Source organism: Methanooceanicella nereidis, assembly GCF_021023085.1.
Classification (GTDB): domain Archaea; phylum Halobacteriota; class Methanocellia; order Methanocellales; family Methanocellaceae; genus Methanooceanicella; species Methanooceanicella nereidis.
The window spans coordinates 1-428,936 of the sequence record NZ_PGCK01000001.1; the positions used below are offsets into that span (position 1 = coordinate 1).

Annotated in this window: 448 protein-coding genes, 8 tRNA genes and 1 other RNA gene; 236 read left to right on the plus strand and 221 right to left on the minus strand. The window is 45.9% G+C overall.

The features are described from left to right. Nucleotides 1–204: 204 nt before the first annotated feature. Nucleotides 205–1,053, minus strand: a complete 849-nt coding sequence (locus tag CUJ83_RS00005) for a hypothetical protein (protein ID WP_230739093.1) — start codon at nucleotides 1,051–1,053, stop codon at nucleotides 205–207. 200 nt (nucleotides 1,054–1,253) lie between these two features. Between CUJ83_RS00005 and CUJ83_RS00010 the strand changes: the two genes are divergently transcribed. From CUJ83_RS00010 to infB, 8 genes are all read left to right on the plus strand, one after another. Then, nucleotides 1,254–1,844, plus strand: coding sequence for a hypothetical protein (locus CUJ83_RS00010; RefSeq protein ID WP_230739096.1), 591 nt, complete (start codon nucleotides 1,254–1,256; stop codon nucleotides 1,842–1,844). A gap of 185 nt (nucleotides 1,845–2,029) precedes the next feature. Next, a complete protein-coding gene (locus CUJ83_RS00015; protein ID WP_230739098.1) occupies nucleotides 2,030–2,218 on the plus strand; it encodes a DUF2795 domain-containing protein in 189 nt (62 codons plus the stop codon). A 202-nt stretch (nucleotides 2,219–2,420) separates the two neighbouring features. After that, entirely contained in the window at nucleotides 2,421–2,618 is a 198-nt protein-coding gene (locus CUJ83_RS00020; protein ID WP_230739099.1) for a hypothetical protein, read from the plus strand. Between the two features lie 206 nt (nucleotides 2,619–2,824). Beyond that, entirely contained in the window at nucleotides 2,825–3,193 is a 369-nt protein-coding gene (gene rpl7ae / locus CUJ83_RS00025; RefSeq protein ID WP_230739101.1) for a 50S ribosomal protein L7Ae, read from the plus strand. Between the two features lie 33 nt (nucleotides 3,194–3,226). Then, nucleotides 3,227–3,439, plus strand: coding sequence for a 30S ribosomal protein S28e (locus CUJ83_RS00030; protein WP_230739103.1), 213 nt, complete (start codon nucleotides 3,227–3,229; stop codon nucleotides 3,437–3,439). 5 nt (nucleotides 3,440–3,444) lie between these two features. Continuing rightward, complete coding sequence (locus tag CUJ83_RS00035) at nucleotides 3,445–3,639, plus strand: 50S ribosomal protein L24e (RefSeq protein WP_230739105.1); 195 nt, start codon at nucleotides 3,445–3,447, stop codon at nucleotides 3,637–3,639. A gap of 15 nt (nucleotides 3,640–3,654) precedes the next feature. Continuing rightward, nucleotides 3,655–4,113 (plus strand): nucleoside-diphosphate kinase, encoded by a 459-nt coding sequence (gene ndk, locus CUJ83_RS00040; protein WP_230739106.1) that lies wholly within the window; start codon nucleotides 3,655–3,657, stop codon nucleotides 4,111–4,113. A gap of 26 nt (nucleotides 4,114–4,139) precedes the next feature. Further along, entirely contained in the window at nucleotides 4,140–5,924 is a 1,785-nt protein-coding gene (infB, locus tag CUJ83_RS00045) for a translation initiation factor IF-2 (protein ID WP_230739108.1), read from the plus strand. Nucleotides 5,925–6,112: 188 nt separating this feature from the next. On the opposite strand, the gene CUJ83_RS00050 is transcribed toward infB, so the two are convergent. Both CUJ83_RS00050 and CUJ83_RS00055 read right to left on the minus strand, forming a co-directional pair. Beyond that, a complete protein-coding gene (locus tag CUJ83_RS00050) occupies nucleotides 6,113–6,529 on the minus strand; it encodes a hypothetical protein (RefSeq protein ID WP_230739110.1) in 417 nt (138 codons plus the stop codon). Nucleotides 6,530–6,647: 118 nt separating this feature from the next. Beyond that, the gene (locus tag CUJ83_RS00055) at nucleotides 6,648–7,478 is read right to left on the minus strand and encodes a methanogenesis marker 8 protein (RefSeq protein ID WP_230739112.1); all 831 of its coding nucleotides are present in this window, start codon (nucleotides 7,476–7,478) and stop codon (nucleotides 6,648–6,650) included. 184 nt (nucleotides 7,479–7,662) lie between these two features. Between CUJ83_RS00055 and CUJ83_RS00060 the strand changes: the two genes are divergently transcribed. Further along, the gene (locus tag CUJ83_RS00060; RefSeq protein WP_230739114.1) at nucleotides 7,663–7,854 is read left to right on the plus strand and encodes a ferredoxin; all 192 of its coding nucleotides are present in this window, start codon (nucleotides 7,663–7,665) and stop codon (nucleotides 7,852–7,854) included. Nucleotides 7,855–8,287: 433 nt separating this feature from the next. Here the strand turns inward: CUJ83_RS00060 and fhcD are convergent, their stop codons facing one another. Together fhcD and CUJ83_RS00070 are read right to left on the minus strand one after the other, a co-directional pair. Beyond that, a complete protein-coding gene (gene fhcD, locus CUJ83_RS00065) occupies nucleotides 8,288–9,202 on the minus strand; it encodes a formylmethanofuran--tetrahydromethanopterin N-formyltransferase (protein WP_230739116.1) in 915 nt (304 codons plus the stop codon). Between the two features lie 161 nt (nucleotides 9,203–9,363). Next, nucleotides 9,364–9,699, minus strand: coding sequence for a hypothetical protein (locus tag CUJ83_RS00070; protein ID WP_230739124.1), 336 nt, complete (start codon nucleotides 9,697–9,699; stop codon nucleotides 9,364–9,366). A gap of 219 nt (nucleotides 9,700–9,918) precedes the next feature. Here CUJ83_RS00070 and CUJ83_RS00075 point away from each other — a divergent pair, with 219 nt between their 5' ends. From CUJ83_RS00075 to CUJ83_RS00105, 7 genes are all read left to right on the plus strand, one after another. After that, nucleotides 9,919–10,425: a hypothetical protein gene (locus CUJ83_RS00075; protein ID WP_230739126.1), complete on the plus strand. Its 507-nt coding sequence runs from the start codon at nucleotides 9,919–9,921 to the stop codon at nucleotides 10,423–10,425. Between the two features lie 91 nt (nucleotides 10,426–10,516). Then, nucleotides 10,517–10,795, plus strand: a complete 279-nt coding sequence (locus tag CUJ83_RS00080) for a hypothetical protein (RefSeq protein ID WP_230739127.1) — start codon at nucleotides 10,517–10,519, stop codon at nucleotides 10,793–10,795. 245 nt (nucleotides 10,796–11,040) lie between these two features. Further along, the gene (locus CUJ83_RS00085) at nucleotides 11,041–11,574 is read left to right on the plus strand and encodes a hypothetical protein (protein WP_230739129.1); all 534 of its coding nucleotides are present in this window, start codon (nucleotides 11,041–11,043) and stop codon (nucleotides 11,572–11,574) included. A gap of 221 nt (nucleotides 11,575–11,795) precedes the next feature. After that, the gene (locus CUJ83_RS00090; protein ID WP_230739131.1) at nucleotides 11,796–12,719 is read left to right on the plus strand and encodes an ABC transporter ATP-binding protein; all 924 of its coding nucleotides are present in this window, start codon (nucleotides 11,796–11,798) and stop codon (nucleotides 12,717–12,719) included. Continuing rightward, nucleotides 12,716–13,507, plus strand: a complete 792-nt coding sequence (locus CUJ83_RS00095) for an ABC transporter permease subunit (protein ID WP_230739133.1) — start codon at nucleotides 12,716–12,718, stop codon at nucleotides 13,505–13,507. Before CUJ83_RS00090 ends, CUJ83_RS00095 begins: the two co-directional genes overlap by 4 nt. Nucleotides 13,508–13,647: 140 nt before the next feature. Next, nucleotides 13,648–14,577 carry an ABC transporter ATP-binding protein gene (locus CUJ83_RS00100; protein WP_230740163.1) on the plus strand — a complete coding sequence of 310 codons (930 nt, stop codon included), beginning with the start codon at nucleotides 13,648–13,650 and terminating at the stop codon, nucleotides 14,575–14,577. Beyond that, nucleotides 14,567–15,355 (plus strand): ABC transporter permease subunit, encoded by a 789-nt coding sequence (locus CUJ83_RS00105; protein ID WP_230739135.1) that lies wholly within the window; start codon nucleotides 14,567–14,569, stop codon nucleotides 15,353–15,355. The genes CUJ83_RS00100 and CUJ83_RS00105 overlap by 11 nt, the downstream gene beginning before the upstream one ends. 18 nt (nucleotides 15,356–15,373) lie before the next feature. Here CUJ83_RS00105 and CUJ83_RS00110 read toward each other — a convergent pair whose 3' ends face one another. Together CUJ83_RS00110 and CUJ83_RS00115 are read right to left on the minus strand one after the other, a co-directional pair. Further along, nucleotides 15,374–16,336 carry a (Fe-S)-binding protein gene (locus CUJ83_RS00110; protein WP_230739137.1) on the minus strand — a complete coding sequence of 321 codons (963 nt, stop codon included), beginning with the start codon at nucleotides 16,334–16,336 and terminating at the stop codon, nucleotides 15,374–15,376. Then, on the minus strand, nucleotides 16,333–17,343 hold the full coding sequence (locus CUJ83_RS00115) for an FAD-dependent oxidoreductase (protein WP_230739139.1): 1,011 nt from the start codon (nucleotides 17,341–17,343) through the stop codon (nucleotides 16,333–16,335). Before CUJ83_RS00115 ends, CUJ83_RS00110 begins: the two co-directional genes overlap by 4 nt. A gap of 293 nt (nucleotides 17,344–17,636) precedes the next feature. Between CUJ83_RS00115 and CUJ83_RS00120 the strand changes: the two genes are divergently transcribed. Both CUJ83_RS00120 and CUJ83_RS00125 read left to right on the plus strand, forming a co-directional pair. Next, the gene (locus CUJ83_RS00120) at nucleotides 17,637–17,816 is read left to right on the plus strand and encodes a hypothetical protein (protein WP_230739141.1); all 180 of its coding nucleotides are present in this window, start codon (nucleotides 17,637–17,639) and stop codon (nucleotides 17,814–17,816) included. Nucleotides 17,817–18,179: 363 nt separating this feature from the next. Beyond that, a complete protein-coding gene (locus CUJ83_RS00125; protein WP_230740165.1) occupies nucleotides 18,180–19,007 on the plus strand; it encodes an apurinic/apyrimidinic endonuclease family protein in 828 nt (275 codons plus the stop codon). Nucleotides 19,008–19,030: 23 nt separating this feature from the next. Here CUJ83_RS00125 and CUJ83_RS00130 read toward each other — a convergent pair whose 3' ends face one another. Continuing rightward, nucleotides 19,031–20,143: a pyridoxal phosphate-dependent aminotransferase gene (locus tag CUJ83_RS00130; protein ID WP_230739143.1), complete on the minus strand. Its 1,113-nt coding sequence runs from the start codon at nucleotides 20,141–20,143 to the stop codon at nucleotides 19,031–19,033. A gap of 1,039 nt (nucleotides 20,144–21,182) precedes the next feature. On the opposite strand from CUJ83_RS00130, the gene CUJ83_RS00135 reads away from it, so the two are divergent. Continuing rightward, nucleotides 21,183–22,328 carry a DUF362 domain-containing protein gene (locus CUJ83_RS00135; protein WP_230739145.1) on the plus strand — a complete coding sequence of 382 codons (1,146 nt, stop codon included), beginning with the start codon at nucleotides 21,183–21,185 and terminating at the stop codon, nucleotides 22,326–22,328. Between the two features lie 4 nt (nucleotides 22,329–22,332). Here CUJ83_RS00135 and CUJ83_RS00140 read toward each other — a convergent pair whose 3' ends face one another. Next, complete coding sequence (locus CUJ83_RS00140; protein WP_230739147.1) at nucleotides 22,333–22,812, minus strand: flavodoxin domain-containing protein; 480 nt, start codon at nucleotides 22,810–22,812, stop codon at nucleotides 22,333–22,335. A gap of 272 nt (nucleotides 22,813–23,084) precedes the next feature. Here CUJ83_RS00140 and CUJ83_RS00145 point away from each other — a divergent pair, with 272 nt between their 5' ends. The 3 genes from CUJ83_RS00145 to CUJ83_RS00155 all read left to right on the plus strand — a co-directional run bounded on the left by CUJ83_RS00145 (nucleotide 23,085) and on the right by CUJ83_RS00155 (nucleotide 25,103). After that, entirely contained in the window at nucleotides 23,085–23,615 is a 531-nt protein-coding gene (locus tag CUJ83_RS00145) for a nucleoside-triphosphatase (protein WP_230739149.1), read from the plus strand. Nucleotides 23,616–23,959: 344 nt separating this feature from the next. Continuing rightward, nucleotides 23,960–24,433, plus strand: a complete 474-nt coding sequence (locus tag CUJ83_RS00150) for a thioredoxin family protein (protein WP_230739150.1) — start codon at nucleotides 23,960–23,962, stop codon at nucleotides 24,431–24,433. A gap of 4 nt (nucleotides 24,434–24,437) precedes the next feature. After that, nucleotides 24,438–25,103 carry a cytochrome c biogenesis CcdA family protein gene (locus CUJ83_RS00155; protein WP_230739153.1) on the plus strand — a complete coding sequence of 222 codons (666 nt, stop codon included), beginning with the start codon at nucleotides 24,438–24,440 and terminating at the stop codon, nucleotides 25,101–25,103. Here CUJ83_RS00155 and CUJ83_RS00160 read toward each other — a convergent pair. After that, the gene (locus tag CUJ83_RS00160; protein WP_230739155.1) at nucleotides 25,080–28,121 is read right to left on the minus strand and encodes a DEAD/DEAH box helicase; all 3,042 of its coding nucleotides are present in this window, start codon (nucleotides 28,119–28,121) and stop codon (nucleotides 25,080–25,082) included. The two genes, CUJ83_RS00155 and CUJ83_RS00160, sit on opposite strands and share 24 nt — an antisense overlap. Before the next feature lie 314 nt (nucleotides 28,122–28,435). Between CUJ83_RS00160 and CUJ83_RS00165 the strand changes: the two genes are divergently transcribed. Continuing rightward, nucleotides 28,436–28,630 (plus strand): hypothetical protein, encoded by a 195-nt coding sequence (locus tag CUJ83_RS00165; protein ID WP_230739157.1) that lies wholly within the window; start codon nucleotides 28,436–28,438, stop codon nucleotides 28,628–28,630. A gap of 782 nt (nucleotides 28,631–29,412) precedes the next feature. Here CUJ83_RS00165 and CUJ83_RS00170 read toward each other — a convergent pair. The 5 genes from CUJ83_RS00170 to CUJ83_RS00190 all read right to left on the minus strand — a co-directional run bounded on the left by CUJ83_RS00170 (nucleotide 29,413) and on the right by CUJ83_RS00190 (nucleotide 32,777). After that, nucleotides 29,413–29,985: a hypothetical protein gene (locus tag CUJ83_RS00170; RefSeq protein ID WP_230739160.1), complete on the minus strand. Its 573-nt coding sequence runs from the start codon at nucleotides 29,983–29,985 to the stop codon at nucleotides 29,413–29,415. Between the two features lie 169 nt (nucleotides 29,986–30,154). Beyond that, entirely contained in the window at nucleotides 30,155–30,658 is a 504-nt protein-coding gene (locus CUJ83_RS00175; protein WP_230739162.1) for a pyridoxamine 5'-phosphate oxidase family protein, read from the minus strand. Between the two features lie 146 nt (nucleotides 30,659–30,804). Beyond that, nucleotides 30,805–32,220 carry an amidophosphoribosyltransferase gene (gene purF, locus CUJ83_RS00180; protein WP_230739164.1) on the minus strand — a complete coding sequence of 472 codons (1,416 nt, stop codon included), beginning with the start codon at nucleotides 32,218–32,220 and terminating at the stop codon, nucleotides 30,805–30,807. Nucleotides 32,221–32,330: 110 nt separating this feature from the next. Further along, the gene (locus CUJ83_RS00185; protein ID WP_230739167.1) at nucleotides 32,331–32,510 is read right to left on the minus strand and encodes a 50S ribosomal protein L37e; all 180 of its coding nucleotides are present in this window, start codon (nucleotides 32,508–32,510) and stop codon (nucleotides 32,331–32,333) included. Between the two features lie 48 nt (nucleotides 32,511–32,558). Further along, a complete protein-coding gene (locus CUJ83_RS00190) occupies nucleotides 32,559–32,777 on the minus strand; it encodes an LSm family protein (RefSeq protein WP_230739170.1) in 219 nt (72 codons plus the stop codon). Between the two features lie 365 nt (nucleotides 32,778–33,142). Between CUJ83_RS00190 and CUJ83_RS00195 the strand changes: the two genes are divergently transcribed. From CUJ83_RS00195 to CUJ83_RS00205, 3 genes are all read left to right on the plus strand, one after another. Beyond that, a complete protein-coding gene (locus tag CUJ83_RS00195) occupies nucleotides 33,143–33,631 on the plus strand; it encodes an RNA-binding protein (protein ID WP_230739172.1) in 489 nt (162 codons plus the stop codon). Nucleotides 33,632–33,707: 76 nt separating this feature from the next. Then, entirely contained in the window at nucleotides 33,708–34,082 is a 375-nt protein-coding gene (locus CUJ83_RS00200; protein WP_230739174.1) for a cell division protein SepF, read from the plus strand. Between the two features lie 62 nt (nucleotides 34,083–34,144). Beyond that, nucleotides 34,145–34,708: a ZPR1 zinc finger domain-containing protein gene (locus tag CUJ83_RS00205; protein ID WP_230739177.1), complete on the plus strand. Its 564-nt coding sequence runs from the start codon at nucleotides 34,145–34,147 to the stop codon at nucleotides 34,706–34,708. Nucleotides 34,709–35,072: 364 nt separating this feature from the next. Here CUJ83_RS00205 and CUJ83_RS00210 read toward each other — a convergent pair whose 3' ends face one another. Next, nucleotides 35,073–37,136 carry a zinc-ribbon domain-containing protein gene (locus CUJ83_RS00210; protein ID WP_230739179.1) on the minus strand — a complete coding sequence of 688 codons (2,064 nt, stop codon included), beginning with the start codon at nucleotides 37,134–37,136 and terminating at the stop codon, nucleotides 35,073–35,075. 190 nt (nucleotides 37,137–37,326) lie between these two features. On the opposite strand from CUJ83_RS00210, the gene ruvC reads away from it, so the two are divergent. The 3 genes from ruvC to ruvB are packed head-to-tail and all read left to right on the plus strand — an operon-like array spanning nucleotide 37,327 to nucleotide 39,445. Beyond that, the gene (gene ruvC, locus CUJ83_RS00215; protein ID WP_230739183.1) at nucleotides 37,327–37,815 is read left to right on the plus strand and encodes a crossover junction endodeoxyribonuclease RuvC; all 489 of its coding nucleotides are present in this window, start codon (nucleotides 37,327–37,329) and stop codon (nucleotides 37,813–37,815) included. Then, complete coding sequence (gene ruvA, locus CUJ83_RS00220; RefSeq protein WP_230739185.1) at nucleotides 37,773–38,405, plus strand: Holliday junction branch migration protein RuvA; 633 nt, start codon at nucleotides 37,773–37,775, stop codon at nucleotides 38,403–38,405. Before ruvC ends, ruvA begins: the two co-directional genes overlap by 43 nt. Next, complete coding sequence (gene ruvB, locus CUJ83_RS00225) at nucleotides 38,402–39,445, plus strand: Holliday junction branch migration DNA helicase RuvB (RefSeq protein ID WP_230739194.1); 1,044 nt, start codon at nucleotides 38,402–38,404, stop codon at nucleotides 39,443–39,445. Before ruvA ends, ruvB begins: the two co-directional genes overlap by 4 nt. Nucleotides 39,446–39,900: 455 nt before the next feature. Here the strand turns inward: ruvB and CUJ83_RS00230 are convergent, their stop codons facing one another. Beyond that, nucleotides 39,901–40,437, minus strand: coding sequence for a hypothetical protein (locus CUJ83_RS00230; RefSeq protein WP_230739196.1), 537 nt, complete (start codon nucleotides 40,435–40,437; stop codon nucleotides 39,901–39,903). 153 nt (nucleotides 40,438–40,590) lie between these two features. Between CUJ83_RS00230 and CUJ83_RS00235 the strand changes: the two genes are divergently transcribed. After that, on the plus strand, nucleotides 40,591–41,730 hold the full coding sequence (locus CUJ83_RS00235) for a CBS domain-containing protein (protein ID WP_230739199.1): 1,140 nt from the start codon (nucleotides 40,591–40,593) through the stop codon (nucleotides 41,728–41,730). 27 nt (nucleotides 41,731–41,757) lie between these two features. Beyond that, nucleotides 41,758–42,153: a restriction endonuclease gene (locus CUJ83_RS00240; RefSeq protein WP_230739202.1), complete on the plus strand. Its 396-nt coding sequence runs from the start codon at nucleotides 41,758–41,760 to the stop codon at nucleotides 42,151–42,153. 517 nt (nucleotides 42,154–42,670) lie between these two features. Here CUJ83_RS00240 and CUJ83_RS00245 read toward each other — a convergent pair. Both CUJ83_RS00245 and thsA read right to left on the minus strand, forming a co-directional pair. Then, on the minus strand, nucleotides 42,671–43,126 hold the full coding sequence (locus CUJ83_RS00245; RefSeq protein ID WP_230739204.1) for a hypothetical protein: 456 nt from the start codon (nucleotides 43,124–43,126) through the stop codon (nucleotides 42,671–42,673). A 139-nt stretch (nucleotides 43,127–43,265) separates the two neighbouring features. Continuing rightward, nucleotides 43,266–44,873: a thermosome subunit alpha gene (thsA, locus tag CUJ83_RS00250; RefSeq protein ID WP_230739207.1), complete on the minus strand. Its 1,608-nt coding sequence runs from the start codon at nucleotides 44,871–44,873 to the stop codon at nucleotides 43,266–43,268. A gap of 306 nt (nucleotides 44,874–45,179) precedes the next feature. Between thsA and CUJ83_RS00255 the strand changes: the two genes are divergently transcribed. The 5 genes from CUJ83_RS00255 (at nucleotide 45,180) to CUJ83_RS00275 (ending at nucleotide 49,553) form a co-directional block, all read left to right on the plus strand. Continuing rightward, the gene (locus CUJ83_RS00255; RefSeq protein ID WP_230739209.1) at nucleotides 45,180–46,409 is read left to right on the plus strand and encodes an aconitase X; all 1,230 of its coding nucleotides are present in this window, start codon (nucleotides 45,180–45,182) and stop codon (nucleotides 46,407–46,409) included. Nucleotides 46,410–46,411: 2 nt separating this feature from the next. Further along, nucleotides 46,412–46,810, plus strand: a complete 399-nt coding sequence (locus CUJ83_RS00260) for a DUF126 domain-containing protein (RefSeq protein WP_230739212.1) — start codon at nucleotides 46,412–46,414, stop codon at nucleotides 46,808–46,810. Next, the gene (locus CUJ83_RS00265; protein WP_230739213.1) at nucleotides 46,807–47,871 is read left to right on the plus strand and encodes a site-2 protease family protein; all 1,065 of its coding nucleotides are present in this window, start codon (nucleotides 46,807–46,809) and stop codon (nucleotides 47,869–47,871) included. Before CUJ83_RS00260 ends, CUJ83_RS00265 begins: the two co-directional genes overlap by 4 nt. 189 nt (nucleotides 47,872–48,060) lie before the next feature. Continuing rightward, nucleotides 48,061–49,128, plus strand: coding sequence for a nicotinate mononucleotide-dependent phosphoribosyltransferase CobT (gene cobT, locus CUJ83_RS00270; RefSeq protein ID WP_230739215.1), 1,068 nt, complete (start codon nucleotides 48,061–48,063; stop codon nucleotides 49,126–49,128). Nucleotides 49,129–49,253: 125 nt separating this feature from the next. After that, complete coding sequence (locus CUJ83_RS00275; protein WP_230739217.1) at nucleotides 49,254–49,553, plus strand: hypothetical protein; 300 nt, start codon at nucleotides 49,254–49,256, stop codon at nucleotides 49,551–49,553. Here CUJ83_RS00275 and CUJ83_RS00280 read toward each other — a convergent pair. After that, nucleotides 49,547–50,446, minus strand: a complete 900-nt coding sequence (locus CUJ83_RS00280; RefSeq protein WP_230739219.1) for a carboxypeptidase-like regulatory domain-containing protein — start codon at nucleotides 50,444–50,446, stop codon at nucleotides 49,547–49,549. The two genes, CUJ83_RS00275 and CUJ83_RS00280, sit on opposite strands and share 7 nt — an antisense overlap. A gap of 450 nt (nucleotides 50,447–50,896) precedes the next feature. Between CUJ83_RS00280 and CUJ83_RS00285 the strand changes: the two genes are divergently transcribed. Further along, the gene (locus tag CUJ83_RS00285; protein WP_230739221.1) at nucleotides 50,897–51,280 is read left to right on the plus strand and encodes a class II SORL domain-containing protein; all 384 of its coding nucleotides are present in this window, start codon (nucleotides 50,897–50,899) and stop codon (nucleotides 51,278–51,280) included. 27 nt (nucleotides 51,281–51,307) lie between these two features. On the opposite strand, the gene CUJ83_RS00290 is transcribed toward CUJ83_RS00285, so the two are convergent. Next, entirely contained in the window at nucleotides 51,308–52,504 is a 1,197-nt protein-coding gene (locus tag CUJ83_RS00290; RefSeq protein WP_230739223.1) for a redox-regulated ATPase YchF, read from the minus strand. A gap of 694 nt (nucleotides 52,505–53,198) precedes the next feature. Here CUJ83_RS00290 and CUJ83_RS00295 point away from each other — a divergent pair. Together CUJ83_RS00295 and CUJ83_RS00300 are read left to right on the plus strand one after the other, a co-directional pair. Further along, nucleotides 53,199–54,419 carry a peptidase MA family metallohydrolase gene (locus CUJ83_RS00295; RefSeq protein WP_230739232.1) on the plus strand — a complete coding sequence of 407 codons (1,221 nt, stop codon included), beginning with the start codon at nucleotides 53,199–53,201 and terminating at the stop codon, nucleotides 54,417–54,419. A gap of 111 nt (nucleotides 54,420–54,530) precedes the next feature. Continuing rightward, nucleotides 54,531–54,613 (plus strand) — tRNA-Leu (locus CUJ83_RS00300). An 81-nt stretch (nucleotides 54,614–54,694) separates the two neighbouring features. Here CUJ83_RS00300 and CUJ83_RS00305 read toward each other — a convergent pair. Both CUJ83_RS00305 and CUJ83_RS00310 read right to left on the minus strand, forming a co-directional pair. Then, nucleotides 54,695–55,063, minus strand: a complete 369-nt coding sequence (locus CUJ83_RS00305; protein WP_230739234.1) for a hypothetical protein — start codon at nucleotides 55,061–55,063, stop codon at nucleotides 54,695–54,697. Between the two features lie 224 nt (nucleotides 55,064–55,287). After that, nucleotides 55,288–56,316, minus strand: coding sequence for a glycosyl hydrolase 53 family protein (locus CUJ83_RS00310; RefSeq protein WP_230739236.1), 1,029 nt, complete (start codon nucleotides 56,314–56,316; stop codon nucleotides 55,288–55,290). 259 nt (nucleotides 56,317–56,575) lie between these two features. On the opposite strand from CUJ83_RS00310, the gene CUJ83_RS00315 reads away from it, so the two are divergent. The 8 genes from CUJ83_RS00315 to CUJ83_RS00350 all read left to right on the plus strand — a co-directional run bounded on the left by CUJ83_RS00315 (nucleotide 56,576) and on the right by CUJ83_RS00350 (nucleotide 63,299). Then, the gene (locus CUJ83_RS00315; protein WP_230739238.1) at nucleotides 56,576–57,046 is read left to right on the plus strand and encodes a YeeE/YedE thiosulfate transporter family protein; all 471 of its coding nucleotides are present in this window, start codon (nucleotides 56,576–56,578) and stop codon (nucleotides 57,044–57,046) included. Further along, nucleotides 57,043–57,594 (plus strand): DUF6691 family protein, encoded by a 552-nt coding sequence (locus CUJ83_RS00320; RefSeq protein ID WP_230739240.1) that lies wholly within the window; start codon nucleotides 57,043–57,045, stop codon nucleotides 57,592–57,594. Before CUJ83_RS00315 ends, CUJ83_RS00320 begins: the two co-directional genes overlap by 4 nt. Before the next feature lie 244 nt (nucleotides 57,595–57,838). Beyond that, nucleotides 57,839–58,183, plus strand: coding sequence for a PadR family transcriptional regulator (locus CUJ83_RS00325; protein ID WP_230739242.1), 345 nt, complete (start codon nucleotides 57,839–57,841; stop codon nucleotides 58,181–58,183). A 2-nt stretch (nucleotides 58,184–58,185) separates the two neighbouring features. Continuing rightward, entirely contained in the window at nucleotides 58,186–58,992 is an 807-nt protein-coding gene (locus CUJ83_RS00330) for an RDD family protein (RefSeq protein WP_230739244.1), read from the plus strand. 254 nt (nucleotides 58,993–59,246) lie between these two features. Then, entirely contained in the window at nucleotides 59,247–59,561 is a 315-nt protein-coding gene (locus CUJ83_RS00335; protein ID WP_230739246.1) for a PadR family transcriptional regulator, read from the plus strand. Between the two features lie 240 nt (nucleotides 59,562–59,801). Continuing rightward, on the plus strand, nucleotides 59,802–60,713 hold the full coding sequence (locus tag CUJ83_RS00340) for an alpha/beta hydrolase (protein ID WP_230739247.1): 912 nt from the start codon (nucleotides 59,802–59,804) through the stop codon (nucleotides 60,711–60,713). 40 nt (nucleotides 60,714–60,753) lie between these two features. Then, nucleotides 60,754–61,635 carry an ABC transporter ATP-binding protein gene (locus tag CUJ83_RS00345; protein ID WP_230739249.1) on the plus strand — a complete coding sequence of 294 codons (882 nt, stop codon included), beginning with the start codon at nucleotides 60,754–60,756 and terminating at the stop codon, nucleotides 61,633–61,635. Further along, nucleotides 61,632–63,299, plus strand: a complete 1,668-nt coding sequence (locus CUJ83_RS00350; RefSeq protein WP_230739267.1) for a DMT family protein — start codon at nucleotides 61,632–61,634, stop codon at nucleotides 63,297–63,299. Before CUJ83_RS00345 ends, CUJ83_RS00350 begins: the two co-directional genes overlap by 4 nt. 26 nt (nucleotides 63,300–63,325) lie before the next feature. Here CUJ83_RS00350 and CUJ83_RS00355 read toward each other — a convergent pair whose 3' ends face one another. The 5 genes from CUJ83_RS00355 to CUJ83_RS00375 are packed head-to-tail and all read right to left on the minus strand — an operon-like array spanning nucleotide 63,326 to nucleotide 67,874. After that, nucleotides 63,326–64,171 (minus strand): energy-coupling factor transporter transmembrane component T family protein, encoded by an 846-nt coding sequence (locus tag CUJ83_RS00355; protein WP_230739269.1) that lies wholly within the window; start codon nucleotides 64,169–64,171, stop codon nucleotides 63,326–63,328. Beyond that, nucleotides 64,171–65,835: an ABC transporter ATP-binding protein gene (locus tag CUJ83_RS00360; RefSeq protein ID WP_230739271.1), complete on the minus strand. Its 1,665-nt coding sequence runs from the start codon at nucleotides 65,833–65,835 to the stop codon at nucleotides 64,171–64,173. The genes CUJ83_RS00355 and CUJ83_RS00360 overlap by 1 nt, the downstream gene beginning before the upstream one ends. Next, nucleotides 65,807–66,364: a hypothetical protein gene (locus tag CUJ83_RS00365; protein ID WP_230739273.1), complete on the minus strand. Its 558-nt coding sequence runs from the start codon at nucleotides 66,362–66,364 to the stop codon at nucleotides 65,807–65,809. Before CUJ83_RS00365 ends, CUJ83_RS00360 begins: the two co-directional genes overlap by 29 nt. Before the next feature lie 27 nt (nucleotides 66,365–66,391). After that, nucleotides 66,392–67,180 (minus strand): hypothetical protein, encoded by a 789-nt coding sequence (locus CUJ83_RS00370; RefSeq protein ID WP_230739275.1) that lies wholly within the window; start codon nucleotides 67,178–67,180, stop codon nucleotides 66,392–66,394. A gap of 1 nt (nucleotide 67,181) precedes the next feature. Beyond that, nucleotides 67,182–67,874, minus strand: a complete 693-nt coding sequence (locus CUJ83_RS00375; protein ID WP_439651943.1) for an ABC transporter substrate-binding protein — start codon at nucleotides 67,872–67,874, stop codon at nucleotides 67,182–67,184. Nucleotides 67,875–68,070: 196 nt separating this feature from the next. Here CUJ83_RS00375 and CUJ83_RS00380 point away from each other — a divergent pair, with 196 nt between their 5' ends. Then, nucleotides 68,071–69,255, plus strand: coding sequence for an MFS transporter (locus CUJ83_RS00380; RefSeq protein ID WP_230739278.1), 1,185 nt, complete (start codon nucleotides 68,071–68,073; stop codon nucleotides 69,253–69,255). Here CUJ83_RS00380 and CUJ83_RS00385 read toward each other — a convergent pair. The 3 genes from CUJ83_RS00385 to CUJ83_RS00395 all read right to left on the minus strand — a co-directional run bounded on the left by CUJ83_RS00385 (nucleotide 69,249) and on the right by CUJ83_RS00395 (nucleotide 70,481). Further along, the gene (locus CUJ83_RS00385; RefSeq protein ID WP_230739280.1) at nucleotides 69,249–69,560 is read right to left on the minus strand and encodes a hypothetical protein; all 312 of its coding nucleotides are present in this window, start codon (nucleotides 69,558–69,560) and stop codon (nucleotides 69,249–69,251) included. The genes CUJ83_RS00380 and CUJ83_RS00385 overlap by 7 nt on opposite strands. A 6-nt stretch (nucleotides 69,561–69,566) precedes the next feature. Beyond that, nucleotides 69,567–70,079, minus strand: coding sequence for a hypothetical protein (locus tag CUJ83_RS00390; RefSeq protein ID WP_230739283.1), 513 nt, complete (start codon nucleotides 70,077–70,079; stop codon nucleotides 69,567–69,569). 75 nt (nucleotides 70,080–70,154) lie between these two features. Continuing rightward, entirely contained in the window at nucleotides 70,155–70,481 is a 327-nt protein-coding gene (locus CUJ83_RS00395) for a hypothetical protein (RefSeq protein WP_230739285.1), read from the minus strand. 103 nt (nucleotides 70,482–70,584) lie between these two features. Between CUJ83_RS00395 and CUJ83_RS00400 the strand changes: the two genes are divergently transcribed. After that, nucleotides 70,585–71,637 carry a YkgJ family cysteine cluster protein gene (locus CUJ83_RS00400; RefSeq protein ID WP_230739287.1) on the plus strand — a complete coding sequence of 351 codons (1,053 nt, stop codon included), beginning with the start codon at nucleotides 70,585–70,587 and terminating at the stop codon, nucleotides 71,635–71,637. A 30-nt stretch (nucleotides 71,638–71,667) separates the two neighbouring features. After that, on the plus strand, nucleotides 71,668–71,934 hold the full coding sequence (locus tag CUJ83_RS00405; protein WP_230739289.1) for a hypothetical protein: 267 nt from the start codon (nucleotides 71,668–71,670) through the stop codon (nucleotides 71,932–71,934). 10 nt (nucleotides 71,935–71,944) lie between these two features. Here the strand turns inward: CUJ83_RS00405 and CUJ83_RS00410 are convergent, their stop codons facing one another. Then, nucleotides 71,945–72,865: a CPBP family intramembrane glutamic endopeptidase gene (locus CUJ83_RS00410; RefSeq protein WP_230739291.1), complete on the minus strand. Its 921-nt coding sequence runs from the start codon at nucleotides 72,863–72,865 to the stop codon at nucleotides 71,945–71,947. 108 nt (nucleotides 72,866–72,973) lie between these two features. Next, nucleotides 72,974–75,802, minus strand: coding sequence for a methyl-accepting chemotaxis protein (locus CUJ83_RS00415; protein WP_230739293.1), 2,829 nt, complete (start codon nucleotides 75,800–75,802; stop codon nucleotides 72,974–72,976). A 300-nt stretch (nucleotides 75,803–76,102) separates the two neighbouring features. On the opposite strand from CUJ83_RS00415, the gene CUJ83_RS00420 reads away from it, so the two are divergent. Next, the gene (locus tag CUJ83_RS00420) at nucleotides 76,103–76,729 is read left to right on the plus strand and encodes an HAD family hydrolase (RefSeq protein ID WP_230739295.1); all 627 of its coding nucleotides are present in this window, start codon (nucleotides 76,103–76,105) and stop codon (nucleotides 76,727–76,729) included. Nucleotides 76,730–77,131: 402 nt separating this feature from the next. Here CUJ83_RS00420 and ffs read toward each other — a convergent pair. Continuing rightward, nucleotides 77,132–77,444, minus strand: an RNA gene (ffs, locus tag CUJ83_RS00425) — signal recognition particle sRNA. A gap of 72 nt (nucleotides 77,445–77,516) precedes the next feature. Between ffs and CUJ83_RS00430 the strand changes: the two genes are divergently transcribed. The 5 genes from CUJ83_RS00430 to CUJ83_RS00450 all read left to right on the plus strand — a co-directional run bounded on the left by CUJ83_RS00430 (nucleotide 77,517) and on the right by CUJ83_RS00450 (nucleotide 82,916). Further along, the gene (locus CUJ83_RS00430) at nucleotides 77,517–77,762 is read left to right on the plus strand and encodes a winged helix-turn-helix domain-containing protein (protein WP_230739297.1); all 246 of its coding nucleotides are present in this window, start codon (nucleotides 77,517–77,519) and stop codon (nucleotides 77,760–77,762) included. Nucleotides 77,763–78,027: 265 nt separating this feature from the next. Continuing rightward, nucleotides 78,028–78,351 (plus strand): non-histone chromosomal MC1 family protein, encoded by a 324-nt coding sequence (locus tag CUJ83_RS00435; RefSeq protein WP_230739299.1) that lies wholly within the window; start codon nucleotides 78,028–78,030, stop codon nucleotides 78,349–78,351. 319 nt (nucleotides 78,352–78,670) lie between these two features. After that, on the plus strand, nucleotides 78,671–80,044 hold the full coding sequence (locus CUJ83_RS00440) for an MBL fold metallo-hydrolase (RefSeq protein ID WP_230739301.1): 1,374 nt from the start codon (nucleotides 78,671–78,673) through the stop codon (nucleotides 80,042–80,044). Between the two features lie 1,018 nt (nucleotides 80,045–81,062). Then, entirely contained in the window at nucleotides 81,063–82,193 is a 1,131-nt protein-coding gene (locus tag CUJ83_RS00445) for a chemotaxis protein CheW (protein WP_230739303.1), read from the plus strand. Nucleotides 82,194–82,241: 48 nt separating this feature from the next. Beyond that, nucleotides 82,242–82,916 carry a B3/B4 domain-containing protein gene (locus CUJ83_RS00450; protein WP_230739305.1) on the plus strand — a complete coding sequence of 225 codons (675 nt, stop codon included), beginning with the start codon at nucleotides 82,242–82,244 and terminating at the stop codon, nucleotides 82,914–82,916. A 110-nt stretch (nucleotides 82,917–83,026) separates the two neighbouring features. On the opposite strand, the gene CUJ83_RS00455 is transcribed toward CUJ83_RS00450, so the two are convergent. Next, on the minus strand, nucleotides 83,027–83,281 hold the full coding sequence (locus tag CUJ83_RS00455) for a glutaredoxin family protein (protein ID WP_230739307.1): 255 nt from the start codon (nucleotides 83,279–83,281) through the stop codon (nucleotides 83,027–83,029). A 422-nt stretch (nucleotides 83,282–83,703) separates the two neighbouring features. Here CUJ83_RS00455 and CUJ83_RS00460 point away from each other — a divergent pair, with 422 nt between their 5' ends. Beyond that, the gene (locus tag CUJ83_RS00460; protein ID WP_230739309.1) at nucleotides 83,704–84,594 is read left to right on the plus strand and encodes a tetratricopeptide repeat protein; all 891 of its coding nucleotides are present in this window, start codon (nucleotides 83,704–83,706) and stop codon (nucleotides 84,592–84,594) included. Between the two features lie 52 nt (nucleotides 84,595–84,646). On the opposite strand, the gene CUJ83_RS00465 is transcribed toward CUJ83_RS00460, so the two are convergent. From CUJ83_RS00465 to CUJ83_RS00490, 6 genes are all read right to left on the minus strand, one after another. Continuing rightward, nucleotides 84,647–84,913, minus strand: a complete 267-nt coding sequence (locus CUJ83_RS00465) for a hypothetical protein (protein WP_230739310.1) — start codon at nucleotides 84,911–84,913, stop codon at nucleotides 84,647–84,649. Nucleotides 84,914–85,333: 420 nt separating this feature from the next. Continuing rightward, nucleotides 85,334–85,777 carry a hypothetical protein gene (locus CUJ83_RS00470; protein ID WP_230739312.1) on the minus strand — a complete coding sequence of 148 codons (444 nt, stop codon included), beginning with the start codon at nucleotides 85,775–85,777 and terminating at the stop codon, nucleotides 85,334–85,336. Between the two features lie 627 nt (nucleotides 85,778–86,404). Continuing rightward, complete coding sequence (locus tag CUJ83_RS00475; RefSeq protein ID WP_255668267.1) at nucleotides 86,405–86,644, minus strand: DUF504 domain-containing protein; 240 nt, start codon at nucleotides 86,642–86,644, stop codon at nucleotides 86,405–86,407. 60 nt (nucleotides 86,645–86,704) lie between these two features. Then, nucleotides 86,705–87,079 (minus strand): carboxymuconolactone decarboxylase family protein, encoded by a 375-nt coding sequence (locus CUJ83_RS00480; RefSeq protein WP_230739315.1) that lies wholly within the window; start codon nucleotides 87,077–87,079, stop codon nucleotides 86,705–86,707. Between the two features lie 205 nt (nucleotides 87,080–87,284). Next, nucleotides 87,285–87,926 (minus strand): hypothetical protein, encoded by a 642-nt coding sequence (locus CUJ83_RS00485; RefSeq protein WP_230739316.1) that lies wholly within the window; start codon nucleotides 87,924–87,926, stop codon nucleotides 87,285–87,287. A gap of 113 nt (nucleotides 87,927–88,039) precedes the next feature. Beyond that, on the minus strand, nucleotides 88,040–88,258 hold the full coding sequence (locus CUJ83_RS00490) for a hypothetical protein (RefSeq protein WP_230739317.1): 219 nt from the start codon (nucleotides 88,256–88,258) through the stop codon (nucleotides 88,040–88,042). Nucleotides 88,259–88,333: 75 nt separating this feature from the next. Between CUJ83_RS00490 and CUJ83_RS00495 the strand changes: the two genes are divergently transcribed. Next, nucleotides 88,334–88,915 carry a nitroreductase gene (locus tag CUJ83_RS00495; protein ID WP_230739318.1) on the plus strand — a complete coding sequence of 194 codons (582 nt, stop codon included), beginning with the start codon at nucleotides 88,334–88,336 and terminating at the stop codon, nucleotides 88,913–88,915. A gap of 3 nt (nucleotides 88,916–88,918) precedes the next feature. Here CUJ83_RS00495 and CUJ83_RS00500 read toward each other — a convergent pair whose 3' ends face one another. Beyond that, the gene (locus tag CUJ83_RS00500) at nucleotides 88,919–89,191 is read right to left on the minus strand and encodes a hypothetical protein (protein ID WP_230739320.1); all 273 of its coding nucleotides are present in this window, start codon (nucleotides 89,189–89,191) and stop codon (nucleotides 88,919–88,921) included. A 308-nt stretch (nucleotides 89,192–89,499) separates the two neighbouring features. Between CUJ83_RS00500 and CUJ83_RS00505 the strand changes: the two genes are divergently transcribed. After that, entirely contained in the window at nucleotides 89,500–90,087 is a 588-nt protein-coding gene (locus tag CUJ83_RS00505) for a hypothetical protein (protein ID WP_230739322.1), read from the plus strand. A gap of 12 nt (nucleotides 90,088–90,099) precedes the next feature. On the opposite strand, the gene CUJ83_RS00510 is transcribed toward CUJ83_RS00505, so the two are convergent. The 6 genes from CUJ83_RS00510 to CUJ83_RS00535 all read right to left on the minus strand — a co-directional run bounded on the left by CUJ83_RS00510 (nucleotide 90,100) and on the right by CUJ83_RS00535 (nucleotide 94,235). Next, nucleotides 90,100–90,184: transfer RNA gene (locus CUJ83_RS00510), tRNA-Leu, on the minus strand. Nucleotides 90,185–90,381: 197 nt separating this feature from the next. Continuing rightward, nucleotides 90,382–91,050, minus strand: coding sequence for a hypothetical protein (locus tag CUJ83_RS00515; RefSeq protein WP_230739324.1), 669 nt, complete (start codon nucleotides 91,048–91,050; stop codon nucleotides 90,382–90,384). Between the two features lie 756 nt (nucleotides 91,051–91,806). Further along, nucleotides 91,807–92,595, minus strand: a complete 789-nt coding sequence (locus CUJ83_RS00520; protein ID WP_230739326.1) for a DNA-directed RNA polymerase subunit D — start codon at nucleotides 92,593–92,595, stop codon at nucleotides 91,807–91,809. Continuing rightward, a complete protein-coding gene (locus CUJ83_RS00525; protein ID WP_230739328.1) occupies nucleotides 92,596–92,988 on the minus strand; it encodes a 30S ribosomal protein S11 in 393 nt (130 codons plus the stop codon). It lies immediately after the preceding gene. Nucleotides 92,989–92,992: 4 nt separating this feature from the next. Next, nucleotides 92,993–93,592, minus strand: a complete 600-nt coding sequence (locus CUJ83_RS00530; protein ID WP_230739331.1) for a 30S ribosomal protein S4 — start codon at nucleotides 93,590–93,592, stop codon at nucleotides 92,993–92,995. 16 nt (nucleotides 93,593–93,608) lie between these two features. Continuing rightward, the gene (locus CUJ83_RS00535; RefSeq protein ID WP_230739333.1) at nucleotides 93,609–94,235 is read right to left on the minus strand and encodes a 30S ribosomal protein S13; all 627 of its coding nucleotides are present in this window, start codon (nucleotides 94,233–94,235) and stop codon (nucleotides 93,609–93,611) included. A 385-nt stretch (nucleotides 94,236–94,620) separates the two neighbouring features. Here CUJ83_RS00535 and CUJ83_RS00540 point away from each other — a divergent pair, with 385 nt between their 5' ends. From CUJ83_RS00540 to CUJ83_RS00550, 3 genes are all read left to right on the plus strand, one after another. After that, complete coding sequence (locus CUJ83_RS00540; protein ID WP_230739335.1) at nucleotides 94,621–95,157, plus strand: hypothetical protein; 537 nt, start codon at nucleotides 94,621–94,623, stop codon at nucleotides 95,155–95,157. A 75-nt stretch (nucleotides 95,158–95,232) separates the two neighbouring features. Continuing rightward, nucleotides 95,233–96,762 (plus strand): cryptochrome/photolyase family protein, encoded by a 1,530-nt coding sequence (locus CUJ83_RS00545; RefSeq protein ID WP_230739337.1) that lies wholly within the window; start codon nucleotides 95,233–95,235, stop codon nucleotides 96,760–96,762. Further along, a complete protein-coding gene (locus CUJ83_RS00550; RefSeq protein WP_230739344.1) occupies nucleotides 96,759–96,896 on the plus strand; it encodes a hypothetical protein in 138 nt (45 codons plus the stop codon). Before CUJ83_RS00545 ends, CUJ83_RS00550 begins: the two co-directional genes overlap by 4 nt. Nucleotides 96,897–97,201: 305 nt before the next feature. Here the strand turns inward: CUJ83_RS00550 and CUJ83_RS00555 are convergent. The 31 genes from CUJ83_RS00555 to CUJ83_RS00705 form a co-directional block, all read right to left on the minus strand. Further along, nucleotides 97,202–97,309, minus strand: a tRNA-Ser gene (locus tag CUJ83_RS00555). A gap of 27 nt (nucleotides 97,310–97,336) precedes the next feature. Beyond that, nucleotides 97,337–98,329 (minus strand): RNA-guided pseudouridylation complex pseudouridine synthase subunit Cbf5, encoded by a 993-nt coding sequence (locus tag CUJ83_RS00560; RefSeq protein WP_230739346.1) that lies wholly within the window; start codon nucleotides 98,327–98,329, stop codon nucleotides 97,337–97,339. Continuing rightward, nucleotides 98,326–98,853, minus strand: a complete 528-nt coding sequence (cmk, locus tag CUJ83_RS00565; protein ID WP_230739348.1) for a (d)CMP kinase — start codon at nucleotides 98,851–98,853, stop codon at nucleotides 98,326–98,328. Before cmk ends, CUJ83_RS00560 begins: the two co-directional genes overlap by 4 nt. Nucleotides 98,854–98,855: 2 nt before the next feature. Further along, nucleotides 98,856–99,485: a DUF106 domain-containing protein gene (locus CUJ83_RS00570; protein WP_230739358.1), complete on the minus strand. Its 630-nt coding sequence runs from the start codon at nucleotides 99,483–99,485 to the stop codon at nucleotides 98,856–98,858. Nucleotides 99,486–99,535: 50 nt separating this feature from the next. Beyond that, nucleotides 99,536–100,186 (minus strand): adenylate kinase, encoded by a 651-nt coding sequence (locus tag CUJ83_RS00575; protein WP_230739360.1) that lies wholly within the window; start codon nucleotides 100,184–100,186, stop codon nucleotides 99,536–99,538. Nucleotides 100,187–100,192: 6 nt separating this feature from the next. After that, nucleotides 100,193–101,722, minus strand: coding sequence for a preprotein translocase subunit SecY (gene secY, locus CUJ83_RS00580; RefSeq protein ID WP_230739362.1), 1,530 nt, complete (start codon nucleotides 101,720–101,722; stop codon nucleotides 100,193–100,195). Nucleotides 101,723–101,762: 40 nt separating this feature from the next. Further along, nucleotides 101,763–102,203 (minus strand): uL15m family ribosomal protein, encoded by a 441-nt coding sequence (locus tag CUJ83_RS00585; protein WP_230739371.1) that lies wholly within the window; start codon nucleotides 102,201–102,203, stop codon nucleotides 101,763–101,765. Between the two features lie 5 nt (nucleotides 102,204–102,208). Continuing rightward, complete coding sequence (locus CUJ83_RS00590; RefSeq protein ID WP_230739373.1) at nucleotides 102,209–102,670, minus strand: 50S ribosomal protein L30; 462 nt, start codon at nucleotides 102,668–102,670, stop codon at nucleotides 102,209–102,211. Nucleotide 102,671: 1 nt separating this feature from the next. Continuing rightward, nucleotides 102,672–103,295: a 30S ribosomal protein S5 gene (locus tag CUJ83_RS00595; protein ID WP_230739375.1), complete on the minus strand. Its 624-nt coding sequence runs from the start codon at nucleotides 103,293–103,295 to the stop codon at nucleotides 102,672–102,674. Between the two features lie 2 nt (nucleotides 103,296–103,297). Further along, on the minus strand, nucleotides 103,298–103,864 hold the full coding sequence (locus tag CUJ83_RS00600; RefSeq protein ID WP_230739377.1) for a 50S ribosomal protein L18: 567 nt from the start codon (nucleotides 103,862–103,864) through the stop codon (nucleotides 103,298–103,300). A 12-nt stretch (nucleotides 103,865–103,876) separates the two neighbouring features. Beyond that, a complete protein-coding gene (locus tag CUJ83_RS00605; protein WP_230739379.1) occupies nucleotides 103,877–104,329 on the minus strand; it encodes a 50S ribosomal protein L19e in 453 nt (150 codons plus the stop codon). Then, nucleotides 104,330–104,947 (minus strand): 50S ribosomal protein L32e, encoded by a 618-nt coding sequence (locus CUJ83_RS00610; RefSeq protein WP_230739382.1) that lies wholly within the window; start codon nucleotides 104,945–104,947, stop codon nucleotides 104,330–104,332. A gap of 5 nt (nucleotides 104,948–104,952) precedes the next feature. Then, nucleotides 104,953–105,489, minus strand: a complete 537-nt coding sequence (locus tag CUJ83_RS00615) for a 50S ribosomal protein L6 (protein WP_230739384.1) — start codon at nucleotides 105,487–105,489, stop codon at nucleotides 104,953–104,955. A 25-nt stretch (nucleotides 105,490–105,514) separates the two neighbouring features. Next, complete coding sequence (locus CUJ83_RS00620) at nucleotides 105,515–105,907, minus strand: 30S ribosomal protein S8 (RefSeq protein ID WP_230739386.1); 393 nt, start codon at nucleotides 105,905–105,907, stop codon at nucleotides 105,515–105,517. A 10-nt stretch (nucleotides 105,908–105,917) separates the two neighbouring features. Continuing rightward, nucleotides 105,918–106,070, minus strand: a complete 153-nt coding sequence (locus CUJ83_RS00625) for a 30S ribosomal protein S14 (RefSeq protein ID WP_230739388.1) — start codon at nucleotides 106,068–106,070, stop codon at nucleotides 105,918–105,920. Then, nucleotides 106,070–106,579: a 50S ribosomal protein L5 gene (locus tag CUJ83_RS00630; protein WP_369423853.1), complete on the minus strand. Its 510-nt coding sequence runs from the start codon at nucleotides 106,577–106,579 to the stop codon at nucleotides 106,070–106,072. Before CUJ83_RS00630 ends, CUJ83_RS00625 begins: the two co-directional genes overlap by 1 nt. Further along, nucleotides 106,579–107,286 carry a 30S ribosomal protein S4e gene (locus tag CUJ83_RS00635; protein ID WP_230739397.1) on the minus strand — a complete coding sequence of 236 codons (708 nt, stop codon included), beginning with the start codon at nucleotides 107,284–107,286 and terminating at the stop codon, nucleotides 106,579–106,581. The genes CUJ83_RS00630 and CUJ83_RS00635 overlap by 1 nt, the downstream gene beginning before the upstream one ends. Further along, nucleotides 107,287–107,643: a 50S ribosomal protein L24 gene (rplX, locus tag CUJ83_RS00640; protein ID WP_230739399.1), complete on the minus strand. Its 357-nt coding sequence runs from the start codon at nucleotides 107,641–107,643 to the stop codon at nucleotides 107,287–107,289. Between the two features lie 12 nt (nucleotides 107,644–107,655). Then, on the minus strand, nucleotides 107,656–108,054 hold the full coding sequence (locus tag CUJ83_RS00645) for a 50S ribosomal protein L14 (RefSeq protein ID WP_230739401.1): 399 nt from the start codon (nucleotides 108,052–108,054) through the stop codon (nucleotides 107,656–107,658). Next, a complete protein-coding gene (locus tag CUJ83_RS00650) occupies nucleotides 108,051–108,374 on the minus strand; it encodes a 30S ribosomal protein S17 (protein ID WP_230739403.1) in 324 nt (107 codons plus the stop codon). The genes CUJ83_RS00645 and CUJ83_RS00650 overlap by 4 nt, the downstream gene beginning before the upstream one ends. A 64-nt stretch (nucleotides 108,375–108,438) precedes the next feature. Continuing rightward, nucleotides 108,439–108,708 carry a ribonuclease P protein component 1 gene (locus tag CUJ83_RS00655; RefSeq protein ID WP_230739405.1) on the minus strand — a complete coding sequence of 90 codons (270 nt, stop codon included), beginning with the start codon at nucleotides 108,706–108,708 and terminating at the stop codon, nucleotides 108,439–108,441. Nucleotides 108,709–108,755: 47 nt separating this feature from the next. After that, the gene (gene yciH / locus CUJ83_RS00660; protein WP_230739406.1) at nucleotides 108,756–109,061 is read right to left on the minus strand and encodes a stress response translation initiation inhibitor YciH; all 306 of its coding nucleotides are present in this window, start codon (nucleotides 109,059–109,061) and stop codon (nucleotides 108,756–108,758) included. Nucleotide 109,062: 1 nt separating this feature from the next. After that, entirely contained in the window at nucleotides 109,063–109,266 is a 204-nt protein-coding gene (gene rpmC / locus CUJ83_RS00665) for a 50S ribosomal protein L29 (RefSeq protein WP_230739408.1), read from the minus strand. Further along, entirely contained in the window at nucleotides 109,266–110,066 is an 801-nt protein-coding gene (locus CUJ83_RS00670; RefSeq protein WP_230739410.1) for a 30S ribosomal protein S3, read from the minus strand. Before CUJ83_RS00670 ends, rpmC begins: the two co-directional genes overlap by 1 nt. Before the next feature lie 4 nt (nucleotides 110,067–110,070). Further along, nucleotides 110,071–110,526: a 50S ribosomal protein L22 gene (locus tag CUJ83_RS00675; protein WP_230739411.1), complete on the minus strand. Its 456-nt coding sequence runs from the start codon at nucleotides 110,524–110,526 to the stop codon at nucleotides 110,071–110,073. Nucleotides 110,527–110,541: 15 nt separating this feature from the next. Next, nucleotides 110,542–110,961 (minus strand): 30S ribosomal protein S19, encoded by a 420-nt coding sequence (locus CUJ83_RS00680; protein WP_230739413.1) that lies wholly within the window; start codon nucleotides 110,959–110,961, stop codon nucleotides 110,542–110,544. 14 nt (nucleotides 110,962–110,975) lie between these two features. Continuing rightward, on the minus strand, nucleotides 110,976–111,692 hold the full coding sequence (locus CUJ83_RS00685; protein ID WP_230739415.1) for a 50S ribosomal protein L2: 717 nt from the start codon (nucleotides 111,690–111,692) through the stop codon (nucleotides 110,976–110,978). A gap of 20 nt (nucleotides 111,693–111,712) precedes the next feature. Next, entirely contained in the window at nucleotides 111,713–111,961 is a 249-nt protein-coding gene (locus tag CUJ83_RS00690) for a 50S ribosomal protein L23 (RefSeq protein ID WP_230739417.1), read from the minus strand. A 1-nt stretch (nucleotide 111,962) separates the two neighbouring features. Then, nucleotides 111,963–112,718 (minus strand): 50S ribosomal protein L4, encoded by a 756-nt coding sequence (gene rpl4p / locus CUJ83_RS00695; protein ID WP_230739419.1) that lies wholly within the window; start codon nucleotides 112,716–112,718, stop codon nucleotides 111,963–111,965. A gap of 5 nt (nucleotides 112,719–112,723) precedes the next feature. Beyond that, complete coding sequence (locus tag CUJ83_RS00700; RefSeq protein ID WP_230739421.1) at nucleotides 112,724–113,749, minus strand: 50S ribosomal protein L3; 1,026 nt, start codon at nucleotides 113,747–113,749, stop codon at nucleotides 112,724–112,726. 83 nt (nucleotides 113,750–113,832) lie between these two features. Continuing rightward, nucleotides 113,833–114,675: a putative RNA uridine N3 methyltransferase gene (locus CUJ83_RS00705; RefSeq protein ID WP_230739423.1), complete on the minus strand. Its 843-nt coding sequence runs from the start codon at nucleotides 114,673–114,675 to the stop codon at nucleotides 113,833–113,835. A gap of 299 nt (nucleotides 114,676–114,974) precedes the next feature. On the opposite strand from CUJ83_RS00705, the gene CUJ83_RS00710 reads away from it, so the two are divergent. Genes CUJ83_RS00710 through CUJ83_RS00720 form a run of 3 tightly spaced genes read left to right on the plus strand, consistent with a single transcriptional unit; the run spans nucleotide 114,975 to nucleotide 117,289 of the window. Further along, on the plus strand, nucleotides 114,975–115,493 hold the full coding sequence (locus CUJ83_RS00710) for a hypothetical protein (protein ID WP_230739425.1): 519 nt from the start codon (nucleotides 114,975–114,977) through the stop codon (nucleotides 115,491–115,493). A gap of 4 nt (nucleotides 115,494–115,497) precedes the next feature. Further along, nucleotides 115,498–116,238 (plus strand): hypothetical protein, encoded by a 741-nt coding sequence (locus CUJ83_RS00715; RefSeq protein ID WP_230739427.1) that lies wholly within the window; start codon nucleotides 115,498–115,500, stop codon nucleotides 116,236–116,238. A gap of 58 nt (nucleotides 116,239–116,296) precedes the next feature. Beyond that, nucleotides 116,297–117,289 (plus strand): hypothetical protein, encoded by a 993-nt coding sequence (locus CUJ83_RS00720; protein WP_230739428.1) that lies wholly within the window; start codon nucleotides 116,297–116,299, stop codon nucleotides 117,287–117,289. 648 nt (nucleotides 117,290–117,937) lie between these two features. Here the strand turns inward: CUJ83_RS00720 and CUJ83_RS00725 are convergent. Then, nucleotides 117,938–118,759 (minus strand): hypothetical protein, encoded by an 822-nt coding sequence (locus CUJ83_RS00725; RefSeq protein ID WP_230739430.1) that lies wholly within the window; start codon nucleotides 118,757–118,759, stop codon nucleotides 117,938–117,940. Between the two features lie 154 nt (nucleotides 118,760–118,913). Here CUJ83_RS00725 and CUJ83_RS00730 point away from each other — a divergent pair, with 154 nt between their 5' ends. After that, the gene (locus CUJ83_RS00730; protein WP_230739432.1) at nucleotides 118,914–120,026 is read left to right on the plus strand and encodes a ScoMcrA-related endonuclease; all 1,113 of its coding nucleotides are present in this window, start codon (nucleotides 118,914–118,916) and stop codon (nucleotides 120,024–120,026) included. Between the two features lie 8 nt (nucleotides 120,027–120,034). Here the strand turns inward: CUJ83_RS00730 and CUJ83_RS00735 are convergent, their stop codons facing one another. The 3 genes from CUJ83_RS00735 to CUJ83_RS00745 form a co-directional block, all read right to left on the minus strand. Next, entirely contained in the window at nucleotides 120,035–122,170 is a 2,136-nt protein-coding gene (locus tag CUJ83_RS00735; RefSeq protein WP_230739434.1) for an ATP-binding protein, read from the minus strand. Next, nucleotides 122,167–123,327, minus strand: coding sequence for a hypothetical protein (locus CUJ83_RS00740; protein WP_230739436.1), 1,161 nt, complete (start codon nucleotides 123,325–123,327; stop codon nucleotides 122,167–122,169). The genes CUJ83_RS00735 and CUJ83_RS00740 overlap by 4 nt, the downstream gene beginning before the upstream one ends. A 316-nt stretch (nucleotides 123,328–123,643) precedes the next feature. Next, the gene (locus tag CUJ83_RS00745) at nucleotides 123,644–124,267 is read right to left on the minus strand and encodes an RNase H family protein (protein WP_230739438.1); all 624 of its coding nucleotides are present in this window, start codon (nucleotides 124,265–124,267) and stop codon (nucleotides 123,644–123,646) included. A 257-nt stretch (nucleotides 124,268–124,524) separates the two neighbouring features. Between CUJ83_RS00745 and CUJ83_RS00750 the strand changes: the two genes are divergently transcribed. Next, a complete protein-coding gene (locus CUJ83_RS00750) occupies nucleotides 124,525–124,977 on the plus strand; it encodes an HNH endonuclease (protein ID WP_230739440.1) in 453 nt (150 codons plus the stop codon). A 203-nt stretch (nucleotides 124,978–125,180) separates the two neighbouring features. On the opposite strand, the gene CUJ83_RS00755 is transcribed toward CUJ83_RS00750, so the two are convergent. Next, entirely contained in the window at nucleotides 125,181–127,214 is a 2,034-nt protein-coding gene (locus tag CUJ83_RS00755; protein ID WP_230739442.1) for an AAA family ATPase, read from the minus strand. A 221-nt stretch (nucleotides 127,215–127,435) separates the two neighbouring features. Here CUJ83_RS00755 and CUJ83_RS00760 point away from each other — a divergent pair, with 221 nt between their 5' ends. The 5 genes from CUJ83_RS00760 (at nucleotide 127,436) to CUJ83_RS00780 (ending at nucleotide 131,325) form a co-directional block, all read left to right on the plus strand. Next, complete coding sequence (locus CUJ83_RS00760) at nucleotides 127,436–127,867, plus strand: VOC family protein (RefSeq protein ID WP_230739444.1); 432 nt, start codon at nucleotides 127,436–127,438, stop codon at nucleotides 127,865–127,867. A gap of 159 nt (nucleotides 127,868–128,026) precedes the next feature. Then, on the plus strand, nucleotides 128,027–128,929 hold the full coding sequence (locus tag CUJ83_RS00765) for a winged helix-turn-helix transcriptional regulator (RefSeq protein WP_230739445.1): 903 nt from the start codon (nucleotides 128,027–128,029) through the stop codon (nucleotides 128,927–128,929). Nucleotides 128,930–129,664: 735 nt separating this feature from the next. Beyond that, on the plus strand, nucleotides 129,665–130,042 hold the full coding sequence (locus CUJ83_RS00770) for a hypothetical protein (protein WP_230739447.1): 378 nt from the start codon (nucleotides 129,665–129,667) through the stop codon (nucleotides 130,040–130,042). Nucleotides 130,043–130,068: 26 nt separating this feature from the next. Further along, complete coding sequence (locus CUJ83_RS00775) at nucleotides 130,069–130,689, plus strand: methyltransferase family protein (protein WP_230739455.1); 621 nt, start codon at nucleotides 130,069–130,071, stop codon at nucleotides 130,687–130,689. 12 nt (nucleotides 130,690–130,701) lie between these two features. Further along, on the plus strand, nucleotides 130,702–131,325 hold the full coding sequence (locus CUJ83_RS00780; RefSeq protein ID WP_230739457.1) for a DUF998 domain-containing protein: 624 nt from the start codon (nucleotides 130,702–130,704) through the stop codon (nucleotides 131,323–131,325). A gap of 115 nt (nucleotides 131,326–131,440) precedes the next feature. On the opposite strand, the gene CUJ83_RS00785 is transcribed toward CUJ83_RS00780, so the two are convergent. Then, complete coding sequence (locus CUJ83_RS00785; protein WP_230739459.1) at nucleotides 131,441–132,865, minus strand: hypothetical protein; 1,425 nt, start codon at nucleotides 132,863–132,865, stop codon at nucleotides 131,441–131,443. Nucleotides 132,866–133,078: 213 nt separating this feature from the next. Between CUJ83_RS00785 and CUJ83_RS00790 the strand changes: the two genes are divergently transcribed. The 4 genes from CUJ83_RS00790 (at nucleotide 133,079) to CUJ83_RS00805 (ending at nucleotide 137,914) form a co-directional block, all read left to right on the plus strand. Continuing rightward, on the plus strand, nucleotides 133,079–134,986 hold the full coding sequence (locus CUJ83_RS00790; protein ID WP_230739461.1) for an ATP-binding protein: 1,908 nt from the start codon (nucleotides 133,079–133,081) through the stop codon (nucleotides 134,984–134,986). A gap of 118 nt (nucleotides 134,987–135,104) precedes the next feature. Next, nucleotides 135,105–135,548 carry a flavodoxin family protein gene (locus tag CUJ83_RS00795; RefSeq protein WP_230739471.1) on the plus strand — a complete coding sequence of 148 codons (444 nt, stop codon included), beginning with the start codon at nucleotides 135,105–135,107 and terminating at the stop codon, nucleotides 135,546–135,548. Nucleotides 135,549–135,881: 333 nt separating this feature from the next. Continuing rightward, the gene (locus tag CUJ83_RS00800) at nucleotides 135,882–136,880 is read left to right on the plus strand and encodes a hypothetical protein (RefSeq protein ID WP_230739473.1); all 999 of its coding nucleotides are present in this window, start codon (nucleotides 135,882–135,884) and stop codon (nucleotides 136,878–136,880) included. 74 nt (nucleotides 136,881–136,954) lie between these two features. Further along, the gene (locus CUJ83_RS00805; protein WP_230739475.1) at nucleotides 136,955–137,914 is read left to right on the plus strand and encodes a YbgA family protein; all 960 of its coding nucleotides are present in this window, start codon (nucleotides 136,955–136,957) and stop codon (nucleotides 137,912–137,914) included. A gap of 138 nt (nucleotides 137,915–138,052) precedes the next feature. Here the strand turns inward: CUJ83_RS00805 and CUJ83_RS00810 are convergent, their stop codons facing one another. Then, nucleotides 138,053–139,558, minus strand: coding sequence for a phytoene desaturase family protein (locus CUJ83_RS00810; protein WP_369423854.1), 1,506 nt, complete (start codon nucleotides 139,556–139,558; stop codon nucleotides 138,053–138,055). 122 nt (nucleotides 139,559–139,680) lie between these two features. Here CUJ83_RS00810 and CUJ83_RS00815 point away from each other — a divergent pair, with 122 nt between their 5' ends. Next, nucleotides 139,681–140,328 carry a cyclase family protein gene (locus CUJ83_RS00815; protein WP_230739479.1) on the plus strand — a complete coding sequence of 216 codons (648 nt, stop codon included), beginning with the start codon at nucleotides 139,681–139,683 and terminating at the stop codon, nucleotides 140,326–140,328. Here CUJ83_RS00815 and CUJ83_RS00820 read toward each other — a convergent pair whose 3' ends face one another. Further along, nucleotides 140,329–142,089: a hypothetical protein gene (locus CUJ83_RS00820; protein WP_230739481.1), complete on the minus strand. Its 1,761-nt coding sequence runs from the start codon at nucleotides 142,087–142,089 to the stop codon at nucleotides 140,329–140,331. Between the two features lie 4 nt (nucleotides 142,090–142,093). Then, entirely contained in the window at nucleotides 142,094–142,750 is a 657-nt protein-coding gene (locus tag CUJ83_RS00825; RefSeq protein WP_230739483.1) for a hypothetical protein, read from the minus strand. Between the two features lie 164 nt (nucleotides 142,751–142,914). Here CUJ83_RS00825 and CUJ83_RS00830 point away from each other — a divergent pair, with 164 nt between their 5' ends. Then, nucleotides 142,915–143,559: a class I SAM-dependent methyltransferase gene (locus tag CUJ83_RS00830; protein ID WP_230739485.1), complete on the plus strand. Its 645-nt coding sequence runs from the start codon at nucleotides 142,915–142,917 to the stop codon at nucleotides 143,557–143,559. Nucleotides 143,560–143,600: 41 nt separating this feature from the next. Here CUJ83_RS00830 and CUJ83_RS00835 read toward each other — a convergent pair whose 3' ends face one another. Next, complete coding sequence (locus CUJ83_RS00835) at nucleotides 143,601–144,074, minus strand: hypothetical protein (RefSeq protein WP_230739487.1); 474 nt, start codon at nucleotides 144,072–144,074, stop codon at nucleotides 143,601–143,603. 425 nt (nucleotides 144,075–144,499) lie between these two features. Between CUJ83_RS00835 and CUJ83_RS00840 the strand changes: the two genes are divergently transcribed. Further along, complete coding sequence (locus tag CUJ83_RS00840; protein ID WP_230739488.1) at nucleotides 144,500–145,363, plus strand: class I SAM-dependent methyltransferase; 864 nt, start codon at nucleotides 144,500–144,502, stop codon at nucleotides 145,361–145,363. Nucleotides 145,364–146,314: 951 nt separating this feature from the next. Here CUJ83_RS00840 and CUJ83_RS00845 read toward each other — a convergent pair. Continuing rightward, nucleotides 146,315–148,213 (minus strand): sensor histidine kinase, encoded by a 1,899-nt coding sequence (locus tag CUJ83_RS00845; protein WP_230739490.1) that lies wholly within the window; start codon nucleotides 148,211–148,213, stop codon nucleotides 146,315–146,317. 295 nt (nucleotides 148,214–148,508) lie between these two features. On the opposite strand from CUJ83_RS00845, the gene CUJ83_RS00850 reads away from it, so the two are divergent. Continuing rightward, the gene (locus CUJ83_RS00850; protein WP_230739493.1) at nucleotides 148,509–149,114 is read left to right on the plus strand and encodes a class I SAM-dependent methyltransferase; all 606 of its coding nucleotides are present in this window, start codon (nucleotides 148,509–148,511) and stop codon (nucleotides 149,112–149,114) included. A gap of 41 nt (nucleotides 149,115–149,155) precedes the next feature. On the opposite strand, the gene CUJ83_RS00855 is transcribed toward CUJ83_RS00850, so the two are convergent. After that, nucleotides 149,156–150,358, minus strand: a complete 1,203-nt coding sequence (locus CUJ83_RS00855; protein WP_230739495.1) for a S8 family peptidase — start codon at nucleotides 150,356–150,358, stop codon at nucleotides 149,156–149,158. Nucleotides 150,359–150,678: 320 nt separating this feature from the next. Here CUJ83_RS00855 and CUJ83_RS00860 point away from each other — a divergent pair, with 320 nt between their 5' ends. Beyond that, nucleotides 150,679–151,446, plus strand: coding sequence for a class I SAM-dependent methyltransferase (locus tag CUJ83_RS00860; protein WP_230740168.1), 768 nt, complete (start codon nucleotides 150,679–150,681; stop codon nucleotides 151,444–151,446). 23 nt (nucleotides 151,447–151,469) lie between these two features. Here the strand turns inward: CUJ83_RS00860 and CUJ83_RS00865 are convergent, their stop codons facing one another. Then, nucleotides 151,470–152,432 carry a GAF domain-containing protein gene (locus CUJ83_RS00865; RefSeq protein ID WP_230739497.1) on the minus strand — a complete coding sequence of 321 codons (963 nt, stop codon included), beginning with the start codon at nucleotides 152,430–152,432 and terminating at the stop codon, nucleotides 151,470–151,472. 263 nt (nucleotides 152,433–152,695) lie between these two features. On the opposite strand from CUJ83_RS00865, the gene CUJ83_RS00870 reads away from it, so the two are divergent. Together CUJ83_RS00870 and CUJ83_RS00875 are read left to right on the plus strand one after the other, a co-directional pair. Further along, nucleotides 152,696–153,325: an HXXEE domain-containing protein gene (locus CUJ83_RS00870; protein WP_230739499.1), complete on the plus strand. Its 630-nt coding sequence runs from the start codon at nucleotides 152,696–152,698 to the stop codon at nucleotides 153,323–153,325. Nucleotides 153,326–153,399: 74 nt separating this feature from the next. After that, entirely contained in the window at nucleotides 153,400–153,735 is a 336-nt protein-coding gene (locus CUJ83_RS00875; protein WP_230739501.1) for a hypothetical protein, read from the plus strand. Between the two features lie 97 nt (nucleotides 153,736–153,832). On the opposite strand, the gene CUJ83_RS00880 is transcribed toward CUJ83_RS00875, so the two are convergent. The 6 genes from CUJ83_RS00880 to CUJ83_RS00905 all read right to left on the minus strand — a co-directional run bounded on the left by CUJ83_RS00880 (nucleotide 153,833) and on the right by CUJ83_RS00905 (nucleotide 157,053). Further along, nucleotides 153,833–154,663, minus strand: a complete 831-nt coding sequence (locus CUJ83_RS00880) for an endonuclease/exonuclease/phosphatase family protein (RefSeq protein WP_230739502.1) — start codon at nucleotides 154,661–154,663, stop codon at nucleotides 153,833–153,835. 145 nt (nucleotides 154,664–154,808) lie between these two features. Further along, nucleotides 154,809–155,195: a Rieske (2Fe-2S) protein gene (locus CUJ83_RS00885; protein WP_230739506.1), complete on the minus strand. Its 387-nt coding sequence runs from the start codon at nucleotides 155,193–155,195 to the stop codon at nucleotides 154,809–154,811. A gap of 1 nt (nucleotide 155,196) precedes the next feature. Continuing rightward, complete coding sequence (locus CUJ83_RS00890) at nucleotides 155,197–155,532, minus strand: ferredoxin-thioredoxin reductase catalytic domain-containing protein (RefSeq protein WP_230739508.1); 336 nt, start codon at nucleotides 155,530–155,532, stop codon at nucleotides 155,197–155,199. A gap of 1 nt (nucleotide 155,533) precedes the next feature. After that, on the minus strand, nucleotides 155,534–155,803 hold the full coding sequence (locus CUJ83_RS00895; protein WP_230739510.1) for a glutaredoxin family protein: 270 nt from the start codon (nucleotides 155,801–155,803) through the stop codon (nucleotides 155,534–155,536). Next, a complete protein-coding gene (locus tag CUJ83_RS00900; RefSeq protein ID WP_230739512.1) occupies nucleotides 155,800–156,096 on the minus strand; it encodes a Rieske (2Fe-2S) protein in 297 nt (98 codons plus the stop codon). The genes CUJ83_RS00895 and CUJ83_RS00900 overlap by 4 nt, the downstream gene beginning before the upstream one ends. 234 nt (nucleotides 156,097–156,330) lie before the next feature. After that, nucleotides 156,331–157,053, minus strand: coding sequence for a carboxypeptidase-like regulatory domain-containing protein (locus CUJ83_RS00905; protein ID WP_230739514.1), 723 nt, complete (start codon nucleotides 157,051–157,053; stop codon nucleotides 156,331–156,333). A 512-nt stretch (nucleotides 157,054–157,565) separates the two neighbouring features. Between CUJ83_RS00905 and CUJ83_RS00910 the strand changes: the two genes are divergently transcribed. Together CUJ83_RS00910 and CUJ83_RS00915 are read left to right on the plus strand one after the other, a co-directional pair. Beyond that, nucleotides 157,566–159,011, plus strand: coding sequence for a sensor histidine kinase (locus CUJ83_RS00910; protein WP_230739516.1), 1,446 nt, complete (start codon nucleotides 157,566–157,568; stop codon nucleotides 159,009–159,011). Between the two features lie 268 nt (nucleotides 159,012–159,279). Beyond that, nucleotides 159,280–160,164, plus strand: a complete 885-nt coding sequence (locus tag CUJ83_RS00915) for a DUF4097 family beta strand repeat-containing protein (RefSeq protein WP_230739518.1) — start codon at nucleotides 159,280–159,282, stop codon at nucleotides 160,162–160,164. Nucleotides 160,165–160,210: 46 nt separating this feature from the next. On the opposite strand, the gene CUJ83_RS00920 is transcribed toward CUJ83_RS00915, so the two are convergent. Together CUJ83_RS00920 and CUJ83_RS00925 are read right to left on the minus strand one after the other, a co-directional pair. Then, the gene (locus tag CUJ83_RS00920; protein WP_230739520.1) at nucleotides 160,211–161,167 is read right to left on the minus strand and encodes a DUF4435 domain-containing protein; all 957 of its coding nucleotides are present in this window, start codon (nucleotides 161,165–161,167) and stop codon (nucleotides 160,211–160,213) included. After that, nucleotides 161,154–162,536, minus strand: a complete 1,383-nt coding sequence (locus tag CUJ83_RS00925; RefSeq protein ID WP_230739523.1) for an AAA family ATPase — start codon at nucleotides 162,534–162,536, stop codon at nucleotides 161,154–161,156. The genes CUJ83_RS00920 and CUJ83_RS00925 overlap by 14 nt, the downstream gene beginning before the upstream one ends. A gap of 228 nt (nucleotides 162,537–162,764) precedes the next feature. Between CUJ83_RS00925 and CUJ83_RS00930 the strand changes: the two genes are divergently transcribed. The 3 genes from CUJ83_RS00930 to CUJ83_RS00940 all read left to right on the plus strand — a co-directional run bounded on the left by CUJ83_RS00930 (nucleotide 162,765) and on the right by CUJ83_RS00940 (nucleotide 165,120). Next, nucleotides 162,765–163,517, plus strand: a complete 753-nt coding sequence (locus CUJ83_RS00930; protein WP_230739528.1) for a carbonic anhydrase — start codon at nucleotides 162,765–162,767, stop codon at nucleotides 163,515–163,517. Nucleotides 163,518–163,773: 256 nt separating this feature from the next. Next, on the plus strand, nucleotides 163,774–164,619 hold the full coding sequence (locus tag CUJ83_RS00935; protein ID WP_230739530.1) for a DUF4097 family beta strand repeat-containing protein: 846 nt from the start codon (nucleotides 163,774–163,776) through the stop codon (nucleotides 164,617–164,619). Between the two features lie 87 nt (nucleotides 164,620–164,706). After that, nucleotides 164,707–165,120: a protease inhibitor I42 family protein gene (locus CUJ83_RS00940; protein ID WP_230739538.1), complete on the plus strand. Its 414-nt coding sequence runs from the start codon at nucleotides 164,707–164,709 to the stop codon at nucleotides 165,118–165,120. A gap of 34 nt (nucleotides 165,121–165,154) precedes the next feature. Here CUJ83_RS00940 and CUJ83_RS00945 read toward each other — a convergent pair whose 3' ends face one another. Both CUJ83_RS00945 and CUJ83_RS00950 read right to left on the minus strand, forming a co-directional pair. Continuing rightward, entirely contained in the window at nucleotides 165,155–165,748 is a 594-nt protein-coding gene (locus CUJ83_RS00945) for a hypothetical protein (RefSeq protein WP_230739540.1), read from the minus strand. Nucleotides 165,749–165,767: 19 nt separating this feature from the next. Continuing rightward, complete coding sequence (locus CUJ83_RS00950; RefSeq protein ID WP_230739542.1) at nucleotides 165,768–167,663, minus strand: sensor histidine kinase; 1,896 nt, start codon at nucleotides 167,661–167,663, stop codon at nucleotides 165,768–165,770. 316 nt (nucleotides 167,664–167,979) lie between these two features. Here CUJ83_RS00950 and CUJ83_RS00955 point away from each other — a divergent pair, with 316 nt between their 5' ends. Beyond that, on the plus strand, nucleotides 167,980–168,882 hold the full coding sequence (locus CUJ83_RS00955) for a UbiA family prenyltransferase (protein ID WP_230739544.1): 903 nt from the start codon (nucleotides 167,980–167,982) through the stop codon (nucleotides 168,880–168,882). A 295-nt stretch (nucleotides 168,883–169,177) separates the two neighbouring features. Next, nucleotides 169,178–170,104 carry a UbiA family prenyltransferase gene (locus CUJ83_RS00960; protein WP_230739546.1) on the plus strand — a complete coding sequence of 309 codons (927 nt, stop codon included), beginning with the start codon at nucleotides 169,178–169,180 and terminating at the stop codon, nucleotides 170,102–170,104. 70 nt (nucleotides 170,105–170,174) lie between these two features. On the opposite strand, the gene CUJ83_RS00965 is transcribed toward CUJ83_RS00960, so the two are convergent. Beyond that, nucleotides 170,175–170,576, minus strand: a complete 402-nt coding sequence (locus CUJ83_RS00965) for a YidH family protein (RefSeq protein WP_230739548.1) — start codon at nucleotides 170,574–170,576, stop codon at nucleotides 170,175–170,177. Between the two features lie 194 nt (nucleotides 170,577–170,770). Further along, complete coding sequence (locus CUJ83_RS00970; RefSeq protein ID WP_230739550.1) at nucleotides 170,771–171,031, minus strand: bacteriophage holin; 261 nt, start codon at nucleotides 171,029–171,031, stop codon at nucleotides 170,771–170,773. Between the two features lie 453 nt (nucleotides 171,032–171,484). On the opposite strand from CUJ83_RS00970, the gene CUJ83_RS00975 reads away from it, so the two are divergent. Genes CUJ83_RS00975 through CUJ83_RS00985 form a run of 3 tightly spaced genes read left to right on the plus strand, consistent with a single transcriptional unit; the run spans nucleotide 171,485 to nucleotide 175,376 of the window. Beyond that, the gene (locus CUJ83_RS00975) at nucleotides 171,485–172,942 is read left to right on the plus strand and encodes a glycoside hydrolase family 57 protein (RefSeq protein ID WP_230739552.1); all 1,458 of its coding nucleotides are present in this window, start codon (nucleotides 171,485–171,487) and stop codon (nucleotides 172,940–172,942) included. Beyond that, nucleotides 172,924–174,054 (plus strand): glycosyltransferase family 4 protein, encoded by a 1,131-nt coding sequence (locus tag CUJ83_RS00980; RefSeq protein ID WP_230739554.1) that lies wholly within the window; start codon nucleotides 172,924–172,926, stop codon nucleotides 174,052–174,054. Before CUJ83_RS00975 ends, CUJ83_RS00980 begins: the two co-directional genes overlap by 19 nt. Next, nucleotides 174,051–175,376 carry a glycosyltransferase family 4 protein gene (locus CUJ83_RS00985; protein ID WP_230739556.1) on the plus strand — a complete coding sequence of 442 codons (1,326 nt, stop codon included), beginning with the start codon at nucleotides 174,051–174,053 and terminating at the stop codon, nucleotides 175,374–175,376. Before CUJ83_RS00980 ends, CUJ83_RS00985 begins: the two co-directional genes overlap by 4 nt. 1,130 nt (nucleotides 175,377–176,506) lie before the next feature. On the opposite strand, the gene CUJ83_RS00990 is transcribed toward CUJ83_RS00985, so the two are convergent. The 3 genes from CUJ83_RS00990 to CUJ83_RS01000 form a co-directional block, all read right to left on the minus strand. Further along, the gene (locus CUJ83_RS00990; protein WP_230739566.1) at nucleotides 176,507–177,403 is read right to left on the minus strand and encodes a ribose-phosphate diphosphokinase; all 897 of its coding nucleotides are present in this window, start codon (nucleotides 177,401–177,403) and stop codon (nucleotides 176,507–176,509) included. 269 nt (nucleotides 177,404–177,672) lie between these two features. After that, the gene (locus CUJ83_RS00995) at nucleotides 177,673–178,851 is read right to left on the minus strand and encodes an NAD(P)/FAD-dependent oxidoreductase (RefSeq protein WP_230739568.1); all 1,179 of its coding nucleotides are present in this window, start codon (nucleotides 178,849–178,851) and stop codon (nucleotides 177,673–177,675) included. Continuing rightward, nucleotides 178,841–179,020, minus strand: a complete 180-nt coding sequence (locus CUJ83_RS01000) for a 4Fe-4S binding protein (protein ID WP_230739570.1) — start codon at nucleotides 179,018–179,020, stop codon at nucleotides 178,841–178,843. Before CUJ83_RS01000 ends, CUJ83_RS00995 begins: the two co-directional genes overlap by 11 nt. Nucleotides 179,021–179,289: 269 nt before the next feature. On the opposite strand from CUJ83_RS01000, the gene CUJ83_RS01005 reads away from it, so the two are divergent. The 3 genes from CUJ83_RS01005 (at nucleotide 179,290) to CUJ83_RS01015 (ending at nucleotide 184,252) form a co-directional block, all read left to right on the plus strand. Further along, nucleotides 179,290–179,565: a hypothetical protein gene (locus tag CUJ83_RS01005; protein ID WP_230739572.1), complete on the plus strand. Its 276-nt coding sequence runs from the start codon at nucleotides 179,290–179,292 to the stop codon at nucleotides 179,563–179,565. Nucleotides 179,566–179,941: 376 nt separating this feature from the next. Further along, nucleotides 179,942–181,078, plus strand: a complete 1,137-nt coding sequence (locus tag CUJ83_RS01010; RefSeq protein ID WP_230739574.1) for a hypothetical protein — start codon at nucleotides 179,942–179,944, stop codon at nucleotides 181,076–181,078. A 126-nt stretch (nucleotides 181,079–181,204) separates the two neighbouring features. Next, nucleotides 181,205–184,252 (plus strand): PAS domain-containing sensor histidine kinase, encoded by a 3,048-nt coding sequence (locus CUJ83_RS01015; RefSeq protein ID WP_230739576.1) that lies wholly within the window; start codon nucleotides 181,205–181,207, stop codon nucleotides 184,250–184,252. Between the two features lie 150 nt (nucleotides 184,253–184,402). Here CUJ83_RS01015 and CUJ83_RS01020 read toward each other — a convergent pair whose 3' ends face one another. The 4 genes from CUJ83_RS01020 to CUJ83_RS01035 all read right to left on the minus strand — a co-directional run bounded on the left by CUJ83_RS01020 (nucleotide 184,403) and on the right by CUJ83_RS01035 (nucleotide 188,457). Further along, on the minus strand, nucleotides 184,403–184,801 hold the full coding sequence (locus CUJ83_RS01020; protein WP_230739578.1) for a hypothetical protein: 399 nt from the start codon (nucleotides 184,799–184,801) through the stop codon (nucleotides 184,403–184,405). 180 nt (nucleotides 184,802–184,981) lie between these two features. Further along, entirely contained in the window at nucleotides 184,982–186,880 is a 1,899-nt protein-coding gene (locus CUJ83_RS01025) for a PAS domain-containing sensor histidine kinase (protein ID WP_230739580.1), read from the minus strand. Between the two features lie 243 nt (nucleotides 186,881–187,123). Beyond that, a complete protein-coding gene (locus CUJ83_RS01030) occupies nucleotides 187,124–187,366 on the minus strand; it encodes a hypothetical protein (RefSeq protein ID WP_230739582.1) in 243 nt (80 codons plus the stop codon). Between the two features lie 344 nt (nucleotides 187,367–187,710). Continuing rightward, complete coding sequence (locus CUJ83_RS01035) at nucleotides 187,711–188,457, minus strand: LIM domain-containing protein (protein ID WP_230740199.1); 747 nt, start codon at nucleotides 188,455–188,457, stop codon at nucleotides 187,711–187,713. A gap of 352 nt (nucleotides 188,458–188,809) precedes the next feature. Here CUJ83_RS01035 and ftsA point away from each other — a divergent pair, with 352 nt between their 5' ends. From ftsA to CUJ83_RS01050, 3 genes are all read left to right on the plus strand, one after another. Continuing rightward, entirely contained in the window at nucleotides 188,810–190,159 is a 1,350-nt protein-coding gene (gene ftsA / locus CUJ83_RS01040; RefSeq protein ID WP_230739584.1) for a coenzyme F390 synthetase, read from the plus strand. Between the two features lie 171 nt (nucleotides 190,160–190,330). After that, nucleotides 190,331–190,498 carry a hypothetical protein gene (locus CUJ83_RS01045; RefSeq protein WP_230739586.1) on the plus strand — a complete coding sequence of 56 codons (168 nt, stop codon included), beginning with the start codon at nucleotides 190,331–190,333 and terminating at the stop codon, nucleotides 190,496–190,498. 69 nt (nucleotides 190,499–190,567) lie between these two features. Continuing rightward, the gene (locus CUJ83_RS01050; protein WP_230739588.1) at nucleotides 190,568–190,756 is read left to right on the plus strand and encodes a hypothetical protein; all 189 of its coding nucleotides are present in this window, start codon (nucleotides 190,568–190,570) and stop codon (nucleotides 190,754–190,756) included. Nucleotides 190,757–191,929: 1,173 nt separating this feature from the next. On the opposite strand, the gene CUJ83_RS15595 is transcribed toward CUJ83_RS01050, so the two are convergent. Then, complete coding sequence (locus CUJ83_RS15595; RefSeq protein WP_255668273.1) at nucleotides 191,930–192,061, minus strand: hypothetical protein; 132 nt, start codon at nucleotides 192,059–192,061, stop codon at nucleotides 191,930–191,932. A gap of 103 nt (nucleotides 192,062–192,164) precedes the next feature. Here CUJ83_RS15595 and CUJ83_RS01055 point away from each other — a divergent pair, with 103 nt between their 5' ends. After that, on the plus strand, nucleotides 192,165–192,860 hold the full coding sequence (locus tag CUJ83_RS01055; protein ID WP_230739590.1) for an MBL fold metallo-hydrolase: 696 nt from the start codon (nucleotides 192,165–192,167) through the stop codon (nucleotides 192,858–192,860). Nucleotides 192,861–193,441: 581 nt separating this feature from the next. After that, entirely contained in the window at nucleotides 193,442–193,858 is a 417-nt protein-coding gene (locus CUJ83_RS01060; protein ID WP_230739592.1) for a hypothetical protein, read from the plus strand. A gap of 50 nt (nucleotides 193,859–193,908) precedes the next feature. Here the strand turns inward: CUJ83_RS01060 and albA are convergent, their stop codons facing one another. Beyond that, the gene (gene albA / locus CUJ83_RS01065) at nucleotides 193,909–194,184 is read right to left on the minus strand and encodes a DNA-binding protein Alba (protein WP_230739594.1); all 276 of its coding nucleotides are present in this window, start codon (nucleotides 194,182–194,184) and stop codon (nucleotides 193,909–193,911) included. Nucleotides 194,185–194,359: 175 nt separating this feature from the next. Continuing rightward, nucleotides 194,360–195,706 (minus strand): phenylacetate--CoA ligase family protein, encoded by a 1,347-nt coding sequence (locus tag CUJ83_RS15845; RefSeq protein ID WP_230739596.1) that lies wholly within the window; start codon nucleotides 195,704–195,706, stop codon nucleotides 194,360–194,362. A 410-nt stretch (nucleotides 195,707–196,116) separates the two neighbouring features. Between CUJ83_RS15845 and hisC the strand changes: the two genes are divergently transcribed. Genes hisC through CUJ83_RS01085 form a run of 3 tightly spaced genes read left to right on the plus strand, consistent with a single transcriptional unit; the run spans nucleotide 196,117 to nucleotide 198,349 of the window. After that, entirely contained in the window at nucleotides 196,117–197,208 is a 1,092-nt protein-coding gene (gene hisC / locus CUJ83_RS01075; protein WP_230739598.1) for a histidinol-phosphate transaminase, read from the plus strand. Further along, nucleotides 197,205–197,711: an adenylate kinase family protein gene (locus CUJ83_RS01080; protein WP_230739600.1), complete on the plus strand. Its 507-nt coding sequence runs from the start codon at nucleotides 197,205–197,207 to the stop codon at nucleotides 197,709–197,711. Before hisC ends, CUJ83_RS01080 begins: the two co-directional genes overlap by 4 nt. A 29-nt stretch (nucleotides 197,712–197,740) precedes the next feature. Then, complete coding sequence (locus CUJ83_RS01085) at nucleotides 197,741–198,349, plus strand: CDP-alcohol phosphatidyltransferase family protein (RefSeq protein ID WP_230739602.1); 609 nt, start codon at nucleotides 197,741–197,743, stop codon at nucleotides 198,347–198,349. A gap of 407 nt (nucleotides 198,350–198,756) precedes the next feature. On the opposite strand, the gene CUJ83_RS01090 is transcribed toward CUJ83_RS01085, so the two are convergent. Beyond that, on the minus strand, nucleotides 198,757–199,260 hold the full coding sequence (locus tag CUJ83_RS01090) for a multiprotein bridging factor aMBF1 (protein WP_230739604.1): 504 nt from the start codon (nucleotides 199,258–199,260) through the stop codon (nucleotides 198,757–198,759). A 101-nt stretch (nucleotides 199,261–199,361) separates the two neighbouring features. On the opposite strand from CUJ83_RS01090, the gene CUJ83_RS01095 reads away from it, so the two are divergent. Next, on the plus strand, nucleotides 199,362–200,603 hold the full coding sequence (locus CUJ83_RS01095; RefSeq protein ID WP_230739606.1) for a proteasome-activating nucleotidase: 1,242 nt from the start codon (nucleotides 199,362–199,364) through the stop codon (nucleotides 200,601–200,603). Between the two features lie 321 nt (nucleotides 200,604–200,924). On the opposite strand, the gene CUJ83_RS01100 is transcribed toward CUJ83_RS01095, so the two are convergent. After that, entirely contained in the window at nucleotides 200,925–201,290 is a 366-nt protein-coding gene (locus CUJ83_RS01100; RefSeq protein ID WP_230739608.1) for a DUF356 domain-containing protein, read from the minus strand. 167 nt (nucleotides 201,291–201,457) lie between these two features. Between CUJ83_RS01100 and CUJ83_RS01105 the strand changes: the two genes are divergently transcribed. Further along, on the plus strand, nucleotides 201,458–202,051 hold the full coding sequence (locus CUJ83_RS01105; RefSeq protein ID WP_230739610.1) for an L-threonylcarbamoyladenylate synthase: 594 nt from the start codon (nucleotides 201,458–201,460) through the stop codon (nucleotides 202,049–202,051). Between the two features lie 427 nt (nucleotides 202,052–202,478). Here the strand turns inward: CUJ83_RS01105 and CUJ83_RS01110 are convergent, their stop codons facing one another. Further along, nucleotides 202,479–202,817 (minus strand): P-II family nitrogen regulator, encoded by a 339-nt coding sequence (locus CUJ83_RS01110; protein ID WP_230739626.1) that lies wholly within the window; start codon nucleotides 202,815–202,817, stop codon nucleotides 202,479–202,481. Nucleotides 202,818–203,002: 185 nt separating this feature from the next. Here CUJ83_RS01110 and map point away from each other — a divergent pair, with 185 nt between their 5' ends. Genes map through CUJ83_RS01125 form a run of 3 tightly spaced genes read left to right on the plus strand, consistent with a single transcriptional unit; the run spans nucleotide 203,003 to nucleotide 205,654 of the window. Further along, complete coding sequence (gene map, locus CUJ83_RS01115) at nucleotides 203,003–203,893, plus strand: type II methionyl aminopeptidase (protein WP_230739628.1); 891 nt, start codon at nucleotides 203,003–203,005, stop codon at nucleotides 203,891–203,893. An 11-nt stretch (nucleotides 203,894–203,904) separates the two neighbouring features. Further along, nucleotides 203,905–204,825, plus strand: a complete 921-nt coding sequence (locus tag CUJ83_RS01120) for a DNA polymerase subunit beta (RefSeq protein WP_230739630.1) — start codon at nucleotides 203,905–203,907, stop codon at nucleotides 204,823–204,825. A gap of 40 nt (nucleotides 204,826–204,865) precedes the next feature. Continuing rightward, the gene (locus tag CUJ83_RS01125; protein WP_230739631.1) at nucleotides 204,866–205,654 is read left to right on the plus strand and encodes a CRISPR-associated protein Cas4; all 789 of its coding nucleotides are present in this window, start codon (nucleotides 204,866–204,868) and stop codon (nucleotides 205,652–205,654) included. Nucleotides 205,655–205,678: 24 nt separating this feature from the next. On the opposite strand, the gene CUJ83_RS01130 is transcribed toward CUJ83_RS01125, so the two are convergent. After that, on the minus strand, nucleotides 205,679–206,473 hold the full coding sequence (locus tag CUJ83_RS01130; protein WP_230739633.1) for a hypothetical protein: 795 nt from the start codon (nucleotides 206,471–206,473) through the stop codon (nucleotides 205,679–205,681). Nucleotides 206,474–206,716: 243 nt separating this feature from the next. Between CUJ83_RS01130 and CUJ83_RS01135 the strand changes: the two genes are divergently transcribed. The 8 genes from CUJ83_RS01135 (at nucleotide 206,717) to CUJ83_RS01170 (ending at nucleotide 211,605) form a co-directional block, all read left to right on the plus strand. Beyond that, nucleotides 206,717–207,154, plus strand: coding sequence for an NfeD family protein (locus CUJ83_RS01135; RefSeq protein WP_230739635.1), 438 nt, complete (start codon nucleotides 206,717–206,719; stop codon nucleotides 207,152–207,154). A gap of 2 nt (nucleotides 207,155–207,156) precedes the next feature. Further along, the gene (locus tag CUJ83_RS01140; RefSeq protein WP_230739637.1) at nucleotides 207,157–208,281 is read left to right on the plus strand and encodes an SPFH domain-containing protein; all 1,125 of its coding nucleotides are present in this window, start codon (nucleotides 207,157–207,159) and stop codon (nucleotides 208,279–208,281) included. Nucleotides 208,282–208,382: 101 nt separating this feature from the next. Further along, nucleotides 208,383–208,862, plus strand: coding sequence for a peroxiredoxin family protein (locus CUJ83_RS01145; RefSeq protein WP_230739639.1), 480 nt, complete (start codon nucleotides 208,383–208,385; stop codon nucleotides 208,860–208,862). A gap of 16 nt (nucleotides 208,863–208,878) precedes the next feature. Then, nucleotides 208,879–209,406: a peroxiredoxin family protein gene (locus tag CUJ83_RS01150; RefSeq protein WP_230739641.1), complete on the plus strand. Its 528-nt coding sequence runs from the start codon at nucleotides 208,879–208,881 to the stop codon at nucleotides 209,404–209,406. Nucleotides 209,407–209,487: 81 nt separating this feature from the next. Then, nucleotides 209,488–210,069, plus strand: coding sequence for a DUF531 domain-containing protein (locus CUJ83_RS01155; RefSeq protein WP_230739643.1), 582 nt, complete (start codon nucleotides 209,488–209,490; stop codon nucleotides 210,067–210,069). Nucleotides 210,070–210,337: 268 nt separating this feature from the next. Beyond that, nucleotides 210,338–210,874 (plus strand): hypothetical protein, encoded by a 537-nt coding sequence (locus tag CUJ83_RS01160; RefSeq protein WP_230739645.1) that lies wholly within the window; start codon nucleotides 210,338–210,340, stop codon nucleotides 210,872–210,874. A gap of 57 nt (nucleotides 210,875–210,931) precedes the next feature. Continuing rightward, a complete protein-coding gene (locus tag CUJ83_RS01165) occupies nucleotides 210,932–211,177 on the plus strand; it encodes a hypothetical protein (RefSeq protein ID WP_230739647.1) in 246 nt (81 codons plus the stop codon). After that, nucleotides 211,174–211,605, plus strand: coding sequence for a hypothetical protein (locus CUJ83_RS01170; protein WP_230739649.1), 432 nt, complete (start codon nucleotides 211,174–211,176; stop codon nucleotides 211,603–211,605). The genes CUJ83_RS01165 and CUJ83_RS01170 overlap by 4 nt, the downstream gene beginning before the upstream one ends. 4 nt (nucleotides 211,606–211,609) lie before the next feature. Here CUJ83_RS01170 and CUJ83_RS01175 read toward each other — a convergent pair whose 3' ends face one another. Then, entirely contained in the window at nucleotides 211,610–212,032 is a 423-nt protein-coding gene (locus tag CUJ83_RS01175; RefSeq protein WP_230739651.1) for a hypothetical protein, read from the minus strand. Nucleotides 212,033–212,041: 9 nt separating this feature from the next. After that, on the minus strand, nucleotides 212,042–212,497 hold the full coding sequence (locus CUJ83_RS01180) for a DUF371 domain-containing protein (protein ID WP_230739653.1): 456 nt from the start codon (nucleotides 212,495–212,497) through the stop codon (nucleotides 212,042–212,044). A 56-nt stretch (nucleotides 212,498–212,553) separates the two neighbouring features. Here CUJ83_RS01180 and CUJ83_RS01185 point away from each other — a divergent pair, with 56 nt between their 5' ends. The 9 genes from CUJ83_RS01185 (at nucleotide 212,554) to tmk (ending at nucleotide 219,437) form a co-directional block, all read left to right on the plus strand. Further along, entirely contained in the window at nucleotides 212,554–213,225 is a 672-nt protein-coding gene (locus tag CUJ83_RS01185) for an HVO_0476 family zinc finger protein (protein WP_230739655.1), read from the plus strand. Between the two features lie 11 nt (nucleotides 213,226–213,236). Continuing rightward, nucleotides 213,237–213,860 (plus strand): protein-L-isoaspartate O-methyltransferase, encoded by a 624-nt coding sequence (locus CUJ83_RS01190; RefSeq protein WP_369423856.1) that lies wholly within the window; start codon nucleotides 213,237–213,239, stop codon nucleotides 213,858–213,860. A 115-nt stretch (nucleotides 213,861–213,975) separates the two neighbouring features. After that, nucleotides 213,976–214,476: a peptidase gene (locus CUJ83_RS01195; protein ID WP_230739657.1), complete on the plus strand. Its 501-nt coding sequence runs from the start codon at nucleotides 213,976–213,978 to the stop codon at nucleotides 214,474–214,476. Nucleotides 214,477–214,491: 15 nt separating this feature from the next. Continuing rightward, complete coding sequence (locus tag CUJ83_RS01200) at nucleotides 214,492–214,893, plus strand: GIY-YIG nuclease family protein (RefSeq protein ID WP_230739659.1); 402 nt, start codon at nucleotides 214,492–214,494, stop codon at nucleotides 214,891–214,893. 166 nt (nucleotides 214,894–215,059) lie between these two features. Continuing rightward, nucleotides 215,060–215,455, plus strand: a complete 396-nt coding sequence (locus CUJ83_RS01205; protein ID WP_230739661.1) for a response regulator — start codon at nucleotides 215,060–215,062, stop codon at nucleotides 215,453–215,455. Nucleotides 215,456–215,672: 217 nt separating this feature from the next. Next, the gene (sixA, locus tag CUJ83_RS01210; protein ID WP_230739663.1) at nucleotides 215,673–216,167 is read left to right on the plus strand and encodes a phosphohistidine phosphatase SixA; all 495 of its coding nucleotides are present in this window, start codon (nucleotides 215,673–215,675) and stop codon (nucleotides 216,165–216,167) included. Nucleotides 216,168–216,342: 175 nt separating this feature from the next. Then, the gene (locus CUJ83_RS01215; RefSeq protein WP_230739665.1) at nucleotides 216,343–217,863 is read left to right on the plus strand and encodes a Ppx/GppA phosphatase family protein; all 1,521 of its coding nucleotides are present in this window, start codon (nucleotides 216,343–216,345) and stop codon (nucleotides 217,861–217,863) included. 91 nt (nucleotides 217,864–217,954) lie between these two features. Next, the gene (locus CUJ83_RS01220) at nucleotides 217,955–218,692 is read left to right on the plus strand and encodes a dTMP kinase (protein ID WP_230739667.1); all 738 of its coding nucleotides are present in this window, start codon (nucleotides 217,955–217,957) and stop codon (nucleotides 218,690–218,692) included. A 10-nt stretch (nucleotides 218,693–218,702) separates the two neighbouring features. After that, nucleotides 218,703–219,437, plus strand: coding sequence for a dTMP kinase (tmk, locus tag CUJ83_RS01225; protein ID WP_230739669.1), 735 nt, complete (start codon nucleotides 218,703–218,705; stop codon nucleotides 219,435–219,437). A 54-nt stretch (nucleotides 219,438–219,491) separates the two neighbouring features. Here tmk and CUJ83_RS01230 read toward each other — a convergent pair whose 3' ends face one another. After that, the gene (locus tag CUJ83_RS01230; protein ID WP_230739671.1) at nucleotides 219,492–220,205 is read right to left on the minus strand and encodes a hypothetical protein; all 714 of its coding nucleotides are present in this window, start codon (nucleotides 220,203–220,205) and stop codon (nucleotides 219,492–219,494) included. Between the two features lie 630 nt (nucleotides 220,206–220,835). Between CUJ83_RS01230 and CUJ83_RS01235 the strand changes: the two genes are divergently transcribed. Next, nucleotides 220,836–221,201, plus strand: a complete 366-nt coding sequence (locus CUJ83_RS01235; RefSeq protein WP_230739673.1) for a hypothetical protein — start codon at nucleotides 220,836–220,838, stop codon at nucleotides 221,199–221,201. A gap of 321 nt (nucleotides 221,202–221,522) precedes the next feature. Beyond that, on the plus strand, nucleotides 221,523–222,296 hold the full coding sequence (locus CUJ83_RS01240) for a hypothetical protein (protein ID WP_230739675.1): 774 nt from the start codon (nucleotides 221,523–221,525) through the stop codon (nucleotides 222,294–222,296). 147 nt (nucleotides 222,297–222,443) lie between these two features. On the opposite strand, the gene CUJ83_RS01245 is transcribed toward CUJ83_RS01240, so the two are convergent. From CUJ83_RS01245 to CUJ83_RS01255, 3 genes are read right to left on the minus strand one after another with little or no spacing between them, the layout of a single operon-like run. Continuing rightward, nucleotides 222,444–222,935, minus strand: coding sequence for a RipA family octameric membrane protein (locus tag CUJ83_RS01245; RefSeq protein ID WP_230739677.1), 492 nt, complete (start codon nucleotides 222,933–222,935; stop codon nucleotides 222,444–222,446). A 1-nt stretch (nucleotide 222,936) separates the two neighbouring features. Continuing rightward, complete coding sequence (locus CUJ83_RS01250; protein ID WP_230739679.1) at nucleotides 222,937–223,323, minus strand: TIR domain-containing protein; 387 nt, start codon at nucleotides 223,321–223,323, stop codon at nucleotides 222,937–222,939. 17 nt (nucleotides 223,324–223,340) lie between these two features. Continuing rightward, nucleotides 223,341–223,874 carry a hypothetical protein gene (locus CUJ83_RS01255; protein ID WP_230739681.1) on the minus strand — a complete coding sequence of 178 codons (534 nt, stop codon included), beginning with the start codon at nucleotides 223,872–223,874 and terminating at the stop codon, nucleotides 223,341–223,343. Between the two features lie 160 nt (nucleotides 223,875–224,034). Here CUJ83_RS01255 and CUJ83_RS01260 point away from each other — a divergent pair, with 160 nt between their 5' ends. Then, nucleotides 224,035–224,268, plus strand: coding sequence for a hypothetical protein (locus tag CUJ83_RS01260; protein WP_230739683.1), 234 nt, complete (start codon nucleotides 224,035–224,037; stop codon nucleotides 224,266–224,268). Between the two features lie 184 nt (nucleotides 224,269–224,452). Next, entirely contained in the window at nucleotides 224,453–225,262 is an 810-nt protein-coding gene (locus CUJ83_RS01265) for an HFX_2341 family transcriptional regulator domain-containing protein (RefSeq protein WP_230739685.1), read from the plus strand. A 1,007-nt stretch (nucleotides 225,263–226,269) separates the two neighbouring features. Here the strand turns inward: CUJ83_RS01265 and CUJ83_RS01270 are convergent. The 3 genes from CUJ83_RS01270 to CUJ83_RS01280 form a co-directional block, all read right to left on the minus strand. After that, nucleotides 226,270–226,342, minus strand: a tRNA-Phe gene (locus CUJ83_RS01270). Nucleotides 226,343–226,408: 66 nt separating this feature from the next. After that, nucleotides 226,409–226,483: transfer RNA gene (locus tag CUJ83_RS01275), tRNA-Ile, on the minus strand. Nucleotides 226,484–226,499: 16 nt separating this feature from the next. Then, nucleotides 226,500–226,572, minus strand: a tRNA-Asn gene (locus tag CUJ83_RS01280). 203 nt (nucleotides 226,573–226,775) lie between these two features. Between CUJ83_RS01280 and argF the strand changes: the two genes are divergently transcribed. The 3 genes from argF (at nucleotide 226,776) to CUJ83_RS01295 (ending at nucleotide 229,496) form a co-directional block, all read left to right on the plus strand. Next, nucleotides 226,776–227,699 carry an ornithine carbamoyltransferase gene (gene argF, locus CUJ83_RS01285; RefSeq protein WP_230739687.1) on the plus strand — a complete coding sequence of 308 codons (924 nt, stop codon included), beginning with the start codon at nucleotides 226,776–226,778 and terminating at the stop codon, nucleotides 227,697–227,699. A 587-nt stretch (nucleotides 227,700–228,286) separates the two neighbouring features. Beyond that, nucleotides 228,287–228,784, plus strand: coding sequence for an acyltransferase (locus tag CUJ83_RS01290; RefSeq protein ID WP_230739689.1), 498 nt, complete (start codon nucleotides 228,287–228,289; stop codon nucleotides 228,782–228,784). After that, nucleotides 228,777–229,496 carry a DUF1405 domain-containing protein gene (locus CUJ83_RS01295; RefSeq protein WP_230739691.1) on the plus strand — a complete coding sequence of 240 codons (720 nt, stop codon included), beginning with the start codon at nucleotides 228,777–228,779 and terminating at the stop codon, nucleotides 229,494–229,496. Before CUJ83_RS01290 ends, CUJ83_RS01295 begins: the two co-directional genes overlap by 8 nt. Here CUJ83_RS01295 and CUJ83_RS01300 read toward each other — a convergent pair. Then, nucleotides 229,493–229,714 (minus strand): hypothetical protein, encoded by a 222-nt coding sequence (locus tag CUJ83_RS01300; protein ID WP_230739693.1) that lies wholly within the window; start codon nucleotides 229,712–229,714, stop codon nucleotides 229,493–229,495. The genes CUJ83_RS01295 and CUJ83_RS01300 overlap by 4 nt on opposite strands. A gap of 222 nt (nucleotides 229,715–229,936) precedes the next feature. Between CUJ83_RS01300 and CUJ83_RS01305 the strand changes: the two genes are divergently transcribed. The 5 genes from CUJ83_RS01305 to CUJ83_RS01325 all read left to right on the plus strand — a co-directional run bounded on the left by CUJ83_RS01305 (nucleotide 229,937) and on the right by CUJ83_RS01325 (nucleotide 235,311). Next, nucleotides 229,937–230,752 carry a HAMP domain-containing protein gene (locus CUJ83_RS01305; RefSeq protein WP_230739695.1) on the plus strand — a complete coding sequence of 272 codons (816 nt, stop codon included), beginning with the start codon at nucleotides 229,937–229,939 and terminating at the stop codon, nucleotides 230,750–230,752. A gap of 12 nt (nucleotides 230,753–230,764) precedes the next feature. Beyond that, the gene (locus tag CUJ83_RS01310) at nucleotides 230,765–230,992 is read left to right on the plus strand and encodes a hypothetical protein (RefSeq protein ID WP_230739697.1); all 228 of its coding nucleotides are present in this window, start codon (nucleotides 230,765–230,767) and stop codon (nucleotides 230,990–230,992) included. Between the two features lie 178 nt (nucleotides 230,993–231,170). Beyond that, the gene (locus tag CUJ83_RS01315; protein ID WP_230739699.1) at nucleotides 231,171–233,405 is read left to right on the plus strand and encodes an ATP-binding cassette domain-containing protein; all 2,235 of its coding nucleotides are present in this window, start codon (nucleotides 231,171–231,173) and stop codon (nucleotides 233,403–233,405) included. A gap of 195 nt (nucleotides 233,406–233,600) precedes the next feature. After that, complete coding sequence (locus CUJ83_RS01320) at nucleotides 233,601–234,602, plus strand: hypothetical protein (protein WP_230739701.1); 1,002 nt, start codon at nucleotides 233,601–233,603, stop codon at nucleotides 234,600–234,602. 409 nt (nucleotides 234,603–235,011) lie between these two features. Continuing rightward, complete coding sequence (locus CUJ83_RS01325) at nucleotides 235,012–235,311, plus strand: hypothetical protein (RefSeq protein WP_230739703.1); 300 nt, start codon at nucleotides 235,012–235,014, stop codon at nucleotides 235,309–235,311. A 28-nt stretch (nucleotides 235,312–235,339) separates the two neighbouring features. Here CUJ83_RS01325 and CUJ83_RS01330 read toward each other — a convergent pair whose 3' ends face one another. Further along, nucleotides 235,340–235,828: a hypothetical protein gene (locus CUJ83_RS01330; RefSeq protein ID WP_230739705.1), complete on the minus strand. Its 489-nt coding sequence runs from the start codon at nucleotides 235,826–235,828 to the stop codon at nucleotides 235,340–235,342. A 536-nt stretch (nucleotides 235,829–236,364) separates the two neighbouring features. Between CUJ83_RS01330 and CUJ83_RS01335 the strand changes: the two genes are divergently transcribed. From CUJ83_RS01335 to CUJ83_RS01350, 4 genes are all read left to right on the plus strand, one after another. Then, nucleotides 236,365–236,449: transfer RNA gene (locus CUJ83_RS01335), tRNA-Leu, on the plus strand. Between the two features lie 236 nt (nucleotides 236,450–236,685). Continuing rightward, nucleotides 236,686–238,056: a PAS domain-containing protein gene (locus CUJ83_RS01340; RefSeq protein ID WP_230739707.1), complete on the plus strand. Its 1,371-nt coding sequence runs from the start codon at nucleotides 236,686–236,688 to the stop codon at nucleotides 238,054–238,056. A gap of 502 nt (nucleotides 238,057–238,558) precedes the next feature. Next, nucleotides 238,559–239,551 carry a TIGR03557 family F420-dependent LLM class oxidoreductase gene (locus CUJ83_RS01345; protein ID WP_230739710.1) on the plus strand — a complete coding sequence of 331 codons (993 nt, stop codon included), beginning with the start codon at nucleotides 238,559–238,561 and terminating at the stop codon, nucleotides 239,549–239,551. A 48-nt stretch (nucleotides 239,552–239,599) separates the two neighbouring features. After that, nucleotides 239,600–239,992: a cupin domain-containing protein gene (locus tag CUJ83_RS01350; protein WP_230739712.1), complete on the plus strand. Its 393-nt coding sequence runs from the start codon at nucleotides 239,600–239,602 to the stop codon at nucleotides 239,990–239,992. A gap of 588 nt (nucleotides 239,993–240,580) precedes the next feature. Here CUJ83_RS01350 and CUJ83_RS01355 read toward each other — a convergent pair. Beyond that, on the minus strand, nucleotides 240,581–240,814 hold the full coding sequence (locus tag CUJ83_RS01355; RefSeq protein ID WP_230739714.1) for a DUF2164 domain-containing protein: 234 nt from the start codon (nucleotides 240,812–240,814) through the stop codon (nucleotides 240,581–240,583). A gap of 214 nt (nucleotides 240,815–241,028) precedes the next feature. Here CUJ83_RS01355 and CUJ83_RS01360 point away from each other — a divergent pair, with 214 nt between their 5' ends. Continuing rightward, nucleotides 241,029–242,255 (plus strand): Loki-CTERM sorting domain-containing protein, encoded by a 1,227-nt coding sequence (locus tag CUJ83_RS01360; RefSeq protein WP_230739716.1) that lies wholly within the window; start codon nucleotides 241,029–241,031, stop codon nucleotides 242,253–242,255. A 164-nt stretch (nucleotides 242,256–242,419) separates the two neighbouring features. Here the strand turns inward: CUJ83_RS01360 and CUJ83_RS01365 are convergent, their stop codons facing one another. The 7 genes from CUJ83_RS01365 to CUJ83_RS01395 all read right to left on the minus strand — a co-directional run bounded on the left by CUJ83_RS01365 (nucleotide 242,420) and on the right by CUJ83_RS01395 (nucleotide 247,945). Further along, nucleotides 242,420–242,824: a ferritin-like domain-containing protein gene (locus CUJ83_RS01365; RefSeq protein WP_230739719.1), complete on the minus strand. Its 405-nt coding sequence runs from the start codon at nucleotides 242,822–242,824 to the stop codon at nucleotides 242,420–242,422. Between the two features lie 75 nt (nucleotides 242,825–242,899). Then, nucleotides 242,900–243,982: a sodium:calcium antiporter gene (locus CUJ83_RS01370; RefSeq protein WP_230739728.1), complete on the minus strand. Its 1,083-nt coding sequence runs from the start codon at nucleotides 243,980–243,982 to the stop codon at nucleotides 242,900–242,902. Between the two features lie 148 nt (nucleotides 243,983–244,130). Continuing rightward, nucleotides 244,131–244,766, minus strand: coding sequence for a class I SAM-dependent methyltransferase (locus CUJ83_RS01375; RefSeq protein WP_230739730.1), 636 nt, complete (start codon nucleotides 244,764–244,766; stop codon nucleotides 244,131–244,133). Nucleotides 244,767–244,876: 110 nt separating this feature from the next. Further along, on the minus strand, nucleotides 244,877–245,191 hold the full coding sequence (locus tag CUJ83_RS01380) for an AzlD domain-containing protein (RefSeq protein ID WP_230739732.1): 315 nt from the start codon (nucleotides 245,189–245,191) through the stop codon (nucleotides 244,877–244,879). Then, complete coding sequence (locus CUJ83_RS01385) at nucleotides 245,191–245,871, minus strand: AzlC family ABC transporter permease (protein WP_230739734.1); 681 nt, start codon at nucleotides 245,869–245,871, stop codon at nucleotides 245,191–245,193. Before CUJ83_RS01385 ends, CUJ83_RS01380 begins: the two co-directional genes overlap by 1 nt. Nucleotides 245,872–246,022: 151 nt before the next feature. Then, nucleotides 246,023–247,279, minus strand: a complete 1,257-nt coding sequence (locus CUJ83_RS01390) for an aldo/keto reductase (protein ID WP_230739736.1) — start codon at nucleotides 247,277–247,279, stop codon at nucleotides 246,023–246,025. Between the two features lie 87 nt (nucleotides 247,280–247,366). Further along, the gene (locus tag CUJ83_RS01395; RefSeq protein ID WP_230739738.1) at nucleotides 247,367–247,945 is read right to left on the minus strand and encodes a TetR/AcrR family transcriptional regulator; all 579 of its coding nucleotides are present in this window, start codon (nucleotides 247,943–247,945) and stop codon (nucleotides 247,367–247,369) included. 272 nt (nucleotides 247,946–248,217) lie between these two features. On the opposite strand from CUJ83_RS01395, the gene CUJ83_RS01400 reads away from it, so the two are divergent. Then, a complete protein-coding gene (locus tag CUJ83_RS01400; RefSeq protein ID WP_230739741.1) occupies nucleotides 248,218–250,917 on the plus strand; it encodes a PAS domain S-box protein in 2,700 nt (899 codons plus the stop codon). Between the two features lie 23 nt (nucleotides 250,918–250,940). Here the strand turns inward: CUJ83_RS01400 and CUJ83_RS01405 are convergent, their stop codons facing one another. Beyond that, nucleotides 250,941–251,960 carry a prenyltransferase/squalene oxidase repeat-containing protein gene (locus CUJ83_RS01405; protein WP_230739743.1) on the minus strand — a complete coding sequence of 340 codons (1,020 nt, stop codon included), beginning with the start codon at nucleotides 251,958–251,960 and terminating at the stop codon, nucleotides 250,941–250,943. A 21-nt stretch (nucleotides 251,961–251,981) separates the two neighbouring features. Beyond that, nucleotides 251,982–253,436 carry an ATP-binding protein gene (locus CUJ83_RS01410; protein ID WP_230739745.1) on the minus strand — a complete coding sequence of 485 codons (1,455 nt, stop codon included), beginning with the start codon at nucleotides 253,434–253,436 and terminating at the stop codon, nucleotides 251,982–251,984. Between the two features lie 212 nt (nucleotides 253,437–253,648). Here CUJ83_RS01410 and CUJ83_RS15605 point away from each other — a divergent pair, with 212 nt between their 5' ends. Beyond that, entirely contained in the window at nucleotides 253,649–253,780 is a 132-nt protein-coding gene (locus tag CUJ83_RS15605; RefSeq protein WP_255668277.1) for a hypothetical protein, read from the plus strand. A 78-nt stretch (nucleotides 253,781–253,858) separates the two neighbouring features. Then, on the plus strand, nucleotides 253,859–254,020 hold the full coding sequence (locus CUJ83_RS01415) for a hypothetical protein (protein ID WP_230739747.1): 162 nt from the start codon (nucleotides 253,859–253,861) through the stop codon (nucleotides 254,018–254,020). 13 nt (nucleotides 254,021–254,033) lie between these two features. On the opposite strand, the gene CUJ83_RS01420 is transcribed toward CUJ83_RS01415, so the two are convergent. The 3 genes from CUJ83_RS01420 to CUJ83_RS01430 all read right to left on the minus strand — a co-directional run bounded on the left by CUJ83_RS01420 (nucleotide 254,034) and on the right by CUJ83_RS01430 (nucleotide 257,903). Further along, on the minus strand, nucleotides 254,034–256,250 hold the full coding sequence (locus CUJ83_RS01420) for a TRAP transporter permease (RefSeq protein WP_230739749.1): 2,217 nt from the start codon (nucleotides 256,248–256,250) through the stop codon (nucleotides 254,034–254,036). 168 nt (nucleotides 256,251–256,418) lie between these two features. Next, the gene (locus CUJ83_RS01425) at nucleotides 256,419–256,883 is read right to left on the minus strand and encodes a DUF1850 domain-containing protein (RefSeq protein ID WP_230739757.1); all 465 of its coding nucleotides are present in this window, start codon (nucleotides 256,881–256,883) and stop codon (nucleotides 256,419–256,421) included. A 42-nt stretch (nucleotides 256,884–256,925) separates the two neighbouring features. Further along, nucleotides 256,926–257,903 (minus strand): TAXI family TRAP transporter solute-binding subunit, encoded by a 978-nt coding sequence (locus CUJ83_RS01430; RefSeq protein ID WP_230739759.1) that lies wholly within the window; start codon nucleotides 257,901–257,903, stop codon nucleotides 256,926–256,928. Between the two features lie 424 nt (nucleotides 257,904–258,327). Here CUJ83_RS01430 and CUJ83_RS01435 point away from each other — a divergent pair, with 424 nt between their 5' ends. Further along, the gene (locus tag CUJ83_RS01435; protein ID WP_230739761.1) at nucleotides 258,328–258,981 is read left to right on the plus strand and encodes a LysE family translocator; all 654 of its coding nucleotides are present in this window, start codon (nucleotides 258,328–258,330) and stop codon (nucleotides 258,979–258,981) included. Between the two features lie 202 nt (nucleotides 258,982–259,183). Beyond that, nucleotides 259,184–259,399 (plus strand): hypothetical protein, encoded by a 216-nt coding sequence (locus CUJ83_RS01440; protein ID WP_230739763.1) that lies wholly within the window; start codon nucleotides 259,184–259,186, stop codon nucleotides 259,397–259,399. A 58-nt stretch (nucleotides 259,400–259,457) separates the two neighbouring features. On the opposite strand, the gene CUJ83_RS01445 is transcribed toward CUJ83_RS01440, so the two are convergent. The 7 genes from CUJ83_RS01445 to CUJ83_RS01475 all read right to left on the minus strand — a co-directional run bounded on the left by CUJ83_RS01445 (nucleotide 259,458) and on the right by CUJ83_RS01475 (nucleotide 267,999). Then, nucleotides 259,458–260,225 carry an RAD55 family ATPase gene (locus tag CUJ83_RS01445; RefSeq protein WP_230739765.1) on the minus strand — a complete coding sequence of 256 codons (768 nt, stop codon included), beginning with the start codon at nucleotides 260,223–260,225 and terminating at the stop codon, nucleotides 259,458–259,460. Nucleotides 260,226–260,273: 48 nt separating this feature from the next. Then, entirely contained in the window at nucleotides 260,274–262,316 is a 2,043-nt protein-coding gene (locus CUJ83_RS01450) for a type II secretion system F family protein (protein ID WP_230739767.1), read from the minus strand. Nucleotides 262,317–262,320: 4 nt separating this feature from the next. After that, nucleotides 262,321–264,429, minus strand: coding sequence for a type II/IV secretion system ATPase subunit (locus CUJ83_RS01455; RefSeq protein ID WP_230739769.1), 2,109 nt, complete (start codon nucleotides 264,427–264,429; stop codon nucleotides 262,321–262,323). 241 nt (nucleotides 264,430–264,670) lie between these two features. Beyond that, nucleotides 264,671–265,672, minus strand: coding sequence for a hypothetical protein (locus CUJ83_RS01460; RefSeq protein WP_230739771.1), 1,002 nt, complete (start codon nucleotides 265,670–265,672; stop codon nucleotides 264,671–264,673). A 17-nt stretch (nucleotides 265,673–265,689) separates the two neighbouring features. Next, on the minus strand, nucleotides 265,690–266,664 hold the full coding sequence (locus CUJ83_RS01465) for a hydantoinase/oxoprolinase family protein (RefSeq protein WP_230739773.1): 975 nt from the start codon (nucleotides 266,662–266,664) through the stop codon (nucleotides 265,690–265,692). Beyond that, complete coding sequence (locus tag CUJ83_RS01470; RefSeq protein ID WP_230739774.1) at nucleotides 266,661–267,515, minus strand: ATP-grasp domain-containing protein; 855 nt, start codon at nucleotides 267,513–267,515, stop codon at nucleotides 266,661–266,663. Before CUJ83_RS01470 ends, CUJ83_RS01465 begins: the two co-directional genes overlap by 4 nt. A gap of 97 nt (nucleotides 267,516–267,612) precedes the next feature. Beyond that, nucleotides 267,613–267,999, minus strand: coding sequence for a hypothetical protein (locus tag CUJ83_RS01475; protein WP_230739776.1), 387 nt, complete (start codon nucleotides 267,997–267,999; stop codon nucleotides 267,613–267,615). A gap of 139 nt (nucleotides 268,000–268,138) precedes the next feature. On the opposite strand from CUJ83_RS01475, the gene surE reads away from it, so the two are divergent. Beyond that, nucleotides 268,139–268,942, plus strand: a complete 804-nt coding sequence (surE, locus tag CUJ83_RS01480) for a 5'/3'-nucleotidase SurE (RefSeq protein ID WP_230739778.1) — start codon at nucleotides 268,139–268,141, stop codon at nucleotides 268,940–268,942. Between the two features lie 448 nt (nucleotides 268,943–269,390). Here the strand turns inward: surE and truA are convergent, their stop codons facing one another. The 5 genes from truA to CUJ83_RS01505 all read right to left on the minus strand — a co-directional run bounded on the left by truA (nucleotide 269,391) and on the right by CUJ83_RS01505 (nucleotide 273,768). Continuing rightward, nucleotides 269,391–270,197: a tRNA pseudouridine(38-40) synthase TruA gene (gene truA / locus CUJ83_RS01485; RefSeq protein WP_230740173.1), complete on the minus strand. Its 807-nt coding sequence runs from the start codon at nucleotides 270,195–270,197 to the stop codon at nucleotides 269,391–269,393. Nucleotides 270,198–270,199: 2 nt separating this feature from the next. Further along, the gene (locus CUJ83_RS01490; protein ID WP_230739780.1) at nucleotides 270,200–270,637 is read right to left on the minus strand and encodes a phosphate-starvation-inducible PsiE family protein; all 438 of its coding nucleotides are present in this window, start codon (nucleotides 270,635–270,637) and stop codon (nucleotides 270,200–270,202) included. A 4-nt stretch (nucleotides 270,638–270,641) separates the two neighbouring features. Beyond that, nucleotides 270,642–271,070, minus strand: coding sequence for a phosphate-starvation-inducible PsiE family protein (locus CUJ83_RS01495; RefSeq protein WP_230739781.1), 429 nt, complete (start codon nucleotides 271,068–271,070; stop codon nucleotides 270,642–270,644). Nucleotides 271,071–271,150: 80 nt separating this feature from the next. Beyond that, nucleotides 271,151–272,854, minus strand: a complete 1,704-nt coding sequence (locus CUJ83_RS01500) for a potassium channel family protein (protein ID WP_230739789.1) — start codon at nucleotides 272,852–272,854, stop codon at nucleotides 271,151–271,153. An 89-nt stretch (nucleotides 272,855–272,943) separates the two neighbouring features. Further along, nucleotides 272,944–273,768 carry a F420-dependent methylenetetrahydromethanopterin dehydrogenase gene (locus tag CUJ83_RS01505; protein ID WP_230739799.1) on the minus strand — a complete coding sequence of 275 codons (825 nt, stop codon included), beginning with the start codon at nucleotides 273,766–273,768 and terminating at the stop codon, nucleotides 272,944–272,946. 350 nt (nucleotides 273,769–274,118) lie between these two features. On the opposite strand from CUJ83_RS01505, the gene CUJ83_RS01510 reads away from it, so the two are divergent. From CUJ83_RS01510 to CUJ83_RS01525, 4 genes are all read left to right on the plus strand, one after another. After that, complete coding sequence (locus tag CUJ83_RS01510) at nucleotides 274,119–274,433, plus strand: DUF4870 domain-containing protein (protein ID WP_230739800.1); 315 nt, start codon at nucleotides 274,119–274,121, stop codon at nucleotides 274,431–274,433. A gap of 112 nt (nucleotides 274,434–274,545) precedes the next feature. Then, nucleotides 274,546–275,517 carry a bifunctional N(6)-L-threonylcarbamoyladenine synthase/serine/threonine protein kinase gene (locus CUJ83_RS01515; RefSeq protein WP_230739801.1) on the plus strand — a complete coding sequence of 324 codons (972 nt, stop codon included), beginning with the start codon at nucleotides 274,546–274,548 and terminating at the stop codon, nucleotides 275,515–275,517. Then, nucleotides 275,508–276,098 (plus strand): Kae1-associated kinase Bud32, encoded by a 591-nt coding sequence (locus tag CUJ83_RS01520; protein WP_230739802.1) that lies wholly within the window; start codon nucleotides 275,508–275,510, stop codon nucleotides 276,096–276,098. The genes CUJ83_RS01515 and CUJ83_RS01520 overlap by 10 nt, the downstream gene beginning before the upstream one ends. A gap of 67 nt (nucleotides 276,099–276,165) precedes the next feature. Then, nucleotides 276,166–277,101, plus strand: coding sequence for a calcium/sodium antiporter (locus CUJ83_RS01525; RefSeq protein WP_230739803.1), 936 nt, complete (start codon nucleotides 276,166–276,168; stop codon nucleotides 277,099–277,101). Nucleotides 277,102–277,235: 134 nt separating this feature from the next. Here CUJ83_RS01525 and CUJ83_RS01530 read toward each other — a convergent pair whose 3' ends face one another. From CUJ83_RS01530 to CUJ83_RS01540, 3 genes are read right to left on the minus strand one after another with little or no spacing between them, the layout of a single operon-like run. Then, complete coding sequence (locus CUJ83_RS01530) at nucleotides 277,236–278,111, minus strand: carboxypeptidase-like regulatory domain-containing protein (protein WP_230739805.1); 876 nt, start codon at nucleotides 278,109–278,111, stop codon at nucleotides 277,236–277,238. Nucleotides 278,112–278,163: 52 nt separating this feature from the next. Continuing rightward, nucleotides 278,164–279,060: a carbohydrate kinase family protein gene (locus CUJ83_RS01535; RefSeq protein WP_230739807.1), complete on the minus strand. Its 897-nt coding sequence runs from the start codon at nucleotides 279,058–279,060 to the stop codon at nucleotides 278,164–278,166. A gap of 37 nt (nucleotides 279,061–279,097) precedes the next feature. Beyond that, the gene (locus CUJ83_RS01540) at nucleotides 279,098–279,922 is read right to left on the minus strand and encodes a TrmB family transcriptional regulator (protein ID WP_230739809.1); all 825 of its coding nucleotides are present in this window, start codon (nucleotides 279,920–279,922) and stop codon (nucleotides 279,098–279,100) included. Between the two features lie 197 nt (nucleotides 279,923–280,119). On the opposite strand from CUJ83_RS01540, the gene CUJ83_RS01545 reads away from it, so the two are divergent. Next, entirely contained in the window at nucleotides 280,120–281,007 is an 888-nt protein-coding gene (locus tag CUJ83_RS01545; protein ID WP_230739811.1) for an ABC transporter ATP-binding protein, read from the plus strand. A gap of 1 nt (nucleotide 281,008) precedes the next feature. Continuing rightward, on the plus strand, nucleotides 281,009–281,812 hold the full coding sequence (locus CUJ83_RS01550; RefSeq protein ID WP_230739813.1) for an ABC transporter permease: 804 nt from the start codon (nucleotides 281,009–281,011) through the stop codon (nucleotides 281,810–281,812). A 106-nt stretch (nucleotides 281,813–281,918) separates the two neighbouring features. Here the strand turns inward: CUJ83_RS01550 and CUJ83_RS01555 are convergent, their stop codons facing one another. Then, the gene (locus tag CUJ83_RS01555) at nucleotides 281,919–282,737 is read right to left on the minus strand and encodes a TrmB family transcriptional regulator (RefSeq protein ID WP_230739815.1); all 819 of its coding nucleotides are present in this window, start codon (nucleotides 282,735–282,737) and stop codon (nucleotides 281,919–281,921) included. A 200-nt stretch (nucleotides 282,738–282,937) separates the two neighbouring features. Between CUJ83_RS01555 and CUJ83_RS01560 the strand changes: the two genes are divergently transcribed. From CUJ83_RS01560 to CUJ83_RS01585, 6 genes are all read left to right on the plus strand, one after another. After that, nucleotides 282,938–283,825: an ABC transporter ATP-binding protein gene (locus CUJ83_RS01560; RefSeq protein WP_230739817.1), complete on the plus strand. Its 888-nt coding sequence runs from the start codon at nucleotides 282,938–282,940 to the stop codon at nucleotides 283,823–283,825. After that, a complete protein-coding gene (locus CUJ83_RS01565; protein WP_230739819.1) occupies nucleotides 283,826–284,626 on the plus strand; it encodes a DUF2705 family protein in 801 nt (266 codons plus the stop codon). A 117-nt stretch (nucleotides 284,627–284,743) separates the two neighbouring features. Next, nucleotides 284,744–286,831, plus strand: a complete 2,088-nt coding sequence (locus tag CUJ83_RS01570; RefSeq protein WP_369423857.1) for a minichromosome maintenance protein MCM — start codon at nucleotides 284,744–284,746, stop codon at nucleotides 286,829–286,831. Nucleotides 286,832–286,885: 54 nt separating this feature from the next. Beyond that, on the plus strand, nucleotides 286,886–287,287 hold the full coding sequence (locus tag CUJ83_RS01575) for a translation initiation factor IF-2 subunit beta (protein WP_230739823.1): 402 nt from the start codon (nucleotides 286,886–286,888) through the stop codon (nucleotides 287,285–287,287). Nucleotides 287,288–287,298: 11 nt separating this feature from the next. Further along, nucleotides 287,299–287,589: a DUF424 domain-containing protein gene (locus tag CUJ83_RS01580; RefSeq protein WP_230739825.1), complete on the plus strand. Its 291-nt coding sequence runs from the start codon at nucleotides 287,299–287,301 to the stop codon at nucleotides 287,587–287,589. 197 nt (nucleotides 287,590–287,786) lie between these two features. Beyond that, a complete protein-coding gene (locus tag CUJ83_RS01585) occupies nucleotides 287,787–288,368 on the plus strand; it encodes an Lrp/AsnC family transcriptional regulator (RefSeq protein ID WP_230739827.1) in 582 nt (193 codons plus the stop codon). 369 nt (nucleotides 288,369–288,737) lie between these two features. Here the strand turns inward: CUJ83_RS01585 and CUJ83_RS01590 are convergent, their stop codons facing one another. The 5 genes from CUJ83_RS01590 to CUJ83_RS01610 all read right to left on the minus strand — a co-directional run bounded on the left by CUJ83_RS01590 (nucleotide 288,738) and on the right by CUJ83_RS01610 (nucleotide 295,048). Next, on the minus strand, nucleotides 288,738–289,478 hold the full coding sequence (locus tag CUJ83_RS01590) for an MBL fold metallo-hydrolase (RefSeq protein ID WP_230739829.1): 741 nt from the start codon (nucleotides 289,476–289,478) through the stop codon (nucleotides 288,738–288,740). A 10-nt stretch (nucleotides 289,479–289,488) separates the two neighbouring features. Further along, nucleotides 289,489–290,775: an ATP-binding protein gene (locus CUJ83_RS01595; protein ID WP_230739830.1), complete on the minus strand. Its 1,287-nt coding sequence runs from the start codon at nucleotides 290,773–290,775 to the stop codon at nucleotides 289,489–289,491. Between the two features lie 132 nt (nucleotides 290,776–290,907). Beyond that, complete coding sequence (locus CUJ83_RS01600; RefSeq protein ID WP_230739832.1) at nucleotides 290,908–291,702, minus strand: A24 family peptidase C-terminal domain-containing protein; 795 nt, start codon at nucleotides 291,700–291,702, stop codon at nucleotides 290,908–290,910. Between the two features lie 87 nt (nucleotides 291,703–291,789). After that, nucleotides 291,790–292,875, minus strand: coding sequence for an actin-like salactin (locus tag CUJ83_RS01605; RefSeq protein WP_230739834.1), 1,086 nt, complete (start codon nucleotides 292,873–292,875; stop codon nucleotides 291,790–291,792). 70 nt (nucleotides 292,876–292,945) lie between these two features. Further along, on the minus strand, nucleotides 292,946–295,048 hold the full coding sequence (locus CUJ83_RS01610) for a carboxypeptidase regulatory-like domain-containing protein (protein ID WP_230739836.1): 2,103 nt from the start codon (nucleotides 295,046–295,048) through the stop codon (nucleotides 292,946–292,948). A gap of 313 nt (nucleotides 295,049–295,361) precedes the next feature. On the opposite strand from CUJ83_RS01610, the gene amrS reads away from it, so the two are divergent. Then, nucleotides 295,362–296,384 (plus strand): AmmeMemoRadiSam system radical SAM enzyme, encoded by a 1,023-nt coding sequence (amrS, locus tag CUJ83_RS01615; RefSeq protein WP_230739838.1) that lies wholly within the window; start codon nucleotides 295,362–295,364, stop codon nucleotides 296,382–296,384. Here the strand turns inward: amrS and CUJ83_RS01620 are convergent. The 6 genes from CUJ83_RS01620 to CUJ83_RS01645 form a co-directional block, all read right to left on the minus strand. Further along, complete coding sequence (locus tag CUJ83_RS01620; RefSeq protein WP_230739840.1) at nucleotides 296,381–297,493, minus strand: methionine adenosyltransferase; 1,113 nt, start codon at nucleotides 297,491–297,493, stop codon at nucleotides 296,381–296,383. The genes amrS and CUJ83_RS01620 overlap by 4 nt on opposite strands. 211 nt (nucleotides 297,494–297,704) lie before the next feature. Beyond that, the gene (scpB, locus tag CUJ83_RS01625) at nucleotides 297,705–298,310 is read right to left on the minus strand and encodes an SMC-Scp complex subunit ScpB (RefSeq protein WP_230739842.1); all 606 of its coding nucleotides are present in this window, start codon (nucleotides 298,308–298,310) and stop codon (nucleotides 297,705–297,707) included. Beyond that, entirely contained in the window at nucleotides 298,303–298,983 is a 681-nt protein-coding gene (locus tag CUJ83_RS01630; protein WP_230739844.1) for a segregation/condensation protein A, read from the minus strand. The genes scpB and CUJ83_RS01630 overlap by 8 nt, the downstream gene beginning before the upstream one ends. A 10-nt stretch (nucleotides 298,984–298,993) precedes the next feature. Next, a complete protein-coding gene (gene smc / locus CUJ83_RS01635; protein WP_230739846.1) occupies nucleotides 298,994–302,518 on the minus strand; it encodes a chromosome segregation protein SMC in 3,525 nt (1,174 codons plus the stop codon). 18 nt (nucleotides 302,519–302,536) lie between these two features. Continuing rightward, nucleotides 302,537–303,010 (minus strand): hypothetical protein, encoded by a 474-nt coding sequence (locus CUJ83_RS01640; RefSeq protein WP_230739848.1) that lies wholly within the window; start codon nucleotides 303,008–303,010, stop codon nucleotides 302,537–302,539. Between the two features lie 408 nt (nucleotides 303,011–303,418). Then, nucleotides 303,419–305,581 carry a DUF3160 domain-containing protein gene (locus CUJ83_RS01645; protein ID WP_230739850.1) on the minus strand — a complete coding sequence of 721 codons (2,163 nt, stop codon included), beginning with the start codon at nucleotides 305,579–305,581 and terminating at the stop codon, nucleotides 303,419–303,421. 145 nt (nucleotides 305,582–305,726) lie between these two features. Between CUJ83_RS01645 and CUJ83_RS01650 the strand changes: the two genes are divergently transcribed. The 3 genes from CUJ83_RS01650 to CUJ83_RS01660 all read left to right on the plus strand — a co-directional run bounded on the left by CUJ83_RS01650 (nucleotide 305,727) and on the right by CUJ83_RS01660 (nucleotide 308,692). After that, nucleotides 305,727–306,758: an S-methyl-5-thioribose-1-phosphate isomerase gene (locus CUJ83_RS01650; RefSeq protein WP_230739852.1), complete on the plus strand. Its 1,032-nt coding sequence runs from the start codon at nucleotides 305,727–305,729 to the stop codon at nucleotides 306,756–306,758. Between the two features lie 501 nt (nucleotides 306,759–307,259). After that, the gene (locus CUJ83_RS15975) at nucleotides 307,260–307,904 is read left to right on the plus strand and encodes a DUF5612 domain-containing protein (protein ID WP_439651945.1); all 645 of its coding nucleotides are present in this window, start codon (nucleotides 307,260–307,262) and stop codon (nucleotides 307,902–307,904) included. A 230-nt stretch (nucleotides 307,905–308,134) separates the two neighbouring features. Further along, on the plus strand, nucleotides 308,135–308,692 hold the full coding sequence (locus CUJ83_RS01660; RefSeq protein WP_230739856.1) for a hypothetical protein: 558 nt from the start codon (nucleotides 308,135–308,137) through the stop codon (nucleotides 308,690–308,692). A gap of 11 nt (nucleotides 308,693–308,703) precedes the next feature. On the opposite strand, the gene pscS is transcribed toward CUJ83_RS01660, so the two are convergent. Continuing rightward, complete coding sequence (pscS, locus tag CUJ83_RS01665) at nucleotides 308,704–309,858, minus strand: O-phospho-L-seryl-tRNA:Cys-tRNA synthase (protein WP_230739858.1); 1,155 nt, start codon at nucleotides 309,856–309,858, stop codon at nucleotides 308,704–308,706. Nucleotides 309,859–310,590: 732 nt separating this feature from the next. Between pscS and CUJ83_RS01670 the strand changes: the two genes are divergently transcribed. The 4 genes from CUJ83_RS01670 (at nucleotide 310,591) to nifU (ending at nucleotide 316,245) form a co-directional block, all read left to right on the plus strand. Further along, nucleotides 310,591–312,234: a HEAT repeat domain-containing protein gene (locus CUJ83_RS01670; protein WP_230739860.1), complete on the plus strand. Its 1,644-nt coding sequence runs from the start codon at nucleotides 310,591–310,593 to the stop codon at nucleotides 312,232–312,234. A gap of 2 nt (nucleotides 312,235–312,236) precedes the next feature. Beyond that, the gene (locus CUJ83_RS01675) at nucleotides 312,237–314,531 is read left to right on the plus strand and encodes a PAS domain S-box protein (protein ID WP_230739862.1); all 2,295 of its coding nucleotides are present in this window, start codon (nucleotides 312,237–312,239) and stop codon (nucleotides 314,529–314,531) included. A gap of 150 nt (nucleotides 314,532–314,681) precedes the next feature. Further along, a complete protein-coding gene (gene nifS / locus CUJ83_RS01680) occupies nucleotides 314,682–315,848 on the plus strand; it encodes a cysteine desulfurase NifS (protein WP_230739864.1) in 1,167 nt (388 codons plus the stop codon). 10 nt (nucleotides 315,849–315,858) lie between these two features. Next, nucleotides 315,859–316,245 carry a Fe-S cluster assembly scaffold protein NifU gene (nifU, locus tag CUJ83_RS01685; protein WP_230739866.1) on the plus strand — a complete coding sequence of 129 codons (387 nt, stop codon included), beginning with the start codon at nucleotides 315,859–315,861 and terminating at the stop codon, nucleotides 316,243–316,245. Between the two features lie 145 nt (nucleotides 316,246–316,390). On the opposite strand, the gene CUJ83_RS01690 is transcribed toward nifU, so the two are convergent. Further along, complete coding sequence (locus CUJ83_RS01690) at nucleotides 316,391–317,020, minus strand: 30S ribosomal protein S3ae (RefSeq protein WP_230739868.1); 630 nt, start codon at nucleotides 317,018–317,020, stop codon at nucleotides 316,391–316,393. Between the two features lie 627 nt (nucleotides 317,021–317,647). Here CUJ83_RS01690 and CUJ83_RS01695 point away from each other — a divergent pair. After that, a complete protein-coding gene (locus CUJ83_RS01695) occupies nucleotides 317,648–317,839 on the plus strand; it encodes a hypothetical protein (RefSeq protein WP_230739870.1) in 192 nt (63 codons plus the stop codon). A 6-nt stretch (nucleotides 317,840–317,845) separates the two neighbouring features. Here CUJ83_RS01695 and CUJ83_RS01700 read toward each other — a convergent pair whose 3' ends face one another. Then, entirely contained in the window at nucleotides 317,846–320,065 is a 2,220-nt protein-coding gene (locus CUJ83_RS01700; protein ID WP_230739872.1) for an ATP-dependent DNA helicase, read from the minus strand. Between the two features lie 169 nt (nucleotides 320,066–320,234). Between CUJ83_RS01700 and CUJ83_RS01705 the strand changes: the two genes are divergently transcribed. Next, a complete protein-coding gene (locus CUJ83_RS01705) occupies nucleotides 320,235–320,381 on the plus strand; it encodes a hypothetical protein (protein ID WP_230739873.1) in 147 nt (48 codons plus the stop codon). A 60-nt stretch (nucleotides 320,382–320,441) separates the two neighbouring features. Further along, on the plus strand, nucleotides 320,442–320,981 hold the full coding sequence (locus CUJ83_RS01710) for a YfcE family phosphodiesterase (RefSeq protein ID WP_230739875.1): 540 nt from the start codon (nucleotides 320,442–320,444) through the stop codon (nucleotides 320,979–320,981). Nucleotides 320,982–320,994: 13 nt separating this feature from the next. Here the strand turns inward: CUJ83_RS01710 and CUJ83_RS01715 are convergent, their stop codons facing one another. Then, a complete protein-coding gene (locus tag CUJ83_RS01715; RefSeq protein WP_230739877.1) occupies nucleotides 320,995–321,273 on the minus strand; it encodes a hypothetical protein in 279 nt (92 codons plus the stop codon). 280 nt (nucleotides 321,274–321,553) lie between these two features. Here CUJ83_RS01715 and CUJ83_RS01720 point away from each other — a divergent pair, with 280 nt between their 5' ends. The 3 genes from CUJ83_RS01720 to CUJ83_RS01730 are packed head-to-tail and all read left to right on the plus strand — an operon-like array spanning nucleotide 321,554 to nucleotide 322,997. After that, nucleotides 321,554–321,826 (plus strand): hypothetical protein, encoded by a 273-nt coding sequence (locus tag CUJ83_RS01720; protein ID WP_230739880.1) that lies wholly within the window; start codon nucleotides 321,554–321,556, stop codon nucleotides 321,824–321,826. Between the two features lie 57 nt (nucleotides 321,827–321,883). Next, nucleotides 321,884–322,390 carry an NOB1 family endonuclease gene (locus CUJ83_RS01725; RefSeq protein ID WP_230739882.1) on the plus strand — a complete coding sequence of 169 codons (507 nt, stop codon included), beginning with the start codon at nucleotides 321,884–321,886 and terminating at the stop codon, nucleotides 322,388–322,390. Continuing rightward, complete coding sequence (locus CUJ83_RS01730; RefSeq protein ID WP_230739884.1) at nucleotides 322,377–322,997, plus strand: orotate phosphoribosyltransferase-like protein; 621 nt, start codon at nucleotides 322,377–322,379, stop codon at nucleotides 322,995–322,997. Before CUJ83_RS01725 ends, CUJ83_RS01730 begins: the two co-directional genes overlap by 14 nt. Before the next feature lie 100 nt (nucleotides 322,998–323,097). Here the strand turns inward: CUJ83_RS01730 and CUJ83_RS01735 are convergent, their stop codons facing one another. After that, nucleotides 323,098–325,194 carry a hypothetical protein gene (locus tag CUJ83_RS01735; RefSeq protein ID WP_230739886.1) on the minus strand — a complete coding sequence of 699 codons (2,097 nt, stop codon included), beginning with the start codon at nucleotides 325,192–325,194 and terminating at the stop codon, nucleotides 323,098–323,100. Between the two features lie 11 nt (nucleotides 325,195–325,205). Next, nucleotides 325,206–326,216 (minus strand): glycosyltransferase family 4 protein, encoded by a 1,011-nt coding sequence (locus CUJ83_RS01740; RefSeq protein ID WP_230739888.1) that lies wholly within the window; start codon nucleotides 326,214–326,216, stop codon nucleotides 325,206–325,208. Nucleotides 326,217–326,337: 121 nt separating this feature from the next. Between CUJ83_RS01740 and CUJ83_RS01745 the strand changes: the two genes are divergently transcribed. Next, nucleotides 326,338–328,596 (plus strand): DUF2206 domain-containing protein, encoded by a 2,259-nt coding sequence (locus CUJ83_RS01745; protein ID WP_230739890.1) that lies wholly within the window; start codon nucleotides 326,338–326,340, stop codon nucleotides 328,594–328,596. Between the two features lie 338 nt (nucleotides 328,597–328,934). Here CUJ83_RS01745 and CUJ83_RS01750 read toward each other — a convergent pair whose 3' ends face one another. Further along, nucleotides 328,935–330,527 (minus strand): flippase, encoded by a 1,593-nt coding sequence (locus tag CUJ83_RS01750; protein WP_230739891.1) that lies wholly within the window; start codon nucleotides 330,525–330,527, stop codon nucleotides 328,935–328,937. 168 nt (nucleotides 330,528–330,695) lie between these two features. Here CUJ83_RS01750 and CUJ83_RS01755 point away from each other — a divergent pair, with 168 nt between their 5' ends. The 3 genes from CUJ83_RS01755 to CUJ83_RS01765 all read left to right on the plus strand — a co-directional run bounded on the left by CUJ83_RS01755 (nucleotide 330,696) and on the right by CUJ83_RS01765 (nucleotide 332,944). Then, nucleotides 330,696–331,850: a glycosyltransferase family 4 protein gene (locus CUJ83_RS01755; RefSeq protein WP_230739893.1), complete on the plus strand. Its 1,155-nt coding sequence runs from the start codon at nucleotides 330,696–330,698 to the stop codon at nucleotides 331,848–331,850. After that, nucleotides 331,850–332,689 carry a glycosyltransferase family 2 protein gene (locus tag CUJ83_RS01760; protein WP_230739895.1) on the plus strand — a complete coding sequence of 280 codons (840 nt, stop codon included), beginning with the start codon at nucleotides 331,850–331,852 and terminating at the stop codon, nucleotides 332,687–332,689. Before CUJ83_RS01755 ends, CUJ83_RS01760 begins: the two co-directional genes overlap by 1 nt. Nucleotides 332,690–332,776: 87 nt before the next feature. After that, a complete protein-coding gene (locus tag CUJ83_RS01765; protein WP_230739897.1) occupies nucleotides 332,777–332,944 on the plus strand; it encodes a hypothetical protein in 168 nt (55 codons plus the stop codon). A 34-nt stretch (nucleotides 332,945–332,978) separates the two neighbouring features. Here CUJ83_RS01765 and CUJ83_RS01770 read toward each other — a convergent pair whose 3' ends face one another. Further along, a complete protein-coding gene (locus CUJ83_RS01770; RefSeq protein ID WP_230739905.1) occupies nucleotides 332,979–333,494 on the minus strand; it encodes a GNAT family N-acetyltransferase in 516 nt (171 codons plus the stop codon). A 196-nt stretch (nucleotides 333,495–333,690) separates the two neighbouring features. Then, nucleotides 333,691–334,227: a nicotinamide-nucleotide adenylyltransferase gene (locus CUJ83_RS01775; RefSeq protein WP_230739907.1), complete on the minus strand. Its 537-nt coding sequence runs from the start codon at nucleotides 334,225–334,227 to the stop codon at nucleotides 333,691–333,693. 114 nt (nucleotides 334,228–334,341) lie between these two features. On the opposite strand from CUJ83_RS01775, the gene CUJ83_RS01780 reads away from it, so the two are divergent. The 5 genes from CUJ83_RS01780 to CUJ83_RS01800 all read left to right on the plus strand — a co-directional run bounded on the left by CUJ83_RS01780 (nucleotide 334,342) and on the right by CUJ83_RS01800 (nucleotide 337,471). Next, nucleotides 334,342–334,944: a CDP-alcohol phosphatidyltransferase family protein gene (locus tag CUJ83_RS01780; RefSeq protein ID WP_230739909.1), complete on the plus strand. Its 603-nt coding sequence runs from the start codon at nucleotides 334,342–334,344 to the stop codon at nucleotides 334,942–334,944. A gap of 100 nt (nucleotides 334,945–335,044) precedes the next feature. Beyond that, nucleotides 335,045–335,686, plus strand: a complete 642-nt coding sequence (locus CUJ83_RS01785; protein WP_230739911.1) for a PHP domain-containing protein — start codon at nucleotides 335,045–335,047, stop codon at nucleotides 335,684–335,686. Nucleotides 335,687–335,917: 231 nt separating this feature from the next. Beyond that, on the plus strand, nucleotides 335,918–336,322 hold the full coding sequence (locus CUJ83_RS01790) for an NUDIX domain-containing protein (protein WP_230739913.1): 405 nt from the start codon (nucleotides 335,918–335,920) through the stop codon (nucleotides 336,320–336,322). Between the two features lies 1 nt (nucleotide 336,323). Then, nucleotides 336,324–336,641 (plus strand): transcription factor S, encoded by a 318-nt coding sequence (locus CUJ83_RS01795; RefSeq protein ID WP_230739915.1) that lies wholly within the window; start codon nucleotides 336,324–336,326, stop codon nucleotides 336,639–336,641. An 89-nt stretch (nucleotides 336,642–336,730) separates the two neighbouring features. Continuing rightward, nucleotides 336,731–337,471, plus strand: a complete 741-nt coding sequence (locus CUJ83_RS01800; RefSeq protein ID WP_230739917.1) for a DNA polymerase sliding clamp — start codon at nucleotides 336,731–336,733, stop codon at nucleotides 337,469–337,471. A gap of 53 nt (nucleotides 337,472–337,524) precedes the next feature. Here CUJ83_RS01800 and CUJ83_RS01805 read toward each other — a convergent pair whose 3' ends face one another. Further along, on the minus strand, nucleotides 337,525–337,722 hold the full coding sequence (locus CUJ83_RS01805) for an Em GEA1 (EM1) (protein WP_230739919.1): 198 nt from the start codon (nucleotides 337,720–337,722) through the stop codon (nucleotides 337,525–337,527). A 188-nt stretch (nucleotides 337,723–337,910) separates the two neighbouring features. On the opposite strand from CUJ83_RS01805, the gene priL reads away from it, so the two are divergent. Further along, complete coding sequence (gene priL / locus CUJ83_RS01810; protein ID WP_230739921.1) at nucleotides 337,911–339,005, plus strand: DNA primase regulatory subunit PriL; 1,095 nt, start codon at nucleotides 337,911–337,913, stop codon at nucleotides 339,003–339,005. Nucleotides 339,006–339,013: 8 nt separating this feature from the next. On the opposite strand, the gene CUJ83_RS01815 is transcribed toward priL, so the two are convergent. The 3 genes from CUJ83_RS01815 to CUJ83_RS01825 form a co-directional block, all read right to left on the minus strand. After that, nucleotides 339,014–339,460 (minus strand): flavodoxin family protein, encoded by a 447-nt coding sequence (locus tag CUJ83_RS01815; protein ID WP_230739923.1) that lies wholly within the window; start codon nucleotides 339,458–339,460, stop codon nucleotides 339,014–339,016. A 2-nt stretch (nucleotides 339,461–339,462) separates the two neighbouring features. Beyond that, the gene (locus tag CUJ83_RS01820) at nucleotides 339,463–340,119 is read right to left on the minus strand and encodes a TetR/AcrR family transcriptional regulator (RefSeq protein ID WP_230739925.1); all 657 of its coding nucleotides are present in this window, start codon (nucleotides 340,117–340,119) and stop codon (nucleotides 339,463–339,465) included. A gap of 1,109 nt (nucleotides 340,120–341,228) precedes the next feature. Next, on the minus strand, nucleotides 341,229–343,337 hold the full coding sequence (locus tag CUJ83_RS01825; protein WP_230739927.1) for a DHH family phosphoesterase: 2,109 nt from the start codon (nucleotides 343,335–343,337) through the stop codon (nucleotides 341,229–341,231). A 223-nt stretch (nucleotides 343,338–343,560) separates the two neighbouring features. Between CUJ83_RS01825 and CUJ83_RS01830 the strand changes: the two genes are divergently transcribed. From CUJ83_RS01830 to CUJ83_RS01840, 3 genes are all read left to right on the plus strand, one after another. After that, nucleotides 343,561–343,836: a hypothetical protein gene (locus CUJ83_RS01830; RefSeq protein WP_230739929.1), complete on the plus strand. Its 276-nt coding sequence runs from the start codon at nucleotides 343,561–343,563 to the stop codon at nucleotides 343,834–343,836. A gap of 142 nt (nucleotides 343,837–343,978) precedes the next feature. Next, nucleotides 343,979–344,052: transfer RNA gene (locus CUJ83_RS01835), tRNA-Val, on the plus strand. 251 nt (nucleotides 344,053–344,303) lie between these two features. After that, nucleotides 344,304–344,579 carry a hypothetical protein gene (locus tag CUJ83_RS01840; RefSeq protein WP_230739931.1) on the plus strand — a complete coding sequence of 92 codons (276 nt, stop codon included), beginning with the start codon at nucleotides 344,304–344,306 and terminating at the stop codon, nucleotides 344,577–344,579. A gap of 135 nt (nucleotides 344,580–344,714) precedes the next feature. On the opposite strand, the gene CUJ83_RS01845 is transcribed toward CUJ83_RS01840, so the two are convergent. Then, nucleotides 344,715–345,665, minus strand: coding sequence for a cation diffusion facilitator family transporter (locus CUJ83_RS01845; RefSeq protein ID WP_230739933.1), 951 nt, complete (start codon nucleotides 345,663–345,665; stop codon nucleotides 344,715–344,717). Nucleotides 345,666–345,894: 229 nt separating this feature from the next. Here CUJ83_RS01845 and CUJ83_RS01850 point away from each other — a divergent pair, with 229 nt between their 5' ends. Further along, nucleotides 345,895–346,398 carry a hypothetical protein gene (locus CUJ83_RS01850; RefSeq protein WP_230739935.1) on the plus strand — a complete coding sequence of 168 codons (504 nt, stop codon included), beginning with the start codon at nucleotides 345,895–345,897 and terminating at the stop codon, nucleotides 346,396–346,398. A 107-nt stretch (nucleotides 346,399–346,505) separates the two neighbouring features. Beyond that, a complete protein-coding gene (locus tag CUJ83_RS01855; protein WP_230739937.1) occupies nucleotides 346,506–346,763 on the plus strand; it encodes a SemiSWEET family sugar transporter in 258 nt (85 codons plus the stop codon). 60 nt (nucleotides 346,764–346,823) lie between these two features. On the opposite strand, the gene CUJ83_RS01860 is transcribed toward CUJ83_RS01855, so the two are convergent. Both CUJ83_RS01860 and CUJ83_RS01865 read right to left on the minus strand, forming a co-directional pair. Beyond that, the gene (locus tag CUJ83_RS01860; RefSeq protein WP_230739939.1) at nucleotides 346,824–348,578 is read right to left on the minus strand and encodes a sensor histidine kinase; all 1,755 of its coding nucleotides are present in this window, start codon (nucleotides 348,576–348,578) and stop codon (nucleotides 346,824–346,826) included. Between the two features lie 113 nt (nucleotides 348,579–348,691). Continuing rightward, complete coding sequence (locus CUJ83_RS01865) at nucleotides 348,692–349,573, minus strand: metal-dependent hydrolase (RefSeq protein ID WP_230739941.1); 882 nt, start codon at nucleotides 349,571–349,573, stop codon at nucleotides 348,692–348,694. 94 nt (nucleotides 349,574–349,667) lie between these two features. On the opposite strand from CUJ83_RS01865, the gene CUJ83_RS01870 reads away from it, so the two are divergent. The 5 genes from CUJ83_RS01870 (at nucleotide 349,668) to CUJ83_RS01890 (ending at nucleotide 355,386) form a co-directional block, all read left to right on the plus strand. Next, a complete protein-coding gene (locus tag CUJ83_RS01870; protein WP_230739950.1) occupies nucleotides 349,668–351,725 on the plus strand; it encodes a DNA topoisomerase I in 2,058 nt (685 codons plus the stop codon). 443 nt (nucleotides 351,726–352,168) lie between these two features. Continuing rightward, a complete protein-coding gene (locus CUJ83_RS01875) occupies nucleotides 352,169–352,696 on the plus strand; it encodes a PadR family transcriptional regulator (RefSeq protein WP_230739952.1) in 528 nt (175 codons plus the stop codon). A gap of 16 nt (nucleotides 352,697–352,712) precedes the next feature. Beyond that, nucleotides 352,713–353,840, plus strand: coding sequence for an ABC transporter permease (locus CUJ83_RS01880; protein ID WP_230739954.1), 1,128 nt, complete (start codon nucleotides 352,713–352,715; stop codon nucleotides 353,838–353,840). Then, on the plus strand, nucleotides 353,833–354,504 hold the full coding sequence (locus tag CUJ83_RS01885) for an ABC transporter ATP-binding protein (RefSeq protein ID WP_255668279.1): 672 nt from the start codon (nucleotides 353,833–353,835) through the stop codon (nucleotides 354,502–354,504). The genes CUJ83_RS01880 and CUJ83_RS01885 overlap by 8 nt, the downstream gene beginning before the upstream one ends. A 72-nt stretch (nucleotides 354,505–354,576) precedes the next feature. Next, on the plus strand, nucleotides 354,577–355,386 hold the full coding sequence (locus CUJ83_RS01890) for a ribonuclease H family protein (RefSeq protein ID WP_230739955.1): 810 nt from the start codon (nucleotides 354,577–354,579) through the stop codon (nucleotides 355,384–355,386). Nucleotides 355,387–355,441: 55 nt separating this feature from the next. On the opposite strand, the gene CUJ83_RS01895 is transcribed toward CUJ83_RS01890, so the two are convergent. Further along, nucleotides 355,442–355,606, minus strand: coding sequence for a rubredoxin (locus CUJ83_RS01895; RefSeq protein WP_230739957.1), 165 nt, complete (start codon nucleotides 355,604–355,606; stop codon nucleotides 355,442–355,444). A 6-nt stretch (nucleotides 355,607–355,612) separates the two neighbouring features. Next, nucleotides 355,613–355,777: a rubredoxin gene (gene rd, locus CUJ83_RS01900; protein ID WP_230739959.1), complete on the minus strand. Its 165-nt coding sequence runs from the start codon at nucleotides 355,775–355,777 to the stop codon at nucleotides 355,613–355,615. A 134-nt stretch (nucleotides 355,778–355,911) separates the two neighbouring features. Between rd and CUJ83_RS15610 the strand changes: the two genes are divergently transcribed. Together CUJ83_RS15610 and CUJ83_RS01905 are read left to right on the plus strand one after the other, a co-directional pair. Beyond that, entirely contained in the window at nucleotides 355,912–356,037 is a 126-nt protein-coding gene (locus CUJ83_RS15610; protein WP_255668280.1) for a hypothetical protein, read from the plus strand. Between the two features lie 89 nt (nucleotides 356,038–356,126). Further along, nucleotides 356,127–356,483: a hypothetical protein gene (locus tag CUJ83_RS01905; protein WP_230739961.1), complete on the plus strand. Its 357-nt coding sequence runs from the start codon at nucleotides 356,127–356,129 to the stop codon at nucleotides 356,481–356,483. A gap of 67 nt (nucleotides 356,484–356,550) precedes the next feature. Here the strand turns inward: CUJ83_RS01905 and CUJ83_RS01910 are convergent, their stop codons facing one another. Continuing rightward, nucleotides 356,551–356,868 (minus strand): hypothetical protein, encoded by a 318-nt coding sequence (locus CUJ83_RS01910; protein WP_230739962.1) that lies wholly within the window; start codon nucleotides 356,866–356,868, stop codon nucleotides 356,551–356,553. Nucleotides 356,869–357,235: 367 nt separating this feature from the next. Here CUJ83_RS01910 and CUJ83_RS01915 point away from each other — a divergent pair, with 367 nt between their 5' ends. Beyond that, a complete protein-coding gene (locus tag CUJ83_RS01915) occupies nucleotides 357,236–358,132 on the plus strand; it encodes a hypothetical protein (protein ID WP_230739964.1) in 897 nt (298 codons plus the stop codon). A gap of 154 nt (nucleotides 358,133–358,286) precedes the next feature. After that, the gene (locus CUJ83_RS01920) at nucleotides 358,287–359,231 is read left to right on the plus strand and encodes a hypothetical protein (RefSeq protein ID WP_230739965.1); all 945 of its coding nucleotides are present in this window, start codon (nucleotides 358,287–358,289) and stop codon (nucleotides 359,229–359,231) included. A gap of 294 nt (nucleotides 359,232–359,525) precedes the next feature. On the opposite strand, the gene CUJ83_RS01925 is transcribed toward CUJ83_RS01920, so the two are convergent. From CUJ83_RS01925 to CUJ83_RS01935, 3 genes are all read right to left on the minus strand, one after another. Further along, entirely contained in the window at nucleotides 359,526–360,128 is a 603-nt protein-coding gene (locus CUJ83_RS01925) for a hypothetical protein (RefSeq protein WP_230739967.1), read from the minus strand. A gap of 206 nt (nucleotides 360,129–360,334) precedes the next feature. Next, on the minus strand, nucleotides 360,335–360,916 hold the full coding sequence (locus CUJ83_RS01930; RefSeq protein WP_230739969.1) for a tetratricopeptide repeat protein: 582 nt from the start codon (nucleotides 360,914–360,916) through the stop codon (nucleotides 360,335–360,337). Nucleotides 360,917–360,971: 55 nt separating this feature from the next. After that, nucleotides 360,972–361,943 (minus strand): MBL fold metallo-hydrolase RNA specificity domain-containing protein, encoded by a 972-nt coding sequence (locus CUJ83_RS01935; RefSeq protein ID WP_230739972.1) that lies wholly within the window; start codon nucleotides 361,941–361,943, stop codon nucleotides 360,972–360,974. A gap of 252 nt (nucleotides 361,944–362,195) precedes the next feature. On the opposite strand from CUJ83_RS01935, the gene CUJ83_RS01940 reads away from it, so the two are divergent. Continuing rightward, on the plus strand, nucleotides 362,196–362,405 hold the full coding sequence (locus CUJ83_RS01940; RefSeq protein ID WP_230739974.1) for a histone family protein: 210 nt from the start codon (nucleotides 362,196–362,198) through the stop codon (nucleotides 362,403–362,405). A gap of 455 nt (nucleotides 362,406–362,860) precedes the next feature. Here the strand turns inward: CUJ83_RS01940 and CUJ83_RS01945 are convergent, their stop codons facing one another. The 5 genes from CUJ83_RS01945 to thiI all read right to left on the minus strand — a co-directional run bounded on the left by CUJ83_RS01945 (nucleotide 362,861) and on the right by thiI (nucleotide 367,245). After that, entirely contained in the window at nucleotides 362,861–363,754 is an 894-nt protein-coding gene (locus CUJ83_RS01945) for a ketopantoate reductase family protein (RefSeq protein WP_230739975.1), read from the minus strand. 92 nt (nucleotides 363,755–363,846) lie between these two features. Continuing rightward, a complete protein-coding gene (locus tag CUJ83_RS01950; protein ID WP_230739977.1) occupies nucleotides 363,847–364,215 on the minus strand; it encodes a transcriptional regulator TbsP domain-containing protein in 369 nt (122 codons plus the stop codon). A gap of 204 nt (nucleotides 364,216–364,419) precedes the next feature. Further along, on the minus strand, nucleotides 364,420–365,679 hold the full coding sequence (gene hflX, locus CUJ83_RS01955; protein WP_369423859.1) for a GTPase HflX: 1,260 nt from the start codon (nucleotides 365,677–365,679) through the stop codon (nucleotides 364,420–364,422). A 2-nt stretch (nucleotides 365,680–365,681) separates the two neighbouring features. Continuing rightward, nucleotides 365,682–366,053 carry a DUF2209 family protein gene (locus CUJ83_RS01960; protein ID WP_230739989.1) on the minus strand — a complete coding sequence of 124 codons (372 nt, stop codon included), beginning with the start codon at nucleotides 366,051–366,053 and terminating at the stop codon, nucleotides 365,682–365,684. Between the two features lie 13 nt (nucleotides 366,054–366,066). Beyond that, nucleotides 366,067–367,245: a tRNA uracil 4-sulfurtransferase ThiI gene (gene thiI, locus CUJ83_RS01965; protein ID WP_230739998.1), complete on the minus strand. Its 1,179-nt coding sequence runs from the start codon at nucleotides 367,243–367,245 to the stop codon at nucleotides 366,067–366,069. A 205-nt stretch (nucleotides 367,246–367,450) separates the two neighbouring features. Between thiI and CUJ83_RS01970 the strand changes: the two genes are divergently transcribed. The 3 genes from CUJ83_RS01970 to CUJ83_RS01980 are packed head-to-tail and all read left to right on the plus strand — an operon-like array spanning nucleotide 367,451 to nucleotide 370,936. Beyond that, a complete protein-coding gene (locus CUJ83_RS01970) occupies nucleotides 367,451–368,602 on the plus strand; it encodes a PKD domain-containing protein (RefSeq protein ID WP_230740000.1) in 1,152 nt (383 codons plus the stop codon). Nucleotides 368,603–368,618: 16 nt separating this feature from the next. Further along, nucleotides 368,619–369,728 (plus strand): polysaccharide deacetylase family protein, encoded by a 1,110-nt coding sequence (locus tag CUJ83_RS01975; protein WP_230740002.1) that lies wholly within the window; start codon nucleotides 368,619–368,621, stop codon nucleotides 369,726–369,728. Next, nucleotides 369,725–370,936, plus strand: coding sequence for a glycoside hydrolase family 57 protein (locus tag CUJ83_RS01980; RefSeq protein ID WP_230740004.1), 1,212 nt, complete (start codon nucleotides 369,725–369,727; stop codon nucleotides 370,934–370,936). Before CUJ83_RS01975 ends, CUJ83_RS01980 begins: the two co-directional genes overlap by 4 nt. Here CUJ83_RS01980 and CUJ83_RS01985 read toward each other — a convergent pair. The 4 genes from CUJ83_RS01985 to CUJ83_RS01995 form a co-directional block, all read right to left on the minus strand. Further along, nucleotides 370,905–371,420, minus strand: a complete 516-nt coding sequence (locus CUJ83_RS01985; RefSeq protein ID WP_230740006.1) for a nitroreductase family protein — start codon at nucleotides 371,418–371,420, stop codon at nucleotides 370,905–370,907. The genes CUJ83_RS01980 and CUJ83_RS01985 overlap by 32 nt on opposite strands. Nucleotides 371,421–372,466: 1,046 nt before the next feature. Further along, a complete protein-coding gene (locus tag CUJ83_RS01990) occupies nucleotides 372,467–374,815 on the minus strand; it encodes a heavy metal translocating P-type ATPase (RefSeq protein WP_230740008.1) in 2,349 nt (782 codons plus the stop codon). 257 nt (nucleotides 374,816–375,072) lie between these two features. Continuing rightward, the gene (locus CUJ83_RS15615) at nucleotides 375,073–375,204 is read right to left on the minus strand and encodes a hypothetical protein (RefSeq protein ID WP_255668281.1); all 132 of its coding nucleotides are present in this window, start codon (nucleotides 375,202–375,204) and stop codon (nucleotides 375,073–375,075) included. Nucleotides 375,205–375,302: 98 nt separating this feature from the next. Beyond that, a complete protein-coding gene (locus CUJ83_RS01995) occupies nucleotides 375,303–375,890 on the minus strand; it encodes a hypothetical protein (protein ID WP_230740010.1) in 588 nt (195 codons plus the stop codon). Nucleotides 375,891–376,097: 207 nt separating this feature from the next. Between CUJ83_RS01995 and CUJ83_RS02000 the strand changes: the two genes are divergently transcribed. Both CUJ83_RS02000 and trmY read left to right on the plus strand, forming a co-directional pair. After that, the gene (locus CUJ83_RS02000) at nucleotides 376,098–377,423 is read left to right on the plus strand and encodes a signal recognition particle protein Srp54 (RefSeq protein ID WP_230740012.1); all 1,326 of its coding nucleotides are present in this window, start codon (nucleotides 376,098–376,100) and stop codon (nucleotides 377,421–377,423) included. A 29-nt stretch (nucleotides 377,424–377,452) separates the two neighbouring features. Then, the gene (gene trmY / locus CUJ83_RS02005) at nucleotides 377,453–378,037 is read left to right on the plus strand and encodes a tRNA (pseudouridine(54)-N(1))-methyltransferase TrmY (protein ID WP_230740014.1); all 585 of its coding nucleotides are present in this window, start codon (nucleotides 377,453–377,455) and stop codon (nucleotides 378,035–378,037) included. Nucleotides 378,038–378,040: 3 nt separating this feature from the next. On the opposite strand, the gene CUJ83_RS02010 is transcribed toward trmY, so the two are convergent. From CUJ83_RS02010 to hgcA, 3 genes are read right to left on the minus strand one after another with little or no spacing between them, the layout of a single operon-like run. Then, nucleotides 378,041–378,535 (minus strand): DUF5788 family protein, encoded by a 495-nt coding sequence (locus CUJ83_RS02010; protein ID WP_230740016.1) that lies wholly within the window; start codon nucleotides 378,533–378,535, stop codon nucleotides 378,041–378,043. Nucleotides 378,536–378,575: 40 nt separating this feature from the next. Next, nucleotides 378,576–378,896 carry a mercury methylation ferredoxin HgcB gene (hgcB, locus tag CUJ83_RS02015; RefSeq protein ID WP_230740017.1) on the minus strand — a complete coding sequence of 107 codons (321 nt, stop codon included), beginning with the start codon at nucleotides 378,894–378,896 and terminating at the stop codon, nucleotides 378,576–378,578. Then, nucleotides 378,896–379,879, minus strand: coding sequence for a mercury methylation corrinoid protein HgcA (gene hgcA / locus CUJ83_RS02020; RefSeq protein WP_369423860.1), 984 nt, complete (start codon nucleotides 379,877–379,879; stop codon nucleotides 378,896–378,898). Before hgcA ends, hgcB begins: the two co-directional genes overlap by 1 nt. A 120-nt stretch (nucleotides 379,880–379,999) precedes the next feature. On the opposite strand from hgcA, the gene CUJ83_RS02025 reads away from it, so the two are divergent. From CUJ83_RS02025 to CUJ83_RS02065, 9 genes are all read left to right on the plus strand, one after another. Continuing rightward, nucleotides 380,000–381,364 carry a tRNA pseudouridine(54/55) synthase Pus10 gene (locus CUJ83_RS02025; RefSeq protein ID WP_230740052.1) on the plus strand — a complete coding sequence of 455 codons (1,365 nt, stop codon included), beginning with the start codon at nucleotides 380,000–380,002 and terminating at the stop codon, nucleotides 381,362–381,364. Then, on the plus strand, nucleotides 381,307–381,603 hold the full coding sequence (locus CUJ83_RS02030; RefSeq protein WP_230740060.1) for a 50S ribosomal protein L21e: 297 nt from the start codon (nucleotides 381,307–381,309) through the stop codon (nucleotides 381,601–381,603). The genes CUJ83_RS02025 and CUJ83_RS02030 overlap by 58 nt, the downstream gene beginning before the upstream one ends. A gap of 23 nt (nucleotides 381,604–381,626) precedes the next feature. Then, a complete protein-coding gene (locus CUJ83_RS02035; RefSeq protein WP_230740061.1) occupies nucleotides 381,627–381,977 on the plus strand; it encodes an RNA polymerase Rpb4 family protein in 351 nt (116 codons plus the stop codon). A 58-nt stretch (nucleotides 381,978–382,035) separates the two neighbouring features. Further along, the gene (locus CUJ83_RS02040) at nucleotides 382,036–382,602 is read left to right on the plus strand and encodes a DUF655 domain-containing protein (RefSeq protein WP_230740182.1); all 567 of its coding nucleotides are present in this window, start codon (nucleotides 382,036–382,038) and stop codon (nucleotides 382,600–382,602) included. Then, nucleotides 382,602–383,420, plus strand: a complete 819-nt coding sequence (rsmA, locus tag CUJ83_RS02045; RefSeq protein WP_230740063.1) for a 16S rRNA (adenine(1518)-N(6)/adenine(1519)-N(6))-dimethyltransferase RsmA — start codon at nucleotides 382,602–382,604, stop codon at nucleotides 383,418–383,420. The genes CUJ83_RS02040 and rsmA overlap by 1 nt, the downstream gene beginning before the upstream one ends. Further along, on the plus strand, nucleotides 383,395–383,973 hold the full coding sequence (locus CUJ83_RS02050) for a HemK2/MTQ2 family protein methyltransferase (protein ID WP_230740065.1): 579 nt from the start codon (nucleotides 383,395–383,397) through the stop codon (nucleotides 383,971–383,973). The genes rsmA and CUJ83_RS02050 overlap by 26 nt, the downstream gene beginning before the upstream one ends. Nucleotides 383,974–384,069: 96 nt before the next feature. Beyond that, on the plus strand, nucleotides 384,070–385,518 hold the full coding sequence (locus CUJ83_RS02055; RefSeq protein WP_230740067.1) for an NAD(P)H-hydrate dehydratase: 1,449 nt from the start codon (nucleotides 384,070–384,072) through the stop codon (nucleotides 385,516–385,518). A 147-nt stretch (nucleotides 385,519–385,665) separates the two neighbouring features. Then, nucleotides 385,666–386,154, plus strand: a complete 489-nt coding sequence (moaC, locus tag CUJ83_RS02060) for a cyclic pyranopterin monophosphate synthase MoaC (RefSeq protein WP_230740069.1) — start codon at nucleotides 385,666–385,668, stop codon at nucleotides 386,152–386,154. Further along, entirely contained in the window at nucleotides 386,151–386,903 is a 753-nt protein-coding gene (locus CUJ83_RS02065) for an RNA methyltransferase (protein WP_230740073.1), read from the plus strand. The genes moaC and CUJ83_RS02065 overlap by 4 nt, the downstream gene beginning before the upstream one ends. 90 nt (nucleotides 386,904–386,993) lie before the next feature. On the opposite strand, the gene CUJ83_RS02070 is transcribed toward CUJ83_RS02065, so the two are convergent. Then, nucleotides 386,994–387,377: a V4R domain-containing protein gene (locus CUJ83_RS02070; protein WP_230740074.1), complete on the minus strand. Its 384-nt coding sequence runs from the start codon at nucleotides 387,375–387,377 to the stop codon at nucleotides 386,994–386,996. A gap of 201 nt (nucleotides 387,378–387,578) precedes the next feature. Between CUJ83_RS02070 and CUJ83_RS02075 the strand changes: the two genes are divergently transcribed. The 3 genes from CUJ83_RS02075 (at nucleotide 387,579) to CUJ83_RS02085 (ending at nucleotide 391,243) form a co-directional block, all read left to right on the plus strand. After that, complete coding sequence (locus CUJ83_RS02075) at nucleotides 387,579–388,208, plus strand: metallophosphoesterase family protein (RefSeq protein WP_230740076.1); 630 nt, start codon at nucleotides 387,579–387,581, stop codon at nucleotides 388,206–388,208. Between the two features lie 431 nt (nucleotides 388,209–388,639). Then, nucleotides 388,640–389,263 carry an archaeal proteasome endopeptidase complex subunit beta gene (gene psmB, locus CUJ83_RS02080; protein WP_230740078.1) on the plus strand — a complete coding sequence of 208 codons (624 nt, stop codon included), beginning with the start codon at nucleotides 388,640–388,642 and terminating at the stop codon, nucleotides 389,261–389,263. A gap of 69 nt (nucleotides 389,264–389,332) precedes the next feature. Next, the gene (locus tag CUJ83_RS02085) at nucleotides 389,333–391,243 is read left to right on the plus strand and encodes a beta-CASP ribonuclease aCPSF1 (RefSeq protein ID WP_230740080.1); all 1,911 of its coding nucleotides are present in this window, start codon (nucleotides 389,333–389,335) and stop codon (nucleotides 391,241–391,243) included. Between the two features lie 311 nt (nucleotides 391,244–391,554). Here CUJ83_RS02085 and mtnP read toward each other — a convergent pair whose 3' ends face one another. The 6 genes from mtnP to CUJ83_RS02115 all read right to left on the minus strand — a co-directional run bounded on the left by mtnP (nucleotide 391,555) and on the right by CUJ83_RS02115 (nucleotide 398,345). Continuing rightward, nucleotides 391,555–392,334 (minus strand): S-methyl-5'-thioadenosine phosphorylase, encoded by a 780-nt coding sequence (gene mtnP / locus CUJ83_RS02090; protein ID WP_230740082.1) that lies wholly within the window; start codon nucleotides 392,332–392,334, stop codon nucleotides 391,555–391,557. A gap of 64 nt (nucleotides 392,335–392,398) precedes the next feature. Then, nucleotides 392,399–393,205, minus strand: coding sequence for an SAM-dependent methyltransferase (locus CUJ83_RS02095; RefSeq protein ID WP_230740084.1), 807 nt, complete (start codon nucleotides 393,203–393,205; stop codon nucleotides 392,399–392,401). A 102-nt stretch (nucleotides 393,206–393,307) separates the two neighbouring features. Then, nucleotides 393,308–394,078, minus strand: a complete 771-nt coding sequence (locus tag CUJ83_RS02100; protein ID WP_230740086.1) for a carbonic anhydrase — start codon at nucleotides 394,076–394,078, stop codon at nucleotides 393,308–393,310. A 41-nt stretch (nucleotides 394,079–394,119) separates the two neighbouring features. Beyond that, nucleotides 394,120–395,223, minus strand: coding sequence for a Coenzyme F420 hydrogenase/dehydrogenase, beta subunit C-terminal domain (locus tag CUJ83_RS02105; RefSeq protein ID WP_230740088.1), 1,104 nt, complete (start codon nucleotides 395,221–395,223; stop codon nucleotides 394,120–394,122). 1 nt (nucleotide 395,224) lies between these two features. Further along, nucleotides 395,225–397,336 carry a formate dehydrogenase subunit alpha gene (gene fdhF / locus CUJ83_RS02110; RefSeq protein WP_230740090.1) on the minus strand — a complete coding sequence of 704 codons (2,112 nt, stop codon included), beginning with the start codon at nucleotides 397,334–397,336 and terminating at the stop codon, nucleotides 395,225–395,227. Between the two features lie 97 nt (nucleotides 397,337–397,433). Further along, nucleotides 397,434–398,345 carry a formate/nitrite transporter family protein gene (locus tag CUJ83_RS02115; RefSeq protein ID WP_230740093.1) on the minus strand — a complete coding sequence of 304 codons (912 nt, stop codon included), beginning with the start codon at nucleotides 398,343–398,345 and terminating at the stop codon, nucleotides 397,434–397,436. A 629-nt stretch (nucleotides 398,346–398,974) separates the two neighbouring features. On the opposite strand from CUJ83_RS02115, the gene frhA reads away from it, so the two are divergent. From frhA to frhB, 4 genes are read left to right on the plus strand one after another with little or no spacing between them, the layout of a single operon-like run. Further along, a complete protein-coding gene (gene frhA / locus CUJ83_RS02120) occupies nucleotides 398,975–400,225 on the plus strand; it encodes a coenzyme F420 hydrogenase subunit alpha (RefSeq protein WP_230740096.1) in 1,251 nt (416 codons plus the stop codon). Then, a complete protein-coding gene (gene frhD / locus CUJ83_RS02125; protein WP_230740098.1) occupies nucleotides 400,222–400,731 on the plus strand; it encodes a coenzyme F420-reducing hydrogenase, FrhD protein in 510 nt (169 codons plus the stop codon). Before frhA ends, frhD begins: the two co-directional genes overlap by 4 nt. Further along, nucleotides 400,682–401,524: a coenzyme F420 hydrogenase subunit gamma gene (frhG, locus tag CUJ83_RS02130; protein ID WP_255668282.1), complete on the plus strand. Its 843-nt coding sequence runs from the start codon at nucleotides 400,682–400,684 to the stop codon at nucleotides 401,522–401,524. Before frhD ends, frhG begins: the two co-directional genes overlap by 50 nt. 12 nt (nucleotides 401,525–401,536) lie before the next feature. Next, nucleotides 401,537–402,391, plus strand: coding sequence for a coenzyme F420 hydrogenase subunit beta (gene frhB / locus CUJ83_RS02135; RefSeq protein WP_230740100.1), 855 nt, complete (start codon nucleotides 401,537–401,539; stop codon nucleotides 402,389–402,391). 124 nt (nucleotides 402,392–402,515) lie between these two features. Here the strand turns inward: frhB and CUJ83_RS02140 are convergent, their stop codons facing one another. After that, nucleotides 402,516–402,872: a NifB/NifX family molybdenum-iron cluster-binding protein gene (locus CUJ83_RS02140; protein ID WP_230740103.1), complete on the minus strand. Its 357-nt coding sequence runs from the start codon at nucleotides 402,870–402,872 to the stop codon at nucleotides 402,516–402,518. 96 nt (nucleotides 402,873–402,968) lie between these two features. Continuing rightward, nucleotides 402,969–403,343, minus strand: coding sequence for a NifB/NifX family molybdenum-iron cluster-binding protein (locus tag CUJ83_RS02145; protein WP_230740105.1), 375 nt, complete (start codon nucleotides 403,341–403,343; stop codon nucleotides 402,969–402,971). A 160-nt stretch (nucleotides 403,344–403,503) separates the two neighbouring features. On the opposite strand from CUJ83_RS02145, the gene CUJ83_RS02150 reads away from it, so the two are divergent. The 3 genes from CUJ83_RS02150 to CUJ83_RS02160 all read left to right on the plus strand — a co-directional run bounded on the left by CUJ83_RS02150 (nucleotide 403,504) and on the right by CUJ83_RS02160 (nucleotide 405,675). Next, nucleotides 403,504–404,793 carry a UDP-glucose dehydrogenase family protein gene (locus CUJ83_RS02150; protein ID WP_230740106.1) on the plus strand — a complete coding sequence of 430 codons (1,290 nt, stop codon included), beginning with the start codon at nucleotides 403,504–403,506 and terminating at the stop codon, nucleotides 404,791–404,793. 52 nt (nucleotides 404,794–404,845) lie between these two features. Then, nucleotides 404,846–404,983 carry a hypothetical protein gene (locus CUJ83_RS02155; protein ID WP_230740109.1) on the plus strand — a complete coding sequence of 46 codons (138 nt, stop codon included), beginning with the start codon at nucleotides 404,846–404,848 and terminating at the stop codon, nucleotides 404,981–404,983. Between the two features lie 83 nt (nucleotides 404,984–405,066). Then, nucleotides 405,067–405,675 carry a LysE family transporter gene (locus CUJ83_RS02160; RefSeq protein ID WP_230740112.1) on the plus strand — a complete coding sequence of 203 codons (609 nt, stop codon included), beginning with the start codon at nucleotides 405,067–405,069 and terminating at the stop codon, nucleotides 405,673–405,675. Between the two features lie 24 nt (nucleotides 405,676–405,699). On the opposite strand, the gene CUJ83_RS02165 is transcribed toward CUJ83_RS02160, so the two are convergent. Then, complete coding sequence (locus tag CUJ83_RS02165) at nucleotides 405,700–406,566, minus strand: winged helix-turn-helix transcriptional regulator (RefSeq protein WP_230740114.1); 867 nt, start codon at nucleotides 406,564–406,566, stop codon at nucleotides 405,700–405,702. Between the two features lie 440 nt (nucleotides 406,567–407,006). Between CUJ83_RS02165 and CUJ83_RS02170 the strand changes: the two genes are divergently transcribed. Together CUJ83_RS02170 and CUJ83_RS02175 are read left to right on the plus strand one after the other, a co-directional pair. Then, nucleotides 407,007–407,870, plus strand: coding sequence for a hypothetical protein (locus tag CUJ83_RS02170; RefSeq protein WP_230740116.1), 864 nt, complete (start codon nucleotides 407,007–407,009; stop codon nucleotides 407,868–407,870). 17 nt (nucleotides 407,871–407,887) lie between these two features. Next, nucleotides 407,888–408,442, plus strand: coding sequence for a hypothetical protein (locus CUJ83_RS02175; RefSeq protein ID WP_230740120.1), 555 nt, complete (start codon nucleotides 407,888–407,890; stop codon nucleotides 408,440–408,442). Nucleotides 408,443–408,446: 4 nt separating this feature from the next. On the opposite strand, the gene CUJ83_RS02180 is transcribed toward CUJ83_RS02175, so the two are convergent. From CUJ83_RS02180 to CUJ83_RS02210, 7 genes are all read right to left on the minus strand, one after another. Next, entirely contained in the window at nucleotides 408,447–410,516 is a 2,070-nt protein-coding gene (locus tag CUJ83_RS02180; RefSeq protein ID WP_230740122.1) for a heavy metal translocating P-type ATPase, read from the minus strand. Nucleotides 410,517–410,688: 172 nt separating this feature from the next. Continuing rightward, the gene (locus tag CUJ83_RS02185) at nucleotides 410,689–410,826 is read right to left on the minus strand and encodes a hypothetical protein (RefSeq protein ID WP_230740124.1); all 138 of its coding nucleotides are present in this window, start codon (nucleotides 410,824–410,826) and stop codon (nucleotides 410,689–410,691) included. A 128-nt stretch (nucleotides 410,827–410,954) separates the two neighbouring features. After that, nucleotides 410,955–411,809 (minus strand): ribose-phosphate diphosphokinase, encoded by an 855-nt coding sequence (locus CUJ83_RS02190; RefSeq protein WP_230740126.1) that lies wholly within the window; start codon nucleotides 411,807–411,809, stop codon nucleotides 410,955–410,957. 581 nt (nucleotides 411,810–412,390) lie between these two features. Beyond that, nucleotides 412,391–413,725: a phosphoglucosamine mutase gene (gene glmM / locus CUJ83_RS02195; RefSeq protein WP_230740129.1), complete on the minus strand. Its 1,335-nt coding sequence runs from the start codon at nucleotides 413,723–413,725 to the stop codon at nucleotides 412,391–412,393. A 29-nt stretch (nucleotides 413,726–413,754) separates the two neighbouring features. Next, nucleotides 413,755–414,570: a molybdopterin synthase gene (locus CUJ83_RS02200; protein ID WP_230740131.1), complete on the minus strand. Its 816-nt coding sequence runs from the start codon at nucleotides 414,568–414,570 to the stop codon at nucleotides 413,755–413,757. Nucleotides 414,571–414,745: 175 nt separating this feature from the next. After that, a complete protein-coding gene (eif1A, locus tag CUJ83_RS02205; protein ID WP_230740188.1) occupies nucleotides 414,746–415,072 on the minus strand; it encodes a translation initiation factor eIF-1A in 327 nt (108 codons plus the stop codon). Nucleotides 415,073–415,110: 38 nt separating this feature from the next. Beyond that, complete coding sequence (locus tag CUJ83_RS02210; protein ID WP_230740134.1) at nucleotides 415,111–416,061, minus strand: tyrosine--tRNA ligase; 951 nt, start codon at nucleotides 416,059–416,061, stop codon at nucleotides 415,111–415,113. Nucleotides 416,062–416,217: 156 nt separating this feature from the next. On the opposite strand from CUJ83_RS02210, the gene CUJ83_RS02215 reads away from it, so the two are divergent. From CUJ83_RS02215 to CUJ83_RS02235, 5 genes are all read left to right on the plus strand, one after another. Further along, nucleotides 416,218–416,841: a hypothetical protein gene (locus tag CUJ83_RS02215; RefSeq protein WP_230740136.1), complete on the plus strand. Its 624-nt coding sequence runs from the start codon at nucleotides 416,218–416,220 to the stop codon at nucleotides 416,839–416,841. A 137-nt stretch (nucleotides 416,842–416,978) separates the two neighbouring features. Beyond that, nucleotides 416,979–417,614: a hypothetical protein gene (locus CUJ83_RS02220; RefSeq protein WP_230740139.1), complete on the plus strand. Its 636-nt coding sequence runs from the start codon at nucleotides 416,979–416,981 to the stop codon at nucleotides 417,612–417,614. 82 nt (nucleotides 417,615–417,696) lie between these two features. Then, the gene (locus CUJ83_RS02225; protein ID WP_230740142.1) at nucleotides 417,697–418,401 is read left to right on the plus strand and encodes a glycerophosphodiester phosphodiesterase; all 705 of its coding nucleotides are present in this window, start codon (nucleotides 417,697–417,699) and stop codon (nucleotides 418,399–418,401) included. A gap of 107 nt (nucleotides 418,402–418,508) precedes the next feature. Beyond that, entirely contained in the window at nucleotides 418,509–419,855 is a 1,347-nt protein-coding gene (gene purB / locus CUJ83_RS02230; protein WP_230740145.1) for an adenylosuccinate lyase, read from the plus strand. A gap of 67 nt (nucleotides 419,856–419,922) precedes the next feature. Beyond that, nucleotides 419,923–420,633 (plus strand): glycosyltransferase family 2 protein, encoded by a 711-nt coding sequence (locus CUJ83_RS02235; RefSeq protein WP_230740147.1) that lies wholly within the window; start codon nucleotides 419,923–419,925, stop codon nucleotides 420,631–420,633. 509 nt (nucleotides 420,634–421,142) lie between these two features. Here the strand turns inward: CUJ83_RS02235 and CUJ83_RS02240 are convergent. Then, a complete protein-coding gene (locus CUJ83_RS02240; protein WP_230740150.1) occupies nucleotides 421,143–421,838 on the minus strand; it encodes a class I SAM-dependent methyltransferase in 696 nt (231 codons plus the stop codon). Nucleotides 421,839–421,932: 94 nt separating this feature from the next. Here CUJ83_RS02240 and CUJ83_RS02245 point away from each other — a divergent pair, with 94 nt between their 5' ends. The 5 genes from CUJ83_RS02245 to CUJ83_RS02265 are packed head-to-tail and all read left to right on the plus strand — an operon-like array spanning nucleotide 421,933 to nucleotide 428,553. Next, nucleotides 421,933–423,306: an asparagine synthetase B family protein gene (locus CUJ83_RS02245; protein WP_230740153.1), complete on the plus strand. Its 1,374-nt coding sequence runs from the start codon at nucleotides 421,933–421,935 to the stop codon at nucleotides 423,304–423,306. 1 nt (nucleotide 423,307) lies between these two features. Then, nucleotides 423,308–423,592 carry an Asp-tRNA(Asn)/Glu-tRNA(Gln) amidotransferase subunit GatC gene (gatC, locus tag CUJ83_RS02250; protein WP_230740156.1) on the plus strand — a complete coding sequence of 95 codons (285 nt, stop codon included), beginning with the start codon at nucleotides 423,308–423,310 and terminating at the stop codon, nucleotides 423,590–423,592. A gap of 3 nt (nucleotides 423,593–423,595) precedes the next feature. After that, nucleotides 423,596–424,987: an Asp-tRNA(Asn)/Glu-tRNA(Gln) amidotransferase subunit GatA gene (gene gatA, locus CUJ83_RS02255; RefSeq protein ID WP_230740158.1), complete on the plus strand. Its 1,392-nt coding sequence runs from the start codon at nucleotides 423,596–423,598 to the stop codon at nucleotides 424,985–424,987. Next, a complete protein-coding gene (gene gatB, locus CUJ83_RS02260; protein WP_230740159.1) occupies nucleotides 424,988–426,406 on the plus strand; it encodes an Asp-tRNA(Asn)/Glu-tRNA(Gln) amidotransferase subunit GatB in 1,419 nt (472 codons plus the stop codon). Further along, entirely contained in the window at nucleotides 426,394–428,553 is a 2,160-nt protein-coding gene (locus CUJ83_RS02265) for a DNA topoisomerase I (protein ID WP_230740161.1), read from the plus strand. The genes gatB and CUJ83_RS02265 overlap by 13 nt, the downstream gene beginning before the upstream one ends. The last annotated feature ends 383 nt before the right edge of the window (nucleotides 428,554–428,936 follow it).

A 428,936-nucleotide genomic window follows, 5' to 3' on the forward strand; every position in this document is an offset into this window, starting at 1 on the left:
AACGTTTTAGTTTTCACACACAAAAAACAACCGATAAACTGATAACTCCTCCCATACTAACCAACCAAAAACACCACAAAAACAAACAACAACACCACAACCAACTAAACACCATCACAACTACTGGTTGCCTTTGTGATGCGCTTGAGTTAATAAAGGCCGATAAAAGAACTTAAGGAACACAGTGCTCGTTCTGTGATCCGGTCATATGGATATTGGCGTTACAGGATAATTTTTATAAAGCTCCGATCTTCTCGCCTCATAAACAAGGTCCGGCATACCCATGAACTCCGCAGCCGTCATCACATCAGTGCCGCTTGCCCTTGCATATGCGATCAATGTCCTCATCCGCTCCCGCCACCTGATATCCCGCAGCAGATGATGGTCGAGTACGATCTTTTGCACTCTTGTGCTCTCGATCATGCGGATAAGATTACCTATGGAAAGATCGAGATTCTTTTGAGGATAACGAAAGCCCAGCATGTAAGTCATCGGCCCGTCACAGTACAATACGTCCGGGTCCGACTCTATGATGAAGTCGGCCTGTTCGGGAAGGCTCGGGCCCTCCACGTCAGACGTATAAACAAATCTTTCCCCGTCGTCTATGCAGACTTCCGTCACATACCCGAGCTTAGAGTTAATGCCGTGCGGCACGGCTTTTGAGAAATCGGCCCGGGTACCTCCGAAAGTAAAGCTGTCCCCGTCGGAATAGAATATTTCGGATGGGATATCCTTGATACTGTCGAAAAAATACGCCGCTCTTTTGGTCTGGCTTTTATTGATATTTTCGGACGGATGTTTGGTCAGAAGTATCTTATTTTTGAACAGGTCGGCATATTCCGGGTTATGGTGGTCGTAATGATAGTGGGTGATAATGATCACGTCTGCTGAAAAAGCATATTTTCTTATCTTATCCCACATCTCGCTCATCGCCCGGATCTCGATAGGGTGGGGCGGCTTATTATAGCGCCGGGGGCCTAAAGCGACGGAAGGGTCTATGATCATTGACACATCATGTGTCCTGACATAGGTGCACATGCTGCGGGCGCCCATGCTATCCGCAGCGATGAACGTTATCTCCAGTCACATCCCCGAATTTATTTACGCATACGATATATTTTTAGCATTGTCAGCACGATCAGCGCTTTTTATCGATGCGCTATGGATTATGCAGATATTCTCAATATTTTTGGCCCCGACAGGGGAGAAGAATGTTTATTAACATTCACTATTCACTGAATAACGGTGATACGATGAGAAAAAATGTATCTTTCATACTCATGATATTGCTAATGTCAGCTATGCTGGCAGGGTGTACAGGCCCTGGCACGGACAATGGCGCCACAGTGACGCCGGATGCCGCAACTCCGACGCCGGCACCGACACAGAATCCCGTGCCCACACCGACGCCCGCCCCCACGCTTACTCCGTATGATACGGATAAGCCTCAAAAACAATACCTTTCAAATGGCGTACTTTTATCGCACCCGAAGACATGGAGAGGCGAGGACTGGATGATGCCCGTCGCGATGCCGGGCGAAAACCCCGCCCACCACGGAGTAGTCCAGGAACTCGTATTTGAGAATCCGACAGACTCGAATAAAACTGTGTCAAGCTGGAACCTGAAAAGCATGTTTAACTATAAGTTAGACTATAAGACATACTTCTTGATATCCTATGATATCTTCTACGATGAGAAGAAAGGATTCTACAGTGACCTGAGACTTGCCCCCGGAGAGCAGAAAAGGGTCTTTATGTACTCCTATATCGTAGGCGACAGGGAATATGATAAGTATAGCGGCTTTATAAACGAGCAGGTGAACATCAGCCCTAACCCGGCTTGAGCGTACCTGAGCAGGGCTTAAACCTGTACATTTTTCAATTTTTTTAGAATAGTAATAGGGTTTTTTAAAAATGACGACATCGTGATGTTTTCTAGATATTTTCGGGTTATATCCCCATATCATGGTCATTAACGTAAAAAGCTAAATGCTCTCAACACCCCCAAATATGATATTACGGTGTAAACATGGTCTCGACTGCAAAAATATCCCGGTATCTTAAAGGCATCACTTTTCCCGCGAATAAAGAGGAATGCATCGATCGCGCGAAAAGGCAGGACGCTCCAGGAGACGTAATGAATGCCCTTAACCATATGTCGGATGGTATCTATACCAATATGGGGAACATCTGGTACGCAGTGAAGAAACAACAATAACAGGTCAGCGTTATTCAAAATTCGAGGGTCATGTTAAGTAGCCTATTGTAAATTATTGATTTTAGTTTAAATATATTGAATGATACCAAAATTATCTTACGTGTTGCTATAAGAGCACTGGAAAGTCTTAAAATAAGGGCTTGAATAGCAATCATTTTATATTATTAAGCGCTACTCTAATTAATCACACGTGTTGATGCCTATGGAGAAGAGTTACTTAGTAAGGCTGCTCGGAATATTCCTGGGTTTTTTCGGCGTAATAGCGCTCCTTTTCTGGTTCCTGACCGGTGAAAAATTTTGGGGTGCCACTGGCTTCATGGGATGTATAATCGGTGCTACCATGATATATTATTCCTGGCAGGTATCTCAAAGAGTAAGCAAGGAAGAGGAACAAAGTTAAGCATATCCAGAGCCGGCCATAAGATAAAAAACCATTTTTAAGTTATAATCATCGGTTTTGTGAAGCAAAAACTTTAAAATGTATCCCGATATTATAGGGACACGCTTGTAGGCCCTATCGACGGATATCCTATAAGTGTCAATTTGATCTTTAGGTAAAAACCTGATGATTGATGAAGGGCGAAAGCCCGGAAGGAGGAAATTATTATGGCAAAACCATCATTCGTAAAATTCGAAGTTCCGCAGGAATTACAGGACAAAGCACTTGAATCGCTCGAGCTCGCAAGGGACACAGGAAAGATAAGGAAGGGCACAAACGAAGTGACGAAAGCCATTGAGAGAGGCATCGCACAGCTCGTGCTCGTAGGCGAGGACGTCAGCCCCGAAGAGATAGTAGCACACATCCCGGCGCTGTCCGATGAAAAGAAAGTGCCGTACATATTCATTAAGAAACAGGAAGAGCTTGGCGCCGCATGCGGTCTTGAAGTTGGATGCGCGACCGCAGCAGTAGTGGACGCAGGCAAGGCAAAGGCGCTTGTTGAAGAGATCGCGCAGAAGTTCGCTGCATTAAAGTAAAGAATTCTGAACAAAAACCAAAAGGTGGTATAAATGGCAGAAGAGACAGGCGTTCCGGCAGAAGTCATCGAGATAATCGGCGGCACTGGCATGCATGGTGAGGCCACGCAGGTCAAGTGCAAGATCCTCGAAGGCTCTAACAAGGGAAGGATCATAACCCGCAACACAGTGGGTCCAATCAGGCTCGGCGACATCGTCATATTGATGGAGACCGCAAGAGAGGCAAAGAAGCTTTCATCCAGGTGATCTAAATGGTAGACATTAGAAAGTGCTCATTCTGCGGTTCGGAACTCGAGCCGGGAACGGGCAAGATGCTCGTAAAGAAGGACGGTGCAGTCCAGTATTTCTGTTCTTCCAAATGTCAGAACAACATGAAACTGGGCCGTATCCCGAGACTCACAGAGTGGGTCCCGAAGCCCCCAAAGCAGGAAAAGAAGAAGAAATAAGGCCCGGTGGATCATATGGCTGAACTTGAGAGAACATTCGTAATGGTAAAGCCGGATGGCGTACAGCGTGGCCTCGTGGGAGAGATAATCTCCCGCTTCGAGCGCCGCGGTTTAAAGATAGCAGCCATGAAGATGCTCGTCGTCAGCGACGAGCTTGCGAAGCAGCACTATGCGGAGCACGCTTCAAAGCCGTTCTTCCCGGGACTCGTAGGCTTTATAAAGTCCGGTCCGGTAGTAGCGATGGTCGTCGAAGGTAAAAATGTCGTGCCCCTTGTAAGAAGCATGCTTGGCGCGACGAATCCGGCGAACTCTAACCCGGGAACGATCAGGGGAGACTTTGCCCTTGATACGGGAAGGAACGTCATACACGCATCAGATTCGCCAGAATCGGCAAAAAGAGAGATTTCCCTGTACTTTAATACATCAGAAATAGCCACGTACTCGAGAATAGACGAGCAGTGGTTATACGAGTAAGTTAAAGTCATAAAGGGGTATATGTTATGGCAGCAGTCGCCGAGCAAGCGAAGAATCTTAGGACACCTATTGTGTGTGTCATGGGACACGTAGACCATGGAAAGACCTCATTACTTGATAAGATAAGAGGGACGGCCGTGGTAGATAAGGAGGCTGGAGCCATAACCCAGCATATCGGGGCTACCGAGGTGCCGCTCTCCACCATACAGACGCTCTGTAAGGGGATCATGGGCGGTAACGTCGTAGTACCCGGACTTTTATTCATAGATACTCCCGGCCATCACGCGTTCACGACGCTGAGAAGCAGGGGAGGGGCGCTCGCTGACCTTGCGGTAGTGGTAGTCGACATCAACGAGGGATTCCAGCCGCAGACCATCGAGGCTATCAATATTTTAAAGCAGTTCAAGACCCCGTTCCTGGTCGCAGCTAATAAGATCGACCGTATACAGGGATGGACCCCTACAAAAAATATGCCTTTTATCAAATCATTTGCGAACCAGCCGGAATTCGTGAAGAACGTTATCGAAACAAGGACGTATGAGCTGGTAGGAAAGCTATCGGACCTCGGCTTTAGCTCGGACAGGTATGACAGGATAAGGGACTTCACACGGAACGTAGGCATAATCCCGTTAAGCGCAAAGACCGGAGAAGGCGTACCCGACTTATTAATGATGCTTATAGGCCTTGCGCAAAAGTTCCTTGAGGATGGGCTTAAGCTCCATGTTACAGGACCGGGACTTGGAACTGTCCTGGAACTAAAGGAAGAGCGCGGGCTTGGTTACACGATAGATACAATATTCTATGACGGCGAGGTCCGGACCGGTGACACGATCGTCATAGGCGGTAAGAACAAACCGATAGTCACCAAGGTAAGGGCGCTTTTAAAGCCCAAGCCGAACCGCGAGATAAGGATCGAAGAAAAGTTTGACCGGGTGAATAAGCTCACGGCCGCCGCCGGTGTAAAGATACTGGCACCGAACCTTGAAGAGGCTATGGCAGGCTCTCCGGTGCGCGTCACTAAAGAGGCGAACCTGGAATCCGCGATAAATGAAATAGAAGCGGAGATGGAACGCGCAAGGATCGAGTGTGACGAGCTGGGTATCATGGTGAAGGCAGACACTCTTGGCAGCCTTGAAGCGATCGTCAACGAGCTAAGGGCCGCGGACATTAAGATCGGCATGGCAGAGGTCGGGGACATTTCCAAGAAGGACATCATCAATGCGGAAACGATCAATGACCCGCTATATCGTGTCGTTCTCGGTTTTAACGTGAACATGCTGCCGGACGCAAAAGACTATCTGTCCAACACGGACATCAAGGTATTCAATAAGGACGTTATCTATCATCTTATAGACAGCTATAAAGAATGGGAGAGAGTCCAGAGAGAGCTGGCCGAAAAGAAGAAATTCGAAGAGATCATAAGGCCCGGGAAGATTAAGTACCTCCCCAACTGCACGTTCAGGCAGAGCAAGCCTGCCGTTATCGGAGTCCAGGTCATGGGTGGATTCATTAAGCCGGGCAACACGCTCATCAAGCCCGACGGCTCAAAGATCGGCGTCGTCAAGCAGATACAGGAGCGTAACGAGAATATCAGTATCGCCACCCAGGGCAAAGAAGTCGCTGTATCCATAGATGGGCCGACAGCAGGAAGACAGATAAACGAGGGAGAAGTCTACTACGTCGATATTCCCGAAGGCCACAGTAAAGTGCTAGAGTTCCAGCTTAAGGATACGATAAAGCAGGATGAGCTTGAGACGCTGTTTGAATTCCTGGCGATAAAAAGAAGAGACAATCCATTCTGGGGCAAGTAAGGATCAAAATTTTTTAGGCTAAAAAAAATTCGTGCATGAAACCAATAGCAGGGGAAAGCACAAATTTATTTTCATTTTTGTCACCATACCGATCAAAGGCTATAGCCGATTTCATTTTCTTAAATATAGAGCTTCATTTGTGCATTCCCGTTCCATTAGTACTACTTAGTTATACTCACATTTCCGGATCAGTACCACCACGGCCTCCATGCATAGCTGAAAGGATAAGCCAGGTCATAGTTGATCAGCGTAGCATATTCAGGATTCCCGTAGAATGTTCCTGCCTCAGGGACCCCGTTCGGGAATAATGCGGGGCATTCCCAGCACATGCCTGATGGCACACCGTAGTTATGGTCAATATAATATGGCCTTCCCGCCCCGTAAGCGAATGAATAAGGCAGGTCATATCCCCATACCTGTCCGCAACTGTAATCTCCTTTAATGTCGGGCTGCCTGCAATATCCTGCCCCGTCACCATATCCTGAATAAGTCACCGCACCGCATGGAACGTACTGCGGATAGGCGTAAGAATCACTTGCATCACATACCATACTGCATGAAAAAATAAGCATAGCTATTGCTGCGATTAGATATTTACACCTCATATTACCCTCCTCAGTAATTTTTTTCGGCGCCGGACAGATATGAGTTAGTTAGAGAAAAATTGCATATTTTGATAATAAGAAGTAAAAAATTTAAAAAAAGGGGGCTTATGCCGGACATTTATACAAGTCTATCCGGCTGCTTAGCGTCCGGGTTAGGTTTTATGGGCTTTCCCATGAACTTTATCCTTTCTTCTATGAGGTGACGGCCCCTTTCGGTGATACCGAACATCGGTATAGAGTCGCCAACCTTGAAAACGCCCTTCTCGACGCCTTTTTCGCGGATATATTTAGAAGCGCATCCTGTTGCGACATCCGCATACTTGTATATTTCTTCGGCGTCTTTCTCCGACAGCCCGGTCGTATGCACGACGAAAGTGTAGATGTTCACGCCGTACTTTTTCTCCATACTGCGCATCTTACGGGCGTCAGAACCCGAGACGATGGACACTGCAATATCGTTATATCCCATCGCTATCGCTTTTTTAACACCTTCGACCTGATCTACGGCCGCGTTCTCAGGGTCCAGCACATTCTCCTCGCCTATGCGGCTGATGAGCCCCGGTATAGGAGTCGTGCTTACCAGCCCTGACACCCTTCCGCCGATTCCCTGAACCATTTCAGGATCGGTCACGATCACTGTACCGCAGCCTTCACAAACAAGCACTGCGGCTTCGACAAGTTTTAATGTCATCGCCGTACAGATGATCTCTGAAACGCCGAACGACAGGAAATCTTTCATCTTTAATGCGCGGTCGGCTTTACACATGCCGAAATCGTCTATCCTGAACTGTATGTTCTTACCGATGGCCTCTTTTGTGAGTTCCTTTATTCCACGGTGTTTATCGAACAGAGGGCAATAGCCGATCACCGGTTCCCCTACCTCCACGACTTTTCCATCCCTGACAACGACGCGGGCCTTACCTAATGCCTCTATTACATGTTCATCCATGAATATCCCTCTATAATACGATAATTGATATATCCCTCTAATTTGTGCCCATATATGATATACTTAATAGTGAAGCTTTAAAGAAAAAGTCAGGATTTTTGGGCCGGAGATTTTAATATAATATCACAAAATTAATTAATAGAGTATAAATACAGGGAAGTACAGCTTTTTTAAGGGAAATAATATGGTAACTCCGGTAGTAGACAAGGAACTTTGCATATCATGCGGTAACTGTGTAGATCTGTGTCCTGAAGTGTTTGCCTACGACGATGAGGGTAAGGCTGAAGTCATCGATAAAGAAGGATGCGGCACAAAATGTGATTGCGAAGAGGCGGCGGCATCTTGCCCCACTGATGCTATAACATTAGAAGAATAGATTTGATGTTAAGCTAGAAACTTTTTATTTTTGAGCTTATCACCCGTCATGCACAAAGGGCTCCAAGACCACTATTTTTACCACAAAGCGCACAAAGGCGAACAAGGAACACCAAACTGCTAACCACAAAGCGCACAAAGGCGAACAAGGAACACCAAACTGCTAACCACAAAGCGCACAAAGGCAAACAAGGAACACAAAGAACTTTTTTAGAAGATAATCATATTAATAAAAAAAATTTTGTGTACCTTAATCGCCTTCGTGCGCTTAGTGGTTAACAAATTAGTGGACCTTAATCGCCTTCGTGCGCTTAGTGGTTAACAAATTAGTGGACCTTCGAGCCATTAGTGGTGAAATACCATAGATAGTGCCCTGTAAAGGCTAAAAATAAAAACAAGTATAGCGGACAAGTTGTCCGCAATTTATTCTAGATTTACTGTAACAGTTTCTGGAGCTCGAACTTGAAGGGACCGAGCTTGCCGCCGTAGTTGCCCGCGGATATCTTCACGATGCCCGGGATGGTGCATGCGGCCTTTATGCCTGCGGTCATTGCCTTCGCGATGGTCTCCTCGTCGACACCGTCGATGACGATCTCGTATGCGGCGTTGACGTTCGCCGGCATCTCAGTGTCAGCTACCTTGCCCTTAAGGGTCGGGGCCATCTTGTGGTTGGTCGAGGCCTTCATGAACTTGCTGTACTTGAGCGAGCCGACCTTGGAGCCGGACGCGACTATGCCGCCCGGGAACGGGCAGATGCAGCCCTCTACGAGGCTGATGGCGTCTACTGCTGCCTGGGCTGCCATTAATGCGGAGCCCTGGGTCTCGCCCATTATGAAGAAGTTGCCGCCTGCGACACCCTTCTTGTAGCCGTACTCTTCCTCACAGATGAAATCGCCTTCCATGATGGGTATAGCCCATACGGTCCTGTCGCCCATGGTCTTCTTTGACTCGAAGCCGTCGCCGAAGAAGTGGAGCTTGACGTCGAGCCTCTTCTCCTGGGTCTTGTCCTCAAGCTTCTCGTAGGGGAGCCAGTTGAAGACCGCTGTCGTCGGAGCTGTCAGGATACACTCGCCTATCCTCTCGATGAGCTGGTGCTTGAGCTCGTCCTTCTTGGGGTGGCAGATCATTATTACATAGCCGGGCCTGCCGTCAGGGGTCTTGTCACCCGGGACGAAGCAGTCGATGCCTGCTTCCGCAGGACAGCCGATGACGGAGGTACCGAAACCGGTGGCCTCAGTGGCCGCTATTTTTGCATAATACTCTGTCGCTGCAGTGATCAGGACTCTGGAAACCGTGATCGGGAACGCCTCTGCATAGGTGTCTTCGATCTCAACATTGTTTATTTTCATTGCATAACCTCCCATTAGTAAAAACTTATAAAGTAATAGCTTTGACCTTATATTTAGATTTCCCACCTATAAAAAGATAAGTATCAGGCAGGGGTTTTATACTTATAGTCTTTAAAAATGTTAAGATCGAGACTTCAATTGCTCAATATATCTTTTTTAATTCACACGAGCGTATCCGTGTAGAAATAGCATCTCTGGAAAATAGCGCTTTCATCGCTGGATTGAATCAAGTTGAACGCAGGAAGCTTATTATGGCATATATGGTATAACGGCTTCGTCGGGTAGAGAATGAGATCATCGTTATTTGTCAATATTGTAGATGATTGGTTTATTTTCAAAAGTGCTCCGTCCCAGCAAGTATACGGGACTATGAACCCCGCCCCGTCACATATGGCTACGAAGGGTGCGCCCAGTTGCACGGCAGCGTTTGCGGCAGGCAGGCTCGCCAATAACGCGATGATCAATACTAAGATAACACCTACCGCTGTTTTTTTCATACCCTCCCTCCGGTATTACATACTTACGATGAACATGCATAAATAAAAGTTTAATTTGAGGTATCTGCATTTATTCTATTACTATTACTGCATAAATTCGATTATTTAATAATTTTAACAATATATTTGGTATTTCGATTAGATATTTCTAATAAAGCTTTATATCCGCTATAATTAACGTATAGACATTATGGGATTAAAGACAGATATCAAAGCATTATGGAGTATTCTGGGTACTGGGACAAAGTTTTCAGGGTCATGATAACGATATTACTTTTGATGTCCGTATTGACCCTCACATTCGTCAGTATCGACGGGATCGCGACATTCATGGAATGGCCGAAATATCCCCAAATGGGAAGCGTTGCGCCTGAAGCTGCCAGCTTCGGCGAGAGCCTTAGCCAGAATTATGTGGCCCCTTCTGAGAGACTGATCAATGACTGGAACCGTACGGGAGGCTTCGGCAACGTGGGAATAGGTAACGGAAGCGTCGAGGCTGTCAGAACCCCTTCGGGACAGGCTCCAAAGTCGAATTTTACGACTGATATGTGCATGGCATCCTATATTAATAGTTTTAACAGGCCATTGAATATCCGGTACCGCCGTCCCTGCGAAGGGCTATGCGAAGAGTGTGTGGACTCGTTCGACGGCACGCTGTTCATGAAAATGCTCGGCCCTGAGCTGATAAACAGGAACTTAAGCATCGTAACAAGAGTGAAAAAATAAAAAAGCCTTTGATCAAAAGGTATCCGTGAAGTAGTAACACTTATTCCCGATCAATGAGGACTGGCGATCCTGTATAAAATTTCCCATAGCTATGGGAGATCCGCAAGCTTCTGCCCCGGTATCCTGCGAGAATGACAGATTTAAGTTCTCAACGTCTGATGTCATAATGTTCACACTGTTAAACGTTTGCGCGGTGGCATCCCAGTATGCGATAGGCGTGAAATATGTAGTGAACACCGGCCCCGACGAAACGAACGGCATCGACATCCAGAAGTTCGCTGATGCAGGACAGGCGAATGATATTGAAGCGATAAATACTATCATCCCATACACTAGCACTCTTTTCATATCCTTCCTCCTGTATTACTGAACAATACTCAGCCCTTATAATTATAAAAACATCATTAAAGGACACGGCATTTAATCCATTATGAAACGTTCTTAATTGCGCTTGCCGGATTTAATCACGCATAAATTCCATGTTTCAGACATATAGGCTGGCGTTAGTGCTTTTTCCGCTGTTTGTTATGTGCCGGGATTATTCGTAAGGAGGATGAACATTGACCCGGGGTAAAGATGCGCGGACAAATGAATGGATTTGGGAAGGTTCTTTTAATGATCATGGCAAACATTTTCATGGCCATGCTCATATTGATGCCGTACATGACCTTTGTAACGGCAGACGCTAGCATTAATTACCGGTCTTTGCCGGGGTGGATGAACGGGGTGCCTGATATAAGTAACGTCAGCAAGTCGCCGGAAGACAGGGACAGGACCGTTCAGGAATGGATGGACTGGAGGCAAAAGATCAGTGATTCAGGCCCGGGTTCTCAAAGAGTAAAATCGGATTCAGAGAATTTCATTAACAAATGGAACAGGACAAGAGGGTATGGCAATGCTGGCATAGAAAATGGCAGCCTGGAGTGTGTTTGCTGTAGCCCGGACGATCCGTCCTCGAATTTCGGAGATGACCGCCTCGCATTTGAATTAATAGGCGGAGATGGGGGCAGGCAGATGTCGTATGGTAAGCCTTGTGAAGGATTATGTGGAGAAAAACCGCGCACGTGTGAGAGCACGGGTTTCCTGAAGATGACAGGATTCAATATGAGCGGCGAAGAAATGACCATGGCCATACGAAGTAAAAAATGATAATACCCTGATTTTTTATTTTATATTATTCAATAGACCATTAGAAGGCGATAACTTTTTATACTATACATATGTACCTAATTACCATAGGTACATAGGAAGGTTAGGTAGAGCATAAAGGCTATAATATAATTTATAAAAATTATGTAATTCCATATAGCAGGCCTTTTGAGCACTGAAATCGACCTTGAGTGATATTCACACTGATCGGAGGGAAAATATTGATAGAGATTAAGGACCTTTGCCGGTCCTTCGGAAAGAACAATGTGGTGGACAACCTGAACCTCACCATTAAGACGGGTGAGGTCTTTGGCTTCCTGGGGCCGAACGGCGCGGGAAAAACCACTACAGTAAGGATGCTGTCATGCCTGATAAAACCGACATCAGGGACGGCATACCATGACGGGCTTGACATTTGTAAGGAAAACGACGCCATGCAGATCCGTAAGCAGATAGGCATACTCACAGAGACGCCGGGGCTTTATGATTCCATGAGCGCGTATAAGAACCTTGACTTTTATGGAAAGCTTTACGAGGTAGATGAAAACTTACGCAAAGAGCGTATTGAGCATTATCTTAAAATGCTCGGGCTCTGGGAGAAGAAGGATAAATCCGTAGGCGGTTTCTCCAAGGGTATGAAGCAGAAAATGGCGATAGCCAGATGCCTGATACATGACCCCAAAGTGCTTTTCCTGGACGAGCCGACGTCCGGTCTCGACCCGGAAGCTTCGCGTATCGTGAGAGACTTCATATTAGAGCTAAAGAAAGAAGGCCACACCATTTTCATATGCACGCATAACCTGGACGAGGCGGACAGGCTTTGCGACAGGATAGGAATATTCAGGGGTACGCTCCTCGGTGTCGACGAGCCTTCAAGGCTGAAGAGTTCGCTATATGGCAGGACTGTCAAGGTACAGCTCAAGAACGTCACGCCTTCGATAATAGACGCGGTAAGATCGCTCAATTTTATCAATAATGTAGAGACTAACGGCAGCAGCCTGACGCTTGGTATGAGTTCGCCCGAAACCGAGAACCCGGAGCTCATAAGAACCCTTGTAAAGGCCGGGGCCGACATTCAGTTTGTATCCGAGGACAGAAAAACGCTCGAAGAGGTATACTTCAAGGTACTGGGGGTATCGAGATGAATAAGATCAAGATAATAATGGAAAAAGAGTTTGATGAGTTCTTAAAAAATAAGCTCCTGCTAGGAAGTACCATCCTGATACCGCTGCTGTTCGTCGTCATCGCGTCGGGATTATTACTTGGTGTGACATATTTCCCGGACTTGAACAATCAGGATGATCTTCAAATGTACCTGAAGCTATTGCCTAATGCTTCGGAGATGTCGGCACAGGAAGTCATGTTAATGATATTTTCGAAAGGATTGTTGACCTTTTTCATGATGATCCCGGCAATAATACCCATGATGATATCGTCATACAGCATCATAGGTGAAAAGAAGAACCGAACACTGGAGCCTTTACTTGCTGCGCCAATATCAGTTTACGATATACTGATAGGTAAAACGCTGGCTTCCATCATACCGGCGCTCATTATGACGTATGTTGCTGCGACATTGTTCATCATCGTTGTGACAGTGGGCACATATTCTATAGTGAACAAGTTCCTGTTCCTCGACCCGATGTGGTTCATCGGACTCTTTGTGCTGGCCCCGCTGCTCGCCTTTATGGGCGTGCTCCTCACGATAATAATATCGTCCAGGGTGAACGACCCGAGATCTGCGCAGCAGATAAGCGTCGTGATAATACTGCCCATCATGGGGCTTTTCATAAGCCAGATGACCGGGCTCTTCTTGCTTGACATCAAGATAATCGCGATAGTGACCGCAGTCGCGCTGCTGGCAGACATCGGCATACTGGTGCTGGGTAAAGAGCTTTTCGACCGCGAAGAGATCCTTACACGCTGGACGTGATCCGTCCGGCACTTTTTTTAATTTTTTATTTCAACAATAGTTCTTAAGTTTTTTATATAATATAAAATTAAAAAAATCAATACATTTTTATATAATAATTTATATAACTAATGCTTGTAGCTTTAAAACGGTTGGTACTAATGATAGAAGCCTCGGGATTGACCAGGAACTTCGGTAATTTTACAGCTGTGGACCATATCGACCTTAACGTTAAGAAAGGCGAAGTATTTGGTTTTTTGGGGCCTAACGGAGCCGGCAAGACCACCACGGTCAGATTATTATCCTGTCTTATAAGGCCGAGCTCAGGGGATGCGCAGATATGCGGCCATGACATCATGGACCCGAACGAAGCTAAGGAGATCAGGAATAAAGTGGGCATCCTGACTGAGAACTCAGGGTTCTATGACTGCCTCAGCGTCAGAAAGAACCTCTTGTTTTACGCGGACCTTTACAGGGTAGACCGCCGAATGGCTGAAAAGAACATTGAGTATTATCTCAAACTATTTGGACTGTGGGAACTGCGAAACTCGAACATAGGAGGCTTTTCAAAAGGCATGAGGCAAAAGCTTGCCCTGACCAGATGCCTTGTCCATGAGCCGAGCGTACTTTTTTTGGACGAGCCGACATCCGGACTGGACCCCGAATCTGCAAGGATAGTGAGAGAATCGATATTAACCCTGAAAAATGAGGGAAAAACGGTATTTTTATGCACACACAACCTGGACGAGGCGGAAAGACTGTGCGACCGCATAGGGATAATGAACAGGCGGCTGTTAGATGTGAACAGCCCCGAAAAACTAAAGAACATGGCTTACGGCAGAAAGGTCGTCGTCAGGCTGGAGCGGATGCTGGATCCGGTATATGACGCGATATCCGGCATGAACACGGTAAAGGGCTTCGAAGCGCATGAGAATAACCTCGTCATAGAAGTCGAGGACCCCGAGATAGACAACGCCGACATCATTAACAGGATAGTGCTTGCTGGAGGCAGGATCCAGTTTGTCAGCGAACTCAGGCACTCGCTGGAGGACGTATACATCAAGCTCGTAGGTGATAGCTGTGAGCATTGACACTTTTGTCATAATGCGGAAAGAGTTCGAGGAGGTAATAAAGAACAAATATATACTCTCGACGATGGCCAGTTTTCCGCTCGTGTTCTCGATAGCGATACCGATGATATATCTATTGACCATCCCCTCTAACATATCTGAAGCAGACGTGGCCATGTTCGAAGGACTGATCCCGAACTTTGATTCGATGACACCGCAGCAGTCGCTTATATACTATATTGTCCAGAGCAACCTTCCGTTTTACCTGATGATGCCCAGCGTTATCCCTACCCTGATATCATCATATAGTATCGTAGGGGAAAAGAAAGGAGGAACTCTCGAACCGCTGCTCGCTACGCCGGTATCCTCCAGGGACATCCTCCTGGGTAAAAGCCTGGCAGCTGTGATACCGTCCGTATTGATAACATGGTTCTCGTTCCTGATATATATGACACTGGTCGACGCGATGACGTTTAAGATATTCAATTACCCGATATTGCCAAACACATTATGGTTCGTGTCCATCTTCATAACAGCGCCCCTGCTGACATTGATGTCGGTGTACCTTTCCATACTTGTATCATCAAAAGTGAATGATATACGGGCGGCGCAGCAGATAAGCGCGGTCTTCGTCGTACCCATCATGGGAGTGTTCGTCCTGCAGCTATTCGGCTACGTATCAATTGACATTAGCACCATGATCTTTTTCAGCCTTATCATTTTTATCATGGACATCATACTTGTAAGAGCCGGGACAAAAATATTCCGAAGAGAAGAGATACTGACAAAATGGGCATGAAATAAATAACTGGGCACTTCACCCGTCATATCCCAGATTTCTTGCGACGAGCACGCAAACGTCGATCACGCCGGATATGTCTTCCGATAGGTGGAAGTTACATTGCGGGCATGCAGTAGCCACTATATCGGGCTTTAACGAACGAATTTCGCCGACCTTTTTAGCCCTCAGGTTTCTTGAAAGCCCGAGGTCGTTCCTGCGGACGCCGCCGCCCGCGCCGCAACAGCTTTCAGGGGATGATACCCGTACGTATTCATACATCCTGTCGAGAAGCTTTTCAGCTATGACCATGGTGTAAGGTGAGACATTGCGATAAAGATGGCAAGGATACTGTAAAGTCGCCACAATGTCAGACTTTTTAAGACCGTTATAAATATCATACTCATCATAAAGGTCCAGGTAGTGAACGACCTCAAACTCATCCTGATATTCCAGGAAAGTGGATGTGCATCCGGGACATGACGTTATGACTGTCTCTACACCCCATTTTCTCAGCTCTTTAAGATTCTTTTCCAGAGTATTCCTTGCAAGATCAAAGCGGCCTATACGGTTTAGAGGTGAGCCGCAGCACACTTCGGGTATTCTCGTGAAATCAATGCCCATATGCCCCATCGTATAGCATACCGCGTCCGCTATCTGCCTCTGCCTGTAAGTCGTAAGACAGCCTGCATAGTATGCGACCTTAGACTTGTGAGGCTTGACCTCGGGAATGGACGACGGTACTATCGAGCATTCATAAGTTGAAATATAGTCCAGCGTTTCCTGATATCCTTTAGTTATTATATTCTTACGGACATTTTCGATGGCCTTTGTTATCGCCACACCTCTCGGGCATAAGGATACGCACAGGTTACAGGTTGTACAGTTAAGCACTTCACGGGAGATCATCTTAGAACGGTCAAGATCGAGCGCCCTGAGTGAGCTTAGACATGAAGGACAAACAGTCTCGCATATGCCGCATTTAACACACTGGTCGCTCATAGGTCGTCACCCGCATGGTATCCGGAGATCAACGCGCCATACAGCCCGAAACCCTGTGCTACAGCCCCGATGGCCCTCGCATTGTCAAAACCGTATTTCATGCCCGGATAGGCCCCTATTCCTTTTCTCATTATTTTATGCTCCGACAGGAACGCGTCGTTCAGGTCGGCCTCGATGTCATGGGATATTACCATACCGGTGAGAGGCTCGTACACAGTATCGCCATCGATACAAAGGCCGGTAAGCGGACCCCCTGTCGCGATAAAAAGATTTGATGCGGTTACATGGAACTCTCTTTTTGCCTTTGTGCCGGTACGACCCATGACACGCCCCTCTACTATGCGGTCGGCTTTGGAAAGGTCAAGTATCATGACGTTTTTTTGAGACATGGCTTTTTTTCTTAAGGCCTGTATAAGTCGCATGCCGTGGACGGATGGCGATGATATGTACTCATATACGCTCGCGCCAAGCTCCTTCTGTAGCCTCTCCCTGATGTCGTGCGAGGATGCAATGCCCAGCACAGGCGGGATCAAAAGAGACCCGGCATCAATGCCGGAAAGCTCCTGCGAAAACGACCGAAGTACATCCGGATCGGTCTCAATAAGCTTAGCGATCTCCTGATATGACTTCCCCTCTAAAAATCTAATGCCCCTGACATTAAAGCCCGGTGAAGGCGGTATTTGCCCGTTGAGAGATATGATGGCCGGGTCGTCCGAGAACGCCATGATATCCTGGACCAGCCCCTCACGGTGAACCAGCATATCTGTGAGGGCATTACCGCAGGAATAGCCGCAGCCCGTATCCTTCATCGATCCCAGGAACCATTCTTCCGCAGGAAGGTCGCGACGGGCATTAAACGAGAGCACGCCGCTGGATATGGCAGTGGCTCCGAAGCCCCGGGAAAGGACTATCGTATTGCCCTTCAGCCGTAAAGCCGCCGTAAGTCCCGCCAGGCCGGAGCCTATTATAACGTTATCACAATCAAGCTCGAGTTTTTTTACTAACATCAGGATGCCCGGTCCGTTTGCTTAAATTTTAACGATAGTGAATTTCTTTATCTTCAGGATATATCTACACATTCAAACATATAAAAAGCTGGTTCTTACGACCCTGTGATCAATTCACAATATAAATATTCAAAATAATAAGTTTATAAAAATAAATTTATCATATCTATTGCTAAATAAGCATTTAAAGAGATAATATTCGATTAATATACAATTACATTTTTATTTATCGTTTAATCCTTTGGTAAGGGTTATGTCAATGAATAAAAGATTAGTTTTTAGAGGCATATTACATGGCAGAACTAAAGGATCCGGGAAGAGTAGAGGGAGGCAGAAAGGCGGCAAGGACAGCAAAAGAAAGATATGGAGATAATTTCCACAAGGAGATAGGTTCTAAAGGCGGTAGAAGCACAGCAACGAGACATGGCGGGGAATTTTACGAAACTATAGGAAGAAAAGGAGGGAGAAGCTAGAATTACTTTCCCCGGATATCTTTCCCGGGGAATTCTCTCCCGATCGACCTATTTTTGAAAAGCCCGTTAAAAATCCATCATCCGCTATAATTTCGGCTATTATCCATTTTTTTACGATTATTAATTACTCAATTCTAAATCAAGTAGCGAATAATAAGCTTTGACAAGCATATGATAACTAACAACACTAAATACACACATTCACACCGACCGTCACGCGAACATCAATATGAAGCTCAATTGAGACCGGAATGCCTCAACTGCATGTTCTGGTACAGATGCAGGACCGGGAATATTGATTGCGACATATTAAAAGGTTAAAAATTAAAGAAAAGCCAAGAAATCCATTTTTAGGTCTTGACCATGAGGATAGGATATGCGGCAATACCTTATGAGAAAAAGCTTCTTCCGGTGACAAGTAAAAAGAGCGCTTCGATAACAATAGAACGCCTTGCAAAAGTCGCCGGGTATACTCATGAACTCGGCATCGACCTATACCGCATACCGGCTAACATCTCCCCGCATGAGAATATCGAAAGCATCGAAAAAGCAAAGGACGATATAAAATGCCTGGGAGAGCTTTTTAGAAGGCTAGACATCAGGACATGCTTCCATGTGACCTATTATTGTATAATGAACTCCCCGAATCCAAAAGTCATTGAGAATTCTATCAACGAGCTAAACTGTATGTACCTTTATGATAAATACGCCGGAGGCGGAAATCATATCGAATTACACGCAGGCGGCGCATACGGCGACAGGCAAAGTTCTATACGGCGTTTTATAGATAATGTCCTGAAGCTTGAAGAGCCGATATTCAAGATGATCCGCCTCGAGAACGAGGAACATGAGGGGAAGATCGGCACCATAGAGGAGCTGTTCTTAATCAACCGCGAGACTGGTATACCGCTCATATTCGATGTCGCTCATTATCGTGTCAACCCCCTTGAGAGAAAAAAGCCTGTGCGGGAGATAGTGAAGGCGTTCTTAGACACATGGGCAGAAGCCACCACATTTCCCATGCTTCATTATTCCACCACGCCTCCCGGCTCCGGTACGCATCTGCCCGTAGATCCTGTTGACTTCTGGGAATATGTGGACGGACTAAAAGGCCTGAGCTTTGACATCATGCTGGAGACAAAAGAAAAAGAAAGAGACGTCTTAAAAGTAAAGGCTTACAAGACCCGATAAAAGAAAAAGGGAAGTAGCGTTTTTCAGCACAATACCCTTTTCATTATGCCGGTCGCCTTTTTAATATTTTCAAGAGATGTCGCATAAGAGAAACGGACATAACCCTTGCCGCACTGTCCGAACGCGGTTCCGGGCGTGGATATCACGCCGTTCTTCAAGAGTTCTGTAACGGCCTTGTTATCATCCCCGATATACGGGAAGGCATAAAAAGCACCCTGAGGCGTTACGCAATCTATTCCCATCGCGTGGAGCTCTCCGAGGAGATAATCGCGTCTTTTCCTGAACTCCTCTCGCATTTCGGCGACACATTCCTGCGGGCCGGTAACGGCAGCCAGTGCCGCCCTCTGCGATATCGAGCAGGCCGCTGCCTGGACATACTGGTGCACCTTTAGTATCTGCTCTATGTATTCCGGCCTTGCCGCAAGGTAACCGAGCCTCCACCCGGTCATAGAGTAGGTCTTGGATGCCGCGTTGATAGTTACGACGTTGTCCGAATATTTAGCAGGGCTCACATGCTTGCCTTCATATATGAAATGCTCATATACCTCGTCCGAAATTATAGTCACGTTCCTGTCCGACGCGATATCCGCTATTGCCTTGATCTCTTCTTCGGACTGGACCATTCCCGTCGGGTTCGAAGGGGAATTGAGCACGATAACTTTAGTATTGCGTGTTATGTGATCCTTGAGCTTTTCCGGGTCATACTTTAGCTTAGATCCAAGCGGGACGGGCACTACAGAAGCCCCTGAAAGCCTGGAAAGCGCGGAATATGAAACAAAGCCCGGGTCGGGGACTATGACCTCGTCGCCGGTGTTGCATAACGCCTGTAGCGCGATGTATATCCCTTCACTGGCCCCTGAAGTGACCATTATCTCGGAAGGCGAGTAGTCGAGGCCGTTCTCGGCCTTGAATTTCTTTGAGAGCGCTTCCCTTAGCTCGGGCATGCCCATATTGGAAGTATACCCGGTGAAGCCTTCGTTGATCGCCTTTATGGCTTCATCTTTGATGTGCTGCGGAGTGTCAAAGTCCGGCTGCCCTATGCCCAGGTTTATGGAACCCGGTCCCGCAGCTTCGAATATCTTTCTTATCCCGGAGATATTCATCTCCTTTACCCTGTCGTTAAAATCGATGGCCATGATAATGCCTCATATATGAGCGTTATTGTACAAACTATAGTTCTTTACGCAATATACCTTTCGATGACACGAAGGCACAACAAGCCTCTGAGCATTAAAAAATACACAAAATACGGTCAGGCCATATATCAAATATACCATCTTAAGAATATCTTCTTTCTCACCACAAAATCTTTGATGAGCGGGTTCTTGCTCAGGTTTTTATGATGAAAGAACATGTTTTACTCAATTGTCTTTGAGATGAAGTTTTTATGGTTATGCCTGTCTGATGGCAGGTAGACACGTAACCTCACAAAAACACAGAACCACAAAATTTTTTATATGATTTTTTAAGGGCACGAAAACCCTAAGAGTTTACTCACAAAAACACGAAGGGCTCTAGTATCACTGTCAACGCACTAACACCTCTAACGCCCGGCTCAACGCACCAACCTCTCTAAGTCACCAACGCTAAAACAAGGCCCGAACATTCTCCAAATCACTAAAGTTTAATATCCCGGTCTGTGTTCCCCTTGACCTATAACAGGGATATTGATCGTGTAAGCGTCAACCGTGCAGTTAAAATTTCGTGTTTTTGGGAATATTCGGGTCTTGTTTTAGCGTTGGTGACTTAGAGCACTTCGAGCATTAAGCCGTGCATTAGAGACTTTAGTGCGTTGACGGTGATACTAGAGCCATTTGTGGTTTGGTGAGTGAACCTTTGGGTTTTCGTGACCTTAAATTCTAAAAAAATTTTGTGGTTCTGTGTTTCTGTGAGGTTACGTGCCTGCCTGCCATCCGACAGACACAACCTAAAAAACCATATCGCAAAGACACGATGAAGTACTATACTTTCATACGTTTTTTCAACTTTAAAACCTGAGCAAGAACACCCTCATCAAAGATTTCGTGGTAAAAGACCAGTATTTTAGTTACCTGAATGCCCGTCAGTAGATCTTTTAGCCCTTTGAACAGGTAATTCGATTAGCTCTTCAGCATCATTTCATTATCAAGAAAGAATTTATCGGATACCACCCATAAGTTAATCAAAGTGGATACCATGCCTTTTGAAGTCTCGGTCATAAAATGCGACACATACGAAGAAGAAAAGCTTACGGCAGCGGTGAAGGATAGTCTTGCCCCATTAGGCGGCCTTGAAAGCGTAGTCAAGAAGGGTGACAGGGTCCTCATTAAATTGAACCTGCTGTCATCAAAAGAGCCCGGAAAGGCAGTCACCACCAACCCTGCACTTGTAAAGACAGTTGTAAAGATGGTCCAGCAGTTGGGGGCTGTCCCGATAGTTGGCGATTCTCCGGGAGGCAGGAACACGGGCTCATCATATGAGACGCTTCTCGAAAGAACGGGTATCAGGCAGATCGCCGATGATACGGGCTGCGAGGTCGTAAATTTTGACGAAGAAAAGCTTGACGTGGTGTCGGATAAGTCGAGGGTGTTTAAAAAGCTCACTGTGGCAAAGATCGTCACGGACGTCGATGCGGTCATATGCCTGCCCAAGCTCAAGACACACCAGTTCATATACTATACTGGCGCCGTCAAGCTCCTGTACGGCTATGTCCCCGGCATGCTGAAGACAGAGTATCACCTGCATACAGGAAAGGACGTCAACGTTTTTGCCGACCTTCTTCTTGATATATATGAGAGTTTTACGCCGCAGATCAACATAATGGACGCGATCGTAGGAATGGAGGGCCCGGGACCGCAGAGCGGCATACCGCGCAATGTGGGATTGATAATTTCAAGTAAAAGCGGCCCTGCCCTGGATCTTGTAGCGACTTCTGTCATAGGCTTTGACCCGATGATAGTGCCCACCATAAAAAAGGCATATGAAAGGGGTATCGGACCGTCGGGTACGGGTGAGATAAAGATATTCGGGGAACCCCTGGAAAATGTCATGGTAGAGGATTTTAAAAAGCCGGAGACGCTGATGATGGCCATGGTGCCGCCTGTGTTCATGAACTTGGCGAGCAGGCTTCTTGGAACACGGCCGGTGATAGACGCATCCATGTGTGTCATGTGCGGCAAATGCGCGAGAGACTGCCCTCCGAAAGCTATCAGTTTTAAAAAAGGAGCCGTACCTGCGATCAATTATAATGCTTGCCTGAGATGCTATTGCTGCCAGGAGCTCTGTCCGGAAGGAGCCGTTAAAGTAACCCTGCCGTTAATAAGAAAATTATTGAAGACCTGAACGCTCAGATCACGCTAAGAGGTGTCTGTGTCGGCCTTCTAGGTCCTGCGAGCTCTTTTCCGAAGTCAAAGCATATAGCCCTGTTGAGCTTTCTCCACGGCCCCATAGCAGCATCGAAAGAGGTCTCATAAATTATGTTACCCGCGCATGATCCCTTTAGTTCGTCAAGATACTTGCGGACCATGAAGTTCCTCATGCCAAATACACCGGCGAAGCATACGACGAAAAGTGCAATTTTCTTTCCCCGAAGGTTTTCCTGCGCCATGAAGTCGCTTATGCTGCCCATCGGCTCTTCATTATAAATAGGCGAACCTATGACTATCAGGTCGTAATCAAGAGTATCGACGTTTTTAGGCGTCCTCGCCTCAACATAAGCGCCGGCTGACATAGCACCATCCATTATCCAGCCTACGACCTCGTTTGTCGTACCACCCCGGGTATCGTAAACTATGAGGATACGCTTATTTCTACCCACTAACTCCATGTAACCCATCTCACTGTGATATGTATTCTTCCCATATTTATGAACTTTCTAGATAAAATCACCCAATATATTTATATTATATAAAAATATGAACGTTTATTAGGGAAAGTAAAATATGCGGAACTATTATTGGGCACTGATATTCTATCTCCTGACATATTTTTGATCTTTCAGTATATCAGGAATTTATTCTTATCTTATAATAATAAATATCTTCCCGTTAATTACGTATAAACCAAATAATTTATATTCATACAGGTGAACTTAAGTCTATGAGCCGCGTAAAAAATTTTCTATTGACAGGAAGACCGGGAATCGGAAAAACCACTGCTATAATATCCGCCATAAGATCATTGGATACGGATCCTGGAGGATTCTATACTGAGGAGATGCGCACAGGCAGAGAAAGGAAAGGGTTCGAGATAGTATCGCTTTCGAATGAGAGGAAAGTCCTCGCATTAAAAGGCTTAAAGAGCGGCCACAGGGTTGGACCGTACGGCCTGGATATGGGAGTAATGGACACGTTCGCCGTCGACCTCATCAAGGACGCAATGAAAAATAAAACGCTAATAATGATTGATGAGATAGGCAGGATGGAGCTTATGTCGGAAAATTTCAAAGACATTGTGATAAAGGCACTGGACTCCGATAAGCCTGTGATGGGCGTCATAATGAAGAAGGATAATGAATTTTCGAAGGAGATCAAGAACAGGGAGGACACCATTATCATTGAGGTGACAGAAGCTAACAGGGATAAAATACCGGACACACTAAAAACTCTCGTAAGCGGTGTTTTAACTTAGGCACACATGATACATGGAAACAATATGCCGGGCATTTTCTATAGAATAACATTCATGCCGAACCATTTGTGGACTGGATATCTGGAAACTATCAAATCCTTATAGATGATCATATGATCGGTCTAACTGCAAATTTTTTATGACTTTGATTTTAAAAGGATATGAAGACTAAAGCGCAAATCGGGTAATCGATCTATCTTTAAGATCAATCCATCATTTGAATGAAAATAAGCATATTACGATACGATCTTCAAAAAATGACGATGATATACTACAATTTTTTCAACTATAATCCAATATTTCTATTACAAAAAGATTATAAAATAAAAACCTACAAATCTTTGATGATAAAAACAAAAACTACAATACTGGCCGTATCAGTCGTAATTTGTATGATGGCCTTTGCCGGCATCGTTTCGTCACAGTCTATGCAACAGCCCGTGTTAAAGTCGAAGGTAACGATGGCCGACATCGATGAGGCTTTGAAGTCCGGGCCGGTATTCCTCGAGTTCGAGACCCAGGAGTGCGGGTACTGTAAACAGCAGCGCCCCATGACAGAAGAGCTTGCGGGGGAATATTCCGGAAAAGTGACCTTCATGTTCATCGATGCGAACCAAAACAGGGATATTGCGAGAACATTTCTTGTGTCCGGCGTGCCGCAGATGAACATCATAGCAAAGAAGGAGAACGGAGAATACACCTACGTCGGAAAGGACGGTAAGGCTTCCGGGAACATCAACGATTCAAGGTTCAGAGGACTGACACAAAAAGATACATTAAAGACGGCTCTCGATGCGGCGGTAAACATGAGAGGATAGTAGATTGGAAACTGTAGATTTCGTGTGGGCATTTATAGCCGGCGTGGTGAGCATAACGTCTCCGTGTGTGCTTCCCCTGTTACCGGGAGTACTGGCATATTCGACACATAACAATAAGCTTACTCCGCTGGCTATAGTTTTTGGACTGACTTTGACTTTTACGACTTTGGGAATAGTATCAGCGGTTTTTGGCTCGATATTCATATACTATATTGATTATATCAAGTTCTTATCGGGCATCTTCATACTGATCATGGGCTTATATCTTTTATTGGAGCCTGTCGAGAACCTTATACTCCGCATGTGGCAAAAAGTGCCTTTTTCAAGGGTATCGCTATCATCGGCGGAGGAAGCGGGCCTGATCGGAGGCGTACTTCTGGGCATAAGCCTCGGGATAGTATGGATGCCATGCATCGGCCCCATACTGGCATCGATCCTGGTCATAGTGGCACAGCAGGGAGAGACACTTTACGGAGCATCCCTGCTTATGGTATATTCGGCAGGCCTCGGAGTCCCGATGCTGGGCATCGCCTACATGTCGAACATACTATCGGGAAGGGTGAGGGCCGCTTCAAAATACTCCATGATCGTCAGAAGGCTGGCAGGCATAGTGCTGGTATTACTCGGCCTTTATTATATATCGGAGCTAAGGTACCTTTTCGGGATCTAACGCGGAAAGTATAGCGTCCCCGAACTTGTCCACCCTTGACTGGCCGATACCATATATGCCTAAAAGCTCCTCTTTATTTTTAGGCTTTTTAGCGATAAGGTCGTAGATGGTCCTATCGTTAAATATCGTATACGGAGGCGAGTTCATCTCCTTTGAAAGCGAGGTCCGGAGAGCCCTTAAAGCTTTCTCGATATCTACATCGATCCCCGATAGCTCCGGCTTAATCGCCGGTCCCGCCCTTTTTGATGCGGGACTTTTGACGCTCTCTTTTGGCTTGCTTTTATCTCCGGGACCATTTTCCGAAAATTTAGCATTACCGTCCTCAAACGGTGTATTGATAAGCGCTACCTGCCTGAATGATATTGATAGCTTCTCTTCGCCATTTTCCGCGACTATCCTCACGTTATTGGCGGGGTTAAAGCTGAACTGGCTGATCCTGGCCTGTCCCATATAGTTCCGCGGTTTAACGCCGGAATCTCCATGGACCACGACCGTTGAGTCCGGCTTTATCAGCACTATGGCATTTCCTTCGTACAGGTCTTCGGTCTTACCGGTATACTCGACGCAGGCCTCTCCTGCGATAACATAATATGTGTTCTGACGCATGTTAACAACACCTTCCATGTCTACCGTTTTGTTCGGAGCCTTATCGGTGGCGGCTCCCAATGTCGTTTTCCATTCGTCTACCGGCAACATGGCGTCGGTGTAATCGACAGATACCTTGATATGCACCGGGCCGTCCCCCGCAGGTAATCTGACCGGTACTTTCTTATTGTCTCCCGCGCCGATGTACATTTTTTCTTCGCATATCGTCATACCTTCGGCTTTGACCGACACTCCGATAGTGCCTGCGCCTCCGGAATTTATCAGAGATAGTTCAGACTCCCTGTTTCCCTGCGCGAAATTCCGGGATATGCCCGAAAAGTCGACCGAGATCCCTGGTAGTTTCCTTGCCGTCTCGACGATGTCGATGGCAAGGCTTCCCCTTATGCCCATCCTTATTAAGTCCTCTGGCTTTTTTTCTGCGGCATCCCTGAGCGAGCCTATTCCGCCCTTGAATAAAATGTCCAGGCTGCGATCGCCGACGCCGGGAACGGATGCTAGCGATACTGCCTCTTCAGTGACTCCCTTGTCTATCTGGACTGACACCATCTTCACTTTACGTGAAAGCACAGGGCTGGAATATTCTTCGCAGAACCGTGCGAACGCGCTTAACAGCCTGGAGGCGTTCTGCTTGATAGCCCATGCGTCCGACTTTAATTCGTCGGGCACGTCCCTGTTTATATACCCGTTCAGGATAGCGCGCACTTTAGCGATGCCTCCCGGGCCGAGATCCATGCCTGCCAGAGACTTGACTGAGCCTGATTCGCCGGGCCTGGTGGCAACGTCGCTGAACTCTGCCGCCCTTGAGATGATATCCAGCACCTCGTCTGTGGATAGCCTTTCCCTGCGTGCGCATTCCTTAAACAGGAGAGATGTCTCCAGCCTGAGATAAAAGTCGGAGGTCATTACACCAAGAGGCGTAGCGGAAAGGACGCCATCGTCCTCGTTCACAAAGCCGTTCCTGACAAGGTAATCTATTTTCGTCGAGATCATACGGTCTATGTCTGTAATACCATACGTCACTGGATCGGTCTTTGACCTGACGTATAAAAAGGTCGTCTTCAGCCAATCCGCCGCCTCGATCACGTTCTTGACCATGCCCACGGCGATCTCGGCGTTCAGGTGCTCGGCCAGATTATACTTTAAGACGGACTCTATGGACTTTCCGCTTTTAAGGAGATCCCTGTACGCGCCTAACCGGGAATAAGGCACGATAACAAGGCCTTTACCCCGTGTATCGTATCCGGGGCGGCCTGCTCTCCCGAGCATCTGCAGAAGATCGATAGGGCTGATGTCCTTCGTTCCCGCTATCGGGTCATACATCTCGGTATCCCTGATCACGACAACTCGGGCAGGAAGGTTGACACCCCATGCCAGCGTAGAAGTCGAAACAAGTATCTTGATGCACCCTTCGCGAAAAGCGTTCTCAACAGCGGTCTTATCTTCGGACGGCAGGCCTGCGTGGTGGAAAGCAGTCCCGCACGATATGCATTTTTTTAAAGAAGGGTTGCTGACCCTGGACTTTATTTCCTGCAGCCTTCTCATCTCAGGCGGGATCAAAAAATACGGGGCGCTATTCTTACGCATGATCTCGCAAAGCTTCTCTGTCGCCTGATAGGTATCCTGCCTCGTCGATACGAATATCAAAGCCTGATGCCCGGCCGCAAGTTCATCTTTGATAAGGTCGTAGGCTTTGTACAGCCGGATATACTTATTAAGGAACTCGTTATCTTTCGGGCTATAGGGGATGACTGACGTGTCCAGTTCGACTGGCCTGTAAGAATTATCAAAAGTAAGTGTATTCTCTTCCGAAGCCCCAACCCACTTTGCGACATCGCCGATGTTAGGCATAGTGGCGCTCAATGCGACTATACGCAAAGGCTGTTTCATGAACGAGCTGATACGTTTCATCCTGCTTATCACGGCTTCAAGGGCCCCTCCCCTGCTGTCTGAATCGAGCAGATGCACCTCGTCTATGATGACCAAAGCGACGTCCTTGACGAAAGAATAGCGCTCCTGCCGGTATTTTCTGGTGGCGGAATCCCATTTTTCAGGCGTGGTGATGATCACGTCCGCAGACTTTGCCTCAAAAGGCGAAAGCTCTCTTTCACCTGTAACGACGTATACCTTAAATCCAAGGCTTCCGAGCACATGCTTCCATTCTGATTCCTTTTCGTTCGTAAGCGCCCTGAGAGGAGCTATAAAAAGCACTTTACCCTTATCGGCTTTGCCAAGCTCTTTTACCATAGCTGCTTCTGCCAGGACGGTCTTACCGCTCGCGGTCGGTGCCGATACGACGACGTTACCGTCGGAATTCAATATGACAGGCACGGCTCTCGATTGCATGCGATTAAAGTCTTTGAACGGGAACATCGGAACGAATCTTTTATCGATGATGTCCGTAACGGATAGCAAGCCTATTTCTGCCAGGATGATCCCCCTTTAGTATGCACTTTTAATGTACATGCCGGTAGATATATGATTCTATTCAAGGGCTGGCAATATAATAATTTTGGTTGTTTTCTTTTTTATGAAAAATAGTTTAGAGATATCAAATCATAAGCCAAATCTAATTAGAAAATTGAAACAAAACTTATAAATAGACTAAAACTAAATTTAGGGTTAATATACGGTATTTTAGCAATGAATTGTGGGGTTTGCTTAAAAGCCATTCAGAATAGGAATGACATCGATATACCGTAAAAATATCCTGCCGAGAGGAGTTAAACATGGAATATGAAATGTTGCTTTTATTCATAAGCTTTGGATGGTTCATGAGCGTAACCGTCATATTTCTCATGTACGTGAGGATGAGGCAGCTCTCCGAAGAGCTAAGGAAGGTTAAGGACGAGATAGAGCTGTCAGATGACGAATTTCACGGACTTGAAAGAGGTATAACGGATTTCAAGAAGATAGAGATATAGATCACTGGCATTTATAAAATCGGCAATACCCCAAAAACATTACATTATAGTCACGGCATGATGCCTGGCAGGCAGGGAGATGCCTTAAAGCAAATGTCTTGCGGCAGACATCAATAAACCCGCAGCTCCGACCCGGGAGCCATAAACCGGGCACCAGGGAGATGGTATAAAGCCGGGTCAACGCGGCGGACCTCATAAACGCCACCCTTTCATGAGGAAGGATAAACCCCATACTCGGAAGTCGAGTTTAAACTGCTTCGGTGAGGGCGATCACCCGTAAAAAGCAAAGTCCGTGCAGGACTCTAAAGCGCATACGTGGGGAGACACGTCTAAAAAGCAAACGCGGATCGCAGGCGTCTAAAATGGCTTAAAGTAGGGAGCTACTATAAAGCAAAGTCTCCGGACTCTAAACAAATAAGGCCTATATCGACGTTGATAGGGGCATATCGGGCGGGATAACCGGAACCCTGCCCGATAGCCCCGTAAACGTTGTTTTTCATAAAGTTTAAGATCCTGACCTGCTATAATTAAAAGGCCGACTTATTGCTGTGTGCCGGTTGTTGTTGATATAAATGTCCTTTTTTAAGTATTGAAATAGTGATCTTTAATGCTGTATGCGGACATAAGAGCGGGGATCGTCGACAGCAAGGGGATCTACCGGTGAGCTAATACAAAAGGCGCTTATAAAAAATCACCGCAGAATTATTTATGACACACGTTATGGTATTTTAAAAATCGTACATATAAAAAAAGATGGCCGACCGTTATGGCCGGTGATCCGCTTAACTGAGGATACCCTCAAAGCGCTCGTCTATGAAATCGGCATATGTAGGTATTTCCGAGAGAGCGGGATTGCCTCTCCTTTTAATGTAAAGGCGGTGTTCATATTCCAGTTTGGTCTTTTCCTTTGCGATCTCTTCCGCGAATTTATCCAGCCTCTCCTTGAACTCATATATTGACAGAAGCATGAACCTCTCGAAATCCTCCTCATTCTTGCAGGACTTTGATAGCCCGGGATTGTTTTCAAGAACGCGGAAGAACAGCGCCACGAACGCGTTATACTGGTCAGTCGTCCTGAAAGTGATCCTCTTAGCCTGCGTGATGCCGCCGACTTTCTTAAGTACGCTGACGTTGTTATTTTGTTCCAGCTCTTCTGCGATGTCAGTAACGCTCTTTTGCATCAGCGGATAAGCCACCGTCGATAATTTATATACCAGGACCTCGGAAAGCAGCCCGGACTCTGCAAAAGCGTTGACATCCTCTTTTATCAAAGACTGAAGAAAATGATCGGCAATTTGTACAAGTATGACCTTATCGTTTGCATTTTCCTTTTTTTCAGATTTTTTTGCGCCCATTATATTCCTCCCAATACAACATAAATTCACTATCAAAACATTAACTGATAATACAGGGTGTAATGTAGATATAATATTGCTTCGGGTTAAAAAGAGTTTTGAAAGTGATCAGGAATTGAATGATAAAATTAAAAAAAGATGATGATAAGGATCGGAGCTCTGACCCTGATCATGGCGACTTTAATGCTATGTAGTCCCGGACGTCAAGCCTTAAGAGTAAGGATTCTTTAGATGACAGCGTCTTTTTATCCATACATTCAAAGCCGTGGCGTGCAGCAACTTTTTCTTTCCCTCCCCGGGAACCTATCGAAGCCAGAAGAGCTTCAGACGCTTCCTCTTTTTCCTTAGTGTCCCTGACGAGTGACAGCCTGCCCATCAACGTGACGCTCTTATAGTCGGTGATGTCTTCATTATATTTGTCTATCTCCACGCAGACATTGGGGTTTTTATTGAACAGGTCCACTTTCCTGCCATAGTTGGCAAAGTGGAAATATATCTTATCGTTAATGAAAACATAATCAAGAGGAATGATATATGGCTGCGGATCATCATTCAGCGCCATCCTGCATATCCTGCAGGACCTTAACATCTCCTTTACCTCTTCTTCGGACATCTTAGGCAATTTAAATACTTCTTCTCCTGGTTCGCATGCTTCCTGTACGGTCGGTACCATAGTATACACCTCGTCATATTTTTATAAAAAATTTTATTAATAATTTTTATAATTTAATATAAAAATATAAATTAACAGGTAATTAAAGTTAAAGAGAGAAGAAGACGTATAATAAAGGAAAAAATAAGATAATTAGCGCCAGTACCTCATTCATTAATGAAATTGGTCAGCCTCGTCTGTTTATCCTCGCACGCTTCGCCAGGTATTTCCACCGGGTAAACGCCCGTCAAGCATCCTGTGCAAAGATCCTCTTTATTGATGCCTATGGCCTTTACAAGGCCGTCCAGCGAAATGTAGTATAATGAATCTGCACCTATCATGAACTCAACGCCCTTGACGGATTTATACGCGGCGATGAGCTCTTCCCTTGTCGCCATATCGATGCCGAGGTAGCAGGGTGATATGATCGGCGGGCTTCCTATCCTGGCATGGACCTCTTTTGCGCCGCCCCTCCTGATAAGGTCGATGATACGGCGCGACGTCGTGCCGCGGACGATACTGTCATCGATGAGAATGATACTTTTACCCTCAATGTTGGACCTGACGGTGTTGAGCTTTAAACGTACGGCAGTTTCCCTTAATTCCTGGCTTGGCATGATGAACGTCCTGCCTACGTACCTGTTCTTTATCAGGCACTCGGAATAATTTACGCTGGAAGCGTTCGAATAGCCTATTGCGGACGTGATACCCGAGTCAGGGACAGGGGATACTATATCCGCCTTTGTCGGGCATTCCTCTGCCAGGACCTCGCCTATACGATGCCTGACATTATACACGAGCCTGCCGTCAAGTATAGAGTCCGGCCTTGCGAAATACACGAACTCGAACATGCAATGGGCGTGGTTCTTTGCCCTGCACAGCCGGTAGCTTTCTATTCGATCGTTAAGTATGACCATTTCCCCGGGCGCGACATCCCTGATGAGTTCCCCGTTGAGCGTGTCAATTGCCGCGCTCTCGGACGCCAGAACATAGCCGTTGTCTATATGGCCGATGCATAAAGGCTTAAATCCAAGCGGGTCGCGGACGCCTATGACCTTGCCGTCCACGAGTATGACCAGAGAATAAGACCCCACGAGCTTTTTCATGGTCTCCCGGACAGCGGTCTCAAGATCATTTTTTAGCAATTGCTTTACAAGCAGATGGGCGATGACCTCGGTATCGGAATCGGAGATGAATATCCGTCCGTCAGCTTCAAGTTCCTTTTTAAGCTCGCGATAGTTCACCAGATTGCCGTTATGGGCAATGGCAAGCGTGCCGTTCTTATAGCTTACCATAAAAGGCTGACAGTTCTCCGCGCGGGAGCCCCCTGTCGTAGAATATCGCACGTGGCCTATGCCTGCATATCCTGCAAGCTTCTGTAAACGATCCCTGTTAAAATAGTCTGTGACAAGGCCCATACCCTTATCCGAGAGTATGCTGGTACCGTTCGATACGGCAATGCCGGACGACTCCTGGCCACGATGTTGAAGGGCTTGAAGTGCATAATAGATGTAAATGGCAGCAGCATCCCTGTTCTTGTTTTCATCGAACCAGACACCGACTACGCCACACTTGTCTTTCACAAGTACACCTTTGTGTTTTTAGATATAGCCTTTTCGGCTGTCACTTATTTTTGGACAGCATTGTTATCGTGGTGAAAGTCTGAGACTTTCACTCCCGATCATTAGACCATTTACCAGGTCTGTCTTGCCAGATGGCTGTGCCAGCCCCACTTGTTGAGTTTTGACGACCTGCCAAAACCGCAAGCTGCGCAGACTTTCTTGTTAAAGTTAAATGATACTTTACCGCACCTTCTGCACACTGTGTGCACTCTCTTCTGGCGCTTACCCTGTGATGGAGTTCCTTTTGTCATTGTGATTCACCTTTTCGCGTGTATACTGCATGTCATTGTTTATAGATATTACGGTGAAACGTAAACCACCGTATCGCCGCGCACTATGATAGTACCAAGCTTCTTCGATGCTTCATTTTCCCTGAGTTCCTCTGCATTGTCGAGAACCAGGTTCATGTGCATGTCATATCCCTGTAATTCTCCCCTGAACTCTCTTCCACCCTTTAATCTTACGATTACAGGGGAATTTAAAGCTTCATTTAAAACATCTAGGGGTCTCTGGCTCATAAATTTCCTCCAATAAATACCTATCAAGTAAAGAATATTACTGTGTTTAAATCTCACAAAGCATATTTATACTTATCGCCAAGGACGGCTCGTCGCCGCTACAATTAATCTACTATCTGATAATAGATAAAATTATTTCGAAATAACATCGCTTTATGCTGAATGTATTTATACAAGAATTTGAAATATGCGAATTTGGTAAATAATGATTTGCCGTAGTAACGTCAATGGACCAGATAACCCATAGTCTTAAAAGATACTTTAGCTTAAAAGATACGTTTTTTAGTATAGAATCAGCAAAAGTATTATAAATAAAAGCAATATACAGATTGAGAACTCTAAATAAAGTTAGTGAGGAAAGGTCATTGAGGATCAAGGGTAGACATCATTTGAGAGAGGATGCCGTAAAAAAAATCCTTGAAAATTTAAGAGCGAATTTTGGCGAGAGCGCCGATGCTGTTTTCGCTGGAAAAACGTTCGAGATAGCGGAAACGGATGAGGAGCAGGATTTCATACTGGTCAATGGAGAACCATTGCTTTTTTCAGTATCGGAAATGGTATTCCCGACTGTAAGAGGGGCGCTCAGGATGAAGCCAAAAAAGAAGCGTGTCGTCGTGGATATGGGAGCCGTTAAGTTCGTGGCTAAAGGCGCGGACGTGATGAGCCCCGGGATCGTGGATGTCGATACGTCAATACGTAGAGGCGACCTCGTGATAATCTGTGATGAAGTGCATGGGAAACCTATCGCTGTAGGCAGGGCTCTGGTAAACGCGGATGCCATGATGGGCAATAGAGGAAAAGCTGTCAAGTCTGTGCATTATGTCGGGGACAGGATATGGAACCTTGAAGTATAGCACCTTTAGTCACAAGGTACCGATAAACTAATTATCACGGAAAGTTATTACATATCAGGTATCTAGAGGTATCAAGATGGGTAGCAAGGGATTTATGGATAAAATATTCGGTAACAAACCGGCAGCGGAAGCAGAAGAGTACACCGAGATCGACCTTTCAGAATATGAACAGGCGATAGGCGAGGGCCCGGCAGAGACATATGTCAGAGTGGCTGAACTTACCAGCCTGGCCCAGATACCGGAGTTAAAGAGAGAGATTTACAACGGCAACATCGTTATAGTCGACATCACCCCTATCAAGGGCGACAGCCTGACGAGGGACCGTGCGCTCAAGGACCTGAAACAGGTAGCCATAGACGTTAACGGCGACATCGCCGGACTCGGTGAGAACCAGATCATCGTCACGCCAATGTCCATCAAGATCGACAGGACAAAGTTTACAGCGAAGTAAATATAATTTAATCCAGGATAAAAATGAATAACGTTGGATCAGATAATACAGATACATCAAACATGGTCAATATAACGGGGGCATCAAATTGCCCGATTTGCAATAATCCCCTGGAAATGCGCTGGAACCAGGATAATATCCCATATTTTGGTGATGTGATCGAGATAAGCAGCGTATGCAGCTGCGGGTTCAAGTATGCCGATACTCTGATATTAAGCCAGAGAGAGCCGCTCAGACATATAAAACGTGTCAACAATGAAAGGGACATGTATGTCAGGGTCATCAGATCCACTTCAGGCACTATCAGGATCCCCGAATGGGGGGTTAACATCGAGCCGGGACCGGCATCTGAAGCGTACATCTCGAACATTGAAGGTGTCATTGACCGCCTTGAGACTGTCGTCAGCATGGCATTAAAATGGGCTGAAACCTCAGAAGAGTGCGAACGCGCCGAGAATTTCCTGAACACATTAAAGGACGCAAAAGAAGGTCATGCGGAATTCACTTTGATAATGGAGGACCCTCTTGGCAACAGTGCCATCATAAGCGATGATGTCGAGGTCACTAAGCTCTCCGATGAGGAAGCCGGTTCATTGCACACAGGAATGTTCATAATTCAAAAATAAAACTGCAGTCCTGGATATGCATCAAATTTGCATGAACAGATTTGATGCCCTGTTTTAATTTTACTTATCTACGTCAGGGGATAGCTCATAACTTAATAGTGTTTCCTGCGGGCCCATAGTTTTATTTATGAACTGGATATTGTATCATTTTTATCTTAACTACAAAAAGCCTATGCCTGAAAAGATAATTCGATGAGCGTCAGCTTTCCTTTGAAAAGGGAGAGTTGAAGTCTATGAGAGATCCATTAAGGTATTGAGATGAAAATGCATATCCGGAAAGGATGATAAAAACCGATTTATTTAAAAAATAGCTCCAAGTGCCTTAACCGACCAGGAGTCTTCCGGACCATTATAAAAAGTGAGATCAAATGTCGTAATGCCCCTTTATTAGATTATCCGTTTTGAAAGCGCTGCCGCAGTTCATGCAGAACCTTGCGTGAGGCATATTAGGCGTCCCGCAATTTTCACATTTGATCCTTTGCTTTTCTTTTACCCTTGTGCCGCAGGATATACAGAATTGCGCTCCCGAGGGTAACACGGTATTGCATGTCGGACAGTATATCATATCGCTGTCAAGACTTTCTTCTTTCTTATCGCCGTTTTCAGGAGACTTTAACATGTCTGCAGCCGGAAACTTAACATCATCATTAGACGGGAGCGGATCTTTTACGATAGTTTTTTCGATAACTGGCGATGCCATTGATCCGTCGAGCCCGGTCTTGCCGGCGTCTATTTTTTCGACTTCGGGAATTTCTTTCTTTTTTACTTTTAACGGAGCAATGATCGGTTTTATGGGATGATTAACGCTTTTAATGCCTGCCGACTTCGACGTATAATTAACAGGCAGCACTATAGAAGAGCGTTTATCCTTCGCAGGGACCGGAGCATTTGCCTGGACCGTATTCAATGCGTTGGCAGGCATATTTTCCGGAGAGCCTGCTGATATCTCTGTGAAGATCGGGCCGATCGCATTAAGGCTATCAAGACCCGTAGCAGGAGTTTCGCCGGGTTTCTTAAGTTCCTCCGGCAGATCTCCATCTGCAGGGTTATATTTCATCCTGGCCAAAATGCTTGACGGAGTCGTTTCGACTTCCTTTTCATCGGTTTTTTCTTCGGCCGCCGTAACCTGCGGGACAGTGTCTTTATCGGGCTTCTCCGCCGTCTTCTCGGGCGGTTTGAACCAGAACTTATTGACAGGAGATGCCGTGCTGTCGGCATTATTTTCCGTTATCGCAGGATTTTCCGGGGGGAAATTGCACTTTATGTCCGTAGTGATCTTTTCAGGCTCTTTGATCTCTTCCTTAACCGGGATTTCCTGCGAGGGGAACAATTCAGAGGGTATATCCATCGCATCCAGGAACTTTTCCGGGTTTTCATTAACTGCAAAGCAATTTTTCTCCATGATCTCTTTCATCGTGCTTCCGGACATATGGCCCATGCCTATTGAATCCAGAATGCTCTCCGCGTTTAATGAAAAATCATCTTTTACTTTTTCCATTAGCTCTTTAAGCTCGAGGTCGATGTCATTTATTTCCGTGTCGATGCCCAGCAATGACGCCGACTGTTTATCCACAGTGATACCGGGTATACCGCCATAGCTTTTATTCGGCTCATTGATATTACTTTTAACATTAGATGGTGATGGAGTCTCAGGGATATTGACGGTCTCGGAACCTTTCCGCCTCAATAGATCCGCCAGGCCTACGCCGGCGGAATCAGACTGCATATTTGCCTTGGACCGCTCTTTTGGCCATGCCTTTTCTTCAGCCTCATTAAGCTTTAAAGAAAGCGTCTGGTACGCTTCCGATGCAATTCGCTTTACATGGGAGTCCGGGTAAAAGTTGGACAGATATTCCAGTGTCGGCAAGGCTTTTTCAACATATTCCGGGTGAGTCCTTGCGATTATCCCGACCAGCCTTGCTGTCTCCGCCCTGGTCGATTTGTTAATGCTGCCAAGAAGCTTTATCAGGGCGCCTGAGTAATACTCAAAATATTCCGGCTTTTTTGCGGCTATGATCTTTAAAGCGTCATATGCGTTAGTTCCTATGGTGCCATACCTGTCGTCAAGGCAGGAGATCAATTCGGGCATCATGAACCGGGCATTATCCACCTTTGAGACGATCATGTATAAAAGGAACTTAGTTATAGCGTCCTGCAGCATTTTATGTGAGCTGTTCAGCTGTACCTTTAAAATGGATACTAGCTGCGTTATGACGATCTCCTCTTTTTCAGGAGGTAAAGGAAGCAGGAACATCAGCGATTTTATGGAATATGTGAGAACGAGGATGTTATTTGACTCTTCGATATTCTTTAAAAAAATTTCCGACAGCCGCTCGATCTCATTGCGATCGTGAGTGTCATCGATGATCTGCTTTAGCTCCGTCAGAGAAAGATCATCACATCTCCCGGTGTTAATCCTGTCGATCAAAACATCTACCCTTTTGCGAGGAGCCCGGGGATTAGGGAATATCATAAGCCATCACATTTATTTATAATAATGTTTAATTTCTCTACGATTCGCCCCACAATATATTCATAGTCTATACTTCTAATATTACTAATAAATTTGCTGGTCTAATATAGATAAGTATTCAAAGGGTTGCGAAGCAGGAGAAAAAATGAGGATATTAGGGATCGACCCGGGCATAGCGCTGACAGGATTTGGCATTGTGGAAAGTGACAAGAACGGCATACGTGCCGGAAGTTACGGCCACATATCGACTGAAAGCGGCACCCCTATGCCGTCCCGCCTAAAGATTTTATACGATGACCTCATAAAGGTAATCGACGAATATCAGCCTGATATTGTTGCGGTGGAAGAATTATTTTTTAATAAGAACGCAAAGACAGCCATCATAGCCAGTCATGCGAGAGGGGTCATAGTCCTGGCCGCCGTAAATTCAGGCCTTGATGTCGCCGAATATACACCGTTACAGGTAAAACAGTCAGTCGCAGGTTACGGAAGGGCGAGCAAGCAACAGGTCCAGGCGATGGTGACCAGCCTTTTACGATTAAAGGAGATACCGAAACCTGACGATACCGCGGACGCGCTGGCCGTGGCCATATGCCATGCGAACTCCGCGGAGATGTTAAAGAGGCAAATATGATAGCGCATATCGAAGGCATACTGGACAGCAGGTCTGACGAGAGCATCGTGATCGATGTGAACGGCGTAGGATACGAGATATTTATCCCGTCCCACCTGTTCGAACAGCTTCCGGAAGAAGGCAGCAGGTGCAAGATCTTCGTCCACACACATTTCAGGGAAGAGGACGGCTTTACGCTTTATGGCTTCACCGCTCTTGAGGACAAGGAATTTTTCCAGCTGTTGATAAAGACGGTATCCGGCATAGGCCCGAAGGTAGCCCTGAGCATAATGTCGAGCATCTCTGTCCCGGACCTGGCGGAAGCGATCGTGTCCGAGGACCTGAAGACGCTGACCCGCGTGAACGGCATAGGTAAAAAGACCGCACAAAGGCTCATAGTCGAGCTAAAGGATAAAGTAGCGGAGATGTGCCTGCTTAAGCATGAGAAGAGACTTAAGGCTGATGACGTATCTGATGATGCGATCGATGCACTGATAGCGCTCGGGTACAGCAGGCAGGTAGCGACATCGGCAGTGTTGAAGGGGAGAGAGACCTTCGCAGCAATGCCAAAAGTTGAAGACCTAATAAAAGTATCATTAAGGTATCTATGATCAACGTAACAGATAAGGAAAATGCAAAAAAGGCGGAGAAAGAGAAGCGGCTCATATCCCCGGAAATCACTGAGGATGACCACGGGGAGATGATAGTCGAGGGCATTCGCCCGAGGACACTGGATGATTTCATAGGGCAGCAAAAGATCAAGGAGAATTTAAAGGTATTCATCGAGGCCGCGAAGAATAGAGGAGAGAATCTGGACCACGTGTTACTATACGGTCCGCCGGGGCTGGGAAAGACAACCCTTGCCCATATCATCGCAAGAGAGATGGGGGCCAACATACGTTTGACATCAGGCCCGGCCATTGAAAGGCCCGGAGACCTTGCCGCCATATTGACCAATCTAAAGGAAGGGGACGTCATATTCATCGACGAGATCCACAGGCTCAGCCACGTCATTGAAGAAGTGCTGTACCCGGCGATGGAAGATTTCGAGATAGACATCATTATCGGAAAAGGCCCCAGTGCGCGCTCCATAAGGCTCGAACTGCCTAAGTTCACGCTCGTCGGCGCGACGACCAGGGCGGGCTTGTTGACATCTCCGTTAAGGGACAGGTTCGGAGTGTCGCTAAGGTTCGACTTTTACGAGCCCCGGGACATTAAGACCATAATCGATAGGTCGGCAAAGATCCTTGGAGTGGAGATGACCGAAGACGGTGCCATGGAGATCGCCAAACGCTCTCGAGGTACCCCGCGTATAGCTAACAGGCTTATGAGAAGGGTGCGGGACTTCGCGAACGTCGACAATAAGAAAGTCATAGATAAAGAGACAGCCAATGACGCGCTTAACCGGCTTGATGTGGACAGGCTTGGCCTGGATAATATGGATAGAAGGATACTGAAGACCATTATAAAGGACTACAGCGGCGGACCGGTCGGTGTCGAGGCGCTGGCAGTGACGGTCAGCGAGGAATCCAACACTATCGAGGATGTCTACGAGCCTTTCCTTATACAGATAGGCTTCGTAAACAGGACGCCCAGGGGAAGAGTCGCGACACAGGCCGCATACGAGCATATGAAAGGTTTATTAGAATAGTATCAAAGATCCAAGATCTTTGTAGCTATTGGTTTTTTGACTTTCTACACATTCAGCCTGCATTCTTGTTGCGAGCGCATATTGACCACAAAGCGAACAAAGGCGACTGGGGACACGGTTTCCAACCACGAAGCGCACTAAGGGACACAAGGGTGCACAAAGGACTTTTTTAGAAGGCTATCATATACTTAAAAAAATTTGTGGACCTTATTCGCCTTTGTGCGCTTTGTGGTGGAAACTGGTGGTCCTTAGTTGCCTTTGTGGTTAGCTTGATCGATGAAAAATTTCCGGGCTTCGCAATCAGAACACTATCAGTTTACAATAAACATGCGAAGAAATCAAAACACTACGAAAAATATCGCTGACGGATAAACATACGTCGATATGCATAAAATGATAAAGTATTTTTTTAGCAGGCAATCACCTGAAAATAAGCCCTATTTTTCATCCGTGGCTTATATGTTAAGGGTATAATCCAGGAAATGCCTTTCCTCGACCTTGCCGTCGACGAACTCGACGCGCACCTTGTTCGTGGTGAATATTATCTTACTCACTTTAGGATTATCAGGGTCGATGATCAATGTATGCTCGACATTCGGAGTGCGGTTATAGAGGATAAAATCCTTTAGTTTTTTATTTTCCGACTCAAGATACTCTATCTGCAACATGGTCATGTTGTAATTTGTCCCGTTTTCCAAAAAGAGCTTATCGTTCTCTTTTTTAAGCTGGTCGTTCTGAACGAACAATGCCATAACTGCGATGAGACAAACTATACATACCGCTATCAGGAGTATGATGAACTTTGAGACAAGATCGTTGTATCTCCTGAGTCTTTCCTCTCTTTTTCGCTCCTGGTTCTCCTTCAGTTTTTTTAGCCAGCTTTTCATCTCAAGCTCGCCTGAACCCGGGTTTGTCCTGTCAGCCATGTTATTGTCCTGCCAGATATTACTTGCACGCTTCTCGCTAATATATTTTCTTGATTTGACTGCCAATCGTATCCTGAGCGCTCAAAAAATATAGATATTAAATGTATGTACCTCAAATTAAAAAAACCTTCTCATATCAGCCGAACCCGAAATGATTATGAACATTCATTTACATATAGACGAACGTGAAGTCCGGATGGACTTCAAGGGGTAAGACATATGAACGTCTCAGAAATTACCACGAATAAGTTCGAGTGTATCGACATAAAGGCAACACTCCAGGAAGTATTGCCACTATTCACGAATACGAACCACCCATCGGTGTTAGTGTTCGACGGCAAGGAATATGCGGGGATGTTAACCGAGAAGTCGATCGTTCGCTCTATAAAGAACTTAAAGACAGGAATACACGGGCTCGTTAAAAAGACACCGAAAATTACCCCGGAGACCACCATTTACGAAGCGGCCAGATTAATGGTCGAGAACCAGCTAAAGCAATTGCCTGTGTTCGATAAAAAGATCGTAGGCGTGGTCACGAACGAAAGCTTATTGTCTCTCGCGACAGAGGGCGACTTTGGCAAAAAACCGGTCTCAAGCATTATGAGCGGAGACGTAATAACGCTCGATGTTGAAGATAATGTCGGAAAGCTTATAAACGTGTTCAGGGAGGAGGGCATCTCAAGAGTGCCCGTAATATCGAACGGCAAGCTGGCAGGCATAGTCACCATGCATGACATGCTGCATCTCATCAAGCCTAATAAGACTGACTTTAGCGAAGGCTGCATAGGTGTTGAGACCTTACCGACAAGAAAGATCCTGATCAAGGATATGATGACAGAAAGCGTCATCACAGTAAAGCCGGACGCGACCATAAAAGAGGCAGTGGATGTCATGCTTAAGAAGGACATCCAGGGTCTTGTGATATATGACGGCAAGATAAAAGGTATCGTAACAAGGACGGACGTATTGCTGGCACTTGCGACACTCGCGAAGACCGAGATACCGAACTTCACGGTGCAGATGACCAGCAGCAACATTGTCGACTATGATCAGCAATACATGGCAACATCGCTTGGAAGCTTTGTAAAGAAATTCGAGAAGTTCCTTGGCCACGGAAATATAAACGTATACTTTAAGCAGTATAAGGAAACCTTCCGCGGAACGCCTCTTGTGATCTGTAAGCTCAGGCTGAAGACTGACAAGCACTTCTACAGCGCACGCGGCGAGTCGTGGGGAGCTGACGGCGCGTTCCACATAGCGATGACAACGCTGGAGCGCCAGGTAGTTGACGATAAGGAGATCTACGAGGATAAAAGATATACGACGGCAAGCCTTGCCGAAAAACTTGACATCCTGTAAGAACCTGTAGGACCAATGGAAAAAGATATGGACGAACTCTCGTGGCAAGAGTTCGAGGAGTATATAAGGGATGTATTATCCCACCACGACTTCGTTGTGAAGTTCCGTAAGGTGTTCAAGACGCCGGAAAGGGGCTATCAGATCGACGTCGTCGGTCTCAGGAATGACCTGTGCCTGTGTATAGACTGTAAAAAATACGGAAGGGGCAGGCACAGGTCCTCTTCCCTGAAGACCGAGGCAAAAAAGCATTACGATAGATGCGTCGCACATGAGGAAGCGTTCGACGTCAGGTCCATACCCATCATAGTGACATGGCTTGACGATAATCTCATGATCGAGAACGGATGCGTCTTCGTACCGTCACATATGCTGAACGACTTTTTACTGAACCTTGACAGCTATCTTGATATGATAGGATATTGACGACTTTAAAATATTAGAGTAGTTAGTAACATAAATTCATAGAATTATGCTTTTATATCTGTCCCAAGGATAGGCTAAAGACATGATATTTTCACCACGAAATCTTTGATGAGCGGTGTTTTGCTCAGGTTTTAAGGATGAAAAGATCATTTTGTGGTCAATAGCCTATATTGTGTTTTGTGGCCGGTTTTAATCGAAACTTTCAAAAAGTTTTTTCATAGAAGCACACGAAGGCGAACAAGGACCACCAGTTTCCACCACGAAGGACGCTAAGGGCTTGAGGGTTCACAAAGGACTTTTTTGAAGATTAGCATATACATTCATAAAATTGTGGACCTTTTTCGCCTTTGCGCGCTTCGTGGTGAAAAATAGTGGATAATAATGTAGCTTTTCTGAATTGAAAATCAGCCTTATGTAAAGAGGGACCTGTGCAATATTCTACTCAGCATTAGAATATTTTACATTAGTTAAAAAGAAGAAAAATAACAATTTTGCTATACGGATAAAAATAAAAAAATTAATAATTGCCGTATAGCTTCCAGCCGTCGCTCGTGTTGACCACGACGAACTGCGATATACCGGACGAAACATGTCCGCTATATGCTACGGTCGCATTAACCGTCACCGATCTTGCCTCGGTGAAGTTACCTTCGAAAGTATTTTCAGGCAGCGTATAATTCCCGACAACTGTGAAGTTGAATATCTTTAAGTTGCTGCCGTTCTCTCCCCACCATGCCTCGTGTTCATCGATCCAAGACTGTTCGTCCATGCCTTCGACCTGGTGATATATGAGAGTGTATGCGTCCTTATAATCACCCGTGTCAAGGGCATTCCAGAAGTTCGTGACCACTTCTTGCGGCAATAGTTTCTCTTTTTCTACAGGCTGCTCTTCGATCTTAGTGCAGCCGCATAATGAAGATACTAAAGCAATACAGATTAAAGTGGCCAGTATTAACTTCAAATTTTTTAGCATATTATGCGCTCCTGTTTAAGGTTCGACCTGTAATAATGTGTAAGTTCTTACTAATATAGGTATAGGTTAATGGCATAAAGAGCTCAAATGTTGAAAAATAAAATTTTAAGGGTGTTGCAATGAACACCCGTCAAATGGATCACTGCGGCGATCCGGGTGGCTTTACCTGGGTCGCGGCCAGTATATCGTCGATCCTCAGGATCATGGTCGCTGCCTCGGTGGAACTGATGATCGCCTGTGTCTTGACCTTCATCGGCTCGATCACGCCCATCTTGATCATATCCACAGCCTCTCCGGAGAAGACGTTAAGGCCATAGTTCTTGCCATTTTTACCCTCGTGCTTGCTCTTAAGGGCTATTATCATGTCGATGGGGTTTAATCCTGCGTTAGACGCAAGGGCCTTCGGTATGACCTCAAGCGAGGTAGCGAAAGCTTCAATGGCAAGCTGTTCCTTGCCGCTGACCTTCGCAGAGTACTGCTTTAAGCGAAGCGACAGTTCGATCTCCGGTGCGGCTCCGCCCGGGACCACAAGCCCCTCTTTTAATGCGGTCTGGACAGCCCTGAGCCCGTCGTCAATGCCTCTCTCATACTCGTCAAGTATGTGGGATGAAGATCCCCTGAGGATCACGGAGGTGATCTTTTTATCCTTGCATTTAGTGATAAAGACCATCTCGTCGTCGCCCACGATCTTTTCTTCTATGAGGCCTGCGACACCCAGGTCCTTCGGGCTGATGTCCTCGAGGCTGGTCACGACGTTTCCGCCCGTAGCCTTCGCCACACGCCTGACGTCAGACTCCTTAAGCCTCCTTAAGCCAATTATGCCATACTTTGCCATGTAATGCTGTGCAAGGTCATCGATGGCCTTGGTGGTGAACACGGCCTTAACGCCGAGCTTTGCTATGACATCGACCTGGTCCTTGATCTGTTTGTCTTCCGCGTCGGCGAACATCTTGAACTGCCCCGGCGTCTTGATCCTGAACTCCGCGTCGAACTCTGTGTCCTTTGCCTCTATCCCTATATCTAGCGCAAGGACTTTGACGTTCTCGAGCCTTTCGGGCATCTGGAAGTTTACCCTTCCCTTATCGATAAGGACGCCTTCGATGATCTCGGACTCGGTAACATCTCCGCCGGTCTTCTTTTCCATGACGAGGTTATTTCTCTCGACATAGTATTTGCCGCTGGCATCCTTCTCAAGGGTCGACCCTACGGACTTTACGACAAGATCTGCAAGGAACTCCCTGGCATTCTCGGTATCTTTACCGGTCATGGCCGTCTCCGCTATCTTGAGGAGCATGTCCTTGTCCTTGTCCGAAATTTTAATGGCCATTGTCTTAAGCAGCTCAAGCGACTTTTCCGCCGCCATATTATATCCCTTTATAATGCTGCTCTGATGGATACCCTGCTCTCCGAGCAAGCCTGCCTGCCTTAAAAGCTCTCCCGCGATAACTACTGCCGTCGTGGTGCCGTCGCCCACCTCGGAATCCTGCGTCTTGGCTACCTCGACCATCATCTTTGCTGCCGGGTGCTCGATGTCCATCTTTCTAAGGATGGTAACGCCGTCGTTGGTCACGACTATGTCGCCCGTCGAGTCGACGAGCATCTTGTCCATGCCTTTCGGGCCTAATGTGGTGACCACTGAGCCTGCGACAGCCATCGCCGCTAAAATATTGTAGGACTGCGCTTCATTGCCACGAGTCAACTGGCTTCCTTCGCGCATTACATAAACCGGTCCTGCTTGCTGTGCCATTAAATATCCTCCTGTGAAAGTAACTGCTGGTTTTATGTGTTTGTAGTTCGATATAAAGATTTCTGTATTATTAAATAAACAAAAATCGTTTTCAGCCATCATCGGTGGGATAAAGTTTACAGGCGTTTCCTGACCTATCCCTTCCCGGCAGATAACTTAATATTATGAATAAGTACAAAAAGTTTATTAAAAGTACCCGGACACCATAAAAGGATATATTACCGGCATATGAAAAAATTAACCGTAAATGGTTTATTTCAGGCGCATATCATAGAAGTATCATAAAACAGGAAGGCTGTCATTATCATGTATCTTACAAAAGATGAAGAAAAGATCTATAACGGCGAACAGGGGCCCACGCTACAAAAAATGATGGAAATACTGGTGGCGCTGGGCGATATTTTCGAGGCAGACAGGCTCATCCCTATCAAAAGCGCCCAGATAGCCGGAGTGTCATATAAGACCATCGGAGATGCAGGCCTTGAATGGATAAGCGACCTTGAAGGCAAGGTAAAGGTGCCAGCAGTGCTGAACCCGATGGGCATGGACATGGAACTCTATGAACAGATGGGCATAGATATTAAGTTCGCCAGAAAACAGGAAGAGATCATAAAGGCTTATGAGAAACTTGGCATTGCGGCCGAATGCACATGTACGCCTTATTATCTTAAAAGGCCGAATTTTGGAGATCACCTTGCGTGGTCCGAATCATCGGCAGTTTGCTTTGCGAATTCCGTGCTGGGCGCCAGGACGAACCGTGAGGGAGGGCCTTCCGCGCTTGCTGCCGCGCTTATCGGGAAGACGCCTAATTACGGGCTTCACATCAAAGAGAACCGTTATCCCACGGTCACGATAAAAGTTGAGGAACCCCTTTACGGTGCTGAGTACGGTGCGCTTGGATACGTCGTTGGCTCAAAGGTCGGCGACGGGATACCTATGTTCAAGCTAAAGTCGACCCCGACCGAGGACGAGCTTAAACACCTCGGGGCCGCGCTCGCTGCGTCGGGGGCTGTGGCCTTGTTCCATGTTTTACATGTCACCCCGGAACAATACGTCTTGCCGCCTGAAAAAATGTCGATAGACAGGCAGATGCTTTCAAGAGAAGATGACTGGCAGGTGCCGGAGAGATATTTCCTGCCGAGGGAGAAGATAGAGGTAGATGTCGGCCATATAAAAGAGCTTGTAAAACAGCATGTCAGGCCGGACATTATCGCCATGGGCTGCCCGCATGCGTCGAAGGGGGAGCTGGAAGAGATACTCAGGCTGCTCGACGGCAGGACAGTTAAAAAAGAAGTCTGGGTATGTGCGGCACGTTCGGTGGGGGCGAAAAACCCGGAGCTTATTGAAAAGCTAAGAGAGCACGGTATAAAAGTGCTATATGATACATGTATGGTCGTATCGCCCGCGGCGAACCAGTTCAAGAAAATGATGGTGAACTCGGGTAAGGCGTTAAAATACGTACCCTCGATGTGCGGCGTGGATGCGGCGATCGGGTCTACGAAGGACTGTATCGAAGAAGCATGCAGGGGTGACTGAACATGAAGATAAGCGGCCATAAGATCTGCAGGGGGACGGCAACGGGCCCTGCGCTTGTTTCTAAGGATGCGATATCATTTTTAGGCGGAGTGGACCCAAAGACAGGAATAGTCATAGAGAAGGGCCATGCGCTGTACGGCAAGAACGTAAAGGACACGGTGCTGATATTCCCCGGAGGCAAGGGCTCCACGGTCGGCTCGTACGTAATATACCAGCTAAAAAAGAACGGGGTCGCGCCGGCGGCTATGATAAACATAAGGGCTGAGCCCATCGTCGCAGTGGGCGCCATAATATCCGGCATACCGATGGTGGATAAGCTGGAAAAGGATCCCGTCGAGACTATCAATGACGGGGACATGGTGACCGTCGACGGCACTGACGGCACCATAGAGGTAACATGATACAAAAAGAGGACATAGAGGTCATAAGGCCGGTCTTTAACATATACGAGATCTCGGATAAGGAAAGAACGTCAATACTCTACGGAGAGCCGCTAGCGGACAGCAATGTCATATACGGCGCCTTATACGGGCATTTCTCAAAGAAGAATAAAGCCATAGCTCTTGACTATCGCCTCGGCGAGTTCGTTCTCGTCATAGCGGACAAAAAGAAGGATAACATCTGGATAAACGTAGCACTGGCGATAGCCACGGTCATAACGACCATGGTCGTGGGAGCGCTGATGTACGGAGTGGACATATTCTCGACTCCGTGGCTAGTCTACAAAGGGCTTCCGTTCTCGATAGCCATAATGACTGTCCTGGGCTCGCATGAGCTGGGGCATTACTTCGTGTCAAAGAAGAACGGCATAGACTCCACACTCCCCTATTTTATCCCGTTCCCTGTGCCGCCTATAGGCACCATGGGCGCGATCATAAGACAGAAGGGACCTGTGCCGAACAGGAAGGCTCTCTTCGACGTGGGCATATCCGGCCCGCTTGTAGGACTCGCCGTATCGGTCATCATAACGGCAATAGGATTAATGCTGCCCCCTGTGGCGCCGGCGCAGGTAGCCGAGGATGTCATGTATATGCAGCTTCAGACGCCGATAATGTTCGACCTTATAGCAAGCGTGGTAAATCCGGGGGCGCAGATCGAGAGCATACACCCGATAGCTTTTGCGGGATGGGTCGGCATGCTTGTCACCGTCCTTAATATGATACCCGTCGGCCAGTTAGACGGAGGCCACGTGATACGGGCGATCCTGGGCGAAAGATCCGACAGGATATCAAAGCTCGTACCCCTGGTGATAATGTCCTTCGGCCTTTACTCGACGTTCGTCATGAACCAGCAGGGACAGATATGGATATTCTGGGGCCTGCTGACGGCATTGATGGGAAGCGGAATGCACCCGAAGCCCATAGACGACGATAATCCGATAGGCATCAGCAGAACTGTAATAGCAGTGATCGGGTTCGTTCTGACGATAATGTGCTTTACTCCGTTCCCGATAACGGTTTGAAAAGCCATTATCATAAATGGACAAGACGAACCTCTTTATCTTTTTTGTATTTTGTTAAAACTGAACATTCGCAGTTTTTGTTCGCAACAGGCTAATATAGCCCGTTAAGCCTTTAGCCGGGAGACGATAAAAAGGCTTATTTCCTAGTAAAGCGTTACTTGAGTTAAATCAAAAAAAATGGTGTAGAAAATGGAAAATGATGGACTTATCTATTACAATGGTGCTGAGGATTTTGCAAAAAAGATCAATGGGCCGGGCTCTTTCGTCCTTGTCATGGGGAACACGAAAACAGCCGCAATACCGGGAATAACTGCGGCAGGAGCAAGCGCGGAGCTTAACGTTTACACCCCTCCGCTCGACGCGGAACTTGTACACACGGGACGGATAATAACACTTGATGAAATACCTTTTACACCTCCTTTCATACCAACGCCGGGACTTATCACAAGGGCGGTCATCTCAATGTCGGACTTCAGGGAGTTCTATGTTGATGCCGGGATAGATGTTGCCCCTGTAGTCCCCCATTACAGGGTAGGCTTCGGGTCCGGAGGGGACATACGGACCGGAAAAGCCGTTTCCCGCGTAAAAGAGATCATAGAGAACGCGAAGAAAGTGGGAGCAGAAATAGCAAGCAAGTCCGAGTATATTGTAATAGGGGAGACCATCCCGGCAGGCACAACGACCGCGCTCGGAGTCCTTCTTGCGCTCGGGCTCGATATGAACGGGTACACGAGCAGCAGCATGAACACGAACCCGCACCAGCTGAAGACCTCAGTGGTCATGGAAGGCCTGAAGAACGCAGGCATAAACGGCTCATGTGATGCGATAAAGGCCATCGAGAGCATGGGCGACCCCATGATGGCAGCCACAATAGGCCTTTGCATCGGGGCGAAGGACGTGCCCATCATACTTGCCGGCGGAACGCAGATGGCAGCCGTGGCAGTACTGCTCTCAAAGATATACGACATCAGCAAGCTCAACATAGCGCTTTCCACGACGAGATGGGTCGCGCAGGATAAGACATCGAACCTGTTCGGTATCTTAAAACAGGCAGGCGTCGAGATCCCGGTCCTTATAGCCAGCCTATCCTTCGCAGGCACACAGTTCGAAGGATTAAAGGCCTATGAACAGGGCTATGTGAAGGAAGGCGTCGGTGCAGGCGGAATATCTGCCATAGCAATGGTCAAGGGTATCAAGAAGACCGATATAGAGCAAGCCGTAGAGAACATGTACGGCATGATGGTCGGCGGCAAGTAAAGGCTTATTTTAAGCCTTTTACACTTTTTTAGTATTTTTAAAGAATTATGTGTTTTACCATTTTTTATCGGACGTTTATCCCCGATTCTTTAAATTAATTATATAAAATTATATTTATATAGTATTTGACAGGTGAAGAGGAGGACGCAGCGGTGTTGGATACCTTTCTATTGTATGTGCTCGAATTTTTCGCGATCCTGATAGGCGTCATGCTGTTCAGAAAGTACATATACAGGAGGAAAACGCCTTTCGACCAAAAAGCCATATATAAAAGTGTGATGGCCGCAATATACATATGGACCATCTGGACCTGCATGGGGATTTTCGGCGTCGACCTCGGATTTGTCCTCGGGCTTATAGCGGGTGCGATCGCCGTGTATCTGCTCGAAGGGACTATCGGCTTTTTAAACAATGCCGGCTACTGATATCTTTTTAACAGGACTATGACCGCACCTATCGATAAAATCCATAATACCATCCCAAAGCCGGGGGTCTCTGCAGGCGTCGGTTCGGGAGTTGCCGTAGCGGATGGTTCCGCGGTTGCCGCGGGCGTGGGCATTAACGGGGCCGGAACAACATATACATAGTCAGGTATTGCGACGTTCGCCGTATAGGTTCCTTTCTCTACGTCCACCATGGCAAAATACATGTGCCCGTCTTTCTCTGCTGTCACATTATACTGTCCCTGAGGCACAAATGTGTACGTGTACGTGCCTATTGCCGCGGTTTTGCCATCATTCGAAAGCTGAGGGTTATCAGGTGACTTCAGGATCGCATTGTTGGCCGTACCGTTCCAGTGCCATAAAGTCACTACGGCGTCGGGCACACCGTTCCTGTTCTTATCTGTGACCATGCCGGATACTGTCCCCCATCCCACCACTCTCACAGTACAGGTATCGCTGATATCATGCTGGTACATAATGTGAGACGTGGCGGTTATGTTAACCGTGCCTACCGTGTTATTCGCGATGAGCAGGATCTTTGCCTGGCCGTTCTCATCGCTCGGCCTCGTCCGGTTGTAAGGCTCCAGTACGGCGACGGAGTCATTATCCGATGAGAAGACGACAGGTATGTTCGCCATCTTATAAGGCTTGCCGTTCAAGTATAGCTGGGCCGTTATGACCGATACGTGCATATTCTGTCCCGCGAATTCTTCGTAGGCAGTATAATTCACTGCATCCTCTACCGTAAAAGTACCTCCGCCATTGACCAGGATCACGGGAGAGTCATACTGCTGCGCCGCTGCCGGGATGATCCCCGCCATGATCAGCGCCGTGGCGAAAATAGCCATTATAAATGCCTTGTAATTCGGGGACATACTATGCAATTGATACTATATCCATGCCTAAATATTTTCCTCTGTCATATACGAATATGAAAGGATACATAGTCATTAGATCATGACTGCCGGAACAATTGATAATTTTTTATAGGATAACCCCAGTATCCTTCTTAATGATACATCATGTCGTAGCGGCGATGACTTCCATAGAGACGGCAAAAAGGCTGGAAAAAAATAAAAAAAAGCAGGTCAGGAAGTTGCCGAAAAAAGGCTCAAAAGGTAAAGAATAAAGAGTTATATACATGTCCCCTGCGGACCTATGAGATACCCGGGCCGAAAAGTGCCTTTTAACCCACCTTTTTTATGATAAATCGCCATTCTTTGAAATATTCTTGGATACTATATTTATATCTGGTATATTATACATACTATAAAATTGCTGGATATTCAGCTGGAGCATATGCTCCAGGACAACAGGTGATAGAGATGATGAGAATGGAAGCTTTTAAAACTGACGAACTTTTTCAAAAGATAAACACTCCGAAAGACGTCAAGAATATGTCTGACCTTGAGAAAAAGCACTGGCCCAGGATAGAATGCCCGGATGTTGTCGATGCAGGACAGCCGTTCGACGTTGTCGTAAATATCGGATCAGGCATCGACCATCCAAGTGAACAGGCTCACTTTATCCAGTGGATAGAGGTCGCCAGGGGAAGCTGTGACATCAGCCGCGTATACCTGGAGCCGGTATTCTCGCTGCCCCGTGTCACGTTCAGGATGAGGCTCAACAAGGATACGAGTCTCGTAGTGAGAGAAAGCTGCAACTTACACGGCATCTGGGAAAACAGAAAAGAGATAAAAGTAAAATAAAATTAATGTACGAACCATACATTAATTTTATTTTGTAGATACGATCTTTATAATATCGTTGTTCTCAAGCTCGTGCTTTTCCCCGAGCCTCATTTTCGTCCTCGCATTAACGCCGAACAGGAATGAGTCGCCGATCTGCGTATGTACTTTATACGCCAGGTCTTTGGCGTTCGAGCCTTTCTTTATCAGGAAAGCATCCGGGAGCACGTTGCCGCTCTTATCGGAGAATTTGCTTTCATCCTCGACAGGATAAGCGACTATATAGTCCAGAAGGTCGAAAACCACTGTATTAAGACATTTTTGTATACCTGTACCGCCGTTCTTAACGATGAAGTCCCTCATCTTATCCAGCGCGGCCTTCTGCGCAGCGTTCAGCTTTTCAGGGTTTAGTATCTTAAAGTCAGTATCTCCCGGGAGGTAGTCTATGAAGTTATTCTTAGCGGCCATCCTAAGCGCCAGCTCTATGCCTCCGCTGCACGGCACTACCTTATAGCCGTCCTTTTCAAGCCCCATGAGCTTCTTGATGTTCTCGGGCGGCGCTATGTCTGCCTTGTTCGCCGCGATCACCAGCGGCTTGCTGACATGCCTTAACATGTCAGAAAGGTCGATCATGTCCTGCTCGGTCCAGTTCACCACGGACTTGCTGTCAAGCCCAAGCTCGTGCAAGGCCTGCCTCGCCATGATGTCCGTAATGCCCAGTCCTGCGAACTGTTCGGCCACCACGTCCTCGATCCTGCCGCCGCCTGCTGATGTTGTCTTCCTCGATATTTTCACCCAGTTCTTGTTCAGGATGCCGTACATCCACATCGTGATCTCGTTCTCGAGGAACTTAATATCGTTAAGCGGGTCATAAGAGCCGACGGGTACAGGGTTGCCTTCGATGTCAGTGCTGCCCGATGCGTCTACGACATGTATGATAGCCTGGGCCTGCCTCATATCGTCCAGGAAAGCGTTACCAAGGCCCTTACCCTTGTGAGCTTCGGGGACGAGTCCGGCGACATCCAGCAGCTCGACCGCAATAAAGCGTTCTCCGTCAGTGCATTTCTGGCAGTCCGTCTTTAGCTCTTTACACGGACACCTGGTCCTTACATATGAGACGCCAAGGTTCGGCTTGATCGTCGTGAAAGGGTAGTTCGCGATCTCGACATCTGCGAGCGTCGCCGCCTTAAAGAATGTGGATTTTCCGGCATTAGGCTTACCGGCCAGAGCAATCATTATCGCCATAGTAAAACATCTTCTCTTAATTTAATCAATAACGTATTAATGTCGCATGAGTATTAATTACCATTTTGGTTGAACACAAAGACACGGAAAAAGTCTCAATATTTTCGAAGTCGATTAAGTCATAAGGTGTCAACAAGGCAAAAAGAATATATGACTAAGGCCTTGGTGCTTTGTCTCGTATTTTTTATTGTATATGTCATTTCATCTTCGAATAGGTCTACCACAAAGGTGAACAATGAACACTAAGGACTTTTTTAGAAGGTTAGCAAATACTTAAAAAAAATTTTGTGTACCTTACTTGCCTTCGTGCGCTTCGTGGTTAACAGTCAGTGTTCCTTGTTCGCCTTCGGGCCCTTGGTGGTTGAAAATTAGTGAACCTTTGAGCCCTTTCTAGTGAAAGAGAAGATATAATAAAAACAAGGAAGTAATGGGACACACTATCCAAAACATTGTTAAAATTCAAATTACCTGAAGATCTTTATGTTTTCGGGGAGATTATCCTTCAAACAAGAATTAATAAAGCTAAAAACGTAGAAAATAAGAGATCATGCTCATGCATGCCTATTCGCTTATACATATATCGATCTTTAGTTAAGTGATGATGACATAAACATTTTATATTTCTATGCTGATTTTATCGATGGCGTTCCAGTTGAAAAATTATCACGTTTTCAGTTATTTCCGAAAGATTGCATTGATAACTATCATATTATTGATCATTTTACCGGCCCTGGCCGGCGCAAGGAACACACCGTACCTGCCGGAATGCCCGGACTCGTTTAACACTTTAAGGTCAAGCGTTTTTGATGTTAAGTACGATCCTGACAAGGTCGATAATATAGGGTATATACTTGACCTGGCAGGACTGTCATACGACCAGGTCGCATGTTTCTTCGGAGGATACCCGTACAGGACCACCCTGGAGATAGCTTCAAGCCATGAGGAATATGAAGCCCTTTTAGGCATCGGCAACCTGTCCGTGTCGAGCATGGGCAGCGGATGGGGCGACGGGGACAACGGCATAATTGTGATAAAATCGCCGGACCAGGTCCCGGATTTTTTGACAGTGCTCACGCATGAGCTGGCGCATATCGCGCTGAGGAGCAATACGCCGGATTATAAGTATGCGATGCCCCAGTGGTTCGAAGAAGGCATAGCGGTATACGTCTCGAACGATATTTCAGAAGATAAGAGAAGAGCTTTTGAGAACATATGCAGGGAGGGAAGGTATATCCATATAGGCGAGCTTGAAAATATTCACAAGGGCTCCTACAAGCCTGACTCTAACCTCAACGACATCGGCATAGCGTACACCCAGTCAGGCATGGTCATCGAGTATATAAATGACACATATGGCAGGGATAGCATATATGAGATCATATACGACCTGGGATACTCCCGCGATGTTGACCTGTCTTTCAAAAAAGTGATCGGGAGGTCTGCGGAAGAGGTCAACTACGATATGTGGAGATCGGTAAAGGACGAGATGGACAGGCAGGACGGTAAGCTGCTGGAACAGAAGATCTATGGCTATGTGATCGACCATAACGGGAATACCATACCGAACCAGACAGTGTCATTCACGTCGGAAAGAGAAGGTTCCCCTGTCAAAGGAACGGTTTACACTGTCATGGCTGATGGCTCAGGATACTATGAGGTCGATGTCACCTACGGGCCTATCAAAGCATTTGCAGAAAAACAGGGATACGAGAGTGCGAACAAGGAAGTCATGCTGGACAGGGGTGAATCGCTGCTATTTAATATTACCCTTGACGGCTCGGCTGCCGAGGCCCGGGAACTGGCGAGGCTGAGAGCGGAAGAGGAAAAAAGAAATATCATACTGGTGAGCGCTGGAGCCTTAAGCCTTATAGTGATCTCCTCTGTGCTTGTTGTATGGAAAAGGTCTAATAAATAAGCAGTAATAGTACGGCCATCATAAATTAAAAAAGTTTAAATAGTTTGTATAGCGTATTAGTGTCGGCAATAGGCGAGACCGCATTATTTGCCGTGAACTTTTTATCGGGAAGCAGGGGTTGCCGAGTGGTCAAAGGCGCTAGATTCAGGGTCTAGTCGTGAAGGCGTTCGAGGGTTCGAATCCCTTCCCCTGCACTTAAAACATATAAGTTTTCAAAAGAGATAACTATTGTTTCTGCAAACAGGCTATACATACAGGCCTTTTCAGGAACTGTCTTAATACCGGTCATTCTCATTTAAGCTTCTATACGCCTTATCCTCAACGATGTAAATACGAGACCCGGTGAAAGGAAACATCTTTTTACCTGTGGAAAATGGCCTTTTCATGAATGACCTTAATCCTTTTCCGGAGTTATCCAGTATAGTATCTATCCTGTATATCCGATCATCATTTTCTCCCAGTATCACTAAAGATAACCTTACGAAAGAATAGGCAAGGAATATACAGGCAAGGCCGGAGATCAACAGGAATGCATTATTCAGGTCAATACTGGTGTCCTTTAAAATGATGAACAGGCATACAAGTGCAGAGAATGAGATGAACGTATAAATGGAGTACCTGAACTTACGTAGGAATCTACTCATACTACCCCCCTTCCTTATACAAACCATTATTTTATCTAACCAAGCAATTTTAGATATGCTGGTTAGTTTTTTATAGTGATCTAAAAAAATTAACGAGTTTTAGTAGAAAATTGTAAAGAATGTTAATATTGACCGTTACCGTTAAAATGTTAAACAGGAAAGCGGCTTGGTACAGTACCGGATGGCGACCCCCGATACTGTCGCCTTTACTGAACTGTTTTCGTTCATCGCACTAACTTAATTGATCTCAAGCCCGCCCAGACATCATAGATTTTCTTTTTACTTCCGTCCGCATTTTTTAAAGATATTGTCATGGTCTCAGGCTGGCTTGCGATAGCGGCCAGACCTTCTGCCGGCATTTCATGCAGGAACAGCCAGTTCACCATTTCGAGTTCATTATCTTTAGTCAGCTCTAAGAACTTGATTAAAAATCGCGCCTGCTCCTCTTCAGAGCTTTCCTTATTTTGTGACGAGACCCAGCCGATCTCCGTAAACGCCAGAGGCCTGTCTGTGTATTTAATTAACCTTGAATAATAATCCTCGGGGATATTGCCGGGATCGTCAAAATGCTGCCAGGGATAAGTGGTAAGACCTACAATGTCCGACCTATCGCTGAATCTGGTGAGCATCCAGTACTGGTCGTTATCTATCATATGGTTGTATGAGAATACGACAAAAACCTTTGTATTCGGAGACACCTCTTTTATGGCAGAGTAAGCCTCGTCATAAAGCGAAAGATAACTGTCAAGATCTTCCGGGTGCAGGTAAAAGTAGTCGTTTACCTCATTGCCGAGCGAAAAATACTCGGGCTTAAAATCCCTGGCGATATTTCTCGCTTCATTCACCCACATGCTTCTGAACACGGGGTCGGAAAGATCGGCTTTTACGCCTTCGGGAGCGTCGACGACATACTGCAAGCCTTTTCCGGGCATAGGTTCAATTGCGGCAAAGCTCAGTGTCACTACGGGCTTAAGGCCGTATACCCTCATTGCAGTTATGACTTTATTGTTTTTTAGCCTATCATATTCTCCTATGCCTGAAGGGTCCACCCAAACCATCGAGACTTCCGCCAGTTCCCCCGTTTCCCGGTAAGCGTCGTTCATATCCTCAAATGTCGTGGCCGGAACGTTCTTTGGTGTCGGCACGACGCCCAGATAAAAATCTCTCTCAGACAGGGGAAGCGAATATCCGCCATAAGTGGCTGGCGTAGCTGTTACTGATGCTCCATCATTTTGCGTACATCCGCTTAACATTAATATGGCAATTAATACCCCAAAAATTAAAAATGACTTAAATCTCATGCTTATAGACCATATTAAAATGTGATCAAGAGTATTTTATTCTAGCGATAAGTTGAGGATCCATTTACAGGATTTTGACCGGATAGCTGTGTTAAAAATTGTCCCCCTTAGTTTCCCCGGCCAATATAATCGATAATTGTCCCGGGTATTTCAACGAAAACTGTCAAAATATTATAAATAAAAATTAATAATACTACTATTAGGGCATAAGATGGTCAGATATCTAAACTGGTTCATTGCCGGGTTACTATTAGGATTATTGAACATTTTTTCCTATGCGGTAAAAAAACCGCTGGGAGTGTCCACATCATTCGTGACAGCGACCGGCGTCCTGATAAAAGCCGTGGATAGATCGCTTCTTGAAAAAAGCGAATACTTAAAGGACCATTCCACTATCGACTATCAGCTTATCCTTGTGGTTTTCATGGCCATAGGAGGTTATTTATCTTCATTGTTTTTCGGGAGAGGCTCCGGAAATGAGCGGAGGATTCGCTCTCCGGGCGGTATCCTGAGGCAGCTTTTAGGCGGTTGTTTAATGCTGTTCGGGGCCAGGATCGCGAAAGGATGTACAAGCGGGAATATACTCAGCGGCGTTGCGCAAATGGACGTTAGTAGCCTATGGTTTTCTGTAATGACGTTTCTAGCAGGGATATTGACTTTACGCTTTCTGGGGGATAGATGAGCATGAAAGACGCCGATACTAAATTACTGGCTGCCGTCACAGGATCACTGTTCGGAATAATACTTCAAAGGGCCGGCGCATCGAATTATGATAAATTAACGGGCATGCTCGGATTTTCAGACACCCATCTCCTGAAGATGATGATAACCGCTATAGGTACCGCCTCTGTCGGCATTTACGCATTAAGCCTTAAAGGTATTGAGCATTTTACCATTAAGCCTTTCAAGATATTGATGATGACCGTCGGAGGGCTGTTGTTCGGCACAGGGTTTGCTTTGAACGGATATTGCCCCGGAACAGGCATTGTTGCGGCTGTCGAAGGTAAAAAAGATGCGCTTATCGCCATGATCGGGGGAATTTTGGGCTCAATTGTTTATGTATTCCTTAAGCCATCGATAGATAAACAATTAAGTAAGCCCGATTACGGCAAGATCACTGTAGACGGTATCATTAAGCAGGATAAGATGATAACTGCATTAATATTCGGGGCGTCAATGATCCTGCTGGCATATTTCATCGATCTGGCGGAAAGATCGATAAAAAAATAAACAATATTAAGCCGTATCCGGGTCTTTACTGAGTGTGAAGAGGAATGCCTCAGGGTGACAGGGTAGTTATAGTATCTGTTTATAAGTATTCGGCCGGTTATTTTTTATCATCCATAATTTAGACAGCATTTATTCTAAGCATACAACAGTCTTGCAAAAATTTATTGGTCATAAATCATATGTTCTATATATAGAAACTAACGATAGGTACATATCTATTATATGCATACGGCTTAGAGGTAACATGCAGGAAGACATCGATAAGTGGCTAAAGGAGCTTAAAAAAGGCAGCACAAAGCTGGCAATTTTATCACTATTAAAATCCGGCGACAAATACGGGTACGAGATCATCCACCAGCTTGAAGTACTCACAAATAAGGTGGTGGTCATAAAGGAAAGTAACGCATATCCGGCATTGCACTCCATGGAAAGCGACGGGCTCGTGGAGAGTTACTGGAAGGATACTGAAGCGGGATTGCCCCCAAGAAAGTATTACAGGATAACGGAGAAAGGAGAATTACTGCTGAACGAAATGATCAAGGAATGGAATAGGTACGTCCAGGCCATGGATAATGTATGGGGGACATAATTATGCAAATAGACGAGGAAGCTAAAAAGATACTTGAAAAACGGATCTCAAAAGCTATCGACAGCATTGATATCCATAGCAATGAAAAACAAGAGATTGAGAATGAGTTACGCTCACACTTTTATGATGCCTCATTATCAAAAGCGCAGAAAAGAGGCTCGAACATTATTGAAAAGGTAGATGTTGATGCAGCTCTGGAAGAGTCAGACGACCCCGAGGATATCGCGGCAGAATATGTTAAATTACATGCGGATACCCTGGAAAGGGCGGGACTGCTCTCAAGGACAGCCGCGTTTTTTATAGACTTAATTATCGTAGTCGCCTGTGTCAGCATACTCATAGCCCCGATAGCAATTCCTTTAGGGATACTATCTTTTACTCCCGGGACTGGTTCCACAAGTATTATTGCGGTCACGCTATGGAAAGGATTGGGCATAGGCCTATACTTTAACGAGATACCCGGACTGACATATACGATAATATCGTTCATACTGGGTGCCGGCGCCCTGATAGTGTTCGTAACATATTTTGTCGTCATCGAGGGACGATACGGCTATACCCCCGGTAAAAGGCTGCTGAGGCTCAAGGTGCTGAAAGAGGACGGTACCAGGATAGGATATAAAGAGTCTATCCTGAGGAACCTGCCCAAGTTCTTCAATAACCTTATCCTGCTCGACGCCCTTATAATGTTGATCGTTTTCAGAAAAACGAAGCAGAGGGCATTCGATAAGATCGCCGGGACCATCGTCGTCCATGCAGGAAAGCCCTCCGATAAAAATATCGGGCTCTTTGAAGTCTGGAAACGCTAGACATCTATCCTGCAATCCATTTTTTATCTTTTTATTTCTGTATAATGTACAATATCGCTTTATTGCGAGCGTTTTTATTACTGGTTTCATTACCGCTTTTTTCAATGACCATCAGCCAATCAAAAGGTTTATATATACATAATCATACTATATACCTATGTAGCATATGTACATATAATGAATATGTGTACTGTGTTAGTGATAAAACGAGTAAACACGTAGATAACTGGATCCGCCAGTTAAAAAAAGGTAGTATGAAGCTCAGCATATTGTCGCTATTAAATGGCGGCGATATGTATGGATATGAACTGATCCGGGAGATGAAGACGAAGACGGAAGGATGCATATCATACAATGAGAGCAACACATACCCGGCGCTACATTCGGTGGAAGAGGAAGGGCTTGTCACCTGCTATATGAAAACGAACAGGGAAGGCCTGCCTCCGAGAAAATATTATCAAATAACTGAAAAAGGCAATCGGATCCTCAGAAATATGCTACATGAGTGGCGGAAGTATGTCATCGCTATCGACGGCATACTCGACATAAAAAACGAAAAACGGCCATAATGTCCATACAGGCCCGGAACCGATTCCGACATCAAATCCTCCTATAACCTCCCACAAAATAAAAAATACGGGCCTGTGTCGGACAAAATTTTAACGGGGCTATAAAATGATAAGCCAGACTATTATACTTTCAGGAAAGATCATCTTAATGATAGGCTTTTTTGCCTTTCTATACCTTATATTGAGAAAAATGGAAAGAGAAATGAGCGATATATGACCCGGGAAAAGGGGCGGCACAAGATGAGAACAGGATCACAATGTTTACTTAACATGGTACAGAGACCCGAAATTTATGAAGAGACGCTGATAGGATCGCAGGGTGTGCCCATAGCGCTTTCCATATGGAAAGGAAAGGAAGGATGGCCCTGTATCGTATTTTTACCCGCGACCATGACACACCCGCTATTCTATGAAGAATTACTGGATGGCATCTCAAGGGAAGGTTTCAACGTGATCGGCGTCCATTTCCAGTGTCATGGAAAAAGCCCGAGGGTAAGCAAGCTATATTCTTTCGACGACCTCGTCCAGAACGGAAAGGACGCGATCACATACGCTATCGACAGGTTCGGCAGCGACATTATTGTCATGGGCTCAAGCCAGGGCGGCATAGTCTCCATGGCACTGGCAGCATCGGACGATCGTATCAAGGCGGTCTTCCCGCATAATATCCTCAACCCGGAAATGCCCGAATCGATAAAGGTGACGATATTCCCGGAATGGCTTATGCCGGGTTACAGATATGTAACGATATGTATGGACATAGCGGCAAAATTCCTGCCGTATTTAAAAGTGCCCATGACATTTTACTTAAAGAATGACAGGGTCTTCAGGACCGAAGAAAAATTACGACAGTTCTATGAAGACCCGCTGGGATTGACATCTTATCCATTGTATTTTATGGCAAGCCTGTTCAAGGCGGACATGAGCGGCATGAGAACCGGTAAAATCAAATGTCCTGTTATAGTAGTGGCCTCGACAGGAGATACGCTTTTCCCGTTCGATTATACACAAAAGGTTTATGATATTATCAATGCTCCATATAAAGAAATGCTCGTTTTTGACTTGAGCCATCACCTCATATATAACGAATGCCTTGACGAGGTAATGCCTGCATTCATGTCAAAATTAAAAGAGATCACAGGTAGGGCCTAAAGCAAAGAATATAGCTAGGTAAACCGGTCCTGGTGTTAACATGAAATTATCGATAAAAAATGTAAGTAAACGCTATAAAGGTAACGTATGGGGATTAAAAGATTTTAGCCTTGAGCTAGGCCCTGGAGTCCTCGGGCTGCTTGGCCCTAACGGCGCGGGAAAATCCACCCTGATGCGTATCCTTGCGACTATCACTCAGCCTACCGAAGGAAATATCACCTGGGATGGCGTCGACATCTCAGGCTCTCCGGACACTATCAGGTCAGTGCTGGGATATCTTCCGCAGGATTTCGGGGTGTACCCAAACCTTAACGCTGTCGAGTTCCTTGAATATATGGCGGCCATAAAAGGCATTGATTCAAAAGCCGCGAAAAGCCGCATAGATGAGCTGCTGGACGTCGTGAACCTGGCTGACGCGAAAAAACGCCCGCTTGGAGGCTATTCCGGCGGCATGAAGCAGCGCATCGGCATTGCACAGGCTTTGCTCAACGACCCTAAACTTTTGATAGTCGACGAACCCACAGTCGGGCTTGATCCCGAAGAACGTGTCAGGTTCAGGAACCTTTTATCGGACCTCTCGGGAGACCGCATAGTCATCCTTTCCACCCACATAGTCTCTGACGTTGAGGCTACAGCTACCGGTATCGCGGTAATAAACAAAGGCTCCATGCTCGCGAACTATTCTCCGGAAAGCATGTTAAGCTCTATCGAAGGAAAAGTATGGGAGACAGCCATACCCAGCTCGGAGCTTAACGCCCTCAAGCAAAAATACCTGATAAGCAGCACGATACGTCGCAGCGACGGAGTGCGTGTCCGCGTAGTATCTGATGATAAGCCGGGCATCGACGCGATAGAAGCCCAGCCGACGATGGAGGACGCTTACCTTTATTTGCTCTCGACCAGCCGGGGCGGTAAAGAATGAGTGCATTAAAAGAGATATACCATATCGCAAGGGCGGATTTTTTAGACCGTGTCAGAAGCTACGGCTTCATCATAGTCTTACTTATCACGATAATGGGTGCGTACGTCTTTATACCGCCTACCGACGCGAACTATATTACGCTTGTGATAAGTGACACCGGCGCATCGGACCTTTTAAATGGCGGCAGTGATGACAGCAAGCCGCACGATTATTATCGGGGCATCTATAATTCCGCCTGGATAGGCACGAATGTGGCGATCCTGACGATCATACTTCTTTCGCTTTTCGGGTTTTACCTGGTAAAGAACGCGGTGGATAGAGACCGGCGTACAGGCGTGGGGCAGATCATAGCCGCATCGCCCGTTACTAAAACGAGGTATATCCTTGGAAAAGCATTGAGTAATTTCTCAGTGTTCTCGGTAATTACTTTCATAATGTTCTTAGGAGCCATAGGCATGCAGCTATTAAGAGGCGAAAGCAATGTCATCGACCTCTGGGCTCTTGCGTCTCCTTTCCTGTTATTATTGTTGCCGGGAATGGCTTTAATAGCGTCAGTGGCCGTGTTTTTTGAGTCCGTACCCATACTCAGGGGAGGACTGGGGAACATAATATATTTCTTTATCTGGATCGCCCTTATCTCCACTTTGCCGGTGACTGTAATGCTGACCGAGCAGTCAAGCAATGAAATATTGATGTTCGGCGACATTTTCGGGTGGAGCATACCGCTGGCGAGCATGAACCAGGCCATAGCTGCCATGTATCCGGGCTTTGGCTCCGGGTCGGTCTCCGCGGGTTTCCAGATCTTTGAGCCGCCCATATACACTTTTCAATGGTCGGGAACGGAATGGTCTCCGCTTCTACTGCTGACAAGAGTGTTCTGGCTCCTGGTGGCGGGCCTTGTCGCCATAGCGGCATCCGTCTTCTTCGACCGTTTCGATACGGCAGCCATTTTAAAGAGCAAAAAGAACAAAAAGGGCACCGTCGAAATTGAAGAGCCAAAAGAGCATGTAAAGAACGTGAAGGAACTGCGTTTGAATACTCTTCTTCTGGAGAATATCAGGTTTGGTTTTTTGACGATACTGGCCGCGGAGCTAAGGCTGATGTTAAAAGGCCAGCGCTGGTGGTGGTATACGGTATCGGCGCTTTTGATCGTCACAGGCCTGTTCCTGCCGCTTGACGTATCGTTAAAGTTCATATTACCGGTCGCGTGGGTATGGCCGATACTGATATGGTCATCGATGGGGACCAGAGAGAATATCCATAATACCTCCCAGCTAGTATTCTCAGCTCCGAACCCGGTCAGAAACCAATTACCAGCGACCCTGCTTTCAGGCATTATCGTAGCCATGGTACTGGGAAGCGGCGTCCTGTTACACCTGATAGCCGCAGGAAGCTGGATGAACGTTCTTGCCGTTCTCGCAGGGGCCGTATTTGCACCTTCTATGGCGCTTGCCATGGGCGTCTGGACCGGCAATAACAGGCTTTTCGAGATAATTTACCTGCTGGTATGGTATACAGGCCCGGTGAACGGTGTTAAATACTTTGATTTCCTGGGGACGACCGCAAGAAGCGTCGCCATGGGAATACCGGTATATTTCCTCGCCTTCACAGCCATACTCATGATACTTGCCGTGATTGGACGGAAAAGACAGGTCGGGATGTGACCGGTAAATATTTTTTCCGACAATGATCACAGGATCAATAATATGGCGGTAAAGAGCACCGTCAGTATAATGAATATTTGATCCTCTTTTTTTAACGAGATCTCCCGGAATATAGTGGGCTTTTTCGTATACCCGAAACCTCTCGACAGCATGGCTTCCGAGATATTTTCGGAACGATTTAGAAGACATACCACGGTAGGTATGAACAACGCCAGCAGCTTTTCATAATTCTTAAAAATATTACCTTTATCGAACTCAAGACACCTGGAACGCTGGGCATCCATGATGTTTCTGACATCACTGCCCATATAGGTCATGGACCTGAGAGCAAGCCCCAGCGAGAAAGAAACGGTATATGGGACATGTAGTTTCCTGAGCCCTTTTACGAAATCTTCATACCTTGTGCTCATTATGAAGAGCATCGACACGCCGACGAAGTTTAGAAGCCTGAATCCCATGGCAGTGCTGAATAAAAGGCCCCCATACGTGACCTCCGGATGTAAGAACAGGATGTCGCCGGAAAATATTACCGGGCCGTATGACACCCTCGGAAATAACGAGTCCAGGACCAGGACAAGCACCAGGAAAATGGCGAATTTCCTTAACATTTTTAGCCAGTATCTCAACACTCCGGAAAACGCCGCGACCAGTACCAGCGACACAAATAACAGTGCCATTGGAAGAAGATCGATGGTAAGGAGCGAGATACAGGTGATCAGCAGAACAGTAAAAAATTTTGTGCGAGGGTCCAGCCTGTGTATGAACGTGTCTGCCTCGACATAACTAAGGACCGGCCGGCGTTTTTTCATGCCGCCAAAAGGGTTTTTATTTTGACCCGGTTTTGTAGAACGATCTGTGTTAAGCCCGAACATTATAATGCCCTCGTGAACTCTTCCACATTAAGTATACGTTCCATGCCCATCCTTATGCCGATCTCCGTCGCCTGAGGCAAATGAAGAGATGCCTTACTAATCAATTCCCGGGAGGTAAGTATGTCCCTGGTGTGACCGTCAGCGATCACATAACCCCCTGACATCAGTATGACCCTTTCGGCATTTGCCGCCGCGAATTCCACATCATGCGTTATGACGATTATGGACTTACCCTTACCCTTCAAAGCTCTTACCATTGCAGCCAGGTCATCCTTATGACCTTTATCAAGCCCTAGAGTTGGCTCGTCCATGACGATGATATCAGGCTCAAGCGTCAGAATGCTTCCGATGGTCACACGCTGCTTTTCTCCGCCGGATAAAAGATGAGGCGAGGAAGACATGCCGAGCATATCCAGTCCAAGAGCTCCGGCCACATCGTTCACCCTGCGATTAATATCGATCTCCGGCAGCCCGACATTTTTAGGAGCGAAAGCCAATTCGCCATAAATGGTCTCCTCAAATATCTGGTAGCTTGCGTTCTGGAAAACAAGACCGATCTTTTTTGAGATCTCCGCTATCGTCTTATTTTTTATATTATCCCCTTTGACAGTAACTTCGCCGCTATCAGGCCTTAAAAGCCCGTTCATATGTTTCACGAGAGTGGTCTTCCCGGACCCGTTACCGCCCATGATCATGGCGATCTCGCCTGGATAAAAGTCTAAAGACACACCATTTATCGCATTATGCTTTCTCCCGTGATATTTAAAATACAGGTCTTTTACCGATACGACTGGCAAGGGCCTGTTTATCTCCCTGTCCTGCGTATACGACCCGGATATGCCATTTAAGTTGATGCCGGACACGGATGTATCAAGTGAAAGGCCGAATCTCTTTGAAAACCTCACAAGAGGCGGCTCCCCGATACCCATGCTTAAAAGGTCGTTCGTGAATACATCTTTAGGATGGCCATCAAATATTATACGGCCTTCGTTCATGACTATCAGCCGCTTCATGACATCGAGAAGCCTCTCTATCCGGTGTTCCACCAGTATGACGGTGATGCCGTGGATCTCGTTAAGGTCCTTCAATGTCTTTATAAGACTAAAAGCGCCGGCAGGGTCGATCTCGGAGGTGGGCTCGTCCATGACGAGGATCTGCGGCCTCATCGCCATAGCCGAAGCTATAGCGACTCTCTGTTTTTCTCCTCCGGACAGGTCATCGACGGGACGGTCCCTGAGATGTTCGATGCTGACCGCTGACAATGCGCTCCGGACTCTTCGCTCGATCTCATCGCGGTCCAGGCCGAGGTTTTCAGGCCCGAAAGCCAGCTCGGACTCCACATTATTAGAAAAAAGCTGATTGTCGGGGTTTTGAAATACCATGCAGACGTAGGGCGCGAACTCATACACCGGGTGTTCGACCGTATCCATACCGCATACATTTACGGTTCCTTCGAATATCCCCTTCGAGGCCTGAGGAATGAGGCCGTTCAGACACTTACAGAGGGTTGATTTTCCGCAGCCGCTTGTCCCGGTTATGACTACAAAATCGCCCTTTTCGATGTTTAAAGAAATATTATCAAGGGCTTTTTTGCGGCCGTTTTTTGGCGCCTGTTCATAGAGGAAAGATAGGCCGCTAACTTCTATCAGGCGTTCTCTGTTCATTTTTCCTGATCACACCAGCCCTGTATAGCCTGTTCAAAAGTATCGATGCTATCAGGCCGCCGAGTCCCCCGAAAATAAAGTGGGAGACCGATGCAAGGCCTATACCCATCAGGATAAATGAGGCGGGTACGCCCAGCATAACGTCCACATAGTAGTTGACGACCATTTTTGAGAGATTCCCGGCTGCGCCTAACATGATCCCTACAATTGGGTTTGTAAGATGACCTTTGAATACCTGCCCGAGCACGTCTATGGTGATCCCCATGGTGAGATATTTAAAAAAGTCAAATATCCCTGAGTCGCCCATGCCCAGGAAAGCTGCGAGCACGCCTGATATGAAGCCGATATACGTACCCGAGCCGGGGCGGGATACGATCGCTACCCCAAGGATTATAGGTATGACCCAGAATAGCCCGCTCTTACCCGGAATGTGCATCGGCACCCTGAGGTATACGCGCAATATGAACACGAGCGCGCCCAACAGCGACAGTATCGTGAGCTCATAAAGGGAAAAATATGTTTTTCTCATGGTGCCACGGTCGGATCATCCTGTATCTTATATTGCCCCTGCCTTGAGCTTTATCTGGAATCCGTCGGGTATCGTACCATTCACGGCCACAAGGAGAATAATGTCGTCAAGACCCCGGTCGCCCGAGTATGTTATATAGAAAGTTCCCGAAAGGTCACCGGTACTGGTTACCTGTCCGCCGAATACCTCGGCGTCGTTCGTGACATGAAGGTTGTTAAGTCCGCCGCCCGGCTTCTGGAACTTAATGAAGTAAGTATCGTTACCCTGATCGTCGTATCGGGCACCTTCGTCGTTAACGACCTTTACGTACACATTATTATTTTCTTCCAGCGATTTAGCGGCCGCCTGAGTTCCGCTGCCTGAGACGGTACCGCTTACCAGAAGACAGCTGCTGTCCACATTGTTGGTCCATGATATCCCGCCTGAAGAATAGCCGTATGCATGGAACGCCGCGGTCCCTGCAAGGTCTTTTATGCCATAGTCGACCCTTATAGTCCTTGACTCGGAAGATATGCCTGCGGAAGTGTTCAGGTCAACGAACATTAAATAAAAATCACCGCCGCCGTCAACATTCTGTCCCGGGACTATGGGCAGTTTTGTGTTATAGGGTTTCCATGCCTGAGGACCGTATATAAGGTCATTCTTATCGAAAGACTGGTCCAGCGTCCAGTTTACATTCGCTACGTCGGCGACCTGGCCATCATCCGATGCCTGACCCCCGCTATTGTTCGAGGTAAAATACTGTAAAGCCACCATCGCAGCCAAAAATATGATTATTATTAATACGCCTGCAATAAGTTTATTTTTGATATCCATCTTAATCCCTCTTTAAAGCGACCAGCCTGCCGTCACACTCATCGACGAACAGGACCGCTTTACCCTGCACAAATGAAGGGGTTTTCGACTTCCCGACGTCAATGTTGCCATCTGTCAACACCCTGCCGTCAAGTGTCATAATGTGGTCGATACCTGCACAGAGGATATCCCGGACGTTCAGGACGCCGGTAAGATCTCTGTTCCCCCCTTTTAGCAGGAATCTTCCGTCATTCTTAATTGCCGCAAGTCCGATGCCTGCGACGGCCCCTATGACCCCGCCTTCGGTGCCTCCAAGCCCTTCCAGCCTGATACCGGCGTTTTTAGCGACTTTTCTTGCCCGGTCCTGGTTCAGTACGATCTTCTTCGCATCGATACCGAATGCAGTTACCCCATATGTGACCTGGTGACTTGAGGCGATAGCGATACCGGGATCGCTCCCTTCGACAAAGTCAGACAGCATCAGGTCTTTTGCCGTGTCGAAAATATCATCCATCTCTGCCTGATGGCGATCCTCGACGTGAATAACGGCACAGCTGTTATGGGATGTGAACGGTATGCTCTCATGCACGTAGAGCTGATGCCGCGTTACTCCGAATATGCCGTATCTTTTTGAAAGCTCTCCGGCAATCTCCCTGGCCAGCCTCCCGGTTCCCCGGGATTCAAGATTATCCGTATCATCTATTGCAAGATATATCGTAGTACATCACACCCATGTCAATCGTTTTTGATTACATTTTACTGGTATTGTAAAATAACATATCTACTTAATCAGTATAAATATAGTTTGCTGTTTAACCTGTCACCATACGGATAAATTACAAAATATTGAAAGACCGAAATAGTATTATATAAAAAACCAGGGTATAGAAAAATACATCCTGAGTGAGATCATGCTCGATAAAAAGACCATAATATTTTCATTAGTATCATTTGCCCTGTTCATGGACATGATGGTATACGGGCTCATCATCCCGGTAGTTCCATCATACTCACTGTCACTTGGAGCGGACGAGCTGATCATCGGGATAATATTCGGGGCGTATTCAGCCGCATTACTGATCGCAGGCATCCCGTTCGGCTTTTTAGCAGACAGGATCGGAAGACGGCCTTTATTGATATCAGGTATGCTCCTGCTGGCACTGTCAACTGCCATATTCGGACTGGCGAGCGACATCAACATTTTGATAATCGCGAGAATAGTCCAGGGCATCTCGGCGGCCGCCACCTGGACTGCAGGGCTGGCTTTGCTGGCAGACACGTTTGACAGGTCGGAGCGCGGCCAAAAACTCGGGCTGGCGATGTCGATGAACGTTCTGGGAGCACTGACGGGGCCGGTCATCGGAGGATTGATATTTGATAATCTTGGCTATACGCCAACTTTCCTGATACCGTCTGTCATGGCCGCTGTAGCGGGAGTATTGTTCTTTGCCATACCACATGAAAGCAGGAAGAATCCATCCTTCAGTCCTTTCGAGATTTTACGCAGGCCGAATGATAAAGCACTGCTGCTCGTACTGGCAGCCATCAGCATCGCAGGAGCCGCGACATTCGGCATAATCGAGCCATATATGCCCGTATATTTTTATGAGAAGTTCTCGGCCACGCCTACAGTGATAGGCCTCATGTTCGGATTAATGGCATTCCTGAGCATGATAGCCCAGCCATTAGCCGGAAAGATATATGATCGCAGGGGCGGCGGGATGATGATACCGGCCGGAATGATGCTTACGGCAGCGATCATAACAGCTTCGACTTTAATGCCCTCTATCCTGCTTACCGGATGCATATTTTCACTGCTCGGAGTGACCACGGCAATCGCACTGATGCCTATGCTGCCGTTAATATCGGATCTCTACGGAGGAAATGAAAAGGATAATTCATACGGCCTTATCTACGGTGCATACAACACGTTGTTCTCGATCGGCCTGGCGGCCGGGCCGTTCATAGGAGGGATATCCATATCATTTTTAGGTTTTCCCCATACCTTGTACGGATTTTCGCTGGTGCTGGTGATCGCGGGTGTTATCGGATCCATATATTTTAAAAAGCCAAAAATGAAAAAAACAGGTCAATAAACCTGCACATATTTGCCCTTTATCTCTGATATAACTAAAAAATCACAGGCATCTTCCGAGGACAATATATCGCTGCTCAGGTATTCCGGCCATGCGGCGCTCACTGTCGAGCAATTAAGGCCTTTCCTGACGGCGAGCTCCCGGATAGTGTCAACATCCTCATCCATTCCATCATAAACCGGGATGACTATAATATCTCTGTCCCGTAAAAAATACGTCCGCATATCGCCATACCTGTGCCTGATATAATTGAACATCTGTACGGCGCTCATCGGGCCGTCCGGCAGACAGGCATCGCATACCATGAAGCATCACTTTTTATCGGCACTCTTGAGCTCAAGAGTATATAAGAATTCGTCGGACCGCAGGTATTTGATCGCTATGGTAATAGGATTCTTACCCCTGCCCTCCCCATACTCGTAGGCGGGAAAAATATTCCCGTCCTCGATCCTGAACATTCCGGAACCCAGCATCTCCTCGAGAGCGCCGCCCTCAAGACATGACCTGTGAAAGCCCCAGTTCACGAAAGGATAGTATCTCTCGCGATAGAAAGGGACAAGCTCGTCTCTCTTGACCGTACCGTCACAAATTAGACAACGAACCCTGGGAAGGTACGTATCGCTGTTTAAAAAGACACTATCCCCGGATATGGAAACAGCCCCCTCTTCGCTGATCTCTTTTAGGTTACTGATAGCATCCTCTTTTGTGAGCGACATTGACTCCAGGAAACCTGTCACTTCTTCAATATCAGCTATGTGGCCTTTCTTAGAATGTAAGAACTCTATGACTTTTTCTTTAATATCGCCGACGGATCCGGAACTCAAATTGCCATCACAATAAGTCAGATTGACAGCTTATTATTTAAAATCAATGTAAAAGGAAAAATAAAAAAGATAGGATCAGTCGCCTGAACACTCGTCACAACCGCATTCTATCTCGCCCAGCTCGACGTCGAACACGGCTATTCCGGCATCCCTCAGTATGACCTCTATCTCGTCCCTCACGTCCCTGGCATCTTCCTCATCGATGCAGGTGATGGTGGCCTCGATCACTTGCTTCCTTGTCGGGATGTCATAAGAGAGGTCATCGATCTCAAGCTCTATATCACCGATCGTGATATGTAAGTCTTCGGAGACCGCGGGCATGTCCGTAGTAAATCCCATAGGGTATCCCAATACTTCTTCTGTACCCTCTATCTCGAATAACAGTATTACATCAGTAAGCATGTATATAACCGGTTAAACTCTGTATGCAAAGTATTAAAGGATAATGGTATCACGTCACCGACCTAAATTATTTGAACTATCAAGGATAATCTGATGTGACCGGATGAACGGAAAAAGGAAAGGGTGCCAGATGACAGGGAATGTACTTTCTTATCAGGATTTTAAATGCCGCATGTGCGGCTTATGCTGCAAAAGACAAAAAGTTGTGCTGCTGACGGTCTATGATATATTTCGCTTATCAGGACATCTGGGCATTAAGCCTGAAGAGTTCTTTAAAAAATATTGCATCAAGTCGGATAAGTTTAACGAGGAAGGAAGGCTGAGGATCTTTTTAAGGTCTCAAGGCGGATGCCCGTTCCTGAAGGATAATATGTGCTCTATCCATAGCGTCAAGCCCATGGTCTGCTCTCAAAACCCGTTCTATTATCTGGAGTCGTCGCTTGCCGTTTATAAAGTATTCAGTATCACCCAGGACGAATGCATCATAAGCGAATTGCCATACGATACTATGACGAAGGGAGATACGGAACGCCTTATAGATCTCGAGATCCTGGTCAACATAACTGACGAATATATGGAAAGGCATAAAAAGTTCAGCGAAGCCACAGCACGGGAATATTTTGAAAGGTCCCGGGACGCCATAGCCGATGAAGCCCGGCGAAGCATCACATATGCCACATTGCTGGACCAGTCTATAAGAAGGGAGGACATGTGCAGGAACGACCCGTATTACAAGGGCTCTACCGGCATGTACCTTAGCGGCTTCTATAAAATGCACCTTGAAGATGCAGGGAAAGAAAAAGCCGGAAGCGATAAGGTATTTGCGTTCCAGCCATCTGCGCTCGGGACCGTTGACGGCCTCGCCACCCTTGTCCTTTTTGACGATGACTATAAGAGCGTCAAAAGGATGTTATCAGGCGGAGATAACGGCGATATTAGCGTAAAAACCCTTATGCATGAGGATACGGAATACGTGACAATGACGATAAGACCGGCGACAAATGATATTACCATCGTTACTTATTATTATATTGATAAGAAAGAAAAGCCGCATATTCAATCGCCACCGGGAGAGATATTGCTTAACATCAGGAACGGTAAAGGGAAAAGTTTCATCTACCGGGGCAGAGATAAGGATGGCTGGCTGAAAAAATAACAGCATCAATAGATCAGCAGGTAATACGGGATGAAAATAAGATATACGAACCTTGTAGGGCTATTATCGCTACTGGGTACGATTATAGGCCTGATATTAGCGGGAACGCTACATGAGAGCAGTTCTTTGTTAGCCGCGCCTTTTGTACTACTGGCGATCGCTTCTTTCTTTATTTTCTTGAAATTCCTGTACCACTTTTTAAAATACAGCCCCCTGGGAGACATACCAGACGAAGAGGCGAGAGAGGCGTACATGGATCATGATGACTTTCCGCCAGAACAGGATAAAAATAAGTAATGGTCTTTTCTTATGCGATAGTGCCGGCTAAGACCGGTAATACTATCAGCGTATAAAAACCCGTATGGAACAGGATAGGGCCGATAATGCTGTCATTCTTCACTGTGACCCTGCCCCAGTAGTATCCCAGGCCGGCTGCTGCGACCAGTGCAAAAATCGTTATGATCATATCCTGCGTCAGCGTGAAAGCTATAAGCGCCTCAAACACGGCAAAAACCCCTGCCTGGATCACGATGGCCGCATCTTTTTCGACGACATCTAATAGTCTTGACAACAATAATCCCCTAAACCATATCTCCGCGGATATAGCTCCTGCAGCGCTCAATAATAAGACAGCTATCGCAGTATCCGGGCTTGCCGAAAGGAAGGATAGCCCCCCGCCATAAAGGAAAAGCTGTGCCGCGATGAATATGACGCCGCATATTAAAAGTCCTGCGACGCCGACCTTAATGCTTTCCAGCATATTTCCTGCTTTTATGAAGATGTCCGACATGCGGTCCTTTTCAAAAAATAACAACATGGCTATGAGCATCGCCGAAAGCACAAGATATGCAAGATTATAATACATTATTCCCGTTATGCCTTCGAAAGCTGCCGGGCTTAATATTCCGGCCATCTTACCCAGGCTGATGACCAAAGGAGCTGTGGACAGGATAAGGAAAGCGTCGATCACCTTCGTAAAAGGCTCCATGCGCTTCAATGAAGTGCGTACGGCATATGCCAGTATAGCGAACATTATGAATGAGAATATTTCCAGTATGAGCGAGTCATCGCCGCCCCCGATAGCGCCGCCGATAAGAAAAAGCAGGTATAGGGAGACCAGCATCGAAGTTATGATCATCTCCGAAGGAACAAAATGGCCTGCTATATTCATCCCATAGAAGTCGTCCGGACTTTTTGATTTTCTCCTGCCTTTTACGTAGCCGCTCATATTTCTTCATGAATGCTATGCCTTATAAAAAGCTTTACGGATGAAAAGTGGCAAGGAGCCCGGAATGGATTAAAATCAAAATATAATAAAAAAGAAAGGTGGATGTTATTAATCCACCTTGAGCTTGCTAACCTCTGCCTTAAGCTCGTCAGCGATCTTGCTGAGCTGCTGGGACATGTTAGCGATCTCTTCCATCGTCGCCGTGCTCTCTTCAGCAGATGCGGACACTTCCTCGGTAGATGAGGCGCTCTCTTCTACGACAGCGCTTATCTGCTCTATGGACTTGACTACCTCTAACGTGTCGCGTACCTGCTTCTCAGTGGCTGTGGATACGCCGTGCGCAATGGTCGCGGTCTCATTTATGAGATAGGATATCTCTTCAATGGACTTCAAGGCCTTGGCGACCACGTCGCTTCCGGAGGACACTTCATCAGTGCCGCGATCCATCGATTCTACAGCCATGTCCGTCCTTTCCTTGATCTGGTTGACAAGATCGGATATCTGTTCGGTCGACTTTGCGGCCTCTTCGGCCAGTTTCCTGACCTCCTCTGCAACTACGGCGAAGCCTCTTCCGGCCTCTCCTGCCCTGGCTGCCTCAATGGCCGCGTTCAGTGCGAGCAGATTAGTCTGGCTTGCTATCGATGTGATGACATCCACTATCTTTCCGATCTGCTTGGACTTCTCGCCAAGGTCCTTGACGATCTCTGCAGAGCCGTTCACTGACTTCTGGATATCGGACATCTTCGAGATAGCCACGTTAGCGGCTTCTCCGCCGGCACGGCTGGTCTCGGACGCTGCCTGAAGAGCTTCTGAAGCCTTTTTAGACGAGTCTGACATATTAGACGATTCAGTGGATATGCCCCTGATCAGGCGACTGATCTCATCCACCTGCTGCGCCTGGCTCTGGCTTCCGCTTGCTATCTGCTGTATGCTTTCGGATATCTGCCTGGAGGACGTCATCGCCTGGTTCGTCGAGGAAGACACCTGCTGTGAAGCTTTTGCGACACGGTCAGCTATCTCGTTAGCCTTTACGATTATGGCGTTAAGGTTAGCCTGAGCATCTTTCTCCTTTGTGATGTCGCGGGCGATAATGCTGAGACCGGTAGTGTTGCCGTTGGCATCCTTAATGATCGTGCCGTTAATGAGCACTGGCAGGTATTTGCCGTTCCTTAGCGATATTGAGTCATCAAGGCCGAGAATGTCCATGCCGGTCCTGAGAGCGTCAATTAGCTTGCCGCCATTCTTCTCCAGCTTTGTAATATCGGTCAACCGCTTTCCGGCCATTTCGGAAGCCGAGTAACCTATATAGTTCTGGGCAGGCTCGTTGGTATATGTTATATTGCCATCTTTGCTGATCACAACATGTATGTCCTTGATGCTCTTGAGAATAGCCTCGCTGTAGGTGGCTTTCTCCCTTGCCTCTTTCTCTGCCTTTTCGATCTTGACCTTGGCGAGCTTTGACTCGGTGATGTCCTGAAGCAGCTCCATTCCACCCACGGTCTTACCATGCTGGTCCTTTACAGCTGTCGCATCGCATGAGAAGTCGATGACCTTTCCGCCCCTTAGAGTTATATTACCCTCGGCTCCCTTCAGGTCGCCCTCGCGCCATGCACGTTTCAGCATACACTGCTCTGTATGGCACACAGGCGTGTTGAATACGTCCTTACATTGCTTGCCGATAACATCTTCGCGGCTGAATCCGGTCATCTCGCTGCAGGCATCGTTAAAGTACGTGATCTTGCGGTCCATGTCCGTGACGAACATCGGCGTCCTGATACCTTTCAGGATAGATTCGTTAAAGGCGATCTTTTCCTTGATGTTGGCTACCATCTTCTTTACAGCATCGGTAAGTTCGCCTACTTCGCCGCCTTTTGCCCCTGTCTCGACAGGAGTATCGAGATTGCCTTCCGCGACACTGTTCGCTACTACGACAAGCTTATTGATCGGCCTGGTGACACGGTTCACTATCAAGAACCCGACAAGGACTGCGATAATGGATATTACAGCGCCTATCATAAGCGACTGCATGGTCATGTTGTTCAGCTGTGCAAGGCCGGGGCCGATGTCGTAGCCGACGAAGAGCATTCCCACGGTCTTGCCATCCGCGTTCTTTAAAGGCTCGTAGTGGACATAAAGCTGCAAGCCGTTTACGGTGATTATGTCCTCGAACTTTTGGCCGTTAGTTATAACGGTGGACACGACCTGTTCGCTTGCCTTTGTACCGATGATCCTCTCCCCTTTATCATTCTTTAGAGTGGTCGATACGCGGGTGTCTCCCTGGAAAACAGTACAGTATGAACCGCTGTGGCCCGAGACGTAGTCTACTACCGAGAACTCGTTGTTTAATATCTGCGCCGTGTAGACCGAACCGATGATAATGCCGTTTTCATCCTTTACCGGCAGGCAATTGATCATCGCAAGACCGTCCGAGGTCTTAGTCGCTGATATCATGTTCTCCAGATTGTTCGCCCTGATCGATTCGGCAGGGATCAGGTCAGTCACTGCGTACTCTTTACCGCTAAGTGCCCCGAGTATATGAGAGTTTGAAGTGACGTCACCGTGATTGGTTGACGCTGACCTTGCCATTACTACTGCTTTTTCATCCGTTATAGTGATAACATGCATGTATGAGTTCTTTTTAGAATACTCGTCTATCAATTGCTTTAATGTCGTCGCATCATCATTCTTTAAAGCATTGACTATTCTCGGATCGTTCCCGATCTTTACGGAGGAAATAGTGGCGCGGTCCAGCTGGGACTTATAGGCCTGTTCGGCCATGACGTATGCGTCGTCCGTCTTATCCTTAAAGTTCGCATACTTATCCGCGCTGATCGTACTGTTCGTGTTATAGCTTAATACTATTACAGGTACTATAGCTACAATCAATACAAGTGCTAATAATTGTATAGAGATACTTCTGAAGTCCAGTTTTTTCAACGAGGAAACCCTCCTAGAGTAACCGTTATAATACGAAAAAATAGAAATGAGATTAAATATAATTTTTGTACATATTATGAAAATTAATAATTGAAGTTAAAAATTCGTAATGACAGATTGATAAGTGGTTAATATATCAGTATAAAGTCATTCGCATATCGTGAAATCATTAAAGAATATCACATATCACGATCGAAACTTGCTTAAAAACTGGTAAAATGACTTTTACAACACTATCGTATCATTCATGATAAAAAACCGAAAAGTATATTGAAAGAGTTATTGAATATTTTAAAAATCATGTCACGCATTAAAGGCCTCATTTTCGATCTTGACGGCACCATTATCGATAATGACGAAAGGTACATGGAGCTTATGCTGTCCCGCGTCGGCAAGGAGCTGGGCCGCAGCCTGACTCTTGACCATGCAAGGCAGCTATGGTACTCCATGAACGCCGTATCAAGGGACGAGGTAATATCAAGATGGGGCCTTGACCCTGACGAGTTCTGGGCGATCTTTAACACATTTGAAAACTTGCAGGAAAAGCTGAACAGTACCTATCTTCATAAGGACGCCCCTTTTCTTAAAAGTATAGACTTGCCTAAGAGCATAGTCACTCACACCACATATGATCACACGGATAATCTTTTAAAGCTCGTAGGCATGAGGGACCTTTTCAACCCGATAATCTCCTGTACCGAAGACCTGGGATTTAAGCCGTCCCCGCTCCCCCTTATACATTGTGTCGTAAACATGAAGCTAACCGTTGACGAGGTCATATTCGTCGGCGACACCATCTCCGATATGCTCGCTGCCAAAGACGCAGGTATAAAAAGCGTTTACATAAACCGATTCAAAAGGCCGATAGACTACAAGCCAGACTATGAGATAGATAGCCTGGAAAAGATAGCGGAAATAATAAAATAGCGCTATTTACAGATCAAGACTTTTTTCAATTGAATTTATTAATAATCTTTATAGCTTCAGCCGCGTTCGGCGAGATGTTTAGGGTTTGCCCGCAGCGAGCGAACGAAGTGAGCGAGCGAAGGGATGCGTAGATGGCAGGGTAATGAGCGCGGCGTCAGTCCGCGCTGCTTAGGGCTTGCGAGCAGAACTCGGCGAAGCCGGAGTTCTGCGGGGTGCAAGCCCGGCCCTGACATCGAAGCACCCTAAACACCGAGTAGCGAGGCCAAAAGGCCGAGCGTCGAACCGCGTGAAAAAATAAAGAAGGGACTACTAGATATAACTAGCAGGGAACAACCAAAAACAAAAACAACAAAATAATCAAGATCCAGAGCATGAAAACAAAATCAAGAATATAATATCAAGCGGCGAACACACCATCGGTCGACGCTCTACCACATGGAAGTTATCTTACTCCTGTCCTCCAATCCGCTACCCCACAAGCGTTAGTTGTTCACGGTAAGCATGCTCCCTTCCGGGCCTGTGCCGGTTTCCGCAATTAAGCCAGGCCACATGCTCTCCAGCATGAGGACTTGACACCGCCAACCCAGCAGGACGGATCTTCACAGTCGAGAAATAAGGCCTCCATACAATAGAAACGCCTTCTTCAGGCTTCGTCCCTCGCATACCGACGATTTCGAGTTACAGGTAACGCCGAGTCACCCAGACTAGTTCGCCAAAATGATTAATTAATTATCCATGTGCAATAAACTTTTTGGACAATGACACGAATATTAGTACTGGTGATATCATGATAGAAGAACTGGTAGGGTACGTCAGCAGCAACATAAAAAGGAAACAGATAATCGACGTACTGGAAAAGAACGGAAGCGATACGGCCGACCATCTCGCCAAGGTAACCAGGATACCGAGGATCTCGCTGGAGAAGATGCTGGACGAGATGATCGAGAGGGACATGATCAAAAAGGACAATGAAAAATATTCCTTGACCGAGACGGGAGACCAGGTCGTTAACGTTACCAGGTCCCTAAAATAAATTTTTTTAATTACCGGATTATGAATATTAAGGCCATACAGGCTGGATAATGATATTATCCCATATTTTTCGTTTTATACTCAGACGCAGATTTTAGCAGGAAAGTTAATTCGTCCGAAAATTTATTTATATGGCCTTGATGTACGTGCATGGATATAAAAAATGCCCTGCCATAATCCATTCGTTCTTCACAAGTTTTATATACATTGATTTTGTATCTAACCCAGTACGTTGTACATCCAAGTACTACAGGGAGGTAAAAATAATGGTGACAAGAGAAAAGAAGAACTATGGCCTGTTAAATGAGAAGGGTGAGGAGATCGGTACCTTTACAGGAGCGCAGCCAAGGGACGCAGCATTAAAGGTCGCCGGAAGAGGCGTCAAGAAGATCATTCTCAGGGAAAAGGGCACCAAGAAGCTCCATTTCTTCATCGGAGAGAGAAAGAATGTCCCAAGACCGGCAAATTCACCTTCATGGTTACCTGAAAAGATCTGGAAATCAAATGTCAAGAAAGTCGGGATAAAGCACATGGAGTACAATGAGCTCGCAAGGAACGAAAAAGAAATTTTCAAGTTCCCCAAAGAGTAAGTCGTTTTTATAAGGTATGAGCTCTGTCAGAGGAACAAAACCTGTTATGTGTTCTCTGGCCGATCAATTTTTATTCTTTTTGAAAAATGTCCTACTATCATACTAAATTTATGTCTGATGGCCTGTTATCGATATTAAAAGATCATCCGGCGATCACGGTTGACTTATCAAATGATAGATCCTGCCGGTAACATTAGAAGACCATTTTATATAAATAAATGATTCAATATAACAATATTGACATCGACAGGTAGTCTTATAACCATCCGGAAAACGGAAGAAGTCCTCAGAAATAAAATATCTTAAAGGTGAAAGAGTAATGTTCCTAAAACAATTTTTTGTGGAAGGGCTCGGACAATCATCATATATGCTCGGCACGGACGGCATATGCGCGATCATCGACCCGGAGCGCGATATAGACGAGTATCTCCGGGCGGCAAAGACGAACGGATTTAAGATAGCCCACATTTTCGAGACACACCTGCACGCTGATTTTGTTTCCGGGCACATAGACCTTTCAAGAAAGACGGGAGCAAAGATATATGCGCCGGCATCGGCAAACGTCAAGTATGATCATGTTCCGCTGAAAGAAGGAGACGTTGTGAGTATGGGGGCGCTGGACATCAAAGTAATAGAATCCCCGGGACACACCCCGGAGATGATAAACCTGATCGTAAGCGACAAAGAGCGCTCGGACGATCCCTATATAGTTTTCACCGGAGATACCCTGTTCGTCGGCGATGTGGGAAGGCCTGACCTGTTCGGCGAAGAAATGGCGAATAAGCTGACATGGTCGCTTTATGACAGCCTTTACAATAAGCTGGGAAAATTGCCGGACTGGGCGGAGATATATCCCGCCCACGGTGCCGGCTCGCTATGCGGTAAGAATATCGGCTCGAAGCGATGGTCAACGATAGGCTATGAAAAACGCAATAATCCGGCGATGATGCATGGATCATTTGAAGAGTTCAAGCATTTTATCCTCGAAGACATGCCGGAGGCACCATCATATTTCTTCAGGACTTCCGAGGTGAATAGAGAAGGGCCTAAACCGCTGGACACCCTGCCCGGAAAGAAGCCTCTCAGCCCGGGGGAAGTGGAAGAGCTGATAGCCGCAGGCGCCGTCGTTCTAGACACGAGAAGTATCGACGCCTTCGCCGGAAGCCACATTAAAGGAGCAATAAATATAGGCATAGCGCCCGCATTCTCAACATGGGCAGGTAATTTCATCCCTTATGATAAGCCCGTAGTGCTGGTCTTAGAACAAAAAGAGGAGCTTGATAAGGTCGTAAAAATGCTGATCCGCGTGGGGCTGGACAATATTGCAGGCTATCTTGGCGGAGGCATGACAGCATGGCATGATAAAGGTATGGAAGAGTCACGTTTTGATCTGCTGACGGTCGACATGCTTAAGACGGAACTTATGGAGAAAGGAGGGCTCAAGGTCGTCGACGTGAGAACTCCCGCCGAGTGGGACTCAGGCCATATCAAAGATGCCATACACCTGCAGATCATGAGCATCGAGAAGAACCTCGATAAGCTGGATAAGGACGAGAACTATGCAGTAGTATGCGGAAGCGGATACAGGGGGAGCATAGCTGCCAGCATACTGGCCGGGAAAGGCTTCGGGAAAATGAGTAATGTTGCCGGAGGAATGAGAGCCTGGAAAGCGAAAGGATATCCCACAGTGTAAGATATAAAACATATTTTAGATCACAAGTATACACTGGCGGCCGATGACCATCACTACAAAGGAACACTAAACTGCTTACCACGAAATCCTTGATGAGCGGGGTCTTGCTCAAGTTTTAAGAATTAAAAATGTCTCTTACTAAATGGTCTTTGAGATGAAGTTTTTATGGTTGTTCCTGTCGGATGGCAGGTAGACACGTAACCTCACAAAAACACGGAAACACAAAATTTTTTTTATGATTTTTTAAGGGCGCAAAAAGCACTAAGAATTTACTCACCAAACCACAAAGGGCTCAAGTATCACCGTCAACGCTCTAACACCTCTAACGCTCGGCTCAACGCACCAACCTGCTCTAAGTCACCAACGCTAAAACAAGACACGAACATTCCCCAAACCACAAAAGTTCAATATCCCGGTTTGTGTTCCCCTTGACCTATAGCAGGGATATATTTGTCGTGTAAGCGTCAACCGTGCAGTTAAAATTTAGTGTTTTTGGAGAATGTTCGGGGTCTTGTTTTAGCGTTAGTGAATTAGAGCACTTCGAGCATTAAGCCGTGCATTTGAGACTTTAGCGCGTTGACGGTGATACTGGAGCATTTGTGGTTTGGTGAGTGAACCTTTGGGTTTTCGTGACCTTAAAAAATCATATAAAAAAATTTGTGTTTCTGTGTTTCTGTGAGGTTACGTGCCTGCCTGCCATCCGACAGGCACAACGGCAGAACATCGATCCCATAATGAATGTTACATGCAAGTCTTTACAGAGACCATTAAAAAGTTTTTCATGGTAGCGCACAACGGCGAATAAGGACCACAAAGGACTTTTTTATTGATGGGCATATCCTTATAAAATTGACCGATATGGTTTTTTGAGATGACAGTTAAAGTCCTCGACACTTAACATTTAGTAATTAGGATTTTTGTTCAAAAAGGCTTAGTATAAGCCCTCACGACATATTTCATTAGTTACGTGATGTCTCCCGGCTGAGGGATGACCACAGGCATATGACGAGGATAACGTATGAAAGATAAAAATAACACCGGCGTGAGGCAGTTTGTAGTCTTTAAGATAGACGACGAAGAGTTCGGGGCGGAGATCAACCAGGTAAGGGAGATCATTAAGATAGACAATATCGCGAGAATACCCGAATCCCCGGAATACGTTGAGGGCGTTATAAACCTGAGAGGAAAGATCACACCCGTAGTGAGCCTGAGGGCACTTATAGGTGCCTCCCCGCGGGAGATAGATGAGGATATGAGAGTCATGGTCACGGATACCGGTGCCGGTTCTTTTGGGATCGCGGTGGATTCCGTGACAGAGGTAAAATATATACAGGAAAGCATGATAGAGCCGCTTCCGAAGATACTGAGCTCATCGTATGATAACGCATTTGTGAAAGGCGTGGGGAAGCTTCCTGACAGGATATTGATACTACTGGACTTGAAGGAGATGCTAAGAGAGATCGATCTGGGTGAACCAATGAGCAGTGAAGATGAGAGCATAATGACAAAAAACGATGCGCAGGACGAGAACGGTATATCGGAATTCTATCTGGACGCGTTAAGAGAATTGGGCAACATAGGAGCGTCCCACTCTGCGACGTCGCTCTCGCAGCTCATAGGAAAGCCGATAAACATGTCCGTGCCGCATATCGAGGTCGACAGGATAGAGAACGTCCCCCACATCATGTCGGATAACCAGCGGGTAGCAGGACTCCTATTCGAATTGAAGAACGACGAGATGACGTCTAACTATGTGTATCTCCTGTTTGACGAGGACAGCGCGTTTAACATAGCGGATATTTTACTGGGACAGCCGGCCGGCACCACCAAAGAGCTGGATGATCTGAGCAAGTCGGCGATAATGGAAGTGGGCAATATTCTCGCGTCATCCTTCTGTGATGCGATAGCGGAATTTTTAGGCTTGATAGTGCTGCCTTCGCCGCCTAACTTCGTCATCGACATGGCCGACTCAATAATAGACCCTGCGCTCATACAGATAAGCATGGTGGCCGATGACGTCATATTGTTCAAGACGGTACTTTCGGATGACAGTAACCATATAAACGGCTTCCTGATATTATTCCCGAACCCTGAGACGCTGCAGAGCATACTCAACATACTTGAAAACAAAGCTGCTCCGCAGCAATAAAAGCTATATTTTTTTACCCCGTTATTTTTTGATGTCTTAGGTGTCATCATGAGATTTACCAGGGAGATCACGGATAAGTTTCCCGGCCTTCATGTCATGGTCGGGAGGATGTCGGGAGTCAACGTCAGGGAAAGCAAAGACGCCGACCTTGAGGCGTTTAAACAGGAAGTCAGTGGTATCATAAGGTCAAAGCATACGATCGAGGACGTAAAGAACGACCCGGATTTCAGAGCGTACAGGGATTTTTTCTGGAGTATCGGGGTCGACCCGACCAAGACCAGGCCGGCATCCGAGGCGCTCGTAAGAAGGATACTTTCGGGAGGAAAACTACCCGCGATAAATACGGCCGTCGACGCCTATAATATGGCGTCGGCATCGAGCAGCGTGCCCATAGCGGCGTTCGACGATGACATGATAGAAGGCGAGTTGTTGATGAGATTCGCCCTGGAAGGCGAAAAATTCCGGGGCATCGGAATGAAGGACCCGATAGACCTAAAGCCAAACCAGATAATCATTACCGATTCAAAGAAGATCATAGCAGTATACCCCTACAGGGATTCTGACGATACAAAAGTGACAGCGGACACGAAGAGCATGCGGGTCATAGTATGCGGAGTGCCCGGAATAAGTAACGATAAGCTAGAAAAGGCATATGAGACATGCGCTGAAAACCTTGGTAAGTATGCCGGAGCGACAGCGTCAGAAGGAAAGCTGTTCCCGTGACGCATCATTAGAATGATACGGACAGGTATTTACCGGGCCGGCTAAACCTATACCATCCGGTACGGTAAACCGGTATTTTCCGGCATATGGAGGAATAAGGCGGTAACGGCCTATTGCTGGGCAGGGGCCATTTCGCTGCTGAGCATTTTTTTAAGCTCATCGACGTTAAAGCCAACTATTGTCTTATCCCCGTAGACGATCAGAGGCGTTGCCCTTACCTTATATTTATTTACAAGCTCATCCCACGCGGTACGGTCCTTGGTGATGTCCCTTTCCTCATACTTGATATTGTTCTTGTTAAGGTATTCTTTCAGGTCGTTACAGTAGCCGCATGTAGGCTGAGTATAGATCTTTAGCGTCGGCATGATGAAACACAATATCTGCCTCGAGCTTTGAGGTAAAAAAATATAGTACAATATTTAACGCCATAAGGTGGTATCCGCCAAGATATCCATGTGGTAAGGACATTCACGCACAGATTTTTTCATGATCTGTTTTTTAATGACCTGTTACTACAAGGGTTAGAGGAGCGATAAGCAGCCTTGATGAGCGAAAACATCCTGGATCGGTACATTTTTACAGCATTATATCTGACAGGTGCTTAACCCGGGACTTTCAGTGCCGATATTGTAAAACGGTCATTGATCAATATCGAAGATGATTACAGCAGCAAGACACAAGAATAGGAGCCATCAAAAAGGCCTGTGCGCCATAATCGAACAAAAGAGCCCGTAATTCGAATAAATAAGGAATCATATTTATAATATTAATAAAATAATCATTTTTTATGAGCCGCCTGAAAGAGATGATGGATGAGATAGAATTGCAGCGCAGGCTGGGGAACTTTAAGGGCGCCGAGAACATTGCCAGGCTCGAGCTAAAACGTGCGGAGATGGACGGCAACGAGCCGTATTATCACTTCTACAAGGGTTTGTTATGGTATCTTTACAACTATCCTAAAGAGGCGATGAACAATTTTAATAATTCACTTCTCACGGAAAATCTCGATATATACTACGTATACAAGTTCAAGGGCATAATATGCCTGGAAACAGGTGAGCTGGACCGCGCTGAGAACTTCTTTAAAAGAGCCATGAGCAAAGCGAAACACACCAGGCACAAAGACTGGAAGATGTCCATCGAGACGTGCTTTGGTAACCTTTATAGCAGGATGGGTAAATTCGATAATGCGCTCGAGTGCTACCAGAGAGCGCTCAAGACAGCTCTGGAACTTGGATCCGAAGAGTGGATAGAGACAGGTTTTTGTAACGTGGGTGTAGCCCACAGCAATCTGGGAGATCATAAAAATGCGGCAAGGTTCCTGGAAGATGCATATGAGGTCGCTACAAGGATCAATGACAAATACGGAAAAAGAGTATGCCTGAACAACCTGGCCAGCGTATATAACAATATGGGCAGGCACGAAGAAGCACTGGAGCTCTTTAAGGAAGCACTAAAATACGCCGCGGAGATACCGGATAAATTCGGCATGCGCATTCTCTATAACAATATGGGATACACATACAGGAAGATGGGCGACCTTAAAAATGCCATAGCACAATATGAAAAAGCGCTGTTGACCGCCGAGGAGATCGGAGATAAGAAAGGAGCGGCGTTAGCAAAATACTGGATACTTCAGCTTGACAGCGAACTACAAAGAAGTCTCGCAATGCATTGAAAGATGGATGTTCAGTTCACGACCGGATCTAAACAAAAGTGATTAAAAAACATCACGCAGATATGTGATTTGCCAGACGGCCGTTCAATGCGGCTATTAACCTCTTTTGCTCGGCAGAGTCTCCGCATAACTTACCGTATGTGCCCAGAAGGCATATTGCCAGTTTTGTGCCCCTGTCAGTTAATTCATAACTATCGGAGATATTACATATAAGTCCCGAGCTCGACAGTTCCCCGAGGACCTTTTGTAACAAGTCCGATGACATTATACATCTATTTGATAACTGATCCAGCTCTGTCGGACCATAACTCAATGACATTAAAATATTGAGGGTTTGTGAATATACCGTTGTTCTTATAGCATCCATCTGACATCCCGGCCCTTACTCTAAATTCTAATTACAAATGCACACTTATAGTATATAAATATTACTATAATAGCTAAAATATTTTTAAAAAAACATAACTAAAAGGAAAAAATATTTCGTAGAGGTTTCAACTTAGGGTGCAGCATATTATAGTGTGGGGGGTATATAGCTAGATTATCCAGCACCCTAAGTTTACCGCTCAACCATATAGTATACTCATGAGTATATAAATTAGTACAACATGATTGTATGTACAAAATGTACAGCTTTAAAAAACAGCTTATGCAGTTAAAACTAATAGTGCTTTTATAGGATAAAAACATTAGGCAGCCGGGGTTTAACCCCGGATACTATCCTTCAGCCTCCCTCAGCTCAGAAGAAACTGAGAGAGAACGCCGGTATCTGCCCGGCGAAGGAACTGCCTATAAGACCGGGTACCACCGGTACTCCGGCATTAGTAAAGCTTGTAGCGAAAACGTTGTCGCAAAGCGCGGATGTGCCGCATCCGGTATTTGCCGCGTTAGAAAACCCGGCAGGGCCGAACGGCGCGCCACAGAACGGTAATCCCCACGGTCCGTAGCCATACGGCGAATATGCGTTAACGGCCGCGTCAGCAGCAAAACCTGAGTCGACCACGTTAGTGCTGCGCACTAGCGTGTCAAACGTCGTAGGCCCCGGAGCTGACCACATCCCGGGCCCCCCTATGAACGTCCCTATGGGAAAACTGAATGCAAAAGCTGCAGTCGTAGTCATGATCATTGTTTGCACCACTATCGCGGCAAGAACCAGTACAAATGCCTTACTCACCTTACTCATACAACACCCCCTCAATGTCATGAGTAACTAAAACAATTAATAATAAATATATTATTATTGATTCTAACGAAAACAACTTTATTAATCATTTATTAACGCATTAATTTGATAAGAAGGGTTTAATCGCAAAAATAACAATAAAATGGCTGTTTTTATAAATGCTGTTCCCATAGATCGTACGGTCTTTAGATTTGCCGCCATGAAGCTAATAATATTGTACCATAAGGTTGAGATACACAATGTACAAAACAGGATTTATGTGCCCTTAAATGATATCAGAAAAGAACAGGTGATCCATACTTGTACAGCAATAATCGTTTAAATTGATTATTGAGTCATTAATGACTAAAATTATTAAAAAAGACAAGATTGACATATACCACCAAGGCATACCAATTTTTCACCACAAAGCGCACAAAGGCGAAAAAGGAACATAAATGACTTTTTTAGAAGGTTAGCAAACATTTAAAAAATTTTTGTGTACCTTATTCGCCTTAGTGCGCTTAGTGGGTAACAAAATTAGTATACCTTCGAGCCCTTAGAGCCCTTCGTGATAGAAAAACCATGTACGATCGTTAGCCTTTGAAATTGAAGAATTATGTCCCAGGATATAGAAAGACTAACATATCACTTATATCGCTCGAAGATCGGTTTTCCCCTGTATATGATCTTGTATACTCTGTGGTAAGGGATACATGAGCCGGTATCAAGCTCAAAACAAAATTTTTCCAGAGAGACGATCTCACTGCCCGACACTGTCTTCGAGTCGCCGGGAGCGCCCCTGTGGACATAATATATCTCAGCGTCCCTGATATCTTCCCCCTCCTTCCACTTAAGCATGTTAAGTATTTCTCTGGGGAAGACCATCGGATCACAATAAAAAATTGGATTTCGAACCCTTTAAGTTTTCCAGGGTTCGAAACGGTCTTACTCGCCTGCAAATTCCAGCGGGTCCATTTCGCCGCGCAGGAACCTTATTGTATTCTTTGCGGACGCGATGCTCGGCGCACCTGCCGTAAGCAGCGATACGAATAAAGCCTCCATTATCTCTTCTTTCGTGGCGCCAAGATATAATGCCGCCCTTGCATGAGTATCGACGCACTTATCACACTGCAGCGCGGCTGTGATCGCCATCGCTATGAGACGCTTGTTCTTGGCCGAGATAGCTCCTTCTTTCAGGATGTGATCGTCCATTTGGGATATTACCTCGAACATCTCAGGGTCTGTATCCTTAACAAGTTCCAGGAGCTGAGGTACGAAGCCCATCCTTTTATGAAATTTCTCGAATTCTTTGTATACCATAGTAACTCCTCATAGTGCAGGAATAATGCACTCTTAATTAAGTATTTATGTGATAATCGTTTAAATGGTTGCTGGTATATAATTATATAAAAAATGAAAAATAGCATAGCTTTGACCTTATTGTTAAATTATTGATTTGTATAAAGTAAGATTTTTTATAAAATAATGAAATATAACAATAAAAATTAAAATTTTATTATTTGATTCATTTTCCGCCTGCCATTTGCTGGCTGTGGTCGACACCGCCTGAGCGTATCTTTAATATGGCCGATATCACGCCGGGAATGTCGTCGATCCCAAAAACTTCTTTTTCACCCACGGCAAGAACATAATCCCCGCGATCATTACCCTTATCAAAAACCACTATATAATATCGGCCTGCGGCGGATAAACTCGTGTATTTTTTAGGGCCGCGATAATAAGTAGTCGCTGTAAAAGGCTCATAAAAGATGTCTCTTTCAGCGGACGTATCATCTATGACCAGGGCACCCATGCCATCAGGTATACTAAACGGCAGTCCTTCGGGCCTTGAACTTATGCCCGGACCAACTACAGCATAACTGGGGCGGAAGTTTACATAAACGTCATTTTTCGGAACGAGCAGGTTAGTGTAAAGCTTGAACCCATCTTCTGCGTCAAAATAATAATAGTCGACGTCACCTGAATGATCTAAAAAACCGTATATGGCCCAGGATATTTCGGGATCCGGTATTCTTATGGCGTCACCATAGCCAGTCGTATCTTTTTCCTCGAATATCGGCTTATGTGCCGAAACTGTAAAAGATATAGCGGCAATACCAAGGGTCATTATAAATAATACCAATAGCGCATCGAATAATACCGACATCGTATCCTTCCCCAAAAAATTATCTTGTTATAATTATATAAAAAATTGAAGGTTGCTACGCCATCGGTATGCGGATAATGTGCCGGTATGATACTCTACCTATAACAGGCGCATCAATCGACGCCCTTCATACGGAGCTGCTCCTCTGTCTCCTCGCCGCGAGGCCGGGAACCCTCCATGGCGGTACATATCTCTTCTACATCTCCGTCCGGCGTCTTCTGTATACAACGCCTCTTTTTCTTCGGCGTGACTAACATGCATAAGAGATAATTATACAGGATAAAAGCGGTTTGTCTTATCTTTAACGGAAATAGCGCAAATGCCCCGTCCACCGCGATCGATGACCGTTATTCCGCCTTCCTCGTTACCAAACTTAAATACGACAGAGGCATAATCATAAATGAGGGATGTTCTTGAATGACGTGTTTTTAAACATCTACATGAGAAGATCGGTCAGAGAGTATAAGGAGAGGGATATCCCTGACGACATCATAAAAGGGCTGATAAAAGTGGCCACATACGCACCCAGCGGTATGAACAGGCAGCCGTGGAGGTTCGCGGTCATAAAGAACAAGGCGCTCATAAAAAAATATTCGGCCATAGCAAAGAACAGATGGCTTGAAAACGTAAAAGCCCCATCATTGCCCGAAGAGATGGAGCTTGCCCGAAAAATGAAAGACCCCGGATTTGACATTTTTTATAATGCTCCTGTGCTGGTACTGGTCTTTGCCGATCCCGGATCATATACCCCGGAATACGATTGCGCCCTTGCCGCGGAGAACATGATGCTGGCCGCCAGGTCTCTGGACATAGGGAGTTGCTGGATCGGCCTCGCCTCATTCTTAGATAAAGACATGGAAGTGAGGAATGAATTAGGCATCGCTGAGGGGTACCGCCTGATAGCGCCGCTCATCTTTGGCTATCCGGTCGAGAATGAAAAGAAAGCGCCTCCCAGAAAAGAGGACGTAATAATAAAATGGATAGACTGAAGATCAGCCGTCTTTTAGCCCGAGAGTGTACATTATCTCGTTTTTCTCAAGCGAACTGACCTTGAAGTTAGATTCGAGCTGCCTGATAAGAAAGTTGAGTTCCTGTGGCGACTTTAGCTCCATCATGTGAGCTACATGGGACGGATCGAACTTAAATCCCAGCGCTTTTATAGGCTGCAGGAACTTCTCATGAAAACTGCGGTTATCCATACGGTCATTTAACTTAACGTAAAGCTTGAACGTGTCGATATCAAGCCATATCCTTATGCTTGTCATATTATCAAAGTTTAATAACGGCCATATAAATCGATAAAGTAAAACCTGTTTGAAAGTAAATATTTCCCGGCGTGAAATTGCTGATCTTATAATTGTCAAAGGCATGAGATAATGCCCGAAATTATATTGACGCGAACAGATACTTTATGATAAGGCCATTATAAACGGCACATGCTGGATTTATAAGACCACATATTTTAAACTTATACTGTGATATTCTATTGATATAATAAAAGATACTTACGTGTCGATCGATACGGGCAATTCAAGCACATCATCGGCATATTGCATTTATCGGATGTTTTAGGATGAGAAAGCTGTTCCTGGTCAAGGTCATTCACACACTGGTGGATATGGGCTCGCTGAAAGATAGCATAATCAAGGAGGAGGTGGCAAAGGTCGGTGTGGAAAAATGGGAAGAACACCAGAGAAGGATAGAGATCTTCTGGGAAGAGAAAGAAAAGGAGATCGATAATTTAGACCTGGACCACGAGAAGACCAAAATATACCAGGACGGCCTTCCATGCGGAGGGGACATCGGAATAGAAGTTGTCAACGATCTTGCCAAAAAAGGCAGTAGAAACTACATGATAGTAAAAAATTTAATGGACAAAGGAGCCACTGTCATGGCTACCGAAAATATCCAGCTCCTAAGGGAAGAGTATCAAAAGATAAAAGAGGTCCTGATGGCCCCGACCCCGGAAAAGAAATTTGAGGCCCTGGAAAGCTATGAAAAAATAAAGAGCAGACTGATGATAGGAAGGGATGAGCATATAGCGAACACTATAAACAGTACGTTAAAAGAAGGGGAAACAGGCATACTTTTTATCGGGGCTGCCCACGACATAGTATCCGGGCTGGATAAAGACATTGAAGTTAAAATCATTGGATGCTAGATTTTTAGTAAGTGCGGGGGAAGGGATTCGAACCCTTGAACTCCTTCGAGACGGGATCTTAAGTCCCGCACCTTTGGCCTGGCTTGATTACCCCCGCATTTGAAAAGCGGTTTCCAGGCGTCGTGCATCGCTTAGAAGCACGGTGAGCGGAGATAATAATGACATTCATGGTTTATAAAGTTATTTGTCGAATACTGTTTGAAATGTCTATTATTGGTTTGAGATATTGCCCGATATACGTGCATATCAGGATAAATTACCATAGGACAATCTAAGGATAAATAAAATAAAAGATCAATCTCCCGGCTTTCCATATTTTTCTATTAATTCATCCGTCGACATTTTGCGTTTTTCAAGTTCCGGAAGGATGATCTCGTTATACTGGCTGCCATAGACCTCCTTGCCAGTCATGCGCTGGAATGCGGCTATGACCTTGTATTTGTATCTCTCGTCAACAGGCTTTTCTTCCAGCTTGCCGATAGGCTTTGCAGATATGGTGGCCAGGGTATTTTCGGGCTTATAATACCTGACTTTTTCTTCGGGACCGTAGACGCTGTATACTTTATAGATATACGGGTCCCACTTGCCCGGTATACCGGTAGTTATGATCTTGCCGCCATGCTCTACGAAGGCGTCGGAATCGTCGATGAACACAGCATGCTCTTTTTCGTTAAACCATACGTTAGCCGGATCATCCTGAGAATGCTCGAACATTATACCATGCCTGTAAGACCTTAACGGCGCAGGGACAGTCACTTGAGCGGCTTTAAGCGATTCTCCTGCTTTGGCTTCTTTCTTCTTAGCCTCTTCAGGCTCAACCTTCCCCTTTTCCATAAAGCCCTTGACTGCTTTTTCTATAGCTGACGGCTCTTCTTTCTTTTCAGCCATTTTTTTCTGAGGCTCTTCAGGCTCGACTTTTCCCTTTTCAAGGAACTTATTTACCACGTCTTCCACGAAACCCATAAAGCGATCACATTAATAAAAAATAAGCTAATTAATATAAATTTATACAAAGGAATGATGGAAAACTACACAAAAGACAAGCATTGATAGTGAAGAAATAAGCGGGATAAAAATAGAGGGTCTTCGGCTTTTTTATGAGGATGTTTTTAGAGTTGTTCCTTTCGGATGGCAGGTAAACACAAATTTCAAGAAAACACAGAAACACAAATTTTTTGATCTTAAGGGCACGAAAGCCCTAAGGGTTTACTCGCCAAATCACTAAGGTTCTACCATCACCGTCAACGCTCAAACGGACCAAACGCTCGACTTAACGCACTATAATCGCTAATTCACTAACGCTAAAAGAAGACCCGAACCCTTCCAAGCCACTAAAGTTTAATAGCGCGGTTGACGTATAGATCGACTGAAAAATACCGATATAATGATGATCAACAAGGTGCAACACAAACCGTGGTTTAAACTTTCGTGCTTTAGGGAGGTTCGAACATTGTTTTAGAGTTAGTTGTTCTGTGCACTTTGAGCATTGAATTGAGCGTTTGAGATGTTTGAGCGTTTACAGTGCTGCTAGAGCATTAGTGGTTTCGTGAGTATATTTTTGTGTCTTAGAGACATTAAATCCTAAAAAATTGTGGTTTTGTGTTTCTGTGAAGTTAGTGTATACATGCCATACGAAAGGCATAATAAAAAACTTCCAAAAATCGAAGCAGAACTAAAAAAGATTTGTTGGCGCCTTTCAGCGCCATACATAAATTGAATTTAGAAGTATTCGAGGAACTCGCCGAGCTTATCAGACCGGTCCTTGATCGATTGTGCTGCCCTGAGGATCATGTCCTTTGCAGTGAAAGAGCCGTCCGTCTCCACAGTATATATGAACGATGTGTTATCGGTCGACACGTCTATTGCACCGGTATCGCAAGCTTCGACACAAAGCTTACAAAGGGAGCACTTGTACATGTCTCCGACCACTAGCTTATTCTTCTCCATACTGTAGATCTCTCTCGGGCATGCATCGACGCATGTTCCGCACAGGTCGCACCTGTCCGAGACAGAGATTATTGGGACGTTCTTATATCCTGCAGCGCAGACAGGCTGGAACTTGGCGTGTTCATCGCCATATCCAAGCCTTGCAACTGCCGTAAGGACTATCTTCTGGCCCTCTTTTAGTTCCACGATAGGTATGTTATCGTCCGCGGGCACAGTTTCCGGGTCTGATGATTTCATGTCACCGGAGTGTACCATGCAGGGGCCCTCAGCAGATAATGTGAAAGAGACCTGGCAAAGGGCACACCCTTCGCCTTTGCATTCACATTCTTCCTTGAGCACGTATTGATCGAGGTTAGTCTTAAGTGGAATGAGTCCGAGCCTGAGTGCCAGCATCTCGTCGAACAACACTGACGTATGGTCATAGATGTCCACGTAGTCGACGGCCATCTTTGGCACATCTGATACCATGGCGCGCCTTAAGCCATTCGCAAATGCCGGTGTGACACCGGTAATCACGAATTTGGCTTTGCGTTCTCCGAGCTCTATGATATCCACTTTCATTTATACGCGCCTACCTCTCTTTCCGCCCGGGGCTCTGGTGCCGTCGTGCGGAATGGGGGTTACATCCTCTATCCTGCCTATTCTTAATCCTGCACGTGCGAGTGACCTGATCGCGGCCTGGGCTCCCGGACCCGGGCTCCTCTGGAGGTTTCCTCCGGGTGCCCTTACCTTGATGTGTACGCCCTGAATGCCCTTCGCCTTGATCTGCTCGGCAACATTTGCGGCCATCTGCATGGCAGCATATGGCGAGCTCTCGTTACGGTCCTGCTTAACTACCATCCCACCGGACGTCTTTGCCAGCGTCTCGGCGCCGGTAAGGTCAGTAACGGTTATGATGGTGTTGTTAAAAGATGAGAAAATGTGAGCTACTGCCCATTTCATCTGCTCTGCCATCTAATTATTCCCCCTTGGGTGCTTCTTCGGCCCCGGCCTTTACCGGTGCCTTGCCAGGCTTGGCCGCTACCGGTGCCGGCTTCTTTGCGATGGATTCCCTGGTTACCGGGGAACCGATGTAGTATCCGATGCTCTCTTCCTCGGTCTTAAGGACCATGTAGCTCGGAACGTTGATCTTTCTTCCGTTGACAGCGATGTGACCGTGTACAATGAACTGCCTTGCCTGCTTCATGGAGTTGGCTAAGCCCTTCCTGTAAACAAGGGTCTGAAGTCTTCTCTCGAGTAAGTCGTCTATCCTGAGTGCAAGAATGTCTTCAAGCTTTGCGTCATCCTTTAATATGCCGTAGCTCTGAAGCTTACCGAGAATCTGCTTTGCTTCGCGCGCATAGTGCGATTCCTCGCCTGCCATGCCCGTGCTCATTACACCAAGAAGTGACCTTGCGTTTGACCTGTACTTCCTGAGCTCTGACTGGAATTTCCAAACACCCTTCTTATTCCTGAGGCCGTATTTCTTGACAATCTCGGTCTCTTCGTCGATCCTTGCCTTCTGCCACGGGTGGTTTGGCGTATCAAATAATTTCTTAGCTTTACCTGGGTATCCCATTCGACTCACCTACCGCCTATTTCTTTGCTGCTTCTTTCTTCCTTACGACTCCAACGATCGCGCCGGTCCTTCCGGTGGACTTGGTCCTCTGGCCGCGCACCTTCTGGCCGCGTTCGTGCCTTAATCCCTTGTAGGACCTCATCTTCTTCATGAGGTTGATGTCTTCCTTGATACCCATTGTCAGGTCTATGCCTGTAAGGTGTTTGTCCTCACCGGTGTATACGTCCCTGCGCCTGTTGAGCATCCATAAAGGTATGTTAGCCTCGAAGTTCTCTACGACGTTCTTGAGCCTCTCGACCTGTTCGGGCGGTAAGTATCCCATAATAGCGTTGGGGTCTACCTCAGCCTTTCTTGATAATATCTTGGAACACCTGATTCCGATACCGTGTATGCCGGTAAGTGCGTACTGTACCGTGCTGGTACCGTCGAGGTCGGCGTTAGCGATACGAACGATGTACTTGATCTCGTCTTTGGGCTTTTCTTCGACTGCCGCCTTCTTGCCCTTTGCGCCGCCCTTCTTTGCCTGGGCGGTCTCTTCTGCCGGTGCCTCTACAGGCTTGGCTGCCTTCTTGCCACCCTTCTTGGGAGCGGCTTCGGCTGCCGGTTCGGCTGCTTTGACTTTCTTTTCTACTTTTTCTGCCATTTGTTTCAACTCCTTTGTTCTCTCTCATCGTTGTGCGTCTTCAGATACCGCGTGCGGTAGTGTCGGTCTTGAAACAAGCCGGCACAGCACAGACTGTCTATCTAAAACACCGATAGAATGAACAAACGACAAATATCCTCACGCATTAAGATATATAAACCTTTGTATCGACCTTAGCATAAAACAGGTTTATAAATCATGCTTGCCAGCCAGTAAATAGGTATTGGACCGGCACACATTTTATAAGGCTTAAGCATTAAAAACTTAATGTATTTTAAAATTATAATTACTCTTTATTAATTATACGATTCATTAACCGATAAGGATATACGTTAAAGGATAATAATATGAATTATTTGGGGGGTAAGCTATCAGAGAGGGTTGAATGTTCGGCTTACCAAATATTTTCAGGGTCCGAAAAGGACACGAAGGACCTCAAAAACTCGATATTACTATCCAGCAACAATGTGTGACAGATCAATATACCTTTTCTGACGATTACTTCGAGTTCGAGAAAGAGGTCTATGAAGTAAAGTTCGCAATAATCGAGGCTTTAACTAAATTCGATAGTGAAAATTCTATTATGTATCTAAAGAAACTGTCCGGTCTCTCTGCAAAAGCGATATACAGGCGTAACCTGCGAGAGATAATGGTGATAGACGATACGACCACGGATATTAAAGAAACGCTGGAAACGATGCTGTCAGAATTAAAAGAGCCAAGGAACCTAACGGAAAACATTGAGGAGACAAAACAATATATGTTCATCCGCCTGAGCCTTATCCCGGTATGTTCCATGATCAGCACAATGAGGTCCCACACGACGGCAGCTATAGGCGAAGCAAACTATGAGATAGACGATAAGATCCAGGCAGTCCAGAAGTTCCTGATGGACTATGAGACTAACGTGGCCAGAATATAAATAAAAAAGCCTTCTAATTTTTAACAAATTTTCATTTAATGTTTTTATACATATTTTACAACGATTAATACGCCTATGGAAAATGAAAGATATAGCGTATTAGTCCTCGGGGATCAGCTTAAACCTGACATCTCGTCCATCGCATCATCCGGAACAAAAAACATACTGATGGTTGAATCCGTAAAGAAATGCACGTCAGGAAAATGGCATAAAAGGCGCTTAGCCTTCGTGATCTCTGCTATGAGGCATTTCCGGGACGTTCTTAAGGATGAAGGCTTTAACGTAGACTATCATGAATGGGCGGATGACTTCACTTCTGCGATCAATGAACATATCGAAGAAAATGACATAGAAAAGCTGTTCGTGATGAAGCCAGTTAACCGTGAAGGTGCCGGATTCGTTAATTCTTTGAGTAACATAAATAGTATAGACGTCGAAGTCACTGAAAATGACATGTTCATATGCCCGGAAAATGAGTTCGTTGATTGGCTAAACAAACAAAGATCACCGCTGATGGAAAACTTTTACCGCACGATGAGAAAGACGAGAAAAGTACTGATGGACGGTAAAGATCCGGCCGGCGGTAAATGGAACTTTGATAAAGAGAACAGGGAAAAACCAAAAAAGGAGTTAAGCTATCAGGAACCTCCCGGATTTAAGGATGACAAAACAACAAAAAAGGTCATAGATGACATCAATGATAAATTCCCCGACAATTTCGGTAAGCTTAACTCGCTTGAAGTCCCCGTGGACAGAAAAGGCGCGCTAAGATACATAAAAGACTTCATCGATAATAAACTTGAAAAGTTCGGGCCTTACGAGGACGCGATGGTGTCCGGAAACATGGTGATGTACCATTCAAGGGCATCGATATTAATGAACGTAGGACTGCTGCACCCGGAAGAATGCGTCAGGATGGCTGAAAAAGCATACAACGATAAAAAAGTCCCGATAAACTCCGCAGAAGGCTATGTCAGGCAGATAATGGGATGGCGCGAGTACATGGCAGGAATGTATATTGCGACATCCTCGAAAATACTGAGCTACAACTTCTTAAATTGTAAAAGAAGCCTCCCGTCATTTTACTGGGATGAAAACCTCACAGACATGAACTGTCTTTACAACGCGGTAAGATCCGTCAGAGAAACGGGCTATACTCACCACATAGTCAGGCTCATGGTACTGGGTAATTTTGCACTTATCGCAGGTATAATGCCAAAAGAGGTCTCGGACTGGTTCCTGGAAACCTATGAAGATGCATACGAGTGGGTAGTCACCCCCAACGTTATCTGCATGTCCCAGTTCGCCGACGGTGGCATCATAGCAACAAAACCCTACGCATCCTCTGCCAATTACATCAACAAGATGAGCGACTACTGCAAAGACTGTAAATATTCCCCCCACGAAAAGCTAAAGGAAAATGCCTGCCCGTTCAATTACCTGTACTGGGATTTTCTAAAAAGAAATAGAAAGCGGCTTGAAAGAACAGGCAGAATGGGCCTTGCATATAATCTGTTAGATAAACAAGATCCGGATATGATAAAAGCCTGCATAAAAAAATCGAAAGAGTTTTTAGAATCGCTCAAGACCGGAAGACAATATTGAACACATTTTATACTGCATATCGTCTCTATTTTAAAGGTGCCGCGTTCGGCAGAGGTTTTTCAGGTCTGCCCGAGCAAAGCGAGGGGTGCGTAGATGGCAGGGTAATGGACGCCGCCTCAGTCGGCGTCGCTTAGGGCTTGCGAGCATAACAGAGCGAAGCGAATGTTATGCGGTATGCAAGCCCGGCCCTGCCATCGAAGCACCTGAAAAACCGGAGTAGCGGGGAAGCGAACGAAGAGAGCGAACGAGCGTCGAACCGCGTGAAAGAATAAATTAAAGATAAACAAAAAGAACGAGAGTCGAACAACGAAAAAGAATAACTATTAGACGCAGGAAAACTTTTTTCAAAAAGTTTTCCGCTGGCCTTTCAAAAACTTTTAACGGTAGCAACTCCTGCGGAGTTGCAAAATGATTTCTAAAAGAATAATAAAATAGAAAGCGCCGGGGAAGGGACTCGAACCCTTGCGAGAGTTGCCCCTCACAAGCTCACTGGTCATCCTCATAAAGGAATTTCCAGGCTTGCGCCTTACCACTAGACTACCCCGGCATGTTGCACTCTTAATAAACACTTCTATCATTTAAATTTTTTCTTCCATTGCGATGGGTATATACCGGGCTGAATTATCACGCTATCAGTATCAACTGCCTGGCCTTCAGCGTTTTTCATTAATTCTTCGGTCGACATGCGGGAATTCCCGATGGAGACGACCTCACCCATATGTGTGAATATTGCCACCGTATCACCGGGTTGTATACCCGTTGAGACCTGACTTATGCCCTGCACGTGAAGCTGCGCGCCGCGCGCGAGCGCATCAACTGCAGAATCCTTTACGATGATCTTAGGAAGATGCCTTAACCCGAACTCCATAGGGTACAGGTATTTTTTTAGGAGCTTATCATCGCCGCTTTCCTCATAGATGACGTAAGCGTCCTTAAGCGTATGTAGATTCACTAAGGTCTCATCCTCTGAGAACGGGCCGGATTTCGTCCTTCTGAGCTCGTACATATGCGCACCGGGACCCAGCGCTTCGCCTATGTCGTGGCACAGTTTTCTAATGTATGTGCCGGCCTCGCAGCCGACCCTGAACAAAACGTCCCTTCCGTCTATCTCTAACAGTTCCAGATAATAAATAGTGCGTTTTCTAACCTGCCTTTTTACTGCGCTGACAAGCGGCGGGCGCTGATAAATGACGCCCTCGAACTCGCCCATTACGGACTTAAGTTTTGACGGGGGTATATCGGCATGAAGCCTCATGACGCACACATATTCTTTACCCGATAATAATAACGTTGAGACAAGCCGCGTCGCATCGCCCAGCATCATAGGCAGCACTCCGGTGACGTGCGGATCGAGCGTGCCGCTATGGCCTGCTCTTTTGATGTGCAGTATATCCTTGACCCAGGCTGCCACCTCATGGCTCGTGGGCCCCGGAGGCTTATCTAGATTAATAACGCCTTTTTCGAGAAGTTCCTTCACGGTACGGGAATACGGGTCCTTTCCGTAGCCCTGGGCCTTATCGTCGCTCCGTACCAGCATTTCTCGTTTAGTCTCACCGGGTAGTTTCATTTTGATTTCAGCTCTTCGATAGCTTTGGCGATTATTTTCGTGACACCTTTTGCGTCCCATTTCTTGGTGTCTATGATCAGGTCATAGTGCGTAAGGTCAGTGAGGTCGATCTCATAATAATTCCTATAGCGAGTGAGTTCGCAGATCTCCCTTACACGGGTCTCATCATATGCCTGGTCGTAAGAGATGTTCTCCCGTTTAGCTATTCGCTCCGAACGTATCTCAAGGGGAGTCTTGAGCCATATCTTCAGGTCTGCGTTGATAGTGCGTCCGGCAAGCCTTCCTTCGACAAGTGTATCGGGATATTTGACAGACAGCTCTTTTTGCCTCTGGTCGATCGCGAGGTCTATGGAAGGGTCCTTTTCAGCCAGCGCGCCGAACTCCTCGAGGCTCATGCCTTTCTCCTGGGCCAGTTTCCTGAACTGTTCACCGGCAGATATGATCACAAATCCGTACTTTGAGGAGATCTCCTTAGCTACAGAGGTCTTTCCTGAACCGGGCTGTCCGCCTAGCGTGATGATCATTTCTATACACCGACATTGAACGCCTTACGGATAACCTGGCTAACAGCTAGCGAACACATAATTGACCATACTATCCAGTACTGGAATACGAAGAAAGCAGTGGTGGTAAAGAGTTGCTCTCCCCAGAACGGAAATGTCATTGACATTCCCGCATGCTGCGGCTGGGAAAGGTACCAGAATGCCCATATGAACAACGGGATAGATATGAGCGTGATATATGCAAGAGGCTTCATCTGCTGTTTGGACATTGACGTCTGATCCTCCAGCATGGACATGCGCTCCTCTTCCAGTTTCTTTAGCTTATGCTTGTTCCCTGAAAGCTGTGCCTCACGGAACTCCTTCTGGAACACCTTATTTTTCTCAGTGACCCTCCTCATCAATTCCCAGTTCATAGTATATTTCTGGATAAAAGACGAGCATGTAGCCACTATTATAGCGATGACCATTATCACTATGTAAAATGGCATGGTCGTAATGATCGGTTCCACCAGCTTATCGACACCACCGGCGACTACGTCCCTGAATGTCGGACCCAGTACGAACGATGCGATAAGCACACCAAAACCGAGGATCAAAATTATACGTTCAATGTTAGCCATCAGGCTTGATTTTTCCTTCCCCTTGTCGCTCATTTATACTCACCAATACATAATTAATAAAATAAATATAAAAATATAAAACATTATTGGAACTTTACAAGAGCAGCCCTTATCTCCGATGTGACATCTTCGATCTCTTTTTCGCCGTCGACATCTATCAGCAGGTCCTGCCCCTTATAATAGTCCAATACTGGCTCTGTCTGATTCTTATAAACTTCAAGCCTGTTCTTTATAGCGGCCTCTTTGTCATCATCCCTCTGATAAAGTTCACCGCCACAGAGATCGCAGAGATCCTTGGTCTTTGACGGATTGAACATCAGGTGATACGATGCGCCGCACTTCTTGCAGATCCTTCTTCCGGATAATCTTCTTACCAGCTCGTTAGTGCCCACGTCGATGTTGATGACCGCATCGAGTTTCTTGTTGATCTCATCCAGTATCACGTCCAGGGCTTTTGCCTGGGGTATAGTCCTTGGGAAACCATCAAGAAGGAACCCTTTGCGAGTGTCTGGCCTTTCAAGCCTTTCCTTTATAAGATCGATAAGTAATTTGTCCGGGACAAGCTCTCCCTTATCCATATAAGTCTTAGCTTTCTTGCCCAGCTCGGTACCATTTTTAACGTTCTCCCTCAGGATATCTCCGGTGGAGATATGGGGGATGTTGTACTCCTCTGATAAAAATTTAGCCTGGGTGCCTTTACCGGCACCAGGCGGACCGAATAGAACGATCTGCATCTAAACCTACTCCTCACCGAGGAATTTACGCATGAGCGGGTGCATCTCCATGAGCTGTTCGCTAGCGAACTTTTCGTAGAGCTGATAGATGATGCTCACAGCAAGAAGCATACCGGTACCTCCGATGCCACCCAATAGACCGAACATGCTCGCGATAAGCGTAAGAACGCCTATGAAAGCACCGCCTATGACCGTGACCTTCGGGATATAACGGGATACCACCTTTTCGATGACCTGCTCATTTCTTCTGAAGCCCGGTATCTGCATACCGCTTCTCTGGATCTGCTTCGCGACACGGGAAGCGCCCATGCCGGTCGTCTCGACCCAGAATATAGCGAACAGTATACCGCCTGCGATCAGGATGAACGCGTCTACGAGGAAGTGTAAACCGATCTGCCATAGCTGTATACCGGGATATGCCTGGGCAGCCAGCGACGGGATCCAATCCTGCGGACCCCTTATCGGGTTCAGGTAGAACACAAGGCCTGATACAGGTGTACCATACTGGTCATACTGCCCGAGCCATGTGAAATTATACCTGTTATATAACAAGCTGCCGATCAATTGAACGTTCGCCTGCAGTGCCCTGACAAGGATCATCGGTAAGACCGACGCGTAAATTAATTTTACGGGGAACTTACCGCGTGCACCCCTTACCGAAGAGTGTGCAAGAGGGATCTCTATCCTGGTGGATTCAACGTACACGACAAGCAGGAAGATGATGACCGTTGCGAATAACGCAAGTATCTCACCGCGGGTCAGCATGAGCAATAGACCGTTAGAGGTCAGCAGATAGTTAAGGCCGATGCTGGGATCGGTCAGTAAATACTGCCATTTGAACAGGAAACCAATGGGAAGGTTATCCCTGCCGCCTAACTCGGCTATGTTCAAGCCTATAGGCTTGCCGATGAACGGCGGGTTCCAGTTGAATATGCCGCTGATGAGAGCCTGTGCCACACCTGCAACGATGAATAAGCTTACACCGCTCCCGATACCCCATTTGGACACAATTTCGTCCATATAAAGGATCAGGACGCCGCCTATGAATATCTGAATGAATATAATAAAGGCGAGGAGGCCGGTGTCTATACCCAGCGTCGATGCGATACCTGCATCGGGCTGGAGGAAGCCTCCGAATATCTGGGGAAGGGTCTCAAGGACTATCATCACAAAAACCAAAAGCTTTTGGAGTCCCTGAAAGATCGCTTGATCCTTCGGTTGAGAAACATCGAGCGGTAGTATTTCAGCACCTACCAGAAGCTGCAGCACTATCGAAGCCGTGACTATAGGCCCGATACCAAGCAGGATGATTGAACCGGACGCACCTGCGAATATCGCACGATATGATTCAAGTACGTCCTGAGAATCCTTGCTTAGCCCGAATACTGCAATATTCGATAGTATGAAGTACAATACTAATATCCCTACAGTCCACATGAATTTCTTCTTGAAGTGGACATGTTTTTCCGGCCGTTTTACGGCCGGAAGCTTCCTGAGGAAGGGTTCAATTCGATCTTTTATACCCGTTTCTCCCATTATGACACCTTTCTTTTTGTATGTCCGTACAACGCGTGTCTCACGCGGTCTCTGTCTCGGTTATAATTTGTCCGCCAAGCTCTTCAATCTTTGCCTTAGCCGATGCGGACGCGTTGCTTACTGTGATCACGTATTTCTTGCTTACGTTGCCATTGCCAAGTAATTTGTCAATGCCAAGGTCGTCAAGATTTATCGCGATCGCGCCGTCTTTTTCCTGAGCAAGTCCGGTCTCAATAAGGTTATCGGCGATCTCGTCGATCTCGCCGATGTTAATGAAGGAGACTACGGTCTGTGTCACAAGAGGCCTCTTGAAGCCGTGTTTACCGTACATCCAGCCTTCCCTCATTGCCCGGAAGGTGTGGTGCTTGCAGGCGCCAGCGTGTCCTCTGCCACCGCGGCTTCCACCGTTACGGCGGTTCTTGTGGGTTCCTCCCCCACAAGTTCTGGAGCCCCTGTATGACTTATTCTTTTGTTTTACCATGATGATCACCTCATGCGCTCGATGAGATCTGAGATCTCCTCACCGTAGTTGCCCAGAGCACCGCCCTGCTGGTATGTCCTCTTAAGGCCTGAGTGGCCTTTCCTTGGCGGGTGCATCCTGAATACGGGCTTTAAGTTTGGCATATCATCGAGCTTTGCTTTTCCGTCCACCACTGCAGCCGCGAATTCCGCGATGTTCTTGTACCCGGAGTTCTGTGCGACGTACTCGTCGGTCAGCTTAACGCCGCCTTCAAGCTTGCCACGGTTCTCGAGTATGGTGACGAGCGCCTCGGAGTTTATCGGTCCGAACGCTACAAAGTCCTTTACGACCTGGATCATGCCCTTGTAGTTCGGCGTCTCGGGGACGACGACACAGTGGTTGATCTGGTTCAGGCGGAGCATCTTTAATGTATCCTTGATCTCCGGCCTGGTATTTACTGTACCCCTGAGCCTTATGATAGCATACATTTTACTCTGCCTCCTTCTTGGTCCTGATGGTATTGGTCTTCTCAAGAGCCCTGTAGGTAGCCAGTGCGTAGTTGATCGTGGTCCTGGTCTCACCCTCGGTCCTTGACCAGACATCCTTGTATCCGGCCATCTCGAGCACCTTCTTTGCAGGTCCGCCTGCAGCGATGCCGAGACCTCTTGGCGCCGGTATGAGGGTGACCGTTAATGAGCCTGCCTTGCCCTCTACCTTGCTCGGTACGGTGTGCGATAAGCCGCAGCCGCATTCCCATGAGCCGCAGCCGCGCTTTACGTTGATTATGTTAAGCTTGGCCATCTCTATGGCTTTCCTTATTGCGGGGCCGACCTGTACGTCCTTACCCTCAGCAAGACCCACGTAGCCGTTACCGTTGCCGATGACGACGGTGGTCCTGAATTTTACTCTCCTGCCCGAGTCAGTCATTCTCTGGACCATCTTAATGTCCAGAACCTCATCTACCAGGTCCGGTATGAGCGCGTCGACGATCTCCGGCTCTTTAATTGGCAGCCCGGTGTCAAAAGCCTCTTCGATGGTCTTTATCTTACCCTCGGCCACCAGCTTACCTAGTCTGGTCTTTGGGACCCATGCTACTTCCTGTTCGTAGACCATGTTTATTCTCCCTCAAATTCGCTGGTTATCTTGTTCTTCACTTCATCGAAGTGTGCCGGAAGGTCCGACGCTTTCAAGCCTCTCTTCTCGTACTCGGAGAAGCTGCTCTCGGAGTTACCTGCGACGTGCTCTCCCCTGATCCTCTCATCGGAGGGGAAGATCTCCTCATCACACGGTATCTCAAGTCCTGCGTCTATTGCGCCCTTAAGCGCGGCGTAGACCCTGGAACCTTTCCTGTTGGTCGCGAGACCTGCATCGAGAACTGCCTCTTCGACACCTGCCTCCAGTGCCCTGAAGCCTGCGAGCATACCTGTAAGGTACGCTGCAGAGGTGTTCTTTGTCGCACCCTTGTAGTCAAAGTCCTTTGTAAGATCCTTAGAGGTCGCGGAAGCCAGAACATAGTCGCCGTCCGGCTTTGCGATTATTACCTGGGCGATGATCTGGTTCAGCGTCTTTCTTACTACAAGCCTTGGTTTCTTTGAAACGATAAGCTTAAGCCTCTGGTGGTAATCGGTCTTACCTTCCCTTCTTCTCCTGAAGGCTACCTTATATCTTGGTCCTGTTGCCATTCTTAGCACCTCTTATTTCTTATGCGCTGAATATGCTATGTACGACTTCAGGTGCGCAACGTTCCTGAACTCTCCACCTTTCGCTTTTCTGTACAGCTTGCGATACTGGCCCGGAGCGAGACTCTTTTCGTCGTCCCTCATCTCCTTCAGAAGTTTTCTCTGAGCCCTTATCTTCCTCATCCACAGCTCTTTCTTCGGAGTGCGGGCACCCTTTGCGCCTCTGCGGCTTCCGTGTCCCTTGCGGTGTCCCTTCTCGCGCTTTATGTCGCGAGCGCGGGCCCTGCCACGGCTAATGCCTACAGCTGCGGTCCTCTTTATGATGCCCTGCTCTATAAGGCCCCTGATGTCTTCCCTGGTGATCGCGGTCGCAATGTCCTCTCCTCTTTCCGGGTCCATCCATACTCTTGTCTGGCCTACCTTGAGCAGTGCTGCTGCAAGTCTCTTCTGGTTTGAAAGGTCAGTCATTTACTGTACCTCCTCAAAGGTGTTTAACGGGTTCAGGACCTTGATGTTCAGCTCTTTTGCTAACTTCTCGATCTCGATCTTTTTCTTCTTGCCGACGGTACCTGCTATCCTGATAGCCTGTAGCCTGGTCACGCTCCTGACATCTTCGGGCTTGCTTACGTAAACTTCCTCGTAGCCGGACGGGTGGTATCCGTTGATGACTGCCGGGGAACCGTATCCTGCCTTGACACGTGCGCCCTTTGCCTTGCGGTTCCTTCTCAGCTGTGAGTGGTGACCCCTTGGCCTTCTCCAGTTAGGTGCGAGCTTGTCCTTTTTGTGAGCGTCAATCCTTCTGAATTCCGGGTGTGATGCCTTGTTGGTCTTTCTCGCTCCAAGAAGCCTCTTCGTCTCTTCGTCGAGCTCCAGCGAGGATTTCTCGACCGGTCTCGGGAGAGGCCTTGCCTTTACCTGAGGCGCTGCTGCTTTTGCGGACTCTTTGCGGACTCCCTTGACTGCTTTGGCTTCTGCCTTTGCAGCGGTCTTGGTCTCGGCGGCCTTGACCTCGATGGACTCTTCCTTTAATTTCTTAGCTTCTGCCTTGGAGCCCTTTGATTCCTTGGTTGATTTTTTAGCTGCCATTAAGATCACGCCTTCTTGGTTATGTAAATTCCATCCTGGAATACTCTCGGGTCTCTCTTCCTGATACGGCAAGCCTGCTCGATGTTAGCCGCAGTCTGGCCGACATGCTCCTTGTTGATACCGGTCAAGACCAGCCTGTCACCCTGGAGGTCGACCTTAGTGTCGCCCATGATGGTCGCTGACCTTGGCTTTCTCTCTCCGAGGAAATTCCCGATCGATACTTTGCTGTCCTTACCCTCGACCTTCACCTGTATAGGGAAGTGGGTATAGACGATCTTCATGTTGTACTCGAATCCCTCGGATACACCCGTGATCATGTTATTGATATGAGATGCGTAGGTTCCGACGGTGGCCTTGGACTGTTTTTCGTCCCTTACGGTCTCGACTAAGACCTTTTCACCGTCTACCTTGACCGATATTCCCGGATACTTGAAGTCGCGGGATATCTGTCCCTTTTGACCCTTTGCGGTCAAAGTTGCACCGTTTACAGATACGGTTACACCCTGGGGGATCTCTACCTCTCTGATTTTTTCTGCTGCCATTTGAGCATCCCTCAAAATATTTTAATTAATATACGTAAGCGAGAATCTCTCCGCCTATACCCTTCTTCGCAGCGTCATAATGTGACATGACACCCTGCGAGGTTGTGAGTATAAGGAAACCGAAGTTCCTTGCGGGTAAGAATCTCTTTTCCCATTTCTCCATATCGGCTTTGCCTACGGCAAACCTTGGCTTTACGACACCACACTTGTTTATCCTTCCGACGAGGCTGACCTTAAGCATGCCTGCCTTGCCGTTATCGATGAACTCGTACTCGCCAACGTAGCCCTCGTCCTGCATGACTTTCAGGACGTTGCCGATGATCTTGGATGCTGGGTTTAATACGCACTCCTGCTTTCCGGTCGCCTCAGCGTTCTTTATGACAGAGAGCGCATTTGCCAATGGATCTAATAATACCATGATATCGACCTCACTCGTACTTTTGGAAACCCATGTCCTGGGCTATTTCCCTGAAGCACTGGCGGCATACATAGACGCCATATTTCCTTATAAGCCCCTGCTTGCGTCCGCATCTGCGGCAAACGTTGGCGCCCAGTCCGAATTTTTTGCCAGATCTTTCCATTATTTTACCTCCACGCCATAGTTCTTAGAGATATACTCGATCGAGTCATCCTTTGTAAGCTTGTGGTTCGTGGGTACTACCTTCTTCTGAACCTTTCTGCGCTTTATCCTGTATCCCGGCCTCTCGACCGATACGATAACGTCCATTCCATAGATACCTATCTCGGGATTGTATTCCATTCCCGGAAAGTCCGTGTGTTCCTCGATACCGAATGAGAAATTGCCATTGTTGTCAAAGTTACTCGGACTGAGGGTGTTCTCTCTTATCGCAAAAGCGGTCTTCAGGAACTTATCAGCGAGTTCGCCGCGCAGCGTGACTTTGCAGCCGATAGGCTCATTCTTCTTGATGTTGAAGCTCGGAAGGGTCTTCTTCGCGACTGTTCTGACGGGTGTCTGGCCTGTGATGGTCTTCATGATCATCTCGGCGTTGGAAAGTTTCTTACCGGACTCGCCCACGCTCATGTGGACTGTGACCTTCTCTACCCTGGGGATCACCATGTCATTAGCCATCATGCCTTAACCCCCAGTTCCAGTACTGGTGAATCCTTTCCGACTACGAATATATAATCTTCAATAGTGTCGAACTGTCCGTCCTTGCCCTCGATGGTCACGGTGTTTGCCGATGAGCTCTTTACGACGTTTATGTTCTTTACGGTGCCGAGCGTACCTGCATGCTTACCGTCGACGACCATTACAAAGCTGCCTACGTTATACGGTAAGTGCTCTGTGATCTTCTTCTCGGGGACGCTTAAGAGTACGCTGTCCTTGGTGTGGAAGTCGTTCGATGCGAGCATCGTCGTGCCGTCGTGGAAGTTCAGCTGGATCTTGCCGCCCTTTACTGCGGTCTTGTTGACGATCTTGCAAAGCTTGGTGCCTGCGTCGGTTACCTTGACCAGCTTTAACTTTCCGTTCCCGCCGATCATGACCCTGTAGCTTAACTCAAGGGCCGGTATGGTGATAACGTCGAACATGCCTACGATAAAGCGGTGGTCTTTCCTGACCTTGCCGTCTACCAGAACTTTACCTTCGTGAAGGATCTGCTTGATCTCCTTGCTCTTGTCAGCGAGACCGAGTATGTCCCTTAATACTATTAAGAGAGGCATTCCGTTCTCTTCGGAGTGCGCGCCTGGCGTTGGCTTTGCTACCCACGTTGAAGTCTTCCTGGTAATGGGCCACTTGCGCGGTGCTGCGACTCTCTTTAAATGTTTGCCTGCCATCTATTTCCTCTCCAGTGATGCAACTCTCTTCTCGTCCTCGAGGTTGAGCTTGGTTATCATAAGGTTCGACGGGTGGATGGGCCTTGCCTCTTCCTTTCCGTCTGCCTTCGCAACGGATACTCCCTCTACTGTTACGTGCTCCCTCTTGACGTCTACTTCGCGCACCTTGCCCTCTGTCCCGGCATGGTCGCCCCTCATTATCTTTACTACGTCGCCTACTATTACGCGGGCGCTCCTCTTGCTGTACTTCTTCTTGAGGTCTTCGCTGAGGTTAGCGGTCATGAACTTGGACTTGATGTGAAGCGGTGCGTTGTACCTGTACTTTCTCTGCTTTCTTGGCTGTGATGAAGTTACCATACAATCCACCTCTTACACGATTATCGTCGCAGTAGAGCCGATCTTTGCGTAACGCTCGGCTACTTCCCTTGCGACCGGGCCCTTGATCTCGGTACCCTTCGGGTCATTGTTATCGTCAACTACGACGCACGCGTTGTCCTCAAAAGATACGCGCATGCCGTTCGGCCTTCTGAACTCTTTCTTCTGGCGGACGATGACACACCTGACGATCTGCTTTCTCATCTCAGGGGTGCCCTTCTTGACGGATGCGATAAGGATATCGCCAAGGCCTGCACGCGGCATCCTGTTCTTGCGTCCCCTGTACTTAAGGACTGATATGACCTCTACGACCCTTGCGCCGGAGTTATCCGCGACATCGAGACGTGTCGCTGTGTGGACGGACCTTGGGACTTTTGCCTTGATCGCCTTCACTTCGATACCTCCACAATGACGAAGGTCTTAGTCTTGGAGAGAGGCCTGCACTCCGCTATGGTGACCTTGTCCCCTTCCTTTGCATCAATGCAGGGAGGGTTGTGGGCGTGGATCTTTGACCTCCTCTTCTCATACCTGTCATACTTAATGTTGCGCTTTAAGTACTCGCGCTGCACCACGACGGTCTTATCCATCTTGCTGGAGACCACGACGCCCTCGAGTAACTGTCCTCTGACACTTAAAGTGCCATGGAATGGACAGTTGGGGTCGGCGCACTCCTCCTGTGGCGCGGTTACGTTCAAACCAATGTCTTTTGCCATTTATATTCCTCTTCTCTACTTTACGAGGGTTAGCCGGTAGACCGACCACTTCCCCTTCAAGTGTTCATCTTCTTTTCTTTTTTGGAATCCTGTTTTCAGGTTGTGATAGTAATAGAGTCCCCAGGACTTTCACGCGTCTCCCGTCAGGGAGGGTGAATATGAACGAACAGCACGACTTTGGGACTTTTTTGTCGTGCTTTTCGGTCTTCAGGACGAGCATGTTTCGGGACTCGTCGATGACTGTCCCTTTAAGATCAGGATAGGCCGGGGAAACGACCTCGACCTCCAGACCTATCAGCTCGTGATAGACGATATTCTCCGGCGTGATGTCCATAAGACTACCCTTGCCTTCTTATACTTTTCCTATAGAGCAAGAGTTTTTTACTTTACGTCTATAGACTCGGATGAATAGCCGATGTTCTCCAGGATCTCTCTGACCTTTTCTTTGTGGTCGCCCTGGAGCTCTATCGTCCTATCCTTTATTGTCCCGCCGCAAGCACATTTCGCCTTAAGGAGGCTTGATAGCTCCTTAAGGTCTATGTCCTTGTCATCTATACCATCAACGATCGTTGCAACCTTGCCGAAGCGTCTTTTGTCAGTTGTTATCCTAACTCGCTGGGACTCCTTGGAGATCTCTTCGCATACGCAAAGGTCCTCCGGGAGTCCGCACTTGTCACATACGGCCAAGTTAACGCTTCTCCTCCTCGTGCTGGATCGTAAGTATCCTTGCAATGGTCCTTCTGAGCTCGCGTATCTTACCCGGGTTCTCGGGTGCACCGCCAGTCGCCGTTATGGCGCGCTGCTTGAGGAGCTCGTTCCTGAGGTCCTTGAGCTGCTTTGTGCGCTGGTCCCCGGACATATCGCGTATCTCTTTTGATCTGAGTATAGCCATTACTCTTCCCTCTTAGGTTTCTTAGAGGCCTTCTTTGGCTTGTCTTCAGCCGCGGCCCCTGCTTCAGCCTCTTCGACGGATTCGGCGATGATCTTCTCAACGGTTTCGGTAGTGGTCGCCTCGGTGACTGCCTCGGTTATGTCTGCCTTCGGGGCTGCCTCTGCCGCCCTGGCTGCCGGCTTCTCTACGGGAGCTGGCTCGACATCGATCTTGAGGATCTCGACCTGGTCCGGAAGCACCGCTCCGGGCGGCATTATCCTGACCTTTACGCCGATGATGCCTAATTTCTTCTTTGCGCGCGCGTATCCGACGTCGACGAGCTGTTCGATCGGCTTTCCGCAGTGGCCTATGTAGCCAGCTATGAACTTCTCGCGGCGCTTACGGGCACCGGTGAGCTTTCCGGCTATGACGATCTCACAGCCCATGGCCCCGGCGTCCATGATCCTCTGAAGCGTGGACTGTCCTGCCTTACGGAAGTACCATCCTCTCTCCAGCGCGTTCGCGAGCCTGGTCGCCATCATCTGGGCGTTAAGCTCGGGCTTCTTGACTTCCTGCACGTCGATCTGCGGGTTGTCCATCTTGAAGCGGGTGTCGAGGTCCCTTGTGTATTTCCTTATCATCTTACCGGCTTTACCGATGATCATTCCCGGCTTTTCGGCCTTGATGGTTATCTGGGTACCCATGGGGGTCCTGTTGATCTCCATTCCGCCGTATCCCGCACGGTCGAGCCTCTCGATGAAGAACTCATCTATCATGGCCTTCTTGAAGCCCTCGTTTACGAATTTCTTCTCTATCGCCAACTGCTCACTCTCCAATCACTACTTCGACCGTCACGGTCTCCTTGTTCCAGGCGGTGGCTCTTCCCATTGCTCTCGGCATGATGCCCTGGATGGTCCTGCCCTTCTTTGAGACTGCATGAACGATCTTCATGTTCTCGGGCTCGAGACCCTTATACTCGGCATTTGCCTCTGCGTGCTTGAGAAGCTTTAAGATCTCCTTGCTTGCCTTGACCGGGTACCTGCCTGCGTCCCAGCCGGTCTGGTGCCTCTTGTGTCCGACGTTCCTTGCGAACCTCTTGAAAGGTATGGACTGTTTCTTCTCTATGACGTTCTCGAGGTAAGTCTTGGCGACAGATACTTTCTTGCCCTTGATGAAGTTCAGTATCTCGATACAGTGCTTCGGCGAGACGTCGATCTCGTATGCCATAGCCTTGGCCGTTACGGCCGGGTCATATTCTGCTGAATAACCTACTTTAGACATCCTGATCAACCTCGCTTACTTCAGCGGCACGTACTTGCTGCCTCTCGTTGCACCGATACCTGCGGAACCGTGAGTAACGTATTTCCTGGTGGGTGCGAACTCCCCGATGTAGTGTCCTACCATCTCGGGGATGACTTCAACTGCTTTCCATTCCTTACCGGTGTGTATCTCAAAGGTGATACCTATCATGTCCGGAAGTATGATCATGTCCCTTAAGTGGGTCTTGATCTTGGTCTCTCCGGCCTTGACCTGGTTTATGAGCTTAATGTGCTCCTCACCGAACTCTCTCTTTATTTTCCTTCTCTGGCGGGAGGGTAACATCTCCGCGATCTGGTTGAGGTCCATCTTTTTCATGTCCGCGACCGAGAACCCGCGGTAGGTGAACTCTTCCTTCCTCTTCGGGATCCTGCCAGCCTGTTTTGCTTGTCTAGCCATTATTACAACTCCGTTTAGTGCCCTATGCCTGTTCTTCTCGCGGCTATGCTTCCGACCTTCCTACCGGGTGAAGTGTGCCTTCCTACGGTCTTCGGCCTGCCCGGGTGCTGCCTGCCGCCGCCACCGAACGGGTGGTCTACGGCGTTCATTGCGACACCTCTGACGACCGGCCACTTGCCAGCCTTGTTCTGCATCTTGTAGAACTTGTTACCTGCCTTCACGAAGGGCTTCTCAAGCCTGCCTCCGCCTGCGACTACGCCGATGGTGGCCCTGCACTTGGGGTTGAGCCATTTCATCTCGCCCGACGGTAACTGTACTACTGAGCGGTTCGCCTCGTGCGCTACAAGTATCGCGTATACTCCGGTCGACCTTGCGAACGATCCGCCGTCGCCCGGCTGCGATTCGATATTGCATATCGGGCAGCCTTCCGGTATCTCGCTGAGCGGGAGGGTGTTTCCGACCTTGATCTCTGCGGATACGCCGTACTTGATCGTGTCCCCGAGACCTAAGCCTTCCGGAGCAAGTATGAGCTTCTCTTCACCGTTGCCGAACTTTACGCGGACGATGGGTGCGTTCCTTGCGGGGTCGTGTAAAACCTCGGTGATAACGCCTTCAATGGTCTCGTCACCATAGGTCTTGATGTGCTGAAGGTCAGCCTTGAACCTGCTAGAGGTAGCCCTGTATGTCGGGGTTCCCTTACCTCTATTCTGTGACATTAATCGCTTTCCCATAATCAATCCCCCTTACCGGGTTAGAACACTCCTAAGCGGCTTGCGATCTCTTCAGCCGAGTTCTCCGGGCTTAGAGTCACTATAGCCTTCTTTTCTCCACGCGGGGTGAGCTGGGTGGTTACCTTGATCACCTTAACGTTGTACATTTCCTCTACGGCGTCCTTTATCTGGGTCTTGTTCGCCTGGCGGTCTACCATGAACTGAAGGGTGTTGTTCTTGTCTAATGATAAGGTCGCCTTTTCTGTTATGAACGGATACTTTATGATCATTTTACTCAACCTCACCCGATAGCATCTTTAACGCGCCTTCGCCCCAGACTGTAAGGCGGCCTGCGTGGGTTCCCGGTGCGAGTATCTCGACGTTAAGCTGGTCGAGCGTGACTACGTCCACTCCGGGCAAGTTCCTTGCTGCAATGCCAATGCCCTTGTCCTCTGCGATGACGATGAGAACGCCTTTCTTCTTCTTGTACTGCCTTCCCCTCATCTTTCCGCGGCCTGCGCGTACTTTCTTCTCCTTTGCCCTCTCGAGGTCTGCCTCTAAGCCCATTGCGGTAAGCAGATCAACTACTTCCTTGGTCTTAGTGAGCGCCTCTATCTCATCGGATACTATAAGGGGGAGCTCTCCCTCGTATATGTAGCCGCGAGACTTTACGAGCTCGGGGTTCATCGTTGCTGCCACAGCGGAGCGGATGGCCTTGACTTTCTCCATCTTGTTGATCTTCTCGCTGTAGTCGCGGTTCGGGTTCGGTCCGTGGGCTGAGCGTCCGCCTCTTGCCTGCGGGACGACCATTGCCTTGGAGCCGTTTTTCATCCTCGGCACCTGTGCTGCGCCTCTGCCGCTACCCCAGGAGTGAGCGGAGCTTAACGTTCCTGCTGTCCTGTCCGGGCCGTACGGCTGGAGCCTGTTCGCCTGTGCCGCGAGCACTGCCTTCTTGATGATGTCGGGCCTGTACGGCTCGCTGAACACTGCCGGCACTGCTATCTCTGAAGCCTTCTTACCCTTGCTGTCAAAAACTTTCGCGTTCATCTATCTCATCTCCTGCAGCCCTGCTTCGAAAGCTTGCTCGTGTACAATATCTCAGGTGCCTGCTTCGGCGAGTCCTTTGGCCTTACTGCGGGCCTGATCCTGATCATTCTCTTGACCGGGCCGGGTATGGAACCCTTGAGCAGTATGTACTCGTTCCTTACTACTCCGTAGTTGCTGAAGCCGCCTGCCGGAGTGATGTCCTGTCCGATGTCGCCGAACTTTATGATCCTCTTGTTGTATTCGGTCCTCTGGTGGAAACCAGTCTGACCGAGCTGCGGTACCTGCCACCTGACCCTGTGCGGGTTCCATGGACCGAGGTTACCGATGTGCCTCTTCTTACCGGTCCTGGCGTGCTTCCTCTTCTGCATCGCTACGCCCCATCTTGTGACCGGGCCCTTTGTACCCTTACCCTTGGTTATAGCGGATACATCGACTAACTCGCCAGGTGCGAATACGTCCTTGATGCCTACCTGCTTGCCCAGGAGTGACTTTGCGAACTCGAACCTCTTGGCCATGTCGCCGCCGCCGATCCTGTTCTCCATTAACTCGGGTACCTTCTTCGGTATACCAGTGACACCGTCAGTCTCGGTAAAGACCATTACGCGGAGGTCTGCGACCACGCCGCTCTTGATGAACTCTTCCATCTTGGCGAGCTCGTCCTCGGTCTTGTAGCCGTTCTTCGGTGCCTTGATAAGCTTGGATAACTGCTTGTTGAAGTCGTTAGTCCAGGCCTCAGCGATGACCTTCTTGCCGTACGGGCTGTCATTGTATACCCTGATACCGGCTACCTTCATCACGGGGGTCTCTACTATTGTTACGGGTACGGATATCTCCATACCTTCGGTGTTGCTCTTAGGCCTGTCATCGATCATTATGATGTGTGACATTCCTGCCTTAAATCCGACAAATCCTTGTATTCTTGGCTGGTCGCCCAACTCTGCCCAGGATCTGTATTTGGGCTTCTGGCTCCTTGCCCTGACACGGGGGCTGAACCCGAGCGAACCACGCCTTGGTGCATGTGCATGTCCCATTGACAATCCTCCAATGTGTTTCGGGATTAGGCTCTGGCTTTGTCAATCGCCAGGTATCTTTGTAGATACTTACGCTGTAATTCTTACCAGACAAGATTGAAGAGACCCAGTGTAATATATACTGCCTCTTCCGTACGCACCGTGGCTGCGCCCTGATCTGGTATGGAATTCACCACGTAATCGGAACTGTCCTTAATATTGTGTCCTTCGTCGTGTAAAACAGACTCTACTCCCTTGCTGGGGCTTCCGAATATAAAGTGTACCTTATCCCTCGTTTTATTTTTGATCTCGGATAGCGTCGCCTGGTCGAGCATTTGGCCAAACCGGGAGGTGGCTATCCTTAAGCCATCGGCATCCTTTAATTCTTCATGTAGCGTATTTGCTATACGCACATTATAACCCCAGTACAGCGGGATATCTCTTTTATCCACGAGCTGAACCGTTATTGGTCTTCGCGAAAAGATCCTGACCGATATGCGCTCTCCTGTATGTAGTTGCCTGCCGTGTGGCGGCTTCAGGAGGACCGGGCTGTCGAGACCGACATCGACCCAAACGCTCTGGTCAGATCCTACCTTGGTCACAATACCTTCTCGGTATTCCTCTTCGTTTTTGAGTAAGTCGCTGACAGCATGATGGGGTGTCCTTAACGGTGGAATTACCCCGCAAAAACGCAGGTTGTCTTGCATAGGGAATAGCTTTTTCCGCAGATATGGCGGACATTCCGCATAGCGCAAGACGGTACTTATAAACTTGCTGTCATCAAGTCCTTTGGTCTTGTATATTACAATCTCATCGACCCGGAATATGGAAGCGGCCCTCGCGATCTGGCCGACTTTATATGTCCTTATTCTTGGATCAGGACTTTCCTCGGTTAAAGAGGATGGGATGAGTAGGTTTATAAGTGTCTTTCCACGGTTGACACTCATACTGTCCTCATACTTGGGGTATTGGAATGCAATAATAGTATATAAATGTTACGTGGAAATTATTAGCAAGAAATCTGTTTTTTAATCTAATTTACGACTAAGCAACATATAAGAGATATAATATCGATTCGTTAATGATATATTATAATGCAAGATTGAAATATTTTCACATACCACAATGAATAGATTAATAATCGTATGAAATATTATTAATATTAGATGTAGTTACTATATGTACTAAATATTATTAATTAATTTAAAATTTAAAATATTCAGAGAAGATTCAAAAAGGGAAGTCGATGAATTATTGCTCAGTAGATATTAAGGAGTCTAGCAAGAATAGCTATTATCAAATTATTGTTATAGATGACTTAGATTATAATAAAATTAATGATAAACTATTAAAATATAATTTAACAATTAATAAAATAGATTTAAAAAGTAGAAAAAATAGTTACTTAATAGAATCAACAGAAATGTTAGGTAGATATTTAAGAGAATTTAAAAATTATAGTTACTATATATTTAACAATTCAGAATTTATTGAATTAATAGTGAAAATGAATAATAATGAATATATTTTAGAATATATAGATTATCTAGGATTAGATAATGAAGAAGAAATTAATGAAATAGATGAATTGTTAAGATTTAATAATATAATTAAATTAGTAGAAATATTAAAAACATATAATGTCCAAATAAATTCTCAAGATTACATAAAAAGATATGAAAAAATATCTATTTTCAAATCTGGGCTTATTTATACAAATGTAAATCTTACATTATTAATTAAATTATTAGAAAAAATTATGTGATATTATGCCAATAAGCCCTGTTGATTTATATGAAATATGTAAAAAAGCATATCCAATAATAAAAAAGATAACACTCAAGAGAGTAGGGGCCATTTTAACTACATTATCAATCTTATTTTATATAGAACCATTCAGAAATACTGTTATTCCGTCATTTAACGAGATATGTACAGAATATAATAGTTTATTATTTATGTTTGGATTATTCGTATTTAGCATAGGATTTTTGAGGACATCCACAAATGTTGAATATAATTATTGCAACTTATTTTCATCATCAAAAAGAGGTAATTCAAAGCGTTCCCAAATAATATTTAAAAATATAACATCAATTGATGTAAATGGAAGAGAGGGTACAATCCCCTTAGAGATAATAATAAATAATAATTTCATTTTTAAAAAATATATTGTTGATACAATAAAAAGAAATTTAAATATATATTTAGATGTAAAATACAATAGTATTATTATAGACATAACAAGCAGTAATAAATTTGATACAATTATAGATGACTGTAATAATGGTGATGCACGATTTATACTTACTAATGATATTAATATAAAGCCAATAAAGCGCCAACTAATGGTTATATTAAAACAAGATGCAGATGAATATGAGCTTGAAGCAAACATTATAACAGAATATAAAATTAAATCTTTAAAGAATAAATTATTGTTATTAATATGCAAATATATTCTCTTTTATAATAAAAGAAATTTTCAAATTCGTCGGCCATATAGTTAAAAATTTATTATATCATAAATAAGCAAAGATTTATATCTATAGTATGCAATTTATAAATATGCCCCAGATTAGTGGTAAAAATACATATTATACTTATAAAGTTAGCATTAGAACAGACATTAATTTAAGTGAAAAAATTACCGATTTTGAAAAGCTTATAAAAATAATAAGCTCCAATAGATTAATAGATTTTGAAGATCCAAGTAAAAAAGGATTTGTCGCATACCAATTTGATAATGATGGACCAATAGAAAATAGTACTCCAATTGAAAAAAGTACAGTACAAAACATGTTAGTAGTAAAACATATTGAAAAAAAAGTAATTAAAAATAAGCCATTACCTCAAGAGATAATTGATTTAAAAAAGGAAAAAGATATTCCAGAAAATGCTAGAAATTTATTAGAAAAATTCATAAAAAGAGAGTATATAAGAACAATTCCTCAAGACTTTATATTTATTCCAGGGGATAGTGTTACATTAATATTTCCATCAAATAATTGTGAAAATACATTAACTTATCAATTAGTACCTTACCTTGGAGACATATTTGATATCGTTCCGGATATAAATACTAGAAGGATTAACCATGATTTACTTGAATGGTTAACTTGGAAAGTAAAAAGAACTAATAATGGTGCATTAGGCGATATATATATTAGCGAAATTCAAACATATGATTCGAATGCAAGAGGAAATGATGGAGATTTAAATATTAAAATTCCACACATAGAACAAAATATGTATGCTATGTTATCAATGGGTTTATGCCAAGGATGTAAAGGAGTTGATGTTACTTTATCATATAATAAGGGAGTTTATAGATTTATTTTACGCCCAGAAGGAAGTTATACCCCCATATGGACAGCAACGCAAGCATATGATACAGATAATTCCAAAGTAAATAAAATATTAACGATAAGAGATATTAGTTTAAAAATAATTCCATATCTATATAAAAAATATGTAGAAGATAAACATAACTGGGATAATGAGAAAGGATCCATCCAAGATAATCTTCTAGAGCAGGTAAGGAAAAAAATTGAAGTTTAATAGTTAAAAAACATATTTTTATTTTACAGTAAATATTACACTTAATTTTAAAATCTTATTCTTAAAAAAAATTGTAATATTTAATATATCTGTAGTATAAACATACTATTGTTGAGATTTTACAACAGTAAAATATTTAATGATAGTATAAAATAAAATTATATTTAAGAAATAAAGGGTAAGCTTCTTAATACTAGTTTTTTTACATTACTTTTGTGAGTTAATACAAAAACGCGAAGTAAACAAAAAATATTAAGTTTCATTTTATACCCCTTGAGCATTTATACGTTGTATCTTATAGATTTAGTTGCCTACGGGGGTTATCTGCTGCCTTCTTAACGTTTGACCTTGATTGTTTTGCGTCCTGGTTTTTGACATTTTAATGATTACATACCTAGATATATTAGAACTAAAAAATTTAATAAAAGATTTATTGGAAGTCTTAATAGGCTATTAGTATGTTATTATATCCACATAGGCGATTCACTACTTAAAAAGTGAGTATCATATTTCATTCTGAAATAGATAAAAGTATTTTGGTTTTGCCATAGGCCTTTTTGTGCCAAGTATAGAGGTTATTATAGGCTCATAGGAGCCCAAAATACTTATATCTAATTATGCCATAGCCTCATAAGTAGAAAGATAGGTTTATTCAAAACTTGTAATATTTAAGAATTGGTATCTGGGAGATTTTTTATTTTCTGAATAATAAGCCCCTATTAGGTCATTTTCCATTTCAAGGAGTTGATGTTGAGGAATCGGATTTTCAAATTTATAGTAAGAAAAAGCCATTCTCGATTCATCTATTAACTTTTGACTGTGAGTATAAAGACGCGCATTGAAGTACCGTGATTGTCCGATATAGACAACATCTTCAATATCTGTATCAATTAATTTATAAAGTCCATAAGAAGCTGGAACTTTCCTAGCATTCTCTGATGATAATTGTTCCATATCACTCCATTCTAGCCTCATCCAATCTTTATCAATAGGTTTACTATGTATTATCAATGGTGGATGGCTTGGCCCGCTGGATGGATTGACATTATTACCTTGTATTCTTCCGCCACGCCTGTTTGATGATCTATTGCCGGATTTTATGTAATTAGGATGAAATCGACCATGGTTTAGTAATGTAGATTCGCCAGTTTCAAGCCGGTATTGCCATAATAAATAACATTCCAATCCCCTTTGGTCAGCTCTATTCATATATGGATTAGGAACATATGAGCATTCAAATTCCATATTTTCAGCATCTTTCCATGCCCAGTGACCAGGCGCGGCTGTATGCGGATCGTTAAAAGGCATCTCAGGTTCAAGTATTTTTAAACATAACGTTCTTAACCGTGTTTTTAGCTCAGTAGTTTCACCAATATATGATAAAATATTCCTATCTACTGGTTTAATATGATAGAGTCCTTGACGGTCAGGTATTCGCTTGAAATTACGGTTTGAGCTTTCAAACTTCACCCATCTACTCCAGTTTAGACCACACCAGTCATAATCTAAAAAGCCCATAATACATCTCAACTGTAATCATCAAATTATAAAAACATATTCATAAAGAAAATATTTAAGTTTAGTTTGTTAAAATCAATTGAATATTTTTGACTAGTGACAGATCATGATACCTAAGAACATTATTAAGGAAAACATTTTGGAATCTATCAAAACGATTGATAAAAATGGCATACCAGATGATAGAAGATCAAAAAGATATGATTTGCTTTTTAAAGGGAAAAAGTATCCTCCGAAATATATCATTTCACTCGCTAATGTATTTGCTAATGGTAAAGAATTAGATAGTTGTGAATTTAATGGTGGGAAAGAATCAAATAGATTTTTAATCAAGCTTGGTTTTAATATTGTTCATAAAGAAAGGGAATATTGTGAAATATCCATTGATGGAGACTTAAAGAAAAATTATGTAGTTACGATAATTCTAAAAGATAATGATAATAAAGACAGTAAAAACCTCATAAATAAAAAAAGACTTAAGGCTGCTACTCAAATCCTAAATTGTATTGATAAAGAAGTAAATGAGGATACAATAGTATTGTTCCCTGCAGGATGGGTGAACACTGGTAGAAAATCTGCTGATATAATATATGATACTGTTGAAAAATATTTTACCAGGATATTACAGAAAAATAAGAATAATATTGTAGCTGTCGTAGGAATTGATGGTAAAATTAACTCAGATAACATTCAAAGAGACCAGATAGCTTTAGCGATCAATAAAAATGGAATAATAGCAATAGGTAGAAAATTTTATCCTACAAAAGATGAGAATGGTGTAATTTCTATAGCAAAAAGTTTTAATTGTCTAGAGTGTGGAAAAAACAGATATTTTGAGTTTAATGGTTTGAAATATTTTTTATGCATATGTTATGATAGTTTTGGATTGAAAAAATTAAAAATTAATAATCCAGGAATGGATGTCATATTAAATCTGGTACATAGATTTCACCCGGCAGGAGAAGGTAATTCAGGAGATGTATATTTTGCGAGACATGGTTTCGCTGGAGTATCAAAACAATGGAAATGCAAAGTATATGGATCTGCTATTTATTTCAACAGAGATATACAAGAGACTTGGCCGACAGGGGTATACTGGAATAAAGGAGAAATGAGTACGAGCAAATGGAAATACCAATATAATACAATAGGAAGCAAGAAAAAAATATTAATGGATACAATAGCAGGAAAAGTATTATTAAAAATTTATGAAAATTAAATTTTTATCTATTCATCACCATATTTTACAATAATCCATGTCGTATAACCAGATCCACTCTTTCTGGGCCTTCTTTCCGTATCCCACTTACCTTCTCCAAATATCTCATTTAATGCTCTACTTACACGTGTAAAAGCTAATCTTTCTCTTTCTTCATTTTCAATAATGTCTGGTAATGCATCCTTGATACGAACCTGAATACCTTTCCAAGGAATACCAAATTTTCGTATATTATCAATTAGTTCTTTATCAGCTTTTAAAGTATCAATTGCTGCTAAAAAGTAAGATTCCATTATATCAATAGAGCTTTTTATACCATCACCGTTATTTTCTATTTCAATATCTTCATCTACATTATCAGAAGACTGAGTATCTTTTGACAATTCAGTTTTCGGTATCGCTTTATTAAATTTTTCTTTTAATGTACGGGTAAATGTTATTGATTCATCGAGACAGAAATCAGGGTCTCGGACATTATACATATTTTCAAACGACAATACTCTTATCGGAATTGGATAAGTTTGATTATCATTTGAGCTACTCCAATAAACACCATGACCTCTAATCGGCTCATTGAGAAGTGAGCTTAAAATATCATCACTAAAATGAGCGTTTGCTTTCTTTAAAACCTGTAGATCGTATCCTGATAATAAATGGAAAACGAACCAATTATCACCCTGACTTAATATCTCACCAGAAATACTACCGGGCTGTTGGGTGATCATTATCATACCTAGATCATATTTCCTGCCTTCTTTAACCCAGGAAATATATGGTCCTTCACCTGAACTTCCAGCAGAATTTCCTAAGACGGTCTGAGCTTCTTCGACTACGGCTATTGTCGGTATTGTTTCTGGTTTTGCTTTTGTGAACTCTTGCTGATTGATTTCAAATATTTTTTGAAGAATAAGACTCGATAAAACTAATCCCTGTGAACCGCGCATCTGTGATAAGTCCACTATACATATTTTACCATTTTTCAGGGAATACAAGATCATGTCCAACATTTGACTGCTCGGATCATGTAACATTTTAACTAACGCAGTCATATTACTTCTTGCTGCTACCATTTCAGCTTCATTCGTATCCTCAAGTTTAAGAATTCTTCTTATAAGAGCTGCATCAGCACCATTACCATTTTCAAATATCTCATCTACTAATTCTTGCCACTCGCTATCGTTAAGGCTTTTTAATTTTCTAATGTTTTGTTGCTCCTGCTTTTCTGGAGGCAGTGCTATGGCTAATACTTCCGCAGGCCTTAAACGTCTTATATCAATTTTAATATCACTTGCAACGAATGATTGATAAAATCGACTGGGAGCTTTTCTTTTTGTGAAAATGACGATTTTATCTTCAAGTTCTTTTACATCACATAATCCAGGACGACTTTTATCATCAGGCCAGAAATATTCACCATCAGGATCAAAAATTATTGTGCCTACAGGAACTTTATCCCGTCCTCTTTTTTTAGTGGTCGGTGTCTCTTTATATAAATTACTAAATAGTAGCTTATTTAAGTTTGATTTTCCAAATCCTGCACGCGCAAATACAAATGTCCTACGTGATACTATATTATTAATATCAAATTTTGGTATTATTGCTGGATTTTTTAACTGCATCCATGGTAGAATGGATAACCTACTATCAGTTCCGCTATAGATATATTCACCTAATGCGAAGAATCCTAACTCTGCACCTTTAATATTATGACCTGCTACTTCTTTTAATATCTCTTCAGATAAGAAAGCCACCTTGCTGCCCACGTGAGGTAATCTTCTATGAGAAGCTATAAAGATAAGTTTATCATCAATGATCCTTACAACACCCAAAACCCGTAGATTTATACGATATTTAAGATATTGTTCTCTAATATCATCAGGAATGTCCCTACCAGCCGATATTGCCCTTATGTTAAAATCCTCACCTGCACTTGAAGCTAATCTTCCCTCGGAAGAAATCGATGTTATTCTACCTAATACACCCTCATGGTCATTTCCTAATTGTACAAGTAGGAATTGACCATGCATAGGCATATTTTGATAATCAGCTCGATATGGCAATACTAGATCTGCATGGAATTCAAATCCACCTTCACTAAATCCCCTAAATACACCAATAATTTGATCCTGTGGAAAAAGCTTCATTCATATCTCCTGTTCGCGACATCATATTTTAATTGAAGTGCATCCATCACACCACGTTTATTATGGGCAATTGTGTCCCTTATTGAATTGAAAATTTGATCTTGAAGAATATCATAGTCAAACTGTACAATTTGAGCATGTTCATGTGCTTGCTGGAGGCATCTTGGATAATACGGGATGGGAAAACCATTTATCGCATCAGATAACAGATAACCAAAAATTTCCGATGCTTGAGGAGATTGTTTTGAGAATAGATCCACAGCCCATACAGGATCATTACTCATCGGGCCGAATCTAACCAGATACATATCTCCTGCCACGAATCTAGGAACTTTACCAGTATCTTCTATTTCTGCACCTTGGGCATATTCTTCCCACTGATATGATTTAGCCTCAAGTTCTCTAGGCACACGAACAAATCGCGCTTCACCGGCTGGCATTATTTCTTCCAGAGCTAAAGCTAATTGATAACGCGTATAGACTTTACTATGCTTTGCGATACCTACTAAAAACACTTTTTTTCGATCTTTCTTGAGTATCCGATCAATAGCTTCTTCTACATTTTTTCTCCATTTTTGTGTATACTTATCCCGGAATATCAGACTTCTCAACAAACCATCTCTTACTAGTAAAGTATTTGTAGCAAATTCTTGAAAACATATTTTTTCATATAAAACAGCCCATTCACAAAGATCACGATAAACCCTTACCCATGAAGGAGAAATTTGTTCAGGATTTTCACGAATCTTACGTCCAGGAGGGATCATATAACTTAATTCACTTAAAAGTAAAGGTTCAACACCTAGATCAATCATCATTCTTCCGAGAGCAGTTCTCGGAGTCCCATCAGAATTGAATTGTTCTTCGCTTAATTTATCAGTATCAGTTGTATGGGAAATAACATCTAAACATAACTGTTTTCCATATGAATCAACAACTCTGACAAGCTGAACATAAAAAGGATCAAAAACAAGCTGATTATTACCACCATCGCTTGCTACTAATGAAATTGATGTGGCAGTCCTTGGCCTAATTATTTGAACATCACTTACTAAAGGACGGACCTCATTACGTAAATCCTCAAGTAACTTTTTATCGGCAAATATCCTTTTACTTATTGATTCCCTCAGATTCGGAATTTCATCAGTATCGAACATTTATCGACTCCTTTTAGACTATTCATGACTAAGACTAAGTTATATCAATAATATTTTTGATATATGATAGTCATTGATTCAACATCCATGATCTAACATTTATTTTCAGATAATTTCGCTAAGAATATTATTGAATTAATTGGTATTCATACATCAATAATTAATCTTTTGTTGATATTTAATAGGAAAAATGTAATTTAATGGAGAATATATTAAAAATAGATAGTTTATTTATCTGGAAAAATTATATACTAAATCAGTCATTAGTGAACCAGAATACAAAAAAAGCAATGACATAATAAATAACTGTTTTATATTATCTAAGAAGAATTTTTAATTCTACAAGTTCTTCCCTAAGCTTGATGTTTTCTTCTTTTAACTTTATATTCTCTTCCTTTAGTTGATTTATTTCAGTTTTAAGAGTAAGTATATGATCATTCTGTAAGTCATTATTAAGGGGATTCAATTCTGCTTTTTCAGGCCCAGTTTCATCAAAAATATCTAAAGATTCCCTAACTTTAGGCAAACTATTAATTTGTGGATTATAATTTTTGTAAAGATACTTTCTTAATGCGTTATCTGCACGATTTTGTTCTCTAGGTATCCATCTAAAAATTATATCTAAATTTTTTTTATTTATGATACTTTGTATCTTGAATTTCTTTTCTTTTAGACGGTCTTCTTTGCATCTATATTGACCATTCAATTGTTTTACGACAAGCTCACTATCAGATAGGATTAAAGCTTTTGAATTAGCTGGTAAATGATCTAATGCTAGAATTACTGCATTATATTCGGCATCATTATTAGAAGCTCTATCTTGATATGTAAAGTATGATTCATCATCAGAAAAATATACTGCACTATAACCTGTGCCGCTTCCATCCACCATTATAGTAATTCTTTTATTATCTAACATTGATACACCTATAGCATTCATATATAAACTAAGATAGTATTCAAAATTAATTATTTACTGTTTAAACCTCAACAATGAACTATACACCAATCGTATATATACATATTATATAAAGCAAATACATTAAAAAAGTCAACATAAATAAATAGTTATGATTTAATTGGATACTATTTTTTAAAAAGATTAGATAATTACATTACTAAGGTAAAATTAGAATATTTTAGTTATGTAACAAAAAATTTAACTATGATGAATACGAACGCTTAGTATGATAATGTATGTTCAACTTCAATCCCTTTGGCTCAGATGATGATAAAAGAGATAAACGGAGAGCTTTTACACAATCTCAGAAAAAAGAAATCTTGCACCAGCAGAACTACAAATGCGCTAAATGTCATAAACAATTAGACCTAAGAACAGTGGAATTTGATCATATTAAAGCATGGTCAGATAATGGTAAGACCACTATTAAAAATGGCGCAGCCCTATGTGCAAATTGCCACAAACTCAAGACTCATAAAAATACACTCAAAAAGGTCGAATCTAAGACGACAAAGAAGAAAGAAAGCAACCCATTATCATCTGCTTTGGGTATAAAACCAAAATCATCTTCGAGGAAGAAAGCCAAGGACCCCCTTGGATTAGATTTTAATATTGGTTTAGGATCGGCACCTAAGAAGAAAAAGAAAGGTGGCAAGAAAGATTCGTTTGGGTTTGGAGGCATTTTCTAATTTTCATATCTATTAGAGGTGACTGCAGGAGGTGAGACTATAGCTAATGAAAGAATTAACAATCCGAAGACACATGCTGATTACAGAATAAGACAAAGGACTACAAAGAACGGAAAGAAAGGGCAGATAATGGGCAGATATAAAAAAGATTAATAATAAGCTCAATAAACAAACTGAAATAGAAAAAACCAATTAAATTTATTTTAATTGGTTTTTTCTGCAAATACATTGTTTACTTCATTAAAGATATTAGAAAAATTCTTAAATGTTTCTTCCGATAGTGTATTCTTTTCATCGTTAATTCGGTTAATTACCAATCTTGCAATATACCATTTTTCAAATTTATCATATCCCAATCTTTCAAAGGCTTTAGATAATCTCTTCGTAATATTTTTAATTTTCTTTTCATCCTCAGTAAAAGATATATCGAATTTATAGTGCTCTTTTACTAGATCCATATAGAAATCTTCTGGGAACAAATCCTCTAATTCTGCTTCGGAATTATCAATGGAATCGCCTACAAATAGACATCTTCTACCGTTACCAGTAAATAATCGATCTTGGAATTCCTTTCCCTTACTACGACCTGCTTTATCACCATCTAAAAGTGCCATTATTTTAATACCATGCCCCATCAACATTGAAGCTAATGGAATTAAAATGCTAGTACCGCCCGCAGGGATTATAATTATATCATCAAATAAATGAGTAAGACCTTTTTCTTTTAATTTTTCATTAATTGACCAAAGAATTGTATAATCTGTTATACCCTCCACAATTAATTGCTTTTCAGAATAGAACAATGTTTGTGCTATTGAATAGCCAAGTGCAGCTTGTAAAGGAAATAGAGCGTCTTTATCTTTTGGCCATACATCTTCCGAAACTTTTGTTGTACCATCATCTGATTCATAAACAACTCTTACTCGTTCGAGATGCTTACCATCGATCATAAATGGAGAATGTGTAGAGTACAATGTTTGATTATTTTCAGATAACTTTTCAAAAAAATTTACTAATTTACCCTGTGCAGAACCATGCATATATAAACCAGGTTCATCTAATAACAATATTGCGTTTTGATGCGCTCCAGAAGCCTCTACTAAAAATATTGTATAGAACGAAAAGAAATATTGAAGTCCTCTACTTCTTTGATCTAATTCGATTTCACTGGGGTCGAAATCGTCGGATACCCATATTCTAAAAAATTGCCCATCAAGTTGATACCTAAATTTATGCCGTCTCTGTTCCCACCAATCAGAAAACATATCAGTCATTGTAGCTGATGCAGAAGACATTTGAACAGCGCGCTCATCAGCCATTTTTCTTAATATGCTTTGTTGTTTTTCTATGGAACTGGGGTCCAATTTCGCAATTTCATTTAAATTTATTCCTACTTGATCAAAAAGACATTTATTTGAACGGATACGGGCATTATTTGGATCATCCCGTATTGTATTTATCAAAGAAGGTATATGAATAGCACTATCTATTGCGTTATAGCTATCAAAATAAATAAATTTGGGGATGTTATTTTCAACCCATTGTTTAGCATTATCTACCTGTGATTGAACATCAATTAAATTTTTAAAGTCCCTTAATTTTATTATTATATGATAAAAAATATCTTTTTGCCATTGTTCATTAATAATACTTGATATCTTAGTTATTAAATCATTGATTTCTTGTTGACTAACGTTGACATCTAATTTTTGTTTAGATAAATTGATTTGTTGATTTATGAAATTTATAATTTTTTCTTTTATTGTTTTAAATTGATCTCCCTTACCATCTGGTGCAACTAAATCTTGAACCTCATTCAATATTTTTGTTAGTATATCTAATAATACAGAATTTTTAATATTAGGCAATATGGGAGTTGGTACAAATTCAATGTCCATATTCCATGAATAATATCTAGTGCATATTATATACTCTAAATTTTTTAATAGAGGCAAACTTTTACTTAATTCGCTTTTTTCTGAATCTAATAAAACAAATTTTACACTTGATACTGGCCAATCTTGTTTTTTAAATTCACTAGTATACATTTTTCTTGGAAATTCTTTTAATCCATCATACTTTTCACCATCAGAGGGATTTAATTTTGACAAACCTCGAAAAAGAGCGGATTTTCCAGCCTCATTTTTTCCTACAAATGCAGTTAAATTTTCACATGATATCCAGTCTGTATCCCGAATTTTCTTATAATTTTGCACCCTAAACCCAATCATCTTCATTGTATTCGCCCACTATGATTTCAATATTTTGAAATATTATAATAGTATAACTAAATTACAACTTGTTTTAATTAAATTAATAAATTATTAATTTTTCCCCAATGAACAAAATACAAATCAGAACTAAATAACTTAGTAAAAGAAATTATGATATTCTTCAATCAAGCTATGACAATAAATTTGTTATAATATCGATATGGTCTGATTCTATCACTTAAAAAGTGAGCATCATATTTCATCTTGCCTTCGTAATAACATTTGAAGGTATCCATATGCAGGTCTCTTCTACCGAAGAAAAAGTCAAATCCACTGGTATCGCTCACATCGGCATCCTGGTACAAGACCTGGAAAGGTCCATTAAATTCTACACAGGATTACTCGATATGGAAGTCGTCAGGCGCGATGATGATAAAGTCTTTCTACATACAAAGGGAACGCAGGACAGTCTAACACTTTTCAAAACCGACATTCCCATAATACCTGGTGGGCTGACTCATTTCGGAGTCTTTGTGGATGAAGACAACTTCCAAAAAGCAATGCATTACATCCGCAAGAATAACATAAAGATACTGCCCAACCCACACAGAAGGAAGCCGGGGATGTATGTGTACATAGAGGATCCGGACGGGTACAAAGTAGAGATATCAACATAGTACCCCAATAAAACATTTTAATTATTTTAGACAACAAAGCCAATATTCTTTAAAGAGATTAACCCCATACTTTTTGACCAGTTACATATCTTTTAAATTGACAATAGTAAACTAATTATACATTGCACATTTTAAAAACGGGTGTAAAAGAGGCATCATATGGACGAGATCGATGTTAAAATGTTAAAAGAGCTCTGGTCAAACTCCCGTATCCCGTATCGCGACCTGGCCGACAAAATGGAGCTCTCCGTCAACTCGATCCATAAAAGAGTCCAGTCAATGATAGATATGGGCGTCATAAAAAGGTTCATCGCTTACCCCTCTTCAAAAGCCTTACCATCGGTCATGATAGGAATAGCCGGCTGGTCCGATGCGCCTGACATCGAAGAAGCCGCCCGCGTCATTGGCAACGACCCTTGTACGCAAAGGCTCGGGCTATGCAGCGGCAATTTTATGCTGATCGTAGGGTTATTACAGGACATATCCGAAATGAGCCGCTACATCACCTTCGTGACAAACGAAGGAAAGCTCACCGGCATGAACGTGGCAATAACTGGCCTGAACGAGATACAAAAGACAGTGGACAATGCTTTAACAAATCTCGACTACAGGATACTTGCTGCGCTACAATACGATTCAAGAAAACAGATCGTAGACATCGCTGAAGAACTGGGCGTATCCGCTAAGACGATTAGAAGGCGCCTGGACAGGATGGAAGAGAACGGGCTGATACATTACAGCGTTTATGTGGATGTCGAATCATCCGGCTATATACACGCGACTTTCGAGGTAAAGACAAAAACTGGCGCTGACGTCACCGGTCTGTTCAATAAGCTTAGAAAAGAGTACGAGCATTACTTTATTGTTATCTGGCCGTTTTATACTACGCCGGACCTTTTCAATATCAGTATAATTTCTAGATCGTTGTCTGAACAAAACGCTTTTCTTAACAGGCTAAAAAATGAGGGAGTATTTGAAAAAGTCACCTCCCACATGATATACAAATACACATTTTATGATACATGGCGCGAAGAGTTGATTAAGAAAAGAGCTTCTGAGTAGAGTGTTCCGTAAATTTATAGGATGCCATCTCTTTCACCACAAAGTACACAAGGGCAACTAAGGTGCACTAGCTTAACCACAAAGGACACAAAGGCAACCAAGTAACACAATAAATTTTTTTAAAAGAATATCATAGGAATGATCATTATTTGTAAATAAATTCATAAAACTCCCTTAAAGCACATGTTTGGATTAAAATATAGTTAAATTAGGGGAAAAACCTCCCCCATCATCTAAAAAAATTTTTTGTGTGCCTTTGTTGCCCTTGTGTACTTTGTGGTTAAGCTAGTGCACCTTAGTTGCCCTCGTGTACTTTGTGGTTAAGCTAGTGAACCTTAGTTACCCTCGTGTACTTTGTGGTTAAGCTAGTGAACCTTAGTTACCCTCGTGTACTTTGTGGTTAAGCTAGTGAACCTTAGTTGCCCTCGTGTACTTTGTGGTTAAGCTAGTGAACCTTAGTTGCCCTTGTGAGGTATTTGATCATAAACAGAAATGAGCATGCATCAACAATTTTTTAAAATATGATCATTATGCGATGTCCTATTTTTCAGCCTATCTTATTAAAAACCGGACATTTTGATGTCCCATTTTGGTCCTGATTTATTACCGCCCTAAAACATGGAAATATATCCCTTCCGTGGCCTAGTACATCTCGAGGCAAGTTGAGTGCTTCACTAAAAAGCCTACCTAAAAAGCCAACAACAGGTCCCGGCAAAAGATCAGGATGTAAGAAAAATGAGACAGAACGAAAACTTGGACATTGAAATAGAATACACAGGCCATATCTGCGAGGATAACGCCGAGTCTTACCGGATTATACATAACAGTCCGCACTACCGCATAGGTTACGGAACGACCACTGTAGGTGAAAACCTGTTCTCGTTTTTCGTCGAGGTCACGCTGACACTGTTCAATGAGAGACCGAGAGTGAACATCCAGACTCTTGAAAAGGACCTGATGATAATAAAAGAGCTTCACAGGCGCGGCTATACGCTCAACTGCCATGACGATGCCTGCATATCCGCGGAACTCATCGTATCCCCTCAAAAAATAAAGTCGGAATACGAGGATGTCAAGACACTGATCGAGGATATACTGGCAAAAAACTACTGAATCAAGATCACAAGGATTGATTAAAAATGGTATTAGGAGAAGACATTTGGAGCCATTTCGGAATGTGGTGGGCTGTATTAATATGGATAGCAATATACGCCGTATTCCTGTTATTCGTACCGTTCTACAAAAAGAGCCAGGTAAAGCCCGCGGGAGTCTACCTGGCGTTCGTAGTGGCATTTGCAATTGAAATGTTCGGCATACCTTTCAGCATGTTCGCGATAGGATGGCTGTTCGGCTATACGCTGCCTGAAGGAATACTATGGGGGCACACCCTTGGAGACTACATAGGCTTCTGGGGCATGTACATAGGAATTGCAATATCGTTAACAGGAGCTTTACTCGTGCTCATGGGCTGGAACCAGATACACAAGAATTACTGGAGCAAGGAGACCGGGCAGGGCAAGCTCGTCACTTCCGGCATCTACAAGTACATACGCCACCCTCAGTACACCGGGTTCTTCCTCATCACGTTCGGAATGATGGCCGAGTGGGCGACGCTGCCGTTAATAATTCTGTACGTGCTGCTCCTAGCCCTGTATTATGGCCTGGCGAAGAGGGAAGAGAAAGACATGGAAAAAGAGTTCGGCAGCGATTATAATGAATATAAAAAGAGTACGAAGATGTTTATACCATTTATAATATAAATGAGTGATAATATGAAAGATAACAAAGCAGACTCCCGAAAAATAGGCCTGACAATAGCAGGCCTCCTGTTTTTCCTCGCGGGCTCGATAGCCCTGATGGGTATAATAACGGCAGAGATATTCTATCCTGAAGTTTACACGACATCAAATAATATGATCAGCGACCTTGGCGCTACAGAGCCGCCCAACAGCAAGATATACCAGCCGTCTGCCACAATTTTTAACATGACCATGATACTGGCAGGCATTATGGTACTTACCGGCACATACTTCTTGTCGAGAGAGTATAAAGACTGGGTCGCAATACTACCAATAGGGCTTTTCGGCCTCGGAGTTCTGGGTGTCGGGATATTTCCGGGAAATGTAAATCCGCAGCACCCGCTTTTCGCGATGGCGGCATTCATTGGCGGAGGACTGTCGGCAATATGCTCTTACAGGATCATAAAGTCCCCGTTCAAGTTCGCGGCTGTATTATTCGGGCTGATAACTCTTGTCTTCCTGTTCACCACGGGTATCACCATGCCTGTGCTGGGAGGAGGCGGAACGGAGAGATGGGTGGCGTACCCCGTAATTCTATGGCTCATCGGCTTTGGAGGATATCTGCTGGGAGCCGCGGAGCAGAGAAAAGCTGCCTGAGATGGCCTGAACATTATTTCTTTTTTTAATTATCCGATCATTTCAATTCATTATTCTTTAAAAATTGTAAATAGTATTAACCTGACACTTTTTAATTAAGAAAATATTGTAAGTCCTATTTTTTATTTACTCTCCATAGGTAAACAAATACGACGATAACGACGACCCATAATATCAAACCGGGGACCAGCAGACATACCATATAGCTCATACAAAGCAGCATTGAAAATCCATCGATGATCTCGTCAGCCCCGTTATCAGGATAGTATGATACGGGACGATCTGCCAGCGGCATCGACATATTATACCTATATACCTCAGGGGCCGTGTGGTTTTCAAGCTTTTCGAAGTCCGGCTTTATGATCTTTGTTATTACAAGATCGCTCTCAAACGTAGCCCTATCAAAATTTGTACCGGCTACAATGTACCCGCCATCAGAGGTCTGCTCTATAAAGACACCTTGATCGCTTTTTAGCCAGTGATGGCTTTCCGAATAAGTACCGTTCAGAGGAAGCATTTTCTTCCATAACAATTCACCGTTGCCGTCAGTCTGCATAAAATAAATATTCCTGACATTCGGATCCGGGTAAGCATATTTCCACGTAAACCCGGTAAGCATGTACCCGTCACTGTTTTTAACTGCCAGCCTCCCCTGCTGCCAGTCGGGGTGATCTGAAGTCACATTCCAGATCTCGTTCCCTTCCGGGTCCGTCTTAATAAGACATGCTTCATTGTCAATGGTACACGGTATTAAAAATCCGCCATCAGACAGTTCAACGATTCTTAACCCCTGGTCTTCTGAAGAATAGCCATAAACACGGTCCCATTGCCTGATACCATTAGCATCGGTCTTGAGCACGCTCAATCTTCCATGAAGCGATGAGCCGATGACGATAAAACCGCCATCGCCAGTCTGAGTCACATAATTACCGTATCCGCTGCCATTTGTAGAATAGGTATAATTCCACAGAAGGTTGCCGTTTGTGCCGAGTTTTGCGAGATATACCGGTCCGGTATAAGACCTGGACAACCCTGACACTATGTAGCCGCTGTCACCGTTCTGACATATACACAGGCCATAGTCATCCCTGTCACCTCCGAAAGTGGTTTCCCATTGTTTATTCCCTGAAGCATCAGTCTTAATAATGTAAATATCGGGATAGGTCGTTCCGGGACTATCGGAATGCTGGGCAGTGCCCGATATAATGAATCCCCCGTCGCCGGTCTGCGCTACGCTGTATCCAAAATCCGTGTTCGCATGGTCGAATACCTGCTTCCACAGGACATTACCATTTTTATCAAGCCTTACCAGTAAGATGTCAGACGTGTATTGGATAGGACTGGTATATGCAAGAAGGATAAAACCCCCGTCAGCCGTTTGTTCCACATCTTCACAATATTGGGTGCCGGGCAAAGGATAGATCGTTTCCCACTCAATATAGGGATTGATCGGGCTTTCGCTAAAGGATGGCTGAGGGATAAGAAAGAGTGACGCTAATATTATAATGGTCAATGAGACGGTAAGATTTCTTACTTCCATGATAGCCTTCCTGATATTAAACTTATGATAATAATAAAGAAATTTAAATCTTTCTATAATTTGAGGCCGGTAATGAACCTGGAAACTATGATAAGAAAATTTGAATCTGGTACATATCTAATATTTTAAAAATTTTTATCAAAATAGAATTAATCGTAGGAAAGTAAACTTTTAATCAATAAATTTATTTTAAGTTCGCCCATCTATTAAGAGATGCCCGGTAAAAACTACTCGAACAACATCATAAAATTCCTGCTCATCGCGACAACAGCCACCATATTAATAAACGCAATATTACTGCTGCTACCCACATCAATATCCATATTCTACGAAACTATCCAGTTCCTCTGGCCGGTCCTCTGCATAATACTTTTAGCGAACATCTATCATTCCAGCCAGGATAAAAACATCAGACATCTGTCATTATTATACGCTATAGCCCTCATACCATGGACTCTCACGATATTATTATGGGAAGTATTGCTGCCCATATTTTTCTATAACGACCTTGCATACTATATAACCGGATTCGGGTTTTTAGTATCCTACGCCATTATCGCATACGGCCTTTACCGGCTGAAGAATTCAAAACAGTGGTACATCCAGTCATCGCCGAACCACCTGATCAATTTTATCGCAATAATATTAGCAATAAGCGCGATCATATTCGTCCTCGTAAACTTGAGCCTGGATGACCCCCGGCTGATAGACATCATCACTTTACTGACCTATATCATGGGGGATATTGTCATCCTGTCATTATGCTCCAAGCTGATAGTGATGAACCTCAAGGCCGACCTGAAATATATTATCATTTTTATCGCCGGGTTCGTTTTCATCAATTCGATAGCTGATACCCTTTTCCTGATGAGATGGATACTGCCCATGAAATACATATTCTCATTCAAGGTATCACTGCTAACAGACGTGATCTATACCGTGTCATTAATATTTTTGACAGTGGCCCTGCTTGTGTATAACACGGACCTGAAGAACAGGGCGCTGGCGGAGATCCGTAAAAAGCTTGACGATAACAAAATATTCATAGACAACATGATAGCACATTCTCCCGACCCCATGTGCGTATGGGACAGGTCCGGCAACATCATGCTGATAAACGATCCGTTCCTGAAGATATTTGACACAAAAAGAGCGGACATCATAGGAAAGTTTAACTTATTCGAACATGCGTACAGTATGGATAAGGAGCTATCGGACAAGATCAAAAATGTTGCGAATGGAAACAGCCTGTTCATCCCGAAGATGAAGATCTGCTTAAGTAAAAACAACGGCCATGACAGACATGTTTCGCTCAAGATCTTTCCGATATACGATTCATATGGTGAGATAACCAGCTATGTTTCAAATTTAGATGATATCACTGAAAGGCTAAGGACCGAAGAGGAACTTCTCGATTCAAAATTGCAGAATGAGTTCTATCTGGACCTGATGACACACGACATCAACAATATGAACCAGATAGGCATGGGTTTCCTTGAGCTGGCCGACGACATAATTGAAAGAGAAGGAAGCCTGGGAAAAGATAACAGTATACTGATCGGGAGGCCGATGGAAGCATTCAGGAACAGCTCAAGGCTCATAGAGAACGTAAGAAAGATACAAAAGGTAAAAAATAAAGACCTGGCTTTCGAAAAGTTTGATATCAATAATGTTTTGGAAGAAGTCAAAAATGACCATAAAGACATACAGGGCAGGGATATAACGATAAACCTGTACCCTGAAAACGGGCATACGGCCATAGCGAATCAGTTCATCAAAGACGTATTCACGAACCTTATCGGCAACTCGATAAAACATTCGCAGAATAGCGGGCCTGTGGTCATTGACGTTAAAACAGAAAGAACGATTGTGGATAATAAAGAGTATTGTAAAGTGAACATCGAGGACAATGGCCCAGGCATACCTGACCCGAGAAAAGATGAGGTCTTTGGCCGCTTTGCTACGGGCTCGGCAAAAACAAGAGGCCTGGGGCTTGGATTGTATCTGGTAAAGGTGCTGGTCGAAAGCTTTAACGGTAAAGTATGGGTGGAAGACAAGGTGGCCGGCGATCATACAAAAGGCTGCAGGTTCGTCGTGCTGTTGCCAATGGCAGAACAATGATCAAATAAGATGCGGGCATACCTGAATATTGTAATAATATCCATAATGGCCTATTGAAGATCAGTGTAAATGAGTCGTTAGACCATTATAGGTCAATGTCTTTAATGGCGGTATTTTCATGAAGAGCTTGATGATAGTAGAATCCATACATCACGGTAACACCAGGAAGATCGCCGATGCTATGGCGCCCATATTGAACGCTGAGATAGTAAAACCATCCGAAGTCGATGCGAGCAGGCTTTCAGAGTACGACATCATCGGCTTTGGCTCCGGGATATATTTTGGAAAACACCATAGGAACCTGTTAGATCTGGCAGATAAGCTGCCGTCGATGGATAAAAATGCGTTCATATTCTCAACATGCGGAAACAAGAGGCTGGCGAGCCATAGATTTTTAAGGGAAAAGCTCGAGTCAAAAAACCTGAAGATCGTCGGGGAATTCTCATGCAAGGCATGGGACACGTATTCCATACTGGGGCTTATAGGAGGCATAAATAAGGGCAGGCCTGATGAGAATGATCTTGAGGAAGCCCGAAAGTTCGCAAAGTCCATTATTAAATGAGTAAGAAAATGGATAATACGATCGAGACTGCCAGCCATTAGTTAAAAAAGCTGAAAAAAGAAAATAGGATCGATCAGCTTACAACAGCCCGGATCCTATCTTAGTGATCATTTGCGATATTTTCTATTCTCATTTCTCAGCTAATCCAGGTCCGACATTAAGCCCGTTTAGCATTAACGATTTATAGAATGCTTATACTTTAAACTGTGATATTAGACAATAGCCCAGTATTTTTAAATTATAATTTTTACTATAATATATAATTTTATCTGGAAATCTTTAATAATAAAGATGGATTTTAAAATGTTTAGGGGTAAGTAATGGAGGGTTGTGGTGAATAAGTATTTCGCTATCTTTATGGCGCTTGTTATGGTCGCCGTTTTAATTGTCGTAGGAGCTAATCTCCTGATGGAAAAAAGAGCGGAGCCGGTTGAGTCTTCGAATATTATACAAGATCTCGGAAGAACCATATTATCGCCGATATTCACGCTTTTTGGATCGGATATGCCTGATAATATGACGTCGATATCCGCCACACCTGCAGCCACGCCCGGTATCACGGACCCTGCTCAGGGTAACGATACAGGAAATTCCGATAATGGCCTTATTAACGTGACAGTGACGCCGTCCCCCACCCCGGTAGCTGGGAATGAGAAAATAGCGCCCGTCGTCACGTTCGAAAATCCGGGTGAAACCCGTAATTTAACCGATAGCCTGCTCAAGTCGAATGAATGGGATAGAACGATCGACCTGAACTTATACAGGTATTTTAACCAGAGCGGGGATCTTACGGCCAATATCACATCTACAGGGATACTCGGCCGCGGTTTCGGCTATACAATATCCAGCCATGTGATAACCTTCGATGACAACGAGACAGTAAAGCCGGTCCGGATCATGATAGACCCTGAGTCCATAATTGACGATAAGATAATCCTGCAGTTTTCTATCAATGAGTCCGGTGAGTACGTGACCGGAGATCACAGGACCTGTAACCTGACCATAAATATCGAACGGTCCACACCCACAATAACACCGCTGCCCACATGGCCGCCGGAAACGACTTATGAGACAGTCGTGATCTATGTGTTCAAAAATATGAGCGGAAATGTGACAGGTGTCGCGGAGGTGCCGGTTTACGTTAAAGACTATAAAAACGATGCGGTCGTCGACGCAGGCCATACCAACGCGACTGGATACTTCGTCTCTAAGAGATTGCCGTGTAAGGAGTATCTGCTGGAAGGCGGTGTAGGCTGGACGGAGTTCGGGCCGCAGGCGATACCTGTACAAACCGGAGAAGCGTATCGCGAATTCCAGGTGACGCCGCCATAGGCGTCAAACTTTATTTTTATCGTTATTTTCCGTCAGGAAAGCCAATATACAATATAAAATATTGTAAAAATATTATGAGAACCTTCCCGCGTCCCCGTGTCGTCGTCAGCGCCTGCCTTGAGTTCGAGCACGTCCGCTATGACGGGCAGATGATACCATGCAGGACAGTCAGAGAACTGATGGATTTTGTCGATTTTATCAAGGTATGCCCGGAATACGAGATAGGGCTGGGCGTACCCAGGGAGCCGATCCGGATAGTAAGATCCGGCGACGAATACAGGCTTATCCAGCCTAAGACCGAAAGAGACGTCACGAAAGAGATGGACGAGTTCACGGACAATTTTATGGCCTCGCTACCGGATGTAGACGGTTTCATCTTCAAGTCAAAATCCCCGACCATCGGCCTGAAAAACATCAAGGTCTACAGGGGCGCCCATGACCCCAACGTCGTCGAAAGAAGAAGCGGCTTCTTTGCGCAGAAGATCCTGGATAGATATCACGGCTATCCGATAGAGGAAGACCAGAGGCTGAATAACAATAAGATAAAGCACAACTTCCTCACGGCGCTTTACGCCTTTGCGGATTTTAGGCAGGTAAGAGAATCAGGCTCTATGGAGGCGCTTCATGATTTCCATAACAGGAACAGGTATCTTTTCATGGCTTATAGCCCGGCGCTTTACATGAAAATGAATGGGGCTTTTAAAGATGAGAAGCCGATCGAAAAGTATTTTGAGCTCCTTCGAGAGCTTTTTGCGGACATGCCTTCACATGTCGAGTACATAGACGTCGCCAGCACGATATTCAACAGGTACGATACGAGAGCTACGGATAAGGAAAAAAGCTGGTTCTATGAAGCTATGGAAAAATATGAAAAGAACAAGATAAGCCTGAACGGGCTGCTTGAAAGCCTGTTATTGTTCGCGGAAAAATTCGACGATGTGGAGATATTGAAGCAGACGCTGTTCGAGCCGTATCCGCTGGAGCTAATGCCGGACGTAGATACGGAAAGAGACAGGGAATATGCTATAATGTAGATATTTAGCGAGTTTTAACGGAAAGATAATTCACATTAGTGAGATAGACAATAAACATTCCATTGATATTTTCTTTTCAATATTCTTAAAAGTAAAAAGTCATTATCAAGCAATACGCTTGAAAATAGTTGGATCAATTTACCCATGTGTCGTCAAGAACTTCTTCCCATCTTCCTTGCACATTATCTCTACAGCTCCGCGAGCGGTCATAGCCGCCGTCGGCACGCCTCCTCCGACCATCGTCCACATTCCGCACATATAGAAATTTTTCAACCCCGGAAGCCTTGAGCCGAGTATCTTCCTCTGGCCGCTGTTCATCCACCCCATGTAAGATCCCTGCCAGTTCCCCGTATATCTTTCATATGTCGTAGGCGATGCGACATCTATAGCCTCGATCTGCTGCCTGACGCCGGGATAATGCTTTTCAAGCTCCGAGATAACAAGCTCTGCGACATTCTCTTTCTCCGCCTCGTATTTAGCGCGATCTCCGCCTAGCTTCTTCCAGTAAGCATGGTCGGCAGTTATGAATGAAGCCACTACAGACTTTCCTTTAGGCGCTATCGTAGGGTCTTTACAATAATGTTTGAATAATAGCTTATCGACAGGTACGCCTGTGATATTAACGGTCCCGTCAAGCTTGAAAACCTGCGAGTGTGGCTCATCCGAAAAGTCCCTTGCGATGCCCAGCGACACCTGCATGCCCGAAGGGAATAGCGGATACGAATCGTAAAAAGTCTTTAGTTTCTCTGTAAGATACTTGCCTTCAAGCATATCGTACAAAGTCTCATGGCCGTCGCAAGCGGATATCACGACATCGGCCCTGTGCTCGGTCCCGTCTTCCATCCTGACGCCGACAGCGGCGCCATTCTCGACGATGATATTCCGGACTTTAGACCTGTAGCTGACCTTTCCGCCCAGGTCTTTATACCTCTTCTCTATCGCTTTGGAGAACTCTAAAGACCCGCCTTCCGGAAAGCCCTGCCATCCGTTATCGAACCATGCCTGAGTTATAAGGAAAGCCGTGAAAGGAAAGCCCGGGAAATCGAAAATATCGTTGAACGCCTCCCTCAGGAACGGATCGGTGAACTTTTCCGAGAATTGCATGTGCGTCATCTTCGAATACTTATTCATCGCGCCCATCACAGGCCACATAGAAATGATCATTTTTAGGATGTCCATCTTGGTGTAAAGCTCGCCCGGCTTCAAGGTCGGGATCTCCATCCTTTTGAATTTTTTTAGAGCGGCGATAAGCTCATTTATCGTTTTGGAGTCCGCGGGAGATAGCTCCTTCATATGCTTTTCCAGCCGGTCGATATTATTGTAGACGATGAACCTCTTACCGCCTTTACCGACTATCTGCATGAAATCTTCGTCGTAGATTATCCTTCTATTCTGGATAGCTCCCAGTTCCCGCCACATATCGTAGAACTTCGGGCCCCCGGTAGTGCCGACGAGCCAGTGCAGGCATCCGTCGAATACATAGCCCTTTCTCTTCCAGGATGTGCAAAGTCCTCCGGGTATGTTGTGCATCTCGAAAATATGAGTGTCGTAGCCATTCATTCTTGCATAGCAGCCCGCAGACAGGCCGGCGATCCCGCCGCCGATGATGATGACCGATTTACGCGTTATAAGAGTCCCCCGAATATGATTTCACTAAGATCGTTCAACGTATAATAGGTTTTGTATATTAAATATGTAAAAATTTGAGCGTAAGTATAATAGGATTTCATTATACTAAAATTACAAAAATCTTAAAAGGTCATATCATGAGGATCGTCGACTTAACTCATACGATACACCCGGAAATGCCGGTATTTCCAGGAACGGAACAGCCAGTCATAACAAAGACGAATACGCTGGAAAAAGACGGTTTTTGTGAAGTGATCATCTCGATGTATTCGCATACGGGCACCCATATCGACGCCCCTGCACATATACTTGAGAATGGGCCAACTTTAGATAAACTGGACGTAGGGCATTTCATAGGTAGTGCCACGATACTTGATCTTTCAAACCTGGAAACAAAAACGATAAGCGTCGATGATCTAAAAAATTATGAAGGGCGGATAGGCAGATCGGATTTTATCATCATTAAAACAGGCTGGGGAAAACACTGGGGAGACAAAAAATACTTTGACGTATTCCCATCGCTAAGCGTCGAAGCCGCGGAGTGGCTTGCGAAGTTCGACCTGAAAGGGATCGGCATCGATGCGATCTCTATCGATGACATCAACTCTACGACTTTTTCAGTGCACAAGACATTCTTTAGAAAGAATATGGTGGTCATAGAGAATTTGACGAACCTGGATTCGATCAAAAAAGAATTTTTTACCCTCAGCATCCTGCCTTTAAAGACCAAAGACGCCGATGGCTCCCCTGTAAGGGCAATCGCTATGGTGGATGAACAGCGCTGATCATAATATGTTTTCATCTTTTGTCGCGCTGAAATATATCTTGGTCGTTGGCGTGATCTTCTTGCTGCTGGTCCTGATCAGGTTATCTTCCTTTAGCTCGTAGATCGCATTGACGATCTCTTTTTTAGTGATCTCCGGGTGATTCTTCTTAAACTCATTTTCCAGTATCCGGAACATCTTCCAGTTTTTATAATCGCGCAACAGGATCTGTTTGATATGCTCCGTCCTATCGCCGTTATTATCTATCACGTCAAAGTCATCCGTATCTTCATTGATGTCGTCCATATATATGGTGTTCTGGAACTCTATCAGGTCGATAGAGTAGTTTTCCAGAGGGTGATGGACGATGCCCGCCTTCTTCAACATGTCCCTGGCATTGTCGGTCACGCTCGGTGAGATGAAAATGGCCGTATCGGAACTATCGTCAAATGCGCCCGCTTCCCTTAAGTTATTGATCCGGCCGATGAACCTGTTCGCCTTCTCCGGGTTCGCCTCGCTCATAGTGAACTCCGCATACGCACGCCTGACAGGCGTTCCATTGTTTAGCAGCTCTCCGTACCCGTCAAACTCTTGCCCGTGTATGACGGCCTTTCTGCCGCATTTAAACTCCGGGTCGTTCCGCTTTATGACCTTTTCAAATTCATTGAACGCTATCTTCTCATATTCATCGGAAATGTTCGAAATGAGGTCAAAGTTGATGTCGTAATAGTCCAGGTACCTGTTTATGTAGTACTTTGTAAAGTTGCCCGGCGTGGTCTTGTTATTTACGCTCGTCCGTATCTCTTTTATCAGGTCGACGAATTCCTCTTCCGGGAGCTGTTTGATCTTCAGGCGGTTGCCGAACAGCGGCCTTATTATCTTATTAAGGATGTTATCCGCCAGTATCCTGAGCTCGACGTCGTTGAACTCCTTCATCATGATCTCGTGAGTGTCCGCGACCCTCTGGAAGTTCTGGCAGTTAAGGCGGATATACTCGTACATCTCTTTCTCGCTGGTGAAAGCGACGTATATCGGGCGGGCGTCGATGCCCGGATCGGTCAGGTCGCGTAAAAAGGCGTAAGTGAACACATCGATAGTCGACGGGTGTGTCTCCCTGTTCGACCTTACGAACATCTCGACTTCGTCGAATAAAAGCACAAGAAGCCTGTTGCTCTTTTTGAACAGTTCCATCAGGAAGTCCTTCGCGCCGTTTATCTGGAAATAGTAATGGTCATGGGAGTCGGTCTGTATCTCGCCGATCAGTTTCTGGAACGCCTCTTCCCTGACGCGCTCGTCGATAGATGCCAGGTCCCTCAGTATACAGGGATTTATGTATGACAGGTAAAAATTCTTGCCGAGGTCATTCAAGATCTCGGATAAGTACGGCTTCAGCTCTATGAAGATCTGCCTGAACACGTATTTTTTCAGGTTAGCCTCGTCTATCCCGGTATATGAGCTCATGTTTATTTTGATCACGATAGCTCTGCTGCCGTATTCCTTTCTCGCGATGTTCTCGATCTGTATCAGTAAAGTGCTCTTGCCTCCGCCGTAAGAGCTTATTATAGGCCTTAGCTGCGGGGACTTGTTCCGGTAAACGTAATTGAGGTCGGATTTGATCAGGTCGGAAAACTTACCGTTCTTCAGATAGCTGTAATGCATGTTCTTTATCACTACGTTCTCGGAGGACAGCTGCCTGTCCACCAGTATCTCGGAGATATCCGGCGGTATAAGGCCTCTGCCAAGCAGCATTATATCCTGAAGGTAAGCGTTCGAGCCCGACATATTATCATTCCTTTATCTCTATCCAGGTCTTTTCTCTTCCCTGGGACAACACGATCATGCCGATCTTCGACCTGATCAGCGATTGAAGCATCTCGTCATACTCATAGTCCTGATACCTGTAGCGTTCCATGATTATCTTTTTCAGCTCCTGGTGCCAGACTGATCCGTCGCCCAAAAAGTCTCTCTCTTTAAGCTTTTTATATTCTTCCTTAAGTGCGGCTTCAAACATCATAAGGTCACTGTTCGGCTTATTGGGTATGCTCTTTACTTCGATCGTTCTGCCCGGCGATGTGTTTAAAATGGCGAATAGCTCATCGAGCTTTTTCTCGATGATATCAAGTCTCTGTAGTATGAGATCGTTCCCTGCAGCCTTTTTTGGTTTTGGCGCCTTAGATGCTCTTGAAGATAGTTTGGTTAGCAGTTCATTTCTGTTATTGGTATAATATTCTTTACCGTTCTCTGTGATCTTATAAAATGTAGCCCTGCCTTCTTTTGACTCCGAGATGAGCCCCAGGTCCAGAAGTTTTTTCAGGTGTTTATCTTTATTTTTTATTGTTAGACCGGACTTCTTAATGCCGTTAACGTCATCCTTGTTATCGAATATCTTATTCAATATGCTGATCTCTTCAATGACAAGATCGAAGTTTTTGTCGAAAGCCATGAATATCAATTATTTTAGATATTAGCATTTACTTAAAGGTTATGTATATTAGAACTGTAGCACGGCATTTTTTATTTTATATGCGTTTTTTCTTCCATAAACCATAAAAATTATAAATAGTGAAAATCTTATGACCGCCAGTAAAGAGTAAATGGTGTATTTTCTTGAAACAGTCTGACCGCATCACCTTACACGAATATTATGATAGTAAGCTGAAAACATATGGCTACGACACGCGAAGCCTGGGCTGGATCCCCGGCGCGAGAAATGTAAGGTTAGGGGCCCTGACATCAATAGGCGACCTTGATAATTCTTCAGTCCTCGACGTCGGATGCGGCTTTGGCGACCTTTACGGGTACATGGTCAAGAAAGGTATGACGGTCAGTTATACGGGCGTGGATATTAATCCGGATTTTATTGAGATAGCAAAACAGGTCTATCCCGATGCACGGTTCATGGCCGCGGATTTTGAAGAGGAGGACATCGGCGGGAATTTTGACTGGATATTCGCCGCGGGAATATTCACCATTAAGATATCGGATAACGAGGCGTTCATCAGGAACATGCTTAAAAAGATGTTCGACGTATGCGATAAGGGATTTGCCGCTGATTTCTTAAGCCCCATCGGATATGGTACAGAAGATAAATACTGGAGATGCGAGCCGGAGAGTATATTAGCGTTCTGCAGGAAGCTTTCCAGAAGAGTCACGCTAAGATGCGATTATATGGCCGGCGAGTTTTGCGTTTATGTGTACAAGAACGATATTACCGATGAGAGGAATGTGTTCGAGGGATATGACGAAAGGTAGAAATTGACCGGGCAAATATTATACAGGCCATATGCCTGTGCCTATTTCTTTTCTATCCTGAACATCATGTAGCAGGCGCATAATGATCCTGCCAGTGTCACCAAACACCCTACGACAAACAACATCATATTTCCGTTCTTGACTTTTTGGCCTGCATCATCGGGATCGATCATAGCTGCGTTCGGAGCATAAGGCACATTATCGCATGAGGTCATCGATACCTCTTTCCCGTCCCGGTCGATCACGATCAGATAGGCGTAGCGAGAGCTACCGCCTGATGAGACACCGGTTAGCAGGTATCCGCCGTCACAGGTCTGGATAGCTGATGTATGCCCGGGACCTCCAGCGCATGCTACGGTCATATCCGGTCCGGCTTCCATAGCTTTAGCTTCGGGATCATAGATTACCACACCGGTAAAACAGATACACAGGAGAATAACGGTCAATAGAGAAAATACATACCTTAACAAGCCTGCCATATTAAGCACTAAGATATACCACCCTTCGCCCCCCATAGTTAATTACACATAAAAGTATAAAAATATTGTTAATGGTATAATAAGATTATTAGAAATTGCAATTAATGATGATTTTCTTTGCTGTTAAAAAAGAGTCCATGAATAGAAAGCACATAGATGTTCTTTTAAATTCCGTATAAAAAATTATTTTGTGAGCGATTTTTTATAGAACGGCCCATAAAATTCATCCGGGTATCTGTTGCGTGTGATCTCACACGAAAAGGGCGGACTTTTAGCCTATCGATCATAAGCCTATAAAAAATGGTCCCTTTTACTAAAGGAGTAATAAAGCAAATATCTATACTATACCCAAATAAAAACTATTTCAAAGCGATTTTATCTATCATTTTTCGGTCAATGGTTATTAACCTGAAGATCAATGTTCTAATCGGGTATTGAGGGTAGTTGAGGTATTATGAAAAATGACATCGGAGGGTATTGGAAGAAATAATAGATTACTTGACTTTTGGGGATCAGTCGGTATTACCAAGCATGTAGGGGGGATAGCCGCAACTAAACAGTTAGCGGGATTATGCGGTATCGGCCCCAGCCAGCTCGTTCTGGACATAGGCTGCGGTACCGGTTACACGGCATGCTTTCTGGCTAAAGAGTATGACGTAAAGGTCATCGCCATAGATATTAATCCTAAGATCTTAAGGCATGCAAAAAAGCGGATCGAGCGGGAGAACGTGAGCGATAAAGTGATAACCATTAATGCTGACGCCAACAACCTGCCGTTCCCGGATAACATGTTCGATGCCGCCATCTCCGAATCGGTCCTGACGTTCTGCGATAAGAAGAGAGCTCCTTCGGAGATATACCGGGTCCTGAAGCCTGACGGGTATTTCGGAGGCAATGAGGGAGTATACTTAAAGCCGCCTCCGCATAGAATATCACACCGGATGGATACGGAGTTCAGCATTCAGATGCTTGACGAGATGGAATGGCATGAGGTCTTCGAGAGTGCCGGGTTCGCTTATCAGTTTTCCAGAGTGTTCGACAAGAACCTCATAGAGGATATCGGCGGGCTTCTCAAAATATATGGCGTAGGAAAATTCTGCTCTGCTTTCATGAAAACGATCCTTAACCCGTCCGCAAGGAAAATGTTCTCTGACCGGGACGCGCTCAAGATAGGTATGATGAATTCAACCTCCCTGGGCTACGGTCTATACGTATACAGGAAATTGAATAGTTCCGGCTTATTTAGCAGGCCTGCTGCGCCTATGGCAGTATTAGAGGCAAAGCCATTATTCAGGACGAAGACAGGGCAGAGGAAAGCGCTTTAAGGGCGCTGGATACGCGTTCTTTTTTTATAATAGATAAACTGTGGCGGTATTACTGGATCATACTGTATATGATGACTAACGCAAAAGATGAAGTTTTTATGGTTATGCCTGTCGGATGGAAGGTAGACACATAACCTCACAGAAACACAGAACCACAAAAATTTTTTTATATGATTTTTTAAGGGCTCAAAAGCACTAAGAATTTACTCACCAAACCACAAATGCTCTAGTATCACCGTCAACGCACTAACACCTCTAACGCCCGGCTCAACGCTCAAAAAACATGAAGTCACCAACGCTAAAACAAGACCCGAACATTCTCCAAGGCACTAAATATTAATATCCCGGTTTGTGTTCGCCTGACCTATAACAGATATAATAGTCTTTTAAACGTCAACCGTGCAGTTAAGATTTCGTGTTTTTGGAGAATGTTCGGGTCTTGTTTTAGAGTTGGTGACTTAGAGAGGTTAGTGCGTTGAGCCGGGCGTTAGAGGTGTTAGTGCGTTGACGGTGATACTAGAGCATTTGTGATTTAGTGAGTGAATTTTTGAGATTTCGTGACCTTAAATTCTAAAAAAAAAAAAATTGTGGTTCTGTGTTTCTGTGAGGTTATGTGTCTACCTGCCATCCGACAGGCACAACGACAGAACATCAATCCCCTGATGGAAGTTATATGCACGTCCTTACAGAGACCATCAAGAAGTTTTTCATGGGAGGACACAAAGGCGAACAAGGTACACCAGTTTCCACCACAAAGCGCACAAAGGAACACAAGTGTACACAAAGGACTTTTTAGAAGATTTCATATTTTTAAAAAAATTAGTGTACCTTACTCGCCTTCGTGGGCTTAGTGGTTAACAAAAACGGTGCCCCTGGTAACCTTTATCTTAAGCTTGATTAATAATGAATTGACAGTTGTATAAAGAGCTTAAGGGACAGAGCACTTAGTGGTTAAAACCGCCCATCACAGGCCCCTATCGCTGGCATCATGACCACGAACCTGCTTCCCATCGTGCGGTCTCCGGGAACTCTGTCCTCGACCTTGATAGTGCCATCAAATTTTTCCAGGAGCGTCTTCACCAGGTACAATCCAAGCCCGCCGCCCCCTGTCCTGGACCTGCTCCGGTAAAGCCGGTCGAAAATGACGGGCTTCATTTCATCCGATACGCCCGGGCCGTTATCCTCCACAGTTATGCGATAGTACTTTTTGCCATCTATAAAAAATTCATCAGAACCCACGGATATCTTAACCGAGCCATATGAATGCTTTACAGCATTATTGATCAGGTTGGTGAATACATCCTTTATGAGGGGGTTGGCCAGGACATAACTGCCTTCCTCGATATTATACTCTATGTTAACTTCCCTTTCTGGAAAATCTTTACAATCGATAAGGACTTCGTTAAGCACCTTGCCCAGATCTATAGGCTCGAGGAACATGTTGTTTTCATTCACGGAACGGACCTTCTTCACGTTATCGATGAGCTTAGTGCTATTTATCATGGATTCGTAGGATCTTTCCAGCAATATCCGTTTTTCATTATCGCTGATCGAATCCATTGCCATTTCAAGGTATCCCAGGCCGATCTGGTTCATGTTGTTAATATCGTGGCTCATAAGATCGATATATAGCTCGGCCTGTGATTTTGCCTGTACCAGCTCATCTTCATACCGCTTTAATTCGGTGAGATCCTGCACTATCGTAATATAGCTCGAGATCTTTTTATCGGACGTAAATACAGGGAATATTTTAATCGTATTAAATGTAAAACGGTCCTTATCCTTCATGGAAAATAATTTTACTCCGTGCAATACTACAGTTTCCCCGTTCATGACCCGCATGATCTTCTGTTTAATGTTGTCGCCAAGATTTTCACTATTTTTAAAAAGATTGAAAGATCTTTCAAGATAGGGGCCGGATACGTCGAATATTTTTATGAACATATTATTCATCAGGACGATATCCCCGTTCGTATTAAATATGCATGTGGCGTCCGGCGACTGCATGATCAGGTCGTACATCAGCTGGCGTGTGTCGCTTAGTTTCTTGTTGACCTCTTCTACGGTCGTTATCTTGATATTACATAAGGAGTAGACGAGCAATCCCGCAGATATGGATATAAGCATCAGGTCATAGAAAAGCTGGGCATGTCCTGTCGTATCAAATAATCCCAGGTATCCGACGAGGCTAAGAGAGTCCCCTAAGAAGCTAAAGAATTCGAATATGAATATTATGGAAAATAAATAGCGAAGCTGGTTGGGCATGTAAGCTAAAACCAGAATGGAAGTCATGGTAAGAAGAACGATGTCAATTATCATGGATCCGGCATAGATGGAAACATCGAACAGATTATTAATGTCGAAGTAGATCGCTGTAAAGAACAGTATCCATACAGCCAGCGTAAAATTAATGAAAAATATAAGGATCTGAAGCCAGGGTTCTATCTTGAAGTCTCGGGCCTTATAGACATTGTAGAGGGATATTGTTATTGGCGCATAGCTTATTATTGTCAGGAGTTTCGCAGCCTGCTCGAGCCATGGAAGATCAAGGACCAGAGGCAGGATATACCATATGACGCCGGAGATGGTAAGCAGTGCAAAAGTCATTGACAGCCCTAAAAATATCTTTTGTAATATCTCATCCTTGCTCGACCGGTATAGCAGCAATGATAACGGCAGACAAAAAAGGTTCAAAAGAACAGCCGATATTACCGTTATTATGGATAACAGATCGCCGACGATCGAAAATACCAGCATTGCGACAAGTACCATGGATATACATAACTGAGCGGCGATGAGCAGAATAGAGAATTTGTTAACACCCTTGGCCTGCAATATATTGATATCCATACTATCGTATTAAAACACTTATAATTTGTATTATATATACCTGTTGAATACAAGTACTAATATCAATATTCGGAAATAAATATTGCCAGTAGAAAATTATCGGGATACGTAGAGGCGGTAAAATTTATTGATATGGTTTTTAAGATAGAATTACTTTGTGAACTACACAACGATAAAAAGATCGGGACCTGACTCCATTATGATGCCCATAAAAATACATTAATATTACAGGTTCTGCCAGAATATCAGAGAATATATTTTATCATTATGTCATTCTGTATACCTTACTCAGGGGATGATATTGAAACTCTATGACAGGGCTACACTGTCCGGTTTTTATAATGAGCATCTGGACATGTTCGGATATGATGAGAGAAGCCTTGGGTGGATAGAGGGAACCCAGGAAGCGAGGTTTGAAGCCCTGACAGCCATAGCCGACCTGAATGATAGCTCTGTACTGGACGTAGGATGCGGTTTCGGAGACCTTTACGGATATCTTCTTAAAAAAGGGATAAAGGTGAACTATACGGGTGTCGACATAAACCCCGGCTTTATCAGGATAGCAGAGAGCTTGCACCCGGATGCCTGTTTTATAATATGCGACTTTGAGGATGAGCCCATAGAAGGCGATTTTGACTGGGCGTTCGAATCGGGGATGTTCAACCTGAAAATTTCCGACAACGACGCATTCATAAAAAACTCATTGAGAAAGATGTACCGCCTGTGCAACAAAGGCCTAGCAGCCGATTTCCTTAATCTTAGCGCCTACAACATATTCGGACATATGCATCTTCAAGACCCAGTCAGGCTGTATGATTTTTGTAGGACGCTATCAGGAAACGTAAGGATCAGGCAGGATTATAAGCCGACTGAGTTTTGCGTTTACATCTATAAAGACTGAACAAAAATTAAAAAAATATGTAGGGGGTAAAACCCCCGACATTAGCCGGCATTTGCCACAGCTGCGTCAGCGTTTACCAGGCCGTACCCGTAATATGGATCGGGGCCGGATAAGCCAAGGTCTTCTGCGGTTGATCGAAGCGCAATCCTTACATCTTCAGGGCTTGTGATCCCGTCGGCGATCAGTAATGCCGCCGCTCCCGCGACATGAGGCGTTGACATGCTCGTGCCGCTCATTATGGCATAAGTCCCGCTCTTATAGGTAGAGTATATGCTCACTCCCGGCGCTGCCAGTTCGGCCTCGGGGCCTGCATTGCTGAATGAGGCGGCCGCGTCGTACTGGTCGGTCGCCGTCACTGCGATAACAGTATCATAGGCTGCCGGGTAGTTTATAGGCCCGCCGTAGTCGTTACCCGCCGCGGCTATTACGACAATACCGTTCGCGTAAGCGTTGTCTACAGCGTCATGCAGCGCCTGGACCTCATATGCGGAACCCAGGCTCATGGTTATTACCTGCATCCCGTTAGCGACTGACCAGTCTATGCCCTCTATGACATCGCTTGTGTAGCCGGAGCCTTTCTTATTTAACGCTTTAACTCCGTAGAGCCATGCATCCGGGGCCACTCCGACTACGCCGATGTCATTGTTCCTGGCGGCGACTATTCCGGCGACGTGTGTGCCGTGACCGTTATCGTCTTTATAGTCGCCAGTATACGATACACAGCTATATCCGCCTTGTACGTTCCCGGAAAGGTCCGGGTGGTCATAGTCGATACCGGTATCGATAACAGCGACCTTAACGCCTGCGCCGGTGCTGGCAGTCCAGGCCACTGTTGAGCCGATCCGGTTTATGCCCCATGGCAAGGATTGAGGCACAGGTGTTGGCGTAGGCCTCACTTTTGATGGCTTGCCCGTTGCATACACTTCCTGATCTATCTCTATGTAGCTTATTTTATCAAATATCGGATTGCTCGAAGGTTTCTTAGAATTTTTACCTGTAGAGACAATATTATCATAAGCCTGCTGAGGAAGCTCGAGCGCTATCCCGTTGATTATGCCGTACTTATATTTTATTGACCCGCCATTGCCTTTTAAGTAGTTAATGTCATCATCGGATGGCACATCATTGAACACAATTATTGCCTTGACCTTTTTTTCTGGGATCGTCGAAGCTGTGACCGTCCCTGCAGCCAGGATCGAGATCACGATAATACAGATTAAAGAAGCTGTAAATATTTTTTTCATATTGATTATACCCCCTATTATATAATCGATTTTGTAACAGGGTAAATTAAAGCTTTCCATTAAATTGCAGACTATTAGCCTTGATTGAATATTTTTGGAAACAATTAATGTTAAAAATTAAAAATATGCCTTCTTCACTACTAAAATAAAAAACAGGTTATCGAAAATTAAAAGCCGGTAAAAAGAAGCGATTTATCATAAAATTTTCAATAAAGGAAGGATTTTTCCCGCCCCCTGGTTCAACGTATTCCAGCACTTTTTAATTAATTCACGATAAGGGATTATTAATATGGAGATTAATTTTTTATCGGGACTTGAGGATGTTTTTAGCCGGCATCAATGAAAAAATAATAGATCCTTGCAGGATATGGGAACTCACGGGCATCACCAAACATCTGGGCGGTATAGGCGCTACAAAACGCCTTGCGGAGCTATGTGATATTAAGCCGGGGCAGCGTGTGCTGGAGATAGGATGCGGCACAGGATATACGTCCTGCATGCTGGCAAAAAAATATCAGGCTAACATAGTCGCCATTGACATCAGCTCAAAGCTATTATGCCTTGCTAAAAAAAGGGCTGTTCGTGAGAACGTGGACGATAGAGTGATCTTTATTAATGCCGACGCCCGGACTTTGCCTCTGAAGGACTGCTCTTTCGACGTGGCTATAGCTGAATCGGTACTGACGCTCTGTGATAAAGAAAAAGTCCCGTCTGAGATATATCGTGTCTTGAAAGAGAACGGCCATTTTGGCCAGAATGAAGCGCTATACCTGAAACCTCCTTCCGGGGATCTTTCCGGCATAATTGATTCGTTCGGCATCCGTATCCTGAATGAGAGTGAGTGGAAAGAGATATTCAAAAACGCCGGATTTACATGCCAGTTTTCAAAAGTAAATGAGATCGACCTGCTGGAAGACTTTAAAAGTATCATCAAAGAATATGGTATCATAAAATATTTTTATGCAATTGTTAAAAGTTTTTTAGACCCCGAGATAGGGAGATTATTTTTCAATAAGAGATACCTGAACATCAGCATCAAGAATCTTTCTTCTTTTGGCTACGGGCTTTTTGTTTACAAAAAAACATAATATTAGAGCCTTTAAAAAAAGATCTAGTCAATCCTGGTATTTCCGACCATTGTAGCAGCCTCGTCAGCCAGTCTGGACATGGTATTAATATCCTGTTCGGTAAATGTATGAGCAAACCGGGCGTATCCAAAGGATAGTGTGCCGACGAACCGGTCTTCGAAGATCATCGGCAATACGGCTATCGACCTGATCTGTAATTTATTTATTATCTCCCTGTCGGTTCCAGACATCGGGAAATTATGGGTCTCTTCGATCATTATCGGCTTTCCAGTCTCCATCACCTTTTGCGCGAACATTTTCCTCCTATCGTCCCGGTAGAGCTTTAGCTCAAGCCCTTTTAATGCGGATTCCTCTGTGCCGGCTGCCGATAACAGCTTAAACATTTTAGAATCCTCGTCGTATAGTATTATCATAGAGACATCCGCGCCCATCATGTATGGGTAGGTATCGGATATGGCCCTTGCAAGCTCATGAAGTTCCTTTGATACGACCTTTTTCAGCCCTTTAGCTTTTTTCTCGATCGGTGTGACGGCAGCCGTAATGTCCCGGATCAGCACCATGCTCGAGATCATAACGCCTTTTTCATCGAGCACCGGAGAGCCGCTATAGCTGCCGGTAAACCCTGCGTCCGAATAGTGCCTGCTCACGCGCAGCACCTGATTGGAGAATGTCTCTCCCCTCATTGCCCGGGACGAGGGCCAGTCTTCAAAAGGCACGGGGCTGCCGTCAGGATAATTCACGTCAAAAAGGTTCCTGTAGTCTTTCAATGCCCGCCTCGACTCTTCCATTGACTTGAAGCCGTGCATCCTTAATGCTGCCGGGTTCATAAATATGATATTACCTGCAAGGTCAGTCACACATAGGCCGTCGACCATGTTCCGGATGATAGCTTCATATTTTTTCTCCGATACCTCGCATTCCCGTAATTTTTTCTCCAGGTCATTTTCTCCGGTCTTTTTTTCTTTTTTTAAAAACTCATACCTCATATAGCAGCCCCCGTGTAGAAATAAGGTCTATTAACTGTTGTTTTTTCCACATTTATTTAAATTTGACCGATTTTTTACTTGTCGACCTTAATAATGTAAAATTTAAAAAACAAACATGCCAACGGGAGATCGGCCATATCCTATAAAATGGACATTAGAGACATATAGCCATACAAAAAAGATCGGAGAATGATAATGCTCATATTACCCGGGTTAAATTATATTAGATATGAGCATCCATACCTTTGCTCACAAATATCTGGATGCATGATAGAATTCCCGGACCTTTAAAAAATGATCGGACTGAGATAGAAGATGCGGCGATAAGAGGCGTATCGTCTAAAGAAAAAATATTACCGGGCTTGAAACATGTCAGGGATTATCTGGACGGGCTGTCTTTCAGGCAGGTATTATGGCTGATACCGGTACTTTTCATAATTCACGATATTGAAGAGACACCCACTATTGCCTCATATTCTCAGGCCTTGAGTGAAAGGCTCGGCTTTTTAAACATTCAGCCATTCACGAATGAGCAGGCCATATTCGCCATGGTTTTACTGATCGCCATAGTGCTGGCCCTCACCTATATGTTTGCCGGTAGTCCGAAAAACGGCATAGGAATGATCATACTGTTATCCATTCAATGCCTGATTTTTGTAAACGCCATCACACACATATTGTCCGCGATATATTTGATGGATTATACTTCAGGACTTGTCACCGCGATCATGATAAACATACCGTTCTCGATATATCTTTTTAACAGAGCGCTGAAGGAAGGGCGGATCGATGGGAAAAGATTTGCATGTTCCTTTATCATTGGATCGGTCATGTACCTGCCATCGGTCGTTATCGGCATTAAGGCCGGAGAGATAATTGCTAGCCTGGTATGATCTACCATAAGGACACAATACGAAACTTTATATTCCTGACCATCGACTAAATGTCAGTTTCAGGAGGCGATCAATTGGAAGGGATGATAGATATGCACGGCGAGGAGCTTAACCAGCGTTTAGACAGGCTCATCATTAAGCTCGAGAAAGTGAGCATATTACTGGAAGAGGCAAAGGTCGACCCGAATATTTTGATGGAGCTGGACCCCGGATCAAATAACGAGTTATCAGTGTGCCTGTCCGAGTACGACGAGTTCCTGGAACATTTAAAAGAGCTTACTGAAGAGACGGTAGACGAGATGTTCTATCTTATTTCGGGAGAAAGCGAAAATATATGCTGCTGTGAAGGCGAGGATGATGACGCCGATATCGATCGTGAAGAAGATGACATAGATGATGAAGACTGGTAGCTGCCGTTATTGTGCCCGTGTTAATTAATCCGTTCCGGATCGTTGTCTTTATCCGCCGTACCCGTCCTTACGTTTGAGCCGTTGAGACGAAATATCGTCATTTGGACATTTTTGGGTCGAAAACTGCTTCTATAGGCGAATGTTCGCTCAGGCCCGCTTTTCTCAGATCATGGAGGTACCTGCATTCCAGCGGGTTCAAGGACTTCGATGCCAGCACATGGTCATATCGTCTGCCTATGCGCCTGCCGTTCAGCTTTTCATAAAAGCTGAAATCATTTTTATCATAACCGTTCACATGTCGGAAGACGTCATGAAGGTCAAACTTCGCGAGGCCTTCCAGAATATTACGTTCGGCGCTATCCCATCTCTGGCCTCGATATTTTTCCAGTACGACCTCGCCGTCGCGTTTCCGCTTCTGTCCCCATGTCACGATGGTACCGTCGGACAGCTCTTCCTGCGGAGTGTTAAAGTCGCCGCACAATATCCTCGGATACTTTGACTCGGCGGCAAGCCCCTTATAGATGCCTTCAAGGGTCTGGTACTTTTTCCATTCGCTGTTTTTTACCGGGGGAATATGCGCAGTGTGTACGAGTATGTCGCCCCAGGGCCCTATAAAAAAGCACGATAGCACCTTTTCTGGCCATGGAACGTCAAAATATTCCGGATAGCTGATAAGCGGCCATTTGCTGGCAAGTATCTCGCCGATACTTCTGCTCATAAGCCTCGTGCGGTACTTTACGAACTGAAAGCTGTCAATGATGCTAAAATAGCCGTGGTGTTCAAGCTCTGCCCTGTATTTTGGGGCCGATCCTGCGGTGACGTCCTGAAACGCGATGATATCCGGGGCCCTTCCGCAAATGGCCTCGACCTGAGAGGATGCGCGGTCGCCTATGCCGCTCATGACGTTCCAGGATATTAATCGCATCATTAGCCTCCGCTTAAAGTGTATGGTCTTGATATATGAGACTTTATCGCCTATAAAGTTATAGACTATGATATATAAGCGATATGATACTAAAAAAGGTTTTTTAATCTCATAAAGTCGAAGATATCAGGCCTTTACCGGCATCCGATCATACGTCGACCTGGATACTGTCCCCATTTATCCTGACCGCATAAGTCTTTAAGCCATATACCTTGATATGCGACATCAGGCTCTCTATCCATTTCCGGTAATTACGCTCGTTCTCGGGAAGCTCCTCCGCCACATAATAAAAGGGTATAGGTCCGCTCAGCGCCTCGCCGGACTTAATGTCAAACTGGGAACTATGCATGGGGCATGTCAGGATATAACCCCTGAGAGAGCCTTTTTCGAGAGGCGCGTTCATGTGCCCGCATCGTCTTTCGACTGCGTATATGGTCCCTTCATAATTGCACAATACGATCTCTTTCCCGTTCACTTCGACATATTTCATGCCGCCGGGTGCGATGTCATTTACCTTTGCCACATCCACGAACATGTCAATCACGCTTCAATTCGCTCAACGGGATCTGCCTGAGCCTGTCCGGGTCGGTAACGTCCTTATGCACGTATAGCCCGCACCAGCACCGCTTCATGGCGTCAAAGTGTTCCCTGTGGAACGGAATGCATGGACAGACTATCTTCATATTGTACTCCCTGCTTTTTTTCAGTCCCTGACAGGGACAGTACGGTATTCCGTGCTTTTTTTCCAGCTTTACTTCCTGCTCGAGTAAGAAATCTACAAGCTCCTCGTCCGGGCTGAATTTATATCCAAGAGGGTCTATTATCTTTTCAAAAAGATACCTGAGAGCCTTTTTTCTTGAGTCGACGTTCATGTCATTTCCTTACGCCCGCTTTTAATCCCAGCAGTTCCTCATATTTCTCAGGGTCGTAACCGACGACCACATCCCCGTTTATCTTTACCAGAGGGAAGTTCGCATCACTGCTTAGCTCTGACATTTCCCTGTCAAGCCGTTCCTGCTCGTCCTCCCCGGCAAGGTCATAATCGACGAAATCGAAAGGGATGCTATGCTCGCTAAAAAATTTTTTTGTTTTCCTGCACCACGGGCAGGTGCTCAGCGTATACATGAAAACTTTCTTCATCATCCACCTCCATCGATCCGGATGAATATTTTTCCTTCCGATATTTTTAGCGGATAGGTATGTACCCTGATCTCCTTCGCACTCAAGAATTCCCCGGTCCTGATGTCGTACTTCCAGTTATGGCAGGGGCATATTAATGTAAAGCCGTCTATTTCCCCTCCGGCGAGTGTGCATCCCATATGAGCGCATCTATTTGATATCGCATACACTTTCCCGGCCTTTTTGATCAGAAGGACAGGCATACCTTTTGGAAATACGGCTTCTACGCTGCTCTCGGCCAGCCCGCCTTCTTCCATAGTAAATATCCATGAAGATTCAGGGATTTCAAGACCTCCGGAACATAAACTGGGACATAAGATCTTATACAGTATTAATATTTATAAAATTAATTAAATTTAAATTACATATATGGACGTTAACTGTTTAATATCCGTGATCTCGAGCGGCATGGCCCAGGCCGGGAAAGATATCAGGGTCCCGATCTACAGTTTAAGCCACTGTCGGAAAATAAAAAATCAAGGACGTTCACCTCAAAGGATGAACGGGTTCGAGTAAGTATATCCCTCGATCACTATGTTGCTTGACGACAGGGGAGAATTAAGGTCGACGATAGTCACGCTATTATATCCTTTGATCTCGGCCCTGACCGTATATCTCCCGAACGGGACTTTTTCAAAGTAATATTTTCCGATAAGTAAAGTCCTGCCATCGCTGGATAGCTGAGGATTGTCCGGCAGCGAGATCAATTTGCCATCCTGCCACAGAGTAACGTTCGCATTGGGGACTTCCTTGCCCCTTGAATCGTAAACTGTCCCCATGATAGAGCCGATGCTATTCGGGTCCATAAGATAAGGCGGCAGAGGAGTGGGTGTCCCGGTAGACATAAAGTTAATGCCTTGAAGTGAAAAGAAACCGAGTAAAGCATATCCTAACAGAGCGGTGATCGCGATGATCAGCAGCACCATTCCTATGATCAGCAGGCTTCTATCTACCAGGCGGTAAAACTTTTTTTCCCGTGTATCTATCTCTGGTTCAAAGCGTATCCTGTGCAGGTCGCTAAGGTCACTGATATTGCTTGTCTTGCTTATTACCGAGTCTATGGTCGGTTTCTTGGTCGCGACCGCTTTTTTGACACATGACCGGCATATGAGCCTATCGTTGAATTTTATCGAACATGATGAACATACAGGTTTGCCGCACCTTGAGCAGGTGCCCGCTGCATCATCTTCAGGATGAATATAGCATTTGGTCAACACCATTACCCCCACTGATCCCGGTGTTAAGGATCAACAATTAAGTTGGTAGAATTTGAAGGTATATTAAGTTATGTTTGATGAACTAGTAAATATTCAAAAGGTCGTTCAGCAGTTATTTAGTGGTAAATTGGTTAATATGTTAAATTTTTACAGAAATAAATATATTGAGACATAAATTGTCAATAAAAATATCTTATCGGTCGGGGATATTAATAAGCGGGTAGATCTATCCATTATTGTAACGGCACATTTTTTATAATGCCTGGTCGGCACATATTTGAAAAAGCCATAATAAGGCAGATAATGGTGAGAAACGTCAGTGACGCCTTAAAAAGTAGATCAACGTAGTATAAACGGCAATATACCGATAAAAAGCTTCGACTATGCTTATCTAGTAATTAATATACTATCATTATTATCATACATAAAAATTTATAATAGATACTGTCTAATAAGAATTCTAATTTAGAAGGGAAGTGTACTAGATCATAAAAGATAGAATTATCACCTTGTTCTCGAGCATACTGGTCATATGCGGATTTTTCATGTTAAGCGATTATAACTACGTAATGTTCCACATGACTGTAGAATTGATCATTGTGATCGTGGCATCAATGATCTTCGTGATCACCTGGTATTCTCGAAAATTCATCAACAACGATTATTTTTTGATCATAGGCATTGCGTTTTTATTTGCCGGCATACTGGATTTCATACATTTGCTTACATATAAGGGAATGAACATTCTGATCGGGTATGGCACGAACCTTCCTACACAGTTATGGGTCGCGGGAAGGTACCTTGAGAGCCTCTCGTTCATATTCGCGGCGTTCATGATCAATAGAAAGCTTAACGGCAAGACTATCTTTTTTGGCTATTCACTTATAACCATCTTCCTGCTATTAAGCATATTTTACTGGGGGATATTCCCGCAATGCTATATAGAAGGGGAAGGCCTGACGAGATTTAAGATATACAGCGAATATGTGATAATAACGTTACTTGGCGCTTCAATGGCCCTATTATATGCGAACAGGAAGAGCTTTGACGATAGCATGGTAAAGCTCATGATGCTTGCGCTATTTGCGAGCATTGTAGGAGAGCTGTTTTTTACTGTATATAGAGGGCCATACGATATTGAGAATTTTTTGGGACATATTTTTAGGCTTATATCGTTTGGGCTTATCTTCAACGCTATCATCGTGACAGCTCTCGAAAAACCGTACAATATCATATTCAGGGACCTAAAAAAGAGCGAACGGGACTTAAAGGATGCGAAGGCTCAGGCCGAGCTATATACTGACCTGATGTCGCATGATATCAATAACGTTAACCAGGAGCTCATCGGATACCTGGAATTGTCGCTTCAATCAGATAAGATCGGAGGAGAGGAGAGAGAATATGTCAAAAGGTCGCTTGATTCCGTTAAAAAAAGCACGTTGCTCATAGATAACGTAAATAAGATAAGGAAGGTTAAAACAAGCAAGCATGAGAGCATCCCTGTGGATTTGGACGCTGCTGTTCGCGATGTCATATCAAGGTACTCGCACATGCAGGGGAATAGTGTCACTATAAATTATACGCCTGTTCCGGGAGCGATGGTAATGGCAGGCGATCTGATCATGGATGCCATATCCAACATTGTGGAAAACTCGATAAAGCATAATAACGGCCGCGTGACAATATGGATAGGCGTCAAAAAGACTAAAACGTCAAAAAAGGATTGTTATGAGATCGCCATCGAGGATGACGGCCGCGGGATACCCGATGATACGAAAGACAAGATTTTTAACAGGTCATGGAGAGGGGAGACCCGTGCGAAAGGCAGCGGGCTCGGATTATATCTGGTAAAAACGCTCGTCGATAGCTATAACGGAAAAATATCGGTGGAGGATAGGATCAAAGGAGACCATACGAAAGGGGTCAGGTTCATAATAAGATTACCAGCGGCTTAGCAGCGATTATTTCCGATAGTCTAAGTGTCGATCAAAGATTTTTTGTCGGACTATATTTTCAGGCATTTTTTAAAATTATGGTATTGTCTGGCGTTTTTTCTGAACGGTATTTTTCATTTTATCCCTAAAAGTAGAAATTTTTACTGCCCGAAGTAAGCGATAGAAACCTTTAAATACATATATAATATATGTACCTATGCTTATGATGTACATATCATGATTAAGTGTATATGTAAGATATATGTATAAGCTATAGGGGTAAAAGAAAATGAGATCAAATGAAGGATCGCTTCTGGCATTAGGCGCAATAGCGCTATTCGTGATAATCGTATTATTGATAGGTTCGGTATTCCTGTGTGCGGCCATAACGCATATCCCGAAAATAGGGAATTACGTTGACAGTCACCCGGCATATTATGAAATGGACAATTCCGGGCTTATCCAGCGTGACTATTACTACAACGGATCACTTGCCGGATTCGACACCATAGAACTGGACGTCCATAATATGAACGGCAACGTGATCGTGAAAGAAGGCGACGCGGATGAATATGAGATAGAGGTGCATGCGAAGGGAACAGAGAAAGATTTCGCAAACAAGTATGTGGAATTTGTGGAGAGCGGCGCAGCAGGCACTAAGACGTTAAAAGTTGCGGTAAAGGATCACAGATGGGATGACGGGAGAAACTTTGACAGGTTTTACTCGGACATTATCATCACCTTGCCGAAAAACAAGCATTACGGGGACATGCAGTTGAACACTGTCAACGGTAATGTCGATGTGTGCGATCTATCGGGAGACCATCTTCTGATGACCGCTGTAAACGGAAAGCTGACATCTTCGTTCAATGCGGACAATTCAGAGCTCGTTAACGTTAACGGCAATATCTATGTGACCACTTCAAAGACCACAGGTAAGATAACCGCGACGACCGTGAACGGCAACATTAACATGAACGTGCCGGAAAACTCGGAATTTAAGATCGAGGCCCATTCAGCGTCCCCGGTCGATAAAATAAGCGTAAGCGTGCCGGTAAAGACCAGCAAGAATAACGGGTTCACGTTCATCGGTGAGACCGAGAATTATAACGGGAACGGCATCGTGATGAATTTCAACCTGGTGAACGGAAATATAGAGATCGATAGTATATAAAGTAAGGAAAACTCCTTACTTTTAAATTCTCTTTTAAATTAATATTTCAGTTATTTTCTTTGACCGGCTCGGGATTATATTCGGCCTTGCCATTCATTTCAATATCCTCAAAAGAGAAGACCCTATATTGCGGGTTATTTCTCTCCCATTCTCTTAGTGAAGCATACAGTGAAGTGCTCACGAGATGTATAACGCCGAAGGACAGCCTGAGGTTTCTTTCGACGTCCTCCCTGCTATTGACAAGGTCCTTTGCGCCGTCATAGCCGAATATTCTCTTTATGCCGATCAGCAGTATCTCGACGAGATCGTGGCCGCGGCATACCTGCCACAGGTCGTCTTCACCGCCCTTAGACCTTATCATCTTGAAAAGGCTGTTCTCGACCTCATCAATATAATACCTTCGTTTTCCGTTACAGCGGGATACAACGTGCTCGACCATCCTGTTGCTGTCGATGCGCAGAGTTTCCGCATCGACGAACCGGCCATAGTCAATGTCGCTAAAATCAAAGTTCCATCCTTTTCTCTGGTTCAGCCATACAAAATAGCCGAGGTATTTGCCGCTGTTGACCAGTATATGCCTTATGTCCGGCTCCTGCTGTGATGTCCGGTCATAGCGGACGACAAAACTGTTGAGCTTAGTATAGCTCGCATACTGGATCAGGAACTTATTAAGTGCCTGTGACCTTATTATTAATGTCTCCAGATCATGTGTGTCGGTCATGAATAGGTTCGGCATCTCGAGGCTTTCCCCGTCAAGCCTTGAATAATCAGAGTCGACGATGCCTATGACCCTTTTTTCATCATCCCCGTCGATCTTCCTCAGCGCCTCGATGACATGGTATTTTCCTCCCGCGACAAGTATCTTGCAGTCCTTTTCATCCACGAACTGCCTGAAGAAAAGAGCGTCAGATGTGCCCTCGACAATGAGAAAACACCCCTGAAAGTAATTACGCTGCATCCTGATCTTATTCAGTATATGGGACGCCTTTTCATACTCTAACATCAGGAGCACCCTTCAACTCTGCCGTCAGGTCCCAGAAATCATCTATTATATGCGGTGAATGCGTCGCTATGAGTATATCGATGTCCGCCAGCCCCGATATCTCTTTCAGGTCCCTTATGAACTGCTGCTGCCACATAATATGCAGGGATATCTCCGGCTCGTCTATCAGTATGAACGAGCCCGGGCTCGAATTGAATAAAAGATCATAATTCAGGATAAGCTCGTTCTGTTCCCCCGAGGATAACCGGTCCGGTTTTAGATAGCTGCCGTCGGGGAGCGTAAAGATGAATCCTTTCTCTTTACTGACGACCATTTTCTTATACAGGAACTGTTTGTTGATTATCTTTTTCAACAGCTCGATCTTTTTCTCAAGATCGTCGAACACTGAAAGCTTTTCTTTCATATCCCGTACGTACATTGTAAGGACGATGCGGGCGTTATCCTGCATGCCCTCGCTGATGTCGACATGGTCAGATTCGCCGTTTTCGAGAAGGCCGGCCTCGATCAGCCTTGACCTTCTGACTTCCAGCTCTTTAAGCTCGCAGTTGATCGATGCCGTGTCCAGGATGTCCCCATCCTTCAGCTCGTTCTTTATCAGCATTTCCATATTTTTTGAAAGCCTGGCAGGGAATGCCCTGTCCAGCCTGTGAGAAACGTCAGCGTAAAGGGATATCTTCGCCGCCATGACATCCATGATCCCTTCTGAGTACACATTTACTATGGGCTCCGGCCCGTTCGTTTTATCGCGAGCGGAATAGTTCCCCGGGGCATTATACAGCCTCGAGGACTCGATAAAAATGATATCTATACAATCCCTCATTCCTGCCAGCCATTCGGGCTGGTCGTCGGATCCGCTTATCAGGTTCGAGAACATGTTACTGTAGACGTTCACTACCTCGTCAAGCTCAAGGTCCTTAATTGCGTCGGGATCTTTAAAAGCCGCATCGCCATTATTTGCCTTAGGCGATATCAGCTGGGATATAAAGCTCCTGAGCTTTTCCCGGTTAAACCTGGGGATATATTCAAGAACTTCCCCGTCAGCCTTTGTGTAAGTGTATTTCAATATCTCCTTAAAGTTGAGGTCTTTCAGCAGCCCTCCGCTTTTTTTCTGAGGATAGTCGTTCTTTATCTTTTCGACCTGTATGTTGGAGCCGTCCTCAAAGTCAAGCCGGAACCGCTTAAAGTCAGTCATGAGAATATCGATGTCATGCCCTTTACACAGCGAATAAATGAGCTTGAGGATAGTCGTTTTCCCGTACCCGTTGGGTGCATGTATTATGGTTATCCTATCTTCCGTGAATAGAGGGACGACGTGGTCAAACAGCCCGAAAAGCCCGTAAACAGAGATCTTTTTTATTCTCATGATCATCCTACTTCCGACATATTAATGGCGGCTCTCATGCTCTCGCATCTTAAAATATCTCGAGCGCATTTGCCTGTTTTATACGATCATAATATCTTATAAGCGATTACATAATAACTTTATGATTCTAATTGCGGTAATTTTAAACTAACAGGACAATTAGAAAACAGGAAAACATTAAAACTCATAGACACCGCATTTTTTAAATATATCATCATTAGATGGGAGTTTAGCATGGCCAAAAAAGGTATCAACATACTACTGGATAAGCTGGAGCATAACGATGTGTATGCCCAAAAGGCGACAGTATCCGGAAAATACGATGAGATGATGGAAAGCCAGAAGCCGGACGTCACTCTCGTGACCTGTTCTGACTCCCGGGTGCATGAAAGGGCTCTGGATGAAAAGATAGGGAAGATATTCTCGGTCAAGAACATCGGCAACAGGGTAGAGCCGAACCTTGGCAGTATCCTGTACGGGGCATGCCAGCTCCATACCCCGTTATTGATGATACTGGGCCATACGGGCTGCGGCGCGATACATTCCTCGATAAGGGATATGGCGGATAAGCACCACCGTGTGAGAAAATCGCTTGCGTTCTTCAAGCCTGCCGTAGATGATGTCGACTCCATCCTGGATAAAAAAGGCGGTATCACGAAATATATCCGGGATCATAATATCACGACAGCAAAGTCTGTAAGCGACATAACGTTTTTTGAGACCCTGCTTACTGAGGCGAACGTCGACAGGCAGATCGACACGCTTCTTGATGAGGGACATATTAGAAAGCTTATCAGTTCGGAAAAGCTGATGGTCATTGGAGCGATTTATGACTTCAAGGATATATATTCGACGAACAGAGGGTCGATATTTATAACGAACGTTAATGGCAAGTCCGATGTCGCCGATATATGTAAAATGGACATCTTAGGGGAGTACAAAGATTTCGTTTCCGGTAGAGTGAAAAGGTTTTTATTCTACAAATAAAACTCCTGCGTTATCTTTTTCCTTTGAACCTTGACTACTCTTCCCCGAAGTATGGGACTCCCGGCTCCCCACTCTGCGCTCCCCGGTTAAAATCGTATAAATAATATACTTATACGATATAGGATAATTAGAAAGATCATCAGTACATAAAAATTGATGATCTAAAAGGGAGATAAACGGCTGAAAAATATTACCATTTAACAAATGACTGGATCGTTCCAGGTAATTGTCAATAAACTATTGAGGTAAGAATAATATGAAGACTGATAGGTTTTTACTCCTGACCGGAGGAATACTTGCATTTATAATAATCCTGATATTGCTTTATAGTGCCGCGTTCCTGTGCGCTATCGTGACCAATATCCCATCGACTGATAGCTCTAAGATGATGGAAAAAGATTTTGTGTACACAGGGAACCTGACCGGATTTGATTATGCGGAGCTAAACGTTTCAAACATCAACGGGAAGATAACGTTGATCCCGGGCGAGGACGACGATTATACGTTCGAGATACATGCGCGGGGGACTGAAAAAGAGTTTGAAAGGCTGGTCGTCGATTACCGGGAGTCGGACGCTTTGGGCGTAAAAACGCTGAGCCTTCTGATAAGGGATAAAATGGATGATGACCTGAGGTTCAATGACAGGCTTGTATCGGACATAACCATCACCCTGCCGGCAAACAAGACTTATAATATGCTCGTATTTGACGTGAACGGCAATATAAACATCGGTGAGTTCGATTGTAACAGGGTCATATCGAGCACTGTGAACGGCAGGCTCACATCTGAAGCCAGCGCCGGGTACGCCGAGCTTATAACTGTGAATGGAGATGTTGAAGTAACGACAGAGAGTACATCGGGCAGCATCCTTGTGACCACTGTGAACGGCGACATACTCATCTACATCCCTAAAAATTCTGAATTCTACGTTGATGCCAATACCGCAGTGCCAAAACGGGAGCCGATAAGCATTAACGTGCCGGTCGAGACCGTTACGTCGAATATGTTCACACTGGTCGGTAACTCGCCGGGATATGACGGCACGGGATTAAAGATCTACGCCAACGCAGTTAATGGCGACATAAGGATAAGGGGCATATAAGGCTAATATTTTTGCCCCTTTTTATTTTTATTATTAAAAAATATTGAACGTAATTTTATTATAACTTACAATAATAATCTTACTATTATGAACCAGAGAAAATATTTCCTGCTGACAATGATAACGATCATTTTGTTTTTCGTCCTGATCTCAGGATGCACTGAGGAGAAAGCTGTGATCAAGACTTTTAACGAGTCGAATAGCGGCGAGACCGTGAATATTGAAAATGGCGAAATATTCCATATACAGCTATTTGAAAACCCGTCGACGGGGTACAGCTGGAATATGACGTATACCGAAGGCCTTGAGCTGATGAGCGATGAATATACCCAGAGCAATACCACCGAGCAGATCGTCGGCGCAGGCGGCACCCACGACTGGGAGTTTAAAGCTATTAAGACCGGAGAGCAGCAGATAAAAGGTATATATCATCGTCCATGGGAAGGGATCAACGAAAGCATAAATTACACTACTTTCGAATTAATCGTAAAAGTGGCCTGAACAGGATATTCAGGCCTTTATTACTGATCTCCCATCATTTTCGATGGTTTATTATTTTTGTTTTTTCCAGAATCCCGTGATTAACGATGGTATCGGTCCGGGTTAGATTGACTATAGCATAATTATCGGCAAGATCGAACTTCCTGACCCCGGATGTGATATTTTCCCATTTTTCGCCTGATCTTAAGATGATCGTCTCATTATTATACTCCATTGTCACCGTGCCGCTGCTATCCATGGACACTATTTTCATCGCATCCTTCTCGTAAGGAAGCCCGTAAACACCTTGCAGGACAGTGCCTGCGCCACCTCCTGCGGCACCGCTTAGACTTCTGCCATCCCCGTAGATCATTTTCAGCGTGTCGTTAACTTCAAAATAAAACAACCCTGACAGTGTTTTTGTTTCCTCGTCATAACTGTACGTCGGAAAATCGATCATCGGCCCCATATATTCTCCCTGCACCATACTTCCGTTTATGTGTACGTGATGGTCGATAAAAATAAATTTATCATGGTCGGTGAAATTATCGTGATCAGTTTTATCGTTCAGGCACATGCTGGTGAATATAAAGACGAGGACCAGGCATACAATAATAATGTATTTTATAGCGCGATCTTTTTGCTGCATGTTCAAGCACCGGATATGATCAGTTCAAACTGACGTTTTCTGCGGCCGGAAGCATTACGATGAACCTTGTGCCTTTTGTCCGGTCTCCGGAGACCCGGTCCTCCACATTGATCGTCCCGTTGAACGTCTCGACGAGCATATTTACAAGGTACAGGCCCAATCCATTTCCGCCCGTCCTTGTCTTACTCCGGTGCATACGGTCAAACACGATAGGTTTCATATCATCGGGTATTCCGGGGCCGTCATCCTCCACTTCGATCCTGTAATACTTTTTATCGCCCTCTAATATCTCGACTGATCTGACTTTAACAATGATCGGGCCGTTTGAATGTTTTACCGAGTTGTTTAAGAGATTAGTGAATATGTCTTTGACGAGAGGGTTGGCAAGTACGCATCCTTTGAGGCCGTCGTACTCGATCGAGATGTCTCTCCCCGGAATGTCACTGTATTCCTGAATGGCTTCCAGCAGGACTTCTTCGAGGTCTACAGGCTCAAAACTGAAGTTATCGGTTTTCAGCTTACGTATTTTCCTGACGTTTTGTATCAGGTTCGAGCTGTTTTCCAGAGCTTCTAACGGCTTTACTAAAAATGTTTTATTATCATCATTAAGATTGAAAGTGTCCAGGGCCATTTCCAGATAGCCTATGCCTATCTGGTTCATATTATTGATGTCGTGCCCCATAAGGTCTATATAAAGCTCGACCTGCATTTTTTCCTGTAACAGCTCTTCTTCGGCCCGTTTACGCTCGGTGATGTCCTCTGACAGGACAATATAGCTCGATATTTTATTTTCGGATGAATATGTCGGGAAAACCTTCATTGAAACGTATTTATCCTGCATGCTGTCGTGGTCATTCAGTTTAAGCCCCGACAATACCACTATACTGCCTTTTTTAACCCTGAGTATCTTGTCCTTGAACTCTTCGCTCAGTTTATCCCCCTGATTAAAAATGCTAAAACCAGCGATATTTTGATCGTTAAGGTCGAACATTCTTTTAAAGGACTTATTGGAAAGGATTATCCCCCCGTTAATGTCGCAAATGCATATGCCGTCGGGAGATTGCATTATCAGGTCATGCATAAGATGTTTCGTATCGTATAGCTCCTTATTTACCTCTTCTATTGTCGTAGGCCGGATACCGCTTAACGAGTAAATGACCAGCGCAACCGCGACCACTATCAGCATGAGGTCATAAAAGAACTGCGAATATCCGAACGTATCGTACATGCCCAGGTAAGCCACCAGGTTCAAAGAGTCGCCTATTATGCTGAGAAGAAAATCTGCGAGGATTATAGAAAAGGCGTATCGGTATTTAGTTGGCATATAGATGATTAGAAGTATCGAAGCCTGCGTAAGAATGCCAATATCGATCAGGACACATGACCCGTATACCAGTATATCAAACGCATTACTGCTTCCTTCAAAAATGTTGACCGCCATGAAATAGACTATCAGAAAAGCTGACGCTGCATTCACAAAAATGATAAAATGCCTGATCTGCTGTTTGATCTGATCATAATGCACTCTCACGATCATGAACAGGGTCACCAGAACGGCCGAACACGCCATGATCATGATCATCTTTCCTGCGGGCACAAGCCATGGAAGATCAAACGTCACCGGCATCAGGTACCATAGTATTCCCGAGATCGAAAGAAGAAAATAGTTGGCTGCCAAACCGAGAAATATTATTTTCAGATTTTTATCAGTACTGGACCAGTAAAGTTGTATGGACAGAGGCAGGCATATCATGAGTAAAAGCACGGCAGATATGACTGTGATCATGGTCAGGAACTCGTTGACATATGAGTAGATCAAAATCGTTACCAGGGACATGGAAATAGCGCACTGGAAAGATATCAATATGAAAAGAAATATATTGAACATTTTTACTTTTTTGACCTCGTCATACATGTTATCGATTAACTACTTTATTATTCTATTAATAAATAATTATTGAACGTTAAATTTAAAAAAAGTGTAAATTAAATTTACACAGGTCAAAGATATTATCAGGATCATACTTCATAAAAATAAGATAACACAGGGATTTCTTACATTAAACTTAAAATTTTTTTATAAAAATTGGTTTTTCCGAGATTTTTTTTCAATTAAATGTTAAATTAATTTTATATAAATATAAATAATTATAAATTTTTTTAAATAATAAATAAAAAATTTGAATAATATAAATTATAAAATTTATTTGATATAATTGAGGTATACAGGTATGTATGAGATCTCTTTTAAAAAGAACAGGATATCGAATATTTTCACACGCCTTTCGAACGAGTTTATTTATGGCGGGCACCTCGTGTCTTTACATGCTCCATCGCATGTCCTGACAATTGCGATACTTTTAAGCATGGGTGTTGAATTTTCCATACTATTGATCGCCTACATAATTCCGCTGATAGTCTACGCATATAATTACTACGGCGAGCTGGAAAAGGATATTCTCACAAATCCCGAAAGAGCGGCATACCTGGATAAAAAGATAAGATCATTCCCATACGTACTGGGATTTTACATCGTGTCCCTTTTTGCATTAATGCTCATTTTTGCGAACATGTACCTTATCTATTTCATCCTTGCATTAATAATCGGAGGAGTATTATTTACGGTCTTTTTTAAAGACCTTACAAAAATAGTACCATGCTTTAAAAACATATACACATCGTTCACATGGGCGATAGCCGGAGCTTTTTTCCTGCTTATAAATTATTCGCTTGAATTCAGGCCATTCTTCGTGCTGCTTTTCTTATTTATATTCATGAGGTCCATTCTAAACGTGTTCTTTTTCGATCTTAAAGATCTTGAGGGCGACAGACAAAGGGGTTTATTGACGATACCGGTCATGGTCGGTAAAGAAAAAACATTGAAATTCTTACACGCGCTGAACTTATTCTCGTTTTCGCCGATCATCATAGGGATATTTATCGGAGAGATCCCCGCACTGGCGTCATTCCTGCTTCTTACAGGCATTTATGCCTTTTATTACCTGAAGAGAGCGGAAACTACTGAAGAAAGAGAACTTCGGCAAATATCCTATATGATAGTGGATTCGGAATTTATTTTCTGGCCTGTTTTGCTTTTGATCGGAAAAATCCTACTTAATGTAAGCGTCTTTTAAAAAAATAAAATAAATAACGAGATTTTTTAAATCCAAAATTTTTAATTTAAAAATTTAAAAAATTATTATTTAATTTTTATCGATAAAATATGGCTTTGAAATAAAAATCATTCATGTGAAAACTTTATATCATAAAACCGTTAAAAAACTATAATATTCGTAATTACAAAATTGAAATTATGATTTAGAAAAAATAGAATCGATATTAATGTAAAATTATGTAAATATAAATAATAAAATTAATAGCTTAATAACAAATCAATAAATAAAATCCACTTTAAAAGTAGGAAAAAGTATGACCGAGAATGTAAATGCGAACACAACAATGGAAAAATGGATAGCAGATGTTAAATATTCCAGGCTATTCTCCGAGATGCAGAACGAGCTTATATACGGGGGACATCTTGCATCAATGGTATCCCCGGCTTTTGTACTGTCAGTGGCAGCGATCCTGAACACTGCAGTTGATCTGCCCATATTGTTAATATCATATCTCATACCCCTGATAGTATACAGCTACAATTATTATGGTGAGCTGGAAAAAGATATGCTTACAAACCCGGAAAGGGCTTCTTTCGTAGAAAAGAAGGTCAAATCGTATCCGGTCAGGATAGTTGCCTATATACTGATCTTAGGGTTGCTGCTATTATTTTTCGCGAACTATTACCTCATAGGGTTCATTTTCGCCCTGGTGTTCGGCGGAATTTTGTTCACGGTCTTCCTAAAGGACTTAACAAAAAAGATAGTCTGTTTTAAGAATGTGTACACAGCCCTGATGTGGGCGTCATCGGGCGCGTTTCTTTTCCTCTTCTATTATTCGCTGGACTTGAACCTCGCATTCGTCCTTATATTCATATTCATATTCCTGAAGGTCATATTGAACGTCATATTCTTTGATCTTAAGGACATCGAAGGGGACGGGGAGAGAGGATTAAAGACCCTGCCCGTGCTACTGGGCAAGAATGGTACGCTCAAGTTCTTACATGGCCTGAGCATTTTCGCATTCGTACCGTTATTCATAGGGATCTACCTGGGAGTGATACCGCTTTTTGCCCTATCGCTATTATCATTATGCATATACAATTACTATTACCTTAAAAAAGCGGAGACTATCGACAACAGGAATCTTCGTATCCTGTCATACACCATGGCGGATGCGGAATTTCTCATCTGGCCGATACTGCTTCTGGTTGGAAAGACGATCTTCTTAAGCGTTGCGTAACAAGGCAAGTATCAAACCGGTCATCGATAAGGTCATTCCGGCCTTATCTTTCCTATTTTTAATTTTATTGTCATTGTTCCTGGAATAGCAATAAAAGAGCCAGAACGTTACATAATAACAGCGCCAGTATCACGATCTTCAGGACCCAGGTCGGCGTGCTCTCGACCCCTTCCTCTGTCAGTTTTCTATTTATGGCCGAGTAGCTCCGGTAAGCGATCACGAATACCACCGTTGCGGTCGTAATGAAAACAACGCCTATTATCCGTAGAGCCCATAACCAATGGCTGAGCTCTAAAAGCCTTGGAAGCGCCAGTGCCACGGCTACCAGAGACAGCCCGGTCCGTATCCATGCGCTAAGGGTACGCTCGTTGGCAAGAAGATTTCTCTCCTTTGCCAGAAAGGTCCTTTCATGCGCGAGCTTAATCTGATCTTTCACTTCTTCTTCGCTATGCTCCGGTCCGACATCAGCCACTTTCAGGTACACCGCCCGTAAATAGAAATGAGAACATTTTAAAGCCCTGATGAGGCGTTAAAATACATTACTTTAATAAAATGTTAAAAAATTAAAATTTAAAATAGTTTATAATGGAAAACTCGAAAAAATATAAGAGCGTTACAGGATTTAACTTTTTAGATCAATTTTATAGTTCCTGCCTGCCATGGATTTTATGCCATAGATTTCGTCAGAACGTTATAGATATACGCTATCAGAAAACCGGCTATAAAACCGTCCACGATGGCCCATATAAGGCCGATGATACTCCCGATCACCGATAGTTCATAGCCGAGATAAACGGAACCGATCGTTGATACTGCCTGCACGCCCCATCCGAGAAAAGTGGCCATAAGCCCGAGCATTAAAACACCAAAGCCCCAGATGATGCCCAGGGCTAATCCGAATTGAACTGGTTTGATCTCTTTGACCATCCTCCCACCATAAAGAGTTCTGACGTTACGAATAAATCTGTTGTCGATAATATTAACGCAAAATCATTTTGTTACGGTTAAAAAATACATAACCTTTATTTATCGAATGCCCAATTTTGCCCTGTACAGGTATCGGTCATAGATAGATGATAATTAATACAGGATCCCTTATATCCGATATAGTAATTAAATAAAGACACAATAATAAATAACCTGGTAAATGAATATTTAGTACATTAATAGTTTTTTATGACATGCTCATAAATCTTAATTTTATAATGAGCTTATATATAGCATATATAGTTTGTATTAAACATATATAAGTAAAACATAATTAGTAATAATTACATAAAGATAATATTGATATAGTATATTTAACTAAATAAATTAAATATAAAAATTAGTTAATAAAAAATAGTATGGAGCCATGAGAGTATAAAGGGAGGTGCGAGGGTGAGTAAACTTTGTATCGGGTTTGAGGTCCATCAACCTTATAGATTAAACTCCCGGTTTGATCATAAAAATGGAGTAAAGATAAAAGATCTGGAGAAAGAATACTTTAGCAGTAAAAATAAGGAAATACTGGAAAAGGTCGCAGGCAAATGTTACATACCGGCAACTGAGATCGTACTTGAAGGGCTTGATAATGGTTTTAAGTGCGCCTTCAGCATCTCGGGAACCCTGATAGAGCAGCTGGAAAAGTGGAACACAGATGCGTTAGACCTATTTAAGCAGGCAGCAAGGCATAAGAACACAGAGCTGATAGCTCAGACTTACTATCACAGCATCGCAAGCCTTTTTGACGACCTTGAGGAATTCGAGCTACAGGTAAAGCTGCATAAGAAGCTATTGAAAGATGTATTCGGTGTAGTCCCCCGTGTCATGGAAAACACGGAGTTCCTGTTCAATAATTCCATAGCGAGATCCGCAAAAAAGATGGGGTTCGAAGCGATTTATTCGGAAGGCGTCGAGCGGATACTTGACTGGAGAAGCCCCAATTATGTCTATACTTGCCAGGGCATAAAAGTTTTAATGAGGAACTATAAGCTTTCCGACGATATCGCGTTCAGGTTCAACAACAGGGAGTGGGAGCAGTATCCCCTGACAGCGGATAAGTTCGCGGACTGGATAGCCAGCGTTCCGGGAGATTATATTAACATATTCGTAGATTATGAGACGTTCGGCGAGCACCACTGGGACGAGACCGGTATCCTCGACTTCCTGAGATGGCTGCCTAAAGAATGCCTTGGCAGGGGCATAGAGTTCGAAACGCCGTCCGCGATATCAAAGCTTGAGCCTCGCGAGGAGCTTGACGTCGATGAGACGATCTCATGGGCGGATATAGAGAAGGATGCGTCGGCATGGGCAGGTAACACAATTCAGAAAAACGCTTTAAAGGCGGTCCAGAGAGCAAAGATATACGCGAAGAACAAGAAATTATGGCGCTACCTTCAAACGAGCGACCACTTCTACTATATGGCGTCGAAGTTCGGCTCATGCGGCGACGTGCACAACTATTTTAGCCCGGAGGCCTGCAGCACGTTCAGCGCTTTCGAGCAGTATATGAACATACTCTCACATTACGAGCAAAAATTCTCACACAGGACAGGATCGAAAAAGACGGCGATGATACTGAGGAGCGTCAGCCCCGATAAAGCCTTCAACTTTTGGAATTCGCAGAATTATACAGGATTTTCCGCATACAGCCTGGACGATCTTGCCGAGATGCTGAACCATGTGCCTGAAGATTCGGTCGAATACCACATACAGAGGAATGATTTTTCCAGATGGATAGGAGAGGCGCTTGGAGATAAAAAACTTGCATCTGTGGTCGAGAACTGTAAGAACAGGATAGATCTTACAGAGGCTATCGACCGGGAGAGAGACCTTCTATGGAAACGCTTAAAATAGCATTCTTTTGCTGGGAGTCAATATATTCGGAAAAGATAGGGGGCCTGTCCCCCGGGGCCACATACCTGGCCGAGACGCTGGCAAAGGAGCACGAAGTCCATTTCTTTACGAGGGGAAAAGAAGATAAGGTCATCAAGGGCGTTCATTACCATTATTGCCAGCCGGTGGCCGGCAATATAGTAGATTTTTGTCGCGACATGAGCGATCAGATGGTCAGGCGGTTCAGAGAGTTCGATACGCCGCCTTTCGACATTTTACATTTCCATGACTGGCATGTGGTCGATGCCATGCATCAACTGCGCGACAGAAATACAGTTTATACTTATCACTCCACAGAGTACGGCAGGATAGGGAATAAGTTCGGCGACTGGTGGGAATCGAAAGAGATCTCCGGCAAGGAATGGTATGCCGGGCTCATTGCAAAAAGAATAACGACTGTATCTAACACGCTTAAGAACGAGGTCATGTGGCTGTACAACATACCGGACGAGAAGACAGACATTGTCAACAACGGCGTATTCCCGGAAAAATATGATGCGATGATAGATCAGGGCGAGGTCAAGATGTCATACGGCATACATCCCCTCGCTCCTCTCGTGTTCTTTATAGGGAGGATGGAATACCAGAAAGGACCGGACATCCTTGTGGAGGCGATACCGCAAGTGCTTTCAACCTACTGGGGAGCGCATTTCATCATGGCGGGTGAAGGCAGCATGAAAAGCAGGCTGCAGGAAATGACGTGGGACCTTCCCGTGCATTTTCTTGGATATATACCTGACTCCGAGTACATCCGCCTTCTTTATGCAAGCGACGTGGTCGTTATACCAAGCAGGAACGAGCCTTTCGGGCTTGTGTTGCTCGAGGCCTGGAGCGCAAAAAGGCCGGTAGTTGTAAGTGACGTAGGAGGGCTTTCGGAGAACGTCGATAATTTCTATGACGGGGTCAAGGTATACCTTAACCCGGATTCTCTCGCCTGGGGCATCAATTACGTCCTTAATGATCATATTAAGAGCAACCTGATGGGTAAGAACGGACGGAGAAAGGTAGATAAATTATTCAGATGGGACAGGGTGGCGGAAAAAATGGTCGATGTGTACAGTAAGGTGATATGATGAGGATGGCATATTTTGTGGACGAGTTCCCGCCGTTCTTTAGAGGTGGGCTCGGGACATACGCTATGGAGATAACCAAAGAGTATGTCCGAAGAGGCTATAATATCACGGTCTTTTCCAGAAACACGGGAAACGACCCCACTAATGACATCTGGGAAGGCGTAAAGGTCCACAGGCCGCTCCTGTTGAACGTCGCGGACGTCCTTCCGATAGTAAGCCCGGGCGATGTGATGAACTGGGATACGGGCGGACAGGAATTTTTCATGGAGACGATATTTTATAACTTCCTTTCGGCATCCAAACTTGTTAACGGCCTTGCGGGAAAGGAAGGTAAAACGTTCGATATCGTGGTCGCGCATGACTGGCTTTCATTCATAGCGGGCATCATATCGAAGAGAAGTATGAAACTTCCGCTGGTCGTTCATTTTCATTCCGCGGAACAGGGGAGGACCGGGAACGGTTCCGCCACGGTTAAGAATATCGAAAGGCTCGCGGCAGTGAAAGCGGACATGATAGTGACCGTAAGCTATGCTATGCGCGACGAGCTTATGAAATACGGGTACCCGGAGAGTAAGATCAGGGTAGTGTATAACGGCATAGACGTTAATAAGTACAGGCCGGGCATCTTTTCTGATGAAGAGATAAGAAAGTTTAAGGAAGAGATAGGCGTTGGCGACTCCCCGATGATATTCTTCGTCGGAAGATTGACATGGGTGAAGGGCGCCGATACGCTCGTCATGGCGATGGCGAATATAGTAAAAGAGGTACCCGACGCAAAACTGGTGATAGTGGGCAAGGGTGAGCAGGAAAGCATGCTGAGGCAGATGGTGGCCTCCCATGGCCTGGAGAACAATGTCATCCTTAAATATGAATATATCCCGGAGCATGAGCGCATCAAGTATTATGCCGCGTGCGACATAGCCGTTTTCCCGTCAAAATATGAGCCTTTCGGGATTGTATGCCTGGAGGCGATGGCTATGGGTAAGCCTGTGATCGTAGGGGCAAGCGGAACGTCAGGGTTCAGGGAGCAGGTGATACCGTTTGGTGAGAACATTAGCGGGTTTCACATAAATCCTCAGGACCCGGATGACATTGCAAAATTTACTGTGATACTGCTAAAAGACCCGGACCTGAGAAAGACCATGGGTATAAATGCCCGGAAAAGAGCCGTAGAAAAATTCTCATGGGAGATAGCCGCTGATAATACGGTAAGGGTGTATGAGGAGGCCATATTGCTGCATGAGGAGAATAGAAAAGCTCTCTATGAGGCAGTATGCGAATGTAAGATACCCGATGTCAATCCGACAGAAAAAAGCTCATGACCGATTTTATATTTTGACAGTGTCCTTTTTATTTACCAGTCCCTAAATCTACGTATCTTAATGCCTTAGTGTTCGGTCCTGTTAATACAGAATCCGATTTTCACCACAAAGGCAACCAAGGAACATGAAGGACTTTTTAGAAAAACAGTGTTATTTTTTTGTAATTTAAGAATCCATATATGAGCGTTATAATCATTATATTAAATTTAAAGAAAGAAAATTGTGGACCTTTGTTGCCCTTGTGCGCTCCCATGAAAAACTTTTTGAAGGTCTCTGTAAAAACGTGCATGTAACATTCATTATGGGATCGATGTTCTGCCGTTGTGCCTGTCGGATGGCAGGCAGGCACGTAACCTCACAGAAACACAGAACCACAAAAATTTTTTTATATGATTTTTAAGGGCTCAAAAGCACTAAGAATTTACTCACTAAATCTCTAAGGGCGCTAGTATCACCGTCAATGCACTAAAGTCTCTAATGCACGGCTTAATGCTCGAAGCGCTCTAAGCCACCAACGCTAAAACAAGGCCCGAACATTCTCCAAGGGCACGAAATTTTAACATCTCGGTTGACGTTTAAATGATCTATATTTCCCTGCTATAGGTCAGGCGAACACAGACCGGGATATTAGACTTTAGTGTTTTTGAGAATGTTCGGGCCTTGTTTTAGCGTTGGTGACTTAGAGAGGTTAGTGCGTTGAGCCGGGCGTTAGGGATATTAGAGCGTTGACGGTGATACTGGAGCATTTGTGGTTTGGTGAGTGAACCTTTGGGTTTTCGTGACCTTAAATTATAAAAAAAATTTTGTGTTTCTGTGTTTCTGTGAGGTTACGTGCCTGCCTGCCATCCGACAGGCACAACCATAAAAACTTCATCTCAAAGACCAATAGGTAAGACACGTTATTTCATTCTTAAAACCTGAGCAAGACCCCGCTCATCAAAGATTTCGTGGTGAAAAAATAGAACTCATTAATATCCGGGATCAAGACATGTTAAAGAATCTTGGACAAGAAGAACATACTACTTAATTAATTGAGCTAAGAAAATAACCGACCTTTATGGCACGCGGAAAAATATTCAAAGGGACTCGACATCAGAGCCCCGTTGAAAATGTTAAAATCAGGTTTAGGGCTATAGTATCTCTTTTAGTTTTCTCGATAATTCATATGAAAGGTCCAGCGTGCCAAACTCGTTGTTGATGCTGTTCGTCGATATCAGCTCGTTCACGCCAGCCCTGAACAGTCCCGTCAGCGTATCTATGTCGCTTAACACCGCATGAGTGAATGCTGCAGTGATCTTATTAGCTCCCTGCGACCTGAGAGAGCCTATCACTTCCATCATCGTTCCGCCCGTGCTCACTATGTCATCTATGATCAGAACGTCCCTGTTCTTGACGTTCAGTCTTTTCGGCTTTATCTCGATCTCCTTAGCCGACAGCCTGTGTTTTTCCATGACATCGTAATCAGTTTCTAAAATATCTGCGGCTCTCTTTGCCCATCTCTCGGATTCCGAATCGGGACCGATGACCACCGGCTTTAAAAGGCGTTTGCCGGCTTCGCTGGCCAGCAGGTCTATTGCGCTAACTTCATGTAGCTTTACTTTACTGAACCCTAAAAGGTCATCCATGCTTAGCCTGTGCAGATGAAGGTCTACGCTAACGATGTCATTTACGCCGCAGGATTCCAGTGTCTTCAGAACTGATCGGATCCCGATCGCCTCGCCTTCGACGTGCCTGGTGTCCTGCCTGGTATATCCCAGATAAGGTATTACGGCTATCACCCTTCTTGTGCCCAGTTCTTTTAACAGGTCCACTGTGAGAAGAGTCTCCACAAGCATGTCATTGGGCCTTGGATGCATCGTCTGGACATACACTACGGTCTCCTTCGGTTTAAAATCGCCTTCTATAACGTGTATCTCACCGTCAGGGAACTTTTCTATAAAGGGAAAATGTGCTTTCATACCCATATTTTTCGCGATACATTGCGCCAGTCTGGGAACGCTTGAGCCAGATACGATGTCTATGTCCATGCTACGATCACCATTATGATTTTTAATGCCCGGGATAGTTTTTGTTTAATTTATATATTTATCACATACATCGATATTTAATATTTTACTTTATATGATGACGAACATCCCTGATGATACGGTCATGAAAAGATCAAAGATGAATGAACATCTTCGCCGGGTAAAATAGCATTTAACATAAGAAAGGAGAAGGCATATAGTTCCAGTACACGTGCAGGGACAGCAGGGAATGGCTTTGATAACAGCCCATAACTTAAACGACACCACTTCTAAAATATCTTAGACAGGATTTTGAACAGGGGCATTCCCGGATTGAATATGGTATCGGATACAAACGAAAGAGGGACTTTTTCCATGCCTCTTGACTTTAGTGTCCCGAAAAAAATATTCAATGAGCTATCGTTCATCCTGGATACGACCATTGCAAGCTTATAGTTCCTGCTTATCATGCGTCCGATCGTATCAAATATCTCGCGATCATACGCGGCGAGCGAAGATGCAGAAACATCGCCGGATCTGATCGCATCCGCTGCTACATTACCCGATATTCTCCCGCTGGCCATCGCACTTATGATACCTGCTCCCGTAAGCGGGTCGCTTAGTCTTGCCGCATCGCCTGTCAGCATCATCCCGCCTGTGGAAATGCATGGCAGAGTATCCTGCACCGGCACGATCCCGGCCACCGACTCGAGAATGCTGCTTCCGGGGAATCTGGCGTTCACGAATTCGGTAAGGTATTGTATAGGATGCGACCTGTCAGTCATGCTGGCGAGCATGCCTAAGCCTACATTAGCCTCATCCTTACCTTTTGGAAATACCCATGCATAGCACCCCGGCGCCACGCTGCTGCCGAAGTAAAAATCGCAGCATGACGGGTCTATATCGATGCCGGTAAGATGGAACTGGGCGCATGTGGCGGCATGCTTGAGCTTGAGAGTAGTGTCTATCCCGGCCCATCTGCCTATTTTTGACTCTACGCCATCAGCCCCTATCACAACAGGGGCCGCTATCTCAAAACATTCCCCGCGGCTGATACCTCTGATACCGCAAACCTGGCCCTTATCCATTAAAAGGGATGTTGCCTGTGTCTTTACCATCACTTCCGCGCCTGCATTCGCAGCAGACCTTGCCATGTCCCGGTCGAATATTTTTCTGTCGAGCACATACCCGAGCTCTGTATCCGAGTTTTTCTCCCTGAGCTCAAACTTATTCCCGTCAGGCGAAAAGAGCCTGGCGCCGGATATTTTCGAACATACCCATTTTGGATCTATATCCGTGAATTTAAGCAAGGCGTTCCTGGGCACTCCTTCTCCGCAACGCACGGGCTCCCCGATCTCCTGGCGCTTTTCTATCAGCAAGACTTCAAGTCCTTTCTCGGCTGCCGTCCTTGCGGCTATCGATCCCGAAGGCCCTGCGCCGACGACGATGACGTCATATTTATCTTTCATAGGATATTTTCTCCATAGCGCCCATCGGGCATGCTTTCAAGCATTTTCCGCAATCTATGCATTCCTCGTCGATGCTGATAAAAGTCTCTACCAGTGTGATCGCATTTTTTGGACAAACGGCTACGCATCCGCCACAATACCCACACTTGAACCGGTTGACGGCTATCACAGATTTTACCCCCGAATTAGCCAGCTATCTAACAGGATAATTATTAACTTAAATTAATTAATAGTTATTAACTAAAAATATATTAAATGATACACTGATGGATCGCCATATGTTCTTTGAGCAAAAATATTTTATATGGTTGAAGAAATCCAGTGTTGAATTATAATAGCGCGATCTACGATTTATAGTCCGATAGAGCATTAGAGGTAAAAGAAAAACGATAGATAGTTCTATATTGATAATTTAAAAATAAATAAAACGTGGTATATATGGACTCGGAAGATATAAACAATTGTAAAAATAATATTGTTAACGAAATTGAAAATATAATAGAATATGTAAAAAATTTTGAAGTCCATTCTGTTAAAGATGAAAAAGCCCTTGATGAGCTATATGACATCGTAAGCAATATGACTAAAAGGGTCAATGAGATCGAAGAGGCTCACAGACGCCGCATAGAGCTTACGAATGAATTGATGAGGACTCTGGGCGAACTGGAGAACAGCCATAAAAAATTCGCAGAGAAATTTTCTAAGAACGAATAGGAGGATGCGGCGATTTATGCCTCGCCGCTGGCCGTTTTTTCTCCCGGTAAGTCGGTCTGCGCGTTCGCCGGCCGATCATTAGTTTATAGCATGTCGTCGCCGTTATAGACGGTAGTATATTTTAAGGTGTAAATTTGGGAGGTCCAATGAATATGTCGACCGGTTGATATATATTATTTTTCTATAAATAAAATAATTACAAATCTAAGAATAACGGATAAAAAATACTGGAATGATAGTCCATAAGATCGAAAATAATTATATTGCAGCTACCTTATTTTTCCCATATCAACCCAAAATTATATCTAACATGGTCAATAATGGCTTATAGAGGAAGATTTACCTGTTAAGTAAAAAGCGCCTTGCCATGCTTTGTATGATCATCGCATCTATCGCGGTAAGCGGTTGTATCCTTTATCAGGCAGATAGCAGTAAGGATATTTTTAATGGTATGCCGGATCAGACACCGACACCTGATGCCACAGTGAGCCCTTTGCCGGAGAATGAGAAAATTTCTGCTCCCAACCCTGGGGCCACCCTATCTCCTTCAATTATCCCGCCGGCAGTAGAACCGCAGGCCATGATGACTGCGGTCGAGCCGTATCATTGTGTGTTTAAGTGGACATATGAAAAGATCAGGTGGACCTTTAACGCGGAAATATCAAAAGAAGCCCTTGACCTTTACAGAAACAAGCCCCATAACAGGACGACGAACTACGCGAATTATGCCCTGTCGGAAGAGGACAGGGGATTCCTGAACGAGATGATCGGCAGCATATGTGAATCCGGAAAAAACAACGGCTACGGCGAATATGATAATTTGATGAACATCGTCACGTTCGTACAATCTTTACCTTATGCTTCGGATAAAGTGACCACAGGCTACGAAGAATATCCGAGGTATCCCGTAGAGACGCTGGCAGACAATGGCGGCGACTGTGAAGATACCTGTATACTGGCCGCGGCATTATTACATGAGATGGGATACGACGTAGTGTTCATAAAGCTCCCCGACCATATGGCAATTGGGATCAGGTTACAGGAAGACCGCGAAGGGACGCGCTTTGAATACGAAGGTTCCTATTATTACTATCTTGAAACGACGGGAGAGAACTGGGGGATAGGGCAGGTCCCGGATGAGTATAAAGGTGTTCGGGCAGAGATATATCCGCTTGTCAAAAGCCCGGATGTCGGGATGAGCTTCATCGCCGAAAGATCCGGTTCGGACTCTGATTTTGTTTACTTTACAGTACGTTGTAGCATTAAAAATGCCGGACCCGGTGACGCTAATGGTTTAAAGGTCCATGTGATGGCCATGGCAGTGAATAAAGGCGATAATTATATCTGGCCCCCTGATCAGGAGATATACCCGGGCAATGTCCCTGAAGGATCATCCGTTGAAGTTGAAGCTGAGATAAAGGTGCCAAAAAATGAGGCTTCGATGATAAAATGCGTACTATCCGGAGAAAATATTGAAAATAAAGAAATGACGACGGAAATTTTCACCGTGTAAACTTTTAAAATTTTAAAAATATTTTTAATATATTTGATTTCATTTTTACATAAATATTTACATACGAAAATATGATGTACCTGGAATTCCTATATAGTATAATTAGCCCCTATCAAGGAGTTTATTATGGAGAATAATGTGAGGGGGAGTGACGAGAGGCATAGCCATGGGGAAAAGAGGGTAAACGACCTAGGATCATCACATAGCTTATTTTTTGAAGATATATTAGAAGACATACCCTTACCAGTAGCCATAATCGACCCGGATGATAAAGATGTCAGAAGTAATCAGGCATTTTACGCAATGACAGGATACAGCCATGAAGAGTTGATCCGGGAGCTTAATTTACAGGCTTTTTTTACGCACACAGGATATTCCGAATATAATGAGCGGACTGTATCCAGTAAAAAAAATATTTCCATATCCAAGTTATCGATCAAATGTAAAAACGGAACATGTATCCCTTTAAATATCATAGATAGAGAGCCCTTGGACGTGAACGGCGATAAGCGGGCGCATAAAGTTGTCATATTTGCCGATACCCCCGAAGGGAGTAAAATTCCTTTTAATATTAACGAAAAGCGATATCAGGTCCTGGTAGAAGTGCAGAATGACCTGATAGTATGTTTCGATAAGTTCGGTATCATAACTTTTGCAAACGAAGCCATATGCAAATATGCGGGGATCGGAAAGGAAGAGATGATCGGCAACATGGTCGATCGGATAGTATCGCAGGAGCTCAGGGAGGCTTTACTTAAAGAGATCGGGTCCATGAGCATGGACTATCACGTTTTAATAAAAGAATGTCAATTCAAGAAACATGACGGCTCCGTGCGATGGATAGAATGGATCAACCATTGCATGTTCGACGACCGGGGAAATTTCATCGAATGCCAGTCAATAGGTAAAGACATTACTTCCCGGAAGACGATCGATGAGGAAATAAAAAATAATGAACAGATGTTCAATAAGCTTTTCAATCAGATCAATGACATCGTTTTTACCATGGACCGGTACAGTCGCCTTTTAAGCGTATCCGGAAAATGGTTTGAAAAATACGGGATAAAGGAAGACCTATTGCGGGGAAGATCCCCGTGGGAAGTTTTAGAGACAAAAGACCCAAATGCAATAATAGATGTTCTTGAACGTGCTTTTTCAGGTGAAGAGACATCATACGAATGGTCAGGATCATATCAAGGCCGGATATTTTATTTTCAGATATCATTATCCCCCATCCGGGACCGGAAAGGCGATATAATTGGGGTTTTGGGGATAGGCCGTGAGATCACGGATAGCAAGTGCATGGAAAAGGAACTGCAGGATAAGGAAGCCTGGTTATGCCGTATTACCGATAACATGAGAGATATTGTCATGGAGATCGATAATAAAAGCGTTATCACTTATGTCACCCCATCCGTCAAGACAGTGCTGGGCTATGGCACGGAAGAGATCATTGGCAGGAGTGTCTTTGATTTTTCCCACCCTGAGGATATTGAAAAAATCGTAAAGATGACGATCCAGGCCCTGAAGACGGGCAAAGGCGGCAAGATGGAGCACAGGATCAGGGATATTAACGGAAAATATCTCTGGTTCGAGACGATAGATAATCCTGTCACGGACAGCTCCGGGAATGTGACAAAGGCGGTCATAGGGATACGAGATATTACCGACCGGAAAAAGATCGAGGACGAATTAATAAAAAGCGAAAGAAGCTACAGGATCCTTGCGGAAGGCGCAAAGGACATCATTTTCATAATAAGCAAAGACCTGACCATTGATTATATCAACAATTTCGTATCCGGGTTGTTTAACGTTCGCAGGGAAGATGTGGTAGGCAGAAATATTACAGAATTACTGGAGGGAAAGATCTTCCATAGGATCATGTTTGATAATATAAAGGAAAAGTTACGGATGATCTTCACTTCAGGTTCGCCGATGACAAGCGAGGATCTCCTGACCATTAATGGTAAAGATATCTGGCTGAACACTCATTTGATCCCTATAGACGGTACTGAAGGGGAAATAATTTCCGTAATGGGCATCTCGCGCGATGTCACCGACTATAAAAAAGCGGAGAAAGCTTTACGTGAAAGCGAGCAGTTGCTGGCGAAAGCGCAGCAGATAGCCCATCTCGGCAGCTGGAACTGGGACTTTGTAAATGATTCGGTCATATGTTCCGACGAGGCTTACAGGATACTGGGAATATACCCGGTGGAACGGGAAACTGACACGGACATACTATCGAGTAACATCGACCCGCTGGACAAGCATATTATCGAAGATCACATAAATGAGGCTAAAAGAGATAAAAGGTCATTTCAGAGCATCGACGTCCGTATAGTCCAGCCCGACGGCTCGAAGCGTATAGCGCATGTGGAAGGGGAAATGATCTTTAACGACGCTGGCAGTGCTGTTCGCATGTATGGCACCATACAGGATGTGACTGAAAGAAAGAAAGTGGAGCTCGCCCTGATGGAGGCCAAGCTGCAGGCTGAGCTATATGTGGACCTGATGAGCCATGACATAAGCAATATTAACCAGATCATAATGGGCTATCTTGAACTGGCCAGGGACATGTCCGGGATGGAAGATGAAAGCAGGCGGTTCATAGAGAAATCTTTTGAAGCGCTGAAAAATAGCTCCAATTTGATAAATAATGTCAGAAAGATCCAGATGACCAGGTCCGGGGAACTAAAATACGAGGGTATCGACCTTGGAAAGATCCTATCTGAGATATGTTCCGAATATACTAACATTCCGGGCACTGATGTAGAAATAAACATAAAAGACTATAATGATCGGTTCGTGAGAGCAAATGAGCTGTTAAAAGATGTCTTTGTGAACATCGTAGGGAATTCGATAAAACACTCCGGCGGACTTGTGATCATAGATATTTATCTTACGAGGGCGTTTGAGAGCGGCAAAGAATATTATAAGGTCATAATAGACGATAATGGTCCGGGCATACCTGATGAGATAAAATGCAAGATATTCGACAGGTCATGGCGCGGGGAGACTAAAACAAAAGGCCGGGGGCTGGGGCTGTTCCTGGTAAAGACCCTTGTCGATAGCTTTCAGGGAAGGGTATGGGTGGAAGATAAGGTGCCTGGAGAAACGGGCAAAGGAAGCAGGTTTATAGTGATGTTGCCTTCATTTAAGAGCACAATGAATTGATCTTCTGGTTCATGGGCCGTTTTATCATTTTCGGCTGGCGTCCAATATGGCCTGCAGGCCAGATTGACAGTGAACTAAAATGTAAAACATGATCCAAAAGTAAAAATGTCGAGATACTAAAAGAAAAAATGTGCCGCATATTGCGGCTATCTATGCGATCTTTTCAAACATGACGGGCGTATCGTCCAGATAGATCTGTTTTCTGACCTCATTATAAGTGACCAGGCTTTCTATGTAATCTCCCGTAGTATTGTCATAATAAGTTACGAGGTAGCGATTAGTTTCGATCTTTTCCCATGTGCCGTCATAGACATGGGTTTGCGCGTCCCAGATGAAACTGCCATCGGCACGGAATACCATCATTGTCGAAGCCAGTCCGCCTTTATCGCGCCATGTGCCGATTATCGGGTCGCCTGTCCGGTCATCATATCCCTGAGTGGGCTCCGGCGTCGGCGTCAGGACAGGGTATTCGGTAGGCTCGGGGATCACTGTCGGCTCCGGAGTAGGCTCGGGCTTCAAAGCAGGGAGCGATACAGGTAAATTTGACATATCAGTACAACAACAGCAACCGCAGGTTAATATAGATGATATTAAGATCCCGGTCATAATTAATACATTAAGCCTCATTCTCTTCCACCATGATCTGTTTTAAAGTTAGATATTATAACCAGATACTTAAATCATTTGTTATCAGTATCTATAATGACATTGATTCCTGCCGGAATTCCGTCATTCCGTGACATCACCGATACCGGCAGGGAGCGTAAAGAAGAATGTCGAGCCCTGTCCGGGTTTACTCTCCACCCATATCCTGCCGCCGAGCAATTCGACATATGCCTTGACCTGTGCCAGCCCCAGGCCGGTGTTTTCCTGTTCTGCATAATCGTCACTTTCCGCCATGTAGAACCGCTCGAAGATCTTATTAAATAGCTTTTCGTCTATCCCGGCGCCTTCATCCTTTACCGAGAAAAGGCAGGAATCCCCGCCATTCTTTACTTTTATTTCAATTCTGGTGCCTGGATCACTATATTTTACCGCGTTTGACAGAAGGTTATCCACGACATAGTTGAATTTTTGAGGGTCGGAAAATAATTTGAGCCCCGCGGGTGAATCATAAAAAATGTTCCTGTCGAAAGCCCTGTAGTTATCTATGAGTTCTTTTAGCATTTCCTCTACAGAAAAAATATCTTTTTCTGCTTTTATCTTACCGGAGTCCAGCCTTGACTGTTCCAGCATACGGTTCACGATATTGTTCTGTCTTTTTGCGTTCCGTTCTATGACATCGAGATATTTTTTCAACCTTTCGTCTTCCACTTCCAGCTTCAGTATCTCTGCGTAGCCAATTATCGGCGTCAGCGGTGTCCTTAGCTCATGGGCTGCTATGTTCATGAAGTCAACTCTTCTATCGTATTCCTCCATGAGGCTCCGGTAAACGTTCTGAAGGTCGTTTTCGAGCTTGATCTTACCGGATATGTCTTCCGCCACCATGACGAAGCTGGATATCTGGTCGTCTGATGAGAATGTAGGGAATATTTTTATCGACAGGTGAAGGTCGCACCCGGTAATTATATCAGAATTGATTATTATGTAAGGCATGACGAAGGCCTCCCCTCTTTTTAGCCGCTCCAGATGTTCCGTTCCGTGGTCGCTTTTTTTAATGATGTGATCAAAAAGGTTGAACTTGCCGATAATTTCTTCTTTCTTTATGTGGAATAGTCTTTCCAGAGGCTCGTTCATCAATATGACATTACCTTCGACGTCCGATATGCACATGGCGTCCGGGGACTGCATTATCAGGTCATCCATGAATACCCTGGTATCCTTGAGCTTTTTATTGATCTTTTTCAGGGCCTTTATCTTCATGTCCTCAGTGGTGTAAACGATCAACGAGGCCGTCATGAATAGCATCGCCGTGGTATATATCAGGTCGGTAAAGCCGCCTGCCTTGTAGGAAAATAAGTATTTTGCCTCGAACAGGATATCCCCGCAAATGTTGATCATAAAGAACACTAATATGGTGAAGAACAGGTATTTGATCTCGTTCTTAACGTCCGACATGATCAGCTTCGAGGAAAGGCATATGATGATTATGTCCGCGATAATGTAAAGCATCAGTATGAAGACGTCGAGCAGGCGCGTGCTATCCTCAATGTTCAGCAGGATGATAGAAACGACGCCTATCCCCATGACAAAGCCGAATAACGTGAAGTAGAAATCATTTGACGGCTTGATATACCACTGTCCCGATCTTTTTATACGGTATAATCCTAACGCGATGAGGCAGTAGCTTCCGAACCAGCCGAATCCCCCCAGGAGATATGCCCAGTCATGCTTATACAAAAACGGCAGTAGTTCCCACATTATGTTCGAGAAAGTCCAGAAAGATAATGCTATCGAGAGCGTAAGCCCTATGAATTTGATATTTTTATCCATGCTGGAGAATAATATCTTCAATGTAAGCAGCAGGCAGAGCGTCGGTAAAAGCACTTGCAGCATGCCGTATATGATATTCTTGTACGATGTCGGCATGAATAAAGTAACGATGGCTGCCAGTACAACTAACTGAATGACTATCAATAGAAATCGTAAAAGGTTTATTCCAACATCGTTTACCCGCTCATCGCCCATAATGATCAGCAATTAACACGCTTTTATCTACTTTCAGTACTAACCTACCAGATGTATTTCAATCAGTTAAGATAAAAGGCATGTTCCAGAATAAACTTTTTGGGGTATATTAAAATATACAATTAATACCAGGTCTTTGGCCTGAAGCCGATGAGCCTCAAGAAATGATCATCAGGAAGGAATAAAGAGAAGTAGCTGATCCAGCCCCTATATCTATACGGATAGGCTGTATTGATAGTTTATTCAAGTACGCTCATGGCGACTTCGTGCTTTCAGTATTTTTTCCACCTGCTCGTTGACAGGCTCGAACCTGATGCCTTGATCGCCGGGATATGGTCCCTGGTGGTCATTATCGCCAAGCCAGATCTCCTCCGGAATGCCATCCGGAAAAGCCTTGCATATCCTGTGATAAAAGTCCGGGATCCAGTGTTTACAATAGCTGCATACAGGGCTGAACACTATATCGTCTTCACATATGTCTTGCATCTGACATCCTCTTAATATGAGTTATGCAATTAATAAATATAAACTTTTATATTAATCATATAATATAAAATAGCTTATTCGCATCTATTAATTCCCGGCCATTTGCGCCGGACTAAATGTGATGCGCCTTATATACGCTGTTTTATGATGCAGATGGCTTATTGTCCTGTTTTTTAACTCTGATCAGATAAACCGGCATACTAAAGACATACAGCACTAAATAGCCTGTTCGTATATCATCTGATAGATTCTAGCCCATATTAATGCAAACCGCACAAATACAACAAAGGCTCATATTATTCGCAACAATGGGCACCGGTGTTTCGGTTAAAAAAGAAAAATATTTAGGAGAACCAGTCTGAGACCGGCTCGCCTTTGTTTAATTTTTCAGCGGTGGTGTATGCTTCGTATGCACTGTATAAGATCACTATAAGCGCGAATATGAACGGGAAGCAACAGCAAACCTGACTGATCCCGCCGAGAATTATCGGGACGACACCCGCCCATACTGCCATATAGATTATCAACAGTACAAGCCCTTTCTTAACATGAGAGTTATATATCTGACCCAATCCCGGGAGGATAAGCGATAATATCAGCGACAGTAACGGCTCCTTTTTCTTAGGCGCAGGTGTCGGCGCAGATACCGGCGCAGGTGCCGGAGATGGCGGAGGTGTCGGTTTTACTTCCGCTTTGGGCGGTATTATAGGCTCGGGCGCTGGAGATGGCTTTACAGGAGCCTCTGCAACAGGTTTTTCTGCCGGCTTTTCCGGAGGTTTTTCTGCCGGCGGGGCCTCTGGCTTTTTAACCTCTTCCACAGGCTTTTGGACAGGAGCGGGAGCGGCTTTTTCTACAGGTTCCTTAACTGGCTCAGGTGCCGGGGCCTTTATCGTAGTTTCTTCAGGTTTCACCGCCTTTTCCGGTTCGGGCACTGGAGCGGCTTCTGGTGCCTTTTTGATCGTGAGTTCAGCCGCGCATGGCCTGCAAAGTACTTTTCCCTCCACTTCCATCTTACATATGGAACAGAGGCTTTTTCCGCAACTGGTACAGGTAGCAACTGCGCCTAGGCCGGGATGATAAAAACAATTCATATATTTTCACCTCAACCGCTGACTTTTATAGGGATTTAGGAGTCAACGATAGTATTTAGTAAATATGTTAGCATACTATTAAATAAATTACGTTAATTTTAGTTTAATAGATGAAACAAATATAAATAAATACACGAAATTTGGTAAAAATAGTTTAAACTGGAAATTTTTCCAATATTATAGTTAAAATTGAGAATACATTATGTAAATCCCTTTTTTAAAAAACACGGTCATTAAAAATTTATCAAAACAGAATAAAGCTGATATTTACAGAATGGACAGAAATTCAAAATAAAGCACTATTTTTCCCGAATCATTATCATTATATGTTATAAAATATATAATTACAAATATGAACAGGTTCTTCAACGAAAGCATCGAGACGATGGACAGGCCGGAACTCGACAGGCTTATCGATGAACGGATAAGATATACTGTGAAATATGCGGGAGAACATTCCCCTTTTTATAAAAAATGGTTCCGTGAGCAGGGTATCGATCCGGACGATGTTCACACACATGAAGACCTGCTGAAACTACCGGTAATATCGGGCAAGACCATCAGGGAGAACCAGCCGCCTGAATCTTCTGATTTTAATTTTAGGAGCGTAAGCTGGAATGAGGTATACACGATACATGAGACCAGCGGCACGAGCGGAGTGCCTAAATCGTTCTTCCTCACATGGAAAGACTGGGAAAGATATGCAGAAAAATATTCAAGGGCGTTGACCGCGCAAGGGTTCGGGCCGGGCGACAGGGTCATCGTATGCTCCTCGTACGGGATGAACATAGGCGCGAATACGATGACACTGGCTGCGAAAGACATCGGGATGACCATGATCCCCGAAGGAAAATGCACTTTCCCCCTCAGGATAATCCGGAACTACAGGCCAACGGCGATAATCGGAAGCGTTTTTAAGCTATTAGGCCTTGCAAGGCGCATGGAAATGGAAAAAATATCGCCTAAAGACTCAAGCGTCGAGCGCCTTATCATTGGCGGCGAAAGCTTTGCAGCAGAATCCAGGGACTATATTGAAGAGATATGGGGCTGTGACGCATACAATATATACGGGAGCACCGAAGGCACTATGTGCGGAGAGTGCTCGCAAAAGGCAGGGCTTCATGTACCTGAAGACCTTGTCCACCTCGATGTTTACGATCCCGATATGGGCGGGTTCGTAAAAGACGGGGAATGCGGGCGAATAGTGCTTACCACACTGATCCCGCCCGGGGAAAAATGCGGCACGCTATTGATCAACTATGATACGGAGGACACGACAGTTGTTCTCTCCAGAGAAAAATGCCAGTGTGGCAGGACCCATATGAAAATATTATACCCGCAAAGGGAATCGGAGACGTTCTGGGTGGAAGGGACGCCGTTCAACAGGGTGGATGTCGAACGAGGAGTGTTCCAGCGGGGAAATATGGCTTACCTCACAGGGGAGTATGAAGCTTTCTTATACGGCGGCGATGATGAAGGAGAGACCGCCATGAGATTAAGCCTGGAATGTAAAGACCCGGATAGATGTGATAAAAAAATGATCGAGGAAAATTTCCTGGGATCGTTCTTTAAGTATAAGCCACACCTTTCTGAAGCGTACAGTATCGGCACTTTCAAGGTGATATTCAATTTTATTGGACAGGGCGGCTTAGAGCTGTATCGTCTCAAAGGCAGGCCAAAGCGCATTGTCGACAGGAGATAGTCAATGCATGAAATATCCCGGCTTATGTATCGCATAATGTGACAGCGATGCTCTATACTCCGCAAATCGATTTCAAGTAAAATACGCCTAAATGTGTCCAAATCAAAATCAAAAGAAGAATATCATTATAAAGAGACCGCCCTTATCATCAATTAGGAACGGAGGTAGGGAATGACTCATCATATGCCGAGATACCGCTATTACGGAGAGGAAGGTTGCTGCTATCCTGAAGCAAAACAAAAGATGATCATTGCGATGCTATTTTTTATCATGATCGCTTTCATCAACATGATCATAGCCGGAATGATCCATTTAAAGCTGCACATGTGCGAAAGATAAACGTATGCGGCGCTCTGAATCATGCGAAAGAGATATTAGATAATACTATAGGTAGATAAGAGAAGGATAATGGATATAAAATTCAGCTGGTGGAGCGCCGTTATAGGCTTAATGCTTTTATTAATGATACTGTCAGTGATAGGTATCGTTCAGGTCAATACCATGGACATATTCTGGATAGTTGTGACCGTGGCATGTATCTGGGCGATAATGAGGCTATTCTTCCCGAAGGACAGGCCGCAAAAGCCGGGGAAATGATCCTAAGAATTTTTAGCGGTATGCTTCATAAGTTCCCGGGGCCATAGATCGTTATCTGATAGGATGAACTCACATACAGCCTGTAGTGTATAATGAACTGCAGCAAGAAAAATATCATTAAAACCTTATCCGACAATAATCGTATGAACCGTCGAATTTACGTGACAGGTACTTTGTGCTATGTTTCGTAATTTCTTTAGTGTATAGGTAATTAACTATGATCAAATCCACCACAAAGGCAACCATGGCGCACTATTTTTCACCACGAAATCTTTGATGAGCGGGGTCTTGCTCAGGTTTTAAGAATGAAAGTACGTGTCTTGCCTATTGGTCTTTGAGATGAAGTTTTTATGGTTATGCCTGTCGGATGGCAGGCAGACACGTAACCTCACAAAAACATGGAAACACAAAAATTTTTTATATGATTTTTTAAGGGCACAAAAAGCACTAAGAATTTACTCACCAAATCACCAAGGGCTCCAGTATCACAGTCAACGCACAAACAGCCCTAACGCTCGGCTCAACGCACTAACCTCTCCAAGTCACCAACGCTAAAACAAGACCCGAACATTCCCCAAACCACTAAAGTCTAATATCCCGGTCTGTGTTCGCCTGACCTATAGCAGGGAAATATAGATCATTTAAACGTCAACCGAGATGTTAAAATTTCGTGTTTTTGGAGAATGTTCGGGTCTTGTTTTAGCGTTGGTGAATTAGAGCACTTCGAGCATTAAGCCGTGCATTAGAGACTTTAGTGCGTTGACGGTGATACTAGAGCCCTTTGTGGTTTGGTGAGTGAACCTTAGGGTTTTCGTGACCTTATAATTCTAAAAAAAATTTGTGGTTCTGTGTTTCTGTGAGGTTACGTGTCTACCTGCCATCCGACAGGCACAATGGCAGAACATCGATCCCATAATGAATGTTACATGCACGTTTTTACAGAGACCTTCAAAAAGTTTTTCATGGGAGCGCACAAAGGCGAACAAGGAACACTAAATTTTTTCATATATATGCTAATCTTCAAAAAAGTCCTTTGTGTCCCTTGTTCGCCTTTGTGCGCTTTGTGGTGAAAGCTAGTGGTCCCTTGTGTTCCTTTGTGCTCTAAGTGGTTAAAGATAAGATAAAATTAAAACTATGAATTAATGGGACACACCACTAAGCTGTCCGCATCGATCATCTGCGGAAAGCATTCCTTATAGATGCATTTATCCGGTCTCTTACTCCGGTGAACTGGAACTCTATTAGAAAATAGATCACGCCGATAATTGCAGATATGACGGATATGACAGGTACAAGGTCTTCCATAACAGGCATGTGTATCGACAGGGTATCATAAATATTTTCCGCAGGGCAACTTTATTTTAAAAGATTTTAAATATCTATCAAGCCAACATTGATTGGTCATAATATGGTAGAACTGATACCTGATGTCCATCTTGTCGACGGCTCGGTAGGCTGTAATACGTATTTTCTTGTAGATGAGGACGGTATTACCCTGATCGATACAGGGTTACGGGGGAACGTGGCGAAAATATATGCGAGCCTTAGCAGGATAGGCTACGGCCCGGAGAGCATTAAAAGGATAATCGTTACACATGCGCACCTCGACCATATCAATTGCCTTGCCAGGCTTCGGGAAGATTCGAACGCCAGGATAATGGTAAGCGAGAAAGATGCCGGTATCGTATCAGGCAAAGAGCCGCTCAAGACGCCGAATGGTATAGTGGGGATGATGTTCGGCGTGATCAAGACATATTACAAATACAAGCCTGTTCCGGTTGATGTCGTATTAAAGGACGGGGACGAACTGAACATCCTGGGAGGACTGCAGGTCATTCTTCTGGAGGGACATGAGCCGGGTAACATTGGGCTATACTGCCCCTCGCGAAAGCTTCTCGTTTCCAGCGATAGCATCCGCGTCTCAGAGGATAAGCTTATGGGACCTCATCCCGGATTCACTCCGGACATGAAGGCGGCTATCGATTCAATAAGAAAGATATCCTTACTGGAATTCGATATAATGCTTCCCGGGCACGGCCCCCCTGTACTGTCAAACGCCTCAAAAAAGGTAAGGGAGCTTTGCAGGGAGTTAAAGTGTAAATAGATGATCCAAGGTGTGAATTCTTACTAAGAAAATGGTATCCGCCCCATAAAATTTTTGATCATATCAATATTTACAGACGAGAACGGGAACTTATATCAGATGAAATATTGGCCATAAAATTACCAGTAAGATACCTGTTAAAAGGATATTTTGCCAAATGACCTGCTACATATGAACTATCAAGCTAATGCACCCCTAAAGGATTGGTTTGGATAGGATTCGCTAAAAATAGTGTTTTATTTCTTAAAATCATTCTTTATGCGCTATGAAAACAACTATTATGGTCTTAATCAGCAAAGTATTTATTATACCAGATTACATAATAACTGTTTGAGCGGGTGAATTGCCGTTTTTATAACTGCACAATCCAATCCATCCCCTACCAACCCGCTCACCCTTTAATAATCATCGCGCAGTACAAATAAAATTTTTAAAATCATCATGATCATAATTCATACTTGATCGATTTCTTATCAGGGCAATACACCATAAGACAATAGAAATACCGGAAATATTATGTATAGTCATATGAGCGCCTGCATGATATTGCCATAGATCAACGACCGATGGAAGGAGTGAAGATGAAAGCCAGTGATGATTCCATGACCATAGAGGAGTTCAAGAAATACTACAGGAATAAGCGGGGCATCATATCTTCAGTGAGCGCCTATGACGCTTCCGGTAACAGATGGGTCAAGGCAGAAGAGCTTTTTAAGGGGTCCGGGGCGTATACGCTGATAGTCGTGAAGTTTAAGAATAAGACATTTTTACGCATCACTGTAAAGCCGTCATTAAAGGTCAAGTATAGCCAGTCAAAGCACGGTAGCGTCGGAACATGGAAGTCCATGGGTTTGAACCTGACATATGAGGAAAAAGAATTTTTGACCAAACTCGGAGACAGGGACCTCTCAATAGAAGAGATCGTGAATATCGTCGAAAGCTCATCTTTTGAAGGAAAAGAGGCACTGGCCGGGAAACTTAAAAAAGCCCGCCTCTGACTTAGATAGAAATGAATGACAGGATCAATGTGATTTTTGCCTGTGAATCTTTACTCCCTCTTTAGGAATATTTCAATCGATGAGACCTTTATATTTTCCCCTTTCTCGCTTTTAAGCTCTTCTGTGCCTATTTCGATCTTATCGACAACAACATCCACGAGGAACCTGTTCTTTACGACCTCGGCAGTATCGACTGCCCTGGATATGGCCCTGCCCCTGGCTTTTATAGTGACCTCTTTGGCTCCCTCGTTAAACTGTGTTACAGCTGCAAGCACGTAGTTCATTACTGGCTTGTTTCCGACATAAATCACGTTGTCTTCTGACATTGGGTGTATCCTCCGGATGGAAACTTTGTTTTGCCTTATAGTAATAATGTCTAACTCTAATATAGCATTTTCCCTATACTTTTCTTTTTATATTGTTAGCTTAATTTGGGACACTGAATCAAACACTGATAAAGCTGGCGCAGTACCATAAAAACTCGATCATCATGGCCGGCGATCAAAGATATTTTTCCAGCCTTATTGCCGGCGAATATTTTGATCCGCATGATTTTATGATATTCTCTTTTACTTTTTCATCCGTTATTGTCCCGTCAGGCATTGCCTTTATCAGGATACGGGAAGTATCTCCGGCCATCTTTGTGGCGAAGGCACAGTATACACCTTCTACGTCAAGGAGTTTCCGGGATATCATACGAATGTCAGGAATGATATCTGTGCCGGCGGCTTTTTTAATAGGGCCGATTATACGGGGCACGGTCCTTCCGCAAATATTACAGGTGTCATATACTATGCCGCCCCCTGCAACATCTCCCGTCCTATACCTCAAGAACGTCAATCCTCTGCCGTCGATACAAGTGAAGACCAGCTCACCGCGCTCTCCCGGCCCAACTACCTCGCCGGTCTTTTCATCAACACATTCCCATACGAGCACATCCGGATATGAGTGAAAGCCTGAGCCCTCCGCGCATTCCGGTAACGGGTGTTTGCACTCGGTAAGGGAATACATCTCAAGCATTTCCGGGTTCGCGCCGGCTTCGGAAAAATATCCCCTTATCTTTTCCTTTAGGTCGCTATCAATAGCGTATCCCGACAGGATTATCTTGCGGATACTACCGATCTCCGCCTTTGATCTCGCAGCCTCCCTGGCAAAATAGTAAACATTGAACGGGCTGCCGGCTACGACTGTTGTCTTGAAACGCCTTGCTGCCTCAAGTTCGGCTACAGGGTCCTGCTGGCCCGTAGACATAGAGCATACTCTCATGGATATTGACGTGGAATAATATGCCTGCCAAAAATCCAGGTATTGCCCGTAAGGATATGTGTTCTGATACCGGTCATTCTGAGTCAGCCCGGCACACATCGCCCCTCTTCCGCAAAGCTCTTTAAAGATGTCCACGTCATAGCCTGTGAGATAGATATAATACGGTGAAGTCATCGTCCCCCTGGTCTCGAACATCATTATGGGATGATATTCATCGATCATTTTCCTGGTCACCCGGGGGTTGTCGAGCATGGTATCATAAAAGAAATATTGCATCCTCGAAGTAAGTGACCCGGAGCCTTTTGTCTGGCTTTCCGATGGCGTAAGGACGAATGAGGACGGGTCCTTTGCCACGTCATCCTGGGTCGTGAACGGCAGGAGATGCAGATCTTCGACTCCTGCGATGTCACTTACGTCGATGCCCTGATCCTCGAGCATTCCCCGGTAATGCGCGTGATGAGCTGAGATCTGCACCCTCATCATCGCCCTCAGCTTACGGTTCTGCAGCTCTACGATGCTTTTTTGATCGAGCTTTTCCATATCAGGGTTCCAGTAACGCACCATCAGGACATCCTCATGCACTCTTAGGCTTTAACATAAGAAGTCAATATATGTTTTTATCTAGATACAATAGGCTGGAATAGATAAAAAGAAAGCGGTTAAAATAGTGCCGGTATCATTGCCATAATAGTAGTATATGGGGGTATGTGATAGCAGTACACGGACATGATGCATTTTCATCCCAAAGGCTCAGCGTTTTTTTAAAAATCTTTGAGATCTTTGAGTTATGCTTTGAGCCTTTGGGATGAAAACACATCTGCCCGGTACAGCATTCCTGATCAACGTTATCACCATCGTATCCGGTAATAAAACCGGACGAATTTTGGATATAATGCATAAAGCTTTTCAGCCCATATTTTGCCCGATAATAGTAAATTCTTTAAATAAAGAAGTCTTTTCGGATATTGCCCTAAAATACGCTAAATATACTGGTGAGACACTTGATAAAGGTAAAACAGTCCATAATGGAGATGAAAGAGTACGTTGCTGGAAAAAGCATAGAGGAAGCAGCCAGGTCCTACGGCCTGGACCCAAACAGCATCATTAAACTGGCATCTAACGAAAACTGTATGGGGCCGAGCCCTAAGGCGGTCGATGCGATAAAGGAAGCAGCAGCGAACGTACATATCTATCCCAGCGTGGACGGCGTCGAGCTAAGGGAAGAGATCTCCCGGCGCTATAATATGCCGATAAAGAATGTCGTCGTAGGGGCAGGCATGGACGGCGTTATAGAGACGCTGCTGAGGACGTTCCTGGATAAGGATGACGAGTCGGTCATACCGCTGCCGACGTTCAGCTATTATGAGAACGTCACCAGGTTCTGCAGTGCCGTGCCCGTATACTCAAAGCGGAAGCATGACTACAGCATCGACACTGACGACATCATCGCAAAGGCCGGAGAGCGTACAAGGTTCATATTCATAACTTCGCCCAATAATCCCACAGGCAATATCACGCCAATAGAGGATATAAAAAAGATCGCAGAATCGGTCGACAGCCTTGTGTTCGTCGATGAGGCATATATCGACTTCGCGGGCTCAAGCGCCATAGACCTTGTCAGGAAATACGATAATGTCATCGTCGGGCACACGATGTCCAAGGCATGGGGGCTTGCGGGGCTCAGGATAGGCTATGCGTTCATACCGGAATGGATCTTCAGCCAGTACATGAAGGTCGCGACGCCTTTCAACCTGAGCAACATTTCAATATCCGCGGCTATCGCCGCATTAAATGACGGCGAGCACTATAGAAAGTCAGTAGAGACGATCATTCGCGGCAGAGAACAACTGATGAAAGACCTGCCGTTCAAGGCGCTGCCTTCGGAGGCTAACTTCATACTCATCGACACATCCCCCCTGAAGTCAGGATACGTCGTGGACGAATGCATGAAAAGAGGCATAATCTTAAGGGACTGTGCATCCTTCCGCGGGCTGGGCGATACGTTCGTCCGTATCACTGTCGGCACAAAGGAAGAGAACGAGCGCGTCATCGCAGCATTGAGAGAGATCCGTGATAAAGCATGAAAATAGCCATAACAGGTACGCCAGGCACGGGAAAATCTACAGTATCCGGCTCTGTGGATGATTATCAGGTCATCCGTATCAACGACCTGATAAAAGCCGGATATAACCTTGGCGCGGACGAAGAGAGGGGAGGTGCCCTTATCGCCGACGTGGACAGGCTGTCAGAATACGTAGACGGCTTGAAAGGGGACATCATTCTGGAGGGGCATATATCCCACCTCCTTCCGGTTGATATGGTGATCGTTCTAAGGGCTTCACCGAAGGCTCTTAAAAAGAGGCTTGCGGAGCGAGGCTGGACAGAGGCCAAGATAAGGGAGAACATAGAGGCCGAAGCCCTCGACGTGATCCTGGTGGAAGCTTTATCCTTAAATGAAAAAGTTTATGAAATCGATACGACCAATATGACACCGATGGATGTCAGGGAAGCAGTGCTTGAGATAATCAGGGGCACTGATAAATATAAGGTTGGCAGTGTTGATTTCAGTGAGGAGGCATTCTTCTGACGCTCGATTCCCTCAGGCCGATACTGGTGATGGTTACCGACCCCTTCGTGAACGTTTTTAACGACCATAAGGTGTCGCCCAATACATTATCGTTACTATCTTTGGTATTCGCATTGTTTGCCGGTATATCCTATTACTTTTCAGTAACGAACATAGTTATCCTTTTAGCGGCCCTGGTGTTCGTTCTGCTGAACTCGTTCCTTGACGGCATAGACGGGGCCCTTGCAAGAAGGATGGGATGTGCGTCGAAGTACGGCGATTTTCTCGACCACGTCATCGACAGGTATGCGGATGTATTTATCATCAGCGGGATATTTTTCGGGGGATATGTATCGGAAGGCATCGGAGCCATCGTGATCATCGGCGTACTGCTGGCCAGTTATCTCGGTACGCAGGCACAGGCGGTCGGTATAGGTCGTGTCTATGGAGGGCTCATGGGAAGAGCCGACAGGATGGTCATTATTATGCTGGCTACCTGCATCCAGATCGCCTATCCGCTGCAGATCGGGGCCGGCGGCATCAGTTATTCGGCCCTTGGATGGGCGCTTATTGTGATCGGCATAGCAAGCCACTTCACGGCTATCCAGAGGATCTGGTATACAGGAAGATCCCTTAATGAAAGCCCGAAAAATAAGTGAGCATACATAAAGGTTCTTCTGATCTCTTGATCTTTTAGTTTATTTTTAATGATGCAGGTAGACACGGATTTCACGGATTTCACAGAATCACAAAATTTTGAGAGTCTCTTTATCATATTTGTCAGGCCATAATCGCTACCTGACCAAAATTAGCACGATATACTTATTTTTATAATAAACGTAAAATAAAAAACCCTTTGTTCCGGCAAAATCTCGTTTATAAAGCTTTTCCGTTCCAATAGCGGACATTATTAACCTGAAAAGCCGGAAAAGGATTCATAGATACCTCTTTCGACGTCATCTACGACCATGACAGAGTAATGACCGGCAGGAGATAAATCCAGAACACTATTGGCTTATACAGCGTTCCCCGGGCATAAATTAATAGTAAACAGGCGTGACCCTGTTTACTTATTTTTCTTTATCTTTATGAGATCTCCGAGCGTAAGGGTCTTGCTGTCCGCCCTCCTCTGAGAAGGTTCCGAATCTTCGACGCCCTCGGTAAGCTTGATATCAAGAGCGGCCTCAAGCTTCTTGATCAAAGCGTCCTCCGGCATGAGTTCGCCCCTCTCAAGTTTCCTGATGATGTTCACCTTTTCCTGGATCTTGCTTGCAAGCTCTTCCTGTGACATGTGCCTGGATTCCCTCGCATCTTTGATCACATCCGGATAATCCTCTACCAGTTCGTCTTTCATCTTGTCAAAAATATCTCGTCTTGCCCTGCGGGTTATGGGCTGAGTGCTGGATTCAGAAGGAGCGGTTGCGCCCCTGCGCAGAGATGTCGGAGGCACGCGCCTCTCCACCTCTTTCCCGAAACTCTTACATTTTTCACAGACCTCAAGTTCCGCTCTATCCACGAGTATACGGTGGGATCTCCCGGAAATTTGTGCTCCGCATATTTCACATTGCATACGTATCTGTGTATTAGTGACATGTTTTTATGGATAAATTTTCCGATAAGTCCATAAGATAAGCATATATACCAAGAAAAATAACTAATTAATTGATTCATATGGCAGACGGCTCGGGCGTAGAAATATCCGGAGATGTACCCATAAGCGACTTTTCAAAGTATCTACTTGACAGGGTAAAACAACTCGAAGAACGTAACGTTCGCCTGAAAGAGGAGTTCAGGAAGATCGAGCTTGAAAAAAAGTCAGTAGAGAATAAGAAAGTACAGTATGAGCGTGAGATCCGAAAGCTTACTTCTGAGCTCGACCGGCTCAAAACGCCGCCATTGATAGTCGGCACTGTACTGGACGTCATGGGTAATGGCAAGATGATAATAAAGTCCTCGACTGGGCCGAAGTTCGTTGTCAACTCTTCCCAGTTCATAAACTCAAAAGATGTTTATCCGGGGGCTAAGGTCGCATTGAACCAGCAGTCTCTTGCAGTGATAGAAGTGTTGCCTACGGTCAAGGATCCGACCGTACTGGGAATGGAGGTCATTGACGCCCCGGATGTCGACTATGGCAGCATCGGAGGGCTGGAAGAACAGATAAACGAGCTTAAGGAGACAGTGGAGCTGCCTCTGTTAAAACCCGACCTGTTCGAGAAAATCGGTATCGACCCGCCAAAGGGCGTACTGCTCTACGGGCCTCCCGGCACGGGTAAGACTCTCCTGGCCAAGGCCGTGGCAAACCGCACAAAAGCCTCTTTCATACGCATAATAGGCTCCGAGCTTGTACAGAAATATATCGGCGAAGGCGCACGTATGGTAAGGGAACTCTTTGAGATGGCGAAGGAAAAGTCCCCGTCGATCATATTCATAGATGAGATAGACTCCATCGGAGCAAAGAGGCTGGATAGTATCACTTCCGGGGATAGAGAGGTCCAGCGCACACTGGTCCAGTTGCTTGCGGAGATGGACGGTTTCGACCCGAGAGGCAACGTGAGGATACTTGCGGCCACCAACAGGCCCGACATACTAGACCCGGCGTTAATGAGGCCCGGAAGGTTTGACCGTATGATAAAGGTGCCCATGCCTAACGCGGATGCAAGGCTGGAGATCCTGAAGATCCATACGAGAAAGATGAACCTTGCGGAGGATGTCGACCTAAGGCGCATCGCCATGATCGCCGAGAATTCGAGCGGGGCGGACCTGTCGGCAGTAGTCATGGAAGCAGGCATGTTCGCTATCAGGGCTGAAAGGGATATCGTCAATTCGACTGACTTTAATTCTGCTGTTGCAAAAGTACTTGGAGAGCGGCAGAAGGCAGAAGGCGAGACGGGCGGCGCGGTCATGTTCGCATGATCGCAGCCTGAAATATTTTTCCTTCTTTTTTACAAATTTTTATTATTTGGTCCCATGCTTTTTAAGATGATGCTCTTTGTGTTGCTCCATCAGGATGGCAGGTAGACAAAAAACATCACCCCAAAAAAGCCGAAGAACAAAATGAATTTATCCTGCGCCGGTCTGAAGGATATAATATGCCGGGTTTTTCTAGATCATCCAGAAGGTTTTCATGGGAGCACACAAAAGCAATAAAAGAACCAAAAATAAGAGTATTAAATTATAAGGATAGCATTTGCTCTAAATGTCATTAAGGTTTATACCCGGCAGACAATTATTTTATCAGGCTCTTTTTTGGATCACTGGAGCCATATAATCCTTAATTTCCGGCAGACCCTGGAGACACTCGTTTATCTTAGCATATATGTCGTGTCTCGAGCTAACGATGATGACATGCGCCGGCGGATGGATCCTGCCAAGTACGTCTATAGCGACGCCCGGATCATCGCTTAAAGCTACGATAGCCGCAGCTTTGCATTGTTTTTTAAGAGGTACCTTCATGACATTCATCAATATCCTATCCGCTGAATCCGGTCTCAACTCTTTTGGGGATGAGGTGAATGTCAGTCCGCCGTGCCTCTGTAGATCCGATAGCGCAGTGTTTAACTTCGCCGGGTCATCAGCCCTAATAACAGCAAATGATTCCATTTTTATCCCTTGCTCTAAAAGCATAAATTGTATAGTAATAGGACATAATAAACATATCTATTGACAGGGTAAATATCGTATACGGATTTATTGCCCGCAATGTATGTTGTAGCGATCTTTACCGGATAACGCATCTTTATTTATCTGCAGGATACAATTATAAATGTATGAATACCGGAAAAGACATCGAACTTGCTGCTACGATAATCAAAAAGGGAGGCGTAATAGCTTATCCGACCGAGACGGTGTATGGCATAGGAGCACTGGCGACCGATGAAAATGCCATTAAAAAGGTTTTTGAGATCAAGAAAAGACCGTTATCACAGCCCCTGTCTATTGCGGTATCAAGCATAGACATGTTAGACAGTGTCGCGCGCATTGAATGTAAAGACTTTATAGAAAAGTTCCTTCCGGGCCCTGTGACAGTCATACTTAAAAAAAGAGATGTGCTTCCGGACATACTGACCTCCGGCTCCGGATATGTCGGAATAAGATTCCCGGACCATCCGGTGGCAATTGACCTGATAAGAAGGACCGGCCCGATAGTCTCTACAAGCGCCAACATCCATGGTGAAAAAGACACGGTCTCAGCAGACGAGATAACCGTCGATGTTGATTATATCCTGGACGGCGGAAGATCAAAGTATAGCGGCCCTTCCACTATCGTGGATCTGCATGAGTACAGGATCGTGAGAAAGGGAGTCCAGTATGAGGAAGTCCGCAGGTATATGTATGGCTGCGGATGTGCGACAGAGGAGTAGACCCCAAAAATAAAATTTATTTTTATAAGCAGAGATAAGAGGAAAATTTAAAATACCCAAATTTTTTCTAATAAATAAGTTTGTGCTGTCCCATGAAAAACTTTTTGACGGTCATGAAATATCCGGGCAGATAATATCCCTTCAAAAAAGCAGACCATAAATACATTTGTTCTTCGGCTTTTTTGAGATGATGTCTTTTGTGTTGTTCTTTTCGGATGGCAGGTAGACAACTAACCTCACAAAAACACGGAAACATAAAAATTTTTAAATGATCGGGGTAGTACCATACGTTTTCTCATCCTTAAAACCCGAATAAGAACCCGCTCATAAAAGATTTCGTGATCCTTTTGTATATTAATATCCATAGGGTCACGGAAGCCTTTAAAGTACAAATTTCACGAAAAATGGACAGGTAAAAAAGATAGACCTAGATAGCTATATCGCCTCGTTCTCCGGTCCTGATGCGGATGGATTCCTCTACGGGTATGACAAATATCTTTCCATCCCCAACATTACCGGTGTGTGCCGATTCCAGTATCACGGAAATTACCTTTTCAACTTCATCGTCTTTAACTACAAGCTCGATCTTTATTTTCGGAAGCATGTCAACCCTGTACTCGCTCCCTCTCCACTGTTGCGTTACCCCTTTCTGTCTTCCCCTTCCCTTGATGTCAGTAACAGTCATTCCCAGGAAATTTTCGCTTTCAAGGGCCATTTTAACACGCTCGAACACCCCTGGCCGGATTATAGCTTCGATCTTTTTCATTGCAATCATTCTCGGATACTTATTTGAAATGATGATAAAATCCCTTTATACAGACGATCATTTCATGTCCCTAAGGATACAAAGGTTTTTCACGATAGTATATAATCATAACGTTTTATTGATGAAGCCGATTTCCGCTACTATTTATATTACCTGAATACAATATTTATTCCCGGCCTGATAAGATGCACGTAAACCTGCCAGAAGAAGCCCTTCGGTCTTACGAAGAGGCGGGCAATATCCTTAAAGATATTAAAAGAAAGCTTTACGGCCAGATCAAGGATGGCGTAAAGCTGCTTGACATAGCGGAGCTGGTCGAGGGCGAGATCAGGGCATGCGGAGGGACCCCGGCCTTTCCCTGCAATATTTCCATAAACGAGATCGCATCACATTACACTCCATCAAATAGCGATAAATGGAAATTTTCTCGAGGAGATATTGTGAAGATAGACATTGGCGCATATGTCGACGGGTATATAGCCGACTCGGCGTTTACCATGGAGGTAGAAACCGATGAAAACTCCGATTTCATCCGCGTAGTAGAAAAAACGCTTGATGAAGCTCTGAAGTCGATAAAGCCGGGCGTTTATACATGCGACATAGGGCGTATCATACATGATACGGCGGCATCGGAAGGGTACAACGTATTAAAGGAGCTTTTCGGCCATAACCTGACACGATATGCCCTTCACGGCGGAGTGACAATACCTAACTATGATGATAATAAGAAGGGAAAGGTACGTGAAGGCGATGTTTTAGCGATAGAGCCTTTCATAACGGCCGGTACGGGAAAAATAGTCCGGAAGGCAGGCGGCAATATCTATCAGATGATAAGGGAAAATCCGATATATCCTGCGACAGAGGAAGAAAGAGAACTGTTAAAAGAGATCTCAAAAAAATTCGGTAGCCTGCCATTCGCAGAACGCTGGCTGTCGAACGTATCCGGGCTGGAAGGGTTAGTGAGGTCGGCATCGGTACGAAGTTACCCGGTACTTATTTCCTCCGACCGAAAGATAGTCGCACAGTCAGAACATACAGTGATCGTTGAAAGCGAGGGATGCAGAGTAATAACATAAAGGGTGTTATCATGTTTAGTGTCAGACTGAGAGATTTTATTGAGACACGAGAACACTGGTTATTTTCAGTAGTCGATTATTATGATGAAGAAGGTATCAGGTGCCTGTTGAGATATGTGCCGTCCCCTGACGGAGAGCGGGAGAAGGATGGCATCAGGTATAAAAAGATGGGTTTTGATGAGGCCTACGAATTCATGAAAAGGGAAAAGCCTGAGTATGTGAAGGGAGTGATGGTAGTCCCGCACGAGGATGTCACGACCCACTACAAGCCACATGATGGCCTTATGAACATCATTAAGACCGACGAGAGAGTTAAAAAGATGGTAAACGCTTTACCGGGGATCGAACTTTGCGATATGGGGATAACAGGCTCTAAGCTCGTGGGGCTGGGAGCGGATACTTCCGACGTTGATTTCCTTGTCTACGGAAAAAGCTGGTTCAAAGCCAGGGATCTTCTAAAAAAGGCCATAGATGAAGGCCGGATCGAAGGCATAGACGCGGAAGGATGGAAAAAGATCTATAATAAGAGAAAGCCGGAATTGAGCTTTGACGAGTTTTATGTCCACGAGAAACGCAAAGGCAACAGGTGCCTGTTAAACGGTGCCCTGACAGACCTTTTATTCGTAAGGGACTGGGATCAGATCGGACCAAGGATACCCATAGGAAACGACCTTGGCACCGCCACGATCACCGCCACCGTGACAAACTCGGATTTCGCATTTGATAGCCCGGCGATATACGAGATAGACAATCCGGAGATCTCCAGGGTACTGTCCTTTACGCATACATATGCCGGACAGGCACTCGCGGGGGAAATGATCGAGGCAAGAGGCCGCGTAGAAGAGAGCTCGGATGGTAAAGTACTGGTCGTCGGCACGTCCAGAGAACCAAAAGGCGAATGGATAAAGTCTCTTACTCTTCTGGGGCAATAAGCCCCGATACCTTTTTTAAACTTAACGCATATCATATAATATGCAAAAAATTGAAAATAAGTATGTGCGAATATCTGACATAACAGGACTGCTATATTGCCCTCGAGCCCTGTATTTCAGGCTCAGAAGGGTCTCGGATCCGGGTATAAAACCCGCAGAGATCCGCGCAGAGATGTTCAGGCTCATATCATCCCATTTACCGGACGTATTACAAACGACCGATATTGAGAACGTAAGAAATGCGATAGATTCTGCATGTGATGATGCCTCTGTCATCTATGACAGATACCCGGATATTATAAGCAATGTGCGTACTGAAGCATATGAAAGGATAGAGGATATAGCGTCCGGCCTAAAAAACGAGTGCGAGAAAAACGGGCGAGAAAGTGTAATGAGTATACTGATACCCCGCTTTGAAAGGATCATGGTATTTTCTGACAGGCTTTCTATTTCAGGCGTCATAGATAAGGTATCGAATATCGATGGAAAGTTGATACCGGTAGTCGTAAGCGCATCATCCCCTCCGGATAATGGCATATATGGCCCGGACAGAGTCAGGCTGGCAGCTTATGCGTTACTATTATCCGAAAGATGCGGCGAGGAAATAGGACAGGGCGCGGTTGAATATGTCCGGGGATGGACGATAAGGTACACGGATATTAAAAATAACGATATAAGAGCTGTAATATCTGCAAGGAACAAGGTCAAAAAGATAAGGGAAGGGCATATGCCTTCTGAGAATACGGGAAAAAAATGTGCGAATTGCGAATATAGCTCTTCCTGCAAGGTAAAAGTATCGTTCCTTGACAGCCTTTTTAAAAATTTGTGAAAATATTAAAGATTAAATTGATGTCTAACCCTGATCGGAGACATTTGGCTGCAAATACTCCAGGGTGGAGTATTTTCTAAGCAGGTTCAGCTTGACCGACAGGTTATAATCGGATAAGTTCGCCAGGGTGACGTTAAGCTTATCATCCTTCTTATCAGGCTTGACCTTATCGGCTTTATCTTTGTCTTTTTCTTCCTTGTCCTTATCAAGTTTTACGATTATCTTGTCATTGGCCGATTTCGACAGGTTTTGGGCGAAAGACGCGGTACCCTCGAGATTTAAGAGTATTGGCGTAAGGTCCGGTATGGTCAGGTTCTTATTCTTATCCATCAGGCTCTTAACGTTCTCTTTAAGCTTATTCGAGGACTGGGAGATCTTGAAAATGCTCTTATTGGTCTCCTGTAACATCAGGGTGAACTGTTCGCCTGAAATGCTGCCATTATTGTTTTCCTGAACAAGAGCGTTTATGAGTCCCTCTTTTTTCTTTGCGCTCTCCTTTAACTCATTTGCCCTTTCGTTGATCAGCCCCGCCTGTTTTTGTGAGTCTGATCTGGCTTTTTCCATCTTATACTCGAAGATCCTGTCCTTAAGGTCTTCTTCATGGGAAGACATAGTATCCTGGATCACGAGCAGGACCGGTAAAAACGCCGGCTGCCCTGTGCCGGACATGTTGCCGTCAGCAGATATGTCAGGGATCACAGGTATGCCCTGCATACAAGAGGCCTGGCCCGAGGTCACGGTGAGCATAATAGTTATAGCTAACAGTAAAAATGAGTAGCCAAACAACTTTTTACCGAAGATTATATATGATTGCGACATATGCTGACTTACCCTTAGTCTTTAATCATTATCTTATAACATTATAAAGGCTTTGAAAATTATGGTATATTTAAACTTATAATTATCGGCTATTACTGTTTATTAAGGTTTATCTACGTATAGTTTTGTTAATAATAAATGATGTGGAAATTATTAGGAAAATAAAGGGCTATAAGAGTGCTGATATGTAGCATAAGGAATTAATAAATAATCATAGCCACATATTATAATGGGTAGATAGTTATGGAATTAGGCCTATTGATAATAGTGATCGGTGCGCTGATGCTTATAGCTGAAGCGCTCATGCCAGGCTACTTTATTGTTGTGCCGGGCACCATACTGGTCATAATCGGAGGTTTGTTGATAATATCCCCCGGATTAGTGACAAGCCCTCTGGGTATCATACTGTTAATACTTATAACAGTATTTGTAAGCGGTATTACGATCTCGTTCTATAAGCGGCTCGCGCCGGGACAGATACCCTCCACGACAAGCATGGACACCCTGGTAGGCAAAAAAGGCAAAGTGATCAGGGACGTCGAGCCTAATACGATAGACGGAAAAGTGAAGATAGACGAGCAGATATGGAGCGCCACTTCGGATTACAAAATATCCTCAGGAGAAAATGTGGTCGTGACAAAGACATCCGGCGTACATGTGTTCGTCAGCAAGGAGAGATGATCATGGCATTATTTGATACATTTTTAATAGTGATGGCAATATTCCTGATGGCCGTTATTATAATAATATTGATATCGGGCATCAGGATCATACAGCCATACCAGCAGGGCCTGTGGATATTGCTCGGACAGTATAGAGGCAGGTTAAACCCGGGTTTCAACTGGGTCCTTCCGCTGGTCAGTAACGTAATAAAGATGGACCTCAGGACACAGGTGCTGGACATCCCGAAACAGGAGGTCATCACCAAGGATAACTCGCCGACCAACGTCGATGCGATAGTATATATCAAGGTAGTGGACCCGGAAAAAGCGTTCTTCGAGGTCACAAACTACCATATAGCGACCATAGCCCTTGCCCAGACGACCCTCAGGAGTATCATCGGTGACATGGAGCTCGATGAGATACTATACAACAGGGAAGTAATTAATAACAAGCTAAGGGACATCCTTGACAAGGCCACAGACGGATGGGGAGTGAAAGTAGAGGCAGTCGAGATAAGAGAGGTGGACCCGGTCGGTACTGTTAAGGCGGCAATGGAGGAGCAGACCTCTGCCGAAAGACGCAGGCGTGCGGCAATATTGCTCGCAGACGGTAACAAGCGTTCTGCGATCCTTGAAGCGGAGGGCGCGAAACAATCCATGATCCTGAAGGCCGAAGGTACCAGGCAATCAAAGATACTTGAGGCAGAAGGTTCGAGAGTCTCAAAGATCCTGGAGATGCAGGGACAGTCTCAGGCATTAAGGCTTCTTTCATTAGGCGCAGTGCCGCTGGACAAAAAGGCTCTTACAGTGCTCTCCCTGGATACTCTCGCCAAGATGTCAAACGGGCAGGCAACGAAGATCATATTCCCCTTCGAGATATCCAAGCTTGTCGAACAGTCCGCAAAGTACCTGGGAGCTTCCGAGGAATTTGTGTCTGAGATAGGTAAAGAGACAGATATTGAGAAGCTTGTCGGAAAGCCGGACGATGTCCTCGGCAGGATACCCAACCCGGATGAGCTGAGATCAGAGGTCCAGAGCATCGAGTCACAGCTGAAAAAAGACCTCATAGAGACGACCAAAACGGCAAAAGATGTTAGGAAGATGCCGAAGGTCGAAGGAATTAACGAGATCGAAGATCTTAAATAACCTGAAGATACGAGCAGAGCAATTCTCTGCTCTGGCTTTTTTATTTTTTGCACGGATTATTATTTTTAAGTCATACTGTGTAGTCTCTATGGTGGACTGAAATGTATCGTATGGGATCCCGGCCGCAAGTCGGAGAAAAAGCGCCTGGCTTTATCCTGAGAGATTGCCTCGGAGAGGACATCGGATTATCGGAATATAAGGGAAAAAGGAATGTCATTCTTGCATTTTACAGAGGGCAGTCGGATAAGTATAGTATGGAGTGGTTATCGCAGCTAAGGGACGATTACATCGCCTTCAGGGGCATGGATACGGAAGTCCTGGCAGTCGGCCCGGACAATATTGAGAACACGCTCAACATCGGCGGGAGATACGACATACCGTTCAAGCTTCTGTGCGATCCCGGGCTCGAGGTCGTAAGACAGTACGGGGTCTATGACGACATTATGGATAATGCGATGACGTCCGCATTCCTGATCGACATGGAAGGGATCATAAGATATATGTATGTCGGCAAGGTGCCGCAGGATGTTCCTTCAAACGTCGAGCTGATAAAACATCTTCGCGATGTTATTTCCGAATAGTAGCGGAGAATCATATATGTATAAGAAGGATATTCCGGAAGAAACGGCCGGCATGGAAGGCTACAGGGCAAATATAGGCTACAGGGCGCCCGACTTTAAGCTAAAAAATGAAAATGGCAGCCAGGTATCGTTTCATGACTGGAGAGAGGACATGCAGGCAGTCCTTGTATTCATAAAAGCGGTCGATGACAGGCATACGAGAGAACTTTTAATATACCTGAAAGATGACGCGGAAAGGATCGAGAGCCGGGAGGGGCGCATAATCGCAGTATCTTACGGCAACGTGAGATTCAACAAGAGGCTTGTTAAGGAACTGGACCTGCCGTTCCATATCCTCAGCGACGAGGGCTGCGACGTCATAAAGACGTACGGGATATTTAACGAGTATGATAAGCTCGTTGGTCCTGCAATATTCGTCATCAACAAAGGCGGTATCATACGGTATATCTATACGGCAAGCAACCCGGAGGACGTGCCTGAGGATACTGATATACTTGCGGCGCTTCAGGGAATAGTATCGCCGATAATGACAGAGCACGTTTAAAGGCTGAAGGCCCTTTTGTCCGGGAAAGAAAGAGTTTTATATTTTATGTGACTGCATCAATACTGTAAGCCGGGTGAGTCGATGTTAACGTTAGGCCTTTACAATACATATGATAAGATCAAAGTTCTGGATATACATTACAGGGGAATAGCTAGAGGGGCCCCGATAGCTTATGCGTTCGGGTTCAACCTGGCTTTAGTGGGATTCCCGTATGATTTTGAAAAGCAGGAACTGGTCGATTTTGTAAAGGACAACACGACAATAGGCGAGTCAGGCGCTTACCTTCAAAAGCTGCAGGATGAAAAAAGGCTCTACGTATTCGATATACCGAAAAAGGGCTTTCCGGCACAGTTCGGCTCGCTCGTGGTCACATCATCGCATCCCGACAGGAAAAAAGCAGTGTCATCTGATGAGATCGCGGATATGATGATAAAGAACAGGTCATTGTTTATCCTGATAGGGCTCGGCCGCAAAGGATTGCCTAAAGAATATTTTGAGATGGCCCCTTATCATCTTGACATCACTGACGGCAAAGCAATATCCCTTGAGACCTGTACTGCCATAGGAGCCGTGACATCAAGGCTCTATACCATTGCAGAATATAAAAAGAAAGCTATGAGGACGGGTAATCAATATTATAGTGATCATAGCGACAGGAAATGATACAAAAGAAAATATTTTTTTAAAGTGAATATTTTACACGTTGATATATATTCTAATTATTTTTAATGAAATTAATCTTAAATGACATTTTATGTTATTATATACTTATTTTTATTAATAATTCAATATTATTACAAAATTGTAACAAAACATATAAATTAGTATAAATTAATCTTTCAGGTAAATCTGGGGGGGTACGGGAGGAGGTATATTTACGGATTATCCACCAGATAATTATGGCCTTGAGCGGTCTGCCGATATCGGGTCATTGGCTATAAAATTCTTTATCGTGATATTTGCGCTCTGGCTGTCAAATATCCTGTTCGTATCCATACATGAGATGGGGCACGGGATCATGACGGCAGCGTTCGGAGGGAAGATCTGTAACATATATGTTAACCCTCTGGGCCTGGACGGCAGCATCACGCATACGGTCATACCCGATGCGCTTGGCGCAAATATCGTCCTGTCCGCAGGGCTCGGGATAACCACTCTGGCACTGATGGTCTTCTATTATCTTAAGCTGGACCTTTTCGTGTATGTTATGGCCATAAGGACCATAGAATGCGCGATCAACCTTAATCCCGGTTCCGACATGTATACACTTATGAACAGCATAGGCTCGAACGCTTTTGTCATAATGGCACTGATCGTAGTGATAAACGCATATTTTGCAGGGCAGGCATTCTATAACCGCTGTAATACCATTGAAAGGGATATTTTTGACGACAGGGCGAAGGACATGGTCAAACCGGCTTTATTCCTCTCCATATTCCTGACACCGCTGATAAGCATAAAGCGCTGACAAGTATATTGCTTCGATAGTTTTATCTGGAACCACTGCAATATACTAGCGACCATTATGTCAGCGTTCACCAGGTTTATGGCAGTTATCATAGGGATAATAATATTAACCATACTGGCAGTCGATTATCTTGCTTTCCACGGCGATTACCTGTTAAGCCCCGCTACAGGCGGCGTTGCGGTATCGCTCCTGGATTCGGCGGCCACGTTATTTGAAGGAGAAGGCGCGCTATACTTCACGTTCTTAATTGTATGCATGTTCATCGGCGTCATGGCGATAATGTATAAGTTCGTGAAAGGTTGACGGAGGAATTTACACTGTTTAGCCTTAATGACAGGTCCGGCGTTCAGAATCAGCTTGCGAGAGCGTTCCTTACATCGTTCGCCATGTCATTGACCATGATGCTGATGGCTTTTGGCTTCATGTACCTTTTTGATCCGAACAGTGCTCATGAGCTGCCGGTATCTACAGCGATCATCCTGGTCGTGTTCGCACTCTCGTTCATAGCTTCGGCCGTGCTTCTGGAAAGGTCGGGCATGGCTCAGGCACCTGCCCTTATAGGAGGGGCCGCGATAGCTATGGGTCTGACCATGTTCCTCGTATCGATCATGTGCGGCGTCTTTTACCTGTATGACGGTATGCTTGAACTGGAAACGGACACTCTTATCACAGGGTTCGCAGTTTGCCTTATATTGAGCGTCGTAATAGACAGGCTCGTATTGAAATTTTAACAGGTCATTTTTTTGATATCGTTATCAGGCCGGCGCCGAGCAATATAAGCACCGCCACAAGTATCAGCAGCAATATCTCCCCTATTGCGGGTAAAGATAAGCCGGTCAAAAACCCGTTCGCATTCTCCACGATGTCAAAGCCGTACATTATACCCAGTATGTAACCCGATAGTATCAGTGAAAGAGAGGCAAATATCACGTTCAAGATCGAAAGCGACGATGCCTTTTGAAGGCCGGTGTCAGGCTTTACATAGCCCTTTGTATTACGGGCTTTTTCCGATCTTATCTCTTCCAGCTCTCTCCTCATGCGCTCTTTTTTAATGTCTTCAAGCTCGCGCCTCATCTTTTCCGCTTTGATCTCTTCAAGCTCTTTTTTCATCGATCCCAAATCTTGCGTACCATTTATCGCCGTGTTATCTTTGTCCATGCATATCCCCTAGAACAATATATCCATTGATGGCTTCGGACGTTCCCTTTTCTCCACCGTGAGCTCTATAGTGACCTCGTTACCAGCCGAAAGCGACGATACGAGACCCCGGTCGAGCCTCGAAGCAGGCTTATCCGCATATATCATGATCGTCCTGGGGCATACGAAATCACTGACACGAAAAACTGCGCTATGAGTATCGCTCAGCGTCATGTCCTTTGATCCCCAACCCGTAACGGTATCGGAATGGTCTCCGGAAGTTATGACCGCCGTGATAAAAGCGTCATCGCATGCCAGCAGTGATCTGAAACCATCGCTGAGCCCTGATACGGACCTGTCAGCACTCACCGCTATAATACAATCCGCGGACGGCGATATTTCCTCGTCCTTCGTGATCTCGAAAGTCGAACGATGTGTCGCGGTCACATTTTTATGCCCTCGCGCACGGATAACTTCTTTAAGCATACACAGGCTATATGTACTCTGGTGGCTCATAAAAGAAACGGAGAGATTTAAAAGATATGGAAAAGATGGAGATAATAGAGGCAGAATGCCCTTCATGCAGTCCGGACGAGCCGGTTGCTCACCTTGTTTTGAAGGAAAGCGAAGGCAGGGTAAGATGCGAAGAATGCGGCCTCGTACACGTAATACCGGTAAAAAAGCAGAGATTTGTTAAGCTAAAGGTCATCGTTAGCAGACAGGATAAATCATCGGTACAGGAGACAGAGGTCGACGCGGATGAATACCTGCATGCAGGCGACGAGTTTGTCGTGGACACGGGCGAGGAGATCAGCGGCGTACGTATCCAGTCCCTGGAACTAAAAACCAGTAAGAGAGTGGAAAAAGCGAAGCCCGAAGAGGTGCTCACCATTTGGGCCAGGGCCATAGACGAGGTCATTGTAAAAATTGCCGTACAGAAGCACGAAATAACCGAGTCGCTCGATTATAAGGTTAACGGGGATTACGAGTTCACGATAGGCGATACGATAAAAGTGAAGGGATATGAGGTCAAGATATCCTACATAAAGATAAGGGATGGCGCCCTGATGAAGAGGGAAGGCGCTACAGCCAAGGCAAAGGATATTAAAAGAATATATTCAAAGATAGTATCGGAAAGCAAGTTCGGCTCGAGAAAAGGAGTAAGAGGAGGAAGAAAGATATCGGGCTCAATGAGATCGTCGCGCGAGACCTGAGAAAAGACCTAATATCGAGATTAGGCTTCGAAGGCATTAGCAGCAGGGTACTCGATGCCATCGAAGCTGTCCCCAGGCACAAGTTCGTGCCGGAGGATGAGGAAGAACTAGCTTATTATGATACGCCCCTGTCGATCGGTGACGGACAGACGATATCGGCTCCCAGCATGGTCGCTGTGATGTGCGACGTACTGGACATACGCGAAGGCATGAAAGTCCTGGAAGTGGGAACAGGCCTGGGGTACCATTCCGCCGTGATGTCATTGCTGGCGAAGCCGGGGAAGATATACACCGTCGAAAGATTTGCTGACCTTGCCGAAAGAGCCAGGTCGATACTCGGCGAACTGGGCTATGATAACGTTGAAGTTTTCGTATCGGACGGGAGCGAAGGGCTCGCGCAATTCGCCCCTTATGACAGGATAAGCGTGGCATGTGCCGCGCCGAAGGTCCCCGAGCCGCTTATAGAACAGTTAAAAGAAAATGGAAAAATGGTCATACCCGTAGGCAAATACACCCAGGAGCTCGTGCTTGTCGAAAAGATAGAGGGCAAAGTGCGCATGCATGACAGGGGCGGGGTGGCTTTTGTGCCAATGGTGGGTAAATACGGTTTTAAGGAAAGGGGAAGATACATTTAGCCCCGTCCGCAGATAGGGTTTAACTGGCATTGGCAAGCCAAATAATCCCAAAACTAATTAGATAAATTATTTCTTAATCAACTGACATAACTTCAATTATTAACTCGTGGTGACGATGGAGTTAGATCTTTTCTACACGGCCGGAAGCGAACAATTTAAAAATATCGTAACGGATAAGCTTCGCAGGGTTTTCAAGGGCCTTAATGTAAAAGATAAGGGAAAGCTTGAGGTGTTCGATAAGGCGTGGGAGCCGGACAGAAGGCAATTCGATGCGTATACGCTGCTGGACTACACCATAAGATGCATGACTTCAGACTATGCGCTCTGGGTCGTCGATGAGGATATTTATTGCGAGAACGTAAATTTTGTGTTCGGCCTGGCGATGTATAATATCGCGGGTGTCGTCTCGATCTTCAGGCTGGACTCGCCGGAGATGGTGGCAAAAGAGGCCATACATGAAGTCGGACATATATTAGGCCTCAGGCATTGTAAAAACAGATGCGTGATGCAATTTTCCAACACCCTTGAAGAGGCGCGTAAAAAGCCGGATACATTATGCTCAAAGTGCCATTCTATTTTGAACCGTAAGATAATTGAGACAGGTCAGATAATGTAAGACCGGGTATTTACTGTGGAAGGCCGTGGCACGTATACGCTAATCATGCATTTGAAGAAAGGCCAAAAGCTTAAGGTGGGCGCTATAGGCGACATCTACTTTGACGAAGGCTATTATGCATATACAGGGTCTGCCCTTGGCAGGTCTGGATATGCGAGGGTGCGAAGGCACCTGAACGTGGCATCCGGCAAGAACGCCACAAGAAGATGGCACATTGACTATTTATTACCATACGTCGAGGTTATCGACATAATAACTTCGCCAAGGCCGGAATGTAGCGTGGCGGAAAGCATTGACGGAGTGCTTTCAAGGATATCCGGTTTCGGCTGCAGCGATTGTAAATGTCTTTCCCACCTGCATTTTTCCAATGACATGGATGTAATGATGAGAGTCGTCAGGGAATCTCATCGCATATAAGAAGGATAATTAAATTATTTTTTTATTATAAAATTTATTTAGTTTAGCTATTGCTTAATAAAATATTATTTATTTGAAAGATAAAATATGAAATATTCTATTAACAATTAAAGAAAAATTTATATAGATATAATTCCTTGTATATTCATGTCAGCGATTTTCAGTCATGCGACAAAGGGGCAAGGTCATGGAATCCAAAGGCAACATAGCGATCATTGAGGACAATATTGAGCTACAATTCCTGTACAAAATGGTGCTAGAATCAGAAGGTTATACAGTCGCATATACAGCAAGGAACGGGGAAAAAGCGCTGGAAGAATATAAGAGATGCGCCCACAGGCCGGATCTTTTTATCATCGACAACAGGCTTTATAACTCGTCCGGAATGGACACTGCGAAAGACATTCAGAAAATTGACCCTAAAGCCAGGTTTTTATTTGCTACGGTGGACAGGAACCTTGACGGTAGAATGGAAGGCGTTAATGCCATCGGAGTGCTTTATAAGCCATTCTCTATGCGTAAATTGACCAACACGATACACAGTGCAATGGAAACCAGGTAAATAGATAGCAAGCGATCAATATCATTAACCATCCATGGGCCGTATCAAGCGGATATTACATAATTTATTTTTTATTTTTTTCAACGGGCTTTATTATCAATACCACATCATTAAGGAAAATTTCTAAGATCATCGATTTGTAGAATGACACGAATACATTTATATTAAATATTAATTAAATTAATAAATATACGCTTGATATGCGGGTGTAGCGATCATGAATGAGCTCTACGTAATTAGACATGGCATAGCAGAGATGATATCCCCGGCAGGCGGCGGCGATGAATCCAGAGAGCTGACAAAAAAAGGCAGGGAAAAGGTCAGGCTCATATCAAAGACACTTAAGGACCGGGAGATATTTTTTGACAGGATAGTCTCCAGCCCCCTGACGCGGGCCGTTCAGACGGCAGAGATCGTGAGCCGGTATTGCTCGGACCGGGAGGAGATAGCTTTGACAGATTACTTAAAGCCGGGAAGCAGTTATGAGGACCTGATCGAATACCTGAACAGGACCGAAGGCGCGGAAAAAGTAGCCATAGTCGGGCATGAGCCGTTCCTCAGCGGTTTCATATCGTATTGCCTTTCCAGGAGCAAGAGCTCTTTCGTGGAGATGAAAAAGAGCGGTGTCGCATTGCTTGAGATCGATGGAATGATCATACCGGGAAAGGCTAAATTGTTATGGCTTATGGGCCCGAAACAGTTCATGGACTGAAAATGATAAAGCTACTTAAAAGCCTTAACGGAAATGCTATTTTAAATATAGTCATTGTATGATATGCAGGCATTATCTAAAATAGATGGCAGATAACACATAATACCATAAACAATAATATTTATTATCACATTCTTGTAGAAGCCTATAGCCTGAACTTTTATCATCAACGCCCATGACAGAAAAACAAGCCATCATCGACCTGGGGTCGAATACGACCCGCATGCTCATTGTTGAAGTGCTGGATAGCGGCGCTTATCGCCTGGTGGAAGAATCAAAGGAGAATATCAGGCTCGCCGAGAACCTGATGCCGGACGGGATCATTAAGCCGGCAGCCATTAACAGAGCGGTAAAAGCCGTGAAGATCTTCAAGAACATTTGCGAATACCAGAACGTTGACAGGATCATAGCGATGGCGACGGCGGCGGTAAGAGAGTCGAATAACCAGAGCTATGTGCTGGATATGATCAAGGCAGAAACAGGCATCGAATTCAAGGTCCTATCTCGCCAGGAAGAATCGTATATGGGCTACCTGGGCGTGATCAATACGATCGACATCAAAAACGGCATCATACTTGACCTTGGCGGGGGCAGCATGGAGATCACAGCCATCAGGGATAGGAGGCCGGTAGAATTCACGAGCCTTCCTTTCGGTGCTTTAACGCTGACGGAAAGGTTCCTTGACATTAATAAGCCGTCTGACTCCCAGTTTAACGACCTTTCGAGCTTTCTTATGAATAACTTCAGGCATGTACCATGGTTAAACTCGTATACGGGATACGAGCTTGTGGGAGTCGGAGGGACCGTAAGGACGATAGCAAAGATCCACCAGCGGGCCATAGATTACCCGTTCGACGACCTTCATAACTATGTCATATCGCCTCAGGAAATATCAGTGATCTTTACCAGGCTTAAAAAGACGGGTTTAAACGAGAGGATGGACGTTCCGGGGCTTTCAAGGGACAGAGCGGACATCATAATGGGCGGCATATGTGCGATAAACACTTTGATAAGGTATCTGAAGGTCTCCAGTGTACGCGTATCATCTCACGGGCTCAGGGATGGCATATTTTTCAACCATTTCCTGAAAGAGCCTGTCGTAAATGATGTGACAGAGTTCAGCGTAGATAACCTCTCAAAGCTCTACGGGCTTGATCGCGCTCATTCCCAAAGAGTGTACGGGCTTTCGAAAAGCGTCTTTGAAAATCTAAAACCCGTACATGACCTTCCGGAAAGCTGCCTGAAGATCCTGTGGGCAGCGTCGATGCTGCATGCATCCGGGTACTATTATGATTTTCAGAACCGCTTCAACAATACGTTCTATAATATTCGCAACAGCAGGATATTCGGGTTCAGCCATATGGATACGTACAAGACAGCCCTTGTAGCCGCATACTATGGTGCCGGAGGGGTAAAGAACCGTTCAGCCGTGCTTGATATGATATTGAACAAGGACGAGAACAAAGCGCTAAAGAAGCTTGGCGTGATCCTGGCCCTTTCGGACAGCCTTGACAGAAGTAAAAGAGGCAGGGTCACTGGCGTCAATTTTGAGACATCAAGGAATAAAGTAACGATGGAGCCGATATTCAGCGGAGATATCTCTGTGGAGCTTGATACGGCTTCGAATGTTATCCCCTACTTTAAGAAAGCATTCGAATGTGAGCTTATAATAAAAGGCTGTAACAACAGCCCATAATATATAGAGAGATATATGCGGCGAAATGATTTTTAAATGACACCGTAAGCAAGTTTTTATACGAATATCAATCCAATATTAAGTGATCTTAATGAAGAAAGTTCGTGGACTTGGACTTAAAAAAAGTTATCCTGGCAAATTATTTATCGTCGAGGGCTGTGACGGCTCGGGTAAAAGCACACAGCTGTACCTATTAAAAAAATGGCTTGAAAGCGAAGGCTATTATGTCTTCTTTTCGGAATGGAACTCATCGGACCTTTTAAAGAAATATACGAAGAAAGCAAAGCGTAAGAACCTTCTTACGCCCACTACGTTCAGTCTCATTCATGCATGCGATTTTGCCGACAGGTATGAAAAACTTATACTCCCGCATCTTCGCGCCGGCCACATCGTGCTTGCGGACAGGTATGTGTATACGGCATATGCCCGTGACATAGCACGCGGATGCGACCCCGAATGGTGCAGGAACCTTTATGATTTTGCGTTAAAGCCGACGATAGGGTTTTACTTTAAAGCCCCTCTGGACGTATCGTTAAGCCGCATACTCACAGGCAGGACCGAGCTAAAATATCACGAGGCAGGTATGGACCTGGGATTATCGAGCGACCCCGTCGAGAGCTTCAAATTATTCCAGGGCATCATCAAGCAGCAATATGATAATATGGCCGGTAGAGAAGGTTTCACTGTAATGGACGCGACAAAGACCATCGAAGAGCAGCAGCAGGAGATGCGTAAGATCGTGAAAAGATCGCTTGTAGGATATAAGTCGCCTATAAGCTGTGCACAGGGGCTTAGTTCAAGGCTTGTCACCCCGGTGACGGATTATTAGGAGCGGTGAGATGACGGATAATCTATTTTACGGCACAGGCCTGCCATACCTGAAGCTTAACAAAAAGCATCTGAGCGGAAAGCTCATAGTCATTGAGGGCGCGGACTGTTCGGGCAGATCGACACAGATCGCCCTGCTAAAAGAGTACCTGGAAGCCAGCGGGCACGGCGTACTGGATACAGGACTGCGGCGCTCAGGCCTTGTAGGCGAAGCCATAGAAGAGGCAAAAGGCGGCAATACGCTGGGCAAGACTACGCTCAGCCTGATGTATGCGACTGATTTCGCCGACCAGCTGGAAAACAAGATCATACCTGCTTTAAAAGCAGGGTTCATAGTGCTGGCGGACAGGTATATATTTACGCTGATGGTCAGAGACCTGGTAAGAGGGGCGGACAAAGAGTGGCTGCAGGAGCTTTTCAGCTTTGCCCTTGTACCGGATAAGATATTCTATATGAATGTCGACCCCGAGACCCTCCTTCATCGCGCGCTGCTAAAATACGGCCAGCTGGACTACTGGGAATCAGGCATGGACGTTTGCCTGTCGAGCGACATGTTCGAGAGCTTCACCAAGTACCAGTCGCAGCTAAAGGACGAGTATGCGACGCTGTCGCTTGAGTACGGCTTCGATGTGATCGATGGCTCAAGGACCGTTGATGAGATCCAGAAGTACATCCGGGATAGAGTGGATGAACTGCTGGAGAGTAAAAAAGCGGCCCCTAAGGCGAAGGCAAAAAAAGCTAACTGAATAAATAAATGAATTCCCGGAACATTGATTTCCGGGTTCTCTGTTTTTATTGCTTTAACCGTAGATCCCGAACATATCCGTCATCGGAGCTGGCCACGACCTTTCAGCTACCACGCAAGACCCGTCCATGATGCCGTGATTGACTATACGGTCATCTATGCATTGTTTGACTGTCATGCCTCCTGCGCCATTCAACGGATCGTCATATGTCTTTGTATCCGTCCATTCTTCGCCAGGCCTCAGTGTGATATATTTACCGTTATACTCGATATATGCCGTACCGTCCGCGCCGATATTCTCGACTTTGATCCCTTTACAACTGCAGGGCAGATCGTAAACGTATTCCAGATTGCCGGTATGCGAACTTCTTGTCTGTCCGGGATATACGGCATAGATGTCATCCTGTTTCTCGCCAAGGATGACTTTCAGGTTCCCTGTGGCCCCTGTCGAGAATGGCACTTTTAACATATTTGCCGCCCTATCGTAGGAATATTCCGCCATAATGGGCGTTCTTTCTATTTTACCGTCATATCCTGAGCTATCGGAACATTTTCGGGACATTATCGTATGTTCGAGAAATATGAATTTTCCCGGCTCTAATGTAGATATTGCAGGCTTGATATTACCGGTCGAAGGATCTGACATTCCGATGCCGGTTTTTTCATTTATGGACTGCTTTATGTCCTGGCCGATACAACATGAAGAAAGCAGGATGCCAGCAGTGATGAGCGAAACAAGCAAAAGCCGGTGCATTGATACATCCTTCATTGATTCCCCCTGCTAAGATATGTCTTATCATTTAATATTATTATTTTAATAATTTAACAAATAAACGGATAAAAAATGAATATTATGCATATTTTGAGGTATCGTCCATTGCCCGGACCCCGATACTGAATTAAATATCGCTTGAATAAGATCAGACGGGCTTTGGCCATTATGGGCCTGGACCTGTAGTGTATGAGTATATGGGATATACTACGCTAAATGCAAATTATGAAAAATATCAGCATTCGATGCCACGCATGTTACATAGTCTTTTGAGCCCCCCGACATAAAGACTATGTAACATAAAATATTGTTATATTTTCTTGTATATACGTTTATTGGTCTTTTTGAAATTTTGCATATAAAAGTATTAATCAGTTTAATATCGTCAAATAAAATGATATATTACCAACCTGTTAATGTACAATGGTATAGGATCCAATAGATAATATCCGGTCCGTTTTAAGCTATCGATCGGCCAAACTGCCCTGAAGAGAATTAGCAAAAAAGAGCGTTGATAAGCGGCTTCTTTATGTCTTTAATCGATTTTAAATGTCCCTCTTTCGTTATATTTTCCGATAATACATAAATCGACAAGTCACATTTATTAAATCATAGGGGGGATGGAGTATGTTTAAGGTTAGAAGACGCTGGATAGCTTTAGCGCTTATCATGGCCGTTATAGCCATGGCCCTGCCGGCAGGAGCCTATATGACACCGATACAGTACGGCTTCCCGAACGTTTTTCAGGACTCTGAGTCCACATATTTCTGCAGGGACACCGCAGAAGCCAACGAGTTTGAGTTCGTGGACATCAACTGGGGTGGAGGAGCGCCGTTTTATGGAGGGCGCGGGTTCTCGTTCCCGTCCATAACTCAGGTCAGCAGCAGATCACAGGTAATGACTCATACCGAGTTCGCGCATACCCGTGAGACCACTGCCATAGGTTATCCGTTCTTAGGGATAGGAGGATGCCCGATACCCGGGCTATATTAGATAACCGCGATATAGGCGGAGAGAACCAGAGATAGGGGGGACACCACCCCCTCTATCCATAGTATTAATGTTCTTTCAAAAAACCGTTTTAAGTTCGAGACCGGATAAGTAGTTTTGAGAACTATCGAATTTTAAAAAATTTGAGCAACATGGCAATCACTGATCAAACTATCCGAATGCCATGTCGGTCGCTTTAAGATTTCCGGTCCTACTGTAAAGCGATTTTCTGCACATTATCATTTCTGCCATGTAAAATGATTTTATAGCTTATAGACATATACTGATACTAATCTAGTAACCATTTAAGGCGGACTGAACATAATGAATTACTACATCGGCATATACCCGGGACGGCTTGACCGTAGAGGCGCTTTGTGCCTGATAAAAAGAGAGCACCAAAAGTACTCGTCGACTTTCATCAATTCCCAATTTTCCGGAAACCCTGACCTGGAACGAGCACTGGCCTTTGAAGGAAAGCTGAACCCCGTACCAGCATATAAGATCTATCACCTGGAACACCTTGAGCCGAAGACAAGGCTCCCCGAATACGTCAATGCTTTAAAAAGGGCACTGGAGACCTATTCGAAAAATAATACGGATTCTTCGCCCATCGAAATAATCATCGATCAGACTGATGTCGGCAGTTCGTTCAGGTCCATGCTGATGGACGCCCTGTATAATGACCCAATAAAGTCGCTTTTAAACATGCCTTCTTCGATAAAGGATGCAGGTAAAGAATTGTCTTTTATTGAGATCTGCGTTAAGGACCAGGACACGATAAAGAAGACAAATGAGCTGATATTCATATCGAAGAAAGACCTATTCACTAACCTTGCAATACTCGAGCAAACCGGAAAGCTGGATGCGAACGACACCGGGACAAGAGAGTGGTATAATAAGGGGATATCCAGGTTCATCGATAAATTGCCCGCCCTGCTGGGATACCTCGGGGAAGCGGATGATGAAGGACAAATGTACCCGGACGTCGCGGATTATAGCCGGTTCAGGAGCATTGCAGTGGCATGCTGGAAAGCCGAGCATGACAGGAATAGTTTCCCGGCGACGATGATCGATTTCAGGTATAATTACGTTTAGATGATATTAAAACTTTAAATATTTTTTACATTCAGTTGATCCAAAATAAAACGCGGTCGGCGAGACATTTAAGGTCTGCCCGGAGCGAACGAACGAAGTGAGAGAGCGAAGGGATGCGTAGATATCAATATTATCACGGTCTTGCGCCTATACTAATCCGACTAACTGTAAAATTTGCAATATGATGATTACGGAGTATATTATCCCTATCAAAAAGGGAGCGCTACATTCAATCTTTGTGAATGGGATATGACGTAATTTTTTGTATACCGCTTCTTCCTGACTGAACATTTGTACGGGTAGCTCCCTTTCCATCTCGTGTATCACCTGGAACTTAGCGTGATTCAGGTTTCTGTACGAGGCAATGTTCATGAACCAGAATGTGCACACGACCATGCCCGTTATTGATATTAGTATGACACCATATTGTGGAAGGTTCTTAATCAGGCCCATTGCGGCAATGAGAAATGTGTTCACCGCAACGTAGAAGCTATTAGTGGTCTGCCTATTCTTCGTTACTTCACTTGTGGTTGCCACCATGATTTTGTACTGCTCGAATAGTGTTGGGTTTACCGTCTTTGATGCATCAATTATTGTTTCACCCCCAGTTTCCAGCATCTGTGTTTCTTTATCTGCCATGTTATCCCTGTTCCTCCAGCCAAACTTGAAGTTTTGCGGTGTTCCAAGGTATGACTCTAGCACCATGATCCTTCAGGGGCTGGGGTACCCGGTGGTTTTCGTCCCGGTATATCCTCACACCTATCACGGGTTTTCCCAGTTCATACGCCTTGTTAATCTCCCATAGGACCGCCTCACGCGACGCGGTCTCCTGCCCTATCATGACCACTAGGGCTGAACTCTGTCTAATCCGCTCCGTGCACTGTGTCTTCCATTTCTCATCGAATGGTTCCTTAACAGAGTAGTCGGTGAACTCTACTGGGAACCTTGGGTCCTTTGCCTGGCTCCTCAGGAGATCCACTTGTGCCTCATCCTCGACGTGGAAACTGATGAAGACCCTGGGCTTCATGGTCTTCCCGTAGCTAGTTATTGTCCGATTTGCGGTACTGCTACCGCCATCTTGTGAGTATCTTGTCGCATGGGACTCTCTGTCCCGTCTGAAACCTCCACCCATTTCTTTAATCCTCCGTTATTTTTTATTTGCCTGGCCTTCAGGTCAATCCTTACCAAATTTTTCATTATCAGGCTGATGTCGCCCTTGTCGTGTTGGACCCATTTACCGTTCTTGTATTCCTTTCCGTAGAAAGCGCTGACATAGTGGCTTTGAGTGATGAAGCCATCCGCATTTGAAAACTTTACAAAATTACTCGGGCCTATGCCATAGAGCAATAGATTGTAACCTCTCTGCTTTATCTCTCTGACATAATGCCTTGCCCTCCGGACCTCCTCAAGGGTGCTTCTGTGGAGAAAGTCTCCCGTGTGGAAGACCATACAGCACACGCCCATATTAGCCAGGATGTCCGCGTGTCCCGTAATTTGATGTGTATTAGAGCCTTTGACAAGACCCAACGGAGTGCTGTCTCTACATCGCTTTATGATCTCGCCGGTCCACCGGAGCATCCTTTCAATCTCCATGGCGCTCCGCCGCATCTCACCCTCATAGGTTTCGCCGTCCGGCGTCATATAGAAGTCTGGGCCGAGTGCCTTGACTGCCTCGACATAAGTGTCGACGGTACTTCTGGCTATGAGTTTATCGCGCATAACCGAGGACAAAACTATCTTGACACTGCTGGGACAATCCAGGTACTCCCGTATGTTACCAGTCCTGATGATGTCGTGGAAAATGCGGTTGAACTCCCTCCCATTTTCCCGAAGCAAGTCCTGTAAACGTACAGCGATGGCAGTGCATGGGATGTACTTCCAGGGCAGGTACGTCGCTGTTTCCCCGAGCTTCACGACTGGTGTTACCGCTAAGAACGAGGGATATTCCGATGATATAGCATGCGGGCAATGAAGGATGTTATTGAATTCAGGATTCGGGATAGCACCTAAAGTCTTCTTGATCAAATTAATTGGAAGGGTTACGTTTTCTTGCACGACAACCATGTTGACAGCCGATAGCTTAAAGATTATTGACTTAATATAGTCATTAAAGTGTATAACGTTAATGTTTTTAAAATACTACATGAGGTGTAAACGTGGAAGAGATCGTACACATTGTACCTTTGGGGTTCGAAATCGACCGTGTTATAAAACCGTTTGAAAAGCTTAGGGCAAACCGAGTATACCTGTTATACAGGGGAAATGCTCTGCCCACAAAGAAAGGCGATGCCCGTGCGAAGGACCCAGGCCACTTCCTCAGCACTGTTAAAGTGCAGTTGGAGGACATGGGCATCAGCGTTGTACTCGTTGAAACCGAGATATTCGATGTCCTCGAACTGTTAAAGGCTGTAAGTGGCATTATACTGAAGGAAAAGCTGGAGAAAAATATCGTCTACGTGAACATGTGCGCCGCCGGCAGGCTATCATCAGTCGCTTCAACATTGGCGGCCATGTACCACGACGTAAAGGTCTATTATGTTAAAGCCGATGATTATCCGACAGAGGGCAAAGCGATCATTGAGCACGGTCTTTCAATTGTCGAGAAGCCCAACTACTCTATCCTCACGAACTTTACTATCGACATCCCCACAGGTGCCAAGGGGATATTCCTTGCAGAACTCTACCGTAAGGGTGAGATGACGACGAACGATATAATAAAAATGATTGAAGAGAGGAAGCTGCCAGGTTTCGATGACTTGAACGAGGCAATCAAGGGCAAGGAGCGAACGCTCAATAATAAACTTGTCAGAATCAATATGGGACTGCTTAGGGACCTAGAGCATAACAACTACATCGAAGTCGAGAAGAGGGGTAGGAAGAAGATTATCAAGATAACAGATAAGGGAAGTTACGCCGCATGTTTAATCGGCGAATACACAGAAAATTTTCCGTCATTATCATCATAATGGTCATCAATACGTCCTTACCATTATGAAAATATTATAAAATAATAAAATATTAGTTATAAAATGTATATATTATGCTTGCTTATTAAATTATATCTTAAAAATGTAAATTCTAGGGTAAATGAGGGGTCATAAAATAGGTTAAGGTGCTAACGATCTTCAATAGGTTATGATAATCGACCAACAAAAACATTGCGTATTGGTGATGAGCAAATAGTAAATTAGTATAGTAATTGTTATTGTCGGCTTCCTAACTTGTACTCCATGTAAAGCCATATTACAAGTTTGCATTTCATTTGTGAAATTAATTGATCCTACCCTATTATTAATTGTACCCTGTTTTATTAGTAAACCTTTATCATGAAATAATAACCAATTATCTTCACTTTATACAATTACATTATAAAAGCCAAAAGGCATATTTTTAAACGTAAACATCCCTATAGCTGCATTTAACCCATCATTAGAATATTGAGGATTATTAGATAAGTCAGCTATTTTTTAATCTTCATGTTTTCGAGTAGCTGCATTATACCTTACCCCTCATAATGTAACTTTATAATCTGGTTATACTATTAAAATTGGAATCAATTGACATTCCGCTTATCACATCACTTGTGACGGGTGTAGATACGGGAATTATAATTGGTGTATCGGTAGAATCAGAGTCACAGAAGGTGTAACTACAGTTGATCCTGTACATCCACAGAGAAGAGTTACTAGTAATATAATTGTTATAAGGACTAGAAGGTTATATCCAATATTCATAACACACACTAATAAAAACTAAAATAAATAGTACTATAGACTATTATGCTTGATAAGGGATAAAGAAAAAACAAAAAAGTACAAGTTTAGAAATTAAATTTAGATTTCACAGGAAAACTTTTTGAAAAAAGTTTTCCGTTAGCCTTTCAAAAACTTTTATCTATAGCAACTCCTTCGGAGTTACAAATATTTTTTATTAAAAAGCAGAGTAAAGATAATTCAGAAATATTAATAGAAAATGCCCTGTGCCGGACTTGAACCAGCGACATCCAGATCTTCAGTCTGGCGCTCTCCCAACTGAGCTAACAGGGCCTATATATACAACAAATATACAAGCACAGATATTTCAAACTATCCCCCAAAAAAAAGGATAGTTAATGGGGCTGAGGGGATTCGAACCCATGGCCGCCCGGTTATGAGCCGGGCGCTCTGACCTGGCTAAGCTACAGCCCCTTATGTGTGATTGAAGCGCCGCCAACAGGACTCGAACCTGTGACATGCTGGTTAACAGCCAGCCACTCTACCAACTGAGTTATGGCGGCAATACGGGATTGCAAGAACCTATACTACCCTGTATCGTATATATAATTAACGGTCACCGATATTAATACAAATACATATTTATTTGCCGCTCAAATCATTATCCCCGAATACACAACAATCAACAATAATGCACATAAAAGATAGGTTTATTAGGAGTAGGGCTAAAGTAAAAACATAAAAAATATAGGAAATCAGTGGTAGGATGCACGTAATATCGATAGCAGATCTGACATACGGGGATATAATGGATGTCCTCGACAAAGCGGATGACCTTAAAAAGAAGCGCAAAGAAGGGGTCATAACCGACTACCTGAGAAATAAAAGCCTCGCCATGATATTCGAAAAGTCATCGACAAGGACAAGAGTATCGTTTGAGGTGGGTATGACAGACCTTGGAGGTCATGCGTTATACCTGGACCCGTCCTCGATGCAGTTAGGCAGAGGCGAGACACTGGAAGATACTGCCAGAATATTATCGAGTTACGCACACGGCATAATGATAAGGGCCAACAGCCACGAGTCAGTGATAAAGCTTGCACATCACGCAAGAGTGCCGGTCATAAACGGCCTTACCGACTTTGAGCACCCATGCCAGGCACTGGCCGACCTGATGACGATAAGGGAGAAAAAAGGCGACTTTAAGGACCTAAAGTTCGTATGGGTAGGCGACGGCAACAATGTCTGCAACTCACTCATACTCGCAGCGGCTATCACAGGCATGGAAATGGTAGTGGCATGCCCGGAGGGCTACGAGCCTGATGAAGGCGTTGTAAACAGGGCCAGGGCCATGGAAGGGAACATAAAGATCGTCAGGGACCCAAAAGAGGCTGTCAGGAACGCGGATGTCCTGTATACGGACGTATGGGTATCCATGGGATGCGAATCCGAAAGAGAGAAGCGCATGGACGATCTAAGGAGCTACCAGATCAATATGGATCTCATAAGGCTGGCAAAAGAAGACTGCATAGTGCTGCATTGCCTGCCTGCACATCGCGGCGAAGAGATAACCGACGAAGCGATAAGAAGCAAAAACTCGGCCATTTTCGAACAGGCAGAGAACAGGCTGCATTCGCAAAAAGCGCTGATACTAAAGCTCTTAGTTTCCAAAGACATTAAAACTGATTAAGTCGGGTATTTTCATACCCACAATTTTTTCCGGGGATACCATAGTATTTTTATAAGCCCTTTATCTGCCCATATTCTGCTTATCTGGATTTATTATTATAAAAGACATCATAAATCATTTCTCTTCACCACAAAGCGCACAAAGGCGAACAAGGAACACCAAACTGCTAACCACAAAGCGCACAAAGGCAAACAAGGAACACAAAACTGCTAACCACAAAGCGCACAAAGGCAAACAAGGAACACAAAACTGCTAACCACAAAGCGCACAAAGGCAAACAAGGAACACAAAACTGCTAACCACAAAGCGCACAAAGGCGAACAAGGAACACAAAGGACCTTTTTTAAAAGATTATCATATACTTAAAAAAATTAGTGTACCTTGTTCGCCTTAGTGCGCTTCGTGGTTAACAGTTTAGTGGACCTTTGTCGCCTTCGTGCGCTTAGTGGTGAAAAACAACCTGGATTATACTTTTTTTATAATACAAGCCCTTATCTAAATATTTGATCTCACAAATTTTTAGCATTTGTATACATTCAAGCTAAAGTTTTATGTTCAATGTCCGCTTTTAGACTATCTGGATTTGGATGTCAGGACGCAGGTTAACCGAGTATCCAGCCACCGGCGGTGTGAACCCGCTATGGCGATGGACAAAGACATGTGACCCGGTCAAGGTCATATTCAACTTTTTCATGCTTCTGGTCATAAGATACAGCCCGATAATCGAGTTGAAAGTGGACTGCATGAGGTTCATGGGAATTAAAGCAGGGAACCATGTCTCGATGGCATTAGAGGCAACTGTGGACGTTTTCTTCCCGGAGCTTATCGAGATAGGGGATAATTCGGTAATAGGATATAATGCGACGATACTTGCCCATGAGTACATGATAGACAGGTATCGTACAGGAAATGTCGTCATAGGTAAAAATGTCCTTATAGGAGCGAATTCTACTATCCTGCCAGGAATCATTATAGGAGACGGCGCGATAGTGTCAGCAGGCTCGCTCGTTAACAAGGATGTGCCAGCAGGGGCGTTCGTCGGAGGAGTGCCCGCACGCATCATAGAGAGGAAAGAACTTGATTAATATCGTCAGGTCAATAGTCGACGCCATATACAGGGACAGGCGTTTACTGGCAGCTATCATAGTAATAAATATTGCAGGGTCTCTGTTCGGGGCTTATTATTACTGGGAACAGTTAATGATGACCCCGGTCTATCTCTGGATATTCGTCCCGGATTGTCCGTTATATACCCTGTTCATGATCTTTGCGCTGTTATTGATAATAATGGGCAAGCCGTCGGATACGTTCAACGCGATCACATCAGTGGGACTTTCCATGTACGGCACCTGGACGGTCCTGGTGCTGCTATACTTCTCGGAGATATATTTCAGGCCCGCCAACAGCCTTTTATCTTCGGCGATGCTGATCTCGCACATCGGCATGGCGCTTGAGTGCGTCCTGCTGCTGCCATACCTTAAGAACGTTAAAACCGTATCCTGGGTAGTAGCCGGAGCATGGTTTTTAGTTCAGACCATTGTCGATTATTTCTTATGGTTCATACGAGACGGAGATCTGATGAGGACACATCCGCTCGCAATAATGGAATATTATACAAGAGGACATTACGTTATAGATAAGCTGGCTGTGAAGCTGGACACTATGATGTATGTCACATTCGCAATGGTAGTGGTGTTCCTGGCCCTGAACTATATCCTGGCAAAGACCTGGCCGGCGAACGATCCGCGGCTCTTAAAAACTGAGGCCATTGCAGTAAAAAATGAAAGCGGGAATTAAAAGCTTATCGTGACCTCGATCCAGATGCTTTTATTGCTTCCGTTTTCAGTCTCCTTCGGGTCAGCTATCCTCATGTAAGTCAGATTTTTTATCATGACACGCTTAAAGGAGGATTCGTCTAGTTTCGTCAGAAGGTTGCCCTCCCTTAAGTTGCGATGAAGCTCGTTTATTATGTCTTTTCCCGGATCAAGGATTATTGCATGTGTTTCTATTGCCATCGGATCATCGACCGTTATCAATTCGATTCAAAGCTTATTCTGTCAAATAAATTATATACTTACCGCTTATCCCGGATAATTCTATTTAAAAAGTAAATTTTTTAATAGATTCCTGTTGTGGTAATACAAATTTGGAATTTAATTCTAATAATAAAAGGTTAAAATAGTTATAAATTGTATTATTTGGTAAATTTTTAAAAAAATAAAAAAGGTGACTTTGTTATGGTAAAGTTTTTAAATAGCCTTCAAACGAAGCTTACCATCAGCTTCATAATACTGATATTAGTTATTTCAAGCCTGACGTTTTTCTATACTTTTAACGAGACTAAAAGCGCTTTAAAAGAGACAATGAGAGACGAGTTGAAAGCGGTGGCAGCAGCAACCGCCACACAGATGGACGGCGATAAGGTCGCGATGCTTAAGGCGGGTGACGAGGGGACGCCTGAATTTTTGTCCATCAGGGACCAGCTATGGGCCGTACAAAACTCTAACCCGGACATAAAATACGTGTATATCATGGCCTTGAACGGGGATGAAGTACAGTTCGTCGTAGACGGTAGCTATGGAAAGGAAGACGACGCCGCAATGATAGGTGACGTTTATGATGAAGCTCCCGAAGACCTGATAAACGGTTTCACTGCACCGTCGGCGGACAGGGAATTTACGACCGATGAATGGGGAACATACCTCTCCGGATATGCGCCGGTATATGATTCAAAGGGCAATTCAGTAGGCCTCGTGGGCGTAGACATGAGCAGCGACCGCGTAATAGAGAAACAAAACTTCATCGGATACACGATATACATCATCGTAGGCCTTGCGATATTGATAGCAGGAGCAATGATAGCGTTCTTCTCAAAGACGATCATTCAGGACATAAAAAAGCTTAATGAGAACGCCAACAAGATCAGCATGGGCGACACGAACGTCATGGTAGACGTTAAGAGGAACGACGAGATAGGTGAACTGGCAGACTCTTTCGGAAGGATGGTGGCAAGCCTCAAAATAATGATGGACACAAGCTACAATGAAAAATAAAGGGGCCTGCATATGAGCATTTTATCTGAAAGGATACTGCAGGTGTCTACGGTATACCTGGGCCCGGCTGCAAAGACGTTCCTGGATAGACAGACCAAACACCACATGAATGGGCTGGTATTCGACAATATAGAGAAGCAGCATCTTCCTGAGCTATGTAAATGGATCAATGTTTCAGCAGGGCTTATCATCGGCAAGGATAAATCCAGGGAATTTGCCGATAAGGTCGCTAAGCTATAGATAATCTCTATAGCTTTTACTTTTTTATATCGTTCAATTACTTTCGGACTGGTAGGATAATCTATTATTATAGGTCCGGACAACATAAAAGAGCATCATCTGTCACCGGAGGATGCCATATCTAAACGTTTTTTAGGGTGAGCCTGTCGAAAACACAGAAGGTTCTAAAGTTGATCATATGGAAGACTGTATTAAGCTAACAGGTGCCAGAGAGCACAACCTGAAGAACATCGAACTAAAAATACCAAAGAACAAGGTCGTAGTGTTTACGGGAGTATCCGGTTCCGGCAAATCCTCCCTTGTATTCGATACGATCTACGCGGAGGCACAGCGCCAGTTCATGGAGACGTTCAGCGCGTTCTCCCGAAGGTATTTGCCTAAGATCCCGAAGCCGAACGTCGATCGTATCTTCAATCTCTCGCCGGCGATTCGAATAGACCAGAAACGTATGGGCGAGAACCGAAGGTCAACGGTAGGTACGGCCACTGAGATATCGACATATCTTCGCCTGTTATTCTCCAGATGCGGTACGCCGTTCATCGGCCCGTCGTTTTACTTCTCGTTCAATAACCCCGAGGGCATGTGCCCGGTATGCAGCGGGGTGGGCAGTGAGATCGATGTGGACCTGGAGCGGTTATTAGATATGGAAAGATCTCTGGCCGAAGGAGGGATACGGCACCAGTTTTACCAGCCGGGCAACATCTACTACAAACTATACCGGGCCAGCGGTTATTTTGATGTTAACAAGCCCCTGAAAGAGTATACCAAAGAGGAAATGGACAGGCTTCTCTACAGCGGTCCTGAAAAGATGGGTGAGGAACGCCTTGGCGGTGTGATCAACGCCACAATGGAGGGTGTCGTTACAGGGCTGAAGCGCAGGCAGTTCGGCAAAGAGGACCTGAACGAGCGCGAGGCTAAATTTTTCAAGGTCACGACATGTAAAGCGTGCAACGGCACAAGGATCAACGACAGGGCGCGCTCTGTTACCATCAACGGAAAAAATATTGCGGAACTGGCCGCGATGGAGCTCATAGACCTTCGTGAATTCGTCGATAGTATAGAGGGACCTGTATCAGCCCCGATACTGGCACCGATCCGGTGGAGACTGGACCAGCTTATAGATATCGGCGTGGGGTACCTGTCGCTTGACCGGCCGGTAGCCACGCTCTCCGGAGGAGAGTCACAGAGGGTCAAGATGGCCAAGCAGCTTAGCTGTGACCTGGTCAACCTTGTATATGTGCTGGATGAGCCGAGCATAGGGCTTCACCCCAGGGACAACTCGAACCTTATTAAAATGCTCAAAAAGCTGAGAGATAACGATAACAGCGTCCTCGTCGTGGAGCATGATCCTGAAATAATCGAAAGCGCGGATTACGTCATAGACATCGGGCCGGGAGCGGGTACCCATGGAGGGAACGTGATGTTCTGCGGAACTGTGGAGGAATTGAAGAGATCGTCCACAGTCACGGGAAGATATCTTGAGCAGAGACACGGGAACGGGTATAAGAGGAGAGCTCCGACAGGATACATGGAGATCAAGGATGCCACGCTTCATAACCTGAAGAACGTCTCGGTAAAGATACCGGCCGGGGTCTTCGTCTGCGTTACAGGCGTCGCAGGTTCCGGTAAAAGCACCCTCATAAACGACATCTTTACTTATGAGCATCCGGACGCGGTCATCATCGATCAGTCTGCCCTTGGAAGGTCGAGCAGGTCGAACCCGGCTACTTATACAGGTATGTTCGACGATATACGGTCGATCTTCGCAGTGACTAACGATACTAAGCCGAACCTGTTCAGCTTTAACTCAGAAGGGGCATGCCCCAAGTGTAAAGGTTCCGGGTTCATCGAGGTCGAGATGCACTTCCTGGATAGCGTAAAGATCACGTGCAGCGAATGTAAAGGGAAAAGATATACTGCTGAAGTCCTTGAATACAAGTATAAAGGAAAGGACATCTCGGAAGTGCTTGAGATGACGGTCGATGATGCCTCTGAGTTCTTTGAGGAAAAGAAGATCTTGAGTAAACTTAAGGTACTGCAGGAAGTTGGCCTGGGATACATTACTCTAGGCCAGTCCCTTAGTTCGCTCTCGGGGGGAGAAGCACAGCGTATTAAGCTGGCGAGCGAACTGCACAAGAAAGGAAATATCTATGTCATGGACGAGCCGACGACAGGGCTCCATATGTCGGACATCGACAGGCTGCTAAAGATCATCAAGAAGCTCGTGGATAAAGGTAATACGGTCATCGTCATTGAGCACAATCTAGAAGTGATGAGGCATGCCGACTGGATAATAGACATGGGTCCCGAGGGAGGAAAAAGAGGCGGGGAGATAGTTGCAGAAGGTACGCCTGAAGATATCATTAAAGTGGAGAGTTCTTACACCGGGCAGTACCTGAAAAATGTTTTATAAAATATTTTCTTTTTTCCGTTTCTTTTTATTTTTAAATATTTGATAGAATAAACATCATTAACGGTTAATGTTGGCTTAGTAAACTTATTATTTTTATAAATATCTGATAATTATTGGCTCAAAAATAATATATACTATTAATCTTTAGCTTAATTTACTCTAATTTTGGGGGGTATATAAATAGATAGAAAACTAATGATAGGTGGGGCGTTAGTCGTCGCCCTGATAATAATCCTTATAGGAGCTTTTGCATTAAACGGTAATGTCGATGACGGCCAGACAGCCTCGCCGTCTGCCACTGTATCAGTGACTCCCGAGCCGACAGTTGAGCCGACCCCGGTACCGACCCCGGCGGCTACTCCGACACCTGAGCCGACAATAACGCCGACCCCGACCGCAAGCCCGACACCATTACCAATTCCGGGCATGCTTGGCGAGATAAGGCCGACTGACTTCGGATATGTGATAACCTGGCCGCCATCGGAAGGCTCTGAGGTTCACTGGACAACACCTGAACAGGTACAGGATGGTAAGTTCAACATAACAGTATTACTTCCGGAACTTGCAGATCAATATGAGACATCCCTGGTGGGAAGGCCTGCTATAAACTATCCTGTAGAGGGATGCCATGTAGTCATATCCAAAGATAATGGTATGGTTGACGAGGGATATACCGATGAGAACGGTAACTTTGTTTCGGATACCCTGTCTTATGGCACTTACCACATCGCATTGACATATGAGTGGGAGGAGACAAATATGTATGGCACAAGGTCGCCACCCGTATTTGTCTGTTATGATACTACGGAACTGAATGAGCCGGTAGAAAACAGGACATATGTACTGCATGAGCGCCCGATAGTAGAGTTTGAAGAAATCGACGAATATACCTGGTACATGCAAGAAGATGGGATCTCGTTAGAGATATTGTTAGTGCGCTATGGAAGCACCGACGGTGAATTGACCGTAGATATTAATTACTACACTGAAGACTTTACTCTCGGAGAGGACTTTACCTTTACTGACAGGGTAACTTTTGATAGTGGAGAGTTATTTGCCAGTTTAATGGTCGATATTGATCCGTATGAATATGAGGACGGCCAGAGGACCATTGAGTTCTATATCGTAGAATCGAATGATTATACAATAGGCTTTTATGACATGTTCACGGCTAATATCAAGAACCAACCTGTATAGGCCTGATCGACGATAAATGTATAAAAGAGTTATAAAATCTTTTATACATTTTATTTTTAAATATCAGGATATGTATGCATTTTTCTATAATATGTTAAATAAGCGGTTTTGTAAAATTTTATAATATAAAATCGAAAAGGCACATACATCATATTTGATAATCAATAGGCGCATAATAGGGATCTCTATTTTTTATTGCTGATCCTTAACCAATTTGGCTTATCAATTTTTAGCGATCCTTATATAACAAAGACCGATATTGATCAAGAGTGAATATGAAACTAAACGGCTAAACCATAGACAAATAATCTAATAAGTTAAGTTAAATTAATAATATTTATTTATATATCACGCACCATATTATTATGGGTAGAGTAGTATGAGGCGTATAGTGGTGATTTTAGTTTTAATGTTAATGGCATTTAGCCTTTGCACAACTCATGCATCGGCTTTAACATTCGAAAAAGCCCCATTCATAACGTTTGGATGCACGGGATTTATGGCACCATGCGCTTACACTGACCTGCTTGTCATAGAGTTCAATAATGATCTGATTTTACATGAATACAATGCAGGAACAGCCATATCATTCTCCGAAATAGAGACAAACAGCCCTTGTAACATACTGGTCATGCCTACGATAATCCAGGGCACCAGCGAGAATCTTGTCGGCACACATTCATATTTCTATTCCGACGTGTTCGTATAGCCCTGATACACATATCACTTGTTCAAGGCTAATATTCATAGCCGAAAGCCCGTACACCCATATTGATATTATTCCCGGCGATCTGCAACCCCACCAGCCTCATATACACCGTAGTCGACACGGCATCAGGAGGCTCGTAGATAAGGTCTGGCAAACGGTTCAGAGACCAGAGATACGGGGCATTGTTCGCGGTTATGTCCGCAGCCAGGAAATTCCTTTGAGTATATTGTACGTCGTCAGCCTTCAGGCCGGTATCGAGAGCAGCAATGCTTCCGTTGCCTATTCCCAGGTTCCCGATAACTTTAGTGCCGTTCCAGTTCACGATAGCATAACTGGCAGTGCCCGGTATCTTTGAATCGGCAGGAGCGAACTCCGACGCGTTCGTGTTGAGTATTTTCCAGATGTCTGCCCTTGCATTCGCATTTATTATAGCGGGGGATAAAGGTATACAGAGCACTGAGAAAACGATAAAATTGACTAAAAGTATATTGAACGCTATTTTCAATATATCTTTCATATTAGGTAGATTTGTCTGGCATTGTTTTATATTTAAATATAATAAATAGCACCTTGAATACCTATTTTCCATATAATCATTATTTAAGTTTGAGCGGTTTTTCCCCTGGCATTGACCTATTTAGACTTTAGATATATAGTTATTTTTTAAAAATATAATAAATAACAACAGTGTTACTTCGGGGAATGTATGACAGACCGATCAGGATATAAAACGGAATACAGTATTAGCGAGTGAATTGTCAGTACTATGGCTTATTTTCGACCATATTTGTTTTTAAGATAGTATAATACTGCAATGAACCCCAGAAAAATCGCAAATAACAGGATAGCGGTCAGATTCGTCCCGACGTCGAATGTAATGGCTTCCATCATCTTTAATTAGACCCCCATAAATTACTTATTAAAAACTTAATGTTCCAACCATTATAATAATAATGTTCAAGAAGAATTCAATATACGGATATTTCATAGTATTATTCAATAAGAAGATTTATTAAGGTCAAAGGCTACTATACAAAACACCTCAGTCTAAATGCGGGGATTGCCAAGCCAGGTCAAAGGCGTAGGGCTTAGGACCCTATCTCGAAGGAGTTCGTGCGTTCGAATCGCACTCCCCGCACTTCAAACCCAAATACTAAGACCTTATTTTATACCAAAATCTGCTTTTTTAATAGTTCAGTATACAAACTTTTTAATCAATACCCCTCTCAAGCCATTCAAAGCTGATAACCCAATGATCTTTGTTATCAATAGAAATCAAATACACCTATTTTACCATTTTTCAGAGTTCGAAATATTCTTCAAGATACCATTAGCAAAAAGATTATCTTGCCAAAATATTATAAATTCTTTCTTATGGAAGAATACGTGGATAAGCTTTTCCAGATCAAAGAGTTTCTCCAGAATAAGCATCCTGCGCGCTTGTCCATATCGGCCATATCAAGAGAAATGGGCATGAGAAGAAGCTCGGTCTCTAAATATCTGGACATACTCCAGCTGACCGGTGACGTGACAATGGTGCCTTTCGGGAAGTCTAAATTATTCACCATATCCCAGAGAGTCCCGTATAACGCGATTTTTGACATATCTCCGAGCGATATTATCATTCTGAACTCTCGAGGACACGTCGAGATGGTCAACAAAAAATTTGCCGCAGACTTCGAGATCGACCATGTGAATAAGATAATCGGACATAACATATGCGAACTCGGGCTAAAAGTCTTTTCGGACCCTGTGATACAAAAAAACATTCGCCGGCTTATCAGCGGAGAACTGTACATCAAGGAAATGCAGTATATAGAGGAAAAAACGAACCAGGTCTATTACTTAAAGTTCTTGCAGACCGTATCGAACCAGGGCGGCCAGCACGTGCTTATCAACGTGGATAATATCACTTCCCAGATACTAAAAGACGAGGCTTTCACGATCCTCGATAAAAGGCTGCGGACCATATTCGATGAGGTTCCCAGCGGGATCATGTTTTTCCGGGCGGATGGTACGATCTTGAACGCCAATCCCGCTTCCATGAGCCTTTTCGGTATAAAGAGGATCCAGGACCTGATCAGCATCAACATCTTTGATTTCATATGCACGAAGGACAAGATCATGGGACTGATCAAAGCAGGCAAGGTCGCTGAGATCGACATAGGATGTGACTTCGATGTATTGAAAAGTGTTAAAAAGATCCCGACGATCAAATCTGGTGTGTCTTATTTTGACGTCGTGTTCACTCCGATCACCACTCATGATAATGATCGCGACCAGAAAGAGTACGTGATCATGTTCAAGGACATCACGGCGGAAAAGATGGTCGAAAAGGAGCTGAGGTTCAAAGAGTCGCGGTACAGGTCGTTCTTCGACAATACCTGTAACGGCATGTTGATCATACAGCCGATCGAAAGAGGAGAGGACTATATAGTAAAGGACATCAATCATGCGACCGAGACCATTTTACGGATAAAAAAAGAGGATATCATTGGCAAAAGGATTTTCCGGGAATGGCCGGACCTGCTTGATTTCGGAGTGCGCGAGTCGTTGAAGCGTATAAATTTCACTGAACAGCCTGAGGTCTTATCCCCCCTGAAATATGTTATCGGGGAGAATGAGCCATGGTGCTCTCATTATGTCTTTAAGCTACCTTCGGGGGAGATCGCATCTTTCATGATCGACGTTACTGACGAGATGAAAGCGGAGTCGATATCAATAACGAAGGCATGCAATATATGACTGGAATTATAGATCTATTGAACGCCAATGAGACCCGGCCACATATTGTTACTTATATTGGCGTTCAATAGAAACGGAGTACTGAAAAGCCACTGATGAATTGCATAATCTTATGCTCATATCTATTTTCCTGCCGATAATCTAAACTGCCGCCAAATACTACGATTTTTCATATAAGCTTATAATTATTCCCTGTGGTATCCTTGATTAGCCATGGATATTTAATTCTTTGGCGTTCAATAATCCAAACGATTATATAAACACCATACATAAGCTATAAACAGGCAATAGCCTAAAGGTACGCGATAAAACACATTTAAAAGCGGGAAGATCAACAGTAATTCGATCCCGACAAACCGCCTCAATGCTGTAGAGAAAGAATGACGGTTGATACGATCCCAATGATGTTATTCGATACCTAATAGTAATAGATTTTGGTTATCGAATGATATCCGTCCACGAACAATGTAGCTTTATCGTGTTCATACGGAGGAAAAATTCTATGAAGACGAAAATCGGCTATTTCGCATCTGTGGAACAGTACAAGCCAATGGATGCGCTTAAACAATCGGTAAGAGCGGAGAACGTGGGTTTTGATTCTATATGGGTGGACGATCATTTCCATCCATGGTACCACACGGGCGCGGAAACAGCACATGCATGGACATGGATGGCCTCAACGCTGCAGGCAACGAAGAAGGTATTCATCTCTACATGCATCACCTGCCCCATCATCCGTTACAACCCTGCAATCGTAGCGCAGGCGTTCGCCACGATGAGGCAAATGTACCCTGGCAGGGTAGGAGTGGCAGTGGGTGCAGGCGAGGCTATGAACGAAGTCCCCGTAACTGGAGTATGGCCGTCTGTTCCTGAGAGGCAGGAAATGACCGTCGAAGCGATTGAGGTCATGCGAAAATTATGGGAGAGCAAAGAGCCCGTATCGTTCAAAGGGAAGTACTATAAGCTCGACAAGGCGTTCATGTACACCAAGCCTACGGATGAAGTACCCCTTTACTTTAGCGGAATGGGCCCGAAAGGCGCCAGGCTCGCCGGTAAATACGGCGACCACCTCATGACTGTCGCTGCCGACCCCAAGACACTAAAGAACGTGACAGTACCGAATTTCGTTGCAGGCGCGAAGGAAGCGGGTAAAGACCCGAGCAAGATGGAACGTGCGATGCTCCTCTGGTACTCGGTCGATCCGGACTATGAGAAGGCGATCGAAGGTCTGCGTTTCTGGGCAGGATGCCTGGTCCCGTCGATGTTCAAGTATCCGGTCTATGACTCAAAGGAAGTCGAGCTGCACGCGAACCTAGTCGGCCATGACATGATCAAGAACAACTACGTAGTTGCGACCGATGCCGAAGAACTGATCAAGCAGATAAATAAATTCAAGGATGCTGGAATCACGCACTTCTGCCTTGGGAACAGTAGCCCGAATGTAGATGCAGGGATAGACATATTCAAAGAAGTCATCCCGGCAGTAACAGAGTGAATAAGATCTTATTCACTCTTTTTTATTTTTATGTAATGAGGTGTGATAATGGGTCAGAAAAATGCCATAGAGTTATTTTCTAGCGGGAGTATTATCTTTCCGGGTAAATATGTAGATGCTGCAAAGTTGCCATGGTATGAACATCCGGCGTTCATGGGAGTTTTTTTAAAGGACCTTGTAACGGCGGCAGATACCAGAGGTGCTTTTAGCTGCCATATCGTAAAGATCAAAAAAGGATTTGACGTCGGAGAGCATTCCCATAATGCCGAATGGGAGTTCAACGAAACTCTCGAGGGCACCGGGTTCTTTGTCATCAACGGTAAAAAATATGCGTGCACGCCAGGCTTTTCATATGCAACTCCGCCAGGGATGACACATATCGTATCCGCACCCAATGAGGACGTCTATTTATTGGCAAAGTTTATCCCGGCGCTTAAATGAGCTTATAGATAATGCCAGGATATTCTCCTTATTTTTTAATAGGTAGTTTAATCGAGATATTTTTCATATAATAGGACCTATGGTTTCCTGCAGGATTTGCGACTAGTGCTCAATATTATCCGATTAATACCCGGTACTGTCATGTGCAGCGATTTCAGGAATTTGCATATCGCAGATCTAACAATATTAATATCGATCAGTAAATATCTTATTTTATCATCATAGAGCAAGACGACTGTAAAGAATTTAGGTTCATGTTCCAGCAGAAAAGTAAAAAACAACAATCAAATAATAATAATCGGTTCGTTTTGTTATTATATAAACCCATAAAAAGGAAGTTTTTTATCTATGAAGAAAGAGGGGATACCGGATTATGCAAAGTCGGGTGCGGAACCGCCCATGACCTGCCATAAGGAATTTAATTTATAGCAGCCAGGATACTCATAATTAATACCATGTTATCGAGGACTAAAAGCCGATCAGGTAGTATCAGGCCAGGTCAAAGGCGTAGGGCTTAGGACCCTGTCTCGAAGGAGTTCGTGCGTTCGAATCGCACTCCCCGCACCATACCAGAGCAGTTCAAAGCCATCATTTTTGAATTGACAATAAGTCTTCGATATTGTTTTCCATAAATTTATAAGAATCATAAACACCTTGATTATAAAATTCTGGTGCTAATTTTTCTATTATGAACTCTAAGATCAGACCTGCTGCCAGATCACCTATTTTTTCGTCTCTTTCCTTTAAAAAATAGTCCTTTATTACAGAGATCATATCGTCCCTTTTCTCTTTAGTTAATTCAATATTATTGTTATGTCTCATACAATACCTCCATTTTAAAAAATTGCATTTGCAATATTCAATGCATGAAGATGTTTAAATTTTACTTTACTAGCTGTACTTTAGGCGGACTTGCCGGCTAATTTTAAAATATTAATGCTTGTACCCCGCACTAAAATCCATTTTTTCGATAACTTTTTAATTTATTAGTATTAACAACTTGTAGAATTAATGATTGTAGAGCAGGGCAGACCATATGAACAATCAAAAAAAGCAGATCTTGATCATATTATTTTCAATCATAGTGACAGTCACATTATCATATACGCCGTTAATCGCTACTGGCGCTATCAGCACAGGAAATGAAAATGATCCACAAAATATTCTGCAAATAGACATCGATGATTTTTATGTTCTTGCTCTCTTTGAACTGCCTTCAATAACGCCTTCAACAATACCCGTACCGACAAATATCCCCGTACCAACTGCCTTACCGACCGAAATACCGGATGACTTTACGCTTCCGGAGGATATACCGTCTTTTGACAATGCCAGCATCGATATGACCATATCAGAGGACGGCCAGGGTCCCGTTAACATCACTGTCAATGGCATTTCTCTCAGCACCAACGGCAGCTTCTTAAAAGCCCCGCCGGGCGTGAACATCCAGGACCTGTTAAAAGAAGATATTTCGATGCCAATAAACTCCGCTAAAGGGAACACTGCAGGCAATATCTATATCGAGGCAGTGCCGCTGGATAACAATACGGCCAGTATCGTCTCGATAAGGCTGGAGGCTAACAGCACTGAAATGCTGGAAGGCCTGGAATACACGGCTCAAATAAACGCATTCCTTGACGACATACCTGCTAACGGTACTTTCGACATCGATTTCAACGAGCTTAACGGGCTTGAAGATATTTACCTCAATAACATAGCAAATCTGTTATACTTATTGCAACTGATGGGGATCGATCCTGATAATTTGACCATGTCGAGTATCGATACGGCACACTTTGATCCGGACCTGACGCCGGAAACATATAACAATGAGCTGCCGACGGACGATATTTTCTTAATGATGGACATATATGGCGATTATTTACTATCGCTTTATGGCGACACGATCCTTGAAGTGATCGCAGACGGCTATCCGGGCATATCGATGGCCAATATTACCCTTGAGCTCCCGAAGGACGGGAACTTTGACCCGCATAACACGTTTGCCGGCCTAAGGGTCCATGGAGATACCTACGAGGTATTAAGCGCATCCGTCGAAGGAGATATGGGCGATAAACTGAAGTTCAATATAAACTCGCCGAATGGCTTCTCAGAATTCGCCATAATTTCCATGAAGGAAAACATGGCTCATACGGCTTCAAATGAAAATATGAATATACCGCAAAGCATACCTGGTTTCGATGTTTTTATTTTCCTGGCGGCCATGATAACTACGGCTTATATCACATTAAGAAAAAGATGAGATATACACCATTTCTAATAAAAAAGTACAGTACTATAAAAAAGGAAAAACAGGTCATCTAGATTAATTTACTTCTTTGATTACCGCTTTACACGTATGGTTTTATACCCTGTTATTAACCCGCTCACAGCTCCGGCCAATTCCACAAGTTTACTTGTGTCGGCCTATAGATCCTTTAGCCTCTGCCTGAACTCCATCCTGTGCCTCTTTTCCTCGTCCAGGATGTGCTTTAATACGCCCACTACCTCAGCGTCATCGATGGCCGCTATCATGCCCTTGTACATCTCTATGGCCTCGGTCTCAAGGACGACCTGCCTCTCCAGCATCTCTTTCAGGCTGTCACCGCCGAATTCAAGCTCTTTATGGTCCATGCACGGCTTTCCGCCCCTCTTCACGATAAGGTCGGCCAGCCACCACATATGCCTCATCTCGTCCACTGATATGGACTCTGTCACTCTGCTGGGATCGCATTCCCTTATCACGAACGAGTTTCTCACGTAAACCATCGAGTTATATATCTCATGCATGAAAGCTTCGTTAAGCAAGCCTATAATACCCTCGTTGTCCATTTCCCAAAAACTCCCTAGTATAGGTATAATATGGGATAATGTATTAATTTTACCGGACTATAAATTTAAAAGATATTAAATATTAGTGAATACTATGGCGAAAAATATCAGATATAGTAACCCGCCGATAAACAGGACAGGTATATTTACCTCATTCCTGTAAGACTGCACATATAGCAGCACGGCGGAAAATATCGCGAACAATATACCGATCCCTTGAAATATCTGTTCGCTGGTCGAAAGATCAATATGCCACGATGTCAGCATAATACCGATCGTCACGACCACACAGCTCTGAAACACCATAGCTCCGAGAATATTTCCCAGCGCGAACGTATCTTTCCTTTCTCTTATCCATATCATGCTATTGAACATTTCGGGCAATTCCGTGGCCATCGGGCTGATCACTATTGCCATGACCAGCGGGGCGATGCCGAAATACTCAGAAATATCTTTTATATGATTTACAAAAAGATCTGCCGCTACTATGATAATACATAAAGATACTGCCACCTGGAAAAGAATTCCAGGCAAAGAGGGCTTTTCTGTCGGCATATCCGCTTTTACTTCAGGGTTCCTTTGTGAACGACCCCTCGCGGACAATTTTTTAAAGGCTTCGGCGATCCTAATGAAATACAATTCTTCTATTTCCTCCCCCTTTCCGGTGTTTTTCTCCCTTAACGCATATATGGAATATATGACATATGCCGATAATAACGAGATCGCGATAAATGGTTTTAGGCCGCTAAGCCCTAATGGCATCAATGCGGTCATGGCTGCGATAGAGTATGCGATTATGAAAAATTTGAGGCTGTGCCTTAAAGTACTTCCATTAATGTTTAACGAAAATGTGCCCCTCTTTTTATAGAATACGATCATGGACACTGCACATAAAAATAACGCCAGTGTCGATAGCGTGAAAGGGGATCCCAGGATCGCTCCTGTGCCTATCTCCTCGCCCAGATCGCCGCCTAAAAATAATATGGCGACCAGCGGTATCAATGTCTCGGGCAGGGACGTGCCGATGGCTGCCAGCACGCTGCCTATGGCGTCATCCGAGAGCCTAAAATGTTTACCGAGCCATTCAATACCGTTCGTGAAAAGCTCGCAACCGACGATGATGGCTATAAAGTTCAGGACGAAGATTGCCGCGTTCATCTAGTATTACAATTGGTATTGAATATTTAATAGTTTATTAGCTGATACTAAAATGTATAATATGAAGCAGTTATCATTAGTTTTTATTCCATCATGATCATATGAAACTATTTTTATTATGACACATCGATATGAAAGTTTTCTATGATCATATCGTCTTTTTTCCCTTTAGATATACAGCCTTAAACTTTTCACCCACTAATTCCAGCACTTCAACCCTGAACCCTGCCTCTTCAGCCATCTTCAAAACTTCTTCCGGGTCCAGCATCCTCTGGTAAGGCGGTTTACCTTTAAATTTCTTTATCATTTTTGTCCAGAACTGGAACTTTTCGAACACGCTCAGGCCATAATGAGTGTAGAACAGGATTATGAGCGCGCCGCCCGGCCGCAAGATACGATAGCTTTCATGTAAGGCTTTTTTAGGGTCGTGCACTATCTGCAGGATATTAGCCATCAGCACTGTATCAAAAGTGTTATCAGGAAAAGGTATGTTCTCACAATCCATTTTACGGAACTCTACGTTCTTTAGGTCCCATAAGTTCTCCTTCGCCCTTTCCAGCATATCGTCCGAGATATCGGTCGCGACCACATGCCCTGCGTTCTTCGCTATCGCCCTTGTGAAAAAGCCTGTTCCGCATCCAAGTTCAATAACGTTGCCGGGTTCTTCAAGCTCCAGCATCTTATTGAACATGTACATACGGGATCTCTGTCCTATGATGTCGTCTATCCCGGATTCGTAGTCATCCGCGATCCTGCTCCAGAAATCAACGCTCTTATCCTGCATCGGTACACCGGCCATAATCATATTTAGATATGAAGAGAAGAAATTGAGCGATAAATTTGGCGTGCCTATAATAAAATAATAAATGGTATAAACAGATGAAAAAGAAGGGTTTATATTGCCGATATTATCCAGAGGACAGCCATCCCCGCCATAATGGTCATGAACGCGTCACGGGTCTTCCATGCAACCACGATGGCAGTAAGACCTGCTATCATCCTTGCATTGTCAAGCGAAACGGACATCTCCCCGCTCATGATGAATAGTGAAGGGAACACTATAGCGGCGATAACGGCAGGCGGGACGTACTTTAAGCCTCTCTTGAACCATGCAGGCACGTTCAGCCGGTCCGAAAGCATGATAAAGGACATTCTCTCGGCCAGGGTAAAAAGCGCGACACATATGATTATTATCCATATATTGTCCATCACTCTTCCCTCCCGAATATTATCCCGAACACAACACCGCCGATAGCTCCGGCTACCAGTCCGAGGTTATAGGGAAGGCCGAATGCTGCGACCGCAATGATCCCTGCTGCCAGCGCCGCGCCGAGCGACATCTTATCACCGATAGAGGTGACAAGGAGCGCGATAAATACAAGAGGGATCGCAAAATCCAGCTGCAGGCCCGCCGGTATTATCGGCCCTGCAAAAATGCCTGCTATGCTGCATATCTGCCATGTGGCCCATAGCGTGAGCCCTGCTCCGAAAAAATACCAGTGCTTATACTGTGCTTCAGGATTTTTTGTATAGTGAGTGATAGATAAGGCATAAGGCTCGTCTGTGGTCAGGTATGACAGCAAGGATCTCCATGACCTCGAAAGTCCCTGAAAATATGGGGCCAGCGATGCGCTGTAGATCACGAAACGGAGGTTTACGATAACGGCCGTAGCTATGACGATTATCGCAGGAGTGTTCTGGCTGATAAGCTGCACGGCTACCATCTGTGACGCGCCCGCGAAAAAGAACAGGGACATGGCGATACTTTCAATGGGGTCTAATCCTGCCTCGGAGGCTGAGATGCCGTATATCAGCCCGAAAGGTATCACTCCCAGAATAATGGGAGAGAAGGCTTTTGCCCCGGATAAAAATGCTCGTTTTCGCGCCATTAAATTACTCCTGCCGTAGGTAGATGATAATATCAGTTTAGTCCCGGATCTATACAGCAAGTGCCATATCAATTAAGTCTAACTGAGTGGTCATAAAAAGGATAAATAAAATAAATAATTTTCGATTTCTTCGGGACTAAAAAAGAGGGGCTTAAGTTTTTTTGCCCGCTCTTCTCATCGTCCTCCATCTCTCTAATGCCATGAAGGGCTTTATGATCTTCGTCAGCAATTTTAGCGTCGGCTTCTCGAACTCTTTCGAAACATCGTTCAGGTACTGTGGTATCGGCAGATGCTGCGGACACGCCTTTACGCATTTTCCGCAATTTTTACATTGCGAAGCATACGCAGGCTTTTTCCCTTCCAGGATACCTCCAGCCTGCATAAGATAAATGAAATCCGGGTTCCCCATACTGAGCATACCCCGTTTTTCAGCCCCGTCCATCAGGTATTTATTATTGTACATCTCGAAGCATACCGGGATGTTCACGCCTGCCGGGCATGGCATACAATACCTGCAGCCGGTGCACCCTACCTTCATCAATTTTCTATAGGTATCCTCGACCTTCTTGACCAGGCCAAGTTCTTCAGGCGTCAGCGAGTTCGGATATGCCTCGCCCGCTATACGTATATTCTCCCGGATATGCTCCTCCTCGTTCATGCCCGAAAGCACGACAGTGACCTCGGGATGGTCCCATATCCAGCGAAGAGCCCATTCTGCTGGAGTCTTTTTTATACCGGCCTCGTTCCACACGGACTGTACAGCAGAGGGTATATTCTTGGCCAGCATGCCTCCCCTGAGAGGTTCCATTATGATCACGCCGAGCCCTTTTGAAGCGGCATATTTTAGCCCTTCGGTTCCGGCCTGGTTCTTTATGTCTAAAAAGTTATACTGTATCTGGCAGAAAGCCCAGTCGTACCCATCCACTATATTAATGAACTCGTCTTTCGAGCAGTGGGATGAAAATCCTGCGTTGATTATTCTGCCGTCTGCTTTTGCCTTATCAAGAAAATCTATAATACCGAGTTCACAAAGCTTTTTCCAGCTCGACCCTGCCACATTATGGATGAGATAGTAGTCGATATGGTCTGTCTTTAAATTGCTAAGCTGGACATCCAGGATCTTGTCCATGTCCTCCCGGGTCCTGACTATCCAGTGAGGCAGCTTCGTTGCGACCTTCACTTTTTCGCGATATCCGTCAGCAAGGGCCTTTCCGAGTAATGGCTCGCTGGCGCCCATGTGATACTGGAAGGCAGTATCAAGATAGTTAACACCGTTATCGACCGCGAACCTTATCTGTGCTATAGCCCTCTCCTCATCGATCTTCCCGCTCTTCTCCGGAAGCCTCATACATCCGAAGCCCAGAGCTGAAAGCTCGTCCCCCGTTTTCTTCATTTTACGGTACTGCATACATATTCCTCCATTAAACCGTCACGTTCCGATAAATCCTTTAGTATTGTGAAAAATTGACTGATCAGTCATAAACACATCAAAACATCATTTTTTTGAAATACCACCCCATATTAGCTCAAAAGACTCGTCGACCAGTTTATCGGCGTCCGCAGAGCCTGAAGAATCGAGTATAAGCCTTATCACGGATTTTCCCGCATGTGCGAGCATATTGACAGTCATTCTCATGTCAAGGTCTTTCAATATTCCGTTTTTCGTACCTTCCTGAAATATCTCAAAAAGGAAAAGATAATTCTTCATCGCCTCTTCCTGAGTGATCTTAGTGATATATGGCGATGAGCTGAACTGTTCGATAAAAAGGAACTCATCGGGACAACTTATCCCCCATCTTATCGAGTTTGCCCATGCCCGCTGAATCTTTTCCTTAATGGTATCCTCCCGGTTTATGCCTTCTGAGATGCTTTTTCCCCATTTCTCTTTGACATCGAAGTAGATATTGTTGATAAGCTCTTCTTTCGTAGGAAAGTATCTAAAAAGTGTCCCGGTGGCCACTCCTGCTTGCTCTGATATCATCGACGTGGGCGTACCGTGGAATCCCCTCTCGGTAAATAGCTTCAGAGCGGTCTTCATTATCACTTCTCGTTTCCCGGCTACGTCCCTGGTCATATAGATACCTTTTGGAGTGATTAATCAGTCACTTTTTACTTTATTTATACCACATATATTTATAGGTAATCGAACTCCCAGATAAGGGTTGACCGGATGACTTCATATGCAGCATAATGATAATTTATAATAAAATATGGATAATTCATAAGTATAAAATTAAAATATTCCATATATATCGACATAATAACAAAAATTTTAATAGGAAAAGCGTCATTCATAATTTAACATTTTGACCATATCAGCCGGATAATTAAAAAACGAGGAGTGCAATGCAGTACAAGTTTTCAGACCTCATTGACGTCCACAGGCTAAAAGAGTTACTAAATAAATTATATAATATCACAGGCATTCCGGCAGGGATAATTGATAACAACGGCAATGTTATCGTGGAGACTGAATGGCCGGACATCTGTGCAAAGTTCCATAGAGCGAATCCCCTGACTGCGGATCGCTGCCTTCAAAGCGACCTCGACATTATTTCAAATTTGATACAAGGAGAGTCCAGGGAACATAAATGTAAGAACGGGCTATGGGACATAGCGATACCGATAACCATATCAGGTGAGCGGATAGCCACGCTGTTCATCGGGCAATTTTTCTACGACGATGAGCCTATCGACTTAGACCGTTTCAGGTCCCAGGCGACCGAATCGGGATTTAATATCAATGAGTACATAGAGGCCATTCATAAAGCTCCCGTCCACTCCAGGAAAAAGATCGGGGAAGCCATCGAGTATTATGTCAGCCTTGTCAGCTTCATATGCGAGACCGGCTTAAGTAATCTCAAACATGTGGAGGCCGAGAAAAATATCAGGGATACCAATGAACGGTTTAAGATACTCCTGGAAAACTCATTAGAATGCATCGTTGTTGTCGATAAAACAGGGATAATGAGAGACATATCCCCATCGTTTGAAAGAGTCATGGGCTATGATAAAAATGAGCTCCGGGGAGAATCATGTTTTAAGTTTTTCAAGCCTGATGAATTATCACGCAATATTGAGCTCTTTAAAAAGCTTATGGAAACCCCCGGATGTGATGTAAGGTTAGAAACGAGTTTTAGGCATAATGATGGTACCTATCGTATTTTTGAGACAGTGGCCAGGAACTTAATAGACGTGTCTATGATAAACGGTATCGTTATAAATGCATATGATATTACAAATATAAAAAAGACAGAAGAAGCTCTTAAAATGACGGAGGAGACTTTCAGGGTCATTACGGAGAACATGAGAGACGTTATCAGCCTCCGGGACCGCGATGGAAAATACATCTACATAAGTCCCTCGGTAAAGACATTACTTGGATATGATCCTGAAGAGCTTATCGGCAAAGACCCGCATTATTTTGTGCATCCGGACGACATGGGGAGTGTTCCAAAGAATCATGTCGAGCATTTATTTAGCACAGGAAAAGAATTCACCATAACCTACAGGACCAGGAAAAAGTCCGGTGAATATGTGTGGTTTGAGACCATAATGCAGCCCATAATGGATGATAAGGGTGACATGGTCGGTTTACAAACTTCCTCGAGAGACATATCAGATAGAAAAAAAGCAGAGGAAGAGATAAAAAGGTCAAAACAGATCATGGAAAAGATCATTTCGAGCCTGAATGAAGGAATATTCATCATAGACCCGGAGAACAGGAAAATATTAGATGTAAATAAAAAAGGCGAAGATATATTCGGCTATTCCAGGGATGATCTCGTAGGTAATAATCTCCTGTTTTTAAATATGGATCATAAAAAGTATGAGCAACACAAGAAAAATTTCTTTGGAAGTAAAGATTTAATTGATTTTGAGACGCTGATGCAAAGAAAGAACGGGGAAATATTTCCTGCCGAGCATCTAATAAGGCCATTATACAACGATGAAGGAAAAATGGAGAGCGCGATAGTAGTTATCCGGGATATTACGGAGCGTAAAAAAGCTGAGGAATCCATAATTGAGAGCAAGGAAAAATTCAGGAACATATTTGCCTCGTCTCCGATAGGCATCGCGCTTTACAACGAGAACGGTGAGCTTATAGAGTGTAACGATGCCGGTAAAAAAATATTTGGCATAACGGATGTATCACAATTAGGCGGGCTCAGATCATTGTACGATGCGTTTACACCTGATGATTGTAAGAACAGGATATTTAGCGGACATATGGTGAAATATCAGGTGGACGTCGATATCAATAAGTTAAAATATCAAAATCCGGAGAATATCCCGGGAGCCAAAAACATAAAGATCGAAGTCACTGTCAAGCCTTTATTTATAAAGACCAGATCCATTCCCGACTATTATCTCGTCCTCGTCGAAGATATCACTCAAAGGATAATGGCCGAGGAAAAGATAAAGTCCTCATTACAGGAAAAAGAGCTACTTTTAAAAGAGGTCCATCACAGGGTCAAAAACAACATGCAGGTCATTTCGAGTATGCTCAATCTTCAGGCCAACTCGATCAATGATCCTGTGATAGATGAAATGTTCAAGGATAGCTGTAATCGTATAAGGTCGATGGCGCTCATCCATGAAAAACTATACATGTCCAGTAATTTGGCGCAGATAGACATGGCCGACTATCTTAGAAGCCTTACGACACACCTGATAAGGTCATCGGGTAAGGACCGTATCGACTTAACGATAAATACCGATAAGATATTCCTTGACATTGATACTGCCATACCATGTGGCCTGATCGTCAATGAGCTTATATCGAACTCCTTAAAACATGCGTTTACCGGTAATACGGGAGGGGCTATTAAAATCGACTTTTATAGATCAGGGGATAAGTCGATGGTCTTGTCCATTGAAGACAATGGAGCTGGCATTCCGGAAAGCATCGATTTCCGGAACACGATAACACTGGGACTGCAGCTTGTTAATTCCCTGGCAGAGCAACTGAGAGGCACTATTGAGCTTATCAAAAACCCCGGGACCAGGTTTATCATAAGGTTTGACGTGAAAGCCGAAAAATGAGGCTAGTGACATATCCACATGGCCTAATTAAATGATAATCCGTAAAATGCTTTCAATACCCTGATAGCATTTAATGTGACCCATTTACCGGGCTTGTTTTTCCTTTCTATGTTTACCAGGAAACGTCCGTTAAAAGTGTTTTCTAAAGACCATCTTCCATGCTCATCCTGCTTTGAGACGATAAGGTCTATCGCCTCTTGCATCCTTTCATCCTTATAGCCGAGCCCGGCCAGAATGCCGGATATTTCCAGGACGTCGGTATTCCACATTAGCGGGAACCCGAACCTGAGCCAGTCAGGCTTTGATATTTCTTTTATGTCGTGGCTTTTCTTAAAGATGTGATGCATCAATAGATATTCGGCAGCATTTTCAATAGTCTTATTTGCCGCCTTCGTCCTTTTATCTTCAGGGATCTCCGATAATGCCTTAAGAGATTTTATAACGCCCATATGGCAGGTATGCTTACCCCAGCAGATCTCGAACCGGTCATAAGGCCATCCCTCAGGGGGCCTGTTCTCGCCATCATCGAATCTCTGGTATTTAGTTATCCAGCCTATGCCACGCTTCACCCTGGAGTCGGACAGGTATCCGAAACGAATAAGCCCCCATACCATATTCCCTGTCAGGCAAGGCAGTATCCTGTCCCTGTCGCCTGCTCCGCTCTTACCGCTAATATATGAGAAGCCGCCGCTTTCCGGGTCCTGTGACCTGCTTAGAATGAACTCGCAAGCGTTTTTAATGCGCTCATCTTTGCCGTCAGCGCCCAATCCCGCTAAAACAATGAACTGCCATACGGTACCCTTATATTTTGACCGCATGTAAAAATCGCCGGGTACTCCCCAGTAGCCGCCTTTTTCTTGCTTTGATAGTATTTTGGGAATAACGCCGGTATCCATTATCCTTGCTTTTGCATCCCTGACTTCGGCATCCTTCTCCGGCCGGTCCAGGATGTCCCTGAGAGTAAAATATCTTACTGAAGGGTCATCCGCCTCAAGAAGCCACTCGACAGGGCTCTCGTTCAGGACTGCGCTCCAATGGCTCATCGATGACCGCCCCCTCAAATCTCAGCCCTTTACCGGGCCGGCCATGAAAGTTATCACGGCACGGGCTCCCCTGGACGGATTCCCCGGGATTCGGTCCTCGATCCAGATCCTTCCGCCTTCTTTGTTCACTATCCTTTTCACAAGATAAAGGCCTATGCCAGCACCCTTGTTCCTGAGAGAGTCTTTTCCGCGGCGGAATACTTCGGATTTAAGCTCGTCAGGTATGCCCGGGCCGTTATCGGCTATCTCAAGCCTCCTTGTCCCGGTCCGGTCTTTCAATATACGGATGTCTATGTCCACGGAAGGTAGTTTAGAGTGTTTTATACTATTATTAAGGACGTTGTAGATAGCTTCTTTGAATAGCGGGCTTACCATGACCTTAAGGTCTTCGTGAGGCGTGATCTTAAAACTGACCTTTTTATTGACCGAGATCGCAAAGTCCTCAGCCTCAGGTATGGCCTTCCTGATCGCTTCGTCAAGAGAAATCTTTTTGGCGCCTTCCGCCTGGGACATTATGTCCTTAATATTTTCTATCATCTCATTGTTTCTCTTTACTATGCGTAGTGCTTCCCGGATATAGCCCCTTGAGACGTCCATGCTCGCAGTGCCGGTCATTTCAAGGTATTTGCTTATCATCATATTATTATCAAGTGTCTTTAGCCCTATGATGTCCGCATACAGTCCGGCCTCATCCGCTGCTGTGGCCAGTTCATCTTCCTTCAGCCGAACGTTTAGAGATACGGCTACCTGATTACAAAGTGTCTGTAGCACTTCAAGGTCATCGGCCAAAAGCTCCCTGTTATGGAATACAGTGAGAGTGCCTACGAGCTTGTCATGGTCCAGCAAGGGCGTGACAACGATGAACTCTCCGCCAATTCTCTCGATGGCTTTTTTAGCGGTCGGTAAATATGCATAGTCCTGGATGGTCGTGACCATCTGTTTACGATGATAGGCGCTCCGTCCGGCCATTCCAAGAGAATCGGGTGCTATCGGCTGTACTCCTATCATGGATTTCAGCTTTTCTGTCCAGCCTTTGCTGGATACGACTTCCAGCTCGTCGCCCCGCGCGACGAAGCCCGCGATACCCATATATGCGTAAGTATCCTTAATAAGCCAGAGAACTTTCTCAAAAAATTCTTTTGTCGTTTTGGTCTGCGTGGAATATTTTGATATCTCGACCAGTGTCCTCATCAGGGTTACGTTCTGTAGAACGACAATATCGCCTATTTTTTCGCCCCGGATATTGTTCGTCGAAAAGCACTCCGCCTTAAAGTGCCTTCTTCTGCCCAGCTTATCCCGGTCCTCAAATACTGCTCCCGGCCTGCATAAAAGGTCCGGGCCGGGAAAAAGCTCAGTGAACGTAGAGCCGAGCACGGGTGATCTGTGGGAAAAGTAATCGATAAAAACAGAGTTAGCCCATATTATCGTTCCCGTTTGATCCAGTATGCACGTGCCCTCTCCAGGTGTTATTTCCATACATATAGACAGGTCATGTTATCCATATTAAATTTTTATATCGGCAGCATAGAAATTATAAAAATTTCAATGTTCAAAATGATCGGCCAGTTTAGATTTTCCGGGTCCGATTGAATATTTTTTATGATTATAAAAAGATCCACCTACAGGAAAATTTAAGATAACATGGCGCTTACACAATAATTACGATCAATTTTGGGGGATGGGGAGATATGGATATATTAAGCATATTAGGCACGGAAAGAGCTCGAAAAGTCCTTGGAGAGAGCCTGGTGCCGATAGCGGTCATAGTGCTTCTGGGACTATGGTCTTTTATCGTCATCCTGAGTACAGGCTTCCAGTGATATTAAGAGACTATATAATCAGGAGTTTTGCCTGAAAAGTATTTTAACTTAGTTAGCCCACAGTCTGATCGAGCCCATATGGAACGATTTTTTACGATACTTAGATATACGCCAGTAGCATTCGCATTGCTCGGCTTTTCACTCATGCTGGCAGAACGCTTCACAGAAGGAGCGCTCTCACTTATACTATCCGGAGTGCTGGGCGTGGCTATCATGAAGTCATATAAAAAGGAAAAATAGAGATCAGCCACGACTATTTGTTGAAAACGGTCATGCTGGACATCATCTTCTTGATACCGTCCATTGTGCTGCCTTCAGGGCCCGAAAGTATCCTTGCCTTATGCAGGATGGCCACTGTTATCAGCACTGTCACTCCGAAGACAGCTCCCGGGATGTTGGGGAATATCAGCGAAAGTGCCGCAACGAACAGGATAATTCGTTCTATCGTCTTCGTATGGGTGAACAGGTATCCGGATAATGCTGCCTGCAGACAGATTATACCAACGAACACGGTGGCAATATCGAACAGTGCTGAGCCTATCGACCACGGGTCGTTCCAGTCGATGCCGAGCAGCAGTATCGCCGGCGAGTATATGAACGCGAACGGCACGAAGAATTTATTCAGCGATATCTTAAAAGCCTCGATACCGGTCCAGAACTGGTTGGAGTTAGATATTCCGGACGCAGCGTAAGCAGCCAGTGCGACGGGCGGAGTGATATCCGCGACCACACCATAGTAAAGGACGAACATGTGGACTGCCAGCACAGGTATGATAGACCCGTCAGGAAGGCTCATACCAAGTATGGCCGGGGCTGCCATCGTGACCAGGACGATATAGGTCGCGGTCGTCGGAAGGCCCATTCCAAGTATGATGCATGCGATAACCGTAAGGATAAGGGCTATGAAAAGCACTCCGCCGGAGATCGAACCTACCAGGGCCGCTATTTTAAGGCCGAGCCCGGTCAGCGTAGCGATGCCCGATATGATCCCCGCGCTGCCGCATGCGAGTGCGACGCCTAAAGAGCTCTTTGTACCGTCTTCAAGCGCACCTTTGAAATCTTTCAGGTACATGCCTTCGACGATGAGGTCTTTACGTACGAAGTTAACCGCAAGGACAAAAAGTATTGTCACCAGGGAGCCATAGAATATGGCATCCATGTTCGAGGCGTTTATGGCCGCCCTTGATAGTAAGTATACGACAGGGAACGGTATTATAAATGCGGACACATCAATGTAGCGCCTCTCTTTTAACAGCCTCCACAGGTCAGGGATATAGCTGCATAATATAACAGCGAGCAGGCTGAAGAAGGCTGAATACATTATTGTGAGCTTAACGAAGAGTAATAGGACCAATAGTAATATGACAGGGATGCACATGTATCCCCTGGTCCTCATGAGTTCCCGGACGTCAGGAAGCTCGGACTTAGGCACTGACTTCAGCCCGGCTTTGCCTGCCTCAAGGTGGGCCATGATCCAGAGCCCGAAGAAGAACGCGAATGCTGGTATCGCGGCTGAAACGATAATATTGTTATATCCTATCCCGGTGAACTCGACCATTATGAAAGCCGCGGCCCCCATGACTGGAGGCATGATCTGGCCTCCGGTCGAGGATGCTGCTTCCATTCCCCCGGCAAATTCTTTCCTGTAACCGGCCTTTTTCATCAAAGGTATCGTAAATACTCCGGTGGTTACTGTATTGGCTATCGAGCTGCCGTTTATCATGCCTAAAAATCCTGATGCCAGGATGGCGGTCTTGGCAGGGCCTCCTTTCCGGTAGCCGGTAAGGCCGTATGCAAGATTTATGAAAAACTCTCCTGCACCGGAGTGTTTCAAGAACGCTCCGAACAGTATGAAAACTATGACATAAGTCGCTGATATGTAGAGCGGTACGCCGAACACGCCCTGGTCGGTATACCATATGTGAGAGATGATCCTTTCAAAGCTATATCCCCTATGGGCGAAAATACCTGGAAGGTAAGGACCTACGTACGCGTATAGAAGGAAAAGGCCCGATAATATGCTCAGTGCTACGCCCACGGTACGCCTCGTGGCCTCAAGGACGAGCAATATGCCTATCGCTCCGACAAGCAGGTCCAGGTCGGTCTCGATGCCGGCCCTCATGATGATGTTATCGTAGTCATAGATCCAGTAAAGACATACAAATGCGCTCAGGGCAGCGAACGCCAGGTCATATACAGGGATCCGGTCCATTGACCGTTTTCCGCTGAGGACTTTCTTCGATATCGGGTAAATAGAGAACGCGAGCACGAGCATGAACATCAGGTGCATCGAAAGATGAAGCTGATATTTTGGCATATGCCACGCCGCGTATAAATGATAAAGAGAAGATATTATCGCGAAAGCAGAAACTACCAGTAAAGCCCATTCTCCAAGGCTACGGAAATTAGAGTATTTCGCTTCCAGCTCGTCTATCTCCGAATAATCCAGCTTGGCTTCTTGATCGCTCATATTATCTAAAAACCCCTGTAACTTGTAGGATCAGCCAGATATACATCATTGTTATGCTATATCATATCAATTGAAGTTGTATACGGGCAAACGATGGAAATTATTAGTAAAAAGTAACCAATAGCATATAAATCTTTTGTAAAACGAAAATAGCCGCTAATAATCAAATCAAATGCTTGAAAGCAAGGATTTAAGAGCGTAATTTTGCTCAATAGTTAAAATAAATTGTTTTCCTTCCGGAATAAGTGAATATATGGGATATTTATTTTCATGAATAATAATATAATGCTTTGGTATATCGCCAGTCATATAGCTGATACTGTCAAACGTTTTATTGATATTGTCTATTAAAAAATAGCCGTTCCCATCATACGTGACATTGAACGTATCGTCGGAAGGTAATCCCGCCCCCATCGAGCCATATATTGTCCGGGTCAAGAGTAACTTACGATCCCGCCCAACCTCAAAGTACTCGATATCAGGCACCTTTTCTACCGAATGAGTAAACCCGACCAGGATGACATCGCCGGGCTTTACAGGCTCGTAAAGGATAACGCTACCATCTTTTTCTTTTACGACCGCGACCATGCCGGTAGGCAGGAAAGAAACAAGTAAAGCTGATAGCACCAGCATTAAAAAAATATGTTTTTTAAACATAAAAAAGAGGAAAAGGCATTATGCCTTTATCCCTTTCTCATCAAAGTACTTCTGTGCTCCCGGGTGGAGTGGTATGGACATTCCCTTGAGTGCCGTCTCGGTCGTGATCTTTGAAGCCATCGCATGGGCGTTCTTTAACGGCGCGTTCGGGTCGTACATAGCCTTCAGCAGGTTGTATACGTCATCAGCGGGTATATCCTTGTTCGCGATGAGCATTGCCATAACGCTTACGGTCTCGATGTCCTCGTTAAGGTTGTTGTAAGTGCCTGCTTTGAGGGTCTCGGTCGCGTAGAACGGGGACTCTGCCATAAGCTTGTCCCTTGCTTCGCCGCTTATTGGTACGATGTATATGTCATGGGTGGTCGCAAGCTCGGATATGGCTGCCGTCGGGGCACCGCCAGTCCAGAATGCTGCGTCTGCCTGTCCGTTCTTTAAGAGCTCGGCTGCCTGTGAAAGCTTGGAGTTGTCCACGACTATGTCATCCTTTGTAAGGCCGTATGCAGCGAGGATCTCCAGCGCGTTGAACTCGGAGCCGCTTCCCTTGTCACCAACGACGACTCTCTTACCTTTCAGGTCACCTATGCTCTTTATGCCGGAGTCCTTGAGGACTATGACCTGGATGGTCTCCGGGTACAGACATGCGACACCCTGGAGATTCTCGAGCTTGCCGGCGGCAAAGTCTCTCTGCCCATTGATAGCAGAGTATGCGACATCGTTCTGCACTGTGGCAAAGTCAGCTTCCTTGTCATTGACGAGCCTGCAGTTCGCGACTGAAGCACCGGTAGATTCCACACTCAGGATGAAACCGAGGCTTGCGTTGTTAACGGTCTGTGCGATACCTCCGCCTATGGGGTAGTATGTTCCCGCAGTTCCGCCGGTGGCAATGGTGTATTGCTTCGTTTCCGTTTCCGGCTGGGTGCAGCCTAAAGCGCACATCGACACTAACAGCATCGATATGACTAATAAAATCTTCATAGATCTATCGATCTTAAACATTGTAACCCTCCCTGAACGATCTTACAAGCTATTTAATAAGTGCTTGAAATGATGTTCGTTGATGTACAACGTATGTACTTACTTGATATAAAATTTTGTATACGATGTTATATGGTAGCACTCGTCAGAAGAAAACACGACAATACAGCCCTTTAAAATAACGGGCGGATGGATATACGAATGAATATTTTATATGGCAATATACAAAATTTGAATAAAAGGTTAAAATCATCGGCTTATTTTTCATGCAGGGCCGTCATACTGACATACAAGGCCCTTGTATACCTAAAGACTATAATGTAAAAAAAGTTTTTTTGCTAAGACAGTATGTGTCGTACTGACACGGAAATGAAAATATTCTTTTCTACCACCTATGGTCTTCCGAATAAAGTTTTATATAACTTGAGAATATCTTGAAATCCGTATGTTCGAGTTATTGGCGGCAGGCTTTATTATCGGGCTGACACATGCTGTACCTCCCGGCCCTATAACCTTCGAGGTGTTAAGGCGGGGTGTCATAGAAGGGTTCTTTTCATCATTAAAAGCGAACATGGGAGCTGTCGCCGCAGACGCAATATACTTCACCCTTATAGTCATCGGCATAGTACAGCTGATAAATAACCCGACTGGAAAGCTCTTTATGTGGGTTTCGGGCTGTGCTTTACTGCTATTCCTGGGTATCAGGGGAATATACAGAGTCCTGGCTGGAAAAGGCAACTATAAGGTCGAGATCAGGAATGGCAACGGAAAAGGGAAAGGCAACGGAGAGATGTCCTCGTTCATATCGGGGTTCTCGATATGTATAACAAGCCCGTTCGCGCTGATATGGTGGACAGGAGTATTTGCCAGTTCTCTTGCCGCTGATCTTTTTAGTACAGGACTTCTAGAGCTTATATCGATGTTCACAGGAATAGCCGGAGCATGCCTGATATGGTATGCGATTGTCGGCATGGTCGGCTCCGCGAGCAGGAAGTTCATGGATGAAAAGGCTATGAAGATCATGTCACTGCTTTGTGCGCTGATGATGATAGTATTCGCTGCGCTGCTATTCTACCGCGGATATGGCACGTTCATATAAGACCGGAACAGTAGCGGGGCATAAGGCAATTAATTCTTTTTTAGGCGCAATTTATCATATTGTGCATGCCGATAAGTACCGGCATGTCATTATTGATTCGCCAAAAGGAATGCGGATTTCCTAAGTAGTTCGGGATATCCCAGGGCTAAGTCGTTTTAACTCTTGACAATCTTTTTAGTAGTACATCACGAATGCCTGAACCATGAGATCCAGAGAACTGCTCATAGCATGTTTAAGCCTGATAATATGCAGTATCCTGATATTACCCGGATCAACCTATGTGGGTGTCCCGGAGAATATTGCGATGATGCTATCCTCAATGGCACTTCTTGCAGGCATTGCTTCAGCCATAAAGACCATAGACGCGGATCTAAAACACGAAAAAGAACGTAAGAACGTCCATCCGGATAAAAAATGATCGGATGTTCGCAGGATAACGTAAAAGATGATACAAAAATGATAGGTGACATCGAGTCTTACGCGATGTCCCTGGAGGTATCGATATAGATGCGGTCGCTTACCTTGAACTTGATATAATCAGTGATCGGTGTAAGCCCGCGTATCTTTGGTATGGAGAGCTTATTGACTATCTTATCGCCTTTACGCTCCATTTCGACGTCGAACACGACATCGCAATTGCTCTGCAACAGGCTTTCTATCCGATCGTTATGAACGCCTTTTAGCAGCAGAAGGTAACAGGTACTGTTACTCTGGCCTATAAGGTCATAGATCTTATCCATAAGCCTCTTGATAAAGTTAAAATCGATGCCCAGTTCAATAAAGAACGTGAAATGGTCAAAGATTAACGTATAGCCGTTCTGGCCGCTTCCGTAGATATAGTCTAGCTTCCCGTCGATGAACTCGATCACTTTCCTGGCAGCATCGGAGCTATCGGTTGCTGTAAGCAATATATTGTTATAATACTCATCATGCAGGTCGATAAATTCGAGGTTTTCCGCGGAGAAATTCAGCTCATCCAGGTTCCTGGTTATGATCCGTGGGCTCTTTTCGGTCGTCACGTAAAAGGTCTTACGCGGTGTCGTAAGCTCATAAAGGAATACGTCAGGCATCGACTTCGGGTCGGCACCAAAATAAACAAGAGAGCCTTTCGGTATACCACCGTTAAGGCTCCTGTCCAGTATGTCTATGCCCGTGGCAAGCTTATTACCGAACAGATCATGGCTATCTACGCCTGTGCCTTCTGTATCAAAATTGTTATGCTCATTCATCAATTCTTCAGCCATGGTTATTCTCTTCGCATGTGTAAGTCTTTTTCTCTTTTTCCACCATGGTCAGATAAAAATGGTGAACATCACATAGGCAATAACGGTCATGATTATCGCGTATTTAAGGCCTGACATCCATTTACCTTCACCCATCTGGCCTGCAAGCATTCCCGCACACAGCCCTTGAATGATGGCCGCATGGAAGAAAAGCCTCACATAATCTTCCGGATTGAACTGTTGTATGAAGGTAGCTCCTGCGGTCGCTGCGGATGAGCTGGCAGCGCTGTTATCAGCGGCTGATGCCATGACCGGGATAAAGCTGGACGTAAGCGTGTAGACACAATAGATGAACACGCAGAACGAGATGAATATGATCACCACATAGATAAGCATCCCGTCAAAACGCTCCCTCCTTATCTGTTCGCCTATTTTCGCGTCATTGGCAGCAACGTTAAGCACATCTTTGATGTCTCCGCTGGATTCGCTGGCCTTTGTGATAAGGGTCATGACCCTGGTCGACATGCTCGTCTTTAGCGAGTTCGCGAATCTCTTCATGGCAGTATTGACATCTGTGCCCCATTGCATATCACGCCATACCTTTTTAACTTCTGAGCTCAATGTGCCGAAGTTCGAGTTCGAAATAAGGTTAAGGGACTGCGTCAGCGTCATACCTGTCTCGTTCGTCGATGCAAGCTTTTTAAGGAAGTCCGGCATTTCACTGGCGATCCTCTTCGCACGCCTTTCTTTTCGTTCATAGAATAACGAGAGCGGTGTTATCACCAGTAATATGAAGAATATGAGGAAATCGTCAAAATACCCGATGATAGGTCCATATAATACCAGCGGGTCTCCGGGATCTTTCATCAATCCGTTGCCGATCTTTGTCTGCATGCTCGATACCTGCTGGAACGCATCCGTCATGTTCGAGAATGTCAGCAGTATCAGGACAGATATGATTATTAAAGCCACAGGAACGCTGATCAATAGCGATAACGTCGGGTCGTTCTTTATCGGGCCCAGAGGGTTTGACGTGAATTCCTTGAACTTAAGCTTTTTCTTTGATTCCCTAAGATCCTGTATCAGCTTTTGCTGCTGCTTCTCGGTTACCCCTGATTCCTCTATGGGCACACTATCATAAGAATTTATTATGGGTATCTCGAACTTTTTAGGGGACTCGTCGTCCGTCGGCGTTAGCATACTGATAAGGACGACGAACATTACCGAACCGATGGGCAGCACGGCATATACGATAGCATACAGGATGACAGGGCTGCCTCCGTTCATGATGGTCATGACAGAGGACATGATTATAATGAATAACGGTCCTGCGACGAACGCAGTCACGTACGACTCTGCGATAAGTCCGAGGATCTCAAGGAATGACTTCTGGTCCTGCATGACACGCTGTAGGTACTGGTCGGTCTTACCCTGAAGATATACAGTAGCGTCTCCACCACTGTCTATGACAGATAATAGATTCGACAGCAGGTCCTGAAGCATATCTGAAGGAGTCTGGCCTATACAGTTAAGTATCGCCGTACGAAGGTCGCTGCCGAAGTAGTCCATGTCCCTTATGATCAGGCCGACCTCTTTGGAAACTTCCCCGTAGGTGTTCTCAGCTTCCTGAAGGGACCTGAGAATGCTGATGACGTCCATGCCGCCTTTGGATAATGCGTACATGAACGTGACCGCGTACGGTAAGGATTTATTTATCTTGGTCTTACGCTCGCTCGCGTTGAACGAGGGGATGAGCATTACGATGGAATAGGTCACGAAATAGCCTATAAGCGACATCAAGGCCATGCCAAATATTATGACAATGATGTCCGTAAATGGCGTAAGGAACGCTAAAGTATCCGGAAGGTGGATATTAGTAAAATTGCCCTGCGCATCTACCATCCTGAGCACCAGGAAGGCAAGCAAGACGCCTACTATCGCCCCGATGAACCCGATTATGATTGAGACGAGGTAAGCCATCGACACATATACCTCATACGATTGAGACATACGTGCCTGCCTGAGCTGTTTTTGAAGGTTATAGAACTTCTCCTTACGCTTTTTTACTTCCCCGCCAAATATAGTGTGTGCGATGGTGCTTATCTGGTCCATAGTTTCAGTCCCTTATGCCAAGCTTTTCAAGAACTCTGTCCGGCCTTACGCTGTATGCCTGAATGATAGCGCTGACCTGCTTGAAGTCACGTATATTGTTCTTGACCATATACTCCAGCACGCGCTGCCTTCGTAACACTTCGGTGCTCAGGTCTTTTCTGGACCATGCCCTTCTTTGTGCGATCTCCGCGAGCATCCTGGACTCTCCGACCCTGTCGAACCTGTCCGTCCCGGAGTTCCATACATAAATATCGTTGGTCCGTATGTTCCTCGTATTCGGGTCGATGTCGTGGATCTCCACAAGCTTCATGTTACGCCTGACACGCTTGTTCCTGAGATATGTCTGCGACTGAATGCTGATGATATTGAGCGCCGTGATCATGGTACGGGGTACGCTTATGGGCGGGTTCTCAAGACGGTGGATGGCCGATTCTACCGAGTCGGCGTGCATTGTCGAGAACGTGGTGTGGCCCGTGGACATCGCCTGGAATAATGTAAGCGCTTCCTTACCTCTGACCTCACCCACGAGCAGGTATTCGGGACGCTGTCTCAAAGCTGCTTTAAGCAGCGCGAACATCTCTATCGCGCCTTTGCCGTCCGCAGTGAATGAATCCCTGGTAAGTCCCGGGATCCAGTTCTGGTGAGGCAGTTTTAGCTCTCTTGTATCTTCGAGAGAGATGACCTTTGCCTTAGGCGGTATGAACAACGCTACCGCGTTAAGGGACGACGTCTTACCCGAAGCCGTTCCTCCAGAGAATATCAGGCTCTTGTTATTCTCTATACATATCCACATATAGGCCATGGTCTCCGACGAGAACGTGTTCCACGCGATAAGGTCGATCGGCGTTATGGGTATATCCTTGAACTTACGGATGGTGAACGTGCTTCCCCTGGTCGTGATCTCCTTACCCAGGGTCATCTGGATACGGGAACCGTCCGGCATCGTCGCATCCACCATCGGCTCAGCGATGGAAATATGCTTTCCGCAGCGCTGGGCTAATTTTATGACAAATGAGTCAAGCTGTTTTTCCGAGAACGTGATGTTCGTCATGATGTTCTCGTAGTTCTTATGATAAAGGAATACCGGTGTATCAAACCCGTTGTTGGAGATATCCTCTATGAAGTTATCGTGCATTATGGCATTGATCTTGCCGAACTCCAGATAATCTCTCTGGATATAATAAAGGATCTTATGATATGATTTAGTGTCGATCTTGCCGATATAGTCGTTGATGACCTCTGTGGTCTTTAGTTTCAACAGTTCCTTCTTATCGGTCTTTGTGTCGAGGTCCTCAAGCACTAGAACGTCCTGCAGACGCTCGTAGACTTCTTCAAGCAGCTCTTTTTCAAATACAGTTAATGATGGTTCGACTACATAATAGAGATAATTGTTTGTCTGCTCGTTGTAAAGGATGACTATGAAGGAGTACGGTTCGATGACCCAGTAGCGTTCGATCTCCTCATATCCGGCGACTCCCGGAAATACAGACATAGGCCCGTGTTTATCCGGATTGTACGGCTCGAACTCTATTGTCTTTTTAATTTTCTTCTTGTCCTTTACTTTCGAAATGCCTGTCTGCGCATCGATGGCAGTCTCTTTCTGTTCAGTCGAGGTGCCCTTGTTAAGCAGTGCATTGAACTCGTTAATAATATCTTCTTCCGACTTTGACGAAGATGAGGGTGATACGATAGACTCTCCCGGAACCTCTGTGGAGTGAGATAAAGTACCTTTCAGCCCGATGTCTTTAATAAAGCTCTCTGTGGCCGTGGTAGTTTCCTGCTGCGCGGCCTCGAACATAGCTGTCTTTTTGAAAATACTTTTAAGCGCTTCAGGCTCGTCGTTTACCGAGACCGGAGTCTCTGCGGCTGGGCTGTCAATATCTGATACTACTTTCTCAGTATCATCCTTATCAAGTTTTTCAGGGCCCTGTCCCGGACTTTTTTTAGCGCCGTCTACTGAATCCCCGACCGACGTTGTGATGGGCTCTGTCGCTACCTGCGATCTCTGTTCATTTTCTTTCTCTGTCTGCTTTTTCTTAAGAAGCCCATAAAAATTTTTTCGATCTTCGTCGTGGAGGTTGATATTCAGGTCATTATTTTCCGATTCCGTCACGTTTACCTCTCCCATTAAGGCTTACCAGTGTGTTCATCAACAAGCCGAGTTGGATTACGAACGCCCAGTCGCCCCCACGCGTTAAATTAGAATCGTCTGGACAGCCCACAATTAAGCAGGCATCGTAACTTTATCTATCTAAAACTTTTGAATATATAAACTTACTGCCGATTACTACAAAATTTGTTTTTATTTTATTGATTAATGTATATTTTAAAATAAAGAAAAAAAGATTAAAAAATTATGCTATTATATACCACCTATCATCCAGCAATGCCAGTTTAAAGTAGCCTTCGATATTATAGACCTTAATAGGATACCTCTCGTATTGAGAACTGCTCCAGTGAACGGTTGCGATAGTGGTACCGCTAATATCGGACATGGTAACCTCGTCGACGTACACATACTGTACGTGCATCTTTTCACCTTTCTCTCCATAGGTATTTGCCATGTTCATGCTCAGCTGATCTCTGCCGGCCTTATCGAGAGGCACGTATTTTCCGCCGCTGTCAGACATCACGACCAGGTCGGCCGCCTTTTTAAAGTCTCCGGCGTCAAGGTCATCAAAGTAGCTTTGAACGGCCCTTTCGGGGGAACTGTTAATATCGTCAGGACCGTAAACGCTTTGTAGCTCATAGACCTCTGAGCCCTGAGCGCTGTCGACCTCATACTTTACCGGGACAGGGCATGACGGGTGCATGATATAGAATACGTTGACAGTGTACTCCTTATCCCCGTATCTCATCGTCTTTGAAGCGCCATACATCGAGCAGTCCTTGAAAGAACCGGCTGGAGTGGTGACATCTACGTTCTGGATGAACCTATATTCTGCTTCCAGGGTGTTCCATGCCGTATCCATGACCGTCAGGTTGAACGGAACGCTTATCTCGTCGATCTTCATTAGATTTTTACGGACGTCGGAGATAACCATCTTATTCGTCATGGTGCGCGGTTTATTCAGCCAAATGTCAGTTCTCGAAGAGCCGTTCTCGATAAGCTCTATAGTGCTCAGGCGGTCTCCGTCCGTCTCATGCATGCCGGTCAGTACCATAAGAGGCTTTTGCGTGATGTCTCCGCTTTCGTTGACCGTAAGGGTATATCTTGCCATGCTGAAACCGGAAGGTTCAAATACGTCCTTTCCGTAGAGCACTTCTCCAAGTTTTTTCTCGCCAGCGCAGCCAGATACTGATAATATTGCCGCTAAGACAATAACTGTTAAAATGATCTCGATCCTTTTTACCATTTTTACCACGACCATGATCAATCCTGAACAGTATTCCCGAGCAGCCTGGCGACCGCATATGCAGGGAATACTTTAGATATCTCATCCCCGTACTCCGCAGATAGCATCGTGAACGGGATATGCATTCCAAGAAGCGCATCCTTTGCGATGAATGACCCCTGGCCACAAATTATGGCCTTATTGAGCCCGTGGAGCTTTACAAGTTCATCGACCGCTTCTTTTAGCGTATCGACCTGATACGTATGGACCTGTCGTGCGATATCCATCACATCACCCATATCAAGCTCTTCAAGGTCACAGCACACCACCCTTGCGAGCCTCAATGCAGCGCCTTTGCTATCCTTGCTTCCGCAGTCGGGAGTGTCGCAGGTATACTCTTCCGGAGTTATGCGCTCCAGTAAAAGATATGCGTCGCCGGTTATAGCAAAAAGCTCGGAGGACGTTCTTACGTCCATATCCTTTATATTGACACGCTGCAGCAATGCCGCTATGTTGGTCCTCAGGGCTCCTGCGTAGATAAGCTCGTTATGCGCCAGCCGCTGGAAATCTGTCATACCTGCCGCTGGCAGGCTGCCTACAACAGGGATGATGTCCGTAGTAGTACTTCCGATGTCTATGAAAAGAATGTCTTTATGGACCATACCGACATATCTGGCTGACGCCACCCAGTTCGCGGCCGAGAATAGCTTATGGTCCGGCGTATCCCGGTAAAACTTACCGTCACTGCCATAAAAGACCGCGTTCTTGAATACTTTTTTTACTACGCTTGAAATATGTTCTATGCCTTCTTTTTTCGTAGGATAGCAATCTGCAAGCTCTCCGGTTATTGCCACGCCAACGGCATCGATGTCCCCGGCAGCTTCCTTTATCGATCGCAGCGTGCCTTCAAGGTCTGCTTCCTTCCAGAGCGGAAGGTATTTAGACATGGTGAATTTTCCATCAGAAGACGCTGCCTTTGTGTTCGCTCCGCCAATATCAATTCCAAGTATCATCGTAAATTCTCCAGGTCACGTTTTGTGAACGAGCAGTGCCCCGTCACGTTTACTTTTTTAGGCAATATCCCGAATCGCGCCCTGAGTATCAGATCCGCGATATTCTCATCCATCACCCGGGATATGCAAAGCACGGCAGTCGTAGGCCTCGGGTTGACATCGACGACATATGGCTTATCGCCGTAGACGATATCGACGCCAAAAAGCCCCCGGCAGCCCAGCATATGGCCGGCTTTCATCGCTATACTGAATATTTCATCTTTTCCGGGATGAGCATAAGGGGTCTCGTTCCCGTTATATTCGATAGTATCTTTAAAATCTATGAATTGCCGGTTCAGGGTTAGCGGTAGCATCGTGCTTCCGCCAATGAGAGAAACGCTCATATGGTCGCCTTCAATGTATTCCGTCGATATGCAACCTTCCTTTTCCGACGGACTCTCCGATAGGTATACGCCTTCTGATGCGCACCCATATCTTGGCTTTACCACACACTTAACGCCTTCCTCCCTGACTATTCGTGGCGCGGGTATCCCGTTATGGATAAGTGTCTCCGTAGTCTCCAGCTTATCCGCGCATAATCTTATGACAGACGAAGGGCATCCAAGATTTATGCAGTTCTCTTCAATTACCTTAGTGTATCCCTCGAGTATGTCGTCCGGGGCTATCACAAGGCCGCAGTCACATTCCCGGGACTGCCTTTCAAGATCGTCCTCAAAATCGTCCGGTATGAGAACGCTGCATCCTGCCTTCTCAAATGAGCTTTTAAGCGTGTTCAGCATTGCACGGCCTTCTTTTTGGATGGCCCCCTCCATGCCCGTGCAAACCGAATACTCCGCCAGTAATATTTTCATAATGACCTCAGATTAGATGGCTATCAGGTATAATAGATTTTGGGTTAAGGAATATAATAAAATAAGGGACCGTTTTGTCCGCTTGCTTCCGATAAACTTAATAGTACCGTATGCCGCGGTTTATTTTTTCTGCCGTCAGGTACGCATCGTACATGGCATATACCCATAATCCCAGAAATATGAAGATGCCAATGCATACGGATGTCAAAAGCCATGCCATGAGCGTGCCTATCACAAAAAGTATCCCGCGGTTAGTATCTCCGTTATAGATCTGGCCAAGTCCGGGCAATAAGAAAGACAGGACAAGGGCAAGTATAGGCTCCCTTCTACTTGTCGGCGCACAGGACGCCTTAGCCATCAAGCTCGCACAGTTTTTACAGGTAAACCTGTTACCTACCAGGACGTTACATTCTCCGCAAATCGGCCTGCCGCATCTGGAACACGTCCCGATGGCGCCTCTTTCGGGGTGGTTGATACATCGCATGCTATATCCCCTCTAAAAGATATGCTGCTATTTCATAAAATCAGCTAATATATATACCTTATCTACTCAAGCCCCTGTAGACCGCGTTACCTTATGATCTCGATAATAATATATCCTTTAGGACTACAATATGATTCCAATGACATACAGGATCCTTATCACAAACGATGACGGGGTCAACTCTTCCGGGCTCTATGCAGCCTACGAGGCCGTTAAGGGCCTTGGGGAGGTCACGATAGTCGCGCCTGCGACACAGCAGAGCGCCGTCGGACGCTCTATGACGCTTTTCGAGCCCCTCAGGATATCCAAGCACACCACGAATGGGATCCTGGCCTATGGCGTTAGCGGCAGGCCCACCGATGCAGTACTTCTGGGCATGTTCACTATCATGGACAAAAAACCCGACCTTGTGATATCAGGCGTGAACATAGGTGAGAACCTTAGTACCGAAGCTGTGACGACCTCCGGCACCATAGGCGCGGCACTTGAAGCGGCAAGCCAGGACGTCCCTGCAATAGCCGTGTCCATGAAGGTAGAGGACGAGGGCGACAAGTTCATGGATATGGACCACATGCGCGATTATTCCGTCACTATGAGCGTTATCAACAGGCTGGCGAAGTGTGTGCTCGAAGGCGCCATTCCTGAAGGCATAGACGTGCTGAACGTCAACGTTCCGTCAAGGGCTATGCCGGACACTGAAGTCGTCGTCACGAGCCTGGCAAGGAAGATGTATAACACTTGCATTCATCACAGGCACGACCCGAGAGGACGCCCATACTACTGGATCGACGGCACGATCATCGAGGATGCGCCCGAAGGTACGGACCTGCATACCGTTTTAAAGCTGAATAAAATATCCGTCACCCCGCTGTCTCTGGACCTTACGGCTAGTTCGTCAAGCGTTGAGCTGAAAAAAATGCTGGGACGCGCTTTCAATATATAAAATGCCGGGATGCTGTGATTTTTTTCTGCAAATGATACGTGGGCCTGTTATTACTTACCACTAAGCGCACGAAGGCGAACAAGGAACACAAAACTGCCAACCACTAAGCGCACGAAGGCGAACAAGGAACACAAAACTGCCAACCACTAAACGCACAAAGGCAAACAAGGAACACAAAACTGCCAACCACTAAGCGCACGAAGGCGAACAAGGACACGGTTTCCAACCACAAAGCGCACAAAGGCGAACAAGGAACACAAAGGACTTTTTTAGAAGATTAGCATATTTTAAAAAAAATTTTGTGTACCTTACTCGCCTTCGTGCGCTTAGTGGTTAACAATTAGTGAACCTTACTCGCCTTCGTGCGCTTCGTGGTTAACAATTAGTGAACCTTAGTCGCCTTCGTGCGCTTCGTGGTGAAAAACCGTGTCCTTGGTTGCCTTAGTGTTTATCTCATCGCATCGCGGAATTCCCGGTATATTTCGGACATCGTATAATACGATTCAAAGGATTCCGATAGCCTCCTGTATGCCCGTTTCTTTGCATACTCATCATCGATGAAGTCGATCCCGGGATAGTTGATCTTCATAAGGTATAAGCCCCCGGCAGGCGCCGCGGGAACGCCTTCCCTGTGTTCGCCGGGATCAAGCAGCATCTCCACCCATTCCGGCTGCTGCTCGCCGCTTCCCACCATCCGCAGGACGCTCACTATCTTTCTGACCATGTTCCATAAAAAAGAATTGGCTTCTATGTCGATAAAGAAAAAGTCGCCATGCTTTCTGATCCCGATATTTTTTACCATACGGACCGGGTCTTTTCCCGGCTCAAGTGTGGCAAAGTTCGTAAAATCATGGGTGCCGAGAAGCATTTCGGAGCACATAGCCATCGTCACTTCATCCAGGCCGGGAGCGTGCAGGATATACCTGTACTCCCTGCTCTCCGGGTCCCTCCGCGGGTCGAAACCGTCGGGCACTTCCGCCTTTGAATAAGACCATAGGTCTTTTGGCATCTTTGAGTTGATGATCCTCGGCTCCGCCAGCTTTATATCGGCAGGCTCGAACGCCGCAACCTGGCATAATGCATGTACTCCCGCATCGGTCCTTCCCGAAAGATATACCCGGGTATTTTCATTTATGGTCCCGGCCTCGACCAGTCCTTTTTTTAATTCTCCCTCCACAGTCCTTCGGTCAGGCTGGTACTGGGAACCGGAAAAATCAGTGCCGATATATGCTATCTTAATGGCGGTCTTCATCATCGTCACTTTTCATGGGTAAACTTCTTATCGCCTATAAGATATATGCCTATTATCAGAACCAGTAACAGCAAAGCCGTTAAGACTATGTCCTCCCACGGCCTCTGGTTTGCCCCGAAAACGAGGACACGCCTGATCACCGCGGTAAGTCCTACGCTGAGTATAAGCCTCGGGTCAAGCTGTCCGCTTTTTATATACTCTATCAGCGTCTGGATAAGCGCGGCGATGATAAGTATCACCAGCAGGTCTTCAAGCGCATTATCGATGCCGATGATGCTTGGAGAATGCATTATTAAATTCAACAGGTCGATGGCCACTATATAGAACGCAATAAGTGCCATTATCACCAGGAACGCGGTCACAGCAAGGTATATCCAAAACTGGACCCTCTCGAGTACCTGGTCGGTTATATAATCGATACGGGGATCCTTCAATGCAGCCATATTATCACTTTTGTGAAGATCTTTCAATCCTTATCTTTTTATCTCCTATATAGTATATAGCCACTACAAGTGCCACTATCAGAACAGCGGTTATGGCCATTTCTTCCCATGGGATCTTCTCCACGCCGAACACGAGCACACGCCTTATCATTGCCGTCAATCCCGCGCCCAGGATAAGCTTAAGGTCCAGCTGGTGGCTTTCGATATACACGATGACGGTCTGGATGAGCTCTGCTATGATAAGCGTCACAAGAAGGTCTTGAAGACCGTGGACTAGCGTGTTCATGCTGAAAGGCTCGAACATGAACTGAGCCATGTCCTTTCCCACAATAAAAAAGGACATGAGAGCCATTATGACAAGGAACAGCGCTACGAGCAGGTATATGGCCGACTCTATTTTTGCCAGCAGCCCGGCAATCGTTTCATTATACATAGAACCAGATGGGTTATTAGCCAGTAAGACCACCAGATAATATAGGTTCATGGGAATATATAATATGGTCGATATGGAAGTTATTTTGAAATAGCATCTTCTTCAGAGGCTTCCTTAAGATCGTACAATTCCAGGCAGGTATCCAGCTGCCTTAATGTCCCCACCGCTATTATCGTCATGTTTTCATTTAATTTCATGGAAGGGTCCGGGCTGGGGTAGAACTTATGGTCCTCGATAACGCCAAGGATCGTGCATCCGGACCGTGCCCTCATCATTGACTCCCGGATAGTTTTGCCTTCCAGCTTTGATCCCTTAACATTGAACCGCGATAATAATACGTCCTCGGAAATAGGGACGGCTCCCTCGAACTCGCCGCTCTCCACTATGCGTGCGAGCATTTGTCCGCCTATGGTCGAAAGTGACATCACGTAATCGGCCCCGGCACGGTATAATTTAGCCACCGATCGGTCAAGGTTCGCCCGTGATACGATATTGATGTGAGGGTTGAGGTTTCTGGCCAGGAGCGTAGTCAGCATGTTCTTGTCGTCGTTGTTAAGCGTCACGATAAGAGTGAACGCGTCCTCTATGCCGGCCTTGATCAATATATCCCTGTCAGTGGAGTTACCCACGACCTGTTCGACGCCGGGATATTCCTTGATGTCAATGACCGTATAGGGTATTTTCCGCTCATCGAAGCGTTTAGCGACTTCCTGACCCACATCGCCAAAGCCTGCGATGATACATTTCCCCTTCTTTGCAAAATTTTTTACCCGGGCCATGGTACTGATGTTCTTAAGCTGATCCATCGTACCCATGGCTACCAGGACCATGGACTCTCTTATGACCAGCTTTGGAAGCGGGTTCACCGTGAATTCTCCGTTCCTGAACACAGCGACTATCGTAGCCCCGGTCCTTTCCCTTATGCCAAGATCCATCAACTTTTTACCTATCATGGGATTATCCGGATATATCGGCAGTTTGCATATTTTCATGTCGCCGCCGATGTCCACGATATTCGTGACCTCGAGATTTATGGAGGATACCGCCGACGCCCCGATATTGATCCCCAGCATTTTCTTAGGGGATACGACAACGTCGGCTCCTGCGAACTCCAGGTAATGGGCCATGTCAAGGTTTTCGACAAGGGCGACGATGTAACATTTCGATAGCTGCGAAGCGGTCAATACAATCGCCGCGTTCTTTGGGTCCCCCGAATTGGCTATCATTGCGCTGGCTCTCTCGATGTGCGCCATTTTTAGGATATCCTCGTCCGACGGGTCCCCCTGTATAGCATAATAGCCCCTGCGCTGGAGCATTAGAACGTGATCCAGGGACTCGTCCACGACCGCGAATGGCTTTTCTTCCGACGCCAGTTCCTTTACCAGCGAATCGACAAGTGCGTTATAGCCGCAAATGACCACATGCTCCTTCATCCAGTCAGGAAGCCTGCTGACCGGAGACCTTATCCACTTTTCCATAATAGGGGTTACCAGCAATGGCAGGACTATCGCAAAAAATATTATGATGCCTGTGATTATCACGATCGTCGAAAATATCTGGCCTGCCTGTGTCATGGGTACGATGTCGCCAAATCCGGTCGTTGTCATGGTCGTGATGACCCAGTAAATCGCCGTTAAAAAATCAGGGTCCTGTACGTTAAAATCGTTTTTTAGCAGTAAAAATATCCTTGCGTATATAAGGACTATGGTGATTATGGCTATCGGGTACAACAGGTAACGCGACTTTAACGCTCTTCTCGAAAAGATCCCTGAAATCTTATGCATATAACAACAATAAATTAAACTTCACAATAAAAAAGCATTATGCGTGAGAGTGTACCCACGCATAACATAGGATAAATCGATCAGCGGTCTTACTCTGGCTTTGTCAGGAGCGCGGTCTTGGATAAGACCTTGCCGTCTGCAGCGTGAGGAGTCCTGAGGACAGAGTCCGTGGCCTTCTCGAGTTCCCTTGCTTCCTCGGCGAGCTTTGCAGCGTGCCTGAGCAGCTCGTGGGCGGTTGCGACTGTCGGGACGTACTGGTCCATCTCCTTCTGCATGAAGCAGCCCTTGAGGTCTACGTCTGCGACTTTCTCTGACATGACGAACGCTGCCCTTGCCTTGGCGACTGCGTACGGGTTCTTGTAGCCTGCGGCTGCGACAGCCTTCTCGTCGTCGATGACGATCTGCGGGAGAGCCGGGGTCTGGCCTGCGGCGTATCCTGCGATGACCTCGTCCAGAGCTTTCTGGATGAGCCTTACGACACCGGTGGCTGCGAGCACCTTTACGGCGTCCGCGTTGAACAGGACCATTTCGGTCGGGTCAAGGAACTGCCTGCGTGCTCCGATCATGGGGTCGCACTTGACGATGAAGTAACCAAAGCCCTTTGCTTTGAGATCGTCCTTGATCTTGAGTGCGGGCGGGTCGGATACTACGATGGTCGGGATGCCTGCTTCCTTGAGCATTTCCCTTGCCTTGGTCGGGCCCGGTACTGTGCAGTTCGGGCTGATGACTATGCAGAACTGTGGCTTGAAGTCGAGGATCGCTTTCATCTCTTCGGCCTCAGCTTCGCCCATCTTGGCGCCGGCTCCGACTGTCCTTACGTAGATGTCTCTGTCTGCACGCTCATCGAGGACCAGGTCGATAAACCTTGAGGTTCCGATGTTTCCTAATTTAACGATTCCTACTCTTACGGTCATAATAATCTTTATTCAATATGCCATAAAATCGATATATATCTTTCTGCCAAAACAAATATCCATGTCTGTTAGTGGCATGTACAGGTAAACTTTTTTATTGGTTTTACAGGCATACAGGTAAATATTCCAAATTAATTGGAATCATTCCGTAAATTAAATATAGTAGTGATAATTCCTACCTTTATCATGCCAGCGCATTTAATTATTGTTAAAATGTACGGTACGTAAAGGGTGCTATGTTCCGGGCGAACCCCAAATGTTAAAAAATACTAAAATCCTTTAATGGACTTTTTTTTGCAAATGATTAAATATCAAGCGATTATACAATAAGACTAGGGAGGTATTACTATATGGTAGGTCAATCTCCAGAAGATGAAAGGCTCAAGGGCGCCTTGGCATATGTTTTAACATGGTTAACAGGAATAATAATTTTGATAATAGCCGGTGACAGCAGGTTCTTAAAATTCCATGCAATGCAGTCAATCGTATTCGGCATTATCGTAACTGTTCTTGCAATGGTATTATCGGTAATATGCATCGGTGCCATAATAGGCCTGCTCGGATGGCTTTACAGCCTTTACGGCGCTTATGTCGTATATACAGGAAGGGAATTCCGCATTCCGTATATTGCAGACTTCGTCGAGAACAGCTTAATGAAGGCGTAAAACTTTCAAATAGATTATAAATTTTTTATTTCTTTTTTCTCATTTTAAGGCAATGCCTGTTAATTATGCTAAAAGATTTAAGCCATAAAGCCTAATTTGAGTGCGGATCTATATGGAATGCAAAAGAGTGCTGGGCATAGAGGGTACAGCATGGAGCCTTTCGGCTGCGATAGCAGGATGGGATAGAGTTTACGTGGAAGCATCAAATCCTTACGTCCCCGAGAAAGGCGGGATACATCCGATGGCGGCGGCGCAGCATCATGCCAACCATATAGGAGATGTCATAAAGGAAGTTTTATCCTCGGGCATAGATTTTGACGGCGTGGCATTCTCCCAGGGCCCTGGCCTGGGCCCCTGCCTGAGAACAGTGGCGACTGCGGCGAGAGCCCTCGCTCTTGCATATGATGTGCCGCTTATAGGTGTCAACCACTGCGTTGCGCACATAGAGGTGGGCAGGTGGCAGACCGGATGCTATGACCCCGTAGTGTTATACGTCAGCGGCGCTAACTCGCAGGTGCTGGCATACCGTGCCGGACGCTACAGGATATTCGGGGAGACGCTTGACATAGGGATAGGTAATGCGCTTGACAAGTTCGGAAGATATCTTGGCCTGCAGCATCCCGGCGGCCCGAAGATAGAGGCGCTGGCAAAAGAAGGGAAGCAGTATATAGAGCTTCCTTATGTGGTAAAGGGAATGGATCTTTCTTTCTCGGGCATGATGTCGGCCGCAAAAGATGCCGCGCAGCGATACTCGAAAGAAGATGTCTGTTTTTCATTACAGGAAAACTCTTTCGCGATGCTGGTCGAGGTCACCGAAAGGGCGCTGGCGCACACCGGCAAGAACGAGGTCCTGATAGGCGGAGGCGTCGGCGCTAACATGAGACTGCAAAAAATGCTCGAAGATATGTGCAATGATAGGGGCGCCAGGTTCTATGCGCCGCCGAGAAGGTATTTTGGCGATAACGGTTCCATGATAGCATACACAGGGCTTTTACAATTAAAATATGATATGACGCTTGAAGTTGAGGATTCGGCTGTAAACCCGTGTTACAGGCCTGACGAGGTGGATATCCCATGGCTTTAGAGGAGAGGAGAGGTGCAGAGGCCGTCGTCGAGATATTCGAGGATAAGGTCATAAAGACCAGGATCCCGAAGAGCTACAGGGTAAAGCAGCTTGACGAAAAGCTAAGAAGCGAGCGTACGCGCGCCGAGGCGAAGATAATGTCGGAAGCGCGCAGGGCGGGCATACCTACACCGATAATATATGATATCCGGAGGTTCTCGCTGGAAATGGAGAGGATCGCCGGCCCGCAGCTAAAAGCGGCCATAGATGAGGAAAAGGCAAGAAGGGCCGGCATACTTATCGGAAAGCTGCATAGCCGCGGCCTGATCCATGGAGACCTGACCACATCAAATATGATCGTAAAGGATGACAGGATATATCTTATCGACTTCGGACTGTCATTCTGGGATGAGACGCTGGAGGCGCGCGGTGTCGACGTGCACGTGTTCTATCAGACGATAGTCAGCAGCCACGAGAACCATGAAAAGCTCATGGAGGCATTCGCCGACGGTTACAGGTCATACTTCGATGGTGCCGACGATGTGCTAAAAAGGGTCAGGGAGATAGAGTACAGGGGCAGGTATAAGACCGAGACCCCTTAATATACAAATAGTCGCTCTTGATTTTTTAAGCATATCATTAAATCTTTTGTGACCATTATCATAAATAATGCTTTTAGAACTCGCCTTATTGGCCATAGGGCTTGTCTTGCTTGTCAAAGGTTCAGATATCCTTGTGGACTCTGCCTCAGATATAGCGCTCTCGAAAGGCATCTCCATAGGCGTGGTCGGCCTGTCGGTCGTTGCCATAGGCACGTCGTTGCCTGAGCTTGTTATAGGTATCGAGTCATCGCTGGAAGGATACGGAGATGTCGCGCTGGGTAATGTGGTAGGGTCGAACATAGCGAACATATGCCTGATACTCGGGATCTGCGTGTTAATAAGGCCGATAATAGCGGCACCCGGGGCGTTCACGGAGGATATACCGGTCACCATGGCAGCCGGATCGTTATTGCTGCTGTTATCGCTGGACAATGTCCTGAGCAGGGCGGATGGCATGGTATTGATCCTTGCCACGTTCATCTACTTTTTTTGGTTATTTAAGAAATCCTCCGGTGAAGGCCTTCTAAAAGAGAAAGAAGAAAAGCAGAAGATCAAGTTCATCAAGTATATCATGATAGTGATAGGGATCGTCCTGACGCTTGCCGGCGGCAAGCTTACCGTGGACTCTGCCATCATGATCTCCAAGAGCCTTGGGATACAGCCTTATCTCATCGCCATCACGGTCATAGCTATCGGTACGAACTTGCCGGAGCTTGCGACGGGCATCATCGCGTCATTCAAGAACAAAGGCGATCTGGCGCTCGGGAACAGCCTGGGTAGCATATGTGTCAACACTCTGCTCATCATGGGGATCTGCGCCATCATAAATCCCATAATCGTCCCCGATCAGATGGACATAATTTTTGCTCTGCTTTCGATCATATTGTTACTCCCGCTGGTAATAAGAGGTAACATCCTGTCGAGATGGGAGGGAATATTCTTATTGATCTTCTACGCGATCTACCTGGCATATAAGATCGTACTGTCGCCTGTAGCCCCGTAATATCTCATCGCATGACATAAGGACATACTTGACACGGTTGCCTTTTAATGTATAAGCAGGGTATGTACCGATCGCACTTAAAAGATCAAATCAACACAAAAATAGGAATGAACGCCCTTTCGGGCGCCATCATTTTACTTGAATTTTCTTATCGCTGCCAGGAACCCGATGGCGCATAGAACTGCTATCAGCTCAAATCCGGGAGTCGGCGTCGGGGTCGGGACAGGCGTCGCTGTCGCGGTCGCCGTCACAGTCGGCACCTCTGTGGGTTCCGGGGTCGGAGTTATCGTAGGCTCTACAGTAGGTGATGCAGCCGGAGTCGCTGTGGGAGATGGCTCCGGGGTCGGAGTGGGCATCTTGGCTGCGCTTTGAAGCTGATAATAGGTACCGTTGCTCGACTTTGCATAAACGCTTATCTCCGCGTATGAGCCGCTTTCGGGCGATATCAAAGACGTGCGCAGGCTGCCGTTCGCATCTGTCTCGGCATAGGTCGGGTCAAGCGTGCCTGCCGTCGTATGCATAGTGATGAACCATCCGGCGCCTACCGGATTACCCATATAATCGTAAACATAGACATTGATGTCGGATTTATACCCTCCGAGATATACGGTCCCCGGCTTTGCGGTTATATCTGCATAATATGGCTTTGCCAATAATATAATGCCGCAGGACGCCGTACTTCCCGGTGTCACGGTGAAGCTGTTAGACATTCCCTCGGAATGGTACGGGCTCCATGCATATGCCGTATAATTTCCGGCCGGGACGTTCGCGAATATGAAGAATCCTTCATTATCTACGGTGGTATTGAATTCATCATAGGCTATCGAAGTGTTTGTCGCATTTAGCAGCGTGACGCGTGTCTCTTCGGGGAGAAGGCCGACGTTCGTCGAGACTTTTCCTGAGACACTGCCGTTAGTAGGCGATTGTGCCGCGGCGGACGCGATAAAGAAATATCCGCATGCTAAAAGCGTAAATATGATAAGTATCATAGGGGCATACTTTCGCTTCATAATCATCAAATAAATTTAAACCACTTATTTATATAAGAATGTTTTTTAAACTTCAAGAAATATCGAAGTTATGTGACGAACTGATATTTTTTATGAATTCGAGTATATCCGCCTCGGAAAATATTCGATAGCTGCCCCGGGATAAGCATTTATATGCCCCTGCTGCGCTGGCGAACTTAATGCTATCCATAAAGTTACGGCCCGACAGCCGGGATTTTATAAAACCGGCGGCGAATGCGGCTCCTGCACCCGTAGTATCCACAGGTTCGACATCGAATGCGGGAAAATTCTGCACATTTTCTTTTTCTCGACAATGGAAGCAGCCTTTCTCACCCACGGTCACGATAGCGGTATCTTTATTGACATCGAATATCCTCGCTGCCGCCTCACCAGGGTCAAGCGAGAAAAGCCCGGATACGGTCTCACAGGCTATGACAGTGTTAAAAAGCCCCATATAAGGTATTGACGGGACGTTAAGGTTTAAAACCGTGGGGATACCTGTATCCCGTGCCGTTCCGGCCGCGATCCCGCTGTTTTTTCCATAGCACCCGTCAACGTACAGGTATTTTGAATCCTTTATTTCCTTTTCCTGTACTGGGATCTCTTCTTCAGGCGTGTTCTCGTGGAACGTAAGGGAAGAGCGGCGGCCGATGTCATCTATGATCACAAAAGAAATACTTGTCTTACCCATAGAAGGCGCTATCAGGTCGACTCCCATACTTTTTAATATCCTGCGGATATGCTCCCCCATGGCATCATCCCCGACAGGGCCTCCGCCGAGAGCCACCTTCAATCCCAGACCGGCCAGCATGATGGATACTATCGCCGCATCCCCGCCGACCGACATTTTATAATCGGTGGCGCTGGCCTGTCCGCTTTGGGGCCATGAGTACTCGAGCTTTCCCGATATGTCTAAAGATATGGCACCATAGCAAAAGACATCGTACATATTACCTTAATTGGCATTCATCTTTATTAGATAGTATCTATGAGGAGAGCGATTTTACCCAGCTCTGGAAAAACATCTTGGTAAGCATTATCATCGTCTTATTCGCGGTGTACAGGGCGTTTGAAAAGTTACCGGCAAGAGGAGGTATGTAAAGGAAGTCCGAATCGTCCGATATCGCTATGAACATGTTGTTCGCGTCTATCATGTCAATGGCATCCTTATATTTAGATAATTCCGTGCCCGGAGGAAGCTTCAGCTCTAATGCCGCCTTCATAATGGCCGAGGATGACATGACTTTAATATTAGCCCTATTCTTGCCGAATATGCCTTCAAGCTTGCTCTCCAGACCTTCATCATCCGAGATTATCATCAGGTTGACGCTAAAGTCCCTTCCTGCAAGTGATTCAATATAGGGTAGATAGCGGTCCGATGCTATGCAGGAGATATTCTCTTTGACGTTCTTAAACATGTCGCGGATCTTATAATCGATGGCGGCGTCACCGTAAAGTGACAGGAACGCGCTTTCGCCTTTCTCCTTTATTTTTTCCTTCTCCAGGGCTTTTAATTCCTCAAGAGCGTCTTCTGAAGCTCTTTTATGTATATCGAGCAGGATCTTTACGGCCATTTCCGGCGGTAATACTTTATATACCGATGGCTTGGTATCTGTCATTACCACAAGGCCCATTTCCTCAAGGCTCCTTAAGCTTTCATATACGCTTGGCTTCGAAATGTCCAGATATTCGATGATCTCCTTCGCCTCCGCATAGTCGTGGACGACGAGCGCGGAATATACCTTTGCCTCATATTCTGAAAGCCCCAGTGTCTTTAGGCCCCTGATAAGTTTAGTCGATATCCTGTTCATACCCATACATCGTAACGCAGTCAGTAGTTAAATAATTTACTACATACTCGTAAAATATATATACTTTTACGCCTTTTCTTCTATTTGTAGTAAAACAATTTACTACATTAGAATGGATCGCTTAGATTATCAGAGCGTTTGCCAGCCACATGGCAGGCAATATATTCATTCCGGAAAAACCCACAGGGGGTTTAAATATGGAAACCATAATCGAAACGAAGAACCTGACAAAATCCTACGGCAAGAACCGCGGGATAATCAATGTGAACTTGAAAGTAGGAAGGGGAGAAATCTTCGGTTTCCTGGGCCCGAACGGTGCCGGAAAGTCGACGACCATCAGGACTCTTCTGGATTTTATAAGGCCGACCAGCGGCAGTGCCACGATATTTGGCATGGACTGCCAGCAGGATACGGTCGCCATTAAAAACCGATTAAGCTATATCCCGGGTGACGTCAGCCTCTACGGGAACATGACCGGTAAGAGGTTCCTGGAATATTTTGGCAGTATAAGAGGAAGGTACGACGAAGATAAAGTTCGAGACCTGTCCGCGAGATTTGACATCGGCCTTGACCGCAAGATGAAAGAATACTCCAAAGGAATGAGGCAAAAAGTCGCACTGATACAGGCTTTCATGAACGACCCCGATCTCATCATAATGGACGAGGCGACCAGCGGGCTCGATCCGCTTGTGCAGCAGACGTTCAACGATGTGGTCAAAGAGGAGGTCAGGGACGGAAAGACCATCTTCATGTCATCACACATCCTTTCCGAGGTAGAGAAGGTCTGCGAGAGGGTGGCGATAATCAGGGAAGGCTCGATCGTTGCTGAAGAAAACGTCGAGGACCTGCGGAGGAAATCGGGCAAGGTCATAGAGGTAAAGTTTGCCGACAGAGTAGAGGAGGAATCCTTAAAAGCTCTCGGAATCGGTAACTTATCCAGGCATAACGGATATTACAGGATGACTGTCACGGGTAATATCCAGGAGACGCTTCAGGAATTAACTGCCCGAAAGGTAGCAGACATCAACATTCACCCCATGACTCTTGAGGATATATTCATGCAATATTATGCAGGAGGGAAATAATATGGCCGCAGTAGAGATATTTACGCAGACCGTGCGTGAAAAAGGAAGAGGAGCGGTCATTGCCGCGATCTTACTGTTACTATACGTGTTCTGGATAGGGACAATGTATCCGGAAATAAGTAAAGTCGGCGACCTTTATACCTCGATGCTGGAAAACCCGGCGATAAAGGCGTTCATCGGTGATGCCCTGGCGCCTATGACACAGTATGAAGGATTCCTCTCCATGGAGGTCTTCAGCTATATGGGCCTGGTGCTGGGCGGATATGTCGCGTTCATGACAGCGTCGTTCATCGCCGGGGAGATCGAGCATGAGACCAGCGAACTTCTGCTGTCATTGCCGATAAAAAGAGAAACGATAGTACTTTCGAGATATGCGGTGCTGGTGCCCGTTGCCATACTACTGTCAGGGGCGATATCTGTCGGAGCAGTACTGGGCGCACAGTACATCAACGAGAGCATCAACATGGGGACTTACCTGAACGTGACATTGTTCCTGACCGTGTTCATACTGGCGACAGCGTCCATATCCCTGTTCATATCCAGCCTGATGAGCGATAGTAAACAGGCGGCGCTCGCATCGCTGGGCGTGTTCATACTGATGTACTTTATGAATAACATCGGAGGAATGGTCACCAGCATCGATGCGATAAGGTCTCTTTGCCTGTTCCATTATATGGACATGACAGACATGCTGGTTAACGGCACGATGGACTGGGGCAACTTCGGTGTGCTCCTGCTTGTTGCAGTGGTGTTCCTGGTATTGTCGGTCATCGTGTTCAAGAGAAGAGAGATAAACACAGTCTGATCCTTAAACCTTCAACCACCCATTTTTCTTTTTTTATTCTTTGTATTTTTGTTATGAAGCGTTATTTGTTGGTTATTTCAGATGACAACACCCATAGGAAAGTCCATTAAAACAATCCAGGCCTCAGGAAGAACATCTGGCTGCCCATTATCATGGTCTTATTGTTAGTGTTCAGGGCGCTGACAGTATCCCCTTTTACCGGCGGCACATAAAGGAACTCCGAATCGTCGACGATAATGGTCGTAAGATTGGTATAATCGAACTGAGACATGACCTCGGAATATTCAGGAAGGGATTTTTGGTCCTGATGTGCCCTGTTGAACGCGGACATCTTTAACATTTCTGACGCCGACATGATACGATAACGAATGTCATCCTGTGAAAATACTTTCTCTATTCGCTCTTTAATTCCATTGTCGTCCGATATCAAAAGAAAGCTGATCTTTATGCCTTTGCCTGCAATCTCCTCGAGATAATGCAGGTACCTCTCCGGCAAGACACATTGAACGCTTTCTTTTGCGTTCCGAAGCATATCCGCCACCTTATACTCTATCGTCGTGCTGCCATATATGGACCATAATGTCCCGGACGGCCTCTCTTTCACCCTTTCTTTTTGTAATATGTCCAGATATCCGGATGCCTCCTCCGATGCGTCCAGATACGTGTCGGTCAGGAGTTTCAATGCGATCTTCGGGTCTACCGCCTGGTATAAAGCAGGCCGGGTATTGATCTGTACCACGATCCCGCGGTCCTCAAGTCCCCTGAGGCTCTCATATACGCTGGGCTTGGATATGTCTAAAAAGTCCAGTAGTTCTTTCGGCTCTGCCTGTCCGAACAGGACCAGCGCAGAATACACTTTAGCCTCTGACTCAAGGAGGCCGAGCGTCCTCAGTGAAGAGATGAGCTTTGGCGGTATACGCTTCATATTTTTTTATTTAGTGCATTTGGTTGTTAAATAGTTAACTATCATAGGTTGTTAACTACTTAACAACTAATTAGTAAACTTTAAATAGTTTGATGTTGTTTGATAATTTGTTGTTAAGTAGTTAACAACTAATCAAAAATAAAATACTGGCCCATAGAGGCCCTTAATTGATAGATAACTAAGTCCATGGGGGCTTAAAAATGGAAACTGTGATCGAGACTAAGAACCTGACAAAATCCTATGGCAAAAACCGCGGCATAATCGATGTGAACATAAAAGTGAACAAAGGAGAGATCTTCGGGTTCCTCGGCCCGAACGGTGCCGGAAAGTCGACGACAATAAGGACGTTGCTTGACATCATCAGGCCGACATCGGGTTCCGCTACGATATTCGGGCTTGACTGCCATAAGGACGCCGTGGCCATTCACTGGCGCCTGAGCTACGTGCCGGGCGACGTCAACCTTTACGGCAACATGACCGGTAAGAAATTCCTCGAATACTTCGGCAGCGTAAGAGGCAGTTACGACGAAGATGAGGCTAAAAAGTACGCTGAAAAGTTTGATGTGAACCTTAACCGGAAATTAAAGGAATATTCAAAAGGCAACAGGCAGAAGGTAGCCCTCATTCAGGCATTTATGAACGACCCTGACCTGTTGATACTTGATGAGCCAACAAGCGGCCTGGACCCCCTCATACAGCAGACATTCCTCGAAGTGATCCGTGAGGAAGCATCTAATGGAAGGACAGTGTTCATGTCATCCCACGTCCTTTCGGAAGTGGAAAAAGTCTGTGACAGGGTGGCGATCATCAAGGAAGGAAAGATCGTCGCGCAGGAAAGTATCGGGGACCTGAAAAAGAAATCGGGCAGTGTGCTCGCTGTAAAGTTCTCTGAGGAAGTAAGACCTGAATCGTTTAAGATCGACGGCATTGCAGGAGTATCCAGGTTAAACGGGTCCTACAGGATGACCGTGACAGGCAACATTAGAAAAGTGCTTAAAGAGATATCGGACCATGATGTCGAGAGCATCGCCATCCAGCCGATGAACCTCGAGGACATATTCATGCAATATTATGCGGGAGGGAAGTAAATGTCTTTCAACATATTCAGGCAGAGCATTAAGGACAAAGCAAGAGGGGCAATAATAGCGACATTGATAATATCAGGGTTCGTCTTTTTCATGGGCTCGATGTTCCCTGAGGCAAAGAAAATGAGCGGCGCCTATGACGAGATGCTCCAGAACCCCGCTTTCAAGGCGATGATAGGGGATAGCATAACGAGCCTTTCTACCTTTGAGGGGTTCATGTCAGCTGAGCTTTACAGCTATATGGGTTTGATAATAGGCTGTTATGTCGCATTCCTTACAGCGTCGTTCATAGCCGGAGAGATAGAGAACAGGACAGCTGACCTGTTATTATCCCTGCCTGTGAGCAGAGCTGGCATAGTTATATCAAGGTACATGGCCCTGATACCGGTCGTTACGCTTTTCGTGCTTGGCCTGGTGGGTTCGGCAGTTATCAGCGCCGCCTATATCAATGTCCCTGTAGACATCGTGTGGTTCGCATATGCAGGCCTGTCCTTTATTATACTTGGACTGGCCACCGGGGCGATATCAATGCTTGTATCGAGCTTCCTGAGCGACAGCAAGCAATCTGCTATAATATCCATAGGCATCTTTGTGCTGATGTATTTCACGGAGACAATCGGTTCGATGTCATCGAGCCTGGATACGATAAGCGTGCTGTCAATATTCCACTACGTGGATACTCCCGCAATGCTCATATCTCATACATCTAACCTGGCGGACCTGGGTGTGCTGGTCGCAATGACGATCCTGATACTTGCCTTAGCGGTCTTAAATTTCCAGCGCAGGGATATTAATTTTGCATAAGGGTTAAAATACCCTTATCAGCCTTTTTTTCTTTATTATCAAATATTTTCAGTGAGCTCTCGAAAGCCATATATGGTTATGGCATATATTCTCACTTCCAGAAGGATAGTGGGCACTATGGGCGTGAGCGTTGTATCATCCGTACAAAAGTGGAAGGAGTTCCTTACACGATATTATAAGAACAGCATACATCAGCTAGCCGTTTCTGACAGTAAGACGAAGTCATTGATAGTCGAGTTCCCGGACCTGATTAATTTTGATGTCAGGCTGGCGGAGGCTCTGATATCCAATCCCGGAGAGGTCCTGAAACACGCCGAGGACGCCCTGCCCCTTGTAGACCTCCCGGTAAAAAAGCAAATATCAGCCTATATACGCGTGGTAAAAGTCCCGAAGAAGACACAGGTGAGGGACCTTAGAAGCGAGCATATCAACACCATGATATCGATCGACGGCACCGTAAGAAAGATCACGGACGTCAGGCCGCGCATCGTGGAAGCCGCTTTCGAATGTGCAAGATGCGGCCAGATAACATATATACCGCAGGAAGGGACGGGGAAATTTATCGAGCCTTCCTACTGCGTCTGTAACGAGGAGAAAAAAGGAGTATTCCGCTTATTGTTCAAGGAGTCGAGGTTCGAGGACTACCAGAGGATCAAGATACAGGAGTCGCCCGAAGACCTGAAAGGAGGAGAGCAGCCGCAGACGCTGGACATCAATGTCAGCAATGACATAGCAGGCATTGTGACACCGGGAGAGCGCATAATAGTCAACGGCATACTCAGGTCCGCTCAAAAGATCAACAAGGACGGTAAATCGACCTATTTCGATATCTACCTGGACGGGAACTCTCTGGAGCAGGAGCAGCAAGAGTTCGATGAGCTGGAGATAAGCCCCGAAGAAGAGGAGACTATCCTTAAACTTTCCAGGGACCCCCGCATATACACAAAGATGGTCAACTCCATAGCACCGTCCATCTACGGCTACTCGGAGGTCAAGGAGGCCATAGCGCTTCAGTTGTTCTCGGGCATCCCGAAACACCTGCCCGACGGTACGCGAATAAGAGGGGACATTCATATCCTGCTCGTGGGTGACCCGGGTATAGCAAAATCACAGATCTTAAGGTACGTCGTCAAGCTAGCCCCCAGAGGCGTTTATGCTTCAGGTAAAAGCGCGTCTTCAGCCGGTCTGACAGCAGCGGCGGTCAAGGATGAGTTCGACGGAAGCTGGACGCTTGAGGCGGGAGCTTTAGTCCTTGCTGACAAAGGCGTAGCAGCCGTTGATGAGATGGACAAGATGAAAAACGAGGACAGAAGCAGCCTTCACGAAGCGATGGAGCAACAATCGATCAGCGTAGCCAAGGCAGGCATTATGGCGACGCTCAAATGCCGGTGCTCCTTACTGGGCGCGGCTAACCCAAAGCTGGGGCGTTTCGATCCGTTCGAGAGCATCCCCGAGCAGATCAACATGCCGCCTTCTCTGATGTCGCGTTTTGACCTTATTTTCATACTTCAGGATAAGCCCGAGGAAAGAAGAGACCAGAACATCGCCACGCATATCCTTAAATCGCACTATGCGGGAGAGCTTAACGAGCACAGGAAGAACATTCCGACGAGCCATGTCAGAGAGGAAAGCGTCCTCGATGCCATGAAGCCCATACAGCCGGAGATCACCGCGCAGCTGTTAAGAAAATATATTGCCTATGCCAAGCGTAAGGTGTTCCCGATAATGCGTGAGGATGCAAAGGAGCGCATAATCAAATTCTATCTCGAGCTGCGTAAGCAGGGCGAGGGCGATAATGCCCCCATAGCTGTCACGGCCAGACAGCTGGAAGGCCTTGTCAGGCTCGCTGAGGCCAGCGCACGAATGCGGCTGGAAGACGAAGTAACGATCGATGACGTTGAAAAGACCATCGATATAGTCATGACCAGCCTGAAGCAGGTAGGCATGGACAAGGATACAGGAAAGCTGGACATAGACATATTGACCGTGGGCGTCGGCAAATCGCAAAGAGAAAGGATCAAGGACCTTAAGCATATGATCGAGGACCTGTCTAAAGAGCTCGGAGGCTCTGTGCCGGTAGAGAAGGTCATCGAAAAAGCAGCCGAACACGGCCTCACGAAAGAAAAAGTAGAAAAGGAATTAAAGAAACTAAAAGAGATAGGCGAAATATTTGAGCCGACACACGGCAGCATTAAGCTATCATAAGGTAAAGCTCTCCGAATAGCCATAGCCTAAAAAATTAACAGGAGATAAAACGTCATGGATTACGATGAGCTGTTAAAAAGGGGAAAATCAGGCATTCCCGAACAGATGGAAGAAAAAAAGCGTTTTGAGATCCCGGCCGTAAAAAAGCATACAGAGGGTAAAAAGACGATAATAACGAATTTTAACGACATCTGTAGCACGATAAACCGGGACCCTGATGCCGTGGCTAAATACCTGCTGAGAGATATAGGCACTGCAGGTGTCAGGGCCGACGGCAGGCTAATATTGAACGGCTCGTTCACGAACGATGAATTGAACGGCACGATAAAGAAGTACGTGGATAACTACGTCATATGTAAAGTATGTAATCTTCCGGATACAAATATAATAAAAGTCGACAGGATAGATATGATAAAGTGTGACGCTTGCGGGGCGTCATATCAGATAAAGATGTAAGGTGAAACAAATTGTATCTTAAAGTATACAGGATCGATAACGAGGTGCTTGTCGCAGTTTGCGATGAAAAATATCTCGGCAGAGAGCTTTTGGAGGGAGACCTACAATTAAAGGTCTCAAAAGAGTTCTATGGAGACAGCACAGCAACGCGGGAAGAGATAGCTGACGCTTTAAAGGATGCGACAGTGGCCAATCTGGTCGGGGAAGAAAGCGTAGCGGTCGCCGTTGATCTCGGCCTTGTCGATACAGGGCATATAATATTTATTCAGAACATACCCCATGCTCAGATGGTACGGGTATAGTTTTATTTCGAAAATACACGATATTAATTCAAATTACTTTTATAATAGAGCATTAATTATTTATGAGATAAGCGCGCTAATTATTATTGGATTATAGTGAGAGAGCCGACAATAGCTTTATCTCAGGCTACCGGGCTTAGCTATAAGGGCATTATCATAAAAATTGCTATAAGTACAAGGCTGGTGTTTTTGAAAATATGGAGATCGATAAACTTAATAAAAGGATATTACAACTCCTTCAGAGGGACGGCAGGATAACCTACAAAGACATCACCAAGGAGATGGACAGGGCAGAGTCCACAGTGAGGGAACGTATCAGCTTCATGGAAGAACAGGGCATTATCGAGGGTTATACCGCAATCATCGATAAACCTCGGGTCGGCTTGAACTGTAGCGCCATAGTTTACGCAAAAGTGCCTCCGACGAGCCTCGACGAGATCGCGGGGAAATTAAAGCTAGTGAACGGCGTCCTTCAGATCTACCATAGCAGTGGCGACAAGAACCTTGTATTTTTCATGACAGCCAGCGATTTTGATGAGTTGAACAGGATCATCAAGAATAAGATAACACCGCTGGGGATCAACGATATTAAAATTTCGATAATACTCAAGGCCGTCCGCGAGATCGCAGAAGTCAATATCCTGAGCGTAGACGAGCGCGAAGAGATGGAACGCGCGAAGAAGAAGAAACAGATGGCGCCGACGCCTGCCGCTCTAAAGAGCAGCGGCATGAAAGTCGGAGAAGCGCTGGGAGTCACATACGAGCACTTCAAGGTCTAAAAAAATTTTCTACTTTTTCTGTACTATTTTTTCATAGGATAGTTTCTCTTTAGATCTTAGATAACAACATCAAATCGATAATCGCAGGGTATTTCATTTTAAGAAAAGGCCGACAAAGACCCGCAACTTAACCAAAAAGCGCACAAAGGCAACAAGGGAACATTTATCACTTTTTTTATAAATGTATCATATCCAAAAAAACTTAGTGTACATTAGGGCATTTCGTGAGCTTAGCGGTCACAAGGTAATTGATCATTAGTGCCTTCATATAACGGAGTTTTTATAAACGCCTACAGCTTCCTGCATTATGATCGTTCAAATAGCCGGGAGATTAACAAGACGAACGACTGGCTATGATTACAGTCTTCCTTATAGGTCAATTATCATGCCATCATATCCTAGCGAGTATTTTTGTGCCGCTTCATCATGGGGCGGAAAAAGATGGCTTAGATGTATGAATATGCTGCGTTTTGCATTGACTTTTTTAGAAAGGTAGACCGCGTCGTCTATGTTCATGTGTTTTTGGACCCGGATGTCCCGGGGGAAGATCGCGTCCGCAAGTAAAAGATCAGTATCCCTCATAAGATCCAGGCTTCTTTCGGGTATCTCGAGGTTAGTATCCCCGGTCACTATCGCTGTCTTTCCATTATTCCTGACACGGATACCTGTCGAGACGTCGATAGGCGGATGGTTCACCTCGAAAAGAGTGAACTCCATATCTCCGATCTTGAACGGGATGTACATCTCCTGGTCATGGCGCTCGAAAGTCATGAAATGAAATTCGCCCAGGGTATAGTCAAGGACTCTTTTTTCGCCATACACAGGCATGAAATTTTTTACCCGCCAAAAATCGCCGAAACCTCCGGTATGGTCGCGGTGCGAATGCGTCCAGATAACGGCATCCACTTTATCGATGCCGTTATCTATAAGCTGAGTGCGAAGGTCCGGCCCGGTATCTACGAGAACGTTGACGTTACCGTCGGAAAAAAGTAAACATGGGCGGTAGCGCTTGCTTTTTCCGCCCTTTTTTGCATCCAGGCATGCGGGACATTTACAGCCTATTTTCGGAGTTCCGACTGCATCACCGGTACCCAGAAGCGTTATGCGCATTATATATCACTTAACTGCTCTGTCCGTCGTTAAGCCTGAGGTTAATACGCTCCTCGAACTGTTTTACGGCGCGTATCATGTCATCCTGCTTGAGCTTTGTACGGTCCTCTGTTAAAGCGTTCAACACGGCCTCCCTGACGACCAGGCGCAAGTCTGAGCCCGAATAGTTCTCGGTCATCATCGCAAGCTGTTTAAGGTCGAATTCGCCGTCTATAGGCTCCAGGACCATCTCGAATATCTTCTGCCTCATGTCCATATCCGGAAGCGGGAACATGACGATCTCGTCAAACCTTCTCCATGCCGCACTGTCGAGCAGTTTCGGGTGGTTGGTCGCGCCTATCAGAAGGACGCCGTCGTTGACAAGGCTTATGTCATCGATACACTTTAAGAGCGTGTTGACGGCTCTCTTGAGCGCTGCATGCTCGTCCGACGTACGGGTCTTTGCCACGAAGTCGAACTCGTCGATGAACAGGATGCACGGGCTAAGCTTTTTCGCCAGCTCGAATACCTTATCTATGTTCTTGGAGGTCTCGCCGAGGTATTGAGAGGTAATCATGGATAGCTTGACCTCAAGGAACGGCAGGCCTAGCTTCGCAGACATCGCCCTTGCCGTAGATGTCTTTCCGGTTCCCGGAGGCCCTACGAACAGTAGCTTGCCTATTTCGCGAAGGCCTATCTGGCGAAGGTAATCACGGTACTGTATTGCCTTGACTATCTTTTCGACCTCTGCGTTCTGCTCCTGGGTAAGGACTATCTCGTCGAATTTTTGCTGAATGTCCTCGGGAGGATAAATGTGCACGAGCTTAAGCATCTCGATGGAGTCGGCGCCTTCTTCTGCGACGCTCTTACTAAGCCCCTCTATCCAGCCGCGATCGGACTCCTTCGATGGGTTCCTGGCGCGGACGTCCTTATAGTCCACATCAAAGGTTCCGTAGTTCTGATAGTAAAACGCTAACACAGGGTTAGTGTTAATACGATCCTTCACCTCTTTCTTGGCAAACCACTTGGTTCCCAGGTCCAGGACCGTAAGCGTATATATGGACCCGAACTCGTCGAAGTTAACGAATGGCAGTGAGGACATGATCGATTTAGCGTTATCAAGGTCATAGATCGCCTTGATGTCCGAATCCACCACCTTTATCGGCCTTTTGACCTTTTTAGTCGCAGGGTCCCAGTAATGTTTTCGCATATTAGGCGGCAGGTCATCTTCATTCAAGTTACCTGAGTTATTGTAAATCTCCGCCGTGAGCAAAAGCTCTAAAACGTCGAGTATTTCTTTTTCATCAATATTTGCCATAGTTACCTTCCGCGTCATGTAAATTTCAATGTTAGTTAGCTCTAGTACTTGTTGTTTTCGGTTACATATACATTTTGGGCTTTATGTTTTAGGACCCAAAGTTTAAAATATTTACTCTCGCAGTCAAAATGTTCATAATAGCAACATTATGGAACCGATGAGCTGCATCAGGATATCTCCCCAAATGGCTGCAGTTAAGAAGCCCAGTGTGATAGGGATGAGGAACGGTAGCTTAGGAGTTATCCATACTTTATCCCCGATTTTTCCTTCCTTATTCCATTTCATTAATTTATTGAATAGTTTTTCATCTGCTTCCGAACCGCTAAACTTCACCCGTCTCTCGACATTGCCGTCGTTTTCTTCATACTGATGCATAAGGCGTACATGTTTCCCTTTGATGTCCTCGATTTTCATCATATATCCTGTGAATGCTCCGAGCGGATTTGACTTCAGCTCAGGGAAAGACACCGTGAACAGGTTCCTGATGAATACGGTTATGGGCACAATAAGTGTAAGCACTACAGCGTTGCCAAGCACCGCCAGCGAAAATATGGGAGATCTTACACCGGTAGATAAAGGCAGTATCGTGCCGGAAATTAAGACTTCCGGGTACAATGGGAACAATATGGCTATTGCGATGAGCGATTTGGCATCTGCGCCCCCGAATCCCCCCACCCTGAATATCACATAAACAAGGACATAGATGAATATGACCCCGATGGCAAGGTAGATCAGGAAATAATAGTCAAATGACCTGACCCAGAACTCTATGAACCCCAGAACTATGCCGGCGCCTCCGAGGACATACCATAGCTGGTTGGGTGCCCGCCTTGACCTCCAGTCCGTGACGCATGAGTATGAAAGTATCGCTGTACAAATGATTATACGAATAATGTTTAGAAGATTGATCAGTTCCCAGGGAAACATAGCCTAAAAAATGTACTATAACATATAAATTCTTTATTACACAGAGAACAAAAAATATAGAAAAAGAGTATATCCGGAAGGATATACTTAGTCGCGGTAATTCAACGTGTATTCTGAGATCCTGTATGCGCCTATCGCAGGAGCAAGGTCCGGCCTGTCGCTGGATATTACGGTGACCTTCTGCTCGAGCTCATCAGATAGCAGCATCTCGACACGCTCTTTGAGCCCGGGTATGCATGCCATTCCGCCCGTCAGTATTATCGGCTCGGACAGTACCCTCTTGTAGGTCTGATAGTGGTCCTGAGCCAGCTGCGGGAAGAAGTTTTCCATGATAGCCTCTATGACGTTGTTAACGTACTCTTCGACGGGCTTCATGATGCTTTTCTCGATCTTAAAGCCATACTGGCCGCGGTCATGAATATGCACTGAATCGTATACGGGCTTGTATTCGATGAAGTTCGCGAACTCCTCTTTGTATTTCCTTGCGGTGTTAAGGTCTATGTTCACGATACCCTGTGTCTCGTTCTGTACACCGAGCCTTATCTTTCTATCGACTATATTGCCGCTGATAGTGCCTAAGGTCACTGTGTGCACAGGCTCTCCGTTCCTGAATGCGCTTATCTCTAAAGTCGTCGAGCCCATATTGACGCTCATGAAAGTCTTCTTGATCGCATCAAGGCCGTCGAACGCAGGTATTGCGCCGCAGAATGCCTCAGACCATGCCTGCCTGCCTGCCCTTCCTATGGACATGCCGGATATGATCTCTTTAAGGTTCTTGCGTCCCCTGTCGTTCTCGACCGCGGGGTGAGCCAGCGTAACATAGCTGTTCTCAGGTATGTTATATTTATAAACAAGATATTCGATGAACTGCGCTGCAAGCTTTACGCTGTCCTCATCCTGAGGAAGTCCGGCGCGGAACATGAAATATACCGAATCGGCGTATTCTTCTGCGGCTTCATCACCAAACTTCGTGGCGAGCTTTCCCGTGAACAGGTCCCTGTATCTTGCCACGCAGGTAAGAGTCCTGACAATGTCAAGCGTGCCTTCGTAGTTAGGCATTACGAGCACCGTACGGGTAGAACCGATCTTCAGACCTATTGGTATGGCATCTGATTCCTTTCTTTTAAGATAGCCACCGGCCTCAACGAGCCCGAACTCGACATCGTTCTCCATACCGGCTCCATCAGCCGCTAATTCCCCACTCGGATTTTTATTAGCTTCCACCATTTCATTCCCAGCCTATTTACTTATCTCCATCAAGTCTCCAGACCACGACAGATGACGTGTTATCGAGAGGAGACATATCATGCGATTTATAATAATATAAACCTTTGACCTTTTCGACATCATCGCTGATGACGAGCTCTTTCATCATTATTGTGAGATTGTTCGGTTGTATGTCCAGGTCGTTGCTCATCTGTATGAACGATACTCCATCAGGATGCTCTTTTATATATTTAAGTATCCTCTCTTTATCCTTTATGGTCGACACCGGATCTTTACCTTGCACCGTGGTCTTCGGTACCTTTATCCTGCCATCTTTTTCAGGCTGCTGCGGCGGTACTGACGACGATTTTGGAGTGTACGGCACGCGTTCGGCATTCGAATAGGACGACGGGGACTTATACACGTCGCTCGCATATGCGACCGAAGGCTTTTCTGCCGGCTCGCTCTCCTGAATCTTTCCTCCAAGCCTTGGCAGGTTATTGGCTATGTTTCCAATCCCCTTTACATCAGGCAATATTTTCTTTTCGCCTAATTTCGGCGGTATTGAAGTCGCCGGAGGAGACTCGCGCTTCGGTGCCTGCTTCTGCTGGTCCTCGGCCCTTTTTTGTTCAGCCTTTTCTGCTTTATGGGCTTTTGCCACGTCTCTGGCGGCTTTGTTATTTTCGACCTTATTCTTGTAGGAGTTTGCCACACCGGCGAGAGGTCCCAGGAACATGTTCTTTTTAGAGATAAGCATGTATCCGACGATACCGGCAACGATTATCAATATCAATGCCGCTACGACGACGGGTGTCCATGACGGCACAAGCGATCTCTCAAGGCTTGCGAATACCGACTGGTGCTCCTTATTCTCTTCCATCTCGATCATGAAGGCCTTATCGCTATATCCCTCATAGGCAAGCTTGACCTCATGATTGCCGGCAGGAATATAAGCGACGCATGGCGTCACATACTGTTTCCCGTTCCCGTCGAGCAATGGCTGGCCGTCAACATATAATGCTGCTCCGGGAGGATCTGAGTTAATGTTAACCCATCCCATCGTAGTGAATGGCAGTTTTATGTCAAGCGTAACGTTGCGTGCTGCCTGTTCCATGTTCCATGGCATGATAACGTTGGGGTGGTAAAGCGGAGTGTATTCAGACACGTTAGCTTTGGCACCGTTAGTGTCAGTATACTCCACACTTATCATGAAGTTCTTTCTTCCGAATACCTCTTTATCGTCATCGCTTCGGACATCTATGCCGTAGATCTCGAAATAGCCGTCGGCGTTAGTCTTCGCGGTAAAGATGTCCCTCTTGATATATCGTGACATATCATCGGACTGTTGATATACGGATATTACGGCATCAGCGTAGGGTTTACCATCCTTTGTCTTGACAGTACCGTTTATCTTATTATGGTATGTCTGAGGTATGCTGGCCGGATCCGGCGAAGATGCCGGCGCCGTAAGAGGCACGGTCACCATCGTAGGTGCAGGGACATCAGTCAGATAGAGATTTCCTTCTACTGTGACTTGCACTCTTTTTGTGGATTGATATATAACGCCTCCGTTCTCGTGCTGAGCATAGAGGTTATATGTGCCTTTTGGAAGATAGAATGTGAACTGGCCGTTACCGCCGTTAGTCTTCTGGGCGAACGAGTAGAACGTTTGTTCTCCGGTGGTGCTTACTGCGTAAACGACACCGTCGATAGTATTACCGTTCTCGTTCTGTATAAAGCCCCAGACATAACCGTATTCCGGAGGCGGGTACAATTCTAACTTAGTATCAGCCCTATCGACCTGGATGATACCGCTCGTAGCCATGTACCACTTAGTGAGAGAAAGCTTGGTCTCATATACCGTACTGCCTTCTTTATATGATACTTTAACTTTACATGTATCTGTCTTTAGATTTGCATTGACAAACTCAAAATTACCATTCTGGTCGGTAATGGTTTGATCAACTTCCAGATAGATTGCGTCGATCAGGGTCGCAACTGCACCCTGTACAGGATTTCCGTGCCTGTCCGTTACCTGTCCCATCACTGTCACGGTATTGCTTCCGGCAGTGGCGTTTGTAATAGCTAGGACTGGTAACAGCATGATGCTAATAAGCAATAAACTGAGTATCTTTTTCATCCTCTAACCATCCGACCTTCTGAATTAAGCTTTTACAACTACAAATATTTTATCGTGTTTTCCGATAACTGAATTATTTTTATTAATACGCCGATATATGGCATTTTATTCACATAATGCCCGAATATTTTTATACTCGATAATCACACCCCAATCTAGCGATATAATATATAAAGCCATCGCTTTTTCGGAAATTTTTTTGGACAAATTAATACGAATAAATTATTATATAAATGCCTGACTTTTTAGTGTAATGGAGGGATTACATTTAAAGCCGGGAAAAATCATATTTAAATAGTCTGGAGTGAACTCAATGATAAAAGAGGCCATCCTTTGGGAACCCCTTGAAGATAAAAAGGTAAGATGCTTTTCATGCTCGTTTAAATGTATCATACCTGAGGGAAAGATCGGTCATTGCAGGACCAGGAAAAATTTCGACGGAAAATTAAAAAGCCTGATATACGGCACCGTGACGTCTGTTGCAAGCGATCCCATAGAGAAAAAGCCGCTTTATCATTTTTACCCGGGTAGCTACTCATATTCGATGGGTACGGTCGGATGCAATTTCAGGTGCGAGCATTGTCAGAACTGGACGATTTCCCAGGCAGACATCGAAAGCGTCTATACGGAGGACATAATGCCGGCAATGGCAGTGAAGAACGCTATAGACACGGGTTGTAAAAGCCTGTCCTTCACGTACAACGAGCCTACAATATGGGTGGAGTTCACACATGATACTTCGATGCTGGGACATGAAAAAGGCCTTAAGTCTATTTATGTGACGAACGGCTATGCGACGGCAGAGCACCTTGAGGCAATGAAGGGATTGCTTGACGCTTACCGTGTGGACATCAAAGCTTTCAAGGACGCGTTCTATAAAAAAGTCTGCAGCGCAAGGCTGGAGCCTGTGCTTACCTCTACGAAGATAGCAAAGGATATGGGGATGCATATCGAGGTCATAAACCTGGTCATACCGGGTCTTAATGATTCTGCAGAGGAAATAGGCGAGCTTTCAAAATGGGTCTATGAGAACTTAGGACCGGAAACACCGACACATTTCACAAGATTCCAGCCCATGTATCACATGACAGATCTGGCAGCCACTTCCCTGGAGACGCTTGAAAGAGCATATAATGTTGCAAAAGAGACCGGATTAAAATATGTTTATCTCGGTAACGTCCCGGGACATAAATATGAGAGCACCTGGTGCCCGTCATGTAACGAGCTCCTTATCGAGCGCTTAGGGTTCAGGATAATGAACCTGAACCTCACGAAGGATAAAAAGTGCCCGAAATGCGGGGAAAAGATCCCCATTATAGGAAATATCGGCCCTTAGCACTTTCCGGCGAGAAAATCTTCCATTACTCCCGGGATCATCTCCAGCCAGTAATCTATTACATACTCTATTTTATCGGGAGCGGCATCCCCGTATATTCTGGCTGCCTTAAGCTGAGGCTTATCAAGCGGAGCGCCGATCTTGCTTACCAGATAGACGTAGGCTTCTTCAACCCCGCATTGCCTGACCAGGTCATCCGCAGCCCGAATGGCTATCAGGTTATATATCTTGCCCACGTGGTTCCGGGGGTTCTTTCCGGCATGGGCTTCAAGCGTCATAGGCCTGCCCGGGGTGATAAGGCCATTGGCCCGGTTACCCCTGCCGGTCTCTCCGTCATCGCCCATCTCTGCCGATGTCCCCGTCTTCGTAAGGTAAATATTCTTATTCGTGTCCGCAGCATTGACTGTGACGGAAAGCCCCTCCCATCCCGAGGATAGGGAGTCTGTCACCTTTTGTCTAACACGCGATTTAATACTCTCGTATTCATCCATGCCTGTCGCATATTTTGATACGATCGCCGCTGACAGCGTCAGCAACAGGTCATCGTTCGTGCGCAGTCCCATGACCTTGACATCCTCGCCGACGCCCGTCACTGTCCTCATTATGACCTCTGCCTTGTGCACATCCGTTTCAAGCCGGCTCAAAGGCGCGAATCCCACACCTATGGACGTATCATTCGCCGTGACCTTCTCTGCCAGGCTTTTTAGCTCGGAGGCTCCCATACCAAGCCTGGGTTCTACTTCAAAATAATTATCTATGTTCTTTAAAGTGGACTTCATGTATTTTTCAGTGCACTCCCTGGCGATCTCATACACAGGGATATTCTGCCCCTGGAACCTATCCGTGGCCCTTCCCCCTATGATGATACTCATCAGCTTTAATATCTCTCCGCCGCCAAAGCCCGTTTCGGACCTGCCTGCCGATATCAGGACCTTGTCCACGTTATGGTGAAGTATGTGGCCGAAGTGGTCCATATAATATTTACATAGACCCCTGGAGACTGCATCGGAGATCCCGTCGCAAAGGCTATCAGGGTGCCCGAGCCCTTTTTTCTCGACTATCTCGAACCTGTGTTCGCTATACGGAATAGGTAGCTTCTCGATGATCACGAAAAATGCCTCTAGATACAATAATTAGCGCTGATTATAGATATTAATTTTGTAGTAAAAAATATTACTACTAATTGTAAGATATTAACCGATAAACTTACTCGGGGATTTTGAATTCAAAAAATGTCTACTGAGTTTTCGTGAGGTTAGCATTCGCATATACCCGAAAAGATATGATAGACATCATCCAAAAAACGCATAAGGACAAAAATTACTTAATATCTGTATTTTTATTCATCACGGGAACAAGTCGCTTTACTGCATTGAAGGCGTTGATGTCAGGCACTCCGGACTCTATCCATTTTGTCAGCGACTCTTTTTTGAACTTTGCCTTGTTCTTTATCTGCTTTTTTATGGATTCCACGTCGCCCGGGGTCAAGCCGAAATAATCGCAAAAAGCGTCAGTCGTGGTGATCTCGTATGTCCTGCCATTCTTTCTTTTCTCTATTAGCCCCCTTTCTTCCAGAACGGTGACATGGTCATAGGTAGCCTGTCCTCTCACGTTGACAAGCTCGTTTTGCATTATAGGCTGATAGTATGCGATAATAGATAGCGTCCTCAGCACCGGGCTTGTAAGCTCTTTAGGGGATATAGACATCACACTGGCAGAGTATTCCGCTTTGAGCTGCATGACATACTTGCCCTCGAGCTTTACGATCTCAAGGGGGGAATGCCTTAGCCGGTATTCTTCAATGAGCTTATCGATGATCGGCGCCATATACGTGCTTGAGCGGTTAAGGAGGCTCTTGAGCTGTGCCTCGGTCACCGGGCCTCCCGCTGCGAACAGCGCGGCCTCTATAAGGTTTTTCTCATCCAAGCTTATCTCCCCTGCGGATGAATATTTCGTCGAATAATATTTCCTGTGTGAGAGTCACATATTTTCTATTGGCAAGAAATAGGAGCGGAAGATAAACGTCAATGATGCCTCTGGGCGTCTTTTCCTTCACAAGCTCGCTCATCGTGACGAAATCCCGGTAAGCGTACTCCGCATCAAGGACTTTTATCATTTCCACGATGCTCTTTTCAATATCCTCTTCATGGGCGATACCCAGGACTTCCTCAAGCGTCTTTCGCCTGGGCTTTTCAACCTTTCTTGCCTGCCTTAACGCCGGAATATCCTTTGTGGCCACCGCCCTCTTGAGCTCGTCGATAAGCTCCTGAAGCGTGACAGGCCTCGAGGCCACGTGCCTGAGCCGGGGTTCCAGGACGGGATAATCATCCTCTGCCATGTCTAAAAAGGGATCGTCTTCCTCAAACGGCTCCGGAGGAGGTACGTTGACGAGGATGTCCGATTTCATACGTAACAATATCGAGGCGTAAAGCAGGGTACGGGCGGAGACCCTGAGGTCAAGCTTTTCCATCTCCGTGAGCTTTTTCAGGAACTTGTCCGTCACATCTATGATATTAATGTTCCAGGGGTCGATCTCGCCGCCCCTGGCCATCTCCAGCAATATCTCCACGGACTGCTCCATTACGGGAGTTTCGATCACCGCCTCGCCTTCAGTTGTTATAGAGCTTCACCCCCGTTATGCTGGAGATGTTATTTTCCTGCATCGCGACGCCTATCGTGCGGTTAGCGGACTCTATCATCGGCTTTCTCAGAGACACTACGACGAACTGTGCGTTCTCCGAAAGCTTCTTGATCATCCTGGCTACGCGCTCCGCGTTAGCGCCGTCCAGAAACATGTCCACCTCGTCAAAAGCGTAAAATGGCGCAGGCTTATGGCGCTGGATGGAAAATATGAACGCTAATGCCGTAAGGCTCTTTTCCCCTCCGGACATAGCCTCGAGACGCTGAAGGGCTTTGCCGTGAGGCTGTGCCCTTATGGTAAGGCCGCCTGCGAACGGGTCTTCCGGATTCTCCAGGATCAGCTCTCCGAAGCCGTCGGACAGTTCCATGAATATGTCCTTGAAATTTTCATTGATCGAGTGGAAGGTCTTTAAAAATGTCTCTTTCTTCATCGCCTTATAGTGCTCGATCTTATTCAGTATATCCTGGCGCTCGTTCATGAGCGTGTCCCGTTTGCCGGTAAGCTCTACAAGCCTTTCGTTGACAGAATCGTATTCCGTGATCGCAAGCATGTTAACCGGCTCAAGGGCCTGCATCTTCTTATCCAGTATCGATATGTTAGCGCGGACCTTATCCAGAGGCGGGACGTCCTCTTCAGGCACCATGTCCTTTTCCCGGACTTCCTCTTCCATTCGCTTTATCTTTTCCAGGCTTTCATCGCGGCTTATCTCAAGCGTGTTAAGGATACTCGTTATTCTTTCCATGCCCCTCTTTACGTCATATAGCTCATGGTCGGCCTTCGATAGTTCCTCCGACATATCATCGCGCTGCTTTTTGAGGCCGGTAAGCTCTGACTCTATCTCTTTTTCGCGCTTACCTTTCTCCTCGATCTGCCCCTGATACTCGGTTATCTGCTCCTCGTTCTGCGCGATCTTAGACTTTAGCGAGGCAATGTTATCGTCAACTTCGCGTATGCGCTTCCCGTTCCCTTCGATCCCGGACTGCACATATGCCTGTTCCAGCTTTATTGAAGATATGCTCGATTCCGTATCGCGGATACGGCCGTCAAGCCTCTTCATCTCATCCTCGATGCGTGCGGCTTCCTCGGTCAGCTTCGGTATCTCCGAGCCCCTGAGCTCGTCCTCGAGTTTGGATACATCGGACGTCAGCGAGTTTATTTCGACATCGGCCTTAGCAATTGCTTCCTCGATCGCTATCATCTCATCGCGAAGCACCCTGCGGCTGTCACGTAATGCGCTGATGGCGGCTTCCTTTTCTTTGATCACGGCATCAAGCCTTACGATGCGGCCTGCAAGCTCGTCGCGCTTTGCTGAAAGCCTTGTAGCCTGCGTCTCGAACTCTGACCTGTCTTTCTTAATAGTGTAAATATGACTGTCGATCGACTCGATCTTCTTCAGGATACCGTCCCTTTCGGACTCCAGTACGGCTAACTGCTCCGAAAGCTCTTTTATATGCTCCTCTTCGGACGCCTTGAACTTTAGTTTTGACTTTGCGCGGAAACCTCCGGTCATCGCACCGCTCTTCTCCACAAGGTCACCGTCGAGCGTTACAAGCCTGACGCTGCCTATAAGGCGCCTTGCGGTCTCGAGTGTATCCACCACAAGCGTGTCGCCGAAAACATAGTAGAACGCTTTTTCATAGCGCGGATTGAACTCTACAAGATCTATTGCGTACCCTATGACGCCCCTTTCCCCGCTCAGGTCCCTTAGCGGCGGCCTGGGCCTCATTTTATTAAGCGGTAAAAATGTCGCCGTGCCTTTTCTCAGGTCCTTTAAATAGTAAATACAGCGCGACGCGTCCTCATCATTATCTACGACGATGTTCTGCAGCCTGTTCCCTGCCGCGACCTCAAGCGCGGTGGCATATCTTTCGTCGACTTTACCGAGCTCGGCGATAATGCCATAGATGCCCGGCAGTTCATGGGAATCGCGCGCACGAAGTATGGCTTCGACAGCCTGTGAGTACCCGTCAAATTCCTCATATGCCTTTACCCTGGCTTCCGCTTTCGCATATTCTGCCTGAAGCTTCCTCAGCTGGCTCTCGACGCCAAGCTGCTCCTGCTTTGCCCTGGACCTGGCGCCTTCCATGTCGGTTATATCGGCTGCCAGCGCCTGCGCCCTGCGCTGCAGTTCTGCTATGTCGCGCCCTATGTTCTGCGCTTCGACGCGGGCTTCCTCTATGCGGCTTCTGCTCGACGCGATCTCGGCCTCGGCGTCCTGCTCCTCGTCCTGCTTACGCCTTGCCGCGTCCAGTATCCTGTCCTTTTCCCTTAATTTTTCATTGCGAAGGTTTCTGGAGCCCTCCAAGGAGTTCTTTAGCTCTGATAGCTTTACCCTGACACCCTTGAATTTCTCATCTATGACGGATATTTTTTTATGGACCTCATCCAGGCTGGACTTCCTGAAGGAATATTCATTATTGAGGCTTAGCTTCCTGTTCTCCTCTTCCTCCAGCCTCTTATTCATCTCCTCTATCTGGCCGCGGGCCTTTTCGATGTCCAGGAACAGTTTTTGCTTCTCCGTTTCACGGTTGAGCACCTCAGTCCGGGAGAAATCTATGACGTTGTTACATCCCTTTATTCCGGCCTTTGCTTCCTCTATCTCCCGCCTTATCAGTATCTGTTCTCCCTCGCCCTTACGGGATATCATGTCGCTAAGGGATTTGATCTCTTCCTTAAGTTTTTGGACAGCTGCGCTCTTGACCTCTACATCCGCGATGATCGACTCTCTTTTCTCAGCCTTATCGCGAATGTCTTCGAGTATGGAGTCAAGGATCTTTTTGGCCTCTTTAAGCTCCGAAAGAAGGAGATAGCCTTCGTTCTTTATCTTTTCATCCTTATATGACTGGTATAGCAGTGCCTGGTCCCTTTCGGCCTTCAGCTGGAAAAGCCTTGACTCGACCTCTGCGAGAATGATGTTGACTCGCTCGATCCTTTCCCTGACCACTTCGAGCTCGGAAAGCGCTTTATCGGTCTTATCGTCAAATTCGGCGGTACCTGCTATCTCGTCTATTATCCTGCGGCGCTCCGTATCGCTCGTTTCGATTATACGGGTGACATCTCCCTGCATTATCACATTGTAGCCGTCAGGGGATATTTGCGCCTTGCCAAGCTGCTCATGCATCTCGGATAGCGAGCATGGCTTATCGTTGAAATAGTAATAACTGTAATAACCGCTGTCACTGGATTTTATTCGCCTGGTGACGCTTATCTCATCCTGGTCAATAGGCATCTCGCGGTCAGTGTTATCGAAGCGTATCGTTACCTCGGCCGATCCGGGCCCTTTTCCGTCTACGCTGTATATAAGATCGGTGAGCTTTTCAGCCCTCATTGTGCGTGAGTTGGAAAGCCCCAGACAAAAGAGTACACTATCTATGACATTGCTCTTACCCGAGCCGTTCGGCCCGGAAATAGTTGTAAAGTCGTCAAAAAAAGGTATCTTTACCTTTTTCCCGAACGACTTAAAGTTAGTAAGCTCTATCTCTTTGATATGCATGTGTTCCACGCATTAGTTTCAAGGGTTCCTGTTCATATGGAAGAATCGCAGCGCATTTTTGCCGCTTTCTTCGGACGCTCCATCCGGGGATAGGTTCTCAGCCTCGCTCATGATGCTCGCGGGATCGGTCTTTGCGGCCACGTATTTGCCATATAGGTTGAAGCTTTCCGGATTGGGCACGCCTCCAAGGCCAAGGTCCGGGTCAATGACATCGTCCATTTCCTCATCTTCTGCGGCATTCGCTATCATGATGCCGGTCAGGACACTTTCAAGCGAGCCTATCTTTTTCATGACCTCGGATAACGTAGTCTGGGTCTGCCTGAGCTCGCTCTCAAGATGTTCTGTTTTTTTCTCGAGCCCTTTGACTTTTTCTTTCAGGTCTTCAGGCTGTTTTTCACGAAGGCGGTTCTTTAAAGAGCGGATCTCCTCGTCCTTGTCCTTGAGCCTCCTCTCTAACCTTGCAAGCACAATATCCTTCATATCCCCTTCCATTTTTACCCCTAAATGACTAAACGAAGTTTAGATATTTAATTCTTGCTTCTATTGCCCATAGGCGCAAAGAAGTCTTGAAAGTTAGTAGCCAAAGATTTGATGTCGCGATTAAAAAAGAGGTATAACTATCACCACAAAGGTAACCAGGGAACACTAACTGCTAACCACGAAGCGCACAAAGGCAACCAAGGGCACGATTTTTTAACCACGAAGCGCACAAAGGCAACCAGGGAACACTAACTGCTAACCACAAAGCGCACAACGGCGAAAAAAGGTACACTAAGGACTTTTTTGGAAGGTTATTATACCCTAAAAAAATCTTTGTGTACCTTACTCGCCTTCATGCGCTTCGTGGTTAGCAGTTTAGTGTACCTTCGAGCCCTTTGTATGCTTCGTGGTGAAGAATTATCATAAGGTGAAGCTTTCTGTCCATTCTGGCGTTGCAGGCGCTTTACCTTCCTGTAGCATCTCCTGCCATTTTTCATCGGTAAGCCTGTCGGACATCGGATGAGTGAACTCGTAGTATGAGAACGCACCTCCCTTCGTGAGGACGAGATCGCCGTCTATCTCCACAATAACGAAGATATGGTACGGGTTGCCTACACCCTCTTCCAGTACCATGTCGGTATTGACATCCGTGTGGACATCTGCGACAACCGCCATCTTTTTATCGGCGTCATTTGACACTTTATCGTTCACCGCAGAAGAGAACGTGGTAATGCTTTCGAGCGTGTTCCCGATATTCTCTATGAGCTTGTATTCGTCTTCGACCAGTGTTTTGCCGGTAAGCTCCTTCTCTGAGATGTCCTTGAGCGAGACCAGAAGCCCTTTCAGGCTCTTAAGCTTGCCTGCGAACTCATCGTCGAGAAGCCCGCGAGACTGTAGACCTTCCTCGGTCATCGCGGCGAGAGAGGCGAGGCGCGCATAAAGCTCCGCGTTGGGTTCTACATAGCCGCGAGGAGTGGTCCCCGAAGGCATTATCGCTGTTGCTTTCATCGTATAGCTCTGCTTTGCGTAAAGGATGGTATCATGCCTTAGCTCGGTCCAGCTGCCGAGAGAAGTGTTCAGCTCTTTGTCGGTCCACGCCTGGTTTTTCATGAATGTCGGATATCCGTCGCCTTTTTTGTTCAGAAGAGCGAAAAGGCAGTAGAGCCAGCACCAGTACAGGTTCTGGGTCCATGTGTCATCCTTGAAAGCGGCGAACTGTTCCTTTAATGACGCAAGCTGTTTATCATAATTGTAAAACCTGGTCTCGTTATACACTTTATCGAGGATCTCATAAGCCCTCTCCGATCCGAGAACTGCCATTACATCAAGCCCTTTCGGGAACAGCCTGGGATCTTCCGGAGTGCCTACCTTATTATAGACCAGCTCCTGGAACATATATGAGTCGGGGATGAAGCGCTGGCCCATGAACCTGAAGCCTTTTAGATTCTCTTTACTCTCCGTGTCCTCTATATAAGTGGAGATGATCTTAGGCTCTTTCAGCTTCGCGGCTTTTTCCATGAAAGCCTCAAGCTTCGTATCGTCAGCCAGATCGGAAAGTGAGACTTCGCTGCCGTATATTTCCTTTATCAGGGCAAGATAGTCGAACACCGACAGGTCGTCGGTCTCGCCGACAAAGAACACCGTCGGCTCATAGATGCCCTTCCACATGTCGAACAGCCTGGACTTAAGAGCGAGCGTTATAAGTATAGCCATCCTGGTCTGTTCCTTGTTAAGCTCCATATCGTCAGTATTAACGACGAAAGACATCCTGCCGAACCACATCATCGCCTTGAAATATTTTTTGAGCGTGTCGTTTCGGGTATAGTGGCCCCTCGGAACATACTGGCTGTAGTCCTCTTTGTACTGGAATATGGGCGAATCGCCAAAGCCCTTGTGAGCCTCGATCAGCGCAAGCTCCTTATTGACATACTGCATCACGTCCGCCGGAATACTCGCATCGGGATCTAAAAGCGATAGCGCTACGCTGAAGAACGCGGCATTTTTCAGTGCGGGGACCTTTATCTCTTCGATCCCCGAGTTAAGCTGAGCCAGCGACTCCGTTAGCATCGACTTCGTCAATTCTATAAGGCCCGGGCTGAAATGGTCGACCTCAAGGACACGCAGGATATAGTCATAGAGGATGTGATAGCTGTGCAGCAATGCATCGGTAGTTACAAAAGCAGGTATTCCGGCGTCCTTACAGTGCTTGTAGACGTCGTATATTTGATCGTCCGCGGATGCCTTCATGTAAAATTGATCTGAAGTAAGTGCTTTTTTCTCCGCCACCCCCGGGTTCATTCTGTCAACGTTGGAAACATTCGACAGGTCCGGCAATACTGAATATGGCTTTACTGCCGGCGCAGATATGACTTCCATCGGCCTGTATTCCGCGAACCTTGAATTTACGCTATTGACGATCGTATAAGTGATATTCCCCGTCGGGCGGGGTGGCTGTAAATCTCCGCCTGTAAGGGATATGCATCCCCATGAGCTTGCGCTTAATGCAATTATTCCCCCGGCAGCCCCAATAGCTTTTAAAAATTCTCTCCTGCTGGTAAGTCCCGATCTGCTATCGTCCCTCATAATAAAAAGATTTGGAAAGAGACCACATATATATTGCTATAACTACGGATGCCGCCGTAGTATAAACTATGATCATGTTAGATACAGTTCACATATGTGCATGAAAACCAATAACTTTTTATTTTCATTTTATAATTTTAATGTGATGCGCACAATCTATTGGGATGACAAGAAAGGCTGTGTCACGCTTGTTGACCAGACCGCTCTGCCGGTAAAGCTTCTTTTGCTTGATATTCATGAGGTAAGGGACCTCGAGGACGCCATACTCAAGCTGAAGGTGAGAGGGGCCCCCGCATTAGGCGCGGCGGGCGGGTTCGGCGTCGCGCTGCTCGCGTACACGATCAAAAGCCGGGACATAAAGGAATATATCGAAAAATTAATGTCGGGCGCAGATGAGCTGAAAGGAACGCGGCCTACGGCGGTCAATCTTTCATGGGGCGTCGAGCGGACCATGAGAAAAGCTTTAACAGGAAAAGACATTAGTGAAATCCAGTCCCTGGCACTCGAAGAGGCAAAGGCAATAGCTGACGACGATGTTGCCCGGTGTAAAGCCATAGGAGAGCACGGCTCAAAGCTTCTGGAAGATGGCGACACGGTCATGACGCATTGTAATGCGGGCAGGATGGCGTGTGTCGACTGGGGTACCGCGCTGGGCGTGATCCGCTCCGCCGTAGCCGAAGGTAAAAAGATCAAAGTGATCTCATGCGAGACAAGGCCGCTCAACCAGGGCTGCAGGATCACGACCTGGGAGCTTATGGAGGACGGGATACCCGTCACGCTGATAACGGACAGCATGTCCGGCCATGTCATGCGTAAAGGAATGGTGGATAAGGTCATTGTGGGCGCCGACCGCATAGTCGAGGACGCGGTGTTCAATAAGATAGGCACTTACACGCATTCCGTGGTCGCGAAGGCCCATGGCATACCGTTCTATGTCGCGGCGCCGTTCTCTACGTTCGATTTCACGAAAAAGGAAAAGGACGTTGTGATCGAGGAGCGAAGCGGCGACGAGTTAAGGTACTGGGGCGGAATGCAGATCGCCCCGAAGGACGTCCAGGTGTATAATCCGGCTTTCGACGCCACCCCGATGGAAAATGTCACGGCGATCATAACCGAGCTCGGGATACTGAAGCCTCCGATGGATTTCAGCGAGATAAAGAAAAAATTCAATATATAAAGGGACATATTCAATCAATCTAAGCAGGGAAACAGGATGAGCTATAGATACAATTCACAGGAAATGAAAAAAGCCGTAGAGACGGTCATCGACACGATAGAGCAGCAGGTGGAGCTGAAAGAACATTACCTATCAGGGCTCCAGCATGTCTACAGAGTTGACGGACAATACCTGCTCATAATACGCTATAGCAAGAATAAGGACGGCCACTTCTATTTTTCGATCCCGCCCGAATTCCTCAATAACCTCAGCATCAAGCATCTTGTGCTCATCTGCGAAAAAGATGACCACGTGATAGTCCTTCCGTCTTCACAGTTGAACGATATACTGGAGGACATCGAGCCCGGAAAGAAGGGATGGACGCTGGACGTCTACGATAAGGAAGGCTGGGAACTGAAGGTGGCCAAGACCGAGAAGGTCCTCTACATTGATAATTATGTGAACGAATATGACCTGATCTATTCCAGGAGCCCTGTGGTAGCGGGAAAATCCGCCATAAACATGATATGCAAGGACAAGCCGGGCGTGCTTCGCGACATAGCCGGCGTCATAGCCAAGCATGGCGGAAATATCACATTTACTCAGCAGTTCATCATAGACAAGGGCGTCAACGAGGGTATGTCTTCGCTATACCTTGAGGTCGAGGACGTAATGGATATAGAAGACCTGGTGGTTGCCCTTAAAAAGATGAACGTTATCCAGGAGATCACGCTTCATCCGACGCTGGAGAGAATATTCGGCTCCCGTGTCATCATAGTGGGAGGAGGCGCGCAGGTCGCCCAGGTAGCCATGGGCGCTATTAATGAAGCGGACCGCCATAATTTAAGGGGCGAGCGCATCAGTGTGGACACGATACCCCTTGTGGGAGAAGATAACCTTGCCGACGCCGTTGAGGCGGTAAAAAGGCTTCACAGGGCTCAGATACTCGTCCTTGCCGGTTCCATAATGGGAGGCAGGATATCCGAAGAGGTCAAGAAGCTGCATGGAGAGGGGATGCCCGTCATATCCCTCAATATGGCAGGAAGCGTGCCGGATTACGCGGACCTGGTCGTCACGGACCCGATACAGGCGGGCACATTCGCGGTGATGCACGTCGCAAAGACCGCAGTGTTCGACATAGACCGCGTGAGAGGCAAAAAGTTCTGATCGCCATCCCATCGCGACATCTTTCGCTTAAAATGACTTGCATCCGATAGGTGGATCAAACCCTAAAGATAAAGGATGCAAGCCCTATTTTCTTAAATTTATAGTATCTTACAGGACTGATACTAAGATAGTCACCTGTCCATGCCTTTTTCTTACACCCCGATAGGTAAATAAGGTATTTATAATATAATTATAAATTAAGTTATATAAAAATAAAAAAGCCGGGGTTCATGATACGGAATATACTAAAACGGATAACTTCATTATCATTATTGCTCGCTTTTTCAATCCTCCTGACGGCCGCCTCATCATACTGCAGCGCGTTAGAGGAAAGAGTCGGCATTATCGAAGGCCTGGTCATTAGCGAGGATATAGACAGGGTAGACACTGCGAAAGTGACAGTATGGCAGTGTATCTATAACGGAGATACGGGGGCATACAAGAACATTAAGATAGCTGAAATAGACATGAACCCGCAGTTCACAGGCCCCGGACGCAAGGGAGAAAAAGGGTCGTTCACATTCGAGAATGTGCCGTCGGGGCTTTACAATATCACAGCCGAGAAAAACGGTCACATGGGATATAAAATAATAAATTTTGATGCCAGAAGACTGTTTGAAAACACTTACATCGTGATCACGGGCTATAACACATCGACATATGTCGCCCATGTGCATGAAGAAGGGCCTGTAACGACATTCCAGGTTGACTCGCGGACGTCGACGCTGGTGGCCATCGGCCTGATAATCATGATCAGCTATTTCAATAACAGGAAAAAGAGGGCATAAGCCGTTCGGGCTTACGCTTCATATTTTTGAATGATCTCTTTAAAAGCGTCAACGACCATCCCGAGATTTTCTCTGCCCACTCCGAACGTGCTTAGCTTAAAGAACTTGGTGAGCCCGGGTTTTATGCCGTGGATGCTGCGCGATTTCAGCTCGCGGTATAGGAAATACCTGTCGGCTTTCTTCGATATTTCGTAAAAGACCGGAGTCTCGAAAAACATAAGGTCGTGGTTGTGGGGGCGGTCGCCAAGTTGCCTCATGCCCATGTTTTCTAACTCTGAAGAGAACCACCTGGCGTTTTCAATCTCCTTTTGCCAGTTCTCGGGCTTTGTGCGCTCATAAACCGAGGGGAATGACGCTATCATGGTCATTATGGTAGCGCCTCTTGCAGTACAACCCAGTGACTCGATCTCTTTGTTCTTATTGAACTTTGACCGTTCCAGGACCTTCGGGGCGTATTCGTTGCTAACGCCGAGCACGCCTATCGGGCCGCAGGACGCCATGGACTTATGCCCGCTCCCGGCGATGAAATCGGCTCCCAGGTCTTTTGCGTTGAAAGGCATGCGGCCTATCGCGTATGCTCCGTTCACAAGTAAAGGCACGCCATAGCTGTGTACGATCCTTGATATCGCTTTAACGTCCGGCAGGTTACCATAGCTGCCGTCAGGATACGTGACCAGTGCCATTGAGGGCACATTGCCTGTGCTTTCCTTTATTTCCTCTATCGCCTTCCCGTATCCTTCCGGGTCTATTCGGTATTCGGGGGACGGTGTCTTCTCGACGAGCTTGACGTTAAGCCTCGATCGCTCAGCGGCTACCAGAGACGAGTAGTGCGCATTGCCGTCCATCACCACCCAGTCACCCTCTTTACATATGGAGTGCATAATGGCGAACTTTGCTTCCCTGGCGCCGTTGGTCACCCGGGCCTGGTCGCATCCCAGGAACTCCGGCAGCGCCTTATGAATAAAATCGAATATGGGAGGGGTCTTGATCTCATCAAGTATCCCGGCGCAGTAATCGCATACGGAATACCCGTCCCCCCATTCCATCAATGCCTGGTTCGCTTCAGGCGTCAGTATGCCGCCCGTCTGAAGCGGGTCAAGATTAATTTTTCTCGGGGTATCTCTTTTCACAAACCCGTACTTTTGCAAGGGAATATCTTTTGACATCTATTCATTCAATTCCTGATTAATTATATTTAAGCTTGTCCAGACGGAGTATTTTAAGTGTTAAGTTATGTGTCCCGTTAATTAATAGCTATATTATATCTCCCCATAAAGACAAAGCGCACAAAGGCGAACAAGGAACACAAAACTGCTAACCACAAAGTGCACGAAGGCGAACAAGGAACACAAAACTGCTAACCACAAAGCGCACGAAGGCGAACAAGGAACACAAAATAATTTTAAGTATATGATAATAGTCAAAAAAAGTCCTTTGTGAACCCTCGAGCCCCTGGAGCCCTTCGTGGTGAAAATTAGTGTATCCTTGTGCCCGTTGAGCGCTTTGTGGTGGAAACTGGTGGTCCTTGTTCGCATTCGTGCGCTCTCATGAAAATTATCTTTTCATCCTTAAAACCTGAGCAAGACCCCGCTCATCAAAGATTTCGTGGTGAAAGCCAGTGTTCCCTGGTTGCCTTTGTGACGGACTTGATCATTGATTAACGAAAACGCGCATTAATGATATAACGGAATACTCAACAAAGTGGACTGTTCCGCTTTGAAGGATTGAACCCCGCTCCGCCTATGGGATTCATGAGTTAAATAATCCATGAAACATGCCATATAAAATTTTATGTAGCCTTATATTATCTTAATTTCAATTCGTTAACAAAAATTATTTATTAAAACTTCTCTTAATTTTAAAAATTAACCATTCAGACTTGAAATTGAGACGTTTATATGGCTACCGATGGAAATATGGATGCCCGAACCGCACAGACCCATGACATCAGCGACCTCAGGAGGAAGAAAGACCTGCCGGGCATTGTCAATGTACTCAGGACGGCAGATGACCCTTCTTTGAGGAAAGAGGCTGCATGGACGCTGGGGGAGATAGGAGCTTCGGATTCCGCCAGGGCGCTGATCGAAGCCCTAAAGGATAACGACTGGAAGGTCCGGAGGGAATCCGCATGGGCCCTGGGGAAGATAGGCAGGCCTGCCATAGATCATCTTATTCTTGCATTGAATGATAAAGAAGGATACGTACAGAGAAATGCGGCAGAAGCACTGGGCTGGATAGGGGATGAACGTGCAGTCGGGCCTTTGATGATAGCCCTCAAGGACAATGGATGGTATGTCCGAAGGGATGCCGCATGCGCACTGGGGAAGATAGGTGACCCTCGTGCTGTGGAGCTTTTAATAGAGTCGCTAAGAGATGAAAACAATAAGGTCAGGCGCGAGGCGGCATGGGCACTTGGTAAGCTGGGAGACAGGCGGGCCCTGGAGCCGCTGGAAAAAGCTTTATCGGACGCTGATCCCGGGGTCAGGGACATCGCTCAAGACGCCCTTAAGAAAGGGAAATTAACAGTAATAGAAAATGACAATGACGTAGAGCGAAAACCATTCTCGGCCGAAGAAAAAGTCGATAAGTCAGTGATCATCGACACCCTGATCTGTTCCCTTAGCAGCAAAGACGCATTCATAAGGCGTGACGCTGCCCGTATGTTAGGAAATATGAAGGATCCGCGGGCAGTTGAGCCGCTGATTAACACATTATCGGACACCGAATGGTCCATAAGGCAGGCTGCCTCGGAATCCCTTGGAAATATCGGAGATAAAAGAGCTGTCAGATCACTGATAGTCGCTTTAAAGGATACTAGCTGGTATGTCAGGAAGAACGCTGCCCGTGCACTGGGAAAAATTGGCGACCATGCTGCAGTAGAGCCGCTTTCCTGCCTGTTAAGGGACGAGGCAAGGTTCGTGCGTGAGGATGCGGCGTGGGCGCTGGGAGAGACGGGCGACCCGATAGTTGTGGACGTGCTGAAAAAAGCATTAAGCGATGAAGACCCGGATGTCAGAATGAATGCGTCCGAAGCCCTTAAAAAGCTGGTAGAGCCGCTGATCCTAGCTCTGAAAAGCGATGATGCGAACGTTAGAGAGAATGCCGCGTCTTCGCTGGGAAAGATAGGTGATGCCAGGGCAGTGAAGCCATTAATAGACGCGCTAAAAGACGATGACGCAGTAGTGAGGGAAAGCGTCGTCGAAGCCCTTGGAAAAATATCGGATAAGTCTGCGGTGGAACCGTTGATCAGCGTCTTAAGATCGGAGCATGGCTACGTTAAGAAAGACGCTGCATATGCACTGGGAATGATAAAAGATGCTCGCGCTGTGGAACCTTTGATAGAGGCGCTAAAAGATACTGACTGGTATGTCAGGAAAGACGCAGCATGGGCGCTGGGCGAGATAGGCGACGGGAAGGCCGCGAAGCCCCTTATAGCCCTGTTAAAGGACAGCGATAAGGTAGTCCAGAAAAATGCGGCCGAAGGGCTCGGAAAGCTTCCTAATTGTAGTCTTAAGTTCATAAAATTACAGCGGCGATCGTAAAAATGAATTCCAGGGATATATTTTCTGCAGATCAAGATAGATACAGGATATTGTTCGTGGAGGATGACAGAGACCAGGTCGAGCTCTGCAAAAACATCTTTTTCGAGCATAACATATCGGCAGATATCGCCAATGATTCGAACAGGGCCGTCCAGCTAGCCATGTTCAACGCGTATGATGCCATACTCCTGGATTATAACGTTCACGGGTCGATGAGCAATGACCTGATAAAAGGCTTAAAGCGGCTGAACATAGAAGCTCCCTTGCTAATGCTTACGGGAAAAGACCCTTCGTCGATCACGGTCGAGGCAATAAAGAGTATTTTTTACGGGGCTTATGCGCACCTGGATAAATGTCCCGGGTATCATGAAAAGATCCCGCATTTCATTTCAAGCAACGTGAACAGGTTCAGGATGCAAAAGCTCAGGGAGCAAATGAAGGATGACGTCAAGCGCTTTGAATACACTGTGGAGAATATCAGCGAGTACGTCGTAATGACCGACCCCTCCGGAACGATAACTTACGCTAACGGGTCTTTCAACGACAGGTACGGATACCTGAAAGGCGATGTCATCGGCAGGGACATCTCTGTCATTATGGATCCCGATGACGTGAAAGATAAACTGCAAAGGGTAATGCTGAACAACAATCCGCGCGGCTGGAGCGGCGAGCTTACTACCGTTACCAGGCAAGGCGAAAAGATCGAGTCGCTGATGACCATAATGGCCATCAGGAACGATACCGGCAGCATACTATCATACGTGATCCTCTCGAGGGACATAACAGAAAGAAAGCGGGCGGAAAAAGAGCTTGCAAAGTCCAGGGATTTTTACCTCACCCTGTTCGAAGGGTTCCCGGCGATGATTTGGCGTTCCGGGGTGGACGGCAAGTACGACTATTTTAATCGAAGCTGGCTGGACTTTACAGGTAAAAGCCTGGAGAGCCAGGCAGGGTTTGGCTGGGCGAAATCAATATATCACGAAGATATCAAGGCCAGGATAGATACATATGTGGAGGCTTTCAGGCTGCGAAGGCCATTCGAGATGGAATACAGGCTTCTTCGCCACGACGGAGAATACAGGTGGGTCATCGACATGGGACGGCCTTTCTTTGACCAGGACGGAAAATTCGCAGGGTATATCGGCTCCTGCTATGACATCACGGAGCGAAAGGAAGCCGAGAGAGCCCTGAAGGAAAGCGAAGAGAGATTCAGGTACATGAGCTTCCACGATAATCTCACCGGATTATACAACCGGGCATTTTTCGAGATGACCATGAACAGCCTTAACGAAGAAGGCTTTGATGTCCTGAGCATCATCTGTATCGACATCGACGGCCTCAAGATGATAAATGACGCTTTCGGGCATAAGGCGGGAGATGAGCTGCTTGTCGCAGCGTCTAACATCCTGACTCAAGCATTTATGGACATAGATATAATTTCCAGGGTTGGAGGTGACGAGATATGCGTGATAATGCCCGATGCCGACGAAGCGCTTGCATCCGCCAGAAAAGAAGAGATCATCAGTCTCCTGAAGAAATATAACGATAAAAGCCCGCATTTGCCCATCAGCATGTCGATCGGCATAGCATCCTCATCCGAAGGAGTTTCAAATAAGATCTATGACATATATCAAAGAGCGGACGATGATATGTATAAGTATAAGCTCAGCCAGTCGGACAGCCCGAGAAGCAATATCGTCGACCTGCTTCTGGCGGCGCTGGCCGAAAGGGACTTCATAGCCCACGGCCATTCTGAAAGAATGTCCATGATGGCGGAGAGGATGGCTGATGCGATAGGGTTGCCGGATGTCCAGAAAAGAGATCTGATCCTTCTAGCGAAAGTTCATGACATCGGAAAGGTGGGAGTATCCGATAAAATTCTTTTAAAGCCGGGAAAGCTTACCGATGACGAATATGAGCAGATGAAAAAACATTCCTGGATCGGATACAACATCGCGAACCGTTCAAGGGAGCTGTCCCATATCGCGAGCCTTATACTGCACCATCATGAGTGCTGGGACGGCGCCGGTTATCCGGACGGGCTTAAGGGAGAGAATATCCCCCTGGTATGCAGGATCATAAGCATCATAGACTCGTATGACGCTATGACAAGCAAACGACCTTACAGGGATGCCATGAGCAAGAAAGAAGCGATCGAGGAGCTGAAGAGATGCTCCGGCACACAGTTTGAGCCGAGCCTGGTGGACGAGTTCATAGAACTTGTTGAAAACCAGATAATGGAACATGTTTCTCCTGCATCGAAAAACAGAAAAAAGAAAACCATGATAAAATATTGAAGATAAAACTATTACAGGCCTATTGGCATATTTATCTGACCCGATTCTTGGCATAATACTGTTTTTATTAGGTTTTAGGCGAACATTTGCTGATACCGTGCGTAGAAATATTATAAATTGAAATGAATATAAATATTGGTCGATGGTCGGATGGACAGGATATATCTGGATAACAGCGCCACTACACGTGTCAGCGAAGAGGTAATGGAAGCGATGATGCCTTATTTTCATAAAAAATTCGGTAACGCTTCGAGCCTTCATACTTCAGGGAGAGAGGCGAGGGAAGCAGTGGAGAAAGCCAGGCAGCAGGTAGCCGGTGCCTTAGGCGCGGACACGAAAGAGATAGTGTTCACGTCGGGCGGGACCGAGTCCGATAACCTTGCGATCATTGGCGTCGCCAGGGCTTACTGTACAAAGGGAAACCACATTATAACCTCTTCCATAGAGCACTCTGCGGTCTATGAGACATGCCATCATCTCGAAAAACAGGGATTCAAGGTCACATACGTGCCCGTGGACAGTGACGGCATAATAAAGGCCGAAGAGCTAAAAGCCGCCATAAGGCCGGAGACCACGCTCATCACTGTAATGCACATTAACAATGAGATCGGGACGATCCAGCCGTTAGAGGACATCTCGGAGATAGCGAAGGAAAATGAGATTATCGTCCATACAGACGCTGTCCAGAGCCTGGGAAAAGTGAACGTGGACGTAGATGAGCTGGGCATAGACCTTCTTTCCATTTCGGGCCATAAGCTACACGGCCCTAAGGGCATAGGGGCGCTGTTCATCAGAAAAGGGACTAAAATAAAATCGCAGAGCTTTGGAGGAGGACAGGAAAGGGGATTACGGTGCGGTACGGAGAACGTTCCGGGAATAGTCGGGCTGGGGCAGGCATGCGAGTCTGCCGCAAGGAACCTTGATGGGAACTCGGCAAAGATGAGGAGGCTCCGGGACAGGCTAATTAGCGGGGCGTTAAAGATCGATAAGGTCAGGCTTAACGGACACCCGGCAAAGCGCTCCCCTAATAACGCCAACCTGAGCTTCAGTTTTGTGGAAGGCGAGTCCCTGCTTTTAATGCTGGACATGAACGGCATAGACGTGTCTACCGGATCGGCCTGCTCCTCAAAAGAGCTCGAGCCTTCACATGTGCTGATAGCCATGGGCCTGTCACCCGAGGAAGCTCATGGGTCGATAAGGTTCACCAACAGCCATTATAACACTGACCGGGAGATCGACTACGTTCTTGAGAAGCTTCCTGAGATTGTCGCTAAGCTGAGAGAGATGTCGCCGCTCTATAGACCGGCGGCGAGATAGGAGGACAAAAATGTATACTCCGAAAGTCATGGAACATTTTTCTAACCCCCGGAATGTCGGCGAGATACCTGACGCTGACGGCATCGGGGAAGTGGGTAATCCAAAGTGCGGCGATATGATGACCATTTATATTAAGGTCGAAAATGACAGGATAAAGGATATCAAGTTCAAGACATTTGGATGCGGAGCGGCGATCGCCACAAGCAGCGTGATCACGATGATGGCAAAGGGCAAGACCCTTGACGAAGCTCTGGACATCACAAGGGACCAGGTGGCAGAAGAGCTTGGCGGATTACCCCCGGTGAAGATGCACTGCTCGAACCTTGCGGCAGATGCGCTGAAGGCTGCCATAGGCGATTATAGAAAGAGACAGACAACAGATATCGTGAGCAGGTGACTTTGATATAAAAAGTGTTCCTGATATGCTGAATAGATCCCCATAGCATCCTATAGTATCCTATCGGGTGAAGATGAATCGAACGAAAAATCAAAATTTATAACAACCCCAGATGAGGGTTGTTATCTAATAAAAAATATCGGACTTATGCAGTGGTGGTCGTCTCAGGCTGAGCCGGCTTCTGTGCGGCTACTGGCGGCCTGTAGACGAGTTCGGATTTGCCGACCTCTGCCCTGCGGAGCGGGTAGATGTTCTTCGTGGCCTTGTATATCTCAGAGGCTACCTTTCCGGTGACTACCTCGTTGACCAGCTCGTTGAAGTTAAGTTCCTTTGCCCTTGCGTTAACAACGTCTACCATGACCTTGCGGATGCTCTCGATCTGGCTTGTCCTTGCCCTCTTGACAGTGAATATTAAAGGCTTGATACGGAGCTTGTATCCATCCTTGCTGACGGCTACTATGTTCGCATCGATCTTCGAGGTCCTCCTCTTTACAAGGGAACGCATGTAGTCCTTTGTCATCTCGTGTCCTAAGAATGAAGTGTAAGCGTTGTTGCCGCCGATCTCGTCGATCCTGAAAATCATCTTGGTGTTCTGCTTGGTCCAGTCTCCGGTAATGTCGCCCAGAGTGGCTTCCATGATCCTGCCGACCATCTTTTCGGGTACGTCCGCGAGCGTCTCGCCGATATTGACCCTGTTGAACTCGGCCGGCGCAAGAACCTGATACCAGTTCTTTGCACGGAATGTGTCAACTTTCTTTCCTGCTTTTCTCGCCATTAAAATCTCCTCATTATCGATAAGTGTTAAGTGAGTGACTTCAGTATTGCGCTATTTCATATATAAACATAATGCTTATAATCCGCAATTGTTGTGCCACTTCTTCGTTTCGCCCATTACAGGGCGGTTCGTCCATATTACCACATAATGTGATAACGCTCGTCCTTTTGAGCGTGTTAAGCTAATGAATGTAAGACCAATATTGATGGCCCGCCGAAATAGGTAATATAAAAGGAAGTATACATAGTTTACGTTGTATCGGATGGTAATATTGAACACTTCATTAAGATAATATTTAATGTTTTAAAGACGATCGGTTCGAAACTCGGTTGTTTTGTGATTGTTTTTCTTTCACGCCGTTCGACACTCGGTCGCTCTCTTCGTTCGCTCCCTCGCTACTACGGTTTTTCAGGTGCTACGATGTCAGGGCCGGGCTTGCACCCCGCTCGCATTTCTGCTTCGCAGAATGCTCGCTCGCAAGCCCTAAGCGACGCGGACTGAGGCCGCGTCCATTACCCTGCCATCTACGCATCCCTCGCTACGCTCGGGCAGACCTGAAAAACCTCCGCCGAACGCGAATATTCTTTTTGACAAGTTAGATATGATCAGCGATAGTAAATATCATATATGCAATATGATCCGGATGACAGGAAGCTTAAAATTGTGCTGGAATGCATGGAGATAGATAACCCGCGGATCATAAAAGATTATATCGCGAACCTTATGACATGGGAGATCGCGGAACTGCAGGCATATCTGGAAAAACGTAAGCTGGATATGAAAAGCCATGGAGATAGCCGGTTTAGGCCGCATCCTTGAATTTTGTTAAGCCTTGGACTTTTTCTTCTTTCCAGGATTTTTCTGTTTTACAGGCGGTTCTGACGGTTCTTCCTGCGGCGCCTTCAGGTCATTGAAGAAGTTCATCATGGAATACTTTACTTTATCGGGCTTGACGTCCCTGAATTCTTTTCGCTCGTCCTCGGGGAAGTGCATGTGGACAGAAAAACGCTTGAGTGTTTTGACGGATTCTGCCGTGTAGCGGGCGTCTGCAAGGATGCGGAGGCCGTAGTCGAGAGGCGAGCGGACGACGCGGCCGTTGGCCTGGCGGATACGGCGTATGGTCGGGTAAAGGACGCCGTATTCCCAGCCTTTGCCGATGCCGAACATATCGTCGTATGCGTTCTGGATGGCTTTCATGCGGTCGTTCAATGAGGGGAATCCGACACCTACAACCACTACTGTGCGGCAGCGGTCGAACTTATAGTCGACTCCCTCGGTCAGGGTGCCCCACAGATATGATATTAATACGGCTTTTCCGCCGCTGTCACCCTGTTTGAAGAACTCGTTCTTGGTGTCCTGCGCCGAGATACCGGCCTCGTCAAGGAATACGGGCACATCGACCTTTATCAGGTTGTAATATTTTAGCGCCTCTCCGGAACTGGGGAAAAATATCAGGACGTTGCCGTCGGAGTAATTGATGACATCTTCGAGCAGCGAGACCATGTTTTCGACCATGCCTTGCTCGCCACGGTTCTTTGCGAACTGGGGGGCGATGTCGACTGCGATAGTACGCCTCCTTTCGGGAGGAAATGTCGTGCCAAATGATATCTCCAGAGTTTCTCGTTCGATGCCCAGAGTCTTACGGACCATGTCGAAGGGCTTTAACGTCGCGGACATGAGCACGACGCCGAAAGCGCCGTTCATGAGCGGCTTTGTGACCTCGGTGGGAATACAGCTAAAAAGCTCGATACGCCCGTAAACCTCGCCCTCCCTGGTCCTTCTTACGTTAAGGACAGGGTAATGATTGACGTCATGCGACTGATTGATATAGGAAAGCATGAAGGCGGATACCATCAGCAGGGCGGATGTTTTTTTGGACTCGCTCCTGCCGTTCTTATACTCCTCACGGTACTTTTCGTCTATCTCAATGCCCCTGTCGACAGCTTCCTCCAGCAGCTTTTTCACGTCTATCTTACGTTCCGACAGCTCGTGCATTATCTTCTGGCAGAGCAGGTCGTCCCTGCCGTAAGGGTCCCTTATCGTGATGTCCATCCACGAAGCGGTAAGGCGCTCGACGTCGCCGAAGCCGAACCTTGACTCATATGCCGTGACGATCGTATTCTTTAACAGGAGCTGGAAGAACTCTATCTCGTCCTTTATATCGCTTTTTATGGAAGCTGCCTCGAAGATCGCCTTGTCGACGGTATGCTCCGACAGCGTCTGAGACGAATGGGACCTTGCCTGAGGCTCGAGGTTATGCGCTTCGTCAAAAATTATTATGACATCGTCCAGCTCGCAGTCCATCCACGAAAGGACGGTCCTCTGGATGCCGGGGTCTAGAAGGTGATGATAGTTACAAATGATAAGCTCGGCTTCTTTCAGGTTACGCTTAAGAAGCTCATATCCGCACTGGCCTTTTTTAAGCGACTCCTCCACGATCTCTTCCGGCCTTCTTACACCCTTGAAAAGCCAGTCGTTAAACTGCTCGTTAGGCTTCAGCAGCACCTCGCGTAAATAGCCGCACGACCTTTTCCTCAAACCGGAAAGCCTGTCCTCTTCCGACCGGATCTGGCTGACGATATCATTCCGGAGGTCTGCGAAACTCCTGTCGCCCTGCTTTGCTTTTTGTATGGCGTCCTTTTCCTTAAGACGAAGATCCGACAGGTCTCGCTCGATCTCGAGCAGCTCGTAAGTGTTCTCCCTCAGGACGTTGCACTCGTCGTAGTCTTTCTCAAGCGGGCACATATGGGCCTTTCCCTTCAGGACCGCTACCTTGATGTCGGCCATGCCCCGGATCTCCCGGGCCTCGTCAATGAACTGCTCCATCTGCTGGTGCACATTCGTAGCGATGATGACCTTTTTCTTCTCTTTCCGGGCTATCGCAAGAGATGGCGCAAGGGCCGAAAGGGTCTTGCCTGTGCCGCACGCTCCCTCGAAAAGTACCAGCTTCTTCGCTAACAGCGCGTCATATATGCTGTCCATAGCCTCTTTTTGGTTAGGATAAAATGAGGGCTTGGGGAAAAACTTCTGGTATTCAGGTGCCATAGTGCCGGTCGTTATTCTATTAGTTTGATTGATATATCTGTCACCATATTTAAAGGTAAGAATCAGCATGTTGAAAGTATTTTTCCGGGGTGTAAAAATTCCCGGAATAAAAGGACAGAAGCCCCTCTAACCAAAACATATATATTAGTTCGTAACATATAGAACAATCATGCCAAAATGGGTATGTACAGTCTGCGGGACCGAGCACAGGATACTATGTAAGCCCGGTTGTATGGCTTTCGCGAAACATGGCTCGTGCGCACCTCCGAAATGTAAGAACTGCGGCGCACCGAGAGAAAAAATGATCATGGATTAGACCAAGACTTATTACATAGACCATAATTTTTTTAGTCCTGCATGCGGTATTCTTTCTGCTATGAAGATTATTGTCCTTTCAGATACGCACATCGCATATAAAGTGCCTGATGAGATCCTGGAGAAGATCAAGGATGCGGACATGGTCGTCCATGCCGGGGATTTCCATACCAGGGCGGCATACGATACGATAAAGGCGTATTCCAGAAGGCTCATAGCAGTGCACGGGAACAGCGATGACCCGGACCTGAAGGAATCCCTGCCGGAAATCGAGACCTTTGAGGCCGAGGGGGTAAAGATAGGCGTCGTGCATAAAGGCCATCACGTGACCGACCTTACCAACATGAGGTACCTGGCACTGGAAATTGGAGTCGAGGTGCTGGTATTCGGGCATCTTCACCGACCCATAATTGAGAAGAGCGACGTGTTATTGATCTGCCCGGGCAGCCCTACGTCCCCGAGGATGGCAGACCCCACGATGGTCGAGCTGACCGTCGCCGGAGGCAACGTGACAGGCAGGATCGTTAAAATGTCAGGCGGCTCCGTCTGCGGCTACATCGGTTTTATGAGATCCCTGAATAATGAAAATCCGGATCGTTAAGAAAAATGGGTGTTCATTGGCCCGGTCCATCCACATCGAGAGTGGTCTGCGACGTGAACTCAACGTCCCTGTTCGCCCCGTAGAACGCCCTTTTTGATACCTTATACTTTTCGCGGATCTGCTCCGCGACATTGCTCCTTACTACGATCTTTTTATCCTGAAATTTTTCTTTTTTCGAAAGCAGCTGAAGACCGCTATAGCAATCTCTGACCTTTTCAGACTTCAAAAGAGACAAATAATTTTCCAGTGACGTGATATAGATATGCTCAAGCTGCGGTGGACTACGATCCATGGTACTACCTCAACACCATATAGGACAATGCATTGTTATAAAGTCCTTAAAATATATGAATGTGTCTGTATATACCGAAATCATCGGGACTTTTTTCCAGATGATAATTATATTAAATTTAAAGGTATGTATAAGAGCATATGATGACCGGGTGATTACTCATTTATTTTTAAACAATTTATTTTATTTTTTTAACTAACAATAAAATATAATGCCAAATAAAACGAATCCGATGCGATTAACGTATAAATATAAATTAATAAAAATTAATATGGTTTTAATGAAAGAGCTGATATTACGGATCGATGAAGAGACATATGAATGGATCGAAAAAAGAAAAGGGAGTATGGATGCCGCAGAATTCGCCGGCAGAGCTCTTAAAGAATATATGAACATGGACAAAAGAGGCACATCGGTCCGAATGAGCCGCTCCTGCGACAATATAAGGGAAAGGATGGACGAGCTGGAAGAGCGTATAAATCGGCTTAACGCTAACCTGAAAAGATCCATGGCGGATAAAAATGCGCAAACTGATATGAGCGCGGACCAATAGACCTTAGTTCGCAAAAATTTCGTTATGTTTATAATATCGGTGTATAAATTATAAATAATGACAAAAACGTACGTGCTTGATACGTCGGCATTCATATACGGGATCGTTCCGGACGGGGAACTGGTCACACCTTCGCGCGTGTACGAAGAGGTAAAAGATGAGAAGTCCAGGCTTAAGCTGGAGTTGATAAGCGGACTGATAGTAAGGGACCCGTGCCAGGAATGTATCGCGGAGATCGAAGATGCTGCCTTGAAGACCGGTGATAAACACAGGATATCATTAACTGACAGAGACCTGCTTGCGTTAGCCCTCGAAGAGAAGGGCTCGGGCAAGGACGTCAAGATAATGACCGATGATTATGCCATCCAGAACATAGCGCGAAAGATCGGTATCGATATTGTGCCATTACATCAAAAAAAGATCAAGCAAAAGATAGAATGGGAAAAACGCTGCATAGGATGTAACAGGATATATAGCGAAGGCGAGATCTGCGACGTTTGCGGATCTCCCCTGAGACTAAAAAAACGCTCTATTAGCAGGGGTAAAAAGAATGAGAAACGTTAACGACCTTATTGAAAAAGCTATCGAGCTTAGGAACCGCGGCCTGCGATCCGGGGAGATCGCTGACGAGCTCAATATTTCCAGGGAGACGGCCATGTGGCTGCTCACGCGAGCCAAGAAAGAGACCGGTGCTCCCGTGCCGAAAGATATCTTCATTGACTGGAAGATGATCGGAAAAAGCTCCAGCAGGCTCATGCTCATCGCTACATGCCTTGCGGACATGGTTGAAGAGGTACTTAACGAGCTTGACACAAACGTGGACGTCGTGGTCGGAGTGGCGCTAAGCGGCATCCCGCTGGCCAACATAGTGGCATACCAGTATGGAGTCGAGTTTGCCGTACTTCACCCGGGGAAGCACAGGTCCGAGGAGGGAAGGCCGGTTGAGATGCAGTCGACTTTCAGCGAGAACTATGCAAGCGTCAAAGGAAAGAGATGTGTCATAATCGATGATGTAATCACATCAGGCTCCACCATGGAAGAGGCTATCAAACTGATAGATGACATGGGAGGGGAAACTGTCGCCATAGCTGTCATGATAGATAAAAAAGGCGCGGAGACAATAGCTTCTGTCCCGGTAAGATCGCTTTATAGGATAGGGAGGGTGGAGTAAGGGTCTTATCCCTTTACTTTATATCCCCTCAAATAGCCATTATTTTGATAGCCGGACCGGATACGGGAATCTTATCGAGTTGATCATTTTTCGCTGAACATCAAGGCTTTTTAGTACGGTATAAATATCCAAGAGCTGCACATATCGCTAAAAATATGATAAGGCCTGAACCTAAGGAAAGCGGGTAGCCGTTCTCAGGAGTGCTCTTAGGCACAGACGTCGGACCGGAAGTGTTGCCTGATCCGGAAAAGCCCAGTTTCGTGCGGCCGTCACCTGTAATCAAATAGGTTAACGGGTATTCGTCATTAGTTAGATCCTTCAGGTACTTTTCTGATACGCCGCCATGCTCTACGGTCAGCGTGACGCTGTCCTGTGCTATTATGCCAGCCGTCTCAATGTCCCTGGCAGAATATTTCACGGTCATAGGACCCTTGCCGTCAAGTATCAGAGAGCCGGGACCGAACCATGCCTTGACCTCTCCGGAAGATGCGATCTCTCCGGTAAATGTGTTCACCCTTACGAATGTATCGGCATCCCTTACAATATCGGGATTGACACTTTTCCCATCCTTTATCGTTGCGGGGATTGATGACCTTAAATTCCCGTTAACATCTATCAGGTCTATAGAATAGGAGGGGCATTCGAGCGGTAAAAGGCACCCGTTGTCGGAGACCGGGGCCATATAATATTTTAGGTCATAATACCTGGTGAGCGCGGAATGGAAATCCGCAGGAAAAGATTTGCCCGGATAAAGCCGGTTCTCAAGGTATCCCAGATGCGCCAGCCCCGGCATGCCCTCATTGACGCCCACATAATATAATATCCCGTCCTGCCATCGGAGTATGTCCCCGTCCTTATCATACCTTGTCGAGCCGAGATTCATCAGCATTCCCGTGGACGGGTCTATGACGTCGTCGATGACGTTGAACATATCTTTCATCATTGGGATGGCGTATTCCTTTTCACCCATGGCCGAGAGACTGAGCAGTATGGAGAATTGAACTGCCGTATAGCTTGCGTCGTACATGACTATCTTCGGGTTATACGTGCCGGTCCATTCAGGGTATAATCCTGAGGGATCCTGCCTGCCGTCCAGAATGACCTTCATTTGACGCCGGTAGCTTTCAAGGAAAGCGGGATCCCCTGTCGCCGCATAAGCGGAATAGGTAGCCCGGGCGCCTTCCATCATCTGGTTCCTGACGACCCAGTCGTTTATATTTAGCGAGAATACGTAATCTATGAACTTAACATCCTGCTCAAGGCTTTTTTTGATCCACCACTCACGGGTGTGCGACGTGTCGCCGTATACGTCGAGTTTCTCTTTCATCGACGGATCGTCCTTTAGAGCCATATAGGCGTTTGCCAGCGTGCTGCCGAGAGTCCCGGCCGTTATGAGCCCGGTAGTGGCGCCTTCGACCCATCCGTCGGGCTGCCTTGAAAGGATGATGTTATCTATTCCTCGAACTATAGGCGTTTTCCATTCGGGAGCCTTATTATATTTTAACGTGTACAGAGAGACGTAATCGTTCAAGGTCTCCTGAAAGCGCTGATCCACATACCTTTTACTGTTATATTCATCCCACCAGGCCCTTGTAAAACTGCCATAAGACGCGTCGGCAAAGGCTACGTTATCCAGTTTCACTTCGCCTCCGGTCGCCGGGTAAAAAGTGATGACGACCTCCTTTACCTTTCCAATGTCATTCGACATCGCCCCGATGCTGGCGAAATCGAAATATGCGGGTAGCGGTTCGTTCTCGTGCCTCAGTCCCTGCTGCCTGGATTTAAACGAGCCTCTTTCGGATACGACCTCTATGGACATCCTTATGTCATTCCTTGAAGGGTTCACCCAGGCGACGACGCCGGTATATCTTTTTACATCCATATCATCCAGTGTGAACCTGACGGATACGCTGCCTGAGCCGGATAAAGAGACAGCCAGTGAATTTTTTCCATACATAGGGGATGTTTCGTCTGCCCTGGCCTGTCCGCCGGTAACCTCAAATCCCGGTGTGGCCCCTTCGAAATCTTCAAAGACCATTTGAGGCATAGTCTGGACGCATTGTTCCTTAACAGGTATTATAAGCTTCTCAGACCTATCGAGAGAAATAGAAATATTGTCAGTGCTGGCTGAGGACAGGCTAACGGATTGTACGATCAGCAATGACATGATCATAAATGCCAATATTTTTGTTTTCATGATAACATCTCCTAAAACTCTTTCCTGTGACGGTCAATCTCCAGTATCAGTTCGTTAAAAGCCGTTTTAAATTCCATGACACTCCGGTCCTTTGTAAAATCGCGTGCTACGGCCCTGAGTTCTTCTGCTACCGCTTTCTTCTTTTCCGGACCCCATCCCATAACTTTTAATGCCCGTTCAGAATAGTCTGCCGGATCGAGCGAATCCACGACAAGATCGGGGCATACAGGCCTTATTATCTCCGCTGCGCCGGTGTATTTACTGACTATCGGAATCAGCCCTGACGCGCATGCCTCTATGATAGATACACCGAATGCCTCTTCTCTGGCGGGATGCATATAGATGCATGCCCGGGAAAAATATTCCCGCGGGTCCTCTACCTTGCCTGCGACGTTCAATCCTTCGATTTCCGGCAGCTTGAGCGATTCATCCTTGAAATGCCCCATCAGATAAAGCTCTGATCCGGGCTCCTTTTCGCGGATCATTTTAAAGGCTTCTATAAGTAGATCAACGCCTTTATATGGCATCATTTTTCCAAGGAAGACGATGTTTTTTGATGACGGGTCCGAATAGGCGCCTTCATATGTGCTTATGTCTGCATAGGGATATGCCACTTTTACAGGACAGTCTGACATCGCTGCGAAAAAATCCGCAACGTATCTTGATACAGCGATAATGCCATCCACGTAGCTGAGAGACTTTCTGAGCAAATATTTCCCCATCGCGCTTTGCTTCTCATAATACATACGGAAGGGGCTTGTGGCAAGCAATATCACCTTTATTTCCGGGTCGAGTATCTTTTTCGGGATAACTGTAAAAAGATATAGAGGGCTTTCGCAGAGATATACGTCAGAGTCAGGTTTTTTTAAAAATGGTGACAGTAATAGCTCCCTGTAGGGTCTCTTGGTCTTTCCGTCAAACCTGAAGAGATACATGTCCGCGTTGACGCTCTCCGCAAATGTCACATGCACCCGGTGCGGGCGGCTGGAGAAGAAGGTTATGCCTTGCCTGGCCTTGTACATTAATAAAAACTAGTTATTAATAATATATATTATTTATGTCACTTTTAGATAATAATATTTATAAGCAAGTATTATATAATATAATATTCATACAGCAAGCAGTAGACATAGAAGTGATATAATGCCAAGGTTTTGGAGATTTGCCATTTTTGTATTATTGATGCAGGCTTTTGCATCCGTCGCGATCCTGACCGATATGCCTCTGGCAAGGCAGATCCTCGGGTTCGTGTGTTTCGTGTTCATGCTAGGGCTTGTGACAATACCGTTGCTCAAGCTAAAAAAGATATCAAAGGGCGAAATACTCATATTTTCCACCGGGATAGGGCTCGTAGGGATAATGGTCATTGGTTTTATCGTCAACTCATTATATCCTTTTATAGAAGCTCCGCTGTCAACGATACCCATGCTGGTGGCCCTTAACCTGTATATGGCAGGAGCCGTGCTGTATGGATTGATAACAAAAGCCGATAGCCCTCTTGACATTATCCCCCCGGAGACTGCCGATGAGGATGAGGAGATAAATAAGATCGGCCTTAAAGAGATCATATACTGGGCCCTTATCATAGCCTTCCCTGCCATGGCGATTGCGGGCACCTGGATCATTAACACCAGCAGCTCAAATATTGTCCTGATGGCGATGATATTGTTAGTAGGCATCACTTTCATTGCATTATTATTAGATAAAAAAGCCCCGGACGGCCTGTTATCGTTATTCATACTGTCAGCGTCGGCATCATTACTCTTCATGTACTCCCTGAGGTCATTTTATTTACTGGGCTTCGACATTCACGGGGAATACTATGCTTTTGAGATGACGCTGGCGAATTTCCACTGGTCCATAGAAAATTATAATCATATATACAATACATGCCTGAGTATCACTATACTGCCGACTGTGCTCTTTTCTTTGCTGAACATACCGGGAGAATATATCTATAAGCTGATATTCCAGATCCTGTTCTCCATAATGCCATTCGCCGTGTACTTATTCTTCAAAGACAAGACCGGCACCAGGATCGCGTTCCTCAGCGCGTTCTTTATGATGTCGCATTTTATGTTCATCTACCAGATGCCGTCCCTTTTAAGGCAGGAGATCAGCATTCTACTGTTCATTCTCGCGATGTATATCCTTTTCACGGACCGTATCAAGGATAAGGGCGGTTATGCGCTATTTACGATATTCAGCGCGGGAACAGTCGTTTCACACTATACTACATCATTCATATTCGTGGTCCTATTGCTGGGCACTTTATTCCTTAGCAAATACATGCAGCTTAACCGGATCAACTTTGACAGGAATATAACAGGAAAGCTTGCCCTGGGCGTCATCCTTATGGTACTTATCTGGCATGGCCTCATCACAAAGATCACTCTTGCTGCAGCAGTGAATTTCCTGATATACTCGCTTCAGTCTCTTAACAGCGTCATAATAGGGAATGATGTGCCTTCGGCATCATCCGCAGGCATAAGGCTGGACAACAGTATAGAATCCATGATACCGGTGATCATATCGGGAGGCATAAGCACGCTGAGTAAATTATTCGTGGCGATCGGCGTCATATATGTCACCGCAAGCGCGCTGTTATTTAAATACAATCAGATGAACCGCGACGAGATGCCGTCGTTCCTGAAAAGGTTAAGCAGGGACGATCTTTACAGGTTCTTTAACTTAAACGAAAAATGGGCGAGATTTGGCACTGAGTATTTACTAGCGTCGATATTTTTACTGCTGCTTCTGTTCATCAGCATACTGGTACCGTTCGTCTCTCAGGGATATAATTTTGAGAGACTGTATATGCAATCGCTGGTATTTTTGGCACCCATGTGCGTCCTGGGGGTCTTAGCCATAATAAGGTCTTTAAGACTGAACCTGTCGATAAGGCATGTCACGACTTTCACGGCGATAATCATCGTCATATTCTTCCTTGGGCAGACAGGGTTCACCTACGAGGTTTTCGGTGTCGATGAGTCGATATCGTTAAACGCGGACACGGACGGAGGGTATCTTGTATACCCCCAGGAGATACAATCGGCGACATGGCTGGAATCAAGCGAGATGCCGTCCAGCGTATTTGCCGACAACTACGCTTCTTTGAGGCTGTGGAGCTATGCGGGGATACCAAGAGGATACGGCTATGACAGAGGAGTGTACCCAATGGATACCCAGCACCTTTCATTCCATGGGGCAAAAAACGAGCTGATAAACTCATACGTGTACCTTAGCCATTACAACGTCGATACCGGCCTCATTTTTGACGGGTACGACAGCAGTAACAGAGGTCGTGCGGAACTGGAAGATTTCGTACTGCTGAACAAGATGGACATCGTGTATGATAACGGCGGGTCGGCCGTGCTTAAGACTTCGGGAAGATATCTCTAGATGTCTTCCTTTTGTCCGGGATCGTTCTAAGTTGTATCACGATTCGTTTTAGGTTTAATGGCCGCCGGCATTAAGGCGGCGAAAATCACCGGTTTTTCACCACAAAGCACACAAATCACATAAAGGAAAGCTGAGGACATTTTTTAGATGATGGGCATATACTTTGAAAAAGTATTTGTGAACCCTTATGCCCTTGATTCCCTCGTGGTGTAAAACCGTGAACTCTGGTAATTCCTTTGTGAGGGACTGGATAGAGAAGGCATTCATATTAAAGAACTTGCTAGCAGTATACAAAAACACGTATGGATGCGCGTATAGTTTTTTGTACTGTATATGCACTAACTTTTTATAATATTATTAAAAGGCATCATGCCCCTGGTTTTCTCGGATACCTGTAAAACGGCTATGACCGGCTTAGATAATAGGCCGGTTCCCACTGCCTTTCTTATCTTTGCACTATCGTCGATACTGATCACGCCAAAGACAAGTATGGCAATGGCATATATGATCACTCCTGCCGGTATGCACAATGCCAGCGATGTCAGGCATGATATGGATGATTCAATATCCAGGCCGAGCGTCGAATAAGCCATCGACCTTACGCTTATCACAGTAGCGTACATGATGATGGAAGCCAGGCTGATCAGAAGGATCTCTTTTACCGGGACACGGACATTGTATGATCTTGATGCCGCAAAAAGGAATACAATGGTCCCGCTCCCCAGCGATATAAGGCTGGCAACGGCAGCGCCTTGAATGCCATACATGGGGATCAGCGCCAGGTTTAAAGCTACGTTAAATATGGCTGTAACTATAGCTATTCTCACTCCGATCTTTGCCTTTCCCCCGCCGTCGATGATGCATGCGGCCGGAAGCTCGCATGTCTTTATGGCGCCCATTATCGCCAGGAAAGGCAATACTAAAGCGGCCGCTATATACTCATGCCCGTATATGGCCGATATCACATCAGGGGATAAAGCGGCCATTCCCGCGCCTGCCGGAAGTGCTATCATGGCGATGTACTTGATCGATAATCGGAACACGTCCTTTGTCATACCATAATTTTGCGTGCTTACCGAGCCGGAAAATGAAGTAAGAAGCACTCTCCTCAGCGAGAACATGCCATAATAGATGAGGAGCGCCAGCGACATTGAGATGGTATAGCAAACAAAATCGCCCATCGTCAATTTAGCCCCTATGTAAAACTGATCGAATGACATATACACCTTTACCACAGCCCATGAGAGCCCGAGATAAAAGCCATATGTCAGAATATGGTTCATCTCGGTAAGATCCAGCCTCAGGTGTTTTATTTCCGGCAGGACGTTCTTTTTAAAAGAATATATGTAAAAAACAAGAAGAAATGCGGAGCCGGCTATAAGGCCGATTAAGGCACCTTTGAACCCGAACCCGAGGACCACAAGCACGACTGCGAGAAGTGTCTTGGATACGTTCTGTATAACCTCTGCGTACGAGGTTATTGTCATTTCACGGAACCCGTATAGCGAAGAATAGATGGACGTCGATATGATGTCAAGTGACAATAGTGCCGCGCATGCATATACCGAGATGATCGCCTCTTCGTGATTGTTAAGGCTCACTGCGATATAGGAACTGAACAGCAGGCATAGTATGACGGCGGCCAGTCCCACGATCATCTTAAGTGCCATGGACGTGACTATGCTGCCCGATACGTCCATATCCTTCGCGCGGTATTCGGCTATCCTTCGCGCAGCAGACTCCTGTATGCCGAGGTCGGCGAAAATGAACACAATACCCTCTAAAAAGATAGCCCATGTGACGAGACCGTACATATCCTTGCCCAGAAGCCTGGCCAGTATTATACCCATCATCAGGGAGGATAGTATGGATATTACCCTGGCGCTTACCACATACGCCGAATCCTTAGCCATCTTTTTAGCTTCTGACATATACGACCACTTGCTTAAGAAGGATATTTGACATTACCACTATATTAATTATTCACATAATGATATTTTTAAAAAATTATAATCAATAATTCGACGCACTTAGAGTATATTGATATTTAGCTACCACTAAATAAATTTATAAGCAAGTAATATTATAATAAACTGTTGATGAGCTATAAGATATTACAGGCTACTGAATATTTCTTACCTGACGTTGAGAGAGGCATAGAGAGATTTGTCTACGAATTAAGCAAAGGGCTCATCGAAAGAGGTAACCGTGTCACAGTCCTGACCGGAGGGAATGATGACAATAAGACGATAGATGGCATGAGAGTCATATACGCGCCCATGTACGGAAGCGGCATAATGCAGGCATCCCGTAACCTGTATGACCAGAGGCTGACATTCGTGCCGTCGGGCGTATTAAAAATGAATACGGACGACTCGGACATCATTCATGCCCATCATTTTGCAGGAGGCTATGCCGCCACATTATTAAGGGGTTCAAAAAAGAGGCCGCTGGTCATGACCGTGCACGTTGTCCCACGTTCGTCGATACTCGCGAGCCCTGTCCCGGTTTACCGGATGATGTATAGAAAGGCTCTGCAAAGATCTTCGTGCGTGGTATCGGTAACGGAATATGTCAAATATGCCGTAAAAAAAGACTTCGGCATAGACAGCGTGGTGGTCCCGCTTTGCGTAGATATTGAAAGGTTCAAGCCCGCAAAGGATAAGGAAAGGCTAAAAGCGGAATTAGGGCTGCCCCCGGCGCCTATCATACTTATGGTATCCAGCCTCAACGACAGGAGAAAGCGTGCCGGGATGATCATATCGGCGATGCCCTCTGTCCTGAAGAAAATTAGCGATGCCAGGCTCGTCCTTGCAGGAAACCTGAGCGGTGATATGAAAGAAGATCTGGAAAAGCTTGTTAGCGGCCTGGGATTAAAGGAAAACGTCATTTTTACCGGAAGGCTGGAGGACGACGCCCTTCCAAAATATTATGCGGCAGCTGACGTGTTCGTATTACCTTCCAGGGAGGAGGCCGCAGGATTCGTCTTACTGGAAGCGATGGCATCGGGCGTGCCTTTAGTGGGCGCGAACAGCGGGGGGATACCGGAGTATGTCAGGGACGGCATCAACGGGCTGCTATTTGACCCGCGTAAAGTAGATGACCTTGCGGAAAAGGTAATATCGATACTGGCCAGCGATAGCGATTCGCGTACTTATGGCCGTAAAGGAAGACATCTTGCGGTGACCGAACACTCCTGGCCTGTCGCGGTAAAAAGATATGACGAGATATACGGGAACGTGGTGATGAACTGATGACCGCGCCGGAAGTGTCGATAGTGATCCCTGCCGGAAGGACGGACATCGTGAACAGGTGCCTGGACTCGCTGGTCAAAATGGACTATAAGGATTTTGAAGCGATCGTCGTAGTGAAGCAAGGCTTGAAGTATTCATATCCGGACGGGCGGGTCACGGTCGTCGAGCAGGATGGCAGGGGCGTTTCAAATGCCAGGAATTGCGGTATCTCGAAGGCGAGAGGAAAGATCATAGCTTTTACTGACGACGACTGCGTGGTTTCCAGGATGTGGCTCGGGAGCCTATTAAAGGCGTTCGACGATCCGGAAGTAGGCGGGGCCGGGAGCATACGCGAAGCATATAATGCCGAAGAACCCCTGGCGTCGATGTGGGACTTTTCTTATCTTACGATGGGCAGCCTTAGTGACAAATATATGTATCTTAGCAGGCGCGATATTTACCTGTGTACGTCGTCAGCGGCGTTCAGGGCGGATATTATAAAGTGCATTGGAGGCTTTGATGAATCATTACCCTCGGGAGAGGATTATGACCTCTCGCGAAGGGTAAAAGAGTCCGGGTTCAAGCTGGCGCTGGTGCCCGAGGCCAGGATAAAGCATGAACATCCCGCCACATGGGAAGATATGATAAGGCAACAGATGTGGTTCGCGCGGGGCGACATCGGGCTGGCCAGAAAATATTCTAAAAAAGGCATAAGATTAAGGCTTCTCATGTCAGTTCCGTTCTATTCTCTGCTTTCCATCCCGAATGCTTTGAAAATAGACGGCATGAAGAATAAAGTAGTTTTCCCGGTATTTATTTTTGTAAAATGCGGCTCAAGGTTCCTTGGCTCTATAGTTTGATCGTACGATGAGCTTTTCCGAATGCCAGCGAAGGGATGATAACGTTATACTAAAGTACAAACGGGTTATCTATGATATGGGATTGAAATGGTAAAAGTTTCTGCAAACGATTACAAGATACAAAAAATCAGGAGGGCCATGAAGGAAAGCGGATTGGACCCTGATCCGCTGACAGATTCGGAAGTCGTAGATTATGCCCTGACTGTCGCCGAACTATACTTTGCCGGCGACTTTGAGGAAGACGATGAAGAATGACTAAAATATGTCATCGCCTCAATAGCAACTTTTTTTATTTTTCTGTCGGGATGTTGAATTCAGGCGGAAAAATGACCATGCCTTTCATACCGTCAAGTGCGCCCGGGACCAGTTCAATAGCCATGAAGGCCTCGTCAGGCACCGGGAATAGCACATCAAGTCCTTTAGCCCTGGCGGACGTGAAACCGAAACGCGGATAATAACCGGGATGCCCTACGACTATGACGATCCGGTGGCCAAGAGCTTTGCACCGCTTTAATCCTTCCATAGTAAGCCCTGAGCCTATACCCTGGCCTTGATATTCCGGGAGAACGGCTAGAGGCGCTAATGTGAGAGCAGGCACCCGGCCTTTTTCCGTCTCTATCGTTAGCGGACAAAATAGTATATGCCCTACGATCTTCCCATCTTTTATGGCGACAATAGATAGATCCGGTATGAAGTTTCCTGACGCCCTTAGATCATCGACGAGCTTCGGCTCCTTATCCTGCCCGAACGCCTTCAGGTTGACCTCATAGATGGCTGCAAAGTCATCGGGTCTTTCTGAACGCATAGCAAAAATGGTAATGTCCTCCGTATTTTTTAATTCTTTTCCTTGGTAATTGTTCTTTATCTTTTCGAGTGATGTGATAACGCTGTGCATGGATGTGCTTCTTACAGAATCACCATCATTGACACATTATCCGATAATAGACTTATGAACCATTGAATTTACGGGACACAGCACTTATATCCGGCAATTTATTTGATCATTCTAGCGTCTCGATGTCCCCTTTCATCGCGACCTCTTTCAGCCGCTCGATACCCTTTATCTCGTCGATGACGTCCACGACTTCTTCGGGCACGAGATGTTTCCATTCCTCGCCTGAAAGCATTCTCCGCCTTATCTCTGTACCGGAATACTCGGTCCTGTTATACATCGGGGAGTACAGGACTGCATATCCCGCCTCGTTGAATAGCCGGGATACAAGCGGGTTGTTGGAATATACTGAGGAGAAAGGAGGCGTCATTGACTTTACATGGGATACCCATATCGCGTTCCGGTAAACGTCACTTATGGGGATCACATAATATTGTAGCGCTAAGTCTTTGAGGCCGCGAGAGATCATCATTATGCGCTCGCCCGCAGTGAACGGATTCTCCGGAGTGTGGCTATCCTGGGCGCTGCCTATGCCGATAACTAGCTCGTCCACGTTTTTCGATATTTCGCTGATGACCTTGTGATGGCCAAGGTGAAAAGGCTGGAAACGCCCTATGTAGAATGCTCTTCGAACGCGTGAGTCCATCTGAGTGCCTCTGAGATTAGAAAATTGTCTTTATTAACTATTTAAATTATTGCTGGCCTTAAAAAAGTATAAGTACCAATGGCTTTATCAATTCATGGATATTGAGGGCGGCCTATGAACATAACGAAGTACCGTGATAGCCTTATACACTTTATTTATCCTGTTTCAAGGTTCTTCGCCAGGCTGGGGATAACGCCCAACCAGATCACTCTTTTGTCGCTGTTATTCGGTATGGGCTCGGCCGTGCTCTACGCTTACCAGTATGCATATTTTGCTGCCGGCATGCTTCTTTTATCGGCTCTGTTCGACTTTATCGACGGCGGCGTCGCAAGAATAAACAATAAAAAGTCCAGGTTCGGTGCGGCGATAGACTGGATCGCGGACAAGTACGTGGACGGCCTGGTGCTAATAGGTATAGCTTTTAGCGGGCTCGTAAACCCGGGTATTGCGGCCATCGCCATATTCGGCTCGATGATGAACACGTTCATAAAGCCCGTCGTCTACGCGGAGATAGGTTTCGATAAGAAAGAGGACGGCAAGATTAAGGACCCGCTGGAAAGCGTCGGGATCTTCGGGAGGCCGGAAACGGTCATAACCCTGATAGTGCTCTCGTGCCTGAATCACGTTGACTGGGCTGTGATCGTCATTGCATTAATGACAAATTTTTCGGCGCTACAGCGCGTGTTCTACCTGTACAGGAACAGGACCAGGTATTGATACGAACACGGGATACAAACTGCATCCATATAAAAAAGATTTATAAGTAATGAACTTTCAAAGAGTTATTTCGCCCAATAACGTCCGTTCGTGATACATAATGAAAGTAGATATGCACATACACACCAACAAGTCTGACGGCAGAGATAGCGTGCATAATATAATCGAGGCCGCGGAGAAAAAAGGCCTGGACCTGATCGCGCTGACGGATCACGGGCCCGGGCACGGCAGCGGTGTCACGGAAAAAATGGTCTCGCAGACCAAAAAGGAAGTCGAGCTTTTACAGCCATCGTATCATGTTAAGGTCCTGGTAGGCATTGAGGCCGAGATACTGTCCACAGGCGAAGTATATCTTGCGACCAGGGAAGACATGGACATAGTTCTCGCATCCTATCATGGGGCGCCATCCGAAGAGGTCTATTATAAAGCCGTCTTAAAGGCCCTTGAGGACGAGAAGGTGGACGTGCTCGCCCACCATGCGTGGAGCATGGGAATGAGGTTCGGCCCGATACTGGAGTACGAGGATATGCTCGTAGAGGTCTTAAGGGATAATGACGTAGCGATCGAGATCAACTCAAAGCATACTCTTCCTTCCTGGGACTTCCTGGTAAAATGCAGGGATGCCGGGATAAAATATACGATAGGGAGCGACGCGCATAAAGTGGTGGATGTGGGCTCCGTGTCGTGGGCAAATAATACAGCGCGGCATATCTTTAAAAACAAAGGATTGTTTATTCCCTGAATACTGATACTATTCTTGATTTTGATTTTCCGGATAATGCATATACAGGAGCCCATAGCTCGTATGCTGGGGATTTTTTATACGTAATGTCATGATAGTTTTCGTATAGTCGGGCATGTCCGTATATAACGTGCCGTATCGCACGCAAATTTTAATAACGCTACTTATAAAAGAATATAAAATGCCTCTGGACACGTCATTTATTTAACCATGGTTCCCATTCTTATGTTCATGAAATGCCGTCCTCTTGCAACGGATGGGATCGTCATAAAGGGCGATAAAATAGTATTTATAAGAAGAAAGAATGAACCTTACAGAGATATGTTAGCTCTCCCGGGTGGGTTCGTCGAGGATGATGAGACGACCGAAGCGGCAGCAAAGAGAGAGGTCAAAGAAGAGACGGGACTGGAAGCCGAAATTCTTAAGCTTGTTGGAGTCTATTCAAAGCCTCATAGAGACCCGAGAGGGCCGGTGGTATCAATCTGCTACCTGATGAAAGCCATTGGCGGTGAGTTAAAGGCATCGACGGATGCGAGAGATGTTGTCCTTTTAAGCTTTAACGAGATGCCTGACCTGGCTTTCGATCATAACAGGATGATCGATGACGCCATGAGTGAACTCAGGAGGATCATTTAAAATGGAATTCTGTCCAAAATGCAAGAGTATGATGAGACCTTCCGGCGGTGTTTTAAAATGCCGGAAATGCGGTTTCGAGAAGAAAGCCGGCAACGAGGCCATTATTGTCGGAGGCGCGGCAAGCAAGCCCGAGCGTGAAATAACTGTACTGGAAGGAAAAGACGACGCAGGACTTCCGACCACGGATGAGCAAAAGTGCCCCGAGTGCGGTAACCAGAAGGCATACTGGTGGATGAGACAGCTCAGGAGCGCCGATGAAAGCGAAGTGCGTTTCTTCAGATGCACCGCGTGCGGAAAGACGTGGAGAGAGTATAATTAAGAATAAAACTGAAAACTTAATATATAATCCGGGATAAGTATAAGACTAGATTACCAATAGGAGTACAAGGGTATAGTTTAGGTGATATCATGTTTAAGGCAATAATTAATGCTGATGTCTTTAAAGATGCCATAGAAGCGGTCTCGACTCTGGTAGACGAGGCTAAGTTCAGGATAAATGCTGATGGCATTTCCGCAAGGGCTGTTGACCCGGCCAACGTTGCGATGGTGGCCTTCGACCTGAACGCAAAGGCATTCGAGTCGTATGAAGCGACTGAAGGCGAGATAGGGGTCGACCTGGCAAGGCTGATGGACATCCTCGGCATGGCATCGAAGGACGACCGCATAGAGTTAAGCCTTAACGAAGAGACCAGAAAGCTCGAGATCCGTACAGGAGGGCTCGCATATACCCTATCGCTTCTTGACCCGAGCTCGATAAGAAAAGAGCCGAAAGTGCCCAACCTGGAGCTCCCCGCGAAGATCGTGCTGAATGGCGCGGATATGAAAAGAGCGGTCAAGGCAGCGGAAAAAGTATCGGACCACATGGCCCTCGGGGTCGCCGGCAAGACTTTCTACGTGGAAGCCGAGGGTGACCTTGATAAAGTGCGCCTGGACATACCGGAATCGAACCTCATATCGATACAGGCAAGCTCCGACGTTAGGTCGTTATTCTCTCTGGACTACCTGAATGACCTGGCGAAGTCACTGGGTAAAGCTGAAAGCGTCTCTATAGACCTTGGTTCGGACTACCCGGTAAAGTTCAACTTTAATATCGCAGGCGGCAACGGTAGCGTAACCTACCTGCTCGCACCGAGGATCGAATCTGATTAAGACTTATTAAGAAGATAACAGTCCATGTTTCATGGACTGCATACTATTTTTCATCAGCTTTTTCGGATTTCAGTCTCTTTTCCTTTCTCTATGAGCTCGCGGACGCGCTGGCCGCCCTTTAACCCCCCCTTGTGCCCGATCATTTCATAGAACTTGCGATCGTGGCTCTTTGAGGTTGACAGGCCGCCTTTTCTACCGGCATCCTTGACACTCATACTTCCTTTCTTTTCCGTTTCCATCCTCCTGACCATATTATCACTAAAGTATCATAGGCAGTCTATTAAAATTAAAATGACCCCAAAAAAAAGCAAAAACAAGATAGTTGATTGAAGCCCAATAAAACATATAAGCATGGTAAAATAATATCAATCATAGCTTATAGGACGGTCGTAATTATCATCGATACTGCCTGTCAGGCTTAGCAGCATGGGAAAAGAATATGGACGTCATCACATTCGCAAAGTACCCGTTCTTGCAGGAATCATCGCTTTACGTTAAGGAAAAAGGATATTCCATGGACAGCATAGTGAACGGAAGGGCTTTCGAGAGAGTAAGGGCAAGAGGGAAAATGCGTGTGCTCAGCGCGATATCGGGAGAGAGCCCGAAGACTGAGGAGTTGCCGGAGCCTGAGATCGAACTGCTGACATACCCTGTGTCAAAGATGATCATTTCCGTTATTGGGGACCAATACCTATCAAAGCGCTATGCGCTGTGGGAATCGAAACGTGCCCATGATTTCCTCATGACCGAGAATGACGAGACCATAGTCGCCGTCGGCAGGGAGTTCGGGATTAACACGCGCATGGACGGCAGGTATTTTATATTACATTTTACGGACTACCTGAGATATTCAGCGACCATTAAGGACATGAAATGGAAGCTCATCAATAAAAAGATGATCTCAGGCATGGTATATGTAGAAAAAAGCGTTTATGCGAGGCTTCTGGAAGAGGCTGTCAGGGAGAGAATATACTCCACGCTGTTCGTCGATCCGCCCAAAGGCCTTGATGTCGCCCTTGCGCCGTATGTCTCTGAGGTAAAGGCAGCGCTGGATAAGCTCAAGAGCGAGAAAAGCATGGTGACCGACGGCGAGGTCAGCCAGGGAGAGTTCCCGCCATGCATGAAATACCTTTTATCCGAACTTCAGAAAGGTGTCAACCTCCCGCATACGGCAAGGTTCGCCCTAACATCGTTCCTGGCCAACATAGGCCTGAACAAAGATGAGATAATGGACCTGTACAGGATGGCCCCCGATTTCAGGGAAGACCTGACAAGGTACCAGGTTGAGCATATAACGGGCTCTGCCGGCACCGAATACACGGCGCCTTCCTGCAAGACCATGATGACCTACGGTAACTGCTATGGTAAGAACAGGATGTGCGAATGGGTCACTCATCCTCTGTCGTATTACAGAAAAGCCATCATGAGAAAGAAGAAAAACCTGGAAGGTTTAAAGCCTTCGGATAAAAAAGACATGCCTGTTGAAGTATCTTCGACTGACGGCGGAGAGCGGAAAAAGGAAAATAATGAATAAATTAGAGTTCAGTTCGCCTTCAGTTTTTCTGCGAACTCTCTTGCGCTTTTAAGGTCGCCCTCGTTCGGCCTGTCTTTATTGATGCCGCCGACCAGTTTAAGGGGGCCGACAGTGTCCCAGCCTTTACACACGAACTCCCCGGTGACCCGTAAGCCTTTATCGGCCAGCATTTTTTTCATAGCATCATGGTACTTGTATTCACCGCTGCCGCTGGTAGAGAAGACAAAAGCCTTTTTATTGAGCGCAGGCATCTTTTCCACGAACACGACCAGGTTCTTATGCATCTTGCCCATGAATATGCCCGAGCCGAACCCTATCAGGTCATATCCTTCCAGTGTCCTGACATCCGCCTCTGAAGGCTTTAATACTTCAGCTCCGATCACTGAGGCTATCTCCGCTGCCACCTTTGCAGTATTGTTATGATGTACTGATTCGCATAGTATCAATGTCTTCATTATTATTGCCTCCTGTCTTTATCACAAGGTCTTTTTTCAATTGCACGCCTCATCATTTCTAGCGAATAACGAATGAGATCATCGTGACTTACGCCCATCGTTTCAAGAGACTTTTTATCGGTCTCGGAAATGTCGATGACGCTTTCCGTCGATCTGATCAGGAACATAGCGGTCATCAGGGGATTAACGTCTTCCATAATAGAGCCGTCTGCAATGCCCGACCGTATGGAATCATACATGATCCCCATGCCGTCATCCGCCATTCTTTTTAGTTCGGCGGCAATAGCCTCGTCTATCATTTCCGGCTTGATGGTATCCGAGTACCGCATGAGGTTATAATAGTCGGGGTATTTTTTATAGAGATCCATGTATACAAATCCGGTTTCAAGTATTTTTTCAAGCCCGGTCTTTTTCTTCGGGACACGTTTTTTGAACATCTCGTTCAATATCTTACAGCCCCTGATAGCGACTGCCGCGTAAAGTGACTCCTTATTCTTATAATACAGGTATAGCGTACCTTTTGCGAGCTCGCATTCTTTTGCGATGTTCCCCATTGTAACGTTATCATACCCTTTCGAAAAAAACAGCTTCTCGGCCGCATCTATGATCGTGTTACGCCGCTGCTCTTTTTCTCGCTCCTTTCTCCTGCTGGTCGCCATATGAATCACATTCATTATATGACCATTGGTCATTTAATAACTCATAGTCATAATAAGTATTTAAATGTTTTGCAGTAAGGATATGCAGGGCGGTTTGGAATGCTGCCTTGAGATCAATTTTTATGTTCTGAATGTTCTTGTGTTTTTATCATATAGATGACAGAAATGCTCGCCTATTTCACCACGAAGCGCACTAATACGAACAAGGAACACAAAGGACTCTTTAAAAAATTAGTATATTTTAAAATATTTTTGTGTTCCTTGTTCGCCTTCGTGCGCTCCCATGAAAAACTTTTAGATGGTCTCTTTTAAAATGGACATATTACATCTGTTCTGTGATCGAGTTCTGGCGTTGTGCCTGTCGGATGGCAGGTGGACACATAACCTCACAGAAACACGGAAACACAAAAATTTTTTATATGATCTTTTAAGGTCTCTAAATCACAAAAAATGCTCACCAAATCACAAAGGGCTCTAGTATCACCGTCAACGCGCTAAAGTCTCAAATGCTCGGCTTAATGCTCGAAGTGCTCTAAGTCACTAACGCTAAAACAAGACCCGAACATTCTCCAAGGACACGAAGGTTTAATATCCCGGTTTGTGTATCCCTGATCCATCAACAAGAGTATATCGATCATGTAAGCGTCAACCGTGCAATTAGACCTTCGTGCCACTTGGAGAATGTTCGGGCCTTGTTTTAGCGTTGGTGACTTAGAGAGGTTAGTGCGTTGAGCCGAGCGTTAGAGGTGTTAGAGCGTTGACGGTGATACTGGAGCCCTTCGTGATTTGGTGAGTGAGCTTTTGGTGCTTTTTGAGCCCTTAAAAAATCATATAAAAAATTTTGTGTTTCCGTGTTTCTGTGAAATTACGTGTCTACCTGCCATCCGACAGGCATAACCATAAAAAACTTCATCTCAAAGACCGGGTAAGTACGACACGTTCTTTCATTCTTAAAACCTGAGCAATACCCCGCTCATCAAAGATTTCGTGGTAAACAAATTAGTGAACTTTCGAGCCCTTAGTGGTAATGAAAACAGCTTATATGCCTTTGTACAGGGAGCGATCAAAATATTGATAAAAAATGAGAGATAGTACAGGTTGCCCGTTCTTCACACGGGCGCCTGGCCTATCTTATGGGTCAATGCATCGAGCACGTCTTTCCTCATGCCCTCGACGAACTTAATGGAGCCGACGACGAGGTGTCCTCCGCCGCTGACCCCTCCGCCCTTTATCTCTTCGCGGAGTTCGCGGACCATCCTCGGGATGTTCATCTGGACGCCTCTAGACCTCAGCACTGCGAAGTCCGGGCCGAACCCGAGCGTCACTATCGGCTTGCCCTCATATTTCTTGCACATTAGATCGTGTATCTCACCCGTGGTCTTACCCGGCGCCGGGAACGTGAACTTATGGGCGAAATTCTCCACGTCTATGACATGCAGGAGCGCACCGCTCGGAAGCTCCGCAGTCTTGACATGCGGCATAGAGGTCTCGAGCTGATTGGTTATCATCATGTTCGCCTGCTCATACAGTAGCTCTACAAGAGCCTTGTGACGGGCTTCGCTGTTAAAGTTAAGTATGTCGTTCACTATGCCCCTGCCGTCGTTATACCTTAGCCAGAACTGTTCGTAGTCCAGTGCAAGAGCGATCTTCTTAAGCTCATTCTCAGGGTACTTCTCCTGTACGAGCGCGAGATATTTTGCCCTCTCCGGAGCCTCTGACCTGTCCCCGACCGCGGCAACTGCGGCGAGATGCTTCACTTCATTCTCGACGTCAGGGTTGATCATCCTTGCAAGCTCGGTGCCCAGCATTCCTGCCGTGATGCCGAAATCGCCGCCCACATGGTAGGGGTTGACGTGACCTTTTACGTACTGGTCGACTATCTCGTCCGGGTGATGATGGTCCACGACGAGTAAGTCCAGGCCGTATACTTTCGCGTATTTATACGCGTCCATATCTTCTTCGGTGGACCCGTTGTCCATCAGCAGTATCAGCGGCATGGTCTGGCCGAACCTTTCATTATCCTCAAGCGCCATGACCAGGTCCTTGTTTATGTCTTCAAGCTCATAGAACGGGGCCTTCGAGGGGGACCTGCCAAAGAAATGATACTCGGCATCCGTGTCGCCCTGCTTTTTGATAAGCGGAAGGCATGCCCTTTCGACCGCTACGCCGGCGCATATGCCGTCGGCGTCAGCATGATGCCTTACGACGATTGGCTGGGACTTTAAGATGGCGCGCCTTATCCTGTGAGCGACCTTCTCCATCTGAGGCCTGAGCTTTTCAAGCACTTCGCTTTCCACAAGGAATTCGACATGGGCGGGTTTAGCCCTTTCGTCTATCGCATTCTCTATGATGGTCTTTATCTCTGCCGCATCATCGCCGGCCAGTTTTTTCATATCAAGGACTTCGAGCTGCAAGCCGTTGTTGCGCATGGTGATCTCGCCGGTGACCCTAACGATGTCCTCCAGAGTGACGTCAGGGTAAGCTCTCATGCCGGCCTCTACGAACGCCGCGCATGATACTGTGCCGGTCTCTTCGGTGACCGTGAATATCGTTGGCCCGCTGGTCTGTTTTATCTGGACGACCTCACCGCTTACGGACACCAGCTTATTTACGAACTTATTGATGTCGCTGGCATTTGTCCTCGGAAGCTTCTTTTCGACTTCGATCAGCTTGAACTCGGTCACTTTATGGGGTATCAGATCGAAATTACCGTTTGGCTTTATCGTGTTGATCTTTACCATTACCTCTTCGCCGGGCACGTATGGCTTACGGACGTTGCTGGAATGTATGAGACCTTTGGTCTGGTCGTTCAGGTTGACGAAAACGCCGAAATCCGCCAGGTTAGCGACCTTTCCGAGATAGGTCTTGCCGATGTCAAGGTCGGATACGTCGCAGGCAGGGCCGAGCTTGAATACGGGACGCATGTCCCTGCAGTCCGCGCAAAGGTCGTATCCCGCCTTAAGAGGCTTGCCGCATACCTGGCAGCTGGAGAGCTTCCCTGTACCCGCACAGTCCTTGCATTTCTCGCGCACCTGTATCTTGCCGCTGCCTTTGCATTTCGGGCAAAATCCGGAGAGCATCGCCTTGATGTCTTTTTCTTGCACGCTCATCAGGTTAACGCTTTTCGCCGCTTTGCCGGTCCCATCGCACTGCTCGCAGGTTTGTTCGTCTTTAATATGATAGCCTTTACCCAGGCATGTTGGACACTCAATACTCATGATGATGACCTGTAAATTTTATTCTTTTACTATAATATCTAAGAGTTCTAAGAGATTTTATTACAAAATCCTTCCTGTTGTGCACACCTTCCGCAAAGATGGGAATGTGTGAACGAGCACAATTGACGCGCTGATAGAATATCAACTTCACCCTAGAAATTAAAATCCCGTAAAAAAATTTTTATCATTTAGGGTTTAATATATTATTAACGGAGGCATAAGATTGGCATCCATAAGCAACATGGAGAAAGAAGTACTGTTATACCTTAAAGCAGCACTGGCAAGAGAACAGCTGGACGGTGTAAGCGCAAGAGAGATCGCGGACAACATAGACGCCAGGATAGAGGACGTCATCGCTGCCAGCGAGAAACTGGAGGAGACCAACCTGGGCAACATCAGATCAAGAGAAGTCGAAAAGGACAGGGTAAAAGGGCTGGTCATTGAGATCACCAGCCAGGGCCTTCAATATCTGGCAAAAGAAGGTCTCGTGCCAAAATAGGCTATTGGTGATCGATAGAACCGTTTCTTTTTTGAAAGATATTTGATCCGTTAGATGAAAAGCTTATATTGTTATCGAATCCCCATATCCGATAATTTTATAATGAATGAGTAGCACTGTATTGCTGCTAGAACAAATTTTTGGGCCTGTGGTCTAGTCGGTTATGACGTCGCCTTCACACGGCGGAGGTCAGGGGTTCGAATCCCTTCGGGCCCACTCATTTTTAATATTTTGTCACGATCATGGTTTGATTTTTCATTGCCGTTTTGAAAATTATCCGCTTTTTTATAAATATTAATATTATTATCGAGCAAGCGGTTACCACAGAAGAGCATATATAGGATTGGGTAAAATGAAATTAAGTGATTGAATTGAACACAGAGCCAGATAGTAACTATTTAAAACTGTATATTAAGCAGTTATATAAAAAATACTTTACATCTGATTCGGGTGGAAGTAACGTTTTAATGATAGCCCTCCTTCTGGCGACCATCATTTTCTTACCAATATGGCTTCCCGTGGGCTGCATTTGCTCTCCGGTATGGGTCCCGGTCATCTTCATAGTCTCGATGATGAAAAAGAATAAGCCGGTGATAAACAGTGATGAAGATTCTGCAAGGAATGAGCTTGAAAGGACCTTGAGGGAACAGGTAAAGATCGAGGAAGAATCGGTGAGAGAAGCCTATAAGGATCTCGAGGGAGACGATAAGTTCGAAAAAGCCAGGAATTTTAACAGGTGGTAGGCGCGAGAAACTCACGCCATCTCGAGCGGATATGCCGATCAGATCATGGGAATGATCGTTTAGACGACGCGCCCGGTTTTATAAGGACCTGAAAAGTAATATGTATACGCCGGTTTATCCCGGCGGCCGATCATATCATTCCTTCATCAGATCCTTTTTAACGCATTCTGCCCCGCAATCCTCGCATTTACATCTTTCCCCGCACGGCTCCACATGGATCAGGACGCTGGCCCTCGGGAACCTTTCCTTGACGTCTTTTTCAATGTGGTCCGCAAGGCCATGTGCTTCCTCGACGCTGGATCCCCTTGAGACTACCAGGTGAAGATCGACAAACCTGTCAGAACCCGCCTTTCTTGTGCGAAGATTATGGAACCCTACGAACTGGCTCGAATGGTCGCTTATGATCTTCCTGATCTCTTCCTCTTCTTCTGCCGGCAGTTTTGTGTCTAAAAGGTCGGTAACGGACTTGATTGTCAGCTCGAAAGCGGCCTTAAGTATGAACAGAGCCACTATTATGGCTATGACCGGGTCAAGTATCGCAATGCCCGACAGTTTTATCACAACAAGCCCGGCGAATACCCCCAGCGATGTAAGCACATCTGTCCTCAGATGCCATGCATCGGCCTCGAGCGCGATGCTCTCGGTCTTCTTTGCCGTTTGCATAAGTTTTTGGGATACGAAGAAGTTCACTATGGCCGATACCAGCATTACCGCTATACCAAGTGTCACATCTTCCATCTCTACGCCATATGTGATCTTCGTGTATGCCTCTTTAATGATCAGAGCGGCCGCGACGAATATCAGTATCGCCTCTATCGTCCCGGACAGGTTCTCTATCTTACCGTGCCCGAAGGCATGCTCCCTATCGGGCGGCATGCTGGATTTTCTTACCGAAAAATAGGCTATCATCGCCGCCACAAGATCGATACCGGAGTGTATAGCCTCTGATAAAACACTTACTGAACCTATCATCAGCCCCACTGTCAGTTTCATGAACACGAGCAGCGTGTTCGAAATGATAGATAAGCGGGCTGTACTTGTCTTTTCTTTATTCAAAGCATCAATGTCAGAATTTATGTTAACCATGCTATAACCTAAACATATCGGTAAACCTTACGATATGTCACACAATATATTTAAGAATTTCGAGACAATAGGCTGGCGTACCCCAAATATCGGATAACGGACGCAGTCCAAAACAATTATAAATTATTAAATTTTAATTCCATGCCCGGCTTTGCTATAGCCAATTATGCCCTAATCGTTATAATTAATAAGTAATAGAACATTATTTAGCATATTGTTGAGGGAGAACATGGATCTTATCGATGAATTAGGCCAGGAAGAGTTGACCGTCAGGAAATTTTTGGACGAGCTGAGAGATATCAAAGGCTATACCAGCATTATCTCGAGCCTGTCCGACGAGTATCTTGAGGAGCATAACAGGACACTTTTCTATGACGGGGACATCCTGGAGTACCAGGTGGGCACGAACAGGATAGTTAAGGTCATAGTTGACGGAGACTTACTTCAAGTATTAAAGGATGGCGTGGAGTATAAGGGCGAAAAGGCGAGGGCGCTTTTCAAGAACGATAAAGAGTTCAAGAAATGGAAAAAGACGTGTGACGGCGAAGAGAACGCGCTGCTGAACGATGCCTGTGCCAGGATAGAGATATATCATGTTAATTATGTATATGCGTTAAAAGAGCTCATCCTTCCAAAAGAATATAAGTTCTGCACTGTCCAGGAGCTTATGTCCTTTATCCTGTCGCGTGATTTCGAATCGGTACAGGCCAGATATTTGCCGATGAAAGAGTGAACCGGCAATTACGATCCTCGTACCTTCTAATTTTTTTATAATAATGCCTGTTTTAGCTCAAACAGACGAAAAACTATTTCTATTTTACTAAGAGGTAGATTAACCGAATGATGGATTCTATTATGCTTATTGGGCTGGTAGCGGGAGCTCTCACGACGAGCAGTTCGATACCACAGGTAGTCAGGATCATAAAGACAAAATCGGCGAAAGACGTATCAGGCCTCTTTTTTATCATGATGGGGGCGGGGATGTCGCTCTGGCTCATTTATGGCATCATCCGGTCCGATACTGCGATAATCTTATGGAACGCGGTCAGCCTGATGTTCTGTATGGCCATACTCGGGCTCAAAAAGCTGTACGGATAAGGTCCGTAATTTTATTTTATGCCGGAAGACGGCAGAAAACCGATACACAGCCGGCATATTTTATTGTTCCTGATCGAAGGCAGGGATCTTTAAAATAAACCTGGTCCCGGACCTGTAATCTCCTTTTATACGGTCCTCGACACTGATATCGCCTTCCAGTTGTTCCATTATCATTTTAGACAGATACATGCCAACGCCTTTACCCTTAATGGTGAGCTCATCCTTTTTCATGCGGTAAAAGAGACGTTGTTTTACCTCGTCATGAATTCCCTTTCCGTCATCTGCGATGCTGACGACATAAAATCCACCATCTTTATCGATGTCTATCCAGATGGTTACCTTATCACCGGAGTATCTTATGCTGTTGTCTATAATGTTCTGAAACACTACGTGCAGCAGTTCACATCCCCGAACATATCTATTCGGGACGTGCCCGTATTCTACGGTAACGTCCTTACCGGCATTTTTCAATTCCCTGTTCAGGACGGTTTCGATAATATCGTTCAGGTCCATTTTCTTTATATCAAGTCTTGAGTTCTGTATGTCCCTCAATTTTTTTACGTTCGTGATAAGCTGGTTACTGGTATTCACTGAGCCGAGAGCATTTTGTAATAGTTGCTTTAGCTCTCCGGCATTTTCCTCAAGCATCGCCATCTCAATAAATCCCAGGATTGCCTGGTTATGATTGCTGATGTCATGGCTCATAAGGTCAAGGAAAAGCTCTGAACGCTCCTTTTCTGCCATTATTTTTTGATCTCTGGCTTTGATCTCGTCCAGCATTTTATTAGAGATGCGCGCGAGCTCGCCTATCTCGTCGTCACCCGCATCCTTAACCCTTACAGAATAATCGCCCTTTGCGACACTTTTTAAGGAATTTGAGAGCTCTATGATAGGTTCGCTTATGCGTTTTGAAGCATAGTTCCCCATAACAAAAGAGAGTAAAAATGAAAATACCAGGGTGGCGAATATCAGGAGCGTCTGATACTCAAGAGGCCGGTATATTATGCTTGTCGGGGTGGATATCACCACGCCCCAGCCAATGTTCTTAATTGGGGCATAAGCCGCGTACCGGGGCTGTTGATCCCAGCTATTCCGGTATTCGACAACGTCGCTTTTGCCTTTTAGCACTTCACGGAAAGGAAGATATGACGACAGGTTGGCCCTTTCCCTGATGAAAGACTCATTACTGTGTATAATGACCCTGCCCGTCTCATCAATAACGATAATATCGCTGGTAGCGATGACCTGTTGCCCGAGTATGCTTTCCTGAAGGTCTCCGGGTTTTATGACTGCGTTAACGATACCGATCGTCTTACCGCTTTCGTATACAGGGGATGATACCGCAAAAACATAGTCCTTTGCAGTAAAACTATAGAATATCGGAGATATGTAAGTCTTATTTCTTTTTATCGTCTCGTTAAACCATTCGTAGATCAAGACATCGGTGATATTTGTTGGCTTTGTCACATACAGTAACTTGCCTTTTTCGTCAGTTATGGCAACAAGATCAGCATTTTCCGTATTCTTCAGGAGGTTATTTGCCATAAAGGCAAGAGTCGATTCATTATATTCAAGGATAGAGTTGATGGTCTCGCGATCGGAAGCCGTTAATTCAATGTCTGATGTGACATTTCCTATATACTGGACTATATAGTTAGAAATAAAGTGGGCTTCCTGGAGGTTAGTTTCATAGATGTGGTCCTTGAGAGTCTCTCTTGTGGTAAACAGCCATATGCTTCCAAGCACAAGTACGACTATCACACAGATGGTAACAAGTATAAGAGTGATCCGCGTCCTGATCGAATTTATCCTCATTAGTAATTAATATATTATAAAATTCATTGTATTTATCCTATCCCTTATTAGCATTAAAACGTGACCATCAAACTGTTTTATGAAGGATATTTTCTCATTTTCATTACGATCTTTTAAGCAACATCGGGAATATGATATTGTTTATAATCGGGAGGATACCAGAGGTATCCCTGTTCCCTTAACGGATCGCTATAAATGATGCTTGAACCGTTTTTCTCTACCGTCGTGATATAGGAGTTGTACCTTAACCGCTTTACTTCAGGCATTGCCTCATATTTACCCAGTTCATCCTCGCTGACGCCCGCATATTTCTGAAATACATTTAAATCCGAGGCCCCCTCAAAAAGTCGATACCACTCTAGTGAGTAGGAATCCTGATCTTCTTTGATGACCAGCCACCTCGACGGATCTATAGTAGGTATTGTCTTCCCATCCGTCGTGGCATCGACATAAAATTTCAAGCCTCCGCATGCCAGCATGACAATTACGAAGATGCAGACATAAGCCTGCGGACGGTCGATCGCAGCTTTCCCGAATCTCATCAATATAATATACCCGATACTTGCCAGCATCAGTACCACGCTCGGACCGGACAGTATCCCGAGCGTGAACTTGATGTCGGTCAGCGGGTATAGCAGCGGGATCCCCGGGTATGCGAGAAAATCGAGAAAAACGTGAGAAATGGCGCCTGCTAGGACAGCGGCCAGTGAGCCGGCTTCAAAGCTCAGGGATATGCGCTCCCTCAGAAAACCCGGACCGGGAATCGTGACAGCGACGGCGAATAACACAGTGGACGTTATCACGGCTCCTGCCAGGCTATGGGTAAAGCCGCCGTGCGTGAATATGTAAAGCTGCGGGAAACTGTCGGATAATGGCCTGAACAGTACATCCACGTCGAGTATTACCGCCCCCAGAATGCCATATGGGACAAGATCTGGCTTCCTGATAAGCATAAGTGCGATAGCGATGAACAGGGCATGCGTAAAAGTGTCCACATGAAATGTTATGTCCTCCGCTTAAAAAATGTTTTTGGATTGTGCCGGACCGTTAATGTAATAATAAATTCATGCGTAATGGGTACCGTTCAAAATGCATCTTATAATCACCGAAAAGCACGATGCGGCAAATAAGATATCCGGCATTATCTTCCAGGACCGCACCACGGAGCGCATAAACGGAGTACCGGTCTACAGATCGGCATCTGCGAACAGCGCTGTCATCGGTCTTGCAGGGCATATAGTAGAGCTGGACTTCAAGCCCGAATACCGGAGCTGGAGCGCGATACCGCCAAGAAGCCTCATTAATGCCGATATACTCACCATACCCAGTAAGAAGGACATAGTCAACGCGTTAATGAAGCTGGCGCCTTCTGCTACAAAGGTCACGATCGCCACTGACTACGACAGGGAAGGTGAATTGATCGGCGTCGAGGCTTACCGCATCATCAGCAGGCTGTCGAGGGCTAAATTTGACAGGGTGAGATATAGCTCTTTTACAAAACAGGAAATAACAAAGGCATTTGCGTCGCCCGCCCCCATAGACTTTAACATGGCAGCGGCGGGAGAATGCAGGCAGGAGATAGACCTGATATGGGGCGCCGCCCTAACGAGATTCGTATCGATAGCCGGCAACAAGCTCGGGAAAGAGTTCCTATCGGTCGGAAGAGTGCAGACGCCTCTGCTTGCGATAATCGTGGACAGGGAAAAAGAGATACAGTCTTTCGTATCTAAGCCTTACTGGGAGATCGTCGCCTCATTATTAAAAGAGAAGGATACTTTTACTGCCTCGCATAAAAAAGGAAGGTTCGAGAACAAGGACGAAGCTTCCGTGATATATAAAAAGCTCGGAAAAAAGGCCATAGTGAAGAGCGTAAAGACTGACAAAAAGAAAGACCCGGCACCTGTGCCTTTTAACACGACAGAGTTCGTTAAGGCCGCCAGCAGCCTCGGGTATTCAGCGTCCAGCGCAATGCAGCTTGCCGAAGAGCTATACATCAACGGATGGATCTCATATCCGCGTACAGATAATACCGTGTATCCTGACACGCTTAACCTGAAAGATATACTGGGGTTGTTTAAGGCCAGCCCTGAATTCGCTATGAACGCGCTCGAACTTCTGGCTCAAAAGACCTTAGTGCCGACCAGGGGCAAGGTCGAGAGCAAGGACCATCCACCCATATATCCGGTCGCATGCGCGAAAAGGTCAGAGATGGACGATAAGCACTGGAAGCTCTATGAGCTGGTCGTCAGAAGGTTTTTCGCAACATTATCGCCCCCGTGCGAATGGGAGACCATAAAAGCCGAGATAGACATAAGCGGCGAGCAGTTCGGCTCAGACGGAAAAATGCTTTCATTTCCCGGATGGAGAAAGTATTACCCTTACGGCATGCCGAAAGATGAGCTCCTCCCGCCCATAAAAGCAGGGGATATTCTTGACGTTAAAAAGATAGACCTGCTTGAAAAGAAGACTGAGCCTCCAAAGCGTTACGGGCAGGGTAAGCTTGTACAGATGATGGAAGACCTGGGACTGGGCACAAAGGCGACAAGGCACGAGGCGCTAAATAAGCTTTATAGCCGCGGATTTATAGAAAAGAACCCGCCGCAGCCGACGGCCATCGGGATCACACTCATAGATGCGTTAAAGTCGCACGCTACAGCCATCACGACTCCGGACATGACCAGCGCGCTGGAGCGGGACATGGACGCCATTACGGATAGCAGGATGAAGAAAGACGATGTCGTTTCCGAGTCAAAGAAGATGCTCCACAAGGTATTCGATCAGCTTGAATCGAACAGATCTGAGATATCAAGGGCCATAAAGAGGGGTGGCGCCCTGGACAGCGAGATCGGGCCGTGCCCGAAATGCGGGAGCCCCCTTCTTATAAGGGAGACGAAGGCCGATAAGAAAAAGTTCATAGCATGCAGCGGCTTTCCTGACTGCCGCAACACATATAACCTGCCTCCGGGAACCATAAAGTTTGATAAGGCCGTATGCGAAAAGCATAAACTACACCTTATAAAGGCGACTCCGCCTTCCACTAAGGATAGGGAGGGCAAGACAGTCAGAGGCAAGTCATATACATACGGATGCCCTGCCTGCAAGAAAGAAGAGGCCATATCATTTGCAGTGCCGGTCATAAAAAAATGATCGGCAAACAGACCTTAACTTTTTTGATCCATAGATTTTTGGATAGGCTATTGTCGCATATCCCTATCCGGCGATGTGTTCACGAGGGCGCAAAAGAAGTCGTTTGGGGCGCCCGTGCGAGGGGACTTACATATGGATTCGATCCCTGGTTTCAGAACAATTTACAAAACCCAGTATATGTTAGCCGTTATAAAAGCCCATTTTTTATAGAATATTTAGAGGTATATGGCTGAATATATGTAGCATCTACCCGGATACATCGCCACCATCAAGTCACAATACAGTCAGCATTGCCTTCTTTAGTATTAGCAGAGCTTTTTAGACCACATATATAGCAAGGTATAAATACAGGTTATGATATATGTCAGATTGACCTATGTCAAATGGACATAAGTCCAAATAGAATATGTCAATCTGAACTATAATTAAAAGGAGAGAATAAAATGGTCGATATGGATCTCGTCATCCTTGGCACGCTGCTTGCAGGGCCCGCTCACGGGTACCAGCTCAAGCAAAAGATCGAGGGCAGCTTTGGAAGCAAATACTTCAAGATAAGTAATAGCTCCCTCTACCCGAAGCTTACGAAGCTAGAAAGCGACGGCTTCATCGAAGGGAGACGGGAGCCGCAGGAAAAGGTCCCGGACAGGAAAGTGTATTACGTCACGGATGCGGGCATGAAAAGATTACAGGAGCTCGTGGCGACGCCGATAAAGCCCGGAAGCTCGCCGGGGTCGGAAGAGTACGAGTTCATGCTTCATGCGGTTTATTTTAACCTCATTTCAAAAGAGCAGAGAAGTAAAGTGATAACGCCCATCTATGAGAGTAAAAAGGCAGAGCTTAAAGAGGCACTTGAAAAACGTGAAAATCTCGGACCCCATATGCCTGGCTTTCCGCTGGCAGTGCTTGACAACGGCATAGAAATGCTAAAGATCAGCGTCCGTTTTTACGAGACGCTCCTGGAAATGGATTAAACGTGAGGTATCGTGTATGTTGGATATTTCATTCAAGAACATGTGGCAGAGAAGAACAAGGACGCTTCTCACCATTGTAAGCATTGCTGTATGCATAATGCTTTTTATCGTCCTTTCGACAGCGACTTTCTACATGAACAAGTCGTTCACGGATTCAATGGGCAAATTCGCGGGCCAGATGTACGTCAAATCGCCTTCGCCGATGTCTGCGGCCAGCGCCGAGTTCCCGCCAGTATCCTCAAGCCTGCCGATGGAAAAGGCCGGAGCGATACTGGCGCTTGACGGCGTCGATAAGGAAAAAAGCGCAGCACTGCTGCTTATCAGCCTGGTGCCTTCGCAATTCCAGAACGGCCCGCCCCAGGTAATGGCGGTAGGTATACCTGAGGGTAGTGAAAAAGCATTTTACTCCGATGTAAAGTTCTCCGAAGGCTCCGGCACGTTCACGGCAAAGGACCAGGCGATACTCGGAAGCGAAGCGGCAAAATACTATAATGTAAAAGCCGGCGACAGGCTCGCATTAATGAATAAAGAGCTTGACGTCATAGGCGTGGCCGAGAGTTCGGAGTCCCTGATCACTAACGGCATGGTAATGATACCGTTATCGACGGCACAGGATATGTTCAACAGGCCTTCGGTCACGACAGTGCTGCTGGCGCCGGTATCCATAGATAGCACATCGGAGCTTGCATCGAAGGTCAGCGAAAAGTTCCCGGAACTTGAGGTCATGACCCAGAAGGAAATGATGGAAGCCCTGGAGAAGATGATGGCCCAGACAAAGACGTTCATGGGAATGATCAACATGGTCATGCTCATCGTCGCTGGCGTGGTCACCCTGATGGTAATGATAATGTCAGTATCGGAAAGAACGAAGGAGTTAGGCATGCTGCGTGCTATAGGGGCAAGCAGGAGCAAGATACTTGTGATGGTCATGGAAGAGTCGCTGATCATCTGCCTGGCAGGAGCCGCTTTAGGTATACTGCTATCCTTCCTGCTGATGAAGGCCATGTTCGGGGGCGCGTTCGCATCGATAGAGATCATAACGCAGGCAATACTGTTCATGACCACTATAGGAGTGATAGCGGCACTTTACCCGGCCGTCAAAGCATCAAAGATACAGCCTCTGGAGGCGTTACGCTATGAGTGAGACTATCCTTGACATTAAAAATGTAAAGAAGCACTATAAGATGGGCAACGTCACAGTGGAAGCACTTAAAGGCGTTGACGTATGCCTGAAAGATAAAGAGTTCGTATCGGTGATCGGGCCGTCGGGCTGCGGAAAGTCCACGCTGTTAAACCTGATAGGATGTCTTGACAGCCCCACGGAAGGCAGCATATCCATAAACGGTACCGATGTGTCAAAGATGAGCGAAAAGCAGCTCACTGACATAAGATGCAAGAACGTTGGATACATATTCCAGAAATTCTACCTGCTGCCGTTCCTCACGGCGCTTGAGAACGTCGAGCTGCAGGCGAGGCTGGCCGGAATGAAGGACAGTAAGAAGAAAGCCGAGGAAGCCCTGAAGCTTGTCGGGCTTGGAGACCGTATGAACCACCTGCCGAAAGAATTATCGGGCGGCCAGCAGCAGCGTGTAGCCATAGCCAGGGCGATAGTGAAAGATCCGAAACTGCTGCTCGCGGACGAGCCTACTGGTAACCTTGATACGGCCATGGGCGCACAGATAATGGACGTCTTACGGTCATTAAATGAAAAAGGCCTTACCATCCTGATGGTAACTCATAATCCTGAGCTGGCGGCGATGACCGACAGGGTGATCAAGGTCAGGGATGGCCGTATAGACCTGAACTAAGGCCATTCCATTTTTACTTTTTTAACATGTCCCAACAATTTGATATAAAACTTTAGGCATTGAATATATGCTATGCTTGAGATTTTTTGTGATTCGTCGTTCAATGAAAAGGGGCCCTCGTTCATAGGCTGCGTGGTCATGAAGGACTGCATGGAAGTTCACCAGTCAACGACGAGGATCGTGCCGGACCCTGCCAGTAACCTGGATTCTGAGCTATCCGCGATAGGCCTGGCATTGTCGATAGCTAAGATATTTTCGAATGGGAATGAGCTGACCATGATCTATAATGACTCGACGGAAGCCGTTAAGGAATATATAGGCAAGGATACTGGAAATATCATTATAGACTACAGGTCCAGGGATGACGTGCACCAATCAGTGGCGGACAGGCTTTCTAAAAAGTTCCAGCAGTCCAGGGTAGAGACATTTGATCTTTGTAAGAAGCCGGTCGAATCCTTCACCCCGGAGATCCTGAAGGACATCGCCCAAAATAAAAGAACGGTAGTATTTCTTGAAAAGGACCCCGTCGAGACCACCAATACAAAAACATGTTATGTGCTTTTCATAAGGAATATCGATGGGACCCTGTCGAAGGACAGGAGATACTATGCAAGATCTGGCGAGGTCAAGAACATCAAAGTGGCAAATGACATATCGGCTGACCTTACGGATCCCGGCGTGCTTGACGGGCTGGAGAGTAAAAGAGTAGATCTGGATGGTTCTTATTTCCTGCTCACAGACGAAACATGGGGACTCCGGATAAAGGGGGGCGAATCGTACTCCATATTGCCATGCGGCATAGACCACCGTATCATATGCCATGAAGTTGACAGAACGCCAAAAAATCTTTTTGACAGGGCTGCCATATTCTTAAAAGAATGACATGCGGAAAATTGAAGCTTATCCGCCTTTATGAAAACAGGGTAAAATTACTGTATCACTCCTCTATCTTTTCAAATAATGCCTTTTCAGCCCCGCATAGAGGACATGTCCAGTCATCGGGCAGGTCTTCGAACGCTGTGCCGGGAGGCACTGGATATTGCGTGTCTCCGTCAGCGGGGTCGTAAACATATTCGCAGATAGTACATCTCCATCGACTCATATCCTGTCACCCCTCTACCTTTTCAAATAAGCTTTTATCCGCACCGCATACCGGACATACCCAGTCGTCAGGGAGGTCTTCGAATGCCGTTCCCGGCTCAATGCCGCTGTCAGGGTCTCCCACAGCAGGGTCATAGATATACTGGCATAGAGTGCATATCCAACTATCCAAGTTTTATCCTCCGCATCATTAAATATTATATAATTTTATTTTAATAAGTTATATTTTTTATCGGTGAAAAGCTTATGGGCGTACTATCAAGCAATGGGAAACTATTTTGTTAATAAGGTAGTTATTAGGAGAATATGGCAAAGAAAAGTTCGCGACCAAAGGCCAAGCAGGGAAAAATTGACGACAGGACAAGGTGGATACTCATCGCGGCTGCCGTGATCAGCTTCGCAGGAACGTCCTATTTGATCCTGAGCGCATAATTGGATGGTCAGGCTATAAAGTCCATATGTATGGTCATTTATTCTTCAATGCTCATGGATACAACGTCGCGTGATGGGGAGGGAATATTTTGAGAGACTGGGATGTCTGGCAAAAACATGTAAATTATAACACAATAATCGGACTGGCATGTGAGATCCCTGAAGACACGATAGAGTTGCTCGAGAAAGTGGGGTTCATAGTTGATGACGGCTCAAAGCCGCCGGTAAAGGCGGGGCAGCTTTTCCTGTTACATGTAAGGGACCTGGATAAAAAATATTACTGGAAAAAATACGAAGAGTATAAGAATAAATACGGCGGCGAAGAACCCAGGCCTGTCCACATCGAAGAAATGCCCGAACTTATCATCAGGTTCCTCGGCAATGCGAAATTTGAGCAGTGCATCGACATTGCTAATTATACGCTAAAAGTCCTTGGAGAGAATTAATACTCTCCGGCAATGATCTTTTTATAATTTTGTTTTACGCGGAGGAGCCCGGGCTTCCGGCGGAGGCTTACGATAACAGGTAGGATATTGTGGCTATGGCTATATCGATAACGACTATGAAGAACAATATCATAAAGCCCCACTCGAATACGCGGCTTGTGATGACATTACTGAATATCAGGGTCACTATCATCAATGGTATCAATATCAGCATGGAATATCCCGAAATGCCAAATATCCATTGAGCCGTGGTCTCGCCCTCATACTGCACGATATTATCTGCAAGGCCGGTGACACCGAAATACGCCATCAGCACACAAAAAAACGCTATAGATATTACCGATAGCCATAAAAAGACATCATAATAGATCTGCTTGTTCACCATAGTATTCACGCGGCTTTTCGATACAGGAACGTAAAATTATTTTCCGTTCAATCATCATATATTTTCTCCGGATATATCTATTTCCCGGGCGTTTAGTATACATGTAAAAAATCAAATATCACTTATAAAATAACTTATTTTTACATAATACATGCATTTAAAGGTCTATTACATAATATAAAAGCCAATTATTGACATATTTATCCCATAATGGCCATTTTCATTTTATCATCTAAAAATAACTTATTTTTAATCCATAAAATAAAAATTAATCGAAAATTTGACTTTAAATGTATCAATGTTTAATAATATGGTGCTTATACTACTTTATAGTGGGTATAGTTCAGTAACGTTGAGGAGGGTATAAATGGGTGATTTGAAAAGGCTATTGGTCACCATAGCTTTAGTGTACCTTTTTGTGACTATCACGCCTTTGGCTGCGATGGCAAGGCTGGAACTGGCGGGAGAGATAAGAGCATTTGATGTTATCGCAGGCAATCAGGCGATGTTCAACAAGCCCGCTATCACCCTTTTTCACCAGCAGACCCTTGCCACTAACGATAAAGAGGCCCTCAGCATATCTTTTTCGGATATACCCGCGGATGAGGATGCACAGGCAAGCTGTACCGACCTTGCCTACCCTAATATCATCCAGAATTCAGAGGGATCGATGGCAGCGACCAGCACAGGCGGTATTTTTGTTAACTGGAACTATGTGGACTTTATCAATAACGGGGGAGGCATATTAAGCTCCGATGCGACCGCATGTCACCCGTTCGCTTCCGATGTGCCGGTAGGATCAAATCTCTGGTTCCCGTACTTGAGAACGATGGAACCGGAACAGATCAAGCCTGATCAGTCGATGCTATATGATAACCCCGGCAGTAAGTCCATAAAAATGGTATTTGATCCGACCATAGGTAATACTTTCAAGCCGATAACTGCCGTATCCGGCTGTGAAGCGGGTCCCTTCGGCACATGTGCTATGCGCCTTGAAGATAAGACCATATGCGAATTCATAGGAGGCTGCGGCCGCGAACAAATAGGCAACATGTCCGCGCTCGAAAGAATGTGGTGGAACGCGCATGCCGGCAGCAGGATGGACATCGCATATAAGGGCAATATGTCCTTACCCACGCAGTTAGCTCCGCTGGAAGACCCGTATAAGATAATACCGCACGGCAATCATACTAAGATCCTTACATGTGCGCTTAACATGACAAAGCCCGGTAAAAAATTACCGACAAAATTGTGGGATATATGAGCCATGAGCAGGATGGGTCCCGCTTTAAGATTTTATAAAAAATTGTCATGGTTAATGTATGCAAAATAGAATACATGAAGGTGCAACGATTATGGTTAAGATGATCAAAGGTCTGATGATAATCATTTCATTCATTTTAATCATAAATCAGTTTATGAGCTTAACGGCATTTGCACGCACTGACCAGGCATTCGAGGTAAGGAGCATGGATGTGGTCCTTGGGGGCGAGTGCCACAGGACAAGCCCTTCACAGACTCTTTTTCATCGCCAGGTGCTTCAGGAGACGAACAAGGACGCGCTTGTGATAGATTATTCAGAGGATTTTCCCCTGAAAGATAGCGGGTGTTCAAACAATATCATCCTTCCGAACGCCGTCCAGACATCTGACGAGTCGATAGCGGCCGAGCAGTGCGGGTTTTACCGCGCCAACTTCTGCTACTGCGCGTTCACTAACATAGGGTCGATCTGCATAGGCGGATGCGCTGCTCCCGGCCAGGGCGTCAGTTCAGGACAAATGATCGGTTCGGGCATAATTTATCCATATATGATACCCATCAGGTCGGATATGTTCAGTATGATGGCCGCTCCGGATGTTACAGGCCCTGCTTTCGATAAGATTGAAGGGATCGTGCCGGACCGGACAGGTATCAATGCCACCGGATCGAATATCACCGGACAAGATGCCCCCGTTTTTAACGACACAGCCTTTGCACCGGCAGTGTCGATGGACATGGGCTCTTTAGACGTGTCCTTTAAGGCAGGGAATAACACCACGAGTGAAAATAAAACACAGCCGGAGAAACCGGTTAAGCCGGAATCAGGGAAGTTCGAGGTCCCCAGCCCTTACCAGAAATATGAAAAGGCGACAAGCGAAGAGATAGCGGGCATGAACGGACTGGAAAGAATGTTCCGTAATTCCCATGTCGGCAGTAACCTTTATAGAGCCGGTATCGGGACCGTCGCAGGACCGGTATGGATAGCCCCGGTCGAAGACCCGTGGGTACTGATCAAACCGTTTAACAGGACCATAGTGTATAAAGATACGCTGGGCATGACAAAGCAGGGTACGGTGCTCACGAGAAAGTTCTGGGACCTGTAATATTTCCTTTAAACTTTAACCCGTTTGTGCCGGGTCATTTCATTATCCGGGATGTTATTCTATAGCTTTAAAAAAGATTTGTGTATCCCGCCTGTCATACATAAGTTAAAAGGTATCATGTACTCGTGATAAGATCATGGGTTAGGTTATCGGGCATCTGAGGCGCTAAACTAGAATATTTAAGCCGTTAAGACAATCAGTATCAACCAGAAGTGACGTGCCAAAAAAGGAAATATGAAAAAACGAAAATTGTGTTTTATCTTATAGCTGTCTGCCGGAAAATTAAAATAAATGTCAGGCCTGGCCAGCCTTCGACGCTTTGCCCGTTTTTTTAGACTGCTTGATATTGACCGGGACATAGACGAAAGCCAGCAATATCATTAACGTCAGAACAAAGAAGTACATCGGGTTCATGCGCATGTCGAACAGTAGCCATAGTGTCGGGAAGATAGTCGCCAGTATGACAAAATCGATTCCCGTCAACATCAATGCTGTCTTGAAGTCCTGAAGCATCGCCACCACGAAGAAGCATCCCAGAAGCAGCCACATACACTGCACATATGATATCAGCGATAAAGACGGTAGAACATCAAGAGGTACGCCAAAGAAGTACATGATGACCATAAAGACTAACAGCAGGGTAATACTTATCAGTTCCAGTCCTATGGAGGCCAGTATCGAAGAAGAAGGCCTGGCCGTCTTCTTTGCCGGCCTTTTTACAGGAGCGGCCTTTTTAGATATCGCAGGCCTGGCCGGGGCCTGAACAGGCTTTGATACGGGACCGACATCGATATCCTGCGGAGAGGGCAGGTCCAGAGATAGATCGGGAGCCGGTAAATCGAGATCTCCCGCGGACATATCAAGGCCGATGTCAGGTAAGTCATTATTTGATGCCATAGTCACACCATTATAAACATCATTACGTTCGTCTTTTTGAACAAAATGGCCTGAGCCATTGGACAATTATTACTGTTTGTCCAATACCTATAGGTTAAGCCATATTTATAAATATTTAGGAGCAATAATGGAAATAAATTGTTAAAATTAAAAAATAGTAATTTTAAAAGGATAATTTCAATTCCAGAATTAAAAAAATGAAAATATCAGCTATTTAGTTTATCAAGGACGTTAGCCCTTAGGATACATTTTCTGGCCTCTTCTTCCATGCCCAGTCCATGAAGTATGACTGCCTTGTTCATAAGAGCATCGGAATAACGCTTATCGAGTGCTATTGCCTGATCGATGAATTTAAGGGCCTCTTCATCCCTGCCAAGCCCGTAAAGCACGATGCCTTTATTGTTCAATGCTTCCTTATCCTTCGGGTTGATCTTTAACATCATATCAAAGCATTCTATAGCTTTTTGATGTTCTCCGAGGTTCACAAGCATCATACCCTTATAGTTTATGGCACTGCGGTATTCGGGCATGATCTCGATGACCTCATCAAGAAGCTTCAAGGGCTCGTCAAAATCGCTTGCGTCTGATTCGCCCGCCTCCCTTTTTTGCACGGCCGCCTCAAATTTTTTTACGGCCACATTAAACATATCGCGGACCTTAACTGCGATCTCCTCGACACTTGCATCCTTCGCTATGCCTGTCTTTTTATCTGCCGGCTTTTTTATCTCCTTAGATCTTGCCGGTTTTTTCTTAACATCACTATCCTTGCTCACGGACTTTTTAACCATCGCTATCCCTCGATAAAACAGAAACTATGTAGTAGCCGATTGCCTATAAAGCTTATCAGACGTCACCGGTAAAGTTGGACAGGCTTAAATGCCTCTTTTTTAATGGCGCCGCCTCGATATCCAGCTTATCCCTGATGTCGCGCGCGAACTCCTTATCGAACCCGTGTAAGGTAAACACAAGGTCTGGACTTACTTTTTCGACAAAGCCGATCAGCTCGGAGTAATCCGCATGGTCCGATAGCGGAAATGCCCTGTCGACCCTCATCGCATATTTATGCCCGTCATCAAGGGCCCAGCCCGAAACTGACGCAGACTTTGCCCCGGCCTTAAAGATCTTTTTGATCTCCGGCGAGTTCCTGGAACCGGATGGAGCCACCACTACATCTGGCCCTTTAAGGTCTTCAGGCAATGGCATCGCAGAGATGTCAAGATCGAACTTACCGAGTGTCCGGTTGATCTCAATAACGGACCTGGACGCATAAACAGTATATCCCGACAGTGCGCTGATGACTTCCTGGGCTTTACCGAAGGAATAGGCATAGATGATAGAGTTCAGCCCTCTCGCAGCGTTATCGTCTATCCAGTCCTTTATTTCGCCGAACACTTCTTCAGTGGGCGGAAAAACATATTTTTCCCTTCCGAATGTCGATTCCATTATGAGGACATCGGCCTTAACGGGCTTTGCGCCATCGGAAAAATACTTTTTTCTCGTATTAAAGTCCCCGGTATAAAGGATCCTTTTATCCCCGTTTATCAAGAACATGGACGATCCGGGGACATGCCCGGAATCATGCAGCGTGACGGTTTCACAGGAACATGGGCCGCATGGAATACTTGAGCCAGTCCTTGCCTCTATCAGAGACCGGGTGATATCGGAACAGATTATCGCAGGGGAGTTAAATGAGGACGGCACGTGGTCAAAATGAGCATGTGATATCAGGTTTATACAATCCCTGACGCACCTTTTCGGGTCGAGCCTGTAGCCCCTTCCGGAGTACACCGATATGCCGTTATCGAGATAGATCATTTTTCCTCGGTAGTAGCGTGCCTTATGAAATTAAATATATTTCGGCATCGAAACTGCATTATAGGAAAATTAGAGGAGTTTACATTCATTGATGCCATATTCTTAATATATAATCTATAATCTGCCTTTTTTATAAAGGATAACAGGTTTTAAAACCACAAAAATCTTTTATTTAGCAAAAGATTTATATATTGTCTTTTTTAACTAGTATATAGTCGAAATATAACGAATTTTCTTTAAAGGAGGTGTACGATGAAAGAACTTCCAGTTGCATCCGTCGACAGGATAATTAGGAACGCAGGCGCTGACAGGGTCAGTGAAGACGCAAAAGAAGCTCTTGCGACCATTTTAGAAGACTACGGCACAAAAGTATCCGTCGAGGCAATAAAGCTTTGCAGGCATGCAGGCCGCAAGACCGTAAAAGAAGAAGACATTAAGCTAGCTTCTCAGAGACTTCATTAATATTACCGGACAATGCCGCCTATGGCGGTTCACTGTCCATCTTTTGTTTTTAATATCTTATTTAAGCTTACCTTTTTGATTTTAAATGAATTTCTGACTTTTTACATGGATGATAGCGCCGTAATGGTTCGTTCCCGGGGTCGGCAAGTTTTAATGTACAGCCATTCATGAAGCGAATGATGCGTAAATGTTCATATTTGTTAACCACGAAGCGCACGAAGGCGAGCAAAGAACACAAAGGACTCTTTTAGAAAATTAGTATATATATTAAAAAAATTAGTGTACCTTATTCGCCTTCGTGCGCTTCGTGGTTAAAAATAGTCCGCATATTCTTCATTTCATAGATCAGTAAAGGTATAAAGCTCAGTAATCGTATAGCTAAGCGATTATAATCTTCTCTAAAAACCACGAGATTATTGAACGAGAAATAAGATAGAGCTAAAAAGATAAATGGATCAATTCCCGTGCCTTTTCTCTATACCTTTGACCAGGGCGGTTATCGTATCGTTCACAGGCGTCGGGATCCCGAGCTTATGCCCGATCTCGCTGACCTTGCCGTTCAGCACATCGATCTCGGTGGGTTTTTCCTTTGAGATGTCCTGGAGCATTGAGGACCGGTTATTGTAGGTATCCTTTATGACCTTAAAGGTCTTATCGACAGGATCAACATCCGTTTTTATGCCTGATGCCGCGGACACACGCCCAGCCTCTTCTACGGCAGACACTACAAGTGATCTTAGTGAAGGGACCTCAAGAAGCATACCGTTCTTCAGGCCCGTAATGGCAGTGATCGCGTTGATGCCCACGTTCGCATATAACTTTTCCCACTGGGCCGACCGTATATCTTCCGCGACCCTGGCTTTTAGTCCCGAAGACTCAAGTATTTTTACGACTTCGCCTAGCCTTGCGCTCACATCATTTTCGATAGAGCCAAAAACAGTCTCGGTATACCCTGCCACAGATACGGTGCCGGGCCGGACGAACGTCACGCCGCTATATGATACGCCTATCCCTACATGCCCTTTTCCGAGCTTCGATGCAGCGATCTCATCGCACCCGAGGCCATTATGGATAATGATGACCACGGTATCGGGCTTAAGGGGAAGATCACTTATTGCCGACTCTACATCATAGGATTTAACGGCCGTGAACACTATATCGGATAAGGGAGGGCTTGATGACACATCCGGGTTAGCCTGTTTCTCGATCTGGCCTTTGATATTGATACCTTTTTTTAGGGTCTCAACATCTTTCTCTCGACATACTATTGTCACGTCGTATCCTGCGGCAGACATCATACCGCCATAGAACGTGCCAAGCGCCCCCGCGCCAATTACTGTGATCTTCATGCTGAAAATGTTTGATCGATTAATATTATATTATTTTCCCCATAACCAAAATTAAAAAAAATAAAAAAAAGTCGTCCCCCCGGTCGCAGATATTAATTAGGAGTAATTGATTCGATCTTAAAGACATCCTTGAAACGTTCTTCGTTAAGCTTTAAACGAATCTTAGGCCGGCCATATGGCGTCTTCACGCTCTCTTCGTATAGCAGTCCTATCTTTTCCAGGAAATCCTTCCGTCTTGAAAAGGTAGCTTTTGAGGCCACCTTCGAATGCTCCCCCCACGCTACAACATCGTAGAATAATTCGTTATTGCGAGCCGCTGCCAGCAAAATGATAGCGACAACGTCGATGGTATTCGATTTTAATATCGTATACCGTGGGTCCGACAGTAGTTTACTGAAATTTATGAAATCCTGAATTGTGTTGTGCCCCAGATACTGTGGCATAGATTCCGTCGGTTCCATGCTATAGGAATATATAGCTGATAATATAACTATGTTTTGCTTAATAATAAAAAAATAAACATAGATATATAAAGCTACCTTTAAAAAAATCAGCTATAAGTTTATTATCGGTTACCCCGGAAAATTTTGCTTTGTTTTGATTGGCTAAGCTATATGAGCGGTATTGCCCCCCCATATTAAATTGTAATATCTTGGATAAAAAGGTTATGTTAATTGCATCTCCAGCCTGCTGTAGAGCTGGTTCAATACGCTTTCGCGAGCGTCCACCAGGACGCGGATGCACGGCTCATTGCCGCATCTGCCGTACTCGACGTTCTTGACGATGGCGACATTATAAAGCCATGATAATATGGAAAGCCCTTCTTCTGACCGGGGTAAAATGACCTCCTCGGATATCCATTTTGGAAGATATTTTGATATTGCGGATTTCAGGTCGTCAAGTCCTTCGCCTGTCCTTGCGGAAATATATACAGGGCTGGGAGCCAGGTGTTTTATGGCGTCGCAGCGCTCCTCAAGTTCCTCTTCGCCTATCCTGTCGCATTTATTTAAGGCAGTTATGACCGGTATCGGCCCTATTTCCTCCCACAGGGTATCGTGGCAGGTCACAAGTTTTTCGACGATGACTTTCGCCGGCTCGCTTGCATCGACGACCAGAATGACGATGTCCGCCTGATAGATCTCTTCAAGCGTGGAACGGAAAGCTTCGACCATGAAGTGCGGCAGGTCTTTTATGAACCCGACTGTATCGGTTAGCAAGACTTTACGGCGGTCCACCTCTAAAAGCCTGGTCGTAGGAACTAACGTAGTAAATAATTGATCCTTCGCGACCACAGACTCGCCGACCAGTGCGTTCATGAGAGTGCTCTTTCCGGCATTCGTATATCCCGCAAGCGCCACCATGTCGAACCCGCGCTCCTTTCTCTGCCTTCTTGTCTGCGCCTGGCGCTTTCTGACTATCTCAAGCTCCGCCTCGATCTTTGCTATGCGGCCCGTGATCTCGCTCTCGTAAATATCGGCCTCATATCTGCCGAGCCCTTTGAATCCGGGCTGCTCGCCCCTTCTGGCCAGAGTGACTTTCATTCGGGCTTTCGGGCGCTCATAGATGAGCTTTGCAAGCTCTACCTGAAGCCGGGCTTCTCTCGTCCTGGCGCGGCTCGCGAATATTTCCAGGATGAGATGGAACCTGTCGATGACCTCGACCTTGTAAAGGCTTGAAAGATTGTATATCTGGACAGCGCTGAGCTTTTCGTCGAATACGACCTTATCCGGCTTTCTTTCGCGGACAATTTCGGCTATCTCGTGTGCTTTGCCCTTTCCGACACAGTAAGCTTTATCCGGAGTCCTGTACTGCGTCACTTTTTCAAGCACGTCGTAGCCCGCGGAGTGCGCCAGCTCTTCCAGCTCATCCAGCGTCGCTCCCTTATCTCCCGGGTCTATCCTTTTTACTAGTATGGCGCCTGGTATCTCTACAACTCCTGGATCATTCTATGTGCGGCCAGAGAGGCGTGATGCGCTATCTCAATGGCTTTTCGCTCACCTATACTTTCAGCATATTTAAACTTTCTACCTAAAATAGCTTCAACTCTCCATTCTGGCAAATTATAGAACTCGCCGGGCTCTGTCACTATCACTCCCCCGAACTTAGCTGAAGAGCGCAAAACGAGTTCAGATATGACATCTATAGATACCTCGTCGGAAATGCTCTTTATCATCTTCATGTCGTCTATTTTTTGGACGTTAAAAGGCGACAGGACCGCCGACACTGCCACGCATACAAGGCAGTAACGGCCGTCGGGAAGCTTATGCCGTCCGGAAATATCAACTGCGACAGCTCTCAAATGACTACATCCGTTACATTATAGTGATGCGAGCCCTGCTCAATGCGTCCCCGATCATCTTATCAAAATCGACCTGCTCGCTTTCCATCTTCATTATTTCCTCGATCCGGCCATGTATCGCGGGATGTTTCGGGACGGCCTGGCAGCCCATTGCCGGCCTGACAGAGATGTCAAGGGTGCCGATCCTTTGAGCCATGTCGACTATCTCGTTCTTATCAAGCCCTATCAGGGGATGATATATCGGAAAGTCGATACCATGGTGTTCTATCAGAAGGTTCTCCGACGTCTGGGAGGCCACCTGGCCAAGCGACGATCCGGTTATGATGCCGTGTGCGCCTTCTTTTTTTGCTATCTCGATCGCGACTTTATACATCATCCTTTTACAGAACACGCACGTATACCTTATATTGCCTCTTTCCCGGAACGTCCTGAGGCATTCCCCGTGAGGCACCTCATAGACCTTGAAGTCGTGACCGGGAGACCATTCTTTTAGCTTCCTTATCGTATCGATAGCTTTTTGAGTATATGCCTCATCGACATACTGCTCATTGTTGAAGTACACGGGTATTATTTCGCAGCCCCGCCTCATCATCATCCATGCGGCCACAGGCGAGTCAATGCCGCCCGATACGAGAGCGACCATCTTGCCCTGGCTGCCCAGCGGCATGCCTCCGGTGCCCCTTATGACCCCGGTGAAAATATATGACCGCTCCTCGCGTATCTCGACGAATATTTCATGGTCGGGGTTTTTAAGGTCTACTCTCGGGTGCCTGTCCTTTATGGCCTCCCATACGGCATCTCCGCATTTTCTCCCTGCGTCCTGTGAGGTAAAATCATGCGCTCCCGCCCTTCTTGCATTGATCGCGAAAGACTCCCCATCCTTTATGACCTCTTTTCCGATGGCTGCCGCGACTTTGCAGGATTCTTCCAGCGTAGGGCCGGTGGTTATGACCGGGCTTGTCGAGACGACCCCGAATACATTGCTTATGACCGCAGGAGCCCTTTTGTCTTCGCTTATAACGTATATGCGGCCCCGCTCCCTGACTATTTCCTGATATTCGATCTTATGAAGATCGAGCATCGCCTCAATGTTCTTGATGAGTATCTTTTCATACTTGTTCCGGACCTGCTCGCTCTTGATCGCAAGCTCGCCATACCGCACCATTACGGTATCATACTTCAGATCTTCCATATTACCAAGATAAGTTACACCCTCATTGCAATAAAGCGTTACGTTTGCGCGATAATTCCATAATGACCGCTTTTTTACCGAATATTTAGAGATCTACCGCTTAGTATTAAGCAAGCATTTAAAATTAAAGTTGTATTATAGAATTGATAGTATATATTGGGGGCGAAACTTGTTTTTTAAGTTAAAAAAGTTGAAAACGATCGCAATGATCATAGTCATTTCGATCGTATTACTATCCTTGATCAGTATCATACTATTAGGTGCGGCTGATGATGAGGCAACTGGAAGGGTCAGAATAACTGTGGAAGACCAGAATGGAAATCCCCTTTCAGGCGCTAACATATATATTTATAATGGCTCTCCCTCCCCCGTGCGTACGGATACTACTGGTGCTAACGGAGTATCGACAATAAAAGACTTGCCTGTAGGAAGTTATAGTGTAACGGCTGAATATAAAGGCAGCCAAAACTCAGATTCATTCAGCATTACCGCAGCGAGTCTAAGCGTTATCACAATAGTTATCCCGGTGTATCCGACACCTACACCGACCCCCGCGCCGACCCTTATCCCGTCCCCGTCACCGTCCCCGTCGCCAACTCCGGCGCCAACTTCTACACCCACCGCAACACCAACTCCATCCCCCACGATATCCCCATCAAAACCGCCTTCCTATATTCCTCCCCCGGTAACTCAGTATACCGCCGGTACAGGCAAGTACCCCAGGGCAGTCCTGAATAGCAGCTGGCTGAGGGTGGGTAAGAACGAGATCGCCGTACTGGACGGCAGCGCATCTTACGATCCTGACGGGGCCATTTTCAAATACCTCTGGGATCTCGGGGACGGCGAGACTGCCGAAGGGCAGATCGTGGAGCATACTTATTCACATGCCGGAGAGTACTTTGCGAAATTAACGGTCGTAGACAATAGTAACCTGAGATCAAGCGCGACAAGAAAAGTGATAGTCTCCACTGAAAAGCCTGTGTCTGTGCCGGGAGATCGTCAAATAGTGACCATCGGAGAAAAAGCGGTGTTTGACGGCTCGGAATCATTCGATAGTGACGGCAGTATCGTAAAGTATGAATGGTCATTTGGCGACGGAACCTATGCGGAAGGTACTGTCGCTGAGCATATGTTTGACTGGATCGATACGTATAAGGTATCTTTGAAGGTCACGGATGATGACGGTGTGAGCGACACCAGATGGACCGTCGTCGAGGTCGTGGCTGAGGAAAAGGATGATGAGGATGCCGCCGGGGATGATAAAAACGTTAACAGCAAGTTCATAATATTCTCGGGAGCCGGCGTGGTCCTTGGCATCGCCGGTCTCTTCCTCCTGGTCCGTAGAAAGGATAAGTAGATCTGACGGTGAAAGAATGAGGTCAGTTTGCATTATATTTGAGATGCGGCAGCCGCTGCCATTAAGATGGTACTGGCCGAAGGAAGGGTACAGGGAAGCAGACCCATACCCCCTTTATTTTGATGTGGAGAGACAGCGAGGGTCTTTCGAAAAGCGGGTGAACCGCTCATATCTTCCTTCAAATGAATTACTGTTAGACCTTATTGAGAAACAGGACGCTAAGTTCTCATTATCGATGACAGGTAACTTTCTCGAGCTATGTGCCGAGAATAAAGAACTGACGGGATCTTTAAAAAGCCTGGTAGATACCGGCAACGTCGAGCTCATCGGCAAGCCCTACTATGAGACGCTGGCTTGCTTCCCGGAGCCTATGTGGGAGTTCATGGTGAATGTAATACTCCATAAGGACGCCCTGCTCGACATGTTCGGATATGTGCCCGCGACTTTTGCGAATACAGGGCTGATATTCAACGAAAAAATATGTAAGGCCGTAAAAGGGCTGGGATTCTCAAGGGCTTTGATACATTGCAACGGCCTCGACAGCAGGTTCGGGTATCTTACAGGCGATGACCTGATAGCGATACCTGTGCATAAGAACCTTTCATCAGATATCGAATCGAGGTTCTCGGATAGAAAATGGGAGGACTATCCCCTTAAAGCCGATAAATATGCCGGATGGATAGCTAAGATGGATGCGGAGATCACCACTATTTATGTGGACTATGGTTCTTTCGGCTACAGGCATGACAGAGATACCGGCATATTCAAGTTCCTGGCGTCCCTGCCCGGAGAATTCGAGCGCCATGGCATCAGGATGATAACTCCTGCCGAATATGAGGCGGTAGAGGCGGAGTATTCCGAGTTCTATACGGCGGTGTCCAGGTACCCCATGGATGACATACTCGGCAACCATATGCAGAACCTCTATTATTGCGAAGTGACGTCCATCGAGGATAAAGTTAAAAAATGCCCCGAGTGGTATGTCGATATATGGCGCAGATTGCAGACCATAGATGTTTTAATGGATATGAAAGAGACCATGCCATGGTATCCCTGGGATAAGACCGTAAGCAATCTATTATTATTCTCGGATTTTAAAAGAAGGGTCATAGAGGCGATGCCTTGACTTCGGTATGCCTGTATTTCCAGGTGCATCAGCCTAACAGGCTAAAATGGTTCTTTCCGGGCATCGATAAGGTGAAAATGGACTATTTTAACGACAGGTTCAATGAAGAGGTCTTCAGGAAAGTCGCAAAGAAATGTTACTGGCCTGCCACAAAGACAATATTCCATCTATTAAAAAGACATGAAGGCAAATTTAAGGTCACTTATTCGCTGTCGGGCATCTTTCTCGACCAGTGTGAAAAATATGATCCGGAACTCATTGACCTTTTTAGAAAGCTGCTGGATACGGGGTGCGTGGAGTTCCTTGACGAGACGTATTACCATTCTCTTGTAAGCCTTTTTGAAGATAAAAAAGAGTTCGTGGAACAGATCAAGATCCACAGGGAAGCAATGGAGTCCATATTCGGATACAGGCCCACGTCATTCAGGAATACCGAACTGATATACAGTAATGAGATAGCGAGTACTGTCGATGGCCTGGGATATAAGTCCATATTGATGGAAGGGATCGAATCGGTCCTTGGCTGGAGGTCGCCGAATTATGTATACAGGGCAAAAAAAGGAGACATAAGGGTACTTGCGAGAAATTACCCCCTGAGCGACGATATCGCTTTCCGGTTCTCCGCAAACTGGTGGAACGAGTACCCGCTGACCGCGGATAAATGGGCAAAGTGGGCGAGAGCCAGCGGAGGGGATATAGTGAACATCTTTATGGACTATGAGACATTCGGCGAGCACCAGTGGGAGGAGAGCGGCATATTCTGGTTCCTGAAAGCACTTCCTGACATGGTATTAAATGAAAAGATGCGCTTCGCGACCGTGACCGAGAACAGTAAAAAGTACGGTCCGAAAGATATTATTGACGTGCCGGACGATCGCCCCGTATCCTGGGCCGACCTGGAGCGCGATACCAGCGCATGGCTGGGTAACGATATGCAGCGCCGGTGTTTCGAGGAAGGCATGCTTTTAGGCAATTATGTAAAGCTTACAGGGGACGCCAGAATGCTGGAGGCCTGGAGAAACCTTCTCACTTCAGATAATATTTACTACATATGCACGAAATGGCTTGGCGACGGTGACGTCCACTCATATTTTAGCCATCACAGCTCCCCGTTTGACGCCGGCGTTAACTATGCCGCGATACTCAGCGATTTTAAAGGGCACATCTTTGAAAAGCTCAAAAAAAGTCCCGGCGGCCCTCTTCCATGAACTTTTCAAAATAGACCAGGTCCTTGAGGTCTTTTCTTGGCCTTTCTTCAGGTCTTTCGTCAGGATATCCCAGCGTCAGGCATGCCACTATTTTTCTGTCCTCCGGGATGTCCAGTATGGCCTTAATGAGGTCTTCGGTAAAATAGCCTATCCAGCATGACCCTACGCCGGAATCCCATGCTGTCAGCACCATATGCTCCATCGCCACTGACAGGTCCGTCACATACCATTTTTGTGACGGGTCGCCTACACCCACAATGAAAACGTTGCATTCTTCAACATACTTAGTATTGTTGCACGCGCTTGCCAGTGCTTTTTTAAGGTTTTTATTCCGTATGACGACAAGTGTCCACGGCTGCCTGCCCGATGCTGAAGGCGCCAGCCTTGCCGACTCCAGTATGCGCATCAGTATGTCATCAGGTATAGGGTCCGGCTTATATTTTCGAATGCTCCTTCGGGTCTTTATAGCCTCGAAAACGTCCATAAGAATGACCATTATAAATATAATTAATTATGTATAAAATATCTCGTGTCGGGTTTATTATTTTAAAGGCTCGCACAAAAAAGCATATTACAGACACAAAGCACCAGTATCCGCTAAGGCCACACTACAAAGCGCAAAAAGGCGAATAAGGACCACTATTTTTCACCACGAAATCTTTGATGAGTGTGCCCCGCTCAGGTTTTAAGAATGAAAAAGTGTTGATAGTCCGCGGATCATAAAATTGTTTCTTGTGAATTCTTTAGTTTATGATCCTTGACATATAGTCGTACATGATCTTGACATCTGATGCTGTACGCGGGGTAATGCATTACCCCGATGAACACCGGCAGGATCATAATCGGCAAGAAGTTTTTCATGGGAGTACACAAAGGCGACAAAGGTACACAAGCTTAACCACAAAGGACACAAGGGCAACCAAGTAACACAAGCTTAACCACAAAGGACACAAGGGCAACCAAGTAACACAAGCTTAACCACAAAGGACACAAGGGCAACCAAGTAACACAAGCTTAACCACAAAGGACACAAGGGCAACCAAGGAACACAAGCTTAACCACAAAGGACACAAGGGCAACCAAGGAACACAAATTTTTTTAAAAATATAAAATTTTAAAAGTTATCCAATAGTTCTGTAAATTAGACATGATGAATAATAAACACAGTTATGGATTATAAAATATGAAAAACACATACACCGTTTTAAAAAAAATCCTTTGTGTTACTTGGTTACCTTCGTGTACTTTGTGGTTAAGCTAGTGTTACTTGGTTACCTTCGTGTACTTTGTGGTTAAGCTAGTGTTACTTGGTTACCTTCGTGTACTTTGTGGTTAAGCTAGTGTTACTTGGTTACCTTCGTGTACTTTGTGGTTAAGCTAGTGTTACTTGGTTACCTTCGTGTACTTTGTGGTGAGAAATAGTGGCCCTTGGTAGCCTTCGTAGTGAAAAATAGTGGACCCTAGAGCCCATAGAGCCCTGAGCAATGAAAAAGTCAATGGCAGATATCCGGGCAGTTTTTTATAACGGTGTCATCCCCGCAATAGTCTCATGCCGTTCAGAATGACCAGTATCGCGGCGCCGGTATCCGCGAACAGCGCCATCCATAAGTTTGCCATCCCGAATATGGCTAGAACTATGAAAGCCGCCTTTATTGTAACGGAGAATGCCACGTTCTGCTTAATGATTTTCATAGTCCTCTTACCGAGCCTGAAAACGTAAGACAGCTTTGAAAGGTCATTGGACATAAGGGCAATGTCCGCTGTCTCTATCGCAGTGTCCGAGCCGGTGGCGCCCATGGCTATCCCCACGTCCGCCTCGGCAAGCGCAGGAGCGTCATTTACCCCGTCGCCGACCATGGCCACGCTGCCGTTCCGATCTTTCATCCTGCGGACCATGTCCACTTTATCGGCCGGTAAAAGCTCTGCGTGATAACCATCCACTCCGGCCATATTTGAGATCGCCTTTGCCGTGATAGTACTATCGCCGGTGAGCATGACTATCTCATCGATGCCGGCATCGTGCAGGCTCTTTATGGATGTGCTGCTACCGGGCCTTAATTTATCCATGATGCCCATTACTGCAATGATCCCTTCGGGACCGCCCAGTATCACCGGGATCTTACCATCTTCCTGAAGCTCCCTCAATTTCTCGCTCGCGTCGCCGGGCAACAGGTCGAACATCCTGTAGCTGCCTATACGGTACTCGTTCCCGTCCACCCTGGCCTTGATACCCATGCCGGTGATAGACTCGAAAGACGCGACCTTCATCAAGCCATTATCGCCATATGCCTTCATGATAGCGCCGGCCAGCGGATGCTCGGAGCGGGATTCCAGCGATGCGGCTATTCTGAGTGCTTCTTCCTTTGTGACACCATTGAATGTGACCATATCCGTCACCTCGGGCTTTCCTTCGGTCAGGGTACCCGTCTTATCAAAAGCGAGAGCTTTGACCTTCGAGCATTCCTCAAGATACGACCCGCCTTTTATAAGGACGCCGTTCCGCGACGCGCTGCCGATCGCGGCGACTATGGATACTGGCGTGGATATCACCAGAGCGCATGGGCAGGATATGACAAGCAGTACCAGCGCCCTGTAAAACCACATGTCGAACGGCTGTCCCAGTATCAGCGGAGGCAGGGCTGCTGTCGCTATCGCTCCGCATATCACCAGAGGAGTGTAATATTTAGCGAACCTGTCCACGAATTCCTGCGCCGGGGCTTTACGGTTCTGGGCCTCCTCTACCATATGTATGATCTTTGACAGAGTATTATCCTCGAAGCGACCCGTCACCCTGACCTCGAGCGTTCCGCGTTCGTTTATGGTGCCGGCGAAGACCTCGCTTCCCGGAGACTTCATGACAGGTATGGATTCCCCGGTTATTGGCGCCTGGTTAACGGTACTGGCGCCTTCCGTGACTATCCCGTCCATCGGGATACGCTCTCCCGGGCGTATGACGATTATGTCCTCCGGCTCGATGGCTTTAACAGGGACTCTTTTTTCTATCCCGTTACGTATCACGGATGCATCGTCCGGTGACAGCGATATTAGAGATTTGATAGAGTTACGCGTTTTATCGAGAGTATATGATTGAAGCGAGTTCCCTACGGAGAATAAGAACACAACAGCTGCAGCCTCTTCCCATTGGCCTATCGCAATAGCGCCTAAGACCGCTATCGTCATGAGCATGTTCATGTCAGGCGTCAATGCCTTGAAAGAGTAGATGGCGCTGCGTGCGACATAAAATCCGCCCACAAGGATAGCTATGAGGTAAAACGCTGTAGAGATCTCGGGCGGGAACCCTAAGAACGGTGCTGTAAAGCCTGCGGCGAACCCTGAGCCGGATACTATCGTACTGATCGCTCTTTTATTCCTGCTCAGGAATGATGCCTTTGTCTTACCGTCGGTCAATACATTAAATGAGTATCCCATTCCGGATATCGCGTCGCTTATCTCTTCCCTTCTGCATGAATGCTTTACTGTAAGGACTGCCGTAGAAAAATTAAGGCTTGCTTTCAAGACGCCCTGCATGCCTGCGATATACTTTTCCAGCTTTTGGGCGCAATCGGCACAATCCAGCCCTTGTATCTCAAAGACGTCAGTGCGCTCGTTCTCACAGGTGACACCGTAGCCTGACTCTTCGATCAATGATATGATCTTTCCTGTATCCAGAGTATGTTTTACTGTGAGCGTGCCGGTGCCGAAATTCAGGCTGGAGCTGATGATACCCGGAGTGGAGTTCAGATGTGACTCCAGTTTAGAGGCGCAATCGATGCAGTCAAGTCCTTCGACCCGTATCCTGTCAGTCTTTGCGGAAGATAACAGCATTGCATTACAACTGGCACACTCGCATGCATGGGAAGTATTTTTTGTCTCGCTCATGGAATGGTTCTCCGATCTTGAGTGCCCGGCCTGTACAGGTTAAATCGTTCAGCACCCATGGTAGAGCCCGGGCTGGTACACACATAAATCATGTGAACATATGAATAATGGTTCATATGTATTTTTTGCTTAAATACTTTATTTATCTTAATAAAAAAAATTTTAATTTTTCAAGATATTTACAAAAAAATCTAATTTATGAAAATCCTGTGATACTATGCTGGCATACAGGATAATTGGCCTGGCATACAGGTATTCTAAGAATCCTGGCCTGCGCTTGCAAGAATATCATCGGACCCGTAAATACGATAGTATACGCTCCTGCATTCACAGCTGCAGAACCCTTCCAGAGCATCTCCATGCTCTTCGCTATATTTACGTTCACACATAATACAACGCATAATCCAATCCCGGGATAACCTTTGCACTAAAACTACTTAAGTTATTTGCTAAAAAGATTAAAAAAGCGAGACATCTCGCAAGAAGATTAAAAAGTAAGTTCCCCGAAGTTCATATCAGGGACATCGACCACAGTTTCAAAGACCTTCTCTGAGCCGCCTCTCCAGTTAACGTAGATCGCGACACCCGTAGGCACCTTTAAATGCCCGCTTGTCTCGATATGTACCGACTTTTCCTCTCCCGGGACCATGGCACCCAGAGGCTTTGTGAAATTCTTTGTCATTGTCGAGCTTTGCGTTGTACCGTCCGGGTTCGTGATGGTGGTGGGCGTGGTAATGCTATAGACCACATTGACATCCAAAAGGATCTGGTCCTTGTGTATATTCTTTATGACAAGATCGATCTTATCGTACTGTAGCTGTTCCGTTGTATCCCACTGGATCTTTACATCCTTTGCCTCTACGAAGTCATTTCCCGGCACAGGTGTTGGTGCAGGTGTAGGTGATGGTGTCGCTTCGGGAGTTGGCTCCGGCGTAGCTTCGGGGGTTGGCTCTGGAGTCGGCTCCACGGTCGGTGTGGCCGTAATACTGGGAGCAGGAGAGGTTTCCGGCGTCGTACAGCCCGAAACAGCTATCGCTGCCACCATAAATATTGCTAATAGTATATGGGGTTTCATGCTATCATCTCGGTTAATAATTGATAACATAAGTTTATTTCACATAATACTAATAATCCTTTTCTGTCCAGGCGCCTGAGTTACCTGGCAAAAGAAAAACCATTAAGTAATTTATATAAAAAGATATATAATTTAGATATTGATAATGACTGTACACAAGATTTATATGCGATTTAGCCAGAAATTAGGTGTCATCCGGAGAATATTATGGTACTAGATAATCTTGGAAGCTCATTAAAGGACGCTTTAAAGAAGCTTGCCAATTCAAGCAAGATAGATAAAGAGGTCATCGACGATGTGGTCAAGGACATCCAGAGGGCGCTGATACAGGCCGATGTCAACGTGAAGCTCGTCATGAAGCTCTCAAACCAGATCAAGAACAGGGCGCTGACAGAAGCCCCTCCTGCGGGAATGAACTCGAAGGAGCATGTGTTAAGGATAGTTTATACTGAGCTCGTCAACATCGTAGGCAAGGCCACGCCCATAAAATTAGAGCCTCAGACAATAATGATGGTGGGATTGCAGGGTTCGGGTAAGACCACCACGACCGCAAAACTCGCCAGGTATTTTGCCCGTAAAGGCCTGAAGCCGGCGGTCATATGTGCGGATACCTACAGGCCGGGAGCATACGACCAGCTAAGCCAGCTTTGTACGAAGCTCGGCGTCACTTTCTATGGCGAAAGGGATAACAAGGACGCAGTCTCGATAGTCAGGAACGGCCTTAAAGAGATAGCGAAGTATGACATTAAGATCGTCGATACCGCAGGCCGCCACGCGCTGGAAACGGACCTTATCCAGGAAATGAAGGACATATACGGGCTGACGGACTTTGACCACAAATTCCTCGTACTTGACGCTGCTATCGGACAGCAGGCCAGCGAGCAGGCAAAGACTTTCAATGAAGCGATAGGCATTACAGGCGTCGTGATCACCAAGCTCGACGGTACGGCAAAAGGAGGCGGCGCGCTTTCAGCGGTATCGGACACTAACACATCCATAGCTTTCATCGGTGTGGGCGAGACTCCGGAGGATCTCGAGCGTTTCGACCCGGACGGTTTCATTTCAAGACTTCTCGGCATGGGGGACCTTAAAGCCCTGGTGGAGAAGGCTAACGAGGTGCTGACCAAAGACGACGTGAACCTGGACAGGATGATGACCGGTAAGTTCACCCTTAATGACATGTACTCCCAGCTGGAAGCCATCAATAAGATGGGCCCGCTAAAGCAGATAATGTCGATGCTGCCGCTCGGAGGGCTGGGCGGGAACATAACCGATGATATGTATAAGGTCACTCAGGACAAGCTCAAAGGCTATAAGATCATCATGGACTCGATGACCGGTGAGGAAAAAGAGGACCCGAAGCTTATAGGCAGCAGCAGGATATCCCGCATATCCAGGGGTTCGGGCAAGACTCCCGATGAGGTCAGAGAGCTTTTAAAGTATCATAAGATGATGCAGAAGGCCGTAAAAGGCATGAAGGGCGGTCCGGGTAAGATGAACATGCAGAAGCTCATGAAGCAGATGAAATTCTGAGCTTTGATCCTTTTTAATGAGGTTTAAGATTGCGCAGATTCGTAATAGTCGGACATAAAGCGGTCACCATGCCAAAGTTCTCGCTAAATGACCTTCCCGGCGGCGCAGGCCGCATGGACATAATAGCAAGGTGTATAAACTCTTCATTGTTTTTATCTCATGACCTGAGAAGGAACGTAGACACTTATGCAGTGCTGCTCGGAGAGCCCAATCCGCCCGTGACGGTAAGGTTTAACGGGGAGAAAGTTCGCTACCTGAGCCCTGACGAAAGGAGCGCTGCAGCCCTGATCAAAAAAGCGCTTGAAAAAGGCGCGCCGATGACCGGAGAAGAGGAATCCACGCCGGGCGTATACATATCAAAGAGATCGTTCGAGGATACCATAAGCGGCCTGGACAATATCATATACCTGCATGAGGAAGGAGAGGACATCAGGAACGTTCGGTTTACAGGCGACGAGACATTCGTGCTGAGCGACCATCAGAACCTTACCCCCGAAGAAGAGTCGGTCCTGGAAAGAAAGGGCGCTAAAAAAGTAAGCCTCGGAGATCTGCTTTACCATGCAGATCATTGCATCGTGATGGTGAACTATGAGCTGGACAGGCAGGGGCTTTAAGCCTCACAATATCTGTTTTAGATAATTCAGCCAGGCGTTCGCCTCATTTTTTCTTCTTTCGTTTATACGGCGTGAAAGATCCCCGTGGCCGATGATACTTTCAGGACTTGCGGCGATATCCTTCAATGTGATGATCGCCCTTAAAAGACCGAGCGCTTCGCAATAATCCCTGATAGCCTCGTCTTCCGTCTTATCTGACTCGCGGATCCGCTCTACGTCCTGATGGAACTTTTTCTCCAGCTTATACTCAAGGTCTGTAAGCAGCTCTTTATCTTCATCCGTTAGGTCATCCTTATTCATCAGGTCCCATACGATCTCATGCAGCGGTATTTTCTTATTGTCGACGGTGACATCCCCCGGGATCCACGCTCCTACCCACTCGAGAAGCCTCGTAAGCTTAAATTCCAGATGACGCCTTTCTTCTTCGGTCAGCATACCTCCATGGTGTATGCCGGGATAGCACCCGGGACAATATTCGGGATCCCATTTTTCATTCATGATTATAATATCCCCGGTAGATATATTTCAAAAGCCGCGATCATTTTTCGCAACAACAGCACGGGGCCTCTTCGGCTTCGCACTCATCGTCATCACAGCCGCATGTGACCTTTTTGCTTCCGGTCAGCGCGGCCTTGATCATTGCGGAAGCGCATCCGACGCCGCTGTCTACGACTATCGCATCCACGGGACAGTTCAACTGGCACGCTCCGCACTCCATGCAGCTATCCGGCGAGACAGGGACAGCTTTTCGCTCGCCCCGGGAGAACACTCCGTGGGGGCAAACGATGCTGCACATCCCGCAATTGATACACAGCAGCTCATCGAAGTGGAGCGTGTTTATTATTGACAGGGACTCCATTATGACCACCCCATGAGTTTTACGAATACTAATATTACAACAATTATCACGCTGATAGTCACCATTCCTGCCATGACAGGTATGTAAGTGGATATTTCACGTTTTACCCCGGTCCTTGACGTAAATGGCGTAGAGCCTGTGAAATTAAGGGCAAGATACGAGGTTATCGCGGGCATCGCAAGAAGATATACGAGCACGTAAGCACCTCTTTGCCATAACTGCAGGATCGAGGCGTCGTTTAACGCCAGCCAGCCGAACGGTATCCATACCAGTAAGCCCAGTATAAGGCCTTTGGTGCTGAAATCCTTTGTAGGAAGCCATGGCAACAAGGCCGGGAACAGTACGACTCCCGCCAGCATAGCTGATACCAGCGCTCCCGCGAACGTTATGCCTCCTGCAAGATATGCAGCTATTGCGGCTATTATCATCGGCAATAATAAATGATTGACCTCGACCGGGACCAGCACCAGCCTGTCAGCAAGGCTGAACCGCACATTGCGCATTTCTTTTGTTGCCTTATGACCCTTCATGTATTCCGGAATGTCCGCGGCGCGTACAGGGCCGTACTCGACCTGGAACCCGGAGCGCTTCCTGACCTCGAACGCGGCCACGCCCGGAGCCCCCAGCTGTGGTAGTATGAGCTTACGATGGCTCACTACGCCGGCAAGTCCCGTCACTCCTATCCTGCGTATCAGCTCTTCCGTGCCGAAAGTGCCTTTTCCTGCGGCGCACCATACGTTGATGCCGCGGGTATCTATAACAAGGATATAGCAGCTTATGCCGGAAAGTGACGACCTTAACGCGTCAAAGCTTAAAGTATAATTTGCCGTGACGAACACAGGAGAGCCATTGTCCGGCTCGCCAAGAGAGTAAAGGCCGGGCTCGACGCGGTGGCCCATGCGGTTCACGCCCAGCCGCGCTACGACGTGATCCCACCTGTCGGATAAGGTCAGTTCAGAACTGGTCTTTGCTATGGATATGATCGTTCCCCCATTGGACGTTCTTCTATTATTCCATTTTGTTTAAATAATTGATGTTTTCAACATTCTTATAGAAAAATTTTAAAGTAAAGGAATACTTTAAGAAAGTCGGAGTAAACGAAAGTGAACAATATCATAGACACGGCCCGGCGTATCCTCAAGGAAGGGCCAATATGCGACAGCTGTTTGGGAAGGCAATTCGCGAAACTTTCCACGGGACTGTCAAATTCACAGCGGGGCAACTCGATAAAATTAGTCCTGTCAATGCAGGCTACCGCAAACAATGATACGGAGCTCCAGACAGACCTGGCTCCGACACTGCCCCAGGCAAGAAAACTTACGGGCGGAGATCAGCAGGCGGCAGACGAGGAATGCTGGTTCTGCAGAGGATTGTTCCAGGACGGGTCAAATTTAAAAAGCTGGGCGGAAAAATGCATATCATCTATCGAAGGGCACGAGTTCGACACTTTGCTTGTCGGGACAAAGGTCCCTCCGATTTTTGCTGAGAAAGAGGAAGTGCTGTGGGCGGAATGCGGCATAGCGCACGCGGAGCCCGTTAAGTCGGAGCTTAACAGAGAGGTGGGAAAGCTCATCTCGATGATGACAGGGAAGACCGTGGATTTCAAAAGACCGGACGTAGTGTTCACGATCGACCTGGCGGAAGAAAAAGTGGAAGTGCAGGTAAACTCGCTTTTCATATACGGGCGCTACAATAAACACTCAAGGGAGATACCCCAGACCAGGTGGCCCTGCAAGGAATGCCAGGGCAAAGGGTGCGATAGATGCGACAATACAGGAAAAATGTACAGTTCATCGGTAGAAGAGGAGATAAACAGAAAGGTCATCGAAACTTTCAAGGCTGATGACGCTATACTTCACGGGGCGGGCAGGGAGGACATAGATGCCTTGATGCTGGGCACGGGAAGGCCGTTCGTCATGGAGGTCATGCACCCGCGCGTCAGGTCCGTAGACCTTAAGCAATTAAGAGATAGCGTCAACTCATCGTCCGATAAGGTAAAAGTATCCGAGCTCGCATATGTGCAAAAAAGCGCGGTCGAAGAAGTAAAAGCGATGAAAGTCAACAAACAATACAGGCTTAAAGTTATATACAATGAAGATATTTCAATAGAAACACTTAAATCTTCGATAGTTACTTTATCGAACTCTGAGATATTTCAAAGAACACCCGAAAGAGTATCTCATCGGCGTGCAGACTTAGAGAGAAAACGAAAGGTTTACGAGATTGACCTTGAAAAGGTCAACGAAGATGAGAAGTATTTCCTTATGACCGTCCGCTGTGAGGGCGGGCTATACGTAAAAGAGCTCGTATCCGGCGATAATGGCAGGACAAAGCCGTCGTTGACGGAACTGGTCGGAAAACAGCTCAAGGTCCAGGAATTAGATGTCATAAATGTCGAAGGAGGAATATCATGGCAAGATCACATGGTGAAAGAAAAAAGACAAGATACAAGTTTACAAAGGCATTAAGGGCTAGAGGGTTCTCACCGGTAAGCCGCGCTATCCAGGAGTTCGATGTAGGACAAAAGGTCCACATAGACATTGACCCGAGCGTGCACAAAGGAATGCCATACCGTCGCTTCCACGGCCTGACCGGCACCATCATGGGACAGAAGGGCAGGGCGTATCTCCTTGAGATCAATGACGGTGGCAAGAAGAAGACCGTCATATCCCGTCCACAGCACCTCAAGCCGCAGAAGTGTGAATAAATATACCTCTGGTGTGATCAGGGATGATTATCAAGAAGGTAATAAGCGAGGAGTTACTTACTCTCCCCGAGATCAAAGACATCCTTAACGAGATCAGGGACGAAAGGGAAAAGGCGGGAGTCGAGCTCCGCTACGAACAGAAGAGAGCGGTGGAGCATGCTAACACTTTCTCGAAGATCGGCGCCGAGGAGTCAAGGGAACTTGTGAACGAGCTTCTTACCCTTGAAAAGATGAAGATAGACATCGCTGTCAGGATAGCCAACCTCTGCCCCCGCACAAAGGATGAGCTGAGGTCTATCTACGCTAAAGAGAGATTTACCCTCACCGAAGCGGAATTAAAAAGTATCTTAGATATAGTCGCAAAATATATCTAAGCAATACTTTATTTTATTATAAGATATTATATTCTATGAGGGGTGAACCTTGAAGGCGATGACTCATACGAACGATATTAAGGAACAACATGCTTTTATCCTCGATTTCTTACCCACCGGGTATGCGGAGGATACCAGGCCGATACATCTTCGGAAGCCGGTAGCTCAGGCCCTTGGCGCGGACCATTTCATACTGCTGGAGCTCAGCATAAAGGATGGCGTCAGGGTGGAGATAGAAGGTAAGGTATTTGTAGGAAAGGGCGACAGGGACATAGTGAAGCATGTTGAGAAGAGGCTAAAATATGAAGAACTGACACATGGGGCTGTCATTGAGCTGCCATATGTTATAGAGAGGATCGTAAAGGATAACGAAAGAAAGTTCGTTGAGTTCTTTAATAACGCCCAGCCTATAACGGTCAGGCTCCATACTCTGGAATTGTTGCCCGGCATAGGTAAGAAAATGATGTGGGCCATAATCGATGAGCGCAAAAAAGGCAAGTTCAAGGACTTTGCGGACATAGAGGCTCGCGTTAAGGGATTACATCACCCGGAGAAGCTCATCGCCAAGCGTATAGAGGAAGAGATCCAGGATGAGCAAATAAAGTACAGGATGTTCGCAAAATAATGGATCCTCGTTTTAGCGTGGTCCCCGATAAGAGAAAAGACCAACATTTTTTGGCGGACCACAATATTTTAAACAGAATAGTCGACTTTGCAGATATCCAGCCTGACGAGACGATACTGGAGATCGGCGCCGGCCCCGGAAACCTTACAAGGGAGCTTTCAAAAAAAGCGAAGCATGTCTATACCATTGAGATGGACGATGCCCTGGTAAAAATCTTAGAGGAAGAGTTCAGGGACACGAACGTCACAGTTATCCATGGCAATGCGCTTAAGGTCGATTTTCCGGAATTTGATAAAGTCGTCGCTAACCTGCCATATTCGATATCATCTGACATCACTTTCAAGATATTGAGACATCGCTTCAAGTTCGGCATATTGATGTACCAGAAAGAGTTCGCGCTCAGGATGGTGTCGAAGGTCGGAGAGGAAGAGTATTCAAGGCTATCCGTTCATGTACAGCATTTTGCAGACGTGAAGATACTGATGAAGGTCTCAAGAAGAGCTTTCGTGCCTCCGCCCGAGGTAGAGTCGGCAGTCATTAAGATCACACCCAGGCCTGCGGCATATAGCGTAAAGGACGAGGATTTCTTCATGAAGCTCGTGACGGCCGCTTTTGTGCAAAGGCGAAAAAGACTGAAGAACGCTATAGTGAACGGCGCGCATATCATGGGCCTGAAGAACGCAAAAAAGATCGTGACACTCTTGCCCCGGGACATTATGGAAAAAAGAGCGGAGATGACATCACCGGAAGAGTTCGCTGCACTGTCGGATACCATTATGGAGCTGGCAAAAGATGGTAATAAGGATCTACAGGGATAAAGAGTTCGAGCTGCTGGAGGATGTCTACGATCCGGGCGAGGACTCGTACATGATGGTGGATGCTGCCCTGGACGAGGTAACGTACGGTGAAAAAGTCCTCGAGATAGGCACAGGGTCCGGCATAATCTCCCTTTTTATCAAGGATATTGCGAATGTCGTGGCGGTAGATATAAACCCCCATGCTTGCAGGAACGCCAGGCAGAACGGCATTGATGTGATAAGGACGGATATGTTCTCCGGCATATGCGGGAAATTTGACACAATAATATTTAACCCCCCGTACCTGCCGACATCAGACGAGGAAAGGCTTGATACCTGGCTGAACAGGGCTTTTGACGGCGGCCCGTCCGGAAAGGATGTCATATATTCGTTCATAGAAAATGTCAGGAACCACTTAACGCCGCATGGAAAAGTTCTCACGGTGATCTCCAGCCTCACAGATATCGAGGATGTTGAGGATAAATTCCGGGCGCACGGGTTTAAGGTCGACACGTTAAGCGTTCATAAGATCTGTTTTGAGAGCCTGGCAGTATTAAAAGCTTATCTGGCTTGAAAAATATTATACGGTTGATATCCGCATAACTTTTATTTCTTTGAGAAAACATGTTAACCTATGAGGTCATTCGCCTAAGAACCCGGAGACGTTCATATGGCAGGTTATATTACGGTCGAAGATATGCGGGCCCTGGAAGCTAACTCAAATTATTTCGGAGTAAGTTACGGGGAACTGATGGAAAATGCCGGGAAAAGCGTAGCCGCTTCAATAATCTCAAAAAAGCGGAGATGCTCTGTGCTCGTGCTATGCGGCACAGGGAACAACGGAGGTGACGGGTTCGTGACCGCAAGATATCTTCGCAGGGCGAACTTCGAAGTGTTCACCGTCCTTCTGGGCCACTCCTCAGGCATTAAACCGGGCCCCACTTCAGTTAATCTGGAAAGGCTCCGGGCGGTCGGCGTGGATGTGCGTGAGATCGTCTCGCCAGAAATGCTCCCAAAAGAGATCTTTGAATCCTACGACATCATTGTTGACGCGATACTGGGCACCGGAGTAAAAGGCACTCCGAGAGAGCCTGCAAGCTCTGCAATAGACCTGATAAACCAGAGCAGAGCTTACAAAGTGTCAATAGACATGCCGAGCGGGCTGGATCCGGATACGGGCGAATGCGCAAAATGTGTAAAACCGGATCTCGTCGTGACATTTCATGCTCCTAAAAAAGGGCTGGAGAAATATAACGTCGAAGTCGCGGACATCGGGATCCCGGAAAAAGCCATGAAGTACGTAGGCCCGGGCAACATAAGAGGGATCAAGACCAGAGGCGACTATTCTCATAAAGGTGAGAGCGGAAGGGTCTTGATAATAGGGGGAGGGCCGTATACTGGTGCCCCTGCACTTTCCGGCATTGCTGCCCTGAAAGCCGGTGCAGACGTTGTCACCATTGCAGCCCCGGCGAGGGCTGCTGACATCATAGCCTCATTCTCCCCGGACCTGATAGTGAAGCCCTTGACGGACCGGGATATACTGGTAGATGAGGATATAGAATGCCTTACCCCGCTTTTAGCGCGTAACGATGTGGTCGTAATGGGAATGGGGCTGGGAGACTCTCCGAGGACGCTTGCAGCTGTATCCAAGATTATGTCCGTCTGTGACAGGATAGTGATAGACGCTGAGGCGTTGAGGCCTGATATGCCGCTCAGAGGCATTGTCACGCCTCACAGGGGAGAGTTCAAGAGGATCAGCGGCGAAGATGCAAGTCCCGAAGAATTGTTCGCCTCAGAGACCGTGAGAAGTTTCTCGGAGTCGAAAAAGATCGTGACGGTACTAAAGGGCAAGATCGATATCATATCGGACGGAAAGCTTGTCAAGTTCAACGGGACGGGGAACGCCGGAATGACGGTCGGCGGCACAGGCGACGTGCTTGCAGGGATCATCGGCGCCCTTTATTGCAAGAACTCTGCATTTGACGCGGCATGCGCCGGGACCTTCATCAATGGAGCCGCCGGAGATATGGCCTTCGACGATAAGGGTTACGGGCTGGTCGCGTCGGACGTAGTGAACATGATACCATACGCGATGAAAAAATACAGGCACTACTTATAACATTTAGAAAAATTTTTCATTTGCATCGTTGTTTCTTCCGTATGTTTTATAGGGGATATTGACCAGAACTTAAAAGGCATACATAAAAAACATTATGTGTTTTGCAGAACCTAAGAGATGAGATAGAACAAGACCGGAGTATATCATATGGCTCATTCGAGGGACTTCACCCATATAGAAGGCGATAAAATAAAAATGGTAGACGTCGGAGAAAAAGAAGACGTACTGAGAATAGCACGTGCCAGCGGCACGATAAAATTATCATCGGAAACCATGGCTCTGATTAAGTCAGGTAGCGTAAAGAAAGGCAACGTTCTGGCAACTGCCAGGGTATCGGCCATACAGGCGGTAAAAAGGACCTGGGACATGATACCGCTCTGCCACCAGATACCCGTGACGAGCATAAATGTTGATTTTGAGATAGGCGAGGACATTATTACGGCTATCGTAGAGGTCCGGTCGCTGGGAAAGACCGGTGTGGAAATGGAAGCCCTCTGCGGAGTCAGCCTGGCGCTTTTGACCATATGGGATATGGTCAAGGCTGTGGAAAAGGATGAAACGGGCAATTATCCGTCCACCAGGATCAGCGATATCAAAGTGATAAGCAAGATAAAGGAGAGCCCTGGCAACGTATGACAGGCATGGCAGGAAAAGGGTTAAAGTTCAGAGTGATCCTCGTAGAGCCGTTCTATGAAGGTAACGTGGGCTCTGTATGCAGGGCAATGAAAAATTTCGGGTTCGACGACCTTGTCCTTGTAAAACCCTGCGAGATGAAGGATTTTGCAAAGGCAATGGCGTCCCATGCGCAGGACCTGCTGGCCAGGGCCAGGATAGTCGACACGTTCGAAGAGGCCATAGAAGGGGCGGATTACCTTGTCGCCACGACCGGAAAGCCCGGGGCGAGGACTAGCAGGCATATCAGGATGCCTTATTTTAACCCGAAGGAGCTAAGGCAGATGCTGGAGGATAAATCCGGCACAGTCGCGCTGATATTCGGACGTGAGGACGTGGGGCTGGTTAACGAGTATGTCGAAAGATGCGACATGGTCGTGTATATTCCGACATCGGTAGAATACCCCATAATGAACCTTTCCCATGCTGCCACGGTAATATTATATGAACTATCGGGATTCGAGGGCGGCAATATTGCCCTTGCTGACGGAAAATCCCTTGAAAGGCTATATAGCGAATTCAGGGAACTTCTGGTAAAGATCAACCATCCGGAACATAAAAGGGATAAAACTTTAATGATGCTCAGGCGAGTTTTAGGCAGGGCTATGCTGAATAATCGTGAATTCTACACAATGATCGGCATCATAAGAGACGTCGAGCTAAAGATAGAAAGAATGGAAAAGGAAGAAGTTACTGAAGAGGAAAGCTCATAAATTTAATTTAGTTTTTTGAGCTGGTGCGCTTTTAATAAAAAACAATTGACAGGACTGTGATGTCGTCATATACATCTAGACCGGGTCGATTTAATTGCCGCGGAATATGACTTCGAACTCGCAAACGTCATCGCCGATACACTGGCATTTTGTCTCCCGGACATATACCATTTTACCATATATGCTCTCTAAAGCGCCTGCGATCAACCCTGCCTCAAAAAAGCACGCTTTACGGCCCATTTGTTCCATTGTCGAACATGTAAGACAATTGCTGACCTTGAAAACCCTACTGTTCCGGCTATCAATTTCCAGCGATCCTACATGGTTCCTTCTCATATAGCCTGCAAGGCTCTCGATGTCGCGTATGTCAAGAGGGCGTATCAGCTCTTTTCCGGCACGGTACATGGCGGCTTCCCTGTCGGGGCGTATCATATTTCCGTATGCATTCTCATTGCTGGATCCAAAAACCTGCATGATCCGACCTCCGTCATATTTTATGCAAGGGGTCTTTTAATTCCTGCAATATTAGTCCTTAGGATAGAGCGACTTGAAAATATCCTATTTAGAAAATATAAAATATATGAGCGGATCCCGGATAAGCCATAATAACTGTCCGGGATATGTGGTCGCTAACGTGAACGTAAAATTTTTCATGCTTCAGGATGATTTAAAAATATGCGATTACTGGCTGTCACAGATTTTCATAATGTATACGATAGGGTCCCCGATATTTTGAGCAAGGCCGGAAAAGTTGACGGTACGCTGCTGGCAGGGGATCTCACCCATTTCGGGCCGTCGGAGAAAGCAAAAACACTTCTAGGCATGTTGCCAAAGCCCGTAATGGCGATACCCGGGAACTGTGATAAAAAAGACATCGTAAACCTGCTTCGCTCCGAAGACGCGAATTTACACGAGTGCAGCATGAAGTTAAACGATGTAACGTTCATCGGTATAGGGGGCTCAAACCCTACGCCGTTCAATACGCCTTTTGAGCTTGAGGAATCAGAGATCAGGTCAAAAGTTGAAAAGCTTTTAGAGAGCGTTACCAGGCCTGTCGTTCTCCTCTCGCACGCGCCACCTAAGGGAGCCCAGGATGAAATACCCGGCGGCATACATGTCGGAAGCGAGGCTGTCGCGGAGCTCGCGCCGAATTTCATTGCGATAGTATGCGGGCACATACATGAAGGGAAGGGCATATCAAAATTAGGCAATACGCTCGTCGTAAATCCCGGTTCGGCATCAGTAGGGAGCGCGGCCATTATAGATATAGATAAGAGCGGTAATGTAAAAGCCGAACTTATCTGATTATTTTTGATCGACGTTCCAGACCCGATGTGATCCGATCTGCCGCAGGTTGACGTGATGCATTATACTAAGCACGGCCTGCGGGACCACGATCAATGACAACACTGGACGCTGAATATAAAACCATCGAATTTACATGGCATAGCACTTAGCATAATGCGAATGAAATAACAAAAAACAACACCAGAACCTGAATTCTATCCTTTTTTAGGATCGGGGTCCACACTCAATTTAATAACCCATCTATGCGCAAGATATTTAAACACGCAAGATGTTTTTATATATTGAAGTTCACTTTTCTTCGTTATTTCTGCCCGTATATTCGTGGTATATTTAAAAAATGGCAGTAGCGTAATGAAGAAAGGGTTAAATATAAAAGAGGATTAATTACAGATAGCTGATTTTGCTTTTATTACTTGAGAGGAGTTTTAATGGAAGATAAACAGTACAAAGGCACCACCACTATCGGAATAATATGTGATGAGGGGATAGTCCTTGCGACAGAAAGAAGGGCGACGATGGGAAATCTTATCGCCAGCAGGGACGCGCAGAAGATCTATAAGATCTCTGACAATATCGCAATGACCATCGCAGGTTCCGTCGGTGATGGACAAAGGCTAGCAAGGATCCTGCAGGTAGAGGCAAAACTGTTCGAACTCAGGCGCCATGGACCGATGACCGTAAATGCGCTGTCTATGCTCCTGTCCAACATCCTCGCTGAGACAAAATTCGCACCGTTCTATGTCCAGATATTGATAGGCGGTGTCGACAGGACCGGATCGAATATCTACTCTTTAGACCCGCTTGGCGGCAGGATAGAGGAGAAAAAGTTCGTCTCAACAGGTTCCGGTTCACCGATCGCTTATGGTGTCCTTGAGGACCGCTTTAAGCCGAAAATGACCATTGAAGAAGGTGTCGAGCTTGCGACGAGGGCGCTGGAGTCCGCGATGAAGAGAGACTCTGCATCAGGCAATGGTATACAGATAGTAATAATCACTAAGGAAAAGTTTGAGATGTTCGAGAAGGAGGTAAGCAGGGAAGTACTCGGTGCTTAACTCTATTTTCTTATTTCGAATATTTCTTACTATTTTATTTTATCTTATTGTCAGAGGGGTACAAAAACGATGGCAATCGAAGATGTTTTAAACGAATTAAAATCTAAAATCGTAGATAAACTGCCAAAAGGCATAAACGTATCCAGCCTTGAGTTTGAGGGCCCTGAGCTTGTGATATACACGACCGACCCGAAAGCGTTCGCAGATAACGGCGACATAATCAGGTCGATAGCAAAGGACCTCCGCAAGAGGGTAGTGGTCAGGCCGGACCCAAGGATGCTGGCCGAACCCGAAGAGGCTATCAAAAGAATAAAGGAGATAGTCCCTGCGGAATCGGGAGTGTCTAACCATTACTTTGATACCGACACGGGAGAGGTCATAATCGAAGCTGAAAAGCCCGGTCTTGTCATAGGCAGGCATGGCTCGACGCTAAGGGAGATAACCAAGCATATCGGCTGGACGCCCAAGGTCGTCCGGACGCCTCCGATCGAATCCTCGACCGTGAAGGACATAAGGCAGTACTTACGAAGCGTAAAGGAAGAGAGAAAGACTATTTTGAAGGGTATTGGTAGGAAGATACACAGGCCCATCTCCAACAAGGACCAGTGGATCAGGATAACTACCCTGGGCGGCTGCAAAGAAGTCGGTAGAAGCTCCTTTTTATTGAGCACGCCTGAAAGTAAAGTTCTTATTGACTGCGGCGTCAACACGGGCGCAGAGAGCAATGGCACGCCATATCTCTATGTCCCGGAGGTCAGCCCGCTGTCACAGCTCGACGCAGTAGTCCTGACTCATGCTCATCTTGACCACAGCGGCCTTATCCCGCTATTATACATGTATGGTTACGAAGGGCCTGTGTACATGACACCGCCGACGAGGGACTTGATGGCCCTTTTGCAGCTCGACTATATCGAAGTGGCTAACAGGGAAGGAAAGAGGCCCCCGTACGAGTCGGCACTTATCCGCGAGACGTTAAAGCACACCATAACTCTGAACTATGGCGACGTCACGGATATAGCCCCGGACATAAGGCTTACTTTCTATAATTCCGGCCACATCCTTGGTTCGGGAATCGCGCACTTCCACATAGGGGAAGGCCTCTACAACGTCGCTTTCACAGGCGACTTCAAGTATGAGAAGACAAGGCTTTTTGACCCGGCAGTTAACCAGTTCCCCAGGATAGAGACCATCATCATGGAATCCACTTACGGAGGCATGCATGACATGCAGCCTGCAAGAAGGGATGCCGAGACCGAGCTTCAGCACATAGTCAAGACCACGCTTTCAAGAGGCGGAAAGGTACTGATACCCACATTCGCTGTGGGAAGAAGCCAGGAAGTCATGATAGTCCTTGAGGAAGCGATCAGGAAGGGCATTATCGATAACGTCCCGGTATATCTTGACGGTATGATATGGGAAGCCACGGCTATCCATACGACATATCCGGAGTACCTTAACGTCGAACTACAGGACATGATTTTCCATAAGGGCCAGAACCCGTTCCTGTCACCTGCTTTCGTTCGTGTCGACTCTTCGCAGAAACGTGAGAAGATCCTTCAGGACCCGTCGCCATGTATAGTGCTGGCGACATCAGGCATGATGAATGGCGGACCGGTCATGGAATACCTGAAAATGTACGGGCCTGACAAGCGTAACACGCTCGTATTCGTAGGTTACCAGGCAGAAGGCACGCTCGGAAGACGCATACAGAAGGGATGGACAGAGATCCCTATGTCCACTAACGGAAAGACCGAAGTGATGAAGATCAACATGGAGGTCGCGACTGTGGACGGATTCTCAGGTCACTCGGACCGGAGGCAACTGATGGAATATGTCAAGCGCATGGAACCGAGGCCGGAGAGGATCATAACGAATCACGGCGACGAGAACAAGTGTCTGGACCTTGCAAGCTCGATCTACAAGAAGCACAAGCTTGAGACCAGGTCACCGATGAACCTGGAAACTATAAGGCTGATATAAGGCATTGTTAAAGATGCTGGCGATAGTCACATCTTTAACATGCGAGCTTTTTTAAGAATAATTGATATTAAAGCAGCCTGCCAAAATTGATCCTTTAATTTATATCTTTCCAGACATAAAGGCGACAAACTGGAGCGTCACTTTCTTACCATGAAGCGCACAACGGCGAAAAAAGGTACACAAATTATTTTAGTATATGATAACCTTCGAAAAAAGTCCTTCGTGTACCCCTGTGCTCCTTCGTGCGCTTCGTGGTGAGAAATAGTGTTCCCTGATCGCCTTTGTGTATTTTTCATCCTATAATAAAAATACTAGCACATCCTGCTAGCTGCCATGCTGCAGGAGCATTTGCTGTGAACCGGAATGCTAAATAGCCTGTCTACCACATATTCATGTAATACGCACTCCACCTTTCGCATCTCATCCAGCACTTCTTCATGGCTTATCGGCGTCTTTGATATACCTGCGGCATAGTTGGTGACGACAGCTATGGCTGCGTAACACATTCCAAGCTCTCTGGCGAGAACGCATTCCGGAACGTTTGTCATTCCAACGACGTCTCCCCCGAGCATTGCGAACATTTTTATTTCGGCGGCAGTCTCGAAACGAGGCCCTTCAGCGCAAACATAAGTGCCTTTTTCATGTAGCGGTATATCGCCGGGCATGGATGAAAGGATGCTGTCGCGTATCTCGGGGCAGTATGGTTCCGTGACATCTGTATGTACCACGAAGCCTTCCTCGTCATAGAACGTGGACGGCCTTGCTTTCGTAAAATCAATGAACTGATCGAGAAGGACAAAGCTTCCCGGCTTAATGTGTTCCTTCAGGCTGCCAACCGATACCACACCTATTATGCGTTCCACGCCTAACTCTTTCAATGCCATGATGTTTGCACGATAATCTATTCTGTGAGGGGCGCAAATATGGCATTCACCGTGACGCGGTAAAAAAACGAAATCTTCTCCTTTTTCATTTTCGTATATACTTACAGTGACATCACCATATTTCGTTGAGATGGTCTTTTTTCCTTTAATGGCGGCACAGGTCATCCGGTAAAACCCGCTGCCCCCGATAATAGCTAAACGTGGCATGTTGTGGTCATACGAGGTTAATATAAATAAATATTATCAGCCGTCGTCGTAAAGAAAAAGATCATCATTCCGGCGATTTCCTGCAAACGAATAAGCCATAACCGAAATGGTCGGTATAATAGAACATTTTTTTACCTTCGTCCATGATCTTTTTCACTTCGGGGTTCGTCATGTACAGCCACATCGACCTTAGCTGGGATATCATCGCCTTTAATTTACCATCGGCCATCCTTGCTTCCATCTCTACCCGCGGATCGGCGATATGATGCCAGGACTCCACAGACATGAACCTCTTTTCAAAAGCCTCTTTCCAGCCCTCGTATGTAAGAAGGCCGTTATTTGAATATGATGAAAATGACTTAAAGATTGATTCGATGTCCTCTTTGTCGTCTTTTAGCTCATCCATGGATCTTTGAGTGATACATACTTCATTATCGCATATCACACCGCCGGGCTTTGTGACACGGTCGTACTCTGCTATGGCGCTGTCAATATCATCCATGAATATAGTGACCGACTCAATAAGGACTTTATCAAAGGTGCCGGACTTCATTGGTAAATTACGCGCATCACATCTCAGGAATGTGACTCTGTCTTCAACCCCCATCTTTTTAGCCCTTGCCTTAGACCCTTCGATCATCTTTGGCATAATATCGACACCTACAACTTTACATCCGATCTCTTTGGCAAGCCTGCAGGAAGTCCTGCCGAATCCGCAACCGACATCCAGGACACTTGAATCGGGCTTAATGTCAGCTTTTTCGATCAAGAAGTCGGTAGCAGATTTTCCCCCGATGTGTTTTGCAAAGCCTATCGATGCCAGCATATCAAGATAAGAAGACTTAGACGGATCACGATCAATATCATCCATGCCCTGATACCACCAATAAAAATATCAAAATAATATTATATAATACAATAGCGCGTAAAAAACAATCAGACTACAAAATAGAAATGAAAGAAATAAAAAAAATTAATAAACAAGCAGGCGCTTTATCCGGTTTATCACTATGGTACCGTCGCCGGCGAACACGTCGAGCTTCTTAAGCTTTCCGACATCGGTCTCGCCATTGATGTTTATGACGAATATGGATCCCCGGTTCTTGGAATATACATCCTTGAAGTCAAGCATTGCGCCGACCAGCATGAGACTGCCAGAGAATACTTTTCTCCTGATAGCATCGTCCTTTAAGAGGATCTCTATCTGATTATCGACGTTAGCCTCAGTTATGAGCGTCTCGAAATACGTATCCTCGCTTATCGGTGTCGCAGGCGGATCCTGATGGTTCTTCATATAGCTCTTCATTCCGCCCTTCTTGATGAGAAGTTTCTGCACTTCCGAGACGGTGGGCCTTATGAAATCAAGAGACCTTATGATACGAGGATGCTCTCCAGTAGCGTCCTGTGTCGCCGCACGCACTGCGCCGCATCCGGTATGGCCCAGTATCATCAATATCGGCGTGTGAAGATGGTTTACGCCATATTCTATACTGCCCATGTTAGGCTCTACACGATTGCCTATATTCTTGATAGAAAAGACTTTGCCGATCTGATCGTCTATGGTCTTTTCCATCACACGCGAGTCAGAGCATGTTACAAGCGTGACTTCGGGACGCTGGCCAAACTGAATGTCATCATATATACCGAGTTTTGTCGCCTCTTCTGCGTAGCCCTCGTTATAACCAAGCTTGCTCTTGAGCGTGTTCAGGCTATCCTCTACCGTAATTTTTACCTTCTCTGACAAGTTTAATACCCCAAAAAAATAAAAAGGATAGAAGTCTGATTTTAGACTTCTAACCTCTTGGCGACGTCGTGATAAAGTTTCGTTACGGGTATGTCCATCGGACATACATCTTCACACCCGCCGCAGTTCACACAATCCGCGCCTTCGCCAGCTACCTTAGCAAGGTGGTAGGTAAATGATGGCGGTATACTTCCCTTAAGCTCGTAAGCCGGCGACTTGCCCTCATTTTCAGTCTTAAGAGGACAGTGTACGGTGCAGCCCATGCATTTTATGCATTTGCTGAATTCATTTGCATAATAGTACGGGTCCTTTGCAGATGCCTGGAACTGAAGCCTCTGGTGCTTTAATCCAAGCTTCAGCATAGCTCCATTGGTCTTTTCCCTGATCTCGAGGCCCTTGGGTATCGGTGCCGCGGTCTCTAACAGGCCGGCGTTCATCGCGCCGCTGAGGAGCTTTGCGCCCTTGTCGCTGCATACTTCAACGAATGTGGCCTTTCCTGCGAGGTCGCCGATAACTCCCCAGTTACCGCATGCGAGGTCAGCCATTTTCGGGATCTTGACTTCGCAGCGCTGGCAGTTAGAACGCCTTCCTGCGCCTTTCTCCTCGAGCTCATCAATGGAGATGCCCTTGTGCTCATGGTCCTTTGTGACTATGATGAACTTACCCTTGTCGATCTCTTCTTTAATGACATCGTCCGGGCTGACGCCATAGTACTGGTAGATCATATCACGGGCTTCCATCGGGCGAACTGTTCCGCCGCAGTTGAGTCCGATCATGATGATGTTGTCAAGGTTGACGACGCCCCTCTTCGCGAGCACCATCATGGACCTTGCCTCGCATCCCTTTACGGGCATAGCGATCTTCATGTTCTTTGCGCCGTCAAGGTACTTGGCGAGGAACGTCACAAGGTTCAGCGGAGCGCAGTGTAATGAGCCTGCGGATTTTATCACGTCTGCAGGGTCAGTTATCAGTGTCGGCACACCATCGTATATGTCGGCACCCCTGGTAACTGCCAGGACCGCATCGACCATGCCGCTTTCGAGAGCATACTTTAACAGAGTGGTTACAGCTCCACCGCATTCTGCCTTTGCCTTGATATCCTGGTTGGTTGTCCAGGCGTAATACATATCGTTAACGTTTACCATTTTAGTGGCCTCCTGCCTTCGGTGCGACCTTTACAGGCTCTCCTGTCGGTGCTTTCTTCTCCACAGGTATAACTTCGACCTTTGCGGAGCATACCTTGAGTTCGGGCATCTTTGCGAACGGATCAAGCGCAGCGATCGTCAGCTTGTTGGCGCTGCACTCTGCGAAGTGGAACGGTATGAAGATTATACCCTTCATGATGTCCGGGGTGACCTTTGCAGCTATCTCGATCTCGCCACGCCTGGATAGGACCTTAACCTTGTCGCCGTTCTTAACTCCGAGCGCCTTTGCGTCCTCGGTGTTTATCTCGACGAAACCGGTCTTGACCTCATCGTCAAGCGTTGCAGAACGCCTGGTCATACTGCCTGTGTGGTAGTGGAAGAGTAAACGTCCGGTCGTAAGTATGAACGGATATTCCGCGTCCGGCCTCTCTGCCTGGTACTTGAATGGTACTCCGAAGAATATTCCAAGACCGTCCGGGTGGCTGAACTTCGCTGTGTGTAATATCGGTGTTCCGGGGTGAGACGTGTCGGGGCATGGCCAGTGCAGTGCTTCGGGCTTGCTGAGCCTCTCGTAGGTCATACCAGCATACTGCGGAGTGGTCTTGCGTACCTCTTCAAAGATCTCTTCCTGGGACTTGAAGTCAAATCCTGCTACACCCATTGCCTTTGCAATGTTACAGATGATCTCCCAGTCCTGCTTTGCCTCTCCTGGCGGAGCGATAGCGGGCCTCAGTAACTGTACACGCCTCTCGGTGTTGGTGAAGGTTCCGTCCTTCTCCGCGTAAGCGGCTGCCGGGAGCACTACGGTGGCCAGTTCTGCAGTCTCGGTCAGGAATATATCCTGTACTACGAGGAAGTCGATCGCCTTAAGAGCGTGCTCGACGTGGTTAACGTCCGGGTCGGAGACCATCGGGTTCTCGCCCATTATGAATAATGATTTCATCTTGCCCTCGTCGATGGCGTTCATGACCTCGACGATGGTAAGTCCCACTTTACCCGGGATGTCCTTTACGCCCCATACGCCGCAGACCTTTGCTCTGAGCTCGGGGTTTATGACTGCCTGGTAACCGGAGACCACGTTCGGAAGCGCACCCATGTCGCATGCGCCCTGCACGTTGTTCTGGCCTCTAAGCGGGTTTACACCTGCACCGCGCTTTCCGATGTTTCCGGTGAGCATGGCGAGGTTTGACATTGACAGGACGTTGTCGGTACCGGTCGAGTGCTGTGTGACACCCATCGAGTATATTAAGGATGATGCACCGCTCTTGGCGTATATCCTGGCCATCTCGCGGATGGTGTCGGCAGGCACGCCGGTGATCGGCTCTGCCCATTCGGGCGGGCACTTCATGACCTCTTCCTTGAGAGCGTCGAAGCCCTTTGTCCTGTTCTTTATGAATTCCTTGTCCTCTAAGCCTTCCGAGAGTATGACATACATCATTGCGTTTATAAGCGCAACATCAGTACCGCTCCTGAACTGTACATAGAGATCGGCCTGCTTTGCGGTCATGTTGTATCTCGGATCGGCAACTATGAGAGTAGCGCCCGCCTTCTTTGCCCTTGCAACCCTGCGGGCTATAAGCGGGTGGTCCTCGAAAGTGTTAGAACCAATGATGAAAACGCACTTTGCTTCTTCGATATCTTTGATCGAGTTAGTCATTGCACCGCTGCCGAGGGATTTTGCAAGTCCTGCGACTGTGGTACCGTGGCAAAGCCTTGCGCAGTGGTCTATGTTAGCGGTCTCGAGAGCGACACGGGCGAATTTCTGCATTATATAATTCTCTTCGTTGGTCACTCTTGCAGATGCGAAGCATGCCATTGCATCCGGGCCATAGGTGGCTTTGATTTCCTTAAACTTTGATGCGATAAGAGAGATCGCTTCATCCCAGGTAGCCGGCACTAATTTACCGTCTTTCCTGATGAGCGGGGTAGTTAATCTGTCGTCCCTGTGAAGGAATTCGTGGGCGAAGTTACCCTTGGGACAGAGCTTACCTTCGTTTACCGGGTGTCTCTTCCATGGTTCAACTCCGACGACCTTTCCGTCTTTTGCGACAAGGTTCATTCCACAACCGCAACCACAGTATGGACAGATCGTAGGTACAACATCGATTTTCATATATTCACACCTTCAATAAGATTTGTTGTTTTTAATATAAATGAAGGGGATTAATATCCCCTTAACTTTACAGGTTCAAATAGCTGTTCTTACTGGTTTACTTTGAGGGCTGTGCCTTAGCCTCTGCTCCTGCTTTCGCTGCCGCGGGCTGCCTGAGGTAGAGGTACCAGTAAATCATACCGACGAATAATGCACCGCCGACAATGTTGCCGAGCGTGACGGGTATGAGGTTTGTTACGAAGAAGTTATACCAGCTTATGTTGCCGAATGCAACTCCAGCATTTGTAAGGCTTGCTGCGATCGTTGCGTCCGTGGAGACGAATATTCCCAGCGGTATAAAGAACATATTTGCGATACAGTGTTCAAATCCGATCGTGACGAAAGCCATTATCGGGAACCAGCAAGAGAAGATCTTACCTATAACATCGTCTGCACTTAATGCGAGCCATACTGCAAGGCAAACAAGCCAGTTACAGCCTATTCCCCTGAAGAACGCCGTAGTAAAGTCCAGTCCGCATTTTCCGTTTGCCACAGTTGCCGCCCAGCTTGCCCAGGGGATCGAGTTGAATAATCCGCACTTGTACGCAAGGAAGTATGCAAGGAATATGGAACCTATGAAGTTACCAATGTAAACAATGGTCCAGTTAATTGCCAGGCCACCCCAACTTGCTTCTTTATTCAACACGCTCAAAGGTGCGAACATACAGTTTCCTGTAAAGAGTTCGGAACCACCGATGACGACACACATGAGACCTACAGGGAACACTGCGCCGGCGGCGAACTTGATAAGACCGCTCGGTAACTTGATCGCTGCTGTAGTGCCATCAGAGAAAGCCAGTGAACCGCCTGCCAGTCCGCCTGCGACTATCTCACTTAATAATGCTCCAAATGCAATATATGCACCTGCGAGGAATCCCAAAAGTAATAGCTTGTCTATAGGTAGCTTACACTTAACGCCACCCGCTCCTGAAGCTGCTTTTGTTATTTCAGCGGGAACTTTAAATGCCATAATATATCCTCCTTTATTTTTAGGGGCCTGGTTCGCCATTCCAGGGCTGCCATAAAACCCTTTAAGGATGGCTACTAAAGACCTACCTTAAAAAAAGATTATATGTTATATCATAAAAGGTATATTAATGTTACGATGCGTTAACATTCTTGATTTTTATATTAAAAAGACGAATATATGTTTAGTCCGGAACTCATATGCTGCCAATTTTTATATGGCATCGTTTTTTAATCGAAGGATCACTATTTTTTGGATATATTTAGTATCAGTTTATATTTAGTTCCGTTTTAATCAATAGTTAAGTCTATAATTACGTATAAATAGCTTGCTAAAAAATGTTTAGAAAAAATGCAATTGTTAATTATATTTAGTTAATATAAAAATAGTAAGGTAATCATAATTAATAACATACCATTTTACAAAATTTTCAAACAAGGGCTAAAAGTGCGCATCCAAATAAATCCTTTGATTGCTTAGATAAGGGTAATAATGCCAAAAATATATAAGTAATGACAAATATAACACAGAATTTGTTAATTCGAATTTTTACGAGTGTTGAATATTTTTATTGAACAAGAGAAAACATTATATATTGTGGTGGAAGAGAATAACGTTTAGAGGCGGTATATTTGAGTCAAACAGTAGTAGTATCACCGACAACTCGACACGAAGGACACTCAAAGCTCGTCCTACAAGTTGATGACAACGGGATAGTGACACAGGGTAACTACCTGAGCACAACCCCGGTAAGAGGATTCGAGAAATTTATTACGGGAAGACCAATGGAGTTCGCTCCGGTCGCATCATCCAGGTTCTGCGGTATCTGCCCCATAACCCATGCGTCTGCATCTGCGGAATCCATTGAGAGAGCCCTGGGTATCATCCCGCCAAAGGATGGTGTCGTCTTAAGGCAGTTATGTAACATCGGCAGCAGGCTTCACAGCCACCCGTTACACCAGCTGCTCGTTCTTCCGGACTATGTGAAGAACCCGGACGAGGCCCTTGCAGCGACCGTAAGGATCCAGAAGATGAGAAAGATCGCACAGATGATCATAGATTATACTGGCGGCGAAGCAATACACGCCCCCAACATAAGGATAGGCGGTATGCAGAAGAACCTCTCCGAGGTTGCCAAGAGAAAGATCATCGAGGCATTAAAAGAATACGAGCCATTAATGAAAGAGCAGGTCGCATTCATGATAAACGCTTTCCAGAAGTCTGACGCACCGAAGACACTCGGTGTCCACGACAGAGAGCTCATGGCAACTGACCTTAACTATGGTAACTCCGACGTATTCGAATCAGAGTACTTCTACAGGTTCTCTGAGATAACCCCGAAGTCCTACTACCCTGTCGAAGAGGTAGGAATGGATGCATGCGGAACGGTACCACTCGTAGGCGGCAAGACCGTAGAGGGCGGACCGAAAGCAAGGCTTACCAAGTTCAAGGGCTTTGGCAAGAAAGAATGTGGAGACTTTGACCCCAAGGGTGCAATGGCCATCAACATAGCAAGGGCATTAGAGATACCCTACGCATATGACAGGGCAGTGGAGCTTATCACCCAGCTGAACACTAACGGCGCTACGCTCACCAAGCCACCAGAGTCCGGCGGCGACGGTGTCAAGTTAGGAGTTGCAGCGAACGAGGCCCCGAGAGGCGTTAACGTCCACTGCGCGAAGGTAAAAGATGGCAAGATCGCCTACTACAACTGTCTCGTAGCAACGACCTGGAACATTCCGACCGTCGGCAATGCTTGCGAAGGGCAGCACTACAAGTGGGCTGAATATGTTGTCAGGGCTTACGACCCGTGCGTATCGTGCTCTACCCACATGATCGTCATTGACGAAGAGGGTAAGGTCGTAACCGAGGCCAACATATGATGTTTGAAGAGGAGATCTTAGTAGTTGGCTGCGGGAATATCCTGTTCCAGGATGACGGCTTTGGACCTCGAGTTGCACAGGATCTCAATAATTACGAGCTACCGCCAGGAATAAGGGTAATAGATGCAGGTACGGGTGCCCCGCACCTGATCTTTACCCTGCTTGACGAGACTTGTAAGAAACTGATAATCCTTGACTGCATACACTGGGGAGCCAAACCGGGAACCCTGAGGAAATTCTCAGTGGATGAGTTACCAAAGGGTAAATTCATCGACGCACACAACTGGACCCTGAGCGAGCCGTTACACGACCTTAAGGATAAAGTTGAGATAGTCGTCATAGGCTGCCAGCCGGCGAAGGTTTCCGACCCTGACATCGAGATCGGTCTCACCGAAGAAGTGGAAAAAGCCATTCCTAAAGCTATAGAGATGGTATTTGAAGAAATAGGGATAGAACATGGGACTATTAGACAAGATACTAGGGAAAACGTCTGGAGCACCATCTAAAGAAGTGACAGCGGCTCCTACCGCGGCTCCCGTGACCAAAGCTCCCGAACCCGTTAAACAAGAAGTTGCACCGAAGAAATCGGAGGAAGTTAAAGTGTCAAAGCCAAAGTTAGCATACGTTCATTTAAGCGGCTGCACCGGTTGTCTTATCTCATTATCGGACAACTACGAAAAGCTGCTCGATGTCCTGGGCGCAGTGGACCAGGTATACAACCTGACATTGATGGACCAGAGAGAACTACCAGAGGGTAAGATTGACATTGCGCTCGTAGAAGGAGCAGTATGTCTCCAGGACGAGCACAGCGTGCACCTGATAAAGGAAACAAGAGAGAAAGCAGGCCTCGTCATAGCATACGGTGGCTGTGCGGCCACAGGTTGTGTCACCAACTTCTGCAGAGGCGGCCAGGCAAACCAGCCGCAGCATGAGTCATTCGTGCCTATCAACAGGGTCATCAAGGTAGACGCATACATACCCGGATGCCCGCCGACACCGGAGATCATCTATAATGTGGCCATCGCAGCAGTTACCGGTGACATGGAATACTTACAGCCGTTCCTTGCAGACAAGGGCGGATACGCCTGCGGTTGTGACCTGTTCACGAAGATCGTCGAGAACGGTCTCTGCATAGGCTGCGGAACCTGCGCATCATCCTGCCCGACCAGGGCCCTTGAGATGCAGTTCGGCAGGCCAAGCCTCAACAACACCAGGTGTGTAAAGTGCGGTGCTTGCAGTGCGGCATGCCCGAGAAGCTTCCTGCCTGTATCCCAGATAGAGAAGAAACTGATGGTGTAAGGAGGAAAAGAAATGGCATTTGGAAAATACAAGGAAGTCTACGCGTTAAAGGCGAAGGACAACGCAGTCACCGGCGTAGCACAGGATGGCGGAGTAGTCACCGCACTTCTCTGCTATGCGCTTGACCAGGGCATCATCGACGGGGCAATCGTAGCAGGTAACAGCGAAACCCCGTGGCTGCCGAAGCCTGTGGTAGCGACCACCAAGGAAGAGATCATAGCGGCGGCAGGTACAAAGTACACTATCAGCCCGAACGTTGCGGCAGTTAAGGACGCTGTCCGTGAGATGGGCTGCGACAAGCTTGCAGTAGTAGGCACCCCGTGCCAGATCTACGCAATACAGAAGATGAGGCTATACCCGTTCGGCGCAAGGCATGTCCCGGACAAGATCGCCATGACCATCGGTATCTTCTGTACCGAGAACTTCACCTACCAGGGCCTTAAGACCATCATCGAGGACCACTGCAAGGTGCCCATCGAGTCCGTCAAGAAGATGGAGATCGGCAAGGGCAAGTTCTCGATCAAGGCAGACAAGGACGTCGCTATACCCATCAAGGAAACCCACAAGTACGAACAGCCGGGCGACCACGTCTGCACTGACCTGACAGCGGAGTTCGCGGACATAGCCACCGGTTCCATCGGAACCCCGGACGGATGGTCCACCACCTTCGGAAGGACAACAAGGGGAACCGAGTTACTGAAGAAGGCGATCGCTGCAGGCGTATTCGAGTCCAAGGCGATGGCAGATGTCCAGCCGGGATTACCGTTACTCGAGAAGCTCGAGGCCGCCAAGAAGGACAAGGCCAAGAAGCACGTCGAGGAAATGAAATCCCTCGGATTATTCGTCACCCCGGGCATTATATACTGAACGTGGAAAATACGAAGCAGGCCCCACAGGGCTTGCTTAAACCTTTTTATTTTATCGTATGTTTATTTACGATGGCTGTGGCCGTCGATTTTTATCGCGGGCTAAAATAGATCATGAATAAAAATTAATCCATGTCCTCTATCTTGAAGACTTCCGTAAGCATGCCTGCCTTATAATCCTCGAAGGCGTCTTCTGCAGTACCTACGGCCCCTTTGAAAACCCTGACACCTTCATTCAGCAATATGACAAGCATATGGGGCCCCACATATCCGCTGAGGATTATTTTAACGCCGATGTCGGCCAGGAATTTTGCAGGCGTCTTTCCGCCTTTTACGTTAGGGTCGTTATGTAATATCTCGAAGGACTTTATTTCCACACCTTCCGTCTCCAGTATGACAAAATCCTCCGCCATACCGAAATGGTCCGTGATCTCCGACTGCAAGCCGTTTGGCGATAATACCGGGACTGCCATTTTGATCATTGGTCACACCTGAACAAATCATGCTGAAATAAAGGCAAATGATAGCGATGCCTGTTAGATATTATTTAAAAAAGGGATTATAAAAGGATGCCGGAATTATCTGTTACTACAGTCACATTTACCAATCTCGGAATTTTCGCACAGCTTGCCGGCAGAATATTGTTTTACGGCATCTGATATGCTCCCGTTTGCCCCAAAGAATACGCGTATACCGTTCCCTATGAAAGAAAGGCGCTCTATCTCCTTGATGTCGTCCACGAGGACTGCTTCCACGCCTTTTCCGGATAGCATAAAGGTCACTGCGCCGGTCATGCCGTTGACGCTTTCGGGCAGCGTGATGGCCAGAGGTTCTACGCCGGATATGCCATTACTATCTATTTCGACGATGGTAAAATATTTACAGCCGGAAATACCCCTGCAAACGTTCGAATTTAATCCTTCTCCGGAATCTGATGGTATGCCTATTTTCATCGTATCGTCAATCTATAGGGACATATGTATTAAAAACTTTAGCATACGCGAGACGAAAAGCATATCTAAAAAAGGATAAATTATGAATAGATACCTATATTAGAGATAGATAGAACCTATTAAACATATAATTCATATAATAAAAAAGTTCGTGGTTTTCATGAGGATCAGCATAATAGGAACAGGCTATGTCGGCACCGTTACTGGCACATGCTTCGCTCACCTCGGAAACGAGGTCATATGCGTGGACGTCGACCCGAAAAGAGTGGAAATGATAAATAAAGGCATCCCCCCGATATATGAGGAAGGGCTTGAAGAGCTTTTAAAGGAGCACGCGGGAAAGAATCTCAGGGCAACGCTCGATTATGATGATGCGATAGAGAACTCGGATATATCATTTATTTGTGTCCCAACCCCGTCGGATGAGAACGGTAAGATAGACCTTCGTTTTATACGAGAGGCCAGCAAGAGTATCGGGGAGAGGATAAAGAACAAGGATTCTTATCACGTGGTCGTCGTAAAAAGCACGGTAGTGCCGGAGACCACTTCGAAAGTGGCTACCCCGGTCCTGGAAGAATATTCCGGGAAGAAGGCGGGAAAAGAATTCGGCGTGGGCATGAACCCCGAATTTTTAAGGGAAGGAAAAGCAGTATATGATTTCCAGAACCCCGACCGCATAGTCATAGGCGCGGACGATAAAAAAGCCGAAAGCATAATAAGGAGCCTTTACTCCGCATACAACTGCCCGATCATCACGACGGACACCAGGACCGCGGAGATGATCAAGTATGTATCCAACTCGTTCCTCGCAACAAAGATATCTTTCTCGAACGAGGTCGGCAACATTTGCAAGAGACTCGGAATAGACACGTATAAGGTCATGGAGGCCGTGGGACTTGATGCCAGGATATCGCCGCATTTCCTCAGGTCTGGCCTGGGGTTCGGCGGAAGCTGCTTCCCGAAGGACGTTAAGGCGCTGATAGGAAAAGCTTCTGAAGTCGACTATGAGCCAATATTGCTCAAGACCGTGCTAAAGGTCAACGACGACCAGCCGTCGCGCCTGATACAGCTTTTAAAGAAGCATATCCCCGAGCTCAATGGTAAAAAGATAGCAGTGCTGGGACTTGCATTCAAGAACGATACCGATGATATACGTGAGTCCAGGGCGATACCGGTGATAGGGACCCTACTTGCAGAGGGCGTCGATGTATCGGCATACGACCCGATGGCCGCCGAACACATGAAAAGAGTGTTCCCCAACGTAAAATACCACAGGACAGCAGGAGACGCGCTGGAAGGCGTCGACGCTTGCATAATCGCGACCGAATGGTCAGAGTTCGAAAAGCTCAACGGCGATTTCTCAAGAATGAAAGGCCGCATAGTCATCGACGGCCGTAAAGTTGTGAACCCCGAAGATAAGGGCATTATCTACGAAGGCCTGTGCTGGTAAAATCCACACGGGCAATCTTTTTATTTTTACGGGTAGACCTTTTATCATGCATGTGGCCGGATTATGTAACATCTGCGGAAAGCCTGCCGGACGGCTGCATACGTGCACTCTGTGCGGAAATATCGTTTGCGACGAATGCATGTATGAAGACGTATGCAAAAAATGCCTGAGCAGGAAAACCAAGAAATAAATATATCATAATAAAGTAAGCTCCGTGTTAGCTCATAGCATGGAGCGTAACCTTTTTAACTTTTCAAAATATCTTGATGTAAGATGTCGGAAATCTACAGCCTTATTGCAGGATTAATTATAGGGCTTTCCCTGGCGGTGCCGCCGGGACCGATGAATGCCGTCATAGCAGCGGAGTCAGTTAAAAGGTCATACGTTAACGGCATAAAATTGGGCCTGGGCGCGATGACCGCTGACGGGATATTCCTTGTTATAACGCTAATAGGCGTAGCTATTTTATTCACCGGTGACGCTGTCAGGATGATAGTGTCAGCTGCAGGCGGCCTTATTCTGGGTTATATGGCCATCATGACGCTTAAAAGCTATAAAGAGCCCTTAAAAGAAAAAGAAAATGGAGTCATGAGGTATCCGTATATTGTAGGGCTTACGATGGGCCTCACAAACCCCACGCAAGTATTGTGGTGGATCACAGCAGGGGCAGCTCTTATATCATATTTTAATGAGTTCGGCGTGATAGGGTTTTTCATTGGCATTCTCGTCTGGGTGACGGCACTTTCGCTGTTGATGCATTACGCCAGTAAGAAGATCAACGGCATTTACCCGTATGTGATACTGGCGAGCGGCATATGCATACTATTCTTCGGGATACTGCTGTTATATAACGCCGCAGGCATAGCGCTTACTATTTTCTGAGGTGAAATACCTGCCATAGGATAGTTAGCCAATAGCCTTTTCAGCTCTCATGTTTTCCTGTAAAAACCCTTTGATCTCCGGATTAACGTAATATTTTTTATTACGGCCTTCCTGCTCCATTCGGATAATATCGTTATTCAGGAGCTTTCTCATATGCATGAACACGATGCTTTTATTCAGGCCTAGTTTATCGGAAAGCTCCTTATTGCTCATGCCGGGATAGTCGATTATCGCCTTGATGATCCTCACATCTTTCTCATTCCGGATACAGGACAATATTATTTTTTCACTTTCAGTATACGTAGACGAATTTTTATAGAACCGGGTGAACTTCCCTATTTTGCTGACAGCGATTTTTCTCTCGGATTCTAGCTTTTGTAAATGATACCTGACCGTGCCGAGATTTATCTTCGTCTTATCAGAGATATCGGCCATAGTGGACCCGGGATTCTCTAAAATGAATTTATATATGATGTCTCTGTTCCGGTTATCCAGAAGGTTCTTGATAGCATAAAAACCGACAGGTATGCCAAACATTGCGATGTAATACTTCAGGCTGTCAATAACGAACACGATCTTGATCCAGAGAGGAAGCTCTACATAGGATATTGTGCCATCAGCCCCGCCGGTATCTATGCGGGACCTTTCTTCGTCGCTCAGGTTCGGATAGTCGACAAGATCATCATATAGCTGTGCCGGCATGACGATATAGCCGCTGCTGCTCTGGCTGCCATATTCGCTCGCTAAAAGCTCATCTATCTGAGACATGTTCATTTCGCTGGCATTCTGGAACGCAGGATTATTTTTAATGTCCTCTTCAGTCACGAAAACGGAATCCTTCGACCTGTCCCGTAAAATATGATCCATTACATAATCCAGAGTGCCCGACATCGATCCGTCCGGATACACAAAACTGCTGTTATTGTTTTGAGCACTCGCGGAGATAATAAAAACATTAATGAAAAGTGTAATGATTACGATAAGCGATATGATAAAACTGAATAGTGATACCACACCTGCATTTCTTCCGGGAAGCATTTTTGTAGCATACATACCTTTTCACTTTTGTTTCAAATATTTGAATATTAGCTATATACATATAACAATATAAAAGTTTTGTACATAATTTTAAAAAATAGATATTTTCATTTTACTGACATATATAAGCCATAACACGAATAATAATAAGTGATGTAGAAAGTTAAAATGATAGATATTATTAACGGTATGACAAAGAAATAAACAAAATATCCGTATAACCTTACACAATTATTAAGGGTGATGTTTTTCAGGTTAGTTTAAAAATATGTTGACATCAGAAGGTGAAAAAGATGGCCATGGAAAATAAACTATCATCTCTGGAAAATATACTCGGCGCCGGCCTTGCCCTGTCCATATTACTGGCATTTGCCATATATCTGCAGGGTACGATGACTTTATTGCTTGCCGATATTGTCTTAATGATCGCCATCGCTGCATTTTATCTTGTCAGGAAGTTTTCCATGGTAAAATTCAGGACGGCCATTATCGCAGGTACGATAGCTTCAATAATATTCTTAATATCATTCTGGGGCATTATGATCCTGAGCATCGATAGCACTGGAAGCGCTCGCATATATTATGAAATAAAGATCTCAGGATTGGATAATTATACCTCGGCTGACGGTGCAGAAATATTGATACCGCTGCCTATGAAAGACGGGATACCCGCCGTAAATGAGGAAGATCTTAAAAGGATCGAAACCGGTAACTGGACTGTCAGCATTAAAGACACCAGTACAGGGAAAATGCTCGCATTTTATACGAACGATAAAGACCTATCGGACATTCACGCCATATTAGAAGAGACCGGCGATGCCAGGATCGATAGAGTGAGCGTGAGAAAGGACATCATTCTTTTCCCATACCTGAACGGGACGGAGACCGCCATATCTACTGAAAAGTATCTTCCGGGTAAAGACATCATATCGACAGATTATGTTACCGCAGTCTACATTTGCGATGAATTAGTCCCGTATGAGAATGCGTCAGGAAATATCACTATAATTCTACATTTTAAAAATAACGGCGGGAGATATTACTCCCATACAGGCAACGAATATGAGATCAGTGTCGACAGGATAGTGACGAAAAACATGACCGGGATGATCGCTGCGGATGCAAATGTAAGGATCTTGGATGGAGAATGGAATTGAAATAGCAGGTGGCCATCGTGAGCGGAAAATACAGGGAAGCTATGAGGATCGCGGAAAATGCCGGATTATTGCTTGCGGTACTGCAAATATGGTCATTATCATTGTCTATTGACAGGGCAGGTAAGATTAGCCAGGTAAATACAGCATCCGTTGAAGCACTAATATTGACCGCGGTGATCATCGGTGCAGGATGTGTGGGAGCGTTAGCCGTCCGGCTCTCATCGGGATGGATAAAGGACAGGAAAGACGCGCTTTCGATAGCGACATATGCAGGGGCCATATTAGGAGGTATCAGCGCATTGGCCGCGATAATACTGGCCCTGTCGGAACCTGTGATATACGGATCAACATACGGATATCCCTATTCTATCCTCGGAGGCCTGTTCCCGTTCGACCTGATAACATATCTTTTAACATTCGGGGTCTTTGGAATCAGTCACATGCCGCCGATGAACATTTTCGGACATGAATATAGCTATGTCATGTTATTAGCCCCACTCAGGATACTGTGGTTCGCCTTGATAGCAGGGATTGGCGGCTGGTACTATGCCAAATATTTCTTGAAAAAATGAAAGCCTACATTTTCAGGAGCCTGGCGTTTATCGCCACTATAACTGTGCTCAGGCTCATTAAAAGAGCTCCGACAGCAGGCGACAACAAAATGCCTATACTATAAAGGACGCCGGCAGCCAGCGGTATGGCAAATGCGTTGTAGCCGGTCGCCCATAAAAGGTTTTCCAGCATCTTCCTGTATGTCTTTTTAGAAAGATTCACAATATCAACGACATCGCGAGGATCGTTTTTTACCAGGATGATGTCGGCACTTTCCACTGCCACGTCGGTCCCGGCACCTATGGCTATACCCACATCAGCCTGTACCAGAGCAGGGGCATCGTTGATGCCGTCACCGACCATCGCCACAGAATATTTTTTCTGGACTTCTTTAACCTTCTCGGCTTTTTTATCGGGCAATACATTGGCAAAGTATTCATCAATACCTATCTCTTCGGATACTGCCTTTGCGACAGACTCGTTATCGCCTGTCAGCATGATGCATTTAATACCCATATCTTTTAGTTTTTTTATAGCATCTTTTGACTCATCTCTTACGATATCTGCCAGCGCAAGGACACCCAGGGGACGATCCCCCTCAAGCAAGTATACGACGGTCTTTCCCTGTCCCAGCAGTTTTTCCGCCCGGTCATCTCTGACCTCGATGTTTTTTTCTTTAAGATATCCCGGGCTTACTACTTTCATCATTTTCCCGTCGACCTTAGCCTCTACCCCCTTGCCAGCTATAGCCTTGAACTCTGATGTTTTAGCCAGTTCTAGCTCTTTTTCTTTAGAGGTCTTGACCACGCCCTGCGCTATAGGATGTTCGGAATTAGACTCTATTGATGCAGAATATCTTAATACTTCATTTTCGTTGAGATCTCCCAGAGAGATTATGTCCGCGACCCCGAAAACTCCTTTAGTTAGCGTACCGGTCTTATCAAATATGATGGCCTGGATGTTCCTTGCTTTCTCGAATGCCGTCCTATCCCGGATCAGTAAGCCGGACTTTGCCGCCAGCGAAGTAGAGACGGCAACTACGAGAGGCACAGCAAGGCCCAGTGCGTGGGGACACGTTATTACCATGACCGTTGCCATCCGCTCGATCGCAAAAACAAGTGTCTCGCCATATAATAGCCATGCGATGAGAGTGATAGTGCCTACGGATAGTGCGATGATCGTCAGCCAAAAAGCTGCTTTATTGGCAATATCCTGGGAACGCGATTTGCTCTCCTGTGCTTTCCTTACTAGCTCTACTACCTGGTTTAGATATGTGTCCTTCCCGGTCTTCTTCACTTCTACGACCAGGGAACCTTCTGCGTTTATCGAGCCCCCGATGACCTCGTCATCGACGTTCTTTTCGACCGGCTTTGATTCTCCGGTCAGCATCGCCTCATTAACGCTGGATGCGCCATCAACAACAGTACCATCTACAGGTATTTTTTCTCCAGGCTTTACAAGGACCTTATCCCCTGCTTTCAGCTGATCGACCTCTACATCCTCTGTCTCGCCATTTTTTAGAAGATGGGCCTCCGAAGGCATGATCTTCACAAGCTCTTCAAGAGCCCTTGAAGCGCCCATGACCGACCGCATCTCTATCCAGTGTCCCAGCAGCATGATGTCTATAAGCGTGGCAAGTTCCCAGAAAAACGTCTTACCTTCCAATCCGAAGACAACTGCAGAGCTATAGACGTATGCGACCGTGATCGCAACGGCGATCAGCGTCATCATGCCCGGCTGCTTTTTCTTTAGTTCATCAACAATGCCTTTAAGGAATGGATAGCCGCCATAAAAATAGATTATAGTCGAAAGTATGAACCTTATATATAATGAGCCGGGAATGTCAAAGCTAAACCCGAAGAACTGCTGTATGGTAGGAGAGAGGGCGATTATTGGGATCGTCAGGATAAGGGATATTATGAACCTCTTCTTGAAATCCTCGAGCATTGCGGCATGGCCTTTATGAGCTGCATGGCCTTCACCCTTCATCTCATGGCCTTTATGCATCTCATGTTTTTCATGCTCCATTTTGCCCTTTTCCTGTTTAGTTTCTTCCTGCTCATGCATTCCATGCTTTTCATGATCGAGATCCATTGAGAGCCTCCAGATTCGCATTTATAGACTGGTTTTTCCAGTTATTAGTAAATTATTATAATAATTATAAAATAAATTATTTTATTAAATTAAATATTGTACCGGATGAATCCTTGCTTTATATTCTTAGAGATTTTAAACAGGCGGACATCAAGACAAACCTAACATTGTGTCATTCTACAGGCCCGCCTTCCCCGCCCGGCTCTTTCGAGCCCTTTGCCGCGGATTTCATCCCTATGCGGGATTCCTTTTTTTCTTTAAGCTCACGCTTTGTCTCCGGTATTCCCTCAGGTATGTTTTCTCGAGTCATGAAGAATGGTGAGATGCTCATAAAAATAAACAGGATTGAAATAATAAGCAAAATTGCAGAAATATGCGGATAATATTACGGATTATCCGCCCTCTTCTTAAAAATTGGAAAAAAGGAAAATGAGCGGGTCATTTTTTCAATGCTTCTGCGATGACCGGTGCCACGCTTATCACGCTTGTCGCCTTTTCCAGCGTGTCCGTGGATATTACCGACTTCACACCGGCATTGTAAAGCTTCAGTACGGCGTTCCTGACAAGTACCGGGTGCACGCATCCGACATATACGTCGCGAACTCCATTAGTCTTTAGCAGCTTAATAGCCTCTGCTATTGTTCCGCCGGTGCTTATTATATCGTCGAGGAGCACTACGTCCCTGCCGTTAATGTCAAGGTTCTTAGGGGCTATCTTTACCTCTTCGCCCGACAGCCTTGTCTTTTCAAGGTAGTCATAATGTAATCCTCTCGGCTCTGACGCGGATCTTACAAGGTTCAATGCGCCATCGTCAGGAGCAAGGATGACAGGGTCAAGCAGGCCCATTGTGTCAATATAATTACCTATTTCAGGAGCGGCGTTAAGGTCTGTGGCCTCGCACGGGAAATGCTTTAAAACGGAGCGGTCGTGGATATTGACGGTGAAAACACGGTCCGCGTCGATAGTTTTCGCCATGGCCCTGGCGCTTATCGGCTCTCCTTCCTTGAAACGCTTATCCTGCCTGGCATATCCGAAATACGGCACGACGACTGTTACGCTCTTTGCCTCGTCGCACGCATCGATGAGCTGTAAAAGATAAATAAGGTCAGAAGAATGTGGCGTACTCTGGATTATGACGATATCTTCACCCTTGACATCCCCGGTCACCCGGCAATAGACCTCCCCGTCAGGGAACTCCTTATAGTCGGTGAGATCGAATTCACAGTCTAAAAGCGATGCGACCCTCGTGGCCAATAACTGAGACGACGGCCCTGCCACAATCCTGGTACTCATAAGCCATACAACCTTTTTTAGTGATTAGCTTTCATACTTTGTATAGCTAACCCTTTCTGCGGTAAACTGTACTTTATGCCATATAAATCTATCCTAGTGAGCCATATCATATATTAGTCAGAATAGTAGGTCCCGTAAATTTATAGTTCTTACATCCACCCTTCCGCCACAAAGGAACACTAAGTACACTAAACTGTTAACCACGAAGCACACGAAGGCGAACAAGGACACGGCTTCCAACCACAAAGCGCACGAAGGCGAACAAGGAACACAAAAGACTTCTTTTAGAAGATGAACATATACTTAAAAATAAATTAGTGTACCTTATTCGCCTTCGTGCGCTTCGTGGTTAACAGTATAGTGTACCTTACTCGCCTTCGTGCGCTTCGTGGTTAACAGTATAGTGTACCTTACTCGCCTTCGTGCGCTTCGTGGTTAACAAAAAACCGTGCCCTTAGTCGCCTTTGAGATAAACTTAATCGGAGATGAATCCGCGCATACATAAATACGAAACATAAATATGGACTCTTTAACGCAAGAAAAGGTATGATAAAAAAATAAGGCCTTTTTGTCGCAGGCCTTTATTTGTTGAACTTGTTGACAAGCCCGACGCCGTACTCTGCGAGTTTTTTAGCCCCGGCCCCGGTCTTCGACTCGGCGAATACCCTGACTATAGGCTCGGTGCCTGACTCCCTGATCAGCACCCATCCCTCGGGCTTAAAGACCTTGACGCCATCGGTCATATCGACCGTTTCGCCTTTGACCTCTTCTGTGATCTTTTTCATGACGGCATCCTTGTCTTTGCATTTTATCTTGTCCTTGACGCTCGCATAAGAAGGCACTTCGCTTACGATCTCTGACAGCTTTTTGTTGGTATGTGCAAGCATCTCGAGCATTGTCGCAGCGGACATGCCGCCGTCACGACAGTACTGGAACTCCGGGAATATTAGCCCGCCGTTGCCTTCTCCTCCGAATACCGCGTCAGTTTCCATCATTTTACGTGCGACGTGGATACTGCCGACCTTTGTCCATATCACTTTAGAGTTATACTGTTTTGCTATGTCCTCAATGACCGAGGACGAGCTTACAGGCGTAACGATTGTGCCCGGCTTCCTCTCAAGCTTATATTTTGTCATCATCGCTAGGAGCACATCCTCGTTAATGAAATTGCCTTTGTTGTCCACGAATACTGCCCTGTCGGCGTCACCGTCATGCGCAATGCCGATGTCGGCACCGGCTGCGACAACAGCAGCCTTCAGGTCGTTGATCTCGTTGCCGGTCGGCTCAGGGTTCCTTCCCGGAAATGTGCCGTCCACCTGCGCGTTAAGTGTGATGACCTTACAGTTAAGCTTGCGCAGCAGGAATGGCGCCGTAACGCTGGCTGCGCCGCACCCCGTATCTACGACCACCTTGAAATTTTTCTCCCTTATCATCCCGGCATCCACTTTACTGATTATGCCTTCGATATAATCGGGTTTGGGGTCGTAGTGCCTCAGGTCTCCGGTCTGGTCCCATGTCGCTTTTTTAAAGTTACCGGAAAAGTATATTTTTTCTACGACGGCCTCATCTTCACGGGATAGCTCGGTACCGTCCCCTGCTATGCCTTTTATGCCGTTATATTCGGGCGGGTTATGCGAAGCCGTTACCACTATGCCGGCATCCGCGTTATATTTTTTAACATAATATTGTATAGTCGGCGTCGGTGCTATACCCAGGTCGACCACCTTGCAGCCCGTCGAGAGCAATCCGGCTATAACAGCATTCTTAAGCATCTCCCCCGATTGCCTCGTATCCCTGCCGACCGCAACGACACCGTTCTTGAACGTGCCTATGCTCTTTGCAAGGTTCATCGCCATATCCGTCGTCATTTCGACGTTTGCTATACCCCTTACGCCATTAGTGCCAAATAATGCCATATGAAATCCTCTGTTAGTTTGTAGATAGATCAATGATCGTGATGGTCATGTACCCAAAACTCTCTGGATACCGTGAACTCTTTTTTCCAGATAGGGACTTCGTCCTTGATCCGCTCGATCGCATCGCTTAGGGCGGGGAAAAGCTCCTGCCTGTGACCCGACAGGATCACTATGTACACGATATCGTCACCGGCCTCGATCCTGCCGGTCTTGTGATGTATCAGAACGTCCAGTATTCCATCTTTCTTTTTCAGGTCGTCCTCTATTGCCTTGATCCTTTGCCTCATTACCTCGTCATAGCTTTCAAATTCAAGGGCTTCGGTGACCTCGTCTCCTGCCACCTCGCGTACGATCCCCGTGAACGTACCGATGGCTCCCGCTTCCTTTACTTTCGGGCTTTTCTTGATCTTAGCTATAAGATAGTCCAGCGAGACGTGATCGGGCTGTGCCATGGCGATCTTTGCCAGCTCCCCGGCGCTCGCGTTTATGTCAACTCTCGCGACGATATTGGACGCTTCGACATCGCCTATAGCTATCTTCGGGACATCGCTATCCTTGAACCCTTCAACGACCGCGAAGTCCAGTCCCTCCTGAGAAAGCTGCTTCAGGGCGCTTTTTAGATCGTTCATCTTCATGATCTTCGCGCTCCTAGTAGGCGTTACGCCCACGACGACCTGAGCTCCGCTCTCAAGATGCCTCTCCGTATCCCCCATTATGGGAAATATTTCTTCTCTCGTATGTTTTACAGTGCCAACTGTACCGTATTTTGACAGCTCTGAAACCAGGCGCTCCACCAGAGTGGTCTTGCCTGTCTTTTTATAGCCGACAATGGAAATAACTTTCATGAACGCATCGACTCATTATTTAATCATCTGTATACGTTTTAAAATTTGTGTATCGTAAAAATATAATTAGATAAGAAATCCATACCATCAAAAATAATATAAATTAAAAAAATGCCGATCGTTCGACCAGCTTAAAAAGGTTTTTGCGGTGATAAACTTCCAAACCAGCGTATCTTCACAAATATCCTTTCTTCTCTAACCAGTCAACCTGCGGACCGGTATATCTCCATATGACGTCGCCCTTTTCATTCTGGAACTCCCATGGTACGACGATCACTACATCATTCTCACGGATCCATATCCTTTTCTTGATCTTGCCCGGGATCCTGCACATGCGGGTAACGCCGTCTGCACACCTTACCACGACTCGATTAGCGCCAAGCATGCTGACCACTGTGCCCAGGATCTCGCCTTCTCTTTTATTCGGCGTCCTTACTCTGGTGAACTCGCCCTGTCCGGGTGCGCCTTCACCGGGTTTTCTATTTACGTTTGGCTTATCCAGTTTATCACCTCATATTTGATAATCTACTGAATTTATCATTATACTTTTTTTCTAACGGGCTCGATTATCATGTTCATGTATTTCGCCGCAGCCTTCTTCAGGTCAAGCGGATGGACTTTCTGCGCGGCGAAATCATCTCTCAGTGCCGCGAAGCTCGAATACTCTAAGTTACCGCCGTGCTTCTCGGGCCTTTCGATGACTATCGAATCATATTTCATGAATATATGGTACCTGAAAAGGTCAAGTACAGGGTTATTCTCGATCTCGCCTATCGGGCAGAAAGCTTTCTGTATCTTTTTGTTTATGGACTCTTCCGGCTCATCCACGCTTATGTTGTTACCCTTGCTCGACGACATCTTCGTCCCGTCAAGGCCTAACAGGATGGGTGTATGCAGGCATACGGGGCTCTTGAAGCCCATCTGCGGAAGGTTTTCGCGCGCCAGCATATGAATCTTTCTCTGGTCTATGCCGCCCATAGCGATATCCACGCCAAGGGCTGCGATATCCATCGCCTGCATCAGCGGGTATACCATCTGGGATACTCTCGGGTCCTCGGCATCACGGGACACCTCGTCCATGCTGCGCTTCGCCCTGTTCAGAGTCGTATCGCATGCTAGCTTGAGGACGCTCGTCATATAATCGCCGGATAGCTGGAATGACGTGCCGAGCACAAAACGGGTCTTGTCCTCATCAAGCCCCAGGGCTATGAAGCACCTTTTATTGTATTCGGCTATCTTAGCGATCTCTTCCATAGTGCCTTTCCTGTTCAGATATGCGTGAAGGTCTGCCAGCAGCACGGTGACATGAAATCCTGCGTTCTGGCAGTCAATGAGCTTGTTAACAGTTATCATGTGGCCTAAGTGAATATTCCCGCTGGGCTCATAGCCGACATATACCTTCGGGTGCGGGTTCTTACTCATCAGCTCTTTCAATTCATCGAGGGTCACTATCTCTTCAACGTTCCTTGTGACCAGTTCCAGCTTATCCATTAACTCACCACTGCCTATAGATGCGATATTGTATATAAATTATTTATGTTTAGGTGTCTTAAAACGTTGCGTTGAAGTTAGTTAAGCGATCATGAGATAAGCTATATAGCTATATTATGAACATTTTTAAAACGGGTAATGAGCGGAGGAATATTTATGGTGAGACCTGAGGAGATATCGTCACGGATCAACAGATCGCTGGACAGGATTACTAACAGGAACACGATGATAGCATGTTTGATCGTCATTGTGATCCTTGTCGCCGGTGTATTAGCCCTGTTCTTGAACATGAATTCACAGGGACAGCAAGTGATCGCCAAGCAGCTGGAGTATAACGAGATTAACGGGAAATATAACGAACTTACGGCGAGCAATGCCGCCCTTAATGATAATTACAATAATCTGAGCAATGAGTACAATTCGTTATATGATAACTATTGTAAGCTGGCCGAAGAAAAGTCCAGTATAGAAAGCGAAAGCCAGGGTGCGAAGAGTAAAGTGGATTCATTCCTCGAGAATGGAATGCGTGTAGCATACTGGTATGAGATATATAATAAGGGGACCGGGAAGGATGCCCGAAAGGTCGTGCATGTCGTCGCATATAACGTAGGCATGGACAGGGCCACGCAGGTCACTATGAAATGTGACGCCCTTGACAGTTATAACGACGGGGTGGCCGAGAAAAAGTTCTGGAACGTCGACCCGCTGGATAAAAGAGAGTATAGCTGGGAGTATGTGGAAAACGCCGATATAAGAAAGGTTTGGGTAGAATTCCAGTGATACCCAATTTTTTTAATATATATCCCATATATTCCAGGGGTTTTCGAAATAGCTATCTATTTAGTCAGCGTATAAGGAACCGGCAATAATTTTATAGTATATACGCTTACAATATTTACAATTAAGGGGATGGTTTAGTGAACGGAAAAAAAGCCAGGAAACTGTCGGAAAGTAATTCGATATCTGACATTATACTCAATAATGCTATCGTCATAACGTTCGTTGTGATAGTGCTTATCCTGAGCGCAGGGGTTTTCGTCCTTTATGATAAGACAGGACAACAGGATGCTACCCTTCGGAAAAAACAGGCCGATTATGATAATTTGAACACTACATACGGGGAGCTTGCGAAAAGATACGCATCCCTTGACATCAATCATAGCGACCTGACGGTCAAATATGATTCCTTGAGGTCTGACTACGAGAACATTTCGGGACTCTACGACTCATTACAGAACAGGACCACCGACATAGATAATAAAGTGAATGTTTTCCTTGAAGATTCGGCCGTGATATCCTACACATATAAGGTCACGATGAATACATCGGAAAACTCCACTATGAAAACATTATCCGTAACAGCCTATAACGTGGGTAAGACTGATGCCGGGAATGTCACGATAATATGCACGGTAGAGGAAAACGAGACCACCAGCATGTATAACAGGACCTTCACTAACGTCGGGCCTATGGAAAAGAGACAGGCGGAGTGGGTATTCGATAATAGCACGAACATCATTGATGTATGGGCAGGGCTGGACTGGACGTCTTAGCCCATATTTACTTTTATTATCATCCGAATATTATCGGTAAATTTTTGTCAAGGATTTTAACGGTGAACATTGATTTTTACTTATGTTCGACCAGGAGACATTAGGGCATAGAGGCGCGGCCGGATACGAGCCTGAAAACACCATCCGTTCCTTTAGAAAGGCGATAGAGATGGGTGTTGACTGGATAGAGTTCGATCTCCACATGTCAAAAGATGGCGAGCTGATCGTGATACATGATAATACCGTGGACAGGACGACGAACGGTAGCGGCCATGTAAGCGATATGACCTTAAGTGATCTGAAAAAGCTGGACGCAGGCAAAGGCGAGACCATTCCCTGTTTACAAGAAGTCATCGACCTGGCTAAAAGCAGGGTAAAGCTGGATATTGAAATAAAGCAGGAGGGGATCGAGCAAAAGGTCGTCGACGCCATTAAAAGGAACATGATCGTTGACATGTGCATGGTGTCGTCTTTTAACTTAAATTCGCTCGTGGAAGTGAAAGAGGCCTGCGGGACGATACACACCACGGCGATCGTGAACGAGCTTCCCGACGACCTTCCTGCATACCTGGCGGATCTTAGGGGGATAGGTGTCGGCTCCATCTTTATGAAAAAAGACGCCGCGACAAACAATATTATAAGAAAGATACATGCTTCCGGGTTTACGGTGGGCATATGGAATGCCGATACTATGGAAGAGGTTGAAAAATATTCGTCGATGAGACCCGACTACATATGCAGCAATTATCCCGACCTGCTGACAAAGCAGATAGTTGTCGGAAAATGACGGGCCTTTAATCTATGCTTAAAGCGATATTATTTTAACACCTTTTGCATATGTAGAATCAAGTTAAAGCAAGATATACATTCATTAATTTCACGGATTGATGCGGAATGGCGATACACCCGATAGAATTCAGGTACGGCACGCCGGAAATGAAGGCGGTCTGGACCGAGGAAGCGAAACTAAAAAAGTTACTGATGGTAGAGGCAGCGCTGGCTAAGGCTGAGGCCGAAGTGGGTTTAATACCGAAAGAGGATGCCAGGATAATCGCCGAGAACATGGAAAAAGTGAGCGTGGAGAGAGTCAGGCAGATTGAGGACGAGATAAGCCACGACATGATGGCAGTTGTTCTCGCATACGCCGAAGTTTGCGGAGATGCTGGAAAATGGATCCACTATGGCGCAACGTCCAACGACATCCTGGATACAGGCCTGGCGCTTCAGCTAGGCGATTCGATCGATATCCTGGAGGAAAAGCTTGCCAGGTTCAAGCAGGCACTGCTTGAAAAGGCAGACCAGACCAGGACGCTGGTCACTGCGGGTCGCACTCACGGCCAGCTGGCAGTCCCTACGACCTATGGGCTCAGGTTCGCAATATGGGCATCTGAGGTCGGGAGACACGAAGAGCGGCTGAGGCAGATGAGGGAGAGAGTCGTCGTAGGCCAGATGAGCGGGGCGGTAGGAACCCAGGCGGCATTCGGCAAGGAAGGAATAAAGATCAAGGAATTGACGATGAAAAACCTGGGAATAAAGGCTGTCACCGTATCCAGCCAGATCATCCAGAGGGACAGGCATGCGGAGTACATGATGTTTCTCGCAGGCGTCGCGAGCACGTTAGATAAGATCTGCCTGGAGATCAGGCTGATGCAGCGCAGCGAGATCGGCGAGCTTGCAGAAGGCTTCGGCAAAAAGCAGGTAGGCTCTTCGACGATGCCTCACAAGAGGAACCCCATCAATGCCGAGCAGGTCTGCGGGCTGGCAAGGGTAGTAAGGTCATATGTGGAGCCGTCACTTCAGAATAACGTGTTATGGGACGAGCGCGACCTGACCAATTCATCGTGCGAAAGGGTGATAATACCCGAGGCAACCATTTTACTCGACCATATCCTTAGAAAAGCGATAAATGTCATAACAGGCCTGACGTTCTATCCTGAGAACATAAAAAGGAGCCTTAACGTGATCAAGGGCGTGCAGATGAGCGAAGCCGTAATGATAGAGCTGGCAAAGAGAGGCTTTGGCAGGCAGAAAGCCCATGAGATAGTCAGGTCGGCCTCCATGAAAGCTTTTGAAGAGAACCGTTTTCTCAAGGACGTGTTGATGGACGATCCGGAGATATCCGAAAAGCTTACCGAAAAGGAAGTCGAGGAGATCACGGACCCGGAGCGCTATATCGGTACGGCCGTCGAGCAGGTAGAAGAAGTGCTTGAAAAGGAAGGGTATAGGCAGCGCAAGTTATAATATATTTTTCACCCATCTTTATATTATCAGTGTTGCCCGGGTGATTAATATTAATAAATACTTATTGATGCTGCCGACGCTTAACGAAGAAGAAGCTATTCAGGCACTTGCGCCGGAAATTCCCGGCGCTTTCGACGTTATCGTCGTCGACGGTGGCTCCACTGACAGGACAAAAGAAGTCGCCGAAAAACTGGGCTATACGTTCCTCCCGCAGAAATACGGTAAAGGAAAAGGCTGCGGCGTTAGAACCGGAATGGAATACTTTTTATCAAAAGATTATAGTCACTTCGCAATGATAGATGCCGACTATACAAATGACCCCAAAGAACTCTGCGGAATGCTGAAAAATCTGAAAAGCAACGGAACTGATATCGTCCTCGGCAGCAGGGACAGGAAGTTACAGTACGAGATACTGGGATGGTTCTCATTATTTATCAACTGGTCAACTTCCGGGATCACAGCCTTCTCATATAAAATGAACCTGCCAGACATACAGACAGGCTACTGGGCATTCAGCAGAAAGGCCGTAAAAACTATCCTGCCGCTATTGAATGCGAAAGGTTTTGAGATAGAGTACGATATGGTATACAACTCCTGGAAAGAAGGCCTGAAAATGGACTCCCACCCGGTCACGTTCCGGGAAAGGCTGGGCGAGACCAAGTTCACTAACTATCTCCGCCTGAAACAGATATACTTCGGCCTCTGCTATGTGAATAAAAGCCTCAGTGTAATGTTCAGAAGAAAGTTCCTCGGGAATAACGGCAGAAGCAAAAACTGATCATTTCTTGATATCGTATCCTGTAAATTCATAGTAAGACCATATTTACTCTTTCACCACAAAGGCAACCAGGTAACACAAGCCCAACCACAAAGTACACCAGGGTAACCAAGTAACACAAGCCCAACCACAAAGTACACCAGGGTAACCAAGTAACACAAGCCCAACCACAAAGTACACCAGGGTAACCAAGTAACACCAAATATTTTTGAATGTATAAAATTTGAAGATGCTCGAGTTTTTCAGTAAGTTCATTATAATGACAATTACACAAGTATAGATTATAAAATATTGAAAAATATACACAGCTGCTTATAAAAAAGTCCTTTGTGTACCTTAATTGCCCTGGAGTACTTTGTGGTTAAGCTAGTGAACCTTAGTAACCCTCGTGTCCTTAGTGGTAAAACTAGTGAACCTTAGTAACCCTCGTGTCCTTAGTGGTAAAACTAGTGAACCTTAGTAACCCTCGTGGCTATCAAAATATAATCATCACAATCAAAATGATTGATTTAAACAGGCCCGGCTGCATTTTCAGACATTGCCAGCACGACCTCCACAGGCAATCCGAACATTGACATCATTGTCATATCAGTGACCTGAAACCCGGCAGCCCTTAAAGAACGTTCAACGTAGATAGGCCTGCAATCCACATATGCAGGCAGTAACCGGTGAGCAGCCTCATACAACTTTAAAGCAAGGTTATCCTTATCCCCTTTTGACGTTCCCACAACACATATTCTGCCGCCGGCGCGAAGGACTCTTTTGCATTCTTGCAACATCACGGGGATATCAGGCGTATCGAACAGCTCGAGCACGAAGCTCATGAATATCGCGTCAAAGGAGCCGTCTTTGTATGGAAGCCTGGACGCGTCTCCACGGGTCAGAGTAACCCGTTGCATCACCCCTGAATTTTTAGCCCTTTCTCTTGACTTCCTGCACATCGCGCCGGATATATCGAGTCCGTAAACCTTTCCGTTTTCGCCGGCCGATGTTGCCATTGAAATTAGGCTTTGCCCGGTCCCGGGGCCGATCTCGAGTATAGAATCTCCGTCTTTAACGCCCAATTTATTTAATCCAGCGTCCCGGAATTTTTTCTCGCTACTGCCGGCAAGCGCATCGTACAATCCGCTCATCAGGTCATAGCTTTTAATGGCATCCTTTTTTGGCCGCGAGACACGGCTGATTCCTGGATCGATAGATGACATGATACCCCTTGACCAATATCCTCAACAGATAAGTTATTTTGAAAACTATTTAAAAGAAAGGTATTTATCGGCATACCTGTAATTGCAGTCTATTATGTGCGGCATCGCGGGCTTTATCGGTAAGGACGCCGGCCGTAGGACGCGCGGGATGATAGAATCCATCCGCCACAGGGGTCCGGACGGCACAGGATACTGGGAGGGGATGATAGGTAGCGAAGACGTTGCCCTGGGCCATGCCCATCTAAAGATCACCGGCGATATGAGCCAGCCCGTGACGCAAGACGGTAAAGCGATAGTCTATAACGGGGAGATCTATAATTTTGGCGAGTTTCTTCCTGGCACGTCGGATACCGCAGCCCTCTCCTCCGGCATACTAAAGGATGGTGTCGGGGGGTTTTTAAAATACGCGTCATCGATAAACGGTGAGTACGCATTTGCTGCCGTAGATAGCTCAGGCATGATACTGGCAAGGGACCCGGTAGGCATTAAGCCGTTATACTATGGCATTTCTCAGGATGGTTTCGGGTTCGCCTCTGAACGTAAAGCGCTGATGAAGGCCGGTATTTTAGATATAAAGAGGCTGACGCCGGGGTCAGTATATTATAATGGCATGGAAAAGACCGCTATCTCGCTTCCGGGACCGGACCCTGAGGTCAAGGATACATCAAAAGCCGTAGAGATGCTCGAAACCGCTCTTGCAAAGGCTGTAAAACTAAGGGTCCATCCTGACGCGGCCATAGCGTTCTCCGGCGGTGTCGACTGCTCGCTGATAGGAGCGATGGCGCAAGATACTCCGCTCTGTACTGTAGGGCTAAAATGCTCTTACGACATTAAGGCCGCGACGAATGCCGCCAGGATGATGGATGCCGAAAACAGGCACATAGTGTATGAGATGGAAGAAAAGGATGTTGAGGGAATATTACCCGATGTCATTTATGCCATAGAAAGCCATGAGCCCGTGAAAGTATCTATCGCATTGCCCATATTCTACCTGGCAAGGGAGGTCAGGCGTTCTGGTTTCCGGGTGATGCTTTCCGGACAGGGAGCCGACGAGCTGTTCGGCGGATATGCCAGATATGAGATCGCGCAGGAGGAAGGGCGTCTTGCGGATATGCTTGGGCATGATCTCCGGCATATAGCAGAGGCAAACCTTGAAAGGGACGATGCGGCGACCATGGCACATGGCGTCGAATTAAGGGTCCCGTATCTTGATCTCAACGTTATTGGGGTATCACAGAAAATCGACGCTTCCCTGAAAGTATATTTTGATGGTAAGGGTTATATACGCAAATATATCCTTAGAAAAATGGCAGAAAGATATCTCCCGCACGAAATATCTATAGCGCCGAAGAAGGCAATACAGTACGGCACGAGCGTGCAGAAAGTGCTGGCAAGGCTGGCAAGGGATAACGGCTTTAAAGGCGACCTTGCAGGTTATTTCAGATCATTGTATGAGGTTGTGTTCTAAAATGGTAATAACCGCAAAAGACGTGGAGCATATATCAAAGCTCGCATGCATCGACATAAGCGAGAAAGAAAAGGAGTTGTTCGAGAAGCAGTTTAACTCGATACTGGATTATTTTAAAGAGCTCGACGGGGTGAATACTGAGAATGTCGAGCCCACTTACCATGTCATAGGGCTTAATAACGTATTCAGGGAGGACGAGGCGACCGAATCCCTCTCGCATGAAGAAGCCCTCCGGAACACCGCCCGCACAGATAAAGGATACTTCAAAGGGCCGAGGATCGTGTAGACCATGTCAGGACAATACGAGGAATCGATAGCGAAGGTCTTCGACCGTATAAAGAAGAGCAAGATCAACGCATATATCACGTTGAACGAACATGAAGCAATGGAGACCGCCAGGGCCGTGGACAAAGGCGAGGTCACCGGAAGGCTGGCAGGAATGCCCGTAGCGATCAAGGACTGCATAACCACGAAGGGCATTCAGACGACCTGCGGCTCAAAGATACTTACAGGATATGTCCCGCCTTTTGACGCGGAAGTCACTGCCCGCGTCAAGAAAGAGGGAGCCGTCATAATAGGAAAGACTAACATGGACGAGTTCGCGATGGGCTCCTCTACCGAGAACAGCTATTACGGCGTCACGAGAAACCCGTGGGACCTGAACAGGGTCGCAGGAGGCTCATCGGGAGGCAGCGGAGCATCGGTGGCAGGCTTGGAGTGCCGCATATCGCTGGGAACAGACACAGGCGGGTCGGTCCGCTGTCCGGCATCATACTGCGGCGTCGTAGGCATAAAGCCGACCTACGGCCTGGTTTCTAGGTACGGTGTGGTCGAGTATGCCAACTCGCTGGAGCAGGTGGGCCCCATAGCGAGAAGCGTGAGCGATGCGGCGTTAATGCTTGACGTGATCGCGGGGCATGACCCGAAGGATTCCACATCCGTAGGCGAAGCGGACAAAGTCACTTACACTGATCATCTTAACGAGGGCGTTAAAGGCCTTACTATTGGAGTGCCGGAAGAGTACTTTGGCGAAGGCCTGAACCCGAGCGTGGAAAAAGCCGTATGGGACGGCATCATGACGCTCAACAAGCTTGGCGCGGACTATAAGAAGGTCTCGCTGCCGCACACGAAATACGCGCTATCGGCGTATTATATCATAGCCATGTGTGAAGCCTCGTCTAACCTTGCAAGGTTCGACGGCCTGAGGTATGGGCTGAGGACAGGCAAGGACGAGAACTGGCACAGCACCTTCTCGAGGATAAGGGCGGAAGGATTCGGCCAGGAAGTAAAGAGAAGGGTAATGCTGGGAACTTACGCGCTGTCCGAAGGATATTACGGTAAATATTACTTAAAGGCTTTAAAGGTCAGGACGCTTATTAAGCGGGACTTTGAAAAGGCGTTCAAGGATGTCGACGTCCTGGCGGCGCCGACGATGCCGACGCCTGCGTTCAAGATAGGGGAAAAGACCGAAGAGCCTCTGTCGATGTACATGGCTGACGTGAACACGCTGCCGATCAACCTTGCGGGAGTGCCTTCAATATCGGTCCCGTGCGGGTTCGCAGGAAGGCTGCCGATAGGGCTGCAGCTTATAGGCGACCTGTTCGCTGAGCCGTTGCTGATAAGGACGGCCTATACGTTCGAAGCGAATACTAATTTCCAGAAGCTTCCGGAGGGGTTCTAAATGGAAGATGACGTGATCATAGGGCTGGAGATACACTGCCAGCTGAATAAACTTAACAGCAAGCTGTTTTGCGGCTGTTCCACAAAGCACCATGGCTCCGAGCCAAACACTCACACCTGCCCCGTATGCCTGGGGCTTCCGGGAGCCTTACCGGTGATAAACAAAAAGGCCGTTGAATACGCCATAATGGTAGGCCTGGCCCTGAATTGCGGCATAGCGGAGCATACGCAATTCTACAGGAAAAATTATTATTATCCGGACCTGCCTCGCGGCTTCCAGATAACCCAGTATGATTATCCCATCGCTGAGAACGGGATGATGACAGTGGACGTCGACAGCATAGAGCGCCCGGTAAGGATAAAGAGAGTCCATATGGAGGAAGATCCGGGAAGGCTTGTGCACCAGGGGTCCATAGAGACGAGCAAATACGTCCTGGTAGACTATAACAGGTCAGGGATGCCTCTCATCGAGGTAGTCACCGAGCCCGATCTCCGTTCGCCAAAAGAAGCACGACGTTTTATAAACAAGCTAAGGAATATTCTTGAGTACCTGGATGTCTTCGACGGCTCGCTCGAAGGCGCTTTAAGGGTCGATGCCAACGTCTCGTTAAAGGGCGGTGCCAGAGTGGAGATCAAGAACATTTCCTCTTACAAAGGCGTCGAAAGAGCGCTCCTGTTCGAGATATCCCGCCAGCGCAACATGAAACGCAGAGGCGTGACCGTAACCCAGGAAACTCGCCACTATGACGACGAGAGGAACTGTACAATAACGCTCCGTTCCAAGGAACAGGCTGAAGAATATAGATACTTCCCGGAGGCGGACCTCGTACCGTTATCTGTAAAAGACTGGGAGAATAAGCTCAAGGCCAGGCTGCCCGAGCTGCCAGAGGCCAAGCGCGACAGGTTCAGGTCCCAGTATGGCATATCGGATAACCATGCGAAAGTCTTGACCGCTGAGATAAGGCTCGCCAACTACTATGAGTGCGTCGCAGGAAAATGTGACCCCGTAATGGCAGCCACATGGGTAGCGGATTACCTCAAGGGAGAGCTCAACTACAGGGACAGGGATGTCAGGGACGCTTTCGAGCCGGAAAAGATGATATTCATCATAGATCAGCTTAAGAAGGCAATAATAACAGATAAGGGAGCTGTAGAAGTTATCAGGGTACTCCTGGACGAAGGCGGGGAACCTGCATCGATCATAAAGTCCAGAAACCTCGCAAAAGTGGAAAGCGATATAACCCGCAAGGCGGTCACTGAGGTCATCAGTGAGAACGCCTCTGCCGTACAGGATCTCAGGTCGGGTAAACCGCAGGCCATGAACTTTTTGGTGGGCATGGTCATGAAAAAGACGAGGGGAAGGGCAGATCCAGAGGAAGTGAACTTATTATTGAGGGAGTTACTCGAATGCACCTTATAGTGACCGAGAAGAACATAACGGCAAAGAAGATCGCAAACATACTATTTACAAAGGGAGTAAAAGAAAAAAAGGTCAACGGGGTAAACACATACGAGAATGACGGAACGATCGTCATCGGTCTTTCGGGACATATAGTCAATATAGATTTTCCGTCAAAATACAATAACTGGTCGGAGACGCCGCCGCGCGGCCTTATATGGGCGGAGACCGAGCTGAAACATACGCAAAAAAAGATAGTAACGGCTTTAAAGAAACTAGCGCAGGAAGCCGACCGGATCACGATAGCCACTGACTTTGACCGCGAAGGAGAGCTTATAGGCGTCGAGGCACACAACATAATCAAGGACGCCAAAAAGGGCGCAAAGTTTGACAGGGTAAGGTTCAGCGCAATAACAAAGCCCGAGATAGAGAGAGCTTTTTCTAACCCTGTCCCCATAGACTTCGACCTTGCGGCCGCAGGCGAGGCCAGGCAAAAGATAGACCTTGTCTGGGGTGCTGCCCTTACGCGATATATATCCCTGACTAGCGGCAGGCTTGGTAAAAGCTTTTTATCAGTCGGCCGGGTCCAGACGCCGCTTCTAGCGCTTTTAGTGGATAGGGAGAGAGATATTAAGTCGTTCACATCGACCCCTTACTGGGAGATATATGCCACACTGAAAAACGGTGATGAGTTCATCGCAAAGCACGAGAAAAACCGCTTTACCGAAAAAGAAGAGGCAGAAGCGGTCATGGCGAAGCTTGGGAAGAAGGGCACTGTCACAGAGTATAAGAAGGATATTAAAACAGAGAGCCCCCCGATACCGTTTTCAACGACGGAGTTCATACGTGCGGCCGCCAGCATAGGCTTTAGCGCCGCCAACGCGATGAGAATAGCCGAAAATCTTTACGTTAACGGATGGATCTCATATCCACGTACGGATAACACGGTATATCCCGCGAGCCTTAACCTTCAGGACATCCTGAAACAGTTCCTGAGCGGAGAGTTTGGCAGGTATGCGTCGAAGCTCTTACAGGGCAAGATAGTCCCGACGCGCGGGAAGAAAGAGACTACCGACCATCCCCCTATCTATCCTGTGGCCAATGCTAAAAAGTCTGACCTTAAGGATGATGAATGGAAAGTATTCGAGCTCGTTGTCAGGCGTTTCTTTGCGACACTCGCGCCGGGAGCGGAGTGGGAAACAAGGAACGTCTCAGTTGATATTTCCGGAGAGAGGTTCAAGGCAGGCGGTTCAAAGCTTACAGTACCCGGATGGAGAGAATATTACCATTACGGAATGGTCAGGGAGGATAAGCTTCCAGAGCTTAAAGATGGAGATGAGCTGAAAGTCAAGTCCACAGAGATGACCGAAAAGATGACCCAGCCCCCCACCAGGTACGGGCAGGGCAGACTGGTCAAGATCATGGAAGACCTCGGCCTCGGCACAAAGTCGACAAGACACGAAGCCATACAAAAACTGTACGCCAGGAACTATGTCCACGGCAACCCGCCCCAGCCGACTAATACAGCGGTAGCTGTGGTTGAGGCGCTGGAAAAGTATGCAGACCTCATAACCAAGCCTGATATGACCAGCCAGCTTGAAAAGGATATGGACAATATAGCCGAGGGCCAGACGTCCGAGGATTCGGTAGTCAAAGAGTCGCAGGAGATGCTCGAGACTATCTTCGACGAGCTTGACAGGAACCAGAAAGAGATCACACAGACGCTCTACGACGGACTCCGTGAGGATAAGATAATCGGAAAATGTCCTGAATGCGGGGAAAACCTCATCGTCAGAAAGAGCAAGAAAGGCGGAAGGTTCATAGGCTGTGACGGCTACCCGGAGTGTAACTTCGTACTGCCGCTGCCGAGGACAGGCAATGTTGTCGCCACGGATAAGATATGCGAAAAGCACGGCATTAATATGCTAAAGATAATCACTGGCGGTAAGAAGCCCTGGGACCTTGGATGCCCCCAGTGTAACTATGAGGAATGGCAAAAGAAGACAGCTTCGGAGAAAGTCGCCGCGCAGTCCGGAGAGGCCGGCACTGCCAGAGCCCCGAGCAAAAAGAGCAAGACAGTGAAAACTGCCGCTCCGAAGAAAAAAGCTGAAGCGCCAAAGCCTTCTGGTGAAAAGAAGAAAAAGATCGTAAAAGCAAGCGCCGCATAAGCCGGCGTATCTTTTTTATTATTTTGCATCTAGAATAATATCTGCACAAAGGTAACCAAGGAACACCATTCTTCACCACTAAGTACACAAGGGTAACCAAGGAACACAATTTTTTTTATAATATTTGATATACAATCGATTTTTATAAGTACTAAATATATCATTTAATAAATGCTTAGTGTCCCTGATAGCCTTTGTGTCCTTTGTGGTTGAGCTAGTGTACCTTAGTTACTCTTGTGTACTTAGTGGTTGAGCTAGTGTACCTTAGTTACCCTTGTGTACTTAGTGGTTAAGCTAGTGTACCTTAGTTACCCTTGTGTACTTAGTGGTTAAGCTAGTGTACCTTAGTTACCCTTGTGTACTTAGTGGTTAAGCTAGTGTAC

Bases quoted from the DNA above. Each gene is read 5' to 3' on its own strand.
- CUJ83_RS00005 (WP_230739093.1), bottom strand. From the start codon at position 1,053: ATGGGCGCCCGCAGCATGTGCACCTATGTCAGGACACATGATGTGTCA.
- CUJ83_RS00010 (WP_230739096.1), top strand. From the start codon at position 1,254: ATGAGAAAAAATGTATCTTTCATACTCATGATATTGCTAATGTCAGCT.
- CUJ83_RS00015 (WP_230739098.1), top strand. From the start codon at position 2,030: ATGGTCTCGACTGCAAAAATATCCCGGTATCTTAAAGGCATCACTTTT.
- CUJ83_RS00020 (WP_230739099.1), top strand. From the start codon at position 2,421: ATGGAGAAGAGTTACTTAGTAAGGCTGCTCGGAATATTCCTGGGTTTT.
- rpl7ae (WP_230739101.1), top strand. From the start codon at position 2,825: ATGGCAAAACCATCATTCGTAAAATTCGAAGTTCCGCAGGAATTACAG.
- CUJ83_RS00030 (WP_230739103.1), top strand. From the start codon at position 3,227: ATGGCAGAAGAGACAGGCGTTCCGGCAGAAGTCATCGAGATAATCGGC.
- CUJ83_RS00035 (WP_230739105.1), top strand. From the start codon at position 3,445: ATGGTAGACATTAGAAAGTGCTCATTCTGCGGTTCGGAACTCGAGCCG.
- ndk (WP_230739106.1), top strand. From the start codon at position 3,655: ATGGCTGAACTTGAGAGAACATTCGTAATGGTAAAGCCGGATGGCGTA.
- infB (WP_230739108.1), top strand. From the start codon at position 4,140: ATGGCAGCAGTCGCCGAGCAAGCGAAGAATCTTAGGACACCTATTGTG.
- CUJ83_RS00050 (WP_230739110.1), bottom strand. From the start codon at position 6,529: ATGAGGTGTAAATATCTAATCGCAGCAATAGCTATGCTTATTTTTTCA.
- CUJ83_RS00055 (WP_230739112.1), bottom strand. From the start codon at position 7,478: ATGGATGAACATGTAATAGAGGCATTAGGTAAGGCCCGCGTCGTTGTC.
- CUJ83_RS00060 (WP_230739114.1), top strand. From the start codon at position 7,663: ATGGTAACTCCGGTAGTAGACAAGGAACTTTGCATATCATGCGGTAAC.
- fhcD (WP_230739116.1), bottom strand. From the start codon at position 9,202: ATGAAAATAAACAATGTTGAGATCGAAGACACCTATGCAGAGGCGTTC.
- CUJ83_RS00070 (WP_230739124.1), bottom strand. From the start codon at position 9,699: ATGAAAAAAACAGCGGTAGGTGTTATCTTAGTATTGATCATCGCGTTA.
- CUJ83_RS00075 (WP_230739126.1), top strand. From the start codon at position 9,919: ATGGAGTATTCTGGGTACTGGGACAAAGTTTTCAGGGTCATGATAACG.
- CUJ83_RS00080 (WP_230739127.1), top strand. From the start codon at position 10,517: ATGGGAGATCCGCAAGCTTCTGCCCCGGTATCCTGCGAGAATGACAGA.
- CUJ83_RS00085 (WP_230739129.1), top strand. From the start codon at position 11,041: ATGATCATGGCAAACATTTTCATGGCCATGCTCATATTGATGCCGTAC.
- CUJ83_RS00095 (WP_230739133.1), top strand. From the start codon at position 12,716: ATGAATAAGATCAAGATAATAATGGAAAAAGAGTTTGATGAGTTCTTA.
- CUJ83_RS00100 (WP_230740163.1), top strand. From the start codon at position 13,648: ATGATAGAAGCCTCGGGATTGACCAGGAACTTCGGTAATTTTACAGCT.
- CUJ83_RS00110 (WP_230739137.1), bottom strand. From the start codon at position 16,336: ATGAGCGACCAGTGTGTTAAATGCGGCATATGCGAGACTGTTTGTCCT.
- CUJ83_RS00115 (WP_230739139.1), bottom strand. From the start codon at position 17,343: ATGTTAGTAAAAAAACTCGAGCTTGATTGTGATAACGTTATAATAGGC.
- CUJ83_RS00120 (WP_230739141.1), top strand. From the start codon at position 17,637: ATGGCAGAACTAAAGGATCCGGGAAGAGTAGAGGGAGGCAGAAAGGCG.
- CUJ83_RS00125 (WP_230740165.1), top strand. From the start codon at position 18,180: ATGAGGATAGGATATGCGGCAATACCTTATGAGAAAAAGCTTCTTCCG.
- CUJ83_RS00130 (WP_230739143.1), bottom strand. From the start codon at position 20,143: ATGGCCATCGATTTTAACGACAGGGTAAAGGAGATGAATATCTCCGGG.
- CUJ83_RS00135 (WP_230739145.1), top strand. From the start codon at position 21,183: ATGCCTTTTGAAGTCTCGGTCATAAAATGCGACACATACGAAGAAGAA.
- CUJ83_RS00140 (WP_230739147.1), bottom strand. From the start codon at position 22,812: ATGGAGTTAGTGGGTAGAAATAAGCGTATCCTCATAGTTTACGATACC.
- CUJ83_RS00145 (WP_230739149.1), top strand. From the start codon at position 23,085: ATGAGCCGCGTAAAAAATTTTCTATTGACAGGAAGACCGGGAATCGGA.
- CUJ83_RS00150 (WP_230739150.1), top strand. From the start codon at position 23,960: ATGATAAAAACAAAAACTACAATACTGGCCGTATCAGTCGTAATTTGT.
- CUJ83_RS00165 (WP_230739157.1), top strand. From the start codon at position 28,436: ATGGAATATGAAATGTTGCTTTTATTCATAAGCTTTGGATGGTTCATG.
- CUJ83_RS00170 (WP_230739160.1), bottom strand. From the start codon at position 29,985: ATGGGCGCAAAAAAATCTGAAAAAAAGGAAAATGCAAACGATAAGGTC.
- CUJ83_RS00175 (WP_230739162.1), bottom strand. From the start codon at position 30,658: ATGGTACCGACCGTACAGGAAGCATGCGAACCAGGAGAAGAAGTATTT.
- CUJ83_RS00185 (WP_230739167.1), bottom strand. From the start codon at position 32,510: ATGACAAAAGGAACTCCATCACAGGGTAAGCGCCAGAAGAGAGTGCAC.
- CUJ83_RS00190 (WP_230739170.1), bottom strand. From the start codon at position 32,777: ATGAGCCAGAGACCCCTAGATGTTTTAAATGAAGCTTTAAATTCCCCT.
- CUJ83_RS00200 (WP_230739174.1), top strand. From the start codon at position 33,708: ATGGGTAGCAAGGGATTTATGGATAAAATATTCGGTAACAAACCGGCA.
- CUJ83_RS00205 (WP_230739177.1), top strand. From the start codon at position 34,145: ATGGTCAATATAACGGGGGCATCAAATTGCCCGATTTGCAATAATCCC.
- ruvC (WP_230739183.1), top strand. From the start codon at position 37,327: ATGAGGATATTAGGGATCGACCCGGGCATAGCGCTGACAGGATTTGGC.
- ruvA (WP_230739185.1), top strand. From the start codon at position 37,773: ATGCCATGCGAACTCCGCGGAGATGTTAAAGAGGCAAATATGATAGCG.
- ruvB (WP_230739194.1), top strand. From the start codon at position 38,402: ATGATCAACGTAACAGATAAGGAAAATGCAAAAAAGGCGGAGAAAGAG.
- CUJ83_RS00235 (WP_230739199.1), top strand. From the start codon at position 40,591: ATGAACGTCTCAGAAATTACCACGAATAAGTTCGAGTGTATCGACATA.
- CUJ83_RS00240 (WP_230739202.1), top strand. From the start codon at position 41,758: ATGGACGAACTCTCGTGGCAAGAGTTCGAGGAGTATATAAGGGATGTA.
- CUJ83_RS00245 (WP_230739204.1), bottom strand. From the start codon at position 43,126: ATGCTAAAAAATTTGAAGTTAATACTGGCCACTTTAATCTGTATTGCT.
- thsA (WP_230739207.1), bottom strand. From the start codon at position 44,873: ATGGCACAGCAAGCAGGACCGGTTTATGTAATGCGCGAAGGAAGCCAG.
- CUJ83_RS00255 (WP_230739209.1), top strand. From the start codon at position 45,180: ATGTATCTTACAAAAGATGAAGAAAAGATCTATAACGGCGAACAGGGG.
- CUJ83_RS00260 (WP_230739212.1), top strand. From the start codon at position 46,412: ATGAAGATAAGCGGCCATAAGATCTGCAGGGGGACGGCAACGGGCCCT.
- CUJ83_RS00265 (WP_230739213.1), top strand. From the start codon at position 46,807: ATGATACAAAAAGAGGACATAGAGGTCATAAGGCCGGTCTTTAACATA.
- cobT (WP_230739215.1), top strand. From the start codon at position 48,061: ATGGAAAATGATGGACTTATCTATTACAATGGTGCTGAGGATTTTGCA.
- CUJ83_RS00280 (WP_230739219.1), bottom strand. From the start codon at position 50,446: ATGTCCCCGAATTACAAGGCATTTATAATGGCTATTTTCGCCACGGCG.
- CUJ83_RS00285 (WP_230739221.1), top strand. From the start codon at position 50,897: ATGATGAGAATGGAAGCTTTTAAAACTGACGAACTTTTTCAAAAGATA.
- CUJ83_RS00290 (WP_230739223.1), bottom strand. From the start codon at position 52,504: ATGGCGATAATGATTGCTCTGGCCGGTAAGCCTAATGCCGGAAAATCC.
- CUJ83_RS00305 (WP_230739234.1), bottom strand. From the start codon at position 55,063: ATGAGTAGATTCCTACGTAAGTTCAGGTACTCCATTTATACGTTCATC.
- CUJ83_RS00310 (WP_230739236.1), bottom strand. From the start codon at position 56,316: ATGTTAAGCGGATGTACGCAAAATGATGGAGCATCAGTAACAGCTACG.
- CUJ83_RS00315 (WP_230739238.1), top strand. From the start codon at position 56,576: ATGGTCAGATATCTAAACTGGTTCATTGCCGGGTTACTATTAGGATTA.
- CUJ83_RS00320 (WP_230739240.1), top strand. From the start codon at position 57,043: ATGAGCATGAAAGACGCCGATACTAAATTACTGGCTGCCGTCACAGGA.
- CUJ83_RS00325 (WP_230739242.1), top strand. From the start codon at position 57,839: ATGCAGGAAGACATCGATAAGTGGCTAAAGGAGCTTAAAAAAGGCAGC.
- CUJ83_RS00330 (WP_230739244.1), top strand. From the start codon at position 58,186: ATGCAAATAGACGAGGAAGCTAAAAAGATACTTGAAAAACGGATCTCA.
- CUJ83_RS00335 (WP_230739246.1), top strand. From the start codon at position 59,247: ATGAAGCTCAGCATATTGTCGCTATTAAATGGCGGCGATATGTATGGA.
- CUJ83_RS00340 (WP_230739247.1), top strand. From the start codon at position 59,802: ATGAGAACAGGATCACAATGTTTACTTAACATGGTACAGAGACCCGAA.
- CUJ83_RS00345 (WP_230739249.1), top strand. From the start codon at position 60,754: ATGAAATTATCGATAAAAAATGTAAGTAAACGCTATAAAGGTAACGTA.
- CUJ83_RS00350 (WP_230739267.1), top strand. From the start codon at position 61,632: ATGAGTGCATTAAAAGAGATATACCATATCGCAAGGGCGGATTTTTTA.
- CUJ83_RS00355 (WP_230739269.1), bottom strand. From the start codon at position 64,171: ATGTTCGGGCTTAACACAGATCGTTCTACAAAACCGGGTCAAAATAAA.
- CUJ83_RS00360 (WP_230739271.1), bottom strand. From the start codon at position 65,835: ATGAACAGAGAACGCCTGATAGAAGTTAGCGGCCTATCTTTCCTCTAT.
- CUJ83_RS00365 (WP_230739273.1), bottom strand. From the start codon at position 66,364: ATGAGAAAAACATATTTTTCCCTTTATGAGCTCACGATACTGTCGCTG.
- CUJ83_RS00370 (WP_230739275.1), bottom strand. From the start codon at position 67,180: ATGGATATCAAAAATAAACTTATTGCAGGCGTATTAATAATAATCATA.
- CUJ83_RS00380 (WP_230739278.1), top strand. From the start codon at position 68,071: ATGCTCGATAAAAAGACCATAATATTTTCATTAGTATCATTTGCCCTG.
- CUJ83_RS00385 (WP_230739280.1), bottom strand. From the start codon at position 69,560: ATGGTATGCGATGCCTGTCTGCCGGACGGCCCGATGAGCGCCGTACAG.
- CUJ83_RS00395 (WP_230739285.1), bottom strand. From the start codon at position 70,481: ATGCTTACTGATGTAATACTGTTATTCGAGATAGAGGGTACAGAAGAA.
- CUJ83_RS00400 (WP_230739287.1), top strand. From the start codon at position 70,585: ATGAACGGAAAAAGGAAAGGGTGCCAGATGACAGGGAATGTACTTTCT.
- CUJ83_RS00405 (WP_230739289.1), top strand. From the start codon at position 71,668: ATGAAAATAAGATATACGAACCTTGTAGGGCTATTATCGCTACTGGGT.
- CUJ83_RS00410 (WP_230739291.1), bottom strand. From the start codon at position 72,865: ATGAGCGGCTACGTAAAAGGCAGGAGAAAATCAAAAAGTCCGGACGAC.
- CUJ83_RS00420 (WP_230739295.1), top strand. From the start codon at position 76,103: ATGTCACGCATTAAAGGCCTCATTTTCGATCTTGACGGCACCATTATC.
- CUJ83_RS00430 (WP_230739297.1), top strand. From the start codon at position 77,517: ATGATAGAAGAACTGGTAGGGTACGTCAGCAGCAACATAAAAAGGAAA.
- CUJ83_RS00435 (WP_230739299.1), top strand. From the start codon at position 78,028: ATGGTGACAAGAGAAAAGAAGAACTATGGCCTGTTAAATGAGAAGGGT.
- CUJ83_RS00440 (WP_230739301.1), top strand. From the start codon at position 78,671: ATGTTCCTAAAACAATTTTTTGTGGAAGGGCTCGGACAATCATCATAT.
- CUJ83_RS00445 (WP_230739303.1), top strand. From the start codon at position 81,063: ATGAAAGATAAAAATAACACCGGCGTGAGGCAGTTTGTAGTCTTTAAG.
- CUJ83_RS00450 (WP_230739305.1), top strand. From the start codon at position 82,242: ATGAGATTTACCAGGGAGATCACGGATAAGTTTCCCGGCCTTCATGTC.
- CUJ83_RS00455 (WP_230739307.1), bottom strand. From the start codon at position 83,281: ATGCCGACGCTAAAGATCTATACTCAGCCTACATGCGGCTACTGTAAC.
- CUJ83_RS00460 (WP_230739309.1), top strand. From the start codon at position 83,704: ATGAGCCGCCTGAAAGAGATGATGGATGAGATAGAATTGCAGCGCAGG.
- CUJ83_RS00465 (WP_230739310.1), bottom strand. From the start codon at position 84,913: ATGTCATTGAGTTATGGTCCGACAGAGCTGGATCAGTTATCAAATAGA.
- CUJ83_RS00470 (WP_230739312.1), bottom strand. From the start codon at position 85,777: ATGAGTAAGGTGAGTAAGGCATTTGTACTGGTTCTTGCCGCGATAGTG.
- CUJ83_RS00475 (WP_255668267.1), bottom strand. From the start codon at position 86,644: ATGGTCTTCCCCAGAGAAATACTTAACATGCTTAAGTGGAAGGAGGGG.
- CUJ83_RS00480 (WP_230739315.1), bottom strand. From the start codon at position 87,079: ATGGTATACAAAGAATTCGAGAAATTTCATAAAAGGATGGGCTTCGTA.
- CUJ83_RS00485 (WP_230739316.1), bottom strand. From the start codon at position 87,926: ATGTCGGTATTATTCGATGCGCTATTGGTATTATTTATAATGACCCTT.
- CUJ83_RS00495 (WP_230739318.1), top strand. From the start codon at position 88,334: ATGTTCTTGAATGACGTGTTTTTAAACATCTACATGAGAAGATCGGTC.
- CUJ83_RS00500 (WP_230739320.1), bottom strand. From the start codon at position 89,191: ATGACAAGCATAAGGATATGGCTTGATATCGACACGTTCAAGCTTTAC.
- CUJ83_RS00505 (WP_230739322.1), top strand. From the start codon at position 89,500: ATGAGAAAGCTGTTCCTGGTCAAGGTCATTCACACACTGGTGGATATG.
- CUJ83_RS00515 (WP_230739324.1), bottom strand. From the start codon at position 91,050: ATGGGTTTCGTGGAAGACGTGGTAAATAAGTTCCTTGAAAAGGGAAAA.
- CUJ83_RS00520 (WP_230739326.1), bottom strand. From the start codon at position 92,595: ATGAAAGTGGATATCATAGAGCTCGGAGAACGCAAAGCCAAATTCGTG.
- CUJ83_RS00525 (WP_230739328.1), bottom strand. From the start codon at position 92,988: ATGGCAGAGCAGATGAAATGGGCAGTAGCTCACATTTTCTCATCTTTT.
- CUJ83_RS00530 (WP_230739331.1), bottom strand. From the start codon at position 93,592: ATGGGATACCCAGGTAAAGCTAAGAAATTATTTGATACGCCAAACCAC.
- CUJ83_RS00535 (WP_230739333.1), bottom strand. From the start codon at position 94,235: ATGGCAGAAAAAGTAGAAAAGAAAGTCAAAGCAGCCGAACCGGCAGCC.
- CUJ83_RS00540 (WP_230739335.1), top strand. From the start codon at position 94,621: ATGTTCGGCTTACCAAATATTTTCAGGGTCCGAAAAGGACACGAAGGA.
- CUJ83_RS00545 (WP_230739337.1), top strand. From the start codon at position 95,233: ATGGAAAATGAAAGATATAGCGTATTAGTCCTCGGGGATCAGCTTAAA.
- CUJ83_RS00560 (WP_230739346.1), bottom strand. From the start codon at position 98,329: ATGAAACTACCCGGTGAGACTAAACGAGAAATGCTGGTACGGAGCGAC.
- cmk (WP_230739348.1), bottom strand. From the start codon at position 98,853: ATGATCATCACGCTAGGCGGACAGCCCGGTTCAGGAAAGACCTCTGTA.
- CUJ83_RS00570 (WP_230739358.1), bottom strand. From the start codon at position 99,485: ATGAGCGACAAGGGGAAGGAAAAATCAAGCCTGATGGCTAACATTGAA.
- CUJ83_RS00575 (WP_230739360.1), bottom strand. From the start codon at position 100,186: ATGCAGATCGTTCTATTCGGTCCGCCTGGTGCCGGTAAAGGCACCCAG.
- secY (WP_230739362.1), bottom strand. From the start codon at position 101,722: ATGGGAGAAACGGGTATAAAAGATCGAATTGAACCCTTCCTCAGGAAG.
- CUJ83_RS00585 (WP_230739371.1), bottom strand. From the start codon at position 102,203: ATGGTAAAACAAAAGAATAAGTCATACAGGGGCTCCAGAACTTGTGGG.
- CUJ83_RS00590 (WP_230739373.1), bottom strand. From the start codon at position 102,670: ATGTATGCTATCATAAGGCTCAGGGGTACAGTAAATACCAGGCCGGAG.
- CUJ83_RS00595 (WP_230739375.1), bottom strand. From the start codon at position 103,295: ATGGTCTACGAACAGGAAGTAGCATGGGTCCCAAAGACCAGACTAGGT.
- CUJ83_RS00600 (WP_230739377.1), bottom strand. From the start codon at position 103,864: ATGGCAACAGGACCAAGATATAAGGTAGCCTTCAGGAGAAGAAGGGAA.
- CUJ83_RS00605 (WP_230739379.1), bottom strand. From the start codon at position 104,329: ATGACTGACCTTTCAAACCAGAAGAGACTTGCAGCAGCACTGCTCAAG.
- CUJ83_RS00610 (WP_230739382.1), bottom strand. From the start codon at position 104,947: ATGGCAGCTAAAAAATCAACCAAGGAATCAAAGGGCTCCAAGGCAGAA.
- CUJ83_RS00615 (WP_230739384.1), bottom strand. From the start codon at position 105,489: ATGGCAGCAGAAAAAATCAGAGAGGTAGAGATCCCCCAGGGTGTAACC.
- CUJ83_RS00620 (WP_230739386.1), bottom strand. From the start codon at position 105,907: ATGGTATTATTAGATCCATTGGCAAATGCGCTCTCTGTCATAAAGAAC.
- CUJ83_RS00625 (WP_230739388.1), bottom strand. From the start codon at position 106,070: ATGGAAAGATCTGGCAAAAAATTCGGACTGGGCGCCAACGTTTGCCGC.
- CUJ83_RS00630 (WP_369423853.1), bottom strand. From the start codon at position 106,579: ATGGCTAATGACATGGTGATCCCCAGGGTAGAGAAGGTCACAGTCCAC.
- CUJ83_RS00635 (WP_230739397.1), bottom strand. From the start codon at position 107,286: ATGGCAGGCAAACATTTAAAGAGAGTCGCAGCACCGCGCAAGTGGCCC.
- rplX (WP_230739399.1), bottom strand. From the start codon at position 107,643: ATGGTAACTTCATCACAGCCAAGAAAGCAGAGAAAGTACAGGTACAAC.
- CUJ83_RS00650 (WP_230739403.1), bottom strand. From the start codon at position 108,374: ATGGCAAAAGACATTGGTTTGAACGTAACCGCGCCACAGGAGGAGTGC.
- CUJ83_RS00655 (WP_230739405.1), bottom strand. From the start codon at position 108,708: ATGGACATCACGCCGGAGAATATCGTCTATCACGAGCTGATAGGTCTG.
- rpmC (WP_230739408.1), bottom strand. From the start codon at position 109,266: ATGGCTATACTCAGATCAAAAGAGATACGCGATATGTCCGGGGACCAG.
- CUJ83_RS00675 (WP_230739411.1), bottom strand. From the start codon at position 110,526: ATGTCTAAAGTAGGTTATTCAGCAGAATATGACCCGGCCGTAACGGCC.
- CUJ83_RS00680 (WP_230739413.1), bottom strand. From the start codon at position 110,961: ATGGCTAGACAAGCAAAACAGGCTGGCAGGATCCCGAAGAGGAAGGAA.
- CUJ83_RS00685 (WP_230739415.1), bottom strand. From the start codon at position 111,692: ATGGGAAAGCGATTAATGTCACAGAATAGAGGTAAGGGAACCCCGACA.
- CUJ83_RS00690 (WP_230739417.1), bottom strand. From the start codon at position 111,961: ATGATCATAAAGTATCCGTTCATAACAGAAAAGGCGACCTTATCATTA.
- rpl4p (WP_230739419.1), bottom strand. From the start codon at position 112,718: ATGAACGCGAAAGTTTTTGACAGCAAGGGTAAGAAGGCTTCAGAGATA.
- CUJ83_RS00700 (WP_230739421.1), bottom strand. From the start codon at position 113,749: ATGGGACATGCACATGCACCAAGGCGTGGTTCGCTCGGGTTCAGCCCC.
- CUJ83_RS00705 (WP_230739423.1), bottom strand. From the start codon at position 114,675: ATGAGTGTCAACCGTGGAAAGACACTTATAAACCTACTCATCCCATCC.
- CUJ83_RS00710 (WP_230739425.1), top strand. From the start codon at position 114,975: ATGAATTATTGCTCAGTAGATATTAAGGAGTCTAGCAAGAATAGCTAT.
- CUJ83_RS00715 (WP_230739427.1), top strand. From the start codon at position 115,498: ATGCCAATAAGCCCTGTTGATTTATATGAAATATGTAAAAAAGCATAT.
- CUJ83_RS00720 (WP_230739428.1), top strand. From the start codon at position 116,297: ATGCCCCAGATTAGTGGTAAAAATACATATTATACTTATAAAGTTAGC.
- CUJ83_RS00730 (WP_230739432.1), top strand. From the start codon at position 118,914: ATGATACCTAAGAACATTATTAAGGAAAACATTTTGGAATCTATCAAA.
- CUJ83_RS00735 (WP_230739434.1), bottom strand. From the start codon at position 122,170: ATGAAGCTTTTTCCACAGGATCAAATTATTGGTGTATTTAGGGGATTT.
- CUJ83_RS00740 (WP_230739436.1), bottom strand. From the start codon at position 123,327: ATGTTCGATACTGATGAAATTCCGAATCTGAGGGAATCAATAAGTAAA.
- CUJ83_RS00745 (WP_230739438.1), bottom strand. From the start codon at position 124,267: ATGAATGCTATAGGTGTATCAATGTTAGATAATAAAAGAATTACTATA.
- CUJ83_RS00750 (WP_230739440.1), top strand. From the start codon at position 124,525: ATGTTCAACTTCAATCCCTTTGGCTCAGATGATGATAAAAGAGATAAA.
- CUJ83_RS00755 (WP_230739442.1), bottom strand. From the start codon at position 127,214: ATGAAGATGATTGGGTTTAGGGTGCAAAATTATAAGAAAATTCGGGAT.
- CUJ83_RS00765 (WP_230739445.1), top strand. From the start codon at position 128,027: ATGGACGAGATCGATGTTAAAATGTTAAAAGAGCTCTGGTCAAACTCC.
- CUJ83_RS00770 (WP_230739447.1), top strand. From the start codon at position 129,665: ATGAGACAGAACGAAAACTTGGACATTGAAATAGAATACACAGGCCAT.
- CUJ83_RS00775 (WP_230739455.1), top strand. From the start codon at position 130,069: ATGGTATTAGGAGAAGACATTTGGAGCCATTTCGGAATGTGGTGGGCT.
- CUJ83_RS00780 (WP_230739457.1), top strand. From the start codon at position 130,702: ATGAAAGATAACAAAGCAGACTCCCGAAAAATAGGCCTGACAATAGCA.
- CUJ83_RS00785 (WP_230739459.1), bottom strand. From the start codon at position 132,865: ATGGAAGTAAGAAATCTTACCGTCTCATTGACCATTATAATATTAGCG.
- CUJ83_RS00790 (WP_230739461.1), top strand. From the start codon at position 133,079: ATGCCCGGTAAAAACTACTCGAACAACATCATAAAATTCCTGCTCATC.
- CUJ83_RS00795 (WP_230739471.1), top strand. From the start codon at position 135,105: ATGAAGAGCTTGATGATAGTAGAATCCATACATCACGGTAACACCAGG.
- CUJ83_RS00805 (WP_230739475.1), top strand. From the start codon at position 136,955: ATGAGAACCTTCCCGCGTCCCCGTGTCGTCGTCAGCGCCTGCCTTGAG.
- CUJ83_RS00815 (WP_230739479.1), top strand. From the start codon at position 139,681: ATGAGGATCGTCGACTTAACTCATACGATACACCCGGAAATGCCGGTA.
- CUJ83_RS00820 (WP_230739481.1), bottom strand. From the start codon at position 142,089: ATGTCGGGCTCGAACGCTTACCTTCAGGATATAATGCTGCTTGGCAGA.
- CUJ83_RS00825 (WP_230739483.1), bottom strand. From the start codon at position 142,750: ATGGCTTTCGACAAAAACTTCGATCTTGTCATTGAAGAGATCAGCATA.
- CUJ83_RS00835 (WP_230739487.1), bottom strand. From the start codon at position 144,074: ATGGGGGGCGAAGGGTGGTATATCTTAGTGCTTAATATGGCAGGCTTG.
- CUJ83_RS00840 (WP_230739488.1), top strand. From the start codon at position 144,500: ATGACATCGGAGGGTATTGGAAGAAATAATAGATTACTTGACTTTTGG.
- CUJ83_RS00845 (WP_230739490.1), bottom strand. From the start codon at position 148,213: ATGGATATCAATATATTGCAGGCCAAGGGTGTTAACAAATTCTCTATT.
- CUJ83_RS00850 (WP_230739493.1), top strand. From the start codon at position 148,509: ATGATATTGAAACTCTATGACAGGGCTACACTGTCCGGTTTTTATAAT.
- CUJ83_RS00855 (WP_230739495.1), bottom strand. From the start codon at position 150,358: ATGAAAAAAATATTTACAGCTTCTTTAATCTGTATTATCGTGATCTCG.
- CUJ83_RS00860 (WP_230740168.1), top strand. From the start codon at position 150,679: ATGTTTTTAGCCGGCATCAATGAAAAAATAATAGATCCTTGCAGGATA.
- CUJ83_RS00865 (WP_230739497.1), bottom strand. From the start codon at position 152,432: ATGAGGTATGAGTTTTTAAAAAAAGAAAAAAAGACCGGAGAAAATGAC.
- CUJ83_RS00870 (WP_230739499.1), top strand. From the start codon at position 152,696: ATGCATGATAGAATTCCCGGACCTTTAAAAAATGATCGGACTGAGATA.
- CUJ83_RS00880 (WP_230739502.1), bottom strand. From the start codon at position 154,663: ATGATGCGATTAATATCCTGGAACGTCATGAGCGGCATAGGCGACCGC.
- CUJ83_RS00885 (WP_230739506.1), bottom strand. From the start codon at position 155,195: ATGTTCGTGGATGTGGCAAAGGTAAATGACATCGCACCCGGCGGCATG.
- CUJ83_RS00890 (WP_230739508.1), bottom strand. From the start codon at position 155,532: ATGAACGTCGACTCAAGAAAAAAGGCTCTCAGGTATCTTTTTGAAAAG.
- CUJ83_RS00895 (WP_230739510.1), bottom strand. From the start codon at position 155,803: ATGATGAAGAAAGTTTTCATGTATACGCTGAGCACCTGCCCGTGGTGC.
- CUJ83_RS00900 (WP_230739512.1), bottom strand. From the start codon at position 156,096: ATGGAAGAAGGCGGGCTGGCCGAGAGCAGCGTAGAAGCCGTATTTCCA.
- CUJ83_RS00915 (WP_230739518.1), top strand. From the start codon at position 159,280: ATGAGATCAAATGAAGGATCGCTTCTGGCATTAGGCGCAATAGCGCTA.
- CUJ83_RS00920 (WP_230739520.1), bottom strand. From the start codon at position 161,167: ATGTTAGAGTATGAAAAGGCGTCCCATATACTGAATAAGATCAGGATG.
- CUJ83_RS00925 (WP_230739523.1), bottom strand. From the start codon at position 162,536: ATGATCATGAGAATAAAAAAGATCTCTGTTTACGGGCTTTTCGGGCTG.
- CUJ83_RS00930 (WP_230739528.1), top strand. From the start codon at position 162,765: ATGGCCAAAAAAGGTATCAACATACTACTGGATAAGCTGGAGCATAAC.
- CUJ83_RS00935 (WP_230739530.1), top strand. From the start codon at position 163,774: ATGAAGACTGATAGGTTTTTACTCCTGACCGGAGGAATACTTGCATTT.
- CUJ83_RS00940 (WP_230739538.1), top strand. From the start codon at position 164,707: ATGAACCAGAGAAAATATTTCCTGCTGACAATGATAACGATCATTTTG.
- CUJ83_RS00945 (WP_230739540.1), bottom strand. From the start codon at position 165,748: ATGCAGCAAAAAGATCGCGCTATAAAATACATTATTATTGTATGCCTG.
- CUJ83_RS00950 (WP_230739542.1), bottom strand. From the start codon at position 167,663: ATGTATGACGAGGTCAAAAAAGTAAAAATGTTCAATATATTTCTTTTC.
- CUJ83_RS00955 (WP_230739544.1), top strand. From the start codon at position 167,980: ATGTATGAGATCTCTTTTAAAAAGAACAGGATATCGAATATTTTCACA.
- CUJ83_RS00960 (WP_230739546.1), top strand. From the start codon at position 169,178: ATGACCGAGAATGTAAATGCGAACACAACAATGGAAAAATGGATAGCA.
- CUJ83_RS00970 (WP_230739550.1), bottom strand. From the start codon at position 171,031: ATGGTCAAAGAGATCAAACCAGTTCAATTCGGATTAGCCCTGGGCATC.
- CUJ83_RS00980 (WP_230739554.1), top strand. From the start codon at position 172,924: ATGGAAACGCTTAAAATAGCATTCTTTTGCTGGGAGTCAATATATTCG.
- CUJ83_RS00985 (WP_230739556.1), top strand. From the start codon at position 174,051: ATGATGAGGATGGCATATTTTGTGGACGAGTTCCCGCCGTTCTTTAGA.
- CUJ83_RS00990 (WP_230739566.1), bottom strand. From the start codon at position 177,403: ATGGACATAGACATCGTATCTGGCTCAAGCGTTCCCAGACTGGCGCAA.
- CUJ83_RS00995 (WP_230739568.1), bottom strand. From the start codon at position 178,851: ATGAAAGATAAATATGACGTCATCGTCGTCGGCGCAGGGCCTTCGGGA.
- CUJ83_RS01005 (WP_230739572.1), top strand. From the start codon at position 179,290: ATGGACTCGGAAGATATAAACAATTGTAAAAATAATATTGTTAACGAA.
- CUJ83_RS01010 (WP_230739574.1), top strand. From the start codon at position 179,942: ATGATCATCGCATCTATCGCGGTAAGCGGTTGTATCCTTTATCAGGCA.
- CUJ83_RS01015 (WP_230739576.1), top strand. From the start codon at position 181,205: ATGGAGAATAATGTGAGGGGGAGTGACGAGAGGCATAGCCATGGGGAA.
- CUJ83_RS01020 (WP_230739578.1), bottom strand. From the start codon at position 184,801: ATGTCAAATTTACCTGTATCGCTCCCTGCTTTGAAGCCCGAGCCTACT.
- CUJ83_RS01025 (WP_230739580.1), bottom strand. From the start codon at position 186,880: ATGGGCGATGAGCGGGTAAACGATGTTGGAATAAACCTTTTACGATTT.
- CUJ83_RS01030 (WP_230739582.1), bottom strand. From the start codon at position 187,366: ATGCAAGACATATGTGAAGACGATATAGTGTTCAGCCCTGTATGCAGC.
- CUJ83_RS01035 (WP_230740199.1), bottom strand. From the start codon at position 188,457: ATGAATTGTTTTTATCATCCCGGCCTAGGCGCAGTTGCTACCTGTACC.
- ftsA (WP_230739584.1), top strand. From the start codon at position 188,810: ATGAACAGGTTCTTCAACGAAAGCATCGAGACGATGGACAGGCCGGAA.
- CUJ83_RS01045 (WP_230739586.1), top strand. From the start codon at position 190,331: ATGACTCATCATATGCCGAGATACCGCTATTACGGAGAGGAAGGTTGC.
- CUJ83_RS01050 (WP_230739588.1), top strand. From the start codon at position 190,568: ATGGATATAAAATTCAGCTGGTGGAGCGCCGTTATAGGCTTAATGCTT.
- CUJ83_RS15595 (WP_255668273.1), bottom strand. From the start codon at position 192,061: ATGGAAGACCTTGTACCTGTCATATCCGTCATATCTGCAATTATCGGC.
- CUJ83_RS01055 (WP_230739590.1), top strand. From the start codon at position 192,165: ATGGTAGAACTGATACCTGATGTCCATCTTGTCGACGGCTCGGTAGGC.
- CUJ83_RS01060 (WP_230739592.1), top strand. From the start codon at position 193,442: ATGAAAGCCAGTGATGATTCCATGACCATAGAGGAGTTCAAGAAATAC.
- albA (WP_230739594.1), bottom strand. From the start codon at position 194,184: ATGTCAGAAGACAACGTGATTTATGTCGGAAACAAGCCAGTAATGAAC.
- CUJ83_RS01080 (WP_230739600.1), top strand. From the start codon at position 197,205: ATGAAAATAGCCATAACAGGTACGCCAGGCACGGGAAAATCTACAGTA.
- CUJ83_RS01085 (WP_230739602.1), top strand. From the start codon at position 197,741: ATGGTTACCGACCCCTTCGTGAACGTTTTTAACGACCATAAGGTGTCG.
- CUJ83_RS01090 (WP_230739604.1), bottom strand. From the start codon at position 199,260: ATGCAATGTGAAATATGCGGAGCACAAATTTCCGGGAGATCCCACCGT.
- CUJ83_RS01095 (WP_230739606.1), top strand. From the start codon at position 199,362: ATGGCAGACGGCTCGGGCGTAGAAATATCCGGAGATGTACCCATAAGC.
- CUJ83_RS01100 (WP_230739608.1), bottom strand. From the start codon at position 201,290: ATGGAATCATTTGCTGTTATTAGGGCTGATGACCCGGCGAAGTTAAAC.
- CUJ83_RS01105 (WP_230739610.1), top strand. From the start codon at position 201,458: ATGAATACCGGAAAAGACATCGAACTTGCTGCTACGATAATCAAAAAG.
- CUJ83_RS01110 (WP_230739626.1), bottom strand. From the start codon at position 202,817: ATGAAAAAGATCGAAGCTATAATCCGGCCAGGGGTGTTCGAGCGTGTT.
- map (WP_230739628.1), top strand. From the start codon at position 203,003: ATGCACGTAAACCTGCCAGAAGAAGCCCTTCGGTCTTACGAAGAGGCG.
- CUJ83_RS01120 (WP_230739630.1), top strand. From the start codon at position 203,905: ATGTTTAGTGTCAGACTGAGAGATTTTATTGAGACACGAGAACACTGG.
- CUJ83_RS01125 (WP_230739631.1), top strand. From the start codon at position 204,866: ATGCAAAAAATTGAAAATAAGTATGTGCGAATATCTGACATAACAGGA.
- CUJ83_RS01130 (WP_230739633.1), bottom strand. From the start codon at position 206,473: ATGTCGCAATCATATATAATCTTCGGTAAAAAGTTGTTTGGCTACTCA.
- CUJ83_RS01135 (WP_230739635.1), top strand. From the start codon at position 206,717: ATGGAATTAGGCCTATTGATAATAGTGATCGGTGCGCTGATGCTTATA.
- CUJ83_RS01140 (WP_230739637.1), top strand. From the start codon at position 207,157: ATGGCATTATTTGATACATTTTTAATAGTGATGGCAATATTCCTGATG.
- CUJ83_RS01145 (WP_230739639.1), top strand. From the start codon at position 208,383: ATGTATCGTATGGGATCCCGGCCGCAAGTCGGAGAAAAAGCGCCTGGC.
- CUJ83_RS01150 (WP_230739641.1), top strand. From the start codon at position 208,879: ATGTATAAGAAGGATATTCCGGAAGAAACGGCCGGCATGGAAGGCTAC.
- CUJ83_RS01155 (WP_230739643.1), top strand. From the start codon at position 209,488: ATGTTAACGTTAGGCCTTTACAATACATATGATAAGATCAAAGTTCTG.
- CUJ83_RS01165 (WP_230739647.1), top strand. From the start codon at position 210,932: ATGTCAGCGTTCACCAGGTTTATGGCAGTTATCATAGGGATAATAATA.
- CUJ83_RS01175 (WP_230739651.1), bottom strand. From the start codon at position 212,032: ATGGACAAAGATAACACGGCGATAAATGGTACGCAAGATTTGGGATCG.
- CUJ83_RS01180 (WP_230739653.1), bottom strand. From the start codon at position 212,497: ATGCTTAAAGAAGTTATCCGTGCGCGAGGGCATAAAAATGTGACCGCG.
- CUJ83_RS01185 (WP_230739655.1), top strand. From the start codon at position 212,554: ATGGAAAAGATGGAGATAATAGAGGCAGAATGCCCTTCATGCAGTCCG.
- CUJ83_RS01195 (WP_230739657.1), top strand. From the start codon at position 213,976: ATGGAGTTAGATCTTTTCTACACGGCCGGAAGCGAACAATTTAAAAAT.
- CUJ83_RS01205 (WP_230739661.1), top strand. From the start codon at position 215,060: ATGCGACAAAGGGGCAAGGTCATGGAATCCAAAGGCAACATAGCGATC.
- sixA (WP_230739663.1), top strand. From the start codon at position 215,673: ATGAATGAGCTCTACGTAATTAGACATGGCATAGCAGAGATGATATCC.
- CUJ83_RS01215 (WP_230739665.1), top strand. From the start codon at position 216,343: ATGACAGAAAAACAAGCCATCATCGACCTGGGGTCGAATACGACCCGC.
- CUJ83_RS01220 (WP_230739667.1), top strand. From the start codon at position 217,955: ATGAAGAAAGTTCGTGGACTTGGACTTAAAAAAAGTTATCCTGGCAAA.
- tmk (WP_230739669.1), top strand. From the start codon at position 218,703: ATGACGGATAATCTATTTTACGGCACAGGCCTGCCATACCTGAAGCTT.
- CUJ83_RS01230 (WP_230739671.1), bottom strand. From the start codon at position 220,205: ATGAAGGATGTATCAATGCACCGGCTTTTGCTTGTTTCGCTCATCACT.
- CUJ83_RS01235 (WP_230739673.1), top strand. From the start codon at position 220,836: ATGTTTAAGGTTAGAAGACGCTGGATAGCTTTAGCGCTTATCATGGCC.
- CUJ83_RS01240 (WP_230739675.1), top strand. From the start codon at position 221,523: ATGAATTACTACATCGGCATATACCCGGGACGGCTTGACCGTAGAGGC.
- CUJ83_RS01245 (WP_230739677.1), bottom strand. From the start codon at position 222,935: ATGGCAGATAAAGAAACACAGATGCTGGAAACTGGGGGTGAAACAATA.
- CUJ83_RS01250 (WP_230739679.1), bottom strand. From the start codon at position 223,323: ATGAAGCCCAGGGTCTTCATCAGTTTCCACGTCGAGGATGAGGCACAA.
- CUJ83_RS01255 (WP_230739681.1), bottom strand. From the start codon at position 223,874: ATGCTCCGGTGGACCGGCGAGATCATAAAGCGATGTAGAGACAGCACT.
- argF (WP_230739687.1), top strand. From the start codon at position 226,776: ATGCACGTAATATCGATAGCAGATCTGACATACGGGGATATAATGGAT.
- CUJ83_RS01290 (WP_230739689.1), top strand. From the start codon at position 228,287: ATGTCAGGACGCAGGTTAACCGAGTATCCAGCCACCGGCGGTGTGAAC.
- CUJ83_RS01300 (WP_230739693.1), bottom strand. From the start codon at position 229,714: ATGGCAATAGAAACACATGCAATAATCCTTGATCCGGGAAAAGACATA.
- CUJ83_RS01305 (WP_230739695.1), top strand. From the start codon at position 229,937: ATGGTAAAGTTTTTAAATAGCCTTCAAACGAAGCTTACCATCAGCTTC.
- CUJ83_RS01310 (WP_230739697.1), top strand. From the start codon at position 230,765: ATGAGCATTTTATCTGAAAGGATACTGCAGGTGTCTACGGTATACCTG.
- CUJ83_RS01315 (WP_230739699.1), top strand. From the start codon at position 231,171: ATGGAAGACTGTATTAAGCTAACAGGTGCCAGAGAGCACAACCTGAAG.
- CUJ83_RS01320 (WP_230739701.1), top strand. From the start codon at position 233,601: ATGATAGGTGGGGCGTTAGTCGTCGCCCTGATAATAATCCTTATAGGA.
- CUJ83_RS01325 (WP_230739703.1), top strand. From the start codon at position 235,012: ATGTTAATGGCATTTAGCCTTTGCACAACTCATGCATCGGCTTTAACA.
- CUJ83_RS01330 (WP_230739705.1), bottom strand. From the start codon at position 235,828: ATGAAAGATATATTGAAAATAGCGTTCAATATACTTTTAGTCAATTTT.
- CUJ83_RS01340 (WP_230739707.1), top strand. From the start codon at position 236,686: ATGGAAGAATACGTGGATAAGCTTTTCCAGATCAAAGAGTTTCTCCAG.
- CUJ83_RS01345 (WP_230739710.1), top strand. From the start codon at position 238,559: ATGAAGACGAAAATCGGCTATTTCGCATCTGTGGAACAGTACAAGCCA.
- CUJ83_RS01350 (WP_230739712.1), top strand. From the start codon at position 239,600: ATGGGTCAGAAAAATGCCATAGAGTTATTTTCTAGCGGGAGTATTATC.
- CUJ83_RS01355 (WP_230739714.1), bottom strand. From the start codon at position 240,814: ATGAGACATAACAATAATATTGAATTAACTAAAGAGAAAAGGGACGAT.
- CUJ83_RS01360 (WP_230739716.1), top strand. From the start codon at position 241,029: ATGAACAATCAAAAAAAGCAGATCTTGATCATATTATTTTCAATCATA.
- CUJ83_RS01365 (WP_230739719.1), bottom strand. From the start codon at position 242,824: ATGGACAACGAGGGTATTATAGGCTTGCTTAACGAAGCTTTCATGCAT.
- CUJ83_RS01370 (WP_230739728.1), bottom strand. From the start codon at position 243,982: ATGAACGCGGCAATCTTCGTCCTGAACTTTATAGCCATCATCGTCGGT.
- CUJ83_RS01375 (WP_230739730.1), bottom strand. From the start codon at position 244,766: ATGCAGGATAAGAGCGTTGATTTCTGGAGCAGGATCGCGGATGACTAC.
- CUJ83_RS01380 (WP_230739732.1), bottom strand. From the start codon at position 245,191: ATGGACAATATATGGATAATAATCATATGTGTCGCGCTTTTTACCCTG.
- CUJ83_RS01385 (WP_230739734.1), bottom strand. From the start codon at position 245,871: ATGGCGCGAAAACGAGCATTTTTATCCGGGGCAAAAGCCTTCTCTCCC.
- CUJ83_RS01390 (WP_230739736.1), bottom strand. From the start codon at position 247,279: ATGCAGTACCGTAAAATGAAGAAAACGGGGGACGAGCTTTCAGCTCTG.
- CUJ83_RS01395 (WP_230739738.1), bottom strand. From the start codon at position 247,945: ATGACCAGGGACGTAGCCGGGAAACGAGAAGTGATAATGAAGACCGCT.
- CUJ83_RS01400 (WP_230739741.1), top strand. From the start codon at position 248,218: ATGCAGTACAAGTTTTCAGACCTCATTGACGTCCACAGGCTAAAAGAG.
- CUJ83_RS01405 (WP_230739743.1), bottom strand. From the start codon at position 251,960: ATGAGCCATTGGAGCGCAGTCCTGAACGAGAGCCCTGTCGAGTGGCTT.
- CUJ83_RS01410 (WP_230739745.1), bottom strand. From the start codon at position 253,436: ATGGAAATAACACCTGGAGAGGGCACGTGCATACTGGATCAAACGGGA.
- CUJ83_RS15605 (WP_255668277.1), top strand. From the start codon at position 253,649: ATGGATATATTAAGCATATTAGGCACGGAAAGAGCTCGAAAAGTCCTT.
- CUJ83_RS01415 (WP_230739747.1), top strand. From the start codon at position 253,859: ATGGAACGATTTTTTACGATACTTAGATATACGCCAGTAGCATTCGCA.
- CUJ83_RS01420 (WP_230739749.1), bottom strand. From the start codon at position 256,250: ATGAGCGATCAAGAAGCCAAGCTGGATTATTCGGAGATAGACGAGCTG.
- CUJ83_RS01425 (WP_230739757.1), bottom strand. From the start codon at position 256,883: ATGCTGGTGCTATCAGCTTTACTTGTTTCTTTCCTGCCTACCGGCATG.
- CUJ83_RS01430 (WP_230739759.1), bottom strand. From the start codon at position 257,903: ATGTTTAAGATCGATAGATCTATGAAGATTTTATTAGTCATATCGATG.
- CUJ83_RS01435 (WP_230739761.1), top strand. From the start codon at position 258,328: ATGTTCGAGTTATTGGCGGCAGGCTTTATTATCGGGCTGACACATGCT.
- CUJ83_RS01440 (WP_230739763.1), top strand. From the start codon at position 259,184: ATGAGATCCAGAGAACTGCTCATAGCATGTTTAAGCCTGATAATATGC.
- CUJ83_RS01445 (WP_230739765.1), bottom strand. From the start codon at position 260,225: ATGGCTGAAGAATTGATGAATGAGCATAACAATTTTGATACAGAAGGC.
- CUJ83_RS01450 (WP_230739767.1), bottom strand. From the start codon at position 262,316: ATGGACCAGATAAGCACCATCGCACACACTATATTTGGCGGGGAAGTA.
- CUJ83_RS01460 (WP_230739771.1), bottom strand. From the start codon at position 265,672: ATGGTAAAAAGGATCGAGATCATTTTAACAGTTATTGTCTTAGCGGCA.
- CUJ83_RS01465 (WP_230739773.1), bottom strand. From the start codon at position 266,664: ATGATACTTGGAATTGATATTGGCGGAGCGAACACAAAGGCAGCGTCT.
- CUJ83_RS01470 (WP_230739774.1), bottom strand. From the start codon at position 267,515: ATGAAAATATTACTGGCGGAGTATTCGGTTTGCACGGGCATGGAGGGG.
- CUJ83_RS01475 (WP_230739776.1), bottom strand. From the start codon at position 267,999: ATGCGATGTATCAACCACCCCGAAAGAGGCGCCATCGGGACGTGTTCC.
- surE (WP_230739778.1), top strand. From the start codon at position 268,139: ATGACATACAGGATCCTTATCACAAACGATGACGGGGTCAACTCTTCC.
- truA (WP_230740173.1), bottom strand. From the start codon at position 270,197: ATGATGAAGACCGCCATTAAGATAGCATATATCGGCACTGATTTTTCC.
- CUJ83_RS01490 (WP_230739780.1), bottom strand. From the start codon at position 270,637: ATGGCTGCATTGAAGGATCCCCGTATCGATTATATAACCGACCAGGTA.
- CUJ83_RS01495 (WP_230739781.1), bottom strand. From the start codon at position 271,070: ATGTATAATGAAACGATTGCCGGGCTGCTGGCAAAAATAGAGTCGGCC.
- CUJ83_RS01500 (WP_230739789.1), bottom strand. From the start codon at position 272,854: ATGCATAAGATTTCAGGGATCTTTTCGAGAAGAGCGTTAAAGTCGCGT.
- CUJ83_RS01505 (WP_230739799.1), bottom strand. From the start codon at position 273,768: ATGACCGTAAGAGTAGGAATCGTTAAATTAGGAAACATCGGAACCTCA.
- CUJ83_RS01510 (WP_230739800.1), top strand. From the start codon at position 274,119: ATGGTAGGTCAATCTCCAGAAGATGAAAGGCTCAAGGGCGCCTTGGCA.
- CUJ83_RS01515 (WP_230739801.1), top strand. From the start codon at position 274,546: ATGGAATGCAAAAGAGTGCTGGGCATAGAGGGTACAGCATGGAGCCTT.
- CUJ83_RS01520 (WP_230739802.1), top strand. From the start codon at position 275,508: ATGGCTTTAGAGGAGAGGAGAGGTGCAGAGGCCGTCGTCGAGATATTC.
- CUJ83_RS01525 (WP_230739803.1), top strand. From the start codon at position 276,166: ATGCTTTTAGAACTCGCCTTATTGGCCATAGGGCTTGTCTTGCTTGTC.
- CUJ83_RS01530 (WP_230739805.1), bottom strand. From the start codon at position 278,111: ATGAAGCGAAAGTATGCCCCTATGATACTTATCATATTTACGCTTTTA.
- CUJ83_RS01535 (WP_230739807.1), bottom strand. From the start codon at position 279,060: ATGTACGATGTCTTTTGCTATGGTGCCATATCTTTAGACATATCGGGA.
- CUJ83_RS01540 (WP_230739809.1), bottom strand. From the start codon at position 279,922: ATGAACAGGATATCGACTAAACTTATCAGGGGCCTAAAGACACTGGGG.
- CUJ83_RS01545 (WP_230739811.1), top strand. From the start codon at position 280,120: ATGGAAACCATAATCGAAACGAAGAACCTGACAAAATCCTACGGCAAG.
- CUJ83_RS01550 (WP_230739813.1), top strand. From the start codon at position 281,009: ATGGCCGCAGTAGAGATATTTACGCAGACCGTGCGTGAAAAAGGAAGA.
- CUJ83_RS01555 (WP_230739815.1), bottom strand. From the start codon at position 282,737: ATGAAGCGTATACCGCCAAAGCTCATCTCTTCACTGAGGACGCTCGGC.
- CUJ83_RS01560 (WP_230739817.1), top strand. From the start codon at position 282,938: ATGGAAACTGTGATCGAGACTAAGAACCTGACAAAATCCTATGGCAAA.
- CUJ83_RS01565 (WP_230739819.1), top strand. From the start codon at position 283,826: ATGTCTTTCAACATATTCAGGCAGAGCATTAAGGACAAAGCAAGAGGG.
- CUJ83_RS01570 (WP_369423857.1), top strand. From the start codon at position 284,744: ATGGGCGTGAGCGTTGTATCATCCGTACAAAAGTGGAAGGAGTTCCTT.
- CUJ83_RS01575 (WP_230739823.1), top strand. From the start codon at position 286,886: ATGGATTACGATGAGCTGTTAAAAAGGGGAAAATCAGGCATTCCCGAA.
- CUJ83_RS01585 (WP_230739827.1), top strand. From the start codon at position 287,787: ATGGAGATCGATAAACTTAATAAAAGGATATTACAACTCCTTCAGAGG.
- CUJ83_RS01590 (WP_230739829.1), bottom strand. From the start codon at position 289,478: ATGCGCATAACGCTTCTGGGTACCGGTGATGCAGTCGGAACTCCGAAA.
- CUJ83_RS01595 (WP_230739830.1), bottom strand. From the start codon at position 290,775: ATGGCAAATATTGATGAAAAAGAAATACTCGACGTTTTAGAGCTTTTG.
- CUJ83_RS01600 (WP_230739832.1), bottom strand. From the start codon at position 291,702: ATGTTTCCCTGGGAACTGATCAATCTTCTAAACATTATTCGTATAATC.
- CUJ83_RS01605 (WP_230739834.1), bottom strand. From the start codon at position 292,875: ATGGAGAACGATGTCGAGTTCGGGCTCGTTGAGGCCGGTGGCTATCTT.
- CUJ83_RS01610 (WP_230739836.1), bottom strand. From the start codon at position 295,048: ATGAAAAAGATACTCAGTTTATTGCTTATTAGCATCATGCTGTTACCA.
- amrS (WP_230739838.1), top strand. From the start codon at position 295,362: ATGATAAAAGAGGCCATCCTTTGGGAACCCCTTGAAGATAAAAAGGTA.
- smc (WP_230739846.1), bottom strand. From the start codon at position 302,518: ATGCATATCAAAGAGATAGAGCTTACTAACTTTAAGTCGTTCGGGAAA.
- CUJ83_RS01640 (WP_230739848.1), bottom strand. From the start codon at position 303,010: ATGGAAGGGGATATGAAGGATATTGTGCTTGCAAGGTTAGAGAGGAGG.
- CUJ83_RS01645 (WP_230739850.1), bottom strand. From the start codon at position 305,581: ATGAGGGACGATAGCAGATCGGGACTTACCAGCAGGAGAGAATTTTTA.
- CUJ83_RS01650 (WP_230739852.1), top strand. From the start codon at position 305,727: ATGCGCACAATCTATTGGGATGACAAGAAAGGCTGTGTCACGCTTGTT.
- CUJ83_RS15975 (WP_439651945.1), top strand. From the start codon at position 307,260: ATGATATGCAAGGACAAGCCGGGCGTGCTTCGCGACATAGCCGGCGTC.
- CUJ83_RS01660 (WP_230739856.1), top strand. From the start codon at position 308,135: ATGATACGGAATATACTAAAACGGATAACTTCATTATCATTATTGCTC.
- pscS (WP_230739858.1), bottom strand. From the start codon at position 309,858: ATGTCAAAAGATATTCCCTTGCAAAAGTACGGGTTTGTGAAAAGAGAT.
- CUJ83_RS01670 (WP_230739860.1), top strand. From the start codon at position 310,591: ATGGCTACCGATGGAAATATGGATGCCCGAACCGCACAGACCCATGAC.
- CUJ83_RS01675 (WP_230739862.1), top strand. From the start codon at position 312,237: ATGAATTCCAGGGATATATTTTCTGCAGATCAAGATAGATACAGGATA.
- nifS (WP_230739864.1), top strand. From the start codon at position 314,682: ATGGACAGGATATATCTGGATAACAGCGCCACTACACGTGTCAGCGAA.
- nifU (WP_230739866.1), top strand. From the start codon at position 315,859: ATGTATACTCCGAAAGTCATGGAACATTTTTCTAACCCCCGGAATGTC.
- CUJ83_RS01690 (WP_230739868.1), bottom strand. From the start codon at position 317,020: ATGGCGAGAAAAGCAGGAAAGAAAGTTGACACATTCCGTGCAAAGAAC.
- CUJ83_RS01695 (WP_230739870.1), top strand. From the start codon at position 317,648: ATGCAATATGATCCGGATGACAGGAAGCTTAAAATTGTGCTGGAATGC.
- CUJ83_RS01700 (WP_230739872.1), bottom strand. From the start codon at position 320,065: ATGGCACCTGAATACCAGAAGTTTTTCCCCAAGCCCTCATTTTATCCT.
- CUJ83_RS01705 (WP_230739873.1), top strand. From the start codon at position 320,235: ATGCCAAAATGGGTATGTACAGTCTGCGGGACCGAGCACAGGATACTA.
- CUJ83_RS01710 (WP_230739875.1), top strand. From the start codon at position 320,442: ATGAAGATTATTGTCCTTTCAGATACGCACATCGCATATAAAGTGCCT.
- CUJ83_RS01715 (WP_230739877.1), bottom strand. From the start codon at position 321,273: ATGGATCGTAGTCCACCGCAGCTTGAGCATATCTATATCACGTCACTG.
- CUJ83_RS01720 (WP_230739880.1), top strand. From the start codon at position 321,554: ATGAAAGAGCTGATATTACGGATCGATGAAGAGACATATGAATGGATC.
- CUJ83_RS01725 (WP_230739882.1), top strand. From the start codon at position 321,884: ATGACAAAAACGTACGTGCTTGATACGTCGGCATTCATATACGGGATC.
- CUJ83_RS01730 (WP_230739884.1), top strand. From the start codon at position 322,377: ATGAGAAACGTTAACGACCTTATTGAAAAAGCTATCGAGCTTAGGAAC.
- CUJ83_RS01735 (WP_230739886.1), bottom strand. From the start codon at position 325,194: ATGAAAACAAAAATATTGGCATTTATGATCATGTCATTGCTGATCGTA.
- CUJ83_RS01740 (WP_230739888.1), bottom strand. From the start codon at position 326,216: ATGTACAAGGCCAGGCAAGGCATAACCTTCTTCTCCAGCCGCCCGCAC.
- CUJ83_RS01745 (WP_230739890.1), top strand. From the start codon at position 326,338: ATGCCAAGGTTTTGGAGATTTGCCATTTTTGTATTATTGATGCAGGCT.
- CUJ83_RS01750 (WP_230739891.1), bottom strand. From the start codon at position 330,527: ATGTCAGAAGCTAAAAAGATGGCTAAGGATTCGGCGTATGTGGTAAGC.
- CUJ83_RS01755 (WP_230739893.1), top strand. From the start codon at position 330,696: ATGAGCTATAAGATATTACAGGCTACTGAATATTTCTTACCTGACGTT.
- CUJ83_RS01760 (WP_230739895.1), top strand. From the start codon at position 331,850: ATGACCGCGCCGGAAGTGTCGATAGTGATCCCTGCCGGAAGGACGGAC.
- CUJ83_RS01765 (WP_230739897.1), top strand. From the start codon at position 332,777: ATGGTAAAAGTTTCTGCAAACGATTACAAGATACAAAAAATCAGGAGG.
- CUJ83_RS01770 (WP_230739905.1), bottom strand. From the start codon at position 333,494: ATGCGTTCAGAAAGACCCGATGACTTTGCAGCCATCTATGAGGTCAAC.
- CUJ83_RS01775 (WP_230739907.1), bottom strand. From the start codon at position 334,227: ATGGACTCACGCGTTCGAAGAGCATTCTACATAGGGCGTTTCCAGCCT.
- CUJ83_RS01780 (WP_230739909.1), top strand. From the start codon at position 334,342: ATGAACATAACGAAGTACCGTGATAGCCTTATACACTTTATTTATCCT.
- CUJ83_RS01785 (WP_230739911.1), top strand. From the start codon at position 335,045: ATGAAAGTAGATATGCACATACACACCAACAAGTCTGACGGCAGAGAT.
- CUJ83_RS01790 (WP_230739913.1), top strand. From the start codon at position 335,918: ATGAAATGCCGTCCTCTTGCAACGGATGGGATCGTCATAAAGGGCGAT.
- CUJ83_RS01795 (WP_230739915.1), top strand. From the start codon at position 336,324: ATGGAATTCTGTCCAAAATGCAAGAGTATGATGAGACCTTCCGGCGGT.
- CUJ83_RS01800 (WP_230739917.1), top strand. From the start codon at position 336,731: ATGTTTAAGGCAATAATTAATGCTGATGTCTTTAAAGATGCCATAGAA.
- CUJ83_RS01805 (WP_230739919.1), bottom strand. From the start codon at position 337,722: ATGGTCAGGAGGATGGAAACGGAAAAGAAAGGAAGTATGAGTGTCAAG.
- priL (WP_230739921.1), top strand. From the start codon at position 337,911: ATGGACGTCATCACATTCGCAAAGTACCCGTTCTTGCAGGAATCATCG.
- CUJ83_RS01815 (WP_230739923.1), bottom strand. From the start codon at position 339,460: ATGAAGACATTGATACTATGCGAATCAGTACATCATAACAATACTGCA.
- CUJ83_RS01820 (WP_230739925.1), bottom strand. From the start codon at position 340,119: ATGGCGACCAGCAGGAGAAAGGAGCGAGAAAAAGAGCAGCGGCGTAAC.
- CUJ83_RS01825 (WP_230739927.1), bottom strand. From the start codon at position 343,337: ATGAGTATTGAGTGTCCAACATGCCTGGGTAAAGGCTATCATATTAAA.
- CUJ83_RS01840 (WP_230739931.1), top strand. From the start codon at position 344,304: ATGATAGCCCTCCTTCTGGCGACCATCATTTTCTTACCAATATGGCTT.
- CUJ83_RS01845 (WP_230739933.1), bottom strand. From the start codon at position 345,665: ATGGTTAACATAAATTCTGACATTGATGCTTTGAATAAAGAAAAGACA.
- CUJ83_RS01850 (WP_230739935.1), top strand. From the start codon at position 345,895: ATGGATCTTATCGATGAATTAGGCCAGGAAGAGTTGACCGTCAGGAAA.
- CUJ83_RS01855 (WP_230739937.1), top strand. From the start codon at position 346,506: ATGATGGATTCTATTATGCTTATTGGGCTGGTAGCGGGAGCTCTCACG.
- CUJ83_RS01860 (WP_230739939.1), bottom strand. From the start codon at position 348,578: ATGAGGATAAATTCGATCAGGACGCGGATCACTCTTATACTTGTTACC.
- CUJ83_RS01870 (WP_230739950.1), top strand. From the start codon at position 349,668: ATGCATCTTATAATCACCGAAAAGCACGATGCGGCAAATAAGATATCC.
- CUJ83_RS01875 (WP_230739952.1), top strand. From the start codon at position 352,169: ATGGTCGATATGGATCTCGTCATCCTTGGCACGCTGCTTGCAGGGCCC.
- CUJ83_RS01880 (WP_230739954.1), top strand. From the start codon at position 352,713: ATGTTGGATATTTCATTCAAGAACATGTGGCAGAGAAGAACAAGGACG.
- CUJ83_RS01885 (WP_255668279.1), top strand. From the start codon at position 353,833: ATGAGTGAGACTATCCTTGACATTAAAAATGTAAAGAAGCACTATAAG.
- CUJ83_RS01890 (WP_230739955.1), top strand. From the start codon at position 354,577: ATGCTTGAGATTTTTTGTGATTCGTCGTTCAATGAAAAGGGGCCCTCG.
- CUJ83_RS01895 (WP_230739957.1), bottom strand. From the start codon at position 355,606: ATGAGTCGATGGAGATGTACTATCTGCGAATATGTTTACGACCCCGCT.
- CUJ83_RS15610 (WP_255668280.1), top strand. From the start codon at position 355,912: ATGGCAAAGAAAAGTTCGCGACCAAAGGCCAAGCAGGGAAAAATTGAC.
- CUJ83_RS01910 (WP_230739962.1), bottom strand. From the start codon at position 356,868: ATGGTGAACAAGCAGATCTATTATGATGTCTTTTTATGGCTATCGGTA.
- CUJ83_RS01915 (WP_230739964.1), top strand. From the start codon at position 357,236: ATGGGTGATTTGAAAAGGCTATTGGTCACCATAGCTTTAGTGTACCTT.
- CUJ83_RS01920 (WP_230739965.1), top strand. From the start codon at position 358,287: ATGAGCTTAACGGCATTTGCACGCACTGACCAGGCATTCGAGGTAAGG.
- CUJ83_RS01925 (WP_230739967.1), bottom strand. From the start codon at position 360,128: ATGGCATCAAATAATGACTTACCTGACATCGGCCTTGATATGTCCGCG.
- CUJ83_RS01930 (WP_230739969.1), bottom strand. From the start codon at position 360,916: ATGGTTAAAAAGTCCGTGAGCAAGGATAGTGATGTTAAGAAAAAACCG.
- CUJ83_RS01935 (WP_230739972.1), bottom strand. From the start codon at position 361,943: ATGATCTATCTCGATAACGGCATATCGGTGTACTCCGGAAGGGGCTAC.
- CUJ83_RS01940 (WP_230739974.1), top strand. From the start codon at position 362,196: ATGAAAGAACTTCCAGTTGCATCCGTCGACAGGATAATTAGGAACGCA.
- CUJ83_RS01945 (WP_230739975.1), bottom strand. From the start codon at position 363,754: ATGAAGATCACAGTAATTGGCGCGGGGGCGCTTGGCACGTTCTATGGC.
- CUJ83_RS01950 (WP_230739977.1), bottom strand. From the start codon at position 364,215: ATGGAACCGACGGAATCTATGCCACAGTATCTGGGGCACAACACAATT.
- thiI (WP_230739998.1), bottom strand. From the start codon at position 367,245: ATGGAAGATCTGAAGTATGATACCGTAATGGTGCGGTATGGCGAGCTT.
- CUJ83_RS01970 (WP_230740000.1), top strand. From the start codon at position 367,451: ATGATCATAGTCATTTCGATCGTATTACTATCCTTGATCAGTATCATA.
- CUJ83_RS01975 (WP_230740002.1), top strand. From the start codon at position 368,619: ATGAGGTCAGTTTGCATTATATTTGAGATGCGGCAGCCGCTGCCATTA.
- CUJ83_RS01985 (WP_230740006.1), bottom strand. From the start codon at position 371,420: ATGGACGTTTTCGAGGCTATAAAGACCCGAAGGAGCATTCGAAAATAT.
- CUJ83_RS01990 (WP_230740008.1), bottom strand. From the start codon at position 374,815: ATGAGCGAGACAAAAAATACTTCCCATGCATGCGAGTGTGCCAGTTGT.
- CUJ83_RS15615 (WP_255668281.1), bottom strand. From the start codon at position 375,204: ATGTGTGAACGTAAATATAGCGAAGAGCATGGAGATGCTCTGGAAGGG.
- CUJ83_RS01995 (WP_230740010.1), bottom strand. From the start codon at position 375,890: ATGAAACCCCATATACTATTAGCAATATTTATGGTGGCAGCGATAGCT.
- CUJ83_RS02000 (WP_230740012.1), top strand. From the start codon at position 376,098: ATGGTACTAGATAATCTTGGAAGCTCATTAAAGGACGCTTTAAAGAAG.
- CUJ83_RS02010 (WP_230740016.1), bottom strand. From the start codon at position 378,535: ATGAATGAAAAATGGGATCCCGAATATTGTCCCGGGTGCTATCCCGGC.
- hgcB (WP_230740017.1), bottom strand. From the start codon at position 378,896: ATGGAGTCCCTGTCAATAATAAACACGCTCCACTTCGATGAGCTGCTG.
- CUJ83_RS02030 (WP_230740060.1), top strand. From the start codon at position 381,307: ATGGCAAGATCACATGGTGAAAGAAAAAAGACAAGATACAAGTTTACA.
- CUJ83_RS02035 (WP_230740061.1), top strand. From the start codon at position 381,627: ATGATTATCAAGAAGGTAATAAGCGAGGAGTTACTTACTCTCCCCGAG.
- CUJ83_RS02040 (WP_230740182.1), top strand. From the start codon at position 382,036: ATGACTCATACGAACGATATTAAGGAACAACATGCTTTTATCCTCGAT.
- rsmA (WP_230740063.1), top strand. From the start codon at position 382,602: ATGGATCCTCGTTTTAGCGTGGTCCCCGATAAGAGAAAAGACCAACAT.
- CUJ83_RS02050 (WP_230740065.1), top strand. From the start codon at position 383,395: ATGGTAATAAGGATCTACAGGGATAAAGAGTTCGAGCTGCTGGAGGAT.
- CUJ83_RS02055 (WP_230740067.1), top strand. From the start codon at position 384,070: ATGGCAGGTTATATTACGGTCGAAGATATGCGGGCCCTGGAAGCTAAC.
- moaC (WP_230740069.1), top strand. From the start codon at position 385,666: ATGGCTCATTCGAGGGACTTCACCCATATAGAAGGCGATAAAATAAAA.
- CUJ83_RS02065 (WP_230740073.1), top strand. From the start codon at position 386,151: ATGACAGGCATGGCAGGAAAAGGGTTAAAGTTCAGAGTGATCCTCGTA.
- CUJ83_RS02070 (WP_230740074.1), bottom strand. From the start codon at position 387,377: ATGCAGGTTTTTGGATCCAGCAATGAGAATGCATACGGAAATATGATA.
- CUJ83_RS02075 (WP_230740076.1), top strand. From the start codon at position 387,579: ATGCGATTACTGGCTGTCACAGATTTTCATAATGTATACGATAGGGTC.
- psmB (WP_230740078.1), top strand. From the start codon at position 388,640: ATGGAAGATAAACAGTACAAAGGCACCACCACTATCGGAATAATATGT.
- CUJ83_RS02085 (WP_230740080.1), top strand. From the start codon at position 389,333: ATGGCAATCGAAGATGTTTTAAACGAATTAAAATCTAAAATCGTAGAT.
- mtnP (WP_230740082.1), bottom strand. From the start codon at position 392,334: ATGCCACGTTTAGCTATTATCGGGGGCAGCGGGTTTTACCGGATGACC.
- CUJ83_RS02095 (WP_230740084.1), bottom strand. From the start codon at position 393,205: ATGGATGATATTGATCGTGATCCGTCTAAGTCTTCTTATCTTGATATG.
- CUJ83_RS02105 (WP_230740088.1), bottom strand. From the start codon at position 395,223: ATGGTAAACGTTAACGATATGTATTACGCCTGGACAACCAACCAGGAT.
- fdhF (WP_230740090.1), bottom strand. From the start codon at position 397,336: ATGAAAATCGATGTTGTACCTACGATCTGTCCATACTGTGGTTGCGGT.
- CUJ83_RS02115 (WP_230740093.1), bottom strand. From the start codon at position 398,345: ATGGCATTTAAAGTTCCCGCTGAAATAACAAAAGCAGCTTCAGGAGCG.
- frhD (WP_230740098.1), top strand. From the start codon at position 400,222: ATGATGTTTGAAGAGGAGATCTTAGTAGTTGGCTGCGGGAATATCCTG.
- frhG (WP_255668282.1), top strand. From the start codon at position 400,682: ATGGGACTATTAGACAAGATACTAGGGAAAACGTCTGGAGCACCATCT.
- frhB (WP_230740100.1), top strand. From the start codon at position 401,537: ATGGCATTTGGAAAATACAAGGAAGTCTACGCGTTAAAGGCGAAGGAC.
- CUJ83_RS02140 (WP_230740103.1), bottom strand. From the start codon at position 402,872: ATGATCAAAATGGCAGTCCCGGTATTATCGCCAAACGGCTTGCAGTCG.
- CUJ83_RS02145 (WP_230740105.1), bottom strand. From the start codon at position 403,343: ATGAAAATAGGCATACCATCAGATTCCGGAGAAGGATTAAATTCGAAC.
- CUJ83_RS02150 (WP_230740106.1), top strand. From the start codon at position 403,504: ATGAGGATCAGCATAATAGGAACAGGCTATGTCGGCACCGTTACTGGC.
- CUJ83_RS02160 (WP_230740112.1), top strand. From the start codon at position 405,067: ATGTCGGAAATCTACAGCCTTATTGCAGGATTAATTATAGGGCTTTCC.
- CUJ83_RS02165 (WP_230740114.1), bottom strand. From the start codon at position 406,566: ATGTCGGGCACTCTGGATTATGTAATGGATCATATTTTACGGGACAGG.
- CUJ83_RS02170 (WP_230740116.1), top strand. From the start codon at position 407,007: ATGGCCATGGAAAATAAACTATCATCTCTGGAAAATATACTCGGCGCC.
- CUJ83_RS02180 (WP_230740122.1), bottom strand. From the start codon at position 410,516: ATGGATCTCGATCATGAAAAGCATGGAATGCATGAGCAGGAAGAAACT.
- CUJ83_RS02185 (WP_230740124.1), bottom strand. From the start codon at position 410,826: ATGACTCGAGAAAACATACCTGAGGGAATACCGGAGACAAAGCGTGAG.
- CUJ83_RS02190 (WP_230740126.1), bottom strand. From the start codon at position 411,809: ATGAGTACCAGGATTGTGGCAGGGCCGTCGTCTCAGTTATTGGCCACG.
- glmM (WP_230740129.1), bottom strand. From the start codon at position 413,725: ATGGCATTATTTGGCACTAATGGCGTAAGGGGTATAGCAAACGTCGAA.
- CUJ83_RS02200 (WP_230740131.1), bottom strand. From the start codon at position 414,570: ATGAAAGTTATTTCCATTGTCGGCTATAAAAAGACAGGCAAGACCACT.
- CUJ83_RS02210 (WP_230740134.1), bottom strand. From the start codon at position 416,061: ATGGATAAGCTGGAACTGGTCACAAGGAACGTTGAAGAGATAGTGACC.
- CUJ83_RS02215 (WP_230740136.1), top strand. From the start codon at position 416,218: ATGGTGAGACCTGAGGAGATATCGTCACGGATCAACAGATCGCTGGAC.
- CUJ83_RS02225 (WP_230740142.1), top strand. From the start codon at position 417,697: ATGTTCGACCAGGAGACATTAGGGCATAGAGGCGCGGCCGGATACGAG.
- purB (WP_230740145.1), top strand. From the start codon at position 418,509: ATGGCGATACACCCGATAGAATTCAGGTACGGCACGCCGGAAATGAAG.
- CUJ83_RS02235 (WP_230740147.1), top strand. From the start codon at position 419,923: ATGCTGCCGACGCTTAACGAAGAAGAAGCTATTCAGGCACTTGCGCCG.
- CUJ83_RS02240 (WP_230740150.1), bottom strand. From the start codon at position 421,838: ATGTCATCTATCGATCCAGGAATCAGCCGTGTCTCGCGGCCAAAAAAG.
- CUJ83_RS02245 (WP_230740153.1), top strand. From the start codon at position 421,933: ATGTGCGGCATCGCGGGCTTTATCGGTAAGGACGCCGGCCGTAGGACG.
- gatC (WP_230740156.1), top strand. From the start codon at position 423,308: ATGGTAATAACCGCAAAAGACGTGGAGCATATATCAAAGCTCGCATGC.
- gatA (WP_230740158.1), top strand. From the start codon at position 423,596: ATGTCAGGACAATACGAGGAATCGATAGCGAAGGTCTTCGACCGTATA.
- gatB (WP_230740159.1), top strand. From the start codon at position 424,988: ATGGAAGATGACGTGATCATAGGGCTGGAGATACACTGCCAGCTGAAT.
- CUJ83_RS02265 (WP_230740161.1), top strand. From the start codon at position 426,394: ATGCACCTTATAGTGACCGAGAAGAACATAACGGCAAAGAAGATCGCA.